General features: G+C 72.5%; 410 protein-coding genes, 1 tRNA gene, 1 rRNA gene, 3 pseudogenes and 3 riboswitches (1 of these 418 running past the window's edge). Of the genes and pseudogenes, 227 read left to right on the top strand and 188 right to left on the bottom strand.

Annotated features, from left to right (window positions below; translation table 11 throughout):
• Window positions 1–662: the 5' portion of an MFS transporter gene (locus BTM25_RS02045; protein ID WP_205647939.1), read on the bottom strand. Its footprint begins 811 nt before the window's first position; the window shows 662 of its 1,473 coding nt (coding positions 1–662); the start codon lies at window positions 660–662; the stop codon falls past the left edge of the window.
• Window positions 663–766: 104 nt separating this feature from the next.
• Between BTM25_RS02045 and BTM25_RS02040 the strand changes: the two genes are divergently transcribed.
• Window positions 767–1,603: a helix-turn-helix domain-containing protein gene (locus tag BTM25_RS02040; protein WP_103561054.1), complete on the top strand. Its 837-nt coding sequence runs from the start codon at window positions 767–769 to the stop codon at window positions 1,601–1,603.
• Here the strand turns inward: BTM25_RS02040 and BTM25_RS02035 are convergent.
• The 3 genes from BTM25_RS02035 to BTM25_RS02025 are packed head-to-tail and all read right to left on the bottom strand — an operon-like array spanning window position 1,600 to window position 5,490.
• Window positions 1,600–2,097: a DinB family protein gene (locus BTM25_RS02035; RefSeq protein WP_205647938.1), complete on the bottom strand. Its 498-nt coding sequence runs from the start codon at window positions 2,095–2,097 to the stop codon at window positions 1,600–1,602. The two genes, BTM25_RS02040 and BTM25_RS02035, sit on opposite strands and share 4 nt — an antisense overlap.
• Before the next feature lie 5 nt (window positions 2,098–2,102).
• Window positions 2,103–3,338, bottom strand: coding sequence for a glycosyltransferase (locus BTM25_RS02030; protein WP_103561052.1), 1,236 nt, complete (start codon window positions 3,336–3,338; stop codon window positions 2,103–2,105).
• A gap of 10 nt (window positions 3,339–3,348) precedes the next feature.
• Window positions 3,349–5,490: an MFS transporter gene (locus tag BTM25_RS02025; RefSeq protein ID WP_103562691.1), complete on the bottom strand. Its 2,142-nt coding sequence runs from the start codon at window positions 5,488–5,490 to the stop codon at window positions 3,349–3,351.
• Between the two features lie 290 nt (window positions 5,491–5,780).
• Here BTM25_RS02025 and BTM25_RS02020 point away from each other — a divergent pair, with 290 nt between their 5' ends.
• From BTM25_RS02020 to BTM25_RS02000, 5 genes are all read left to right on the top strand, one after another.
• Window positions 5,781–12,233 (top strand): type I polyketide synthase, encoded by a 6,453-nt coding sequence (locus BTM25_RS02020; RefSeq protein ID WP_103561051.1) that lies wholly within the window; start codon window positions 5,781–5,783, stop codon window positions 12,231–12,233.
• 30 nt (window positions 12,234–12,263) lie between these two features.
• A complete protein-coding gene (ccrA, locus tag BTM25_RS02015; RefSeq protein WP_103561050.1) occupies window positions 12,264–13,589 on the top strand; it encodes a crotonyl-CoA carboxylase/reductase in 1,326 nt (441 codons plus the stop codon).
• A 284-nt stretch (window positions 13,590–13,873) separates the two neighbouring features.
• Entirely contained in the window at window positions 13,874–15,088 is a 1,215-nt protein-coding gene (locus BTM25_RS02010) for a PucR family transcriptional regulator (protein WP_103562690.1), read from the top strand.
• Between the two features lie 127 nt (window positions 15,089–15,215).
• Window positions 15,216–16,040 (top strand): hypothetical protein, encoded by an 825-nt coding sequence (locus BTM25_RS02005; protein ID WP_103561049.1) that lies wholly within the window; start codon window positions 15,216–15,218, stop codon window positions 16,038–16,040.
• Window positions 16,041–16,066: 26 nt separating this feature from the next.
• Window positions 16,067–16,636: an NUDIX domain-containing protein gene (locus tag BTM25_RS02000; protein WP_103561048.1), complete on the top strand. Its 570-nt coding sequence runs from the start codon at window positions 16,067–16,069 to the stop codon at window positions 16,634–16,636.
• Window positions 16,637–16,726: 90 nt separating this feature from the next.
• Here BTM25_RS02000 and BTM25_RS01995 read toward each other — a convergent pair whose 3' ends face one another.
• The gene (locus BTM25_RS01995) at window positions 16,727–17,638 is read right to left on the bottom strand and encodes a DMT family transporter (protein ID WP_235828342.1); all 912 of its coding nucleotides are present in this window, start codon (window positions 17,636–17,638) and stop codon (window positions 16,727–16,729) included.
• Between the two features lie 119 nt (window positions 17,639–17,757).
• The gene (locus BTM25_RS01990; RefSeq protein WP_103561046.1) at window positions 17,758–19,254 is read right to left on the bottom strand and encodes a glutamate--cysteine ligase family protein; all 1,497 of its coding nucleotides are present in this window, start codon (window positions 19,252–19,254) and stop codon (window positions 17,758–17,760) included.
• Between the two features lie 190 nt (window positions 19,255–19,444).
• On the opposite strand from BTM25_RS01990, the gene BTM25_RS01985 reads away from it, so the two are divergent.
• Window positions 19,445–20,791 carry a sensor histidine kinase gene (locus BTM25_RS01985; protein ID WP_103561045.1) on the top strand — a complete coding sequence of 449 codons (1,347 nt, stop codon included), beginning with the start codon at window positions 19,445–19,447 and terminating at the stop codon, window positions 20,789–20,791.
• A gap of 25 nt (window positions 20,792–20,816) precedes the next feature.
• On the opposite strand, the gene BTM25_RS01980 is transcribed toward BTM25_RS01985, so the two are convergent.
• The 4 genes from BTM25_RS01980 to BTM25_RS01965 are packed head-to-tail and all read right to left on the bottom strand — an operon-like array spanning window position 20,817 to window position 25,829.
• Window positions 20,817–21,041, bottom strand: a complete 225-nt coding sequence (locus BTM25_RS01980) for a hypothetical protein (protein ID WP_103561044.1) — start codon at window positions 21,039–21,041, stop codon at window positions 20,817–20,819.
• The gene (locus BTM25_RS01975; protein ID WP_235828053.1) at window positions 21,038–23,014 is read right to left on the bottom strand and encodes a hypothetical protein; all 1,977 of its coding nucleotides are present in this window, start codon (window positions 23,012–23,014) and stop codon (window positions 21,038–21,040) included. Before BTM25_RS01975 ends, BTM25_RS01980 begins: the two co-directional genes overlap by 4 nt.
• Entirely contained in the window at window positions 23,011–24,576 is a 1,566-nt protein-coding gene (locus BTM25_RS01970; RefSeq protein WP_103561043.1) for a peroxidase family protein, read from the bottom strand. The genes BTM25_RS01975 and BTM25_RS01970 overlap by 4 nt, the downstream gene beginning before the upstream one ends.
• Window positions 24,573–25,829, bottom strand: a complete 1,257-nt coding sequence (locus BTM25_RS01965) for a cytochrome P450 (protein ID WP_103561042.1) — start codon at window positions 25,827–25,829, stop codon at window positions 24,573–24,575. The genes BTM25_RS01970 and BTM25_RS01965 overlap by 4 nt, the downstream gene beginning before the upstream one ends.
• 210 nt (window positions 25,830–26,039) lie before the next feature.
• Between BTM25_RS01965 and BTM25_RS01960 the strand changes: the two genes are divergently transcribed.
• Entirely contained in the window at window positions 26,040–26,990 is a 951-nt protein-coding gene (locus BTM25_RS01960) for an acyl-CoA desaturase (RefSeq protein ID WP_103561041.1), read from the top strand.
• 7 nt (window positions 26,991–26,997) lie between these two features.
• Here BTM25_RS01960 and BTM25_RS01955 read toward each other — a convergent pair whose 3' ends face one another.
• Window positions 26,998–27,549, bottom strand: a complete 552-nt coding sequence (locus tag BTM25_RS01955; protein WP_103561040.1) for a YceI family protein — start codon at window positions 27,547–27,549, stop codon at window positions 26,998–27,000.
• A gap of 128 nt (window positions 27,550–27,677) precedes the next feature.
• On the opposite strand from BTM25_RS01955, the gene BTM25_RS01950 reads away from it, so the two are divergent.
• On the top strand, window positions 27,678–28,310 hold the full coding sequence (locus BTM25_RS01950) for a TetR/AcrR family transcriptional regulator (protein ID WP_103561039.1): 633 nt from the start codon (window positions 27,678–27,680) through the stop codon (window positions 28,308–28,310).
• A 33-nt stretch (window positions 28,311–28,343) separates the two neighbouring features.
• Complete coding sequence (locus BTM25_RS01945) at window positions 28,344–29,111, top strand: group II truncated hemoglobin (protein WP_103561038.1); 768 nt, start codon at window positions 28,344–28,346, stop codon at window positions 29,109–29,111.
• 4 nt (window positions 29,112–29,115) lie between these two features.
• Here BTM25_RS01945 and BTM25_RS01940 read toward each other — a convergent pair whose 3' ends face one another.
• Window positions 29,116–30,300, bottom strand: a complete 1,185-nt coding sequence (locus BTM25_RS01940; RefSeq protein WP_103561037.1) for a lipid-transfer protein — start codon at window positions 30,298–30,300, stop codon at window positions 29,116–29,118.
• Window positions 30,301–30,454: 154 nt separating this feature from the next.
• Here BTM25_RS01940 and BTM25_RS01935 point away from each other — a divergent pair, with 154 nt between their 5' ends.
• The 4 genes from BTM25_RS01935 (at window position 30,455) to BTM25_RS01920 (ending at window position 34,474) form a co-directional block, all read left to right on the top strand.
• Complete coding sequence (locus BTM25_RS01935; protein WP_103561036.1) at window positions 30,455–31,303, top strand: MaoC/PaaZ C-terminal domain-containing protein; 849 nt, start codon at window positions 30,455–30,457, stop codon at window positions 31,301–31,303.
• A gap of 440 nt (window positions 31,304–31,743) precedes the next feature.
• A complete protein-coding gene (locus tag BTM25_RS01930; protein WP_103561035.1) occupies window positions 31,744–32,589 on the top strand; it encodes a peptidoglycan-binding domain-containing protein in 846 nt (281 codons plus the stop codon).
• 35 nt (window positions 32,590–32,624) lie between these two features.
• Window positions 32,625–33,512 carry a peptidase inhibitor family I36 protein gene (locus BTM25_RS01925; protein ID WP_103561034.1) on the top strand — a complete coding sequence of 296 codons (888 nt, stop codon included), beginning with the start codon at window positions 32,625–32,627 and terminating at the stop codon, window positions 33,510–33,512.
• 29 nt (window positions 33,513–33,541) lie between these two features.
• Complete coding sequence (locus BTM25_RS01920; protein ID WP_103561033.1) at window positions 33,542–34,474, top strand: SpoIID/LytB domain-containing protein; 933 nt, start codon at window positions 33,542–33,544, stop codon at window positions 34,472–34,474.
• Between the two features lie 41 nt (window positions 34,475–34,515).
• Here BTM25_RS01920 and BTM25_RS01915 read toward each other — a convergent pair whose 3' ends face one another.
• The gene (locus BTM25_RS01915) at window positions 34,516–35,334 is read right to left on the bottom strand and encodes an NBR1-Ig-like domain-containing protein (RefSeq protein WP_168211968.1); all 819 of its coding nucleotides are present in this window, start codon (window positions 35,332–35,334) and stop codon (window positions 34,516–34,518) included.
• 234 nt (window positions 35,335–35,568) lie between these two features.
• Here BTM25_RS01915 and BTM25_RS01910 point away from each other — a divergent pair, with 234 nt between their 5' ends.
• The gene (locus BTM25_RS01910; RefSeq protein ID WP_103561031.1) at window positions 35,569–37,860 is read left to right on the top strand and encodes a sodium-translocating pyrophosphatase; all 2,292 of its coding nucleotides are present in this window, start codon (window positions 35,569–35,571) and stop codon (window positions 37,858–37,860) included.
• A 200-nt stretch (window positions 37,861–38,060) separates the two neighbouring features.
• Window positions 38,061–38,522, top strand: a complete 462-nt coding sequence (locus BTM25_RS01905; RefSeq protein ID WP_205647936.1) for a SixA phosphatase family protein — start codon at window positions 38,061–38,063, stop codon at window positions 38,520–38,522.
• Window positions 38,523–38,527: 5 nt separating this feature from the next.
• Here the strand turns inward: BTM25_RS01905 and BTM25_RS01900 are convergent, their stop codons facing one another.
• The 4 genes from BTM25_RS01900 to BTM25_RS01885 all read right to left on the bottom strand — a co-directional run bounded on the left by BTM25_RS01900 (window position 38,528) and on the right by BTM25_RS01885 (window position 43,831).
• Window positions 38,528–40,735, bottom strand: coding sequence for an FUSC family protein (locus BTM25_RS01900; protein ID WP_146058922.1), 2,208 nt, complete (start codon window positions 40,733–40,735; stop codon window positions 38,528–38,530).
• 52 nt (window positions 40,736–40,787) lie between these two features.
• On the bottom strand, window positions 40,788–42,005 hold the full coding sequence (gene serB / locus BTM25_RS01895; protein ID WP_103562687.1) for a phosphoserine phosphatase SerB: 1,218 nt from the start codon (window positions 42,003–42,005) through the stop codon (window positions 40,788–40,790).
• Window positions 42,006–42,069: 64 nt separating this feature from the next.
• Complete coding sequence (locus BTM25_RS01890) at window positions 42,070–43,089, bottom strand: S-adenosylmethionine:tRNA ribosyltransferase-isomerase (RefSeq protein ID WP_103561029.1); 1,020 nt, start codon at window positions 43,087–43,089, stop codon at window positions 42,070–42,072.
• 67 nt (window positions 43,090–43,156) lie between these two features.
• Window positions 43,157–43,831 carry an SDR family NAD(P)-dependent oxidoreductase gene (locus BTM25_RS01885; RefSeq protein ID WP_103561028.1) on the bottom strand — a complete coding sequence of 225 codons (675 nt, stop codon included), beginning with the start codon at window positions 43,829–43,831 and terminating at the stop codon, window positions 43,157–43,159.
• Between the two features lie 150 nt (window positions 43,832–43,981).
• Here BTM25_RS01885 and BTM25_RS01880 point away from each other — a divergent pair, with 150 nt between their 5' ends.
• The 5 genes from BTM25_RS01880 to BTM25_RS01860 all read left to right on the top strand — a co-directional run bounded on the left by BTM25_RS01880 (window position 43,982) and on the right by BTM25_RS01860 (window position 48,151).
• Window positions 43,982–45,115 (top strand): GAF domain-containing sensor histidine kinase, encoded by a 1,134-nt coding sequence (locus BTM25_RS01880; RefSeq protein ID WP_103561027.1) that lies wholly within the window; start codon window positions 43,982–43,984, stop codon window positions 45,113–45,115.
• Between the two features lie 17 nt (window positions 45,116–45,132).
• Window positions 45,133–45,762, top strand: coding sequence for a response regulator (locus BTM25_RS01875; RefSeq protein ID WP_103561026.1), 630 nt, complete (start codon window positions 45,133–45,135; stop codon window positions 45,760–45,762).
• Window positions 45,763–45,801: 39 nt separating this feature from the next.
• Window positions 45,802–46,587, top strand: a complete 786-nt coding sequence (locus BTM25_RS01870) for a PP2C family protein-serine/threonine phosphatase (RefSeq protein WP_235828052.1) — start codon at window positions 45,802–45,804, stop codon at window positions 46,585–46,587.
• Window positions 46,588–46,927: 340 nt separating this feature from the next.
• Window positions 46,928–47,359 carry a DUF2752 domain-containing protein gene (locus BTM25_RS01865; protein ID WP_235828050.1) on the top strand — a complete coding sequence of 144 codons (432 nt, stop codon included), beginning with the start codon at window positions 46,928–46,930 and terminating at the stop codon, window positions 47,357–47,359.
• A gap of 96 nt (window positions 47,360–47,455) precedes the next feature.
• A complete protein-coding gene (locus BTM25_RS01860; RefSeq protein ID WP_103561025.1) occupies window positions 47,456–48,151 on the top strand; it encodes an RDD family protein in 696 nt (231 codons plus the stop codon).
• Window positions 48,152–48,200: 49 nt separating this feature from the next.
• Here the strand turns inward: BTM25_RS01860 and BTM25_RS01855 are convergent, their stop codons facing one another.
• Entirely contained in the window at window positions 48,201–48,953 is a 753-nt protein-coding gene (locus BTM25_RS01855) for a hypothetical protein (protein ID WP_103561024.1), read from the bottom strand.
• A gap of 177 nt (window positions 48,954–49,130) precedes the next feature.
• Between BTM25_RS01855 and BTM25_RS01850 the strand changes: the two genes are divergently transcribed.
• The 3 genes from BTM25_RS01850 to BTM25_RS01840 are packed head-to-tail and all read left to right on the top strand — an operon-like array spanning window position 49,131 to window position 51,426.
• Window positions 49,131–49,919, top strand: coding sequence for an ABC transporter ATP-binding protein (locus tag BTM25_RS01850; protein ID WP_103561023.1), 789 nt, complete (start codon window positions 49,131–49,133; stop codon window positions 49,917–49,919).
• Window positions 49,920–49,956: 37 nt separating this feature from the next.
• Window positions 49,957–50,613, top strand: a complete 657-nt coding sequence (locus BTM25_RS01845) for an SPFH domain-containing protein (RefSeq protein ID WP_168211967.1) — start codon at window positions 49,957–49,959, stop codon at window positions 50,611–50,613.
• A 45-nt stretch (window positions 50,614–50,658) separates the two neighbouring features.
• Entirely contained in the window at window positions 50,659–51,426 is a 768-nt protein-coding gene (locus BTM25_RS01840) for a sulfite exporter TauE/SafE family protein (protein WP_103561021.1), read from the top strand.
• Here the strand turns inward: BTM25_RS01840 and BTM25_RS01835 are convergent.
• Window positions 51,423–52,343, bottom strand: coding sequence for a Rieske 2Fe-2S domain-containing protein (locus BTM25_RS01835; protein ID WP_103561020.1), 921 nt, complete (start codon window positions 52,341–52,343; stop codon window positions 51,423–51,425). The two genes, BTM25_RS01840 and BTM25_RS01835, sit on opposite strands and share 4 nt — an antisense overlap.
• A gap of 106 nt (window positions 52,344–52,449) precedes the next feature.
• Entirely contained in the window at window positions 52,450–54,678 is a 2,229-nt protein-coding gene (locus BTM25_RS01830) for a molybdopterin-dependent oxidoreductase (protein ID WP_103561019.1), read from the bottom strand.
• A 101-nt stretch (window positions 54,679–54,779) separates the two neighbouring features.
• Between BTM25_RS01830 and BTM25_RS01825 the strand changes: the two genes are divergently transcribed.
• Window positions 54,780–55,865: a CapA family protein gene (locus tag BTM25_RS01825; RefSeq protein ID WP_235828048.1), complete on the top strand. Its 1,086-nt coding sequence runs from the start codon at window positions 54,780–54,782 to the stop codon at window positions 55,863–55,865.
• On the opposite strand, the gene BTM25_RS01820 is transcribed toward BTM25_RS01825, so the two are convergent.
• Window positions 55,866–57,164 (bottom strand): GH1 family beta-glucosidase, encoded by a 1,299-nt coding sequence (locus tag BTM25_RS01820; protein WP_103561018.1) that lies wholly within the window; start codon window positions 57,162–57,164, stop codon window positions 55,866–55,868.
• 95 nt (window positions 57,165–57,259) lie between these two features.
• Between BTM25_RS01820 and BTM25_RS01815 the strand changes: the two genes are divergently transcribed.
• Both BTM25_RS01815 and BTM25_RS01810 read left to right on the top strand, forming a co-directional pair.
• The gene (locus BTM25_RS01815) at window positions 57,260–57,883 is read left to right on the top strand and encodes a TetR/AcrR family transcriptional regulator (RefSeq protein ID WP_103561017.1); all 624 of its coding nucleotides are present in this window, start codon (window positions 57,260–57,262) and stop codon (window positions 57,881–57,883) included.
• A gap of 52 nt (window positions 57,884–57,935) precedes the next feature.
• A complete protein-coding gene (locus BTM25_RS01810) occupies window positions 57,936–58,544 on the top strand; it encodes an LURP-one-related/scramblase family protein (protein WP_235828040.1) in 609 nt (202 codons plus the stop codon).
• A 78-nt stretch (window positions 58,545–58,622) separates the two neighbouring features.
• Here BTM25_RS01810 and BTM25_RS01805 read toward each other — a convergent pair whose 3' ends face one another.
• Window positions 58,623–59,771, bottom strand: a complete 1,149-nt coding sequence (locus BTM25_RS01805; RefSeq protein WP_103561016.1) for a sensor histidine kinase — start codon at window positions 59,769–59,771, stop codon at window positions 58,623–58,625.
• 97 nt (window positions 59,772–59,868) lie between these two features.
• Between BTM25_RS01805 and BTM25_RS01800 the strand changes: the two genes are divergently transcribed.
• Window positions 59,869–60,975: a ferritin-like domain-containing protein gene (locus BTM25_RS01800; protein WP_103561015.1), complete on the top strand. Its 1,107-nt coding sequence runs from the start codon at window positions 59,869–59,871 to the stop codon at window positions 60,973–60,975.
• A 444-nt stretch (window positions 60,976–61,419) separates the two neighbouring features.
• On the top strand, window positions 61,420–62,049 hold the full coding sequence (locus BTM25_RS01795) for a septal ring lytic transglycosylase RlpA family protein (protein WP_235828033.1): 630 nt from the start codon (window positions 61,420–61,422) through the stop codon (window positions 62,047–62,049).
• Here BTM25_RS01795 and BTM25_RS01790 read toward each other — a convergent pair.
• Complete coding sequence (locus BTM25_RS01790) at window positions 62,025–62,921, bottom strand: hypothetical protein (RefSeq protein WP_103561013.1); 897 nt, start codon at window positions 62,919–62,921, stop codon at window positions 62,025–62,027. The two genes, BTM25_RS01795 and BTM25_RS01790, sit on opposite strands and share 25 nt — an antisense overlap.
• A 281-nt stretch (window positions 62,922–63,202) precedes the next feature.
• On the opposite strand from BTM25_RS01790, the gene BTM25_RS01785 reads away from it, so the two are divergent.
• A complete protein-coding gene (locus BTM25_RS01785) occupies window positions 63,203–63,565 on the top strand; it encodes a YkvA family protein (RefSeq protein ID WP_103561012.1) in 363 nt (120 codons plus the stop codon).
• Here the strand turns inward: BTM25_RS01785 and BTM25_RS01780 are convergent.
• On the bottom strand, window positions 63,555–64,310 hold the full coding sequence (locus BTM25_RS01780) for an IclR family transcriptional regulator (protein WP_103561011.1): 756 nt from the start codon (window positions 64,308–64,310) through the stop codon (window positions 63,555–63,557). The two genes, BTM25_RS01785 and BTM25_RS01780, sit on opposite strands and share 11 nt — an antisense overlap.
• Window positions 64,311–65,715: 1,405 nt before the next feature.
• Between BTM25_RS01780 and BTM25_RS29400 the strand changes: the two genes are divergently transcribed.
• The 3 genes from BTM25_RS29400 to BTM25_RS01770 all read left to right on the top strand — a co-directional run bounded on the left by BTM25_RS29400 (window position 65,716) and on the right by BTM25_RS01770 (window position 70,766).
• Window positions 65,716–65,862, top strand: a complete 147-nt coding sequence (locus BTM25_RS29400) for a hypothetical protein (RefSeq protein WP_168211966.1) — start codon at window positions 65,716–65,718, stop codon at window positions 65,860–65,862.
• 233 nt (window positions 65,863–66,095) lie between these two features.
• Complete coding sequence (locus BTM25_RS01775; protein WP_103561010.1) at window positions 66,096–67,892, top strand: fatty acyl-AMP ligase; 1,797 nt, start codon at window positions 66,096–66,098, stop codon at window positions 67,890–67,892.
• Window positions 67,893–67,904: 12 nt separating this feature from the next.
• Window positions 67,905–70,766 (top strand): MMPL family transporter, encoded by a 2,862-nt coding sequence (locus BTM25_RS01770; protein WP_103561009.1) that lies wholly within the window; start codon window positions 67,905–67,907, stop codon window positions 70,764–70,766.
• Between the two features lie 3 nt (window positions 70,767–70,769).
• On the opposite strand, the gene recQ is transcribed toward BTM25_RS01770, so the two are convergent.
• The gene (gene recQ, locus BTM25_RS01765; RefSeq protein ID WP_103561008.1) at window positions 70,770–72,602 is read right to left on the bottom strand and encodes a DNA helicase RecQ; all 1,833 of its coding nucleotides are present in this window, start codon (window positions 72,600–72,602) and stop codon (window positions 70,770–70,772) included.
• Between the two features lie 44 nt (window positions 72,603–72,646).
• The gene (locus BTM25_RS01760; protein WP_235828031.1) at window positions 72,647–73,297 is read right to left on the bottom strand and encodes an HAD family hydrolase; all 651 of its coding nucleotides are present in this window, start codon (window positions 73,295–73,297) and stop codon (window positions 72,647–72,649) included.
• A 166-nt stretch (window positions 73,298–73,463) separates the two neighbouring features.
• Between BTM25_RS01760 and BTM25_RS01755 the strand changes: the two genes are divergently transcribed.
• Window positions 73,464–73,841, top strand: a complete 378-nt coding sequence (locus BTM25_RS01755; RefSeq protein WP_103561006.1) for a phage holin family protein — start codon at window positions 73,464–73,466, stop codon at window positions 73,839–73,841.
• A 2,675-nt stretch (window positions 73,842–76,516) separates the two neighbouring features.
• Here BTM25_RS01755 and BTM25_RS01750 read toward each other — a convergent pair.
• Window positions 76,517–77,521 carry a CNNM domain-containing protein gene (locus BTM25_RS01750; RefSeq protein WP_103561005.1) on the bottom strand — a complete coding sequence of 335 codons (1,005 nt, stop codon included), beginning with the start codon at window positions 77,519–77,521 and terminating at the stop codon, window positions 76,517–76,519.
• Entirely contained in the window at window positions 77,518–78,843 is a 1,326-nt protein-coding gene (locus BTM25_RS01745; RefSeq protein WP_103561004.1) for a hemolysin family protein, read from the bottom strand. The genes BTM25_RS01750 and BTM25_RS01745 overlap by 4 nt, the downstream gene beginning before the upstream one ends.
• 253 nt (window positions 78,844–79,096) lie before the next feature.
• Between BTM25_RS01745 and BTM25_RS01740 the strand changes: the two genes are divergently transcribed.
• The 6 genes from BTM25_RS01740 to BTM25_RS01715 all read left to right on the top strand — a co-directional run bounded on the left by BTM25_RS01740 (window position 79,097) and on the right by BTM25_RS01715 (window position 87,634).
• Window positions 79,097–80,311, top strand: a complete 1,215-nt coding sequence (locus tag BTM25_RS01740; RefSeq protein ID WP_103562682.1) for a hypothetical protein — start codon at window positions 79,097–79,099, stop codon at window positions 80,309–80,311.
• 557 nt (window positions 80,312–80,868) lie between these two features.
• Complete coding sequence (locus BTM25_RS01735) at window positions 80,869–82,836, top strand: tetratricopeptide repeat protein (RefSeq protein ID WP_456356084.1); 1,968 nt, start codon at window positions 80,869–80,871, stop codon at window positions 82,834–82,836.
• A 10-nt stretch (window positions 82,837–82,846) separates the two neighbouring features.
• A complete protein-coding gene (locus BTM25_RS01730) occupies window positions 82,847–84,157 on the top strand; it encodes a VWA domain-containing protein (protein ID WP_103561003.1) in 1,311 nt (436 codons plus the stop codon).
• Window positions 84,154–84,807, top strand: coding sequence for an FHA domain-containing protein (locus tag BTM25_RS01725; protein WP_103561002.1), 654 nt, complete (start codon window positions 84,154–84,156; stop codon window positions 84,805–84,807). Before BTM25_RS01730 ends, BTM25_RS01725 begins: the two co-directional genes overlap by 4 nt.
• A 281-nt stretch (window positions 84,808–85,088) precedes the next feature.
• The gene (locus BTM25_RS01720; RefSeq protein ID WP_235828017.1) at window positions 85,089–86,819 is read left to right on the top strand and encodes a hypothetical protein; all 1,731 of its coding nucleotides are present in this window, start codon (window positions 85,089–85,091) and stop codon (window positions 86,817–86,819) included.
• Window positions 86,816–87,634: a glutamate ABC transporter substrate-binding protein gene (locus tag BTM25_RS01715; RefSeq protein ID WP_235828015.1), complete on the top strand. Its 819-nt coding sequence runs from the start codon at window positions 86,816–86,818 to the stop codon at window positions 87,632–87,634. The genes BTM25_RS01720 and BTM25_RS01715 overlap by 4 nt, the downstream gene beginning before the upstream one ends.
• Here the strand turns inward: BTM25_RS01715 and BTM25_RS01710 are convergent.
• The gene (locus tag BTM25_RS01710) at window positions 87,631–87,981 is read right to left on the bottom strand and encodes an STAS domain-containing protein (RefSeq protein WP_103562679.1); all 351 of its coding nucleotides are present in this window, start codon (window positions 87,979–87,981) and stop codon (window positions 87,631–87,633) included. The genes BTM25_RS01715 and BTM25_RS01710 overlap by 4 nt on opposite strands.
• Window positions 87,982–88,433: 452 nt before the next feature.
• Here BTM25_RS01710 and BTM25_RS01705 point away from each other — a divergent pair, with 452 nt between their 5' ends.
• The 7 genes from BTM25_RS01705 to BTM25_RS01675 all read left to right on the top strand — a co-directional run bounded on the left by BTM25_RS01705 (window position 88,434) and on the right by BTM25_RS01675 (window position 95,088).
• The gene (locus BTM25_RS01705; RefSeq protein WP_103561000.1) at window positions 88,434–89,108 is read left to right on the top strand and encodes a lysophospholipid acyltransferase family protein; all 675 of its coding nucleotides are present in this window, start codon (window positions 88,434–88,436) and stop codon (window positions 89,106–89,108) included.
• A gap of 9 nt (window positions 89,109–89,117) precedes the next feature.
• The gene (locus BTM25_RS01700) at window positions 89,118–89,816 is read left to right on the top strand and encodes a hypothetical protein (RefSeq protein WP_103560999.1); all 699 of its coding nucleotides are present in this window, start codon (window positions 89,118–89,120) and stop codon (window positions 89,814–89,816) included.
• Between the two features lie 66 nt (window positions 89,817–89,882).
• The gene (locus tag BTM25_RS01695; protein WP_103560998.1) at window positions 89,883–90,083 is read left to right on the top strand and encodes a hypothetical protein; all 201 of its coding nucleotides are present in this window, start codon (window positions 89,883–89,885) and stop codon (window positions 90,081–90,083) included.
• 96 nt (window positions 90,084–90,179) lie between these two features.
• The gene (locus BTM25_RS01690) at window positions 90,180–91,514 is read left to right on the top strand and encodes a flotillin family protein (RefSeq protein ID WP_103560997.1); all 1,335 of its coding nucleotides are present in this window, start codon (window positions 90,180–90,182) and stop codon (window positions 91,512–91,514) included.
• 83 nt (window positions 91,515–91,597) lie between these two features.
• The gene (locus tag BTM25_RS01685; protein ID WP_103562678.1) at window positions 91,598–92,272 is read left to right on the top strand and encodes an NUDIX hydrolase; all 675 of its coding nucleotides are present in this window, start codon (window positions 91,598–91,600) and stop codon (window positions 92,270–92,272) included.
• A gap of 102 nt (window positions 92,273–92,374) precedes the next feature.
• A complete protein-coding gene (locus BTM25_RS01680) occupies window positions 92,375–93,469 on the top strand; it encodes an FAD-dependent oxidoreductase (RefSeq protein ID WP_103560996.1) in 1,095 nt (364 codons plus the stop codon).
• A complete protein-coding gene (locus BTM25_RS01675) occupies window positions 93,466–95,088 on the top strand; it encodes a thiamine pyrophosphate-dependent enzyme (RefSeq protein ID WP_168211965.1) in 1,623 nt (540 codons plus the stop codon). Before BTM25_RS01680 ends, BTM25_RS01675 begins: the two co-directional genes overlap by 4 nt.
• A 2-nt stretch (window positions 95,089–95,090) precedes the next feature.
• Here BTM25_RS01675 and BTM25_RS01670 read toward each other — a convergent pair whose 3' ends face one another.
• The 6 genes from BTM25_RS01670 to BTM25_RS01645 are packed head-to-tail and all read right to left on the bottom strand — an operon-like array spanning window position 95,091 to window position 100,251.
• Complete coding sequence (locus BTM25_RS01670) at window positions 95,091–95,867, bottom strand: ABC transporter permease (protein ID WP_103560994.1); 777 nt, start codon at window positions 95,865–95,867, stop codon at window positions 95,091–95,093.
• The gene (locus BTM25_RS01665; RefSeq protein WP_103560993.1) at window positions 95,864–96,724 is read right to left on the bottom strand and encodes an ABC transporter permease; all 861 of its coding nucleotides are present in this window, start codon (window positions 96,722–96,724) and stop codon (window positions 95,864–95,866) included. Before BTM25_RS01665 ends, BTM25_RS01670 begins: the two co-directional genes overlap by 4 nt.
• Complete coding sequence (locus BTM25_RS30140) at window positions 96,724–97,890, bottom strand: polyamine ABC transporter substrate-binding protein (protein ID WP_235828013.1); 1,167 nt, start codon at window positions 97,888–97,890, stop codon at window positions 96,724–96,726. The genes BTM25_RS01665 and BTM25_RS30140 overlap by 1 nt, the downstream gene beginning before the upstream one ends.
• Window positions 97,887–98,990, bottom strand: coding sequence for an ABC transporter ATP-binding protein (locus BTM25_RS30135; protein WP_103560992.1), 1,104 nt, complete (start codon window positions 98,988–98,990; stop codon window positions 97,887–97,889). Before BTM25_RS30135 ends, BTM25_RS30140 begins: the two co-directional genes overlap by 4 nt.
• A 42-nt stretch (window positions 98,991–99,032) precedes the next feature.
• On the bottom strand, window positions 99,033–99,332 hold the full coding sequence (locus tag BTM25_RS01650; RefSeq protein WP_235828011.1) for a DUF2795 domain-containing protein: 300 nt from the start codon (window positions 99,330–99,332) through the stop codon (window positions 99,033–99,035).
• Between the two features lies 1 nt (window position 99,333).
• Entirely contained in the window at window positions 99,334–100,251 is a 918-nt protein-coding gene (locus BTM25_RS01645) for a LysR family transcriptional regulator (protein WP_168211964.1), read from the bottom strand.
• A 98-nt stretch (window positions 100,252–100,349) separates the two neighbouring features.
• Here BTM25_RS01645 and BTM25_RS01640 point away from each other — a divergent pair, with 98 nt between their 5' ends.
• Window positions 100,350–101,195, top strand: coding sequence for an SDR family NAD(P)-dependent oxidoreductase (locus tag BTM25_RS01640; protein WP_103560989.1), 846 nt, complete (start codon window positions 100,350–100,352; stop codon window positions 101,193–101,195).
• Window positions 101,196–101,212: 17 nt separating this feature from the next.
• Window positions 101,213–101,737 carry a nuclear transport factor 2 family protein gene (locus BTM25_RS01635; RefSeq protein ID WP_103560988.1) on the top strand — a complete coding sequence of 175 codons (525 nt, stop codon included), beginning with the start codon at window positions 101,213–101,215 and terminating at the stop codon, window positions 101,735–101,737.
• 2 nt (window positions 101,738–101,739) lie between these two features.
• Here the strand turns inward: BTM25_RS01635 and BTM25_RS01630 are convergent, their stop codons facing one another.
• A complete protein-coding gene (locus tag BTM25_RS01630) occupies window positions 101,740–102,273 on the bottom strand; it encodes a ferritin-like domain-containing protein (RefSeq protein WP_103560987.1) in 534 nt (177 codons plus the stop codon).
• Between the two features lie 266 nt (window positions 102,274–102,539).
• On the opposite strand from BTM25_RS01630, the gene BTM25_RS01625 reads away from it, so the two are divergent.
• Window positions 102,540–102,947 (top strand): ATP-binding protein, encoded by a 408-nt coding sequence (locus tag BTM25_RS01625; RefSeq protein ID WP_103560986.1) that lies wholly within the window; start codon window positions 102,540–102,542, stop codon window positions 102,945–102,947.
• Window positions 102,948–102,992: 45 nt separating this feature from the next.
• Here BTM25_RS01625 and BTM25_RS01620 read toward each other — a convergent pair whose 3' ends face one another.
• From BTM25_RS01620 to BTM25_RS01595, 6 genes are all read right to left on the bottom strand, one after another.
• Complete coding sequence (locus BTM25_RS01620) at window positions 102,993–103,700, bottom strand: choice-of-anchor P family protein (RefSeq protein ID WP_103560985.1); 708 nt, start codon at window positions 103,698–103,700, stop codon at window positions 102,993–102,995.
• A gap of 45 nt (window positions 103,701–103,745) precedes the next feature.
• Complete coding sequence (locus BTM25_RS01615; RefSeq protein WP_103560984.1) at window positions 103,746–104,549, bottom strand: L,D-transpeptidase; 804 nt, start codon at window positions 104,547–104,549, stop codon at window positions 103,746–103,748.
• A 256-nt stretch (window positions 104,550–104,805) separates the two neighbouring features.
• The gene (locus BTM25_RS01610) at window positions 104,806–105,249 is read right to left on the bottom strand and encodes a MarR family transcriptional regulator (protein WP_103560983.1); all 444 of its coding nucleotides are present in this window, start codon (window positions 105,247–105,249) and stop codon (window positions 104,806–104,808) included.
• A 56-nt stretch (window positions 105,250–105,305) separates the two neighbouring features.
• Entirely contained in the window at window positions 105,306–105,755 is a 450-nt protein-coding gene (locus tag BTM25_RS01605) for a response regulator (protein WP_103560982.1), read from the bottom strand.
• The gene (locus BTM25_RS01600; protein WP_103560981.1) at window positions 105,748–107,397 is read right to left on the bottom strand and encodes a sensor histidine kinase; all 1,650 of its coding nucleotides are present in this window, start codon (window positions 107,395–107,397) and stop codon (window positions 105,748–105,750) included. The genes BTM25_RS01605 and BTM25_RS01600 overlap by 8 nt, the downstream gene beginning before the upstream one ends.
• Window positions 107,394–108,596 (bottom strand): PP2C family protein-serine/threonine phosphatase, encoded by a 1,203-nt coding sequence (locus tag BTM25_RS01595; protein ID WP_103560980.1) that lies wholly within the window; start codon window positions 108,594–108,596, stop codon window positions 107,394–107,396. Before BTM25_RS01595 ends, BTM25_RS01600 begins: the two co-directional genes overlap by 4 nt.
• 139 nt (window positions 108,597–108,735) lie before the next feature.
• Between BTM25_RS01595 and BTM25_RS01590 the strand changes: the two genes are divergently transcribed.
• The gene (locus BTM25_RS01590) at window positions 108,736–109,077 is read left to right on the top strand and encodes an STAS domain-containing protein (protein WP_103560979.1); all 342 of its coding nucleotides are present in this window, start codon (window positions 108,736–108,738) and stop codon (window positions 109,075–109,077) included.
• Between the two features lie 169 nt (window positions 109,078–109,246).
• On the opposite strand, the gene BTM25_RS01585 is transcribed toward BTM25_RS01590, so the two are convergent.
• Both BTM25_RS01585 and BTM25_RS01580 read right to left on the bottom strand, forming a co-directional pair.
• Window positions 109,247–109,576, bottom strand: coding sequence for a hypothetical protein (locus tag BTM25_RS01585; protein WP_407923362.1), 330 nt, complete (start codon window positions 109,574–109,576; stop codon window positions 109,247–109,249).
• 101 nt (window positions 109,577–109,677) lie between these two features.
• Entirely contained in the window at window positions 109,678–111,075 is a 1,398-nt protein-coding gene (locus tag BTM25_RS01580; RefSeq protein WP_146058921.1) for a pentapeptide repeat-containing protein, read from the bottom strand.
• Window positions 111,076–111,284: 209 nt separating this feature from the next.
• Here BTM25_RS01580 and BTM25_RS01575 point away from each other — a divergent pair, with 209 nt between their 5' ends.
• Window positions 111,285–113,372, top strand: coding sequence for an RNA degradosome polyphosphate kinase (locus tag BTM25_RS01575; protein WP_103560977.1), 2,088 nt, complete (start codon window positions 111,285–111,287; stop codon window positions 113,370–113,372).
• Window positions 113,365–114,219: an NUDIX hydrolase gene (locus tag BTM25_RS01570; protein WP_103560976.1), complete on the top strand. Its 855-nt coding sequence runs from the start codon at window positions 113,365–113,367 to the stop codon at window positions 114,217–114,219. Before BTM25_RS01575 ends, BTM25_RS01570 begins: the two co-directional genes overlap by 8 nt.
• A gap of 143 nt (window positions 114,220–114,362) precedes the next feature.
• Here BTM25_RS01570 and BTM25_RS01565 read toward each other — a convergent pair whose 3' ends face one another.
• Complete coding sequence (locus tag BTM25_RS01565; RefSeq protein WP_103560975.1) at window positions 114,363–115,835, bottom strand: CYTH and CHAD domain-containing protein; 1,473 nt, start codon at window positions 115,833–115,835, stop codon at window positions 114,363–114,365.
• Window positions 115,836–115,955: 120 nt separating this feature from the next.
• On the opposite strand from BTM25_RS01565, the gene BTM25_RS01560 reads away from it, so the two are divergent.
• Window positions 115,956–117,644, top strand: a complete 1,689-nt coding sequence (locus BTM25_RS01560; protein ID WP_103560974.1) for an SDR family oxidoreductase — start codon at window positions 115,956–115,958, stop codon at window positions 117,642–117,644.
• Here the strand turns inward: BTM25_RS01560 and BTM25_RS01555 are convergent.
• From BTM25_RS01555 to purS, 6 genes are all read right to left on the bottom strand, one after another.
• Window positions 117,637–118,077: a VOC family protein gene (locus BTM25_RS01555; protein ID WP_103560973.1), complete on the bottom strand. Its 441-nt coding sequence runs from the start codon at window positions 118,075–118,077 to the stop codon at window positions 117,637–117,639. The genes BTM25_RS01560 and BTM25_RS01555 overlap by 8 nt on opposite strands.
• Window positions 118,078–118,108: 31 nt before the next feature.
• The gene (locus tag BTM25_RS01550; RefSeq protein ID WP_235828007.1) at window positions 118,109–119,560 is read right to left on the bottom strand and encodes an MFS transporter; all 1,452 of its coding nucleotides are present in this window, start codon (window positions 119,558–119,560) and stop codon (window positions 118,109–118,111) included.
• Between the two features lie 176 nt (window positions 119,561–119,736).
• Window positions 119,737–121,938, bottom strand: coding sequence for a phosphoribosylformylglycinamidine synthase subunit PurL (purL, locus tag BTM25_RS01545; RefSeq protein WP_103562675.1), 2,202 nt, complete (start codon window positions 121,936–121,938; stop codon window positions 119,737–119,739).
• A gap of 1,036 nt (window positions 121,939–122,974) precedes the next feature.
• Window positions 122,975–123,655 (bottom strand): phosphoribosylformylglycinamidine synthase subunit PurQ, encoded by a 681-nt coding sequence (gene purQ / locus BTM25_RS01540; protein WP_103560971.1) that lies wholly within the window; start codon window positions 123,653–123,655, stop codon window positions 122,975–122,977.
• A 136-nt stretch (window positions 123,656–123,791) separates the two neighbouring features.
• Entirely contained in the window at window positions 123,792–124,238 is a 447-nt protein-coding gene (locus BTM25_RS01535) for an ATP-binding protein (RefSeq protein ID WP_103560970.1), read from the bottom strand.
• 120 nt (window positions 124,239–124,358) lie between these two features.
• Window positions 124,359–124,601: a phosphoribosylformylglycinamidine synthase subunit PurS gene (purS, locus tag BTM25_RS01530; RefSeq protein ID WP_103560969.1), complete on the bottom strand. Its 243-nt coding sequence runs from the start codon at window positions 124,599–124,601 to the stop codon at window positions 124,359–124,361.
• A 127-nt stretch (window positions 124,602–124,728) separates the two neighbouring features.
• On the opposite strand from purS, the gene BTM25_RS01525 reads away from it, so the two are divergent.
• The 5 genes from BTM25_RS01525 to BTM25_RS01505 all read left to right on the top strand — a co-directional run bounded on the left by BTM25_RS01525 (window position 124,729) and on the right by BTM25_RS01505 (window position 130,857).
• Window positions 124,729–126,345 (top strand): hypothetical protein, encoded by a 1,617-nt coding sequence (locus BTM25_RS01525; RefSeq protein WP_103560968.1) that lies wholly within the window; start codon window positions 124,729–124,731, stop codon window positions 126,343–126,345.
• Window positions 126,346–126,514: 169 nt separating this feature from the next.
• On the top strand, window positions 126,515–127,645 hold the full coding sequence (gene pdhA / locus BTM25_RS01520; RefSeq protein ID WP_103560967.1) for a pyruvate dehydrogenase (acetyl-transferring) E1 component subunit alpha: 1,131 nt from the start codon (window positions 126,515–126,517) through the stop codon (window positions 127,643–127,645).
• On the top strand, window positions 127,645–128,628 hold the full coding sequence (locus BTM25_RS01515) for an alpha-ketoacid dehydrogenase subunit beta (RefSeq protein WP_205647935.1): 984 nt from the start codon (window positions 127,645–127,647) through the stop codon (window positions 128,626–128,628). Before pdhA ends, BTM25_RS01515 begins: the two co-directional genes overlap by 1 nt.
• Window positions 128,625–129,986 (top strand): dihydrolipoamide acetyltransferase family protein, encoded by a 1,362-nt coding sequence (locus BTM25_RS01510; RefSeq protein WP_407923361.1) that lies wholly within the window; start codon window positions 128,625–128,627, stop codon window positions 129,984–129,986. Before BTM25_RS01515 ends, BTM25_RS01510 begins: the two co-directional genes overlap by 4 nt.
• 139 nt (window positions 129,987–130,125) lie before the next feature.
• On the top strand, window positions 130,126–130,857 hold the full coding sequence (locus BTM25_RS01505; protein ID WP_103560966.1) for a GNAT family N-acetyltransferase: 732 nt from the start codon (window positions 130,126–130,128) through the stop codon (window positions 130,855–130,857).
• A gap of 53 nt (window positions 130,858–130,910) precedes the next feature.
• Here the strand turns inward: BTM25_RS01505 and BTM25_RS01500 are convergent, their stop codons facing one another.
• From BTM25_RS01500 to BTM25_RS01490, 3 genes are all read right to left on the bottom strand, one after another.
• A complete protein-coding gene (locus tag BTM25_RS01500) occupies window positions 130,911–131,705 on the bottom strand; it encodes a DUF6585 family protein (protein ID WP_103560965.1) in 795 nt (264 codons plus the stop codon).
• Between the two features lie 152 nt (window positions 131,706–131,857).
• The gene (locus BTM25_RS01495; RefSeq protein ID WP_235828005.1) at window positions 131,858–132,757 is read right to left on the bottom strand and encodes a glycerophosphodiester phosphodiesterase family protein; all 900 of its coding nucleotides are present in this window, start codon (window positions 132,755–132,757) and stop codon (window positions 131,858–131,860) included.
• A gap of 118 nt (window positions 132,758–132,875) precedes the next feature.
• On the bottom strand, window positions 132,876–133,799 hold the full coding sequence (locus BTM25_RS01490; protein ID WP_103560963.1) for an RNA-guided endonuclease InsQ/TnpB family protein: 924 nt from the start codon (window positions 133,797–133,799) through the stop codon (window positions 132,876–132,878).
• A gap of 52 nt (window positions 133,800–133,851) precedes the next feature.
• Between BTM25_RS01490 and BTM25_RS29020 the strand changes: the two genes are divergently transcribed.
• Window positions 133,852–134,109, top strand: a complete 258-nt coding sequence (locus BTM25_RS29020) for a hypothetical protein (protein WP_146058920.1) — start codon at window positions 133,852–133,854, stop codon at window positions 134,107–134,109.
• A gap of 32 nt (window positions 134,110–134,141) precedes the next feature.
• Here the strand turns inward: BTM25_RS29020 and dnaE are convergent, their stop codons facing one another.
• The 8 genes from dnaE to fbaA form a co-directional block, all read right to left on the bottom strand.
• Complete coding sequence (gene dnaE, locus BTM25_RS01485; RefSeq protein WP_103560962.1) at window positions 134,142–137,699, bottom strand: DNA polymerase III subunit alpha; 3,558 nt, start codon at window positions 137,697–137,699, stop codon at window positions 134,142–134,144.
• Window positions 137,700–137,791: 92 nt separating this feature from the next.
• A complete protein-coding gene (locus BTM25_RS01480) occupies window positions 137,792–138,346 on the bottom strand; it encodes a hypothetical protein (protein WP_103560961.1) in 555 nt (184 codons plus the stop codon).
• 11 nt (window positions 138,347–138,357) lie between these two features.
• Complete coding sequence (locus BTM25_RS01475) at window positions 138,358–138,702, bottom strand: PadR family transcriptional regulator (protein ID WP_235828003.1); 345 nt, start codon at window positions 138,700–138,702, stop codon at window positions 138,358–138,360.
• A gap of 95 nt (window positions 138,703–138,797) precedes the next feature.
• Complete coding sequence (locus BTM25_RS01470; protein WP_103560959.1) at window positions 138,798–140,081, bottom strand: adenylosuccinate synthase; 1,284 nt, start codon at window positions 140,079–140,081, stop codon at window positions 138,798–138,800.
• 226 nt (window positions 140,082–140,307) lie between these two features.
• Window positions 140,308–140,724: a DUF3151 domain-containing protein gene (locus BTM25_RS01465; protein ID WP_103560958.1), complete on the bottom strand. Its 417-nt coding sequence runs from the start codon at window positions 140,722–140,724 to the stop codon at window positions 140,308–140,310.
• A gap of 27 nt (window positions 140,725–140,751) precedes the next feature.
• Window positions 140,752–141,255 carry a GNAT family N-acetyltransferase gene (locus BTM25_RS01460; protein WP_235828001.1) on the bottom strand — a complete coding sequence of 168 codons (504 nt, stop codon included), beginning with the start codon at window positions 141,253–141,255 and terminating at the stop codon, window positions 140,752–140,754.
• A gap of 55 nt (window positions 141,256–141,310) precedes the next feature.
• The gene (locus BTM25_RS01455) at window positions 141,311–141,760 is read right to left on the bottom strand and encodes a winged helix-turn-helix transcriptional regulator (RefSeq protein WP_103560956.1); all 450 of its coding nucleotides are present in this window, start codon (window positions 141,758–141,760) and stop codon (window positions 141,311–141,313) included.
• A gap of 76 nt (window positions 141,761–141,836) precedes the next feature.
• Window positions 141,837–142,859: a class II fructose-bisphosphate aldolase gene (fbaA, locus tag BTM25_RS01450; protein WP_103560955.1), complete on the bottom strand. Its 1,023-nt coding sequence runs from the start codon at window positions 142,857–142,859 to the stop codon at window positions 141,837–141,839.
• Between the two features lie 209 nt (window positions 142,860–143,068).
• Between fbaA and BTM25_RS01445 the strand changes: the two genes are divergently transcribed.
• Both BTM25_RS01445 and BTM25_RS01440 read left to right on the top strand, forming a co-directional pair.
• A complete protein-coding gene (locus BTM25_RS01445) occupies window positions 143,069–143,797 on the top strand; it encodes a DedA family protein (protein WP_103560954.1) in 729 nt (242 codons plus the stop codon).
• 9 nt (window positions 143,798–143,806) lie between these two features.
• Window positions 143,807–144,250, top strand: a complete 444-nt coding sequence (locus BTM25_RS01440) for a RodZ domain-containing protein (protein WP_103560953.1) — start codon at window positions 143,807–143,809, stop codon at window positions 144,248–144,250.
• Window position 144,251: 1 nt separating this feature from the next.
• Here the strand turns inward: BTM25_RS01440 and pyrE are convergent, their stop codons facing one another.
• A complete protein-coding gene (gene pyrE, locus BTM25_RS01435; protein WP_103560952.1) occupies window positions 144,252–144,788 on the bottom strand; it encodes an orotate phosphoribosyltransferase in 537 nt (178 codons plus the stop codon).
• Between the two features lie 60 nt (window positions 144,789–144,848).
• On the opposite strand from pyrE, the gene BTM25_RS01430 reads away from it, so the two are divergent.
• Window positions 144,849–145,370 carry a hypothetical protein gene (locus BTM25_RS01430; protein WP_103562672.1) on the top strand — a complete coding sequence of 174 codons (522 nt, stop codon included), beginning with the start codon at window positions 144,849–144,851 and terminating at the stop codon, window positions 145,368–145,370.
• A gap of 12 nt (window positions 145,371–145,382) precedes the next feature.
• Here BTM25_RS01430 and BTM25_RS01425 read toward each other — a convergent pair whose 3' ends face one another.
• Window positions 145,383–145,958, bottom strand: coding sequence for a hemerythrin domain-containing protein (locus BTM25_RS01425; RefSeq protein WP_103560951.1), 576 nt, complete (start codon window positions 145,956–145,958; stop codon window positions 145,383–145,385).
• A gap of 337 nt (window positions 145,959–146,295) precedes the next feature.
• Between BTM25_RS01425 and BTM25_RS01420 the strand changes: the two genes are divergently transcribed.
• From BTM25_RS01420 to BTM25_RS01410, 3 genes are all read left to right on the top strand, one after another.
• Window positions 146,296–147,099 (top strand): amino acid hydroxylase, encoded by an 804-nt coding sequence (locus tag BTM25_RS01420; RefSeq protein WP_103560950.1) that lies wholly within the window; start codon window positions 146,296–146,298, stop codon window positions 147,097–147,099.
• Between the two features lie 64 nt (window positions 147,100–147,163).
• Window positions 147,164–148,894 (top strand): murein biosynthesis integral membrane protein MurJ, encoded by a 1,731-nt coding sequence (gene murJ / locus BTM25_RS01415; RefSeq protein WP_103560949.1) that lies wholly within the window; start codon window positions 147,164–147,166, stop codon window positions 148,892–148,894.
• A gap of 158 nt (window positions 148,895–149,052) precedes the next feature.
• Complete coding sequence (locus BTM25_RS01410) at window positions 149,053–150,237, top strand: SEFIR domain-containing protein (protein ID WP_103560948.1); 1,185 nt, start codon at window positions 149,053–149,055, stop codon at window positions 150,235–150,237.
• Window positions 150,238–150,274: 37 nt separating this feature from the next.
• On the opposite strand, the gene BTM25_RS01405 is transcribed toward BTM25_RS01410, so the two are convergent.
• From BTM25_RS01405 to BTM25_RS01390, 4 genes are read right to left on the bottom strand one after another with little or no spacing between them, the layout of a single operon-like run.
• Window positions 150,275–152,773, bottom strand: coding sequence for an RNaseH domain-containing protein (locus BTM25_RS01405; protein WP_103560947.1), 2,499 nt, complete (start codon window positions 152,771–152,773; stop codon window positions 150,275–150,277).
• Window positions 152,767–155,979: a hypothetical protein gene (locus BTM25_RS01400; RefSeq protein ID WP_103560946.1), complete on the bottom strand. Its 3,213-nt coding sequence runs from the start codon at window positions 155,977–155,979 to the stop codon at window positions 152,767–152,769. The genes BTM25_RS01405 and BTM25_RS01400 overlap by 7 nt, the downstream gene beginning before the upstream one ends.
• Window positions 155,980–156,020: 41 nt before the next feature.
• On the bottom strand, window positions 156,021–157,166 hold the full coding sequence (locus BTM25_RS01395; RefSeq protein ID WP_103560945.1) for a restriction endonuclease-related protein: 1,146 nt from the start codon (window positions 157,164–157,166) through the stop codon (window positions 156,021–156,023).
• Window positions 157,163–158,782 carry a PD-(D/E)XK nuclease family protein gene (locus tag BTM25_RS01390; RefSeq protein WP_205647934.1) on the bottom strand — a complete coding sequence of 540 codons (1,620 nt, stop codon included), beginning with the start codon at window positions 158,780–158,782 and terminating at the stop codon, window positions 157,163–157,165. Before BTM25_RS01390 ends, BTM25_RS01395 begins: the two co-directional genes overlap by 4 nt.
• On the opposite strand from BTM25_RS01390, the gene BTM25_RS01385 reads away from it, so the two are divergent.
• A complete protein-coding gene (locus BTM25_RS01385) occupies window positions 158,690–162,034 on the top strand; it encodes a DEAD/DEAH box helicase (protein WP_205647933.1) in 3,345 nt (1,114 codons plus the stop codon). The genes BTM25_RS01390 and BTM25_RS01385 overlap by 93 nt on opposite strands.
• 13 nt (window positions 162,035–162,047) lie before the next feature.
• On the opposite strand, the gene BTM25_RS01380 is transcribed toward BTM25_RS01385, so the two are convergent.
• From BTM25_RS01380 to metE, 4 genes are all read right to left on the bottom strand, one after another.
• Window positions 162,048–163,019: a hypothetical protein gene (locus BTM25_RS01380; protein ID WP_103560943.1), complete on the bottom strand. Its 972-nt coding sequence runs from the start codon at window positions 163,017–163,019 to the stop codon at window positions 162,048–162,050.
• Window positions 163,020–163,528: 509 nt separating this feature from the next.
• Window positions 163,529–164,785 carry a sensor histidine kinase gene (locus tag BTM25_RS01375; protein ID WP_103562670.1) on the bottom strand — a complete coding sequence of 419 codons (1,257 nt, stop codon included), beginning with the start codon at window positions 164,783–164,785 and terminating at the stop codon, window positions 163,529–163,531.
• An 87-nt stretch (window positions 164,786–164,872) separates the two neighbouring features.
• On the bottom strand, window positions 164,873–166,756 hold the full coding sequence (locus BTM25_RS01370; protein ID WP_103560942.1) for an APC family permease: 1,884 nt from the start codon (window positions 166,754–166,756) through the stop codon (window positions 164,873–164,875).
• 124 nt (window positions 166,757–166,880) lie between these two features.
• On the bottom strand, window positions 166,881–169,106 hold the full coding sequence (gene metE, locus BTM25_RS01365; protein WP_205647932.1) for a 5-methyltetrahydropteroyltriglutamate--homocysteine S-methyltransferase: 2,226 nt from the start codon (window positions 169,104–169,106) through the stop codon (window positions 166,881–166,883).
• A gap of 137 nt (window positions 169,107–169,243) precedes the next feature.
• Window positions 169,244–169,424, bottom strand: a riboswitch (cobalamin riboswitch).
• A gap of 111 nt (window positions 169,425–169,535) precedes the next feature.
• Here metE and BTM25_RS01360 point away from each other — a divergent pair.
• The 3 genes from BTM25_RS01360 (at window position 169,536) to BTM25_RS01350 (ending at window position 172,684) form a co-directional block, all read left to right on the top strand.
• Window positions 169,536–171,407, top strand: coding sequence for a sulfatase-like hydrolase/transferase (locus BTM25_RS01360; RefSeq protein ID WP_103560940.1), 1,872 nt, complete (start codon window positions 169,536–169,538; stop codon window positions 171,405–171,407).
• 66 nt (window positions 171,408–171,473) lie between these two features.
• Window positions 171,474–172,040, top strand: coding sequence for an RNA polymerase sigma factor (locus BTM25_RS01355; RefSeq protein ID WP_103560939.1), 567 nt, complete (start codon window positions 171,474–171,476; stop codon window positions 172,038–172,040).
• Window positions 172,037–172,684 carry a hypothetical protein gene (locus tag BTM25_RS01350; RefSeq protein WP_103560938.1) on the top strand — a complete coding sequence of 216 codons (648 nt, stop codon included), beginning with the start codon at window positions 172,037–172,039 and terminating at the stop codon, window positions 172,682–172,684. Before BTM25_RS01355 ends, BTM25_RS01350 begins: the two co-directional genes overlap by 4 nt.
• A gap of 50 nt (window positions 172,685–172,734) precedes the next feature.
• On the opposite strand, the gene BTM25_RS01345 is transcribed toward BTM25_RS01350, so the two are convergent.
• Window positions 172,735–174,570, bottom strand: coding sequence for an acyl-CoA dehydrogenase (locus BTM25_RS01345; RefSeq protein ID WP_103560937.1), 1,836 nt, complete (start codon window positions 174,568–174,570; stop codon window positions 172,735–172,737).
• Window positions 174,571–175,055: 485 nt separating this feature from the next.
• On the opposite strand from BTM25_RS01345, the gene BTM25_RS01340 reads away from it, so the two are divergent.
• From BTM25_RS01340 to BTM25_RS01300, 9 genes are all read left to right on the top strand, one after another.
• The gene (locus tag BTM25_RS01340; RefSeq protein ID WP_103560936.1) at window positions 175,056–176,387 is read left to right on the top strand and encodes a UDP-glucose dehydrogenase family protein; all 1,332 of its coding nucleotides are present in this window, start codon (window positions 175,056–175,058) and stop codon (window positions 176,385–176,387) included.
• Window positions 176,388–176,421: 34 nt separating this feature from the next.
• A riboswitch (guanidine-III (ykkC-III) riboswitch) is annotated at window positions 176,422–176,486 on the top strand.
• Window positions 176,487–176,511: 25 nt separating this feature from the next.
• Complete coding sequence (locus tag BTM25_RS01335; RefSeq protein WP_103560935.1) at window positions 176,512–176,835, top strand: DMT family transporter; 324 nt, start codon at window positions 176,512–176,514, stop codon at window positions 176,833–176,835.
• Window positions 176,836–176,949: 114 nt separating this feature from the next.
• Window positions 176,950–177,732 (top strand): sporulation protein, encoded by a 783-nt coding sequence (locus tag BTM25_RS01330; RefSeq protein WP_103560934.1) that lies wholly within the window; start codon window positions 176,950–176,952, stop codon window positions 177,730–177,732.
• Window positions 177,733–177,791: 59 nt separating this feature from the next.
• The gene (locus BTM25_RS01325) at window positions 177,792–179,249 is read left to right on the top strand and encodes a pentapeptide repeat-containing protein (protein ID WP_103560933.1); all 1,458 of its coding nucleotides are present in this window, start codon (window positions 177,792–177,794) and stop codon (window positions 179,247–179,249) included.
• A gap of 120 nt (window positions 179,250–179,369) precedes the next feature.
• Window positions 179,370–181,511, top strand: a complete 2,142-nt coding sequence (locus BTM25_RS01320) for a sensor histidine kinase (protein ID WP_146058919.1) — start codon at window positions 179,370–179,372, stop codon at window positions 181,509–181,511.
• On the top strand, window positions 181,508–181,930 hold the full coding sequence (locus tag BTM25_RS01315) for a roadblock/LC7 domain-containing protein (protein WP_103560931.1): 423 nt from the start codon (window positions 181,508–181,510) through the stop codon (window positions 181,928–181,930). Before BTM25_RS01320 ends, BTM25_RS01315 begins: the two co-directional genes overlap by 4 nt.
• A complete protein-coding gene (locus BTM25_RS01310; protein ID WP_103560930.1) occupies window positions 181,927–182,271 on the top strand; it encodes a DUF742 domain-containing protein in 345 nt (114 codons plus the stop codon). Before BTM25_RS01315 ends, BTM25_RS01310 begins: the two co-directional genes overlap by 4 nt.
• On the top strand, window positions 182,261–182,809 hold the full coding sequence (locus tag BTM25_RS01305; protein WP_103562669.1) for a GTP-binding protein: 549 nt from the start codon (window positions 182,261–182,263) through the stop codon (window positions 182,807–182,809). The genes BTM25_RS01310 and BTM25_RS01305 overlap by 11 nt, the downstream gene beginning before the upstream one ends.
• A gap of 58 nt (window positions 182,810–182,867) precedes the next feature.
• Entirely contained in the window at window positions 182,868–183,614 is a 747-nt protein-coding gene (locus BTM25_RS01300) for an SDR family oxidoreductase (protein ID WP_103560929.1), read from the top strand.
• Window positions 183,615–183,621: 7 nt separating this feature from the next.
• Here the strand turns inward: BTM25_RS01300 and BTM25_RS01295 are convergent, their stop codons facing one another.
• Window positions 183,622–184,221 carry a rhomboid family intramembrane serine protease gene (locus BTM25_RS01295; protein WP_103560928.1) on the bottom strand — a complete coding sequence of 200 codons (600 nt, stop codon included), beginning with the start codon at window positions 184,219–184,221 and terminating at the stop codon, window positions 183,622–183,624.
• Window positions 184,222–184,292: 71 nt separating this feature from the next.
• Window positions 184,293–184,616: a WhiB family transcriptional regulator gene (locus BTM25_RS01290; protein ID WP_103560927.1), complete on the bottom strand. Its 324-nt coding sequence runs from the start codon at window positions 184,614–184,616 to the stop codon at window positions 184,293–184,295.
• 134 nt (window positions 184,617–184,750) lie between these two features.
• Here BTM25_RS01290 and BTM25_RS01285 point away from each other — a divergent pair, with 134 nt between their 5' ends.
• Window positions 184,751–185,227: a GNAT family N-acetyltransferase gene (locus BTM25_RS01285; RefSeq protein WP_328589593.1), complete on the top strand. Its 477-nt coding sequence runs from the start codon at window positions 184,751–184,753 to the stop codon at window positions 185,225–185,227.
• Between the two features lie 4 nt (window positions 185,228–185,231).
• Here the strand turns inward: BTM25_RS01285 and BTM25_RS01280 are convergent, their stop codons facing one another.
• Complete coding sequence (locus tag BTM25_RS01280; RefSeq protein ID WP_103560925.1) at window positions 185,232–185,600, bottom strand: hypothetical protein; 369 nt, start codon at window positions 185,598–185,600, stop codon at window positions 185,232–185,234.
• 137 nt (window positions 185,601–185,737) lie between these two features.
• Here BTM25_RS01280 and BTM25_RS01275 point away from each other — a divergent pair, with 137 nt between their 5' ends.
• Window positions 185,738–186,052 carry a winged helix-turn-helix transcriptional regulator gene (locus BTM25_RS01275; RefSeq protein WP_103560924.1) on the top strand — a complete coding sequence of 105 codons (315 nt, stop codon included), beginning with the start codon at window positions 185,738–185,740 and terminating at the stop codon, window positions 186,050–186,052.
• A gap of 3 nt (window positions 186,053–186,055) precedes the next feature.
• On the opposite strand, the gene BTM25_RS01270 is transcribed toward BTM25_RS01275, so the two are convergent.
• The 7 genes from BTM25_RS01270 to BTM25_RS01240 form a co-directional block, all read right to left on the bottom strand.
• Window positions 186,056–188,110: a tetratricopeptide repeat protein gene (locus BTM25_RS01270; RefSeq protein ID WP_146058918.1), complete on the bottom strand. Its 2,055-nt coding sequence runs from the start codon at window positions 188,108–188,110 to the stop codon at window positions 186,056–186,058.
• 91 nt (window positions 188,111–188,201) lie between these two features.
• Complete coding sequence (locus tag BTM25_RS01265; RefSeq protein WP_168211961.1) at window positions 188,202–188,984, bottom strand: DivIVA domain-containing protein; 783 nt, start codon at window positions 188,982–188,984, stop codon at window positions 188,202–188,204.
• A 4-nt stretch (window positions 188,985–188,988) separates the two neighbouring features.
• The gene (locus BTM25_RS01260) at window positions 188,989–190,182 is read right to left on the bottom strand and encodes a globin domain-containing protein (protein ID WP_103560921.1); all 1,194 of its coding nucleotides are present in this window, start codon (window positions 190,180–190,182) and stop codon (window positions 188,989–188,991) included.
• Between the two features lie 88 nt (window positions 190,183–190,270).
• Window positions 190,271–190,693, bottom strand: a complete 423-nt coding sequence (locus BTM25_RS01255; protein ID WP_103560920.1) for a globin domain-containing protein — start codon at window positions 190,691–190,693, stop codon at window positions 190,271–190,273.
• A gap of 202 nt (window positions 190,694–190,895) precedes the next feature.
• A complete protein-coding gene (locus BTM25_RS01250; protein ID WP_103560919.1) occupies window positions 190,896–191,816 on the bottom strand; it encodes a coiled-coil domain-containing protein in 921 nt (306 codons plus the stop codon).
• A 183-nt stretch (window positions 191,817–191,999) separates the two neighbouring features.
• Window positions 192,000–193,169, bottom strand: a complete 1,170-nt coding sequence (locus tag BTM25_RS01245) for a S8 family peptidase (protein WP_103560918.1) — start codon at window positions 193,167–193,169, stop codon at window positions 192,000–192,002.
• Window positions 193,170–193,280: 111 nt separating this feature from the next.
• Complete coding sequence (locus tag BTM25_RS01240; protein ID WP_103560917.1) at window positions 193,281–194,768, bottom strand: serine/threonine-protein kinase; 1,488 nt, start codon at window positions 194,766–194,768, stop codon at window positions 193,281–193,283.
• A 61-nt stretch (window positions 194,769–194,829) separates the two neighbouring features.
• Between BTM25_RS01240 and BTM25_RS01235 the strand changes: the two genes are divergently transcribed.
• From BTM25_RS01235 to BTM25_RS01220, 4 genes are all read left to right on the top strand, one after another.
• Window positions 194,830–195,324, top strand: coding sequence for a sterol carrier family protein (locus tag BTM25_RS01235; RefSeq protein ID WP_103560916.1), 495 nt, complete (start codon window positions 194,830–194,832; stop codon window positions 195,322–195,324).
• 404 nt (window positions 195,325–195,728) lie between these two features.
• Window positions 195,729–197,195 (top strand): amidophosphoribosyltransferase, encoded by a 1,467-nt coding sequence (gene purF, locus BTM25_RS01230; RefSeq protein ID WP_103560915.1) that lies wholly within the window; start codon window positions 195,729–195,731, stop codon window positions 197,193–197,195.
• A gap of 14 nt (window positions 197,196–197,209) precedes the next feature.
• Window positions 197,210–198,238, top strand: a complete 1,029-nt coding sequence (gene purM, locus BTM25_RS01225) for a phosphoribosylformylglycinamidine cyclo-ligase (protein ID WP_103562668.1) — start codon at window positions 197,210–197,212, stop codon at window positions 198,236–198,238.
• A 449-nt stretch (window positions 198,239–198,687) separates the two neighbouring features.
• Entirely contained in the window at window positions 198,688–199,197 is a 510-nt protein-coding gene (locus tag BTM25_RS01220) for a SanA/YdcF family protein (protein WP_328589592.1), read from the top strand.
• Between the two features lie 187 nt (window positions 199,198–199,384).
• Here BTM25_RS01220 and BTM25_RS01215 read toward each other — a convergent pair whose 3' ends face one another.
• Entirely contained in the window at window positions 199,385–199,597 is a 213-nt protein-coding gene (locus tag BTM25_RS01215; protein ID WP_103562666.1) for a DUF3073 domain-containing protein, read from the bottom strand.
• A gap of 367 nt (window positions 199,598–199,964) precedes the next feature.
• Window positions 199,965–201,077, bottom strand: coding sequence for a Glu/Leu/Phe/Val family dehydrogenase (locus tag BTM25_RS01210; protein ID WP_103560914.1), 1,113 nt, complete (start codon window positions 201,075–201,077; stop codon window positions 199,965–199,967).
• Between the two features lie 100 nt (window positions 201,078–201,177).
• Here BTM25_RS01210 and BTM25_RS01205 point away from each other — a divergent pair, with 100 nt between their 5' ends.
• Complete coding sequence (locus BTM25_RS01205; protein WP_103560913.1) at window positions 201,178–202,044, top strand: hypothetical protein; 867 nt, start codon at window positions 201,178–201,180, stop codon at window positions 202,042–202,044.
• Window positions 202,045–202,399: 355 nt separating this feature from the next.
• Window positions 202,400–202,603 carry a developmental transcriptional regulator BldC gene (bldC, locus tag BTM25_RS01200; RefSeq protein WP_012850682.1) on the top strand — a complete coding sequence of 68 codons (204 nt, stop codon included), beginning with the start codon at window positions 202,400–202,402 and terminating at the stop codon, window positions 202,601–202,603.
• 259 nt (window positions 202,604–202,862) lie between these two features.
• Here the strand turns inward: bldC and BTM25_RS01195 are convergent, their stop codons facing one another.
• Window positions 202,863–203,540 carry a TetR/AcrR family transcriptional regulator gene (locus BTM25_RS01195; protein ID WP_235828000.1) on the bottom strand — a complete coding sequence of 226 codons (678 nt, stop codon included), beginning with the start codon at window positions 203,538–203,540 and terminating at the stop codon, window positions 202,863–202,865.
• 362 nt (window positions 203,541–203,902) lie between these two features.
• Here BTM25_RS01195 and BTM25_RS01190 point away from each other — a divergent pair, with 362 nt between their 5' ends.
• The 4 genes from BTM25_RS01190 (at window position 203,903) to BTM25_RS01175 (ending at window position 207,869) form a co-directional block, all read left to right on the top strand.
• Window positions 203,903–205,003, top strand: coding sequence for a LacI family DNA-binding transcriptional regulator (locus BTM25_RS01190; RefSeq protein ID WP_235827998.1), 1,101 nt, complete (start codon window positions 203,903–203,905; stop codon window positions 205,001–205,003).
• A gap of 189 nt (window positions 205,004–205,192) precedes the next feature.
• A complete protein-coding gene (locus BTM25_RS01185) occupies window positions 205,193–205,423 on the top strand; it encodes a hypothetical protein (RefSeq protein WP_103560910.1) in 231 nt (76 codons plus the stop codon).
• A gap of 108 nt (window positions 205,424–205,531) precedes the next feature.
• Window positions 205,532–206,377, top strand: coding sequence for an N-acetylmuramoyl-L-alanine amidase (locus BTM25_RS01180; RefSeq protein ID WP_235827996.1), 846 nt, complete (start codon window positions 205,532–205,534; stop codon window positions 206,375–206,377).
• A gap of 28 nt (window positions 206,378–206,405) precedes the next feature.
• Entirely contained in the window at window positions 206,406–207,869 is a 1,464-nt protein-coding gene (locus tag BTM25_RS01175) for a DUF7059 domain-containing protein (RefSeq protein WP_103560909.1), read from the top strand.
• Window positions 207,870–207,905: 36 nt separating this feature from the next.
• Here the strand turns inward: BTM25_RS01175 and BTM25_RS01170 are convergent, their stop codons facing one another.
• The 4 genes and pseudogenes from BTM25_RS01170 to BTM25_RS01155 form a co-directional block, all read right to left on the bottom strand.
• On the bottom strand, window positions 207,906–211,652 hold the full coding sequence (locus tag BTM25_RS01170; protein ID WP_146058917.1) for an RCC1 domain-containing protein: 3,747 nt from the start codon (window positions 211,650–211,652) through the stop codon (window positions 207,906–207,908).
• A 471-nt stretch (window positions 211,653–212,123) separates the two neighbouring features.
• A pseudogene (locus tag BTM25_RS30130) lies at window positions 212,124–212,306 on the bottom strand (helix-turn-helix domain-containing protein); the annotation flags it as partial.
• A gap of 96 nt (window positions 212,307–212,402) precedes the next feature.
• A complete protein-coding gene (locus BTM25_RS01160) occupies window positions 212,403–212,681 on the bottom strand; it encodes a hypothetical protein (protein WP_103560906.1) in 279 nt (92 codons plus the stop codon).
• Window positions 212,678–213,001, bottom strand: a complete 324-nt coding sequence (locus BTM25_RS01155) for an ATP-binding protein (protein WP_235827994.1) — start codon at window positions 212,999–213,001, stop codon at window positions 212,678–212,680. Before BTM25_RS01155 ends, BTM25_RS01160 begins: the two co-directional genes overlap by 4 nt.
• A gap of 46 nt (window positions 213,002–213,047) precedes the next feature.
• On the opposite strand from BTM25_RS01155, the gene BTM25_RS30620 reads away from it, so the two are divergent.
• The 3 genes from BTM25_RS30620 (at window position 213,048) to BTM25_RS01145 (ending at window position 214,232) form a co-directional block, all read left to right on the top strand.
• The gene (locus BTM25_RS30620; RefSeq protein ID WP_268877632.1) at window positions 213,048–213,179 is read left to right on the top strand and encodes a hypothetical protein; all 132 of its coding nucleotides are present in this window, start codon (window positions 213,048–213,050) and stop codon (window positions 213,177–213,179) included.
• Between the two features lie 88 nt (window positions 213,180–213,267).
• Complete coding sequence (locus tag BTM25_RS01150) at window positions 213,268–214,056, top strand: helix-turn-helix domain-containing protein (RefSeq protein ID WP_103560904.1); 789 nt, start codon at window positions 213,268–213,270, stop codon at window positions 214,054–214,056.
• Entirely contained in the window at window positions 214,047–214,232 is a 186-nt protein-coding gene (locus BTM25_RS01145; RefSeq protein ID WP_103560903.1) for a DUF397 domain-containing protein, read from the top strand. The genes BTM25_RS01150 and BTM25_RS01145 overlap by 10 nt, the downstream gene beginning before the upstream one ends.
• 141 nt (window positions 214,233–214,373) lie before the next feature.
• Here the strand turns inward: BTM25_RS01145 and BTM25_RS01140 are convergent, their stop codons facing one another.
• From BTM25_RS01140 to BTM25_RS01110, 7 genes are all read right to left on the bottom strand, one after another.
• Entirely contained in the window at window positions 214,374–218,027 is a 3,654-nt protein-coding gene (locus BTM25_RS01140; protein WP_146058915.1) for an RCC1 domain-containing protein, read from the bottom strand.
• Window positions 218,028–218,478: 451 nt separating this feature from the next.
• Window positions 218,479–222,186: an RCC1 domain-containing protein gene (locus BTM25_RS01135; protein ID WP_103560901.1), complete on the bottom strand. Its 3,708-nt coding sequence runs from the start codon at window positions 222,184–222,186 to the stop codon at window positions 218,479–218,481.
• Between the two features lie 95 nt (window positions 222,187–222,281).
• Window positions 222,282–226,013 carry an RCC1 domain-containing protein gene (locus BTM25_RS01130; RefSeq protein WP_103560900.1) on the bottom strand — a complete coding sequence of 1,244 codons (3,732 nt, stop codon included), beginning with the start codon at window positions 226,011–226,013 and terminating at the stop codon, window positions 222,282–222,284.
• Window positions 226,014–226,382: 369 nt separating this feature from the next.
• Window positions 226,383–226,919, bottom strand: coding sequence for a hypothetical protein (locus BTM25_RS01125; RefSeq protein ID WP_103560899.1), 537 nt, complete (start codon window positions 226,917–226,919; stop codon window positions 226,383–226,385).
• A 239-nt stretch (window positions 226,920–227,158) separates the two neighbouring features.
• The gene (locus BTM25_RS01120; protein ID WP_146058914.1) at window positions 227,159–230,041 is read right to left on the bottom strand and encodes a fibronectin type III domain-containing protein; all 2,883 of its coding nucleotides are present in this window, start codon (window positions 230,039–230,041) and stop codon (window positions 227,159–227,161) included.
• Between the two features lie 100 nt (window positions 230,042–230,141).
• Entirely contained in the window at window positions 230,142–231,356 is a 1,215-nt protein-coding gene (locus BTM25_RS01115) for a DUF6801 domain-containing protein (protein ID WP_103560897.1), read from the bottom strand.
• 1,119 nt (window positions 231,357–232,475) lie between these two features.
• Complete coding sequence (locus tag BTM25_RS01110; RefSeq protein WP_103560896.1) at window positions 232,476–234,392, bottom strand: fibronectin type III domain-containing protein; 1,917 nt, start codon at window positions 234,390–234,392, stop codon at window positions 232,476–232,478.
• 458 nt (window positions 234,393–234,850) lie between these two features.
• On the opposite strand from BTM25_RS01110, the gene BTM25_RS01105 reads away from it, so the two are divergent.
• From BTM25_RS01105 to BTM25_RS01090, 4 genes are all read left to right on the top strand, one after another.
• The gene (locus BTM25_RS01105) at window positions 234,851–236,065 is read left to right on the top strand and encodes an RCC1 domain-containing protein (RefSeq protein WP_103560895.1); all 1,215 of its coding nucleotides are present in this window, start codon (window positions 234,851–234,853) and stop codon (window positions 236,063–236,065) included.
• A gap of 96 nt (window positions 236,066–236,161) precedes the next feature.
• On the top strand, window positions 236,162–237,370 hold the full coding sequence (locus BTM25_RS01100; protein WP_103560894.1) for an RCC1 domain-containing protein: 1,209 nt from the start codon (window positions 236,162–236,164) through the stop codon (window positions 237,368–237,370).
• Window positions 237,371–237,770: 400 nt separating this feature from the next.
• Window positions 237,771–238,886 (top strand): DUF6801 domain-containing protein, encoded by a 1,116-nt coding sequence (locus BTM25_RS01095; protein ID WP_103560893.1) that lies wholly within the window; start codon window positions 237,771–237,773, stop codon window positions 238,884–238,886.
• 28 nt (window positions 238,887–238,914) lie between these two features.
• Window positions 238,915–240,204 (top strand): lipase family protein, encoded by a 1,290-nt coding sequence (locus BTM25_RS01090; RefSeq protein ID WP_103560892.1) that lies wholly within the window; start codon window positions 238,915–238,917, stop codon window positions 240,202–240,204.
• Between the two features lie 34 nt (window positions 240,205–240,238).
• Here BTM25_RS01090 and BTM25_RS01085 read toward each other — a convergent pair whose 3' ends face one another.
• The 5 genes from BTM25_RS01085 to BTM25_RS01065 form a co-directional block, all read right to left on the bottom strand.
• Window positions 240,239–241,465 (bottom strand): sodium:proton exchanger, encoded by a 1,227-nt coding sequence (locus BTM25_RS01085; RefSeq protein ID WP_103560891.1) that lies wholly within the window; start codon window positions 241,463–241,465, stop codon window positions 240,239–240,241.
• Window positions 241,466–241,517: 52 nt separating this feature from the next.
• Complete coding sequence (locus BTM25_RS01080; RefSeq protein ID WP_103560890.1) at window positions 241,518–242,588, bottom strand: quinone-dependent dihydroorotate dehydrogenase; 1,071 nt, start codon at window positions 242,586–242,588, stop codon at window positions 241,518–241,520.
• Window positions 242,589–242,602: 14 nt separating this feature from the next.
• Complete coding sequence (locus tag BTM25_RS01075) at window positions 242,603–243,391, bottom strand: hypothetical protein (protein WP_103560889.1); 789 nt, start codon at window positions 243,389–243,391, stop codon at window positions 242,603–242,605.
• Between the two features lie 53 nt (window positions 243,392–243,444).
• On the bottom strand, window positions 243,445–244,044 hold the full coding sequence (locus BTM25_RS01070) for a TetR/AcrR family transcriptional regulator (protein ID WP_103562664.1): 600 nt from the start codon (window positions 244,042–244,044) through the stop codon (window positions 243,445–243,447).
• Between the two features lie 89 nt (window positions 244,045–244,133).
• On the bottom strand, window positions 244,134–245,519 hold the full coding sequence (locus BTM25_RS01065) for a PucR family transcriptional regulator (RefSeq protein WP_103560888.1): 1,386 nt from the start codon (window positions 245,517–245,519) through the stop codon (window positions 244,134–244,136).
• Between the two features lie 634 nt (window positions 245,520–246,153).
• On the opposite strand from BTM25_RS01065, the gene BTM25_RS30125 reads away from it, so the two are divergent.
• From BTM25_RS30125 to BTM25_RS01040, 5 genes are all read left to right on the top strand, one after another.
• Window positions 246,154–248,541, top strand: a complete 2,388-nt coding sequence (locus BTM25_RS30125) for a fibronectin type III domain-containing protein (protein WP_235827992.1) — start codon at window positions 246,154–246,156, stop codon at window positions 248,539–248,541.
• 66 nt (window positions 248,542–248,607) lie between these two features.
• Window positions 248,608–249,138 (top strand): hypothetical protein, encoded by a 531-nt coding sequence (locus BTM25_RS01055; RefSeq protein WP_103560887.1) that lies wholly within the window; start codon window positions 248,608–248,610, stop codon window positions 249,136–249,138.
• Between the two features lie 226 nt (window positions 249,139–249,364).
• Complete coding sequence (locus BTM25_RS01050) at window positions 249,365–250,315, top strand: AurF N-oxygenase family protein (RefSeq protein ID WP_103560886.1); 951 nt, start codon at window positions 249,365–249,367, stop codon at window positions 250,313–250,315.
• Between the two features lie 201 nt (window positions 250,316–250,516).
• Window positions 250,517–251,782 carry a PucR family transcriptional regulator gene (locus BTM25_RS01045; RefSeq protein ID WP_103560885.1) on the top strand — a complete coding sequence of 422 codons (1,266 nt, stop codon included), beginning with the start codon at window positions 250,517–250,519 and terminating at the stop codon, window positions 251,780–251,782.
• Window positions 251,783–251,980: 198 nt separating this feature from the next.
• Window positions 251,981–253,219: a helix-turn-helix domain-containing protein gene (locus tag BTM25_RS01040; protein ID WP_103560884.1), complete on the top strand. Its 1,239-nt coding sequence runs from the start codon at window positions 251,981–251,983 to the stop codon at window positions 253,217–253,219.
• Window positions 253,220–253,422: 203 nt separating this feature from the next.
• On the opposite strand, the gene BTM25_RS01035 is transcribed toward BTM25_RS01040, so the two are convergent.
• Entirely contained in the window at window positions 253,423–254,181 is a 759-nt protein-coding gene (locus BTM25_RS01035) for a TetR/AcrR family transcriptional regulator (protein WP_103560883.1), read from the bottom strand.
• A 261-nt stretch (window positions 254,182–254,442) separates the two neighbouring features.
• Between BTM25_RS01035 and BTM25_RS01030 the strand changes: the two genes are divergently transcribed.
• Window positions 254,443–256,059, top strand: coding sequence for an AMP-binding protein (locus BTM25_RS01030; protein ID WP_103560882.1), 1,617 nt, complete (start codon window positions 254,443–254,445; stop codon window positions 256,057–256,059).
• A 34-nt stretch (window positions 256,060–256,093) separates the two neighbouring features.
• Here the strand turns inward: BTM25_RS01030 and BTM25_RS01025 are convergent, their stop codons facing one another.
• Window positions 256,094–256,489, bottom strand: a complete 396-nt coding sequence (locus BTM25_RS01025) for an ATP-binding protein (protein ID WP_235827990.1) — start codon at window positions 256,487–256,489, stop codon at window positions 256,094–256,096.
• A gap of 449 nt (window positions 256,490–256,938) precedes the next feature.
• Between BTM25_RS01025 and BTM25_RS01020 the strand changes: the two genes are divergently transcribed.
• Entirely contained in the window at window positions 256,939–258,048 is a 1,110-nt protein-coding gene (locus BTM25_RS01020; protein ID WP_103560881.1) for a hypothetical protein, read from the top strand.
• On the opposite strand, the gene BTM25_RS01015 is transcribed toward BTM25_RS01020, so the two are convergent.
• The gene (locus tag BTM25_RS01015; protein WP_103560880.1) at window positions 258,045–258,656 is read right to left on the bottom strand and encodes a hypothetical protein; all 612 of its coding nucleotides are present in this window, start codon (window positions 258,654–258,656) and stop codon (window positions 258,045–258,047) included. The two genes, BTM25_RS01020 and BTM25_RS01015, sit on opposite strands and share 4 nt — an antisense overlap.
• Before the next feature lie 43 nt (window positions 258,657–258,699).
• The gene (locus tag BTM25_RS01010) at window positions 258,700–259,533 is read right to left on the bottom strand and encodes an undecaprenyl-diphosphate phosphatase (protein WP_103562661.1); all 834 of its coding nucleotides are present in this window, start codon (window positions 259,531–259,533) and stop codon (window positions 258,700–258,702) included.
• 221 nt (window positions 259,534–259,754) lie between these two features.
• Between BTM25_RS01010 and BTM25_RS29010 the strand changes: the two genes are divergently transcribed.
• The 4 genes from BTM25_RS29010 to BTM25_RS00985 all read left to right on the top strand — a co-directional run bounded on the left by BTM25_RS29010 (window position 259,755) and on the right by BTM25_RS00985 (window position 263,016).
• Window positions 259,755–260,477: a YgjV family protein gene (locus BTM25_RS29010; RefSeq protein ID WP_146058913.1), complete on the top strand. Its 723-nt coding sequence runs from the start codon at window positions 259,755–259,757 to the stop codon at window positions 260,475–260,477.
• A 340-nt stretch (window positions 260,478–260,817) separates the two neighbouring features.
• On the top strand, window positions 260,818–261,678 hold the full coding sequence (locus tag BTM25_RS00995; RefSeq protein ID WP_103560878.1) for an isocitrate lyase/PEP mutase family protein: 861 nt from the start codon (window positions 260,818–260,820) through the stop codon (window positions 261,676–261,678).
• Between the two features lie 40 nt (window positions 261,679–261,718).
• Entirely contained in the window at window positions 261,719–262,723 is a 1,005-nt protein-coding gene (locus BTM25_RS00990; RefSeq protein WP_103560877.1) for a bile acid:sodium symporter family protein, read from the top strand.
• Between the two features lie 26 nt (window positions 262,724–262,749).
• Window positions 262,750–263,016 carry a hypothetical protein gene (locus BTM25_RS00985; RefSeq protein ID WP_103560876.1) on the top strand — a complete coding sequence of 89 codons (267 nt, stop codon included), beginning with the start codon at window positions 262,750–262,752 and terminating at the stop codon, window positions 263,014–263,016.
• Here BTM25_RS00985 and BTM25_RS00980 read toward each other — a convergent pair.
• Both BTM25_RS00980 and BTM25_RS00975 read right to left on the bottom strand, forming a co-directional pair.
• On the bottom strand, window positions 262,997–264,124 hold the full coding sequence (locus BTM25_RS00980; protein ID WP_103560875.1) for an alpha/beta hydrolase: 1,128 nt from the start codon (window positions 264,122–264,124) through the stop codon (window positions 262,997–262,999). The two genes, BTM25_RS00985 and BTM25_RS00980, sit on opposite strands and share 20 nt — an antisense overlap.
• Before the next feature lie 25 nt (window positions 264,125–264,149).
• Window positions 264,150–265,013 (bottom strand): haloalkane dehalogenase, encoded by an 864-nt coding sequence (locus BTM25_RS00975; protein WP_103560874.1) that lies wholly within the window; start codon window positions 265,011–265,013, stop codon window positions 264,150–264,152.
• An 81-nt stretch (window positions 265,014–265,094) separates the two neighbouring features.
• On the opposite strand from BTM25_RS00975, the gene BTM25_RS00970 reads away from it, so the two are divergent.
• A complete protein-coding gene (locus tag BTM25_RS00970) occupies window positions 265,095–265,556 on the top strand; it encodes a MarR family winged helix-turn-helix transcriptional regulator (protein WP_103560873.1) in 462 nt (153 codons plus the stop codon).
• A gap of 23 nt (window positions 265,557–265,579) precedes the next feature.
• Here the strand turns inward: BTM25_RS00970 and BTM25_RS00965 are convergent, their stop codons facing one another.
• Window positions 265,580–265,978: a MarR family winged helix-turn-helix transcriptional regulator gene (locus BTM25_RS00965; RefSeq protein WP_103560872.1), complete on the bottom strand. Its 399-nt coding sequence runs from the start codon at window positions 265,976–265,978 to the stop codon at window positions 265,580–265,582.
• A 102-nt stretch (window positions 265,979–266,080) separates the two neighbouring features.
• Here BTM25_RS00965 and BTM25_RS00960 point away from each other — a divergent pair, with 102 nt between their 5' ends.
• The 5 genes from BTM25_RS00960 (at window position 266,081) to BTM25_RS00940 (ending at window position 271,273) form a co-directional block, all read left to right on the top strand.
• A complete protein-coding gene (locus tag BTM25_RS00960; protein ID WP_235827988.1) occupies window positions 266,081–267,523 on the top strand; it encodes an MFS transporter in 1,443 nt (480 codons plus the stop codon).
• Between the two features lie 116 nt (window positions 267,524–267,639).
• Window positions 267,640–268,692: an NAD-dependent epimerase/dehydratase family protein gene (locus tag BTM25_RS00955; RefSeq protein WP_103560870.1), complete on the top strand. Its 1,053-nt coding sequence runs from the start codon at window positions 267,640–267,642 to the stop codon at window positions 268,690–268,692.
• Window positions 268,693–268,736: 44 nt separating this feature from the next.
• Window positions 268,737–269,120, top strand: coding sequence for an RNA-binding S4 domain-containing protein (locus BTM25_RS00950; RefSeq protein ID WP_103560869.1), 384 nt, complete (start codon window positions 268,737–268,739; stop codon window positions 269,118–269,120).
• A gap of 214 nt (window positions 269,121–269,334) precedes the next feature.
• Window positions 269,335–269,784, top strand: coding sequence for a nitroreductase/quinone reductase family protein (locus tag BTM25_RS00945; RefSeq protein ID WP_103560868.1), 450 nt, complete (start codon window positions 269,335–269,337; stop codon window positions 269,782–269,784).
• A gap of 499 nt (window positions 269,785–270,283) precedes the next feature.
• Entirely contained in the window at window positions 270,284–271,273 is a 990-nt protein-coding gene (locus tag BTM25_RS00940) for a sulfotransferase family protein (RefSeq protein WP_103560867.1), read from the top strand.
• On the opposite strand, the gene BTM25_RS00935 is transcribed toward BTM25_RS00940, so the two are convergent.
• Window positions 271,270–272,148 (bottom strand): glycoside hydrolase family protein, encoded by an 879-nt coding sequence (locus BTM25_RS00935; RefSeq protein WP_235827986.1) that lies wholly within the window; start codon window positions 272,146–272,148, stop codon window positions 271,270–271,272. The genes BTM25_RS00940 and BTM25_RS00935 overlap by 4 nt on opposite strands.
• A 291-nt stretch (window positions 272,149–272,439) precedes the next feature.
• On the opposite strand from BTM25_RS00935, the gene BTM25_RS00930 reads away from it, so the two are divergent.
• The 9 genes from BTM25_RS00930 to BTM25_RS00890 all read left to right on the top strand — a co-directional run bounded on the left by BTM25_RS00930 (window position 272,440) and on the right by BTM25_RS00890 (window position 280,938).
• Window positions 272,440–273,342: a TauD/TfdA dioxygenase family protein gene (locus BTM25_RS00930; RefSeq protein ID WP_103560865.1), complete on the top strand. Its 903-nt coding sequence runs from the start codon at window positions 272,440–272,442 to the stop codon at window positions 273,340–273,342.
• Window positions 273,343–273,345: 3 nt separating this feature from the next.
• Complete coding sequence (locus BTM25_RS00925; protein ID WP_103560864.1) at window positions 273,346–274,344, top strand: ABC transporter substrate-binding protein; 999 nt, start codon at window positions 273,346–273,348, stop codon at window positions 274,342–274,344.
• Window positions 274,345–274,349: 5 nt separating this feature from the next.
• A complete protein-coding gene (locus BTM25_RS00920) occupies window positions 274,350–275,150 on the top strand; it encodes an ABC transporter ATP-binding protein (RefSeq protein ID WP_103560863.1) in 801 nt (266 codons plus the stop codon).
• Window position 275,151: 1 nt separating this feature from the next.
• Window positions 275,152–275,973 carry an ABC transporter permease gene (locus tag BTM25_RS00915; protein ID WP_103560862.1) on the top strand — a complete coding sequence of 274 codons (822 nt, stop codon included), beginning with the start codon at window positions 275,152–275,154 and terminating at the stop codon, window positions 275,971–275,973.
• A gap of 13 nt (window positions 275,974–275,986) precedes the next feature.
• Window positions 275,987–277,261, top strand: a complete 1,275-nt coding sequence (locus tag BTM25_RS00910) for an LLM class flavin-dependent oxidoreductase (protein WP_103560861.1) — start codon at window positions 275,987–275,989, stop codon at window positions 277,259–277,261.
• Between the two features lie 108 nt (window positions 277,262–277,369).
• Complete coding sequence (locus BTM25_RS00905) at window positions 277,370–277,804, top strand: lamin tail domain-containing protein (RefSeq protein ID WP_103560860.1); 435 nt, start codon at window positions 277,370–277,372, stop codon at window positions 277,802–277,804.
• 51 nt (window positions 277,805–277,855) lie between these two features.
• Complete coding sequence (locus BTM25_RS00900) at window positions 277,856–278,437, top strand: hypothetical protein (RefSeq protein ID WP_235827984.1); 582 nt, start codon at window positions 277,856–277,858, stop codon at window positions 278,435–278,437.
• A 170-nt stretch (window positions 278,438–278,607) separates the two neighbouring features.
• A complete protein-coding gene (locus tag BTM25_RS00895; protein ID WP_205647930.1) occupies window positions 278,608–279,732 on the top strand; it encodes a nucleotidyl transferase AbiEii/AbiGii toxin family protein in 1,125 nt (374 codons plus the stop codon).
• A 432-nt stretch (window positions 279,733–280,164) separates the two neighbouring features.
• Entirely contained in the window at window positions 280,165–280,938 is a 774-nt protein-coding gene (locus BTM25_RS00890) for a YwaF family protein (RefSeq protein ID WP_103560857.1), read from the top strand.
• 105 nt (window positions 280,939–281,043) lie between these two features.
• On the opposite strand, the gene BTM25_RS00885 is transcribed toward BTM25_RS00890, so the two are convergent.
• Window positions 281,044–281,658: a TetR/AcrR family transcriptional regulator gene (locus tag BTM25_RS00885; RefSeq protein WP_103560856.1), complete on the bottom strand. Its 615-nt coding sequence runs from the start codon at window positions 281,656–281,658 to the stop codon at window positions 281,044–281,046.
• A gap of 106 nt (window positions 281,659–281,764) precedes the next feature.
• Here BTM25_RS00885 and BTM25_RS00880 point away from each other — a divergent pair, with 106 nt between their 5' ends.
• Together BTM25_RS00880 and BTM25_RS30120 are read left to right on the top strand one after the other, a co-directional pair.
• Entirely contained in the window at window positions 281,765–282,187 is a 423-nt protein-coding gene (locus BTM25_RS00880; protein ID WP_103560855.1) for an ester cyclase, read from the top strand.
• Between the two features lie 87 nt (window positions 282,188–282,274).
• Window positions 282,275–282,440, top strand: a pseudogene (locus tag BTM25_RS30120) (IS701 family transposase); the annotation flags it as partial.
• Between the two features lie 11 nt (window positions 282,441–282,451).
• Here the strand turns inward: BTM25_RS30120 and BTM25_RS00875 are convergent.
• The 3 genes from BTM25_RS00875 to BTM25_RS00865 all read right to left on the bottom strand — a co-directional run bounded on the left by BTM25_RS00875 (window position 282,452) and on the right by BTM25_RS00865 (window position 286,346).
• Window positions 282,452–282,682, bottom strand: a complete 231-nt coding sequence (locus tag BTM25_RS00875) for a hypervirulence associated TUDOR domain-containing protein (protein WP_103560854.1) — start codon at window positions 282,680–282,682, stop codon at window positions 282,452–282,454.
• 389 nt (window positions 282,683–283,071) lie between these two features.
• Window positions 283,072–285,753: a VIT domain-containing protein gene (locus BTM25_RS00870; RefSeq protein WP_103560853.1), complete on the bottom strand. Its 2,682-nt coding sequence runs from the start codon at window positions 285,751–285,753 to the stop codon at window positions 283,072–283,074.
• Window positions 285,750–286,346: a MerR family transcriptional regulator gene (locus tag BTM25_RS00865; RefSeq protein ID WP_103560852.1), complete on the bottom strand. Its 597-nt coding sequence runs from the start codon at window positions 286,344–286,346 to the stop codon at window positions 285,750–285,752. The genes BTM25_RS00870 and BTM25_RS00865 overlap by 4 nt, the downstream gene beginning before the upstream one ends.
• Before the next feature lie 131 nt (window positions 286,347–286,477).
• Here BTM25_RS00865 and BTM25_RS00860 point away from each other — a divergent pair, with 131 nt between their 5' ends.
• On the top strand, window positions 286,478–287,698 hold the full coding sequence (locus BTM25_RS00860; protein ID WP_103560851.1) for an RNA polymerase sigma factor: 1,221 nt from the start codon (window positions 286,478–286,480) through the stop codon (window positions 287,696–287,698).
• Window positions 287,699–287,766: 68 nt separating this feature from the next.
• On the opposite strand, the gene BTM25_RS00855 is transcribed toward BTM25_RS00860, so the two are convergent.
• Window positions 287,767–288,258 (bottom strand): inorganic diphosphatase, encoded by a 492-nt coding sequence (locus tag BTM25_RS00855; protein ID WP_103560850.1) that lies wholly within the window; start codon window positions 288,256–288,258, stop codon window positions 287,767–287,769.
• A 256-nt stretch (window positions 288,259–288,514) separates the two neighbouring features.
• Here BTM25_RS00855 and dacB point away from each other — a divergent pair, with 256 nt between their 5' ends.
• From dacB to BTM25_RS00800, 11 genes are all read left to right on the top strand, one after another.
• Window positions 288,515–289,816 carry a D-alanyl-D-alanine carboxypeptidase/D-alanyl-D-alanine endopeptidase gene (gene dacB / locus BTM25_RS00850; protein ID WP_235827982.1) on the top strand — a complete coding sequence of 434 codons (1,302 nt, stop codon included), beginning with the start codon at window positions 288,515–288,517 and terminating at the stop codon, window positions 289,814–289,816.
• A 129-nt stretch (window positions 289,817–289,945) separates the two neighbouring features.
• Window positions 289,946–291,070 (top strand): zinc-dependent metalloprotease, encoded by a 1,125-nt coding sequence (locus tag BTM25_RS00845; protein WP_103560849.1) that lies wholly within the window; start codon window positions 289,946–289,948, stop codon window positions 291,068–291,070.
• The gene (gene tilS / locus BTM25_RS00840; protein ID WP_103560848.1) at window positions 291,060–292,025 is read left to right on the top strand and encodes a tRNA lysidine(34) synthetase TilS; all 966 of its coding nucleotides are present in this window, start codon (window positions 291,060–291,062) and stop codon (window positions 292,023–292,025) included. The genes BTM25_RS00845 and tilS overlap by 11 nt, the downstream gene beginning before the upstream one ends.
• A 57-nt stretch (window positions 292,026–292,082) precedes the next feature.
• Window positions 292,083–292,646: a hypoxanthine phosphoribosyltransferase gene (gene hpt / locus BTM25_RS00835; RefSeq protein ID WP_103560847.1), complete on the top strand. Its 564-nt coding sequence runs from the start codon at window positions 292,083–292,085 to the stop codon at window positions 292,644–292,646.
• Window positions 292,647–292,953: 307 nt separating this feature from the next.
• Window positions 292,954–294,966, top strand: coding sequence for an ATP-dependent zinc metalloprotease FtsH (ftsH, locus tag BTM25_RS00830; RefSeq protein ID WP_103560846.1), 2,013 nt, complete (start codon window positions 292,954–292,956; stop codon window positions 294,964–294,966).
• A 5-nt stretch (window positions 294,967–294,971) separates the two neighbouring features.
• The gene (gene folE, locus BTM25_RS00825) at window positions 294,972–295,613 is read left to right on the top strand and encodes a GTP cyclohydrolase I FolE (RefSeq protein WP_103560845.1); all 642 of its coding nucleotides are present in this window, start codon (window positions 294,972–294,974) and stop codon (window positions 295,611–295,613) included.
• A gap of 41 nt (window positions 295,614–295,654) precedes the next feature.
• Window positions 295,655–296,536, top strand: coding sequence for a dihydropteroate synthase (gene folP / locus BTM25_RS00820; RefSeq protein ID WP_103560844.1), 882 nt, complete (start codon window positions 295,655–295,657; stop codon window positions 296,534–296,536).
• Window positions 296,529–296,951 (top strand): nuclear transport factor 2 family protein, encoded by a 423-nt coding sequence (locus tag BTM25_RS00815; RefSeq protein WP_103560843.1) that lies wholly within the window; start codon window positions 296,529–296,531, stop codon window positions 296,949–296,951. The genes folP and BTM25_RS00815 overlap by 8 nt, the downstream gene beginning before the upstream one ends.
• The gene (gene folB / locus BTM25_RS00810) at window positions 296,948–297,310 is read left to right on the top strand and encodes a dihydroneopterin aldolase (RefSeq protein ID WP_407923360.1); all 363 of its coding nucleotides are present in this window, start codon (window positions 296,948–296,950) and stop codon (window positions 297,308–297,310) included. Before BTM25_RS00815 ends, folB begins: the two co-directional genes overlap by 4 nt.
• Window positions 297,307–297,837 (top strand): 2-amino-4-hydroxy-6-hydroxymethyldihydropteridine diphosphokinase, encoded by a 531-nt coding sequence (folK, locus tag BTM25_RS00805; RefSeq protein ID WP_103560841.1) that lies wholly within the window; start codon window positions 297,307–297,309, stop codon window positions 297,835–297,837. The genes folB and folK overlap by 4 nt, the downstream gene beginning before the upstream one ends.
• On the top strand, window positions 297,834–298,307 hold the full coding sequence (locus BTM25_RS00800; RefSeq protein WP_103560840.1) for a DUF3180 domain-containing protein: 474 nt from the start codon (window positions 297,834–297,836) through the stop codon (window positions 298,305–298,307). The genes folK and BTM25_RS00800 overlap by 4 nt, the downstream gene beginning before the upstream one ends.
• Before the next feature lie 4 nt (window positions 298,308–298,311).
• On the opposite strand, the gene BTM25_RS00795 is transcribed toward BTM25_RS00800, so the two are convergent.
• On the bottom strand, window positions 298,312–299,010 hold the full coding sequence (locus tag BTM25_RS00795; protein WP_103562659.1) for a TetR/AcrR family transcriptional regulator: 699 nt from the start codon (window positions 299,008–299,010) through the stop codon (window positions 298,312–298,314).
• Between BTM25_RS00795 and BTM25_RS00790 the strand changes: the two genes are divergently transcribed.
• Entirely contained in the window at window positions 299,003–299,884 is an 882-nt protein-coding gene (locus tag BTM25_RS00790) for a TIGR03620 family F420-dependent LLM class oxidoreductase (protein WP_103560839.1), read from the top strand. The two genes, BTM25_RS00795 and BTM25_RS00790, sit on opposite strands and share 8 nt — an antisense overlap.
• Window positions 299,885–299,887: 3 nt before the next feature.
• On the opposite strand, the gene BTM25_RS00785 is transcribed toward BTM25_RS00790, so the two are convergent.
• The gene (locus tag BTM25_RS00785; protein WP_235827980.1) at window positions 299,888–301,063 is read right to left on the bottom strand and encodes an NADH-quinone oxidoreductase subunit D; all 1,176 of its coding nucleotides are present in this window, start codon (window positions 301,061–301,063) and stop codon (window positions 299,888–299,890) included.
• A gap of 99 nt (window positions 301,064–301,162) precedes the next feature.
• On the opposite strand from BTM25_RS00785, the gene BTM25_RS00780 reads away from it, so the two are divergent.
• Both BTM25_RS00780 and BTM25_RS00775 read left to right on the top strand, forming a co-directional pair.
• Entirely contained in the window at window positions 301,163–301,735 is a 573-nt protein-coding gene (locus tag BTM25_RS00780) for a PH domain-containing protein (RefSeq protein ID WP_103560838.1), read from the top strand.
• Between the two features lie 425 nt (window positions 301,736–302,160).
• Complete coding sequence (locus BTM25_RS00775; protein ID WP_235827978.1) at window positions 302,161–303,660, top strand: PH domain-containing protein; 1,500 nt, start codon at window positions 302,161–302,163, stop codon at window positions 303,658–303,660.
• Here the strand turns inward: BTM25_RS00775 and BTM25_RS00770 are convergent.
• On the bottom strand, window positions 303,657–304,664 hold the full coding sequence (locus tag BTM25_RS00770; protein WP_205647929.1) for an SAM-dependent methyltransferase: 1,008 nt from the start codon (window positions 304,662–304,664) through the stop codon (window positions 303,657–303,659). The genes BTM25_RS00775 and BTM25_RS00770 overlap by 4 nt on opposite strands.
• Window positions 304,665–304,775: 111 nt before the next feature.
• Between BTM25_RS00770 and BTM25_RS00765 the strand changes: the two genes are divergently transcribed.
• The 4 genes from BTM25_RS00765 (at window position 304,776) to BTM25_RS00750 (ending at window position 310,083) form a co-directional block, all read left to right on the top strand.
• On the top strand, window positions 304,776–305,966 hold the full coding sequence (locus tag BTM25_RS00765) for a sensor histidine kinase (RefSeq protein ID WP_103560836.1): 1,191 nt from the start codon (window positions 304,776–304,778) through the stop codon (window positions 305,964–305,966).
• Window positions 305,963–306,637: a response regulator gene (locus BTM25_RS00760; protein ID WP_103560835.1), complete on the top strand. Its 675-nt coding sequence runs from the start codon at window positions 305,963–305,965 to the stop codon at window positions 306,635–306,637. The genes BTM25_RS00765 and BTM25_RS00760 overlap by 4 nt, the downstream gene beginning before the upstream one ends.
• 167 nt (window positions 306,638–306,804) lie before the next feature.
• Entirely contained in the window at window positions 306,805–307,578 is a 774-nt protein-coding gene (locus tag BTM25_RS00755) for an ABC transporter ATP-binding protein (protein ID WP_103560834.1), read from the top strand.
• 3 nt (window positions 307,579–307,581) lie between these two features.
• Window positions 307,582–310,083 carry an ABC transporter permease gene (locus tag BTM25_RS00750; protein WP_103560833.1) on the top strand — a complete coding sequence of 834 codons (2,502 nt, stop codon included), beginning with the start codon at window positions 307,582–307,584 and terminating at the stop codon, window positions 310,081–310,083.
• A gap of 226 nt (window positions 310,084–310,309) precedes the next feature.
• Here the strand turns inward: BTM25_RS00750 and BTM25_RS00745 are convergent, their stop codons facing one another.
• The 4 genes from BTM25_RS00745 to BTM25_RS00730 form a co-directional block, all read right to left on the bottom strand.
• Window positions 310,310–310,786, bottom strand: coding sequence for a MerR family transcriptional regulator (locus BTM25_RS00745; protein WP_103560832.1), 477 nt, complete (start codon window positions 310,784–310,786; stop codon window positions 310,310–310,312).
• 278 nt (window positions 310,787–311,064) lie between these two features.
• Entirely contained in the window at window positions 311,065–312,171 is a 1,107-nt protein-coding gene (locus BTM25_RS00740; protein WP_407923359.1) for a glycosyltransferase, read from the bottom strand.
• A gap of 31 nt (window positions 312,172–312,202) precedes the next feature.
• Window positions 312,203–313,459, bottom strand: a complete 1,257-nt coding sequence (locus tag BTM25_RS00735; RefSeq protein ID WP_103560830.1) for a nucleotide sugar dehydrogenase — start codon at window positions 313,457–313,459, stop codon at window positions 312,203–312,205.
• A gap of 17 nt (window positions 313,460–313,476) precedes the next feature.
• Window positions 313,477–315,171 carry a glycosyltransferase family 4 protein gene (locus BTM25_RS00730; protein WP_407923358.1) on the bottom strand — a complete coding sequence of 565 codons (1,695 nt, stop codon included), beginning with the start codon at window positions 315,169–315,171 and terminating at the stop codon, window positions 313,477–313,479.
• A gap of 32 nt (window positions 315,172–315,203) precedes the next feature.
• On the opposite strand from BTM25_RS00730, the gene wecB reads away from it, so the two are divergent.
• From wecB to BTM25_RS00710, 4 genes are all read left to right on the top strand, one after another.
• A complete protein-coding gene (gene wecB / locus BTM25_RS00725; RefSeq protein WP_103560829.1) occupies window positions 315,204–316,283 on the top strand; it encodes a non-hydrolyzing UDP-N-acetylglucosamine 2-epimerase in 1,080 nt (359 codons plus the stop codon).
• On the top strand, window positions 316,280–316,999 hold the full coding sequence (locus BTM25_RS00720) for a hypothetical protein (RefSeq protein WP_103560828.1): 720 nt from the start codon (window positions 316,280–316,282) through the stop codon (window positions 316,997–316,999). Before wecB ends, BTM25_RS00720 begins: the two co-directional genes overlap by 4 nt.
• Complete coding sequence (locus BTM25_RS00715; RefSeq protein WP_103560827.1) at window positions 316,996–319,167, top strand: glycosyltransferase; 2,172 nt, start codon at window positions 316,996–316,998, stop codon at window positions 319,165–319,167. The genes BTM25_RS00720 and BTM25_RS00715 overlap by 4 nt, the downstream gene beginning before the upstream one ends.
• Before the next feature lie 212 nt (window positions 319,168–319,379).
• Window positions 319,380–321,401 carry a hypothetical protein gene (locus BTM25_RS00710; RefSeq protein WP_103560826.1) on the top strand — a complete coding sequence of 674 codons (2,022 nt, stop codon included), beginning with the start codon at window positions 319,380–319,382 and terminating at the stop codon, window positions 321,399–321,401.
• Between the two features lie 572 nt (window positions 321,402–321,973).
• Here BTM25_RS00710 and BTM25_RS00705 read toward each other — a convergent pair.
• The gene (locus BTM25_RS00705) at window positions 321,974–322,441 is read right to left on the bottom strand and encodes a MarR family winged helix-turn-helix transcriptional regulator (protein ID WP_103560825.1); all 468 of its coding nucleotides are present in this window, start codon (window positions 322,439–322,441) and stop codon (window positions 321,974–321,976) included.
• A 97-nt stretch (window positions 322,442–322,538) separates the two neighbouring features.
• On the opposite strand from BTM25_RS00705, the gene BTM25_RS00700 reads away from it, so the two are divergent.
• The gene (locus BTM25_RS00700) at window positions 322,539–323,051 is read left to right on the top strand and encodes a nuclear transport factor 2 family protein (RefSeq protein ID WP_103560824.1); all 513 of its coding nucleotides are present in this window, start codon (window positions 322,539–322,541) and stop codon (window positions 323,049–323,051) included.
• Between the two features lie 3 nt (window positions 323,052–323,054).
• Window positions 323,055–324,026 (top strand): quinone oxidoreductase family protein, encoded by a 972-nt coding sequence (locus BTM25_RS00695; protein ID WP_103560823.1) that lies wholly within the window; start codon window positions 323,055–323,057, stop codon window positions 324,024–324,026.
• A gap of 335 nt (window positions 324,027–324,361) precedes the next feature.
• Here the strand turns inward: BTM25_RS00695 and BTM25_RS00690 are convergent, their stop codons facing one another.
• Both BTM25_RS00690 and BTM25_RS00685 read right to left on the bottom strand, forming a co-directional pair.
• On the bottom strand, window positions 324,362–325,624 hold the full coding sequence (locus BTM25_RS00690; protein WP_146058912.1) for an alpha/beta hydrolase family protein: 1,263 nt from the start codon (window positions 325,622–325,624) through the stop codon (window positions 324,362–324,364).
• 108 nt (window positions 325,625–325,732) lie between these two features.
• Window positions 325,733–325,939, bottom strand: a complete 207-nt coding sequence (locus tag BTM25_RS00685; protein ID WP_103560821.1) for a hypothetical protein — start codon at window positions 325,937–325,939, stop codon at window positions 325,733–325,735.
• 201 nt (window positions 325,940–326,140) lie between these two features.
• Here BTM25_RS00685 and BTM25_RS00680 point away from each other — a divergent pair, with 201 nt between their 5' ends.
• On the top strand, window positions 326,141–327,265 hold the full coding sequence (locus BTM25_RS00680; RefSeq protein ID WP_103560820.1) for a hypothetical protein: 1,125 nt from the start codon (window positions 326,141–326,143) through the stop codon (window positions 327,263–327,265).
• A gap of 746 nt (window positions 327,266–328,011) precedes the next feature.
• Here the strand turns inward: BTM25_RS00680 and BTM25_RS00675 are convergent.
• From BTM25_RS00675 to BTM25_RS29005, 8 genes are all read right to left on the bottom strand, one after another.
• A complete protein-coding gene (locus BTM25_RS00675; protein WP_103560819.1) occupies window positions 328,012–328,467 on the bottom strand; it encodes a DUF4913 domain-containing protein in 456 nt (151 codons plus the stop codon).
• A complete protein-coding gene (locus BTM25_RS00670) occupies window positions 328,464–329,978 on the bottom strand; it encodes a type IV secretory system conjugative DNA transfer family protein (RefSeq protein WP_205647928.1) in 1,515 nt (504 codons plus the stop codon). Before BTM25_RS00670 ends, BTM25_RS00675 begins: the two co-directional genes overlap by 4 nt.
• A gap of 227 nt (window positions 329,979–330,205) precedes the next feature.
• Window positions 330,206–331,879 (bottom strand): ATP/GTP-binding protein, encoded by a 1,674-nt coding sequence (locus tag BTM25_RS00665; protein WP_103560817.1) that lies wholly within the window; start codon window positions 331,877–331,879, stop codon window positions 330,206–330,208.
• Window positions 331,876–333,363, bottom strand: coding sequence for an SCO6880 family protein (locus BTM25_RS00660; RefSeq protein ID WP_235827974.1), 1,488 nt, complete (start codon window positions 333,361–333,363; stop codon window positions 331,876–331,878). Before BTM25_RS00660 ends, BTM25_RS00665 begins: the two co-directional genes overlap by 4 nt.
• Window positions 333,350–334,684 carry a hypothetical protein gene (locus BTM25_RS00655; protein ID WP_146058911.1) on the bottom strand — a complete coding sequence of 445 codons (1,335 nt, stop codon included), beginning with the start codon at window positions 334,682–334,684 and terminating at the stop codon, window positions 333,350–333,352. Before BTM25_RS00655 ends, BTM25_RS00660 begins: the two co-directional genes overlap by 14 nt.
• Window positions 334,681–335,433, bottom strand: coding sequence for a hypothetical protein (locus BTM25_RS00650; RefSeq protein WP_103560815.1), 753 nt, complete (start codon window positions 335,431–335,433; stop codon window positions 334,681–334,683). Before BTM25_RS00650 ends, BTM25_RS00655 begins: the two co-directional genes overlap by 4 nt.
• Window positions 335,430–335,738 (bottom strand): hypothetical protein, encoded by a 309-nt coding sequence (locus BTM25_RS00645; protein ID WP_103560814.1) that lies wholly within the window; start codon window positions 335,736–335,738, stop codon window positions 335,430–335,432. The genes BTM25_RS00650 and BTM25_RS00645 overlap by 4 nt, the downstream gene beginning before the upstream one ends.
• Entirely contained in the window at window positions 335,731–336,255 is a 525-nt protein-coding gene (locus tag BTM25_RS29005) for a hypothetical protein (RefSeq protein ID WP_146058910.1), read from the bottom strand. The genes BTM25_RS00645 and BTM25_RS29005 overlap by 8 nt, the downstream gene beginning before the upstream one ends.
• A 341-nt stretch (window positions 336,256–336,596) precedes the next feature.
• On the opposite strand from BTM25_RS29005, the gene BTM25_RS00635 reads away from it, so the two are divergent.
• Window positions 336,597–337,628 (top strand): C40 family peptidase, encoded by a 1,032-nt coding sequence (locus tag BTM25_RS00635; protein WP_103560812.1) that lies wholly within the window; start codon window positions 336,597–336,599, stop codon window positions 337,626–337,628.
• A gap of 23 nt (window positions 337,629–337,651) precedes the next feature.
• Window positions 337,652–338,245 (top strand): hypothetical protein, encoded by a 594-nt coding sequence (locus BTM25_RS00630; RefSeq protein WP_146058909.1) that lies wholly within the window; start codon window positions 337,652–337,654, stop codon window positions 338,243–338,245.
• An 18-nt stretch (window positions 338,246–338,263) separates the two neighbouring features.
• On the opposite strand, the gene BTM25_RS00625 is transcribed toward BTM25_RS00630, so the two are convergent.
• Window positions 338,264–339,247, bottom strand: coding sequence for a DUF1906 domain-containing protein (locus tag BTM25_RS00625; RefSeq protein WP_103560810.1), 984 nt, complete (start codon window positions 339,245–339,247; stop codon window positions 338,264–338,266).
• 285 nt (window positions 339,248–339,532) lie between these two features.
• Here BTM25_RS00625 and BTM25_RS00620 point away from each other — a divergent pair, with 285 nt between their 5' ends.
• The 3 genes from BTM25_RS00620 (at window position 339,533) to BTM25_RS30115 (ending at window position 342,971) form a co-directional block, all read left to right on the top strand.
• The gene (locus tag BTM25_RS00620) at window positions 339,533–340,141 is read left to right on the top strand and encodes an RNA polymerase sigma factor (RefSeq protein WP_328589588.1); all 609 of its coding nucleotides are present in this window, start codon (window positions 339,533–339,535) and stop codon (window positions 340,139–340,141) included.
• A complete protein-coding gene (locus BTM25_RS00615; protein ID WP_103560809.1) occupies window positions 340,134–341,048 on the top strand; it encodes a CU044_5270 family protein in 915 nt (304 codons plus the stop codon). The genes BTM25_RS00620 and BTM25_RS00615 overlap by 8 nt, the downstream gene beginning before the upstream one ends.
• Before the next feature lie 96 nt (window positions 341,049–341,144).
• The gene (locus tag BTM25_RS30115) at window positions 341,145–342,971 is read left to right on the top strand and encodes a hypothetical protein (RefSeq protein ID WP_235827972.1); all 1,827 of its coding nucleotides are present in this window, start codon (window positions 341,145–341,147) and stop codon (window positions 342,969–342,971) included.
• A 21-nt stretch (window positions 342,972–342,992) separates the two neighbouring features.
• Here the strand turns inward: BTM25_RS30115 and BTM25_RS00605 are convergent, their stop codons facing one another.
• Entirely contained in the window at window positions 342,993–343,400 is a 408-nt protein-coding gene (locus BTM25_RS00605) for a hypothetical protein (protein WP_146058908.1), read from the bottom strand.
• Between the two features lie 78 nt (window positions 343,401–343,478).
• Here BTM25_RS00605 and BTM25_RS30110 point away from each other — a divergent pair, with 78 nt between their 5' ends.
• Entirely contained in the window at window positions 343,479–344,030 is a 552-nt protein-coding gene (locus BTM25_RS30110) for a P-loop NTPase family protein (protein ID WP_235827970.1), read from the top strand.
• Between the two features lie 138 nt (window positions 344,031–344,168).
• Here the strand turns inward: BTM25_RS30110 and BTM25_RS30845 are convergent.
• Window positions 344,169–344,318, bottom strand: a pseudogene (locus BTM25_RS30845) (DUF4913 domain-containing protein); the annotation flags it as partial.
• Between the two features lie 241 nt (window positions 344,319–344,559).
• On the opposite strand from BTM25_RS30845, the gene BTM25_RS00595 reads away from it, so the two are divergent.
• Window positions 344,560–347,382, top strand: coding sequence for an ATP-binding protein (locus BTM25_RS00595; protein WP_235827964.1), 2,823 nt, complete (start codon window positions 344,560–344,562; stop codon window positions 347,380–347,382).
• Between the two features lie 73 nt (window positions 347,383–347,455).
• The gene (locus BTM25_RS00590; RefSeq protein ID WP_103560806.1) at window positions 347,456–348,067 is read left to right on the top strand and encodes a dihydrofolate reductase family protein; all 612 of its coding nucleotides are present in this window, start codon (window positions 347,456–347,458) and stop codon (window positions 348,065–348,067) included.
• Here BTM25_RS00590 and BTM25_RS00585 read toward each other — a convergent pair.
• Together BTM25_RS00585 and BTM25_RS00580 are read right to left on the bottom strand one after the other, a co-directional pair.
• The gene (locus BTM25_RS00585; RefSeq protein WP_146058907.1) at window positions 348,064–349,311 is read right to left on the bottom strand and encodes a hypothetical protein; all 1,248 of its coding nucleotides are present in this window, start codon (window positions 349,309–349,311) and stop codon (window positions 348,064–348,066) included. The two genes, BTM25_RS00590 and BTM25_RS00585, sit on opposite strands and share 4 nt — an antisense overlap.
• A gap of 80 nt (window positions 349,312–349,391) precedes the next feature.
• On the bottom strand, window positions 349,392–351,263 hold the full coding sequence (locus BTM25_RS00580; protein ID WP_103560804.1) for a hypothetical protein: 1,872 nt from the start codon (window positions 351,261–351,263) through the stop codon (window positions 349,392–349,394).
• A 421-nt stretch (window positions 351,264–351,684) separates the two neighbouring features.
• Here BTM25_RS00580 and BTM25_RS00575 point away from each other — a divergent pair, with 421 nt between their 5' ends.
• Both BTM25_RS00575 and BTM25_RS00570 read left to right on the top strand, forming a co-directional pair.
• Window positions 351,685–352,935, top strand: coding sequence for a Mur ligase family protein (locus BTM25_RS00575; protein WP_103560803.1), 1,251 nt, complete (start codon window positions 351,685–351,687; stop codon window positions 352,933–352,935).
• Window positions 352,925–353,647 carry a type 1 glutamine amidotransferase gene (locus tag BTM25_RS00570; protein ID WP_103560802.1) on the top strand — a complete coding sequence of 241 codons (723 nt, stop codon included), beginning with the start codon at window positions 352,925–352,927 and terminating at the stop codon, window positions 353,645–353,647. Before BTM25_RS00575 ends, BTM25_RS00570 begins: the two co-directional genes overlap by 11 nt.
• 3 nt (window positions 353,648–353,650) lie before the next feature.
• On the opposite strand, the gene BTM25_RS00565 is transcribed toward BTM25_RS00570, so the two are convergent.
• Window positions 353,651–354,217, bottom strand: coding sequence for a TetR/AcrR family transcriptional regulator (locus BTM25_RS00565; RefSeq protein ID WP_103560801.1), 567 nt, complete (start codon window positions 354,215–354,217; stop codon window positions 353,651–353,653).
• 50 nt (window positions 354,218–354,267) lie between these two features.
• Here BTM25_RS00565 and BTM25_RS00560 point away from each other — a divergent pair, with 50 nt between their 5' ends.
• The 3 genes from BTM25_RS00560 to BTM25_RS00550 all read left to right on the top strand — a co-directional run bounded on the left by BTM25_RS00560 (window position 354,268) and on the right by BTM25_RS00550 (window position 356,554).
• Window positions 354,268–355,074: a class I SAM-dependent methyltransferase gene (locus tag BTM25_RS00560; protein ID WP_103560800.1), complete on the top strand. Its 807-nt coding sequence runs from the start codon at window positions 354,268–354,270 to the stop codon at window positions 355,072–355,074.
• 42 nt (window positions 355,075–355,116) lie between these two features.
• Window positions 355,117–356,031, top strand: coding sequence for an SDR family oxidoreductase (locus BTM25_RS00555; RefSeq protein ID WP_103562652.1), 915 nt, complete (start codon window positions 355,117–355,119; stop codon window positions 356,029–356,031).
• A 64-nt stretch (window positions 356,032–356,095) separates the two neighbouring features.
• A complete protein-coding gene (locus tag BTM25_RS00550; RefSeq protein WP_103560799.1) occupies window positions 356,096–356,554 on the top strand; it encodes a hypothetical protein in 459 nt (152 codons plus the stop codon).
• Here BTM25_RS00550 and BTM25_RS00545 read toward each other — a convergent pair.
• Window positions 356,538–357,482, bottom strand: a complete 945-nt coding sequence (locus tag BTM25_RS00545) for an AraC family transcriptional regulator (protein ID WP_168211957.1) — start codon at window positions 357,480–357,482, stop codon at window positions 356,538–356,540. The genes BTM25_RS00550 and BTM25_RS00545 overlap by 17 nt on opposite strands.
• 55 nt (window positions 357,483–357,537) lie before the next feature.
• Here BTM25_RS00545 and BTM25_RS00540 point away from each other — a divergent pair, with 55 nt between their 5' ends.
• Window positions 357,538–358,419, top strand: coding sequence for a sterol desaturase family protein (locus BTM25_RS00540; RefSeq protein ID WP_103560797.1), 882 nt, complete (start codon window positions 357,538–357,540; stop codon window positions 358,417–358,419).
• Here the strand turns inward: BTM25_RS00540 and BTM25_RS00535 are convergent.
• Window positions 358,413–358,775, bottom strand: coding sequence for a DsrE family protein (locus BTM25_RS00535; RefSeq protein WP_103560796.1), 363 nt, complete (start codon window positions 358,773–358,775; stop codon window positions 358,413–358,415). The genes BTM25_RS00540 and BTM25_RS00535 overlap by 7 nt on opposite strands.
• Window positions 358,776–358,990: 215 nt before the next feature.
• Here BTM25_RS00535 and BTM25_RS00530 point away from each other — a divergent pair, with 215 nt between their 5' ends.
• Window positions 358,991–359,491 carry an FABP family protein gene (locus BTM25_RS00530; RefSeq protein WP_103560795.1) on the top strand — a complete coding sequence of 167 codons (501 nt, stop codon included), beginning with the start codon at window positions 358,991–358,993 and terminating at the stop codon, window positions 359,489–359,491.
• Here the strand turns inward: BTM25_RS00530 and BTM25_RS00525 are convergent.
• Window positions 359,475–360,122: a dihydrofolate reductase family protein gene (locus BTM25_RS00525; RefSeq protein ID WP_103560794.1), complete on the bottom strand. Its 648-nt coding sequence runs from the start codon at window positions 360,120–360,122 to the stop codon at window positions 359,475–359,477. The two genes, BTM25_RS00530 and BTM25_RS00525, sit on opposite strands and share 17 nt — an antisense overlap.
• An 87-nt stretch (window positions 360,123–360,209) precedes the next feature.
• On the opposite strand from BTM25_RS00525, the gene BTM25_RS00520 reads away from it, so the two are divergent.
• The 7 genes from BTM25_RS00520 (at window position 360,210) to BTM25_RS00490 (ending at window position 365,674) form a co-directional block, all read left to right on the top strand.
• Window positions 360,210–360,737 (top strand): winged helix-turn-helix transcriptional regulator, encoded by a 528-nt coding sequence (locus tag BTM25_RS00520; protein WP_103560793.1) that lies wholly within the window; start codon window positions 360,210–360,212, stop codon window positions 360,735–360,737.
• 262 nt (window positions 360,738–360,999) lie between these two features.
• The gene (locus BTM25_RS00515; protein WP_103560792.1) at window positions 361,000–361,413 is read left to right on the top strand and encodes a Fur family transcriptional regulator; all 414 of its coding nucleotides are present in this window, start codon (window positions 361,000–361,002) and stop codon (window positions 361,411–361,413) included.
• A gap of 18 nt (window positions 361,414–361,431) precedes the next feature.
• Window positions 361,432–362,415: a CAF17-like 4Fe-4S cluster assembly/insertion protein YgfZ gene (gene ygfZ / locus BTM25_RS00510; RefSeq protein ID WP_103560791.1), complete on the top strand. Its 984-nt coding sequence runs from the start codon at window positions 361,432–361,434 to the stop codon at window positions 362,413–362,415.
• A gap of 60 nt (window positions 362,416–362,475) precedes the next feature.
• Entirely contained in the window at window positions 362,476–362,922 is a 447-nt protein-coding gene (locus BTM25_RS00505) for a hypothetical protein (protein ID WP_103560790.1), read from the top strand.
• 42 nt (window positions 362,923–362,964) lie between these two features.
• A complete protein-coding gene (locus tag BTM25_RS00500) occupies window positions 362,965–363,225 on the top strand; it encodes a hypothetical protein (protein ID WP_103560789.1) in 261 nt (86 codons plus the stop codon).
• Between the two features lie 58 nt (window positions 363,226–363,283).
• A complete protein-coding gene (locus tag BTM25_RS00495) occupies window positions 363,284–364,687 on the top strand; it encodes a tetratricopeptide repeat protein (protein ID WP_103560788.1) in 1,404 nt (467 codons plus the stop codon).
• 24 nt (window positions 364,688–364,711) lie between these two features.
• Window positions 364,712–365,674, top strand: a complete 963-nt coding sequence (locus BTM25_RS00490) for an asparaginase (protein ID WP_103560787.1) — start codon at window positions 364,712–364,714, stop codon at window positions 365,672–365,674.
• Here BTM25_RS00490 and BTM25_RS00485 read toward each other — a convergent pair.
• On the bottom strand, window positions 365,597–365,932 hold the full coding sequence (locus BTM25_RS00485; protein WP_146058906.1) for a hypothetical protein: 336 nt from the start codon (window positions 365,930–365,932) through the stop codon (window positions 365,597–365,599). The genes BTM25_RS00490 and BTM25_RS00485 overlap by 78 nt on opposite strands.
• A gap of 116 nt (window positions 365,933–366,048) precedes the next feature.
• Here BTM25_RS00485 and BTM25_RS00480 point away from each other — a divergent pair, with 116 nt between their 5' ends.
• Window positions 366,049–366,882, top strand: coding sequence for an ABC transporter ATP-binding protein (locus BTM25_RS00480; RefSeq protein WP_103560785.1), 834 nt, complete (start codon window positions 366,049–366,051; stop codon window positions 366,880–366,882).
• Window positions 366,879–367,973, top strand: a complete 1,095-nt coding sequence (locus tag BTM25_RS00475; protein ID WP_103560784.1) for an ABC-2 transporter permease — start codon at window positions 366,879–366,881, stop codon at window positions 367,971–367,973. Before BTM25_RS00480 ends, BTM25_RS00475 begins: the two co-directional genes overlap by 4 nt.
• Before the next feature lie 4 nt (window positions 367,974–367,977).
• Here BTM25_RS00475 and BTM25_RS00470 read toward each other — a convergent pair whose 3' ends face one another.
• The 4 genes from BTM25_RS00470 to BTM25_RS00455 are packed head-to-tail and all read right to left on the bottom strand — an operon-like array spanning window position 367,978 to window position 372,804.
• Window positions 367,978–368,472, bottom strand: a complete 495-nt coding sequence (locus BTM25_RS00470) for an FBP domain-containing protein (RefSeq protein WP_103560783.1) — start codon at window positions 368,470–368,472, stop codon at window positions 367,978–367,980.
• Between the two features lie 40 nt (window positions 368,473–368,512).
• A complete protein-coding gene (locus BTM25_RS00465; RefSeq protein ID WP_103560782.1) occupies window positions 368,513–370,729 on the bottom strand; it encodes a glycoside hydrolase family 3 C-terminal domain-containing protein in 2,217 nt (738 codons plus the stop codon).
• Between the two features lie 24 nt (window positions 370,730–370,753).
• The gene (locus tag BTM25_RS00460; protein WP_103560781.1) at window positions 370,754–371,038 is read right to left on the bottom strand and encodes a hypothetical protein; all 285 of its coding nucleotides are present in this window, start codon (window positions 371,036–371,038) and stop codon (window positions 370,754–370,756) included.
• A gap of 26 nt (window positions 371,039–371,064) precedes the next feature.
• Window positions 371,065–372,804 (bottom strand): DUF2207 domain-containing protein, encoded by a 1,740-nt coding sequence (locus tag BTM25_RS00455; RefSeq protein WP_103560780.1) that lies wholly within the window; start codon window positions 372,802–372,804, stop codon window positions 371,065–371,067.
• 42 nt (window positions 372,805–372,846) lie between these two features.
• Here BTM25_RS00455 and BTM25_RS00450 point away from each other — a divergent pair, with 42 nt between their 5' ends.
• The 4 genes from BTM25_RS00450 (at window position 372,847) to BTM25_RS00435 (ending at window position 375,377) form a co-directional block, all read left to right on the top strand.
• Window positions 372,847–373,800, top strand: a complete 954-nt coding sequence (locus tag BTM25_RS00450; RefSeq protein ID WP_235827962.1) for a neutral zinc metallopeptidase — start codon at window positions 372,847–372,849, stop codon at window positions 373,798–373,800.
• Window positions 373,801–373,877: 77 nt separating this feature from the next.
• Window positions 373,878–374,273 (top strand): helix-turn-helix domain-containing protein, encoded by a 396-nt coding sequence (locus BTM25_RS00445; RefSeq protein ID WP_103560779.1) that lies wholly within the window; start codon window positions 373,878–373,880, stop codon window positions 374,271–374,273.
• Complete coding sequence (locus BTM25_RS00440) at window positions 374,270–374,818, top strand: hypothetical protein (protein ID WP_103560778.1); 549 nt, start codon at window positions 374,270–374,272, stop codon at window positions 374,816–374,818. Before BTM25_RS00445 ends, BTM25_RS00440 begins: the two co-directional genes overlap by 4 nt.
• Before the next feature lie 199 nt (window positions 374,819–375,017).
• A complete protein-coding gene (locus BTM25_RS00435; RefSeq protein ID WP_103560777.1) occupies window positions 375,018–375,377 on the top strand; it encodes a DUF2516 family protein in 360 nt (119 codons plus the stop codon).
• Window positions 375,378–375,380: 3 nt separating this feature from the next.
• Here BTM25_RS00435 and BTM25_RS00430 read toward each other — a convergent pair whose 3' ends face one another.
• The 3 genes from BTM25_RS00430 to BTM25_RS00420 all read right to left on the bottom strand — a co-directional run bounded on the left by BTM25_RS00430 (window position 375,381) and on the right by BTM25_RS00420 (window position 378,934).
• Complete coding sequence (locus BTM25_RS00430; RefSeq protein ID WP_103560776.1) at window positions 375,381–376,493, bottom strand: type III PLP-dependent enzyme; 1,113 nt, start codon at window positions 376,491–376,493, stop codon at window positions 375,381–375,383.
• A gap of 153 nt (window positions 376,494–376,646) precedes the next feature.
• The gene (locus BTM25_RS00425) at window positions 376,647–377,546 is read right to left on the bottom strand and encodes a cytochrome d ubiquinol oxidase subunit II (RefSeq protein WP_103560775.1); all 900 of its coding nucleotides are present in this window, start codon (window positions 377,544–377,546) and stop codon (window positions 376,647–376,649) included.
• Window positions 377,543–378,934, bottom strand: a complete 1,392-nt coding sequence (locus BTM25_RS00420; RefSeq protein ID WP_103560774.1) for a cytochrome ubiquinol oxidase subunit I — start codon at window positions 378,932–378,934, stop codon at window positions 377,543–377,545. Before BTM25_RS00420 ends, BTM25_RS00425 begins: the two co-directional genes overlap by 4 nt.
• Window positions 378,935–379,025: 91 nt before the next feature.
• On the opposite strand from BTM25_RS00420, the gene BTM25_RS00415 reads away from it, so the two are divergent.
• Both BTM25_RS00415 and BTM25_RS00410 read left to right on the top strand, forming a co-directional pair.
• The gene (locus BTM25_RS00415) at window positions 379,026–379,424 is read left to right on the top strand and encodes a BlaI/MecI/CopY family transcriptional regulator (protein WP_103560773.1); all 399 of its coding nucleotides are present in this window, start codon (window positions 379,026–379,028) and stop codon (window positions 379,422–379,424) included.
• On the top strand, window positions 379,421–380,329 hold the full coding sequence (locus tag BTM25_RS00410) for a M56 family metallopeptidase (RefSeq protein ID WP_103560772.1): 909 nt from the start codon (window positions 379,421–379,423) through the stop codon (window positions 380,327–380,329). Before BTM25_RS00415 ends, BTM25_RS00410 begins: the two co-directional genes overlap by 4 nt.
• 156 nt (window positions 380,330–380,485) lie before the next feature.
• On the opposite strand, the gene BTM25_RS00405 is transcribed toward BTM25_RS00410, so the two are convergent.
• The 4 genes from BTM25_RS00405 to BTM25_RS00390 form a co-directional block, all read right to left on the bottom strand.
• Window positions 380,486–381,283 carry a patatin-like phospholipase family protein gene (locus tag BTM25_RS00405; RefSeq protein ID WP_103560771.1) on the bottom strand — a complete coding sequence of 266 codons (798 nt, stop codon included), beginning with the start codon at window positions 381,281–381,283 and terminating at the stop codon, window positions 380,486–380,488.
• A gap of 18 nt (window positions 381,284–381,301) precedes the next feature.
• Window positions 381,302–381,775 carry a pyridoxamine 5'-phosphate oxidase family protein gene (locus BTM25_RS00400; RefSeq protein ID WP_103560770.1) on the bottom strand — a complete coding sequence of 158 codons (474 nt, stop codon included), beginning with the start codon at window positions 381,773–381,775 and terminating at the stop codon, window positions 381,302–381,304.
• A complete protein-coding gene (locus BTM25_RS00395; RefSeq protein WP_103560769.1) occupies window positions 381,772–383,196 on the bottom strand; it encodes a DHA2 family efflux MFS transporter permease subunit in 1,425 nt (474 codons plus the stop codon). Before BTM25_RS00395 ends, BTM25_RS00400 begins: the two co-directional genes overlap by 4 nt.
• 70 nt (window positions 383,197–383,266) lie before the next feature.
• Complete coding sequence (locus BTM25_RS00390; protein ID WP_103560768.1) at window positions 383,267–383,752, bottom strand: MarR family winged helix-turn-helix transcriptional regulator; 486 nt, start codon at window positions 383,750–383,752, stop codon at window positions 383,267–383,269.
• Between the two features lie 218 nt (window positions 383,753–383,970).
• Between BTM25_RS00390 and trpS the strand changes: the two genes are divergently transcribed.
• Window positions 383,971–384,993 (top strand): tryptophan--tRNA ligase, encoded by a 1,023-nt coding sequence (gene trpS, locus BTM25_RS00385; RefSeq protein ID WP_235827960.1) that lies wholly within the window; start codon window positions 383,971–383,973, stop codon window positions 384,991–384,993.
• A gap of 1 nt (window position 384,994) precedes the next feature.
• Here the strand turns inward: trpS and BTM25_RS00380 are convergent, their stop codons facing one another.
• Window positions 384,995–386,278: a hypothetical protein gene (locus tag BTM25_RS00380; protein ID WP_146058905.1), complete on the bottom strand. Its 1,284-nt coding sequence runs from the start codon at window positions 386,276–386,278 to the stop codon at window positions 384,995–384,997.
• A gap of 204 nt (window positions 386,279–386,482) precedes the next feature.
• Between BTM25_RS00380 and BTM25_RS00375 the strand changes: the two genes are divergently transcribed.
• Complete coding sequence (locus BTM25_RS00375; protein WP_103560766.1) at window positions 386,483–387,556, top strand: winged helix DNA-binding domain-containing protein; 1,074 nt, start codon at window positions 386,483–386,485, stop codon at window positions 387,554–387,556.
• Here the strand turns inward: BTM25_RS00375 and BTM25_RS00370 are convergent.
• On the bottom strand, window positions 387,553–388,389 hold the full coding sequence (locus tag BTM25_RS00370) for an NAD-dependent epimerase/dehydratase family protein (protein WP_103560765.1): 837 nt from the start codon (window positions 388,387–388,389) through the stop codon (window positions 387,553–387,555). The two genes, BTM25_RS00375 and BTM25_RS00370, sit on opposite strands and share 4 nt — an antisense overlap.
• Window positions 388,390–388,694: 305 nt before the next feature.
• On the opposite strand from BTM25_RS00370, the gene BTM25_RS00365 reads away from it, so the two are divergent.
• Window positions 388,695–389,210 carry an O-acetyl-ADP-ribose deacetylase gene (locus BTM25_RS00365; protein WP_103560764.1) on the top strand — a complete coding sequence of 172 codons (516 nt, stop codon included), beginning with the start codon at window positions 388,695–388,697 and terminating at the stop codon, window positions 389,208–389,210.
• On the opposite strand, the gene BTM25_RS00360 is transcribed toward BTM25_RS00365, so the two are convergent.
• From BTM25_RS00360 to BTM25_RS00315, 10 genes are read right to left on the bottom strand one after another with little or no spacing between them, the layout of a single operon-like run.
• Window positions 389,211–389,684, bottom strand: a complete 474-nt coding sequence (locus tag BTM25_RS00360) for a universal stress protein (protein ID WP_103560763.1) — start codon at window positions 389,682–389,684, stop codon at window positions 389,211–389,213.
• Window positions 389,685–389,742: 58 nt separating this feature from the next.
• Window positions 389,743–390,519: a TIGR03084 family metal-binding protein gene (locus BTM25_RS00355; RefSeq protein ID WP_103560762.1), complete on the bottom strand. Its 777-nt coding sequence runs from the start codon at window positions 390,517–390,519 to the stop codon at window positions 389,743–389,745.
• A 58-nt stretch (window positions 390,520–390,577) separates the two neighbouring features.
• Window positions 390,578–390,868: a gas vesicle protein K gene (locus tag BTM25_RS00350; RefSeq protein WP_103560761.1), complete on the bottom strand. Its 291-nt coding sequence runs from the start codon at window positions 390,866–390,868 to the stop codon at window positions 390,578–390,580.
• A complete protein-coding gene (locus BTM25_RS00345) occupies window positions 390,868–391,143 on the bottom strand; it encodes a gas vesicle protein (RefSeq protein ID WP_103560760.1) in 276 nt (91 codons plus the stop codon). The genes BTM25_RS00350 and BTM25_RS00345 overlap by 1 nt, the downstream gene beginning before the upstream one ends.
• Window positions 391,140–391,904: a GvpL/GvpF family gas vesicle protein gene (locus BTM25_RS00340; RefSeq protein WP_103560759.1), complete on the bottom strand. Its 765-nt coding sequence runs from the start codon at window positions 391,902–391,904 to the stop codon at window positions 391,140–391,142. Before BTM25_RS00340 ends, BTM25_RS00345 begins: the two co-directional genes overlap by 4 nt.
• Complete coding sequence (locus tag BTM25_RS00335) at window positions 391,901–392,248, bottom strand: gas vesicle protein (protein WP_103560758.1); 348 nt, start codon at window positions 392,246–392,248, stop codon at window positions 391,901–391,903. The genes BTM25_RS00340 and BTM25_RS00335 overlap by 4 nt, the downstream gene beginning before the upstream one ends.
• The gene (locus BTM25_RS00330) at window positions 392,245–392,493 is read right to left on the bottom strand and encodes a gas vesicle protein GvpG (RefSeq protein ID WP_103560757.1); all 249 of its coding nucleotides are present in this window, start codon (window positions 392,491–392,493) and stop codon (window positions 392,245–392,247) included. The genes BTM25_RS00335 and BTM25_RS00330 overlap by 4 nt, the downstream gene beginning before the upstream one ends.
• A 3-nt stretch (window positions 392,494–392,496) precedes the next feature.
• Window positions 392,497–393,231, bottom strand: coding sequence for a GvpL/GvpF family gas vesicle protein (locus tag BTM25_RS00325; RefSeq protein ID WP_103560756.1), 735 nt, complete (start codon window positions 393,229–393,231; stop codon window positions 392,497–392,499).
• Entirely contained in the window at window positions 393,228–393,647 is a 420-nt protein-coding gene (locus BTM25_RS00320; protein ID WP_205647927.1) for a gas vesicle structural protein GvpA, read from the bottom strand. Before BTM25_RS00320 ends, BTM25_RS00325 begins: the two co-directional genes overlap by 4 nt.
• 21 nt (window positions 393,648–393,668) lie before the next feature.
• The gene (locus tag BTM25_RS00315) at window positions 393,669–393,965 is read right to left on the bottom strand and encodes a gas vesicle protein GvpO (protein WP_103560754.1); all 297 of its coding nucleotides are present in this window, start codon (window positions 393,963–393,965) and stop codon (window positions 393,669–393,671) included.
• 95 nt (window positions 393,966–394,060) lie between these two features.
• On the opposite strand from BTM25_RS00315, the gene BTM25_RS00310 reads away from it, so the two are divergent.
• Window positions 394,061–394,879 carry a class I SAM-dependent methyltransferase gene (locus BTM25_RS00310; protein ID WP_103560753.1) on the top strand — a complete coding sequence of 273 codons (819 nt, stop codon included), beginning with the start codon at window positions 394,061–394,063 and terminating at the stop codon, window positions 394,877–394,879.
• Here the strand turns inward: BTM25_RS00310 and BTM25_RS00305 are convergent.
• Together BTM25_RS00305 and BTM25_RS00300 are read right to left on the bottom strand one after the other, a co-directional pair.
• Window positions 394,848–397,340, bottom strand: coding sequence for a PEP/pyruvate-binding domain-containing protein (locus tag BTM25_RS00305; protein WP_103560752.1), 2,493 nt, complete (start codon window positions 397,338–397,340; stop codon window positions 394,848–394,850). The genes BTM25_RS00310 and BTM25_RS00305 overlap by 32 nt on opposite strands.
• Before the next feature lie 63 nt (window positions 397,341–397,403).
• Entirely contained in the window at window positions 397,404–398,159 is a 756-nt protein-coding gene (locus tag BTM25_RS00300; RefSeq protein ID WP_103560751.1) for an SDR family NAD(P)-dependent oxidoreductase, read from the bottom strand.
• A gap of 118 nt (window positions 398,160–398,277) precedes the next feature.
• Here BTM25_RS00300 and mshA point away from each other — a divergent pair, with 118 nt between their 5' ends.
• Genes mshA through BTM25_RS00285 form a run of 3 tightly spaced genes read left to right on the top strand, consistent with a single transcriptional unit; the run spans window position 398,278 to window position 400,871 of the window.
• The gene (gene mshA, locus BTM25_RS00295) at window positions 398,278–399,555 is read left to right on the top strand and encodes a D-inositol-3-phosphate glycosyltransferase (RefSeq protein ID WP_103560750.1); all 1,278 of its coding nucleotides are present in this window, start codon (window positions 398,278–398,280) and stop codon (window positions 399,553–399,555) included.
• Window positions 399,552–400,046, top strand: a complete 495-nt coding sequence (locus BTM25_RS00290) for a type III secretion system chaperone family protein (RefSeq protein ID WP_103560749.1) — start codon at window positions 399,552–399,554, stop codon at window positions 400,044–400,046. The genes mshA and BTM25_RS00290 overlap by 4 nt, the downstream gene beginning before the upstream one ends.
• 36 nt (window positions 400,047–400,082) lie before the next feature.
• Entirely contained in the window at window positions 400,083–400,871 is a 789-nt protein-coding gene (locus tag BTM25_RS00285) for a phosphoglyceromutase (protein ID WP_103560748.1), read from the top strand.
• Window positions 400,872–400,911: 40 nt separating this feature from the next.
• Here the strand turns inward: BTM25_RS00285 and phoU are convergent, their stop codons facing one another.
• The gene (gene phoU, locus BTM25_RS00280) at window positions 400,912–401,577 is read right to left on the bottom strand and encodes a phosphate signaling complex protein PhoU (protein WP_103560747.1); all 666 of its coding nucleotides are present in this window, start codon (window positions 401,575–401,577) and stop codon (window positions 400,912–400,914) included.
• Between the two features lie 171 nt (window positions 401,578–401,748).
• Here phoU and BTM25_RS00275 point away from each other — a divergent pair, with 171 nt between their 5' ends.
• Window positions 401,749–402,957 carry a sensor histidine kinase gene (locus BTM25_RS00275; RefSeq protein ID WP_103560746.1) on the top strand — a complete coding sequence of 403 codons (1,209 nt, stop codon included), beginning with the start codon at window positions 401,749–401,751 and terminating at the stop codon, window positions 402,955–402,957.
• An 85-nt stretch (window positions 402,958–403,042) separates the two neighbouring features.
• Window positions 403,043–403,723, top strand: coding sequence for a response regulator transcription factor (locus BTM25_RS00270; protein ID WP_103560745.1), 681 nt, complete (start codon window positions 403,043–403,045; stop codon window positions 403,721–403,723).
• Between the two features lie 78 nt (window positions 403,724–403,801).
• On the opposite strand, the gene BTM25_RS00265 is transcribed toward BTM25_RS00270, so the two are convergent.
• Both BTM25_RS00265 and BTM25_RS00260 read right to left on the bottom strand, forming a co-directional pair.
• Complete coding sequence (locus BTM25_RS00265; protein WP_103560744.1) at window positions 403,802–404,620, bottom strand: hypothetical protein; 819 nt, start codon at window positions 404,618–404,620, stop codon at window positions 403,802–403,804.
• Between the two features lie 149 nt (window positions 404,621–404,769).
• Window positions 404,770–405,537: a hypothetical protein gene (locus BTM25_RS00260; protein WP_103560743.1), complete on the bottom strand. Its 768-nt coding sequence runs from the start codon at window positions 405,535–405,537 to the stop codon at window positions 404,770–404,772.
• A gap of 295 nt (window positions 405,538–405,832) precedes the next feature.
• Between BTM25_RS00260 and BTM25_RS00255 the strand changes: the two genes are divergently transcribed.
• Window positions 405,833–406,315, top strand: a complete 483-nt coding sequence (locus BTM25_RS00255) for a CarD family transcriptional regulator (protein ID WP_019632798.1) — start codon at window positions 405,833–405,835, stop codon at window positions 406,313–406,315.
• Window positions 406,316–406,350: 35 nt separating this feature from the next.
• Complete coding sequence (gene ispF / locus BTM25_RS00250) at window positions 406,351–406,821, top strand: 2-C-methyl-D-erythritol 2,4-cyclodiphosphate synthase (protein ID WP_205647926.1); 471 nt, start codon at window positions 406,351–406,353, stop codon at window positions 406,819–406,821.
• 18 nt (window positions 406,822–406,839) lie between these two features.
• Here ispF and BTM25_RS00245 read toward each other — a convergent pair whose 3' ends face one another.
• A complete protein-coding gene (locus tag BTM25_RS00245; RefSeq protein ID WP_103560742.1) occupies window positions 406,840–408,192 on the bottom strand; it encodes a DUF2637 domain-containing protein in 1,353 nt (450 codons plus the stop codon).
• 198 nt (window positions 408,193–408,390) lie between these two features.
• Here BTM25_RS00245 and cysS point away from each other — a divergent pair, with 198 nt between their 5' ends.
• The 6 genes from cysS to BTM25_RS00215 all read left to right on the top strand — a co-directional run bounded on the left by cysS (window position 408,391) and on the right by BTM25_RS00215 (window position 413,600).
• Window positions 408,391–409,785 carry a cysteine--tRNA ligase gene (gene cysS, locus BTM25_RS00240; protein ID WP_103560741.1) on the top strand — a complete coding sequence of 465 codons (1,395 nt, stop codon included), beginning with the start codon at window positions 408,391–408,393 and terminating at the stop codon, window positions 409,783–409,785.
• A gap of 75 nt (window positions 409,786–409,860) precedes the next feature.
• Window positions 409,861–410,421 (top strand): Clp protease N-terminal domain-containing protein, encoded by a 561-nt coding sequence (locus tag BTM25_RS00235; RefSeq protein ID WP_103560740.1) that lies wholly within the window; start codon window positions 409,861–409,863, stop codon window positions 410,419–410,421.
• An 87-nt stretch (window positions 410,422–410,508) separates the two neighbouring features.
• Entirely contained in the window at window positions 410,509–411,432 is a 924-nt protein-coding gene (gene rlmB, locus BTM25_RS00230) for a 23S rRNA (guanosine(2251)-2'-O)-methyltransferase RlmB (RefSeq protein WP_103560739.1), read from the top strand.
• 40 nt (window positions 411,433–411,472) lie between these two features.
• Complete coding sequence (locus tag BTM25_RS00225) at window positions 411,473–411,670, top strand: hypothetical protein (protein WP_146058904.1); 198 nt, start codon at window positions 411,473–411,475, stop codon at window positions 411,668–411,670.
• Between the two features lie 29 nt (window positions 411,671–411,699).
• On the top strand, window positions 411,700–412,368 hold the full coding sequence (locus BTM25_RS00220) for an HAD family hydrolase (protein WP_103560737.1): 669 nt from the start codon (window positions 411,700–411,702) through the stop codon (window positions 412,366–412,368).
• A gap of 56 nt (window positions 412,369–412,424) precedes the next feature.
• Entirely contained in the window at window positions 412,425–413,600 is a 1,176-nt protein-coding gene (locus BTM25_RS00215; protein ID WP_103560736.1) for a zinc-dependent alcohol dehydrogenase, read from the top strand.
• Here BTM25_RS00215 and BTM25_RS00210 read toward each other — a convergent pair.
• Window positions 413,578–414,603 (bottom strand): DNA topoisomerase IB, encoded by a 1,026-nt coding sequence (locus tag BTM25_RS00210; RefSeq protein ID WP_103560735.1) that lies wholly within the window; start codon window positions 414,601–414,603, stop codon window positions 413,578–413,580. The two genes, BTM25_RS00215 and BTM25_RS00210, sit on opposite strands and share 23 nt — an antisense overlap.
• Before the next feature lie 85 nt (window positions 414,604–414,688).
• On the bottom strand, window positions 414,689–414,859 hold the full coding sequence (locus BTM25_RS29395; protein WP_168211955.1) for a hypothetical protein: 171 nt from the start codon (window positions 414,857–414,859) through the stop codon (window positions 414,689–414,691).
• 143 nt (window positions 414,860–415,002) lie between these two features.
• On the opposite strand from BTM25_RS29395, the gene BTM25_RS00205 reads away from it, so the two are divergent.
• A complete protein-coding gene (locus tag BTM25_RS00205) occupies window positions 415,003–415,749 on the top strand; it encodes an SDR family NAD(P)-dependent oxidoreductase (protein ID WP_103560734.1) in 747 nt (248 codons plus the stop codon).
• A 554-nt stretch (window positions 415,750–416,303) separates the two neighbouring features.
• Here the strand turns inward: BTM25_RS00205 and BTM25_RS00200 are convergent.
• Complete coding sequence (locus BTM25_RS00200) at window positions 416,304–416,936, bottom strand: DUF3618 domain-containing protein (RefSeq protein WP_103560733.1); 633 nt, start codon at window positions 416,934–416,936, stop codon at window positions 416,304–416,306.
• A 518-nt stretch (window positions 416,937–417,454) separates the two neighbouring features.
• On the bottom strand, window positions 417,455–418,048 hold the full coding sequence (locus BTM25_RS00195; protein ID WP_103560732.1) for a TetR/AcrR family transcriptional regulator: 594 nt from the start codon (window positions 418,046–418,048) through the stop codon (window positions 417,455–417,457).
• A 64-nt stretch (window positions 418,049–418,112) separates the two neighbouring features.
• On the opposite strand from BTM25_RS00195, the gene BTM25_RS00190 reads away from it, so the two are divergent.
• The gene (locus BTM25_RS00190; RefSeq protein WP_103560731.1) at window positions 418,113–419,561 is read left to right on the top strand and encodes an MFS transporter; all 1,449 of its coding nucleotides are present in this window, start codon (window positions 418,113–418,115) and stop codon (window positions 419,559–419,561) included.
• Window positions 419,562–419,692: 131 nt separating this feature from the next.
• On the opposite strand, the gene BTM25_RS00185 is transcribed toward BTM25_RS00190, so the two are convergent.
• Window positions 419,693–420,121, bottom strand: coding sequence for a MarR family winged helix-turn-helix transcriptional regulator (locus BTM25_RS00185; protein ID WP_103560730.1), 429 nt, complete (start codon window positions 420,119–420,121; stop codon window positions 419,693–419,695).
• Between the two features lie 87 nt (window positions 420,122–420,208).
• Here BTM25_RS00185 and BTM25_RS00180 point away from each other — a divergent pair, with 87 nt between their 5' ends.
• The 4 genes from BTM25_RS00180 (at window position 420,209) to BTM25_RS00165 (ending at window position 422,999) form a co-directional block, all read left to right on the top strand.
• The gene (locus BTM25_RS00180; RefSeq protein WP_103560729.1) at window positions 420,209–421,147 is read left to right on the top strand and encodes a quinone oxidoreductase family protein; all 939 of its coding nucleotides are present in this window, start codon (window positions 420,209–420,211) and stop codon (window positions 421,145–421,147) included.
• A 58-nt stretch (window positions 421,148–421,205) separates the two neighbouring features.
• Window positions 421,206–421,637 carry an SRPBCC domain-containing protein gene (locus BTM25_RS00175; protein WP_103560728.1) on the top strand — a complete coding sequence of 144 codons (432 nt, stop codon included), beginning with the start codon at window positions 421,206–421,208 and terminating at the stop codon, window positions 421,635–421,637.
• Entirely contained in the window at window positions 421,627–421,962 is a 336-nt protein-coding gene (locus BTM25_RS00170) for an ArsR/SmtB family transcription factor (protein ID WP_103560727.1), read from the top strand. The genes BTM25_RS00175 and BTM25_RS00170 overlap by 11 nt, the downstream gene beginning before the upstream one ends.
• A 170-nt stretch (window positions 421,963–422,132) precedes the next feature.
• Entirely contained in the window at window positions 422,133–422,999 is an 867-nt protein-coding gene (locus BTM25_RS00165) for an aldo/keto reductase family oxidoreductase (protein WP_103560726.1), read from the top strand.
• On the opposite strand, the gene BTM25_RS00160 is transcribed toward BTM25_RS00165, so the two are convergent.
• On the bottom strand, window positions 422,946–423,749 hold the full coding sequence (locus BTM25_RS00160) for an SDR family oxidoreductase (RefSeq protein ID WP_103560725.1): 804 nt from the start codon (window positions 423,747–423,749) through the stop codon (window positions 422,946–422,948). The genes BTM25_RS00165 and BTM25_RS00160 overlap by 54 nt on opposite strands.
• A gap of 94 nt (window positions 423,750–423,843) precedes the next feature.
• Here BTM25_RS00160 and BTM25_RS00155 point away from each other — a divergent pair, with 94 nt between their 5' ends.
• Entirely contained in the window at window positions 423,844–424,686 is an 843-nt protein-coding gene (locus BTM25_RS00155; RefSeq protein ID WP_235827958.1) for a sigma-70 family RNA polymerase sigma factor, read from the top strand.
• On the opposite strand, the gene BTM25_RS00150 is transcribed toward BTM25_RS00155, so the two are convergent.
• The gene (locus tag BTM25_RS00150; protein ID WP_103560724.1) at window positions 424,683–425,528 is read right to left on the bottom strand and encodes an SMP-30/gluconolactonase/LRE family protein; all 846 of its coding nucleotides are present in this window, start codon (window positions 425,526–425,528) and stop codon (window positions 424,683–424,685) included. The two genes, BTM25_RS00155 and BTM25_RS00150, sit on opposite strands and share 4 nt — an antisense overlap.
• A 170-nt stretch (window positions 425,529–425,698) precedes the next feature.
• Here BTM25_RS00150 and BTM25_RS00145 point away from each other — a divergent pair, with 170 nt between their 5' ends.
• Window positions 425,699–426,658: a helix-turn-helix transcriptional regulator gene (locus tag BTM25_RS00145; protein ID WP_103562647.1), complete on the top strand. Its 960-nt coding sequence runs from the start codon at window positions 425,699–425,701 to the stop codon at window positions 426,656–426,658.
• A 72-nt stretch (window positions 426,659–426,730) separates the two neighbouring features.
• On the opposite strand, the gene BTM25_RS00140 is transcribed toward BTM25_RS00145, so the two are convergent.
• The 3 genes from BTM25_RS00140 to BTM25_RS00130 all read right to left on the bottom strand — a co-directional run bounded on the left by BTM25_RS00140 (window position 426,731) and on the right by BTM25_RS00130 (window position 433,486).
• A complete protein-coding gene (locus tag BTM25_RS00140) occupies window positions 426,731–428,599 on the bottom strand; it encodes a class I SAM-dependent methyltransferase (protein WP_103560723.1) in 1,869 nt (622 codons plus the stop codon).
• Window positions 428,600–428,603: 4 nt separating this feature from the next.
• Window positions 428,604–429,629 carry an alpha/beta hydrolase gene (locus tag BTM25_RS00135; protein ID WP_103560722.1) on the bottom strand — a complete coding sequence of 342 codons (1,026 nt, stop codon included), beginning with the start codon at window positions 429,627–429,629 and terminating at the stop codon, window positions 428,604–428,606.
• Between the two features lie 371 nt (window positions 429,630–430,000).
• Window positions 430,001–433,486, bottom strand: a complete 3,486-nt coding sequence (locus BTM25_RS00130; protein WP_168211954.1) for an FG-GAP-like repeat-containing protein — start codon at window positions 433,484–433,486, stop codon at window positions 430,001–430,003.
• 260 nt (window positions 433,487–433,746) lie between these two features.
• Here BTM25_RS00130 and BTM25_RS00125 point away from each other — a divergent pair, with 260 nt between their 5' ends.
• From BTM25_RS00125 to BTM25_RS00110, 4 genes are all read left to right on the top strand, one after another.
• A complete protein-coding gene (locus BTM25_RS00125; RefSeq protein WP_103560720.1) occupies window positions 433,747–434,244 on the top strand; it encodes a DinB family protein in 498 nt (165 codons plus the stop codon).
• Between the two features lie 192 nt (window positions 434,245–434,436).
• Complete coding sequence (locus BTM25_RS00120; RefSeq protein ID WP_103560719.1) at window positions 434,437–435,048, top strand: RNA polymerase sigma factor; 612 nt, start codon at window positions 434,437–434,439, stop codon at window positions 435,046–435,048.
• Complete coding sequence (locus BTM25_RS00115) at window positions 435,045–436,151, top strand: hypothetical protein (RefSeq protein ID WP_103560718.1); 1,107 nt, start codon at window positions 435,045–435,047, stop codon at window positions 436,149–436,151. The genes BTM25_RS00120 and BTM25_RS00115 overlap by 4 nt, the downstream gene beginning before the upstream one ends.
• A gap of 68 nt (window positions 436,152–436,219) precedes the next feature.
• Window positions 436,220–436,684, top strand: a complete 465-nt coding sequence (locus tag BTM25_RS00110) for a hypothetical protein (protein WP_103560717.1) — start codon at window positions 436,220–436,222, stop codon at window positions 436,682–436,684.
• Between the two features lie 35 nt (window positions 436,685–436,719).
• On the opposite strand, the gene BTM25_RS00105 is transcribed toward BTM25_RS00110, so the two are convergent.
• Window positions 436,720–436,793, bottom strand: a tRNA-Thr gene (locus tag BTM25_RS00105).
• A 121-nt stretch (window positions 436,794–436,914) separates the two neighbouring features.
• On the opposite strand from BTM25_RS00105, the gene BTM25_RS00100 reads away from it, so the two are divergent.
• From BTM25_RS00100 to BTM25_RS00080, 6 genes are all read left to right on the top strand, one after another.
• The gene (locus BTM25_RS00100) at window positions 436,915–437,820 is read left to right on the top strand and encodes a type 2 periplasmic-binding domain-containing protein (RefSeq protein WP_205647925.1); all 906 of its coding nucleotides are present in this window, start codon (window positions 436,915–436,917) and stop codon (window positions 437,818–437,820) included.
• Between the two features lie 96 nt (window positions 437,821–437,916).
• Window positions 437,917–438,063: a hypothetical protein gene (locus BTM25_RS29885; RefSeq protein WP_205647924.1), complete on the top strand. Its 147-nt coding sequence runs from the start codon at window positions 437,917–437,919 to the stop codon at window positions 438,061–438,063.
• Between the two features lie 335 nt (window positions 438,064–438,398).
• Entirely contained in the window at window positions 438,399–438,899 is a 501-nt protein-coding gene (locus tag BTM25_RS29880) for a DUF485 domain-containing protein (RefSeq protein ID WP_103562646.1), read from the top strand.
• A gap of 20 nt (window positions 438,900–438,919) precedes the next feature.
• Window positions 438,920–440,581 (top strand): solute symporter family protein, encoded by a 1,662-nt coding sequence (locus BTM25_RS00090; RefSeq protein WP_205648031.1) that lies wholly within the window; start codon window positions 438,920–438,922, stop codon window positions 440,579–440,581.
• A 128-nt stretch (window positions 440,582–440,709) separates the two neighbouring features.
• Complete coding sequence (locus tag BTM25_RS00085; protein ID WP_168211953.1) at window positions 440,710–442,854, top strand: S8 family peptidase; 2,145 nt, start codon at window positions 440,710–440,712, stop codon at window positions 442,852–442,854.
• A gap of 99 nt (window positions 442,855–442,953) precedes the next feature.
• Window positions 442,954–443,214 carry an SHOCT domain-containing protein gene (locus tag BTM25_RS00080; protein ID WP_103560715.1) on the top strand — a complete coding sequence of 87 codons (261 nt, stop codon included), beginning with the start codon at window positions 442,954–442,956 and terminating at the stop codon, window positions 443,212–443,214.
• A 33-nt stretch (window positions 443,215–443,247) separates the two neighbouring features.
• Here the strand turns inward: BTM25_RS00080 and BTM25_RS00075 are convergent, their stop codons facing one another.
• The gene (locus BTM25_RS00075; protein WP_235827957.1) at window positions 443,248–443,862 is read right to left on the bottom strand and encodes a MarR family winged helix-turn-helix transcriptional regulator; all 615 of its coding nucleotides are present in this window, start codon (window positions 443,860–443,862) and stop codon (window positions 443,248–443,250) included.
• A 175-nt stretch (window positions 443,863–444,037) separates the two neighbouring features.
• On the opposite strand from BTM25_RS00075, the gene BTM25_RS00070 reads away from it, so the two are divergent.
• From BTM25_RS00070 to BTM25_RS00060, 3 genes are all read left to right on the top strand, one after another.
• Window positions 444,038–444,358 (top strand): DUF3263 domain-containing protein, encoded by a 321-nt coding sequence (locus tag BTM25_RS00070; RefSeq protein ID WP_103560713.1) that lies wholly within the window; start codon window positions 444,038–444,040, stop codon window positions 444,356–444,358.
• A gap of 19 nt (window positions 444,359–444,377) precedes the next feature.
• Window positions 444,378–445,178, top strand: a complete 801-nt coding sequence (gene otsB / locus BTM25_RS00065; protein WP_103560712.1) for a trehalose-phosphatase — start codon at window positions 444,378–444,380, stop codon at window positions 445,176–445,178.
• 143 nt (window positions 445,179–445,321) lie between these two features.
• A complete protein-coding gene (locus BTM25_RS00060; protein ID WP_103560711.1) occupies window positions 445,322–446,020 on the top strand; it encodes a hypothetical protein in 699 nt (232 codons plus the stop codon).
• Window positions 446,021–446,084: 64 nt separating this feature from the next.
• On the opposite strand, the gene BTM25_RS00055 is transcribed toward BTM25_RS00060, so the two are convergent.
• On the bottom strand, window positions 446,085–446,663 hold the full coding sequence (locus BTM25_RS00055) for a PadR family transcriptional regulator (protein ID WP_103560710.1): 579 nt from the start codon (window positions 446,661–446,663) through the stop codon (window positions 446,085–446,087).
• Window positions 446,664–446,792: 129 nt separating this feature from the next.
• Window positions 446,793–448,988: a serine/threonine-protein kinase gene (locus tag BTM25_RS29000; RefSeq protein ID WP_205647922.1), complete on the bottom strand. Its 2,196-nt coding sequence runs from the start codon at window positions 448,986–448,988 to the stop codon at window positions 446,793–446,795.
• Between the two features lie 58 nt (window positions 448,989–449,046).
• Between BTM25_RS29000 and BTM25_RS00045 the strand changes: the two genes are divergently transcribed.
• A complete protein-coding gene (locus tag BTM25_RS00045; protein WP_103560709.1) occupies window positions 449,047–449,598 on the top strand; it encodes an RNA polymerase sigma factor in 552 nt (183 codons plus the stop codon).
• A 13-nt stretch (window positions 449,599–449,611) separates the two neighbouring features.
• Here BTM25_RS00045 and BTM25_RS00040 read toward each other — a convergent pair whose 3' ends face one another.
• Entirely contained in the window at window positions 449,612–451,036 is a 1,425-nt protein-coding gene (locus tag BTM25_RS00040) for an alpha,alpha-trehalose-phosphate synthase (UDP-forming) (protein WP_207656996.1), read from the bottom strand.
• Window positions 451,037–451,220: 184 nt separating this feature from the next.
• Window positions 451,221–451,362, top strand: a riboswitch (SAM riboswitch).
• A gap of 12 nt (window positions 451,363–451,374) precedes the next feature.
• Between BTM25_RS00040 and thrC the strand changes: the two genes are divergently transcribed.
• From thrC to BTM25_RS00015, 5 genes are all read left to right on the top strand, one after another.
• On the top strand, window positions 451,375–452,637 hold the full coding sequence (gene thrC, locus BTM25_RS00035) for a threonine synthase (protein WP_103560708.1): 1,263 nt from the start codon (window positions 451,375–451,377) through the stop codon (window positions 452,635–452,637).
• 29 nt (window positions 452,638–452,666) lie between these two features.
• A complete protein-coding gene (locus BTM25_RS00030) occupies window positions 452,667–452,945 on the top strand; it encodes a MoaD/ThiS family protein (protein WP_103560707.1) in 279 nt (92 codons plus the stop codon).
• A gap of 369 nt (window positions 452,946–453,314) precedes the next feature.
• Window positions 453,315–454,940 carry a chaperonin GroEL gene (groL, locus tag BTM25_RS00025; protein ID WP_103560706.1) on the top strand — a complete coding sequence of 542 codons (1,626 nt, stop codon included), beginning with the start codon at window positions 453,315–453,317 and terminating at the stop codon, window positions 454,938–454,940.
• Window positions 454,941–455,055: 115 nt separating this feature from the next.
• Complete coding sequence (locus BTM25_RS00020; RefSeq protein ID WP_103560705.1) at window positions 455,056–455,646, top strand: phospholipid scramblase-related protein; 591 nt, start codon at window positions 455,056–455,058, stop codon at window positions 455,644–455,646.
• Between the two features lie 41 nt (window positions 455,647–455,687).
• Window positions 455,688–456,041 (top strand): hypothetical protein, encoded by a 354-nt coding sequence (locus BTM25_RS00015; RefSeq protein ID WP_103560704.1) that lies wholly within the window; start codon window positions 455,688–455,690, stop codon window positions 456,039–456,041.
• On the opposite strand, the gene BTM25_RS00010 is transcribed toward BTM25_RS00015, so the two are convergent.
• Window positions 456,038–456,901, bottom strand: a complete 864-nt coding sequence (locus BTM25_RS00010) for a hypothetical protein (RefSeq protein ID WP_103560703.1) — start codon at window positions 456,899–456,901, stop codon at window positions 456,038–456,040. The genes BTM25_RS00015 and BTM25_RS00010 overlap by 4 nt on opposite strands.
• A gap of 860 nt (window positions 456,902–457,761) precedes the next feature.
• On the opposite strand from BTM25_RS00010, the gene BTM25_RS00005 reads away from it, so the two are divergent.
• Window positions 457,762–457,856: ribosomal RNA gene (locus BTM25_RS00005) — 16S ribosomal RNA — on the top strand; the annotation flags it as partial.

Below are 457,856 nucleotides of genomic sequence, written 5' to 3'. Positions count from 1 at the left end.
AACGCGAACGACAGGCACGCCAGCCCGGCGGTGAACGTGACGAGCCCGGCGACGTCCACGGCGGGCGGCGCGGGGTTGCGCGACTCGGGAGCCCGCGTCGCGCACAGCCACGCGGGCACCGACATGGCCGCGACCAGCAGGAACACCGAACGCCAGCCCGCCGCGTCGACCAGCGCCCCGGCGACGAGCGGGCCGATCGCGAGGCCCGTCCCGAACGCGGTGCCGAGGAGGCCGAAGGCGAGCTGGCGGCGCCGTCCGGACGTCGAGTGCGCCAGCACGGCCGCGCCCGAGGCGAGGACGGCCGCCGCACCGGCGCCCTGGACCGTCCGGGCCACATCGACCAGGGCCATCGACGGCGCCAGCGCGATCAGCAGCGACAGCGCGCCGACCAGCACGATGCCGGTGAGCAGCACCCGGCGGCGGCCGAGCCGGTCGGCGAGGCTCCCGGCGGCGAGCGGCAGCGCGGCGAACGTGATGTTGAAGGCGTTCAGCATCCACTGCGCGCCGCCGACCGAGGATCCGAGGTGCGCCGCCATGCTCGGCAGCGCCACGGCCGCCCCGGTCACCGAGAACGGCAGCATCATGCTGGCGGACGCGACCGCGACGACCGTCGGCCAGTAGCCCCGCTGGGCGCGGGACGTGTCGAGAGTAAGAGTGGACATGCCGCCGATCGTCCGCGCGGGGCCGCCGCCGCAGGAAGAGAGCGCCGTTCCCTGGGTACGGCAGGACCACCCTCACCCGGACGGACTCGCGCATACTGGACGGCATGGCCGACCTGATCGTCACCAGCCTCGGCGACTACCTCCGCGTCCGGCGGGCCTCGGTGTCCCCGGCGGACGTGGGCCTGCCCGCGACCGGCCGCCGCCGCGTCCCGGGCCTGCGCCGCGAGGAGGTCGCCGAGCTGGTCGGGCTCAGCACCGACTACTACGTGCGGCTGGAGCAGGGACGCGCGGACCGTCCGTCCGCCGAGGTCCTGGACGCGCTCAGCCGGGCGCTGCGCCTCAACTCCGCCGAGCACGCCCACCTGCACGACCTGGCGCGGCTGACCCGGCGCGCCGGGACGCCGGCCGTCCGACGCGACGTGCTGCGGCCCGCGCTGCGGCAGCTCGTCGCGGCCGTCCCCGGCGCCCCGGCCGTGATCATGAACGACCGCAACGACGTCCTGGCCTGGAACCGCCTGGCGGCGGCGCTGCTCGCCGACTTCCCGAACCTCCCGCCGCGCGAGCGGAACATGGCCCGGCGCATCTTCCTGGACGCCGCCGCGCGCGACGTCCACCCCGACTGGGACGAGGCCGCGCGCAACACCGTCGGCATCCTGCGCATGGCCGCCGGGCGCCGTCCGCACGACCCGGATCTCGTGCGTCTCGTCGGCGAGCTGTCCCTGGGCAGCGAGACGTTCCGCAAGCTGTGGGCGAGCCACCACGTGTGCGAGAAATCGCACGGGCCGAAGCGGTTCCGGCATCCGGCCGTCGGGGAGGTCGCGCTGAACTACGAGACGTTCCGGGTGCCCGGCGCGGAGCACCACCTGCTCGTGATCTACACGGCGCCGCCGGGGAGCCCGGCCGAGGAGGCGCTGAACTTCCTCGTGAGCTTCGCCGGCTAGCGGCCGGTGGCGCCGTCGAGCCGTTCGCGCAGGATGTCGGCGTGGCCCGCGTGCCGGGCCGTCTCCTCGATCATGTGGACGAGAATCCACCGCAAAGACGGGCCGGGCTTCGAGCGCCGTGCCCGGACGCCCGGCGCCGCCAGGTCGTCGCACGCCGCCGCGATCGCGTTGCAGCGCGCCGTGGCCTCGCGGTAGGCGGCGCGGACGCTCTCGATCGTGTCGCCCGCGTCCGGCGTGAAGCTCAGGCTGGCGGGCGTGATGTCCTCGCCCGCGTACCCCCAGACGAACCAGTTCAGCTCGGCGCCGGTCAGGTGCCGGACGAGCCCGAGCAGGTTCGTCCCCGACGCGACGCCCGGCGTGCGCGCCTCCTCCTCCGACAGGCCGTCGAGCTTGGCGGCGACGGCCTCCCGCAGGTAGTCGAGGAAGGCGAGCAGCGTCGTCTTCTCGTCGGGACCGCCGGGCGGCGGGCCGACGTCTCCGCGTGGCTTGGTCACGTCCGTCACGATACGGCGTCCAGGACGGCGAGGGCGCGGGCGACGCCGTCCTCCGCGCGCAGCCGGGTCCCGAGCGCTTCGGCGCGCTCGCCGATCGACGCGTCGGTCGTCGCGCGGCGCAGGCGCGCGGCCAGGCCCGGGACGGTCAGCGCGCGGAACGGCAGCGGGTCCGGCCCCGCGCCGAGCGCCGCCACCCGCTCGCCCCAGTACGGCTGGTCGCCGAAGAACGGGCACACGATCGTCGGGACGCCCGCGCGCAGGCCCGCCGCCGTCGTCCCCGCCCCGCCGTGGTGGACGACCGCCGCCGTGCGCGGGAACAGCCACGCGTGCGGGACGTCCCGGACGGCGAGCACATCGTCGTCCGACGTCGCCGGATCGCCCTGCACGATGCCGCGCAGCCCCGCGACCCGCAGCGCCGTCCGGACGGTCAGGTCCGTCAGCTCCGGGTCCTTGGCGACCATGCTGCCGAACCCCGCGTAGACCGGCGGCGGCCCGGCGGCGAGGAACGCGGCGAGGTCGGCGGGCGGTTCGTAGGCGGGCTCGTCCAGGAACCAGTAGCCGGTGAGGTGGACGTTCGCGGGCCAGTCCGCCGGACGCGGCACCACCGCGTCGCTGAAGCACGCGAGGACGGGCCGCGCGTCGTCGCGGGCCATGCCGCGCAGCGGGAGCGGCGCGAGGCCGAGCGCGTCGCGGCGCCACGGGTTGATGAACGGGCGGGAGAGCTGCCAGGCGATCTGGTCGACGGCGGCGAAGCTCGCCCGGTTCGCCCACGGCCCGAGCCGTCCCGCCTGCGGGACGAACGGATGCGGGAACGCGCCCGTCGCCCGGCTCGGCTGGAAGTGGATCAGCGCCCACGGGATGCCGAGATGCTCGCCGAGGTTCGCCGGGAGCATGCCGAGCGTCGGCCCGAGCAGCAGATCGGCGCCCTTGCACGCGTCACGGCACTCGGTGAGCAGTCGTTCGGCGAGCGGGCCGAGGATGCGGCGGAACCCGCCGAGGAAGCGGATCGGGTTGCGTCCGCCCGCCAGCAGCTCCTGCCCCGCGTCGGAGTCCAGGATCTCGGTGGGGTCGGCGGTGAGCGGCGCCAGCTCCAGCCCGGCCGCGTGCGCGAGCGGCGCGTACCGGGCGCTCGCGACGAGCCGGACCGTGTCGCCGCGCGCCCGCAGCGCCCGGCCGAGCGCCGCGCACGGCTGGATGTCGCCCCGCGACCCGGCGGCGAAGATCACGATGGTGCGGCTCACGGGGCTCCTCTCACCGGGCTTCCGGACGGTCCGGCGCGTCCTCGGGAGTGTAGGGCGCGTAATAACCCTCCGGCGGGGGCGGCGGCCACGGCCGGTCGTCGTCCGGCTCGGGCCGCGCCGGCCGCGCGCCCCGGGGCGGCTCGACCTGCCACCACCACGGCAGATGCCCCCCGGTCGGCGGGACGGACGCGAGCGGATCCCCGTCCGCCGGACCCCGACTCGACACGCGCAACGACTCAGGCTGCTCGCCCCGCCCCGGATCCGCGGGATTAAGGGACGCCCCCCGCGCCCGCTCGCCCAGTTCGCGCGGACGCTCGTCCGCAGGCACGCCCTGCGGCTGGTCGCTCGGCCGCGCGGCGGGCGCGGGCACTTCGCGGGGGCGGTCGCGGCGCGGGGCGGGGGTCGCACCCGGGCGGTCGTCCGGTCGCCTGGGTGCGGGGGTTCCGCGGGGGTGGTCGTTCACGGGTGCGCTGTGCGGCTGGTCGCTCAGCCGCGCGGCGGGCGCGTGCGGGCGGTCGCCGGACGGTGCGGGTGTGGTCTCCGGGAGGGCGAGGGGCGCGGAGGTCTCGTGCGGGAGGTCCGCCGCCCACACGGCGGGCGCGGGGGTCTCGGGCAGGGGGTCGTAGGAGCGGGTGGCCAGGAGCGGGGTCGTGGCGTGGGCGCCCACCAGCTCGGCGGGTTCCAGGGCGGGGAGGGGCTGGACGCTCGGCGCGGGGGTCAGGACGGGCTCGGCGGTGGGCGCGGACGAGCGGCGCCGGCCGTGCTTGGGGCCCATCCAGCCGCGCTTGGACGGCAGCGTCACCCCGCTGATCATGCCGCCGAACAGGACCAGGACGGCGCCGAGGATCAGGCCGGACGCCATGCCGTCGCGGAAGGAGTTCAGCGACGCGGTGCTGGCGTGGTCGGCGGGGATGTCGTGGATGAGGAGGCCGAGGATCGCGATGCCGAACGCGCCCGACATCTCGCGGATGACGTTGAGGATGCCGCTGGCGACGCCGGCCTGGTCCTCCGGCACGGCCTTGAGCACGTACATCACGAGCGGCATGCACATCGCGGACCCGAAGCCGGTGATGAGGACGCCCGGCATGAGGTCGGCGAAGCCGTAGTCCCGGTGGATCATCGAGAAGAGGATCATGCCGCCGGCCATCAGCGTCATGCCGCCGCCGATCGCGATGCGCGGCCCGAGCTTGGCCGCGATCCAGAACGAGATCGGCGTCGTGATCATGACGACGATCGCGGACGGCAGCATGACGAGCCCGGCCTTCGGCGGTGAGAAGCCGAGGTAGCGCTGCAGGAACGTGGCCGCGTAGAAGATCATCCCGTTGAAGCCGATGCCCCAGAGCATCTGGGACAGCAGCCCGCCGACGAACACCCGGTTCCGGAAGAACCGCATGTTGATCATCGGGTCGGGCGCCCAGCGCTCCACGACGACGAAGCACGCGAACGCGATCGCGGCGAGGGCGAACACGCCGAGGACGGCCGGGTCGCCCCAGCCCTGGTGGCGTCCGGTCTCCAGGCCGTAGACGAGCGCGAACAGCATCGTCGCGGAGATCAGCACGCCGGGCAGGTCGACGCGGGCGGTGCGGTTCTCGCCCTTGCCGGTCAGGACGAAGAGCCCCAGCAGGATGACGAGGATCCCCGGCACGATGTTGATGAGGAAGATCCAGCCCCACGCCCAGCTCTGGACGATGAACCCGCCGATCGTCGGCCCGAGCGCCGTCGCGCCCCCGGCCGCACCGACCCAGGCGATGGTGCCGAGGGAGCGCTGCTTGTCTGTCCGGCCCACGGTGATCATGACCTGGGTGGCGGGCAGCGCGAGCGCGGCGCCCGCGCCCTGGACGATCCGGCCGAGGATCAGCACGGTGTCCGCCCCGGCGAGGCCGCAGACGGCGGACGCCCCGGTGAAGATCGCCATTCCGCTGACGAACGCGGTGCGGCAGCCGTAGATGTCGGTGATCCGCCCGCCCGCGATCATGAGGCAGGAGAACATGAGGATGTAGCCGGTCGCGACCCAGTCGAGCGCGGTCTTGTCCATGCCGAGATCGCGCTGGATGCTCGGCAGCGCATTGGCGACCACGGTGTTGTCCATCGTGATCATGAAAGCGGAGACGGCGACGACCGCCAGCGCCCATCGGTATCGGCCCCGGGTCACGTTGATCACGCGGCGACAGGCCCCGCCGCCTGCGGGGGGATCGTCCGCTTCCCCCTAGTTCCGTCGCTGGGTATTGTTCAGGTACATCGACATCTCGGTGCACACCGTTAGCCCGTTACAGCGATGTCGAAACTATCCCATCACGCCACACGTCTGACCAGTCCGTCTTGTCACGACCATGACAAGGAAATACGGAGAAAAGTTGCCTGGGTGCGCATCGTGAGGCGACGATCCTGGGACATCGTGGTCCCTCCGCTTCGAACGATCCCGTAGTTGGGGGAACCCCGCGCATGCAGAGCAGCAGTGGTCGTTCGGGAGCCGCGCAGGGCGACGCGCGCATCGGCGAGGACGCGATTCGCCGGCACCTCATCGAGCAGATCGCGCGCCGCTCCCGGATCGCCGAGCACGAGGTCGACGCCGACCGTCCGCTGGAGGAGTTCGGCCTCGCGTCCCGGGACGCCGTCGCCATCGCCGGCGACCTGGAGCAGATGCTCGGCCGCTCGCTGCCCGCCACGCTGGTGTGGGAGCACCCGACGATCAACCGGCTGTCGGTGGCGCTGGCCAACGGCGCCGACCTCGCGCCCGCGCCCGTCCCGGAACCGGCCGAGGCCCGTCCGGTGCTGGACCGCGAGCCGATCGCCGTCGTCGGCATCGGCTGCCGGTTCCCCGGCGGCGACCGCGACCTGACCGGCCCCGCGGACTACTGGCGGTTCCTGACCGGACGCGGCGACGCCATCCGCGAGGTCCCCGAAGGACGCTGGGACCCGTTCGACGACGGCTCGCCCGAGGTCGCCGACCTGCTCGCGCAGACGACCAAGCTCGGCGGGTTCCTCAACGACGTCGCCCAGTTCGACGCGCAGTTCTTCGGCATCACGCCCCGCGAGGCCGCCGCGATGGACCCGCAGCAGCGGCTGATCCTCGAAGTGGCGTGGCAGGCGTTCGAGCACGCGGGCATCGGCCCGGCGTCGCTGCGCGGCAGCCGCACCGGCGTGTTCGTCGGGGTGTCGGCGCCGGAGTACGCGGCGTTCACGGCGTCCGACCTCGCGGCGCTGGAGGCGTTCACCGCGACCGGCGCGGCGCTGAGCATCATCGCCAACCGGCTGTCCTACCTGCTCGACCTGCGCGGCCCCAGCATGATCGTGGACACGGCGTGCTCGTCGTCGCTGGTCTCCACCCACCTGGCCGTCCAGGCGCTGCGCAGCGGCGAGGCCGACGTGGCGCTCGCGGGCGGCGTGAACCTGCTGCTGTCGCCGACCGTCACGATGACGTTCGACCTCGCGGGCGCGACCGCCACCGACGGCCACTGCAAGGCGTTCGACGCGTCCGCCGACGGCATGGTCCGCGCGGAGGGCTGCGGCGCCGTCGTGCTGAAGCGCCTGTCGGACGCCGTCCGCGACGGCGACCGCGTGCTCGCGGTGATCAAGGGGTCGGGCGTCAACTCCGACGGCCGCTCCAACGGGCTCGTCGCGCCGAACTTCGACGCCCAGCGCGCCCTGCTGCGCGACGTGTACGCGGCGGCGGGGATCGACACGCGCGAGGTCGACTACATCGAGGCGCACGGCACCGGGACGTTCATCGGCGACCCGATCGAGGCCAAGGCCGTCGGCGAAGTGCTCGGCGCGGGCCGCGACGCCGACGAGCCGCTGCTCATCGGGACCGCCAAGTCCAACCTCGGCCACATGGAGTCGGCGGCGGGCATCGCGGGCCTCATCAAGACCGTCCTCGCCCTGCACCACCGGACGATCCCGCCGAGCCTCCACTACAAGGAGCCGAACCCGCACATCCCGTTCGAGGACCTGCGGCTCGCGGTCGTCGCGGAGGAGACGCCGTGGCCGGCGCGGTCGCACCCGCCGCGCGCGGGCGTGTCCGGGTTCGGGTTCGGCGGGACGAACGGCCACGTGCTGCTGGAGGCCGCGCCCGCGCAGGTCGTGGAGCGCGAGCCGGTGACCGTCCGGACGTTCCCGCTGTCGGACACCTCCGCCGACCGGATCCGCGACCACGCCGCGCTGCTCGCCGACTGGCTGCCCGAGGACGCCGAACTCGCCGACCTCGCCCGCACGCTGCACGGCCGCAACGGCCGGGGCCGCGCCCGCGCCGCCGTCGTGGCGCGCGACCGGGCCGGGCTGGTGGCGGGCCTCGCCGCGCTGGCCGAGGGACGTCCGCACCCGGGCGTCGTGTCCGGCACCGCGCTCGGGACGCCCGGCCGCCCGGTGTTCGTGTTCTCCGGCTACGGCGCGCAGCGGCCCGGCATGGCCAAGGCGCTGCTGGAGGAGGAACCGGCGTTCGCCGAGGCCATCGACGACATCGACGCGCTGTTCGCCGAGGAGGACGGTCCCGAACTCTGGTCGCTGTTGGAGTCCGGCGCGAAGCTCGACGGCGGCCCGGCGCAGATCATGCCGGTGCTGTTCGCCGTCCAGGTCGGCCTCGCGCGGATGTGGAAGGCCTACGGGGTGACGCCCGCCGCCGTCGTCGGCCACTCGATGGGCGAGGTCGCGGCGGCCGTCGTCGCCGGACGCCTCTCGCTCGCCGACGGCGCCCGCGTCATCTGCCGCCGCTCCCGGCTGCTGAACGGCCTGGTCGGCGGGGGCGCGATGGCCGTGCTCGGCGCGTCCGCGCAGGACGTCGCCCGGCTGGCCGCCGACCTCCCCGACGTCCACGCCGCCGTGTTCTCCTCGCCGCGCCAGACCGTCGTGACCGGCGACGCCGGCCAGATCGAGACCGTGTTGGAACGGGCCGAGGCCGAAGGGCGCCTAGCCCGGCGCGTGCAGGCCGAGGGCGCCGGGCACTCCCCGCAGGTCGACCCGCTGCTGGACGACCTGCGCGCCGCCCTCGCCGACCTCGGCGAGGAGGAAGGCACCCCGCTCGCCGAGGGCATCGCCTTCTACACGACCGCGCTGGCGGACCCGCGCGGCGCCGGCGAGCTGGACGCGGACTACTGGGCCGCGAACCTGCGCAACCCCGTCCGGCTGACCGACGCCGTGGCCGCCGCCGCCGAGGACGGCCACCGGACGTTCGTGGAGGTCAACGCGCACCCGATCCTGTCGCACGGCGTCGGGGAGACGCTGGACGGCACCGGCGCGCTCGTCACCCACACGCTGAAGCGCGCCCCGAAGGGCCAGGTCACCGACGACGCGGTGACCTTCCACGCCCAGCTCGCCCTGCTCGCCGCGCACGGCCTGGCCGTCGCCGGGCCGCAGGACGGCGGGATCACCGACGTGCCGCACGCGCCCTGGCGGCACGAGCGGCACTGGCTGGACACCTCGCGCCGCGCCGGCTCGGCCCGCGACGAGCACCCGCTGCTCGGCGCGCACGTCGAACTGCCCGGCGAGGACCGGCACGCCTGGCGCGCGGACGTCGGCACCGCCGCGCAGCCGTGGCTCGCGGAGACGGCCGTCCACGACCTGGCCGTGCTGCCGGTCGCCGCGTTCGCGGAGATGGCGCTCGCCGCCGGGGCCGACGCGCTCGGGACGGACGCCGTCCGCGTCAACAGCCTGTGGATCGAGCGCCCGCTCGCGCTGACCGACCACACGACCGTCACGACGACCTACGACGAGGTCGAGCAGCGCGTCGAGATCCACACCCGCACCGCCGCCGGGACGTGGACGCGGCTGGCCAGCGCCGACGTCGGCGCCGACGCCCGTCCGGTCGCGCCCGGCGAGTTCGCCGGGCCCGTCACCGAGGTCGCGGGCGCCGAGCGCGGCAGCCGCCACTACCGGCTGCACCCCGAGGTGCTGGACCGGGCGCTCGGCGTCCTGTCCGCCGAGGCCGAGACCGTCACCGGCACGCCGGGCGTGTGGCTCGCCGAGACGATCGGGGCGCTGCGCGTCCACGGGCCGACGCACCGGGGCGGGCACGTCCGCGTCGCGGTGACGCAGGACGGCGACGACGTCCTCGGCGCGTTGCAGATCGCCGGTCCCGCCGGGGAGATCCTGGCCGAGGCGACCGGGATCGTGCTGCGCCGCACCGAGCGCTCCGACGTGCCCGTGCCGCTCGCCGACAAGCTGGTCGAGCTGGTGTGGGACGAGACCGACGTCCCCGAGCCCCGCGCCGACGCGTGCTGCTGGCTGGTCCTCGCCGAGGACGACGACCCGCTCGCCCGCGCCGCCGCCGGCGGGCTGGCGGACGCGGGCCACGCCGTGGTCCGCCGCGCGCTGGACGCCGGGCCGGACGGGACGCCGAGCGACGTGCTGTTCGTCCCGCCGCCGTCGCTGGTGGACGAGGACCTGGTCCTCGCCGTCGCGCGCCTGTCCACCGCGCTGCCCGACGGGCCGCGCCTGTGGATCGCGACGCGCGCCGCGCTGACCGTCCTGCCCGGCGAGGCGGGGATCCACCAGCAGGCGCACGTCCGCGCGCTCACCCGCGTCCTCGCGTTCGAGCGGACCGTCCAGCGCGCGACGCTCGTGGACGTGGACCGTCCGGCCGACCTGGTCGCCGAGCTGGTCGCGAACGCCGACGCCCGCGAGGTCGCCTGGCGCGGCGGCGTCCGCCGCGTCGCCCGCCTCGACCGGGCCGCGCTGCCCGACGTGACGCCCCGCAAGGTCGTCCGGCGCGGCGGCGCCTACATCGTGACCGGCGGCTACGGCGGCATCGGGCTCGTCACCGCGACGCTGCTCGCCGAGCGCGGCGCCGCCCGGATCGTCCTGTCCGGCCGGTCCGGACCCGGCCCCGACGCCGAACGGGCCGTCGCGCGGCTCCGCGAGCGCGGCACCGACATCGCGATCGTCCTCGGCGACATCGCCGAGTCCGGCACCGCCGAACGGCTCGTCCGGGCGGCGCGCGAGGGCGGGCTGACGCTGCGCGGCGTCGTCCACGGCGCGGGCGCCATCGACGACCGCCTCATCAACGACCTCGGCCCCGGCGACCTGCACCGCGTCTGGTCCGCCAAGGTCACCGGCGCGCGGCTGCTCGACGCGGCGCTCGGCACGGACACCGGCCTGGACTGGTTCGTCGTCCACTCCTCGGCCGCCGCGCTGCTCGGCTCGCCCGGCCAGGCCGCCTACGCCGCCGCCAACGCCGCGATCGACGCGCTGATGGCCGAGCGGCGCGCCCACGGACGTCCCGGCACCGCGATCGACTGGGGCACGTGGTCGCAGGTCGGCGGCGCGGCGGAGACGGCCGTCGCGGTCATCGAGCCGATCAGCCCGGCCGAGGGCGCCGAGGCGCTGGAGGCGCTGCTGGCCCTCGACCGCGCCGACACCGGCGTCCTGCGGTTCGACCCGGCCGCCGCCGTGGGCCTGTTCCCCGAGATCCGGAACATGCCGTACTTCGCGGCGCTGACGGCCGCCGCCGCCGAACTCGGCGCGGACGGCGTCGCCGCCGAGTGGCCCGGCATCGACGCGGTGCGGGAACTCGACCCGGCGAGTGCGCGGGCGGCCATCGCCGCGCAGGTCCGGTACCGGATCGCGTCCGTCCTCGGGTTCGCGCCCGAGCGGCTCGACCCGGCGATCCCGCTGACCGACCTCGGGCTGGACTCGCTGGTCGCCGTCCGGATCAAGAGCGGCGTGGAGCACGACCTCGGGCTGACGGTCCCGGCGTCGGTGCTGCTCCAGGGCGCGAGCGTCAACGTCTTCGAGGAGTGGGCGGCCGGCGAGCTCGGCCTGTCGGACGCGCCCGCACCCGCCGCGGGCGGCGCGGCCGTGTCGAACGCCGAGGCCGGCTACGTCCTGGCGCGCGACGAGGCCGAACGGCTCGCCGTCCGGATCTTCGAGGACGTCCTCGGCCTCGACCGCGTCAGCGCCACCGCCGACTTCTTCGCCGAACTCGGCGGCCAGGACCACCAGGCCGACCAGGCCGCCGCGCTCATCAACCGGGAGCTGGCGGCGGCGGGCGCGAGCGCCGTCGGGCGGACCGAGCTGTTCGCCACGCCCACGCCCGAGCACGTCGCCGAGTACCTGCGCGCGGCCGACGAGGAGGCCGCGCGGCAGACCGTCCGGCCGCTGCGCGCCGACGGCGACCGGCGCCCGCTGTTCCTCGCGCACCCGGCGGGCGGCACGACGTCCTGCTACCGGCAGCTCGTGGCGCTGCTCGGCCGCGACCAGCCGGTGTACGGGCTCGAACGGTTCGAGGACGCCCCGTCGGTCGAGGAGCGCGCCGCCCGCTACGCCGAGCACATGATCGCCGCGCAGCCCGAGGGCGCGTTCCGGATCGGCGGCTGGTCGTTCGGCGGCGTCGTCGCCTACGAGACCGCGCGGCAGCTCACCGCCGCCGGCCGCGAGGTCGAGTTCGTCGCGCTGCTGGACGCGGGCTTCCCGCTCGCCGTGGACGACGAGTCCGAGAGCCTCGCCCGCCGGTTCTCGGCGTTCGCCGACTACATCAACGAGACCTACGAACTCGACGTCAGCCTCGCCTACGACGAGCTGGCCGGGCTGGACGAGGAGGCGCAGTTCGCGCTCGTCCTCGAACGCGCCGCGCCGCTCGTGGACCACATCCCGCCCGCCGCGCTGACCCACCAGCTCACGTCCCACCAGGACACCCGCTCCCTGGAGGCGTACCGGCCCGGTCACTACGACGGGAAGGTCGTCCTCTACTACGCGCCGGAGGAGACGCCCTGGGCGGTGCGGGACGCCCGCTACGTCCTGGACGGGACCAACGGCTTCGGGCCGTACTGCACCGACCTGGAGATCGTGCCGATCGTCGGCGCGCACCACCTCAACCTGCTGGACCCGCCCGCCGTGGAAGCGCTCGCCAGGAACCTGGACACCCGGCTCGCCGCGCGGGACAGGAAGGCCGCCCCGGCCCGCTGAGTTCGACCGCCCCGCCAACCCGGAGGAATCATGGCCCAGTCCGACGCACTGCTCGAAGCGGCTCGCAATGGCGCGAGCGAGCGGGAACTCCTGGACATCGACCTGCCCACCCGGTTCCGTGCCGCGTTCACCCTCAAGGACGAGGTCGGGATCTTCGAGGGCGAGAAGGACAAGGACGTCCGCCGGTCCCTGCACGTCGGCGAGGTCGACATGCCCGAGCTGGCCCCGGACGAGTGCGTCGTCGCGGTGATGTCGGCGGCGATCAACTTCAACACCGTCTGGTCGGCGATCTTCGAGCCGGTGCCGACGTTCGCGTTCCTGGAGAAGTTCGGCCGCCAGGGCTGGTACGGCGCGCGGCACAATCTGCCGTACCACATCCTCGGCTCGGACGGCTCGGGCGTCGTCGTCCGGACGGGCGCCGGGGTGAAGCACTGGAAGGTCGGCGACCGGGTCGTCCTGTCCCCGTCGTACGTGGACGAAGAGGACCACGGCTCCTACGACGACGGCATGATGAGCGAGACCCAGCTCGCGTGGGGCTTCGAGACGAACTTCGGCTCGCTCGGCGAGTACTGCATCGTCAAGGCCAACCAGCTCATCCCGAAGCCGAAGCACCTGACGTGGGAGGAGGCCGGCGCGAACACGCTGTGCGCCGCCACCGCGTACCGGATGCTCGTCGGCTCGCACGGCGCGCGGATGAAGCAGGGCGACGTCGTGCTGATCTGGGGCGCGACGGGCGGGCTCGGCTCGTACGCGACGCAGTTCGTGAAGAACGGCGGCGGGATCCCGGTCGGCGTGGTGTCGTCGGACGAGAAGGCCGAACTGGTCCGCGCGCAGGGCTGCGACTACGTGATCAACCGCAACGACCTGGACCTCGGCGAGCAGGGCCTGCGGCACCCGAAGGCGGGCCGGATGCTGGGCGAGGCGATCCGGCGGCAGGTCGGCGAGGACCCGGGCATCGTGTTCGAGTACCTCGGCCGCGAGACGTTCGGCGCGTCGGTGTACGTCGCCAAGCGCGGCGGCAAGATCGTGACGTGCGGCTCGTCCACCGGGTTCAAGCACGAGTACGACAACCGCTTCCTGTGGATGCGGCTCAAGAGCATCATCGGCTCGCACGGCTTCAACTACCACGAGGCCGTCCAGACGAACCGGCTCATCGGGCTCGGCATGATCCACCCGACGCTGTCGGCGGTCTTCCCGCTGGAGGGCGCGGGGGACGCGACGCGGGCCGTCCAGACGAACCGGCACATCGGCAAGGTGGCCGTCCTGTGCGGCGCGACCGGCGAGGGCCAGGGCGTGGACGACCCGGAGCTGCGCGAGCGCGTCGGCGAGGACAAGCTGAACCTGTACCGGCGCTGACCTGCGCGGACGTCCCGGGACCGCTGCGGCGGTTCCGGGACGTCTGTTTTTAGCCCGAACTTTTACCTCCCGCCGTTCGGGGAAGGCGGGAGCGCAAGAAAGCTCGTCCTACACTTTGCTCGCATCCGGGCGAAGAGTCATGCTTGGACCACATCAGCCACATTGGCCAGTTATCAGATCTCGTGTCGGGTTCAGCGGGCGCGGGCGACCAGCCGGGAGGACACGTGGCGGAGGACGCGGACCGACGTCCCTGGGCCGAACTGCCCCGGGACCTCGCCGAGCACATGCGGCCCCACCTGGACGAGGTGGCGGACGACATGATCCAGGAGATCCAGGCCCGGGTGCGCGAGTACGACCGGCAGGGCGAGGGCCCGTACTCGGGGATCCTGCGGATGGCCGTCGAGCGCGTCCTCCAGTACTTCGTGGACCGCGTGGCCGAACCCGACAGCGAGCCGTCGTCGGTCACCGACTTCTTCCGCGCGATCGGCCGGGGCGAGGCCGGCGAGGGCCGCAGCCTGGACGCGATGCAGACCGCGATGCGCGTCGGCGCCATGATCGCCTGGCGGCGGATCACCGCCGGGGCCGTCAACCTCGGCGTCGAGCCCCGCACGCTCGGCGCGGTCGGCGAGGCGATCATGATGTTCCAGGACGAGCTGGCCGTCGCCGCCGCCGAGGGCTACGCGCAGGCGCAGGCCGCCGTCGCGGGCGAGATGCAGCGCCGCCGCAAGCGCCTCCTGGACCTGCTGCTCGCCGACCCGCCCGCCACCGGCGAGGCCATCGCCGACCTCGCCGCCGCCGCGCGCTGGCCGGTGCCCCGGACGGTCGCGGCCGTCGCGCTGGCCCGCCGCCACTCCGACGGCCGTCCGCCCGCGTTCCCGCAGGACATCCTGGTCGACCTGAGCCGCCGCAACCCCGCGCTGATCTTCCCCGACCCCGACGGGCCGGGCCGCGCGCGGCTGGTGGACCGTGCGCTCGGCGGGATGCTCGCGGTCGTCGGCCCGACCGTCCCCCTCGCCGAGGCCCACCGCTCCATCGCCTGGGCGCGCCGGACGCTCGGGCTGGTCGAGCGCGGCGTCATCGAGGCGCCGAAGAACGCGGGCGTGATCCGCAGCGTCGAGCACATGTCCACGCTGATCCTCTTCCAGGACGAGGACCTGATCAACGGCCTGGCCGGGATCCGGCTGGCGCCGCTCGCCCACCTGCGCCCGAGCCAGCAGGACCGGCTGGCCGAGACGCTGCTCGCCTGGCTCCAGTCGGGCCGCAACGCCAACGAGGTCGCGATGCGGCTGCACGTCCACCCGCAGACCGTCCGGTACCGCCTGCGCCAGCTCGAAGAACTCTTCGGCGACCAGCTCATGGACCCGGACCTGCGGTTCGACCTGGAGATCGTCCTGCGCGCCCGCGAACTGCTGGCCGAGGGCCCCGGCGAGCACATCGTCCCGGCCGCGGGCAAGGCGGCGGCCGGCGAGTCCGGCGAAGTGGTGACGTTCCGCCGCTGATTTTTCCGCCCGTCTCCGCGCGGGTGAGCCGGTGGGGCTTACCCGCAGGCGAGGACTGGCTCCGGAAAAGCTCAGAGAACCCTCACTCGGGACGCGCCGCGCACGCCTCAGGCGTTACAACGGGAGCGTGCTCCCGCCACGACGGTTCCTCTTCCTCCCCGCCTTCGCCGCCGTCCTGCTCGTCGCGCCCGCGTCGGCCGCGAGCGCCGTCCCCGCCGCGACGGTGTCGCCGCGCGCCTGCGCGGAGACGCTGGCCTGCCGGATCGGCGACATCGCGCGGATGCCGATGGCCGACCGCCTGATGCTCGTCCACGCCCTCCAGGAGGGCCGCGCGCAGTCCTTCGAGAAGGGCTTCGCGCGCTGGAACGTCATCGAAGGAGTCATCCAGGTGTTCCTGGACGAGAAGATGGGCGCGCCCGGCACGTGGGCGTCCTACACCAACGCCGGGGACATTGAGGCGATCCTGCGCGGCGTCGCGCTCGCGGCGGGCGTCAGCGACGACGACTACGGCGATCCCGGCGCCCGGCCCTGGGCCCGCTACCTCACCGATCTGAAGGCGGGACGGTTGGCGCGCAAGGCCGTCCACGACAACGAGTGGGGGACCGCGGAGCAGGCCGCCATCGACTGGGGACGCGACCCGGCCAACAATCCGGCCCATCCGGACCGCAGCGAGAACGCCATCTTCGTGGCGAGCCAGGCGTACCGGGCGCTTCTGCGCAACGAACCGGCCATCATCACCGTGCTCCGCACTCTGCACGACCCGGTGCTCAGCCGCTGCTACGACTGGCTGACCGACGTCACCAACCGCAAGGCCATCCGGGTGGCCGGGACCACCATCATCACCATCGCCCGGGAACCTTTGAACGTCCCGGCCGTCGCCCACGCCCTCACCCGGCTGGCGAGCCTGTTCCCCGAATGCGCACGCCCGCGGGCCGCGAGCATGGACGCCTGACCGGGCGGCGCTTTTAGACTGCCCGGATGAGCGACGTGCGGAAGCTGGGCGGCCGGGTCGTCTACGAGAACGCGTGGATGACCGTCCGGGAGGACGAGATCGAGCGGCCGGACGGGTCGCGCGGCATCTACGGCGTCGTCGACAAGCCGGACTTCGTGGTCGTCCTGCCGTTCGAGAACGGCGGCTTCCACCTGGTCGAGGAGTACCGCTATCCCGTCGAACGCCGGAGCTGGAACTTCCCGCAAGGATCGCTGCCCGGCCGCCGCGCCGGGGATCCCGAGGAACTCGCTCGGCGCGAACTGGCCGAGGAGACGGGCCTGCGCGCCGCGACGCTGACGCGGCTCGGCCGCCTGGACGCCGCCCACGGCATGAGCGGCCAGCGCTACGCCGTCTTCGTCGCGACGGACCTCACACCCGGCGAGCACGCCCGCGAACTGGAGGAACAGGACATGCGCCAGCAGTGGTTCGCCGAGACGGACGTACGCCGCATGATCCGCGAAGGCGTCATCACCGACGACTCGTCCATCGCCGCCTACGCCCTCTACATGCTCACCGCCGACGAGACGTTCGCCCCGCCGACGCGCGGGAACTCGTAGGTCGGCCGGACGGCGAACGCGGCGGCGACGAACAAGCGCGCCGCCACGTTCGGCGAAGCGTCCCCCGCGCGTTCGCGGGCCTAACCTTGGTCACGTGGCCTGCGCGCGGCTCACCGGCTCGATGGGCGTCTCGATGACGGACGACTCGATCGGTGCGGTCTCCGCCGTCCTGCGCCCCCAGGCCGTCCCCAGCAGAACGAGGATCGCGCCGGCCAGTCCGAGCAGACCGGGCCGGTCGCCCGCCAGCGCGATGCTGACGACGGCGGCCCACACCGGTTCGGTGCCCAGAAGGAGGCTCACGCGTGACGGCGATGTGCGCCGCACGGCCCACATCTGGACGAAGAACGCGAACAGCGTGCAGCACACCGACAGGTACAGCAGCCCGGTCCAACCGCCGAGGTCGAGCGAGCCGGCGGCGTCCCACGGGGTGCCGCCGGCTCCCGGCGTGACGACGGACAGCAGAAGGAAGACCAGGACGGCGCCACCGAGCTGGACGGACGTCATGGACAGCGCGTCCCCGTCCTGCACCGACTTCATCCGCGACATCGCGAGGACGTGCACCGTCCGGGCGACGGCCGCGCCCAGCATCAGCAGGTCGCCCGCCGACGGCTTGCTGAAACCCGCGCCCTGGGTGAGCAGCACCACGCCGAGCACCGACAGCCCCGCCGCGGCGAGGAACGCACGGGGCAGCCTGCGCCGGCGCAGCCGGCTCTCGGCGATCGGGGTGAAGATCATGGTGAGGCTGATGATGAGCCCGGCGTTGGTCGCCGACGTGTGCACGACGCCGTAGGTCTCCAGAAGGAAGATCACCGCGAGGATCAGCCCGAGGAGAGCGGCCCCGCGAAGCCGCACGCCGTCGAGCGCGCGCAGCTTCCGCCGTCCGGCGATGGCCAGCACGGGAAGCACGACGGCGAACCGCAGCACGAGAATCCCCAGAACGGTCCGCGTGGTGGTGATCTCTTTGGCCGCCAGATAGCTGGAGCCCCACACGACCGCGACCATCAACACAGGCAAATCCGTCAACCAGGCACGGCGAAGTGCGGCGGGGGGCATGGGACTCCTGCGTCAGGTGTTGAGGGCCCTGGTGTCGAGGTGGGACGTGTTACTGGTGCTGTGGCGTTTCACCCGTCGGTCGGTAGGGGGCGAGCGACCGGCCAGGTGTGGACGGGCTCGTTCGTTCGCATGTGCTCGGCGTAGCGGCGGACCATCGTGCGCAGGGCCTCCTGGCGGGGGACGCCGGTCTCTTCGAGTGCGGTGACGGTGCGGATCTGCCAGTCCGCGCCGGTCTGGCCGGACGCCGCTCGCTCCGCGATGATGCCGAGCAGGCGGTCGCGGCGGGCCGGGTCGACGCCCCATGCGTCCAGGCCGCGGTGGGCGAGCGGCAGCAGGTGGTCGAGGACCAGCGAGCGCGCGGAGATCTCGCCGGCGCCCGGCCAGTACAGCGTGGCCTCCATGCCGTCGCGGGCGGCGCGGTGGAGGTTGTCGCGGGCGGCGTCGAAGGACATGCGCGTCCAGACCGGCCGTTCCTCTTCGGCCAGTGTCCGGACGAGCCCGTAATAAAAGGCGCCGTTGGCGAGCACGTCGGCGGCGGTCGGGCCGGCGGGCAGCACCCGGTTCTCGATGCGCAGGTGCGGACGGCCTTTCAGCACCGCGTAGATGGGCCGGTTCCAGCGGTAGATCGTCCCGTTGTGCAGCGACAGCTCGCCCAGCTCGGGGATGCCGCCCGCCTCCAGCACGGCGAGGGGGTCCTCGTCGTCGCAGAGCGGAAGCAGCGCCGGGAAATAGCGGGTGTTCTCCTCGAACAGATCGAAGACGGACGTGATCCACCGCTCCCCGAACCACACCCGGGGCCGGACGCCCTGCGCCTTCAGCTCCTCCGGACGCGTGTCGGTGGCCTGCTCGAACAGGATGATCCGCGTCTCGTGGTGCAGCCGGTGCCCGAACAGGAACGGCGCGTTCGCGGCCAATGCCACCTGCGGCCCGGCGATGGCCTGCGCGGCGTTCCAGTACGCGCCGAACTGGTCCGGGCTGACCTGGAGGTGGAACTGGACGCTCGTGCAGGCGGCCTCGGGCAGGATCGTCTCGGCGTGCATCCGGAGCGGTTCGGGGCCGTCCACCGCGATACGCACCTCCTCGCCGCGCGCCGCGATGATCTGGTCGTTGAGCATCTTGTAGCGCTCGTTGCCGGAGATGGCCTCCTCGCCGATGTCGCCCCGGCGCAGCGTCGGCAGGATCCCGATCATGATGAGCCGGCCGCCGACCTCCTCCGCGCGCCGGTCGGCGTGCTCGACGTGCTCGCGCACCTCGGTCTCCAGCTCGCCGGTGCGGTCGCCGCCGAGTTCGCGGGGCGGGATGTTGATCTCAAGGTTGAACTGGCCCAGCTCGGTGTCCCAGACGGGGTCGGCGATGGCCTTCAGGACGTCGGAGTTCCGCATCAGCGGGTCGCCGACGGCGTCGATGAGGTTGAGTTCGATCTCCAGCCCGATGTGCGGGCGCTCGAACTCGAACTGCGACTCGCCGAGCATCCGCGCGAGCACGTCCAGGCATTGCCGCACCTTCTCCCGGTAGCGCCGCCGATCCTCTCCGCTCACGGTGATCGCCGTGACGTCCCTGCCCATGTGACCGTCCCTGCGTCCGGATGAGTGTCACAAAACGGATGTCCCCGGTAGGGGAGGGCGAAACCCGGCCCTGGGTTTCGGATGCCCGTTTTGTTACCCCCGGGTACCTTGAGGTATTCGGCGGACGATCCCGCCGCTGTGACCCACAGTGAGAGCACGACCCCGGCGGCTCATCACGGGCGGGAGGACCATGCGGCTGCGACCCCGGTCGATCCGGGCACGCGACACGCTCGTCTCCGCCGTGCTCGCCGTGCTCGTCTTCGGCGCCATCGCGGCGGCGGCGGACTTCTCGATCCGCGCGGGCGTCCAGGCGTCGCTGCTGTCGCAGGTGCAGCAGGCGGCGTTCCGGGTCAGCGGCAGCGTCCGCGACGGTACCCTCCGCCACCCCATCCCCGACGACTCCGGTGGCCGGATCGCGCTCCAGGTCGTCGCGCCCGGCGGACGGGTCGTGGACGCGTCCGCCGCCTCGCGGGGCCGTCCGCCGCTGAGCCGCCGGTGGCCGCGGCCGGACCGCCGCGTCCAGAACTACACGCAGTGCGTCCCGCGCGCGGGGCCGGGCGATCGGTGCACGCTCGTCGAGGCCGTCCGGGCGACGACCGCGCCGGATTCGGTCGTGGTGTACGCGGCGCGGCCCGTCCCGGACTACCTGTCCAACGCGGTGCTGGAGCTGGTGCTGGCCCTCGCGACGCTGGTCCTGTCGGCGCTGGCGGCGGGCATCACCTGGGGCGTCGTCGGCCGGACGCTGCGTCCCGTCGGGCAGATCCGCGCCCAGCTCGCCGAGATCAGCGGCAGCGACCTCAGCCGCCGCGTCCCGCAGCCCGCCGGGCAGGACGAGATCGCGCAGCTCGCCCGCACCGCCAACCAGACGCTGGACCGGCTGGAGCGGGCCGTGGCGCGGCAGCGGCAGTTCGCGTCCGACGCGTCCCACGAGCTGCGGACGCCGATCACCGGGCTGCGCGCCAACCTGGAGGACGCGTCCATGCATCCGCACGACACCGACCTCGTCGAGGTCGTGCGGACGGCGCTGCGCGACACCGACCGGCTGGAGTCGATCATCACCGACCTGCTGCTGCTCGCCCGCATCGGCACCGGCGGGACGGCCGCGCAGGAGACCATCGACCTGGCCGCGCTCGCCCGCGCCGAGCTGGCGTCGCGGGCGGCGGTCGACGCGGTGCTGGCGGACGGCGTGCGGGTGCGCGGGGTGCGGATGCAGCTCGTCCGGCTGCTCAACAACCTGCTGGACAACGCCGAGCGGTACGCGGGCGGCCCGGCGGAGGTGCGGGTCGACCGGTCCGACGCCGAGGCGCTGCTCACCGTCGCCGACCTCGGCCCCGGCATCGACCCGGCCGACCGCGAGCGCGTGTTCGAGCGCTTCACCCGGCTGGACACCGCGCGCAGCCGGGGCGCCGGCGGCGCCGGGCTCGGCCTCGCCATCGCCCGCGAGATCGCCCGCGCGCACGGCGGCGACCTGACGATCGAGGACGCGCCGACCGGCGCGCGGTTCGTCCTGCGGCTGCCGCTCGACCCGGTCCGGTGACGTTTTCCCCAGGCTGTGGAAAACGTCAGGACGACACGGCGCAGGAGTAGAGGCGCGCGGCGGCCTCGGCGAGGTCGTTGGACGCGATCACGCACGCGGTGATGTGCGCGTGGAGCGCGTCGAAGACCCAGGACGGCGCGTCCTCCGCGCGGAGCCGCTCCGCGAGCGCCCGCAGCCTCCGGGCGCGGTCGGCGAGCGCGGCGGCGTCGGCGTCCAGCGTCCGGGCGTGGTCGATCAAGGCGTCGTTCATCCGGGGACGCTCCGCAGGCTCCGGTGGGCGCGGGCGACGACGCAGAACACCGGGCGGGCGCCGTCCAGGCCGAGTTCGCGCAGGTGGCGGGCCAGCCGGTGGTCGGAAGGCCCGACGGTCAGCCGCAGGCCCGGCGCGGGGTGCGCGCGGCGCGGCCCGCGTTCCTCCACGTACGACGGGACGACCGTCCCGTCTTTCAGCGCGCAGACGGTGTGCGCGCGGCCCACGACCGGGACGCCCGGCCCGAGCGCGCCCGCGAGCGTCAGGACCGGGCCGTCGGCGTCGACCTCGGCCCGCGTCCACCGCGCGCCGCCGCCCGCGCGGACGTCCCCGGGCGTCGCGGGCTGCCCGAACACCTCGGTCGCGACCGCGTGCGCGAGCCCGGCGGACTGCACGGACGCGAGCACGCACGTCCCGAGCCCGTGCGCGCGGACGACCACGCCCACGCTCGCCTCACCGAACCGTCCGAGCGTGCCGCGCCGGTGCTCCGCGACGTGGACGGCCACGACCGCCCGTCCGCCGACGGTCACGGCCCCGTCCGGCAGCCCGGCGGCGGCGACGGCGAAGTACGCCGTGACCGCGTACCCGTCGTCGCACCGGACCGGCAGTTCGACCGGCCCGTGCGCGGTCGCGACCCTCCGCGTCACGCCGCCGTCGCTGTCGTAGAGCTGGTAGACGTGCGTGCGCGTCACCGGCCCCCGGAACGGCGACAGGCGCGCGTCGACGGCGTCGCGCGCGGCGGGCAGATTCTCGGCGAGGTCGCGCGTGTAGTGCTCGATGCTGTGGCACTGGGGGAAGACGTGGGACGGGTCGGTGTAGTCCACGACGTACCAGTCCGGGTGCAGGTCGAAGCAGTTCCCGGCGCCCTGGCCGTCGAGCGTCGGGATCAGGTCGTGCTGGTTGGTGATGCTCGCGACCCACGTCCGGGGGTCGGCCGGGTGCTTGAAGTCGACCGGCGAACCGACCGCCACGAGGTGCGTCACAGTCCACCGGGCGCAGAACGCGGCGTCCTGCGCGAGGCTCAGCGCCGCCGCGCCGCCCGCGCTGTGCCCGATGACGGCGATCTCGGCGCCGTCCGGGACGCAGTCGGCGACGGCCCGGCCGAGCGCGCGGCTGTACGGGCCGCTCGCGCGGACGGTCGCGCTGAACGCGCCGAGCAGGTCGGCGGGGGAGGCGTCGTCGGGACGGCCGAGCCGCATCCCGGGGACCTGGACGACGTAGCGTTCGACGCCGTCCGGGCCTCGCACCGCCTGGATCGCGACCCGTCCGGTGGGGCCGAGGACGCCGATGTTGCCGAGGAAGCCGAGCAGCGAGCCGTCCGCCGCCAGGCGCTCGTCCGGCGCGAGGACGGTCCGCCGCGCGGCGCCCGTCCCGACGTCCAGCGCCGCGACCGCCCGGTTGCTCAGCCCGGTCAGCGGGTCGGCGGTCGCGGTCGCCGTGCCGGTCGCGATGAGCCAGGCCGTGCGGTCGTTCAGCGGGCTGCGGTCGCGCAGGGCGCGCAGCGCCAGGATCTCGCCGAAGACGGGCGCGAGCGCGGTCAGCGCGCGTGCCGCGCCCCGGTCCCGGACGAGCGCGACCAGCGCCCGCGCCGCCTCGATCTCCCGTCCGGCGTCGACCGCGTCGTTCAGCCGCCGCAGCAGCGGATCGGCGTCGAGTTCGGGATGGGAGAGCGTCACCGCCGCGATACGCAGGCGTAGCGACGTCGTCAGGACCCGGACGGCCAGGCTCTCGGCTCGGAGCGCGCCGCCGAGCTTGGCGCCGAGCGTCCCGAGCGGGCCCCCGGCGGGCGCGCCGAGCCCGCGCGGGTTCGTCACGGCGCGCAGCAGCGCCCGCTGCGCCTTCAGGCCGGGCCGCCGGCGGGCCATCGGGGCGGTGCCGGTGAGCGCGGCGGTGGCGTGGACGGACGCCGTCCGGATCGCGTCCGCCGTCTCGGCCAGCTCGCGCGCGGCGTCGCGGAGCGCGTCGGCGCTCACAGCGCGCCCCGCCAGGTCATGCTGACGAACCTCGGCTTCGGGTCCTCGGGGATGTTGCGGTGCAGGACGTCCGAGAGCGTCCGCGTGCTGCCGATGATCTTCATGCCGAGCGGGGAGAACGTGCGCGCGTTGGCGACGCGCGGCGCCAGCAGCGGGTTCGTCAGCGCCTGCGAGAACGCGTCGATCGCGATGATCTTCGTGAGCAGCGGCGGCAGGATGGCGCGCGGCGACCCCGGCTCCTCGGCGAACAGGCCGACGTAGAGGTCGACGTCGTCCACGCTCGCGTACAGGTCGCGCAGTGCGCCGCCCACGCGCGGATCGGTGCTGATGTGCTCGAACCGGCGGGCGCGCGGGAACCGGCAGTGCTCGCGGTAGGCGTTGTAGGGGGCGAGGTCGAGCGCGCGGGACCCGGCGATGGACGCCACGTCCACCTCGCGCAGCGCCGGATCGGTGTTGAACAGCCCGATGCGTCCGGCCCGCTGCTCGGACGCCTCCTCGAACAGCCGGCCGAGGCCGGGACGGGGGATCAGCGCGCTGCCGAACAGCGTGGCGGCGAGCGGCAGCTCCTTCCCGCCGACGTCCAGCGCGGACGGGACGAGCTGGTGCCACCGGTACACCAGGTTGAACTCCGCCGACGCCCAGTTCTGCCGGTGCCACACCGCGCGCGACAGCCGCCGGGTGAGCGCCGGATCCAGGACGAACCGGAAGTGGTACGGCGTGATGTGGTTGATGTACTCCTCAAGGACGAGCTTGATCACGATCGCGATGACGATATTGCGGGCCGTCTGGAACAGGCGCTCGTCGTCCCAGCGCGGATTGTCCTCGGCGAGCAGCCGCGCGACCCGGTTGTGCTCGCGCAGGAACAGGATCGTCAGCAGCGCGAACCCGACCTGCGTGTTGCCCCGGTCGCCGCCGAACGCGAACAGCGTGTCGCGGGCCGGTGCGTCCAGCAGGTCCATGCGGGCGACGCTCAGCGCCGCGAACTCGGGCTTGACCTCGCCCTTCTCGCACAGGTGCGGCGGGAACTCGCCGCCGTCGATCTCCTGCGACTTCAGCAGGCCGCCGTCGAACGTCCGGACGGCGGCGGTCGCGGCGGCGTCCAGGCCGTAGAGCTGGTTCAGGTCGATCTCGTGGTTGGAGCTGTTGACGCGGGGGTCGCGGGGAAGCCTGGTGTCACCGCGCAGGAAGCCGTCGGTGAACCACTGCGCGAAGTAGGCGAACAGCACCGTGGACTTCGGGCACGGGATCATCGTGTGGCCGCGCGTGAACAGGTCGGCGGCGCGCTCGGGGGACGGCCGCGCCTCGCCGCCGGGGGTCGGCGGCAGGTGGCGGCCCAGGTAGGAGCGGTCGGTGAGGGACGTCCAGGACGTGTAGGGCGCGAGCGTGCTGAGCGGTTCGGGCCGTCCCGGCATCTCCCGGACGGCCCGGTCGATCAGCGCCGCGTTCAGCCGGAGCCGCACCGGCGGGACGGCCTCGGCGAGCCGCCACAGCGGACGGCCGTGGGTCAGCGCGAGCAGGCGCAGGCGGTTCTCGACGCCGTCGGCGGCGAACGTCCGGGTCATCGGCGCTCCCCGAGCTCCAGGACGAAACGGTCGGGGAAGACGTCCCGGTCGCGGACCACGTCACCGTCCGGGGACGGCAGCAGCCGCACGCCCGGTCTGCGCAGCAGCCGCCGGACGGTCTCGGCGATGACGACCGCGCCCGGATGCACGCCGAGGCACGCGTGCGGGCCGTGCCCGAAGTGCAGGTGGGCGTGCGCGGGACGGCCGACGCGGAACGTCTCCGGATCGGCCACGACGTCCGGGTCGCGCATCGCGGACGCGACCGCCGCGAGCACGAGCGACCCGGCCGGGACGGGAGTCCCGGCGAGGACGTGGTCGTCGGAGCAGGTACGGGCGATCATCTTCAGGAACGGGTCGAACCGCAGCGCCTCCCAGACGTACGGGTCGAACCGGGCGGGATCGTCGGCGCGGGCTGCCTCGGCGGCCTCGGCGCGCAGCAGCGCGTCGCCGAGCAGGTACCGGACGGCGTGCGTCATCGACCCCGCCGCGTTCTCCACGAAGCCGAGCAGCAGCGCCGCGACGTTGACGGCGAGCCGCTCGTCGTCCCAGCCGGGCGGCGGCTCGACGCGCAGGAGGCGGCCGAGGACGTCGTCGCCGGGCGCCCCGCGCCGCTTGGTGACGAGTTCCCGCAGGTAGGCCATCATCTCCGCGCCCGCCGCGACGGACTCGGCATGCACCCGGGGATCGCCGGCGAGATTCGCGGTGACGTCGGTGATGATCGTCCGGGACCAGCGCGACAGCGTCGCCGCGTCCGGGCCGGGGAAGCCGAAGTACTCCGCGCAGACCGCGAGCGGGACGTGCCGGAACAGCGCGCCGACCGCCTCGATCGTCGCGCCCGGCGCGGCCGTGTCGAGCGCGGCGTCGGCGCGGCGCCCGGCCAGGTCGCGGACGCGCGCGGCGTCCTCCGGCGCGAGGACGACCTGCATCAGCCCCTTCTCGCGCCAGTTCAGCGGGGTCGCGTCGCGGCTCAGCATGACCGGGCCGCCGAGCGCGCCGTCGAGCCTCGGCGCGTACGCCGCGACGGTGAACGCGTGGTCGCGGGTGAGGACGGCGGTGACGTCGGTATACCGGGTGACGAGCGTGAAACCCGGGGTCACGAGCACGGGTCGTCGTTCGCGCAGTTCGGCGAATAACGGCTGCGGATCGGTGCGCAGCCATCCGGCGAGCAGGGCGGTCGCCCCGGCCGGGTCGCGCGCCGCCACGTCCGTGTAGCGCTCCAGGTAGCCGTCCCTGCCGTGATCGTCGTCGTTCATGCGGCCGGACTCTCGTCGGGGGCGCGATCTCCGGACCGGCCCGTTGACCATCGGTATGCGGGAGCGGACCCACCGTATACCGATTTGCTACGCCACGTAGGGATGTCGACGCAAAGGGTAATGGTTAAGTAGCTTGCCGGTTACTACCTTGTTGCACAGAGTGGTCGTTCTATGGAGGGACCCGCCTGTTCCGAGCTGAAGGAGGGCGGTATGCCCGACCCATTACTCCGGGAGACGGTCCCGGTCGCGGGCGGACGCCGGGGCGTCTACCTCGTCGTGCTCGTCCTGCTCCCGTTCGCCGCCCTCGGCTCCGCCGTCGCCGTCGCGTGGGAGGACGGCGTCGGGCCGCGCGACCTGGCGATCACGGGCGCCCTCTACGTGGTCAACATCTTCGGGATCAGCGTCGGCTACCACCGGCTGCTCACCCACCGCGCGTTCCGCTGCCGCCGGTTCCTGCGCGTCGGGCTGGCGGTGGCGGGCGGGCTGGCGCTCGAGGGCCCGGTGTCGCTGTGGGCGGCCGAGCACCGCCGTCACCACAAGTACGCGGACCGTCCGGGCGACCCGCACTCGCCCTGGGCCTACGGGGACTCGGGGTTCGCGCTGGTCCGGGGCCTGCTGCACGCGCAGATCGGCTGGTTCTCCTCGGCCCGGCGGCGATCGCTGCGCGAGCACTGGGTGCCGGACCTGCTCGCCGACCCCGACATCCGGCGCCTCGACCGCGCGTATCCGGCGGTGGTCGTCCTGTCGTTCGCGCTGCCCGCCGCCGCCGGGGGCCTGCTGTCGATGTCGTGGACGGGCGCGCTGACGGCCCTGTTCTGGGGCGGGCTCGTTCGGTACGCCGTCGTCCACCACGTGACGTGGTCGGTCAATTCGGTGGCGCACATGTTCGGGGGGCAGGAGTTCACGACGCGCGATCGGTCCACGAACGTCCGGTGGGTGGCGATGCTGACCCTCGGCGAGGGGTGGCACAACTGGCACCACGCGGAACCGACGTCCGCGCGTCACGGCGTCCTGAAAGGGCAGCACGACGCGAGCGCGTGGCTGATCCGCCGGTTCGAGCGGCTGGGCTGGGCGTACGACGTCCGCTGGCCGGACCCCGAGCGCGTCGCCGCCCGCCGGACGCACCGCGAGGCCGCCCTGACGGACGGCCTCGCGAAGTGACGTGCGGTCAGGCGCGGACGGCCTGAATTTCGAGCTGAATCGCGACCTTGTCGCCGAGCAGCGCCTTGTCGCCGCCGAGCGGGACGTTGAACTCGATGCCCCAGTCCTTGCGGTTGATCTCGGCGGTGGCGGTGAAGCCGGCGCGGAAGCCGCCCCACGGGTCGTCGCCGACGCCGTTGAACTCGACCGCCAGGCTGACCGGACGGCTGACGCCGCGGATCGTGAGGTCGCCGTCCAGGTAGTGGTCGCCGCCCTCGGAGCGGACGCCCGTGGACACGAACGTCATCGTCGGGTGGTTGTCGACGTCGAGCACGTCGGCCGTCCGGACGTGCTTGTCGCGGTCGGCGTTGCGCGTGTCGATCGACGCCATCTGGATCTCGACGGTGGCGGTGGAGTCGGCCAGCTCGTCGGCGATCTGGAAGGCGCCGGAGAACTCGGTGAAGCTGCCCCGCACCTTGGTCATGAGGTGCCGGATCGCGAACGTGACCTCGGAGTGCGACGGGTCGATGTTCCAGGTGCCGGCGGTCAGGCCCGGAGCGACGGCGGCGGTGGTGCCCATGGGGTTCTCCTTATGTTTCAACGTTCAACGATGAACGCTGCGAGGTTAGTTGATTTTTCAAGAACGTGTCAATCGGTGGGGTTGTTCCCGGCGCGGCGTCCGGTTCGTTCCTGGATAGGCTGCGGGGCATGCCGACGCCGACCCGTCCGCGCCGCACGCAGGAGGAGCGGACCGCCGCGACCCGCCGCGCCCTGCTGGACGCCACGATCGACTGCCTGGTCGAGCACGGCTACCACGGAACCACGACGACACGGGTAGTAGAGCGCGCCGGGGTGTCCAGAGGGGCACAGGTGCACCACTTCCCGACGAAGAACGCGCTGGTCCTCGCCGCCGTCGAACACCTGGCCCGCCGCCGCGCCGCCCAGTTCCTGACCCACGACCTCGGCTGCCTCGGGTCCGCCGACGACCGCGTCGGACGGGCCCTGGACCTGGTCTGGGAGGTCTACCAGGGGCCGTTGTTCGACGCGTCGATGGAGCTGTGGGTGGCGTCCCGCACCGACCCCGACCTGCGCGCCCACGTGGCGCGCCTGGAACGTGACGTCACGGCCGGGATCCTGGAGATCGGCCGGGCGCTCCTCGGCGACCGCGTCGAGGACCCCGAGATCCGCAACGACCTCTACCTGGTGCTGGAGACGGTCCGGGGCCTGCGGATGCACCAGTTCGTCCAGCCGACGTCCCCCGACCGCGTCGCCGCCCGCTGGGCCGGCACCCGCGAGCGCCTGCGCGTGATCGTGAACCGCTGGAACCTGGAGGTAGGGTAGCGATTACTTGATTACATGATTACGGGGGCGCGCATGATCGTGGAGTACATCCGCTACCGGGTGCCCGCCGAGCAGGCCGGCGCGTTCGAGGCCGCCTACGCGCGGGCCGCCGTGCCGCTCGCCGCCGCGCCGCAGTGCGTGGACTACGAACTCTCCCGCTGTGTGGACGAACCCGGCGTCTACGTCCTGCGCATCACGTGGACGTCCGCCGAGGACCACCGCGACGGCTTCCGCCGCGGCGAGCACTTCGCCGCCTTCTTCGCCGAGATCAAGCCGTACGTCGAGCGGATCGAGGAGATGCGCCACTACGAGCGCACCGCCGTGGCGGGCTCCGGCTCGTCCGTCCCGACGCTCTACGCGTGGGCGGGCGGCGCCGAGGCCCTGGAACGCCTGACCGACGCCTTCTACGCCAAAGTCCTGGCCGACGACCTCGTCGGCCCGTTGTTCGCGCACATGGACGCCGGTCACCCCCGGTACGTCGCGCTGTGGCTCGGCGAGGTCTTCGGCGGGCCGTCCGCCTACAGCGAGACGCGCGGCGGATACCGCCACATGCTCGCCCAGCACCTCGGCAAGGCGATCACCGAACCGCAGCACCGCCGCTGGGCCGCGCTGCTGATGGACGCCGCCGACGACGTCGGACTCCCCGACGACCCGGAGTTCCGCGCCGCCTTCGCGAGCTACATCGAGTGGGGCACGCGGCTGGCGCTCGGCAACTCCCAGCCCGGCGCGCAGCCGCCGCCGTCGGCGCCGATGCCGCACTGGGGCTGGGGCGTCGCGCCGCCGTACGTCCCCGGGACGTGAGCGGTCAGCGCCGGTAGAGCGTGACGACGGCGGCGCCGCCGAGGCCGATGTTGTGCTGGAGGGCGCCGGTGACGCCGTCCACCTGCCGGGCGTCGGCCGTCCCGCGAAGCTGCCACGTCAGCTCGGCGCACTGCACGAGGCCCGTCGCGCCCAGCGGATGCCCCTTGGAGATCAGCCCGCCGGACGGGTTGACGACCCAGCGCCCGCCGTAGGTGTTGTCGCCCGCGTCCACGAGCGCGCCGCCCTCGCCCTCGGCGGCCAGGCCCAGCGCCTCATAGGTGATCAGCTCGTTGGTGGAGAAGCAGTCGTGCAACTCCACGACCTGGACGTCGCCGACGCCCATCCGCGCTTCCTCGCACGCCCGCTCGGCCGCGAGCCGGCTCATCGTCGCGCCGATGATCGTGATGGCGCTCTTGGACGTGAACGTGTCGGCGGTGTCGGTCACCATCGCCTGGCCCGCGATCTCGACGGCGCGGTCCCACAGGTCGTGCTCGTCCACGAAGCGCTCACTGGCGATCACGGCCGCGCCCGACCCGTCCGACGTGGGCGAGCACTGGAGCTTGGTGAGCGGTTCATAGACCGTCCGGGACGCGAGGATTTCTTCGAGGCTGTACTCGTCCTGGAACTGCGCATACGGATTGTTCACCGAATGCCTGTGGTTCTTGCGCCCGATTTTCGCGAACTGCTCGGCCGTCGTCCCGTACTTGGACATGTGCTCGCGCCCGGCCGCGCCGAACATGTACGGAGCGATGGGCTCCCCGGCCCACTCGAAGAGCGGGAAAAGCTCCTTGAGGTGGTTGAGCATGGGCTGCTCGCGATCCTCAAAGGTAGAGCCCAAGGACCCTTTCTGCATCTTCTCGAACCCGAGCGCCAGAACACAGTCCGCGACACCGGCCTTAACGGCCTGCCGGGCAAGGAAAAGCGCGGTGGAACCGGTGGAACAGTTGTTGTTGACATTGATCACGGGAATCCCGGTGATCCCGAGTTCGTAGACGGCCCGCTGCCCCGACGTCGACTCGCCGTAGACGTACCCGACGTAGGCCTGCTGGATCTGGTCATAGGAGACCCCGGCGTCCGCGAGCGCCTTACTCCCGGACTCCCGCGCCATGTCGGGATAGTCCCACTCCCGGCTGCCGGGCTTCTCGAACTTGGTCATGCCCACGCCGACGACGAACGTCCGGTTGCTCATCCACGCCCTCCCTCATCCGCCCGCGACGCTAGCCCGCCCCCAAGAAACAGTCAAGCCTGTATGTTTCCACTGGTCCGCGGGCATGCCGGCCGGGGTGTGGTGACAAAAACCGGCAGGGCTGTATGTTTCTGGGAGAGTCCTCCGGAGGTGCGCCATGTCCGAGCCGCAGATGAACACCGGACGCCTCGGCGTCTGGAGCGACCCGTTCGAGTTCAAGGTCGAGCGGGATCGCGCCGTCGCCTACGCCGAGGCGACCAACGATCCGAACCCGCGCTACCTGGACGGGACGATGGCGCCGCCGGTGTTCGCCATCGTCCCGGTGTTCGACGGCATGATCGCGCCGCTGTTCGAGGTCGTCCCCGACAGCCTGATCCCGTTCGTCGTCCACGGCGAGCAGGACATGGTGTTCCACCGGCCGATCGAGCCCGGCATGACGCTGGTGTCGCGGGCGAAGGTGACGGGGTTCGCGTCCAAGTCGTCCGGCACGACGGTCGCGGTGAAGCTGGAGAGCCGCACCGACGGCGGCGACCTCGTCAACGAGCAGTGGATGGTCTCGTTCTTCCGCGGCTTCCAGGCGGGCGAGACGGTCGGCGAACTGGCGCCCGCCCACCGCTTCCCCGAGGACCTGCGCGCCGCCGCGCCGCTCGCCGAGGTCGTCCAGCATGTGGACGACGACCAGACGTTCCGCTACGCCGAGGCGTCCGGCGACCCCATGCCCATCCACCTGGACGACGAGTTCGCCCGCTCCGCCGGCCTGCCCGGCATCATCGCCCACGGCCTGTGCACGATGGCGTTCACGTCCCGCGCGGTGATCGAGTCGGCGGCCGACGGCGACCCGTCCCGCCTGCGCCGCCTCGCCGTCCGCTTCTCCCGCCCCGTCCTCCCCGGCCAGGATGTCACCACCCGCATCTGGCGCCGGGACACCACCACCCTCGCCTTCGAATCCACCTCCACCACCGGCGACGTCGTCATCAAGGACGGCCTGGCCGAACTCACCCCCTGATCCCCCGCGCAGGGCGCGGCAGGCCCACCCCGCCGCGCCCATCCGTCACGTCCGAGTGAGGACGTCGACGACAGCCGCCGCGTCACCGTCGAAGTAGTGGGTCGGCTGTTCGGAGTGCGTTTTCTGGCTCATCCTCGGTTCCCGGTGAAGGACGGCTCGGTGGTCGGCACCGTCCAGCCTTCGGCGGGGAAGCCGGGTGCGCGGGTGGGTGGGGACGACCGGGGGGTCGACGCCTTGTCAGGGCTGTCTCGGGTGTCGTGGCGAGGGCTGCGTCAGATGGCTCTGACCTGCGTCAACGCTGTCAGATTACGGGGACATCTGTCCGAAAGAGTCCGTCGGACAAGCTGACAACACGATCTTGTTGTGCGTTCACCGATCGCTCCGTGAAAGTGGGTTTTGCTGCGGGCAACGGCCGTGGCGATCCGCGCTCGGGAGGATTGATGAAGGTTCGCGTTTTCGGGGCTGCGCTTGCTGCGGTTGGTCTGGTGCCTTGTCTGGTCGGTGGTTCTGGGGCTTCGGCGGCTCAGGTCGCCGGGGTTCGGGCTTTGCCGGCGGTGGACATGGAGGCGACGGTCAAGGCGGCGCAGATTGATCCGCGGCGGGCGGACGACACGCTCACGCCGGGGGCCAAGGCCAGTGTGCTTCTTGTTGAGCGGGCGCTGGCTTCTCGGCGGTTGCTCGACGCGAAGTGGGTGGACGGGTATTTCGGTACCACCACGGTCGCCGCTTATGCGAAGTATCAGAGGTCGCTCGGGCTTTCGGGGCTTGCCGCCAATGGGCTGCCCGGGAAAGCGTCGCTTGGTCGGCTCGGGAGTGGGCGGTTCACGGTCGCGCACGTCATCGAGCCGGGACGGCGGGTTTCCGTGGACGGGTTCGTCGTCAACGCCCGGACGCGGAGCATGCTGGCCGAGGCGGAGCGGCTGGCCGGGCGGAATCTTGTTCTTGATCAGGGGTCTTACAACCCCGGTGGGGATCCCACTTCTGCGGGCACCCATGACGGCGGCGGTGTCATCGACGTCTCGGTCAAGGGGATGAGCGCCGCCATCCGCACCTCGGTCGCCCGTGTGCTGCGGCGGGTCGGGTTCGCCGCCTGGGTGCGTTCGCCTCAGCAGGGCGACTGGCCCTGGCATATCCATGCCGCCGCCATTAACGACACTGATCTTTCGCCGCAGGCTCAGCACCAGATCGGCGACTACTACCTCGGGCTCAACGGGCTCGCTAATCGGCGTCCGGACGACGGGCCGAAGGTGCCCATCGTGACGTGGGAGGAATACCGGCGTCGCTGAGCCGTCCAAAAAGACAACACCAAAAGGAGAACGGCATGAAGACGCTCAACAAGGTCGCCGCCGTGGCGACCGCCGCGTTCGCGCTCGGCGGGACGGTCGTCGCCTTCGCGTCGCCCGCCTCGGCGGCGGGGCGCAACGGTGTGTGTGACAGCGGCGAGTTCTGCTACTACTACAACAGCGACAACAAGGGGTCGGTGTCGGACTTCACCGGGTCCGTCGCCGACTACGGGGCTTCGCAGCCTTCCTGCTATGACTTCAAGGGCGCGGGTGCCGGTAAGGGCATCTGCGTGAAGAACCACGCCGCGTCGGTGTGGAACCGCAGTAGCAAGACCGTCCGGGTCTACTACAACAGCAACTACGGCGGCACGTACCAGGACTTCAAGGCCGGCGCCAAGGGGAACCTGAAGGCCGGGCTCAAGAACCAGAACGCCTCGCACCAGTTCGCCCCGGCGTCGCGCACGAACATGTCGTACGCGCTCTACAAGACCAGCGGCGGACACATCAGCTGCGGCTTCGACGGCTACTCCAGCACTCCCGGACGGCACGAGGGCATCGACATCGCCCGCCGCGTCGGCTCGAACGTGTACGCGCTGGTCAGCGGCCAGGTCATCTATGTCGCGCGCGGGCGCACCGGCAGCGGCGGGCTGTCCACGATCGCCGTCTACAACGCCTCGCTGAAGAAGACGGTGATCTACCTGCACTCCGCTCCGCTGTCCTCGCTGCGGACGGGTCAGAACATCGCGCGCGGCCAGCTCATCGCGCAGGAGTCGTGGCGCGGCGTCTCCAGCAGCGGCGCGGGCCACACGCACGTGGAAATGCGGATCGGACGGCAGACGCACGCGGCCAAGAGCGTCGGCGACCCGCATCTGGACAACCCGAACCCGACGTCGTTCTGGCAGTCCCAGGGCTACAACGTCCGCTGACGCGTCGCGGCCTGGAGAAAAGGACACCTGTGTCGAGAATTCGGCGGATCAGCGCGGTGACCGTCGCGGCGGCGCTCGGCGGGACGGCGTTCGTCGCCGCGTCGTCGCCCGCCCTGGCGGCGGGCCGCAACGGCGTGTGCGACAGCGGTGAGTTCTGTTACTACTACAACAGCGACAACAAGGGGTCGCTGTCGGACTTCACCGGGTCGGTCGCCGACTACGGCGCTTCGCAGCCCTCGTGTTACGACTTCAAAAGCGCGGGAGCCGGCAAGGGCGTCTGCGTGAAGAACCACGCCGCGTCGGTGTGGAACCGTACCGGTAAGACGGCGCGGGTCTACTTCAACAGCAATTACGGCGGCCGGTACCAGGATTTCAAGGCCGGAACCAAGGGCAACCTGAACTCGGGCCTGAAGAACCAGAACGCCTCGCACCAGCTCCTGAGTTCTACGCCGCCGAGCCAGTGCAAGACCGACGGCACGAACAGCAAGCTGCCCACGACCATCCTCGTGTACCGGGTGTCCGCCGGACGCGTGGACCGGGTGGACTTCAAGACCTACGTCAAGAACGTCCTGCCCAACGAATGGAAGGCGGGCTGGCCGCAGGAGTCGCTGAAGGCCGGGGCGATGGCCGTCAAGAGCTACGCCTGGTACTGGGCGCTGCACTCCACGCGCAGAACGTCGTGGAACCAGTGCTTCGACGTCTTCGACACCACGTCGAGCCAGGTCTACAAGCCCGGCTCCGCGCAGCAGCGGACGAGCGCCGCCGTGGACGCGACCTGGCGCACTCGGATGACCCGGGACGGGAAGATCCTCCACGCCCAGTACTGCTCGACCACGACGGCGTGCGGCGCGTGGACCGACGGGAACTGGATGTCGCAGTACGGCTCGCGTGACAAGGCCAACGCGGGCTGGACGTACGCGCGGATCCTCAAGGCTTACTACCGAGGAATCGCTCTGTCGTAACGAACGGTTCCCCGCCGTCTCCCGGACGGCGGGGAATCACGTCACCGGACGACGAGCTGGAAAGTCACCGGACGGCTCCCCGGGAACGCCACCTTCCCCGACGCGTCCACCATCTTGAACCGGACGTAGCAGAGCCCCGGCTTCCTCGGCGTGAGGACGTCGGTGCGGATGTCGACCATCTTTCCGGGCGCGGTGTCCTTCACCGGCACGTCGGAAATGGTCTGGCACTGGTCGGCCCGCTGCGGGACGCCGAGGCGCCGCAGCGAATAGTTCCGCCACGGAACGGTCCCGGAGTTCTTGAACCGCCACACCTTGATCAGGCTCCGGCCGCCGGGGACGGGCGTGCAGTCGGGCAGCGTGATGTCGGCGATGAACGTCGCCGCGTCGCCCCGGTGCGTCGGCGGGGCCAGGGGCGGGCTGGACGCGTGCACCGGGCAGTCGGCCGCCGACAGCGCCGCCTGCGACGGGTCGGCCGACGGCCCGCGCCCGGACCCGGCACCCCGGCTCAGGACGGCCGCGCCGAGGACCACCGCGCCCACGGCGCCCGCCGCGAGCGCGACCGTGACGGCGCGCGGCGGACGCGAACGTCCCGGCGCGGGGCCGCCCACCGCGATCTCGGCGGGCGGCTCGGGTGCGGTAACCGGGGTTTCGTCGTCCGATTGCGGCGCGGCGGAGGGAACGGTCTGAAGGCCCGCCGCGCGGACCGTGCGGTTCGCCGCCTCCCAGCGTTCGCGGTATTCGGCCGGGTCCGCGCCGCACGCCTTGACGAACTCGACGGTCGTCCCCCAGCTCGGGAGCCGGTTGCCCTTGGTCGCCTCGTGCAGCGTCGTGTGGGAGATCGCCCCGGAACGTCCGGACATCTCGCGAAAAGACGGGTTGCCGACCGAGGCACGGAGATCGCTCAAGGCTGCCGCGAAGTCACCGATCGTCTCCGCGCGTGCACGCATGTCGCCCACCGGACGAAGTTAACAGCAACCCGCGCGGACGAGGAACGCCTCCCGCGAGGTGTGTGTTCTGTGTCACGTTTAGTGGGTATAAGGGATGAATCACCCCTCGTGTGGTGCGGCGTCACCACCCCCCGTCGAGGAGGACGGATGTCCGAATCCTCCCTATCTGCCGACAACCTCGAACTCCACGGCGCCGACCTGGCACTGGTCGTCATCGTCGCCGGAGTCGCCCTGCTCGCCCTCGCCGTCGCCGCCGTCCTCGTCCGCGAGGTCCTCGCGGCCGGCCAGGGGACCGAGAAGATGCGCGAGATAGCGAGAGCCGTCCAGGAGGGCGCGCTCGCCTACCTCCAGCGCCAGTTCCGCACGGTCGCCGTGTTCGTCGTGCTCATCCCGTTCGCGCTGCTCCTGCTCCCGGCCGACGGCACGGGCGAACGGATCGGACGGTCCGTCTTCTTCGTCGTCGGCGCCCTGTTCTCGGCCGCCACCGGCTTCCTCGGCATGTGGCTCGCCGTGCGCGGCAACGTCAGGGTCGCGGCGGCGGCGCGCGATGAGCAGCAAGGGGAGCGCGCCGCACTCCGCATCGCGTTCCGCACCGGCGGCGTCGCCGGGATGTGCACGGTCGGGCTCGGGCTGTTCGGCGCGGCCGTCGTCGTCCTCGCCTACCGGGGCGACGCCCCGAAGGTCCTGGAGGGCTTCGGGTTCGGCGCAGCGCTGCTCGCCATGTTCATGCGGGTCGGCGGCGGCATCTTCACCAAGGCCGCCGACGTCGGCGCGGACCTGGTCGGCAAGGTCGAGCAGGGCATCCCCGAGGACGATCCGCGCAACGCCGCCACCATCGCCGACAACGTGGGCGACAACGTCGGCGACTGCGCGGGCATGGCCGCCGACTTGTTCGAGTCGTACGCGGTGATGCTCGTCGCCGCGCTGATCCTCGGTGTCGCGGCGTTCGGTACGCAGGGACTCGTTTTCCCGCTGCTCGTACCGATGATCGGTGTCGTGACGGCCGTGATCGGCATCCTCGCCGTCGCCCCCCGCGCCAAGGACCGGACGGGCATGACGGCCATCAACCGCGGCTTCTTCGTATCCGCGATCGTCTCAGCGGTCCTCGTGGCGGTGGCCGCGTTCGCCTACCTGCCGTCGTCGTTCGCGGAGCTCAAAGGCGTGACCGACCCGCACGTCCGCGCCCTGGACCACGACCCCCGCTGGATCGCGCTCGGCGCCGTGCTCATCGGGATCGTCCTCGCGAGCGTCATCCAGCTCCTCACCGGCTACTTCACCGAGACGAGCCGCAAACCCGTCAAAGAGGTCGCGAACAGCTCCCGCACCGGCCCGGCGACGGTCGTCCTGGCCGGGATCTCGCTCGGTCTGGAGTCCGCCGTCTACACCGCGCTGGTGATCGGCGCGGCCGTCTACGGGGCGTTCCTGCTGGGCTTCGGGAACACGACGGTGGCGCTGTTCGCCGTCGCGATGGCCGGGACGGGCCTGCTCACCACCGTCGGCGTGATCGTGTCGATGGACGCGTTCGGTCCCGTGTCCGACAACGCGCAGGGCATCGCGGAGATGTCCGGCGACGTCACCGGCGAGGCGGCGGCGGTGCTCGAACGCCTCGACGCCGTCGGCAACACGACCAAGGCGATCACCAAGGGCATCGCGATCGCCACGGCCGTCCTCGCCGCGACCGCGCTGTTCGGATCGTTCCGCACGACGGTCGTGGACGCCCTCGGCGGCGCGAGCACCGACGCCAAGGACGCGCTCGGCCCGTTCGCGTCGTTCAGCCTGTCCATCGACAGCCCGAACGTCCTGGTCGGCCTCATCGTGGGCGGGGCCGTGGTGTTCCTGTTCGCGGGCCTCGCCATCGCGGCGGTCGGACGGGCCGCCGGACGCGTCGTCGTCGAGGTCCGCGAGCAGTTCCGCACCAAGCCCGGCATCATGGACGGCACCGAGAAGCCCGACTACGACCGCGTCGTGGACATCTGCACCCGCGACGCCCAGCGCGAACTCGCCACCCCCGGCCTGCTCGCGATCCTCACCCCGATCGCGGTCGGGTTCGCCCTCGGCTACGCGCCGCTCGGCGCGTTCCTCGGCGGCGCGATCGGCGTCGGCGTGCTCATGGCCGTGTTCCTCGCCAACTCCGGCGGGGCCTGGGACAACGCCAAGAAGCTGGTCGAGCAGGGCGCGCACGGCGGCAAGGGCGGCGACGCGCACGCCGCGACCGTCATCGGCGACACGGTCGGCGACCCGTTCAAGGACACGGCCGGCCCGGCGATCAACCCGCTGATCAAGGTGATGAACCTGGTCGCGCTGCTGATCGCGGACGCCGTCGTCACCCATGCCGGGAACCCGTGGCTGCGGACCGGGATCGCGGTGGCGGCGCTCGCGGTGGTGGTCGCGGCGGTTGTCGTCTCCAAGCGGCGCGCGGACCCGATCGCGGCCGGCTGAGCGGCGCGTGCCCCGCCCGGATCCCGCCCCCGGGCGGGGCACGCGCGGGCCGCCCGTACGCTGGGGGCACCCCAGCGGAGGAGGCGCCCGGTGAGCGGCGGAAAGTCCACGATGTCCGGCCCCAAGGGCTTCACGATCGCCCTGGTCGGGATGCTCGGCATCATTCTCGTGCTGTTCGGGCTCGCGGCCCTGGTGGCGCCGTGACGTCCACCCTGCTCGTCCTGCGGCACGCCAAGGCCGTGGACGGCGGGGACATGCCCGACGCGGCCCGGCCGCTGGCCCCGCGCGGACGCGCCGACGCGGCGGCGGCCGGCGACTGGCTGCGCGCGAACGGGCTCGTCCCGGGCGCCGCGCTGTGCTCCACGGCCGTCCGCACCCGCGAGACGCTGGACGCGCTGGCGATCGACACGGCCGTCGACTACGAGCCGCTGATCTACGACAACGACGCGTCCGTCCTGGCCCGGCTGGTCCGCGAGGCCGACGCGCCGGAGACGCTGCTGCTCGTGGGGCACAACCCGTCCGTGCAGCAGCTCGTGTTCGACCTGGCGGGCGAAGGCCCGTCCACCTACCCGACCTGCACGCTCGCCGTGATCACGTTCGGCACCGGCTGGCCGGACGCGTGGCCCGGCACCGGCACGCTGAAGACCGTCCGGACGGCCTAGAACGCTCAGGACGTCCGCAGCGCCGCGCCGATCAGCTCGGTCGCGTCGTCGCGCAGCTCCCGCAGGGCGTGCCGCGTGCCCGACACCTGGACGAGCGCGTGCTGGAGCGGCGTCAGCTCGTCGCGCGGCGTGCCGCCCTCGACCTCGGCGCGGCGGCGGCGGGCGAGGCCGGACAGGTGGTCGTCCAGGTCGGCGAACTCCTCGTCCAGCCGGACTTTGGGCGAGACGTTCACGTTGTCGTGCTCGTCCAGGATCGACGCGGCCTCGTCCAGCTCGTCGGCGAGCCGGTCCAGGATCTCCGGGATCGGCCCGGAATCGACGCTCTCCTCCCGTGACATCCGGCCGACCGCGATGAGGTGGTCGCGGATCCGGTAGGCGGTCCGCGCGACGCCGCGCAGCTCCTCGACCAGCTCGGTGTCGGGCACCCGCTCGTCGTCCAGCCGCCGCCGCGTGTCCGCGACGGACTCGATGGCCTTCTCCGCCGCGCGCAATGTGTCGGACGCGACCGATCCCGCGCCGTCGCGCACCACCGCAGACGTCGCCCGGACGAGATCGGCCTGCGTGCTCAGCACTTTCGCCACCTGGACGGGCATCCGCTCGTTGAACCCCGGCGGCCACAGCAGCCGGACGGCGAGGAACACGAGCACGCACCCGCCGAGCGTCAGCGTGATCCGCTCGGCGGCGACCGTCCAGTCCGACGGGGTCGAGAAGCTGAGCAGCATCATCGCCAGCGGCGTCCCGAACAGGCCCCAGAACGTGAAGTTCACGCGGCGCAGGCTGAACCCGACGGCCGCGAACGCGAACACGACGAACGCCGCGCCGAGCTGGTCGGGCGCGACGGCGAGGAGCACGGCCGCGATCGCCGAGCCGGCGACCGAGCCGCCGACGCGCTGGAGCAGGTTCGTGACCGTCTCGCCGTAGGTGGTGCGGACGCCGTTCATGACCGTCAGCGTCAGCCACTGCCCGTGCTTGAGGTGCAGCGCGGCCGTCAGCGCCATCGCGACGGCCACCGCGACGGCGACCCGCGTCATCTGCCGGAAGCCCGGCGAGCGGGTGCGCAGCGCGCTGCCCGCGCGGTCCAGGACGGCGGCGGGGGAGATCAGCGGGAGCCGGGGCGGGCCGACGCCGACGCGGACGCCGCCCGCCGTGATCCGCCGCGCCGACTCGACGTTCCCGATGATCCGGTCGACCGAGCCGCGGATCTGGGAGACGAGCGCGGCGGCGACCATGTCCTCGTCGCCGGCGAGGCTCGCGCGGCGGATCTCGTCCGTCCGCCGGACGAGCCGCCGCACCGCCGGGGAGCCCTCCGCGCCGAGCGGGAACTCCCCGCCGGACCGGACGGCCCCGCCGATCAGCCGCAGCCGCGCGGCGAGCGCGAGGATCGCGACGCGCGCCTCCAGCTCCCAGTCGCGTCCGGGCGGACGGCGTTCGGCGGCGTCGATGAGCGTCCGCAGCGCGACGGTCTCGTGCATGATGCGGCCGAGCGCGTCCACCAGCCGTTCCGGACGGGACGGCCCGTCGCCGATCGCGTAGTGCCCGAGCGTCGTGCGGGCGTTGCCGAGCGCTTCGCGGGCGGTGCGGCGGCGGTCGTCCCACGCCTTGGCGCGGGCGACGTCGGCGAGGTCGGACCGGACGGCGTCCAGCGCCCGCGTGTCGTGGTCCCCGATGTCGGCCGCGACGGTGTCCAGCGCGGCGGCGACGGCCTCGGCCGCCGCGCCGAGCGCCGTCCGCAGCGGTTTCAGCCGCCGCGCGGGCCACGGCGAGAGCAGCAGCAGCGCCACCCACACGCCGCCGATCAGCTCCACGACCCCGTTCAGCACGATGTGCGTGCCGGGCGGACGGACGGCCGTGAGCAGCACCGTCAGCGCCGCCGTCTCCCCGATCCACCGGACGGTGCTGCCGAGCGCCACGACCACCGGCACGACCGCCGCCGCCACCCACGGATGCCCGGCGAGGTTCCCGCCGACCGTCGCGCCGACCGCGACGATCAGCGCCGCGCCGAACAGGTTCTTGGCCTGCTTGCCGTAGGGGCCCTCGGGGCCGCGCAGCGCCACCAGGTAGGCGCCCTGGGCGAGGACGGAGCCGAGCGCGGCCCGTCCGGTCAGCGCGCCCGCGACCAGCGGCGCCGCCATCGCGAACGCGACGGTCGGCCCGTAGAAGAACGCCGCGCCGCCCTCGAAGCGCGCGTACGCCTCCCGCACACGCTGGAGCACGCTCGGTTCACCCCCGGTCCGGGACGTACCCGGAAACCGGCGGAACGATCTTTCAGTGGCCCGCGGGACGCGCCGCGTCGTCGGCGGCGTCGGCCGCCTCGACCTCTTCGCGGGAGATGCCGAGCAGGAACAGGATCGTGTCGAGGTAGGGCACGTTGACGGCCGTGTCGGCGGCCCGCCGGACGACCGGCTTGGCGTTGTAGGCGATGCCGAGCCCGGCCGCCTGGAGCATGTCGAGGTCGTTGGCGCCGTCCCCGATCGCGACGGTCTGGGCGATCGGCACGCCTGCGTCGCGCGCGAACCGTTCCAGCGCCGCCGCCTTGCCCGCCCGGTCGATCACGGGGCCGACGACGCGGCCGGTGAGCTTCCCGTTCTCGATCTCCAGCGTGTTGGCGGCCGAGTAGTCGATGCCGAGATCGTCCACGAGCGCGTCGGTGACCTGGGTGAACCCGCCGCTGACGATCGCGAACTCGTAGTCGAGGCGCTTCAGCGTCCGGACGAGCGTCCGCGCGCCCGCCGCGAGCTGGATCTTGTCGCGGACCTCGTCGATCGCGGCGGCGTCCAGCCCGGCCAGCAGCGCGACGCGCTCGCGCAGGGAGCCCTCGAAGTCCAGCTCGCCGCGCATCGCGGCCTCGGTGACCTTGGCGACCTCGGGCAGGCAGCCCGCGTGCTCGGCCAGCAGCTCGATGACCTCGCCCTGGATGAGGGTCGAGTCGACGTCCATGACGATCAGCCGCTTGGCGCGCCGGAACAGCCCGCCGTGCTGGACGGCGACGTCGACCCGCTGCTCCACGGCCTCCTGCGCCAGCTCGGCGCGCAGCCGGTCCGGGTCGGCGCCCGAGACGTGCATCTCGATGCAGGTCACCGGATAGTGCGCGAGCCGGTCGATGCGGTCGATGTTGGCGCCGCTGGCGGCGATGCGTCCCGCGATGCCCGCCATCGCGGCGGGCTTCAGCGGGGCGCCGAGGACGGTCACGTGCAGCCGGCCGCGTCCGCGCGGGAAGCCCTTGTCGCGCCCGGTGGACACCTCGACCTCCATGTCGAGGTCGGACGCCACGCGCTCGGCGGCGTTCCAGACCCGTCCGATGTCGGTCCCGCGGGCGTAGGAGACCAGCACGCCGAGGACGAGACGGCCGCGGATGACGACCTGTTCCACGTCCACGACCGTGATCGGGAAGTCGGCGAGGGTGGCGAAGAGGCGCGACGTCACTCCGGGGCGGTCGCGGCCGGTGAGCGTGATCAGCAGCGTGCGCCGCTCTGATGCGTTCATGGCGATCTCCACGTTACCGGCCGCGGGGGACCGTCCGCGCAGCGTGTCCACCATGCGGACGCCCTCAGGGCAGGAGCAGATTCGCGTCCCCGAACTCGTGGAACAGGTAACGCTCGGTGAGCGCCGCGTCGTAGACCCTGTCCAGCAGGGCGTCTCCGGCGATGGCGCGCAGCATCCGCAGGTGCGACGAGCGGGGTTCGTGGAGCCCGGTGAGCAGGCCGTCCACGATGCGGACACCGGAATCGGGCGTGACGAGATGCCTGGTCCACCCGGAACGGGCGCGCACGTGCCCGTCGGTCCCGGCCGTCTCCAGGGCGCGGACGACCGTCGTCCCGACCGCGATGACCCGTCCGCCCCGCGCCCGGACGTGCTCGACCAGCGCGGCCGTCGCCGCCGGGACCTCGTACGGCTCGGCGTAGGGCGGCTCGTGCGCCTCGGGGGACGCGACCCCGGTGTGCAGGGTCAGCGGTGCGATGAGCACGCCGCGTGACACCAGCCGGGTGACGATCTCGGGCGTGAACGCGCGGGCCGCGCTCGGCATCTCGGCGCTGCCCGCGCCCCGGTCCAGGGCGAACGCGGTCTGGTAGGCGCTGATGGGCCACTCGCCGTCCACGTACGGGTAGGCGATCGGTACGCCGTGGCGTCGCAGGTAGGGGATGACGTCGGTGGTCAGGCGCGCCTCCCAGAGCCGTGGGGTGCGTCGTCTCAGCAGGGTGAGCGTCGCGCCGCCGGGCATCGGGATCCACTCGCCGGGGGTGCCGCCCCCGTACGGGACGCTGGACGTGCCGCGCTGGCAGCGCAGCTCCACCAGCCACGCTCCGTCACCGTCATCGGGTGCCGGGGTCGAGAAGTGGACCGTCAGGCGGTCGAGCCGGACGGCCGCCGGAAGCGTGGGTGAGACATTCACCACAAGGAGGTCGGAGGGCCGGAGCAGGTCCGGCAGATCGGTGAACGCGTGGTGGGTCACCGCCCGTCCGGAACGCCGTCCGACGAGCAGCCGGACGCCGTCGCGTCCCACGCCGCGCGCCTCGGGCGGTTCGTGCGCCTCCAGGGCGCCGGGCAGGGCGAAGGTGTCGGTCGTCATGAGGTCTCCAGTCGTCGCGCCGCGATCACCGCGGCGCCGGTTGCAGGGGAAGCCGACCGTCGCCGGGTCACGGTCTCGCCCGCAGGTCGGCGGCGCTGTACCGGCCGCTCGGCAGCCGCCCGGCGACCAGCCGCAGCAGGGCCGCCGCCGCGTGGCCGGGGGACGGCGCGGCGTCCGCGTCCTCGCCCGCCGCGCGCAGCATCGCCGTGTTCATCTCGCCCGGGTCGGCCCACCACACGCGCAGGCCGGGCTCCTCGACCGCGAGCACGGCCGAGAGCTGGTCGAGCGCCGCCTTCGTCGCGCCGTAGCCGCCCCAGCCCGGATACGCCGCGCCCGCCGCGTCCGAGGTGATGTTCAGGACGGCCCCCGACCGCGTGCGCAGCGCGGGCAGCACCGCCTGGACGAGCGCGAGCGGCGCCAGCACGTTCGTCGCGAACGCGTCCGCGAGGTCGTCCACCGGCTGGTCGGCGAGCGCGGGGAGCGGGACGGTCCCGAGCGTGCCCGCGTTGTTGACGAGCAGGTCGAGCCCGCCCGCCACCGCCGCCGCCAGCTCCGCGCGGTGCCCGGCGGACGCGACGTCGCCCGCGATCGCCTCGGCGCCCAGCTCGGCCGCCGCCGTCTCCAGGGCGTCCGCGCCGCGCGCGTCCAGCACCAGCCGCCAGCCGTCGCGCGCCAGTTCCTGCGCCAGCGCCAGGCCGAGTCCGCGCGAGGCGCCCGTGATGAGTGCGGTCCGTTGTGTCATGTCCTCGACGCTAGAAATCCGTGACCGTTTCCCGCATCGGCCGTCCGAGCCCCGTCTCGTCTGCCCTTGGTCGTAGGACCTGCGGACCACCCGGCGCCGGACACCGCGCAGCGAGTACGGTCGTTACCGAGGGGCATGGAGGGGGGCGTGATGGCCGAGCGGGACGCGAACGCGACGCTGCACGCCGTCAGTTCCGCCGTCCTCGCGGTGACGAGCCACCTCTCGGTGCACGAGGTGCTCCAGGTGATCGTCCGGGCCGCCGCGCGGCTGCTGGACGCCCGCTACGCCGCGCTCGGCGTGCCCGACGACGAGGGCTCGTTCGCCGAGTTCGTCGTCGCGGGGATCAGCGCCGAGCAGTGGGAGGCGATCGGCCCGCTGCCGCGCCAGCACGGGATGCTCGCCGCGATGCTCCGGGACGAGACCCCGCGCCGCCTCACCGACATCCGCGCCGCGCCCGAGTTCGAGGGCTGGCCGGTGGCGCATCCCGTCCTGAAGGACTTCCTCGGCGTCCGCATCACCGACGGCGCGGACGTCCTCGGCATCATCTTCCTGGCGAACAAGACCGGCGGCGGCGGGTTCACCGCGGCCGACGAGGAACTGCTCACGCTGTTCGCCGCCCACGCCGCCATCGCGATGTCGAACGCGCGGCTGTACGAGCGCAACCGCGAGCTGACCGTCGTCGCCGAGCGCAACCGGCTGGCGCGCGAACTGCACGACGCCGTCGCGCAGAAGCTGTTCTCGCTCCGGCTGACCGCCCGCGCCGCCGCGGCCCTCGCCCCCCGCGACCCGGCCCGGTCGGCGGCCGAGCTGGCGCGGGTGGAGGAACTGGCGGGCGAGGCGCTGGCGGAGCTGCGCGCGGTGATCTTCGAGCTGCGGCCCGCCGACCTCGCGGACGGGCTCGTCCCGTCGCTGCGCAAGCACGTGGACGTCCTGGACCGGGTCAGCGACGCGTCCGTCCGGTACGCGGGCGCCACGGCCGTCGCGCTGACCGAGGAGCGCGAGACGGTCGTGTTCCGGATCGTCCAGGAGGCGCTCTACAACGCGCTGCGGCACGCGGGCCCGGAGACGGTCGAGGTCCGGCTGGACGCGACCGGCGGCGTCCTGAACCTGGAGGTCGCCGACGACGGGACGGGCTTCGACCCCGCCACCGAGACCGGCGGCAAGAACGGCGGCGGCCTCGGCCTCGCGTCGATGACCGAACGCGCCGCGTCGGTCGGCGGCGCGCTGAGGATCGACGCGACGCCGGGGAAGGGCACGGTCGTCCGGCTGGAGGTGCCGCTGTGAGTTCGGCCGACCCCGTTGTGATCCGCGTGCTGATCGCCGATGATCATCCTGTGGTGCGCCAGGGACTGCGGACGTTCCTCGGCGTCCAGGAGGACATCGAGGTCGTCGGCGAGGCCGCGGACGGCGTGTCGGCGGTGACGCTGGCCGAATCCCTGAAGCCCGATATCGTGCTGCTGGACCTCAAGATGCCGGGCGCCGACGGACTCGCCGCGCTGACGGAGCTGCGGGCTCGGGGGGTTCGGGCACGGGTGCTCGTCCTCACGAGCGTGACGGAGCGAGGGCACGTGCTGCCCGCCGTACGGGCGGGTGCCGCCGGGTACCTCTACAAGGACGTCGACCCGATGGCGCTCGTCCAGGCGATCCGGGCCGTCCACGACGGGCACGTCCTGTTCGCGCCCGACGCCGCCGAGGCGATGCTCGGCGGCGGGCCGGACGACGACCGCGGCCTGGCCGCGCTGACCGAACGGGAGCGGGAGGTGCTCGTGTGCATTGCGCAGGGCGGGTCCAACCGGGAGATCGCACGCACGCTCGTGGTCTCGGAGAAGACGGTCAAGACCCACGTCAGTAATCTGCTCATGAAATTGGGAGTGCAGGATCGGACGCAGGCGGCTTTGTACGCGGTCCGTCATGGGCTCGCCGGCGACTGATACAACAACTTCCCTGACAGGATCGTCATCGAAATCGGTATGAACGTAGCAATCAGATACGCAGCAGGCAGCGACATCGGCTGCAGCCGGGAGAACAACGAGGACTCCGGCTATGCCGGCGCGCGGTTGATCGCGGTCGCCGACGGCATGGGCGGGTACGCGGGCGGCGAGGTGGCCAGTTCCACCGTCATCGGTTCGCTGCGCTCGCTCGACACCGACGCCCCGGCGGATGACCTCGTCGGGAGCCTCGGCCGCGCCGTGGCCGAGGCGAACGAGAAGCTGCGCATCGTGCGCGAGGAGCGCCCCGACCTCAGCCGGATGGGCACGACGCTGACCGCGATGCTCTGGGCCGGGACGTCCGTCGCGCTCGCCCACATCGGCGACTCGCGCGGCTACCTCCTGCGCGACGGCGAGCTGTTCCAGATCACGCAGGACCACACGATGGACGAGCTGCTGAAGGCCGAGGCCGAGCAGTCCGGCGGCACGGCCGACCCGGCGGAGACGTCGCGGCTGTCGCACGTCCTGTACCGCGTGCTGGACGGCCGCGACGACCGCGAGCCCGACCTGCGGCTGCGCGAGGCCCGGCTCGGCGACCGGTACCTGCTGTGCTCCGACGGCCTCAGCGGCCCGGTGGACGCCCAGACGATCTACGAAGTGCTGACGGCCGAGGCCGAGCCCGCGGGCGCCGTCCGGCGGCTCATCGAGATCGCCCGCGACAACGGCGGCCCCGACAACATCACCGGCGTGGTCGCCGACGTGGTCGAGGCCGACCACCTCACCGAGCACTCGGGCCCCGCCACCGTCGGCGCCGCAGCGCAGGCCTGAGCCGCCCGCACGAGCGCCCGCACGAACGCGCGTGCGGGCCGTTCCCCCTGTGACGTTCCGCACCGGTCGAGACGCCTCCCGGTGCGGCCCTCCCCGCGCACACCCGGACGCCAACGGGCCTCCGGAGTGACGGCGCCGGGTCCCGGGACGAACGAGAACAGTGGGCGAACATCGCCCACGACCGACGCGTTTGTCCTAGTGTGGTCCCCCGGACGAGGCGGTCTCGGGGGAGATAACAGTCTGATCGCGGATTTTTCCCTGGGGTTGACCTCTGCCGGGACCAAACCGATATACGGGTCACTGGACTCATGTCATCGAGGCGGAGGATGCGTTGGGGGGAGTGCCCGGGGCGACCGTGCGCGCCCGCGCGTCCGGCGGCGGTTTCGGCCGTGTCCTCGACTCCGCGCGGCACGGCCCGAAAGGGACGGCGCTGCGCGTCGCGGTGATGGCGCTCGCCGCCGTCGGCGTGGCATGCGTCCACCGCGTCAACGACCCCGGCGTGCTCTGCCCCCTGCGGGCGATCACGGGGATTCCCTGCCCCCTGTGCGGCGGCACCACGGTGTTCATCGAGCTGGGCTCGGGCCGTCCGGTCCCGGCCCTGCTCGCGAGCCCCGTGGCGTTCGCGGGCGCCGTCGGCCTCGCCGTCGCGCCGCTCGGGGCGGGAGTCCGGTGGTGGGCACTCCGGCCGGGGACCCGCGCGTGGATTCTCGGCGCGGCCCTCGCGGCGTCGGAGCTGTGGCAGCTCGCCCGGCTCGGGCTGCTGCGGATCTGAGGCCGTCGTCGGCGGAAAACCGGCCGGGCTCGCGGAGCCTTTCCGGCTCGGCGAACGTCACACCGACCACAGGGTCGAAACGACTAAGGAGCAAGTGTGGGCAACCCCTACGACCCGTACGGGCAGCAGCAGCCGGGATACGGCCAGCAGCCCCCGGCCCAGCCGGGGTACGGGCAGCAGCCCGGGTACGGCCAGCAGCCGCCGCAGCAGCCGGGATACGGCCAGCAGCCGCCCCCGCCCGGGTACGGCCAGCAGCCCCCGCCGCAGCCCGGCTACGGCCAGCCGCCGGCGCCCCAGCCGGGCTACGGGCAGCCGCCCGCGCAGCCGGGCTACGGCCAGGACGTCCATCACCACCACTACGGCTCGACGGGCCAGCTCGCCGAATGGGGCAGCCGGGTCGGCGCGACGTTCATCGACGGTCTCATCGTCGGTGCGCCGGTCGGCATCGTCTACTTCATCGGCAGCCTGCTGACCGCGAGCGGCAGCAGCGGCGCCGCCGTCCTCGGCCTGCTGATCGTCCTGATCGCGTTCGTCGGCTACGCCGCCGGAATGCTCTGGCTGATCTACCAGGAGGGCACGACGGGCCAGACCATCGGCAAGCGCCAGATGGGCATCCGGGTCGTCAGCGCGCAGACCGGCCAGGTGCTCGGCTTCGGCGGCGCGTTCGTCCGGCGGCTCGCGCACATCGCCGACGGCTTCGCCTGCTACGTCGGCTTCCTCTGGCCGCTGTGGGACGACCGCAAGCAGACCTTCGCCGACAAGATCTGCAACACGCTGGTCGTCCGGGCCTGAGAACCGGAAGACGAACGGGGCGTCCGGCCGGGCGCCCCGTTTCGCGTTTCTACGGGACGGGGTCGAAAGCGCTGTTGCACGCCGCCACGAGAGCGCGCCGCACGGCCCCGTCCAGCAGCCGCAAAGCCTGCTCGCGGCGGTGCACCGCGTCGGAGGTGAGCCCGCGCGCCTCCATCCGCCGGGCCAGCGCGACGACCCGGGACAGCCGTCCGGCGAGGGCGGCGACGCGGTGCGCGCGGGCCGGGTAGCCGGGCGCCAGCGGATGGCCCTGCTGCACCGGGTCGCGCAGGTCGGCGAGGGCGTCGGCGACCTGCGGCGGGACGCCGTCGACGTCGTCCACGGCGAGCAGCGCCTCGGTCGCGTCCCGCATCGCGAGCGTGAGGTGCCGGTCGGCCTCGGCGAGGGACGGGACGTCCGGCGGATCGGGCGCGGCGTCGTACGGTTCCCAGCGGACCCCCACGTAGGACGAGCCGCGCCGGTCCTCGGCCGGGACGAGCCCGATGGCGCGTTCCCCGAGCGTCGCGACGACCGCCGCGCCCGCGTCCACGGCCCGCGCGTTGAACGCGGGCGGGCCGGTCAGCCCGAGCGGGTCGCCCGGCGCGGGCAGCGCGAGCCGCAGCCCGGTCAGCCCGCCGACGCGCAGGTCGCCGAGGCCGCGCCGCAGCGGCGCCTCGGCGGGGGCGGTGCCGAGGAGCTGCGGCCCGGAGCCGCGCTCGACGGCGTCCACGGCCTCGTCCAGGCCGACGTTGCCCGTCAGCCAGGCGTTGCCCCACGCGACCAGGGCGATGGCTGCCTCGTTCATGCCGTCCCCAAACAATCCCCTATGGGCATGCGAACCACCATAAGCGTTCGGATCGCCTGACCCACTCGATAGCGTGAGGGGCAAACCGGTCCGCGGGAAGACCTTCCCGCGCGATCGCATAAGTTCACTCCGGGGGTCGATCACTCCTGTGAGGCGAGATTGGGGACTGGGCGCACGATGGCCGGCGAGGTACTGGAACTCAGCGGAGTCGGGGTCAGGCGCGACGGAGCGGATCTCCTGCGCGACGTCTCGTGGTCGGTGGACGAGGGCGAGCGGTGGGTGATCCTCGGCCCGAACGGCGCGGGGAAGACCACACTGCTCCAGGTGGCGGGCTCGCTGCTGTACCCGACCTCGGGCGATGTGGACATCCTGGGCGAGCGGCTGGGCCGGACGGACGTCTTCGAGCTGCGTCCGCGCATCGGGCTGGCGTCGGCGGCGGTGGCCGAGCGCGTGCCGCCGGGCGAGACCGTCCTGGACCTGGTGGTGACGGCGTCGTACGCGATCCTCGGCCGCTGGCGCGAGGAGTACGAGTCGGCCGACCTCGCGCGCGCCACCGCCCTGCTGGACGCCCTCGGCGCCGCCGGCCTGGCCGATCGCCGGTTCGGGACGCTGTCGGAGGGCGAGCGCAAGCGCGTGCAGATCGCGCGGGCGCTCATGCCGGACCCGGAGCTGCTGCTGCTGGACGAGCCCGCCGCGGGCCTGGACCTCGGCGGCCGGGAGGACCTCGTCCGGCGGCTCGGCGTGCTGGCCGACGACCCGTCCGCGCCGACGACCGTGCTCGTCACCCACCATCTTGAAGAAGTGCCCGCCGGGGTCACACATGCCTTGCTTCTCCGTAAGGGCGAGATCCAGGCGCAGGGCAAGGTGGACGAGGTGTTCACCCCCGAGCACCTGTCCGAATGCTTCGGTTTGTCCCTTGTGGTGGAGCGGCACGACGGCCGCTGGGCCGCACGCGCCGCCCGGTGACCTTCTCGGCGGCGGCGCCCCGACCTACCATCCAGGGGTGCTCCTCGCGCTGATCGTCCTCGCCGTCGCGTGCCCCGTCCTCTACCTCGCCGCGGCGGTCCGGGTCGTGCCGGAGGCCGCGGCGGACGTCGTCGAGCGCCTCGGCCGCCACCACCGCACGCTCGCGCCGGGCGCCCGGCTGGTGTTCGCGCCGTTCGACCGGGTGCGGGCCCGCGTCGACCTGCGCGAACGCGTGCTGCCGTTCCCGGCCCGTCCGATCGCGACGGCGGAGAACCTGCTCGTCCACGTCGAGACGGTCGTCCGGTACGAGGTCGCCGACGCGCGGGCCGCGACCTACGCCGTCGCCGAACTGCACAGCGCGATCAGCGAGGTCGTCGTGACGGCGCTGCGCGCGGCGGTCGGGACGCGCGAGCTGGAGCAGGTCGCGCCGTCCCGCGCCGTCATCGGCGACGAGGTGCTCGCCGCGCTCGAAGGCCCCGCCGGACGCTGGGGCCTGCGGCTGCGCGCGGTCGAGCTGAAGGCCGTCGACCCGCCCGCCGGGCTCCGCGACGCCATCGAGGACGAGGCGCGCGCCGAGCACGAGAAGCGGGCCCGGATCCTGCGCGCCGAGGGCGAGCGGCAGGCCGCCATCCTCGCCGCCGACGGCGACCGGACCGCGACGGCCCTGCGGGCGGGCGGCGTCGTCCCGGGGTGACCCCGCCCGCCGCCCGGCTCCCCGCCTTCTCTACGCTCTTGGACCGTGGACGTGCTGGACGCGGTCGCGGTCTTCGCGGCGGGCATCGCCGCCGGGGGCATCAACACCGTCGTCGGCTCCGGCTCGCTGATCACCTTCCCGACGCTCGTCGCGCTCGGCTTTCCGCCCGTCGTCGCGAACGTCTCCAACAACATCGGGCTCGTGCCCGGCTCGGTGACCGGCGCGTACGGGTACCGGCGCGAGCTGCGCGGCCAGCGGGACCGGCTGCTGCGGCTCGGCTCGGCGTCCCTGCTCGGCGCGCTCATCGGCGGGACGCTGCTGCTCGCGCTGCCCGCCGGGGCGTTCCAGGTCATCGTTCCGGCGCTGATCGTGGTCGCGCTCGTGCTCGTGGTCGTCCAGCCCCGGCTCCAGAAGTGGCTCGTCGCCCGCCGGGACGGGGCGCCCCTGCACGGCGGCCCCTGGCTGTGGGCGTCGATCCTGCTCGCGGGCGTCTACGGCGGCTACTTCGGCGCCGCGCAGGGCATCATCCTCATCGCCGTGCTCGGCATCGCGCTGGACGACGAGATCCAGCGCGTCAACGCGGCGAAGAACGTCCTGTCGGCGGTGGTGAACGGGTCGGCGGCCGTCCTGTTCACCGGCCTGTGGCTGTTCTCCGACACGCGCATCGACTGGCTCGCCGTGCTGCTCATCGCGCTCGGCGCGACGCTCGGCGGCCTGCTCGGCGCACGCGTCGGCCGCCGCATCCCGCCGCCGCTGCTCCGCGCGGTGATCGTCGTCGTCGGGCTCGCGGCGCTCGCGAAGTTCCTGCTCTAGGGCAGCGGGCGGACCTGCACGACGCCATTGTCCAGCACGCGGGTCTCGAACGCGGGCTGCCGTCCGGTCGCGGGACCGTGCACGACCGCGCCGTCGTCCACCCGGAACGTGCTGCCGTGCCACGGGCAGACGACGCACAGCTCGTCGTCCCGGTCGTACACGATGCGGCCCTGGTGCAGCGGCCCGCCGAGGTGGCTGCACCGGTCGGTGAGGACGTGGATGTCGTCGTGGATGCGCAGCACGAACAGCGAGATGTAGCCGAGCCGCCGCGACACCGGCGCCCCGGGCGGCAGGTCGTCCAGCGAGCACAGGTCGTGCCAGCCGAGCGGCACGAGATGCTGCACCGGGTCGGCGTGGCTGACGCCCGCCGCCTGCCGGTACGCCAGATGGCCGCCGAGGTAGGCGCCGCCGAGCACGGCCGTGAGCCCGGCGAACCCGAGCGCCCGTCCGACGGCGTCCCGGCCGCGCAGCCGCGCGACGAGCGACGCCGCGTACAGCACGGTCGCGGTGGACGTCCCGAACGCGTGGACGAGCCCCGTCCGCTGCTGCTCGCGGTGCAGCGACGACCAGTCGGCGAGTCCCGCGAGCGCGGTCGGGACCGCCCCGGCGAGCCCGGCGGCGACGAGCGTCCCGGCCGCCCGCCGGTTGCCGGGCAGCAGGTCGAGCACGCCCGCCGACAGCCAGCACCCGATCGGCAGGTCCGTCATCGGCGCGTGCGCCGGATGTCCGAACGGCACCCCGTTCAGCAGATCCCGCAGCGGCCCGGCCGGCAGCACCCGCCGCGCGACGGACTGGACCGCCTCGACCACCGGGTCGAGCCGCTCCGCGCGCTCCATGCTCTCGGCGACGTCGGTCGGCCGCGCCCCCCGGCTCGGCCGGGCGACCCGCCGGAAGATGTTGCTCGCCCGTCGGTTCATGTCCCTCCTCGGGTGTGGCGCCGCTCTCGACACTATCCGCCGCTCCCCGAGGCGGCCACTCGGGGATCGGGCTCCTACCGCACGCCGCCGGTGCGAAACCCGGTGGTCACGCGACCGGCTCGACGGTGACGGGGACGCCGTTGAGGACGGCCGTGCCGGAGAGGGGGTCGATCTCGCGTTCGTCGGTGAGGGCGTTGACGCTGACGCCGGGGTCGGCGCTCGCGACGCGGGTCCGGGTGCCGGGACGGTCGTGGCCCCAGCCGTGCGGGAGGCTGACGACGCCGGGCATCAGGCGGTCGGTCGGCTCGGCGACGGCCTCGACGGTCCCGGTGCGGGCGGTGACGCGGACGCGGGCGCCCGCGGTGACGCCGAGGCGCCCGGCGTCGGCGGTGCTGAGCTGGAGCGTGCACGTGTTGGAGCCGCCGGTCAGTTCCGGGACGTTGTGCAGCCAGCTGTTGTTGGAGCGCAGGTGGCGGCGGCCGATGAGGACGAGCCCGGGATCGGCCGGGGCAGCGTCCAGGGCGGCGCGGAGCCGTCCGGTGTCGGCGGCGAACGCGGGCGGGCACAGCTCGATGCGGCCGGACGCGGTGCAGAGCACTTCGTCCAGGCGCGGTTCGAGCGCGCCGAGGTCGATGCCGTGCGGGTGCTCGTCGCGCAGCCGGGCGAGGGTGAGGCCGGACGGGTCGTCGCCGAAGCCGTCCCCGTACGGGCCGAGGCGCAGCATCATGTCGAGCCGCTGTTCGGTGCGGGTGCCGTCGGTGAGGGCCTTGCGGAGTTCGCCGGGGTCGCGGCCGTGGACGGGCGAGCCGGGCAGCGCGACGGCCTTCCGCAGCGTGTCCGCGATGATCATCTCGTCCAGGTCGCCGGGCGCGGCGTCCAGCCCGGACGCGGTCACGGCGAGCCGGGCGAGGATCGCGGCCTCGCTGGGCCGCCCGGCGGGCGCCGGGACGACCGGCGGCGAGTACCGCGCGTAGTTGCGGACGGCGAGGCCGAGCAGCGCGACGTCGTAGTGCGGCGTCTGCCGGGGCCGGGGCGGCGGCAGGACGACGTGCGCGTGCCGCGTCGTCTCGTTCAGGTAGGGGTCGACGCTGACCATGAGGTCGAGCGTGGCGAGCGCCCGGTCCAGCCGCGCGGCGTTCGGCGCGGACAGGGCGGGGTTCCCGCCGATCGTGATCAGCGCGCGGACGCGGCCCTCGCCGGGCGTCTCGATCTCGTCGGCGAGGGTCGCGACGGGCAGTTCGCCCATCGTCTCGGGGAGCCGCCGGACGCGGCTGTGCCAGCGGCCGGTCGCGAACGGCCGGCGGGGACGGTGGACGGACCGGTGCGCGGGCCGCGCGAACATCGCGCCGCCGGGACGGTCGAGGTTGCCGGTGACGATGTTGAGGACGTCCACGAGCCAACTGCTGAGCGTCCCGAACGCCTGGACGGTCGTGCCGAGCCGCCCGTAGACGGCGGCGCGCGGCGCGGCGGCGAGCGCGCGGGCCAGGCGCCGCGTCGTCGCGGGCTCGACGCCGGTGACGCGCGCGACGCGTTCGGGCGTGAGGTCGTGCACGAGCGCGCGGACGTCGTCCAGCCCGTTGAGCCGGTCGAGCAGGGCGGCGGGCGGGGCGACGAGATCCTCGGCGAACAGGACCTGGACGAGCGCGGCGAGCAGGAACGCGTCCGCGCCGGGCCGCAGGAAGACGTGCTCGTCGGCGAGGTCGGCGGTGCGGGTGCGGCGCGGGTCGACGACGGTGACCGTCCCGCCGCGTTCGCGGACCGCGCGCAGCCGCTTCGGGAAGTCGGGCGCCGAGCACAGGCTGCCGTTGGACTCCAGCGGGTTCGCGCCGAACATCAGCAGGTGGCCGGTGCGGTCCAGGTCGGGGACGGGGATCGCGGCGGGGTCGCCGAACAGGTGGCCGGAGCTGACGTGCTTCGGCATCTGGTCGGCGGTGGACGCGGTGTAGACGTTGCGGGTGCGCAGCGCCTTGACGACGGCGGGCGCGTACAGCGGCCCGGCGATGGAGTGGGCGGCGGGGTTGCCGATGTAGACGGCCACTGCATCGTTCCCGTAGCGGTCGATGACGTCCCGCAGCCGGGTGTGGACGTGCCGGAACGCCTCGTCCCAGCCCGTCTCGGCGTGGCCGTCGGCGCCGCGCAGCAGGGGCGCGTCGAGACGGTCGGGGTCGGCGTCGAGGCGGCCGAGGGACGCGCCCTTCGGGCAGAGGAAGCCTCGGCTGAACGGGTCGTCGGGATCGCCGCGGACCTCGGTGATGACGTCGTCCTCGATGCGCAGCCGGAGCCCGCAGACGGCCTCGCACAGGGGACAGGTTCGGAAGGCGGTACGGCTCGCCATGAGATGCGCTCCAGGATGCTTTCCAGGGGTGGTCACCCCATGATGCCCGCGCGGACGGTGGTGGTACGGTCCGATCGCGGCCGAACGCTGAGGAGAACACCGTGGTCATCCAGGGACACCGGGCGTCGGCCGCGGCCGTCGCGGCGCTCGCGCTGCTGGCGCTCGCCGCGTGCGGCGGGAACGAGGAGCCGGCCGGGGCGGGGACGCCGCCGCCCGCGTCGTCGAAGGCTCCGCGCGTGACGCCGTCCGCGCCGGTCAAAGAGCCGATTCTGCTGGCCTTCGGCGGGGACACGCATTTCGAGGGCCAATTGCGGTCGCGGCTGGCGTCGCCGGGAACGGCGCTCGGCCCGGTGGCGAGACTGCTGCGCGCCGCTGATTTCGCGATGGTCAACCTGGAGACGTCGATCACGACGCGCGGCACTCCGGCGCCGGGCAAGGAGTTCACGTTCCGCGCGCCGCCGTCGGCTTTCACGGCGCTGCGCGCGGCCGGGGTGGACGTGGCGTCGATGGCCAACAACCACGGCATGGACTTCGGCGAGGTCGGTCTTCAGGATTCGCTGCGCGCCATCAGGACGAGCAAATTCCCGACGGTGGGCATCGGAAAGGACGCCGACGCGGCCTACCGTCCTTATCGCGTCACCGTGAAGGGCAACCGCCTGGCGGTCATCGGCGCGACGCAGGTCCTGGACGACCAGTTGATCGAAGCCTGGACGGCGACGGACGCGAAAGGCGGCCTGGCCTCCGCCAAAGACGAGCCGCGCATGGTCGAGGCCGTCCGCGAGGCCCGCAGGACGTCCGACATCGTGATCGTCCACCTGCACTGGGGCCAGGAGTTGAAGAACTGCCCGCTCCCGCGTCAGCAGGAGTTGGCGAAGAAACTCGTGGCGGCGGGCGCGGACGTCGTGGTGGGCGGGCACGCGCACGTCCCGCTCGGCGGCGGCTACCTGGACGGGAAATACGTCCACTACGGCATGGGCAATTTCGTGTTCTCGTCCGCGAACGGCCAGACGGCGAACTCGGGCGTCCTGTTCCTGCGCCTGGAGGGACGCAAGGTGACGGCCGCGAAATGGCGGCCCGCGCGCATCGCGAACGGCCTGCCGATCCCGCTGACCGGCGCGGCGGCGACGGCCGAGACGAACCGCTGGAACGGCCTGCGGGCCTGCACCGGCCTCACCGCCCGCCCCTAGTCAGGCGCGTGAGCGGGAGATCAGGTCCCGGTACCAGGTGAACGACCGCTTCGGGGTGCGGCGCTGCGTCGCGTAGTCGACGTGGACGAGCCCGAACCGAGCGTGGTATCCCGTCGCCCACTCGAAGTTGTCGAGCAGGGACCAGACGAAATAACCGCGCACGTCCGCACCGGCGTCCATCGCGTCCTGCACGGCCGCGATGTGCGAGGCCAGGAAGGCGATGCGGTCGGTGTCGGGCACCACGCCGGACGCGTCGGGCTCGTCGGGGAACGCCGCGCCGTTCTCGGTCACGACCAGCGGCGGCAGCGCGGCGCCGTACCGGGCGCGCAGGCCGACGAGCAGGGCGGTCAACTGGTCGGGGACGATCGGCCAGCCCGTCCCGGTGACGTCGTGGCCGGGCGCGTCCACCATGTCGAACGGCAGCGGCGAACCGGGACCGGGCGAGGTCAGCCAGGTCGGCTGGTAGTAGTTCACGCCGAGGAAGTCCAACGGCGCCGCAATGACCGCGAGGTCGTCGGCGCGGACCACGTCGTCCAGTCCGGGAACGTCGGGATACGAACCCGTCAGCACCGGATCGGTGAAGAGACGGTTCATGAACACGTCGAACGCCTCGGCGGCCCCGGCCGAGGACGCGTCCGCGGGCAGGGCGGGCGAATAGTGGTTCGCCAGACCGATCCGGGCCGCGCCGCGCTCACGCAGGACGCCCGTCGCGAGGCCGTGCCCCAGCAGTTGGTGGTGCGCGGTGGGCAGGGCGTCCATCATGAGCGTCCGGCCCGGCGCGTACATGCCGAGCGCGTAGCCGTAGGCCATCACGACGACGGGCTCGTTCAGCGTGATCCACGCGTCCACCCGGTCGCCGAGGCGGTCGGCGACGAGCGCGGCGTAGTCGGCGAACCGGGCGGCCGTGTCGCGGTTCATCCAGCCGCCCGCGTCCTCCAGCGGCTGCGGCAGGTCCCAGTGGTAGAGCGTCACGACGGGCGCGATGTCCTTGCCGAGCAGGCCGTCCACGAGCCGGTCGTAGAAGTCGAGCCCCGCCGGGTTGGCCGCGCCCGTCCCGGACGGCTGCACGCGCGGCCACGCGACGGAGAACCGGTAGGCGTCCACGCCGAGGGCGCCGAGGAGCCCGACGTCCTCGGCCCAGCGGTGGTAGTGATCACACGCGACGTCGCCGGTGTGGCCGTCGCGGACGCGGCCGGGCGTGTGCGCGAAGACGTCCCAGGTGGACGGCCCGCGTCCGTCCTCGTCCACCGCGCCCTCGATCTGGTACGCGGCGGTCGCGACACCCCACTGGAACGGCATGGGCCCCTCCTCAACGCGAAAGAGATTCGGATCCTAGCCGCGCTCCAGGGTGATCGGCCGTACGCGTCCCGTCGCGATTGGGTGACAATGGTCGGGTGACCGAGATCCGGACCCCCCTCCGCCGGCGGCCCGCCCAGCGCCGCAGCGCCGAACGCGTCCAGCGCATGCTCGACGCCTGCGCCGGGATCCTCGACGAGGACGGCTACGACGGCCTCACCACGACGAAGATCGCGCAGCGCGCCGACGTCGCGATCGGGTCGGTCTACCAGTTCTTCCCCGACAAGCGCGCCGTCGCCCAGGCCCTCGCGCTGCGCAACTTCGAGCAGTTCGGCGACCGCGTCGCCGAGCGCCTGGCCGCCGGCGCGTTCGCCGACTGGTCGGACTCGGTCGGCGCGATCATCGAGGTGTTCGTGGACATGCACCGCACAGTCCCGGGCTTCCGCGTCCTGCGGTTCGGCGACGTCGCGGACACGAACCTGCTGGACGCCGCCGCCGACAACAACTCGGTCGTCGCCGAGGGGCTGCGCGACCTGGTCGTCCGGACGTTCGCGCTCGCCGACACCCCCGCGCTGGCGCGGGCGCTCGCGGTCGCGGTGGAGGCGGGCGACGCGATCCTCAAGATGGCGTTCCGCCGCAACCCCGACGGCGATCCGGCGATCATCGCCGAGGCCGAGCGGCTGATCCACGGCTACCTGGCCGACCACATCGTGGAGGCGTGAGCGGAGCGGCCGGGGTTGTGCCACACTCCCCCAAACCCTCCGAAAGAAACAGGTGCGAGCGTTGGACGACGCGCAACTCCAGAGCCAGCAGCGGCTGCTGATCCGGCAGCGGATCCGGCTCATGGTGAACCAGTACGAGGTCCACACCGAGAACGCCGACGGAAGCGAGGGTCCCCTCCTCGCGTTCGCGCAGCAGAAGCGGCTGGCGTTCAAGGAGCAGGTCACGATCTACGCCGACGCCGAGAAGTCCCGGCCGCTGCTCGCCTTCAAGGCCCGCAAGCGCATCGACCTGGCGTCCGCGTACGACATCACGGACGCGTCCGGGCAGCCGATCGGCGTGTTCCGCAAGAACTTCAAGAAGTCGCTGGTGAAGTCCACCTGGCACCTGGAGCAGCCGGGGCTCGGCGAGACGACGGGCAGTGAGCGCAGCACGTTCGTCGCGGTCCTGCGGCGGCTGTGGAACTTCATTCCCTACGTCGAGAACCTGCCGTTCGCCTGGCCGTACCACTTCGACTTCACGGCCGGGGAGCAGGTCGTCTTCACGGTGGACAAGAAGTTCGGCTTCCGCGACCGCTACGTGGTCGAGATCAACGACCCCCGGCTGGACCGCCGGCTCGTGATCGCGCAGGCCGTGGCGCTGGACGCCCTCCAGTCCCGCTGACCGTCCGGCCGGGGCAGCGTCCGCCCCGGCACGGCCGTCAGGCCGGCGACGACCGGCGCCTCCGCTCGTGCGCGCCTCTCACGGGCTGCCCGAGACCGCGCTCGGACGCGACTCCTCCGGGACGGCCGGCACGGTCACGAACAGCCGGAAGCCGCCGCCCTCACCGGCGCCCGCGGTGACCGTCCCGCCCGCCGCGGCGACCCGCTCGGCGAGCCCGGACAGCCCGTTGCCCGGCGTGGGCGCGGCGGCGGCCCGTCCGTCGTCGGCGACCTCCAGCGTCGCGGCGCCGTCGGCGCGGCCGACCGTGATCGAGCAGTGCCGGGCGCCCGAGTGCCGGGCGACGTTCGTGGCCGCCTCCCGGACGGCCCAGCCGAACAGGGCGTCCACGGCGGCGGGCAGGTCGCCGTCGGGCACGTCCACGGTGGCCTCGACCGACGCGGCGGCCAGCACCGCCCGCGCCGACGCGATCTCCTCGCGCAGGCCGCGGGCGCGGTAGCCGGAGATCGTCCCGCGCACGTCGGCGAGCGCCTGCCGCGCCACGGAGCGGATGTCGTCCATCTCGGCGACGGTCCGGCCGGTGTCGCGCAGCGCGATCTCGCTCTTCAGGACGATCAGCGACAGGCTCTGCCCGAGCAGGTCGTGCAGGTCGCGCGCGATGCGCAGGCGCTCGTCGGCGGCGGCGAGCCGGGCGACCTCGCCGCGCGCCTCCTTGAGCTGGTGGACGAGCGTGCGCGAGTGCCGGAACGCGCCGAGCAGCATCCCGACCGAGAACGTCGTGATCGCCAGCGACGCCGTCTCGGACGTCCCGACGCCCGTCGCCGCGCCTTGGACGGCGAGCAGCGCGGCGCACCCGGCCGGGGCGAAGAACGCGCCGGGGGACGGCAGCGTCATGGTCGAGACGGTCGAGAGGTAGATCGGCAGCCCGATCCACATCGAGCCGAACGCGAACGGCAGCCCGGCCGTCAGCGCCGTCAGCGCGCCGAGCAGCGCCCAGGTGACCGGCGGGCACGGGTCGAGCCACGTCCGGCGGCTCGCGAGCGTCGCGACGTAGACCGCGACGAAGGCGGCGAGCGCGGTGAGGCCGAGGACGCGGCGGGCGCCGTCCTCGTGCGCGATGTCGGTGCCGGTCGGCACGAGGTAGAGCAGGCCGAGCGACCCCCACACCGAGCGCCGGAGCCGGCCGGGCGAGTCCGAATCGCCGAAGAAGGCGGAGCTGACGGTTTTCATCTGGCCCACACGGTAGCCGTAGCGCGCTTTACATGTTACGAAGGAATGTAAAGCGGTGGGCTCTCAACAGCCCTCCACCCCCCGAGGAGGCGTGCCCGTGAGTTCCTTCGACCTGTACTCCGTCCCCGTGCCGAACGACACCTGGAACGTACCGATGGCCGGCGACTCCCGCTTCACCTGGGAGTACGACGGCGGACGCGACCGGCTGCTGGACCTGTACCAGAAGGGCAAGGACAAGCAGTGGGACGCCCAGAAGCGCATCGACTGGGACCAGGAGGTCGATCCGAACAACGTCGCCGGCCTCCCGGACGAGTTCAACCCGCTCCTCGGCTCCGACATCTGGGCCAAGATGTCCGAGCGCGAGCAGGACGAGTTCGGCCACCACCAGGGGTCCTGGCTGTTCAGCCAGTTCCTGCACGGCGAGCAGGGGGCGCTGAACGTGTCCGCGCGGATCGTCCAGTCCGTCCCCGACCTGGACTCCAAGTTCTACGCCGCCACCCAGACGATGGACGAGGCGCGGCACGTCGAGCTGTACGCCAAGTTCGTCCACGAGAAGATCGGGATGTACTACCCGGTCAACCAGGACCTCGCGAAGCTGCTCTCCGAATCCCTGGAGGACAGCCGGTGGGACCTGCCCTACCTCGGCATGCAGGTCCTCATCGAGGGGCTCGCGCTGGCCGCGTTCGGCCTCTACCGCGACCTGGCGACCAACCCGCTCGTGAAGCAGCTCCTCGCCTACGTCATGCAGGACGAGGCCCGGCACGTCGCGTTCGGACGGCTCGCGCTCAAGGACTACTACGCCGAGCTGACCGAGAAGGAGCGGGCCGAGCGCGAGGAGTTCGTGGTCGAGGGCTGCTACCTGATGCGCGACCGGTTCACCGGGCGCGAGGTCTTCGAGACGCTGGGCATGCCCGTGCAGCAGTGCATGGAGTACGTCGACCAGTCGTCGGTGTTCCGGCTCTACCAGTCGCTGCTGTTCAGCCGGATCGTCCCGTGCGTGAAGGACGTCGGCCTGTGGGGCGACAAGGTGCAGGCCGCGTACGCCGACATGGGCGTCCTCGACAACGCCAAGGCCGACCTCGAAGCGCTCATGCGGCAGGACGAGGAGATCGCCGAAAAGGTCGATCAGGAACGCCATGCGCAGGAGTTGGCCGTCCGCCGGCAGGAGGTCGACGAGGCCATCGAGCTGGGCGCCGCCGGCTGATCATTTCGCCCGCGGGGCCGTGCCGGGACGCCGGTGCGGCCCCGTCGCCATTCCCGTGATCTTCCGGTGATAGTGATCATGGGTTTTCGGTAACGCGCGGGTACTGATCCACTCCATAGCGCTGAAAGGGCAGGTGATAAACCCCACAAAGAGCGTCCGCACGGTTGTGTCGCCGAGATTTCCACCTACGGTCGAGGACTTGTGTGCGGAACGCCGTGAGGAGGCGGTGCCCGCACCGGCCGGACGCCGGCCCGCGGCGACGCGGGCGAGCGCCCTTCGGGGGCTTGAAAAGGCGGGCGCGCCCACGGGGTCGTTTCCCCCGGCGGGCCGGCCCGCGCGGTGCTGCGCGCGTGTGCGCGCCACCGCGACCTTCCACGGCGGGAGACGGCGCGTGCGCCGCCCCGCCGGGCGTCCGGGGACCTGTCCCCGATCAAAGGACCTTTCGTGGGCCGACATCGCCCTGAACTCGATATCCGTCGCTCTCTCGCACGTCTTCCGCGCGGTGTCGCCGCCCGGATCGCCGCATCCGGGGCACGTCTGCGGACCGTCCTCATCGTCTCCGGCGCCGCCGTCGCGGTGCTCGCCGTGAGCGCCGGGACCGTCCTCGCCACCGGCGGCTCGGGCCCCCGGCCCGCCGCGGCGGCCCAGCCCACCGCAGCCCCCCTCGCCGACGCGCCGCGCGCCACACCGAGCGCCACGCCGACGCGGACCCGCAAGGCCCGTCCCGCCAAGCCGCTCGCGCAGAGCGTCCGGGACGAGAAGCCGAAGCCCAAGCCGAAGGTCCTCGACAGCGGCACCTGCGAGGCGTCCTTCTACGGCGAGGGCCAGATGACGGCCAGCGGCGAGCCGTTCGACCCGAGCGGGCTGACCGCCGCGCACAAGACGCTGCCGCTCGGCTCCAAGGTGCGGGTCACCAACCAGAACAACGGCAAGTCGGTGGTCGTCCGCATCAACGACCGCGGGCCGTTCGTCGCCGGACGCTGCCTGGACCTGTCGACGGGCGCGATGTCGGCCGTCGGCGGCATGGGCTCCGGGGTGATCCCCGTCCGCTACGAGGTGCTCTCGCGCGGCTGAGGCACCAGCAGCGCCGCGCGGCCCGGCTCCCTCGGCGCCGTGACGGCCGCGAACCGCTCCCGGAACCACTCGGTCAGCGCGGCGTCCAGCCGCACGGCCTCGGTGATCGGCGGCCGGGCCTCGGTGCCCGGCTCGGCCGCCAGCGCGTGGTCCATCGGGAACGTCACCGCCTCGGTGGCCGACGCGCCCGTCCGGACGAGCCGGTCCCGCAGGGCGGTGACCTCGCCGGGCGGGACGATCCGGTCCCGCGACCCGGCGACGAGCAGCAGCGGGACGTTCCGGTCCGCGACGTCCCGCGCGCGGGCGCCGAGGTCGAGCCGGCCGGCGAGGGCGGTGGCGCGCCGGTCCCACGTGCGGCGCCGTCCGGACCGGTTCTCCAGCGCCCGCGCCGAGCGGTGCGGGGACACGACCGGCGTCACCAGCGCGGCGGCGCTCACCGGGACGGTCCCGGCGGCGACCGTGAGCAGCGCCGCCGCCGCGCCCGTCGAGAAGCCGGTGAGGCCGACGGGGCCGTCCGGCACGCCGAGGTCGCTGCGCAGGTCGTCCAGGACGGCCGGGAGCCGCGCGACGGCGGTCTCGACGGCCGTCCCGTAGGACTCCATCGCCCGCGACTCCAGGAACGAGCCGGAGCCGAGGCCGTCGGGCGGCGCGTCGCTCGGCAGCTCCAGGTAGACGCGCCAGGTCGGGACGCCCGTCAGCGGCAGCGCGAGCGCCAGCGACACCGCCGAGCGCGGCGGGTCGAAGCCGGGCCAGCCGACGATCATGCGGGTCGGGCCGGCCGGGCGCGCGTCCACGGCCGTGGGCGGCAGGGCGAGATAGGCGACGCCCGCGGCGACGCCGTGGACGGGTCCCTCGATGTGCTCTCCGCTCATGACCTGCGTCAACTCCTGAAGCCGCGTCTCCCCGTCGCATGGTTCCAGCGGACGCGCCCGGCGGCGGGGTGAACCCGACCGTCCATGGCCGTCGCGTAAGGGAGCCGTCACCCTTGGTAACACGGCTTGCGCAACGCCGTCAGGGTTATGGCGCTTCTGCCCGGAAACCTCTCCGGCCGGTCATCGATAAAAGGGAACGAACGGGGCATTTTGTCCGTCTTAGTGAGTCGTGGGCGCTGCGGGGGCGCGCCCGTCCAACGTCACGGGGAAGGAGCGCGCCGGTGGACAAGAAGCGCGGTGCCGCCGCCGCAGGGCAGGCGTGGCAGATCTACAGCGAGACCCGCGAGGCCGGGGCGCCCGGGTTCGGGGAGCGGGCGCGGGCGGTGCCCCGGATGGTGAAGGCCGTCCTCAAGGGCGACTACAAGGGCCTGTCGATCGGGACGCTCGGGCTGCTCGCGCTCGGGATCGTCTACATCGTCTGGCCGCTCGACGCGATCCCCGAGGTGCTGCCCGTCGTGGGCCTGGCCGACGACGCGGGGGTCTTCCTCTGGCTACTCGCGATGCTCGTGCGGCACGCGGGCGACTTCGTGCGGTGGGAGCACAGCGGACGGCCGCGCGTCGTCCCCGGCGACGTCACCGACTGACGCCGCCCGGGGCCAGCTCCGCCGCGAACCGCTCGGCGATCGCGCGCATGGCGGGAACGACGGCGCCGAGCGCCTCGCCCGTCATGCGCGCGGACGGCCCCGACACCGACAGCGCCGCCGGGGCGGGCGCGCCCGGCAGCGGCACGGCGACGCAGCGGACGCCGATCTCCTGCTCCTCGTCGTCCAGCGCGTAACCGCGCTCGCGGGTCCTCGCCAGCTCCTCGATCAGCGCGTCCGGGTCGGTGAGCGTGCGCGGGGTGTTGGCGGGCATGCCGGTGCGGGCCAGGATCTCGCGGACGCGCGGCTCGTCCAACTGCGCCAGCAGCGCCTTGCCGACGCCCGTGCAGTGCGGCTTCACACGCCGTCCGACCTCGGTGAACATGCGCATCGAGTGCCGGGACGGGACCTGCGCGACGTACACGACCGCGTCGCCCTCCAGCACGGCCATGTTCGCCGTCTCGCCGACCTCGTCCACCAGCCGCGCCAGCGCCGGCCGCGCCCACGAGCCGAGCAGCCGTCCCGCGCCGTCGCCGAGCCTGATCAGCCGCGGCCCGAGCGCATACCGCTTCGACGGCTCCTGCCGCACGTACCCGAGGTTCACCAGCGTGCGCATCAGCCGGTAGATCGTGGGCATCGGAAGACCCGAGACCTCCGTCAGCTCCGACAGCGCGAGCTCGCCCCCCGCGTCCGCGAGGTGCTCCAGCAGCTCGAAGGCGCGCTCCAACGACCGGACGGCTTCCGCCACGGACGCCTCCTCTCTCGGGGCCTCGATGCCGATTCTACGGAGAACTGATTTCACTATGCGAAATGACCACGAAGGGTTACCGACCGGGGATCCTCGGTAATAACCACGACAGCCCGGTGCGCACCGCACCACCCCCCGGGGCGCTCGAACCGAGGGGAGGCGCACAGTGGACCCGGCCCGCGCAACCCTCGCAGCCCTGGCCGCCGCGGTCTTGGCCTTCCAGCCCGTCCCCGCCACCGCCGCCCCACGCCTCTGCACCGCGCCCGCCCCCCAGATTCCCCCCACGTGGCCCAACACCCTGACGCTGCTCCTGGACCTAGAGCCGGGCGACCTCTCCCCAGAGCTCCCGCCCACAGACGACGCAAGCGACCTACCGAACACCACCAACGACGGCCCACCCTCACCCGCCCCGCCCGCTGCGAACCCGCACGAGGCTGCGCCGCCCAAAGACGCAGGCCCTAGCCCGACGGCATGCCCGGCCAACTCTCCGTGCGTCGCAAGCGGCACCCCCCACCCAGGCGCGGCCGTGCCCCGCGAGGACGCGAGCGGCGCGCACGCCCCGCCGCACGCCGACGGCGAATGTCGCCCGACGACGGGCGCGGCGCCTAGCGACGCGGGCGGTCTCCCGCGCGCCGCGAGCAGCGGCCCGCGCCCGAATGCGGCCGTGCCGCGCGGCGACGCGTCCGGCTGGCCGCGTCCGCGCGAGGACGCGGGCGTCCCGGTGCACGCGGGCGGTGGGTGTCGCCCGGCGGCGGGCGCGGCGATTGGCGGCGCGGGCACTCTCCCGCGCGCCGCGAGCAGCGGGCCCCATCCGCGTGCGGCTGTGCCGCGCGGGGACGCGGGTGCGGTGACGCATGTCGGTGGCGGTGGGTCTCGTCCGGCGGCGTGCGCGGACGGCTCGCTGTGCGTTGCAGGCGGCGGCCCGCGCGCGGGTGTGGCCGTTCCGCGCGGGGACGCGGGCGCGGCTGTGCCGCGCGAAGGTGCGAGCGGCGCGCACGCCCTGCCGCACGCGGGCGGTGGGTCTCGGCCGTCGGCGGGCGCGGTGGCTGGTGAGGCGGGCGGTCTGCCGCGCGCTGCGAGTAGCGGGCCGCGTCCGCTTGAAGTTGTGCCGGGTGAGGGCGCGGACGTTGCGGGGGGTGCGGGCGGCGGGGCGGGTCCGCGCGAGGGGGCTGGCGGCGCGGGTGGGGCGGTGGGTCCGGCGGGGGGCGTGGACGGTGGGACGGGTGGGCTTCCGCGTGTTGCGGGTGGCCAGGGCTTGGCGGATGTCGGTGAAGGTGGGGCTGGGCCGCGTGAGGGTTTGGGGGAGTTGCCGCGGTCTGTGGGGGGTGGGGTGCCTCGGTTGCCCAAGGCCGCTCCTCGGGTGCCTGTTGTCGCTCCTTCGGTGCGTGGGGGTGGGCGGGGGGAGATGACGCTCACCGCGCAGGACGGGACGGGGAGTGGGCGTGACTGGGTCGTCGTGCTCGCCGCGTTCGTGCTCGCGGAGACGGCGATCTTGTGGGTGGGGGCGTGTCTCGGGGTCTGGCGGCGGCGCCGGGCGTTGCGGGACGAGTGACAGACGGCGTGGTGGTGAGGCCGGGGTCGTTGTCACGGGCGTGACAAACGTGTCCGCGTCGAATGTGGTCGTTGGCTAATATCGCTGTCCATTTACCTTCGGGTAGCTTCACATCGCACGGTCCCGCCGGTCAGCCGGGGCGAGCGTCGCCCGCCCGGCGTCAACCGCCGCACGTCCGCCGACGCGCGCAGCCTGATGCGCCCGTCCGGCCCATCCCCCGGGAGTTTGTTCCAATGGCACTGGGTTCGCTGCTTCCCGAACTCCGTCCCGGCGGCTCCGGCCGCACCCCGCTCATCGAGCGGGTCGCGCGCTGGGCCAGGGAGAAGCCGGATGCGCCCGCCTTCACGTTCGTGGACTACTCGCTCCGGCCGTCCGGCGCGCACCTCACGCTGAGCTGGAGCGAGACGGACCGGCGGGCGCGGGCGACGGCGGCGCGGCTGCGGCAGGTCGCCGAGCCCGGCGAGCGCGCGGCGCTGCTGCTCCCGCAGACGCTCGAATACATGATGACGATGCTCGGCGCGATGTACGCGCACGTCGTCGCGGTGCCGCTGTTCTCGCCGGACCTGCCGGGCCACGCCGAGCGGCTCATCGGCGCGTACACCGACGCCGAGCCCGCGGTGATCGTGACGACGCGGAACGCGCTGCCGCACGTCGAGAAGTTCCTCGCCGACCACGACGTCCCGCAGCCCCGGGAGATCGTGTTCGCCGAGGAGGTCGACCCGGACCTCGCCGGGACGTGGCGGGACGAGCCCGTCGGCTTCGACGACCTCGCCTATCTCCAGTACACGTCCGGGTCGACGCGGCGTCCGGCCGGGGTGGAGATCACGCACGGGAACGTCACCGCGAACGCCGCGCAGCTCTGGGCGGGGTGGGCGCCGGACCGGCCGGACCCCGAACTGGTGAGCTGGCTGCCGCTGTTCCACGACATGGGCCTCATCGCGACGATGGCGCTGCCGCTGGTGAACGGGAACCACGCGATCTACACCGATCCGGTGTCGTTCATCATGAACCCGATGCGGTGGATGGAGCTGATCGCGAGCCGTCCGGGCAAGAACGTCTATACGGCCGGGCCGAACTTCGCCTACGAGTACGTCGCGACGATGGCGAAGCCGAACAAGATCGCCGGGCTGGACCTGAGCGGGCTGACGACGTGCCTGAACGGCGCGGAGCCGATCCGTCCGTCCACGCTGCGGACGTTCGCGGACGCGCTGGCCCCCGCCGGGCTGCGGCCGGGCGCGCAGGCCCCCGGCTACGGGCTCGCCGAGGCGACGGTGTTCGTGTCGGCGGCGGCCGAGGACGCCCCGCCGCGCCTGATCACCGTGGACCGGGACAAGCTGACGCAGGGCGTGCTGGAGGAGTGCCCGGCGGACGCCCCGCACGCGAACACGCTGGTGTCCTGCGGCCGTCCGCACGGGCAGATCGTCGCGATCGTGGACCCCGAGACGCGCACCGAGCGCCCGGACGGCACCGTCGGCGAGATCTGGGTCCACGGACCGAACACCGCGCGCGGCTACTGGCGCAACTCCGAGCGCAGCCAGAGCACGTTCGGCGGCGAACTGGACGAGCCGGGCGAACTGCCCGCCGGGCCGTGGATGAAGACGGGCGACTACGGGGTCGTCCACGACGGCGAGCTGTACGTGACGGGCCGCATCAAGGACCTGATCATCGTGGACGGCCGCAACCACTACCCGCAGGACATCGAGGTGACGACGCAGGAGGCGCACCTGGCCGTCCGTCCGGAGTTCGTGGCGGCGTTCGCCGTCCCGGGGGACGAGACGGAGCGGCTCGTCGTCGTGGCCGAGCGCAACCGGCGCGTCCCGCTGGGCCGGCTGGACCTGGAAGAAGTCGAGTCGGCCGTCCGCGCGGCGATCAATGTGGAGCACGAGATGAGCGTTCACGAGTTCGTGCTCATCGAGCCGGGTGGGATCTCCCGGACGTCGAGTGGCAAGATCGCCAGAGCAGCGACGCGGCAGAGGTACCTTGACGGCGCGCTGCTGACGACGGCGGCACGGATCGCCTCCCGCGGCTAACTCTGGAGGATCATGCTTACGGGGCTGGGCCGGCTCCTGCACCGGCGGCGCTGGATCGGCCTCGTCGTGATCGTCGGCGGGATCCTGGTGGCGGGCTTCTGGGGCCTCGGCGTCCTGGCGAAGTTCAAGAACGGCGGCTACGACGACCCGAAATCGTCGTCGTCGCTCGTCACGAAACTGGGCTCGACGTATTTCGGGAGCACCAACCCCGACATCCTCATCCTCTACAGCAGCGGTTCGCGGACGGTCGACGACCCGGCCTACATGCGCGACGTCATCACGACCATCGCGCGACTGCCGAAGGACCGCGTGTCGTCCGAGGTGTCGTACTGGACGCTGGACGAGAAGAACGCCAAGAGCCTCGCGTCCGCGGACCGCCACTCGACCATCGTGTCGCTGATGATGGCGGGCAAGGACGACAAGACCAAGGCCGACAACTACCTCTGGGTCAAAGACCGGCTGGCGGCGCCCGGCCTGGACACGCATCTCGGCGGCGCGTTCCCGCTCGGCACCGAGTTCGGCGAGCAGGTCGTCGCGGACATCGTCCGGGCCGAGACGATCACCGCCCTTCCGCTGTTCCTGCTGCTCATCATGCTGTTCGGCGCGGTGGGGGCGTCCGTCCTGCCGTTGTTCGTCGCGTTGTTCTCGATGCTGGGCGGGCTCGCCGTCCTGCACGGGATCTCGTTCCTGACGGACGTCAACTCGATGGCGCTCGAAGTCGTCACGATGATGGGCGTCGGTCTCGCGATCGACTATTCGCTGTTCATCATCAGCCGCTATCGAGAGGAGTACGCCAAGGCCCTCGACGAGCACATGATCCCGCCCGGGAAACCGTGGAAGCAGTTCCCGACGCGCCGGGAGCGGCGGGCCAAGCGCAAGGCGTACAAGCGGGTCGTCACGCCGCTGCGCCAGGCCGCGCTGGGACGGACGATGGCCACCGCCGGACGGACGATCATCGTCTCCGGCATCACCGTCTCCGCCGCGCTCTCCGGCCTGCTGGTGTTCCCGCAGCTCTTCCTGCGGACGATCGGGCTCGCCGGGATCGCGACCGTCCTCGTCGCCGTCCTCGGCGCGACGCTGCTGCTGCCGACGCTGCTGGCGGTGTTCGGACGCGGCGTCGAGTGGATGCAGATGCCGTGGCGCCGCCGCCGCAGCCCGAAGGCGCAGGAGGACCGGTTCTGGTTCCGGCTCGGCACGAGCGTCATGAAGCACCCGCTGCCGTATTTCGCGGTCGTGCTGGTGGCGCTCGCGGTGATGGCCGGGCCGTTCCTGAACATCCGGTTCGGCGCGCTGGACGTCCGGCAGCTTCCCGAGGGCAGCACGACGCGGACCGTGGTGGAGAAGGTCCAGAAGGAATTCCCGAGCGGGTCCGCCGAGCCGATCGACGTGGTCGTGTCCGGCGACCTCATTCCGAAGGACTGGCGGCCGTCGCGGGCGGGCGACAACATCCCGCAGTATCTGGAGGAGTTCCGCGTCCGGCTGACGAAACTGCCCGGCGTGAACCAGGCCAAGTTCAGCGGCTATTCCGGGGACTACGGCGCGGTGCGGATCTCGGTCTACACCAAGTACGCGCCGATGGACGACCGGTCGTTCGACCTCGTCGCGAAAATCCGGGACATGACCGTCATGAAGAACGGCTACCCGATGCATCTGGACATCGGCGGCACGACGGCCATGCAGGCGGACCAGATGTCCAGCCTCATGCGCAGCCTGCCGAAAATGGCGGCCGTGGTCGGCGCCTCGACGTTCCTGCTGCTGTTCATGTTCTTCGGGTCGATCCTGCTGCCGCTCAAGGCGATCGTGATGAACGTCCTGTCGATCGGGGCGTCGTTCGGCGCGATCGTGTGGGGATTCCAGTACGGGCATCTGGCCGGCGTTCTGCATTTCACGCCGACCGACAGCGTCGAGGCGACCAGCATGATCCTGATCCTGGCCGTCGTGTTCGGGCTGTCGATGGACTATGAGGTCTTCCTCCTCAGCCGCATCCGGGAGGAATGGGACCACACGCACGACAACCGCGCCGCCGTCGCCCGGGGCATGCAGTACACCGGCGGGATCATCAGCAGCGCGGCCGTGCTGTTCCTGCTGGTCATCGGCGCGTTCGGGATGGCCGGGATCACGGTGGTGAAGCTCATCGGCGTCGGCATGTTCGTCGCGGTCGTGGTGGACGCGGCGCTCGTGCGGGCGCTGCTCGTCCCGGCGACGATGCGGTTCCTCGGCGCGGCGAACTGGTGGCTGCCCGGGTTCCTCGCGGGCCTGCACGCCAAGGTCGACCTGCGGGAGGTCAGCGACGCGGGCGGCGCCGGCCCCGCCGCCCCGCCGCCCCTGCCCGAGGACCAGCCGTTCTCCTACCGCGTCCAGTGGGCCGAGAGCGCCGAGACCCCGGTCACCACCAAGTCGATCTTCGCGAACGTCCCGGCGGCGAACCCCCCGGCCCCCGTCCCGGACTCGCCCACACCGCGCCCCCCGGCCGCCCGCACCTCCGACCCGCGCCCGACCGCGCCGAGTCCGGCTACACCGCGCCCGTCGGCCGCGCCCGCCCTCGAGCCGCGCTCGTCTGCGCCGCGCTCACCGAGCGTGCCGGGTCCCGACCCGCGCCCGGCCGCGCCGCGTCCGTCGGCCGTGCCGGGTCCCGAGCCGCGCCCGGCCGCGCCGGGTTCGGACGCGCGCCCGCCGGGTTCGGACGCGTCCATTCCGGAGGACGCGCCGCGGACGCCGCTGCGGGCGGCGCGGGGCGCGGACGAGCCGTGGCGGCCGTGGGCGGACGGTCCGCCGGAGCCGCGCCCGTCCCGAGCGTCCGGGGAGCGGCGCGAGATCGTCCCCAGCCCGACCGGCAGCGGCTGGGTCTGGCGGACCGTGCCCGACGACGAGTAGCGGTCAGCTCTCGGCGAGCGCGGCGAGCACCTGCTCGCCGTACTTGGCCAGCTTGTTCTCGCCGATGCCGCTGATCCCGCCCAGCTCGGCCAGGCTCGACGGGCGAACGGTCGCGATCTCGCGCAGCGTCGCGTCGTGGAAGACGACGTAGGCGGGCACGCCCTGCTCCTTCGCCGTCGCCCCCCGCCACGCGCGCAGGCGCTCGAAGAGCGGCTGCGCCTCGGCGGGCATCTCGACCGGCGCGCGGGACTTGGACGCCGACTTGGCCCGCGCGGGCTTCGTCCGTTCCGGCTCGCGCCGCATCGGGACCTTGCGGGCGCCGCGCAGCACCTCGGCGCTCGCGTCCGTCAGGATCAGCGACCCGTACATCGACTCCACCGCCACGAGACCCTGCGCCAGGAGCTGACGGACGACGGCGCGCCATTCGGTGTCGCGCAGGTCCGTGCCGATCCCGAAGACGCTCAGCTCGTCATGGCCGAACTGGTCGACCTTCGCGTTCTTCTTGCCGAGCAGGATGTCGATGATGTGGCCCGCGCCGAACTTCTGCCGCCGCTCCCGGTCCAGCCGGACGATCGTGGACAGCACCTTCTGCGCCGCGACCGTCCCGTCCCACGTCTCGGGCGGGGAGAGGCAGGTGTCGCAGTTGCCGCACGCCGCGCCGCCGGGCTGGCCGAAGTAGTTCAGCAGCTGCGTCCGGCGGCACTCGACCGTCTCGCACAGGGCGAGCATGGCGTCCAGGTGGCGGCTCAGCCGGCGGCGGTGCTCGGCGTCGCCCTCGGACGAGTCGATCATCTTCCGCAGGTTGACGACGTCGTTCAGCCCGTAGGCCAGCCACGCCGTCGAGGGCAGCCCGTCCCGGCCCGCGCGGCCCGTCTCCTGGTAGTAGCCCTCCACCGACTTCGGCAGGTCGAGATGGGCGACGAACCGGACGTCCGGCTTGTCGATCCCCATCCCGAACGCGATCGTCGCGACGACGACGAGCCCGTCCTCGCGCAGGAACCGCGCCTGGTGCGCCGCGCGGACCTGCGGGTCCAGCCCGGCGTGGTACGGGACGGCCTCGATCCCGTTCTCGGTGAGGAACGCCGCGTGCTTCTCCACCGAACTGCGCGACAGGCAGTAGACGATGCCCGCGTCGCCCGCGTGCTCCTCGCGCAGGAACGTCAGCAGTTGCCGCTTGGCGTCGGTCTTGGGCTCGATCCGGTACTGGATGTTCGGACGGTCGAAGCTCGCCACGAACGTCCGCGCGTCCTCCAGCCCGAGCCGCGTGGCGATCTCCGCGCGGGTGGCCTCGGTGGCGGTCGCGGTGAGCGCGATGCGCGGAATGTCCGGCCAGCGGGCGTGCAGCTCGGACAGCATGAGGTAGTCGGGACGGAAGTCGTGCCCCCACTGCGCCACGCAGTGCGCCTCGTCGATCGCGAACAGCGCCACGTCGATCTTGTCGAGGAGGTCGGCGGTGGCGGCGACGCGCAGCCGTTCCGGCGCGAGGTAGAGCAGGTCCAGCTCGCCCGCGAGCAGTTCGGCCTCGGTCATGCGGCGGTCGTCGGCGTCCTGCGCGGAGTTGAGGAACCCGGCCCGGACGCCGACGGCGCGCAGCGCGTCCACCTGGTCCTGCATGAGCGCGATGAGCGGCGAGATCACCACGCCCGTGCCGCGCCGGACGAGCGCCGGGATCTGGTAGCAGAGCGACTTGCCGCCGCCGGTCGGCATGAGGACCAGCGCGTCGCCGCCCGCCACGACGTGCTCGATGATCTCCGCCTGGCCGTCGCGGAACGTCTCGTACCCGAAGACGCGCCGCAGCGTCTCCAGAGCCGGGGTCTCTGTCGCGGGGGGCACCATCGCTCCATCGTACGAGCCGGGTGCGACGGTCGCGCCGGAACGCGTCAGAGCCCGGCCACCAGCTCGCCGGTGATCTCGTCCAGCGAACCGGCCACGAACGCGGCGCAGCCGAGCGCGTCGCCCGGCGGACGCTCCGGACGCGGCACCGCGATCACCGGCATCCCGGCGGCGTGCGCGGCGCGCAGCCCGGCGGCGGAGTCCTCGACGGCGAGGCATTCGGCGACGTCGGTGTCCATCTGCGCCGCCGCCGCGAGGTAGGGGTCGGGCGCGGGCCGGCCCCGGTCGACCTCCTCGGGCGCGACGGTCGCGAGGAACAGCCCCGCGATGCCGAGCCGGCCGAGCACCAGGTCGATGATCGAGCGCGGCGACGAGCTGGTCAGCCCGATCGCGAACCGCTCCGACAGCCGCCGGACGGCGTCCACCGCCCCCGGCAGCAGCGGCACCGACTCGGCGTACCGCTCGGTCATCCGGTCCACGACCTGGTAGGCGACGTCGTCCACGGACGCGCCCGGGACGAGCCTGCGCGCCAAATACTCGGCCCACTCGTCGGTGCTCATGTCCATGAGGCGACGTTCGGTCCCCGGCGGCCACGCGCCGTCGCGGTCGCGGACGTACTCCCGCCGGACGTCCGCCCAGACGGGCGCGGAGTCGACCAGCACCCCGTCCATGTCGAAGATCACGGCTCGTACGGTCACGGCTGCCTCCCTCGTACCAGGATGACCCCGCAGGTCATAACGGCGTGGCCGGGCGGAGGTCAAAACCTGGCAAGGCGGATCTCATCCGCCGTGATGACCCCGAGCCGCCGCGAATCCCATCGCAGAGGGATGCCGCCGGACGCCGCCGCCCGCGATCATCGGGAGCGTGCGGATACTAATCAAGATCGGAATCACGGCGGTCGCGCTGTGGGTCGCCACCGTGTTCATCGACGGCATCACGGTCCGCGGCGACGACACCGGCCGCAAGGCCCTCGCGCTCGTCGGGGTCGCGGTCGTCTTCGGCCTGGTCAACGCGATCATCAAGCCGATCGTCAAGACCCTCGGCTGCGCCTTCTACGTCCTGACGCTCGGCCTGTTCGGGCTCGTCGTCAACGGCCTGCTCATGCTGCTCACCAGCAAGCTCGCCGAACGGCTCGACCTGCCCTTCCACGTCGCCGGGTTCTGGCCCGCGTTCTGGGGCGCCATCGTCGTCGGGGTCGTCGGCTGGGCGCTGCACCTCGTCCTCGGGGACGACGACGACTGACGCGTCCTCCAGCAGCCCGCGGGCCGGCCGCTCGTGGCCTCGGCGGACGGCGGGGGTCTCCCCGTCGGTCCCGACGAGCACCCAGCGGCGGGTCCGCACCGCGCCCACCAGGAACTCCGTGTCGGTGATCTCGCCCGCGCCCGCGACGACCAGCGTGTCGGCCTCGGGCAGCGGGACGGCGCCGAGCGCGACCGGCGAGCCGCAGATCACGTCGGCCTCGGCCAGCAGCGTCCTGTGGTCGCCGACGCCGCCGAGCAGCCGGGCCAGCGCCTCGATCCGGCGCATGACGCGGGCCTGGTGCGCGGCGAGATCCTCGGCGCCGGGATCGGCGCCGCAGATCTCGCGGACGCGTTCGCGGGAGCGTTCCTCGGTCTCGCGGGCGCCCGTCAGTTCGGCTTCGTCCAGCGTCACGCGTTCGGTGACGGCGGCGTGCAGCCGGTCCAGTTCCTCTCGCGCGGACGTGACGCGTTCGTTCGCCGCCGCCGCCTCGCCGCGCGCCCGGTCGGCCGCGTCCGCCGCCGCGTCCGCGAGCCGGGCCGCGGCCGCCGCCTTCTCCTCCAGCAGCAGGGCCTCCTGCTCGGCGTGCCGGGCCGCCGTCCCGGCCTGTGTCGCGCGGTCGACGGCCTCGCCGGCGCTGCGGGCCTGCGCGCGGTGGTCGGCGACGGCCGCCTCCCGCTCGGCGCCGAGCCGGGCGACCTCGGCCGCCAGGCGCTCCTGCGCGTTCCGCGCGCCCGCCAGCGCCTCGCCGCCCTCGACCAGGAACTGCTCCAGGCGCTCGCGGTGCGTCCGCGTGCGCTCGGCCGCCTCCTTGATCTCGTTGGCGCGCCGGGCGGCCTCGTCGGCCTCCCGCGTCCGCGTCCGGACGTCGTCGCGGAGCCGCTTCAGCTCCGGCGGCGGCGCCGCGACGTGCAGCTTCTGCGTGAGCGTCATCCGCTGCCTCGCGGAACTCAGCGCGGACTCGGCCGACACCAGGCGGTAGTAGCTGGCGTGGCCCTCGGCGACGGCGTCGGCGTCCTCGGCGCCGAGCCGGTCGGCCTCGGCGGCGATCTGCGGCAGCTCCGACCGCGCCCGCGCGAGGTCGACGGTCAGCCGCTCCTCCTGCTGTTTCGCGGCCTGCGCCTCGGCGTGGGCCTGCGCGGTGCGCTCGTCGATCGCGACGCAGCGGCCGTAGGCGAGGTCGGCGACGCGGGTGCGCTCGCGGGCCTCGTTCGCCGCCGCGTCCGCCTCCGCGCGCAGCCGGTCGGCCTCGGCGCGCGGGCCCGCAGCCTCCTCGGCGACGGCGTCGCGGTCCGCCGCGCGGCGGTCGCTCTCCTGCTCGGCGGGCGGGACGGTCCCGGCCGCCCGCTCGGCCGCCTCCGCCAGCTCCGCGATGCGGGCGGTCAGCGCGGCGATCTCGGCGTCGGCGGCGCGGCGGCGGCTCTCCTGGTCCTCCTCCAGCGCGTGCAGGGTCGCGACGTCGCGGGGCCACTGCTCCAGCCAGAGCAGGCCGCGCCGCAGCTCCTTCTCCTCGTCCTGCCAGGCGCGGCGCCACTTCGCGCCGACCGGACGGATCAGCACGCCCCGCACCAGCGCCTCCGGCGGGATCTCCTCGTCCGCGACGGGCGGCAGCGCCTGCGTCTCCTCGCTCGGCGACGCCGCTGCGCCCGCGACGACCTCCCCGTCCGGCACGGGCGGCAGCGCCCGCGTCCGCTCGCTCGGCGACGCGTCCGCGCGCGGCTCCCCGAACGGCGTCGCGTCGTCGTCCCACGCTGCGCGGCCGTCCCGCGTTGCGTCGTCGTTCCGCGTTGCACGGTCGTCCTGCGATGCGCGGCCGTCCCGCGCTGCGCGGCCGTCCCGCGCTGCGCGGCCGTCCCGCGCTGCGTCGTCGTTTCGCGTTGCGCGGTCGTCCTGCGATGCGAGGTCGTCCCGCAGCGCGCGGTCGTCTCGCGATGCGCGCTGGCCGCCGGACGGCGTCGCGTCGTCGGCGGGCGTTGGGGCGCCTTGCGTCGTGTCGGCGGGCGGTGGGTTGAAGGGCGTCGCGGCGTCTGCGTCGGTGACGGGTGGGAGCGCCTGGGTGGCCTCGCTCGGGGACGGGAGGTCGTCGGACGTGACCGGACGCAGCGGCAGCGTGCCGGTGCTCGGGCGGCCGAACTCCGTCGTCGGCTCGCGCCGCTCGTCCGGGAGGGCAGCGACGACGCGGGTGTCCTGGCGGGTCTCGGTGGACGGCGCGGAAGGGGCGGCGAACTCGACCGTCCCGCCGCCGCGCCGCAGGACGGGCGCGGGCCCGGTGCTCGGCGGGTCCTCGGCGAGGTGCAGGACGAACGAGCCGGACGTGTCCAGCGCCTCCAGCAGCCCGGGAAGACGCCCCGGCGGCGCCATCAGCAGCACCCGTTCGCCGCGCGCGAGCACGTCGGCGACCGCGTCGGCGACCGCGCCCTCCTGGTCGTCGGTCCGCAGCGCCGACGTCGCCGAAGAGGCGAGCGCGTCGGCGAGCGCGGACGCGTCCCCGGCGACGCGTCCGGAGCCGAGCGCCGCGAGCGCCGTGCGCTGCGCCGTCCAGCCGAGCGTGCCGGACGGCGCCGTCAGCCCGTCCAGAAAGGAGGCGAGCGCCCCGCGCAGTTCGTCGTCCACCGTCATCCCGCTCTCGTCCGGCCCGGGACATACTTCCCCCGTGGCCGCGCTCTAACGTCTCACAATCAGTGCGGGTTGGCCGCCAGCAGCTCCGCAAGAAGATCGTCCAGGGTGACGATCCCGGCGAACCGCCCGTCCGGCGTGTTGACGACGGCGAGGGGCGCGCGGGTCCGGCGCATGCGCGAGACGGCGTCCAGGACGGTCGTCTCCGGCGTCAGCTCGATCGCGGGATGGGCCAGCCCGGCGGCGCCGCCCCGCACGTCGGGCGCGGTCACGGCGGCGCGGACGTGGACGATCCCGACCGGCCGTCCCGCGTCCGTCACGACGAGCCGGCTGTGCCCGCTCGCGGTCGAGACGCGCCGGACCTCGGCGGCGGACGCGGCGGCGTCCACGGTCGTCACCGACCCGGCGGGGATGACGAGCCGTCCGACCGTGCCCTCCCGCGCGGCGATGGCGCGGTTCAGCAGCTCGTGGTCGTTGCGGCCGATCAGCCCGAGCCGCCGCGACTCGCCGACCAGGTGGCTGAGCCGCTGCGCGTCCGGGTGGTCGTCGTGCTCGTCGCGCGGCGTGATCCGGACGAGCCGCAGCATCCCGTTCGTCGCCCCGTTCAGCACCGCGAGCACCGGCCGCGACACCTTCGCGAACGCCCGGAACGGCAGCGCCAGCGCGATCGCGGACCGCTCGGGGTTCCCGATCGCCCACGACTTCGGCGCCATCTCCCCGACGACCATGTGCAGGAACGTCACGACGGCGAGCGCGACGGCGATGGCGATCGCGGTCGTCGCGGTCTCCGGGACGCCGATCGCGTGCAGCGGCGGTTCCAGGACGTGCTCGAACGCGGGCTCGGTCACGATCGCGAGGCCGAGCGAGCACATCGTGATGCCGAACTGCGCGCCGGCGAGCATGAGCGACAGCTCGCGCGTCCCGGCGACGGCCGCGGCGGCGGGACGGCTGCCTCCGTCCGCCGCCCGCTCCAGCGCCGGCCGGCTCGCGGCGACGAGCGCGAACTCGGCCGCGACGAAGAACCCGTTCCCCGCGAGCAGCAGCGCGGTGATCAGCAGCGCGGTCATGCGACGTCCTGCGGGACGTCCTGGGCGACCTGGCGCGGGATCCGGAGCCGGACCTGCGCCGGGACGCGCCGCGCGACCGACACGACCTCGATCTCCACGCCGCCGACCGTCACGCGGTCCCCGGCGGCGGGCAGCCGCCGCAGCTCGGCCATGACGAGCCCGCCGACCGTGTCGTAGGAGTCGCCGGCGGGCAGCGGCAGGTCGGTGATGCGGGTGGCCTCGTCGATGCGGAGCCCGGCGGTGACGAGCCACGTGCCGTCCGGGCTCGCGGCGGCGGGCAGCGAGTGCGCGTCGGTCTCGTCGGAGATCTCCCCGACGAGTTCCTCGGCGATGTCCTCGAAGGTGAGGATGCCCGCGAGGCCGCCGTACTCGTCCACGACGCACGCGAACTCCTGGCCGGACTCGCGCATCCGCTCGATCACCCCGTACAGCGGCTGGCTGCCGGGGACGAGCAGCGCCGGCGTCGCGAGGGCGCGCAGCGGCGTGGCCGGGTCCAGGGAGTCGTCGGCGACGGACGGGACGCGGGCGACGCCGATCACGTCGTCCACCTCCTGCCCGTAGATCGGGTACGCGGTGTGCCCGGTCGCCCGGATCATCGCGATCATGTCGGTGACGGTGGCGTCGCCGGACAGGACGCTGACGCGGGGGCGGGGCACCATGACCTCGTCGGCCGTCCGCTCCCCGAACGAGAGGGCGCGCGACAGCAGCCCCGACAGGTCGTCGGGCAACTGGCCGGAGTCGTTCGAGCGGCCGATGATGTCGCCCAACTCCTCCAGCGTCGCGCCGCCCGCCAGTTCCTCGACGGGCTCGACGCCGACGCCGCGCAGCAGCCGCGCGGCGGCGCGGTCGAAGAACCGGATGACCGGCCCGGCGACCGCGAGATAGACGAGAGTCGACCGGGCGAGCGCGCGGGCCAGTGTCTCGGCCCGCGCCAGGGCGAGGTTCTTCGGGAACAGCTCGCCGAACACCATCTGCACGAGCGTGGCGATCACGAAGCCCGTGCCGAGCGCGACGGCGTGCGTCGCGGCGTGCGGGACGCCGCACAGCTCCAGCAGCGGGCCGATCAGCCCGGCGAGCGCGGGCTCGGCGATGAAGCCGACGACGAGCGTGGTCATCGTGATGCCGAGCTGGGCGCCCGACAGCATGAACGAGAGCCGTCCGATCACGGTGAGCGCGCGGCGGGCGGCCGGGTCGCCCCGGTCGGCGGCCTGGGCCAGGCGCGCCCGGTCGGCGGCGACGAAGGCGAACTCCTGCGCGACGAAGTAGCCGGTCGCGGCGGTGAGCACGAGGACGGCGAGGACGCCGAGCACGGCGGTCACCATCGGGCACCGGGTCTATGACTGGGGTCCGACACCGCGGACGCTCAACTCCCTTCCTCACGGTTCCTTCTGTTGAACGCCACTCCATACCAGGTCGTTCCCGAGCACAAGCGGACGCGGCGTGACGTCGGCCTCCCGGCCGAAGACAATTGTGGAGAATTACGCCTTGTCGGGAAAAGTGTCACCGATCACACTGGATCTGGAGCCGACCTTCGATCCTGACGCCGGTACCACCGACACAGACAACGGGGCCGACGTGACCGACAGCGCCCTCGGACGCGCGGCGATCGACGACGTCCTGCGCTCGCGCGCCGCCGACCGCGACCGGATCTCCGCCGCCCTGCTCGACCTGGACTGCCACGACGGGCACCGGCTGCTCGCCGGGGCGTCCCTGACGGGTGAGACGTGGCGGCGCTGGGACGAGACGCAACAGCGCGTCGCGCTCCTGTGGCGGTTGTTCGGCGAGTACCAGCGCGTGCTGGACGAGGCGGTCGCCGTCCGCGCGCGGCGCCGTCCGGACCTCGCGTTACTCACGCGGCTGCTCACCGGCGACGCGGTCGAGATGCCCGGCGGCGAGATCCCGCTGGCGGAACGGACGCTGCTCGGCCCGCCCGTCGAGCGCGTCACGCTCCGCGAGGCCGTGGACCGCATGTCGGACGCGTTCGAGCGCGCCGCCGCCGTCGTCGCCGCCGCCGACGCGGCCTGGACGGCGCTGCTCGTCCCGCTGGAGGACGCCGAACGCGCCTGGCGCGACGCCGCCCGCCTCGCCCGCGCGCTCGACGGCGCCCGCCGTCCCGAACTGGACCGCCTCGGCCGGGAACTGGACGCGCTCGGCCGCGTCGTCCGGTCCGACCCGCTGTCGCTCGTCGCCGACGGCCGCGCCGACACCGAGCGGCTGGACGCGCTGTCGGCCGAACTGACCCGGCTCTGCCGCGAACTGGACGGCGCCGTCCGGCTCCGCGACGCCTACGACGAGCGGACCCGCGCGCTCGCGGCGGCCATCGGCGCGGTCGCGGCGGCCGAGGACGCGGCCCGCCGCGCGCACGCCGCCGTCCGCGTCAAGATCGACGCCCCGGACGCCGGGGACCTCCCGCCGAGCGCCCCCGCCCTCCGCGACCGCCTCGCCGCCCTGGACCGCCTGCGCGCCGAACGCCGCTGGACCGAGGCCGCCGCACGCGCCGACGACCTCGACCGCGCCGCGTGCGCCGCCCGCGACCGCGCCGACGCCCACCGCCGCGTCAGCACCGGCCTGCTGGACAGCCGCGCCGAACTGCGCGGACGCCTCGGCGCCTACCAGGCCAAAGCCGCCCGCCTCGGCCTCGCCGAGGACGACCGCGTCACGTCCCTCCACACCCGCGCCCATGACCTGTTGTGGACGGCTCCGTGCAATTTGCGTGAGGCGACGGCCGCGGTGGCGGAGTATCAACGGACGATCCAGGCGGCCGAGCACGAGACGGGATCCCGGCGATGAGCGGACGGGTCTGCGCGCAGCCCGGTTGCGGCGGCGCGATCGACGGCGACTTCTGCGACACCTGCGGCATGGAACCCGCCCCCGAACCCCCCGAGTCCCCACCCCTGCGCGTAGCCCCCGGAACCACCCCGCCCACCGCGCCCCGACCCCCGTCCGCGCAGCCCGCCGTGCCGCCCTTCGCGCCTTCGCCCGGCGCCCCGTCCGCGCAGCCCGGCGTGCCGCCCGCGCCGCTGTCCACTTCCGCGGCGTCAGCGCCGGGAGGCGCACCACCCAACGCCCCGCCCGCGCAGCCCGGCGCGTCCGGCGCCGCGCCGTCGTCCGCGCGGCCCGGCGTGCCGCCGTTCGCGCCGTCGCCTGGCGCGGCCGGCGGGCCGTCTGCGACGCCGTTCCGGGCCGTGCCCGAGGCGACGGGCGGCGTGTCGCCCGCGCCGTCCGCGAGCCTGCCCGGTGCGGTGGGGGGTGCGTCCGGGGCTTCCGGGTCGTCGGGGAGCGGGTCCAGCGGGTCGGTGCCGGCGGGGACCACGACGTCCGGTGGGACGGGGTCGCATCGGCGGGGGATGCTCGGGGCGGGGCTGGTGGACGTCCCGCCGGTCCCGTACCAGGATCCTTCGGCGGCGGTGCTGAAGGACCCGAGTGTTCCCGAGGCGCGACGGTTCTGTAGCGCGTGCGGGGCTCAGGTCGGGCGCGGGCGCGATGGACGGCCGGGACGCACCGAGGGTTTCTGCAGCAACTGCCGGCATCCGTTCTCGTTCGCCCCCAAGCTGCGCGGCGGCGACCTCGTCGTCGGGCAGTACGAAGTGCTGGGCTGTCTCGCGCACGGCGGGCTCGGGTGGGTCTATCTGGCGCGGGACCGGAACGTCAGCGATCGGTGGGTCGTCCTCAAGGGCCTGCTGGACGCCGGGGACGCCGACTCGCTGGCCGCGTCCACGGCGGAGCGGGCGTTCCTGGCGGAGGCCGAGCACCCGAACATCGTCAAGATCTACAACTTCGTCCGGCACGGCGGGTCGGGCTACATCGTCATGGAGTACGTCGGCGGCGAGTCGCTGAAGGACATCCTGAAGCGGTACCGCGCCGAGCACGGCGCCGAGAGCGCGCTGCCGCTCGGCCAGGTCATCGCCTACGGGCTCGAAGTGCTGAGAGCGCTCGGCTACCTGCACGGCGTCGGGCTGCTGTACTGCGACTTCAAGCCCGACAACGCGATCCAGTCCGAGGAGCAGCTCAAGCTCATCGACCTAGGCGGCGTCCGGCGCGCGTTCGACACCAGCAGCCCGATCTTCGGGACGGAGGGCTACCAGGCCCCGGAGATCCCCGACCGGGGCGCGTCCGTGGCGTCCGATCTGTACACGGTCGGGCGGACGCTGGCCGTGCTCAGCTTCCCGTTCCGCGGCTACACCGGCCGGTACCGGCACGCGCTGCCGCCGAGCGCCGACGTCCCGCTGCTGCGCCGGTTCGAGTCCTACGACCGGCTGCTGCGCCGCGCGACCGATCCGGTGCCCGAGCGGCGGTTCGCGAGCGCCGCCGAGATGGCCGACCAGCTCACCGGCGTGCTGCGCGAGGTGCTGTCGGCCGAGGACGGACGCCCGCGGCCCGCCCCGTCGCCGCTGTTCGAGACCGGGCCGCGCGCCGCCGGGACGGAGCTGACCGGCGCCCTGGACCCGGCGGAGGCCGCGGCGGCGCTGCCCGTCCCGCTCGTCCATCCGCTGGACCCGGCGGCGCCGTTCCTCAGCGGGCTCGCCGACCGCGACCCCGAGGACCTGGCCGCCGCGCTGGCCGCCGCGCCGGCGCGGACGCCGGAGGTGCGGTTCGCGCTCGTACGCGTCCGGATCGAGCTGGGCGACGAGAGCGCCGGGCCGCTGCTGGACGAGCTGGCCGGCGACCTGCCCGGCGACTGGCGCGTGGCGTGGTACCGGGGCGTCCGGGAGCTGGCGGCCGGGCACGGCGCGACCGCCGCCGCGATCTTCGACGGCCTGTACGGGCTGTTCCCCGGCGAGGTCGCCCCGAAGCTCGCGCTGGCGTTCGCCCGCGAGACCGAGGGCGCGCCGGCCGGACGGCTGTACGAGACGGTCTGGCGCACCGATCCGACCCATGTCAGCGCGGCGTTCGGGCTGGCGCGGGTCCGGCTGGCGGCGGGGGACGCGGCGGCGGCCGTCGCCGTCCTGGACTCGGTGCCGCGCATGTCGAGCCACTGGCAGGCCGCGCGGATCGCCGCGTTCACGGCGGCCGTGCGCGCCGGACGCCCCCTGGACGACGCCGCGCTGCGCGACGCCGACCGCAGGCTCCGCGCGCTGCCGCTGGACACCGAGCGCCGCGCCCGGTTCACGGCCGACCTGCTGGAGGCGGCGCTCGCGCGGCCCGGCGGCGGGTCCGGGGACGGCGAACTGCTCGGCGTCCCGCTGCGCGAGCGCCCGCTGCGCCGCCGCCTGGAGCGGACCTACCGGCTGCTCGCCAAGCTCGCCGACGGCCCGGCCGACCGGCACGCCCTGGTCCGCCGCGCCAACGCCGTCCGTCCCCGGACCCTGTTCTGAGGAGCCCACGATGACCGCGTTCACGCTGACCGTCGACCAGAACCCCCATCTCCCGGCGGGCGGCCGGGAGATGCACGCCGTGCTCGGCGTGCGGGCGGAGGGCGGCGGGGGCGGGGGCGCGGCGGCGCAGATCATCATCATCGACACGTCCGGGTCGATGGGGTACGCGGGCAAGCTGAAGGCCGCCAAGGCCGCCGCCCGCGCCGCGCTCGCGACGATCCGCGACGGCGTGGCGTTCGCCGTGATCGCGGGCGCGAACAACCCGCGGATGGTGTACCCGGCGCGGCAGCACCTCGTCCGGATGGACGCCGCGTCGCGGCAGGCGGCGCAGGCCGCCGTCGCGCGCATGGACGCCGCCGGAGGCACCGCGATCGGTACCTGGCTGGTGTTCGCGCACCGGTTGTTCGAGGGACGGTCCGAGGCCGTCCGGCACGCGATCCTGCTGACCGACGGCAAGAACCAGCACGAGCGTCCCGAGGAGCTGGGCCGCGCGCTGGAGACGTGCCGGGGCGGGTTCGTGTGCGACGCGCTCGGCGTCGGCACCGACTGGGCGGTCGCGGAGCTGCGCCGGATCACCTCGGCGCTGCTCGGCGCGTTCCTGGACGTCCCCGAGCCCGCCGACCTGGAACGGCGGTTCCGCGAGCTGACCGAGACCGCGATGGGCAAGGAGGTCGGGGACGTCGCGCTGCGCGTCTGGACGCCCCGGCACGCCACGCTGCGGTTCGTCAAGCAGATGGTGCCGGTGCTGGACGACCTCACCGGCAAGGGCGTCGCGTCCGGCCCGCAGACCGTGGACTTTCCGCTAGGCGCGTGGGGCGCCGAGGAACGCGAATATCACCTGTGCGTCGAGATCCCGGCGGGCGACGTCGGACGCCGGATGCGCGCCGCGCAGGCGCGGCTCCTGCTCGCGGACGGCACGCAGGCGGCGTCCGGGGACGTCCTCGCCGAGTGGACCGACGACGTCGCCAAGGCCACGCTCATCAACGGCCGCGTCGCCCGGCACACCGACCAGGCGGAGCTGGCCGCGGCCGTCCAGGAGGGCCTGGCCGCGCGCCGCGACGGCGACGAGGACACCGCGACGGCCCGGCTCGGCCGCGCGGTCGTGCTGGCCCGCCAGGTCGGCAACGACCAGGTCGCGGACCTGCTCGACCGGGTCGTGGACGTGCTGGACCCCGTGTCGGGGACCGTCCGGCTGAAGAAGGACGTCGACAAGGCCGACGAGATGTCGCTCGACACGCGCTCGGTGCGGACCGTCCGGACCCGCACCGGCGAGCCCGCCACCAGCCGCACCGCGCGCACCCGCCCCGGGGACGCGTCATGACGGCGCGCTGCCCGAACGGCCACGATTCGGTGTCCGGGGACTACTGCGACGTGTGCGGCGAACCGATCGCCTGCCCGTTCTGCAACGCCCCCCGGACGGGCGGACGGTTCTGCGAGGACTGCGGCTACGGGTTCACGTCCGGGGACCGTCCCGAACCGCTCGTCCGGCCCGAGCCCGCGTCGGCGCCGTCGGGGAACTCCGGCGCGGCGCCCCGCCGGACCGGCCTCGGCGGACGCGGCTGGACGGCCACCATCGCCCCCGACCGCGCCTACTTCACCGCCGTCCAGGCCCAGGACGGCCCCGACACCCCGACGCTCACGTTCCCCGCCGACGGCCGGCCCCGGACCGTCCCGCTGCTCGGCGACAAGGTCCGCATCGGACGGCGCAGCGTCGCGCGCGGCCTGCTGCCCGAGATCGACCTGAGCCTCCCGCCCGCCGACCCGGGCGTCTCGCACGCCCACGCCGTCCTGGTCGCGGGCGCGGACGGCTGGACGGTCATCGACACCGGCTCCACCAACGGCACCACGATCAACGGCGGCGCCGACCCGATCCCGGCGAACGCGCCCGTCCCGGTCGGCGACGGCGACCGCATCCACGTCGGCGCCTGGACGACGATCACGCTGGCGTTCGACCGGGAAGGCCGCCCATGACCCCAGACCCGGAATCAAAAACACCGGACCCAACGCCCGGCGGCCCGGCAGGGCCGCGCGCGACTCCCAGCACGGGACCGGACGCGCCACGCGGCGCGTCGAAAGAGCCGCGCGCGACTCCCGGCCCGGCGGAGGCGCAGGACGCGGCGGGCGGCCCCCCAGGGCCGCGCGCGAGTTCCGGCCAGGGAGCGGAGACGCCGCGCGGCGGGTCGGCAGGGCCGCGCGCGACTCCCGGCACGGCGGAGGCGCGGGACGCGGTGGGCGGCCCCGCAGGGCCGAGCGTGAGCCCAGGCCCGGTGGCGGCGCCGCACGCGGCGCACGGCGGCCCGGCGGCGCCGCGCGCGGCGTCCGGCCCTGGAGCGCAGGCGCCGGACGCGCCGCGCGGCGGGTCGACAGGGCCGCGTGCGACGCCTGGCACGGCGGAGGCGCGGGACGCGGCGGGCGGGTCGACGGGGCAGCGCGTGACTCCCGGCGTGGTGGAGGCGGGCGGCGGGTCGGCAGGGCCGCGTGTTAGTCCCGGCCCGGTGGAGGCGCCGGAGGCGGCGCGCGGCGGGTCGGCGGGGACCGGCACCGGAGTGGGGGCGCCGCCGGGGCCGGTGGAGCCGCTTGCCGGGGCGGTGGCGCGGTTGCGGACGGTTCCGGGCCGGATCCGCGCGGGTGCGGCCGGCGTGCTCGTGCTGCTCGCCCTGCTCGCGGCCGTGCTCGCGGCGGGCGTCGGGCAGGCGCGCGGCGGCGTCGGCACGATCGGGCACGACGCGGGGCCGCAGGTCGTCGTGACCGGCGACCTGTACTTCGCGCTCAGCGCGATGGACGCGCAGGTCGCCGACATCCTGCTCATCGGCGGCGAGCACGGCCTCGGCATCGGCTACGACGCGTCCGTGCGGCGCTACGACCGCTACCGGGGGCTGGCGGACGCGGCGGCGGTGCAGGCCGCGCAGCTCGCGGGCAGCGACCCGGGACGGCTCCGGACCGTCCGCGCGGTCCTGGACGGCCTCGGCCGCTACGAGCGGCTCGCCGCGCAGGCCCTCCAGCTCGCCGACCAGGCCGGATACCCGGCGGGCCGGCCGACGCCGGAGGTCGTGGCCACCTACACGCGCGCGACCGACCTGATGCGGCTGCAACTGCTGCCGCAGGCGTACAACGTGACGCTGGACAGCGGGGCGACCGTCCGCGCGTCCTACGAGAGCCGCCGGTCGGCGGTGCTGACCGACCGGACGCTCGTCCTCGCCGCCGGGACGGTCGTCCTCGCCGCGCTGGTCGCCGGGCAGATCTACCTCGCGCGCGACTTCCGGCGCGTCCTGAACCCGGCGCTGGTGCTCGGCACGGTCGCGACGCTCGCGCTGGTGGTCGCGGGCGCCGCCGTGCTGTCGGCGGAGGCCGGACGGCTCCGGGAGGCGAAACGGGACGGGTTCGACTCCGTCCTCGCCCTGTCGCGCGCCCGCGCCATCAGCCACAGCGCGTTCGCCGACGAGAGCCGCTTCCTGCTCGACCCCGAGCGCGCCGACACCTACGAGCAGACATATCTGGACAAGTCGCTGGCCGTCCTGGACGTCGAACCGGCCAAGGACCAGCCGCTCAACCTAGCGACGTACTACGCGGGCCTCGGCCGGCAGATCACCGCGTTCACGGCCGGACGCGGCGCGTTCCTCGGCTTCTTCGGCGACGAGGCGCGGCAGGAGCGGACGCGGGCCGGGCTCGTCCGGACGCTGGCCGCGTACCGGGCCGTCCAGGACAACGACCGGCGGATGCGCGCGCTCGCCGGGAGCGGCGACCTGTCCGGGGCGGTGCGGCTGCGGATGGGCACCGGACGGTCCGGCGCGATCGGCGCGTTCGACGCCTACGACGCCGCGCTCGGCGCGCTGCGCGACCAGCACCGCCGCGTCCTGGACGACGCCGTCCGCGCCGCCGACGCCGACCTGCGCGGCTGGGACTGGATCCCGCCCGTGACGGCGGTCGGCGTGGCGGTGCTCGTGCTCGCGGGCGTCCGGCCCCGGCTGGCGGAGTTCCGATGACCGGGGGAGGGACGATGCGGATCGCCGTCGTGCTCGTGCTGGCGCTCGGCGCGGCCGGATGCGGGCCGGGGGAGACGTCCGTCACGGCGAAGCGGTCGCTGCGGATCGGGGTGAAGGCCGACCAGCCCGGCCTCGGCCTGCTCAATCCGAAGACGGGCCGCTACACCGGGTTCGACGTGGACGTCGCCACCTACGTCGCGGGGAAGCTCGGCGTGCCACCGTCGCGGATCACGTTCAAGACGACCCAGTCGTCCGCGCGGGAGAAGGCGCTCGCGGCCGGCACCGTCGACATGATCCTCGCGTCGTACTCGATCACGCCGCGCCGCAAGACTCAGGTGACGTTCGGCGGGCCGTACTACGTCGCGCACCAGGACACGCTCGTGCGGGCCGACGACCGGACGATCGCGAACGTCCGGGACCTGCGCGGCAAGCGGATCTGCGCGGTGTCGGGCTCCAACTCCTGGCGGCGCGTCACCGAGGAGCGCGAAGTGAAGGCAACGCCCGTCGAGACGGCGACCTACAGCGGCTGCATGGCCGCGCTCGCCGCCGGGCGGATCGACGCCGTCTCCACCGACGACCTGATCCTCGCGGGCCTCGCAGTGGGCACCCGCACCCGCGTGCTCAACGCGCCGTTCACCGACGAGAAGTACGGCGTGGGCCTGCGCAAGGGCGACCTGGCGGGCTGCGAGGCGGTCAACCGGGCGCTCACCGCGATGTACCAGGACGGGACGGCCGCGCGCCTGCTGGAGCGCTGGTTCGGACGGTCCGGGCTGAAGATCGACCCGTACGTCCCGCAGTTCGAGGGCTGCTCCTAGTGGGTCGCGGACGGCAGCGCGCCCACGGCCTCCTCCAGTGAGTCGTAGACCGGGATGAACCGGTCGACGGCCGTGATGTGGAAGATCCGCCGCACGCGCTCGGTCAGCGCGACGAGCACCAGCGGCACCCCGGCCCCGGCCGCGCGCCGGTTCGCGCCGACGACGGCGTTGAGCCCGGTGGAATCGCAGAAGGTGACGTCGTGCATGTCCACGATGAGCGCCTGCCCCGTCTCCACGACGTCGAGCATGGTCTCCTCGAACCGGTCGCGGGAGACGAGATCCAGCTCGCCGCGCACCTCCACGACCGTGTACCGGTCGTGCCGGACCAGGTGAAGGCCGAAGTCCACGACCACCTCCCACCACCGTCGGCGAAGGCCCAGGGACCTTCCAGCATGAACGAGCCGCGCCCGTGGTCAAGACCGGCCCGCTTTAGGGACGTGGCGGCGCGCGTCGGGTCCCGTCCGTAACCGGGGTCGGGCCGCCCGCTCCAGCCTACGGCGACGGCGGCGACCGTGCGTCACCGGTGCCGGGCGATTCCGCCACAACGCCGTGGCGCGGGGCGGAACGGTCGCCTCACCCCGTAAAGCTACTGGCGAGAAACCTACGACAACGAAACTTACCATTCAGTAGAAATGGCGGTGACCACCGGGTCGCCCGGGACTTGTGCCCGCTTGATCCCTATGTGGCGGAAATCTCGGAATCAGCGGCCTGAGCTGGGAACTTTTCCCCGTCCGGCGACCGGACTCCCCCTTACTTGGGGCAGCCGTTACAGTGGCGAGTGCCGAATTCGGGAGGCCGGGTGTTCTACACGTTCATGTCGCGCGTCGTCGCGCCGATCCTGCGCCTGATATTCCGGCCACGCGTCGAGGGCCTGGAGAACGTGCCGGCCGACGGTCCGCTCATCGTGGCGGCCAACCACCTGTCGTTCATCGACAGCTTCATCATTCCGCTGTCGATCCCGCGTCCCGTCACCTACGTCGCCAAGGCGTCGTACTTCGAGGGGAAGGGGCTGAAAGGGCGGTTCGTCCGCTGGTTCCTGACCACGCTCGGTCACGTCCCGATCCAGCGCGGCGCCCAGCGCGCGGCGATGGGAGCGCTGGAGCAGGCCGTCGAGATCGTCGGCGCGGGCGGCGCGTTCGCGATCTACCCCGAGGGCACCCGGTCCAAGGACGGACGGCTCTACCGGGGCCGCACCGGCGTCGGCTGGCTCGTCCTCGCCACCGGCGCCCGCGTCCTGCCGGTCGGCCTCGCGGGCACCGAGAAGATCCAGCCCGTCGGCACCGGACGGCCCCGGGTCCTCGCGCCGCGCCCGACCGTCCGCATCGGCAAGCCCCTCGACTTCGGCCACTACGGCGACCTGCCGCCCGCCAAGGCGCGCCGCGCCGTCACCGACGACATCGTCGCGGCCATCCAGGAACTGACCGGCCAGGAGTACACCGGCGCCTACAACGAGCACGCCGACTCCGCCGGTTAGGGTCGCCGCATGACGCGCAGGATCCTTCCCGTCCTCCTGCTGGCGACGGCGACGGCGGCGACCGCGAGCGGCTGCGGCGGCGACGGCGGCGGCCCGTCCCCGGCGGCGACCGCGCGGGCCCAGCTCGGCGCCGCCGGCTACACCGCCGCCCAGCTCGAACAGGCGCTGATCACCGACCTGCCCGGCTACCGCCGCGCGGGCGCGCCCGACTCGGGGGAGTACGGGGCGCTGCGGTCCGTCCAGCACTTCCGGCAGCTCCAGCGCGCCGTCCGGGTGGACCGTCCGGGCTGCGCCCGCACCGACCCCGCCGCCGCGCTCGACGCGGCCACGCCCGCCGCGATCGTCTCCTTCACCAGGGGCGGCGGCGTCAGCGTCACCGAGACGCTGCTGTCGCTGCCCGACGAGCAGGCCGCCAAGCTCGTCGGCGAGCGCACCCCCGCCGGATGCCGGACGTTCACGACGACCGTCGGCACCCAGAAGGCCGAGCACCAGGTCGTGGAGCCGCCGCCCGGGACGATCGGGCAGGGCTCCCGGACGGTCGGCGTCACGACCGTCAGCGGCAACTCCCACACCAAGACCTGGTACGTCGTCCTGCGCGGGCGCCGCACCGTCACCACGATCAGCCTCTTCGGCCCGGTCGCCACCCGCGCCGACGCCGAGGACATCGCCCGCCGCGCCGACGAGCAGGCGCGCCGCATCCTGTCCTGACCCTCGCGGCGGACCGGACGAACGGATAGTTTTCCGGTACGCGTTCATGACGAGCAGGGGAGACGCTTGGTCGGCAAGGAGGGCCGGGTCACCGGCAGGATCGGCCCCGGGCTGGTCGGCGAGGTCATGGTCGCCGTGCGCGGCGGCGCCGAGGCGTTCTACGCGCACCCCGTCAACCCCGGCGACGAGTTCACCGTCGGGCAGATCGTCGTCGTGGTCGAGTACCACCCGCCCCGCACGGTCTACGTCGCGCCCGCTTTGGCCTGACAACGGGCGGAACCTCGGGCCCGTTCGCGGCGTCTACGCAGATGCACGACTTCAGCGTCGCCCGCGCGGCGGCGCGCACCCCCCGAGGAGGCACTCATGCCCATCGCCGCCGCGGTGATCGGCGCCGTCGTCGCCGTCATCGTGTTGATCATTATGTTCAAGATGGTCTGGCGCGTCGCCGAACCGAACGAAGCCCTGATCATCTCGGGGCTCGGCGCGAAGTCCAAGCCCGTCAACGGGATCGACAGCCTCGGGTTCAAGATCGTCACGGGCAAGGGCACGTCCGTCCTGCCGGGCTTCCAGGTCGCGCGCCGCCTCCGGCTGGACAGCCGCGCCGCGAACCTGGAGGTCAACTGCGTCACCCAGCAGGGCATCCCGGTCAAGGTGCGCGGCGTCGTCATCTACAAGGTCGGGGACGACCTGGTCTCGATCGCCAACGCCGCCCGCCGCTTCCTGGAGCAGCAGAGCTCGATGGACGGCGCCATCCACGAACTGTTCACCGGCCATCTGCGCTCCATCATCGGCAACCTGACCGTCGAGGACCTCATCCTCAACCGCGAGCGGCTGACCAGCGAGACCCGCAGCTCCGCCGCCGACGAGATGAGCAAGCTCGGCCTCGTCGTCGACTCCCTCCAGATCCAGGAGATCGACGACGAGACCGGCTACATCACCAACATCGGCCGTCCGCACGCCGCGAAGGTCGCCGCCGTCGCCCGCATCGCCGAGGCCGAGCGCGACCAGGAGGCCACCCGCCGCGAGCAGGAGGCGGCGCGCGAGAACGCCGCCGTCATCCGCGACACCCAGATGAAGAAGGCCGAGTACGAGGGCCAGGTGCAGCAGGCCGCCCAGCAGGCCCGGCAGGAGGTCATCCTCAAGGAGACCCGCAACGCCGAGCTGGAGGCCGAGCGCACCGAGAAGCGGCTGGAGAGCGAGGTCCGAAAGCCCGCCGACGCCCGCGCGTACGAGCAGGTCAAGCTGGCCGAGGCCGAGCGCGAGGAGCGCATCGCCTACGCGCAGGCCGCCGCGACCGAGGTGCAGCTCAGGGCGCAGCGCGAGGCCGAGGCGACGCGGCTGCTCGGTGACGCGCAGGCCGAGGCGACCCGGCAGAGGGGCCTCGCCGAGGCCGAGGCGATCCAGGCCCGCGCGCGGGCGCTCGCCGAGAACCAGGAGGCGGTCATCGCCCAGCAGCTCGCCGAGAAGTGGCCGGAGATCGTCGCGGCCGGGGCGGGCGTGTTCGGGAACGTCGACAACATGGTCGTCCTCAACGGCGCCGACGGCGTCGAGGACCTGCTCGCCAAGGCGCTCACGCTCGGCGGCACCGGCCTCGGGCTCGCCCGCACGCTGCTCAACGGCATGGGCGGTGCGACGGCGAAGGACGGCGGGAACCCGGCCAACGGGCAGGTTCCGGCGGCCATCGAGTCCGAGAACTGACGGTTCGCGCCGCACACCGGCCCGTCGGCCGGTGTGCGGCGCTCTGGCCGCGCGGACGTCCCGGACCGATTATGTTCATGGGCATGTCCGTGCCGCGGCTCGCCGTCACCGTCGACCTCGTCGTCCTCACCGTCCGCGAGCAGCGGCTCTGCGCGCTGATGTGGCGGCGCGACCGGGCGCCCTACGACGGCGCGTGGTCCCTCCCCGGCGGCTTCATCCAGCTGGACGAGGACCTGCCCGCCGCCGCGTCCCGGCTGATGGCCGAACGGGCGGGCCTCGCGGACGTCCGGATCCACCTCGAACAGCTCGCCACCTACGGCTACCCCGACCGCGACCCGCGCCAGCGCGTCGTCAGCGTCGCCTATCTCGGCCTCGCGCCCGACCTGCCCGCCTCCAGCCGCGCGCAGGTCCTCTGGCAGGCCGTGGACGACCTGGTGGAGCGCGACCGTCCCGCCTTCGACCACCGCCGCATTCTCTGCGACGGAATGGAACGGGCGCGGGCGAAACTCGAATACACCTCGCTGGCCGCCGCGTTCTGCCCGGCCGAGTTCACGGTCGCCGAACTGCGCCGCGTCTACGAGATCGTCTGGGGCACGCCCCTGGACCCCCGCAATTTCCACCGCAAGGTCACCGGCGCGGACGGCTTTCTCGTCCCGACCGGCCATTCCACGACCCGCGACGGCGGCCGTCCCGCCCGCCTCTACCGTCGCGGCGACGCCGAGCAGCTCCGCCCCCCGATGCTGCGTCCGCGCCCCTAGCTCGCGTATCGGTTCAGGTCTGGCGTTGGGACGCTAAAGAGACGGCGTCGCCGCGGTGGTCGCGCAGTGCCCGGGTAGTGCCCCTGGAAACGGGGGTGAAAGATGAGCGCAGCGCTGCTTCCCACACCGGACTTCACGTTCGATCCCGATGCGCCGGGCGCGTGCGTCGCGGGTGTGCGGCCCTATCGCAAAGGGGCGTACCGGCTGGACGCCGAGACGGTGTCGGGGAAGTTCGTCGTCCACAACTACGGGCACGGCGGCGCGGGGATCACGCTGAGCTGGGGGTGCGCGGCGAAGGTCCGGGACATCGTCGCGGCGCGGCTCACGACGTCGCACGACACCGGGGTCGCGGTGCTCGGCGCGGGCGTCATGGGGCTCACGGCCGCGACGCTGCTGCTCGATCTCGGGCTCGATGTGACGATCTACTCCGACCGCCGGCCGGTCGACACGACCTCCCACAAGGCGGGCGGCGAGTGGGGCGTGTCGGTCATCGACTCGGCCGGGAAGAAGGAAGAACTCAAGCAGATCATCACGACGGCCTACACGAAATTCAAAGGCAGTGTGGGACAGAATTACGGCGTCTATGAGCGGCCGTTGTTCACGCCGGAGGAGTCGCCGAACCTGGAGATCGTCCGGGACTGGCTGCCGAACCTCCTGCCCGCGCGGAAGAAGTGCGACCGGCTGCCCGTCAGCGGGCCCGCCCGGCCCGGGTTCGAGTACCAGACGCTGCTGATCGAGCCGCCGGCGTTCCTGAACCGGCTGGAGACCGACCTCGCGGCGCGCAACGTGCCCATCAAGCTGTGCCGGTTCGCGAGCCGGGCGCAGGTCCTCGCCTTGTCGCAGAACATCATCGTCAACTGCACGGGGCTCGGCGCCAAAACGCTGTTCGACGACGCCAAGATGTGCCCGATCACCGGGCAGTTGGCCATGCTCCCGCCGCAGCCGGGCCTGAAATACCTGCTCGGCCGGGACGGGTACATGTTCCCCCGCAGCGACCATCTCGTCATCGGCGGAACCACCGAGCAGAAGGTGAACAGCGAGGTCCCCAACAAGGCGTGCTGCAAGCAGCTCGTCCGGGGAATCGCGAAATGGTTCGGGCTCGCGCCGGCGGAACCGCTGCCCGACACGCATGTCCACCATCCGCGCAACGCCCCGGTCGTGGATCCGCGTTTGGCGGCGTCCTTGGAGGAACGGTGACGTTCACGGTCGCGGACTATGTCCTGACGCGGCTGGCGCAGCAGCGCGTGGACGCGTTGTTCGGTGTTCCGGGCGCCTACTGCGCGGACCTTTTCGGCGCGACGGCCGCGCACGGGATCACGGCGGTCGTCACTGCGAGCGACCTGGAGGCCGGGTACGCGGCGGACGGGTACGCGCGGACGAAAGGCCTCGGCGCGGTCGCGGTCGCCAACGGGGTCGGCGTGCTGAGCATGATCAACGCGATCGGCGGCGCGTTCGTGGAGCGCAGCCCGGTCGTCGTGCTGAACGGCGGGCCGAGCTGCGCGCATCTGGACAAGCTGAAGAAGTTCGACGTCCTGTTCTCGCACTCCACCGGACGGCCCGACGCGGACCTGACCGCGTACAAGCTCGTCACCGCGAGCGCCGTGCGCGCCGAGAAGGCCGCCGACGTCCCCGCGCTGGTGGACGGCGCGCTCACGACCGCGCTGAGAACGAAGAAGCCCGTCTATGTCGAGATCGCCGAAGATCTGTGGACGAAGGCGTGCCCGTCGCCCACGGGCTCGCTGTCCGCCGCCGTCCCGCCGTCCGGCACGGAGAAGCAGCTCGCCGCCGCGATCGTCGCGCAGATCCGCGCCGCGACGTCGCCGGTCTTGCTGATCGGCGCGGAGGTCCAGCGCTACGGCCTCGCGGACCGCGTCGCCGACCTCATCGCGAAGCTCGGCGTGCGCTGGTCGAGCGCGCTGCTCGCCAAGTCGACGCTCCCCGAGCAGGGGAACGGCTGGGTCGGCGTCTACGACCCGCCGCACTCGGCGCCCGCCGCGGCGGACGCCGTCGAACACGCGGACCTGCTCGTGACACTCGGCTGCGTGTTCCCCAGCGGCTACGCACACCTGGTGACGGGCGGCAGCGACCACATCATCGCCGCCTACGACGGCAAGGTGAAAATTCGCACCGGAGCCAAACAGAACGCGGAGATAGGCGCACTCGTAACGGCCCTGGTGACCGAGGCGGCAAAAGCACCCCCGCGCCCGTCCCCACCCGCCCTGACGTCCCCCGCCCCCGGCCCACCGACGGGCGCCCTGACGTACCGGGGCGTTTTCGAGCGGATCGCCGCCGCCCTGGACGCGTCCTGGATCGTCGTGCCCGACATCTTCCTCGGCGTCTACTCGGCCGCGAACCTGCCCGTGAAAGGCCGCGACGCCTTCCTCTGCAGCGCCGTGTGGGCGTCGATCGGACACTCGGTCGCCGCATCCGTCGGCGCGGCCTTCGGCTCGTCCCGCCGCCCCCTGGTGATCTGCGGCGACGGCGGCTTCCACATGACCGCCCAGGCCCTCTCCACAATGGCCCGCTACAACCGGAACCCGGTCGTCATCGTCATCGACAACGCCCTCTACGCCTACGAGCAATTCCTGGTGGACGGCGACTACTTCACCCACCCCGGCACCCCGCCGACCCCGTACCTGACCCTGAACAAGTGGAACTTCACCCAGTTGGCCCAAGGCCTAGGCCTAACCTCCGCCCAGTCCGTGAACACCGAAGCGGACTTCGACACGGCCTTGGCCGCCGCGAAGGCGTCCGCCGAACCCGCCCTGATCGCCGCCGAAATCGACCCCCACGACCTCCCCGCCGAACTCCCCTGACGTCATTTCCGGCGGGCGGTGAGAAGGGTGAGGGTGGTGGCGGCGGCGAAGATCAGCGTGCCGAGGACGTTGACCTGGGGTGGGGTTCCGGTTCTTGTCGAGGCCCAGATCCAGAGGGGGAGGGTGATGGTGGTGCCGCTGGTGAAGTTCGTGATGACGAAGTCGTCGATGGAGAGGACGAAGGCCAGGAGGGCGCCTGCCAGGATTCCCGGGGTGACCAAGGGGAGGGTGATCAGGCGGAATCTCGGCCAGGGAGTTGCGCCCAGGTCTTCTGCCGCTTCTTCCAGGGACGGGTCCAGGGTCACCGCTCTGGCGCGGACTGTCGTTGTCATGAAGGCGATCGAGACCATCGTGTGCGCGGCCAGGATCGTCGGGTAGCCGCGGGGGATGTTGAACGTCACGAACATCGACAGCAGGGACGCGCCCAGCACCAGTTCCGGGCAGGCGATGATCAGGAAGAGGACGGCCGTTGTCGTGGCCCGGCCTCGGAATTTGTGGCGGGCCAGAGCCAAGCCCAGGGGGGTGCCAAGGGCTGTCGCCATGGCTGTGCTCAGTGTGGCGATTGTCAGGGAGTTGATGGCGGCGATCGTCAAGTCGGGCTTGGCGAGCAGGTGGGTGTACCACTTGAGGGTGAAGCCCTCCCAGCGGAAGTTCTGCTTGCCGTGGACGTCGTTGAAGCCGAACAGGATCATGACCGCTATGGGGAGGATCAGCCAGGCGGTCAGGAGCAGGGTGTAGAGGTGCAGGGCGGAGAGGCGGCGGGTCGGGCGGGTGGTCATGGTGCGGTCGTGTCCAGGATTCCGCGCGTTCCCAAGGCCCGGGCGTAGAGGAAGATTCCGGCCAGCAGAATCGCCATCAGCGTGAACGACAGGGCGGACGCCACGGGGTAGGCCCCGTCGTCGAAGTATTGGGCCTGGATCACGTTGCCGATCATCGTGTTGCGCGGGCCGCCGAGTATTTCGGCGTTCACGTAGTCGGATGACGCGGGGACGAACGTCATGACGACTCCGGCGAAGACGCCCGGCAGCGAGAGCGGCAGGACGACGCGCGCGAACGTGGCGGCGCGGCCGGCGTGCAGGTCGTGGGCCGCCTCGATCAGGCGCGGGTCCAGGCGTTCCAGCGCCACGTAGATCGGCAGCACCATGAACGGCAGATAGGTGTAGGTGAGGCCCGCTATCACGGCTGTTCCGGTGTCCAGGACATGGAAGTCGGACGGGACGATCCCGTGATCGCGCAGCGGTCCGAGAACGGGTCCGTTGTCGGTGAGGACCAGCTTCCACGCCACGGTCCGCAGCACGAACGACACGAAATAGGGAATGAGCAGCAGGAGCAGGTAGGTGGATTTGCGGGGTCCGGCGCGGAAGGCGATCCAGTAGGCGGCCGGGTAGGCCAGCGCCAGGCACAGGATCGTCGCCAGGAAGCCGTACCAGAGCGACCGGACGAACGCGTCCCCGTACGTGCTCAGGCCGTCGGTGTAGTTCTGCCAGTGGAAAGTCTGGCGGAATCCGTCGATGAGATTCCCCGTCTGGAGCGACAACGACGCCATCATCGCCACCGGGACGACGAAGAACACCGCCAGCCACAACCCGCCCGGCAGGACCAGCAGATATGGCGCCAGACGACGGGAGAACGGCATCACGAACCCCGGGCGATCGGCTCGAAGACGCCCAGATAGCGGGATTGCTCGTCCGGGCTCAAGCGGCGGTAGCGCCGGAGCCGGGCCATGTCGGACGGCGACGGGAAAACCAACGGGCTCGCGCCGAGTCGCGTCAGGTCGTCGCGCTCACGGCCGGCGGCCCGTGCCGCGTCGCGCCGGACGATCTCCCGCACCCCCGCGACCGGCGTGATGTAGTTGACGAATTCCGTCAGCGGCGCGTTGTGGGCGGGGAGGTAGAGCCAGTCCATGAGCGTCAGGGCGTCCACGGGAGAGACGGCGGTCCGCGGAATGCACAGGTTGTCCGTCCACAGCGTCCCGCCCTCGGACGGCACCACGAACTTCACGTCCGGGCTGGTCAGCGTGTAGACGTCACCGGACCACGCCATCGTCAGCCACACGTCGCCCTTGCTGACGGCGTCGACGTAATCCTGCGTGTAGTACTTCCGCACGATCCCGGCGTCGCGCTGCTCGCGCAGCCGGGCGGCGGCCTTCTCCCAGTCCGGCGGCCGGGACGTCTCCGGATCCACCCCCAGCGAGAACAGGCCGAAAGACCCGAGTTCCTGCGCGTCGCTCATCATCCCGACCCGCCCCCGGTACTTCGGCGAGAAGAGCTGAGCGATGCTGGTGATCTCCTCGTCCACGTACTTCGTGTTGTAGGCGATCCCCGTGATGCCCGACTCGTACGGGACGGTGAACGCGTTCCCCGGGTCATAAGACGGATTCCGGAACTCCGGCGCGGCGTGCGCGGCGAAGTTCGGCAACCGCGACAGGTCCAGCGGCGCCAGATATCCGAGCCGCCGGCACTGCTCCAACTGGATCCCGTTCGTCATGACCATCAGGTCGAAGCCGATCGACTGCCCGGCCGCCAGCGGCGCCCGGATCTTGCCGAACCACGGCCCCATCTCCTGAATGGCCTCCCGGTACGCGACCCGGATTCCGGTGTCCTTCTCGAAAGAGGTGAGCGTCGCCCGGTCGTCCTCCAGGTAGCCGGGCCAGTTCGCCCAGCTCAACCGTCCCGTCCGCCGTTTCCCGGCCCAGAACGACGCGACGTCGGTCGAAGCCGCCCGGCCTTTCACCCCGCACGCCGACAACGCCAGCGCGGCGCCGGCCAGCCGCAGCGCGTCGCGGCGGCGAACAGGGCTCAACGGACGGCTCCCAGCGCGTACGAATGGTCCGGTTCCCACGACAGCCACACCTCGTCGCCCCGCCCGGCCACCTCGTCGGCGGACGCCGCGTTCTGCCGGAACACCACCACGTCCGCGCCGGCCGACGTCGTGACGTTGTAGTTCGTGGCCGTCCCGAGATAGACGACCTCGGTGACCGTCCCGCGCACGCCGCACAGCCCGCCGCCGGGCCGCGTCCGCCCGAGCGAGATCTTCTCCGGCCGGACGGCCAGCTCCAGAAGCTGCCCGACACCGACCGCGTCGCGAACCGGAACCTCGATCCGCCCGTCGGCGCCGTGGACGACCACCGCCCGCCCCGCCGCCACCGCGGCGACCTCGCCCGCCAGCAGGTTCGACGTCCCGACGAACGACGCCGCGAACCGCGTCGCCGGACGCTCGTAGACCTCCCGGGGCGTCCCGACCTGCTCGATCCGCCCGTCGTTCAGCACGGCGACCCGGTCCGACATCGTCAGCGCCTCGCCCTGGTCGTGCGTCACGTAGACGAACGTCAGCCCGACCTCGCGCTGGATCCGCTTCAGCGAGACCTGCATCGCCTGCCGCAGCCGCAGGTCCAGCGCGCCGAGCGGTTCGTCCAGCAGCAGTGCGCGCGGCCGGTTGACCAGCGCGCGGGCCAGCGCCACCCGCTGCTGCTGCCCGCCCGACAGCTCGCCCGGACGGCGCCGCTCCAGCCCCGTCAGCTCGACGGTCTCCAGCATCGCGCCCACGCGCGCCGCGATCTCGCCGCGCGGCACCCGGCGCCGCCGCAGCCCGAACGCCACGTTCTCGAACACGCTCAGATGCGGGAACAGCGCGTACGACTGGAACACCGTGTTCACGTCGCGCCGATGCGCCGGGACGCCCGTCACGCGCGTCCCGTGCAGCCGCACCTCGCCGGCCGTCGGCTCCTCGAACCCGGCGATCAGCCGCAGCGTCGTCGTCTTCCCGCATCCGGACGGCCCGAGCAGCGAGAAGAACTCGCCCGCGAGGATCGTCAGGTCCAGCCCCCGGACGGCGGCCGTCCCGGAACGGTAGGTCTTCGCGACACCGGCCAGCTCGACCGCCGGGGGCTGCGCGCTGGTCATGCCGGTGACCTTGGCAGATCGTCCAGATTTATGGCAAGCCGCTCACTCCCCGCCGAGTTCCTCGTCGATCGGCGTGGAGTGCGTGACGCGCTCGTGCTCGGCCAGGTTCGGATGCCGGTGCTCGCGGTGCTGGACGGTCCGTTCGGTCGTCGTCAGGTCCGGCGCCGGGTCGACCGGCACCGAGCGCATGACCTCGTCCAGGTTGGCGTAGTCGGCGAGCGGCAGCGCCCGCAGCGCCCTGACCTGCGGCTCGCCCGCGCCCACCCGGCTCGCGTGCGCGACCAGGTCGTCCTTGGACGCCGGAAAGCGCATGTCGTTCAGCGCGGCCTTGATCTCTCCCACGTCATGAAGCCTCATGCCCGCCGGTTACCCGGGCGGCCCGCGCGCAATCCCGGACGACGGCCGTGAAATCGGCGACGGCCGCGCTCACCCGCTCCAGCGGTCGGCACAGCGCCACGCGCAGCGGCGCGATGTCCTCGATGGGCCGCCACACCAGGTCGGGCCGTCCGTAGTGCAGGCTCATCGACTCCGGGCTGATGCAGACCGCCAGCCCGGACGCGACGTGCTCCAGCATCTCCTCGACGTTGTCGTTCTCCGGCCCCCAGCGCGGCGGCCGCCCGTCCGGCCGCGGATTCACCGCCCACCAGTCGACCCACGCGCGGGGCGCGCGGCGCGTCCACACCAGCGGCTCGTCCGCCAGATCCATGATCGAGACCCCGCTGCGGGCCGCCAGCGGATGCCCCGCCGCCAGCCCGGCCATCCGCCGCTCCACCGCGACGATCTCGGTGTGCAGGCCGGTCGTGTCCGCCGGGAGCCAGACGAACGCCACGTCCACGAGCCCCTCCCGCAGCGCCGCCACCTCGCCGCCCCACGCGAACCGCTTCGGCTCGACCGACGAGCCCGGATGCCGCCGCATGAACGCGGTGTACGCGCGGGTGGCGAGCGTTCCCGCGCCGGACGCGGTGAAGCCGACCCGCACGCTCCGCGCCCCGGCCGCCGCCTCCGCGCGGACGGCCCGCTGCGCCGCCTCCCAGTCCGCGAGCAGCCGCCGGGCGCGCGGGAGGAACGCCGCCCCGGCCGCCGTCAGCGCGACGTCCCGGCTGGTCCGGACGAACAGCGGCGTCCGCAGGTCGTCCTCCAGCGCGCGGATCCGGCGGCTCAGCGCGGGCTGGGAGATCAGCAGGCCCTCGGCGGCCCGCGAGAAGTTCAACTGCTCGGCCAGCGCGACGAAGTACCGCAGCACGCGCGTGTCGACGTCCACCCGTCCCCCCGGATCTATGCGCTCACCGTATAGCGAGAGGTCTTGGACCGGACGGGACGAACCGCAGTTTCCTAGAACCACTCGCGAAAGGAGACGAGATGACCCGGACCACACGGCGTGGCGTCCTCGCGGCCGGCGCCGCCGCGCTCGGCCTCGCCGCGACCCCCGCGTCCGCCGCCGCCCCCGGCCGGTTCGCCCGCCGGACGGTCCTCGTCACCGGCGCGACCTCGGGCATCGGCCGGGCCACCGCCGCCGCCTTCGCCGCCGAAGGCGCGCGGGTGATGTTCTGCGGCCGCCGCGCCGCCCTCGGCGCGGAGGTCGAGCGCGAGATCCGCGCGTCCGGCGGCGAAGCGGTCTTCCACCGCGCGGACGTGCGCGACGAGTCGGACGTCAGGGGCCTGGTCGACGCCTGCGTCCGGCGCTACGGACGCATCGACGTCGCCGTCAACAACGCCGGGATCGAGACCCCGCGCGCCGCCCCGCTGCACGAACAGTCCGCCGCCGACTTCGACCGCGTCTGGCACACCAATGCCCGGGGCGTCTTCCTGTCGATGAAGTACGAGCTTCCCCACATGCTCCGCCAGCGCGGCGGCGTCATCGTCAACACCGCGTCGATCTCCGCCGAGGTCGGCTTCGCGACCATCGCGCCCTACAACGCCAGCAAGCACGCGGTCGCCTCGCTCACCAAGGTCGCCGCGCTGGAGTACGCGGACGAGAACATCCGCGTCAACGCGCTCGCGCCCGGCGCGGTCGACACGCCGATGCTGCGCCGCGCCGCCGAGGCGTTCGGCATGACCTACGAGCAGATCGCGGCCGAGTACCCGATCAAGCGCATCGTCCGGCCCGACGAGATCGCCCGCGTGATCCTCTGGCTCGCGTCCGCCGACGCGTCGGCGGTCGTCGGCACCGACGTCGACGCCTCCGGCGGCTACCTCACCGCCTGACCACGGAAGGAACCCCCATGGCCGACATCTCCCGCGCCACCCTGCTGCGCGCCGCGACCGTCGGGGCGGCCGGCGTTGCGGCGTCCGTCGCCGTCCCCCGCGCGGCCGAGGCCGGGGAGCACCCGAACGTCGCGCTGATCCGCGGCTACTACGCCGCCTACGCCGCGGGCGACCTCACCGCGCTCCGCGAGCGGTACTTCGCCCCGGGCATCCGGTGGACGATCCCCGGACACCACCCGCTCGCGGGCACCAAGGAGGGCGTGGACGAGGTCCTCGCGTTCTTCGCCGAACTCGCCCGCGCCGGGTTCCGCGCCGAGACGATCTTCCTCGCGGCCGACGGCGACTGGGTCGTCGACCTGCACCGGGGCTGGAGCACCCGCCCCAAGGGCCTCGACATCATGTGGGCGCTGGCGTTCCGCGTCGAGCGGAACCGGATCGCCGAGGCCGTCAACTACCCCGGCGACCAGCACGCCGCCGACGCCTACTTCTGGAAGCGCTACCCCCTGGCCGACCTCCCGGGACGGCTCGCGCCCCGGGCCTGACGTCAGATGCCGAGCAGGTCGACCAGGTCGTCGGCGTGGTCCTCCTCCTCTTCGAGGATGGACTCCATCAGGCGGCGGGTCGTCGGGTCGCCGTCGCCGAGCCAGCGGATGATCTCCTGGTAGGTGGAGATGACGATCCGCTCGGCCTCCAGGTTGTCGCGCAGCATCTGGTCGAGGTCGCCGTCGGGCGGCGTCGTGTAGTCGGTGGCGGCGCGCTCGGCGAGCTTGGCCGGGTCGAACGCGGGCTCGCCGCCGAGCTGGTTGACGCGGTCGGCGGCGCGCAGCGCGTGGTCCAGCTCCTCCTTGGCGTGCTCCTTGAACTCCGCCGACACCTGGGCGCGGTCGATGCCCGTCGCCGAGATCGCGTGCCGCGTGTACCGCAGCCAGCAGACGACCTCGGTCGCGACGACGTCGTTGAGGACCTCGATGACCCGCGTGCTGTCGCGCCCGTAGGTCTCGGTGATCGGCCCCTCCTGCATCTTCTCCCGCACCTCGGCGCGGATCCTGCTGACGTCCAGGACGAAGTCGTCGCTCATGGCAGCCCTTCCCTTGATGATCATCGGCGCCCGGTACGTTCCCGCGCACCGGCCAAGGGAGCGGCCGACGGCGGCAAAGCCATGATCATCACGCCGGAATAGGACGAGCGAGTCAGGGAAGACGTAGAGAGCGCATTGATCGTCGGTCAAAATCGGGCGAACCCCTGCCGTCCCTGGCGTCGCAGCCGGGTTTCCGCGTCTCCGGCGTTTCCGGCGCCGCACCGGGGGCAGTCTGCCATTGTCGAGGGAAACGGAGGCGATCCGGTATGAAGGTCGTGATCGAGATGACCCTGCCCCGGGACGCCGGCAGCGCTCCGCTGGCCCGGCACACGATCGACGCCTCCCTGCGCGGGCTCGGGGTGGAGCCCGGCGTGCGCGCCGACATCGCACTCGCCCTGGGCGAGGCCTGCGCGAACGTCATCCAGCACGCGCGGGCCAGCCACGAGTACGAGGTCCGCGCGCTGATGGACGGCCTGCGCTGCGTCGTGGACGTCATCGACGGCGGCGGGCACGGCAAGGGCGCGCAGCCCTGGGACGAGGCGCAGGCGCCGCCGCACGCCGAGAGCGGACGCGGCCTCCAGCTCATCCGCGCGTGCACCGAGCAGCTCGACATCTCCGACCGGATGCACCGCGACGGCGCCGTCGTGCACTTCGAGAAGTCCCTGGTGGGATGAGAACGGCCCCGTCCCGCAGCGCGGAACGGGGCCGTGGACCGACGATCAGCCGGTGACCGGCAGGTCCCCCTGGACCGGCTTCGGCTTGGGCGCCGCGTTCTTCGGCGTGTGCGGCTTCACCGGCTTGACGGGCTTCACCGGCTTGACCGGCTTCACCACGTGCGCCGGGGCGCCGCAGGTCGCCGACGCGACCGAGAGCGTCTGCGCCTTGCCGCCGCCGAGCGGGACGGTCGCCGACAGCGCCGTCACGCGCAGCCGGCCGTCGGGCAGCCGCTCCTGCTTGTTGAGGACGACCGAGCCGTCACCGAGCCCGTCCACGTGGAACGGGACGGTCGTGTTCGGCGGCGGGCTCACCGCGAGCCGCTTGCCGGCGACCAGCGCGTTCACGACGTGGGACGTGCCGCGCCCGGCCTGGCACTTGGCGGTGACGGCCTCGGCGAACAGCCCCGCGCTCGGGACCTTCAGCTTCGCGACCTCCGACGACGCGAAGCCGCGCGACGCCTTCACGTTGAGGACGCCGACGTCGACCAGCTTGTCGGGGTTCACCCGCGCGAGGCTGCGCGTGACGGTGGCCGCGGCGGACTGCGCGAGCGGCAGCGGCGGCACCGAGACCGGCCCGGTCGCCGTCAGCCCGAACGCCGTGCTGCCGGGGGTCGCGGCCGGGGCCGCGGCGCCCGCGGGGGTGGCGGCGGCGACGCCGACGGCGGCGGCGACCAGGCCGATCTGGGCGAGGCGGGCCTTCATCGAGGACATGGATCGACTCCTAGTTCACATGCTGGGTACGGCTGGCCCGGGGGGTCAGCCGGAGATGAGGACGACCGTCCCGAGCGGAACGCGGGACAGCTCGCGCAGCGCCGCGTCCGGCACCCGGACGCAGCCGTGCGAGACGGCCTTCCCGAAGACCGAGGCGTCCGGCCAGCCGTGGAACGCCACGGTGCCCGGCCCCCCGCCGAAGGTGTCCAGCGACGCCGAGTGCGTGCCGAGCGGGATGACCAGCGGGCTCGGCGACTTCTTGGCCGGAGCGAGCTGGGCGAGGACGAACGTCCGTCCGGCCGGCGTGGGCGTGTTCGCGGCCCCGACGGCGACCTTCCACGTGCCGACGCTCCTGCCGGACTTCTCCAGCGTGAGCGTGCGGCGCGCCGTGTCGACCTTGACCGTGTACGGCGAGCGGGCGGCGCGGAGCCCGTCCTCGCCGGAGATCCAGCCGGCGGCCTGGTCGGGCCTGCTCGGGAGCAGGACGCGCGACCAGGTGCCGGAGCGTTCGACGACGGGCACCCAGGTGGGCCCGCCCAGCTCCGTCACGGGGAGCACGGCCACCTGCCGTCCGCCGGGCCGGTCGTAGACGGGGCGCGGCGCGGTCGGGTGCACGACCGTGCCGTCGCCGCCGTCGGCGGCGCCGGTGTCCCGGGCCAACGCGGGGATCTTCGCGTACGTGGTCGTCTCGGGCGTCTTCCCGGTGGGGGACGCCGCGGACACGGGCCGGTCGTCCGCCGTGGCGGCGTCCGGCGACTGCCCGCACCCCCCGAGGACCAGGGCCAGCGCGGCCACGGGCGGCAGGATCACGGCCGCGCGGGCGCGCGGGCGGGTGCGGTGCGTTCTCATGGAAGAGCCCCCTCCGGGAGGCGTGATGTCCGACCCGATAAGCAGCTCGGGGGAAAGGTTTACGGTCGTCATCTCGCCGGGGATGCTAGCGGGGGGAGAAGGGAGCGTGTTCGGATTTTCGGGGAATCCGGCGGGACTTTTCCCGCCGGGCTCTTGCCATTCCCCGTTAATGGCGTTTATTTCCGGAATGACGGCGACAAGTTCGCTTGATCGGACATAACTCTGCTTTTGCCCGGGGGAAATCGGACGAAAATGCTCAGGTGTGGCGTCCGGCCGCGGCGGAGAACTCCGCCAGCCCCCAGACGAGCGACTGCCGCGCCTGGGCGGGCATCCCCGACAGGATCCGGCCCAGCTCCTCGCGGCGCCGCACGCGCAGCCGCTCCAGCAGCCGCCGCCCGTCGGTGGTCAGCCGGACGGTCACCTCGCGCCGGTCCCGCCCGGTGTCGCGGCGCAGCAGCCCGGACGCCTCCAGCCGGTCGCACAGCCGGCTCGCCGAGGACGTCAGCGCGCCCAGCCCGGCCGCGAGCCCGCTCACGTTGACCGGGCCGCGTTCCAGGATGAACAGCGCGCGGAGCTGCGTGGCGGGGACGGGGACGTCCGGCCCGTCATGGACGCGGGCGACGACGTCCAGGAGCGCGCCCGCCGCCGCGTCGAGGGCCGCCGCGGTCTCCAGGGGGTCCTGACCGGGTGGAGCGACCATGTGTCCCACTGTGACACAAGGGGTCGGCGGCGGGCATCTCGACCGGGGCGATGCGGTCAGCGGGGAAGCTTCACCACGGTGACGAAGAAATTGTCGATCTGCCGTACGACCTGGATGAACCGGTCGAAGTCGACGGGCTTGGTGACGTACGCGTTCGCGTGCAGATCGTAACTGCGCAGGATGTCCTCGTCCGCCTCGGACGTGGTGAGGACCACGACCGGGATGCTGCGCAGGTCCCGGTCGGCCTTGACCTCCTCCAGCACCTGCCGCCCGTCCTTGCGGGGCAGGTTGAGGTCCAGCAGGATCAGGTCGGGGCGCGGCGCGTCGGCGTGCTCGCCCTCCCGCCGCAGGAAGGCCATCGCGTGCTCGCCGTCGCTGGCGACGTGCAGATGGTTGCGGAGCTTGTTGTGCTCGAACGCCTCGGTCGTCAGCAGGACGTCGCCGGGGTCGTCCTCGACCAGCAGCACCTCGATCGGGCGGGCGTCGGGCGCCGGGTCGTTATTCATCCTCGGTCTCCTTCTCGGCCGGAAGTGTCCACCGTATGACGGTTCCGGGGTTTTCCTGGTCTTCGTTCGCGTCCAGCCAGATGCGCCCGCCGTGATACTCCACGATCTTCTTGCAGAGCGCGAGCCCGATGCCCGTCCCGGCGTACTCCTCGCGCGGGTGCAGGCGCTGGAAGATGAGGAAGATGCGGTCGGCGTGCCGGGGCTCGACGCCGATGCCGTTGTCGGCGCAGGCGAACTCCCACGTGTCGCCGTCGCGGCGCACGCTGATCTCCACCTCGGGCGCGACGCCGGGGCGCCGGAACTTGATCGCGTTCCCGATGAGGTTCTGGAAGAGCTGGCCGAGCTGCGTCCGGTCGCCGCGCACGTGCGGGAGGTCGGCGACGCGGACGTCCGCGCCGGTCTCCTCGCGCAGCGTCGCGAGGTCGGCCAGCGACTGCGCGGCGACGGCGCCGAGGTCGACGGCGTCCTCGGTGCGGCTGACGCGGCCGACGCGGGAGAAGCCGAGGAGGTCGTTGATGAGGGCCTGCATGCGCTTGGCGCCGTCCACGGCGAACTCGATGTACTGGCGGCCCCGGTCGTCGAGCTGGTCGCCGTAGCGGCGCTCGATCATCTGGCAGAAGCTCGCGACCTTGCGCAGCGGCTCCTGGAGGTCGTGGCTCGCGACGTAGGCGAACTGCTCGAGCTCGGCGTTGGAGCGGCGCAGCTCGGCGGCCTGGGCGTCCAGGAGCTGGCGGGCGCGGGCCGTCCGCTGCCACTCCAGCAGGATCCGGTGCCGCATCGCGTCGATGACGGCCGCCAGCTCGGAGATCTCCACGGGCCGCCGGACGTCGAGCGGGTGCGTCAGGTCGCCCTGGACGACGGCCTGCACCTTCTCGCTGAGCTGCGACACCGGCCGCAGCACCGTCCGGCGGATCAGCACCGCGAGCACCAGCCCGGTGATCACGATCACGGCCAGCGCGCCGCCGACCGACCAGGTCGCGGTGTTCGCGCGGCTCTGCAGGATCCGGACGGTCTCGGCGTGCAGCGCGGTAATCCGCTGCTGCACCCGCGCGATGTCGGCCCGGACGGACACGAACCGCGCCTGGCCCGTCTTCTCCAGCCCGTCCGCGCCGCGCCGGTCCGCCGCGACCGCGTCGGCGTACGCGGCGCGCCACGCGGCGCTCTCGGCGGTGACGCGGTCGAGTCCGGTGAACGTCGGGCCGGCGCCGTGCACCCCGCGCAGCAGCGTGCGCATCCGGTGGGCCGCCGCCGCCTCGTCCCGGACGGCGGCCCGGTAGCCGGCGAGGCTCGCGGCGGCGCCGGTCGCCGCGTAGTCGCGGATCAGCGTGTCCTGGCGGGCGATGGCGCCGCTGAGCTGGAACTGCTCCAGCGTCGCCGGGTCGACCTTGTCGATGAGCGTGTTGCGCGCCCCGATGTTCCCGGCGAGCGCGAACCCGGCGAGCGCGACGGCGGCGGCGAGCAGGACGGCCAGCAGCAGCGTCCCGAGGCGGTAGAGCTGCCCCAGCCGGATGCGGTCCAGGCCGCGCCGCTCCGCGCGGGGCATCGGCTCCATGAACGCGGGCGGGCCGAGGACGGCCTCCAGCTCGGCCAGTTCCTCGTCGGTGATGTCCTCGGTGAGGTCCTGGGAGGCGTCGGTGGTCATGACAGTTCACCCCGGGTGAGCAGGAGCAGGGCCAGGTCGTCGGACAGGACGTCGCCGTTGCGCCGCTCGGCCTCGCCGATCAGGCCGTCCAGCAGCGCCCGGCCGCGTTCGCGGCGGGCGTGCGCGGCGCGGGCGAGGACGAGCAGCCCGTCGAGGTCGAGGCGTTCGCCGTCGTCCTCGCCCGAGTAGCCCTCGATGAGGCCGTCGGTGTAGAGCATGAGCGCCCAGTCGTCGCCGAGGTGGACGTCGCCGGCGGGCCAGTTCAGGCCGGGCAGCAGGCCGAGCGCGGGCCCGCACGGCTCGTCGGGCAGCGGGGCGACGCCGCCGGGCGTGAACAGGACGGGACGCGGGTGCCCGGCCCGCCAGACGCGGACGGCGCGGCGGTCGGGCGCGAGCGCGAACATGCACAGCGTCGTGAAGATCTCCTCGCTCCACCGCTCGTGGCACAGCACCGCGTCGAGCGTGCGCAGCAGCGGGGAGCCGGTGTGGCCGGCGAGGACGAGCGTCCGCCACGCCATGCGCAGCCGGACGCCGAGCGACGCCTCGTCCGCGCCGTGGCCGCTGACGTCGCCGATCACGCCGTGGACGGTGCCGTCCGCCATCTGGACGGTGTCGTAGAAGTCGCCGCCGAGCAGCGCCCGGTCGCGGCCGGGACGGTAGCGGGCGTGGTGGCCGATGCCGGGTTCGTCCAGGATCGGGACGGGCAGCAGCCCGCGTTCCAGCCGTGCGTTCTCCCGGCCGAGGATGCGCGCCTCGACGAGTTGGCGTTCGGACTCGTCGGCGCGCTTGCGCTCGATGGCGTAGCGGATGGCGCGGCTGAGGAGCGGGCCGTCCACGTCCTGCTTGACGAGGTAGTCCTGCGCGCCCGCGCCGACCGCCGCGACGCCGACGTGCGCGTCGGCGAGCCCGGTGAGGACGAGGACGGCGAGGTCGGGCGCGGCTTTGAGGACCTGCCGGAGCACCTCCAGGCCGGAGGCGTCGGGGAGCGACAGGTCCACGATCACGCAGTGGAGGGCGGGGGTCAGGGATCGCAGCGCCTCGGCGAGCGTGCGGGCGACGATGATCTCGACGTCCGGTTCGGACTCGGTAATGAGGTCTTCGAACAGGAGGGCGTCGGCCGTGTCGTCCTCGACCAGCAGAAGGCGCAGGCGCGTGCCGGTCGCCACGCCCGGAGCCCCGTTGCGGGTGACGGCGGACACCGCGTCGTTCCCTCCTTCGTCCCGCCCACGGACGGTGAGCGTCTCGGTCTGCTTGTCATCAGGCAAATGTTAGGCCAGCGGGTCGGTTACGAGCAGTGACTCAGGGAACTGGATCTGCGAGCAAAAGGAGTGATCCCGCATGGCGCTGAGTGTGCCGCCCGCACGGCGCGAGTCCGTCGACATCGCCGAATCGTGGCAGGTTTGCCGCATTCGGGGCGACCTTGACTGTACTCGGGCGGATCTGCTGCGCGCGTACGTGGACGCCGCGCTGGAGCCGCCGGTGCCGGGCGGGCCGCCGCGGATCGCGCTGCACTTGGCGGACGTGCCGTTCTGCGATTCCTACGGATTGTCGGCGCTGGTCTACGCGGCGAAACGATTGCGCGCCGAGGGCGGCGCACTGCGGGTGACGAGCGCGTCGCGGCAGGTGCGCTCGCTGATCCGGCGCTGCGGACTGGACTGCCTGCTTCCGCTGCCCGACTAGCCGGGCCGGGAAAAGGGCGTCGCGGCGCGTGGAATGGACGGCGGACGGTCGCCGAGCCGTTTCGGCGACGATCTTGCCGGGGACCGCACGGGCCTTTACCCGGAGGGCGGGGGCACGCGGGCGCCGACGGCCCCGGTGGGAACGCCGGAGAAGGGAAAGCGGGCGCGGGTCAGGCGCTTTTCAATGGCCGCCGGACGGCCCGCCGCGTGGCGCGCCGCTGGGCCACCGCGGCGCGTGCCGCGTTGAGGCTCTCGCGGACCTGGGCCGCGCCGCGAGCCGCCGTGGCGCCGTCGATCTTGCGCCCCGCGTAGGCGGCGAGGACCTCGGCCACGGGCGGCGGCGTGTACTCGTCGCGGCGGGGTTCGACGGCCGCGGCGGGGACGGCGGCGGGAAGGCTGGGAGGGATTCCCTCGGCGATACGGGTCGCCGGGGTGAGAACGAGCGCGAGATGGGCGTGGCACTGCGGGCACTCGGCCGCGGAATGCGTTTCTCCGTTCACACCCCCCATGATTACCCGGGGGTCTGACATTTCATCCGCGCCGACCGTTTCCGGCGGGCGGGGGAGACGAAGGCGGCCGGTTCGTGATGCGCGGAATGGCGTCAGCGGCGGGCGGGGGACGGGACGGCCCGCGACGGCGCCGGATGCGTCCGCGCCGGGGTGCCGTGCCGGGCCGCGCCGGTGAGGGCCAGCGCGGCGAACATCGCGAGCCACAGCACGGCGCGTCCGGTCCGGTGGCCGTATCCGCAGGTCAGCCAGAGGGCGGCGAGCCCGGCCCGGTGCCAGCCGCCGGACGCGCCGCGCCGCCGCGCCTGGAGCGCGCGGTAGCGCAGGTCGCGGGACGTCCGGCCGGACGTGGCGGCGGCGAGCCGGGCGTAGAGGTCGGCGAGCGCCGGGTCGGGCCGGGGGCCGGGGTCGTCGGCGAGGACGGCCGAGGCCCGCCAGGGCGCCAGCCGGGGCCGCAGGACAGGAAAGTTGCACCGCCCGGTGAGGCTCAGCTCACCGGAGACGCCGAGCAGGCCGCACCGCGACAGGTCCACGTCGGCGAGCGCGATGCGGGGCGCCCGCGTGTCGCGCAGGGACAGCAGCCGGACGGGCGCGGCGGGCGGCTCGTCCAGGCCCGCGAACGGCCGGGCCGCCTCGCGGACGTCCAGCGTCCCGGCGAAGGACGTTCCGGTGAGGTCCAGCGCGGCCGAGCGGACGCGGAACTCGCCGCGTCCGCGCACGCAGGCGCCCCGGGCCGAGAGCAGCGGGACGGCGGCGGTCACGTGCAGGCCCTCGTGCGCGGTCAGGCCGTCCAGTTGGAGCGCTCCCATGACCGACAGCGGCCCGAGCCGCGCGCCCCGGCGGAAGCGGGCGCGGTCGAACCGGGCGTTGCGGCCGACGCGCATCCGGCGGAACGACGCCGGGCCGGTGATCCGGGCGCCGCGCAGCGCGAGGTCGCGGTCGAAGCGGGCGCGGTCGAACTCGGCGGCGCCGGTGAACGCGGCGTGGTCCAAGCCCGCGTCGGCGTACCAGCGGGTCTCGCCGAACAGCGCGTCGCCGCCGAACACGGCCTCCTCGAACGACGCGTGGCGGTGGAAGCGCGCGGTGTGGAACGTCACGTTGCCGCTGAACCGGGCGCCGTGGAACGAGACGTGGCCGAGGAAACGGGCGCCGTAGAAGGACGCGGGGCCGGTGAAGGCCGTCCCGTCGAAGGACGCGTCGCCCTCGAAGCAGGCGTCGGCGAAGGACGTCCCGGCGGGCAGGACGGCGCGGTCGAGGCGGGCGCGGCCGAGATGGGGGCGTCCGTCCGGGCCGCGCAGGGCCGCGAGCAGGGCCTCCAGCGCGGGCGCGGGGACGGTGACGCCGCGCAGGTCGAGGTCGGAGCCGGGCCGGAGCGCGGCGCGGAACCGGTCGAAGCGGTCGGCCCGCAGGTGCGCGACGCAGGTGCCGGACGGGGCGGCGGACCGCCCCGCGCAGCCGGCGACCCGGCAGCGGGGCCAGTCGAGAGTGCTCACCGAGGCGTTCACTCTGACCGTTTTACCAAGGGGATGGCCGTCCTGGGATCTTTCTTTACCGTCAGGTCGCTGATGCCTCCTTCTTGACCGTCGTTCAGTGTGCCGAACCCCGAGTGGCCGCCGCCGAACCTGGGCATGATCGTCATATCCGGCTTCAAGCCGAAACTTCCGTTCGACTGCTGTTCACCTCGGGCAGGGACAATTGCGTCATGACCGTAAACCCCGGACATCTCCCCCGTGACATGGACGTTCTGCCGGACGATCGGTTCCTGGACCGGGAGGAGAGCTGGCTCCGCTTCAACCAGCGCGTGCTGGAGCTGGCCGAGGACACCGGCCTGCCCCTGCTCGAACGCGTCCGCTTCCTGTCGATCTTCGCCAGCAACCTGGACGAGTTCTTCATGGTCCGCGTCGCCGGGCTGGCGCGGCGGATGGCGACCGGCCTCGCCGTCCAGTCCGCCAGCGGGCGCCAGCCGCGCGAGGTGCTGGAGAGCACCGCCGCGCTCGCCCACCAGCTCATGCTGCGGCACGCGGCGGCCTTCGCCGACGACATCTGCCCGGCGCTGGCCCGCGAGGGCATCGACATCCTGCGCTGGGACGACCTGTCGGAGACCGAGCAGGAGCGGCTGCGGCGGTTCTTCCGGGACCGGATCTACCCCGTCCTGACCCCGCTCGTCGTGGACTCGGCGCACCCCTTCCCGTACATCTCGGGGCTGTCGCTGAACCTCGCGGTGATCGTCCGGGACCCCGAGACGGACGCGACGATGTTCGCCCGCGTCAAGGTGCCCCCGGTGCTGCCGCGCTTCGTGGAGGCGTCCGCCGATCGGTACACGCCGCTCGAAGACGTCATCGCCGCGCACCTGGACCAGTTGTTCACCGGCATGGAGGTGGTGGAGCACCACGCGTTCCGCGTGACCCGCAACCAGGACCTGGAGATCGACGACGACATCAGCGAGGGCCTGCTCCAGGCGCTGGAGCGGGAGCTGCTGCGCCGCCGCTTCGGCCCGGTGGTGCGCCTTGAGGTGGAACGGTCGATAGCGCCGGCCGTCCTGGAACTGCTGACGACCGAACTCGGCATCACCGAACAGCAGATCTACCGCGTTCCGGGGCCGCTGGACCTGGCCGGGCTGAGCGCCATCGCCGACCTGGACCGGCCGGAGCTGAAGTACCCGCCGTTCGTGCCGTCCAAAGACTCACTGCCCGAGGACGCGAGCATCTTCGCCGCGATCCGCGAGCGCGACGTGCTGATCCACCACCCCTACGACTCGTTCGCGACGACCGTCCAGCGGCTCATCGAGGACGCCGCCGCCGACCCGCGCGTCCTCGCGATCAAGCAGACGCTGTACCGGACGAGCGGCGACTCGCCCATCGTGGACGCGCTGATCGAGGCCGCCGAGGCGGGCAAGCAGGTCGTCGTCGTGGTCGAGCTGAAGGCCCGGTTCGACGAGCGCGCCAACATCGCGTGGGCGCGCAAGCTGGAGAAGGCGGGCTGCCACGTCGTCTACGGGTTCGTCGGGCTGAAGACGCACTGCAAGCTGGCCCTGGTCGTCCGGCAGGACGCCGACGGGACGCTGCGCCGCTACTGCCACATCGGCACCGGCAACTACCACCCGAAGACCGCGCGGCTGTACGAGGACCTCGGGCTGCTGACGGCCGCGCCCGAGGTCGGCGAGGACGTCAGCGCGCTGTTCAACCACCTCACCGGCTACTCGCGGCAGAAGAACTACAACCGGCTGCTGGTGGCGCCGCAGAGCGTCCGGTCCGGGCTCGTCCAGCGGGTGGACCGCGAGATCGAGCACCACCGGGCGGGGCGTCCGGCGCGCGTGCAGATCAAGTGCAACTCGCTGGTGGACGAGGTCCTGATCGACGCGCTGTACCGGGCGTCGCGGGCCGGCGTGCCGGTGGACGTGTGGGTGCGCGGGATCTGCGCGCTGCGTCCGGGCCTGCCGGAGCTGTCGGACACGATCCGCGTCCGCAGCGTCCTCGGACGGTTCCTGGAGCATTCGCGGATCTTCACGTTCGCCAACGACGGCGATCCCGAAGTGTGGATCGGCAGCGCGGACCTTATGCACCGCAACCTGGACCGCAGGGTCGAAGCCCTGGTCCGGGTCGCCGAGCCCGCGCAGCGGACCGCGCTGCTGGACTTCATGAACATGGCGATGGACGACGGCACGTCCGCGTGGTGGCTCGACGCCGAGGGCACCTGGACGCGCCGCACCCCGCCGCCGGGCGAGAAGCTGCTGGACGTCCAGACGCACCTGATCCGCAGCCGCCGCTGGAAGAACGTCGCCGATGGATGAGATCCGCGCCGCGGGCGTGGTCCTGTGGCGCGACGGCCCGGACGGGGCGGAGATCGCCGTGGTCCACCGGCCGCGCTACGACGACTGGTCGTTCCCCAAGGGCAAGGTGGAACCCGGGGAGCACGTCGTCACGACGGCGGTCCGGGAGACGATCGAGGAGACGGGCGTCGTGCCCGTCCTCGGCCGGCGGCTGCCCACCCAGCGCTACACGGTGTCCGGACGTCCCAAGCGGGTGGACTACTGGGCGGCGGAGGCGGACGGTTCTTCGTTCGTCCCCAACGACGAGGTGGACGCCCTGGACTGGCTCCCGCCCGGAGAGGCCGCGCGCCGGCTCAGCTACCCGGTCGACGCCGACCTGCTGGGAGCGTTCCTGGACGGCCCGCGCCGCACCCGGCCGCTGCTGATCGTCCGGCACGGCTCGGCGGGGGACAAGCGGACGTTCCCCGGCCCCGACGACCTGCGCCCGCTGGACGACCTCGGCCGCGACGAGGCGGTCGCGCTGGCCGGGCCGCTCGCCGCGTTCGGCCCGTCCCGGCTGATCAGCTCGGCGACGGCCCGCTGCGTCGAGACGCTGCTGCCGCTCGCCCGCGCCACCGGCATGCCCGTCGTCACGGCGGCGGCGGTCACGGTCGGCGCCGACGTCGACGCCGGGACGGCCTTCCTCCTCGCCCTCGCCGAACCCGCCGCCGTCTGCACGCACGGCGAGTCGCTGACGAAGATGGTGGACGGCCTCTGCCGCGCCCTCGGCGCCGACGTCCCCGACGACACGTCCCTGCCCAAGGGCGGGTTCTGGGCCGTCCACCTGACACCCGACGGCGTCGCCGGATTGGAACGTCACAGTATTTAATTGTCCCGCCGAGCGGCGTCCTCGCCTGGCGGCTCGTCCTTGTCGGCACGACCTGCGACCGCGCATCGCTCCGCGATCTTCGGGCCGGGCTCGCCTTCGGCGTCGCCCGGCCCTCAGGTCACGCGGTCGCGTGAGGGCGGAGGTCAGGCGAGGCGGGGGCGTTTCTTCCACTTCTTCGTGAAGCGGCGCCGCGCCTCGGCGGCGCGGGCGTCCTCGCGGGCGTAGAGGACGCCGAGGCGGAAGGCGTCCTCCAGGTCGCGGGGCGCGGCGGCGCGCAGCCGGTTCCGGGCCGTCACGGCGTCCTGGTGCTCGCCGAGGACGGTCTGGAGCCGCTTCGCGCCCTTGGCCGCCTTGCGCGCCGGCTTCCCGCCCGCGTCGCGCGCGGCCTCGGCGGTGTAGCGGGCGAGCTTGGCGGCCTTGCGCAGCTCGTGCAGCGCGACGTCCCGCGCGGTGTCGGTCCGGGCGGTGCGCAGCGCGCCGTGCCGCCGCTCCAGCCGCCGCCACGCGCGGGCGACGGCCCGGCGCAGCTCGGGCCGGGCGGGACGGCGGGCGGCGCGGGTCAGCGGCGGGGCCAGGTGCAGCGCGTCCAGGGCGTCCAGCAGGGCGAAGTAGCGCGGCGTGCCGAGCGCGGCGCCGAGCCGGGCGCGGGCGGCGGCCTCCTCGGTGGCGAGCCCGGACGCGACCAGCTCGGGCGCGAAGTCGGCCCCGGCGTCGAAGTGGGCGCGCAGGACGTCCAGGTCCCGGACGTCGCCGAGCGCGCCCGCCAGCCACTTCAGCTCGGCGCGCAGCGGATCGACGCGAGTGCGATCGGTCAGCCGCCGGTACGTTTTCAGGACGCTCCGGATCCGCCGCGTCGCGACCCGCATCTGGTGGACGTCCTCCTCGTCGCCGAGCCGGGCGCCGGGGTCGCGGCGCAGCAGCTCGTCCACGAGCCGCGCCAGGTAGGCGAGCAGGACGTCCCCGGCGGTCGTCGGCGGGCGCTCGCGGGCCTTGCGCCGCGCGACCTCGGCGGGCGACGGCGCGATCCGGCCGATGAGCACGCGGGCGAGCTTGGACGGCGACTCCGCGTCCCGCGCCCCGGCCGCCCGGAGCCGTTCCCCGGCGGCCTCCAGCAGCGCGCCGTCGCCCGCCCCGGCCAGCTCGACCTCGATTTCGCGCCAGGCGACGGTGTCGTCGGTGTCGGCGCGGCCGGTGACGGCGTCGTCGGCGACCTCGGCCAGCTCGGCGCCCGTGGCGTCCAGCAGCAGCCGGGCGGTGCGCTCGGTGTCGATGGCGGCGACGGGGACGAGCGGCAGCCCGCGCGTCCGGGCGAGGACGAGCCCGGCCAGCTCCGGCGGCGCGGTGTCGCCGAGGCCCGGCGGGGCGTGGTGCTCGTGCCGCGCGGACGGCCCGGCGGGCAGCTTCAGGTGCCAGCCCGCGTCATGGCCGCCGGTCCGGCGGCGCAGCGTGATGCCGCCCGCCGCGAGCCGCAGGTCGGGGGTGTCGTAGTAGACGGCGCGCAGCGATTCCCGGACGGGCTCGGACACGGCCGCGACGCCGTCCAGGCCGGACAGGTCGGGCAGGGCGAAGTCCGGACCCGCCTCGTGCTTGGACTCGATCTCCAGATGTTCGGGCACTGTTCCTCCTGGGGGGTCGGAACTTCCGCAGGATGGTTCCCGGACAAAACGCCCCAAAACGCTTGTAACGCCCAGCACAAAGGGTTGACCGGGGACGCGGCCCGGGACCTTAATGACTCCATGTCCAATGAAGTGCGCTCCCGGACCGTCCGCGGCGACGGCGTCGACCTCGCCGTCTTCGAGCGGGGCGCGGGCCCCGCCGTCCTGCTGGTCCACGGCTACCCCGACACGCACCAGGTCTGGGACGCCGTCGCGGAGCGCCTCGCCGACCGGTACCGCGTCATCAGCTACGACGTGCGCGGCGCGGGCGCGTCCGAGCGGCCCCGGGGCACCGCCGCGTACCGGTTCGAGCACCTCATGGCGGACATGCGGGCCGTCCTGGACGCGACCAGCCCCGGCGAGCCCGTCCACCTGGTCGGGCACGACTGGGGCTCGATCCAGTGCTGGGAGGCCGCCTGCACGATGCCGGAGCGGTTCGCGTCCTACACGTCGATCTCCGGGCCGTCGCTGGACCACGTCGGGCACTGGACGCGCCGCTTCCACCCGCGCGCGTCGGTCCGCCAGACGGTGCACTCCTGGTACATCGGGTTCTTCCAGTCGCCGCTGCTGCCCGAGCTGGCGTGGCGCAGCGGCGTCGCCGGACGGCTGATCACGCGGCTGGAGCACGGCGACCCCGACTTCGCGGCCACGCTGCCGCGCGACGGCGCCGCCGGGGTCCGCCTCTACCGCGCGAACATCGCGTCCCGGCTGCTGCGGCCCCGCGACCGCCGGACGGACCTGCCGGTGCAGATCGTGATCCCCACCGGCGACCATTACGTCACCCCCGCGCTCGCCGAGGCGGCGCGGCCGTTCGTCCCCAACCTGTGGATCCGGCGGGTGAAGGGACGGCACTGGATCCCGTCCGCCCGTCCCGACCTCATCGCGCGGCTCGTCGGCGAGCACGTCGAGCAGGTGCGCGGCGCCGAGCCGTCGCGGGGCCTGCGCCGGGCGCGCGTCGAGAGCAAGCCCGAGTTCACCGGTCAGCTCGTCGTCGTGACCGGCGCGGGCAGCGGCATCGGCCGCGCCACCGCGCTGGCCTTCGCCGAGCGCGGCGCGGAGGTCGTCGCCGCCGACCGCGACACCGAGTCCGCCGAGCGCACCGCGCAGCTCGCGTCCCTGCTCGGCCCGCCCGCCCGCGCCTACACCGTGGACGTGTCGGACGTCGCCGCGATGGAGAAGTTCGCCGCCGAGATCGACGTCCCGGACGTCCTGGTGAACAACGCGGGCATCGGCATGTCCGGCTCCTTCCTCGACCACACCCCGGAGGACTGGGAGCGCATCCTCGGCGTCAACCTCGGCGGCGTGATCCACGGCGCGCGGCTGTTCGGCCGCCGGATGGCCGAGCGCGGCGAGGGCGGCCACATCGTCAACCTCGCGTCGATGGCCGGGTACACGCCGTCGCGAGAACTGCCCGCCTACAGCACGAGCAAGGCGGCCGTGCTGATGCTGTCCGAATGCCTGCGCGCCGAACTAGCCGACGCGGGCATCGGCGTCTCGGCGATCTGCCCCGGCATCGTCAACACCGCGATCACCCGGACCACGGCGTTCGTCGGCCTCACCCCGGACGCCCAGGACCGGCGCCGCCGCCGGATCACCCGCGCCTACGGCCGCCGCGCCTACCCGCCGGAGCGGGTCGCGGCGCAGATCGTCCGGGCCGTCCGGGACGACCGCGCCGTCGTGCCGGTGACCTCGGAGGCCCGCCTGGCCCACCTGGCGTCCCGCGTCTCCCCGTCCCTCATGCGCCTCGCCGCCCGCGTCCGGCTCAGTTGAGCTCCTCGGCGAGCCCGACCACGATGCCCTCGGGGCCGCGGACGTAGCAGAGCAGGAACGTGTCCTCGTACCGGACGATGTCGCCGACGAGGTCCGCGCCGAGCGCCTTGACGCGGGAGACCGTGGCCTCGATGTCGTCCACGGCGAACATCACGCGGCGGATCCCCAGGGTGTTCGTCGGCGCGTCCACCGGCTCGTGCCGGACGGCCGCCGGCGTGTGGAACTTCGCCAGCTCGATCCCGCCCTGCGCGCCCGGGATCCGCAGCATCGCGATCTCCTGCCGGACGCCCTCCAGCGCGATCACCCGCTCCACCCAGGGCTCGTCCAGCGGCCACCGGCCGTGCAGCTCCATCCCGAGCTCGACGAAGAAGGCGATCACCGCGTCGAGGTCGTCGACCACGATGAGGACGTTGTCCATCCGCTGAATCGTCATGGGCGCGAGCGTAGCGGCGGGCACCGACGGTTCAGTCCTCGGCCGTCAGCGGCCTGGCGATGTCCTCCAGGCCCCGCCGCTCGGCCTTCACGCCGAACACCACCTCGACCAGCCCGGCCGCGATCATCAGCAGCGCGCCGGTCACGAACGCCATCGACGTGGTCCCGATCCCGCCCGCGATGAGCTTGGAGAAGACGAGCGGGCCGGTGATGCCGCCGACCGCCGTGCCGATCGCGTAGAAGAACGCGATGGCGAGCGCGCGGGTCTCCATCGGGAAGACCTCGCTGACCGTCAGGTACGCCGAGCTGGCCCCCGCGGAGGCGAAGAACAGCACGCCGCACCAGCACGCCGTCAGCGTCAGCGCCGACAGGATCCCGGCGTCGAACGCCCACGCGGTGAGCAGCAGCAGCACGCCGGACAGGATGTACGTCCCGCTGATCATCGGCTTGCGGCCGACGCTGTCGAACAGCGGCGACAGCAGCAGCGGCCCGAGGAAGTTGCCCGCCGCGATGACCGCGTAGAAGTAGCCGGTCGCCGCGTCCACGTGGAAGAACTTCGTGAGGATGTCGGCGTACCCGAACGTGATCGCGTTGTAGAGGAACGCCTGCCCGATGAACAGGGCGAACCCGAGGATCGCGCGCTTGGGGTAGTGCGCCCACAGCGTCCGCGCGATGAGCCCGAACCCGAGGCTCCTGCGCTGCTGGATCGTGATCTCCTGCGACGGCTGGACGAGCCGCTTGCCGGACTCGTGCTCGACCTCCTGCTCGACGTCCCCGACGAGTTGTTCCGCCGCGTCCGTCCGGCCGTGGATGATCAGCCAGCGTGGACTCTCCGGGACGTGCCGCCGCACCACCAGGATGATCAGCCCGAGCACCACGCCGAGCGCGAACGCCAGCCGCCAGCCGACGTTCACCGGAAGCTCGCTGAGCAGCGGGACGGTCAGCAGCGCCCCCGCCGCCGCGCCCAGCCAGAAGCTGCCGTTGATCACGATGTCGATCCGGCCGCGGTGCCGGCTCGGGATCAGCTCGTCGATCGCGGAGTTGATCGCCGCGTACTCGCCGCCGATGCCGAAGCCGGTGATGAACCGGCACATGAAGAACCACCAGGGCGTCCACGACAGCGCGGTCAGCGCGGTGCCGAGCAGGTACACCACCAGCGTGATCATGAAGAGCTTCTTGCGGCCGAAGCGGTCGGTCATCCAGCCGAAGAACAGCGCTCCGAGGCAGGCGCCCGCGACGTACACGGCCGCGCCGAGGCCCGTCACGGCGCTCGCGCTGATGTTGACGCCGCTGCCCGGTTTGGCGAGCTGCGGCGCGAGGTTGCCGACGATCGTGACTTCGAGACCGTCCAGGATCCAGACGGTGCCGAGGCCGATGACGATCATCCAGTGCCAGCGCGACCAGGGCAGCCGGTCCAGCCGGGCGGGGATCTTTGTCCGGACTGTGCCGGTCTGCACGCCGTGCGTGCCTGCGGTACTCGTCACGCAAAAGGTAGTAACCGGTGGAGAAGCGAACAACCTTTGTGATCATCAAAGGTTCCGTCGTCTCCCGGCCGACCTGCGGCGCGGCGCCGGATCTTTGCCCCCCGCAAACCCCTCCATGACAGACGAAAACGTCGTCCCGGGGTCCGCGACGGGCCCCGGGACGACGTCGGTCGTGCTCAGCTCGTGTAGCTCGGGAGCATCCGCTCGTGGGTCTCGCGCAGCTCCGACAGCGGGATCGCGAACAGTTCGCCCGTCTCGCCCTCGGCGGTGCGGCCCGTGACGCGTAGCTCGTCGCCGCCGATGACGCCGAGCTGGGTCACCGGTACGCCGAACTGCTCGCAGAGTGCCGCCACGCGCGCCTCGCCGCCCGGCCGGATCGCCACGACGGCACGCGCCACCGACTCGCTGAACAGCGTCACGAAGGCGTCCCCCGGCAGGGTGATCGACGCGCCGAGCCCGCCGCGCAGGCACGACTCGACCAGCGCCTGCGACAGGCCGCCGTCCGACAGGTCGTGCGCGGCCGTCAGCAGCCCGTCCCGCGCCGCCGCGACCAGCACCGACGCCAGGGCACGCTCCGCCGCCAGGTCGACCTTCGGCGGCAGCCCGCCCAGGTGCCCGTAGACGACGTGCGCCCATTCGGACCCGCCGAACTCCTCGCGGGTCTCGCCGAGCAGCGCCAGCGTCGCCCCGTCGGACGTGAACGACATGTTCACGCGGCGCCGGACGTCGTCGTGGACGCCCAGCACCCCGATGACCGGCGTCGGGTTGATCGGCGCGGTGCCGGTCTGGTTGTAGAAGCTGACGTTGCCGCCGGTCACGGGCGTCCCGAGGTACTGGCACGCGTCCGCGAGCCCCTCGGCGGCCTGCGCGAACTGCCACATGACGCCCGGGTCCTCCGGGGAGCCGAAGTTCAGGCAGTTCGTCACCGCGAGCGGACGCGCGCCCGTCGCCGCCACGTTCCGGTACGCCTCCGACAGCGCGAGCTGCGCGCCCGAGTACGGGTCGAGGCGCGCGTAGCGTCCGTTGCCGTCCAGCGACAGCGCCACGCCGAGGCCCGTCTCCGGGTCGATCCGGACGATCCCGGCGTTCTCCGGCATCGCCTGGACGGTGTTGCCGAGGACGTACCGGTCGTACTGCGAGGTGACCCACGTCTTGCTCGCGAGGTTCGGCGACCCGGCCAGCCACAGCACCGTGCGGCGCAGCTCGTCCCCGTTGGACGGCCGCGTGAGCTGCCCCGGCGTGTTGCTCTGCAGCGCGCCGAGGTCGGCGGGCGGCGCCGCCGGACGCTCGTACACCGGCCCCTCGTCGGCGGCCGTGCCCGGCGGGATGTCGACGATCGTCTCGCCGCGCCAGGTCATCACGAGCCGTCCGGTGTCGGTGACCTCGCCGATCACGGTCGCCGGGATCTCCCAGCGGGCGCAGATCTCCAGGAACCGCTCGACCTTGGCGGGCTCGACCACCGCCATCATGCGCTCCTGCGACTCGCTCATGAGGATCTCCTCGGGGAGCAGCGTCGCGTCGCGCAGCGGGACGGTGTCGAGGTCGACGGTCATGCCGCCCGTCCCGGCGGCGGCCAGCTCGGTCGTCGCGCAGGACACCCCGGCCGCGCCGAGGTCCTGGACGCCGACGACGAGGTCCTCGGCGAACAGCTCCAGGCAGCACTCGATGAGCACCTTCTCCAGGAACGGGTCGCCGACCTGGACGCTCGGCCGCTTGGCCTGCGAGGCGTCGTCGAACGTCGCCGAGGCCAGCACGGACGCGCCGCCGATGCCGTCCGGCCCGGTGCCCGCGCCGAACAGGATCACCTTGTTGCCGGGGCCGGGGGCCGCCGCGCGCTGGATCTCGTCGTGCCGCAGGACGCCCACGCACAGCGCGTTGACCAGCGGGTTCTGCGCGTAGCAGGCGTCGAAGACCGTCTCGCCGCCGATGTTGGGCAGGCCGAGCGAGTTGCCGTACCCGCCGACGCCCGCGACGACGCCGGGCAGCACCCGCTGCGTGTCGGGCGCGTCGGCCGGGCCGAAGCGCAGCGAGTCCATGACGGCGACCGGCCGCGCGCCCATCGCCATGATGTCGCGGACGATCCCGCCCACGCCCGTCGCGGCGCCCTGGTACGGCTCCACGTAGGACGGGTGGTTGTGCGACTCGACCTTGAACGTGACCGCCCAGCCCTGGCCGACGTCCACGACCCCGGCGTTCTCGCCCATCCCGACGAGCAGCGCGTCGTTCTGCGGCGCCTTGTCGGCGAACTGCCGCAGGTGGACCTTGGACGACTTGTACGAGCAGTGCTCGCTCCACATCACCGAGTAGATCGCCAGCTCGGCGGACGTGGGGCGGCGGCCGAGGATCTCGCGGACGCGCTGGTACTCGTCGTCCTTCATCCCCAGCTCGGCGTACGGCTGCGGCCGGTCGGGGGTGCGTCGCGCGGCGTCCACGGTGTCGGTGACGACCTCCGGCACGGCCGGCACGGCCTCGACGACGGGCTGCTCGCCCGTGCCGGCGGGCGGCTCCGCGCCGTCCTCGGCGACGGCCGGCTGCGGCCCGGTGTTCCCCGGCTCGACGACGGGCTGCGGCCCCGTCCCGCCGGAGACGGCGGGCTGCGGCCCGGTCTCGCCGGAGACGGCGGGCTGCGGGCCGGTGCCGTCCGGAACGACCGGCTGCGGCCCTGTGCCGCCCGTGACGGCCGGCTGCGGGCCGGTGCCCGTGACGGTCGGCTGGGGGCCTGTACCGCCCGGAACGGCGGGCTGCGGTCCTGTGTTGCCGGTGACGGCGGGCTGCGGCCCTGTGCCACCCGGAACGGCGGGCTGCGGGCCTGTGTCGCCGGTGACCGCGGGCTGCGGGCCTGTGCCCGTGACGGCGGGCTGGGGGCCGGTGTTCTCGGCGGGGACGGCGGGCTGCGGACCCGTCCCGGGGCCGGCGTCCTCGGACGCGACGGCGGGGAAGCCGCCCGTCCCGGTGGACGCGGGCACGATCGGCTGCGGGCCGGTGCCGGTCACGGCGGGCTGCTCGCCGCTCTCGGTCACGCCCACGACGAGTCCGGGCAGCGCGCCCTCCTCGGCCAGCGCGCGCACGAAGTCGGCGTCCGCGTCGGCGGGCGCGAGGCCCGGCGCGGGCGGCGGCGTCAGGGGCGCCTCCGGGGCGGGTTCACCGGGGGCCTCGGGCACGGCGCCGGACGGCACCGGCGGGGACGAGGCGCGGCGCAGCGCGGCGTCGCCCTCCTCCACGATGGCCTCGAACGCCTCGGTGACCGCCGGGTCGACCGGAGCCAGCTCCGGGTCGCCCTCGTCGGACTTCAGGTCCTCCAGCCACTCCAGGCTGGGCTCGTCGCGCCGGCGCCGGGACTTGCGGTCCGGGCCGGAGACGTCGGGACGCTGCTCGCTCATCTGTTCTCCCTCCTGCGCGCCCGGCTCCCCGGGGTCATGCCTCCACCAGCCGCTTGACGATCGAGGTGAAGAAGCCGAGCCCGTCGGTGGACGGCCCGGTCAGCGACTCGACGGCGTGCTCGGGGTGCGGCATCAGCCCGACGACGTTGCCCGCCTCGTTGCGGACTCCCGCGATGTCGTTGAGCGAGCCGTTCGGGTTCAGGTCGAGGTAGCGGGCGACCACGCGGCCCTCGCCCTCCAGTTCGGCGAGCGTGTCGGGGTCGGCGACGTAGCGGCCGTCCCGGTTCTTGATCGGGACGACGATCTCCTGCCCGGCGGTGTAGTCGCGCGTCCAGGCGGTGTCGGCGTCGTCCACCCGCAGCCGCTGGTCGCGGCAGACGAAGTGCAGGCCCGCGTTCGGGAGCAGCGCGCCGGGCAGCAGGTGCGCCTCGCAGAGCACCTGGAAGCCGTTGCAGATGCCGAGGACGGGCAGCCCGCCCCGCGCGGCGTCGATGAGCCGCTCCATCAGCGGCGCGAACCGGGCGATGGCCCCGGCCCGCAGGTAGTCCCCGTAGGAGAACCCGCCGGGCAGGACGACCGCATCCACGTTCTGCAGGTCGTCGTCGGCGTGCCACAGCGTGACCGGCTCGGCGCCGGCCAGCCGCACGGCGCGCGCGGCGTCGCGGTCGTCGAGGGAACCTGGGAAGGTGATGACCCCCACCCGGGCAGCGTCCATCTTCGTTCCTTAGGTAGCGATCTTCGTCCGCCGGTCACGGCGAACCGACCCCGCTGGATGAGGGCGGCCGGAGAGGGGCGGCACTGCCCGCCGTCGCCGCTGCGCGTCGCGAGTCTCCTGGCGCGCGCTCCCCAATCTACCCGGCGCTGTGCGTGAGACGGCGGTCAAGTCGCCGGATGACGGCCCCGTCCCGCCAGGTCAGGCGCTTCCGCAGGTGGACGATGGTGCCCCGGTCGGTCGCCGGGTCGATCGTCACCTCGTCCACCAGCGCGCGCATGATCCTAATCCCGCGGCCCGACTCGGCCAAGTCGCCCCGGTCGGACGTGAGAGATGCCTCACTCGCGCCGCGGCCCCAGTCCATGATGCGCAGGTGGCAGGAGTCGCCGTCGACGAGCCCGGCGACCTCGTAGTCGCCGCGGCCGTGCTGGACGGCGTTGGTGCACGCCTCGGAGAGGGCGATCAGAAGGTCGCCGACGCAGTCCTCACCGGCGCCGAGGCCGCGCAGGACGTCCCCGACGACTCGGCGGACCAACGGGATCGTCGGCGCCTCGCCGGGCACGGCCAGCGAGAAGTTCATGTCCATCGCGCCCCCTGGTCCGCACGCCGTGGATCGGACTACGTACCGGTAAAGGGCTTCCCCAGCATGATCTGTCGTAATCGTTACGCTGTGGGGTCTTTGCGGGGCGCGGGGGTGACGCCCGCCTTACAGCACCCGCACCTCGTAGCTCTCGACCACCGGGTTCGCCAGCAGCGTGTCGGCGATCTTCCGGACCTGGTCGAGGGCCGCGTCATCGGCCGGGCCGTCCAGCTCGACCTCGAACCGCTTGCCCTGCCGCACCGCGCTCACGCCGGAGAAGCCGAGCTGCGGGAGCTTGCGGGCGATGGCCTGCCCCTGCGGGTCGAGGATCTCCGGCTTCAGCATGACGTCCACGACGACGCGCGCCACGACGGCCCCCTCACTGATCTGCGCGTTCCCGTGCGGACTCCGCGCGATTCCCAACGTCCGGACTGACGACAGGCAGCGTACGGCACGATGGCAGGTCACAGCCCACCGTCCCCCCGGGAGAGCCGCGATGAACCCCGACGAGCTGACGCCGCCCGAGCGCCGCCTGTGGGAGGCGTACCGCCGGGGCTCGTCGGTGGACCTGTCGGGCGGGACGGGCCGCACCGACACGGCGGGGTCGGCGCTGTGGGGCCCCGAGCGGATGATCCGCGCCGAGGTGCTGGCGGCGCTGCTGGCGGGCGCTGTGGAGCCCCAGCCGGGGCAGGTCGCGGGCGTCCGGCTCGCGGGCGCGCGGATCACCGGGACGCTGAACCTCAAGCACGCGCGCGTGGACGTCCCGCTGGACCTGACCGGCTGCGTCCTGGACGAGGCCCCGCACCTGTACTGGGCGACGATGAACAGCGTCCACATGCTGGGGTGCACGCTGCCGGGGCTGGTCGCGTCCGGCGCGCGGATCGACGGGCACCTGTGGCTGGAGGACAGCCGGATCGGCGGCGGCGTCTGGCTGGACGGCGCCCACATCAGCGGAATCCTGAACATGTCGGGCGTCCGGGTGGCCAATCCGGGCGGGGACGCGCTGCTCGGCGACCGGCTCGTCGTGGACGCCAACGTCTACTGCGACAAGGGCTTCACCGCCGAAGGCGAGGTGCGGCTGCCCGGCGCGCGGATCGGCGGCCAGCTCATCCTGCGCCGCGCCACGCTGAACAACGCCGGCGGCGCCGCGCTGTACGCGAGCCGCCTGGAGGTCGGCGCGAACATGTTCTGCGACGCGGGCTTCACCGCGCGCGGCGAGGTCCGGATGCGCGGCGTGCGGGTCGGCGGCTACCTGTCGTTCGTCGGCGCGAACCTGGCCGCACCCGGCCGGACGGCCCTGAACGCCGACGACCTCGCGGTCGAGACCGACGTCTACTGCTCCGACGGCTTCACCGCCGAGGGCGCGGTCTCGTTCGCGGGAGCGCGCGTTCAGGGCCAGCTCGACCTGCGCGGCGCCCGGCTCGCGCACGAGGGCGGGACGGCGCTCAGCCTCCAGCGCATCCAGGCCGAGGAGGTCGTGCTGCGTCCGGCCGAGCCGGTGCGCGGCGTCGTGGACCTCGCCTACGCGCGGATCAACCTGCTGCGCGACGACCCCGCGTCCTGGCCCGACCGGCTCCAGCTCGACGGCTTCCAGTACGAGACGCTGGAGCCGCCCCTGTCGGCCCGCGAGCGCCTGAACTGGCTGCGCCGCGACACCGACGGCTACCAGCCGCAGCCCTACGAGCGCCTGGCCCAGACGTACCGGACACTCGGCCTGGACGAGGAGGGACGCTCCGTCCTGCTCGCCAAGGCCCGCGACCGGCGCGCGACGCAGAGCCTGCCGCGCAAGGCCGTCGGCTGGATGCAGGACGTCCTGGTCGGCTACGGCTTCCGTCCGTTCCGGGCGCTGAGCTGGCTCGTGGGGCTGCTCGCGGTGGGGACGGTCGTTTTCTCGCTGCACCGTCCGGGCGTCCTGGACGACGGCCACAAGCCCCACTTCAACGCCTTCTTCTACACGCTGGACCTCCTGCTGCCGATCGGCAGCCTCGGGCAGGAGGCCGAGTTCGCGCCGACCGGGGTCTACCAGTGGATCGCGAACCTCATCACGGCGGGCGGCCTGCTGCTCGGCCTGACGGTCGCGGCGGGCGTGACGCGGGCGCTGTCCCGGGAGTGACGGGCGGCGGGACGCGGGTAGGAACTGGTCATCGGGGGTTGCGCCCCGGGGAGTGATGTCTGTCACGATGTCATACGTGGCTTTCGTCCCCCACCCGGGATGGAGCCTCCGAGGCCGGTCCCGGCTGCGGCGATCCCGCGTCCGGGGCCCCGAACCAGGAGGGTCATCAATGACGATCGACTCCATGCGCGGCCGGCCCCCCGAGGGCGGGCCCGCCGAGCCCGGGCTCGTCCAGCTCCTCACCCCCGAGGGCGAGCGCGTCGAGCACCCGGACTACCCGCTGGACCTGTCCGCCGAGGACGTGCGCGGTCTCTACCGGGATCTCGTGCTCGTCCGGGCGATCGACCGGGAGGCCGTGTCCCTCACCCGGCAGGGCGAGCTCGGGCTGTGGGCGTCGCTGCTCGGCCAGGAGGCCGCGCAGATCGGCTCCGGCCGCGCGCTCACCGCCCACGACATGGTCTTCCCGACCTACCGCGAGCACGGCGTCGCCTACTGCCGGGGCGTCGAGCCACTGAAGCTGCTCGGAATGTTCCGGGGCGTCAACCACGCCGGCTGGGACCCCGCCGCGCACGGCTTCCACACCTACACCATCGTCATCGGCAGCCAGACGCTCCACGCGACCGGCTACGCGATGGGCATCCAGCGCGACGGAGTGCTCGGCACGCCGAACGCGGGCGCCGCCATCGCGTACTTCGGCGACGGCGCCACGTCCCAGGGCGACGTGAACGAGGCGTTCGTGTTCGCGTCGGTGTTCAACGCGCCGATCGTGTTCTTCTGCCAGAACAACCAGTGGGCCATCTCCGAGCCGCTGGAGCGCCAGAGCCGCATCCCGCTGTACCGGCGGGCGCAGGGCTTCGGGTTCCCGGGCATCCGGGTGGACGGCAACGACGTGTTCGCCTGCCTCGCCGTCACCCGCCGCGCGCTGGAGAACGCCCGGACGGGCCAGGGCCCGACGCTGGTCGAGGCGTTCACCTACCGGATGGGCGCCCACACCACCACCGACGACCCCACGCGCTACCGGCTCCGGTCCGACGAGGAGGCGTGGAAGCTCAAGGACCCGATCGAGCGCGTCCGTGCCTACCTGCGCCGCTCCGGCCTCGTCGACGACGCGTTCCTCGCGTCCGTCGACGCCGAGGGCAAGGACATCGCCGCCGACCTGCGCACGCGCTGCCGGGCGCTGCCCGACCCGCGTCCCGAGGCGATCTTCGAGAACGTCTACGCGGCCCCGCACGCGTTGATGACCGAGGAGCAGGAGGCGTTCGCGGCCTACCTCGCGACGTTCGAGGAAGAGGTGGCCTGATGACGACCCTGACGCTCGGCCGCGCGCTCAACGAGGGCATGCGGCGCGCGATGGAGGACGACCCGAAGGTCCTCGTCATGGGGGAGGACGTCGGCCGGCTCGGCGGCGTCTTCCGCGTCACCGACGGGCTCCAGAAGGACTTCGGGGAGGAGCGGGTGATCGACACGCCGCTCGCCGAGTCCGGGATCGTCGGGACGGCCATCGGGCTCGCGCTGCGCGGCTACCGTCCCGTCTGCGAGATCCAGTTCGACGGGTTCGTGTTCCCCGCCGCCGACCAGATCATCACGCAGCTCGCCAAGATGCACCTGCGGTCGCTCGGCGCGGTGAAGCTGCCGGTCGTCGTGCGGATCCCGTGCGGGGGCGGCATCGGCGCGGTCGAGCACCACTCGGAGTCGCCCGAGGCGTACTTCGCGCACACGGCCGGGCTGCGGGTCGTGGCGTGCTCCAACGCGGCCGACGCCTACACGATGATCCGCCGCGCCATCGCCTCGCCGGACCCGGTGATCTTCTTCGAGCCCAAGCGGCGGTACTGGGACAAGGCGGACGTCTCGACCGAGGTCGCCCTGTCCGACCTGCCGGACCTGCACGCGGCCCAGGTCGTCCAGCCCGGCGACGACGTGACGGTGCTCGCCTACGGGCCGTCGGTGAAGACCTGCCTGGAGGCCGCCGCCGCTGCCGCGACCGAGGGCCGGTCCCTGGAGGTCATCGACCTGCGGTCCCTCAACCCGCTCGACATGGACACCGTGGAGGCGTCCGTCGCCCGGACGGGACGCTGCGTCGTCGTCCACGAGGCGCCCGTGTTCGCCGGGTTCGGCGCCGAACTGGCCGCGCGGATCACCGAGCGGTGCTTCTACCGGCTGGAGGCGCCGGTGCTGCGGGTCGGCGGGTTCTCGACGCCCTACCCGCCGTCCCGGCTGGAGGACCACTACCTGCCCGACCTCGACCGCGTCCTGGACGCCGTCGACCGGACCTTCGCGTGGTGAGCGGCGTGCACCTGTTCAAACTGCCCGACGTCGGCGAGGGGCTGACCGAGGCGGAGATCGTCAAGTGGCACGTGGCGGTCGGCGACACCGTCGAGGTCAACCAGACGATCGTGGAGATCGAGACGGCCAAGGCGATCGTGGAACTGCCGTGCCCGTTCGACGGGGTGGTGAGCGAACTGTTCGCCGCCGAGGGTGCGACGGTCGACGTCGGCGAGCCGATCATCGCCGTGGCCGACCCCGGCTCCGCCGACGTGCCCGCCGCCGGGGCGCCCGCGCCGGAAGCGGCCGCCCCCGCGCCGGACGCGCCGGGACCGGAGGTCGCGGAGCCGTCGACCCCTGAACCCGAGCCGCTGCCCGCGCAGCCGGCGGACCTCAAGGAGGACCTGGTCCCCCAGCCGCCGCCGGAGGAGCCGAAGCGCCAGCCGGTGCTGGTGGGCTACGGGGTGAAGCCGGGCGCGACGAAGCGGCGTCCGCGCAAGGCCGGGCACGCTCGTCCACAGCCTGTGGACGGACGCGCCGCGACGCGGGCCAAGCCGCCCGTCCGCAAGATGGCGCGCGACCTCGGCGTGGACCTGACGACCCTGACCGGCAGCGGCCCCGACGGCACGATCACCCGCGACGACGTCCGCGCGGCCTTGGAAGCCCCCGCCGCGCCCGCGGCGCGGGAGGGGGAGCGGATCCCGGTGAAGGGCGTCCGCAAGGCGATGGCGTCCGCGATGGTGGAGTCGGCGTTCACGGCGCCGCACGTCACCGAGTTCCTCCAGGTGGACGTCACGCCGACGATGGAGGCGGTGGCCCGGCTGCGGACCTCGCCGGACTTCGCCGACGCCAAGGTCTCCCCGCTGCTGTTCGTGGCGAAGGCGCTGATCGCGGCGGCGCGGCGCCACCCAAGGGCCAACGCGACGTGGGACGGCGACGCGATCGTCGTCCACCCGTCCGTGAACCTGGGGATAGCGGCGGCGACCGAGCGCGGCCTGCTCGTCCCGAACGTCAAGGACGCCCAGACGCTGTCCCTGCCGGACCTGGCACGCGCCCTGACGGCGCTCGCCGAGACGGCCCGGGCGGGCAAGTCCACCCCGGCGTCCCTCACCGGAGGGACGATCACGATCACCAACATCGGGGTCTTCGGCATCGACGCCGGAACCCCGATCCTCACGCCGGGCGAGGCGGCGATCCTGGCGTTCGGCCGGATCCGCGACATGCCGTGGGTCCATGAGGGCGCGCTGGCGATCCGCAAGGTCACCACACTCGCGTTGTCCTTCGACCACAGAATCCTGGACGGCGAGGAAGGCTCGAAACTCCTCCGCGACGTCGGCGACATGCTCGAAGACCCGCTCACCCTGCTGGCCCGCTCCTGACGCGGACGTCCGGCGGGTGGCCGCACCACCCGCCGGACGGCGGCGCGGCGCCGGCGAAAAGCGCTTTCCGGCGAGGCCCGGTGAGTGCGAGGGTGGCGACCGGTGGGCCGCCGGGACGGCTCCTCAAGGAGGCCGCGCGGTGGAAGACGCCGATCTTTATCGTCGCGGTGCCGCGACGCTGCTCGCGTCCTGGCGGGAATACGCCCGCGGAGCGGACGGCGCGGCGGTCCGGCGCTTTCCCGGCGTCGCCGCGGCCGTCTTCCCGGCAGGCGCCGAACGCGCCGTCTACAACAACGCGCTGCTGGAACGCGACCTCGACGCCGCCGCGCGCACCGACGCCCTGGAGGCGATGGAGAACGCGTACGCGGCGGCCGGTGTCGCTCACTTCGCCGCCTGGGTACACGAAAGCGACAGGGCGCTGCGCGACGATCTCGAACGGCGCGGCTACACCTTCGCCGAGTCGACGCGCGTGATGGGCATGACGCTCGACGACCTCCGTCCGCCCCCGCCGGAGATCGACCTCGGGCCGCCGGACTGGTCGGAGTACCTGCGCGTCCTCGGGACGCCCCCGGGCCTGCTCGAAAAGGCGGACAGCACCGCCTTCCACGTCCTCATCGCCCGTCTGGACGGCGAGAACGTCGCGACGGCGATGGCGTTCGACCACGACGGCGACTGCGGGATCTACAACGTCGGAACACTGGAACACGCGCGGCGCCGGGGGCTCGGGACCGCGCTGACCGTCCTGCACGCCCACGCAGCGCTCGCGCGCGGTTGCCGGACGGCGAGCCTGCAATCAACGGAGATGGCCGAGCGCGTCTACGCGGCCGTGGGCTTCCGCGACCTCGGCCGATTCTTCGAGTACGTGCCGTAGGGCCGGGTCCGGTCCGGCGGACGGGCGCGTCCGAGGCCCGTCCGCCGGGCCGGTCAGCGGACGCGTCCGCGCAGTTGGTCGGCGACGCCGATGAACACGTACAGGTTGGGGATGCTCGACACCGCGACGTTGACCGCCGACCGCCACTTCCCGGCGACCTTGAGCTTCAGGAACCCCTGGATGATCCGCAGGTCCTCGATCTCGTGCCACCGCGTGACGCCCTTGGCGGAGCCGACCTCGTCCCGCGTCACCCACAACTTGCCAAAGTCGACGCGCTGACCGGCGTTCAGCCGCTCGACGATCGAGGGGAGCTGCGCACGCGTCACGCCCTCCTGGAGGGCCGTCCCCCACTCGTCGTGCCGGGCGAACTTCCCGGTGGCGGGCGTGCCGCCGTTGCGCCCCTGGAGCGTGAACTGCACGCCCTCGACGTCGGTGAGCTTGTAGGAGTAGTCGGTATAACCGCCCACGCCGGTCTGCCGGATGCTGCTCTGGAACACCTCGGTGCGGTCGTAGCGGACGGCGTGCGTCCGCCCCTTCACCGTCGCCACGAGCCCCCGCTCGTACAAGTGCATCCCGAGCCGGGTGTTCTTCGCCGCCGTGGACAGCTCCGCGATCCACAGGCAGACCGCGATCACCGCGAAGAGGACGAAGAACATCCCGAAGGCGGTCCCGGCCGCGAACAGCACGACGGCCAGCACCGCGCAGACCACCGCCGCGACGAGCGAGAACCGGATCGATCCGCCGTCCGGCTGCGCCCCCGCGTACACCCCGCGCCGAGCCCCCAGCCCGGCCCGCTCCGCCATCATGTCCATCTGCGGGGCCAACTCGCCCGCAATGTGCCCGGCCATCCCGCTCCCTCGCGATCCGTCCACCGTCGACACGGCACCGGCTCCGCGGCACCGCCCCCGGCGCGGACGCTACCAGACGAACGTGTCTATTTGACGCGCGGCCAATCCGGGCTTCGGCCACACGCGACAACGCCGCCGCGATGCGGACCGCGTCAGGCCGGGGCCGGAACGGGGGTCGGCGACGGGAGGGGAAGCTTCAAAGCCTTGAGGACGGCGCGAAGCCGGTCGGGATAGTCCGTCACGATCGCGTCGGCGCCGAGGCGGGTGAGCCAGGCCATCTCGGCGGGATCGTTGACCGTCCAGACGGCGACGGGAAGCGCCACCGCGTGAGCGTCGGCGAGCAGCGCGGGGGTCGTCAGATGGCGCTCGGGCGACAGGACCGTGGCGCCTATGGCCAGCGCCGCGCCCACCGGGTCGGCGGGCGGCAGGCCCGCCAGCCAGCGCGTACCGGGCCGCAACGTCTTGCGCTCGATCAGCGCCACGCGGCCCAGGGACGGCGCGCACTGCGCCGCCGCCGCGAGGACACGCCAGTCGAAGGCCAGCAGCCGGCTGCGGGACGTCAGGCCGTGCGCCGCGAGAACGTCCGCCACGGCAACGGTGAACCGGCGCACGCGCGCCTCCGGCCAATCCGGGTCCGTCTTCAGCTCGACCGCCAACTCCACCCGCCCGGACGGCCCGAGCAGCGCACACGCCTCGGCCAGCGTAGGCACACGGGTACCAGGAACGGGACGCTGCGTAGCGGCGAACGGGTCGGCCGTCCCGGGGACGGGCCGCCGTGCACTCGCATCCAGCGTCCTGACCTGCGCGAACGTCAGATCACCGAGCGCCCGCCCCACATACGGGAACAACGGATCACCCGCCACGGCGGGCGCGGTGTCGGCGAGGTTCACCGCCGACAGCACCTGATCGTGGCTGAGCACGACCACGCCGTCAGCGGTCATCCCCACGTCCAGTTCGACGGCGTCGACGCCGAGGTCGAGCGCGTGGACGAAGCCGGGCAGTGTGTTCTCCGGCCGCAGCCCCCGCGCCCCCCGATGACCGTGAATCTCCACGGTCCCCCCGAAGGAATTGACGTCCTCCCCTTCGCGAACGAGGGGGATTCTCTCTCCGGCGTCCGCTCGCGCGGTCGGCTTTGAGGTGGGTTCCTGTTTCATCGGGTCCTGCCTTCCGTCAGACGGGAGGTCTTACAGTCCCTCCGCAGGCGTTTACCCTGTCCGCCCGTCCGGCGGCCAGAATGTTGCGTGCCGCGTTCACGTCCCGGTCGTGGACGGTGCCGCAGGCGGTGCACGTCCATTCGCGGACGTGCAGTGGTTTGGGTCCGTCTTTCACTCCGCACGCGGAGCAGACTTGCGATGTCGGCTCGAACCTGCCGATCCGGGCGAATGCGCGGCCGTAGCGAGCTGCGTTGTATTCCAGCATCGCCACGAACTGGGACCATCCGGCGTCGTGCACGGACTTGGCGAGCCGGGTGCGGGCCAGGCCGTTCACCGCGAGGTCCTCCACGTAGACCGCTTGGTTCTCGCGGATCAACCGGGTGGACAGCTTGTGGTGATGGTCGCGCCGCGTATCGGCCACCCGGGCATGGAGCCTGGCGACGCGGGCTCTGGCCTTGATCCGGTTCGCGCTGCCTCTGGCCTTGCGCGACAACGCCCGCTGCGCCTTGCGCAACCGGCGTTCCACGCGGCGCAGGAACCGGGGGCTGGTGATCTTCCGGCCGTCCGGCAGTACCGCGAAATGCGTCAGCCCCAGGTCGATTCGGGACCGGTATCTCGGCGGTGCGACCCTGCGGCCTTTGCGCCGCCCGGCGGCGGAGGCGAAGAAGTTCCGGTAGGCGGTGTGCAGATCCGCGAGCGCTTGGACCAGGACCACCGACGACACCTCGGCGAGCCACACCCGCTCCGGGGTCTTCTTCGCCGCGGTGATGACCTGCTTCTGCAGGTCGGTGTCCTTGATGTACGGCAGCCCCGCCGAGCGGGCCTCCTGCCGGGCGCGCAACCCGTCGTTGAACACCACGCGGGCGCACCCGAATGCCCTGGCCAGCGCTTCCCGCTGGCCGGGCGCCGGGTAGACGCGGAAGTTGTACCGCAGCCGCACAGGGCCGACAGTACCAGCGGTACCGAAAGGTCCTGTCAGCATCGTCAGTCACGTGAGTACCGAACACATCGCGACCAACGACCGGCGCGCTCAGCTCGGCCGAAGCATCGACAGCGCTCGCTTTCGCGACGCCCACCTGATCGTCGAGAAGAACGGCGAACCCCGCGCCGTCCTCGTCCCCGACCACCGGTGGCAAGAACACCAGGGCGCGAATCGAAATCCGACTCACCCCGCTGTGAAGGGGTGGAAGTCCCACCCGTTGCCTGCGGTCACGCACGCAACCTACCGGGCGGTCACGAACGCGGGATGACCGGGCGGTAACTCCGAATGGGACGAACGTGCTTACTGCGTCACGGAACCGGCTCCGAAGAGGCTTTTGAGGTCCCCGAAAAGCCCGGGATTCGGCTGAACCTGGAAGTACTCCAAGTTCACCAGCAGGCCCTTGCGTCCGTGCCGTCGCAGTTGCAGGTGCACCGGCGCGTCGCCCGGGTGGGCTTTGAGGATGCGCTTCAGCTCGGCCGTGGTCGGCTCGGTGAAGCGGTCCATCGGGACGCTGATCACGACCGGTGGCTCCTTGCCGGTCGCGGCTGAGACGTCCAGGACCTCCATTTCCTGCGCATGGATCGACACGTTGCCGTCCCGCTCGTTCATCCGGCCGAGCACCGAGATCACGACGTCCGGCGCGAGCGACGGCGCGTACAACTGGTAGACCTTCGGGAAGAACAGCACTTCGATGCTGCCCTCCAGGTCCTCCAGCTTGATGATCGCCCAGGTGTTGCCCTGCTTGGTGACCTTGCGGTCCAGGCCGGCGATGATGCCCGACAGCCGGACCATGCCCTCGCGCCCGCCCGCGCCGGCCTCGGCGGTCGAGATGTCGCGGGCGCGCTCCAGGATGCGCTCCGCGCCGTCCAGCGGGTGCGAGCTGACGTACAGGCCGAGCATTTCCCGTTCGAACTGCAGCAGCGTCGCCTTGTCCCACTCGTCGCCGGTGGGGACGGCGACCGAGAACGAGCCGCCTCCGCCGTCGGCGACGTCGTCCATGCCGCCGAACAGCGAGTCCTGGCCCATCGCGGCGTTCTTCTTCTCGCTGATGACCGCGTCGATCGCCTGCTCGTGCACCGACAGCAGCGCCTTGCGCTCGTGCCCGAGGCTGTCGAACGCGCCCGCCTTGATGAGCGATTCGATGGCCCGCTTGTTGCAGACCGGCATCGGCACCTTGGACAGGAAATCGTTGAAATCGGCGTAGGCGGCGTCCTCGCGGCCCTTGAGAATGCCGTCCACGACGTTGTCGCCGACGTTGCGGATCGCGTTCAGCCCGAACCGGATGTCGTCGCCGACCGCCGCGAACCGCGCGACGCTCTCGTTCACGTCCGGCGGCAGGACCTTGACCTTCATGCGGCGGCACTCGCCGAGGTACACCGCCATCTTGTCCTTGTTGTCGCCCACGGACGTGAGCAGCGCCGCCATGTACTCGGCGGGGTAATTGGCCTTGAGGTACGCCGTCCAGTAGCTGACGAGCCCGTACCCGGCGGTGTGGGACTTGTTGAAGCCGTAGGCCGAGAACGGCACCAGGACGTCCCAGACGGCCTGGGTCGCCTCCTTGGAATAGCCGTTCTTCGACATCCCCTCCGAGAAGATGGCCCACTGCTTGTCCATCTCGGCCTTCTTCTTCTTGCCCATCGCGCGGCGGAGGATGTCCGCGCCGCCGAGCGTGTAGCCGGCGAGCTGCTGCGCGATGGCCATGACCTGCTCCTGGTAGACGACCAGGTGGTAGGTGTTGCCGAGGATCGGTTCCAGCGCGTCCTTCAGGTCGGGGTGGATCGGCTCGATGGGCTGCTGGCCCGCCTTGCGCAGCGCGTAGTTGACGTGCGCGTTCGCGCCCATCGGCCCCGGACGGCCGAGGGCGAGGACGGCCGAGACGTCCTCGAACTCCGTCGGCGACATCAGCTTTGTGAGGTCGCGCATCATCGTGGAGTCGAGCTGGAAGATGCCGAGGGTCCAGCCCGCGCGCAGCAGCGCGTAGGTCTTGTCGTCGTGCAGCGACACCTGCGCCATGTCGAGGTCGATGCCCCGGTTGGACTTCACGTTCGCGACGGCGTCGCCGAGGATCGTGAGGTTGCGCAGGCCGAGGAAGTCCATCTTGAGGGCGCCCAGCTCCTCGCAGGACGGCCCGTCGAACCCGGTGATCCGCGCGCCGTCGTCGGGCCGCTGGTGGATCGGCATGACCTCGATCAGCGGCTCGGACGACAGGATGACCCCGGCCGCGTGGACGCCGGTGCCGCGCGTCAGGCCCTCGATGCCGAGCCCGGTGTCGATGACGCGCTTGATCTCCACGTCGTCGTTGTAGAGCTGGCGCAGTTCGGCGGCCTCGGCCCAGCGCGGGTGGTTCTCGTCGAAGATCCCGGTCAGCGGGATCTCCTTGCCCATCACGGCGGGCGGGAACGCCTTGGTGATGCGGTCGCCGAGCGCGAACGGGAAGCCGAGGATGCGGCAGGCGTCCTTCACCGCGGCCTTCGACTTGATCGTCATGTAGGTGATGATCAGCGAGACGTTGTCCTCGCCGTACCGCTCGGTGACGTAGCGGATCATGTCGCCGCGCCGACGTTCGTCGAAGTCCAGGTCGACGTCCGGCATGGAGATGCGCTCGGGGTTCAGGAACCGCTCGAAGATCAGGCCGTGCTCGATCGGGTCGAGTTCGGTGATGCCGGTGACGTAGGCGACCATCGAGCCCGTCGCCGAGCCGCGGCCCGGCCCGAGCCAGATGCCGTTGTCGCGGGCGTAGTTGCAGATGTCGGCGACGACGAGGAAGTAGCCGGGGAACCCCATCGACTCGATGACGCCGAGTTCGTACTCGATCCGCTCGGTGACCTCGCGCGGCACGTCGTCGCCGAAGCGCGTGCGGGCGCCGCGCTCGGCCTCCTTGCGCAGCCACGACATCTCGGTCTCGCCGTCGGGGACGGGGAACTTCGCGGCGAGGTCGCGGTGGGAGAACACGTCCGTGTAGTCCTCGACCATCTCGGCGACGAGCAGCGTGTTGCGGCAGCCCTCCTGCCACGGGTCGGACGAGTCCACCGCCCGCATCTCCTCGGCGGTCTTGAGGTAATAACCGCTGCCTCCGAACCGGAACCGGTTCGGGTCGGACATGAGGCTCTGCGTGCCGACGCACAGCAGCGCATCGTGCGCGTCGGCCTGGCTCTCGGTGACGTAGTGGGAGTCGTTGGTGACGAGCGGCGGGATCCCGAGCCGCTTGCCGATCTCGACCAGGTCCTCCCGGACGCGGCGCTCCAGCGGGAGCCCGTGGTCCATCAGCTCCAGGAAGTAGTTCTCCTTGCCGAAGATCTCCTGGTAGGTGCCCGCGGCCTTGAGCGCCTCGTCGAAGTGGCCGAGCCGCAGCCGGGTCTGGACGGCCCCCGACGGGCAGCCCGTCGTCGCGATGATCCCTTCGCCGTGCCGCTCGAACAGCTCGGCGTCCATCCGGGGCCACTTGCGGTAGTGGCCCTCCAGCGACGCCAGCGACGAGATCTTGAACAGGTTGCGCAGGCCCTGGGCGTTCTTCGCCCACATCGTCTTGTGGAGGTAGGAGCCGGACGCCGAGACGTCGCCGCCCTCGCCGGTCGCCTCGTTGGTCTTCTTCTGGCTCGGGTCGCCCCACAGGATCGGCTTCTTGACGAACCGGGACTCGGGCGCGACGTAGGCCTCGATCCCGATGATGGGCTTGATCTCGGCCTTCTTGGCGGCCTTCCAGAACTCGTACGACCCGAACATGTTGCCGTGGTCGCTCATCGCGACCGCGGGCATCCCGAGCTCGGCGGCGCGCTCGACCAGCGGTGAGATCTTGGCCGCGCCGTCGAGCATCGAGTACTCGGTGTGAACATGCAGGTGGACGTACGAATCAGCCACGCGCCGCGCCTCCCCAAGGACCTCTCCCGACGCACACGACCCTAGCCCGTTCCGCGCCCGTCCCAAGCCCCGATCGAAGTCTGTGGATAACCTCAGGCGCCGACGTTCTCGCGGCGGCGCCGGTACCAGGGGAGAAGCCGCCAGAGCCGTCCGACCAGGACCGTCCCGGCGAGCCACAGCACGTACGTGAGCGGTGTCCACGCGCCGCCGACGCGTTCGGCGTGCCCGTCGGTGAACGTGAACGTGACGGCGTGCTGGAGCAGCGCGATCCCGTCCCAGGTGAACGTCCCGGTGACGTGCGGGTCGTGGGCGAGGACGCCGTTCTCGAAGGCGTTCTCCGCCTCGCCGAGCGCGTACAGCAGCAGCATCGGGACGAGCGAGAGGAAGTACCCGGCGGCGACCCAGGAGTGGCGCGGGCCGGGGCCGTACTCGGCGGCGAGGAACTCCTCCGCGAGCCGCCGGCTGCCGCCGAGCCGGCGCAGCGCCTCGGCGACCCCGACGTCCCGGGCGGCGTCGCGGAGGTTGTCGCGAACCTCACGGCGCTTGGCGACGCGGGTTCGGTGCGGGAGGTCGTAGAGCTGTTGGTCCAGCGTCCACACGAGACGTTCGATACGGAGATGGTCGATCGGGCTCAGCTTGTTCGGCACGGCGGCTCTCCTCAGCGGGACGCGGCGGGCAGCGGACGGGTCAGGACGGCGTTGACGATCGCGGTGTGCCGGGTCCAGTTCTCCGTCCCGTCCGCGAGCGCCTCGAACCCGGCCGGGGTGGGCCGGTAGTACTTGCGGGCCGGGCCGCTGGACGACGCGACGAGTCGCGAGGCGACCCGTCCCTCCCGCTCCAGCCGCGCGAGCGCCGGGTAGACGGTGCCCTCCAGGACGTCGGTGAGCCCGGCCGCCTGGAGCCGCTGGACGACCTGGTAGCCGTAGGACTCCTGTTCGGCCAGCAGGTGGAGCAGCAGCAGCGGCAGGACGCCCTTGAGCAGTTGCGAGTCATGTGGGGCCACATCGACCATGTTCCGCCCAGTACTTGGCTAAATCAAGTACTAGGCGAAAAAAGAACGGCCGGCGGGAATCCCGCCGGCCGTCCGGAACGCCCGGGTCAGACCATGGAGCGCAGCGCGAGCGTCTGGTCGCGCCCCGGCCCGACGCCGATCGCGGAGATCTGCGCGCCCGACATCTCCTCCACCGCGCGGACGTACTCCTGCGCGTTCTTCGGCAGGTCCTCGAAGGTGCGCGCGGCGGTGATGTCCTCTTTCCAGCCGTCCAGGTACTCCAGGACGGGCTTGGCGTGGTGGAAGCCGGTCTGCGTGGTGGGCAGCTCGTCCACGCGCTCGCCGTCGACCTCGTAGGCGACGCAGACGGGGACGCGCTCCAGCCCGGACAGCACGTCCAGCTTGGTGAGGAAGTAGTCCGTCACGCCGTTGACGCGAGTGGCGTAGCGGGCGATGACGGCGTCGAACCAGCCGCAGCGCCGGTCGCGGCCGGTCGTCACGCCGTACTCGCCGCCGGTCTTGCGCAGGTACTCGCCCTGCTCGTCCAGCAGCTCGGTCGGGAACGGGCCGGAGCCGACGCGGGTCGTGTACGCCTTGAGGATCCCGATCACCTTGGTGATCTTGGTGGGGCCGACGCCGGAGCCCGCGCACGCGCCGCCCGCCGTCGGGCTGGACGACGTCACGAACGGGTAGGTGCCGTGGTCGACGTCGAGCAGCGTGCCCTGCGCGCCCTCCAGCAGGACGACCTTGCCGTCGTCCAGCGCCCGGTTGAGCACGAGCGTGGTGTCGGCGACGTAGGGCCGGATGCGCTCCCCGTACGCCAGGTACTCCTGGACGATCGGGCCGGTCTCGATGCGGCGCCGGTTATACACCTTGGTGAGGACCTGGTTCTTCTCGCGCAGCGACAGGTCCAGCTTCTGGGTGAGGATGTTGGGGTCGAACAGGTCCTGGACCCGGATCCCCATGCGGTTGATCTTGTCGGCGTACGTCGGGCCGATGCCGCGCCCGGTCGTGCCGATGCGGGCCTTGCCGAGGTAGCGCTCGGTGACCTTGTCGAGGGTGCGGTGCTGCGGCATGATCAGGTGCGCGTTCGCCGAGATCAGCAGCCGGTCGGCGGAGATGCCGCGCTCGGCGAGCCCGTCGATCTCCTGGAAGAGCACGGACGGGTCGATCACGACGCCGTTGCCGATCACCGGGACGACGTCGGGGGACAGGATCCCGGACGGCAGCAGGTGCAGCGCGTAGCTCTCGTCCCCGATGACGACCGTGTGACCGGCGTTGTTGCCGCCCTGGTAGCGGACGACGTAGTCGACGTCGCCGCCCAGCAGGTCGGTGGCTTTGCCCTTGCCCTCATCCCCCCACTGAGCCCCGACAAGAACGATGGCAGGCATGCCGTTAATCCTTCCCACGACGAAGGCCCCGTGCGCAGCGGCGCCGCCCGGCCGGGGCGGATCCGTCGCTCGTCGCGGTGCGCGCCCCGGGGCTCGCACCCTGGGAGTTTTCGCACGCGCGAAGGGGCCTCTTACGAATGAATCGTACCCGCACGTCGCCGTGGGAGGAACCGCGCGGCGGGTCGCGGACGTCCGCCGCGGCGGTTCCCGACGCGCCGAAAGGGGTTCAGCCGAGCACCTCGACGGCGACGGGGCTGCTGTCGCGCAGGAACGCACGGCAGCGCTCGGCCTCGGCGTCCTCGCCGATCGCGGCGGCGGCGCGGCCGAGCGCGTGCAGCGCCCGCAGGAAGCCCCGGTTCGGCACGTGCTCCCACGGGACGGGGCCGGTGCCCTTCCAGCCCGCGCGGCGCAGCGCGTCCAGGCCCCGGTGGTAGCCGGTGCGCGCGTACGCGTAGGACTCGATGACGCCGCCCTTGGCGAAGGCCGCGTCCGCGAGCGCCGCCCACGCCCCCGAGTACTCGGGGAAGCGCGCGGCGATCTCGACGGGGTCGACGCCGTCGTCCAGGGCGGTGCGCGCCTCGGCGTTGTCCGGCAGTTCGGTCGGGGGAGTTCCGCCGAGCAGGTTCTGGGTCATGCGGGTCATGGTAGGCGTCCGGCGCGGCGGACGTGGTCAGCGCCGGGCGGTCTGCTCGACGGGAAGGGGCAGGCGGAAGCGGGCGAGTCCGCCGGCGAGGTCGATCGTGGGCGCGTCCGGCCAGCCGGTGTGCAGCGCCGCGAGCGCCGGACGGTTCTCCAGGCTCACCTCGGCGTCGAAGCCGGTGATGCCGCGGCGGCGCGCGAGGCCGGTGAGCAGGCCGACGAGCAGGCGCGCGAGGCCGTGCCGCTGCCACGGGTCGGCGATGAGGACGGCCAGTTCGGCGCGTTCGGGACGCCCGGAGTCGCGGACGTACTCGGCCACGCCCACCAGCGCGTCGCCGTGCAGTGCGGCGAGGGCGTCGTGGTCCCAGTGGTCCAGCCGGGCCAGGGACCGGACGTAGGCGTCGGGCACGCGCGGCATCCCGGACAGGAAGCGGGTGTAGAGGCTCGCGGGCGACAGCCGTCCGGACATGGCGCGCAGGCGGTCGGCGTCGGTGACGCCGTACGGGCGGACGCGGATCTCGCCGAGTTGTTTCATGCAACTCATGGAACAGCAGCGGGTTGCGTCAAACAACTCATTGCGCGACGGACTCTCAGGCCCCCGGTCCGTCGAGGGACACGACATCGCCGGGCCCCAGCGCCGCACCGCACGCCGAGCACGTCAGCGCGGACGTGATCGTGCCCGTGCAGCCACGGTGGGCGACGACGCGCGGCGGCCCATCCGGCGCGTAATAACGGTCGCCCCAGAGCATCAGCGTCATCATCGCGGGCCACAGCTCGACGCACTTGCGCGTGGGCCGGTACTCGAACCGGTCCGGACGCTCCTGGTACCGGACGCGGCGCAACAGGCCCTCGTCGCACAGCCGCGTCAGCCGGTCGGTGAGGACGTTGCGGGCGATGCCCAGGTCGTCCTGGAAGTCGTCGAACCGCCGGTGCCCCTCGAACACCGCGCGGACGACCAGGAGCGTCCACCGGTCCCCGACGACCTCCAGCGACCGGGCGACCGAGCAGTTCTGGGACACGTAGCTGCGGGGAAGCGCCATGCCGGGGAGATTACCCGCCGGTTTCGTCACGCAACGGGCGCGGCGGGAGCCCCGCCGCGCCCGTCATCGGCACGTCTTACTTGAGGCGCTTGCCCGCCGACTGGAGGCTCTCGCACGCGTGGGTGATGCGCGCGGCCATGTTCGTCTCGGCGGCCTTGCCGTACGAGCGCGGGTCGTACTGCTTCTTGTTGCCGACCTCGCCGTCGATCTTCAGCACGCCGTCGTAGTTGCGGAACATGTGCTCGGCGATCGGACGGGTGAACGCGTACTGCGTGTCGGTGTCGATGTTCATCTTCACCACGCCGAACGACACGGCCTCGCGGATCTCCTCCAGCGACGAGCCCGAACCGCCGTGGAACACCAGGTCGAACGGCTTGTCCTTGCCGTACTCGGCGCCGACCGCCTCCTGGATGTCCTTCAGCACCGGCGGGCGAAGCTGCACCGAGCCCGGCTTGTACACACCGTGGACGTTCCCGAACGTCGCCGCGAGGATGTAGCGGCCCTTCTCGCCGACCCCGACCGCGCGGGCCGTCGCGAGCGCGTCCTCGGTCGTCGTGTAGAGCTTCTCGTTGATCTCGTGGGCGACGCCGTCCTCCTCGCCGCCGACGACGCCGATCTCCATCTCCATGATGATGTTCGCCCGGGCGCACTCCTCCAGCAGCTCGGCCGCGATCTGGAGGTTCTCCTCCAGCGGCACGGCCGACCCGTCCCACATGTGCGACTGGAACAGCGGCTCCTGACCGCGCGCCACCCGCTCCTGGGAGATCTTGATGAGCGGGCGCATGAACCCGTCCAGCTTGTCCTTCGGGCAGTGGTCGGTGTGCAGCGCGATGTTCACCGGATACTCGGCGGCGACCACACGCGCGTACTCCGCGAGCGCCGTCGAACCGACGACCATGTCCTTCACCGTCGAACCCGACAGGTACTCGGCGCCGCCCGTGGACACCTGGACGATGCCGTCGCTCTCGGCCTCGGCGAACCCGCGCAGCGCGGCGTTGAGGGTCTGGCTGGACGTCACGTTGATGGCCGGGTAGGCGAAGCCTTCCCGCTTGGCACGGTCGAGCATCTCCGCGTAGACCTCGGGGGTCGCGATGGGCATGTGGGGTGTCCTTTCTTTGCGGTGGTGCCGCCGGGCGTCCGGCCGGGCGGTTGCGCCCGTCCACGCGGCTCCAGGTCAGAGGTCCCGGGCCTGCGGTGCGGGCATGGCTGCCGTCCACCCGCCAGTATCCCGTTTTCCGTGCCGCGGACCAGAGCCGGGTCGGTTCGACTCGCGGACCCCGGGGCATCCGCGCGGGTACGCTCGGGAATGTGGATCTCGCTCTGCTTTCCCTGAACGTCACCGAGTGGCTGCATCCGACGGCGTGGCTGCAACTGTTCGGCACCTTCGCCGTCGTCGGCGTGCTCGCGATCATCTTCGCGGAGACCGGCCTGCTGTTCGGCTGCATCCTCCCCGGCGACTCCCTCCTGTTCACGGCGGGGATCCTCACGGCCGTGAACGAGGTGAACGGCCAGGAGTTCGACTCGCTGTCGCTGCCCGCGCTGCTGGTCGGCGGGCCGATCGCGGCGATTCTGGGCGCCCAGCTCGGGCACTGGCTCGGCGCCCGCTACGGCCGGCGCCTGTTCGACCGGCCCGACTCGCGGATCTTCAAGCGGGAGTGGGTGGAGAAGGCCGAGCTGTACTTCAACCGGTTCGGACCCGCCCGCGCGGTGTTCATCGCACGCTTCATCCCGATCGTCCGGACCTTCCTGAACCCGCTCGCCGGAATGCTCGGCATGCCCCCGCGGAAGTTCTTCCTCTGGAACGTCATCGGCGGTGTGGTCTGGACGGACGCGCTGTTCCTGCTCGGTCACTTCCTCGGTTCCGAGGTCCCCGACATCGAGCGCTACATCCTCCCCGGTGTCGCGGTCGTCCTGGTTCTCTCGGTCATTCCGATCATCCGGGAGATGCGGCGCGGAAGCGGCGACAAGGACGGCGCGGCGAAGAAGAATGACGCCGATGAGTCCCGACCGTCGCTCCAGGGTGACAGTTATCGCTAACCTCCCCATGTGGGACGTCATCGGTCGGACCCCAGGGGTCTCGCGCGCATCGTCATCGCGACCGTCGCCGTGGCCCTGGCCCTCGGGCTGCTGGTCGTCGGCGCGATCGCGCTCGTCAACGCGCTGACCGGCGGCTCGGAACAGGGCGGCCCGCCGGGCGCGCAGCCCCGGACGTCGGCGCCGCCGCCGAGCCGGTCGGCGTCCGCGCCGTCCAGCGCCACGCCGCTGGTGATCCGGGCCGTGCGCGGCTCGACACTGGTGACGATCACCGATCCGGGCAGCAACGACGTCGTCTTCCGGGGCACGCTCATGTCCGGCGAGGGGCGCCGCTACGACCAGGCGCCGCTCAGCGTCGTCGCCGGGGACGGCGGCGCGGTCGAGGTGACGATCTACGGCAAGGTGGAGAACCGTCCGGCCGGGCAGCGCGCCACCTGGTACGTCTCGCGGCGCTGACCTACTCCACGCCGAGGTCGCCGGTCGTGAACGGGTGGCGGTACTCCAGGCCCTCGGCGTTGATGCGCTCCGCCGCGCCGCGCTCCAGGATCGTCGCGACGGCCACCACCTCGGCGCCCGCCTCGCGCAGCGCCTCGACGGCCGTCAGCACCGACCCGCCCGTCGTGGAGGTGTCCTCGACGGCCAGCACCCGGCGTCCGGTGACGTCGGGGCCCTCGATCCTGCGCTGGAGGCCGTGCGCCTTGCCCGCCTTGCGGACGACGAACGCGTCCAGGCTCCGTCCGCGCGCCGCCGCCGCGTGCAGCATCGCCGTCGCGACCGGGTCCGCGCCGAGCGTGAGGCCGCCGACCGCGTCGTAGTCCAGGTCGGCGGTGACGTCCAGCATCACCTTTCCGACGAGCGGGGCGACCGCGCCGTCCAGCGTGACGCGGCGCAGGTCCACGTACCAGGACGCGCGCCGTCCCGACGACAGCACGAAGTCGCCGTGCACCACGGCCTTGGCCTTGATCTCTCGCAGCAGGTCATCACGATCGCTCACAGGGAGAACCCTAGTGATCGGGATTCTCGCGTCCGCATCCGCCCGTGTAGCGTGCGGGACGTGACGCCGGGAACCGTCGTGCTGCTGCACGCTCCGTCCGCCACCGCCGCCGTGTGGGCCGACGTGCCCGAAACCCTGCGGACCGTCGGCCACGACGTCGTCGCGCCGACCGTCGCGGGCGCCCCCGGCCCGCCCTACGTGGCCCGCGCCGCCCTCATCCTCGCCGCCACCGATCCCGCCTCACCGCTGCTGCTCGTCGGCCAGGGCGCCGCCGGCCCGCTCCTGCCCGCCCTCGCCCGCGCCCAGCGCGCCGCGCACCGGACCGTCGGCGGCTACCTCTTCGTGGACGCGTCCCTGCCCACCGCCGACCGCGCCCACGGCGCCCTCCCCGAGGACTGGCCGGACGCGCCCTGCGGCTACCTGCGCACCCACGCCGACCGCACGTCCGACACCACGACGAGCACGGCGGCGGCCCGCGAACAGGCCGTCCGCGAATCCCGTCTGCGCGGCTGGCCCGTCCACGAGCAGCATCCGCCCACCACGATCGTCCAGGCCCTGACCAGCCTGATCACGACCCTCTGACCGTGCGGCGGGTCAGGTTCGGCCGCGTCCGCTGACCAGGTCGCGCAGGCGGTCGACGGCGGCGACGGCCGGGCCCGCGGTGCGCAGGAGGCCGGGTTTGGGCGGCGTGTGGGGGTGCGGACGGGTCGGGGCGTGCTTCTTGGCCGCGGCGAGCTGCTCGCCCAGCGCCTGCGCGCGCTCGGGGTCGATGACCTCGCGCAGCTTGGGCCAGACGGCCCGCTCCTCGTAGTCGATGTGCTCGCGGGCCTCGGCGATGAAGCGGGCGAGCAGGTTCTCGAAGTCCGCCTCGCCGGGCTCGGCCTTGTCGAGGTCGGCGAGGACGTGCTTGGCCTGCTGCTCCTGTTCGACGGCGTGGTCGGCCAGGTCGTCGCCGTCGGCGACGAGTTCCCGGACGGTCGGCCAGAAGTACTCCTCCTCGACCGCCTCGTGCATCGACTCGTCGATGATCAGGCGCTCGACGGTCGCGCCGCGCCGCTTCAGCTCGTCCTGGTCGCTCGGGGGTCCCTTGCGGGCGCCGGCCTCCAGCTCCGTCAGGACGGCCTTGACCTTGGCGTGGTCGCTGCCCAGCACGTCGAATACGTCCGCCATGTCGTTCCTCCCTCTCGGCCTCGGGCGCGGCTCCTGCCCGGAACGTCGGCGTCCATGCGCGGTGCGGGGACGCGGCCGTTCTTGATCACCGGGTCCGCCGCCGTGCTCGGCGTGCGGAGCATCTGAGGGGATTGAGTGGTAAATATGCGTTTTTATTATCGTCCGACGGCGGGGTGAATATCGGCTTCCCCCGGGTTATTGTCTCCTGTCCGTCGTTGACGGGTGTGCTTACGTCCGGGCATGTTGGCTACGGTCGGCCGATCAGTCGGAGAAATGGCGGTCAGTGCACTCGGGGCCGTCCGCCGGACCGCCATTCCCCAGGGGAAGGAACGGCGGAATGAACGACGGGATCGTCCACGAATCGCTCGGCTACGGCACCATCGACGCGGCCTGCCTGCGCCGCCGCGCGGAGATCAGAGAGACGATCGCCGGGCACCGCGCCGGCGAGCCGCTGCCGCACGTCGGCTACACCGGCGAGGAGGACGCGCTCTGGCGGGAGGTGATGACCGAGTTGCACCGGCTGCACCCGTCCGTCGCCTGCGGCCGGTACCTGCGGGCCGCCGAGCGCATGCCGCTGCCGGTCGGCGGGGTGCCGAGCCTCGCCTCGGTGTCCGGTGATCTGCGCGCCCGCACCGGATTCGAGCTGCTGCCCGCCGAGGACCTCGTCCCGGCGCGCGAGTTCTACGCGGCCTTCGCCGACGGGCGCTTCTCCAGCACGATGTACTTACGCTGCCCGGCCGTCCCGCTCTACAGTCCCGATCCGGACGTGCTGCACGAACTCGTCGGGCACGCCGTGATGCTCGGCGACCCGCTGTTCGCCGACCTCTACCGCCTTTTCGGGGAAACGGTGCGGCGCGTCCGTGCGCCGGACACCGTGCAGGCGATCAGCAAGGTCTTCTGGTTCACGATGGAAACGGGGCTCGTGGACGAGAACGGCGAGCCGCGGGCGTACGGCGCGGCGCTGCTCTCGTCCGCCGGGGAACTCCAGAGCATTCCGCACGTGACGCTGCGGCCCTTCTCCATCGCCGAGATGATCCGGCAGCCCTACGACATCTACCAATACCAGCCGATGCTTTTCGTGGTGGAGTCGATCGACGTCCTGGCCGCAGAACTCCGCGCCTTCCTTCGGACGCGGCGCTAGCACGGCCGCCGCGCGAACGCGGTACATTCCCCGGACGAGACCGTGGATCCAGGGGAGCGCTCCAGTGACGCAAGACCCGCGCCCGACCGCGAGGTCCGACGCCGCCGGTTCCCCCGGGCCCGGCGACACCGAGTCCGAGGCGCTCGACCCGAGCGGCCCGGACCCGGCCGAGGGCGGCGGCGGGCTGTTCCGGTCGAGCGCGATCATGGCGGTGGGGACGGTCGCGTCCCGGCTCACCGGGTTCGTCCGGACGACGGTCCTGATCGCGGCGCTCGGCACCCAGGCGCTCGGCGACACGTTCAACACCGCCAACACCATTCCGAACATCATCTACGAGACGCTGCTCGGCGGCATTCTCACGGCCGCGCACGTCCCGTTGCTCGTCCGGGCCCGGCAGAAGTCGGCGAAATACGGCGAGGAATTCGAGCAGCGGCTGTTCACCCTGCTGCTCGGCGCGCTGGCCGTCTTGACCGCGCTCGCGATGGCCGCGTCGCCGCTGCTCATCCGGCTCTACGCCAACGGGTTCTCCGCGTCACAGCGGCATCTCGGGATCGTTTTCCTGCTGTTCTTCCTGCCGCAGATCTTCTTCTACGGGTTCAGCGCGGTCGCGGGGGCGTCGCTGAACGCCCGGTCGCGTTTCGCCGCGCCGATGTGGGCGCCCGTGCTGAACAACGTCGTGGTGAGCGCCGTCGGGATCACGTTCATCGTGGTGACGGCCGGTCCCGTCACGCCGGACAGCGTTTCCAGCGGCGAGGTCACGCTCATCGCGCTCGGCACGACGGCGGGCGTGATCGCGCAGGCGCTCGGGCTGATCCCGTCGCTGCACCGGATGGGGTTCCGGTGGCGTCCGCGCGTCGACTTCCAGCCGGGCGAGCTGCGGTCGCTCGGCGGCATGGCGGGCTGGACGCTCGCGTTCGTCGTCGCGCAGCAGCTCGGCCTGCTCGTCTACACCAACATCGCCAACAGCGCCGGGGTGCGCGGGCTCCACGAGCACGTCGGCTACGGCGTCGGCCTCACCCCGTGGGCGAACGCCTACCAGTTCTTCCAGCTCCCGTTCGCGATCGTCGCCGTCTCGGTGATCACGGCGCTGTTCCCCCGGATGAGCCGGCACGCCGCCGACGGACGGCTCGACCGCGTCTCGGAGGACCTGTCCGCCGGGCTGCGCCTCTCGCTGATCATCATCATTCCGGCGGCGGCGCTGCTGTTCGGGTTCGCGGGCGAGATCTGCGTCGTCTTCTTCGCGCACGGCAACACCGACGTGGCGGACGCGGCGATGATCGCCCGCGTGCTGCGCGTCTTCGCGGTCGGGCTGATCCCGTTCGCGGCGCTCCAGATCCTCCAGCGCGGCTTCTACGCGGTCGCCGACACGCGCACGCCCGCGCTCGTCGGGTTCTTCACGATGGCCGTCAGCATCGCGCTCGCCGTCGCCGGCTACCTGCGGCTCTCGACCCAGCACGTGGTGCTCGGCGTCGCGGGCGCGCAGGGCGTGTCGTGGCTGCTCGGCTGCGTCGTCACGCTGGCGCTGCTGCGCCGCCGCCTCGGCAGCCTGCACGGGCGCGACATCGTCGGCCCGATCCTCAAGGCGGCCGTCGCCAGCGTCGCGCCGCTCGCCGTCGCGATCGCCGCCCACGAACTGCTCGTCCACAGGACGGCCGGGGGCTTGCTTCCGTCCCTGATCACCCTGCTGGCCGGCGGCCTGCTCGGCACGGCCCTGTTCGTCGCCGTGGCGCGCGTGCTCCGGATCGAGGAGATCACCACCGTGGGCCACATGGTCACCGCCAAACTCCGCCGCTGATCCGTTCGAGCGAAATTCGAACTGGTGTCCGAAAAAGGCGCCGATAAAGTCTGTCCAGCGTGGACAATTGCTGGACATATTTACGGTGTTATTCCGTTGGTCCTCGGGTTGCCCCTATCGTGTGAACTCGCCATAGCGGCGGCCTCGGGGAGGATGGAATGGTCGGTAACGACGGAGTCCACGTCGCACTCACCGTGCTGGAAGAGGACGGGAAGTGGGTCGGCACGGCCTCGGACGGCATCGCCATAGGGGTCGTCCGGCTCGGGAACTGGCAGGTGCAGCCGGTGGACGCGCCGAAGGAGGCGCGGGGCGGTGACGACGCGTATCTCGTGCGGATCAACTACGAGCTGGACCTGGAGCCGGGCTTCCCGCCGGTGGAGTGGCTGGAAGTCGGGTTCGACTTCACCGCCGCCGCCCCGGTCACCGTGGTCGACGCCGTCCCGTTTCCCACGACCGGGCCGCGACCCGCGACGTCGTACGCGCTCGGACGGTACCTGAACCTGCTCCCGTCCGCCGGGGGGTCCCCGGCGGACGTCCACCTCCCCGCCACGACCGGCGTCATCGACGTGTTCGGCATCGGGGGCCAGAAGGTCCGCTGGCGGCACCGGGCGGAGGGGGACGAGGCCGTTCGTCCCGGAGCCCACGTCGTCTGGGCCGTTCTCCTGGTTCCCGTCGGCACCGAAAGCCTCCAGGTCGAGTTCTCCGCGCGCTATGACCTGCGGACGGGCGAGAGTTTTCTCCCGGGCCAGCTTCCCCAGCCGTTTTCGCTCGACCTGCGCGACCCGTCGGCCGTCCGACCGGCCCTTGAACCGTCGGCGGCCGTCGACGGCGGAGAGAAGAAAGCCGGTGCCCCGCGTGTCTTCATCTCCTACGCCCACGACACCCGGCCGCACAAGCTGGCGGCCCGACAGCTCGGCGCCCTGCTGGCCCGCTGCGGCGTCGACCTCCATATGGACTACCTCGCCCCCGCCGCGAGGAACGACTGGTTCAGTTGGGCCATCCACCAGATCAAGAAGGCCGATTACATCGTGATCCTGGCCTCGCCGATGTGCCGGGCGATCGGCGACGGTGAGATCACGGACGGCCGGCACAGGGGAATGCAGTGCGAGTCGGCGATAATCCGGGATGTTTTCTACAGCGACCGTGCGTACTGGTTCCCGAGACTGCTGCCCACCGTACTCCCCGGAGAGTCGATGGAGAATCTGCCGGTCTACCTCCAGCCGTATACCGCCGATCGCTACGTCGTCGATGAATTCTCCCCGGAAGGAATCGGCGACCTTCTGCGGGCGATGGGCCTCACGGTGCCCGTGGGCCTTCCCGCCGCGTCGGACGCGACCGGCTAGGCGCGGCGCCGAGCCCGTCCCCGTGCGGACGGGCTTTTCAGTTCCCGTTCTCGTCCGCGTGACGCACGCGCCAGTCCGGATGGTCGCGACCGATGGCCGCGGCGAGATGGAGCGGGACGGGAAGCATGGTGCGGTCGTCCCACGAGACCGGCTGCTCGCACAGTCGCGCCGTCAGGGCGGCCAGCGCTTCGGCCGTCCAGGAACCGGCGCGGACGACCACGATCTCTTTCGCCGTGTAGGAGTGCCAGGGCCTGCCGAGTTCACGGGAGTCCGCCGGCAGCGTCCATCGGGTGAATCGCGCGCCGGAGTTCCCGCCCTTGGCCTTCAGCGTCGCCGACCGGCCGGGAAAGAGCCACGACGGCCGGACGCTGTCGGTCAGCCGGTAGACCTTCCGGTCGGGGGCGGCGGGCTGCCGCGGATCGCCGGGCATGTTGGCCTTCTCGCGGCGGGTCACGGGCCGTCCGATCTCCGTCAGATCGGTGTTCAGCCGGACGACCGCGACGTCTCCGCCCCGTACGTGCACGGCGTCTCCGGGAAGTGGTCCATCTCCCAGCCTGCCGTTCTGCAGGCCCGTCCAGAGAAGCCGCGTCGCCGGAGCGTCCACGAACACGACGAGCGGAATGCCCGCGAACTCTCCCGAGGCCAGGTCGTCCAACCGTCGTTCGATCTCGGCGCGGGTGCGCTCGGCCTTCCGTGGCGAGCGGCCCATCCGGCTGGTGCCGATCGCGCCGGAGTGGAATTCCGCGATTCCCTCGGCGACCCGGACCCAGTCGTCGCGGTTCTCACTGAACATCAAGGTTCGCCAGGACGCGAGGTCGTGCGGATCCACGAAAAGCGCGACCATCGTCGTGACGAGCAGCGAGCCGCTTGCACCCGTCTGCTGCTCGCGGAGGTGCACGCCGACGAGAAGAACCCTGCGGTCGAGGCGGTTCGCCAGGCCTTTGTGGGTCAGCGCGTGAAGCAGGCGGTCGTCGAGGACTCCCGCCGCGCGGAGAAGGTCGCGCAGCGCGGCGCGCGCGGCGTGCTTCTTCTCGGCCGGTCCGCGCGACTTGGCCTTCGGCGGCAGGACGACCGGTTCGGTCGCGGTGAACTGCGCGGGAATCCCGAGGTGGCCCAGCAACCGCCGCAGATGCGGTTTGGCGTCGAGTTCCGGACGTTCGGCGGTGGGGTGGAATTCGGTCTCCAACCAGGCGACGACCAGATGGGAGTCGCTCGCCGAGGCGACGCGGACACCGTCCAGGAACGCGGCGCGGTTCGCGGTGGCGTGGTCGAGGAGATCGGGGCAATGGCGGGCGACGACGTCCAGGCGCTCGTTGACCCCGACCGGAGCGCCACCGGCCTCGGGCCGGACGGGACGGCCGGCCATTTCTTCGAGTTCGGCGAACATCCGGTCCCGGGCGTCCGCCGTGTCGTAGGCGCAGACCAGAGTGATCCGGTCGTATCCGCTCGGGCCGACGGCGTCGCCCGGCAGGCCGCCGTCGGGGTACTGCTTCACCCGCTCCAGGAGTCTGATCGACTTGTCGATCTGGTAGTCCAGCGGAACCAGCAGCGGCAGCGTGCGCAGGATGTGCTCGTGCAGGCGCAGCATGAAACGCGGGCCGAGACCGCTCCCGAGGAAATGAACCGGGCTTTCCGCCATCTGCGGCCGTATCGCACCGGGCTCCTTCGGCAGTTCGGCGGGAATCTCCAGCGGCTCCAACTGGCACGCTTCGAGGATCGCCGCGATGACCGGGTCGAGCCGGGTGCGCCAGGTGTCCGTCGCTTGGTCGAGGTACCGCTTGACCGGCAGCCGCAGGATGAGGGATTCCTTGTCTTCGCGTTCGATCCACGCGTTCTTCGCGCGGTACCCCTGGGGCGAGATCCTGGAGAGGGACGCGTCGAAGCACACGACCATGTCCTCGACGCCCGCGACCGTGACGAGCCGGGCTCTCACCGTGGCCATGCCGAAAGCCAGTGGGTCGGAATTGACGATGAGGTCGCCTAACTCCCAGGCCAACAACGAGCCGGAGGTGTCCATGCGGAGCGCCAGTGAGCGTCCGTCCGACTGCAAGGGTTCGCGTGCGAGCTGCCGCAGAATCTGTCGGGATGCCGTGCGGAAGACCCACTTCGGTGCGGCGGGAACCGTCCCCGGGCGGAACTCGACGTAGTCCGCGAAGGAGCGCGCGGGATCCGGCGCGGGCAGCAGGTCGGCGAGGACGGACGTGCCCGCGCCTTTGCGGACGTGCCGTTCCCAAGCCCGGACGGCGATTCTCAATCGGTGGTCGAGGGCGCTCGCACTGGTGAGAAGCAGCATCGGTTCGCGGGGAGCGAGGCCGCCGCCCGCCGGGTCGGCCATTTTGAACAGCTCGACCGGTTGCCCGGTCGCGGCGACGAGCCCGGTCTCCAGCGTTTTGTACGGTTGCCGCCACTGGCCCTCGGTGCGCGGAAGCGTCTCCCAGGCGGCCGAGAACGGCTCGCTCAGCGGGTAGGCCGTGATCGTTCCGAGCAGCGCGTCCAGGTTCTCGCGGGGAACGCGGTACGCGAGGCTGATCAGCACGGTTCACCGCCGCCGGACGCGCGTGCCGCGTAGTCGAGAAAGGCTTTGAGCGTCGTTCCGTGGTATTTCCGCATGTCCAGCAGCACCGAGTCGCCGCCCCACTTCTTCTCCAGCAGCCGGATGAGCGTGGCGAGATCGCTGCCGCCGTTCGCGTCGTGGAATGCGCCGTCCACCAGATGGAGGACGGCGGACGTCCCGCCGCGCCGCGCCCGGCCGATGAGCTGGACGGCGCCGTTCATGATCTCGGCGACCACGCCGAGCTTGACGTCCTCGGGCTGGGCCTGGAAATAGGGCGGACGGCGCACGATCGTCTCGAAGTACTTTCCGGCCGTCTTCCGGCGCTCGGCGAGCAGGCGCCGTGGATCGCTCGCCGGGCCGGGATGCTCGGCGAGCGCCTTCGCCTGGATATGCGCCAGGAGTTCGGCCGGTTCGTCGATCAGCGGAATGGGCCGGACGATCAGCCACACGGACCCGAGCGCGGACCGGTCACCGGCGCCGATGATGTTCACTCCCCGCTGGACCCGTGCCAGCGGGGAGATGAGGATGTCGGCGGCCTGAAGGCCCGCGAAGTCCTCCAGCCGGTCGGCCGGAATCTCGCGCCATTGCCCGGTGTCGTCGAGGACCTGCGGACCATCGTCCGGACGCGGGCGCACGGCGAGGCAGATCCGGTGCGCGGCCACGCCGGCGACGGAAAGTCCCTCGGCGACGTGCCGGGCCGCGTCGTACGACGTGGTGGCGAGCAGCACACGGGCGCGTTCCGGATCGGACTTCTTCAACCGTTCGAGTTCGGGCTGAAGGTATTCGCCCCAGAGAGCGGTCGCGATCCGCCGGGTCGCGTCGGCCCGCCGGAGGCCGTCGAGGCCCGAGATCTTGCGAATATCGCCGTGCGGGTCCATCACGGGTGCCGCTTCGATGCGCACGGATCCGGGATTGTCGTCGGCGACCCACCACGTCGGCTTGACGTGAACATGGTGATGCGGTGCGCCGGGGAAGAAGGACGTCGCGGAAAGGCCTACGACGATGCGCCGGGTGCCCGCGTGCGCCAGGGCCGTCGTGTCGCCGAGCCCGATCGTGTACGTGTGCGGGTCGCCGCCGAAAGCCGCGGTCGACAGCCGCGCCGGATCGCCGCCCGTGTCGTCGTAGTGCTCGGTGAAAGCGAAGACGAGCCGGCCGAGCGGCCCGGTCGGAGTGACCCGCCATCTGCCGTAGGTGCCGAGGGCGTCGGCGATGTCCACCGCCGATTCCACGCCGATGTCGACGAGCTGGGCGTTGTTGGCCATCAGACTGTGCAGATAGAACCGGATGCGTTCGAGAATGGCCCGGCGCAGGACGCGGTTGACGACCTTCGCCCGGTCGTCCTCGGCCGTCGAGGCGTACAGCCGGTCCAGCGCCGCCCGCGCCTCGGGGATCGCGAGACCGCCCGACCCGCCCGTCACGACCGCCGCGAGATGCCGGCGGACTTCGGCGAACCCTTCCGGCTCGTCGGGGAGCGGATCCGTTTCACCGGGGAACAGCGAGACGAACATCCGCATCTGCTTCTCGGTGACCTCGTCGCGTTCGACGCCGAACAACTCGCTCGTCAGCCAGTTGTCCCAGCGGCGCGGGACCAGCCAGTAGCGGCCGGGTCCGCGCGGGCGCCGCCGGTTCGGCGGCGCGGTCGAGCCGAGCCGTTCGTAGCTCAGGTGGCTGACGTAGTTCTCCGAGAGATAGCGCAGGCCGAAATAGGAGTCGCGGACGCTCGCGTCCACTTCGTCGCGCAGCCGCCCGAACGCCGCGCCGAAATCCTGGTCGAAGCGCCGCAGCGGCGTGTTCGTCCGCCCCGCGTGGTCGAGGACCAGGTGCCGGCCCGCGTTGTCGATGGCGAACTGCTGGAACGCATCCACTTCGTCGATGACGACGACCTGGCACCGCCGCAGGATCAGTTCCTCGGCCGTCAGCCGGTCGTTCTCGCCGAATCCGTCGTGCACCGGGGTCTGGAGGACTCCGGTCGAGAAATTCGCGTGCGAGGTGATGATGACGTCCGCCGCGCAGGCGCTCCGCGCGGCCCGGTAGCGTCCGCAGGTCGTCCGCCAGGAGCAGGACACCGTCTCGTCCCGCTTTCCCCACCGGCTGGGACGCCGCAAAGTCGCGCAGGGCTCAGTGCCGGGCTGCCAGCCGTCGATGGCCTCATCGGCCGAGGCCACGGCGGCGAGCGCGCAACCGTAGCCGAACCGGGACCAGATCCAGTCGGCGTCCGGGCCTTTCTCCGAACTGCGCGCCGCCGCCTCCTCGGCCACCTTGAGCAGCGACCGGGGCGACACCAGCGGCACCACTTCGGCGTCCGCGCGGAACCGTTCCACGGCACGCTCGATCTGGAAGGTCGCGCGGACGACGTCGGCATTGGTCGGCAGGACGAAGCCGACCGTCACGCCGTGTTCGATGGCCCAGCAGGCGAACGTCTCGATGAGGACGACCGACTTCCCGAACCCGGTATAGGCGAGCAACTGGCTGAGCGTGCCCGCGGTCAGGCGCAGTTCTTCGACTGGTCCGCCCTTGCGGTCCCGAATCTGAGCGGCGAACCTCCGCACTGCCTTCGCGCGGAAACCGCTGCCCGCCGGGCCGTCCACGTCGGTGTCGATCCGCTCGGCGATGCGTTCGAGTTCCGCGAACGGGACCGCGAGGTCGTCGCGCGCGGGCGCGTCGGCGACGACCGCGAGAGGGATGTCGGGCGCGAGATGGTGCGTTCGGATCTCGTAGCGGAAGTCCACGAACGTCTGGTCGGAACCGCCGGGACCCGGGACCCGCGTCGTGGTCGTATGGAGGCCGGTGACGGCGGCGGGAAGGGAACGCCTGGCCGCCGCGTGGAGCGCGTCGAGATCGCGGAGGGCGCGGTCGATGAAATCCGGCAGCGGCATTCCGGGATCGACGTTGATCTCACCGTTCTGCTTGTAGTCCGCGGCGGCGGTACAGCCCGCCACCTGGTTGTTCTCGAGAAGCTGATCCAGGATCCCGCCCGCCGCCTCGGCGTTGGCCATCTGGTTGGTGCGGCGGCGGATCAACCTCATGAAGCGCCGGGCGTCGGCCGTGGTGAGGTTGCGCCATTCCGACCAGTCCGCGATATGGCCGTCGAGGACGAACAGCACGTCGTCGCGCGTGACCGTGCGGGCGTGGCCCTCGTCCTCGCCGAGGGCGAAGAAGGCGGCGGCCAGCCCCGTCGCGGCCCGCATGACGTGGGGCAGCACTTTTTCCGAAGCGGCGGCTTCCGCTTTCACCGGTGTCCCTTGAGCGCTCGTCGGATTTCGCTCCGGAACCGGGTCTCGGTGACGACGTCCAGGCCGGGAAGCGCTGACCTGATCACGTCCACCTGGTGCTGGTGCGTTCTGGGGAGGAGAACGCGCGCACGGGGCGGCTTCGCCCGCAGGTCGGCGATCAGGCGATACGGGGAGCGGTATTCCTTCAGATCGACGCGGAACTCCCGGCCGCCGGCGACGACGCGCAGGTCGTAGGCGTCGCACTCGGGCCAGAGCCGGACGTCCGCGCCGAGTTCCCGCAACTCGCGGCAGACCCTCAGTTCGCTCGCCCCCGGAACGACGATGAACCGCCAGACTCCGGCGTCCAGGCAGGCCGATCCTTCCGCCTCGCGGGCGTTCGGCGGTTCCGCGCGCGGTCCCTCGTCAATGCGCCGGAGTGCGGGCGGGCGCCGGTCGGAGGCCTCGACGATCCTGAATACCGCGGCATGCGGGCGGTAGCGGCACCGCACTTTCGTGCCCGTCACGGCCATCGGCCAGCGGCAGTCGGGACAAGCCCACCACCACGCCGGTCCACTCTTGCGGCGATAGAGCTGGCCGCCGGGAACGTCGCCATATCCCTTCCAGGAGACCCGGATACCGGAACCGCTCAGGAGGTCGCCGATCTCCTCGCGAGAGCCCGCAGGGTGCTCGATGAGGAACTTCCTGTATCGGACGTAGTCGTCCTGTTTCCGTGTTCCGATCATGCCGGCGAACACTTCGTTCCGAATCTGGTCGGAGTGCATGGTGGTCCACGTCGGCAACCACGATTCGGTACCGGAAAGCGGCATGGCGTATTCGGCCGCCAGGTCGTACGCCTCTTCGGTGAGCCCGCCGTCGCCGTCGAGGAGAACGGCCGCGCGGATCATCTCGTCGGCGTCCGCGGCGAAGTCCAGGAGCCCGCCGAGCGGCCGGTGAAGGCACTGGACCAAAGCATGCGGAGTGACCGGGCCTTGCCCCGGACCGTGGGCCTCCATGACGATGCCGGTCATCCGGGCGACCTCCCGCATCGCGCGCGGCTGGTCGCCGCGCATCGTCCAGGCGTAGGCGGCGCGCAAAGCGGCGGCGACGACGCGTCGCCGACGTCCGTCGGAATCGTCGTCGGGCGCGTTGTACCCGTCGTTCACGGTGCGGCTCCCTTGGGAGCGTCGGGGCACCAGCGAACGAAGCCGCAGCCTTTGCACTCCTTACCGGGCCTGGTCGGAAAGAGTTCGTCCTCGCGCCACTGCTCCGCATATGCGGTGACGATCCGGCGAGCCCGCTCGACCAACTCCGGATCGGTCGCGTCCAGAACCGACACGACGGGCCCCGTGCTGGTCAGCCGTTCCAACTCCACCCGGCAGCCGCCTCGCCCGCCGGGCAGAACACCTTCCGCCGAGAGCACCAGCCCGAGCGCGAGCTGGGGAATCCGGTCGAGGAGGTCGCCGTCGTTCAGTGAACGGGCTGTCGTCTTGGTCTCCCGGAGGACCCACGAATCCGCCGCGCGATAGACGAGGTCCGTCTTCGCGATCACCACGACATCGGCGGACGGGTCGTAGGCCACCACATAGCGTTCCGGCAGGATGTCGGCATTCTCATGGAGACGTCCGAGCGGACAGACGAGCGCGTGGTCTCCGATCATCTGAATGCCGAGCCGCGCCTCGAACCCGGTGACGGAATGCGTTCCCGCCCGCCATCCCTCACGTGTCGTCGGTGCCTCATCGGACCGGCAGGCTTGCGCGGGCGTCCGCCGGTGGCGTTCTTCGATGAACGCGTGCACGGCGTTGCCGCGCGTCGGCGCCCCGGAGTTCTCGGTCTGCCGGTCGCGGGGGAGGAACAGGTCCGCGAAATGGGAGCGCGCCGGGCAGATCCGGTAGGCGCGCCCTGTCGAGATCGACCACGATCGGCGCGTGCCCGCGGGAGCGGAGATCCCGAGAAGGCCGGGCCGGACCGGGACGGCGGGACAGAGGTCGACCACCACACACCGGCCGCAATTGTTGCCGGGCCTGTACTCGCCGCCGGCGGACACCGCGTGGACGCGCTTTTCGGCGTCGCGCCGGTACTTGTCGCGCGCCGCCTGCGGGGAATCGTCGAACAGGACGTTGTGCGAGCCGTCCGCGCAGCCGATCTCAACGATCCGCACGCGACGGACCGGCGCAGGGCGTCCGAGAACGTACGGCTTTCCCCGGGAGGAGCCCAGGACCGGACGGGCGTCGGCGAGCACGCCGGCCGCGAGGGCGATCTCCGCTTCGTCCCTGGCCCGGTTCGCGACCGAGGAGGTGCGGATGAGGCGCAGTTCGCGGATCTCCGGTCCGGCATGGCGGCGGCCCATCACCGTCTCTTCGTGCACAAGGGGGACGTCGCCGTTCCGGACAGTTCGCCGACGTGCCCAATCGCGCGTGACGGGCTCGAAAGCCGGGTTCTCGGCCATGCCGGACGCCGCGTCGATCGTCTCGGCGGCGATGAGGTAATTGCGGACGGCCTCGGCCGTCCAGGCCGCGAGGCCGGGGTGGCAGCGGTGCCCCGCGCTGTCGCGCCAGCGGGCGAGCGCGGCGTCGGGCGGCAGGTGGTCGAACTCGATGAGGTCGAGGACCGCGCGCAACGCGTTCAGCGACGACGTCGTCCGGAGACGGCTCCGCCGGGGAACAGCCGTTTCCCGGGTCACCGCCGGGTGGGTCATGAGGGCGAGCTGCTGCGGACAGGACTCGTCATTGTCCCGGACATTCGCCGGTTGGACCCTTATGAAATTGGTGTCGCCGGTCATGCCGGGCATCACCGTCCACGACACTGCGTTCGTCCTCCGCTCGGGCCCGGTGTCCGTGATTTGTCACTGTCGATTCCGCGATTGGTCTGTGTAGGGTGTCGTTCGCTCCCGGATGGTGGCGGTAATCGACATCGGACGAAAGGCGTCAGGGCGATGGTCGACGGGCGATTTCACGGCCTGTTCGTGGGGCTGGACAACTATGCGGCTCCGCAGTTCAAAGCACTGAACTACGCGAAGCGGGACGCCGCCGTCCTGCACGCGTTGTTCTGGGACGCGTTCGATGAGAAGCCCACGCTAGTCACCGACGCCGATGCCACCAAGGACAGATTGCTGACAGAAATAGGACACCTCGCGTCCGTCAGCACCGATGAGGACGTCGTCGTGCTCACCTACTCGGGACACGGGACGTCCACGGGAGAACTGGCCACCTACAACGCCGACCCCGACCGGCTGGAGGCGACGGCGCTTCGGCTCGACGAGTTCGTGACGCGGGTCGAGTCCGTCCGGGCCCGGGTGCTCATCGTCGCGCTGGACTGCTGCTTCTCCGGAGGCGCGCTGGCGAAGGTCCTGCGCAGGCCGGAGGAGGGGCGCGCGAGCCGGGGCGGCCTGGAAACGGCCGATCGCGCCCTCAGCAGAGTGTCCGGAAACGGCCGCGTCGTACTCGCCGCCTCGACCGCGCACGAGAAGGCCTTCGAGGTGCACGAGTTCGGTCACGGCCTGCTGAGCCATTATCTCATCCAGGGCCTGCTCGGGCGGGGAAACGTGATCGAGAACGGTGAGATCCCTGTTTTCAAGCTGGCCGAATATGTTCTCCGGATGGTGGGCGAACACGAGTCCGGCATGGTCAGGCGACGGCAGACCCCGTCCTTCGGCGGCAACCTGGGCAACCTCTCGCTGCCGGTGTTCACGAAGGGCGAGCACTATGAGGAACTGAAGCTGGGCTCGCCGATCTCGGCGACCTGGGCGCTTTCCAGCCTGGAGCAGTCCGGGATCCCGGTCGAAGTTCTGCGGTTGTGGCGGGACCGGATCGGCAGGCTGAACCGGCTCCAGGTCGATGCCATCAACCATGCGGCGCTGCTGGACGGGAACAATGTGCTGGTGAGCGCACCGACATCGTCGGGAAAGACGATGGTCGGCGAACTCGCGGCGCTGCACGCCGTCGCGCACGGGCGCAAAGCGGTGTTCCTCCTGCCGAGCCGAGCCCTGGTCAACGAACTGTACGAGCGGTTCAAAGAGACCTACGGCACGTTCGAGGTGCGCGCGATCCGCGTCACGGGTGAGCTGAGGGACCAGGTGCGCGACCTGCTCACGGGCGAGTTCGAACTCGCGGTCTGCACGTACGAGAAGTTCATCGGCCTTCTGTTCGGCCGCCCGGAACTGCTGGACCGGATCGGCGTCATCGTCGTGGACGAGATCCAGTCCCTCGTCCTCCCCGACCGGGGGCCGCTGCTGGAGATCCTGTTCACCTGGATCAGAATGCGCCGCGTCACCGGGAACTCCCCGCAGATCGTCGGCCTTTCCGCGGTGCTCGGCGAGCCCCAGGAACTCGCCTGGTGGCTGAACGCCGATCTCGTCCAGATGCGAGAGCGCGAGACGCCGCTGCTGGAAGGCGTGGTCGACCAGTCGGGGCGCTACCGCTACCGCGACCAGGACGGTACGGAACGAACGGATCAGTTCGTCGGTCCCCCGGCGGGGCCGCAGGACGACCTCGCCACGCGTCTTGTGCGGGAGCTGGTGGGGCAAGGGCAGCAGGTCATCGTTTTCCGGGGCCGACGCGACCTCGCCCGGTCGTTCGCCGCGAAGCTCGCCCGTGAACTTCGTCTTCCGTCGGCCGAGACGGTTCTCGACAGCCTCCCGCAGAGCGATTCCGGACGCCTGGCCGATCTCCTGCGGGGTTGCCTCGCCGGTGGAGTCGCCTTCCACGTCTCCGATTTGAACGAGGAGGAGCGGCGCCTGCTGGAACGGTCGTTCAAAGAGGCCGGGAGCGAGATCCGTGTCGTCGTCGCGACCACGACGCTGGCGCAGGGCGTGAATCTGCCGGCGGACGCCGTCGTCATCTGCGAACTGGACCATCCCACCGCGAAGTACGCCGTCTCGGAGTACAAGAACATGGCGGGCCGCGCGGGCCGCACCGGACATGTCGCGGAGGGGCGTTCGTTCATCGTCACCCGTGGGGGCATTGATACGGAGCTGAAGTGGGCGGAGTACGTGATGGCGGAGTCCGAGCCGGTGCGGTCCGCGCTGCTCGATCCGTCGATGGATCTCCGGACGCTGGTCCTCTCCGCGTTCACGGGCCCGGCCGTGACGCCGGGGCGGGCGTCCGTCGCCTCCGTCACCCGGTTCATCTCCTGGACGTTCGGTTCGCACCAGAGCGGAGCGCGCGGCGGGCGAGAACTGTTCTCGCGGAAGGACGTCCGCACGGTTCTGGCGGACCTCGAAAAAGCGGGCTTCCTGCGGTCGTCCCGAGATGAGTACACGCCGACGCGGCTCGGCGAGATCGTCGTCCAGCAGGGCTTGAGCGTCGACTCCGTCATGGCGATCGCCGAGGCGCTCGCCGCGGTGCCGCCGGACGGCATGAACCGCATGACGCTGATCTGCGCCGCCCATCTCGCCGTCGAGTTGGAGGACACCAGGTTCTCCCGCAACTCCAGCCATCGGAACAAGGAGTACAACTCCCTGCGCCGCGTCCTGGAACGGCAGAAAGCAGCGGAGGCCGTGCTCCTCAAGCTCATGGCCGATCCCGGACGGCGGGGCGAAGGGCTCGCCCGCGCGCGGCGCAGTATCGCCTGCCTGCGGTGGAGCACGGGAATACCGCTGTTCCGCATCGAACGTGAACTCACGGAGGTCCAGGCGCTGACCAAGGGGGAGACCGGGCCCGTCCAGCAGACGGCCCGGCGGACGGCCGACATCATCGACACCGTCGTGGACATCGGCCGTCACGTCAATCCCGCGGCGGACTTCGGCGACCTGCCGGATGTGCTCGCGATCCAGCTCGAACTCGGCATCGCCAAAGGGCTGGTTCCGATCGCGCGCTATGTGGACGGCATACTCGCCCGCCCGGTGTATCTCGGACTGGCGCGCAACGGGCTCGGAACCGTCGATTCCATCCTCGCGGCAGAAGAGCCGCGCGTCCTGGAAGGCGTGGGCGGGCGCCGCGAAATCGCGCGGATCGTCCTGGACGCGGCCGAGATGGCTCGTGCCGAGGCCGAACGCGGCGATCTCGCGGCGGACCTGCCGGACCCCGAGGACTGAACGGACCGCCGGTTCATTCGCGCTGCGCGGACGTGTCCCAACTCAGCCCGTAGGAACGGTTCGCTTCGAGACCGGAGAAAGACGCGTTCGCCTCCCTGGCGGCGTCGATCGGAACGGTCGTGCGCTGGAGCGAGGAATCGCCCGCTTCCAGCGGCAGTTCGTCCTCGATGAGCCGGACGTGTTCGGGCAGCGGCATCGTGGTCCCGAAACGGACCGTGAGATCGAACCGGCGGCACGCGTACCTCGGCGTGCACACGTAGAACGGTGCCAGCGCCACTGCCGCGGTGAGCCGGATGGTGACGTCGTGGCCTTTCCCCCGGTCCAAAGGATGTGGCAGCCGTACCCGGAATCCGACCCGGGACGTGGACACGCGTTCCTGGGACGTCAGAACGCCGCCCCGCAGCACGGTGATCCCGAGATCGAGAGGATCGAGGGAAGAGCGCTCGTCGTTGGGGGGAACGACGGTGTGCGAATGTTCGATCTCCGTCAGACCGTCGCGGTGACTGACGATGTGCCGCTCCTCGATGACCTCGACGGTCGACCGTTCCAACAGGACGAGGACCTTGAGCCGGCCGACATGACACGGGTCCTCGCCGCGGCGCGGTCCCGGCCCGCCGGTCGTGGCCAGCGCCTCCTCGGCGAGGCGCAGGAAGGCCGCGTCCGCGCGTCTGCGGACCGTGCGGGGATCGCACTGGAGTTCGGCGGCCAGATGGCTGATCCGCACTCCGACGCGGTGGTCGCTCGGGCCGTCCAGGCCGAGCGAGACGCGGGCGGTCGCGGCCAGGTTCGGCGGAAGGCCGTCCGCCAGGTCCAGCAGACGGAGCCTGACCTTCGCGACCTGCTCGGCCGGCCCGTCCCCGTCGGTCAACCCGGCGACGTGCCGCAGCGCGCCGCCGATGCGCGCCGGCGCGGCGGGATCGTCGATGCCGAATCCCCGGCACAGGTTCTTCAGCTCGGCCGCGACGTGCTCCGCGCTGAATTCCATCGGTCACCTCCAGGAAGACGCCATCGGATCAGGTCGTGACACGGACGCGTGACCGCCGCCGCGATGCCGTTTCGCTCTCGCGACCTCGCTGAACGGGATGCGTCCGGCGAACGCGTTCAGCGACAATCCCGCCTCCTCGCGCGCACGCCGGAGTTCGCGGCCGAGTTCCGGGGACTTCTCCGCCATGAGCACATGGTGCCTTCTTCGTCTCGCCGGGACCGGACGAATCGCGGCCCGGAAACGTCGGTGCACGTCGTCCGGGCCGCGTTGGCCTCATCCGGTCGGCGTCATCGAGCGTTCCAAGATCATTCCCATGAAGGCGTGACTGTGCATACCCGTCCTCTCCCCTCGGTCTTCCGCGCCGCAATCTGTTATGGATCTTGTTGATGCGGACCGGCGCGGCCGACCCCCCTGTAGTTCCACTGCCGCCAGCAAGTATCACCCGGGGAATCTGTGACGAGAAGCGGTTTCCTGTTTCCAGATTTGAAGAAACAGGCGGAAGGGCCGGGCTAGGCGGGGGCCGGGTAGGGGAGGCGGGCTTGGACGGTCCAGCCTTCGCCGTGGGGGCCCGCGGTGAGGGTGCCGCCGAGCATCGTGGCGCGTTCGTGCATGCCGACGAGGCCGCGGTTGCCGCCGCCGGAGGCGGTGGGGACGGGCGTGCGGGCGCCGTCGTCGGTGATCGTCACGGCCAGGGCGTCGGCGTTGTAGGCGACCTCGATGCGGACGGTCGTGCCCGGGGCGTAGCGGATCGCGTTGCTGAGGGATTCCTGGACGATCCGGAACGCCGACAGGTCCACCCCCGCGTCCAGCGGGCGGGGGACGCCCGTCACGACGACGTCCACGTCGAGGCCGGAGCGGCGGGCGCCGGCGGCCAGGTCGTCCAGCCGGTCCAGGCCGGGCTGGGGGGCGCGCTCGACGCCCTCGTCCTCGCTGCGCAGGAGGCCGACGACGCGGCGGGTCTCGGTGAGGGCGTCGCGGGCCGCGTCCCGGACGAGCCCGAACGTCTCGACGGCCGCGGGCGGCAGCTCGGGGATCTTGAACGGCGCCGCCTCGGCCTGGAGCGCGATCACCGACATGTGGTGCGCGACGACGTCGTGCAGCTCGCGGGCGATGCGCGCCCGTTCCTCCAGGATCGCCTGCCGGGCCAGGTCGCGGTCGCGCAGTTCCTCCTGGACCCGCAGTTGCGCCTCGACGGCGCGGCGCTCGCCGACCGCGTTGCCGAAGACGAGCGCGGTCGCCGCGACGGCCGCGAGGATCAGCGCGAACCAGCTCGCCATGCCGACGACGGTCGCGACGCCGAGCGGCCCGACGAGGGTCGCGGCGCCGGCGCCGACGGCGGTCTCGCGCTCGCTCGACGTGCCGACGAAGAACAGGACGACCGTGAACGCGAGCATCGACGTCACCGGCCACGGGCTGAAGTCCGTCCCGGCCATGAGGATCGCGCCCGCGACGAACCCGGCGGCGCTCACCCGCCACGCCGTCATCGGCCGGTACGCGGCGAGCAGCACCGGCGCGGACTGGGCCGTGGCGAGCACGATCGCGGCGAGTTCGGGCAGGTGCTGGTGGAACACGTTGAGCTGGATCGCGATCGAGCCGCCGGTGAAGCCGATCGCGAGGCCGCCCAGCAGGACGAGGATCGGGATCCGCAGCCACCACCGCGACGGCAGCCGCGAGCCCTCCGGGTCGTGCGGGCCGGGCAGCACGGCGGCGCGCACGCCGCGCAGGACGTGCACGCGTTCGGGCTGCGCGCGGTGATCGGGCTCCATCGACGTCACCCTAGTTCGGCGCCGCCCGCCGGGCATGACCCCGGGGAGTGAATCCGGCACCGCACCCTGGGTACGAGACGGCGCAGGTCAGGCGACGTGGACCTGCGGGCGTTCGCGCGGGTCGGGGACGCGGCGGCGGAGGATCTCGTGCGTCAGCGGCGGGATGTCGCCCTCGCCGAGGACGAGATAGCGCAGCATCGCGGCGACGGGATTGCCCTCGGCCCAGTTGAAGTAGACGTGGGGCCGTCGGCCGGTGGTGTCGCGGACCTCCAGCAGGACGGCGGCGATGGCGTTGGCGACGGTCGCGCTCTCGGTCCGCAGGATCCGGTAACCGTGGCGTTCCTCGCCGGTCACGCGCAGCTCCGAGGCGAACTCCGACGCGTCCGGGACGGTCACCTCCAGGAAGATCAGCGGTTCGGAGTCGGGCAGGTGGTGGTAGTCGCGCTGCTCGCGGTCCTTCGCGTCGTACTCGGCGCGGTCCCGCGCGTCGGGTTCGTTGGCGATGATCCGGACGACCTCGGCCTCGGCGAGGAACCGCCGGGCGACGGCGTCGAACGTGATGTCGGTGACGCGCAGCTCCGTGGAGCGGGTGGCGCGCGAGACCAGGGAGAACAGGATGATCGCGATGATGAACATCGACGCGATCCGCACGCCGTCCGGACGTTCGATGACGTTGTCGACCGTCGTGTAGGCGAACACCAGCGTGACCGCCGCGAACGCGATCGTCGCGGCCCGTCCGCGCCGCCGCCACGCCGAGATCGTCACCGCGACGGCCGCCGACAGGATGAGGACGAGGACGCCGGTGGCGTACGCGCCGCCCTGCGCGTCCACGTCGGCGCGGAACCAGACCGTGATGAAGAACGCCACGGTGACGAACACCAGGACCAGGGGCCGGGGCGCCCGCGTCCACTCGGGCGCCATGCCGTAGCGGGGCAGGTAGCGCGGGACGATGTTGAGCAGCCCGGCCATCGCCGACGCCCCGGCGAACCAGAGGATCGCGATCGTCGCGGCGTCGTAGACGGTCCCGAACGCGCCGCCGAGGTACTGGTGGGCGAGGTAGGCCAGCGCCCGGCCGTTGGCCTCGCCGCCGGGCTCGAACGCGCGTGCCGGGATCAGCACGGTGGTCGCGAAGCTGGACGCGATGAGGAACACGCTCATGATCAGCGCCGCGACGGTGAGCAGCCGCCGGGTGGCGCGGACCCGGCCGGCGATCCCGCCCGGCGCCCGGACCAGCGGCATCACCGCGACGCCCGTCTCGAAGCCGGACAACCCCAGCGCCAGCTTGGGGAAGACGAGCAGGGCCACGCCCGCGACCGCCAGCGGTTCGGGATGCGCGGCGGACAGCAGATGGCGCCAGTGGATCACCAGGTCGGTGTGGGTCAGGACGCGCTGGACGGCGACCACCACCACGACCAGGTTGAGCGCCAGGTACGTCGCGACCAGCGCCACAGCGATCTTGATGGCCTCGCTGAACCCGGCGAGGAACACCGCGCCGAGCGCCGCGATCAGCACGAGCGTCACCGTGACGCGCTCCCCGTGCAGCGCGGCGGGCGCGTACGGGTTCTCCAGCGCGTGCGCGGTCGCGTCGGCCGCCGACAGCGTGATCGTGATGACGAAGTCGGTGGCGACGAAACCCAGCAGCACCAGCACGAACAGCTTCCCGCCCCAGCGGGGGAGCAGCTTCTCCAGCATCGCGATCGACCCCTGGCCGTACGGGCTCTCCCCGGCCACGCGGCGGTAGATCGGCAGCGCGCCGAACAGGGTCAGGGCGACGAGCAGCAGCGTGGCGACGGGCGACACGACTCCGGCGGCGAGGAACGCGATGCCGGGCTGGTAGCCGAGCGTCGAGAAGTAGTCGACGCCCGTCAGGCACATCACCATCCACCAGGGATGCTGCCGGTGGTCCTCGCCGTCGGGGAGATGCGGGCCGGGCGTCTCTCGCGGCACGCCGTCCAGCAGCCAACTGCGCACGCCCGCCCACTCTCCGTGTCGCTTCGATCACCGACTGTCGAAGATCACGCTACCGACTCGTCCCGCCGGACGGCGCACGGCCCGCCGTCCCGGGCGGGACGACGGGCCGCGGGCGCGCGGATGATCAGGGGGCCGCGCGCACCGCCCGCGCGGCGGCGACCATGTTCCGCAGCGCCGCCTCGGTCTCGGGGTAGGCGCGCGTCTTCAGGCCGCAGTCCGGGTTGACCCAGAGCCGCTCCGGCCCGACCGCCCGCAGCGCCGCCCGCAGATTGCGCTCGATCTCCTCGGCCGAGGGCACGCGCGGCGAATGGATGTCGTACACGCCCGGGCCGATCCCGTTCGCGTACCCCGCCGCGCGCAGGTCGCCGACCAGCTCCATCGCAGACCGGGCCGCCTCGACGCTGGTGACGTCCGCGTCGAGGTCGCCGATCGCGCCGATGATCTCGCCGAACTCCGCGTAGCACATGTGCGTGTGGATCTGCGTGGCGTCCGCGACCCCGGACGTCGCGAGCCGGAACGCCCCGACCGCCCACGCCAGGTAGTCCGCGTGCTCCGCGCGGCGCGGCGGCAGGAGTTCGCGGAGCGCGGGCTCGTCCACCTGGACGACGCCGATCCCGGCCGCCTCCAGGTCGCCGATCTCGTCCCGCAGCGCCAGCGCGACCTGCCGCGCGGTGTCGGCGAGCGGCTGGTCGTCGCGGACGAACGACCACGCCAGCATCGTCACCGGCCCGGTCAGCATCCCCTTCACCGGGCGGTTCGTCAGCGACTGGGCGTAGGTCGTCCACTCGACGGTCATCGGACGCGGACGCGACACGTCGCCGTACAGGATCGGCGGCCGTACGCAGCGCGTGCCGTACGACTGCACCCAGCCGTGCTCGGTGGCGGCGTACCCGTCGAGCTGTTCGGCGAAGTACTGGACCATGTCGTTGCGTTCGGGCTCGCCGTGGACGAGGACGTCCAGCCCGATGTCCTCCTGGAGCCGGACGACCCGGGCGATCTCATCCTTCATCGCCCGCGTGTAGGCGGCGTCGTCGAGCCGTCCGGCCTTGTGGTCGGCGCGGGCGCGGCGGAGCGCGGCGGTCTGCGGGAACGACCCGATCGTCGTCGTGGCGAGGTCGGGCAGGCCGAGCCGGGCGCGCTGCGCGGCGAACCGGACGGCCCGGTCGCCGCGCCGCGCGTCGTCGAGCACGTCCAGCCGGGCGCGGACCCGGGGGTCGGGACGCGGACGCGCCGGAGCCGGGGCGTCCAGGTCGAGCGTGCGGCCGAGCGCGACCACCTCGGCGACCTTCTGCCGCGCGAACGCCAGCCGTCCGCGCACGTCGGCGGGCAGCGCGGTCTCGGCGTCCAGGTCGAGCGGGACGTGCAGCAGCGAGCACGACGTGCTCACCTCGACCTTGTCGCTGAGCCCGAGCAGCGCCGGGAGGACCGCCTTGACCCGTGCGACGTCGGTGCGCCACACGTTGCGGCCGTCAACCATGCCCGCAACGACGGTCGTCCGAGGCAGGCCGCCGATCGAACCGAGGACGTCCACGTTGCGCGGCCCGGCCACGAAGTCCAGCGCCACCGCTTCCACCGGGGCCGTACCGAGTGCGCGCAGTGCGTCCGCGCCGATCGTCCCGAAGTAGGACGCGACGAGGATCCGGGGCCGGCTGGGCAGCGCCGCGAGCCGCCGGTAGACCCGCGCGAGCGCCGCCGTCTCGGCGTCGGTGCGGTCGGCGACGAACGCGGGCTCGTCGAGCTGCACCCACGCCGCGCCCGCCCCGGCGAGGCGTTCCAGCAGCTCGGCGTACACCTCGACCAGGCCGTCGAGCAGGTCGAGCGGCCGGAACCCGGCGGGCGCGTCCGGCGCCGCCTTGGCCAGCAGCAGGTAGGTCAGCGGGCCCACCAGCACCGGACGGGTCTCGACGCCGAGCCCGCGCGCCTCCTGGTACTCGGCGATCGGCTTCGCCCGCGCGCCCTCGGCCAGCGCGAACCGGGTGCCGGGACCGATCTCCGGGACGATGTAGTGGTAGTTGGTGTCGAACCACTTCGTCATCTCCAGCGCCGGGACGTCCGGGACACCGCGCGCCATCGCGAAGTACCGATCCAGCCCGGTGAGATGGCGGTACCGGTCGGGCACCGCGTCGACCAGCACGCTGGTGTCGAGCATGTGGTCGTAGAGCGAGAAGGTGTTGGACGGGATCGTGTCGAGGCCCGCGTCGCGCAGCTCCGTCCACACCGCGCGGCGCAGCTCGCGTGCGGTGCGGGTGAGCGCGGCGGCGTCCGACCGTCCGGCCCAGTAGTCCTCGACGGCGAACTTCAGTTCCCTGTGGGCACCGATCCGGGGGTATCCGAGGATCGTCGTTCTCATCGGCAGCATCCCTCGCCTTGCCAGGCGCGGCGTCCGGAGACGGCTCGGCGCGCACGGCGGGGCTCACCCCGGCGGGCGCGTCCCGGGCCCTCCCACGAGGCCGCGGACCACCGCGCGCCGGGCGGCGCGCGGGCGGAGGCAGGTCTTCGGACTCGCGGGCGCCATGCCGGACGGGCATGTCCTACTGGCCGTCGCTTCCCAGGCGGGTGCGCCCAGTGCGTATGACGGCGGTCGTTCCCACTCACCGCTGCGGGGCAGTCCCGGATTCGCACCGGGTTCCCTCTTACGACACCCGGATCGCGGGGACCCGGGTGAACCGTCCGCGTTCCCGAGTCTAGCGATGCTCTATCCCTACCGTTTAAGTTGACAATCCGCCGACGGCTGCTCCATGATCGCGAACGTTGTCCCCTCGCTGCCCTGGAGTCTGTTTTGAGTGGTTTTGAGCCGTCGCGGCGGAACGTGCTCGCGGCCGGGGCCGGCGGCGCGCTGGCGGCGGCCCTCACCGCCCGTCCCGCCGCCGCGGCGTCGGCGCGGCGGCCGAACATCCTGTGGCTGATCAGCGAGGACAACAACCCCTACATCGGCGCGTACGGCGACCGGGTGGCACGCACGCCGACGCTGGACCGGCTCGCGCGGGACGGCGTCCGGTACGAGAACGCCTTCTCCGCCGCGCCCGTCTGCGCGCCGTCGCGGTTCGCGCTGGTCACCGGCCTGCCCGCCGAGACCAGCGGCCCGGCCGAGAACATGCGCGCCGTCGGGCGCCTGCCGTCGTTCGCGCGGGCCGTCCCGGAGTACCTGCGCGCGGCCGGCTACTACTGCACGAACAACGCCAAGAGCGACTACAACTCGCCGATCGACCCGGCGCGGGTGTGGGACGCGTCCAGCACCACCGCGCACTGGCGGAACCGCCCCGCCGACGCCCCGTTCTACTCGGTCTTCACCTACATGACGACCCACGAGTCGCAGATCTTCACCGCCGGGCCCGGCCGCACGCGCCCCGAGGACGTCCGCGTCCCCGCCTACGTGCCCGACGTGCCCGCGATCCGCGAAGACCGCGCCCGGTACTACGACCTGATGGAGAAGATGGACGGGCAACTCGCCGCCCGCCTGGCCGAACTGGAAGCCGACGGGCTCGCCGAGGACACCATCGTGTTCTACTTCGGCGACAACGGCGGCATCCTCCCCCGCAGCAAGCGGTACTGCTACGACAGCGGACTGCGCACACCCCTGATCGTCCGGTATCCGCGCAAATGGGCGCACCTGGCCCCCGCACGACCCGGCTCGGTCATCACTGCGCCCATCACCGTGTCCCTGGACCTACCGCCAACCGTCCTCGGACTGGCGGGCCTGCGGGCGCCGAGCCACATGACGGGCACGTCCCTCGCCGCGCGGCACCGTCCCGCCTACGCATTCGGGATGCGCAACCGGATGGACGAGCGCTACGACATCGTCCGTACCGTCCGCGACGAACGGTTCCGCTACATCCGCAACTACAGCCCGCACCGCCCGTACGGGCAGCACCAGGCGTACGCATGGCAGCAGAAGGGTTACCAGGTCTGGGAGCAGGCGCATCTGGACGGCACGCTGACGCCCGTCCAGGAGCGCTTCTGGCGCGAGAAGCCCGCCGAGGAGCTGTACGACCTGCGCGCCGACCCGGACGAGGTCCGCAACCTGGCCGCCGACCCGCGCCACCGGAGCCACCTGAACCGGCTGCGCCGCGCACTCGACCAGCACCTCCTCGACGTCAACGACAACGGCTTCATCCCCGAGGGCTCCGCGCTGGAGGGCTACGACGCGAGCCGCGCGCCGGGCGCGTACCCGCTGCGCCGCGTGCTGGACGTAGCCGGAACCGCGATCCGCCGCGACCCCCGCGACGTCGCGAGACTCACCCGCGCCCTCGCCGACGACAACGAAGTGATCCGCTACTGGGCCGCGTCCGGCCTGCTCATGCAGAAGGGCAAAGCCGCCGCACCGGCCGCAGACGCCCTGACCCGAATACTCACCAACGACCCGTCGCCCCAGGTCCGCATCGTCGCCGCCGAAACCCTGGCCCGCCTCGGCGACCGTACCGAACAGGCGGTCTCCTACCTCGCCTCCACATTGGACGACCACCCGGACGCGCAGGTGCGGCTCCAGGCCCTCAACGCGCTCACCTACCTCGGGGACGCCGCACGCCCCGCGCTGCCCGCCATCGACCGCGCCGCGCGCTCGACCGCCGAGTACCTGCACAACGCCGGGAAGTACCTGAGCCTCGTCCTGGCCGGCGCCTACACGCCCGCCACCCCGATCTTCGGCGCCTGACCCCCGTAACGCCCGCCGCCGCCCGGACCAAGGAGGGGAGAAAACCGACACGGGAGGCGAGCCTGTATGACCGCTGACGAACCGGAGGTCCGGGCGATCGGGCGAGATCCCGCCGTGTTCGAGGCGTTCTACCGCCGTCACGTCCGCATGGTGACGGGCTTCGTCGCCCGCCGCACCGGCGACCCGCACGCGGTGGACGACCTCACCACCGAGATCTTCCTCGCCGCCGTCGAGGCGGCCGACGGGTACCGCCCCGGACGCGGCAGCCCGTCGGCGTGGCTGGTGGGCGTCGCGCGCAACGTCCTCGCCGCCGAGCGCCGCAGTTCCGCCCGCCGGCTGGACGCGCTGGCCCGCGCCGCCGCCCGGCGCCCGCTGGACGACGACGCCGTCGCCCGGCTGGAGGAGCGCATCGACGCCGAACGCGACGCGCGCCGCGTCCGCGCGGAGATCGCGGGCCTGCCGCCCGGCCCGCGCGCCGTCCTCGAACTGGTCGACGTGGACGGCCTGACGATCACCGAGGCCGCCGCCGTCCTGCGGATCCGGCAGGGGACGGCCCGCGTCCGGCTGCACCGCGCCCGTCGGCTGCTCCGGCAGGCGCCCACGACCGAACCGACGCTGGAGGGAATCTCATGACGACCACCGACCGGCCGCTGGAGCCGTTCGAGGAGCGGCGGCTCGCCGAGCTGAAGGCGTTCGTGGCCGCCCGCGCGGACGCGGCGCCGTCCCGCCGCCCGCGCGCGGCCCTGGCCGCGTCGGCGGCGGCGCTGACGCTCGCCGCGTCGGCGGCCGTGGCGCTGGCGACGTCGGGCGGGCCCGCGGCGCAGGCGTACGCGATCGAGCGGAAGCCGGACGGCGTCGTCTACGTCCGCATCCGGGACGGCGTGGATGCGGGCGCGCTGACCCGTCAGCTCGAACGCCTCGGCGTGCCGGCCCGCGTCTACTCCGTCCCGGAGGGCGAGGTCTGTCACCAGCCGCACGTCGCGCTGGTGGACGACGTCCCGCGCGGCCTCTACGGCCTGCCCGGCGGCGGCGTCGAAGGGCACCGGGCGGCGGCGGGCGAGATGGTGATCCGCATGGACACGCGTCTGTTCCGTCCGGGCCAGTACTTGCTGTTCGGGCTGAAGAAGCAGCACGGGACGTGGTTCAACGTCAGCCAGTACCTCGTGACGGGCCGGGTGGAGCCGTGCCGCTTCGTCCCCGCGCCCCCGGCCCGGACCCTCCCCACCGAAGACGGTCAGGAGGTCGTACTCGTGGAGCCGTCGATCGTGGTCCCGTAACGGAGAACGGCCCCCGGCGGGCGAGCCGGGGGCCGTTCACCGAACGGGGGTCAGAAGGCTTCTTCGGGGAGTTCCATCACGTCGAGCGTGGTGGCCTCGACGATCGCGCGGTCGGACGCGAGGCGCGGCAGCACCGTCTGGACGAAGAACTGCGCCGCCGTGACCTTGCCGGTGTAGAACGCCTGGTCGGCGTCGGACACGTCGCCCCCGCCGAGCTTGCGCAGGGCGATCTCGGCCTGGCGCAGCAGCAGCCAGCCGACGACCAGGTCGCCGAGGGCCAGCAGCAGCCGGGACGAGTTGAGCCCGATCTTGTAGAGGAGCTTCGGGTCCTCCATCGAGCCGAGCGCCCAGCCGACCATCGGCTCGATGATGCCCTGGACGTCCTCCAGCGCGCGGTTCAGCAGCGCCCGCTCGTTCTTGAGCCGGCCGTTGCCCGCGTCGCCCTCGGCGAACGCCTTGATCTCGCCGGACAGCGCCTTGAGGGCCTCGCCGTTGTCCCGGAGGATCTTGCGGAAGAACAGGTCCTGGCCCTGGATCGCGGTCGTGCCCTCGTACAGGGTGTCGATCTTGGAGTCCCGGATGTACTGCTCGATCGGGTACTCCTGGAGGAAGCCCGACCCGCCGTACGTCTGGAGCGACTCGGCGCCGAGCAGCGCGTAGGCCCGCTCGGACCCGAAGCCCTTGACGATCGGGAGCAGCAGGTCGTTGATCTTCTCGGCCAGCTCGTCCTTGCGGCCCTCGAACTGCGCGATCTGCACGGTGTCCTGGTAGGACGCGGTGAGCAGCACGAGCGCCCGCATGCCCTCGGCGTAGGCCTTCTGCGTGAGGAGGCTGCGCCGGACGTCCGGGTGGTGGGTGATCGCGACGCGCGGGGCGGCCTTGTCGGTCATCTGGGTGAGGTCGGCGCCCTGCACCCGGTTCTTCGCGTAGTCCAGCGCGTTGAGGTAGCCGGTGGACAGCGTCGCGATGGCCTTGGTGCCGACCATCATCCGCGCGTACTCGATGACCATGAACATCTGCTTGATGCCCTGGTGCACGTCGCCGACCAGGTAGCCGATCGCGGGGTGCTTCTCGCCGAGGGTCAGCTCGCAGGTCGTGGAGACCTTGAGGCCCATCTTCTTCTCGACGTTGGTGACGTAGGCGCCGTTGCGCGCGCCCAGCTCACCGGTCTCGACGTCCACGAGGTACTTCGGCACGAGGAACATCGACAGGCCCTTGGTGCCGGGTCCGGCGCCCTCGGGACGGGCCAGCACCAGGTGGAAGATGTTCTCGGACATGTCGTGCTCGGCCGAGGTGATGAAGCGCTTGACGCCCTCGATGTGCCAGGTGCCGTCGGGCTGCTCGACGGCCTTGGTGCGGCCCGCGCCGACGTCGGAGCCCGCGTCGGGCTCGGTCAGCACCATCGTCGCGCCCCACTTGCGCTCCAGCGCCAGCTCGGCGAACTTCTTCTGCTCGGGCGTGCCGATGTTCCACAGGATGTGGGAGAAACCGGGGCCGGCGGCGAACATGTAGACGGCCGGGTTCGCGCCCAGCACCTGCTCGGCGATCGCCCAGGTCAGGCTGCGCGGGGCGCCGGTGCCGCCGAACTCGGGGGAGAGGTCGACGCGGTACCACTCGGCGTCCATCCACGCCTGGTAGGACTTCTTGAAGCTCTCCGGCATCGCGACGGTGCCGGTCGCGGGGTCGAACTTCGGCGGGTTGCGGTCGGCGTCCTCGAACGACTCGGCGAGGGGGCCCTCGGCGAGCCGGTTCACCTCGTCCAGGATGCTCCGGACGGTGTCCTCGTCCAGCTCCGCGTACGGGCCGCTGCCGAGCAGGTCCTGGCGGTTGAAAACCTCGAAGAGGTTGAACTCCAGGTCCCGGAGGTTGCTCTTGTAGTGCCCCATCGAACACTCCGTTGGTCCGGCGGCGCGCTCGTGGCCCCGCGGTCGTACTGGTCAGTAACTCAAGTTCATGCTACCCGCTGGTAACCAGTGCGCAACCCGCAGCACCCGGTGGATTGCGGGCACGCCAGTGAACTCTGGATGGACGGGTAAGTGACGTGCATCACACGCCCGCCGGAAGAGGGCCCGCGAATCCGGACGGTCATCTGCCGCTTTCACTCCCGGGTCGCCGGACGGTCACCGGAACGCCGCCGCACGGCGTCCCCGAGTGTGCTTGACGTCACTGCCGACCTACCGATAACACAATTCAGGTCTCATTACTGGTAGAACCGACAAACGCCGCATCAGGCCCCTGGCGTCACGGGGCGCCGTCGCACTTCCGGAGCGCCCGGCTCCGCCACCCCCGCCACCCCCGCACCGCGCCGGGCCGGACTCGATCGCCGCCGGGCGGGTGTGAGCCCGCGCACAGCGTGCAAGAGAGGACGGCCATGAGCCCCATCGACTCCCCGCGCCTCACCGTCATCGGCACGGGCTACCTCGGTGCCACGCACGCCATCTGCATGGCCGTGCTCGGCTACGACGTGCTCGGCGTCGACGTGGACGAGGAGAAGATCGCCAAACTCCAGTCCGGCGAGACGCCCATCTTCGAGCCCGGCCTGCCCGAACTGCTCACCAAGGCGCTGGAATCGGGACGGCTGCGCTTCACCACGTCCTATACCGAGGCCGCTCGGTTCGGGGACGTCCACTTCATCTGCGTCGGAACCCCGCAGCAGGCCGGATCCGACGCCGCCGACGTCTCCTACGTGGACGCCGCCGTCCGCAGCCTCGCCCCGCACCTGGACCGCCGCGCGCTCGTCGTCGGCCGCTCCACCGTCCCGGTCGGCACCGCCGAGCGGCTGACCGGCGTGCTGCGCGAGCTGGCGCCCGCCGGGTCCGGCGTCGAACTCGCCTGGAACCCCGAGTTCCTGCGCGAGGGCTTCGCCGTGGACGACACCCTGCACCCCGACCGGCTCGTGTTCGGCGTCCAGTCCGACTGGGCGGAGGAGCGGCTGCGGGCGGCGTTCCGGCCCGTCCTGGAGTACGGGGCGCCGGTCGTCCGGACCGACCTCGCGACCGCCGAGCTGGTCAAGGTCGCCGCGAACTCCTTCCTGGCCACCAAGATCTCCTACATCAACGCGATGGCCGAGGTCTGCGAGGCCGTCGGCGCGGACGTCAAGGACCTCGCCGACGCCCTCGCCCTGGACGACCGCATCGGCGGGCGCTTCCTCAAACCAGGTCTCGGCTTCGGCGGCGGCTGCCTGCCCAAGGACATCCGCGCGTTCGCGCACCGCGCCGAGGAGATCGGCGTCGGCCAGGCCACGTCGTTCCTCCGCGAGGTCGACAAGATCAACCAGCGGCGGCGGGCCCGGACGGTCGACCTCGTCGGCGAACTGCTCGGCGGCCGGATCGCGGGCGCCCGCGTCGCGGCCTGGGGCGCGGCGTTCAAGCCGAACTCCGACGACATCCGCGACGCCCCCGCGCTGGAGGTCGCCCGCACGCTGCACGGCCTCGGCGCGGACGTCCGCGTCTACGACCCGGCCGCGCTCGGCAACGCCCGCCGCGCCTTCCCCGAGCTGTCCTACGGCGACTCGGCGCTGGACGTGGCGCGCGGCGCGGACGTCGTCGTGCTGCTCACCGAGTGGACCGAGTTCCGCGAGGTCGACCCGGAGGCGCTCGGCGCCGTCGTCGACCACCGCCGCATCGTGGACGGCCGGCACGTCCTCAACGCCGGACGCTGGCGGGCCGCCGACTGGGAGTACCGGGCGCTCGGCCGCCCCTGACGGAACAAAGCGGCGGCGGCAGGCCGTTGACCCAGGTGGGAGTGGTGATCGCTCTCCCGGACGAGGTGCGCCGTACCCGGTGAGCGAAGACGACGCGTGTTCTTCGTCTGCCGGGAGGCTCATCATGGCGTGGCTCCTCGTGATCATCGCGGGCCTGTTCGAGGTCGCGATGGCCCTTTCCCTCAAGGCCAGCCGCGGGTTCACCGCGCTCGGCCCGTCGCTGTCGTTCCTGTTCTTCTCGGTCCTGAGCTTCGGCCTGCTCAGCCTCGCGCTGAAGCGGCTCGACATCGGCACCGCCTACGCCGTGTGGGTCGGCGTGGGCGCGGTCGGCACGTCCGCGCTCGGAATGGCCGTCCTGCACGACCAGGTGTCGCCGCTCAAGATCGCCGCACTCGCGCTGATCGTCGTCGGCGTCGTCGGCCTGAACCTGGCCGGGGGCGGTCACTGACCGGGGTCGCGAATCGGCTTCGGGACGAAGTGCCTGGAACGTACCCTCCCCGCAGGGCGTCTATGGGATGCCGGGGTGCCGCGGGGCGCCCGTTGCAGGGAGGAATGAGAGCACGTGGTCTTCAAGCGGCTGAGGCAGGCGATGGGCGTGGGCGGCCCGTCCATCGAGACCGTCCTGCACGACCCGAACACGCAGCCGGGCGGTGTCGTCACCGGTGAGATCACCATCATCGGCGGCGAGTACGAGTCCGACATCATCGGCGTGAACCTCGCGCTGCGCACCAAGGTCGAGGTGGAGACCAGCGACAGCGAGTACAACGCGAACCTCACCTACAACCAGATCCCGGTGGCCGGGGCGTTCCGGCTGAACCCGGGCGCGCGGTACGGGATCCCGGTGCAGTTCCCCGTCCCGTGGGAGGCGCCGCTGACCCACATGTACGGGCACCCGCTGCACGGCATGACCGTCGGCCTGTCGACGGAGCTGGAGGTCAAGGGCGCGCTGGACCCGGGCGACCTCGACCCGATCGCGATCCACCCGCTGCCCGCGCAGGAGCGCATCCTCGCGGCGTTCTCCAACCTCGGCTTCCACTTCCGGAACGCCGACTGCGAGAAGGGACGCATTCACGGCGTCCACCAGGAACTCCCCTTCTACCAGGAGATCGAGTTCCACCCGCCGCACCAGTACAACGGCATCACCCAGCTTGAGGTGACGTTCGTGGCGAACCCCCACTCGATGGAGGTCGTCCTCGAGCTGGACAAGCGCGGCGGCCTGTTCACCGAGGGCCACGACTCGTTCAGCCGCTTCACCGTGGACTACGCGACGGTCGACCAGACCTCCTGGGAGCACGAGCTGGACGGCTACCTCCAGCACGCCGGCCGCCGCCGCGGCTTCTTCTGACGCCGTTCCGCCCTCCGCGGTCTTGATCGCGGAGGGCGGACCCCGTAGAAACAGGGTCCGTGCCCGAACCCCCCGGACTGAACTCGGCCGAACGGCGGCTCTGGTCGGCGTTCCCCGCCGGCTCGACCGTCGTCGTCGGCGGCGACCTGCCCACCGGACCGCACCCCGACCGGATCGTCCGCGCCGAGATCATCGCGCGGCTGCTGCTCGGCGGACGGGAGACGCGGCCCGGGTTCGTCCCGGCCGTCCGGCTGCGCGGCGCGTACATCGTCGGACGGCTCGACCTGTCCGGCGGGACGATCGAGCACGAGCTGCGGCTGGAGCGGTGCCGTCTCGTGGAGGCGCCCGACCTGTCCAACGCGCAGACGCGGCAACTGCGGTTCAACGGGTGCAGGATGCCCGGGTTCGACGGCGGCGGGCTGCGCGCGGACGGCTATCTCAGCCTGTCCGACACGCAGATCGACGGCACGCTGAGCCTCACGCGCGCACAGCTCACCGGCGGGCTGCGGCTGAACGCCACGTCCGTCACAGCGCCGTCGGAGGACCGCTGGGCCGTGTTCGCGGGCGGTCTCGTCGTGGACGTCGGCTGTTTCGCCCGGGAGGCCGTCTTCACCGGCGGCGTCCGGCTCACCGGCGCGCGGATGAACGGCGGGCTCTTCATGGAGGGCGCGAAGCTCATCAACCCGGGACGTATCGCCCTCGACGCGCAGAGCATGGTCGTGGAGGACACCGCCGAGTTCAGCCAGGGATTCTCCGCGCTCGGGACGGTCCGGATCCGCAATGCCCGGTTCACCGGGATCGTCTCGTTCTCGCGGGCCTTCCTGGACTCCGGCGACCCCGTCCGGATGGCGCTGCACGCCAGCCACATGACCGCCGACGAGCTGCTGCTCTGGCCGGAGGAGCGGATCAAGGGACGCGTCTCGCTGTCCTACTCCCGCATCTCCCTGGTCATGGACCATCCGGACATCTGGCCGGACGAGCTGTACCTCAACGGCCTGGTCTACGAGACGCTGCGCGGCGGCGAGTTCAAGGACCGGCTGAGCTGGGTCAGCCGCGACCCCGAGTTCCACCTCCAGCCGTTCGAGCAGCTCGCCACCTGGTACCACAGCGTCGGCCACGACGACCTGGCGCGGAAGGTGCAGCTCGCGAAGCTGCGGGCGCGGCGCCGCTCGCTCAACCCGGTCGGCAAGGGGTGGAACACGCTGCTGGACTGGACGGTCGGCTACGGCTACCGCCCGTGGCTGGCGTTCGCGTGGTTCGGCGTCCTGCTCGTCGCGGGGACGGTCGTGTTCTCCCTCGACCGTCCGACGCCCATCAAGCAACCGGCCGAGGTCCCCCGTTTCCACGCTCTCGTCTACAGCCTGGACCTGCTCATACCGATCGACACGTTCGGGCAGCAACAGGCGTTCGACCCGTCCGGGTGGTCCCGCTGGGTCGCGTACGGGCTCGTCGCGGCGGGCTGGGTCCTCGCGACGGCTCTGATCGCCGGCGTGACCCGCGTCCTGCGCCCGAACTAGGGGTCTCACCCAGGCGGCGCGGAAACAATGGCTGGGCCGTAACACTGATATATCGCCCGGCAATGCCGTCGTAACCGTTCCTTTCTAGCGTCACCCCCAGACCGACGCAGGGGGGACGGCGTGAACCCACGGCACCGCGCCGCACCGGCGCGCGCCCGGACCGGCGGCACGCGCGGGAGCATCAGAACGCGCATGGCGGTGATCCTCGCCGTGCCGACGGCGGCGCTCGTCGCGCTCGTCCTCGCCGCGACGCTCGCCCAGGTGAGCGCGGCGGGCCGCGCGGCGACCGTCGCCGACGACGTCGAACTGGCGCTCGCCGCGCAGGAACTCATCCACGCCGTGCAGCGCGAACGCGGCCTCACCAGCGGGCTCATGGGCGGCGCGACCGACTACCGGCCGCGCGTGACCGCCCAGCGCGCGGCGTCCGACCGGGCGAGGACGGCGCTGGACCGGCTGCTGGCGCGGCGCGACGTGCGGGTCGTCCGCGACGGCCTGGCGGGCTTCGACGGCCTCGGCGAGCTGCGCGGCTCCGTGGACGCCGGACACGCGTCCCGCACGGCCGTTCTGGACCGTTACACGGCCGGGATCGCGCGGCTGAACACGGCGCTGCGCGGGCTGGCCACGTCCGACGATCCACAGCTCGCGCGCGGCCTTGACGCGCTCCGGACGCTCGGCGACGCGAAAGAGGCCATGGCGCTCGAACGCGGCCATCTCAACGGCGTGTTCGCGGTCGGACGGTTCACCGTCGCCGACTACCGGCGGTTCACCGAGGTCCGCGCCCGCAAGCTGGACGCGCTGGAGCGCTTCCGCACCGTCGCGACGCCCGTCCGCCGCGACGCGCTCGACGCCGCGCTGCGCACCCGGGCCGCGGGCACCGCCGCCGCGCTGGAGGAACGCGCGCTCCAGGGCGCGGGCGGACGCCGGCTGGGCGTCTCGCCGCCGCAGTGGTGGGCGGCCATGACGACCGTGGTGGACGACCTGCGCGCCGTCCAGCTCGGCGTCGGCGCCGACGTCCGGCACCGCGCCGCCGACCTGCGCGCCGCCGCCCGGCTCCGGCAGGCCGCGTACGGCGGGGGCGCGCTGCTCGTGCTGGTCGTCGCGGTCCTGCTGTGGCTCTACACGGCGCGGTCGATCGTCCGGCCGCTGCGCACGCTGGCCGCCGAGGCGCGCGACGTCGCCGAGCGGACGCTGCCCGCCGCCGTCGCCGCCGTCCAGTCCGGGGAGCGCGCGGGCTCCGTCGAGCCGTCCCGGCTGCTGACCCGCCGGGACGAGTTCGCCGAGGTCGCGGGGGCGCTGGACGCCGTCCGCCGGACCGCCGTCGAGCTGGCGTCCGAGCAGGCGGTGCTGCGCCGCAACTCCGCCGAGTCGCTCGCCAACCTCGGCCACCGCAACCAGAACCTCGTGCGCCGCCAGCTCGGCTTCATCACGACGCTCGAACGCGACGAGACCGATCCCGGCGCGCTGGCGAACCTCTTCGAGCTGGACCACCTCGCCACCCGCATGCGCCGCAACGCCGAGAGCCTGCTCGTGCTCGCCGGACGGCACGCGCCCCGGCGCTGGTCCGGCCCGATCCCGGTCGGGGACGTCCTGCGCTCGGCGTTCGCGGAGGTCGAGGAGTACCGCCGCGTCACGCTCCGCCGGATGGACGACGCGCGGCTCGCGGGCACGGCGGCGGCCGAGGTCGCCCACCTGCTGGCGGAGCTGGTGGAGAACGCCCTGACGTTCTCGCCGCCGGACCGGGAGGTCGAGGTCCAGGCGCGGCTGGCCGACGGCGAGTACCACATCGCGATCGTAGACCAGGGCGTCGGCATGGACCCCGAGGCCCTCGCGGCGGCCAACGAGCGGCTGCGCGGCGAGGGCGGCCACCTGGTCGAATCGGCGCGGCGGCTCGGCCACCACGTCGTCGGACGGCTGGCCGGACGGCTCGGTGTCCGCGTGTGGCTGCACGATTCGCCGCTGACCGGGGTAACGGCGCGGGTGGTGCTGCCGGCGTCGCTGCTGGTCGAGGAGAAGGCCCCCGAGCCCGTGCCCGAGCCCGTCCCGGCCGGGGCGCCGCCGGAACGGCCGGTCGTCGCGCCGGTCACGACCACGCGCAACGGCCTGGTGAAACGCAGCCCGGCGGCGCCGCGCCGTCCCGTCCGCCCGGCCCGGACGGCGCCGCCCCGCGACCCGGCGGAGGTCCGCTCGGTGCTGGAGACGTTCCGCTCCGGCGTCCACCGCGCCCGGTCCGCCGACCCCGACAACGAGGAGACCTCCCCATGACCGTTGCCCGCACCGACGACGTCACCTGGCTGCTGGACGACTTCGTGCGCGGCACCGACGGCGTCGCCGAGGCCGTCGCGGTGTCGTCGGACGGCCTGCTGATGGCCCGCTCGGCGCACACGCGCGCCGACCGGGAGTCGGCCGAGCACCTGGCCGCCATCGTCGCCGGCGTGACGAGCCTCGCGCGCGGCGCGGCCCACCGGTACGACTTCGAGGGCCTGCGCCTGGTCATGATCGAGATGAACCGGGGCTTCCTGCTGATGTCGGTGATCTCCGACGGGAGCTGCCTCGGCGTGGTCGCGTCCGACGGCGCCGACCTCGGGCTCGTCGGCCACCAGATGGCGCTGCTGTGCGACCGGTTCGGAGCGCTCCTCACCCCGCAGCTCGTGTCGGAGCTGAAACTCCAGGTCCTGCGGTGAACGACGACCCGGACCCGATCCTGCGGCCGTTCATCGTCACCGGCGGCCGCACGCATCCGGTGGACCAGCGGCTCCGGGTGGAGACGCTGGTCAGCGCGGCGCCCGCGGCCCTGGCCGCGCCGCTCGGGTTCGAGCGGCGGCGGATCGTGGAGCTGTGCCGCCTGCCGGTGTCGGTCGCCGAGATCGCGCGCGGCGTCGGGGTGCCGGTCGGGGTCGCGCGGGTGCTGGTCGCCGACCTGCTCGCCGAACGGCTGGTGATCGTGCACGCCAACATCACCGACGCGCCGAACGTGACACGTGAACTGCTGGAACGCATCCGGGACGGTGTCCGTGCCCTCTGATCCCGTCTCCGCGAAGATCGTCGTGTCCGGCGGCTTCGGGGTCGGCAAGACGACGTTCGTCGGCGCGCTGTCGGAGATCGCGCCGCTGACGACCGAGGCGGCGCTCACCGAGGTCTCGCGGGGCGTGGATGACACGTCCGCCGTCGCCGCCAAGTCCACCACGACGGTCGCGTTCGACTTCGGGCGCGTCACGCTCGACGGCAACATCGTCCTCTACCTGTTCGGCACGCCCGGCCAGGAGCGCTTCACGTTCCTGTGGGACGACCTGGTGGACGGCACGCTCGGCGCCGTCGTCCTCGTCGACACCCGCCGGATCGACGACGCCTACCCCGCGCTCGACTACTTCGAGTCCGCCGGGATCCCGCTCGCGATCGGCGTCAACCAGTTCCCCGACGGCGAGCGGTACGCGCTGGAGGAGGTCCGCGAGGCGCTCGGCATCGGGGCCGGGGTGCCGCTCGTGCCGTGCGACGCCCGGGACAGGACGGCCGTGAAAGGCGTCGTCCTCGCTTTGCTCGACCTCGTCATCGAGGGCGCCTGAACCCGGCGGGCGCGCGAGGCGTCGATCCAGGTACGGGAGTCCACGAGAATGGGGCGTCATGGGCACGTATCTGATCACCGGGGCGACCGGCGGCATCGGCACCGCCGTCGCGGGGCTGCTGCGCGACAAGGGGCACGACCTCATTCTCAGCGGACGCTCGCCGGAGCGTCTGGCCGACCTGGCCGAGACGCTGCGCAAGGGCGCGCACGCGCGCACGCAGGCGTTCCACGTCGGGTCCGGGGGCGCGCCGGCCGCCGGGCCGGGGATCACGACGCTCCCGCTCGACCTCACCGAGCCGCGCCGGCTGGAGGCCCGGCTCGTCGCCGCCGGGCCGCCCGGACGGCTGGACGGGCTGATCCACGCCGCCGGGGTCGTCCACCTCGGCACGGTCGGGGAGCTGGAGGCCGACGACTGGCTCGACCACGTGACCGTCAATCTCGTCTCGGCGGCGGAGCTGACGCGGCTGCTGCTGCCCGCGCTGCGCGCCGCGTCCGGGGACATCGTGTTCGTCAACTCGACGGCGGGCCTGCGCGCCAACCCGGGCTGGTCGGCGTACGCGGCGAGCAAGGCCGGGCTGCGGTCGCTGGCGGACGCCCTGCGCGCCGAGGAGGCGGACGTGCGCGTCACCACCGTCTTCCCCGGACGCACCGCGTCGCGGATGCAGGAGAGCGTCCGCGCCCAGGAGGGACGTTCGTACGACCCGAGCGACTACGCGTCCGCCGAGACGGTCGCCAAGGTGCTCGTGAGCGCGCTGGAGGCGCCGCGCGACGCCGTGGTGGCCGAGGTGTCGGTCCGGCCGCACTGACGCGGCGTCAGGCGTGGGCGCTGCGGCGGAGCGCCCACGCGGCGGCCACGCCGCCGATCAGCCCGAACAGGTGCCCCTGCCAGGACACGCGCGGGTCGCTCGGCAGGACGCCGAACACGAGCGTCCCGTAGAACGCGACGACGGCGACCGCGATGACGATGTCGGTGATGCGGCGCTCGAACACGCCCCGGCCGAGCAGGTACCCGAAGAACCCGAAGATCAGGATGCTGGAGCCGAGCGTGTTCGCCGAGCCGGTGAACCACACGCCGAGCCCGCCGGTCACGATGACGATCAGCGACATCCCGAGGAACTTGGCGATCCCGCGCCAGGCCGCGAGGAAGCCGAGCACGACGAACGGGACGGTGTTGCCCGTCAGGTGGTCGAAGCCGCCGTGCAGGAACGGCGCGGTGAAGATGTCGGGAAGATCGGCGACGTCGCGGGGCTGGATGCCGTAGCGGTCCAGTGAGTTGTCCGTGGCGACGTCGACGATCTCCAGCAGCCACATCACGGCGGTGACGGCGAGGACGAGCACCGCCGCCGACGCGGCCCGCGCGCCCTGCGTCGCGAGCCCGGCGGACGGGCGCTGGTCGGGGACCGGGTGGCTCATGGCATCACCGTAAGGCGAGGAGGTGCGTGCGTCACCCGGTTCAACGTCCGGATCGCCGGGAACGTGCCCGGTCAGGCGGCGTCGGCGCCGACCGGGACGTCGCCCCGGACCATGATGACCGGCAGCCGCCGGCGGGCGGGCGCCTCGGCGTTGCGGCGCAGCCGGCGGCGCTCCTCGGGCGTCGTGCCGCCCCAGATGCCGTCCGGCTCGCCGACGCGCAGCGCCCAGGTCAGGCACTCGCTGGTCACGGGGCAGTTTCCGCAGACCCGCTTCGCCGCCCGCTCCTGTTCCTTCAGGATGGACGCCGAGTACCCGATCGGGAAGAAGAGGTCGGGATCGGCGCCACGGCAGATGGCGTGGTCGCTCCAGTGTTCTTCGGTGCTCGGTGTCGACATGACGTCTCCCTGCGGCGGTTCGCGCCGGGTGCAGAAGCGGGGTGGGTTTCTCCTCCACCTAACGTAGTACTACGTCCGGTAGTACTACAAGTCGTTGGGACAAAGGCCGGAGAACGTCCCGATAGCCTGTTGACGTGCGGCGTGATCCAGAAGTGACCTTTCGCGAGGCGACGCGGGACGACCTCCCCGCGATCGTCCACCTGCTGGCCGACGACCCGTTGGGCGCGACCCGCGAAGCTCCCGGCGAGGTCATCCCGGCTGCCTACTTCGACGCCTTCGCGGCCATCGAGAAGGACCCGAACAACTTCCAGATCGTCGCCGAGATCGACGGCGTCCTGGCGGGCACGTTCCAACTCACCTACCTCCCCGGCCTCACCTACACCGGGGGCGAGCGCGCCCAGATCGAGGGCGTGCGCGTCGCGGCCGAGCGGCGCGGCCACGGCATCGGCCAGATCATGATCGGCTGGGCGATCGACCAGGCGCGGGCCCGGGGCTGCCGCGTCGTCCAGCTCACGACCGACCGCCAGCGGCCCCAGACGATCCGCTTCTACCAGAAGATCGGCTTCATCCCGTCCCACATGGGCATGAAGTACCACCTGCGAGAGGACTGAACCTTCATCGTGCGGTGCGGACCTTGGCGACCTTCGCGCCGTCCGCGCCGACCGGCGCGGTGACCTGCGACCGCAGCCACAGGCCGAGCACCGCCGTCAGCAGCGCGCCCGCCGTCGTGATCTGCTTCTGGTCGATGTCCGCGCCGAACGACACGGCGAGCTGGAGCAGCGCGGCCAGCACGCCCGACGCGGCCGGGACGATCTGGTCGCGCGCGACCGACACGGCGATGACGAGGCCCATCACGGCCGTCGTCGCGGCGTTGATCCACGCCTGCTGCTGCTCGCTGAGATCGACGCCCCACGCGACGAGGAACTGGACGGCGACGGTGGTGAGGGCGGTCCACAGGGCGGGCTCGCGCCCGAGAATCTTCATGATCGCTCCTTGCGTCCGGTCCGGGAGGTGACCGGGACCACGATTCCCCTGAAGGTGTTCCCCCCGCCGGGACGACGTCCACTGGTCACTTTCCCGACGGCTCGTAGACTGGTGGGCCGACTCAGGGGGTGGTCGGAATGCCGGGGCAACCGAGATGCGACGAAGCGCTCGCGCTGGCTTTCGAGGTGCTGGGCAAACGCTGGACCGGGATGCTGCTCGGAGTGCTCGCCGAAGGGGACGCGGGATTCGCCGAACTGCGCCGGGGAATCGGCGGCATCAGCGACTCGGTGCTCTCCGCCCGGATCACCGAACTGGTCGGGACGGGCCTGATCGAGCGCGAGCCGCCCGACGGGCTCCGGTACCGCCTCACCGCGACGGGCCGTGCGCTCGTCCCGTCTCTGAACGAATTGACCCGCTGGGCGAACGCCCACCTGATGCCCCAGCGCGCCTGACGCTCAGCCCCGCCCCTCCATTCTGGCGAGCCCCTGCCGGCGGTCCACGGTGTCGGGGTGGTCCGGTCCGAGGACGCGCTCGCTGATCTCCACCACGGCGCGGAGTTCGCTGGTGGCCTCGTCGGGGCGGCCCGCTTCCGCGAGGACGGCCGCGCGGTTGTTGCGGGCGATGAGCATGTGCGGATGCTCCCGGCCGAGAACACGTTCCCCGGCCTCCAGCAAGGCCCGGTATTCGGCTTCGGATTCCTCCAGCCGTCCCAGTTCGTGCAAAACGCGAGCGAGGTTGTTGCGGCTCGCGAGGGTCTCGGGGTGCTCGGTTCCGAGGAGGCGCGCGGACGCTTCGAATTCGGCGCGGTGCTCGATTTCCGCCTCGTCCAGGCGGCCGAGGTCGGTCAGGACGAGGCCGAGGGAATTGCGGGCGATGAGCGTGCTCGGGTGGTCTGGGCCGAGCGTTCTCTCCAGGGCGGTGAGGACGGCCCGCTGCTCGGTCTCGGCTTCGTCCAGCCGGCCCTGGAGATAGAGCAGGTTGACCAGGTTGCCGCGGGCGTCCAGCGTGTCGGGATGGTCGGGGCCGAGGACGCGCGCGGTGATTTCCAGCCCCGCCCGCTGTTCGGCGTGGGCCTCTTCCAGGCGTCCCATGTCGCGGAGCACGATGGCCAGGTTGGTGCGGGCGGCGAGAACGGTCGGATGCTCCGGCCCGTGTTCGTTCGTGCGCGCCTCGATGGCCTGGAGCAGGGCCGTTTCGGAAAGGCGGTAGCGGCCCTGGCCGTAGGCGGTCGCGGCGATCTCGTGGGCGTCGTCGGCGCGGGCGTGGCGGAGCGCGGCCGTAATGGTCTCTTCGGGGGCGTGGGTGCCGGGCGCGGCGGCGCGCTGGACGTCGTCCAGCAGATAGTCGAAAAGCTCGTAGGTGCCGTCGTCGGCGGCGTGCAGCGGGGCGTTCCCCGAGTCGCGGAGCCGAGTCGCCCACTCCCAGGCCTTCTCCTCGGACTCGGGGCTGAGGCGTGAGCCGCCGCGTTTTTCCAGGTAGAGGCCGTGGGTCTCGTCGAGCAGCGCGCGGGGGAGCGGCGCGGCGAATCCGGCGCAGCGCAGATCGACGGCGGCGGCGATGAGCGCGGCGGCGCGCGGATGCGTCCCGCGCGCCCACGCCCGCTCCCATTCCTCTTTCAGTTGCGGGCCGGCGGCCAGGTATTCGGGGACGCCGAGGACGTCCGCGCTGGAAAGGGCGTCGGCGATCCGGGAGTCGTCGTCGGCCAGCCCGGCGGCGCGCTCTTTCTCCGGTGCGCTGAACAGCCGCTCCACAAGGATCCGGTCGGCCTGTTCGAGGACGGCGCGGCTTTCGCGGCTCAGCCGGCGGCCTTCGTCGTCGTCGCCCGAGACCAGCCGGTCCTCCTCGGCGGCGCGCAGGGTCGCGAGGACGATCCGGTGATGCCCCGGCCCCTCCAGCAGTTCGGCGACCTCTTTGCGCGTCAGGCCGCCGGGCCCGAGAAAGCCTTCCAGGTCGTCCAGCCAGAGAACGCAGTGCCGCAACGTCATCGCCTCGGCCACGGCCGCCGCGACACCGTCCCGCCGCACCGGCATCACCAGACGATGATCGGGCAGCACGGCCCGCATAGCCTCGAACGCCGCCCGCGTCTTTCCCGCAGTGGAATCGCCGACCAGCAGAACGAAACCGGGAGCCGCCAGCGCGGCGCGGAGCCGTCCGTCGAAATCGCGCGGGACATAGGCCGGAACACGATCCCCGCCCGAATCGCGGCGCCGCGCCGGATGCACGCCGACCGCCCGGACCGGATCGGTGATCTCCCGGACGCGCGGCAGTTTCCCGGCGGGCGCGAACGTCCCTTTGGCCAATTCCCGGGCGTGCGCCTCACGCGACTGGACGGCGTTCTCGAACCGCGTCCTCCAGACCCCGGCGAGCAGCGCGGCGACGGGCACGACGAGCGCGGCGCCCGTCAGCAGCCGCCAGTCCTTGATCCCGGCCGCCGCGAGCACCCCCGGCGTCGCCACCAGCAGGGCCGCAGCACCCGCGAGGAACCCGACTCCGATCACGCGGCGTGTCACGGCGCCCACGCTGCCACACGTCCAACCGCCGCGCGGCCCGATGACCTCACCAGGCCACGGCCGGCGGACGCCCGTCCGCCGGCCGCGGCGATCAGCCGGCGGGGGGCTGCTGCGGGACGGGCAGCGCGTTCCGCTCGGACCTCTCCCACTCGTCGACGTTCCGGAGCAGCGCCTCCAGGTAGGACCGCAGATGGGTGCGGTAGACGTCGCTGTAGGTCCGCAGGTAGGCGATCTCCCGCTCCATCGCCTGCCGGCCGCCCTCGGGCGGTTGCGGCGGCGCCGCCGGCGCGGCCGGCCGCGACTGGGCCGCGACGGCCTGCCGCGCCGCCTCCTCGGCGATCCGGGCGGCCTGCTGGTGGGCCTCCTCCATCATCAGCTCCGCACGGCCGCGCGCGTCGGACAGGATCGCCTCGCGGTGGAGCCGGGCCTCGTGGGCCAGTTCGCGCGTGTACCGCTCGGCGTCGGCCACGTACAGGTCGGCGGTCTGCTGCGCCTGCGACAGGATCCGCACGGCCTGGAAGTGCGCCTCCTCGGGCGGCATCCCGCCGCGTGCGCCGCCGGACGCGAGCCGCTCGCGCAGCTTCTGCACCTCCTCGGCCAGCGCCGACTTCTCGTTGCCGAGCTGCGCCAGCTCGGCGACGACCCGGTCCAGGAACGCGCGGACGTCCTCCTCGTCCAGCCCGCGGCGGCCGAGGCCGGCCCGCGCGAAGCTCACGCTGCGGACCGCGCTGGGCGCCAGGCGGTCCGAGCGCTGGACGAGGAAGCCGCCGGGCGTGTTCGGCGCGGGAGCGGAGGCGTCCTCGGCCGGGGGACGGCTCGTTTGGTGCACGGGCAGATACGGGGGCTCGCCGCCAGCGGCGTTCGGGGGGTTCAACGGTTCACCTCTGTGTGTCAACGAAGGTTTCCTGCCGGACGAGGGCGCGGTCCACGCCGAGCTGCACGAGCCGTTCCACGGTGTTGGCGACCATGGCCGCCGGGCCGCAGACGTACGCGTCGTGCCCTCGCCACGAGCCCCGCCGGGCGAGGACGTCGGGAAGCGCGCCGTATTCGAGGTCGGACTCCTCCGGCGGCGGGCCGGTCCGCGTGAGGGAGCCGTCCGGCCCCGGCCGCACGTCGAAGAATCCCGGGCGCGGCGGCCCCTCGTCGGACACGGCCGCCACCACGGTGAGCCACGGCGACTCGGCGGCCCGCTTGCGCAGGTCCTCCAGGTCGTAGAGCGCGTCCCGGGTGCGGGCGCCGAAGAACAGGTGCACGGCGGGCGGCCGTGCGGGCCGCCGGCCGAGCTGTTCCAGGATCGCCTTGATCGGCGCGAGGCCGGTGCTCCCGGCGACGAGCACGATGTCCCGGGGTGACGACTCGTCCAGCACCAGCGTGCCGATCGGGGCGCCGATCCGCATCCGGTCGCCGGGCTGCAGGGCGCGTACCATCACCGGGCTGACCGAGCCGCCGTCGACGAGCCGGACGTGGAAGTCCAGCGTGTTGTCGGGACGCGGCGCGTTGGCCATCGAGTAGTAGCGCCACTGCCGCAGCCGCGCGGGCACCTCGATCGCCACGGACTGCCCCGGCAGGTACGGCAGCGGCCGGTCCGGCTCGACGCGGACGACGGCGAGGTCGAACCGGCGGCGCTCCACCGCGACGACGCGGCCCTCCCACCACGGCGGGCTGGTGAGCGAGTCGTCGGCCGAGGCCTCCTGCATGACCTGCGCGACGACGCCGTACGCGGCGCCCCAGTCGGCCTCCAGCTCCGGCGTCCAGTACGACCCGGAGAAGTACTTCAGCGTCCTGATCAGGCTCGCGCCGACCGGCGCGTAGTGCTCGGCGACGATCCCGAACTTGCGGTGGTCGCGCCCGAGCTGCTGGAGGAACGGGACGAGTTCCGGCAGGTCGTCCACGCGGGAGACGATGAGGCCGAGGGCGCGCAGGAGCTTGTCCCGCTGGCCCGTCATCCCGATCGGGAACATGTCCCGCAGATGCGGGTTGGCGACGAACAGGTCGCTGTAGAAGAACAGGGCCACGGCGTCGCCCTGCTCGGCCACGCGGGCGAAGTTCTCCTTCAATCGTTGTGCGTCCACACGACCTCCTGGTAGCGGTCATGGTCAAGTGGGGACCCCGAGGGAGCGAGGACGGACGTTGGGGAGCAACCGCCCTGAGGGTTCGGGGTCATGCGCGGGAACCGGCTCCGTTCCCGAGGCCGGCCGCCTCCTGCATGACCTGGGCGACGAGCTGGTACGCGGCGGTCCAGTCCCGCTCCAGCTCCTCGTTCCACTCCGGGCCGCTGAAGTGGGCGAGGGTGGCCAGCAGGCTCGCCCCGACGGTCGGGTAGTTGCCGGCGACGACCCCGAAGCCGTTGTGCCGCCGTCCGAGGTCCTGGAGGAACGGGACGAGTTCCGGCGTGTCGTCGACCAGGCCGACGATGTGCGAAAGGGCGGCGAGCAGCTTCTCCTGCTGCTTGGCCAGGGCGGACGGGAACAGGCCGCGCAGCGCGGGATCGCGCTCGAAGAGATCGGCGTAGAAGTACTCGGCGACGTCCATGCCATTCGCACCGACCAGCGCGAAATTCTGTTTGAGCCGCACGGGGTCCATTGCGCATGCCTTTCCGGGCCGTCACCGTCTGTGCTGGGCGGGACGCGCAGCGCGGGGAACAGAGGAACGACCGGAACACATGACTAGTGGATGAGCGGATCGCGCACAAGGACTTCTACGGACAAGTGACCGTTATCAATGTGCACGCGACTGATGAAACACGCTCCGTCACGGAGCGGGAATATAGCATGCGCGGCGAACGTCAGAAGACCGAGATGTGCACGTGGTCGTAATGGTTGGCGGTGATTCCGCCGCGGTTCTCCATCGCGCGCCAGCCGGGGCTGCGCATGTCGTAGATCCGCTGCCGCCAGATGACGTACTTGATGCCGAGCGAACTGGCGTGCGAAATGGCGTACGCCGCCACCTGGTCGCCGTTCTGCTGCCGCGCCGCGGTCGGCATCGAGCCGCCGCCGCTCTCCATGAAGTCGCACGCGCGGCCCGTCCCGTGGTCCTGCGGGTCGCCCGGACGGGTGCAGCCGATCGTCGGGAACGGCCCGAACTCGGAGTCGATGACCTGCTTCACGTGCATCATGCGCGGCGTGACGCCGCCCATTCCGACGCTCGGCGACTGCGGCTTGTACTTCTTGACGAGCGCCTGGATGCGGGTCCGCTGCCTCTTCAGATCGTCGATCTCCTTCTGGAGGTCCTTGATCTTCTGCTCGGCCTCTTTCCGCGCCTTCACCTGCTCGTCGATGAGCTTCTGCACCTGCTGGACGCGCGCGGCCTGGTTGGTGGCGAGGTGTTGCGCGAGGCTCGCGGTGTTGAGGAAGCCGGACGGGTCGTCCGCCGAGATCGCGGTGAGCGCCGGGTCCCCGCCGCCCGTCATGTACTGGTTCGCGGCGAGCTGGGCGACGAGCCGCTGGGCGTCGTCGCGCTCCTTGCGCAGCGCGTCGGCGCTCTTCATCGCCTTCTGGACGCCGAACTGCGCGTCCTTGAGCTTGGCGAGGTCGCCGCCGTACGCGCGGTCGAGCTTGCTGATCTGCTGGTTGAGCTTCTCCATCCGGCCGCTGTCGCCGGGGTCGGCGTCCGCGGGGACGGCGCCGGCCAGCGGCAGCGCGAGGGCCGCCGCCGCGGCGACGGCCAGGACGGCGCGGCGCCTGCGGGCGGAGCTGCGGGCCTCCACCTGGGCGTCTCCTCTCTCGGCCGACGGGCTGCGATGGCGGTTCCGGTCTCCGGAACGGACCGGGCGGGTCCGTTCCGGAGAACCGGGCCGGTCAGGGAGCGAAGCTCACGAACCGGAAGGAACCGCCCGCGCACAGGGTAGCCGCCTCGCGGACCCCGGCACGGGGCATCCTACGGGAGCGGGTCACAGACCGGCCTTGTAGAGAAGACGGTTCGCGGTGCCCGACGGCAGCTTCTTGACCACGTTCTTCGTCGAGTTGTCCGCGAGCCACTTCTGCACGGTCGGGAACGTCGCCGTCTTGTGGGTGGCCAGGTACAGGGCCGCGACGCCCGCCACGTACGGCGAGGCCATCGACGTGCCGCTCTCGACCTGGTGGCCGCCGCCCGGCCAGGTGGACGTGATCCCGTAGCCGGGCGCCTGGATGTCGACGCACGAGCCGTAGTTCGAGAACGACGCCTTGTTGTCGTAGGACGTCGTCGCGCCGACGGCCTCGACCCAGCCCGCGCTGGCGGGCGAGTAGTTGCACGCGTTCTTGTTGTCGTTGCCGGCCGCGACCGACACGAACACGCCCGACTTGGACAGGTTCGTCAGCGCCGTGTTCACCGCGGTGGACTTCGCCCCGCCGAGCGACAGGTTCGCGACGGCGGGCTTGACGGCGTTGGTCTTCAGCCAGTTCGCCGCGGCCACGACGTCGGACATGTAGCCCGAGCCGTCGCAGTCCAGGACGCGCAGGGCGCGCAGCTTCACGCCCTTGGCGGCACCGTAGGTCTTGGAACCGAGGATGCCGGCGACGTGCGTCCCGTGGCCGTTGCAGTCGTTGCCGTCGGTGAAGGTGTCGGGCGCCCACCACGCGACGGACGCGCGTCCGCCGAAGTCGGCGTGCCCGGCGTCGATGCCCGTGTCGATGATGTAGGCGTTGACGCCGCTGCCGTTCGACTTGTACGTGTACGACTTCGAGAGCGTGCGGCTGCGCTGGTCGATACGGTCCAGGCCCCACGGCAGCGGGGACTTCTGGGTCGTGTCGGCCTTGACGATCTGGTCCTGCTCGATCGCGGCGACGGACTTGTCGCGGCGGAGCTTGTCGAGCTGGCTCGCGGTGAGCTTGGCGACGAACCCGTTGAGGGCGCCGCTGAAGCTCCTGGTCCCGGACGCGTTGACGCGTCCGGCCGCCGTCTTGGGCGAGGCGCCGTCGCGCAGGGTGACGATGTACCGCCCGGGGACGGGCGTGCCCTGGGCCGCCGTCACCGCGACGAGGTCGTCGTGGCCCGCGGCGAGCACGGGCACGGCCACCGCGGCGGACGCGCACGCGGCGATCGAGCCGACGACCAGCAGCCTTCGGGGGGTGGGCCGCAAGGGGCCTCCTTCATTCTGTGCGGACGGGGGTCCGCGTGCCTGAGCGGGGTCTCGACCGAATGCACCCTAATGGACTCAGCGCTTATTAGACGGATATATCACCCATTGTGGTTATCCGATGCGCGTGAGTCGTCCCTGATAGCCGACCGGACGGCCGTCCTCGCTCCGGCTCCAGGCGTATTGGAGCGTCCCGTCGGGCTGCCGCGTCACCTGGATGTGGCCGGGCGTGCACGGTCGGCCGATCCGCAGTGCCATCTCCAGGCTGCTTCCGGTACCGCGCGTCAGCGACAGGGTCCCGTTGCAACGCTCCTTCGGGTACACCGCGTGCGCCGTCGTACCGCCCTCCTGGAACGTCACCTCGACGGGGAACGACACGCCGTTGGTCTGGTTCACGGCCGTGCCCTTCCACGTGCCCGCGAACGTGCCTGGGATCGCGGCGACGGGACGTCCGTCCGCCACGTTCGCCGGGTCGCCGCCCGACCCGCCGTCGCCCCCGCCGAGCCGCGGCCACAGCACCAGCGTGATGATCGCGACGCCGGCCAGCACGCCGATCGTCACCGACAGCGCGAGGCCGAGCACGTGGCCGCCGTGCCGGGCCTTCGGGACGGCGGGCACCGACGGCAGGACGGCCGTGCCGGGGTCCGCGAGGCCGGGGATGAGCGCGGTGCCCTGCTCGTCCGGCGTCGGCGCCCCGAAGAACGTGGTGGCCTGCTCGTCCGGGCCGGGCTCGGGAGCGGGCTGCGGCGCGCGGACGCCCTGCGCCAGCGCCCGTCCCTCGGCGACCATCGAGGCGGGCAGGCGGCTCGTGAGCGCCTCGTCCTCGACGAGCAGCCGGTCCAGGATCCGCTGGGCGGTCGGACGGTCGGCCGGGTCCCTGGCCAGCGCCGTCCCGACGATCCCGCGCAGCGAATCGGGCAGCGGCGACAGATCCGGGTCTTCGTCCGGCGCCATGTCGGAGAACGGACGTACGCCCGTCGCCGCGAACAGCAGCGTCGCACCCCACGCGAAGATGTCGGCGGGTGCGCCCGCCTGGCCGCCCTCGAACTGCTCGGGCGCTTGGTAATAGGGCGCCTCCCCGGTCGTGGACGGCGGCGTACCGAGCGCCTCCAGTGCGGAGCGGACGGCGATGTCGGTGACGCGCGGACCGTCCGGGCCGAGCAGGACGTTGGCGGGCCGCAGGTCGCCGTGCACCGATCCGGCGCGGTGGACGGCGGCCAGTGCCACCGCCATCCCGACCGCCAGCCGCTCCACCACGGAGCCGCCGCGCGGGCCCTCGGCGGCGACGAGCGCGGCGAGGGACGGGCCGTCCACGAACTCGCTGACGACGAACGCGCGCTCGTCCTGCGTGCCCGCGTCCAGGACCGACGCCGAGCAGAAGCCCGTCACCCGCCGCGCCGCCGCGAACACCGCCGTGAACCGCGCGTCCGCCAGCGGCCTGCCGCTCAGGCCGAGGTGCAGCAGCTTGACCGCGACGGGCCGGCCGTCGGCGGACCGGCCGAGGAAGACCGCGCCGTGCTCGCCGACGCCGATCCTGCCCGTGATCTCGTGCTCGCCGAGCCGGCGCGGATCGCCGGGCTGCAGGGGCAGCGCCTCGGGCATCTGGAACCTCCGTGTGTCTGCGGGAGCGGAGTCCCCGGACCGGCGGGGTACGGTCGAGACGATGCCTCGACGACCGCTCACCCCGGCCGCGCTGGACGAGCAGCGCGCCGCGCTCGGGCTGCCCCCCTACGCGGGCCGCCTGGACGATACGACCGCGCTGCGCCGTGCCGCGCTGGACACGGCGCTGGCCGCCCGTGCCGCCGGGGTGGAGCCGTCCCGCCCGGTGACGACCGGGGCCGTCCGGTTCCTGCTCGACGCGCTGGCCGAACGGGCGCCGGGACGGTCCGTCGAGGTCCGGGTGCCGCCGCACGCGGCCGTGCAGTGCGTCGACGGCCCGCACCATACCCGTGGAACCCCGCCGAACGTGGTGGAGATGTCGGCCGAAACGTGGATTTCACTCGCGACCGGTGCGCTGCGGTGGGCCGACGCGATGGGCGCGCACGCGGTGCGGGCGAGCGGTCCCCGCGCGGATCTGGCGCCCTACCTTCCGCTGGTCGCCCCGAATGTTCCGAATGCGGCGGATGCCCCGTCCGGGCAGGCCCTGGCCGACGGCTGAGCCGGGTTGTCCACAGGTTTCGATCGCGCTTTCCCCCGCCGTCTCCGCCCCGTCAGGCTGGAGACACGGCCCCCTTCGGCGGGCCGGAACGGGGGATGTGATGTTTGTCTCAAATGCCGAAATCGTGCGCTGGATCGGTGTCCAGCGGCCCATCCGGGGCGTTTCGGCGTTCCTTCTTCGGGCCCTCCGGTGGTTGCCGGGCGGTGAGGTGTCGGCCCCGTCCCGCCGAGCCGTCCGCCCACGCCCCGCACCGGTTGGCGCGCGACGGCGCGGGCGGCGGCGGGGCGGGCGCGGCGGGGCGGGGACGGGGCGTTACGCGTCCGCGCCGATAAATTCCCAGGTAAAAGTCCGGTCAGGAACCATGCCGAGCGGACCAACGAGGGCCGCCATCTACACTGGCGAACGTGCCTCTCCGCTATGGACGTCTGAGCCACGACCTCGATCCCACCGACCGTGCCCCCCAGGACGCCTGCGGGGTCTTCGGTGTATGGGTCCCCCCGGAACAGGCGAGCCGGGCGGAGGTCGGGAAGCTCGCCTACTACGGCCTCTACGCGCTCCAGCACCGCGGCCAGGAGTCGGCGGGCATCTCCGTCAGCGACGGCTCCCGCATCGTCGTCTACAAGGACATGGGCCTGGTCGCCCAGGTCTTCGACGAGTCGGTCCTGAGCACGCTGCGCGGCCACCTGGCCGTGGGGCACTGCCGCTACTCCACGACCGGCGCGTCGACCTGGGAGAACGCCCAGCCGACGTTCCGCTCCACCGGCGACGGCGGCGGGCTGGCCCTCGCCCACAACGGCAACCTCATCAACACGCCGGAGCTGGCGGCGCGGCTCGACGCGCGCGAGCGGACGGCGACGTCCGACACCGACGTCCTGTCGGCGCTGCTCGCCACCCGCGACGGCGACCCGATGGCCGCCGCCCGGGAGATCCTGCCGGTCACGCGCGGCGCGTTCTCGCTGGTCTTCATGAACGAGACCACGCTCTACGCCGCCCGGGACCCCGAGGGCGTGCGCCCGCTCGTCCTCGGCCGCTGGGAGGACCAGGGCTGGGTCGTGGCGTCGGAGACGGCCGCGCTGGACATCGTCGGCGCCCGGTTCGTCCGGGAGATCGAGCCCGGCGAGCTGCTCGCGATCGACGGTCCCGGCGTCGAGGACGTCCGCTCGGAGCGGTTCGCCGAGCCCCGGCCGAAGGGCTGCCTGTTCGAGTACGTGTACCTGGCGCGTCCCGACACGTCCATCGCGGGCCGCAGCGTGCAGGCCACCCGGGTGGAGGTCGGCCGCCGGCTCGCGCGGGAGCACCCCGTCGAGGCGGACCTGGTCATCCCGACGCCCGAGTCGGGCACGCCCGCCGCGATCGGCTACGCCGAGGCGTCCGGGATCCCGTACGGGCAGGGCCTGGTGAAGAACTCCTACGTCGGCCGGACGTTCATCCAGCCGTCGCAGACCATCCGCCAGCTCGGCATCCGGCTGAAGCTGAACCCGCTGCGCGAGGCGATCGAGGGCAAGCGCCTGGTCGTCGTGGACGACTCGATCGTCCGGGGCAACACCCAGCGCCAGGTCGTCGCGCTGCTGCGGGAGGCGGGCGCGGCGGAGGTCCACGTCCGGATCTCCAGCCCGCCGGTGTCGTGGCCGTGCTTCTACGGCATCGACTTCGCGACCCGCCAGGAACTGATCGCCGGGCGCCTGGACGTCGAGGGCATCCGCGACTCGATCAACGCCGACTCGCTCGGGTTCATCGCGCTGGACGAGCTGATCGCCGCGTCCAGCATCCCGAAGGACCGGCTGTGCCGCGCCTGCTTCGACGGCGAGTACCCGATCCCCGTCGAGGAGAACGCGCGCGGCAAGCACCTGCTGGAGCCGTCCCGGCCGTGACCGACAAGGAACCGATGAGCACCTCCTACGCCGCGGCGGGCGTCGACATCGCCGCGGGCGAACGCGCCGTCGAGCTGATGAAGGCGCGGGTCGCCAAGTCCCGCCGTCCCGAGGTCGTGGACGACGCCAGCGGCTTCGCGGGCCTGTTCGACGCGTCGGCGTTCCTGCGGTACGAGCGTCCGCTGCTCGCCACGTCCACCGACGGCGTCGGCACGAAGGTCGACCTGGCCCGCCGCCTCGGCGTCTACGACACGATCGGGCACGACCTGGTCGGCATGGTCATCGACGACCTGGCCGTCTGCGGGGCCGAGCCGCTGTTCATGACGGACTACATCGCCTGCGGCAAGGTCGTCCCGGAACGGATCGCGGACATCGTCGGCGGCATCGCCGACGCCTGCGCGCTGGCGGGCTGTGCTCTCGTCGGCGGCGAGACCGCCGAGCACCCCGGCCTGCTCGAACCGGACGAGTTCGACATCGCGGGCGCCGGAACGGGCGTCGTGGAAGCCGGCGCCCTGCTCGGCCCGGACCGCGTGCGCCCCGGCGACGTGGTGCTGGCCCTGGCGTCCTCGGGCATCCACTCCAACGGGTACTCGCTCGTCCGGCACATCATCGCGACGACGGACCTGTCCCTGGACGCGACCCCCGCCGACCTGTCCCGCACGCTCGGCGAAGAACTCCTCACGCCGACCCGCATCTACGCCAAAGACTGCCTGGCGCTCACGAACGCCGGACCCGTCCGGGCGTTCGCGCACATCACCGGCGGCGGCCTGACGGCCAACCTGGCACGTTCCCTCCCGCCGACCGCCGACGCGGTGCTGCACCGCTCGTCCTGGACGGTGCCGCCCCTCTTCGAGGTACTCCGCGCGGCAGGCCGCGTCCCCACCGAGGAAATGGACAAGACGTTCAACCTGGGCGTCGGAATGGCCGCGATCGTGGCACCCGACTACGCCGACGAGGCCCTGCGCCTCCTCGCCGCCCGCAACGTCCCGTCCTGGACCCTCGGCGAGATCACCGAAGGCACCGGCACCGCAACCCTCACCTGACCCCACCCCGCACAACCACCCACCCCGCGCGGCGTCCGCCCCGAACGGCCACTCGCCCCGTGCGGGCACTCGGCTCGTGCGGCTATCCGCCCCGCACAACCACCCGCCGGGCGGCCACCCGCTCCGTGCGGGCACTCGCTCCGTGCGGGCATCTGCCCCGGCGGGTGCTGCCTGGATCTGGGTGTTGGGTGTTCGGGCGGGTTGTGGGTGTGAACATGCGGGGTGTCGGGGGCGTCTTATTGGGCGTGGCGGGTGGAGCGGGTGTGGTGTTCCGGGGCACGCGGTGGGTTCGGCGTGTGGTTCGGGTCGTGCTGCGGTGGCGGTGGCCGCTTGCTGTGGCTGTGGCGCTCGGTTCGTATGGGGTCGTCGCGCCGCTCGGGTGGGCTTATGCCGAGACGGGTGGGCGGCGGGTTTCTGTTGGGGCGGTTCCTGCGACGCCGGTCGGGCTGGTGCTGGGGGCGGGGATCAAAGGTGGGCAGCCGTCCGTTCTGCTGGCGCGGCGGCTCGATCTTGCGGCGGAACTGTGGCGGCGGGGCAAGGTGCGGGTGCTGCTCGTGTCCGGGGACAACCGGACGACGGGTTATGACGAGCCGTCCGTCATGCGGGCGTATCTCGTCGCGCGCGGCGTGCCCGAGCGGAAGATCGTCCGGGACTTCGCGGGGCTGGACACCTGGGACTCCTGCGCTCGCGCCAAGCGGATCTTCGGTGTGCGGCGGTTGACCGTGATCACTCAGGACTTTCATCTGCCGCGCGCCGTCGCGCTCTGCCGCGCGGCCGGGCTGGACGCGTGGGGCGTCGGTGACGAGAGCTTGGAGGCGCGTCCGGACGCGACGCTCACCGGCTACGTCCGGGAGCCGCTGGCGATGGTGAAGGCGATGGCCAGCATCGTCGCCAAGCCCGATCCGCATCTGCTGGGCGCTCAGGAGGCCGGCGTCCGCACCGCGCTCGCGTCCCCCTGAGCCTGCCGTGTCCTGAGCCCGCCGTCCCCCTGAGCCCGCCGTCCCCTGGGTCCGCCGCCCCTGAGCCGCCGTCCTTTGGGTCCGCCGCGCCCGCCGCGCCCGCCGGAGGGCGTGGGGGCGGGGAAACGAAAACGCCACTGCCGGACGGGGCGCGTCCTGGGCAGTGGCGTTGTCGTTCGGGCGTCGATCAGTGGCCCGTTGTGCCGTCCTTACGGTCTTCGGCCCCGTAATCGTCGGCGTAGTCGGCGTATTTCTCAACCAGCTCGTCGTAGGAGTCGTCGCCCTGGGAGTCGTTCACTCCCAGCTCGCTCTTCAGGCGGTCGAGGTCCGTTCCGCCGCTGTTGTACTTGAGCTGGCGGGCAACCTTCACCTGCTTGGCCTTGGCTCGGCCGCGACCCATTGGCTCGACCCCCTCGATGGTCAGGGCTTTCGTGGGCCCATCAACGCGCGCGTGTACCACACGAACCGGTGCCTGATGAGCCATGCGTCAGTCACGAGTACAACCGTACCCGTTTTGCGCCCGGCTCGGTACATCGGCGGCACGTGGCGGAAGGCTCGTTGCGGAGATGCCCCAGTGTATCTGGTGGTCACCGGGCCCCCGCGCGGGGCCCGTTACCACCCCTTGCACCGCCGCACAACCGTCCCCTTTCGGTCCCTGTTCCCCCGGGCGTGGAGGCTCAAAAACTGCGAAGCCTCCACGCTCCACCGCCTCTAGACGATCAAGCGATCGGGAGGGGAACAGGGGAAGAACGCCACGTGGACGGCCCTCAGCCCGGCAGGTAGACGCTCCGCAGCCGCCCCACCTCGGCCATGCGGCGTTCGGCGAGCCGGTCGGCGGCGACGGCGGGCGGGACGCCCTCGTCGGCGGCCAGGGCGAAGATCTTCCGCGTCGTGTCGTAGATCCCGGTGGCCCGGTTCCGCGCCCGGTCGAAGTCGAACCCGGCGATCTCGTCCGCGACCTGGATCACACCGCCGGAGTTGACCACGTAGTCCGGCGCGTACAGGACGCCCCGGTCCGCGAGCTGCTTCTCGATGCCCGCGTGCGCGAGCTGGTTGTTGGCGGCCCCGCACACGATCCCGCCGGACAGCGCGGCGACGGCGGTCTCGTCCAGCGCGCCGCCGAGGGCGCACGGCGCGTAGACGTCGAGTCCGGACGCGAGCAGCGCCTCCTTGCCGTCCACCGCCTCGACCTCGGGGTGGGCCGCGACGACGCGGGACACGGCGCGCGGGCTGACGTCGCACACGACGACCTCGGCGCCGTCCTCGCGCAGATGCTCCACGAGCCGGTGCCCGACCTTCCCGACGCCCTCGACGCCGACCCGGCGTCCGCGCAGCGTCGGCGTGCCCCACAGGGTCTCGGCGGCGGCCCGCATCCCCTGGAAGACGCCGTAGGCGGTCAGGATGGACGAGTCACCGGCGCCGCCGTGCTCGACCGTCCGGCCGGTGACGTAGCGGCATTCGCGGGCGACGACGTCCATGTCCTCGCTGAAGGTGCCGATGTCGCACGCGGTGTAGTAGCGCCCGTTGAGCGACTGCACGAAACGTCCGTAGGCGCGCAGCAGCGCCTCGGACTTGTCGGTGGCCGGGTCGCCGATGATCACGGCCTTCCCGCCGCCGAGGTCCAGCCCGGCCATCGCGTTCTTGTACGCCATCCCGCGCGACAGGTTCAGCACGTCGGCGAGGGCTTCGTCCTCGGAGGCGTACGGGTAGAACCGGGTGCCGCCGAGGGACGGCCCGAGCGCGGTGGAGTAGATCGCGATGATGGCGCGCAGGCCGCTCGGTTCGTCCTGGCAGAAGACGACCTGCTCGTGCGCGCCGAACCGGGACGGGACGGTGGGGCCGGAGTCCTTGTGGGGCGACCCGCCGAAGACTGTAGGCACGGTGGTGCCCTCCTCTCTGTCCTTGGGCTCAAGGGTAAGGCCGCCGTGACGCGGGACACGGCGCGAGGGTGCGGGCGCGCGGGGGCCGCCTCGTGCCACGATGCGGGGTGTGCTTCCGTACGCCGCCTACCTTCGGGTTTACGAGCCGGTGACCGCGTTCCCGGAGCCGGAGCGGACGGTCTGGACGGCCTATGCCGAGTCCCGCCGGCGTCCGCGCCGCGCCGGGGCGCTGGAGGCCGAGCAGCGGGAGGCGCTGGCGCGGCTGGTGGAGCGCCGCGCGGCGCCCGAGCGGGAGAGCCGCGACGCCTACGTCCGCCGCGCCGGGGACCTGTACTACGTGGCGCCGTGGGGGACGCGGCTGCGCTGCTGGCTGGCGTTCGAGCGGTTCCGCGACGGCGCGACCGCCGCCCTGGCGGACGCCGCGCTGCCGCCGGTCGTGGCGGACGCGGCGGGGACGGGCCTGGAGCGGTGGCGCCGGGCGGGCCGGTCGCTGGATCCGCACATCCTGTCGAGCACCTGGCACGTCCCGGCGGCGTGGCTGGTGCCGTTCCGGGGCGAGGAGCGGTGCCGGGAGCTGCCGCCGGACGGCGAGAGCGCGGCGGATGTGTCGACGGTGGCGCGGGCGCTGCTCTACACGGCGTCGCTGACCGAGGGACGCCGCCGGATCGCCGAGGCGCTGCCGGTGGTGGCGACGGCGGACGAGGGCGTCCTGCCGGTCGACACCGCCGAGCTGACGGCTTTGGACCGGTGGCTGACGGGCTTCCACCCCGGTTCGCTGGTCGAACTCGACTACGGAGGGCTCGTCCATCTGCTGGACGAGCACGCGCTCGAAACCGACATGTCCGTCGTGGAGATGGCGGTGGCGCTGACGGCGTCACGCCGGGGCGAGCACGAACTGGCGGTCGCGGCGGGCGAGCGGCTGCGGGCGCGGTGGCGCCGGGTGCGGGCGCTGGAGTCGGCGAACTGACACGCTCTGCGACCGCCGGTCAACCTTTTCGTAGGGGATCGGCGCAGGTGGGAGGCCCTGTCGCTAGGGCAGACTGAACAAATTTCCCGAATCCCTGCGCGATACGACTATACGTGTCACTAGAATCACTCAGCGTGACCCAGTGGCCACGGATCCGGCGGCGACGACGGTGGAGGACTCCCGCGAGAGCGGGGATGTTCCCTGCCGTCAGGTACTTGCTTGTTGCGGTGAGTGGTGGCAAGGTTACACGTTGTGATGTCATAGTGGCTCTTTCGGGCCATAGGGGACATCAGTGACCGCGCGAGGATCAATCGCAGGATCGCTGTCATCGGTCCACGAAGGAGAGGCCGCACACATGTCAGCACGTACGCCAGAGGCCGAGCCCCTGCTGACGCCCGCCGAGGTGGCGACGATGTTCCGCGTCGACCCCAAGACCGTCACGCGGTGGGCGAAGGCCGGCAAGCTCACGTCCATTCGCACGCTGGGGGGACACCGGCGCTACCGCGAGGCCGAGGTCCGGGCGCTGCTGGCGGGCATCCCGCAGCAGCGTTCGGAGTAGCGCGCGAGAGACCATCGGGGGGTGGTCGCAGGCCGTCGCGCCGTCCCGTGTCGCGGAGTGCGGACGGGAGCAGGGGTGATCGGCCGTCGAACGGCGGTCCGGGACCACGATCGTCCGAGAATCGTGGTCCCGGATCCCGCCCCCTGGTGCGCGGTCCCGTTCGCGGCGGCGCACGGCCGTCCCGTCCCCCGGGACGGACGGTCCCGGCGTGCGAACGGGATTTCCGCGTTCCCGGACACGGATCAGGACCCGCAGGGGATCAGGCGGGCGCGGGCTCCGCGCCCCCGGCGATCTCCTCTTCGCGGGCGAGCCGGTGGAACAGCGCCGCGACGGCCGGTTCGTGGTACCCGGCGACGTCCAGCATGACGACGCACTGGTCCACCAGGACGTGTTCGAGCTGCGCGCGGTCGATGTCGCGGTTCTCCAGCCAGTCCAGCCCGGCCGTCTCCACCGACGCCAGCCACGACCGCAGCGTGATGCGCAGGATGGGCGGCGCGCTCTCGATGTCCAGCGCGTGCAGGATGCGGCGGAGCAGCAGCTTGCGGATGCCGTCCACGATCTCCCCGATCTCGCCGGACCGGTTGGCCGGCCCGCCGCGCAGCAGCGCGGTGAACCCGGCGGCGTGGCGTTCCACGAAGTCGAAGTAGCGTTCGAGCGACAGCCGCAGCCGGTCGAGCGGGCTGCCCTCGGTGGGCGGTTCGAGCAGTTCGGAGAGCTGCCGCGCCGCGCTGCCGAGCGCCGCGATGTACAGCTCCTGCTTGCCGCCGAAGTAGTGGTAGACGAGCGCGCGGGACGCCCCGGCCGTGGCGGCGACGTCGTCGATCGAGATTTCGTCGGGGGAGCGCGAGCTGAACAGTTGGAGCGCGGCGGCGATCAGCTCGTCGCGCCGCTCGTCCACGCTGAGCCGGCGCCGGCCCCGGGGGGCGCGTCCGGACACGCTCGAGCCGCTTCTCGTCCTGCTGCCAGCCGTCGCGCGATCTCCCACCCCGGCAGCGTATCCGAGGCAGCATGACGGATCGACGCGCGATCCCGCAGAGCGTTGACGTGTTCCGGCCGACCTGGCGCACGCCGTTCCGGACGTCCGCCCAGCGTGCCCCTTAAGTCCGATCCATTGTGATCCAGGACACCACCGACCTGAATCGGTATTGACGACCGCCCGTTACTCCCAGTTGCGACCATTTGGGAGCGCGGGCGGGCATCATGGCTACTCCTCCCGAGTGAGGAAGGTGCGCCGACCCCGCCCCCGCGGGCCCGGAGCGCCGTCGCGGCAGGTCCTGCAGGCTCCCCGGACGGAGTGCCATGTCAGTTGCTGGTGAAGGAAGTTCCACGCGCAAGGGAACGTCCCAGGCGGGGGACGTCGTCGTGCCCGCGCCCCGCTCCCCGGAGGGCAGACCCGGTCCGGCGCCGAAGCCGACGATCCGCAACGTCGCCGAGCGCGCGGGCGTGTCGAAGTCCCTGGTGTCGCTGGTCATGCGCGGGTCCCCGCACGTCAGCGAGCGGCGCCGCGAGGCGGTGCTCCAGGCGGCGCGGGAGCTGGGTTACCGGCCGAACGCGGTCGCGCGGAGCCTGGTGGAGGGCCGGACGCGGCTGATCGGCGCGATCGTCGCCGACCTGCACAACCCGTTCTTCGCCGAGTTCCTGGACGGCCTTCAGGAGAGCCTGCACGGCGACGGGCTGCGGATGCTCGTCGGCAGCGGCCGGTGGGACCCGCTGTTCGAGGCCGAGGCCGTCGAGGCGTTCCTGGAGATGCGCGTGGACGGCCTGGTGCTGCTCAGCGTCGTCCCGGACTCGCTGAGCGACGCGGCGGCGAGCGTCCCGGTGGTCGTGGTCGGCGAGCGCGACGTCCACGGGGTGGACATCGTGGTCGACGACGACGAACTGGGCGCCGCGCTCGCGGTGGACCACCTGGTGGAGCTCGGGCACCGGCGGATCGCGCACATCGAGGGCGTCCGGTCCACGACCGCGCGGTACCGGCGCAGCGGGTACGAGAAGGCGATGCGGCGGCACGGCCTGGACGAGCTGATCCGCGTGGTCCCGGGCGACTTCACCGAGGACGGCGGCTACCGGGCGGCGCTGGCGCTGCTCGGCGGCGATCCGGCGACCCGTCCGACGGCGATCTTCGCGCCGAACGACCTGGTGGCGACGGGCGCGCTGTCGGCGGCCGACGAGCTGGGCCTCGGCGTGCCCCGCGACGTCTCGATCGTCGGCTACGACAACACACATCTGGCAGCCATCCGCCACATTTCACTGACCAGTGTGGATCAGCCGAGGCGGGACATGGGACGGGTCGCGGCCGAGCTGCTGACGGCCCGGATCGGCGACCCGTCGCGTCCGGCCCGGCAGAACCTCGTCGTGCCGCATCTGGTCGTCCGGGCGACGACGGGACCGGTCCCGGCGTGACGCGCGGGTCGAGGGAAGGTCGATCGCCGCTCGCCGGAGTATTCGCCGGGTAAGGGCCGCGCCAAGCCCGGGTTTTGCCTGTCGCTTTCGCCCGGCGCGTCACCGCGTTCGGGTGGTTAATGGGTCTGTGTCGCGGCGGTCCGCCGCGCTGAGGACACAGGGTGGACGGGTCACCGGGGGGGTTCGGTCGTGCGTGATCCCGAATTGGCGTCGCACGCGCGCAGCGCGGCGAGCGAGCTGGAGCGGGCCTGGTCGGAGTGGCGGCACGCGCGCGGGCTGGACGGCGAGGAGGCCGTGGCGAGCTATGTGGCGCACTCGATCGACCATCCGTGGGGGCGGCCCCGCGTCGTGCTCGGCCTGGACGCCGAGGAGGCGCGGGCGCTGGCGGAGCTGCTGTGCCGCGCGGAGGCGGTGAACTGAGCGGAGGGGCCGCGCCGGGCCCCTCCGCTTTCGTCGTCGCGTTTGACGGAATGCCGCGCGTGTGGAGACTGTGAGGGTCCGTAACGATTGCATCACGGGAGACGGTCTGTGCGATTCCACCGAGGCGGCACCATCGCGGCCGGACTGGCGCTCTGCCTGACCGGGCTGGCCGGCTGCGGGGGCGGTGACGGCGACGGCGGCGCGAGCGCGTCCCCGCCGACCGCGACCGCGCCGGGCATGACGCCGTCCGGGACGCCCGGTTCGCCGAGCGCGTCGCGGAGCGCCCCGTCGTCGCGTCCGCTGGCGGGGAAGGTCGTCGTGATCGACCCGGGCCACAACGGCGGGAACGCGGCCCATCCCGCCGAGATCAACCGCCAGGTGGACGTCGGCAACGGCCACAAGGAGTGCGACACCACCGGCACGGCCACCAACGGCGGCTACAACGAGTCGACGTTCACGCTGGACGTGTCCAAGCGCCTGCGCGACCTGCTGCGCGCCCAGGGCGCGACCGTGAAGATGACCCGGCAGGACGACTCGGGCGTCGGGCCGTGCATCAATGAGCGCGCCGCCGTCGGGAACCGCGCGCACGCCGACGCGGCGATCTCCATCCACGGGGACGGGGCGCCCGCGTCCGGGCACGGGTTCCACATCATCGAGCCCGCGCCGGTCGCCGGGTTCAACACCGCGATCGTGGCGCCGTCGGCGAAGCTGGCGCTCGCGCTGCGCGCCGCCTATCACGGCGGCACCGGCATCCCGTACGCGAGCTACATCGGCGAGCAGGGCATCGACAAGCGGTCGGACCTCGGCGGGCTGAACCTGTCGAAGGTGCCGAAGGTGTTCATCGAGTGCGGCAACATGCGCAACGCGGGGGACGCCGCCAAGATGACCGACCCGAATTTCCGGCAGCGGATGGCCGAATCCCTCGCCCGGGGGTTCGAGAACTACCTGCGCTGACCGCGGGCCCGTCCGGCAGGATGGGCGGATGCCCGATTCCGTGCTCGGCCGCGTCCGCGCGGCCTTTCTCGACGCCGACTACACCGTCGCGGGGGTGCGGGCGCTGCTCGGCCCGGTGGCGGGCGGCGCGCTGGCCCGCGACGTGATCGTTCCCGCGCTGCGCGGCACGTCCGGCGGTACCGATCTGGAGCGTTTCGTACGGCTGTTCTGGCTCCAGGTCCCGGTGCCGTCCGGGCACGCCCGGGACGCCGATCTGGTGGCCGCCGGCCTCGCCGAGGACGACGGCGGCGAGCTGCGTCCGCTGCTGCACGTAGAGCCGCTGGAGTCGGTGACGGGCGCCGGTCACGTCGGCTGGACGGTCTCCGACCTCAAGGTGCGTCCGGGCTCGGGACGCCCGGTCGGCCCCGACCACGTCGTGGGCGCGGGCGGCGCGTCGGCCTCGCTGGCGCGGCTGGTTGTCCACAGCCCTGTGGAAAACGTGCTCGATCTCGGGACGGGCTGCGGCGTGCAGGCGCTGCATCTCGCCGACCCCGCGATCGGTCGCCGTCCGGCCCGGATCACCGCCACGGACGTCCATCCGCGGGCGCTGCGCCTCGCCGCGCTGAGCTTCGAGCTGTCGGGCCTGGACGGCGTCGAACTCCTGCAAGGCTCCCTCTTCGAGCCCGTGGCGGACCGCCGCTTCGATCTCGTCGTGTCGAACCCGCCGTTCGTCGTCGCGCCGCCGGGCGGGACGCGCCGGACGTACCGCGAGTCGGGCCTCCCCGGCGACGACTTCTGCCGCCTCCTGGTGGCGTCCGCGCGCGACCGCCTGACCGACGGCGGACGCTGCCACCTGCTCGCGAACTGGCTGGACGTCGAGGGCGAGGGCTGGGCGGAGCGCGTGGGCGGCTGGGCCGAGGCGTCCGGCTGCGACGCGTGGATCGTGCAGCGCGACGTGCAGGACCCGGCCGAGTACGCCGAACTCTGGCTGCGCGACGCGGCCGAGACCGACGCCTACGCCGAACGCTACGAAGCATGGCTCGACGACTTCGAGCGGCAGAAGGTCAACGGCGTCGGCTTCGGCTGGATCACGTTGCGGCGCCGGGACGAAGGCCGTCCGGTCGTACGGGTGGAGGACCTGCGCCACGCCGTCCAGGAACCCGTGGGCGCCTATGTGGACGACGTTCTCAACGCCTTGGCCGAAGCCCCGGAGTTTTCCACAGCCTGGGGAAAACTCCGCCTCGCAGACGGCGTGATCCAGGAACAAGTAGGCCCGCCCGGCGCCCCGGACCCCGAACGGATCCTGCTCCGCCAGACGTCCGGCCTGCGCCGCGCGGCGGGCGTCGGAACGGTCGAAGCGGCCCTGGCGGGAGTCTGCGACGGCACACTCCCGCTGGAGCCGCTCCTCGACGCCATCGCGCAACTCCTGGCCCATGACCCGGCCGAGGTCCGCGCGCACGCCGCCGCCGTCCTGCCCGAACTGATCGCGGACGGCTTCCTCATTCCCGCCTGACGCCCCCGGGGCCGAAGCCCCGGGAGGCGCCGCGCATCACGGCAGGATCGCTACCGCGGTGTATCGATCGGTGGTGGTCCCGTCGCCGAGTTCACCGTTGTTGTTGTCGCCCCAGCCGTAGACCGCCCCGGCGGGACGGACCGCGACCGTGTGCAGGTTCCCGGCCGCGATGCCCGAGAGGCTGCCGAGGCCCGTGACGGTCACCGGGGTCGTCCGGGTCGTGGTGGTGCCGTCCCCGAGCGAGCCGTTGAGGTTGGAGCCCCACGCCATGGCGGCGCCGTTGGCCCGCACTGCGACGCTGTGGAAGGCGCCCGCGCTGAGGCTCGTGATGTCGCTGAGCCCGCTGACGGCGACCGGAGTGGTCCGGTTGGTGGTGGTTCCGTCCCCGATCTCGCCGCTGGCGTTGAGGCCCCACGCCTTCACGGAGCCGTCGGCCAGCAGGGCCAGCGAGTGGCCGAGGCCGCCCGCGACCGCGCCGGGCCACGTCGAGACGCCGCTGAGCCCGCTGACGGTGACCGGCGTCGGCCGGTCGGTGGTGGTGCCGTCGCCGAGCTGGCCGTACCCGTTGTCGCCCCACGCACGGACGGTCCCGTCCGTGCGGACGGCGAGGCCGTGGTACTGGCCCGTCCCGATGGACGCCACGGACGTCAGCCCGGACACCTGGACCGGCGTCGTCCGGTTCGTCGTCGTCCCGTCGCCGAGCTGCGCGTTGGCGTTGTTGCCCCACGCCCAGACGGTCCCGTCGTTCTTCAGCGCCAGCGAGAAGTTGTCGCCCGCCGACACCGCGCGCACGTTGGTGAGCCCGCTGACCGCGACCGGCGCGGTGCGGTTGGTGGTGGTCCCGTCGCCGAGCTGCCCGGACGCGTTGGACCCCCACGCCACGACCGTCCCGTCGCTCTTGACCGCGAGCGAATGGTTGCCGCCCGCGTCGATCGAACCGATCGTCCGCGCAATGTTCGTCAGCCCGGACACCTGGACGGGCGTCGTCCGGTTGGTCGTCGTCCCGTCGCCGAGCTGACCGGACGCGTTGGAGCCCCACGCCCACACCGTGCCGTCGTTCTTGACGTCCAGCGTGTGGTCGCCGCCGGCGGACACACCGCCGCGCAGGGCGGCCACGGCGGCGCGGAGGTTCGGCTGCGGACCGATGTGCCGGGTGTCGCCGGCGGGCTGCGGCGTGCCGGTCTGCTTGAGGAGCTGCCGGACCTGCTGCGGCGTCAGCGGCGTGCCGTACTTCTTCGCCACGCCCTGGACCGTCGCGACGACGCCGCCGAGGATGCCGGTGGCGCTGGACGTGCCGTTGAACGTGCCCCGGTACATCTTGTTGGGGTCGGTCTCGGACGGCGTGAGGTCCTGGTAGCCGGTGACGCCGAGCGTTGCGACGCACGAGCCGTACGCCTGGAGGTCCACCCGCGAGCCGTAGCTGGACGCCCACCAGCCCGCGAGGTTGATCGCCGTCCGCTCGGCGGGCGGGCTGGAGCCGAGGCAGTTGGAACCGCCGGGGCTCGGCGGAGCGCCCGCGCCCGCGATGATCGCGCCCGAGTCGGGGCGGCTCATGATCGTCACGGCGTTGGCGTCGGCCGGGTCGTCCAGGTTGGTGCCCTTGTTCCCGCCGGCCTCGATGAACGTGGTGCCCCGCGCGGTCGCCTGGACGATCGCGTCGTAGACCGACCCTTCCCACTCGAACGGGTATTCCTTGCCGTCGACGACCCAGGCGAGGGGCGCGGCGATGACGTCACCCGCGCCGAGCGCGTCGATGGTGTCGACGATGTCGGCGCCGGTGCCGGAGAGCAGCAGCTTGGCGTGCGGCGCGATGCCCGCGATGCCCGCGTTGTTGTCGTCCCGGGCGCCGATGATCCCGGAGATCGCGGTGCCGTGCTCGCTCTGCGTCGAGGACAGGCAGTTCGAGCCCCATGTCGTGTGGATCCGGGTGGGGTCGCCGCCCGGACTCGGACGTCCCGTGAACTCTTCGTGGCACGTGTTCCAGTAGTTGGCGCGCACGTCCCAGACGGTCTCGTGGGTCCGGTCGGTGGTGTCGCCGAGCCCGAGCTGGCCGCTGGAGTTGTAGCCCCACGCGGCGTTGCCGATCGCGACCTCCGACACGGTGTGCTGCGCGCCGGCGGCCAGCGCGGTGATGAACCCCGTGTTGGTCAGTTCGGTCGGGCTCGTCCGGTTGGTGGTGGTTCCATCGCCGACCTGGCCGTGGCTGTTGTAGCCCCAGGCCCACGCCGAGTAGTGGTCGTGCGTGACGGGGTCGTAGGCCTGGGCGGCGCTGTGGAAGCCGCCGGCGACGACGCTGCCGATCGGCTCGGACAGCGGGACGCTCACCGGGGTGTTCCGGGACGTGGTGGTCCCGTCGCCGAGCTGCCCGGATCCGTTGAGCCCCCAGGCCTTCACCGAGCCGTCGGTGAGGACGGCGAGGCTGTGGAACCCGCCCCCCGCGACCTGCTTGCCCGTCGTGATGCCGGAGACGCTGACCGGAGTGGTGCGGTTGGTGGTGGTCCCGTCCCCGAGCTGGCCGGAGCTGTTGGACCCCCACGCCTTGATCGTGCCGCTGGTCAGGACGGCCAGGGACTGTCCGCCGCCCGCGGCGACCGCGCCCCACGTCGTCTTGACCCCGGTGAGGCCGGGCACGGTGATGGGCGTGCTGTGGTTGGTGGTGGTTCCGTCGCCGAGCTGGCCGGTGCTGTTGGATCCCCACGCCTTGACGGTCCCGTCGGCGAGGACGGCGAGCGCGTGCCCGTCCGAACCCGCCGAGATCGCGGTGGCGTTGGTGATGCCGCTGACCTGGACGGGTGTGTGCCGCTCGGTCGTGGTGCCGTCGCCGAGCTGCCCGACGCCGTTCGAGCCCCACGCCCAGACCGTTCCATCGGTCTTGAGGGCCAGGGAGTAGTCGCCCGCCGCCGCGACGACCTTCACCCCGGACAGGCCGGGGATCTCGGCGGGCGTCGTCCGGTTGGTGGTGGTTCCGTCGCCGAGCTGGCCGTGGTTGTTGGAGCCGGTGGCCCACACGGTCGGCGCGGACGGCCCGAGGTCGACGGCGAGCGTGTGCCCGAGGCCCGCGGCCATGTCGCCCCACTCCAGGCCGAAGGCGGCGGACTGGACGGTGCCGGAGTCGACGTCGGCGACGGTGATGTTGTCGCCCTTGCCGCCGGGGACGCTGTTGATGCCGTCGACGTCCATGCCCGTCCCGGCCGGGTCGCCGACCGGGTTGCGGTAGCGCTGCTGACCGCGCAGCGGCTCGGACATGTTCTTCAGCCGGGGCTGGGCCTGCGCGATCTCGACGGACGGCAGCGCGTTGAGGTCCGTGACGAGGTCGGCCAGACGGTTCGGCACGCGGACGACGTACCAGGAGTTGAAGTCGGGCATTTCCCGGCCCGTCTTCTCCTGAAGGGCCGCGCGTTCGTCGTCGAGCTTCTTCTCCGAGCGCTGCGACAGCCGCGTGACCGTCGCACCGGGATACTTCGCGAGCACTTTCTGTATTTGCGCGGTGGCGCCCGAGTCGGCGCCGGTGAGCTTTCCGCCGCGCAGCCGGACCTTGGCCTCGCTCTGGAATTTCACCTTGAGGGTCGTCGTGGAGAAACCCTTGGGCAGGGGGCCGCGCGTTCCCGGCTTGCCCTTGTCGTGAGAGTGGTCGTAGAGGGCTTTCAGGCGCGGTTTGGCCTGGGCGTCGGCCGGGCTCGCGGTGATGCCGAGGCTGGTCGCGCCGAGGGCCAGCGCGGTGAGCGCGACCAGCGGCCGTCGCCATGCGGCCGGTGGTCGCCCGCGCACGGAGGGAGAGGACACAGATGGGCTCCTTTGAGAGAACGGTCTCTGGGGGGACCGTGTCACTGAAAGTAGGAGCCGGTGTCCTGCGCTGGGAACTCAAATTTGTGCGTGGTGCGCCGGTTGCCGTGCTCACCTTCCGGTGTGTTACGTCCCGGCGGATGAATCTGTGTCCGCGCCGTCACAGAATGGTGCTGGAGCACCAGTTTTACACGTTAGTTGAAATTGATAAATATGATCAGTCCAGAATCGGACACGGACTGTAGTTTGGATCACTCCGCGAACGCCTCCCGGCCGCGCGGCGCGCGGCCGGGAGGCGGCCGGTCAGTTCAGCTCGGTGCGGATGGCGCGGATCGCGGCGGCGGCGTCGCCGCCGAAGTAGTCGCGGATCACGCTGTGCAGGACGGCGCGGGCGCGCGGCCCCGCGCCGGGCTCGGGCTCCGGCCGGTGCTCGGCGGCGGCGTTCGCGTTCGCGCTCGCGTCGCCGAGCTGGAGCAGGCGGTGGATCTCGGCCGCGTGGTACCGGCGGTGGCCGGACGGCAGGGTGACGGGGTTCAGGGTCCCCGTCCTGGCCCAGCGGGTCACCGTCTTCGGATCCACGCGGAAGAAGTTCGCGACTTCGGCCGGCGTGTAGAGGGACGGCTGCTGGGGCTCTTCGGGCTGCTTCTTGGACATGGTCGTCGTTCCGATTCTCGGTTCGGTCGTGCTTCGGACGGGGTGATGCCGGGCGGGGCCGCGCCGTCCGGGACGGTGCGCGCGGCCCCGCCACGTCTAGGGGATGTGCCGCATGTGGCGGTGGATGCGGGCGGCGGCCGTCGGCTCGGCGATGTAGACCGAGGACAGCAGGTCGCCCAGGGACGTGGCGGTGAGCGTCGTGCGCCCGGCGTCCTTCGGCCGGGCGACCCACCGGCCGCGCGGGGTGATGGAGAACCACCAGTCCGGGAAGAGGTCGTGCAGGAGCGGGACGAGGTGGCCGTGCGGATGCGGCCCGGCCGGACGCCCGCGCACCAGGCCGAGTCGGATCCGCGCGGAGCCGCGACGGGTCTTCACGCGTCGTCCTTTCCGGCGGCGAGGACGGCGTAGACGACCTTGCCGCCGCCGACGACCGGGTTCGCGCCCCAGCGGCGGCTGAGCGCCGCGACGAGCGCGAGGCCGCGCCCGCGCAGGGCGAGGGCGTCGCCGTCGTCGGCCGGTGCGGGCATCCGGTCGGACGGGTCGGCGACCTCGATCACCGGCCCGAAGTCGCTGAGGTAGAGGCGGACGTCGATCGGGTCACCGGGGCGAGTCGCGTGGAGATGGGCGTTGGTGACCAATTCGCTGGCGACGAGTCGCGCGCTCTCGGTGGTGGACGTGTCGTATCCGCGCCGCATAAACCACGCCGTTACGAAATTTCGGGCATCTTGGGCTGATTCCGGCATGGAATGGAAGATCACCGACGAGAAGTCGGTGGGCGGGCGGGGTGGAGCGGGCCTTTGCTTCATGATCGTCACCGATTCCTCCGAATTGATTCGCGGAAACGACTTCCATCAACGCACACCGTGGGCGTAGCGTGACGTCGATGTCACCCAGAGTCCGAGATCACCGGAGCCGTACCCGGTGATCATCTAAGGCCGGTTCAATCGGGAGGAACGGTCAGATGGCACAGCTCAAGAAGCCGCTACCCAACCTGCGGCGGTTCGGGGAAGGCGTCGACAAGTTCCGGGAACAGAAGGGATGGACTCGGCAGCAGCTCGCCGACATGATCCCGATCAGCAACGGCTTCCTGGGCCAGATCCTCCAGGGCAAGAACAAGTGCTCGCTCCAGGTCGCCGAGAAGCTGGACGAGCTCCTGGAGGCCAACGGCGAGATCCTCGCGGCGTGGAAGATGTACGTCGCGGACTCGATGTCCCCCCGCGCGTTCGCCGACTTCGAGGAGTACGAGGCCACCGCCGAGATCCTGCGCGCGGCGGACATGATGTTCGTCAACGGCCTGTTCCAGACGGAGGACTACGCCCGCGCCCTGGTGCGCACGGAGGACGCGCTGCTGGCCCGCATGGCCAGGCAGGCCAAGATCCTCGGCCAGGAGCATCCCCCGAAAATCTTCTCGGTGATGGAAGAGGGCGTGTTCTATCGCGGCGTCGGGTCGCGCAAGATCATGCGTGCGCAGCTCGAACACATTCTCGTGCTGTCCGAGCGCGAGGAAATCTACACGCAGGTCGCGCCGTTCGGCCGCTACAAGGGCGTCGATGGGACGTTCGCCATCGCCACCCAGCCGGACAACACCTCGGTCGCCTTCCTGGCGAATAACGCCGACGGTGAGACAGTTCGGGGAGATGGGATTATCTCCCGCCAGTTCGAAGCCTTCGGTATACTCCAGGCGCGGGCCCTCAACGTTGAGGACTCGCGTGTGTTTATCCGAAAGGTGATTGAGGAGCGATGGACCTGAACAACCTCCGCTGGCGCAAGTCGTCCCGCAGCGGCCAGAACGGTGACCACTGCATCGAGTTGGCGACCGTTCCCGGCACGGTGGCGGTCCGCGACAGCAAGGACCCGGAAGGCCCGAAGCTGCTGGTGGACCGTGCCGAGTTCCGCCACTTCGCGGCGGCCATCCGCGCCATTTGACCCATCCCCGCAGGGAGGCGCCCCCATGTTCCTGACCCCATCAGAGAACACGGGGGCGCCTCTTTTCTTTCCCGTCGGAAACACGAACGCCTCCCGGCTCGCACGAGCCGGGAGGCGGACGCGTCCGCAGGAATCAGGCGCTCAGGGAGTGCCGATCACCGTCCCCGGGCTGGGCCGGTTGGTGGTGGTGCCGTCGCCGAGCTGGCCACTGTAATTGGAACCCCAGGCGTAAATGGTCCCGTTGGGCTGGACGGCGAGCGTGTGGTAATCGCCGCCGGTGATTCCCGAACCCGCGGTCATGCCGGTGAGGGCGGTCGGGGTGGTGACCGGAGTCTGGGTGGTGCCGAGGCCGAGCTGGCCATTGCCGTTGTATCCCCAGGCGGACACGGTTCCATTGGCCTTGGTCGCGAAAGACGTCCACGCGCCCGCGCCCACCGCGGCGACTCCGGTCAGGCCGGTGGCCTGGACGGGAGCCGAACGGGAGGTCGTCGTCCCGTCGCCGAGCTGGCCGCGGCCGTTCTCGCCCCAGCCCCAGACGGTGCCATCGTCCTTGGTCACGACACTGTGCTGGGTTCCGGCGGCGACGGAACCGGGCCAGGTGGCCACGCCGGTGAGGCCGCTGACCGTCGTGGGGACGAGGTGGGTGTCGCTGACGCCGTTGTAATACATGTTCCCCCAACTGCGGACCGTCCCGTCGGACAGCACCGCCAGCGCGTGGTTGGAGCGGGCCGCGATCGCCTTGACACCGGTCAGGCCGCTCGCCTGGACGGGAGTGAGGCGCTGCGTGGTGGTGCCGTCGCCGAGCTGCCCGGCGGCGTTCGAGCCCCAGCCCCAGACGGTGCCGTCCGCCTTGAGCGCCAAAGAGCAGTTGGAACCGGCGGCCACGGCGACGACGCCGTTCAATCCCGGTACCTGGGCGGGCGTGGTGCGGCTGGTGGTCGTACCGTCGCCGAGCTGGCCGGAGGAGTTCGAGCCCCAGGCCCACACCGTGCCGTCCGCTTTGACGGCGAGGGAGTGGCCGCCGTAACCCGTCGCGACCGCGCCCGGACCCCGCCGCACTCCTGTCAGCCCCGTGACCTGGACGGGCGTGGGGCGGTCGGTGGTGGTCCCGTCACCGAGCTGTCCGGTGTCGTTCTCGCCCCAGGCCCACACCGTCCCGTCGTTCTTGACGCCCAGCGAATTCCGTTCACCGCTGGCGATGCCGCCGCGCAGGTAGGTGATGGCCGCCCGCAGGTTCGGCTTGGGGCCGACGTGATGCGGGTCGCCGGCGGGCTGCGGCGTGCCGGTCTGCTTGAGGAGGTCGCGCACCCGGCCGGGGGCGAGGACCTGGCCGTAGTTCTTGGCCACGCCCTGGAGCGCCGCCACCGTGCCCGCGATGATCGCGCTGGCCGAGGAAGTCCCGCTGAACGCCTCCGTGTAGAACTTGTTGGGGTCCGTCTCCGAAGCGGGATAGTGGCCATTGGGCATGTCCACGGATGCTGCCCAGACGCAACTGCCGTCGGCTTGGACATCGACGCGCGTGCCGTAGGTGGAATAGCTCTCGGCCGAGAGCTGCGGCTTTGAACCCACGTAGCAGGTGCTGCCGCCGGACGTGAGGGGTTGGCCCGCGCCGACCATGATCGCACCGGAGTCGGGCCGGTCCATGATGATCTTGGCGTTGGGGTCGCTGCCGTCGTCAAGGTTGACGGCGTCGTTGGACGCCGGTTCGACGACGGTGACCCCATGCGCGACCGCCGAGACCGTGAGGTCGTAGACCGCCGGTTCCCACTCCAATGGGTAGCTCTTAGGGGCGTTGTTGGCGAAGGTCACCTGCTCGTAGAGGATCACGTCGCCGGGCTGCGCCTGCGCCACCGCGTCGGCCAGGTACACGGTCCCGTCGGATTTGATCGCGGCGTGGGGAGCGATCCCGGCCAGGCCGACACCGTTCTCGTCGTCCGCGCCGATGATGCTCGCGACGGCGGTGGCATGAAAGGTCGATTCGGTGCTGTCGCAAAGGCCGGTGAGCTTCGGGCCCACCGATCCGATCGGTCCCGCGACCGCCGGCCGGTCGGCGAACTCTTCGTGACAGGTGTTGATGGGGTGCAGATAGTGCTGGACGTACGCGGGTCGTGTTCGGTTGATGGTCGTGCCGTCGCCCAACTGTCCCGCGTCGTTAGCGCCCCAGGCGCCCGCGCGCTGCGTGCGGTCGGCCAGGAAGGCGTGGTGCGCGCCGAGCGCCAGCGGAACGTTCGTCGCGCTCGAATAGGTGAAGGCGGGCGCGAGCCGGTCGGTCGTGGTTCCGTCGCCGAGCTGCCCGCTCTCGTTGGCGCCCCACACGATGGGCAGGGAATCGTTCGCCGCGGCGGCGCTGTTGAAGGCGTTCGCCAGCACCTTGCTGACATTGGTCATCTGCCAGCTCGTCACGGTGATCGGGGCCGTCGCGTCACCGCTGGTGGCGGCACCGAGCTGCTTGCGGCTGTTGTCCCCCCAGGAGCGGACGGTCCCGTCGGCCAGCGACGCGAGCGTGTGCAGGCTCCCCGCCGCGACGGTCGAGGCGGTCGACAGGCCGGTGACCGTCACCGGCGTGGGGGAATCGGTGGTCGTGGAGTTCCCGAGCTGCCCGTGGTCGTTGCGGCCCCAGGCCTTGATCGTGCCCCCGGCCAGGATCGCGACCGAGTGCCCGCCACCGGCCGCGACCGCGCCGTACGCCGGGGACGCGCCGGTCAGGGCCGTCACCGGGGTCGGCCGGTCGGTCGTGGTCCCGTCGCCGAGCTGGCTGTGGTCGTTGTTGCCCCACGCCTTGACCGTGCCGTCCGCCAGCACGGCGAGCGCATGGCCGTCGATGCCCGCGCTGACGGCGACGGCGGTGCTGATCCCGGTCACCTGGACGGGGGTGTGGCGTTCGGTGGTGGTGCCGTCGCCGAGCTGACCGTGCGTGTTCTCACCCCACGCCCACACGGTCCCGTCGCTCTTCAACGCCAGCGAGTAGTTCCCGGCCGCCGCGAGCGCCTTGACCCCCGTCAGCCCCGGCAGCTTGACCATGACCTTCCGCGCGGTGGTGGTGCCGTCGCCGAGCTGGCCTTTGCCGTTGTCGCCGAAAGCCCACACCGAAGGGGTCGGTTCGCCGTCCAGCCACAACGAATGCTTGTCGCCCGCCGCCACCGACCCCCGCGTCGTCGCGACGGGCAGCAACTCCCCTTCGCCTTCGATGTCGTAGACGGTGACCCCGTCGCCCTTGCCTCCGGGGAGGGAATTGGCGGCGTCCGCGTCCACTCCGGTGCCGGTCGCCGCGCCCGCGGCATTGCGGTAGACCTGCCGCCACTGCAACGGCTCGGTGGTCGGTTTCGTCTTCGGCCGGGCCTGCGCGATCTCCACGGACGGTAGCCGGTTGAGTTCTGTCAGCAGCCCCTCGATGCCGCCGGGATCGCTGATGACGAACCACGAATTGAGATCGGGGAGAGACCGGCCCGTACGCTTCTCCGCCTTGACCCGCTGGGCGGTGATCTCCGCCTCCGGCCGAGACGTCAGCGGCCGCATCCAAGCGCCCGGATGCTCTTTCAAGAGCTTCTGGATCGCCTTGGCGTCCTCGGGCTTCTCGGCCACGGGCCGCCCGCCGCGAACGCGCACCGTCCGATCGGACCGGAATTTCACTTCGAGCTGGGTGGTCGAGAAACCCGCAGGCAGCGGAGCCTTCGTACCGGGCAGCCGCCCTTTGTCCCGGCCGTGGTCGTACAGCGCCTTCGTTTTCGGCTGAGAATCGGCGGCAGCGCCAGGGGCCGCGAGTCCAGACGCCGCGAGGACCAGCGCCGTGAGCACGGCGAGAGGTCTGCGTCTGCTTTTCTGTGACGGTCCGATGACGGGGGGAGAGGACAAGCTCGGCCTCCTGTAGTGGCATCTTCCTGGGAAAACACCATTACATTAGACCAATAGCTTCACAGGTGAAGTGACGGAGACGACCGGTCGGTGCCCTTGTGTTCCGAGGGTTTCGTCGATCTTGTCGGAAAGTGCCAGAAAATACTGTTCGGTAGCGATGCGCACACGGCCGGTCGTGGTTTTAGACACCAATAGCCCAATTTTTCAAATTAGCAGAAATGGAGAAAAATGCGAGCGTCCGCAAGTGGTCGATTATTTCGTCGGAGAACAATGTCGGCGTGGGCATCGCGGCGGCGAGGTGATCCGCCCCCGGAAACACGAACGCCTCCCGGCTCGCACGAGCCGGGAGGCGTCATCGGACGTCCGTCAGGACAGGCCGCTCGACCCGTTCACGTCACGGAAGGTCGTTGACGAAGACGGGCGTGCTGCGATTCGTGGTCGTCCCGTCCCCGAGCTGCCCGGAGGAGTTGAGCCCCCAGGCGAAGACGGTCCCGGCCGGAGTGGTGCCGGTCGTGGAGCTCCCGCCGGCCGCGACACCCGCGAGCGGCCCCCAGTCGCTGACGACGACGGGCGTCGAACTGCTCGTGGTGGACCCGTCCCCGAGCTGCCCGCTGGTGTTCATCCCCCACGCCTTGGACACCCCGGACGTCCCGGAGGCGACACTGTGCCACCCACCGGCCCCGACCGTGGCGACACCGGTAAGCCCGCTGACGGTGACGGGGATGTTGCTGGAGGTCGTGGACCCGTTCCCGAGCTGCCCGTAATTGTTGAGCCCCCAAGCGCGAACGGTCCCGTCCGCGAGCAGCGCGACCGAATGGGCGAATCCACCCGCAAGCGACCCGGCCCACGTGGAAACCCCGCTCAACCCGGAAACGCTGACGGGCGTACTGCTGTTGGTGTTCGACCCGTTCCCGAGTTGCCCGTTGGAGTTGGCGCCCCAGGCTTTGACCGTCCCGTCCGCCCGAACGGCGAGCCCATGCGAAGACCCGGCCCCGATGACGGCGGTATCACTGATCCCACTGACCTGAACCGGCGTGGAACTCCCGGTCGTGGACCCGTTCCCGAGCTGCCCGGAAGCGTTGGCCCCCCAAGCCCAAACAGTCCCGTCACTCTTGAGCGCGAGTGAGAAACTGAGCCCCGCCGCGACCGCCTTGACCCCGGTCAACCCACTGACCTGGACGGGCACGGAACTGTTGGCGGTACTTCCGTTCCCGAGCTGCCCCGACCCGTTGGCCCCCCAAGCCCAAACAGTCCCATCAGCCCGGACGGCCAACGAATGGTTCTGCCCGGCCGCGACAGCCCCGGGCGCCCGCACGACACCGCTCAACCCGGAGACCTGCACCCCCGAGGTGCTGTTGACGGTGGTCCCGTTCCCGAGCTGCCCACTGGAGTTGAGCCCCCAAGCCCACACACTCCCGTCATTCCGCACCGAGATCGCATGGCTGCTCCCCACAGCAAGCCCACCCCGCAGATAGCTCACGACGGCGCGCAGGTTCGGCTGCGGCCCGATGTGCCGGGTGTCGCCCGGAGCCTGCGGGGTGCCGGTCTGCTTGAGGATCTGCCGGACCTGAGCGGGCTCCAGCGGGCCGCCGTACTTCTTCGCCACTCCCTGAACCGTCGCGACCGCACCCGCCATGATCGCGCTGGCACTGGACGTGCCGTTGAACATGCTTCTGTAGACCTTGTTCGGGTCGTTCACGTTCGACGTCAGATCACGGTAAGTGAGCGTGCCCGCCGCCGCGACGCACGAGCCGTACGCCTGAACGTCCACGCGCGATCCATAATTGGACCCCCACCAAGAGAGGTTGATAGCCGACCGTTCCACTGGTGGATTGGCGCCGAGGCAATTGGTTCCGCTAGGGCTGGGCGGTGCACCCGCTCCCACCATGATAGCGCCGGAGTCGGGGCGGCCCATGATGGTATGCGCGTCGAAGTCGGCCGGGTCGTCGAGGTTCTTTCCACCGTTGCCGGCAACTTCGACTACGGTGATTCCGTTCGCGACAGCGATTTGGGTGAGTGCATATGTGTCAGGCTCGAGTTCTTTGGGGTAGAGTCCGTTAAGGGTGCCACCGGCGTGTGTTTCATAGAGCAGGACATCGCCGGGATGGAGTGCGGCGATCGACTCGCTCAGGTGGCTTTCCAACGTCAACTGGAGATGGGTGTTCGGCGCAATGCCGGCGATGCCGGCATTGTTGTCGGCGCGCGCACCGATGATGCTGGCTACGGCCGTGCCGTGCTCGACTTGACTTGAAGTACCCGCACAAGTATTCCCTGCCACCGGCGGGACGATGACCGGTGGCCCGGCAATAGCGGGGCGATTGGTGAACTCCTCATGGCAGGTGTTCCACGAACTGAGAGCGAGCTCGGCGAGTTTCGGGTCGAGGTGGCTCGTCGTGTCGCCGGTGCCGAACTGTCCGACGGAGTTCGAGCCCCACACCGTGAATCCGAAGTAGGAGTCGGCAACGGAATGGCGCGCTCCGAGGGCGACGCTGAACACCGCCCCGATGCCAGAGACCTGTGCGGGGGTCGCGGCATTCGTGGTCGTGCCGTTTCCGACCTGGCCGTAACTGTTGTCGCCCCACACCCAAATATTTCCGGTGCCATCGCCTGTGACGGCATCGTAAGTCGTCGCGGCGCTGTTGGTGCTTCCGGCGGCGACGCTCGTCGCCTTCTCGGAAAGCGAGATGTTGACCGGCGTGAGGCGGCTCGTCGTCGTTCCGTCGCCGAGCTGGCCGAGCTGGTTGGCCCCCCACGCGCGGACCGCTCCCGCCGAGGTGAGAGCGAGGCTGTGCGCGCCTCCGGCGGCTACCTGCTTGGCATCGCTGATCCCCGTCACATTCGCCGGGGCGAGGTGGCCGGTCGTCGTGCCGTCCCCGAGCTGGCCGGAGGCGTTGCCGCCCCATGCCTGGACCCGGCCGTCGGCCAGGACCGCCAGCGAGTGGCCGTTCCCGGCGCCGACGGCTCCGAATCCCGTGGCCACACCGCTCAGCCCGGCGACGGTCACCGGGCTCGTCCGCTGGGTCGTCGTTCCGTCGCCGAGTTGCCCCGACCCGTTGGCCCCCCAGGCTTTGACCTGGCCGCTGGAAAGGACCGCGAGAACGTGTCCGTCCGGACCCGCCGAGATCGCCGTGGCATTCAGGAGGCCCGTGACCTGGACGGGAGTGGGGCTGTCGGTCGTCGTCCCGTTGCCGAGCTGGCCGTTCGCGTTGTCGCCCCACGCCCAGACCGTGCCGCTGTTCGTGAGCGCGACGGTGTAGTCGCCTGCGGCGGCGACGGCCTTGACGTCGCTCAGCCCCGCGACCTTCCGGACGATCTTGCTGTTGGTCTTGGTTCCGTCGCCGAGCTGGCCGTTGTCGTTCGAGCCGGTCGCCCAGACGAACCCGTCCTGATCAACGAGCACGCTGTGCGCGGTCCCGGCCGCGACGGCACCGAAACGGTACGCGACGAGCAGCGACTGGACCCCCTCGGCGTCGGCGACGGTGACGTCGTCGCCCTTTCCGCCGGGCACCGAGTTGATGGCGTCGACGTCGAGCCCGGTCCCGGCAGCCGCGCCGACCGCGTTGCGGTAAAGCTGAGCGGGCCGGAACGTCTCGTCGGCGGGCGTCGACTTCGACGCGGCACGGGCGAGTTCGACGGAAGGAAGCGCGTTCAGTCGGCTGAGCAGGGTCTCGATGCCCTTCGGCACCGTGATGACGAACCAGGAGTTCAGGTCCGGGAGCGCCCGGCCGCTGCGCTTCTCCAGCCGAGCCCGCTCGTCGCTGATGGCCTTCTCCGGCCTGCTCGACAGGGGACGGATCGTGGCGCCGGGGTAGTCCGCGAGGATCTTCCGAATCTGCGCGGTGTCCGACGAAGCGGACGCGGAGAACCGTCCGGAACGCAGGCGGACCTGACGCTCCGTGCGGAACTTCACCTTGATCGTGTTCGTGGAGAAGTTCTTCGACAGCGGTCCGTGCGTGCCCGGCCCGCCCTTCTCCCGCGAGAAGTCGTAGCCGGGCGCGAGCTTCGGCGTCGGCGCGGCGGCGGCGTGCGGGGCCGCCAGGCCGGAGGCGGCGAGCGCCAGCGCGGCGAGGACGGCGAGAGGTCTGCGTCTCTTCTTGGTCATGGGGGGAGAGGACAAGCTGTTGCCTCCTGTACGGGGTGGTGTGGGACGCCTCCCGGCCGCGTGGCGCGCGGCCGGGAGGCGTCATCGGACGTGCGTCAGGACAGGCCGCTCACCGCGACCGGGCTGGGCCGGTCGGTGGTCGTGCCGTCGCCGACCTGGCCGGACGCGTTCTTGCCCCACGTGTAGGGCGCGCCGCCGGAGAGGACGGCGATGGAGTGGTACGTCCCGGCGGCGATTCCGGCGAAGTTGCCGCTTCCGCCGACGCTGACGGGCGTGGTGCTGCTCGTCGTCGTTCCGTCGCCGAGCTGCCCGTTGGCGTTGAGCCCCCACGCCTTGGCGGTGCCGGCCGTACCGGCGGCGACGCTGTGCCAGCCGCCCGCCCCGACCGTGGCCGCACCGCTGAGCCCCGTCACGGTGACGGGCGTGCTGCTCGCCGTGGTGGTGCCGTTGCCGAGCTGGCCGTTGTTGTTCAAGCCCCACGCCCTGACCGTCCCGTCCGCGAGGACGGCGAGGGAGTGGGCGAACCCGCCCGCGAGGGAACCGGGCCACGTCGAGACGCCGCTCAGCCCCGACACGGTGACCGGCGTGCCGCTGTTGGTCGTCGTGCCGTTGCCGAGCTGCCCGTTGGAGTTGGCGCCCCACGCCTTCACCGAACCGTCCGCCCGGACGGCCAGGCCGTGCGAGTACCCGGCGCCGATGACGGCCGCGTCCGTGATCCCGCTGACCTGGACGGGGCTGGAGGCGCTCGTCGTGGTGCCGTTGCCGAGCTGCCCCGAGCTGTTGTCGCCCCACGCCCAGACGGTGCCGTCGTTCTTCAGCGCGAGCGAGAAGCTCAGCCCGGCGGCGACCGCCTTCACCCCGGTCAGCCCCGACACCTGGACGGGCGTCGAACTGGCCGTGGTGCTGCCGTTGCCGAGCTGGCCGCTGCCGTTCGCGCCCCAGGCCCAGACCGTCCCGTCGGCCCGGACGGCCAGCGAGTGGTTCTGCCCGGCCGCGACCGAACCGGGCGCCCGGACCACGTTGGTCAGCCCGGACACCTGCACGGACGTCGCGCTGCCCGTGGTCGTGCCGTTGCCGAGTTGCCCGCTGGAGTTCGCGCCCCACGCCCGCACGGTCCCGTCGTTCCGGACGTCCAGCGTGTGGTTGGTCCCCGCCGCGACACCGCCGCGCAGGTAGTTCACCGCCGCGCGCAGGTTCGGCTGCGGCCCGATGTGGTGCGGGTCGCCCGCGGGCTGCGCGGTGCCCGTCTGCTTGAGCAACTGCCGGATCTGCGCCGGAAGCAGCGCCGAGCCGGTCTTCTTCGCCACGCCCTGGAGCGCGGCGACCGCCCCGGCCGTGATCGCGCTGGCGCTCGACGTCCCGTTGAACGTCCCCGTGTACATCTTGTTCGGGTCCGTCTCGGACGGTGTCAGGCCCTGGTTGCCCGGCACGCCGAGCGTCGCGACGCACGCGCCGTAGTCCTGGACGTCGAGACGTGAGCCGTAGGTCGAGAAGCCCAGCGCCGTCCGCTCGGGAAGCGGGCTGGATCCGGTGCAGTTGGAGCCGCCCGGACTCGGCGGAGCGCCCGCGCCCACCATGATCGCGCCCGAGTCGGGACGGCTCATGACCGTCACCGCGTCGGGGTCGGACGGGTCGTCGAGGTTGTTGGAGCCGTTCCCGGCGGCCTCGACGACCGTGATCCCCTGGGCCGTCGCCGTGACCGTCGCGTCATAGATGAGCGGGTCGTACTCACCGGGGTACCACTTGCTCCCGATGACCGGGCTGAACTCGTAGAGCACGACGTCGCCCGACCCGAGCCCGGCGAGCGTGGTGACGTAGTCCGACGGGTTCGAGAGGTGCAGCCCGGCGTTGGGGGCGATGCCGGCGATTCCGGCGCCGTTCCCGTCCCGCGCCCCGATGATCCCGGCGACCGCGGTGCCGTGCGACGTCTGCGAACTGGCGAGGCAGTTCGAACCCCATGTGGCCGGGACCCGGACCGGATCGCCGCCCGGGGCGGGCCGTCCGCTCAGTTCCTCATGGCAGGTGTTCCAGGAGTTCGTGACGACGTTCCAGCTCACCGGGCTCGTCCGGTCGGTGGTGTCGCCGAGCCCGAGCTGGCCGCTGGAGTTGTAACCCCACGCCGCCTGCCCGAAGGCGAAGCTCGCGACGGTGTACTGCGCGCCCGCGGCCAGCGCCGTGACGAAGCCCTCGGTGGTGACCGCGGTCGGGCTCGTCCGGGTGGTGGTGGTCCCGTCGCCGACCTGGCCGTGGTTGTTGTAGCCCCAGGCCCATGCCGAGTAGTAGTCGTGCGTGTCGGGGTCGTAGCTTTCGGCGGCGGAGTGGAAGCCCCCTGCGACGACGCTCGCGGCCGGTTCGGGCAGCGGGACGTTCACCGGACTGGTGCGGGACGTGGTGGTTCCGTCACCGAGCTGGCCGGATCCGTTGAGGCCCCAGGCTTTCACCGAGCCGTCGGTGAGGACGGCGAGGCTGTGGAACCCGCCCGCCGCGACCTGCTTGCCGGTGGTGATCCCGGGGACGCTGACCGGGGTGCTGCGGTTGGTGGTGGTGCCGTCGCCGAGCTGGCCGCTGCTGTTGGTGCCCCACGCTTTGACGGTGCCGCTGGTCAGGACGGCCAGGGACTGTCCGCCGCCTGCGGCGACCGCGCCCCACGTCGTCTTGACCCCGGTGAGGCCGGGGACGGTGGTGGGCGTGCTGCGGTTGGTGGTGGTTCCGTCGCCGAGTTGCCCGTTGGTGTTGGATCCCCAGGCCTTGACGGTTCCGTCGGACAGGACGGCGAGCGCGTGCCCGTCCGATCCGGCCGAGATCGCCGTGGCGTTGGTGATGCCGCTGACCTGGACGGGCGTGTGCCGCTCGGTCGTGGTTCCGTCGCCGAGCTGCCCGACGCTGTTCGATCCCCAGGCCCAGACGGTGCCGTCGGTCTTGAGCGCGAGGGAGTAGCTGTTGGCCGCCGCGACGGTCTTCACCCCGGACAGGCCGGAGACGAGGACCGGAGTGGTGCGGCTGGTGGTGGTGCCGTCGCCGAGCTCGCCGTGGCTGTTGGAGCCGGTGGCCCACACGGTCGGCGCGGACGGTCCCACATCGACGGCGAGCGTGTGCGCGAGGCCCGCAGCGATCTGACCCCATTGGATACCGAACAGGGCCGTGTTCGCGTTGGCCACCGCTTCGACGTCGCCGACGGTGACCCCGTCGCCCTTGCCGCCGGGGACGTTGTTGATCGCGTCGGCGTCGATTCCCGTTCCGGCGGGCGACCCGACGGCGTTCCGGTAGAGCTGCTGGGCGCGCAGCGGCTCGGTCGGGCTCTTGATGACGGGACGCGCCTGCGCGATCTCCACTCCGGAGAGCGCGTTGAGGGCGGCGAGGAGCCCTTCGCCGTTCTTCGGGACGGTGACGAAGAACCAGGAATTGAAGTCGGGCAGTTCCCGCCCGGTCTTCGCCTCCAGCCGGGAGCGCCGATCATCGATGGCCCGCACGGACTGCCGCGACGTCCGCGTGATGATCGCACCGGGGTACCGGGCGAACGCGGCCCGAATCGCGGCGGTCGCCGCACTGTCGGACGAGGTGAGCGTGTTGCCGTGCAGGCGGACGTTCAGTTCCGTCCGGAACTTCACCTGGAGGCTCGTCCGGGAGAAGCCCTTGGGCAGCGGGCCCTTGGTGCCGGGCCGTCCCTTTTCGCGGGAGTGGTCGTAGCGCGGCTTCAGTTTCGGCGCGGGGTCGGCGGCGGCGTGGGGAGCCGCGAGGCCGGACGCGGCGAGCGCCAGCGCCGCTAACGCGGCGAGCGGCCTGCGGCGGCTTTTCTGTGACTGTCCGATGACGGGGGGAGAAGACAAACTCGGCCTCCTGTAGTGGGAGCTTCCTGGGGAAGCGCCATTACGTTAGACCGTTGTCTTCGCAGGTGGAGTGGCCAAGACGACCGGGCGGCGCCCTTGTGTTCCGAACATTTTGTTGATCTTGTCGGAAAGTGTCAGAAAATACTGTTCGGTAACAGTGCGCACGCGGCTGGTCGTGGTTTTCGATGCCAGTGACCCCGATTTTTCAAGTTAGCAGAAAGGGCGAAAAACGCGAGCGTCCGCAAGTGGTCGATGATTTTGTCAGGGAACATTGTCAGGGTGGGCGTCGCGGCGGCGAGGTGATCCGCCCCCGGAAACACGAACGCCTCCCGGCTCGCACGAGCCGGGAGGCGGAGGCCACCGGGGAGGTCAGGCGGTCAGGCCCGAGCACTGCGGGGAGTCCTTGAACGCGGTGTTCAGGTCCGCGTTGGTGGACAGGTCCTTCACGGGCCCCTGGTACCCGCTGAACTGCGCGAGCTGCTGGGTGTAGGGGCTGAGGGCCTTGGTCAGCGACTTCTGGTCCGTGACCTTGGCCTTGTCCAGCGTGCCGATGGCGGAGGTCAGCTGGGTCTGGATCTTGGCGAGGTTGGCCAGCGCCGTGTTGTAGGCGGGCTTCGCGGACGCCACCGGGGGCGTCCCGGCCGTCTCCAGGTTGCGCTGCTGGGTCGCGAGCCGGGTCTTCATGGTCTTCATGAACGTCAGCATGGAGTCCTTGGCCTCCTTGGCGTTCTTGGCGTCGAGCCCCGGCATCGCGACCTTCGAGGTGTCCGCCTTCAGGTAGGAGCACACCTTCCCGGCCCAGGCCAGCTCGGGGCCCGACTTCTTGTCGTCACCGCCGCCGCACCCGGCGACCGAAACGGCCAGCACGCCGGCCAGCGCGATTCCACCCATCACGCGTCGGACCATGTTCATTCTCCTTGGGCACGCTGTGATGGTCGCAGGGACTCACAGCTTTGGGGACGATCCAGCGGCGCCGTCCCGGAAAAGCCGCCCGGAACGGCGGTGGAAGATTCACTACACGATATGCACGGCAGCCGCGGGCTGCCGCCCGCCGACCGGGAGGACCCCCGGATGCGGCGAACCCCCGCCGCCGCTGGAGGCGGCGGCGGGGGCTCTGTCTACGACATGTCAGCCATGACCGTAGGTCACTTCTTGACGGCCTTCAGGGTGACCGTGTTGCCCGACCCGGCAGCGAGAGCGCTGACGAGCGGGTTCAGGAAACCGCAGCCCTGGAGGGCCGGAAGGGTGTACGTGCCGCTCAGGTCGCCGCCGTTCGCACCGAAGTTGGTCGACTTCAGCGGAATGGTGGCGGGCGTCGCGGTCTGGCAGGTCGTGCCGCCGGCGATCTCCAGGCCGAAGACCTTGATCGACGAGAGCTTGACGACCGTCTTGGTCTCCGTGTTCAGCGTGGTGCCGGCCAGGGTGCCGGTCGTCTTGCCCTGCGGGGCGTAGGCGACGTCCACGGTGCCCGGCAGGAAGCCGAACAGGGAGAACTTGCCGGCGCTGCCGTTGAGCGTCAGGTCGCCGCTGACCTTGCCGTCGGTGACGGTGGTGGCGACGGAGCCCGTCAGCGGGATGGTCCCGTTGATGCTCTTGATGGCCGACGTGCCGGTGAGGGCGTAGGTGTTGCTGCCGCCGGTCGGCGGCGTCTCGACCGTGACCTCGACGGGCGCGCTCTGCGCCGACTCGTTACCGGCCTTGTCCGCGGCCGAGACCGTGAACGAGTACTTGCCGGCGGCGAGACCGCTGATGGTCTTGCTGGTACCGGTCACCAGGCCGGGCAGCTTCTGCCCGTTCTGGTAGACGTAGTAGCCGGCCAGGCCGGAGCCGCCGTCCTCGTCCTTGGAAGCGGACCAGGTCAGCGCGACGCTGTCGTTGGTCACCGCGCCCTTGACGTCGCCCGGAACCGAGGGCTTCGTGGTGTCGGGCTTGGCCGGGGTCTTGGCGTCGACCGAAGCCGAGGCGCCGTCGCCCGTGGTGTTGTTCGGGGTGACCGTGACCTTGTACGACGTGCCCGCCGTCAGGCCCTTGATCGTGTAGGTGGTGTCGGCGGTCTCCGCGGAGCCACCGTCCCACGCGATCTTGTACTTGGCGGCACCCGTGCTCGCGTCCCACTTGACCGTGACCGAGTCGAAGGTGGTGCCCACGACCGTCAGGCCCTTGAGGTCCGCCGGCTTGTCGACCGGCTTCTGCTCGGTGGTGGCGTCGGCCGAGGCCGCGTCGCCGTTGCCCTGCTTGTTCACGCCGTACACCGAGAAGGTGTACGGGGTGTTCGGGGTCAGGCCGGTGATCGTGGCGGTGGTGCCCGTGGGGACTTCCTGGGTCTTGTCGCCGTACTTCACGACGTAGGACTCAGCGCCCTCGGCGGCGTTCCACTTCAGCGAGACCGACTCGAACGTCTTGCTGGTGACTTCGAGACCCGTGACCGGACCCGGCTTGGAGGCCGGAGCGGGGGTGTCGAACTCGACCGAGCTCTTGTCGGACTTGTTGCCGGCCTTGTCGACCGCCTCGACCTCGAGCTTGTAGTGCTTGCCGGCCTCAAGGCCGGTCAGCGCCGCCTTCGCGTCGGTGACGGTGTCACCGAACTTGGTGCCGTTGAGGTACAGGTTGTACCCCGCGAGGCCCGAGCCACCGTCCTCGTCCTTAGAGGCGCCCCAGGACGCGTTCGCCGTGGTGCCGGTGATGTCGGCGACGGCCGGCGCACCCGGAACGGTCGGCGGGGTCTTGTCCTCCGGCGGAGTGACGTCGCCACTGACCTTGAAGGTGTGGATGATGTTGTTCTGGCCGGTCGGCGCAGCCGGGCCGTCCAGGGTGCAGGGGACCTGGAAGGGCTTGCCGCCCGCGTTCAGGTCGGGGTGCGGGTTGCCGTCCTTGTCGCGCAGGATGACGTACAGGTCGAGACGCTGCACGCCCATCTTGCCCTCGCCGGCCTTGGAGAAGACCAGCGGCGGCGCGGTGCCCAGCAGACCCTTGAGCGGCAGGGTGCCGGACTCGGGGACGGCCGTCTTCGTGATCGGCAGCTTCAGCTTCGCCGCCAGCGGGGTCTGGCCGTTCTGGATCTCCGGCGCCCACAGGTTGGCCGTCGCGATGGCGTAGCCCTCAAGGGACGCCGCAGGCGGGTCGATGACCGTCTGCATCGCGTTGACCGTGTACGCGTTGACCTCGGCGTCCGAAGTGACCTTCATCTCCGGGGTCAGCGTGTTGGCGTGGATGTCCTCCGGGTACGGCAGGCTCGCGTCGATCTTCAGAGCCTGCGGCTTGATGATCGGGAACTTGCAGGAGAACGTGAGGCCGGACAGCTTGCCGTCCACCGGGGTGTGGTCGTCGGCCTTCGGCTCGGGGGCCGTCGGACGCTCCCACTTGACGTTCGGCGCCTCGCCGCCCGTCTCGGAGCCTTCCTGGACGTAGACCGCAGCGATCTGGTTGTCCTGGCCCGGCTTCTGGTAGCACTGCACGTCGAAGTCGCCCAGGGCGGTCAGCTCGCCCGCGGTGTTCTTCGGCGAAACGTGGAGCTTGAGGTTGCCGACGTTGACGCGGCCCCAGCCCTTGGTCGTACCGGCGTTGATCGCCTTCGGCGTCGTGCCGTCCGCCGTCAGCGGGAAGTCGCCCTCGTCCGGCACCGCCACCTTGGGAATGGTGACGTTCGTCGGCATGTCCTCGGTGTGCCCGTCGGGGAACACGCCGTTGACTTCCGCGACCGCCGAGCCCTCGAGGGACTTGGCGTCCATCGCGAACAGGCCCTTGGTGGTGTTGGCGCTCACAATGTCGGTCGTCTTCACCGAAAGCGGCGCGACCGACTGGTTGGTCTTGACCGTGTCCGGGATGCCGTCGACCTTGACGTTGACCTTGAGGTCCTGGGCCCCGATCATCGGGTAGACACAACGGTAGTTCAGCGTCAGCTCGCCGTGCGGCACCGCCGCCACCGCGCTCTGCGCGAACGTCAGGCCCACGACCCCGGTGAGGGCAGTGGAGCCCGCGGCCAGCAGCGCGATCGCGCTGGCCTTACGTGCTCGTGTCCTTCGTCTCACTTTTTATCTCTCCTGTAGGTGGCAGACCGCTGGCTCCCGCCGCGAAGGGGGATCGTCGGCGGGAGCCAGCATGTGAGGACCAGCCGTCCTAGTGCCTAGATCAGGCCTTCGGGGACAGCTTCAGGTCGATGGTGTTGCCGGACTGGGAGGCGAAGATGGAGAGGATCCCGTTGATCAGGCCGCAGTTCTCGAGCTCGGCGATCGAGTAGTTCGGGGCCTTGAAGGGCCCGCCGACCAGCGGGTTGAAGAAGACGCCGTCGTTGGACTGCATCTGGATCTTCGAGGGGTCCTTGGCGCGGCACTGGTCGCCACCACCGAGGGGGATGCCGAACAGGGTGAAGCTCGGCAGCTTGATGTACATCGTCGAGGTGGTCTTGATCTGACCGTTGGCGAAGGTGCCCACGGTGTCGCCCACCTGCTGGAAGTCGACCGTGGCCTCGACCGGCAGGAAGCCGAGGATGCTCATCATGCCCTTGGTCTTCTGCAGGTTGAGCTGGCCGGTGATCGCGCCCGAGCCGCCGTCAACGGCCACGTTGATGCCGCCGTTGATGGGGACGGTGCCGTTCGGGCCCTTGATGTACGACGAACCGTTGAGGTTGAAGCCGTAGTTCAGGGTGCCGGTCTTGGCGCCCGTCGCCTGGTACGGGAAGTAGCTCGGCTTCTGCCACGGGTCGCCGAGGGGCTGGTCGCCCTGGACGATGTCCGCCGAGACGATCGTGGCGTCCTGGCCGCTCGCGAGCGTGCAGGGGGCCTTGAACTCGCCGAGGGCGGAAGGCGAGCCGTCCGCCTTCTTGACGAGGACGGTGAACTCCATCGACGTCAGGGCGGCGGTGACGTGGCCGGCCTGGTCGAAGCCGATGGCCGGGGCCTCGCCGTAGCCCTCCAGCGTGAAGGAGCCGGAGTCCGGGATCTTCGTCTCGGGGAACGCGTTGTTCACGTTCACGCTGACGTTCTGCCCGGGGCCCTGCACGGCGGCCTTGGCGTTGGCGGCACCGGCGATGCTCGCGCCGCCGACCGCCTTCAGGCCGTCGGTGGTGTCCGCGCCGAGCGTCGCCTTGAACTTGATCTGGATGTCGTTGGTGTACTGCCCGACGCCCAGCTTCGAGGGAACGTTCGTGTCGATGTCGACCTTCACGCTGCGGCTACCGATGAGCGGGTAGGTGCAGTTGTAGGTGAGCGACTTGGTGGCAGCAGCCTGGACGCCAGTGGCAGCCGACGCCGCGCCGACACCCGCGACGCCCGCGGCGCCGATCGCGAGACCCGTGGCCGCGCTCAGGATCAGGCTCTTCCTGATCCCTTTGTTGTTGAGGTTCACTCACATGCCTTTCTGATGGGAACAGCACCGCTTGAGGCCGCACTGCTTTCTCTCGATCAACCCCCGAGATCCAGCACTCCTCCGATACTCTCGGCTGTCCGCGTCAGAGCGGGTTTGCGGACTGGCTGTCAGGCGGCTTTCGAAAATCGAGGGAATTCGACTGGACGGGGGGTTTGACGAGCAGTCTCACAGGCGTCCATCGAGCCGTTTCCACCGACGTTTCGTGGACGTAAACTACCCCCTGGTGAGGCCTGCGTCATCGTACTGCTGTGACAAGTTTCACTGCCGGGTGGCTCACTCCGATCCAAGAGTTCGACCGCAGGTCAGCGGGCTGACTACGAGTCGCCACCTAGCGAACACGACGCGGCGCGACAGGCCCTGAAGGTTGTCTTCCGACGCCATGTTCCGTGCGTGCTTTATCGTCTTCTTATAGCCGTCGCCGACCCGGCCGGCGCGGTGGTCGCCGACGGATCGAGTTCCGCTTCCGGCCAGCCGTGGTACGGCGTGCCCAGGTGGAAAACGGGTCTTCCGGGGGAGCGATGCGGCCGCTGCCGGAAAGGTATTTTCCGCAGCGAGAGCCGAGATGCCGAGAACGCTTTGTTCGGAGTGGTGGGAAAACCGTTGTGAACCGGGTTCGGTCGCGTCCCGCAGCTCGTGCCCGGCCGACCGGAATTGTCTTTCCCGCGGATTCCCGCGCGTTCCCGCCCGGCGCGTACCGGAATTCCGATACTGTGCTTCACAGGCGCCCCACCTTCCCGCCCGGGTGTACCGCCCCCGGCCGTGGAATCCGCCGGCCGCCGTTCGGTGGCCGTCCGGTGCGCGGGAGCATGAAGCCGTTCGCCGGGGAACGCGGCCCGGCGGTCGCCGGTGAAACGTTCCCCTGCTCGCTCTCCCCGGACAAGCGACATCGACGGCGAAACCGTCACAACGACAATTCAGCCTATCGCCGACGAGACGGACACCACAAGATTGTTCGGTGCGGGTGGGAAAAGGCGCACCAAGTGACAAAAAACCATGGTGTGCCGGAAGAAATATGGAACCGGACGCTCGACGGCGGAGGGGGCCGTCCCCGTGCGGGGACGGCCCCCTCGGACCGTCAGCTCACCGTCAGCCCGGCCGTCAGCGCGGCGGGGTCACGGGACGGCAGTCCGTCGTCTCCGGCTTGCAGATCGGACCCTGCAGGATCTTGACGTAGTTGCCCTTGCCGGAGATCGCGGCGTTGAAGACGGGGTTCATGTTCTCCCGCTTGCCACCGCAGCCGCTGAACTTCGGAAGGTCGATCTTCCCCGACAGGACCCCACCGACCAGGATGTCGCGGTACTCCGACGGCGTGGCGGTCAGCGTCAGCTGCACCGGCTCGCTGCTCTGGCAGGCCGGCCCGACGTTGAGCGGCGCCCCGTTGGCCCGCGCGTCGTAGATCCGCACGATGACCTTGGCCTTCGCCGTCATCTCGTAGCCGCCACCGTTCTCCGAGTGGTAGATGCCGTCAAGGCTGCCGTTGCCGACCTGCTGCAACTCCATCATCGCCGTCGTCGGCATGAGGCCGAACGTCAGGACCGTCGATGGCGAGCGCAGCGGCTGGGCGAACTTGAAGCTCGCGTGGATGTTCTTGCCGTCGGCGGTCGCCTGGTAAGCGATGTTCGTGTGCGTGGCGGTCTTCGGGTCGTTGACGACGACGGCGCTGTTGAGCTTGTTCAGGTTGTTGTACCCGGCCATGTAGACACAACCGCGACTCTTCTGCGACGCGGGCGCGCCGTCGTACTTGCCGCAACCGTCCGGCGGGCCGTTCGTGGTGTGGACCGCGACGGGCGCGCTGAACGGGGAGGCGTTGCCGGCCTCGTCCTTGGCGCGGACGTACAGCGTGTAGTCGTGCTGCGCCTTCAGCCCCTCGGCCCAGCCGTACGGGTCCGTCCCGGGGAAGGTGCCGGAGAGCTTCGGCTGGCCGTTGCCCTCCTTGGCGTACACCTCGTAGGCGGCGACGCCGATGTTGTCCTCCGACGCCCCCCATTCGAGCCGCGCCCACGTCCCGCCGACCGCCGTCACCTTCGGCTTGCCCGGCGTACTCGGCGGCGACTTCTCCGGCGCGTCCGGCCCGGCCTTGAACGTGACCGGATCGGTCGCGTCGGACAGGTTCCCCCCGGCGTCGACCGCCTTCACGGTGAGGTTGTAGTCCTTGCCCGGCTCCACCGGCATGGTCGTCGTGGTCACTTCGCCGAATGAGCCGACCATCCGGTCCGGTTCTGCGTCGGTGGGGTCGGGGATCTCCTTGCCGTCGTTGAAGACCTTGTAGCCGACGATGCCGCGGTCATCGGACGCCTTGCCCCACGACAGGTAGGCGGTCTTACCGGACTGGACCACCGTCAACTTGCCGGGCTTCGTCGGAGGCTTCTTGTCGGGCTCGCCGAAATTGATCTCGGCCAGGACGTTGCTTCCACCGCTCTGCGTGCATTCCGTGGTGAAGGTGTCACCAAGGTCGGTCAGGCCGCCGTCCGCCTTCCGAAGCTTGGTGTTCAACGACAGCGAGGTGAGCGTGAGCGTGCCCTTGCCCTTGGTGGAATCCGAGTACGGAGCTGCGTTGACGGTGCCCGATGCGTGGACTTTGAATGAACCTGACGGCGGAATCGGAGTTTTTGCGATGGCCGCCTCGGTCTTCGCGGTGACGCTCGGCGGTTCGGGCTGCTCTAGACGTGCTCTGGCGAGGGCGGAGCCCTCCAGGGTAGCCGCGTCGAGCAGGCGAAGTCCCTGGGTGGTCTTCGCGCCGATCGTCGCCACCGCGTCGATGTGCAGTGCATTCGGCCCTGGGCCGCCCGGCACCATCTCTCGAGGCAGGTCGGGCAGCTTGATGTTCATGCTCAAGTCCTGCACGCCGATGAACGGGAACGTGCACTTGAACGGCAGCGTCACCCCGTCCGGGGCGGCCTGCGCGGTCGGCGATCCGCCGAGACTGACGACAGCGGAGAGAGTTCCCGCGACTACGGCGGTGGTGGCCACTGCCGAGGCGGTCTTCAGCCTCTTGAAAGTGATCTTGGCGTCCAAGTGCTGCCTCTCCTAGTTCCGCCGAGGCTGGGTGCGGCCTCCATGGGCATCGAGCGCCATGGGCGCGTCCCGACCTCCGGTCGCTCGACGACGGGCACGGGAAACCGGATGTTGCCGAGCGTAGGGAGTGACCTGAGCCTCACGAAAGTGGGCGGGTCCAGATCCGGGCTCTTCTAACAGCGGGCGAGCATCCGCCTACGGGAGCTTGTCATCGGATAACACAAACGCCGACGCTTTGCTCCCCGGGCCAACGATGGCCGGATGGCAGTTGTCACCAAGTGAGCAAACGTCGCTTTGGATGTGGCTCCACGGGCTGTCGGGCACAGCGTACTGCTCAATGGTCGCGCGAAAGCTGATCTGGCCGAAACGGGCCGCCCACAAGGTTGTCAAAGGGCTTTACCGTAAGTGCGGACGTGAGTCGGAACGACTCTTTCGCTCTCTCGGAAGGAAGCCTTGACATGGTCGAGCAAGTCGTGAAGGGCAAGCGCAGGACGGTGTGGCGTGCAGGCCTGGCCGCGATCGTGGCGACGGCGGCGACGGTCAGCGGCATCGCCGCCTCCGCCTCGGCCCTGACACCGACCCCATGGGGCAATCCGGTACCGGGTGGCGCTGCCGTGGGCTACCAGTTCAGCCTGGTGACGACCGCCCCGGACGCCACCGGATTCAATGAGGTCTATGCGACCGGAGAGAACTCCGACGGCAAGCTGGGAAACGGCACGTACACCGACTCGAACGTGTTCGTGAAGGTGAAGGGCCTCACCCGGGTCAAGATGGTGGATTCCGGATGGACTAGCTCCGTGGCGGTCAAGCAGGACGGCACGGTCTGGACGTGGGGCACGAACTTAAACGACGACCTCGGTCTCGGCCTCGACCCCGAGGCCACCGTCAACGTTCCCACCCAGGTTCCCGGCATCACCAACGCCGTGTCCGCCAGCATGGGCATCGGGGGGACCGTCGTGGTCGTGCTGGCGGACGGCACCGCCAAAGCCTGGGGCGCCAAGACGGGGAACTGCGCAGCCAGCAGCACTCCGGTCACGGTGGCCGGACTGACCGGCCTGGCGACCACGCCAGGCGCTGTCGCGGTCGGCTCGTACCACGTTCTGGCGCTCAAGGCCGACGGCACCGTCAAGGCATGGGGGAGCAACGGGTCCGGGCAGCTTGGGACCGGCAACACGACCGCTTCATGTTCCCCAGTGACCGTGCCGGGCCTGTCCGGTGTCACTCAGGTCAGCGCGGGAGAGATGCAATCCGTGGCGCTGACTTCCAGCGGGAGCGTCAAGGCATGGGGCGCCAATGGCAGCGGCCAGCTCGGTGACGGGACGACCACGGGCCGCTTGTCGCCGATCACCGTTCCCGGCCTGACGAATGTCGTCGGAATCTCCGCGGCACTCCGCTACACCACAGCCGTCACCAGTGCCGCCGCTCCCGCCAACAACCGCTTCGCGTGGGGTGCTGGCGCGCTCGGGACGGGCACTAATACGAATCCGTCCAGCCCAACGCCGCTCGCCGGCGAGAACTTCAACAACACGGTCATCACGGCCGGGCCGGACCACGCGCTGAGCGTGCAGCCAGGTGCGGTGCCCCGTGCGTGGGGGCGGAACGAGTGGGGCGCACTCGGCACGGGAGACGACATCGACCACCCCACGCCGACGTACGTGCAGCGCGTGGGTTGATACCGCGCTGAGGATTGTCAATGGGCCTTACGTACGGAAGCGAGTCGGAGTGGCTCGCTCTCCCGCTCTCCCGCTCTCTCGGAAGGAAGTATTGACATGGTGGAACAGGTCGTGAAGGGCAAGCGCAGGACCGCGTGGCGGGCGGGCCTGGCCGCGATCGTGGCGACGGCTGCGACGGCCAGCGGCATCGCCGCCCCCACGTCTGCCTTAGCGCAGACCCCGTGGGGCAACCCGGTACCGGGCGGCGCTGCGTCGGGCTATCAGTTCAGCCTGGTGATGACAGCCCCGGACGCCACTGGGTTCAATGAGGTCTACGCGTCGGGCGAAGGCACCGAAGGCGAGCTGGGGAACGGCGTCAACGCGGACTCGAACGTGTTCGTCAAGGTGAAGAACCTTACCCGGGTCAAGATGGTGGCCGCCGGCGCGAGTAGCGCGGCGGCGGTCAAGCAGGACGGCACGGTCTGGGTCTGGGGCAATAACTCAACTGATGTCCTCGGCCTCGACCCCTCAGCCAGCGTCAATGTCCCCACTCAGGTTCCCGGCATCACCAACGCCGTATCCGTCGGCATGGATTCCTACGACAGAACGGTCGTGGTGGTGCTGGCGGACGGCACCGCCAAAGCTTGGGGCTCCAGCACGGGGAACTGCGCAGCCAGCAAGACTCCGGTCACGGTGGCCGGGCTTACCGGCCTGGCGACCACGCCACGCGCCATCGCCGTCGGCAGAGCCCATGTGTTGGCGCTTAAAGCCGACGGCACCGTCAAGGCATGGGGATCCAACTCTGCCGGGCAGCTTGGGACCGGTGACACCACCGCTTCATGCTCCCCGGTGACCGTGCAGGGTCTGTCCGGCGTCACGGAGGTCGGCGTGGGCTTCTTCCACTCCGTGGCGTTGACATCCAGCGGGACCGTCAAGGCATGGGGCCATAACGACTCCGGCGAACTCGGCGACGGCACAACCACCCAGCGCCTCTCGCCGATCACCGTTCCCGGCCTGACGAATGTGGTCGGGATCTCCGCCGGAGCCCGGTACACCACAGCGGTCACCAGTGCCGCCGCGCCCGCCAACAACCGCTTCGCGTGGGGTGCCGGCCCTCTCGGGACGGGTGGCGGTTGGACTACAAGCCCCACGCCGCTCGCAGGCGAGAACTTCAACAACACGGTCATCCATGCGGGCCCGTGGCACGCGATCAGCGTGCAGTCCGGTGCGGTGCCCCGTACTTGGGGTGACAACGACGGCGGCGAACTCGGCACTGGGGACTACGTCGAGCGCCGCTTGCCGACTTACGTGCAGCGCGTGGGTTGATGTTGGGTCTCGTCCTCTTCTGATGGTGCCCCGGCGGGGCGGTGAACTTGTCGACGGACGACAGCCCTTGCGGGCTGATTGCTCCGGAGTGACGAAGTGGGCCGTGCCGTCGGGGTTCGCCCCTTTGATCGGTCGGCGCGCAACCCGTGGCGTGTGCGCGAGTTCGCGGGGCAAGTTGTCACGGCGACGCGATGAAGTTTTGCGTGGCTGACAAGTACCTTTGCCTCCACGAAACTTCCGGACGGCGGCGTAGCGGCGGCCTCGGGAGGAACTCGCCGGTTCGGCGCCCCGGCGGGTCCAGCGCGGCGGACGCCGTGACCGGGCGATCGGTGTCTCCCACCGGGTGAGACGAAGAGGCGAGGATGCCATGAGACGGACCAGGACGGGATTTGCCCTGGCAGTGGGCACGGCCCTGGCGATCGGCGGTGCCTTCGCGGGCGTCGGCGCACCGCCCGGCGGCGGCGCCGGGCTCGCGCTGGCGGCCGCGGCCCCGGCCGACGCGGGGCAGGCGGTGTCGCTGACCCTGAAGTACCAGTGCGCGTATCCGCTCATCGGCCGGCAGCCGTTGAGCGTGAAGATCGACGCTGAGATCCCGAAGACGTTCCCGGCCGGTGAGGGGACGCCGAAGTTCGCGGTCCAGGCGGTCGCGACGGTGAACGCGGGCGCGACCAAGGGCCTGCGCGCCGTCTACGGCGAGACGCTGGAGGGCGCGGCGCTTGCCACCGCGACGGTGACGTCCCCGGACCACCCGGACGGTTCCCCGCTCGACGTGAACATGACGCTCGACAAGAGCGCGATCCCCGAGTCCGGCGAGTTCACGGTGAACGTGCACGGCAACGCGCCGTCGCTCACCTTCACCAAGGCCGGGCACGGAAAGATCGCGGTCGGGGACCTCGTGCTGTCGATGAGCGCCAAGCTCAAGGACGGCGGCGAGAGCGGTCTCGGCCCCTTCGAGTCCGAGTGCACGCAGGACCCCGGGCAGAACAACGTGCTCACCGAGTTCGACGTCGTCGGCAAGGAAGAACCCGCCGCCGTGTTCAAGCTCAAGGGCTCCACGCGCGTCAAGGCGGCGGGCGTGACCGTCCCGCTCACCGGCTCCCTCACGACGGGCTTCGACGCCGCCGGAAAGCTGACGGGGAACCTGGCGCTGGACAAGAGCGCGGTGCCGTTCAAGCTGTTCGGCTTCCTGCCGGCGAGCTTCGACGTGGCGTTCGGCCCGGCCGTCGCGGCGACCGGGACGCTGTCGGCCGCGAAGCTGACGACGACGTCCGCGGTGCCGGTCGGCGTGCCGTCGGTGAAGGTGTTCGGCCTGGAGATCGGCGGCGGGCCGGACTGCCGCACGGCGGCCCCGGCGCAGATCGGGCTGGTCGCGGACCCGTTCGACAAGGCGTCCGGCGGAAAGCTCACCGGCAAGTACACGCTGCCCAAGCTCCAGAACTGCGGGGTGCTGACGTCCGTCCTCAGCGCCGTCACGGCCGGGCCGGGCAACACCATCTCCCTGACCGCCGCGCCGTAGTGGCCCGCTCAAAGGATTCGGCAGAGTCATGACGAAGATCTTCGAGAACTCCCGCGCGCGGTCCGCGCCCGCGGGGACGCGGCGCACGGCGCTCGCCGTCGCGCTCCTGGTGGTGGCCGCGCTGTTCGCGGTGCCGGGCGCCACGGCGTCCGCCCAGACGAAGTCCGCACCGATGGCGCCGGCCCGCACGCTGCTCGGGGCCGCCGACACCGGCCCGCCCGGCGACGACTTCTACACCCCGCCGTCGCCGCTGCCCGCGGGCTCGCCGGGCGACGTCCTGCGGGCGCGTCCGTCCAAGGCCGGTCCGCCGACCGCGCGTTCCCTGGCGAACGCGTGGGAGGTCATGTTCCTGTCGACGACCGCCACGGGCAAGCCCAACGCCGTGACCGGGACGGTCCTCGTGCCGAAGGGCGTCGACCCCGCCACGGTGCCGGTCGTCGCGTTCGCCCCCGGCACGTCGGGTCCCGCGTTCCGTTGCGCCCCGTCCAAGATGATCGACTCCGGCAGCTTCTACGAGCAGGCCATGCTCAACGAACTGCTGAAGCGCAAGTGGGCCGTGGCCGTCCCCGACTACGAGGGCTACCACAAGGACCCGACGACCAGCTACATGACCGGGAAGGCGCTCGGCCACGCCGTGCTCGACGCCGTCCGCGCGGCGCAGCGGCTGCCCGAGGCCGGGCTGTCCAAGGACGCCAAGGTGCTCTTCCAGGGCTACTCGCAGGGCGGCGGCGCGGTCATGTGGGCGGCGCAGCAGCAGCCCGAGTACGCGCCCGAGCTGAAGCTGATCGGCGTCAGCGGCGGCGGCGTGCCCGGCGACATCGTCGCGGTGGCGCTCAACCTGGACGGCTCCCCGATGTTCGGGTTCATGCTGTACGCCCTGATCGGGCTGCACAACGCGTACCCCGAGCTGCCGTTCGACGAACTGCTGACCGACAACGGGCGCAAGCTCATCCAGAACATGCCGCAGGACGACTGCACGCTGGAACTCATCACGAACTACCAGAAGCTGACCGTCGACGACATCTTCACCAGCAGCCCGCTCGGCGACCCGAGCTGGAGCGGCCGGGCCGTCGAGAACCGGCTGGGCGGCACCGCGATCAAGGTGCCGGTCTTCCAGTACCACTCGAAGGCGGACGAGATCGTCGCGTTCTCCCAGGCGTCCCGGCTCCACGACAAGTACTGCGCGCTCGGCGTGCAGGAGACGTGGAAGACCTACGACGACCTCAGCCACATCACGCTGGTCTACCGGGGCAACGAGGCCGCGCTGGCCTTCTTGCAGGACAGGCTCGACGGCAAGCCCGCGACGTCGAACTGCTGACGTCCGGGCTGAGCGCAGGGCCCCCGGCCGGTCGTCACCGGCCGGCCGGGGGGCGCCGCAGGGCGGTGGACATCGCGGCGGCCAGCGCGCGGTGCTTCGTGATGAGGACGGTGAAGCCCGCCGCCAGGTAGATGCCCGCGAGCACGAGACGGGCCTGCTGGGACGGGACGGCGAACTGGATCGCGAACAGCGCGAACAGGACCGCCGCCTCCCAGCGGCGGAAGACCAGGTCGATGAGGAAGCCGAGGCCGAGGACCGTTTGGGCGGCCGTGAGCAGGACTTCTTCGGCCTGACGTGAGTCCAGCGGCAGCGACCAGGCGCCGCCGCCCGCGCGGTAGGCGAAGGGCAGGGTGCCGATGAGCAGCGTCCACTGGTTGACCTTGCTGGAGAGCAGGGCGCCGATGCCGTCCGCGTCGCGCAGCCGCCACGCGTAGACGGTCGCCACGATCAGTTCGGGCGCCTCGGACGCCAGCGGCGCCAGCCACTGGACGAGCAGGAACTTGTCGATCCCCGCCGACGAGCCGAGATGCACCAGCGCCTCCGCGAACGGCTCGGCGGACGCGAACACGATCACCGCGCCGAACACGAACCCGCCGCACGTCGCCATGCGGCGGGGGAGCGCCGGTAGGGCGGTGAAGTAGGCGGCGACGCCCATCGCCTCCTCGGCGGTGTCCGGGCCGCCGCGCGCGATCCGCAGGATGTACGCCACGTAGATCGCCAGCAGCGGGATCGACACGTACCAGCCGATCTCGTCGGCGAGCGGCGGCACGAACGCCACCACGGCCGCGAGCGCCAGATAGCCCAGCTCGATCCGGTGCGCCGGGCGCAGCGTGACGTCGCGGCGGGCGGACGAGCGGCCGTGCCGGCCCCGGCCCCGGCGGCGGGTGGCGAGGGCGAACGCCAGCACGACGACCGCCCAGCCGACGCCGATGAGCAGCCGGTTCGCCCCCGTCATGTTCGCCGCCGCGAACGCCGTGTACTCCGGACGATGCCCCGCCGCGTACGCGTAGTAGAGGTCGACGGCGTATTCGGGCAGCACCGCGATCAGCGCGAGGAGCGCCAGCGCCAGCGCGCCCGAGATGTCCGCCCGCGCGGTCTCCGACGCCCACATCAGGACGACCGCCGCCGCGAGCACCCCCAGCCCGTACACGAGCGTCGCGACGCCCGGCGGCGGATGCGTCCCGGTCAGCCGCAGGACGAGCGCGGGCAGCGCGGCGGCCACCACCAGGCCGACGCGCGTGACCGCCGTGCGCTTCTCCATACACAGGCGATGCCGCCGCGCGCCTCCGCGCACACTCCCCGCGCGGCAAAGATCAGCGCCGGGCCGCCGCCAGCGACGAGAACGCGCTCGCCCGCAGCCGCCGCGACAGGTCGCGGTGGACGCGGTGCGCCCAGAACGGGCCGCCGTAGATCATCCCGGTGTAGCCCTGGACGAGCGTCGCGCCCGCCCGGATCCGCTCCCACACGTCGTCGGCCGTCTCGACGCCGCCGACGGAGACGAGCGTGAGGCGTCCGCCCGTCCGGTCGCGCAGCCGCCGCAGCACCTCGACCGACCGTTCCTTCAGCGGCGCCCCCGACAGGCCGCCGGTCTCCTTGACGAGATCGGCGGACGAGCGCAGCCCGTCCCGGGAGATCGTCGTGTTGGTGGCGATGATCCCGTCCAGGCCGAGGTCGAGCGCGAGGTCGGCGACGGCGTCCACGTCCGCGTCGGCGAGGTCGGGCGCGATCTTCACCAGCAGCGGGACGTGCCGGTCGGTGACCTGGTCGGCGGCGGCGCGGACGGCGGCCAGCAGCGGACGCAGATGCTCCACCGCCTGGAGGTTCCGCAGCCCCGGCGTGTTCGGCGAGCTGACGTTCACGACGAGGTAGTCGGCGTGCGGGGCGAGCCGCCCGGCGCTCGCGACGTAGTCCGCCGCGGCCCGCTCCTCCGGGACGACCTTGGTCTTCCCGATGTTGACGCCCACGATCGTCGGCGGACGGCGCCGCAGCAGCCGCCGCGCCGCGTCGATCGAGCCCCGGTTGTTGAACCCCATCCGGTTGATCACCGCGCGGTCGGCGGTGAGCCGGAACAGCCGGGGTTTGGGGTTGCCGGGCTGGGCGGCGCCGGTGAGCGTCCCGACCTCGACGTGCGCGAACCCGAACGCGCCGAGCGCGTCGTAGGCGACGGCGTCCTTGTCGAATCCGGCGGCGAGCCCGAGCGGGCCGGGGAAGTCCAGGCCGAGGGCGCGCACGCGCAGCGCGGGATCGCGCGGCGCGAGCAGGCGGCGCAGCAGCGCCGTCCCGCCCGGGACGGCCTGGACGGCCCGGAGCCCCGACATCGTCCAGTGATGGGCCGTCTCGGCGGGGACACGGCTGATGACCAGTGCATACAGAAGTCGATACATCGTGTCCGATTATCTCAGCCCGGACGGAACGCCCGGCGAATCAGCTCCCGGACATCGCGTCCGGCCGCGCGGATCGGGTCGACGAACGTCGCGCGGATCCAGCGGGCGGGCGCGGCGACGCACGTCCGCCACGTCGCGCGGACGGCGTGCCCGAGCGGCGTCATGACGTACCGGTACACCGCGCGGCACGGCACGACCACCAGGTAGAAGAGGACGCGGCCCGTTGCGAACCACGACCAGCGGAGCGCGTGGCCGAGCGGCGTCAGGATCCACCGGTAGGCCCAGGCGAGCGGCACGACGACGAGGATCCGGAGCGTCCACAGGAGCGCGAGGCCCAGCGGACGAAGCCCGTACCTATATATCCACGCGCACGGCACGACGATCAGCACGCGCAGGAGGAACAGCAGCGCGCGTCCGGCGGCGAACCACACCCAGCCGAACGCGAGCCCGATCGGTCGCAGCACGTACTTATAGAGCAGCACCAACGGCAGGACGAGGACGTACTGCAACAGCAGCGCCAACCCCAGGCCGATCGGCCGCAGTACGTACCGCCCGAACATCGCGACGGGCCACCACAGGGCGCGGGCGAGCGGTACCAGGAGATAACGCCACAGCGTCCGGCCGAGCCAGGCGAGCGGACGGACGACCAGCGCGTCCACCGCCCACCCGACGCCCCGCCCCACCAGGACGACCAGCTCCCAGAGCAGCCGGAACGGCAGCACGATGACGAGCGCGGGCACGCGGATCCACGCCGCGACGGGCGGCGGCTCCGGCCGTCCCTTGCCGGGGGGAAGAGAGGTCACAGGCCATCCTTGGGAACGCCGAGACCCCGATTCCACCACAAAAACGGACGCGCTCAGACGAACGAACGCCCGACCTCGTCCAGTGCCTCGTTCACCAGCGCGATCAGCGACCGTCCCGGATGCTCGTCGGCCCAGCGCTGCGCGCCCACCCGCACGGCCGTCAGGAACGCCGCCGCCAGCACCCGCGCACGGATCCCGTCGGCGGGCAGGCCGTCGCGCGCCGCGATCAGCGCCGCCAGCTCCAGCTCCAGTTCCGCGAACCGGGCCACCTGCCCCTGGCTCAGGGACGGGTTGCAGTGCGCGAGCTGGATCTGCCGCAGCAGCCCCGGATGCAGCGAGAAGTCGGCGAAGACCTCGCGCGCGGCCGTGCGCAGCGCGATCCAGGCGGGTTCCCCGTCAGGACGGGCCGCGAACTGATCGCTCAGCCGGCAGCGCCACTCGATGTGCCCGTAGAGCAGGGCGTCCTCTTTGTTCTCGAAGTAGTTCGAGAAGGTGCGGCGCGAGACCCCGGCGGCGTCCGCGATGGCCTCGACCGTCACCTGGTCGAGCCCGTGCTCGGCCGTCAGGCGGACGGCTGCCTCGTGCAGTGCCCGCCGCGTCGCCGCCTTCTTCCGTTCCCGCAGTCCGGGAGGCGCAGCCGTCGTGGTCTCCATCGCCATTCCAGCCTAACGCTCCCGACGCGGCGCCCCCGAGCGCCGCGGCTCCGCGGTCCGTCCCCGGCCCGGTCGACGGGCCGGGGAACTCATCCCCGTCGGCGTGGCACGCGCGGCGTCGACACGGCGTGCGGAACGGTCGGCCCGCCCCGCCGCGCCCGCGCCGTCGGCAGCGCCGCCGGCGGAACCGCCCGGCCGGTGCCCCGCGACGCGCCCGGCGCACCGCCGCGCGCCGGCGTCTTGCGCGCCCGCTCGCGCAGCTCCATCGCCCGCAGCACCGCCTCGATCCCGAACCGGGCGTCCGGGTCGGCCAGCTCCGGGCCGAGCGTCTGCTCGATCTTGCGCATGCGGTACCGGACGGTCTGCGGGTGAATGTGCAACTGCGACGCGATCTCGGCGGCCGTGCCGCGCGTGACGAGCCACGTCCGCAGCGTCTCGGTGAGCCGGTCCTGCTGGCCCGGCGTCATCGCGGGCAGCACCCCGAGAACCTGGTGGGCGAGCTGCTCCAGCAGCGCCGGGTCCGCCATCAGCCACAGCGTGACCAGGTGGTCGTCGCAGCGGATGACCGGGCCGTCCACCGTCAGCACGCCCTCCTCGGCCAGGTGCAGCGCCTGCCGCGCCCAGCGCAGCGAGTCCGCCGCACGCGCCATCGGCACCGCCGTGCCGATCGCGATGCCCCGGCCGGGGAACGCCGCCGCCAGCATCGCGGCGCGCTCGGGCGTGGGCGGGCCCGGGATCAGCAGGTGCGGCTCGGCGTCGTCCAGGTCGACGAGCAGGTCGTCGTCCAGCACGCTCCGGACCTGGCCCGGCCCCGGACGCAGCGCCACCAGCGTGACCTGCTCCGGTACGGTCCACCCCGCCGACTCGGCCATCTCCATCAGCGCGGGACCCGGACCGGCGGCGCCGTCCAGCAGCACGCGCAGCAGACGGCGGCGGCGCTCGTCCAGCGCGGCGACCGGGTGCGCCCGCGCCGCGAGGTAGCCCTCCAGCGACAGCGCGGCCAGCTCGTCCATGAACGAGAACAGCGCGTCGGCCAGCCGCGACATGACCGCCGACGAGATGTCGTAGCGCGGCGCCACCTTCATGACGCGCCGCCACGCCACCTGCCCGCCGATGCGGTAGGCCGCCTGGAGCGAGTCCAGGCTCCGGCCCTCCATCGCCTCGTACTCGCCGAGCTGCCGCGCGGCCTCCCGGTGGGACGATCCACCGGCCGTCCCGCCGATGCGGTCGGCGAACGCCGTGAGGCTCTGCCGGACGCTGGCGTGCAGTACCTGGTCGTACGCGCGGTCGTACGGGCCGTCGCCGGCGCGCGCGTACTCGGGGATCGCCTTGCGGATCTCCGCGACGATCTCCTCGCACAGGCTCGGCAGTTCGGGACGCATGAGCTGCGCGAGCCGCCGGGGCAGCGGCGACACCGGCGGCGCCGCGGCGGCGCCGGGCGTCGCGATGGCCCCCGGGTCGAGGGTTCGGGTCATGAGGGACACACCTCCAGAGCCGGTGCTCGCCGTGTCGGCCGAGGTCAGCCGGTGCGGGGTCGCACCGTACTCGGGCCTGACGGAACTGCCGGCCGTTGTGCAGGGATCACGGCGGGGGGTGGGAACGCACCGAGCGGGTACCCCTGCGCGCCGTGCCTGCCGTGATCCAGGACACGTCGAAGCTAACCCGCGCGCAGCCCGACGGTCCTTATGTCAGATGAACAATCCCGGGGTCCGAACGCGCGTCTGGTGACAAGAAAGCGTCGGGGCGCCGCGTGTAGCGGCCGAGTACTCACCTGGTGACGAGATTCCGGAGAAGAACACTGAGTTGCCTTCAAATCAGCTCGCGCGGGGGTCGCAGGGGTATTCGCGACGGTGCCGGTTCGTTACCCTGCTGACCGAGTGGCGCACGTCACCCGCCACTTATCAACTTTCGCGAGTCTCGGAACAACGTATGGACGGCGCGTCCCGCCGCCGGATAGTTTGCGCCCGTCGAAGCCCCTGATCGCCCCGGTACGGCGGGCGGCCCGGACGCGGCCGGCCTCCGCTCCGGCCGGGGAGGCCCCTTTTCTGTGACGCGTCCCTGCGGCAGCCGAGACCCCCAGCCCTTTCAGTGGAACGCAAGAGGTAGCGAGTGAACGCCAAGAAGAAGTCCCGGTGGACCAGGCCCGCCGTGGCGGCGACCGCCGTCGGCGCCGTGGTCGCCGCGCTGACCACCGGCACGGCAGGTTCGGCGTCGGCCAAGGACTGGCCGCTGAGCCTGAAGTACACCTGCGCCTACCCGATCATCCACAAGCAGGCGCTCACGATCGACATCACCGCGTCCATTCCCGAGGTGCAGACGCCGAACAAGCCGTCCGGCTCCTTCCCGGTGAAGGCGGTGGCGCACCTCGACGCCAAGACGATGTCGGGCCTCGACCTGATCGGCGCGGTGTCCATCGAGGGCAGCGCGACGGCGACGGCGACGATCAAGTCGCCCGGACAGGCCGACACGGTCATCCACCCCGAGCTGACGTTCGACAAGACCGCGATTCCCGAGAAGCAGCAGGCGTTCGACGTCAAGGCGCACGGGATGACGCCGTCGGTCACCATCAAGGGCAAGGAAGGCGACAAGTCCCAGGTCTTCGTCAACGACCTGTGGCTGAAGGTCGTCGCCATCGACGGTGACGGCTACACGATCGACCTCGGCACGCAGCCGGACGGGACCAACCTCGACCACGTCGTCTGCACCCAGGACACGGGCCAGAACAACCTGCTCGCCACGATCACGGCGGGTTCCCCGGACGGCGGCGTGCCCGACACGACGGCTCCGACGGTTCCGGCGAACGTGAAGGCGGTCGGTTCGGCGGACGGCAAGTCGGTCGGCCTGAGCTGGGACCCGTCGACGGACCCGAAGGACTCCGACGGTTCTGCGGGCTCGGGCGTCGCGGGCTACGAGGTCTATGACAAGGCGGGCAAGAAGGTCGCCGACGTCACCGACCCCAAGGCCACCATCACCGGCCTGACCCCGGGAACCGAATACGCGTTCACCGTGAAGGCCAAGGACAAGCTCGGCAACGTCTCCGCCGCCAGCGCGGCGGTCAAGGTCACCACGGGCGGAGCCGGCGGGAACGACACGACGGCGCCGTCGGTCCCGGCGAACGTGAAGGCGGCCGGTTCGGCGGACGGCAAGTCGGTCGAGCTGAGCTGGGACCCGTCAACGGACCCGAAGGACTCCGACGGTTCCGCGGGCACGGGCGTCGCGGGCTACGAGGTCTACGACCAGGCCGGCAAGAAGGTCGCGGACGTCACCGACGCCAAGGCGACCGTCACCGGCCTGACGCCGGGCGGCAGCTACGCGTTCTCGGTGAAGGCCAAGGACAAGGCGGGCAACGTCTCCGCCGCCAGCGCCGCGGTCAAGATCACCACGGCCGGAGCCGGTGACACCACGGCGCCGGGCGTCCCGGTGAACGTGAAGGCGGTCGGCTCGGCGGACGGCAAGTCGGTCGACCTGAGCTGGGACCCGTCGGCTGACCCGAAGAACGCCGACGGCTCGGCGGGCTCCGGCGTCGCGGGTTATGAGGTCTACGACAAGGCGGGCAAGAAGGTCGCGGACGTCACCGACGCCAAGGCGACGGTCACCGGCCTGACCCCGGGAACCGAGTACGCGTTCACCGTGAAGGCCAAGGACAAGGCCGGCAACGTCTCCGCCGCCAGCTCGGCGGTGCAGGTCACGACGGGCCCCGCCGCGGACACGGTGGCGCCGAGCGCCCCGGCGAACGTGGTGGCCACGCCCGCGCCCACGAGCGTGTCGCTGACCTGGGACAAGTCGACGGACAACGTGGCCGTCACCGGCTATGAGGTGTACGACTCGTCGGGCAAGAAGGTCGCCGACGTCACCGCCACCAGCGCGACGCTGAACGGCCTCGCGCCGGACACCGACTACACCGTCACGGTGAAGGCCAAGGACAAGGCCGGCAACCTGTCGGCCGCCAGCGCGCCGCTCAAGTTCCACACCGGCAAGGAGAGCACCGGCGGCGAGGGCGGCGAGTACGCCTTCAACGTCAACGGCTCCACCTTCCTCAAGGCCCCGAACGGCACCGCGCCGCTGACGGGCGGGCTCGTCGCCTCCATCGACGGAGCCACCAAGAAGTACACCGGGGACCTGACGCTCAACCCGACCACGGGCGACTTCAAGATCTTCGGCTTCCTCCCGGTGCGGGCCGGCATCGTCATGACGCCGCAGGGCAAGGTGACCGGCACCCTCGACGGCAAGCTCGTCGCCGACGTCAACGTCAAGGTCGGCCTGCCGAGCCTCAGCTTCTTCGGGATCCCGCTGGCCGGCGGCGAGCAGTGCACCACCCGGACGCCGTCGGCGCTCCACCTGGAGTCGGCGGGCGCGTTCGACCCGGTCAAGGGCAGCAAGATCAGCGGCAAGTACAAGCTGGACGAGCTGGAGGGCTGCGAGGGCCTGGCGCCGCTGCTGTCGGCGTTCACGGCCGGTGACGGCAACACGATCGACCTGAACCTCACCGGCCGCTGACGCGACGGCCCGGCCGCACCGCGCGTGCGGCCGGGCCCGGCAAGCCCCGCTCGTAAGGAGAACACCATGCGGCGTCTGGTCACCGGCGCGGCCCTGGCCGTCGCCCTCGGCACGGCCGCCGCCGGCTGCGGTTCCTCCGGCGACAAGCCGCACACGACGCCGCAGGCCGTGTGGGCCGCGAAGGTCTGCTCGTCGATCGGGCTGAACGAGGCGGTCCGGCTGCCGGCGGTCACCGAGGACCCGAAGGCCTACAAGGCCAACATCGCGGCCTTCCTCACCCAGCTCGCCCGGCGGATGGACACGATGGAGGCGGGCCTGAAGAAGGCGGGCGTTCCTCCGGTCAGCGACGGCCAGGCGACGTACGACGCGGCGCTCACCAAGCTGGCGGGCGCGAAGACCGTCCTGAACCAGGTCCGGACCAAGCTGGACGACACGAAGGTCACGGACACGAAGTCGCTCCGGGCGGCGCTGGCCGGCCTGTCCCAGCAGGTGCTGGCCTCGGTGAGCTACACCGGCCCCCGCGACGACCTGCGGGCGAATCCGGCGCTGACGACGGCGTTCGACACGATTCCCGCCTGCCGGGTCAAGAAGTCCTGACGCGGTTCGTCCGCCGCGCCAGGGCATCGGCACCCGTTCGTCTCCCTATCTCCCAGGGGGACGGGCGGGTGCTCTCGTCTTTCCCCATGGAACCGGCCGTTCCGGCTGTTGTGCGGGAATTGCCAACGTAACGCGCGGACCTGCGCGAAAGCCGTATTTCTTCAACTTTCGCGGCGCGGGAGAGTCGTTCTGCCCGATGGCCGATCGTTCCCGCGAAGGACCCGCCATGACCTCCCTGAATGCCCCCGCGCCGCGCGGCGTGACCCCGGATAACGGCCCGCGTCCGCGCCGAACGGCCCGCGACCGGGAGACCGTCGCGCTGCGGCTGCTCCGCTCGGCGGCCCGCGCCTCGTTCGACCCCGACGCCGAACTCGACTGGGACGCCCCGTTCGACAAGGAGAAGCCGTTCCTGCCGCTCGAACGCGTCTCGCTGTACGGGACGCCGTTCTGGGACGGCCTCACCCACGCCCGGCGCGTCGAGCTGTCGCGGCACGAGCTGGCGAGCGTCTCCGCCGCGGGCATCTGGCTGGAGATGTGCCTGATGCAGCTCTTCCTGCGGTTCCTCTACGACGTGGATCCGCGCACCGCGCACGCTCAGTTCGGGCTGACCGAGGTCGGAGACGAGACGCGCCACGTCGTGATGTTCGCCAAGCTGATGGAACGGCTCGGCACGCCCGTCTACGGCCCGCCCGCGCCGGTCCGCAACATCGGCCGGCTGTTCAAGGCGCTCGGCTCCGGGCCGTCGATGTGGGCGGTGTTCCTCGTCGGCGAGGAGATCTTCGACCGGATGCAGCGCGCGGCGATGGCGGACACGCTCGTGCAGCCGCTCATCCGGGAGATCAGCCGCATCCACGTGGTGGAGGAGGCGCGGCACGTCCGGTACGCGCGGGCCGAGATCGAGCGGAGCGTGCGGGGGCTCGGCCGGACGGCGCTCGCCCGGCACCGGCTCGTCGCGGCGGTCGGCGCGACCGCCACGCTCGAATTCATGATCGACCCCGAGGTGTACCGGTGCGTCGGGCTGGAGCCCGCCGAAGGACGGGCGATGGCGCTCGCCAATCCGCATCACCTTGCCACTCGCCACTGGCTCGGTGCGAAGATCGTTCCCTTTCTCGACGAGCTGGGACTCATCAGCGGCCCCGGTGCCGCGTTGTGGCGGCGCGCCGGCCTGATCCAGTGAAAATACGACAGCGTCCCACGTCATGGGACAGATGAAAAGCCATGGAACGTAGCGCGTTCAGGCGTTTGTCGGCCATCCACCCCGTTTGTAAATCGGCGGGAGGTGGAAGGGTCAAAAGTCTTCCGCGTCACACAATCGGGTCGGCGCGTAATACGTGATGCTTGGTGGTGGTCCATCAACATTCCTCGGGGGAGTGATCACGTGACCGCGACAACACTCGACCATCGTCCGTTCGAGGCGATCCCGACCTGGGTCGGCACCCGGCTGCGGCCCGCCGTGGAGGGCGCGGCCGACGAGCTGCTCTGCGAGCTGCTCGGCCGGACCGACGGCCCGCCGGGCGACGCGCCGCCCCGGCCGGGCAGCCCGCACGCCGAACGCCTCCGCGACGGCATCGTCGCCGGACTCGCCCACTTCTGCGACCTGCTGGAGAACCCCGGCACCGGCTGGGGGCGCGTCGCGTCCTTCTACCGCGCGGCGGGCCGGCAACTCGCCCGCGACGGCCGCGACCCCATCGAGTCGCACCAGACGCTGCGCCGGTCGGCGCTCGCGGCCTGGCGCGGCATCACCTCGCTGGCCGACGAGCTGGACCTCGACCACGACACGCTGCTGCGCGTCGTGGAGGCCCAGTTCAGCTACCTGGACGCGGTGTCGGCGGTGGTCGCCGAGGGCTACCGGGCCGAGTGCGGCGACGCGGCGCGCGACGAGCGGCTGCGCCGCGCGCGGCTGCTCGCGCTGCTGCTCGCCGACCCGGTCGGCGACCAGGCGACGATCGAGACCCTCGCCGCGCAGGCCCGCTGGCCGCTGCCGTCCACGGTCGCGGCGGTGGCCGTCGCGCCCCGGCCCGGCCAGGTCGGACGCGACGACACCACCGGCACGTTCCGTCCGCCGCTGCCCGTGCCCGACGAACTGCTCGCCGACCAGGGCATGCCCGAGCCGTCGCTGCTGCTGCCCGACCCGGAGGCCCCCGGACGCGCCGCGCTGCTGGACCCGCTGACGCAGGACTGGATCGTCGCGGTCGGCCCGACGGTCCCGCTGCCGCGCGCCCGCGAGTCGCTGCGCTGGGCCCGGGACACGCTGGTGCTCGCGCGGCGCGGCGCGTTCCCGGTCGACCGGCCGGTGCGCAGCGCCGACCACCTGCCGTCGCTGGTGGTGTTCCGCGCGGGCGAGCTGATCGACGACGCGGCGACGACCCGGCTGGCGCCGCTGTCGGGCCTCGCGCCCGCGCAGCGCGACCGGCTCACCGAGACGTTGCAGGCGCTGCTGGAGCACAACTTCAACGCGGCGCAGGCGAGCCGCCGGTTGCGCGTGCACCCCCAGACCGTCCGGTACCGCCTGCGGCAGCTCGAAGACCTGTTCGGCGACGACCTGCGCGACCCCAGGCGGTGCCTGGAGATGGAGCTGATCCTGCACGCGCGGTACGCGACGTCCGACAACACGCCCGCCGCAGTGGAACACGCCGTTCCGTAAGCGTGGCGACCCGGCCGTCCGGTTCTTCCGGACGGCCGGGTTCGGCGTTTTAGGCACCCCTTTCTGACCTGCACGTTCGTCGTTTCTTGGCATTCCGGCGTGGAGTCCGTCCGGAAAACAACGCACTCGCGTGACAATCGGTGGCGGCGTGTCCTGGGGCACTCTTGTGGAACTCGGGGTTCCACAAGGAGTGTTGCCATGACGCGGCCTGAACTCGATGTCCGTCCGTTCGAGGCGATCCCGCCGGACCTCGTCCGGCGCATGCGCCCCGCCGTCGCCGTCGCCGCCGCCGAACTGGCCGACGACGCGACCGACCCCGCCCACGCGGACGTGCGCGCCTGGGTGGGCGAGAGCCTGCGCCTCTTCTACGCCCTGGTGGACGACCCGCGCGCCGCCTGGCCCCGCGTCGCCGAGCGCTTCCGCGAACTCGGCCGCGGCGTCGCGCTGCGCGGCCGGGACCTGGACGAACTGCACGTCGCGCTGCACCGCTGCGCCCGCGCCGTCTGGCGGACGCTCACCGCGTCCGCCGAGTCCCTCGACATCGACCGCGCGACGCTCGGCCTGCTCGCCGAGGCGCAGTTCACCTACCTCGACGCCGTCACCGCCGAGGCCGCCGCCGGGTACGAGGCCGAACGGGCGGGCAGCGACGACGCGGTCCGCCGCCGCCGCGCCCGGCTGCTCGCGCTCCTGTTCGACGACGGCGACCCCGGCGCCGTCGCCGACGCGGCCCGCGCCGCCCGGTGGCGGATCCCGCGCTCGGCGGCGGCCGTGGTGCTGCACCCGCGCGCCGACACCGGCGCCCGCCCGCCCGCGCTCCCGCCGGACGTCCTGGTCGACCTCGCGCGCGGCGAACCGTGCCTCCTCCTGCCCGACCCCGAGGGTCCGGGCCGGATGCGGCTGCTGGAGGCGCTGCTCGCCGACTGGATCGTCGTCCTCGGCCCGGTGCTGCCGCCCGCCCGCGCCGCCGAGTCGCTGCGCTGGGCGCGCCGCGCGATGACGCTCGCGCGGCGCGGCCGGATCGCGGCGGACGGCCTGGTGCGCTGCATGGATCACGTCCCCACGCTCGTGATCTTCATGGCGGAGGACCTCATCGAGCACGCGGCCGGCACCCGGCTCGCCCCGCTCGCGGGCCTGTCGCCGGTCCAGACGGCGCGGCTGTCGGAGACGCTGCTGTCCCTGCTGGAGAGCAACTTCAACGCGACCGAGGCGGGCAACCGGCTGCACGTCCATCCGCAGACCGTCCGGTACCGCCTGCGGCACCTGGAGGAGCTGTTCGGCGCGGACCTGCACGACCCGAAGCGCTGCCTGGAGCTGGAGATGATCCTGCACGCCCGCCACAGCGGCCCGCCTGGACACGGCGGCCCGGTGACGCGTCCGCGCGCCAGCACCCGCCGGCTCCTGTCGAGCCCGTACCGGCCGTACGCGCCGACGCCCTAGCGGTCCCCGGTGCCGCGCCCGCGTGCGAGCCCCGATGGCTTCTGTCGAGCCCATAGCGGACGTACGCGCCGACGCCCTAGAGCGAGCACGCGGCGGCGGCCGTCCGAGCCCGTAGCGGACGTACGCGTCGCGCCCTAGAGCGAGCACGCGGCGGCGGCCGTCCGAGCCCGGAGCGGGCGTACGTGACGCGGCGGCGTCGTGGGTCAGCGTTCGGGCTCGGGGAGGAACGCGGCGAGGGCGGCGAGCGCACGCCGGTCGAACGCGTCCGCGACGGACCGGATCAGCTCGCCGAACGCCGAGCCCGGCGGCTCGACGCGCAGCAGCCACGTGATCCGCTCGGCCACGACCGGGTCGAGCGGCGCGACGGCGAGGAGCTGCGTCGTGAACTGCGCGCCGAGGATGATCTCCAGCTCGGGCCGGGACGGGCTGCGCGTCCGCAGCCACTCCGCGCCCGCCCACTCGACGCCCGCGATCCACGACTGGACGGCCACGCGCAGCGGCTCGCCCGGCTCGTCCAGCTCCAGCGTCCGGAACGTCAGGTCGCAGATGCGCTGCCGGACGCGCTCGGCGACGTCCAGCGCGGCCTCCGGCGCCCGGCCCGCCCCGATGCCGAGGATCCCGGCGTACCCGCCCTCGTACTCCTCCAGGAAGTCGAAGTAGAGCGCGAGGCGCCGCGTCAGCGCGTCCGACGGCGACGTGCCCGTGACGGCCGCGAGCCGGTCGGTGAGCATCGTCCCGACGCGCTCGGCGACGACCTCGTACAGCTCGCCCTTGCCGTCGAAGTACCGGTAGACCGACGAGCGGGACGTGCCCGCCGCCGCGGCGACGTCGTCGATCGAGACGTCCGGCTCGGGCCGGTTCCCGAACGTCGCGATCGCGGCCGAGATGATCTCCTCGCGCCGCCGGTCGGAGGTCAGCCGCCGGAACGCCGGACGCTCCCGTCCGGTGCCGGTACTGGTCATGGCCGTCAGCCTAACCTCGCACCCGGCCCGTATACGCACGGTATTCGCGCAATTATGTGCGGCGCTCATAAACCCGGTGGAGAAACCGATCGTTCCAGGACAGGCCAGTAAAGACGGATCCTCCGATGTTGTCACCGGAATGACAAGGTCCCGCCAGAACACCTGACTCCATGCAGGAGACCGGCCGCCCCCGCGGCTTTACGGTCATCTCCGAGGCCGGGCACGCCGGCCGGTGATGACGGTCGGCGGGTGACAGGTCAGATGAGCGGATCCTCGAACATCGGCGAACGGACACGGTCGGCGGCACGGGTCGGCGGCATGTTCGCGCGCAGCGGGCTGTGGAAGCCCGGTCCGCCGCAGCGCGTCGCGCGGCAGCTCTCGGCGCTGCGGCGCTGGGGGACGAACCTCGGCGGCACCTTCGTGTCCGCCGCGGCCCGCGACCCCGAGCGGGTGGCCGTGCTCGACGACGAGGGCGCGATCACCTACGGCGAGATCGACGCCCGCACGGACCGGCTGGCCGCCGCGCTCGGCCGCTTCGGCGAGCCGCCGACGGTCGCGGTGCTGTGCCGCAACCACCGGGGCATGCTCGAAGCGCTCGTCGGGGCCAGCAAGCGCGGCGCCGACACCGTCCTGCTCAACACCGGGATGAGCGTCGACCAGCTCGTCACGGTGATCAAGGAGCAGAACGTCGACGTCGTGATCGCCGACCACGAGTTCGGCGAGTTCCTCGCGGCCGTCCCCGACGGCGTCCACGCCATCACGGCGGGCGGCGGCGACTCGGGCCTGGACGAGCTGATCGCCTCGACCCCGCAGGTCGAGATCGAGCCGCCGCGCCGCTCCGGCCGGACGATCATGCTCAGCTCCGGGACGACCGGCACGCCCAAGGGCGCCAACCGGCACTCCAACCCCGGCCTCCAGCCGCTCGCGTCGATCCTGTCCCGGATCCCGCTGCGCGTCCACGAGACGATGTTCATCGAGGCGCCGCTGTTCCACACCTGGGGCTACGCGATGCTCCAGGCGGCGATCTCGCTGCGCGCCACGATGGTCCTGCAGCGCCGCTTCGACCCGGAGCGGTCGCTCGCCCGGCTCGCCGAGAGCCGCGCCACCACGCTCATCGCGATCCCGGTCATGCTGCGCCGCATCCTCGACCTCCCCGGCGAGACGTTCCCCAAGTACGACACGAGCAAGCTGCGGATCTGCGCCGTCAGCGGCTCGGCCCTGCCCGGCCAGGTGTCCACCGCGTTCATGGACCTGTTCGGCGAGGTCGTCTACAACCTGTACGGCTCGACCGAGGCGTCGTGGGTGACGATCGCGACGCCCGCCGACCTGCGCGCCAAGCCCGGCTGCGCGGGCACCGCGCCGCCCGGGACGCGCGTGGCGATCCTGGACGCCGACGGCAAGCCCGTCCCGACCGGCGTCACCGGCCGCATCTTCGCCGCGAACGAGCTGATGTTCGCCGGGTACACCAACGGCGCCACCAAGGAGATGCAGGACGGGATGATCAGCCTCGGCGACCTCGGCCACATGGACGAGGCGGGCCGGCTGACCGTGGACGGCCGCGACGACGACATGGTCGTCTCCGGCGGCGAGAACATCTTCCCGAGCGCCGTCGAGGAGGTCCTGCTGCAACTGCCGCAGGTCCGCGAGGCGGTCGTGGTCGGCGTGCCGGACGCCGAGTTCGGGCAGCGGCTCGCGGCGCACCTCGTCCTGGACCCGGCGGGAGAGCCGCTGGACGCCGAGGCCGTGAAGGCGCACGTCCGCCAGCACCTGGCGCGGTTCGCCGTCCCGCGCGACGTCCACTTCCCGGCCGAGCTGCCGCGCAACGCGACCGGGAAGGTCCTGCGCCGCGTGCTCGTCCAGGTGCCCGCACCGGAATGACGCCCCGCCGCGGCCGGGTCCGTCCCGGCCGCGGTCACATCCGGGGGACGTCCACGGTGAACCAGAGGTAGGTGCCGTGCGCGCTCTGCTCCAGCCCCCACTCGGCGGCGAGCGCGTCGATGACGACCAGCCCCCGGCCGTGGTCGAGCCGCAGCGTGCCCCGGTCGTCGCGGGAGCCAGGCCCCTCGTCGTGGACCTCGACGCGCAGCAGCCGCCGGTCCGTCCGGACGTCCACGGTGATCAGTCCCGACCCGTGCAGCACCGCGTTGGCGACGGCCTCGGCGGTCATCAGCTCGATGTCGTCCAGCCGTTCGGCGTCCCCGACGACCTTGGCGGCCCGCTCCCGGACGATCCGCCGCGCGGCCTGCCCGGCGGCGCGTTCCCCGGTACAGGTGAACGGGTCGCCCACCGGCTCCATGTCGGCGGTCACGGCAGCGGCTCCGGCGCGGGGGCGCACGACGCGGCGCGCCGGACGGCGGTACGCGGCGGAGCGGTGCTGGCTGGCGGGCCGAGTGTCACGGGATCACCACACTGAGAGGACGGGAACGCAACGCAATCATTCACCTACGCTGAGTCATCGGCAATGCGCTGCGTCACTTGATCTTGACTTTTGCGGACGGACGCCGACCGGCCGCGGGCCGGGCGCGGGGGGACCTTCCGCAACGTTACTACCCTGCCCGTTCCCGCCGCCGCGCGAAAAGAACAAACCTCGGTACCCGGATTACTCACCGCAGCACGAGGCGGGACGGCATTCTCCGTCATCTGGGCTGAATATTCCGTGAGTGTCTTATGTCACTATCCGGACTATAGGCAGTTCGCCCGGCCGGACGGGCCGGGTCACCTCTGGCCCGTTCAGCGGGCCTCACCCCGGGGGTGTTCATGACAGCGCCGCTGCTGGCCTGCGCCGCGCAAGTGCTCTTCGTCGTCGCCTTCGTCCTGTTCAAGTCCGCCGCCCGCTCCCTCCCCACGCTCTCGGCCCGCCGTCCGCTCCAGACCACCGGCCGCGTCGCGCGCAGCCCCGGCTGGGTCCTCGGCCTGATCATCCTGCTGTCGGGCTTCACGATGGCCGACCTCGCCCTGCTGACCCTGCCGATCGCGAGCGCCCTGCCCGCCTACGCGGGGAGCCTGGTCGTGCTGCTCGTCATCGGAGCGGTCCGGTTCGGGGAGCGGCTCACCCGCCGCGAGTGGTTCGCGATGGCGATCGTCGTCGCCGCGATGGCCACCGCCGCGCTCTCGGTCGCGGGGGCGCCCGGGCCGTGGACGGAGACCGTCGAGCGTCCGCGCCTCGCCACGGTGCCGCCGCTGTGGGCGATCGCGCTCGTGGTCGTCCCGTCGCTGTTCCTGCCGCTGTGGATGTTCATGCTCCGCGACCGCGTCACGACCGGGCGGCACGCGCGCGCGATCACCGGCATCGCCTACGGCATCGGCGCGGGGGCGATGCTCGGCGTGGCGGAGACGTTCGGGCTCGGCATGGAGCTGCTCTACAAGCAGGGGCACCACAACCCGTTCACCACGCCGCACGTCTACCTGTTCGTCCTGGCGGGCCTCCTCGGCATCGGGCTGCTGTCCATCGGGCTCCAGCGCTGCCGCCTGACGATCCTCGTCACCGTCCTCACTGTCACAGCGAAGGCGCACATTCTGGTTTCGGCCACGCTGCTGTTCGGTGAACCCTGGCCGCACGACCGGACGATGGCGATGCTGCGCGGCGGGAGCGTCCTGCTGGCCGGGCTCGCGGTGCTGACGTTCCCGCGCCACGAACTGCGCCGCGCCGACCCGCCCCGGCCGACGCGGGAGCCCGCGCCCGACCCCGAGCCGGCGCGGCGCCCGACGCGGCGCACCGGGACCTACCCGGTCATGCCGCTCGCCGCGCCGACGCCCGGGCCCGCCCCCGAGCCCGCCCCCGAGCCGCCCGCGGCCGAGGAGCAGCGCCGGGACGGCTCCTACGTCGGACGGCGCCGCCGCGACCACAAGACCGTCCCCACGACCTAGCCGGAGCGGGCCGCCGAGCGCCACAGGCCGAGCAGCCGGTCCGGCCAGAACCGGCCCGGCAGGACGAGCGCTCCCGGCCGCTCCGCCCGGACGACGAGCGGGAACGTGCCCGCGCCGAGGTAGCCGCCGGGCAGGTGCCGCCGCCGGACGAGCAGCGACGTCGCGAACGCGGGCAGGCTCCCGACGAGCCCGCGCGGGACGGCCAGGCGCGCGACCCGGCGGCGCTCGTCGGCGAGGACGGCCGCGAACGCCGCCAGCCCCGGGTCGCCGGGCGCGGTGCCCTTGACGGCGAACAGCGCGGACGCGATGTCCTGCAGCTCGTCGGGCATGTCGTCGAACGCGGGGTCGGGGGAGTAGACGACGACGGCCGGGCGGTCGCCCCGGCCGGGCCGCAGCAGCGCCCGGTGCGCCTGGACGACGCTGCCCCACACGACCGTCCCGTGGGTGAGGAGCGCGTCGTGGTCGCGGACGACGTCCCACAGCTCGTCGCGCGGGCGGCTGCGCAGCCACAGCGGCGCGCGGGCGCGCAGGTCGCCCGGCAGCGGACGCGGGGCGGGGCCGAAGCTCGTCCGGCACGCCTCGATGATCTCCCGTCCGGCCCGCTTCATGACTCGGACATTAGCGACGCCCGGGACCGAATCTCCTTCGGGGTCAGGCGGTGAGGCCGCCGCCCGCCAGCAGCCCGATCAGCAGCGCCGCGACGCAGAGCCGGTAGATGATGAACGCCGCGAACGAGTGGCTCGCGACGTAGCGCAGCAGCCACGCGATCGACGCGTAGGCGACGACGAACGACACGGCCGTCCCGACGGCGAGCGCGGCGATCGAAGTGTCGCCGCCCGCCGCGTCCTTCAGCTCGTACAGCCCCGCGCCGGTCAGCGCGGGCAGCGACAGGAAGAAGGACAGCCGGGTCGCGGCCGGACGGTCCAGGCCGCGCAGCAGCCCCGCCGACATCGTCGCGCCGGACCGGGAGAAGCCCGGGAACAGCAGCGCGAGGATCTGCGAGGACCCGACGACCATCGTGTCGGTGAGCGTCGCCTTGTCCTCGCTCTTGGCCAGCCGTCCGTACTTCTCGGCGAGCGCCATGATCCCGCTGCCGACGATCAGCGACCCCGCGACGACCCAGAGCGAGGCGAGCGGCCCGTCGATGAGCGGTTTGGCGAGCAGGCCGACGACGACGATCGGGATCGTCGCGTAGATGATCCACCAGGTCAGCCGGTAATCGTGGCCGCGCTTCTCCTTGTTCGCGATCCCGCGGAACCAGGCGACGACGAGCCGGGTGATGTCCTTGCGGAAGAACAGCAGGACGGCCGCGATCGCGCCGACCTGGATGACGGCGGTGAACCCGACGACGGACTTGTCGCCGACGTCGATGTTGAGCAGCCCCTCGGTGATCTTCAGATGCCCGGTGGACGAGACCGGCAGGAACTCGGTGAGCCCTTCCACGACCCCGAGCACGACGGACTGCCAGACACTGATTGCGCTCACGCGGGATTGCCCTTCTGCCTCGACCGGCCGGCGTCGGCCGGCGACCAGTGAACCGTCCCAACCTGGGCGAAAGTGCCCAAACGCTGGGCCTGTGGACGGGTGTTCACTCGACGTTCGCCCATTGTTCATGATCGGCGCGGCCGGGAAAAGGGGCTTCCCGGCGGGTGCGGCGGACGTCATCCTTGCCGCATGGATGTGCTCCCCGTCCGTCCGTCGGCCCGATGACCCCGGCGGCCCGCGCGCTCCAACTCGCCGTCGCCGCCCTCGGCCTCGCCGGCGTCGTCTTCGGCGTCCGGCAGGCCGTCGGCCCGTACGCCGAGATCTCCGCCTACCGCCACGCGTCGCCGTGCGTCGGCACGCCCGCGCCCGACTGCGTCCGCACGGTGGACGCCGTGGTCCTGAGCAAGCGGATCGTCGTGACGACGCACCAGGACCCGCCGACGCCCTACCAGCCCCCGCCCGCCCCGCCCGCACCCCCGATGGGTCCCTTCCACGTCGCGCCCCCGCTGGCCGTCCACCTCCCGCTCCGCGCCGACACCACGACGACGAGCTACCTGGTGAAGGTCCGCACCACCGAGGCCCGCACGGAAGAACTGGACGTCTCCAAGTCCTTCTACGAAGCCGCGAAGAAGAACGACCACGTCGCAGTCTCCTACTGGAAACACCACGTGGTTCGCGCGGCTTTGGGAGAACACACCCAGGAATACCCGCCCGGCGACTGGCTCACCGGTTCCTGGACGATCCTCTGGGCTGGGCTGCTCATCTTCCTGTCGGCGGCGACCTTCGGCCGCGTCCCCCTTTTCGCCGGCTGGATGACGTTCATCGGCGGCTGGATCCTCTTCTCCCTGCTGGACGTCTGGCGTTCGTCCCTGATCGTGCTCCCCGTCCTGACGACGATCGCCTACACCGTCGCCGCCTTCACCCTTCGCCCCCGCCGCTGGTAATTACGCGAACCCCCCACTGTGCGGCTTTTCGCCTTATGGCGCACGCGGCGGTTCGCCGAGCTGGGGCGGGCATGACCGGGCGATGATCGGAAAATCTCACGAACATGGGCGTTCCTTTCCCGGAGATCATGGGAGGAACTCGGCGCATCGGTCGATAAAGCCGAAGGGAAACGTCCCTGTTTTTGAAGCGTAGAGGCGCACTGATTACTCAAGCTTTAAAACTTTCATGAGTAACTTGGGTCACACGGAATGGCAATGATCCGTGCTTCCCGGGGCGGGCGATCCCGCCGCCCGGCGGCCCCCGCCCGCACACCACCCCGAGCCCCAAGGAGTGAGTTCAGTGAATTACGGAGACGCGCTGCGCCGCGCGATCCTGTCCGAGGGCGTGACCCCGCTCATCGGAGTCTTCGACATGTTCTCCGCCTCCGTCGCCGCCAAACACTACAACGGCCTGTTCGTGTCCGGGTTCGGATTCGCGGCCTCGCACTACGGGCTGCCCGACATCGGTTTCATCGCCTGGCCCGACATCGTGGCGTTCGTCCAGCGGCTGCGGCTCGCGTTCCCGGCGCAGCACCTCCTGGTCGACATCGACGACGGCTATGTCGACCCCGAGGTCGCCTGCCACGTCATCGAGCAGCTCGAGATGACCGGCGCGTCCGGCGTGATCCTGGAGGACCAGGCGCGTCCCCGGCGCTGCGGGCACGTCGACGGCAAGCGGATCCTCCCCCTGGAGGAGTACCTGGAGAAGCTCGAACTGGTGCTCGCGACCCGCCGCGACCTGGTCGTCGTGGCGCGCACCGACGCCACGGACGAGGAGGAGATCCTGCTCCGCGCCAAGGCCCTCGCGCGCACCGACGCCGACGTGATCCTTGTGGACGGCGTGCGCAGCGTGGACTGGATCCACCGCGTCCGCGAGGTCATCGGCGACAAGCCGCTGCTGTTCAACCAGATCGCGGGCGGCAAGTCGCCCCGGCTGTCGCTGTCGGAGCTGACCGATCTCGGCGTCGACGTCGCGATCTACAGCACGCCGTGCCTGTTCGCGGCGCAGTCGGCGATGGACGAGGCCATCGCCCGGCTCAAGGAGGAGGACGGCCGGCTCCCCGAGATCACGCCGTCCAGCGTCGGCGTGAAGGAGTCGCTGGCGCTGCTGGAGCGCAACATGAGCCGCCACCACGCGAAGCCGGCGAGGGCCGGGGTGTGACGCGGACCGGGATCGGCACGGCGAGGAGCGAAGGACGGACATGCGCGTTGTCTCCGCGACGCTGACGCGGCTGCGCGTCGATCCCTACATCGCGGCGATTCTCTGCTCCGTGGGAATCGCCGCGGTGCTCCCCGCGCGCGGCACCGCCGCCGAGGTCCTCGACTGGACGGGCAACGTCGCGATCACGCTGCTGTTCTTCTTCTACGGTGCGCGGCTGTCCACGTCCGAGGCGCTGCGCGGGTTGCGGCACTGGCGGCTGCACGCGGCGATCACGTCGGTGACGTTCGTGGTGTTCCCGCTGCTCGCGCTGGCGTGCTCGCTGCTGGTGCCGACGGTGCTGCGCGAACCGCTGTACGCGGGCGTGGTGTTCCTGTGCGTGCTGCCGTCCACCGTCCAGTCGTCGATCACGCTGACGTCGATCGCGCGGGGCAACGAGGCGGGGGCGATCTGCAGCGCGTCGCTGTCGAGCGTCCTCGGCGTCGTGCTGACGCCGGTGCTGGCCGCCGCGCTGATGTCGGCGGGCGGCGGCGGGTTCTCGCTCGGGTCGGTCGGCGACATCGTCGTGCGGCTGCTGCTGCCGTTCCTCGCGGGGCAGGTCGCGCAGCGGTGGATCGGCGACCGCGTCCGGGCGTACCGCAAGCAGCTCTCGCTGTACGACCGGGGCGTGATCCTGCTCGTCGTCTACACGGCGTTCAGCCTGGGCGTCGTCCAGGGCATCTGGCACGGGCTGGCGGTGCGCGAGCTGGGCCTGCTCGGGCTCGTCATCGCGGTGCTGCTGGCCGTCGCGATGGCCGTCGCGGCGCTCATCTCCCGCGCGGCCGGGTTCTCCCGCGAGGACCACATCGCGGCGCTGTTCTGCGGCTCGCAGAAGAGCCTCGCCAGCGGGCTGCCGATGGCGACCGTGCTGTTCGCGGGCGCCGGCGTCGGCACGGCCGTGCTCCCGCTCATGCTCTACCACCAGCTCCAGTTGCTGGTGTGCTCCTGGCTCGCGCAGCGGTTCGCGACGCGCCGGGGCGTCCCCGAACCCGTTCCCGCGGCGGCCTGACCGCCGCGCTCCCGAAAGGAACCCCCATGCTCATCAGGACGCTCGCGACCGCACTGGTCACGGGCCTGCTCGCCCTCGGGACGGCCGGGACGGCGACCGCCTCGACGGGGCCGTCCCTCGCGAACGTCGGCGTCAACACGTTCAACACCGCCAACACCGGGTCGGACGCGGGGAACGACAGCCTCCTGGAGATCGACCGCTCGGGCAACCTCGCCAAGGGCGACGGCAGCCCCGGCAGCGACATCATCAACAAGGCGACGGGCTCGGCGCCCGTCATGTCCCCCGGCAAGTGACCGCCGCGCCGTGCCCGGGGACACCCGTTCCCGGGCACGGCGCGACCGGCGGCAGCCGACCGGTGATCCACGTCAGCAGGCGCGGCAGGGCCGGTTTCCACGCCGCGAACGTGTGCCGCGCGTGCGGGATCGTCACCAGCGGCACGTGCGCGCCGTGCGCGGCGAGGACGGACCGGAAGATCCCCGCGCTCTCCACGTCGCCCCGGTCGGCGCCCCCGGCCATCAGCCAGAACGCCGGCAGGTGCCGCGCCGGACGGGACGCCAGCCACAGCGGGTCGTTCGCGAGCCGGGCGGCGGCGTTCCCGCGGAACGGGTCCGCCCCGTGCTCGGGCAGCGGCTGGAAGTAGCCGCTCATCGACCCGGCCGCCGCGAACAGGCCGGGATGGCGCAGCGCGAGGTCCGCCGCGCAGAACCCGCCCTCGGAGAAGCCCGCGACGCCGAACGACCGTCCGGGCCGGACGCGGAACCGCGCGGCGACGTCGGCGGGCACGTCGGCGGACAGATACGTGTCGTCGCGGGGGCCGCCGGGCTGGTCGAGGCACTGCGATCCGGTCCGTCCGGCCTGCGCGCCGTTGATGTCCGGCATGACGAGGATCGCGGGCCGCGCCGCGCGGTCGTGCAGGACGCGGCGGAACGCGTTCTCGACCCGCAGCCCCGTCAGCCAGTCCGACGGCTGCCCCGGCGAGCCGTGCAGCAGTTCCAGCACCGGGAAACGGGCGCGTGCGTACGCGGGCTGGAAGTACTGCGGCGGCAGGTAGACGAGACCGTCCCGCGCGATGCGGCTGCGCGCGCCGGGGAGCGCGATGTCGGCGAGCATGCCCCGGTCGGCGCGGCGTCCGCCGGTCGCGAGGGCGCGGCCCGCCGCGGGCGGGAGCGCCTGGACGCCGTCGGACGCGCCCGACAGATCCCCGAAGAGATCGCCCCACGTCTCGTAGTAGTCGTAGTAGCGATTGACGGTGGCCATACCGAACACCGCCGCGACGACGAACGCCAGCGCACCGGCCGGGACCCGCAGCGCCAGCGGCCCCCGCCGCGCGAGCACCCAGGCCAGGCCGGCGAACGCCAGCACCAGGAGCACCAGGACGACGACGCCCTGCGGACCGAACACGGCGTCGATTCTGCCGCCGGAGATGTCAGCGCGAGGTAAACCCGTGGCGTCCGGCCCAGGCGGACAGCGCGGCGGCGATCTCGTCCGGACGGTCCTCGGGCGCGTGGTGCCCGGCCGGCCCGCACGCGACGGTCTCCAGCGCGGCCATGTTCTCCGCGCACCACGCGACCGTGTCCGGCCCGATGAGCAGGGTGCCCGCGCCGTCGAAGGTGAGGAGCAGCTTGGGGACGTCCGCGCTGTCCTTGAGCCAGGGCCGGAACGCGTCCAGCCGTGCGGCGACCTCGGCCGGCTCGCCGCCGAGCGGGAACTGCCGCGCCCAGGCGAGGATCGGGCGGCGGCTCTCGGGCGTCGGGAACGGCGCGAGGTATTCGGCGTAGTCCGCGTCGCCGACGGGAGTGAGGACGGCCCCCTTGAACGCCGTCAGCAGGAACCGGTTCTCCTCCAGCACCATCTGTTCGCCCGCGCCCGGCGTGCGGACGAGTTCGGTGCGCTCCCGCGCCGCCGCCGACAGGCCGTCCCACGGGAGCGGACGGACGACGCTCTCCAGGAACGCGACGCCCTTCACCCGGTCCGGGTGCCGGGACGCCCAGTCGAACGCGAGCGCGCCGCCCCAGTCGTGGCCGACGAGCACGACGCCGTCCAGGCCGAGGGCGTCGAACCAGGCGTCCAGGTACCGCGCGTGGTCGGCGAAAAGGTAGGGGATGTCGGGCTTGCCGGACCGGCCCATGCCGATCAGGTCGGGCGCGAGCAGCCGCGCGCCGCCGACGCCGGGCAGGACGTTCCGCCAGATGTGCGACGACGCCGGGTTGCCGTGCAGGAAGACGAATGGTGTTCCGTTTCCGGACTCGCGGTAGTGGACGGTCGAGTCGAGTACGTCGATCGCAGGCATGGCGGTCCTTCGTTCGTTGCTCTAACGTTTATGTCACTAACGAACGTAAACCGTTAGTCCGACTAACGCAAGGAGCCGACCATGCCGGACGACATGCCCGCGCGCTCGGGGTCCGCGCGGCTGCGCGCACTGCCGACCCGTCTCGTCGGACACGTCTCGGCCGTCGCGGACCGCCTGGTCACCGACGGTTTCGCCACCGCCGACGCCCGCCGCTGGCACTACGCGGTACTGACCGCGCTACGCGAGACGGGCCCGGTGAGCCAGGCGGAGCTGAGCCGCGTGTCGGGGATCTACCGGAGCGATCTCGTGGCGGTGCTCAACGAGCTGTCCGTGCAGGGGTACGTGGAGCGGGCGCCCGATCCGTCCGACCGGCGGCGCAACGTCATCACGATCACGCCCGCGGGCTGGGACCGCGTGCGGCGGCTCGACGCGCTGATCGACGGCGTCCAGGACGAACTGCTAGCCCCCCTGGACGCGGCCGAGCGCGCCCAGTTGAAGAACCTGCTGGAACGGCTCTACGAGCACCATTTCCCGGCGCGCTGAAACTCGGGCGGACGCCCGTCCGTTCACCTCGTGGGAAGCAGGTCCTCGGCGACCAGGTGCTCGGCGAGGACGGCGCGATGGGTCGCGCGGGCCTTCTCGTGCCGGGCGCGGCCCTCCGGGGTGATGCAGACGAACACGCCCCGGCGGTCCGACGAGCACAGCGACCGGGCGACGAGCCCGTGCTTCTCCAGCCGTCCCACGGTGCGGGAAAGAGCGCTCTGGCTGAGATACATCTCACCCGCCAGATCCTGCATGCGCTGGGAGTCGCGGCGGCACTCGGCGAGACGGTCCAGCGTCTCGTACTCGCTCATCGTGAGGCCGTGCTTCTCCTGCAACAGGCGGTCGAGATGGCACGCGACCGTGTTGTAGCAGGTCAGCAGGGACCTCCACCGCTCGACCAAGCCATGCTCTTCCGGCTCCATGCCGCGCATCCTACCATCTCCGCGCATCTTATGCAGCTACATTAGTTGCTTAAGGATCTTATGCGTAGACAATCAATGCATGTGCATGTATCGTCCTTTGACGTGACCACCACCGAAACTTCCCGTGTCACCGCTGCCCACGCGCCGGCGGAGCCGGTCAACCAGAGCTGGACCCCCAGGCTGTGGGGCATCCTCGCGGTGCTGTGCGCCGTGCTGTTCCTCGACGCTTTGGACGTGTCGATGGTGGGCGTGGCGCTCCCGTCCATCGGAACCGAACTGGACATGGGCACGACCTCACTCCAGTGGATCGTGAACGGCTATGTCCTCGGCTACGGCGGACTGCTGCTGCTCGGCGGGCGCACCGCCGACCTGCTGGGCCGCCGCCGCGTCTTCCTGATCGCGCTCGGCGTCTTCGCCGCGGCCTCGCTCGTCGGCGGGCTCGTGGACAACGGCACGCTGCTGATCATCACCCGTTTCGTCAAGGGCCTCGCCGCGGCCTTCACCGCGCCGACCGCCCTGTCCATCCTGACCACCACCTTCCACGGACCGGCGCGCATCCGGGCGCTGTCGGTGTTCTCCATCTTCGGAGCCAGCGGCTACTCGTCCGGACTGATCCTCGGCGGCCTGCTGACCAGTGCGGGCTGGCGCTGGACGTTCCTGACGCCCGTCCCGCTGGCGCTGGCCGCCCTGGTCGTCGGCCTCCTCCTGATCCCGAAGGACCGCAAGGCGGAAGAGGGCGGCCACGACATCATCGGCGCCGTCACGCTGACCGCCGGGATGCTGCTCGCCGTCTACACCGTCGTGTCCGCTCCCGACCGGGGCTGGACCGATCCGCTGACGCTGCTGTCGGTCGTCGTGGCGGTCGCGCTGCTCGCGGGGTTCGTGTTCGCCGAGACCAAGGTGCGGCACCCGCTCGTCCGGCTCGGCATCCTGCGGGTCGCGACGATCGTCCGCGCGAACCTCAGCATCATCGCGCTGTTCGGCTCCTACCTCAGCTTCCAGTTCATGATGACCCTGTACCTCCAGGACGTCCTGCACTGGTCGCCGCTGCGGATGGCGATGGCGCTGCTGCCCGTCGGCCTGATCGTCGCGGCCGTGTCCCCGTTCATGGGCAACCTCATCGGACGGTTCGGCACGCCGAAGCTGATCACCAGCTCGATGGTCTCGCTCAGCCTCGGCTACGGCTGGTTCCTGCTGACGGCGGGCGACCACCCGGACTACCTGACGACCATCTTCCCGACGATGATCCTGCTCGGCGGCGGGTTCGGCTTCGGGTTCAGCTCGATCATGGCGCAGGCCACCGACGGGATCGAGGACAGCGAGCAGGGGCTCGCGTCCGGGCTCGTCCAGACGTCCGGGCAGGTCGGCGCGGCGCTCGTGCTGGCCGTCGTCACGGCGCTGGTCGCGACGGACGGGACGGGCGACGGCGGGGGCTTCGCCCCGTTCCACCCCGGCGTGAACCTCGTGACCGCGGTCGGGCTCGTCGGCCTGGCGCTCAACGTGGTGCCGCTGCTGACGCGCCGCCGCCAGGGGGCGCACGCCTGACGGCTCCGCCGGCTGCGGGCCGGCGTCGCGGGAGACCGCGGCGCCGGCCCGTTCCGCGTAGCCGGGGGCCGCCGGGGTAGGGGGCGGCGACCGATACGCAACCAGGGGGAGACATCATGCGGATCGTCGTGGTCGGGGCCACCGGCAACGTCGGCGTCGGCACGCTGCGGGCGCTCGCGGCGGATGCGGACGTCACCTCGGTCCTCGGGATCGCCCGGCGCCGTCCCGGACTGTCGTTCGACAAGACCGAGTGGGCCGCCGCCGACACCGCGCGCGACGACCTCGTCCCGCTGTTCCGGGACGCCGACGCCGTGATCAACCTGGCCTGGATGTTCCAGCCGACGCACCGGCCGCGCGTCACGTGGCGCAACAACGTGCTCGGCGGGATGCGCGTGCTGCGCGCCGTCGCCGACGCGGACGTCCCGGCGCTCGTCCACGCCTCCTCGGTCGGCGCGTACTCGCCGAAGCCCGCCGACGGCCGTCCGGTGGACGAGTCCTGGCCCACCGACGGCTGGCCGACCGCCGCCTACAGCCGCGAGAAGTGCTACCTGGAACGGGTGCTCGACGCGTTCGAGCTGGAGAACCCCGGACGTCGCGTCGTGCGGATGCGGCCCGGCTTCATCTTCCAGCGCGGCGCGGCCACGGCGCAGCGGCGGATCTTCGGCGGGCCGTTCGTCCCGAACCGGCTCGCGCGGGCGGGCGTCGTGCCCGTCCTGCCGGACATCCCGGGACTGGCCGTCCAGGCGCTGCACGCCGACGACGCGGGCGAGGCCTACCGGCTCGCCGCCGTCCGCGACGTGCGCGGCCCGTTCAACCTCGCCGCCGAACCGGTCATCGACATGCAGCGGCTCGCCGACCTGCTCAGCGCCCGCACCGCGCGGGTGCCGGTGGGCGCGCTCCGGACGTTCGTCGCGGCGGCGTGGCGGCTCGGGATCGTCCCGGCGTCGCCCGACCTGTTCGACCTGGCGCTCCACGTCCCGCTCCTCGACACCGGACGCGCGCACGAGGAACTGGGATGGCGTCCGCGCCATTCCAGCCTGGACGCCATCGCCGAATTCCTGGACGGCCTGCGCTCCAACGCGTCCCTCGACACACCGCCGCTCGCACGGGCGACGAGCGGCCCGATGCGGATCCGCGAATTCGCCACCGGCATCGGCCGCCGCCCCTGATTTCCCAGCGCACTCTGAAAAGGCCGGGCGGTACAGTCGGGCACATGGCGGACGAAGGCAGCGTCCGGGTCGACGCGTGGATCTGGTCGGTCCGGCTCGTGAAGACGCGCTCCCTGGCGACGTCGGCGTGCCGGGGCGGCCACGTCCGGGTGAACGGCGACCGGGTCAAGCCCGCCGCGCAGCTCCGCACGGGCGACGAAGTGCGCGTCCGCCTGGAAGGACGCGAACGCGTCGTGATCGTCCGCCAACTCCTGCGCAAACGCGTCAGCCCGGCCGCCGCCCAGGAGTCCTACACCGACCAGAGCCCCCCGCCGCCCCCGCGCGAGGCCCTCGTCCCGGTCGCCCGCCGCGACCGCGGCACCGGCCGCCCCACCAAACGCGACCGCCGCGAACTCGACCGCCTCCGCACCCTCCCACCCGACCTCTAAGCCCGGCTCACACGCGCCGCGCACACCCGCCGAAAAGCCCGCTGCACCAGGGCTGCCGGCCGCTCCACGGCTACCTCGAACTCGCCTGGCCCAACGACCGGCCGCACAAGATCGCCACTGGTCGCGCCCCGCAGCGCCGGCCCGGAGCCCGGACGATCGTCCGCGCCGGCGCGGCGGTCGAACAGGCGACCATCCCCGACTGAAAGCGATCCTGATGAGTGCCTACACACGCCTTCTCGCCACCCACCAGTGGCTTTACCAGGCATCCGGCGGCCGGGTCGGCCACCGCCTCCTCGGCGTCCCCACCCTCCTGCTCACCGCGCGAGGGCGCCGGACGGGGAAACTCCGCACGGTCGCGCTCGTCTACGCCCGCGACGGCGACGACCTGCTCGTCGTGGCCTCCAACGGCGGCAACGACAAGCCACCGGCCTGGCTGCTGAACCTCAGCGCCGCACCGACGGTGAACATACGAGTGGGGCGTCGTCAGTACCGGGCGACCGCCAGAATCGTCCGACCGGACGACGACGCCTACGACAGGCTCCTCGCCCTGTGCGACGCCGCGAACCGTGACCGCTACAGCGCGTACCAGCGCATGACCTCCCGCCCCATCCCGATCATCGCTCTCTCACCACAGGCCGCCCCGACGGCGAAGGACGACCGATGACCGCGTGTGCCTCCTCCCGGCGGCGACCATCGCCGAGGAGACCCGCACCCGCCCCCTGAACCCGGCTCACGCGCGCCGCGGACACCGCCGCGCCACCGTCGCGGACGCCTTCCCGCATAACGCCACGTAACGCCGAAAGGCTTCGCCGTGGCTCAGCCGGGCCGCGCGGCGGAACCAGGTGACTGCCCCGGGGCCCCTTCGCGCTCGGCGCGGATCAGCCCGATCCGGAAGCACGCCCCGGAGTTGCCGCCCCGGCGCGCGCGGCCTCGAAAGGAGACCAGGGCGGCGTCGAGATCGCCGTCCTCCTGGCGGGCGCGGGCGATGCCGTGCGCGTCTCCGCGTACCGCGCGTCTGCGCGTGCCGCGCTTCGTCGTGGATGCCCCGCGTCGCCGGACGGTGACTGCGCAAGGCTTGCGGGGTGGCCGGGGGAGGACGGTGCCTGTATTCATGGTTAATTGGTGGGTATAGTCGGCATATTGTCGAGTCGCAGGAGGCCGGGATGTCGTTGCCGACCTTTCTCGTGGTGGGGGCGCCGAAGGCCGGGACGACCGCGCTGCACGCCGCGCTCAGCCGTCACCCCGGGCTGTATCTGTCGCCGGTCAAAGAGCCGAAGTTCTTTCTCACGGACGGGCCGCCGCCGGAGCGCGGCGGGCCCGGTGACGTGCAGACGTACCGGGAGCACGTGTGGCGGCGGGCGGATTATGAGGCGCTGTTCGCGCAGGCGCCGGACGGGATCGGGCGGGGCGAGGCCACGCCGTTCTATCTGTACGACCTGGAGGCGCAGAAGCGGATCCGGAACCTCGTTCCGGATGTGCGGATCATCGCGATCCTGCGCGACCCCGTGGAACGTGCCCACTCCAACTGGACGCACCTGTGGTCGGCAGGGCTGGAACCCGTCGGCGACGTGGTCGAGGCGTGCGCGCTGGAGCCGGAGCGAATCGCGGCGGGCTGGTCGGCGTTCTGGCACTACATCGGGCTCGGCCGCTACGGCGAGCAGCTCGACCACCTCTACACGCTGTTCCCCCGCGAGCAGGTGCTCGTGTTCCGCTACCGGGAGCTGCTGGAGCGGCCCGTCGCGACGCTGGACCGGATCTTCGCATTCCTCGGCGTCGAGGAGGGCGTCGTCACCGAGGTGCCGCGCGAGAACGTCACCGCGCATCCGGACGCGTCCGCGCGGCACAGGCTGCTGTCGCGCGCGCTGCGGGTCAGCGCGGCGGTGGACGCGGCGCTGCCCGGCCATCCGCTGCGCGCCCGGGTGACCGTCCCGCTGGAACGGGCGCTCCAGCGCGGCGGACGGCCCCGCCGCCCGCTCACCTGGGAGCAGCGGCAGGCGCTCATCCCCTACTTCGAGGCCGACGTCCGGGTGCTGGAGAAGGTGACAGGGGAGGACTTCGGCGACTGGCTCGCACCGCGCGACGCGTCCGGCGGACGGGTCGGGGAGCGCCCGCCGGGCCAGTTCCAGGCGCGCAACGGCCGTGCGGGCGGCTAGCGCAGTTCGGTGCGGAGTTCGTGGGCGCCGTCCGGACGCGTCCACTCGTAGTAGAGGCGGTGGCCGCCCGCGACCGGCACGACGTCGAGGTAGCGCAGCCCGCCGCCGTGGTGCGGCGACGCGACCGGGGGACCGTCGAGCGCGGTGAGCGCGCCGGGGTCGGCGCCGGCGGCGAACCCCGTCCGCTCCTCGTAGTTCTGCGCGGCGGCGGCGCGTCCGTCGTAGGCGGCGAGGACGCCGTCGGGCGTGAACCGGACCGCGCTGACGCGGACGCCCCGCGCGTCCCACGCGCCCGGACGGCGCCCGAGCGCGGTGCCGTGCCAGGTCCACTCCAGGCCGTCCCGGCTGGTGGCGTAGTCGGTGACCATCTGGTCGGCCTCGGCGGGGTCGGCGAGCGGATGGCAGGACGCCCACAGATGCCACAGCCCGTCATGTCGGACGATCACCGGGTCCTTGACGCCCGTCTTGTCGTCGCCGGGCAGCGTCACACGACGGTTCCGGACATCGAACGCGGCCGGATCGGCGGCCTCCACGACCTCGACCCGCCAGTGCTTGGTGCCGGGCGTCGCGGCGCTGAGGTAGAGGCGCCAGGTGCCGTCGGGCGTCCGGACGAGCGCGGGCCGCTCCAGCGACTCGCAGTCCAGTTCGTCCTTCTCGATCGTGAGGAGCGGCGTGAAGTGCTCGCCGTCGGACGACCGCGCGACCACGACCGCGTGGCCGCGCCCCTGGCCGAGCGGGCGGCGCAGCCGGTAGGCGAGGTGGACGGTTCCGTCGTGGGCGACGGCGCTCGGCGCGCCCGCCCAGTGGCCGTCCCCGGCGCCGGGCGGCGCGACCACCAGCGCGGACCGCTCCGGACGGGGCGTGAGGGCGGACACCGCAGCTTCCCTTTTATTCATACCTGGATGATAGGTCTAACGGCCCGCCCGGGCGATGGGCTCCCAAAGCCGACCATCTTGGTAGGGATGGTTGACTTGTTCGGCGGTGTCGTGGTTCGCTGAGGTCATGCCCAAGCCGCTCCTCCTCGTCCGCAGGCGGCACGTGGACCACGGTCGCCTCGCGGCCTCCATCTGTCGGCGCTGACCGACGCCCCCTCTTTCCTTCCGGCCCCCGGCACGACGACGTGCCCGCGGCCGTGTTCCCCCCTGCCCTCCCCGAGGAGTCGAGTCATGCCCGAAACCCTGTTCGACGTGCGCAAGATCGGCGGACGGATCGGCGCCGAGGTCGTCGGCGTCGACCTGCGCGACCTGTCCGACACCGTCTTCGCCGAGATCCACGCCGCCCTCCTGGAGCACAAGGCGCTCGCCTTCCGCGGCCAGGACCTCACCGACGCCGACCAGATCGCGTTCGCGTCCCGGTTCGGCCCGCTGACCGGCGCGCACCCGACCGTCCCGTCGGTGGACGGGCACGCCGAGGTGCTGCCGGTGGACAGCGAGTCCGGCCGCGCGAACCGCTGGCACACCGACGTCACGTTCGTCCGGACGCCCCCGAAGATCAGCACGCTGCGCAGCCTCGTCGTCACCCCGTACGGCGGCGACACGCTCATCGCCGACACCGCCGGCGCCTACCGCGACCTGCCGGACGAGCTGCGCGCGTTCGCGGACCGGCTCTGGGCCGTCCACACGAACGCCTACGACTACGTGCGTCCGCGCACCGACGGCGTGGACCCGGAGAAGGCCGCCGAGCACCGGCGCAAGTTCGTCTCCAGCGTGTGGAAAACGGCGCACCCGGTCGTGCGCGTGCACCCCGAGACCGGGCAGCCGAACCTGTTCATCGGCGGGTTCGCGCAGAGCATCGTCGGGTTGCCGAGCCACGACGGCCGGACGATCCTGGACCTCCTCCAGGCGTACGTGACCCGTCCGGAGAACGTCTTCCGCTGGCACTGGGCGCCGGGCGACGTGATCGTCTTCGACAACCGGACCACCCAGCACTACGCCGCTGACGACTACGGCGACCTGCCGCGCCTGCTGCACCGCGTCACAGTCGCGGGCGACGTCCCGGCGGGCGTGGACGGCGCCGCGAGCTACCTCATCGAGGGCGACGACGCCGCCCACTACACGCCGGCGGGCTGACCGGTGAAGATCGCCAGACGCGACGTCCTCGCCGCGCTCGCCCTCTCCGCCGCCGCGACGACGGCCGCCGCGTGCGGGACGAGCGCGTCCGGGGAGACGACCTCGACCCTCCGCTACCAGGGCTCGGCCGGGCAGGTCACGCCCGCCGAACTGGCCGCCGACCTGGGCTTTCTCGGCCCGGTGAAGCTGAAGTGGGTGGGCAACACGATCAGCGGGCCGCAGGACATCCAGTCCGCCGCGACCGGCCAGACCGACTTCGGCGGCGCGTTCAACGGCGCGGTGATCAAGCTCGTCCAGGCGGGCGCGCCGATCACCGCCGTCATCGGGTACTACGGCGTGGACCGGCTGACGTACAACGGGTTCTTCGTCCCGGCCGACAGCCCGATCCGGACGGTCCGCGACCTCGTCGGCAAGAAGATCGGGATGAACACGCTCGGCGCGCATTCCGAGGCCGTCCTGGACATTTATCTCCAGCGCAACGGGTTCTCGCCCGCCGACATCAAGAAGGTCGAGCCGATCGTCGTCCCGCCGGTGAGCGCGGAGCAGGCGCTGCGGGCGCACCGCATCGACGTCGGGGTGCTCAGCGGCGTCTTCCAGGAGAAGGCGAAGGCGGCGGGCGGCCTGCGGGAACTGTTCGACGACCACCAGTTCCTCGGCGATTTCACGGCGGGCAGCTACGTCTTCCGCAAGGACTTCATCAAGCGCAACCCGGCGACCGTCCGGGCGTTCACGACCGGGGTCGGCAAGGCCATCGACTGGGCCCGGACGACCCCGCGCGACCAGGTCGTCCAGCGGTTCGAGCAGATCATCCGCAAGCGCGGGCGCAACGAGGACACGGCCGCGCTGAAGTACTGGAAGTCCTACGGCGTCGGCAATCCGCACGGCGCGATCCAGGACCGCGAGATCACCACCTGGATCACCTGGCTCGAACAGGCCGGGCAGATCCCGAAGGGCAAGGTCAAGGCCGCCGACATCTATACCAACCGGTTCAACGGGGGGTGACGGGAATGGCACCGAAAATCGAGGTCCAAGGGCTCGGGAAAACGTTCTCGGTCCGGGGCGGAGGGACGTTCGACGCCCTCCGGGACATCTCGTTCGCGCTGCCCGAGGGCGATTTCCTGGTGGTCGTCGGGCCGTCCGGCTGCGGGAAGAGCACGCTGCTGGACCTGCTCGGCGGGCTGACGCGTCCGACGTCCGGCCGCGTCCTGCTGGACGGCGCCGAGATCACCGGCCCGGCCCTCGACCGCGGCATCGTCTTCCAGCAGTACGCGCTGCTGCCGTGGCGCACCGCGCAACGCAACGTCGAACTCGGCCTGGAGGCCAGCGGCGTGCCGCGCCGGGCGCGTGCCGCGACGGCCCGCGAGTATCTCCAGCTCGTCGGCCTGTCGGGGTTCGAGGACCGCTACCCGCACGAGCTGTCGGGCGGGATGCGCCAGCGCGTCGCCATCGCGCGCAGCCTCGCCTACGACCCCGGCGTCCTGCTCATGGACGAGCCGTTCGGCGCGCTCGACGCCCAGACCCGCGAGTCCCTGCAACAGGAGCTGCTGCGGATCTGGGAGCGCACCGGCAAGACCGTCGTGTTCATCACGCACGACATCGACGAGGCCGTCTACCTGGGCCGACGCGTCGCCGTCATGACCGCGCGGCCCGGACGGATCAAGCGCGTCGTGGACATCGACCTGCCCGTCCACGACGAGGCCGCCGACCCGCGCTCCAGCCCCGAGTTCGCCCGGCACCGGCACGAGGTGTGGTCGCTGCTGCGCGACGAGGTCGCCGCGTCCCGGAAGGAGGCCGTCTCCGTTGGCTAGCGTGCTCGAAGCGCCCCCGGCCGCGCGTCCCGCCGCGCCGCCGGCCCGCGCGCCCCGCCGCGTCCTCCGCGTGGGCCTGTCGCTCAGCCGGCGCAGCGTCGCGATCCTCGCGTTCCTCGCGCTGTGGGAGATCGCGCCGCGCGCCGGACTCGTGGACCGGACGTTCCTCGTCCCGTTCTCCGAGGTCCTGCCCACACTGTGGGACCTCGCCCGGGACGGGCAGCTCTGGAGCAACACCCAGACCAGCCTCGCGCGGGCGCTCAGCGGGTTCGCGATCGCGATCGCCGTCGCCGTCCCGCTCGGCCTGCTCATCGGCTGGTACCGGACGCTCGCGGAACTGCTCAACCCGCTGCTGGAACTGTTCCGCAACACCGCCGCGCTCGCGCTGCTGCCGGTGTTCGTGCTGATCCTCGGCATCGGCGAGACATCCAAAGTGTCGATCGTCGTGTACGCGTGCGTGTGGCCCGTCCTGCTCAACACCGTCAGCGCGGTGCGCGGCGTGGACCCGACGTTCGTCCGGGCGGCCCGGTCGCTCGGGCTGTCGGCGCCGCGGATCTTCCAGAAGGTCGTGCTGCCCGCGTCCGTCCCGTCGATCTTCACCGGGGTGCGGATGGCGGGCTCGAACTCGATCATCGTGCTGATCGCCGCCGAGATGGTCGGCGCGAAGTCCGGGCTCGGCTACCTCGTCAACGCGTCCCAGCAGAACTTCGCCATCACCCAGATGTACGCGGGCATCGTCGCGATCTCGGTGATCGGGCTCGTCTTCAACCACCTCCTGGTCGCGCTCGAACGCCGGTTCACCCGGTGGCGCGCGGACCGCTGATCGGGGCTCCACCATGCATCTGAACGCCTTTCTCATGCCCGCCGGGCACCACGACGCGGCGTGGCGTCACCCGTCCAGCGGCGCGGACCGCGCCACCGACGTCGCCTACTACCAGGACCTCGCCCGGACGGCCGAACGCGGTCGCCTGGACTCGGTGTTCTTCGCCGACGGCGTCGCGATCCGCCCGGCGCCCGCCGCGAACGTCGCCGGGGGACTGGAACCGCTGACGCTCCTCGCCGCTCTCGCCGTCGTGACCTCGCGGGTCGGGCTGATCGCCACGGCGTCCACCACGTTCTACGAGCCGTACACGCTGGCGCGGGCGTTCGCCTCACTCGACCACATCTCGGGCGGACGGGCCGGGTGGAACATCGTCACGTCCGGGACGGAGGCCGAGGCCCGCAACTTCAACCGCGACACCCATCTCGACCACGCCGTCCGGTACCAGCGGGCGGCGGAGTTCGTGGACGTCGCGAACGCCCTGTGGGAGAGCTGGGAACCGGACGCGATCGTGTTCGACCGGGACGCCGGCGTGTACGCCGATCCCTCGAAGATCCACGACGTCGGCCACACGGGAGAGCACTTTCGCGTGCGCGGGCCGCTGAACGTGCCGCGCTCGCCGCAGGGACGGCCGCTGCTCGTCCAGGCCGGGTCGTCGGAGGACGGCCGTGCGTTCGCCGCGCGCCACGCCGAGGCGATCTTCACCGCGCAGCAGACGCTCGCCGACGGGCAGGCGTTCTACCGGGACGTCAAGGCGCGTGCCGCCCGTCACGGCCGCGATCCGCGGATCCTGCCGGGGATCTGCCCGGTCCTCGGGTCGACGGAGGAGGAGGCGCACCGGCTGTCGGAGTCCCTGACCGAGCTGCAGGTGCTCGACTACGGGCTCGAACAGCTCTCCGGGATGCTGAACGTCGATCTGTCCGGATATCCGCTGGACGGGCCGCTGCCGGACGTCCTGCCGTCCGAGGACGAGATCAACGGCAACAAGAGCCGGTTCACGCTCGTCGCCCGCCTCGCGCGGCGCGAGAAGCTGACGATCCGGCAGATCATCGCGCGGCTCGGCGGCGGACGCGGCCACCGCGTGTTCGCCGGGACGCCCGAGCAGGTCGCCGACGAACTCGAAGAGTGGCACCGGCTCGGCGCGGCGGACGGGTTCAACATCATGCCGCCCGTCCTGCCCACCGGGCTGGAGGACTTCGTGGACCACGTCGTGCCCCTGCTCCAGAAGCGCGGGTTGTTCCGGCACGAGTACGAATCCACGACGCTGCGCGGGCACTACGGGCTCGATTGACGCGTGGGGCGTTCGGGCGGTTGACGTTCGGTCCGCTCCCGGCCAGTGGCCACGGCCGTCCCGGCGCAGCGCTACATATAGGGCCTTGTCACAACGAAAGGACCATGTGTGAAGAAGCTTCTCGGGGCGGCCGTCGCGGCGGTGGCGACGGTCGGTGTGTGGGCGGTACCGGCGGAGGCGGCGTCGGCCGTGCAGATCTACCGGGTCTACTACGACTCGCCGGGCAAGGACACCCGGTCGAACACGTCACTGAACGGCGAGTGGGTGCAGCTCTTCAACACGAGCCGGACGTCCCGGCAGCTCCGCGGCTACTCGCTCCGCGACCGGACCGGCTACACCTACACGTTCGGGACGTTCACCCTGAAGGGCCGCAAGTCGGTCTACGTCCACACGGGGAGCGGGACGAACACCGCCACCCAGCGCTACTGGGGACGCCGCTCCTACGTCTGGAACAACACGGGGGACAAGGCGTACCTGCGCTACAACGGCAGCACGCTCGACACGTGCTCGTGGGGCTCGGGCGGGTCGTCCACGTACTGCTGACCCCGGTCGATCTGGGACGCTTCCGGAATGATCGGCGCATTCGAGGCACACGTGACCGTTGCTCCGGATGACGGCGCCGAGCTGGAGCGATGGGCGTCCGCGCGCGGCGTGAAGTTCACCCACATCATGCTGGCGCGCGGACGCTCCGTCTCGCAGCCCATGCTGACCGTCCGCACCGCCGGAACGTTGGCCGAGGCCCGCGCGTCGGCCGCCCGGACGGTCGCCTCGCTGCGCGCGGACGGGTTCCGGGTGCTGCGGACGAAGATCGAGGCGTCCCCGTCCACCAGCGGCATCCCTTTGGCGGACGGCTGTGTTCCGGGGTATTTCGAGCACCATGTGAAGCTCGTCCTCGCCCCGGCCGCGGACCAGGCGGCGCTCGTGTCCCTGGTCGTCCCGCACGGCGCCCACGTGTCCCGCAACGCCCGCCGGACCCGGCCGGACGGACGCGCGGAACGCTTCGTCACCCAGCGCTGCCACCACGTCGGCGCGGTGACGGCGGGCCGCCGCCTGGACGCGCTCACCACCGCGCTGCTCGCACACGGCTACGACATCGCGGCGGTCGAACGCGAGTACGTCGTCTACGACGGCGACCCGTCGCTGGACGACGGCTGGATCACCGAGGGGACACCATGAACTGGGACGACATTCCGTGGGGTCCGTGGCCCGAGGGAACCGAACCTCCGCCCACCGATCCGGACGCCGAACAGCGCCGCCGCCTCGGCCTCCCCGCCACCTTGCGTCTCGTCCGCGACGGACGGCAGCCGCTGCTGTTCGACCCTTCGCTGAAGCACCACAGCCGCGCGATGCGCGCCGGACCGCCACGCTTCGCATCGGCGACGAAGAAACACCGCTGGTCGGTAGCGCGCCGCCAGGCACTCGACCACGTGCTGACCGCCGTGGCCTCATCTCCCTGGGCGGACCATCTCGTCCTGCGCGGGAGCCTGCTGCTGCGCGCCTGGTACGGCGAAGCGGCGCGGGAACCCCACGACCTAGACTTCGTCGTCGTGCCGGCGTCCTTCGGAATCGCCGATGACCGCGCCGAACCGATGCTCGCCGACCTGGCCCGCCGCGCCGAGGACGTCTCTCACCGCTCCGGCGACGTGCGGCTCAGCGCGGACGATGCGGTTCGCGACGACATTTGGACCTACGACCGCGTGCCGGGCCGTCGCCTGGTCCTGCCGTGGGGGACGGACGGCCTTCCGGAAGGCACCGTCCAACTCGACTTCGTCTTCAACGAGCCCTTGCCCGTCGCACCGACATGGACGCCCCTACCGCCCCTCTCCGGCACCGGCGCCACGCTGCGCGTTCAAGCGGCGACACCGGAATTGTCGCTCGCCTGGAAAGTGATGTGGCTGCTGGACGACATGTACCCGCAGGGAAAGGACTTGTACGACGCCCTCCTGCTCGCCGGGGACACACCCCTTGACTTCCGCCTTCTGGCGGACGTTCTGGTGGCGGCCGATCCGACGCACGTCCGCCGTCTCCCGACGCTGGACGACGTGAAACGCCTGCGGGTCGACTGGCCCGAATTCCAGAAAGAGCATCCCGAACTCCCCGGCACCGAAACGGACGCCCACCAGCGCCTAATCCACGCGCTGACCCCGACGTTCACCGCCGACGACGGCCTCCCGACCGCCGACTACGCCCGCCGCGCCGAACTCCTGTCCCCGCGAGTCGCTGAATACACGCCCGTCCTCGCGTCGGAAGGCACGGAAGCCGTGCTTCGCCGCATGGCCCTGACCGACCGCCTCGACGCGAACGAAGCCACGATCATCCTGAACGAACTCCTGCACCGGGCGCCCACCGACGTGCCCGCGACCTTGGAGGCCGTCCTGACCGGGTACACGGCCGCAAGCTCCGACTGGTCCGAATACCTCGCGCGCTACCCGGAAGCGCGCACCAAGATCCTCAACGACCTGGTCCCCTGACCCGACGCCACGTCCATGCGTCCGGCACCCTCCGGACAGCACGCCGGACCCCGGCTAGGTCGACGTCCCGGACCGGGTCCACTCTGTCCGGCGCACCCCGCGGCCTGGATGCCCGCCGCCAGGCCGAGGCAGCGGATCGTCCTGTCATGCAGCACGCCACCCAGACGGAACAGCCCGCACGAGCGCGCGACGCGACGCGTTGAAGGCGAGCCGCGGCCTCAGGCGCAACGCTGAGCCCCCGTCGGCAAGACGGTGCCGTGCCCGTCCGCCGCGATGCGTTGGGTTCAGCCCCGTTCGACGTCATGCCGAAAGGCACCCGCCCGCTCGCCGCGAGACCGCCACCGCATACGCTGGCGGCAGAGCTTCCGTTTTATGTCCGGCGGTGCGCATGCTAGAACGCACCGAGCGCCCAGGGCAGGTTCCGTTATCGCTATGAGTACCTTCGAGTACGGATGGCAGCATGGGCGGACCCTGAGCGTCGGCGGGCGATTCGTCGCATATGGACCATCGCACTGGGCCGTGCTCGCATTGTTCGCTCTCGGCTGCGCGGGCTTGGTGCTCATCGGCCGCACCCACCGAACGCCGCACGCACCGGGCGAAAGGTTCAGCGGCTACACAAAGGGCTTCAGCCAAGCGTTCGCCCTGGCAATGGCCTTTGTCGCGCTCGGCACCAAAACGTACTTCTACCTTCCGTCCCGGTGGAACTTGGGCTCAACGCTCCCGCTGGGCCTCTCCGACCTGGCCTGGCCGGTGGCGATCATCGCCCTGTGGACGCTGGGCCGGCATTGGTTCGCCCTGACGTACTACTGGGGGCTGACCCTCTCGATACAGGCCCTGGTGACTCCGGCGCTGAACGGCCCGGACTATCCCGGAATCAACTTCCTCGACTTCTTCGGCATGCACCTCCTGGTCGTCTGGGCGGCGGTCTACATGACGTGGGGCCTCGGCATCCGCCCGGATTGGCGCAGCTACAGATTCGCCGTCCTGATCACCGCAGCCTGGGGCCTGGCGACCTACTGCTTCAACCTGCTGGCACAAACGAATTACGGATACCTCAACCACAAACCCCACACCGGATCGGCACTGAACCTGCTCGGCCCCTGGCCCTGGTACGTGCTGGCCGAAGTCGCGATCATCCTGTCCGGCTGGGCACTGATCACCTGGCCATGGATGCGCCGACCTCACATCGCGACGCCCGCTTCCTGATACTCCAGCCGTAGATCGTGATCTTCATACTTGAGCGGCTCGCGGCACCGGTTCATAGCGCGTGTTTCGAGGACACGGCGGAAGTCGGCTGTGTGCTCCCCGCTTTCAGCGGACGCTGTCGGCCGATTCCGGGGGAACGTCCGTGCCCTGTCTGAGGAGAAGGACGAGCCGCCTTGCTTGAGCGGCATCGGTGGTGGTCAGGGCGATCCCGTTGGCCAAGGCGAGTAGTTCCGAGACATTGAGGTCGGCGCGGACGGCACCGGCGTTCTGCGCCCGGGTCAACAGTGCGGACGCGGCCGTACGCATCGAGTGGTGCCAGCGGTCGAACAGGGCGGAGCGCCGGCCGGCGGGGTCATCGGTGATCGACAACGCCAGTTCCCGCTTGGCTGCCACGTGCGCGATGAAATCGTGAAGCCAGTCGAAGAGGGCGTCGCCAGGAGGATCCTCGGCCAGCAGAGACTGGCTCCGAGCCCAGAGTTCGGCCACTTCCCCGGAGTAGACGGCGATGATGAGTTCGCGGCGCGTCGGAAAGTGCCGATACATCGTGGCGTTGCCGACACCGGCCCGGCGGGCGATGTCGTCAAGGGGGGCGTCGACGCCGTGGTCGTGGAAGACGTCCCTGGCCGCGGCCACGAGCAGGTCGTAGTTGCGCTGAGCGTCCGCGCGACGAGGACGCTGGGGGGCCGGACCCGGCACAGGCTCGGCGCTCTGCGGTGGCATGACCCTCCTTGTTAATCGGGGACCTCCCCGGTTACGGTAGCCGAACACACCAAGCGGGGAACTCCCCACTTTCTTGCTTGCGTGTCCCCACCGAAGGAGATTTCGCATGCCACAGGAAGCAGCGGACACCACGGGCCTGGGGCCGGGAGAGATTCACCGGCGCTCCGTCGAGAGCTACGCACAAGTCCTGGAAGGCCGGCTCGAAGACGCGCTGAAGCTGATCGACCCCGAGGTCGTCGACCACCGGGGAGGCACTCAGGGCGACCACCGCGGCCGCGACGCCTGGCGACAGAAGTGGGAGTCGATGAGCGCGGACAGCGCCTACCACGACGTCTCGCTGACGATCGAGCAGAACGTCGTCTCCGGCGACACCTCGGTCAACCGGTACACCCTCCGGGGCACCCACACCGACTCCGGCCGACGCTACGAGGTCCTCGTCATGGACATGGTCCGCGTCCGCAACGGCCGCATCTTCGAGCACTGGGTCCTGCGTGACGAGGACGCGATACGCCACCAGTTGGGCCTCTAAAAGAACCTTCTGCGTCCGACGGCCGGGTGTTGACCGCCAAACCCAACGGAAGACCCCGCCCGATGGCAGGAGGCGTTCGCAAGCCTCATGGCCGGGTTACGGGTCGGTTCGCCCGGGTCGAACCGAGGCGCCGGATGAAGAAATCGGTGCCTGGACCGCTGTCCAACCTGCCGCACCAGAACTGCTGGACCATAGCCGAACGGCCGGCAACACGACGCCGGACGGCAGCCAACACCCGCTGAGGCAGGGCAAAGCGGTCAACGGTCAGCGGCCCCGGCTCAGCTTGCGAAGCGCGGACGGCTTGTGCACCGCGCACTTGCCGGACTTCTCACTGCGAACCAGGTACTGCGGATCGTCCTTGGACGCGGCCACGTCCCGCCCCGCAGCGGTGGTGCGCTCAGTGATCTTCTGCTCGACCCGCCCCGGCACGCGAACACCGTGGCTGTTCCACTCGACGGCGTCCCCGGCCGAGAACTCCTGATCGTCCTTCGTCATGAGGCCCCCATCCTCGCTCGGCTCAGCCCCGACTACCCGCCCGCCGCGTCGGCAACCGTCCGCGCCACCTGCGGCAAGACGAGCCGACGCCACTCGCCGACACCCCCGCGTCGCTCGATGCCTTTGGTGAGAATCCACCGCAGGTACTAGTCGTGCTCCCAGCCTCGGCCGACGAGCAGCACGGCGGCCTGCGGCCAGGCGGCCCCATGCCCCTCGAACGGATGGGACGGTCCCCAGCAGAGGCATGAGCTGGGCGACGTCATGGCCGTTGGCATAACCGGGGCGCTTGAGGGTGCTTCGCAGTGTGTTGCTGCTTTGGCGGGTTCGTTTGTGGGCGTCTTTGCGGAGTGGGGGTGGGCGGGCGGCGGGTTGGGCCGCCCACCCGGGTGTTACTTCGAGCGTTTCCAGAACGGGCGCTTGGGCGGGTTGATGGTCGTGTCGAGGTTCGTGACGGCCTTCGTCCACAGGTCGTCCGTGGCTGCGGTCGAGGGGCCGGCGCGGTAGGCGCGAAGGGCTGCTGTGAGGTCGGTCAGTGGCTTGGGAGCCTCGTTGCCCAGACGCTGAAGTGTCATCTCTAGGAAGGGCAGCAGGTGGTGAAGGAGGTGGTCGCGGCGTTGTGACTCATCGCCGGTGAAGGTCTTCAGCGTCTCCAGTTCCGCGTTCAGCAGCGTGCGGGTGGTGTTCTGGTCGGCGTCGCCTGGACGTGGGGCTGGTACCTGGGTGCGTCGGCGGTCTGCGTGGTGATCCTGGCCGGGTGTGGCGTTCGGTCTTGCGGGGCGCGGGTCGGGTGTGGAGTTCTGCCTTGTGGGGTCAGAGCTGCGTTTCGGTCGTGATGTTGGCGGGACGTCTCGTGGGGCCGGGGTCGGTGCAGGCGTGGTCGGCGGGTGCGGGTACGGGTGGGATGCGGGTGCTGTGGGCGGGTGCGGTGCGCTGATGGGTGGTCCGGACGGGGGCGCCGGGGAAGGGGATGGCGCGGACGTGGGGTGCGCGTAGGGCGATGGGGCGGATGCGGGCTGGCCGTAGGGGGCCGACGGGCGGGGTGCGGAGCCGGGCGGGGCGGGGGGTGCGCCGTAGGGGACGGGGCGGCCTGGTGCGGGCGGTGGGGCGGTCGCGGGGGACGGCGGTGCGACTCGGGGTGCTGCCATGGGGTGGGCGGGGATCGATCGCGCTCGGCGGTGCAGGTCGGCCGCGTGGGGGTTCTCTACGGGTTGGATCACCTGGTGCGGTCGTGTTCCGGATTCGTTCGCGGTGACCGAGTCGGTGGCGACGAATGCCGTGAAGCGGCACAGCACGTTGAAGCGCAGCGAGACGCGGACGATCTGCTGTTCCAGGTCGGTGGTGCCCTCGATGACGTAGCGGTCTTCCAGGTCGCGCAGGCGCGCGCGGGCCCAGATCGACGTGGCGGCCCGGGACGGGACGACGGCCGGGGTCAGGCGACGTTCCCAGGGCGAGCCGTCGGCGGCGGTTCCGCGCAGGGTCAGGGTGCCGGAAGGGTCGCCCGTGTAGCGGCCCGCGATGACCAGCGCCGCGCCCGGGTAGAGGGCGCCGAGGCGGCGTGGTGTCACCGTGGTCGGATCGATTTCCAGGCCCGCCGGTTGCAGGGTCAGGTCGGTGACGAGTGGGGCGCCGATCCGGTGGTGGACGGACTCCATCGCCTGGTCGAGCCGGTCTTCGGATTCGACCAGTTCGCAGCGTCCGCCGATCGCGAGGCGGTTGAGGAAGCCGGCGTTCACGGCGTGGTCGATCCCGACCGTGTGGACGCGTACGCCCGCCAGGCGTGGCAGCAGGTGGGCGAGGAGCTGGTCCTCATTGGCTATCTGGCCGTCGGTGATGAGGACCAGCACCCGGTCGCGCGCGGTGTCAGTGAGCAGGCCGGCCGCCTCGTTCAGCGGGGTGAGCATCTCGGTTCCGCCGCGTGCGTCCAGGGTCGCCAGGTGCTCCACGGCGCGGAAGCGGTTGCGGTCGGTCGCGGGGGACAGGCCGTGCGGCAGGTCGGGGCGTTCGACCACGGTGTCGAAGGACAGGACGGCGAACCGGTCGTCGGACGTCAGGGTGTCCACGATGCGGGCGGCGGCGCGGCGGGCGCAGACCATCTTCCAGCCCGTCATGCTGCCGGACCGGTCGATCGCCAGGACGACGTCCCGCGGGCGGAGGCGGTGCTCGCCGGACGGTAGGAGGGTCAGGGTGAACGTGCCGCCGTTCGCGCCGTTCGCGCCGTTCGCGCCGTTCGCGCCGTTCGCGCCGTTCGGGCTGACCGTGAGCGCGGTGACCTCGCGGGTGCCGTAGCCGAGGCGCAGGACGAAGTCGCGGTCGAGGTGTTCGCCCGGGTCCAGGCGCAGCGTGGTCCGGCCGTCCGTGGTCTCTTCGGTGACGACGTGCAGGGCCGAGTGGATTTCGGTGAGCGGTAGCGCAGTCGTGTCCACGTCGACCGTGACGGCGAGCCGCACCGGGTTCGGGAAGCCGGGCAGCAGGACGGGCGGGCTGATCCGGGACGCGTCCGGTGCCGCGCCGGTGTCGGGGGCGACGCCTTGGCCGGCCGGGTCGCCGGGCAGGGGCGTTCCGGGGACGTAGCGTTGCGCGACCACGAGCGGGAAGCGGAAGGTGGCGACGCTCTCGGTTCCGCTCGTCTCGTAGGGGAGCGGCTGGTCCAGCGTGAGCCGGACGGTCACCCGTTCGCCCGGCGGGATGTTCCCGACCCGCAGCGTGAAGACGTCGGGCCGGTCCTCCTCGGCGATGGCGGCCCGCTTCCCGGCGGCGATCGCCGCGTCGTACTGCTGCCGGGCCTGGCCGCGTTCGGCGAGGACGCCGTCGACGACCCGGTCCGCGACCTCCATCCGCAGCGCCGTCACGGCCGCTCGGTCGGGCAGCGGGAAGATGTACGTCGCCTCCAGCGGGACGTCGAACGGGTTGCGGAATCCCTGGACGACCTCCACGCCCGCGGTGAGCCCGGTGATCGAGGCGTGGACGTCCACCCGGTCGAGCGGCAGGTTGCCCCGTTCGGTGGACAGGGCGCCGAGGCCGCCGTCGGGGGACGACTCGGCGGCGGGCAGCGGGACGATGCGCACGGTCACTGGGTACTCCCGGCGGGATGGTCGGACGTGCTGGGTTCGGGGAGCAGGCCGCGCCGGCGCAGCTCCTGGAGGAGGGGACCGGCCGCTGCGCGCAGGGCGTCGAGGTCCTCGGCGTCGAGGTCCTCGACCTCCAGCAGGACGGTGAGGCCGGGGACGAGCCGGACGCCGCGCACCAGCGCGGGCGAGGTGTCGAGCGTCGCCGGGACGCCGAAGGAGATGTCGGGCCGCGCGGCCCAGAACCGTTCCCGTTCGGCCGGCGGCGCGTCCGGTTCCGCGTCGGCGGCGGCACCCGCGACGCGTTCCAGCGTCGCGTCGGTCGCGCCGGCGAGTTCGAGCTGGATCTCGGCGATCGTGCGGCCCTGGGCCTGGCGGCGCTTGACCGCCAGCAACTGCAGGAGATGGCGGCGCCCGTAGAGCGCGACGCGCCCCCGGCGCCCGAGCGGGGGGTCGAGCAGCCCGATCGTCGTGTACCAGCGGATGAGCCGCTCGTTCGGCAGGTCGCGCACCCGGCCGTTGACCTGCTCGGACGCGCTCGCGGCGAGTTTCGCCGCCGCGTGGTCCGCCAGCTCGCGGATCGTCCAGGTCTCGTCCATGGCCCCAACGATGACACTGTCACGATGACACTGTCAAATTGATCTTGGTCCCGGCGGGGCGCGCGTAATGGTTAACGCCGATTCCCGTAAAGCGCCCTGCATCCCGCGGACCAGGCTTTACCTTTCCCCTCATGGACGACCATCTCCTGGTCGAGGCCCTGCGCACGCACGAGCCCGACGCGCCCGCGGCGGTGTACGAGGCGTACGGCGAAGCGCTCTACTCGTACTGCCGGTCGCGGCTGGGAGACGACGGGGCCGCGGCGGTCGCGGTCCGCGACGCGCTGATCGTCGCCGACACCCATGTGTGGCGGTTGCGGGAGCCCGCGCGGTTCCGTCCCTGGCTGTACGCGCTGGCCGCCGTCGAGTGCGCCCGCGCGACCCCCGTCCCGCCCGAGCCGCGCGACGACGGCGAGCCGGGGCCGCGCCGCGCCGCGCGCCGGGCGGTGGCCGCGCTGTCGGCCGAGGCGCGCGACGTGCTGGCGCTCCGGTACGTCCACGGCATCGAGCCCGCCGACCTCGCGGCGGTCACCGGCGGCGCCGACGGCGGTTTGGAGCGTGCCCACCGGGCGCTGGAGGCCGTGCTGACGGCCGAGATCCTCGCCGAGACGCCCTGTCCCGACCGTGACAGTGTCACGCCGGAGAGGCCGGGCAAGTATCTCCAGCACGTCCGCGACTGCGCGGTCTGCTCGCCGCGCGCCCCGCGGACGGTCGCCGCCGCGAAGGTGTTCGCGGCGCTGCCGAGGCAGCAGGTGCCGCGCACCCTGCGCCCGGAGGTCATCGCCTGCTTCCGCGACCCCGAGATGGTCGGCCGCAGGCTGTTCGTCGCGGGCCGCGTCGCCGAGTTCGGCCAAGACGGCTTCCCCGGCCCGTCCCGGCGCCCGTCCGGACGCGGCGGCCGGCGCGCGTTCGCCCTCGTGGCCGCCGCGACGGCCCTGACGGCGGTCGCGGGCGGGGCGTCGCTGCTGTGGGGCGGCGGAAGCGGCGCGACGTCCGGGGTGGCGCGCAGCCCGGCGGCGGACGAGCGCACCGAGTTTCCGCCGGCGAGCCCGCGCGTCAAGGTCGGGGAACCGGTGCGGAGCCCGCGGACGTCCGCCGCGCCGAGCGCGCTGCCGGTCTCCGCGACGGTCGGCCAGGGGGCGCAGACGACGCTGAGCATGCCGCCCGGACGGTCCGAGCCCGCGCCGACCCGTTCGCGTCCGCCGCGCCGCTCCACGCCGTCCGGCGGCCCGGTGGGGAACCGGCCGGAACCGCCTCCCGAGGACCCGCCGCTGCCGACGCCGCCGGCGAGCGCCGAGCCGAGCGCGTCAGAGTCCCCGCCGGCGTCGACGGCGCCGCAGCGCTCGGCGGGCTGAAACGGCGGCGGGTCCCGCCGCGCCGGGGCGCTGCGGGACCCACGGCTGCCCGGGAGCGGTCGGACGGCTCAGTGCCCGCCCTGGTCCGCCCAGCGCTTGCGGGACTTCTCGATCTCCTGCTCGGCCTCGACCCGTCCGGTCCAGCTCGCGCCCTCGACGGACTTGCCGGGCTCCAGGTCCTTGTAGACCTCGAAGAAGTGCTGGATCTCCAGCCGGTCGAACTCGGCGACGTGGTGGATGTCGCGCAGGTGCTCCATGCGCGGGTCGGTCGCCGGGACGCACAGGACCTTGTCGTCGCCGCCCGCCTCGTCGGTCATCCGGAACATGCCGACGGTGCGGCAGCGGATGAGGCAGCCGGGGAAGGTCGGCTCCTGGAGGATGACCAGGGCGTCGAGCGGGTCGCCGTCCTCGCCGAGGGTGTCCTCGATGAAGCCGTAGTCGGCCGGGTACTGGGTCGAGGTGAAGAGCATCCGGTCGAGGCGGATGCGACCGGTCTCGTGGTCCACCTCGTACTTGTTCCGCTGGCCCTTCGGAATCTCAATGGTGACGTCGAAATCCACGGTGTCCTCCGCTCCCTGCTGGCTCGCAGTGAATAGTCTTCCAGGAGTCTGTGCGCGCGGGGCCGGTCACCTGGACGGGGGTCCCCGGTGACACGGCGGGCATCGCGGCCGAACGCCGCCGCTCCTGATACAAGGATGTCGCACGTTGGCGGGTGCCGAGCAGGAGAGGGGGGTGCAGGCGTCGATGCGGACCCGCACCCTTGCGTTGGCCACATTGTCCCTGCTGAATCTCTTCAGTGTGGGCGCGGGGGTCGCAGTGGCCGATTTCACACCCGGACGCAAGCTCGCACCGCGTCCGCCCGCCGTCGCGGAGCGGCTCGTCGCGGCGACGTCCGGGACGATCGGGGCCGCCGACACCGCCGCCGCGCGGATGCCGGACGGCGCGACGCTCACCGGCCGCCTCAACGGGGTGCTCGGCACGACGAAGACACCGATCAAGGCCGTTGTCATCGACGCCGCCACGGGACGGGAGCTGTTCGCCAAGGACGCCGACAGTCCCGCGACTCCCGCGTCCACAACGAAGATCGTGACAACGACCGCCGCCCTTGCGTCCGCAGGCCCGTCCCACCGCATCACCACGCGTGCCGTGCGCGGCGACGGTGACAGTGTCGTCCTGGTAGGTGGCGGCGACCCCACACTGACCGTCCGGCCCCCCGCGCCTGACGCCGGGCACCCGCCCTACGCGTCGCTCACCGATCTCGCCGCGCAGACGGCCACCGCGCTGAAGGCGCAGGGCCTCACACGCGTCCGCGTTGATTACGACGCCACCGCCTACCAGGGTCCGCGCACCGCGTACGGGTGGAAGCCGAACTACCTGCCGGACGGCGAAGTCGCCCCCGTCAGCGCCCTGACCGTGGACGAAGGCCGCGTCGCGCCCGGTGAGCGCGCCCGCGTCCAGGACCCGCCCGCCGCCGCTGCCGCCCAGTTCGCGACGCTGCTCAAGCGCGCCGGGATCGCTGCGGTCGCGGGCCGTCCGGCGCGGGCCGCCGCGACCGCGCCGAAGCTCGGGGCGGTGCAGTCCCCGCCGCTGTCGGCGCTGATCGAGCACCTGCTGACCGAGAGCGACAACGACGTGGCCGAGGCCGTCGCCCGCCAGGTCGCGATCAGCCGCGGGGCGCCCGGGTCGTTCACCGGCGCCGCCGCGGCCGTCCGGCAGGTCCTCGCGGGGCTCGGCGTCGCGGACGGCGTCGAGGTCAACGACGGCAGCGGCCTGTCGGCGGCGAACCGCATCACCCCGCACGCCCTGGCCCGTATCGCGGCGCTCGCGTCCTCACCGGAGCATCCCGAACTGCGCTCCGTCATTACGGGGATGCCCGTCGCCGGGTTCTCGGGCACGCTCAGTCCGCCCCGCTACACGACCGGGCAGAGCCTGGCCGGTGCGGGATACGTCCACGCGAAGACGGGCACGCTCGCGGGCGTCAGCACCCTCGCCGGAATAACCGCCGACGCCGACGGGCGGCTGCTGGCGTTCGCGTTCATGGCGGGGGACGGTACGGCGCCGGTCGATCCGAGCGTGCTGGACCGTCTCGCCGCGACCGTCGCGGCCTGCGGCTGCTGACCGGGGACCGCTCGCCGGGTGTGGCGCCCCTCCCACGGGAGATAACTCAGGCGGTTGTTCGTTGAGCGACCGAACAGGGGCGCAGTGGCGCCGCGGCCGAGACGTACGGTGGTGTTCATGAGCGCCTCAATGATCGACTGGAACACGGCGGTCCAGGCGGGCACCCGGCTCGTCCGCCCGGGTCCGCAGGTCAGCAATGCCGAGGCCCGCGAAGTGGTGGCGGAACTGCGCGACCTGTCGGCCGTCGCGCACGGCCACGTCCGCGAGTTCACCGGGATGGCGAGCGACCCCGATCCGGCGCCCGCGACCGTCGTGGACCGTCCCGGCTGGATCCGCGCGAACGTCGACGGGTTCCGTGTGGTGCTCGAACCGCTCATGGAGCGCATGCAGGAGCGGCGCGGCTCCGGGATCCTCAGCGGCGGCCCCGGCGGCGTCATGGTGCAGGCGGTCGGGTCGCGCGTCACCGGCCTCCAGGTCGGCGGGCTGCTCGCGTACATGGCCTCCCGCGTACTCGGACAGTACGAGCTGTTCCTACCGCCGGACCCGTCCGGCAGGGCGCCGACGGGACGACTAACGCTCGTCGCACCGAACATCGTCCACGTGGAACGGGACCTCGAAGTCGATCCGCACGACTTCCGCCTGTGGGTGTGCCTGCACGAAGAGACGCACCGCGCACAGTTCACCGGCGTCCCGTGGCTGCGCGAATACGTGCAGGACCAGATGACCGAGTTCCTGCTCGCGTCCGACCTCGACCCCGGCGCCATGCTCGACCGCATCCGCGACGCCGCCGACGTCGTGGCCGACGCCATCCGGGGCGGTGAGGGCAACCTCATCGACGCCATCCAGTCGCCCGAGCAGCGCGCGATCCTCGACCGGCTCACCGCCGTCATGACGCTCGCCGAAGGGCACGGCGACTACGTGATGGACGCCGTCGGGCCCGAGGTCGTCCCGACCGTCCAGCAGATCCGCGCCCGCTTCCAGGGCCGCCGCGACGGCGGCTCCCGGCTGGACCGGACGATCCGCCGCCTGCTCGGCCTCGACCTCAAGATGAAGCAGTACGCCGAGGGCGCCGCGTTCGTGCGCGCGGTCGTCGGCAAGGTCGGCATGGACGGGTTCAACGCCGTCTGGCGCTCGCCCGAGACGCTCCCGACGCACGCCGAGATCGCCGCGCCCGACCGGTGGATCGAACGCGTCCTCGGCCCGCGCGCGATCGAGCCCGCGCCGGAGCCGACGGACGTCCCGGATGGGTCCTGACCCGGCGGTCGCGGCCGTCCGCAGGGCGGTGCGCGCGGCGCTCGCCGGCCTGCCCGCGGACGTCCCGGTGCTCGCCGCGTGCAGCGGCGGCGCCGACTCCCTCGCGCTCGCCGGGGCGCTGGCGTTCGAGGCGCGGCGCGCGGGGCGCCCGGCGGGCGGCGTGACGGTCGACCACGGCCTCCAGGACGGCTCGGCGGACCGCGCGGCGGGCGTCGTCAAGGTCCTCGCCGGGCTCGGGCTGGCGCCCGCCGAGAGCGTCTCCGTGGCCGTCGGGGCCGAGGGCGGCCCGGAGAACGCCGCCCGCAACGCCCGCTATGCCGGGATCGACACGGTCGCCGGACGGCACGGCGCCGTCGTCCTGCTCGGCCACACCCGAGACGACCAGGCCGAGACCGTCCTGCTGGGGCTCGCACGCGGTTCGGGGGCCCGCTCCCTCGCCGGGATGCCGCCCGCGTTCGCACGCGGCACCGTGCGGTACCTGCGGCCACTGTTGGACATCGACCGTCCCACCACCCGGCGTGCGTGCGTGGCGATGGACCTCGATCCGTGGGACGACCCTCACAACGACGACCGTTCGTACACGCGCGTCCGCGTCCGGCACGACGCGCTCCCCGCGCTGGAAAGCGCCCTCGGACCGGGCATCGCCGAAGCTCTCGCCCGCACCGCGCGCCAGCTCCGCGACGACGCCGACCACCTCGACGCCCTCGCCGCCGCCGCGCTGCGCGAGCACGGGACGTCCGTCGACGCCCTGGCCCGGCTGCCCCGCGCCGTCCGCACCCGCGTCCTGCGGGACGCGATGATCCGCGCCGGCTGCCCACCGGGTACGCTCGCGGCGGTCCATGTCGACGCCGTGGAACGCCTGGTCACGGCCTGGCACGGGCAGGACCGCGTGGACCTGCCCGGCGGGGTCCGGGCGCTGCGGCGCCACGGTGTGCTGGAATTCCGGACGGGATGATCCCGTCCTCCCCGGGCGCGTTCCCCTGGCGCGCCCGTCTCCCGGGAAGGTGGGGTAGTGGACGAGAAGGACCTGGGTTCCGACCTGGCGAAGGTGCTGATCCCCGAGGACCGGCTCCAGGCCAAGGTCCGCGAGCTGGCGGCGCAGATCGACGCCGACTACGCGGGCAAGGACCTCCTGCTCGTCGGCGTGCTCAAGGGCGCGGCGATGGTCATGGCGGACCTGGCGCGGGCGCTGCACAGCCCGGCGCGCATGGACTGGATGGCGGTGTCGTCGTACGGGTCGGGCACCAAGTCGTCCGGCGTCGTCCGGATCCTCAAGGACCTCGACACCGACATCAGCGGCCGGAACGTCCTCATCGTGGAGGACATCATCGACTCCGGCCTCACGCTGTCCTGGCTGGCCAGCAACCTGCGGTCGCGCGGCCCGGCGTCGCTGGAGATCTGCGCGCTGCTGCGCAAGCCCGAGGCGGTCCGCACGGAGATCGACTGCCGCTACCTCGGGTTCGACATCCCCAACGAGTTCGTCGTCGGCTACGGGCTCGACTACGACGAGAAGTACCGCAACCTCCCGTTCGTCGGGACGCTCGCGCCGCACGTCTACGGCGGGACGGCCGGCTGAACCGCCGCGTTCGCCCAGCGCGAACCCGTCCCGTCGGCGCGCGAACCGGGCACAGGGAACAACAGGTCACCACGGATCGTTGCAAAGGTGGCCGATGGGTATATCCAACGGATCAGCGGACGGGCGCTGGCTGCGTCCTCTGTAGAAGGCGGTGTACCGTCGATATCCCGGGACGGCCCGGAAGCCACGCCGGAACCGGCAGGGAGCCGGACCGGGTTCGCGGCGTTCCCGACCCCGCTCGACGGGTGAGGGACGCGACACACACGTTGGTCAGGAGGGACGGACCCCGTCAGGGGTGACCGGATACATGGACGTGAAGCGCTATTTTCGCGGGCCGCTGCTGTGGATCCTGCTGTTCGGCCTCATGGTCGCCCTCGTCATGTGGAGCGTCAATCCGGGTCGTTCGTACAGCCAGACCGACACCTCCAAGGTCGTCCAGGAGATCAACGCGGGTCAGGTGCACTCCGCCAAGGTCGTGGACAAGGACCAGAAGATCGAGGTGACGCTCAACAACGCCGACAAGACGCGTCAGCAGGCGTCGTGGGTCGACGGGCAGGGCGTCCAGCTCCAGCAGCAGCTCCAGCAGCAGTACAACCAGGGCAAGCTCCCCGGCGGTTACAACGTCGAGGTCCCCAAGCAGAGCGTCTTCATGAGCCTGCTGTTCAGCCTCCTTCCGATCGTCGTCATCGTGCTGATCTTCCTGTTCATCATGAATCAGATGCAGGGCGGCGGCTCGCGGGTGATGAACTTCGGGAAGTCCAAGGCGAAACTGATCACCAAGGACACCCCGAAGACCACGTTCGCGGACGTCGCGGGCGCGGACGAGGCGCTGGAGGAACTGGAGGAGATCAAGGACTTCCTGCAGAACCCGGCCAAGTTCCAGGCGATCGGCGCCAAGATCCCGAAGGGCGTGCTGCTGTTCGGCCCGCCCGGAACCGGCAAGACGCTGCTCGCCCGCGCGGTCGCGGGCGAGGCGGGCGTGCCGTTCTACTCGATCTCCGGCTCGGACTTCGTGGAGATGTTCGTCGGCGTCGGCGCGTCCCGCGTCCGCGACCTGTTCGAGCAGGCCAAGGCCAACGCGCCCTCGATCATCTTCATCGACGAGATCGACGCCGTCGGCCGGCACCGCGGCGCGGGCCTCGGCGGCGGGCACGACGAGCGCGAGCAGACGCTGAACCAGCTCCTGGTCGAGATGGACGGGTTCGACGTCAAGGGCGGCGTGATCCTCATCGCGGCGACCAACCGTCCCGACATCCTCGACCCGGCGCTGCTGCGGCCCGGCCGGTTCGACCGGCAGGTCACGGTGGACCGCCCCGACCTGGAGGGACGCAAGGGCATCCTGCGCGTCCACGGCCGCGGCAAGCCGTTCGGCCCCGACGTCGACCTTGACGTCATCGCGCGCCGCACCCCCGGCTTCACCGGCGCGGACCTCGCCAACGTCATCAACGAGGCGGCGCTGCTCACCGCCCGGTTCGATCGCAAGCTGATCGACATGGAGACGCTGGAAGAGTCGATCGACCGCGTCATGGCCGGGCCGGAGCGCAAGACCCGCGTCATGTCGGAGAAGGAAAAGAAGATCATCGCCTACCACGAGGGCGGACACGCGCTCGTGGCGCACGCGCTGCCGAACTCCGACCCGGTGCACAAGGTGACGATCCTGCCGCGCGGACGTGCCCTCGGGTACACGATGACCCTCCCGATGGAGGACAAGTTCCTCACCACGCGGTCGGAGATGGCCGACCAGCTCGCCATGCTGCTCGGCGGGCGCACCGCCGAGGAACTGGTGTTCCACGAGCCGACGACCGGCGCGGCCAACGACATCGAGAAGGCCACGTCGATCGCCCGGAACATGGTCACCGAGTACGGCATGAGCGAGCGGCTCGGCGCCCGCAAGTTCGGCACCGGGCAGGGCGAGGTGTTCCTCGGCCGTGAGATGGGTCACGAACGCGACTACTCCGAGGACATCGCGTCCGCGATCGACGACGAGGTCCGCCGCCTCATCGAGTCGGCGCACGACACCGCCTGGGAGATCCTGGTCGAGTACCGGGACGTCCTGGACGACCTGGTCGTCAACCTGATGGAGAAGGAGACCCTCTCCAAGGAGATGGTGCTGGAGATCTTCGCGCCGATCAACAAGCGGCCGCACCAGAACTCCTACACCGGCTACGGCAAGCGGCTCCCGTCCGACCGTCCCCCCGTGCTGACGGCCAAGGAGATGGCGCTCCTCGGCCCGCAGGACGTCCCCGGTCTCAGCAAGAACAACGGGCAGGCCGCGGGCGACGGGGAGCCCGCGGGCGAGCCGTCCTCCGGCGAGAGCTGATCCTGTTGACGAACGAGTACGACGCACCGTCCGCGGCGGAGGGGCTCGACGCCTCCGCCGCGGACGGCGTTCGCCCCCCGGCGGTCGACCACGCCCGCATCGAGCGCGCCGTCCGCGAGATCCTGCTGGCGATCGGCGAGGACCCCGAGCGCGACGGCCTGCGCGACACCCCCGCCCGCGTCGCCCGCGCCTACGCCGAGCAGTTCGCGGGCCTGCGCCAGGCGCCCGAGGACGTGCTGAACAAGGTCTTCGAGGCCGACCACGACGAAATGGTCCTGGTCAAGGACATCGAGCTTTATTCCGTCTGCGAACACCACCTGGTGCCGTTCCACGGAATGGCGCACGTGGGTTACACGCCGAACAAGAGCGGCCAGGTCACCGGTCTTTCCAAACTGGCGCGGCTGGTGGACGTCTACGCCCGGCGCCCGCAGGTGCAGGAGCGCCTGACCAGCCAGGTCGCGGACGCCGTCATGCGCATCCTGGAACCGCGCGGCGTCATCGTCGTCATCGAGGCCGAGCATTTGTGCATGACGATGCGGGGCGTGCGCAAACCCGGGGCGCGGACCGTCACCTCGGCCGTCCGGGGCGATTTCCGCGACCACGCCGAGACGCGTGCCGAGGCGATGAGCCTGATCCTCGGGCGATGACCGGTCCGGTGGTCGCGCGGTGAGGCAATAGGCTGGATGACATGACCAGTGCCGTTGTTCCCGGGATGCCCGAGCCGGGGCGATGTCTCGTGATGGGCGTGGTCAACGTGACGCCCGATTCGTTCTCCGACGGCGGGGCCTGGTTCGACCACGACAAGGCGGTCGGGCACGGGCTCGACCTCGTCGCCGAGGGCGCGGACATCGTGGACGTCGGCGGCGAGTCCACCCGGCCCGGCGCGCAGCGCGTGTCGCTGGAGGAGGAGCTGCGGCGGGTCGTCCCGGTCGTGGCGGCGCTGTCCGGCGAGGGCGTCCCGGTCAGCGTGGACACGATGCGGGCCGAGGTCGCGGAGGCGGCGGTGACGGCCGGGGCGCGGCTCGTCAACGACGTCAGCGGCGGGCTCGCCGATCCCGCGATGGCCCGCGTGGTGGCGGCGGCGCGCGTCCCCTACGTGGTGATGCACTGGCGCGGCCACAGCCACGACATGTACACGCGCGCCGTCTACGGCGACGTCGTCCGCGAGGTGCGCGACGAACTGCTGGAGCGTGTGGACGCGCTGCTCGCCGAGGGCGTGGACCCGTCGATGATCGTGCTGGACCCCGGGCTCGGGTTCGCCAAGCAGCCCACGACGCTCGACAACTGGGCGCTGGTCGCCCGGCTGGACGAGCTGACCGCGACCGGGCACCCGGTGCTGGTCGGGGCGTCCCGCAAGCGGTTCCTCGGCAAGCTGCTGGCCGGTCCGGACGGCACCCCGCGCCCGTTCGCGGGCAGCGACGACGCGACCACGGCCGTCACCGCGCTCGCGGCGGCGGCGGGCGCCTGGTGCGTGCGCGTCCACCGGGTCGCGCCCAACGCCGACGCGGTGCGGATCGCGGCGGCCGTCCGGGCCGCGGCGGCCCGCGAGGAGGGGGACGCGCGTGGCTGACGGTCCGCAGGAGGCCAACGCCGAGTACTACGCGGCGTTCGAGGCGGGCGACCTCGACCGGATGGGCGACGTGTGGGCCGACGGCGCGTTCGCCGACGGCGTGAGCTGCGTGCACCCCGGCTGGCCGATGCTGCGGGGCCGCGACGAGGTGCTGCGGTCCTGGGCGCTGATCATGGCGAACACGACGTACATCCAGTTCGTCCTGACCGATGCGACCTGCGACGTCTACGGCGACCACGCGGTCGTGACCTGCAAGGAGAACACGCTGACCGCCGACGAGGAGGACTCGGGCGGCACCGGGTTCCTCGCCGGCGGAAGCATCGTCGCGACGAACGTGTTCGTACGGACGGACGGACGATGGCGCCTGCTCGTCCACCACGGATCCCCGATTCTCGGCACCCCGGAGGACGAGTGAGCGACCGCATCGAGCTGCGCGGGCTCCGCGTGCGCGGACGGCACGGCGTGCTGCCCGCCGAGCGCGAGCTGGGCCAGGAGTTCGTGGTGGACGTGTCGCTGGCGCTCGACACCCGTCCCGCCGCCGCCACCGACGACCTGTCGCGCACTGTCGACTACGGGACCCTCGCGGGACGGCTCGTCGCGGCCGTCCAGGAGGACCCGGTCGACCTTCTGGAGACGCTGGCGGAACGGCTCGCGGGGATCTGCCTGGCGGACCCGGTGGTGACGGAGGCGGAGGTCACCGTCCACAAGCCGAGCGCCCCCGTGCCGCATCCCTTCACGGACGTCGCCGTGAGGATCACCAGGAGCCGCCCATGACCGCGCCCGCCCGGCAGCGCGTCGTCCTGTCCCTCGGCAGCAACCTCGGCGACCGCCTGGACAACCTCCAGGAAGCCCTGGACGCGCTGTTCGACGCCCCGGGGCTGGAACTCGCCGCGCTCTCCCCGGTGTACGAGACCGCCCCGTTCGCCCCGCCCGGCGCGGCGCTGCCCGAGCAGGGCGACTACCTGAACCTCGTCGTCCTCGCCGACACCCGGCTGACGCCCGAGACGCTGCTGGAGCGGGCGCAGAGCATCGAGACCTCGCTGCGCCGCGTCCGGGAGGTGCGGTGGGGGCCGCGCACCCTGGACATCGACATCGTGGCGTTCGGCGACGTCACGTCCGGCGACCCCCGGCTGACGCTGCCGCATCCGCGCGCCCACGAGCGCGCGTTCGTGCTGGTGCCGTGGGCCGACGTGGACCCGGACGGACGGCTCGCCGGGCACGGCCGCGTCGCGGACCTCGCCGCGTCCGCCGGGGGCGGGGTCGCCCGCCGCGACGACCTGACCCTCCAGACGCCTGCATGAAGCCGACACGTCCGCTCTTCCTCGCCGGCCTGGTCCTCGTCGTCGGAGTGATCACCTGGGCGCTGGTGAGCAGTTCCTACACGACGCTCCCGCCGCTGCCGTGGACGGCCGTCCCGACACTGCTGCTGCTCGCGCTCGGCGAGGGCTTCACGGGCTGGAACATCCTGCGCCGGATCCGCCGCAAGAAGGGCACGCGGCCGGTGGAACCGCTGGTCGTGGCGCGGATGGCGGCGCTCGCCAAGGCCAGCGCGCACGCCGCGGCCGTGCTCGCGGGGATCTTCGGCGGGTTCGCGATCGTCCTCGCCGACTCCCTGGACAAGCCGACGCCCCGGCACGACTTCTCCGTCGGCGCCGGGACGGGCCTGGCCGCGCTCGTGCTGGCCGGCGCCGCGTACTTCCTGGAGTACGCGTGCCGCGTGCCGAAGGACCCCGACGAGGAACGCCGCGGCCACGGGGCGTCCCGGGCCTGACGGCTCAGCCCGCGGCGGCGCCGGACCGGGCGGGGGACAGGCCGTCCAGGACGAGCGCGACGAGCTTGTCGCGGCGGTCGGACGCGCCGTCGAACGCCTGCTCCCCGGCCCACGCGGCGCCGTGCAGGAGCGCGAGGAACTCGGCGGTGTCGACGTCGGCGCGCACCCGGCCCGCCTCCTGCTCGCGCTCCAGCAGCGCCGCGCCGGTGCGGCGCATGGCCGTGCACGACGCGTGCAGATCGGACGTCTCGTCCTGGAGCGTCCCCATCAGCGCGCCGGTGAGCCCGCGGTAGGTGGTCGTCATCTCGGCGAGCGACCGCGACCAGTCGAGCAGGACGGGCCGTTCCGGCGGTTCGCGCAGCAGTTCGCGGCCGTGCTCGGTGAGCGCGTCGAACCGGTCCCGCAGGACGGCCTCCAGGAGCGAGTCGCGCGCGGGGAAGTGCCGGTAGAGCGTGCCGATGCCGACTCCGGCGCGGCGTGCGACGTCCTCCAGGGACGTGTCGATGCCGTGCTCGTCGAAGGCGGCGCGGGCCTCCTTGAGCAGCCGTTCGTAGTTGCGCCGTGCGTCGGCGCGCCGGAAGCGGGGCGCCGGGGAGCCGTTCAGCCTTCCTCCCGAGGTTGCGAAGCGGAGCCTGCCTCCTTTACTGTAGCGGACAGATTCGGAGGCTGCCTCCGAATGTCCGGAAGGAGGCGTGATGTCCATCGAGGACTACCGGCGCAGACTCGGTTCGTACGGCGTGTGGATCACTCCGCAGGCGCTCCTGGCCACACCGGTCGGCGTGCAGCGCGAGCAGTTCGCGCGGATCGAGAAGCTCGGCTACGGCTCGCTGTGGAGCGGGGAGCCGCCGGCCGGAGCGCCGCCGGGCCGCGAGGCGTTCGCGCAGCACGGGCTGATGCTCGCGTCTACCGAACGGATCGTCGTCGGGACGGGCATCGCCAACATCACGTCCCGCGTGCCCGTTGCCATGCACACGGCGGCGGCGACGCTTGCCGAAATGCATCCGGGGCGGTTCATCCTGGGGCTCGGCGGGGCAGGGCCGGACCGTCCGCTGACCCGGCTCGCCGAATACCTCGACGCGCTGGACGAGGTGGCCGAGACCGCGCTGCCGAACGTCGAGTACCCGCGCGTCCTCGCGGCGCTCGGGCCGAAGGCGAACCGGCTCGCGGCCGAACGCGCGCAGGGCGCCCATCCGTTCCTGCAGCCCGTCCGGCACACCGAGGTCGCCCGGGACCTGCTCGGCCCCGAGCCGCTGCTGATCCCGCAGCAGATGGTGGCGCTGGAGACCGACCCGGACAAGGCCCGCGATCCGCTGCGCCGTCTCATGAAGGGCATGCCGGAGGGGCCGTACGAGCGCAACTACCGGCGGCTCGGCTTCGGCGACGAGGACCTCGGCGAGGCGCGCAGCGACCGGATCCTGGACGCCACGCTCGCCTGGGGCGACGAGGCCGCGGTCGCCGAGCGGCTGCGCGCCCATCTGGACGCCGGGGCCGACCACGTGTTGCTGACGCCGCGCGCGCCCGACCTGACGTCCCTGGTGGACCGGCTCGAACGGCTGGCGCCGCTGCTGACGGCCTGATCCTTACTTGTCGATGTCGCCGACGACGAAGAACATCGACCCGAGGATCGCGACCATGTCGGCGACGAGCGTGCCCGGCAGCATCTCGGCGAGCACCTGGATGTTGTTGTAGGACGCCGAGCGCAGCTTCAGGCGCCACGGCGTCTTCTCCCCGCGCGAGACGAGGTAGTAGCCGTTCAGGCCGAGCGGGTTCTCGGTCCAGGCGTAGGTGTGCCCCTCGGGCACCTTGAGCACCTTCGGGAGGCGCTGGTTGATCGGTCCGGGCGGCAGTTCGGCGAGGCGGTCGAGGCAGGCGTCGGCCAGGTCCAGCGAGGCGTAGACCTGGTCGAGCAGGCACTCGAACCGGGCCAGGCAGTCGCCTTCCGTGCGGGTCACGACGGGGACGTCGAGTTCGCCGTAGGCGAGGTAGGGCTCGTCGCGGCGCAGGTCGAAGTCCACGCCGGACGCGCGGGCGATCGGCCCCGACACCCCGTACTGGAGGATCTGGTCGCGGGTGAGGACGCCGACCCCCCGGGTGCGGGCGCGGAAGATTTCGTTGCCCATGATGAGGTCGCCGATGTCGCTCATCCGGGCGCGAACGTCGGTGACCGCCTGGCGTGCCCGTCCCGTCCAGCCCGCGGGCAGTTCCTCCTTGAGGCCGCCGACGCGGTTGAACATGTAGTGCATCCGGCCGCCGGAGACCTCCTCCATGACCGCCTGGAGCGCCTCCCGCTCCCGGAACGCGTAGAAGATCGGGGTGATCGCACCGACCTCCAGGGGATAGGACCCGAGGAACATCAGATGGTTGAGGACGCGGTTCAGCTCGGCCAGCAGCGTCCGGACCCACGTCGCCCGCTCGGGCACCTCCATCCCGAGCATCCGCTCCACCGCGAGCACGACGCCGAGTTCGCTGGAGAACGCCGACAGCCAGTCGTGCCGGTTGGCCAGCACGATGATCTGGCGGAAGTCGCGGGCCTCGAACAGCTTCTCCGCGCCCCGGTGCATGTAGCCGACGATCGGCTCGGCGCCGCTGATCCGTTCGCCGTCGAGCGTGAGCTTGAGCCGCAGAACCCCGTGCGTGGACGGGTGCTGCGGACCGATGTTGAGGACCATGTCCTCGGTCGCCAGCCCGCCGGGCGTCCCGTCCGACGGCAGCTCGCGGGCGCCCGCGCCGATACCAACGATGCGTTCCGTCGTCATGGTCGAGACCTCATCGCACACCTCACCGCCTGGGCTTTCCGGATCAGCGCCCATCGTCGCATGGCGAGCCGAGCCGGTTTTCCGGTTGACTAGGGGGCAATGAACGCAACCCACGGCGAACCACCACAAGTCCCGGCGACGGCCGCGCAGGGGACGGTACCGCACGCCCCGCCGCCGTCCGCCGCCGACTCGGCCTTCGCGCCCGGCGACGGACGGACCTGGGCGCGCGTCTCCCGGCGGCACACGCTGGCGCGGGGGCTGGCGGCGACCCTCTGGGCGCTTCCGTGCGCCCTCGGCGGCGGGCTGGTCGGCTGGCGCAACGGCGGCGTGCCCGGCGCGGTGGTGGTCGTCTCCCTCGTGGTCGTGGCGCTGGCCGTGACGTGGATCGTGGCGGAACTCACCAGCCGGTCCTACGGCTACGCCGAGCGCGACGACGACCTGATCCTGACCTCCGGGGTGTTCGTCCGGCGGCTCGTCGTCGTGCCGTACGCGCGGATGGAGTTCGTGGACGTGACGTCCGGGCTCGTCGATCGCTGGCTGGGGCTCGCGACCGTCCGGCTGCACACCGCCGCCGCCGCGACCGACGCCCGCATCCCGTCGCTGCCGGTGCGGGAGGCGGGCGAACTGCGCGACCGCCTGGCGCACCGCGGCGAACAGCGGAGCACGCCGTGACCCACGACCCCCGCCCCGGCGACCCGCGACCGGACCGTCCCGTCCAAGACACCCCGGCCCCCGGCCACGCCGCGCCCGACACGACCGCACCGGTCGACGGCCCGCGGGCCGAGCCCGTCCCGCCCGGCCAGGTTCCTTCGGGCTGGCAGCCTCCGAGCCAGTCGGCGCTCGGCCAGAGCGGGCCGGGCCAGCTCTCGCCGGGCTGGCAGCAGCCAGGTCCGCCCGTTCCGGGCCAGGGTGCGCCAGGCGCGTCCGGGTATCTCGCGCACGGGGGCGGAGTGCCGGGTGCGTCGGGGCAGTCTGCTGGTCGGTATCCGCCGGGGCAGGGTGGGTCCGGGGCTTATGCGCCGCCTGGAGCGGGGAACGGGGTTCCGGGACGGCCTCCCCAGGCGCCGGGGTATCCCGCGCCGTATGCGGGGCGTTCGGTGCCGCCGCAGTCGTACGGGCGGCCTCCGTACGGTCCGCAGGCGGGGCGTCCCGGGCTGCCGTATCCGCCGGTGCCGCCGCCCGTCGGTCCGGACGGTCGGCCGTTCCGCGCGGGACCGCCCGCGTATCGGCCGTACGCGCCGCTGTTCCAGCCGCCGGCGTACGGCCCGCCGCCGCAGTACTACATGCCGGGTCCGCCGCCGCGTCCGCCCGTTCGGTTCTCGGAGGGAACGCATCGGCTGCACTGGGCCACCGCGCCGTTGCGCGCGTTCGCCATCCTCATCGTGTACTTCGTCCTGCTGGGGATGCCGCTGCTGCTGACGCGGAGCGACGGCGGCGCGGCCGTGAACCTCCTCCGGTTCACGCTGGTGACGGTGCCGTTCGTGGTCGTCGCCGTCGCGGCGGGCATCTGGGGCTGGCTGTCGGTGCGGTTCCGCGTCGAGGGCGACGACCTCGTGGTCGTGACCGGCGTGCTGCGCAAACGGACGCGGAGCATTCCGCTGTCGCGCGTGCAGGCCATCGACGTCGTCCGTCCGCTGGTCACACGGTTCTTCCGGCTCAGCGAAGTCCGCGTCGAGGCGGCGGGCGGCGAGCAGAGCGAGATCATCCTGCGCTACCTCGGCCGCGACGCCGGCCAGGCGCTGCGCGCGGAGCTGCTGGCCATCGCCGCCGGGCTGCCCGGCCAGACGCCCGAGGCGCCCGAGCGGCACTTCTGGAAGGTCCGGTACGGGCAGCTCCTCGGCTCGCTCGCGATGCGGCTGCCCGTCCTCGGGACGTTCCTGCTGCTCATCGGCTCGCTCATGTTCATGGTGATCTACGGCGAGCCCGCGATCCTCGCGGTGACCGTCCCGGCGCTGCTCGGCCTGATCCGCGGCGTCGTCGCCCCGGCGATCATGTACGCGGGGTTCCGCGTCGCGGTGTCGCCGGACGGTCTGCGCCTCCGCTACGGGATGCTGGAGACCCGTATGCAGACGCTGCCTCCGGGCCGCGTCCAAGCGGTCGGGATCGTTGAGCCCGCGTTGTGGCGCAGCGTCGGCTGGGCACGGCTGGAGATCACCGTCGCCGGTTATGCCGGGGACCGCCAGGCATTGTCGTCCGTGCTGCTGCCGGTCGCGCCGCGATCGGTGTGCATGGGGCTCGTACGGCTGCTGTTCATGCTGCGGGACGTGGACGCCATCCCGCTCGTCCCACCGGCCCAGTTCTCCATCGCGCTGGACCACCCCGAGGGCGCGGGCGCCGACGACGTCCTGTTCGTGTCGCGGCACGGCTGGCCGGGACGGCGCACCGACGTGATCCCGGTCGTCCGGGCGCAGAGCGTACGGATGACGGTCAATCCGCTGCAGAGGATGCTGGGGCTCGCGACCGTCCACGTGGACGCGCCGTCCGGGCCGATCCGCGTCCGGGCCGCCGACCGCGAGCTGGGCGAGGCCCGCGCGATGGTCGAGTCGATCGCGAAGCGCTCGGTGGATCCGCGCAACGCCCCGTCGTTCGGCGCCTAGGCCAGATCGGCGAGGACGGACGGCAGCGCGATCCCGACGGACTGCGCCAGCCACCCGAAGCCGCCGAGTCCGCCCGGATCGGTCAGTTCGGCGTCCTCTCCGGCCACCGACAGCGCCGCGAGGTAGCCGCGCGGGTCGCGGTGGGCGAGGTCCAGCGGCGGGCGCGCACCGGTGATCCCGAGGGCGCGCAGGGCCGCGCGCTGGGTCGTCAGCACCCCGGCCGTGGCGCCCGCCTGCTCGCCCGCGACCGCGCAGGCGTCCAACGCGACGTGTGCGGTGACATCGCATGATCCGTCCGGGATGGGCGGGACGGTCGAACCGTCCCGATATCCGGTGATCGTGCCGTACACCGGTCGTTCCCCGGCGTGGTGCGCGTAGTCGATCGCGACCGCCAAGCCCCGGTCCATCCGCTCGATCACGCCCGACCACGCCGCGCAGCGCGGGCTTCCGACCTCGGCGCGGTCGCCGTTCTCGCGCAGCGGCCACCAGCGGTCCAGCCAGTCCAGGTCGTCGCGGGACGGCTCCGGACCGCTGCGCTCGGCGCCGCCGCCCGCCTCGACCAGGACCGTGCGCGGGCCCGCCGGGGTCAGCTCCACGACGTCCAGCGGGACGTTGTCCAGCCACTCGTTCGCGATGACCAGGCCCGTGACGTGCGCGGGGGGCTCGTCGCGCCACTCGACGCGCGCGGGCACGCCGGCCGCGCGCGGCGCCACCTCCACCGCGATCGGGACGACCCGCCGGGCGAGGTCGGCCGGGACGCGTTCCAGCAGGTTGACGAGCAGTTCGCCGCCGCCCGCGCCGATGTCCACGAGGTCGAGCCTGGCGGGACGGCCGAGGGCCGCGTCCACGTCGGCGAGCAGCCGCGCCAGCGCGGCGGCGAACCGCGGCGACGCGTGGACCGATGTGCGGAAGTGCTCCCGGGGACGCTCGCCGCGCCGGTAGAAACCGTCCGGGCCGTACAGCGCCCGATCCATCGCGTCCCGCCACGTCTCCCAAACCGCCACGTCGAGGACGGTACCGCGACCGGGAACGTCAGGCGGGTAATCCTTACGGTTGACGCGGTTCCGACTTCCGGTCGATCCCGGGCTGAGCTGGCGGAACATAGGCTGGCGGGCATGGTCGGACGGATCTGGGAGTGGTGGCGGGGGCACGCCCCGCTCGTCGACGCCGGCTTCCTCCTGCCGGTCGTGCTGCTGACGGCGATCCAGACGTCCGATCTGACCCATGATGTGCCGGTCGCGGGCTATGCCGCGCTGTCCGTCGGGCTGCTGCTGCCGCTGGTGTGGCGCCGCCGGTGGCCGGTCCCGACGTTCTGCATCGTCGCGCTGGTCAGCCTGGTGCAGTGGTGCTTCCACGTGACGCTGATCCCGGCGAACTTCGTCGTGCTCGTCGGGCTCTACACCGTGACCGCCTACACGACGCCGTGGCGGGGGCTGGCGGCGCTCGGCACGGCCCAGCTCGGCGCGCTCATGGAAGTGCTCCAGGTCTGGACGGGGGGCTGGAAGGACATCGAGGGCCCCTTGCTGTTCTTCGCCGTCGTCAACTTCGGGGTGTGGATCCTCGGCCTGCACATCCGCACCCGTCGCGAGTATCTGCGCTCGGTGGAGGACCGTGCCGCGCGGCTGGAACGGGAGCGGGAGAACGAGCTGCGGATGGCGCGGGCGGGCGAAAGATCCCGGATCGCCCGAGAACTGCACGACGTCGTCGCGCACAACGTCAGTGTGATGGTGGTGCAGGCCGACGGCGCGTCGTACACGCTCGACACCGATCCGGCCCGCGCCCGGCAGGCGCTCACGGCGATCTCCGAGACGGGCCGGACGGCGCTCGGCGAGATGCGGCGGCTGCTCGGCGTGCTGCGGGCCGACGACGACGTGTCGGTCTACGCGCCGCAGCCGGGGCTCGCGCAGCTCGGCGACCTGGTGGACCAGGTGCGCCACGCGGGGCTGCCGGTGGACGTGCAGGCGTCCGGCGAGCCACCGTCGCTGGCGGAGGGACGGCAGCTCACGATCTACCGCGTCGTCCAGGAGGCGCTCACCAACACGCTGAAACACGGCGGGCCGGAGGCGACGGCCCGGGTTCGGCTCGGCTACGGGCCGGACGAGGTGCGGGTGGAGATCTCCGACGACGGCCGGGGCGCCGCCGCGTCCGACGACGGGCGCGGGCACGGCCTGCCCGGCATGCGCGAGCGCGTCGGCGTCTACGGCGGCGAGGTGCGCGCCGGGCCCCGCGTCGGCGGCGGGTTCGAGGTGGTCGCGCGGATACCGGTGCGCGAGGATGCGGTGATGAGCGGGAAGGGCGTCCGATGATCCGGGTGGTGCTGGTCGACGACCAGGAACTGGTCCGGGCGGGGTTCCGCATGGTGCTGGACGCCCAGGAGGACATCGAGGTAGTCGGCGAGGCCGGGGACGGGGAGACCGCGCTGCGGCTGCTCGCCGCGACGCCCGCCGACGTCGTCCTGATGGACGTCCGGATGCCGCGGATGGACGGCATCGAGGCCACCCGCCGGATCACCGGCACCGGCGCCGGGCCGCGCGTGATCATCCTGACGACGTTCGACATGGACGAGTACGCCTTCGCGGCGATCAAGGCCGGTGCCGCGGGGTTCCTGCTGAAGGACGCGGGCCCGGCGCAGCTCATCGCGGCGATCCGGGCCGTCCATTCGGGCGACGCGGTGGTCGCGCCGAGCACGACGCGCCGCCTGCTGGACCGGTTCGCCGTGCACCTCCCGGGCAAGGAGGACAAGGCGCTGGACGCGGTGAAGGCGCTGACCGGGCGCGAACTCGACGTGCTGCTGCTGGTCGCGCGGGGGCTGTCGAACGCCGAGGTCGCGGCCCGGCTGCACCTGTCCGAGGCGACGGTGAAGACCCATCTGGGACGGCTGTTCACCAAGCTCGGGCTCCGCGACCGCGTGCAGGCGGTAGTGCTGGCGTACGAGACGGGCCTGGTGAAGACCGGGCAGCTCCAGCCGCCGGAGTAGCACGGGCGGGACGGCCGGAAGGTTGACCCGGGGGTCAGCCATAAGTCGTACACCGGCCGGGAATTGCGACGATCGGCGGACCCGAATCGAAGACGCGCGGTCGATGGCAGGGCGGCGGTGAGTTCCTAGCGTGGAGAGCGTTCAGATCCCCCCTGCGAGGAGCCATCGTGACCAGCGCGTTCGCCAGTCCTCCCGGAGCGGCCTCGGCCGTGCCCGGCACCCCCGCCGTCCGGGCCGAGCGGGTGTCCAAGGTGTACGGAGACGGGGACGCGGCCGTCCACGCGCTGCGCGGCGTCGACGTCGCGTTCGCCTCCGGGGCCTTCACCGCGATCATGGGGCCGTCCGGGTCGGGCAAGTCGACGCTGCTGCACTGCCTGGCCGGTCTCGACACCGTCGGCGCGGGACGGATCGTCCTCGGCGACACCGATCTCGGGCAGTTGAACGACCGGCGGCTCACGCTGCTGCGGCGCGAACGGGTCGGGTTCGTCTTCCAGGCGTTCAACCTGCTGCCGACGCTCACCGCCGAGCAGAACATCCTGCTCCCGCTGCAACTCGCGGGCCGCAAGGCCGACCGCGCGTGGTTCGACCGGGTCGTGGACGTCGTCGGCCTGCGGGACCGGCTCGCGCACCGTCCGTCCGAGCTGTCGGGCGGGCAGCAGCAGCGGGTCGCGTGCGCGCGGGCGCTGGTCTCCCGGCCCGACGTGATCTTCGCCGACGAGCCGACCGGCAACCTCGACTCGGCGTCCGGCGCTGAGGTGCTCGCGTTCCTGCGCTCGTCGGTCCGCGAGATGGGGCAGACGATCGTCATGGTCACGCACGACCCGGTGGCCGCCTCCTACGCCGACCGGGTGGTGTTCCTGCGCGACGGCGTGATCGTCACCGAACTGGCGGACCCGACGCCGGCGTCCGTCCTCGACCGGCTCGCCGCGCTGGAGGGCTGACCGATGCTGCGGACCACGCTCGCGGGCCTGATGGCCCACCGGCTCCGGCTGCTGTCCACCGTCGTGGCGATCACGCTCGGCGTCGGGTTCATCGCCGGGACTTTCGTGCTGACCGACATGATGAACCGGGGCATCGCCGAGACGTTCGCGCGCTCGGCGGACCGGGTGGACGTCGCCGTCCTGCCGCCCCGGGGCAGCGACAAGGAGCTTCCCGCCGCGCTGCTGGCGAAGGTCCGCGCCGCGCCGGGCGTCACCGAGGCGCAGGGCCTGGTGCGCGGCGACGCGCCGCTGCTCGGCCCGAACGGCCGCGTCGTCGGGGACGCGCCGACCGTCGGGCTCGCGGTGCCGGCCGGGCGGCTGCTGCGGTACCGGATGGAGCAGGGCCGGGCGCCGGCCGGTCCCCATGAGGTCGTGCTCGATCCGTGGACGTCACGGCGCCAGCACTTCGCGGTGGGGGACACCGTGACCGTCCTCGACAGCCGCGACCGGCCGCACCGCTTCACCGTCAGCGGGATCATCGACGTCGGCATCGACGCCGAGGCCAGCGTGCGCGGCGCGGTCGGGTTCGCGCCCGCCACCGCGTCCGCGATGACCGGCACGTCCACCTTCACGGAGATCGACGCGGTGGGCGGCGGCACGGCGGGCGTCGCGGCGGCCGCCGGCTCCGGCTACCGGACGCTGAGCGGGGACCGGCTCGCCGTGGAGATCTCCAAGGCCAACGGCGCCGACACGAAACTCATCGGGGCGGGGCTGCTGCTGTTCGCGCTGGTCGCGATGCTGGTGTCGGCCCTCGTCATCTACAACACGTTCACGATCCTCATCGCCCAGCGGACCCGCGAGATGGCGACGCTGCGCTGCGTCGGCGCGACCCGCCGCCAGGTCTTCCGGGGCGTGCTGGTGGAGGCGGCCGTCGTGGGCCTGGTCGGCTCGCTGCTCGGGATCGCGGCCGGGGTCGGGCTCGGCGCGGGGGCGCTGTCGCTGATCAGATCGGCGGGCGGGCAACTGCCGCCCGCCGACGTCGTGCTCGCCCCGCGCACGGCGCTGGTCGCCATCGCCGTCGGAATGGTCGTGACGGTGCTGGCGGCGATCGTCCCGGCCCGCGCGGCGACGCGCGTCGCGCCGGTCGCGGCGCTGCGCGACGAACGCGAGCCGGGCGGCGGACGCTTCCGTCCCGGCGGGTTCCGGATCGCGGCGACCGTCCTGTTCGGCGGGGCGGGCCTGCTGGCCGCCGTCGCCGGGGCGGTCGGGATGAAGAAGGGCGAGGCCGCCATGTACGCGGTCGCGGGCGGCGGCGCGCTGGTCTTCCTGGCGGTGATCGCGCTGATGCCCGTGCTCGTCGGGCCGCTCGGCCGCGCGGTCGGCGCACTGCCGGCCCGGTTCGGCGGCGTGCCCGGACGGCTCGCGGTCGCCAACGCGCGCCGGACACCGCGCCGCACGGCGACGACGACGATCGCGCTGACCGTCGGCGTCGGCCTGATGAGCCTGTTCGCGGTCGTCGCCGCGGGCGGCAAGGCCAGCGCGGCCCGCCAGGTGGACGACCAGTTCCCGGTGGACTACCAGCTCAGGGCGCAGTTCGACCGCACGTCCGACCGGACGCTTCCCGCCGGGCTGACGGCGGCCCTGCGGGCGCGGCCCGAGTTCAGCGCGGTGCTGGAGGCGCGCTCCAAGGACGCCCGGATCGGCGCGGACGCCGGGACGTCCGTCGCGACGCTCACCGCCTCGGCATGGGGCACGATCATGAAACCGAAGTTCCGTTCGGGATCGCTGGACGCCTTCGTCCCCGGCACCGCGATCGTGGACGAGGTCACCGCCGAGGGCCTCGGCCTGCGGACGGGCTCGCGTACGACCGTGGCGACCCGGAACGGCCCGGCGCCCGTCCGCGTCGCGGGCGTCTTCGCCGAGGGCGGCGCACTGACGGGCTTCGTCGTCCCAGAGCCCGACTTCCAGCGCTACTTCGGCACGGTCGCACCCGAGCACGCCTACGTGAAGGTCCGCGCGGGCGTCGGCCCGGACGCCGGCCGGGCGGCACTGGACGCGGCGACCCGCGCCTACCCGACCGTCCGCGTGCAGTCGGCGGCGGAATCCAAGGACCAGCTCACCAAGGCCATCGACACGGTCTTCATGATCTTCGGCGGTCTGCTCGGCCTGGCCATCGTGATCGCCCTGTTCGGCATCGCGAACACGCTGTCCCTGTCGGTGGTGGAACGCACGCGCGAGTCGGCGCTGCTCCGCGCGATCGGCCTGACCAAGCGTCAACTCCGCCGGATGCTCTCGGTGGAGGCCCTGGTGATGGCGGTGATGGGAGCCGTCACCGGAGTGGTCCTCGGCGTGGCGTTCGGCTTGGCGGCGACCGAGGCGATGACGGAGGACTCGATCCTCGCCGTGCCCTACGCGCAGATCATCGCGTTCGTCGCCCTGGCGGGCCTGGCAGGCGTCCTTGCGGCGATCCTCCCGTCCCGCCGCGCGGCGAAGACGTCGATCGTGGAATCTCTCGCCCACGACTGACCACCCCCTCAGCGGGCGGCCTCCAGAACCCTGCGCTGGAGGCCGCCCCACCCCGACCGCCGCCAACGCCGCGGATCGACCCGCTGCTCCTTCTGCCCGAGCGGCACGAGATCGGCGGCGGGCCGTGGTGGGGGGCCGGCCGGGTCCCGCCCTGGCGCCTCGGGGCGGGACGCGGGAGCCTTCGGCTCGTCCGTCAGCTCAGCAGCAGTCGGAGCAGCACGCGTTGTCACACGACGGGTTCTCGCAGCACGGGTCCATCAGCGCATTCACCTCCCTTCGGGGTGGGCATGTCCGGTGGGCACCAGGTCCCGGGAACCGGGTCCGGGCAGTCGGGGCCGGGCATCTGCGTCAGCATTCCGGTGAGTTCGGCGCGCAGTGCCGCCAGCCGCGCCATCTCGGCGTCGATCTCGGCGACGTGGCGGCGGAGCAGGCTCTCGGCCGGTTCACAGGCGCACGCGCCCGCCTCCCGCACGACCAGCAGCTCGCGGATCTCGGCGAGCCGCAGTCCGAGCCGCTGCGCGCCCCGGATGAACAGCAGCCGGTCCACGTCGCGCTGGTCATAACGCCGATGCTCGCCGCTGGTGCGCTGCGGAACGGGCAGCAGCCCGGCCCGCTCGTAGTACCGAACCGTGTCGGCCCGCACACCGATGCGCGCCGCCAACTGCCCGACCGACAACCCATCATCGACCTGGTGACCCCTCATACCGCGAGGCTAAGACCCGGACCCCAGTCCAAGTTCAACCCCCATCACCAGATTTCTCCGCAACCCGCCCGTCTGCCAGTTCGCGTCCCACGCCCGCACGCGAATCGCTGACCTACGGATGAAAAGTCCGGAGCTGTGGGACCGGACGCCGAGCCGAGGCCACACTCTGCGTGACCGATCCGAACGACCATTCCGGCTGGTCCACGGCGGACGAGGGCGGGGCGCGGATCGCCCGGCAGGTGCTCGACGGGCGTGTTCCTCCGGGAGCCCGGCGGCAGCTACGACTGGTGAGGGCCGGGCGACGTCTCGGCCGGGACGCCCGACCACTCCTGCAACTGCGCGACGAACAGTTTGGCCTGGTCAGGCCAGTGATAGCGGAGGCGGGCGGCGCGGTGGCCGGCGGTGCCGAACGTCCGCCGCAGGTCCGGGTCGTCGCGCAGCCGCAGCACGGCGGCCAGGACGGCGGACGGGTCGCCGAACGGCACGACGATCCCGCACTCGTCCCGTTCGACGATCGCGCGGGCGGCGGGGAGCGGCGTCGTCACGACCGGGACGCCGCGCGCCATGTACTCGATGATCTTGGTGGGCACGGAGTGGCGGTAGTTCGGCTCGTCGTGCAGCAGCGACAGGCCCGCGAGCGCGCCCTCGACCAGCGCAAGCGCCGCGTCGTTGGACTGGTAGCCGTGCCAGCGCAGCACGCCGTCGCGCTGGGCGGCGCGCAGCCGCTCGCCGAGCTTGGGGTCCGCGCCGCCGACGAGGTCCGTCCGGATCCCGTGCGGGACGAGCGCGGCCGCGAGCGCGAGCAGGTCGTCCGCGCCGCGCGCCGTCGACAGGTGCCCGACGTACACGACGCGGTCCGCGCCGGGCGGCGGCGGGCTCTGCGCGGGCACGTGCGTCGTGTTCGGGACGATCGGGTGCTCGATGCGGAACCGGGGCCGGTAGCCCTCCTCGGCGAGCAGCAGCCGCAGGCGCCGCTCGGCGAGCCGTTCCGCCCAGCGCACCGGGCGGCGCAGCAGGGCGGCGAGGAACCCGGGCAGCCACGCCTTACCGGAGAGCGCGGCAGCCGTGTCCTCATGGACGTCCCACACCGTCGGCGGACGGCGCCGGATGAACGGCAGCAGCAGCAACAGTTCGGGATCGTGCAGCAGCAGGACGTCCGCGTCGCGCGCATGCCGGGACAGCGCACGCCGCACGTGCCGCAGGGCGCGCAGCCGGCGCCGGCCCCGGGCGCGCGGGACGTCCACGCCGGTCAGCTCGGGCCACGGCGCCGCGCCGGACGCGGAGAACGGCGCGATGTAGGTGACCTCGTGCCCGGCGGCGAGCAGGGCGCGGATCTGCCGGTGCAGGATGCGGGCGTCCTCGGCGTGGTGGACGACCGTGCACACGCACACCCTTAACCGATCGCGGACGACCATGTCAGAGCGCCTCCACGCCGGGACGCGACGGTACGGCCCCGCGGGTGTCGAGCAGGAGCCGCGCCCCGTCGGCGAGCAGGTCGGTGTCGTAGGCGCGGTGGCGTTGCAGCAGGATCGTCAGGTCGGCGTCCGCCAGACCGGTCTCCAGTTCGGCAGCGGGCACCGACGCACCGTCCACCGACCACGCCGTGACATACGGGTCGTGGAACGACAGCTCGGCCCCGAGCGCCAGCAGCCGCCGTGCGACGGGCAGCGCGGGAGATTCGCGCTGGTCGGCGATGTCGGCCTTGTACGTCACGCCGAGCAGCAGGATCCGGGCGCCGTTCAGCGCGCGTCCCTCCCGGTTCAGCATTTGCTGCGCACGGTCGGCGACGTACCGCGGCATCCGGTCGTTGATCTCCTGCGCCAGCTCCACGAACCGGAACGGGTAGCCCAGCGAGCGGACCTTGTACGACAGGTAGTTCGGGTCGATCGGGATGCAGTGCCCGCCGACACCCGGTCCGGGACGGAACGCCTGGAAACCGAACGGCTTCGTCGTGGCGGCGTCGATGGCGTCCCACAGGTCGATGCCCAGTTCGTGGCAGAACACCGCCATCTCGTTGACGAGCGCGATGTTGACGTGCCGGTACGTGTTCTCCAGCAGCTTCGCCATCTCGGCCTCGCGCGTGCCCTTCGCGCGGACCACCTCGTCCACGAACGTCCCGTAGAACGCGGCGGCGGCCTCCGCGCACGCGGGCGTCAGCCCGCCGACGACCTTCGGCGTGTTGCGGACGCCGTAGACGTCGTTTCCGGGGTCGATGCGCTCCGGCGAGAACGCGAGATGGAAGTCGGTGCCCGCAGTCAGCCCCGTCGCTTCCAACAGCGGCTTGACGACCTCGTCGGTCGTCCCGGGGTACGTCGTGGATTCCAGCACGACGAGCGTCCCGGATCGCAGGTGCGACGCTACGGACCGCGTCGCACCGATCACGGCGGTCAGGTCCGGGCCCTGGTCGTTGGACAACGGGGTCGGCACGCAGATCACGACGGTCGAGGCGCCCGCGACGACCCCGGCGTCGTCCGTCGGGTGGAAGCCGCGGGCCAGCATGTCCGCGACGTCGGCGGCCGGGACGTCGTCCACATGGGAGCGTCCGGCGCGCAGCGCGGCGACGAGGCCCGCGTCGCGGTCGAGCCCCGCGACCGACAGCCCCGCCCGGACGGCCTCGCGGGCGAGCGGCAGCCCGACATAGCCCAGCCCGACGACGACGAGATCGACGTTCACCCCGGTTCCTTCCGGCCTCAGCACGGGACGTCCAGCGCACGGTAGGCGTCGCGCAGGCGTTCCGTCCCGATGCGCCAGGTTCGTTCCCCGTGGACCCAGGCGCGCGCGGCGTCCCGGATCCGATCCGTCCCGGCACCGTAGAGCGTCGAAGTGATCTTCTCCGCCAGGTCGTCGGGATCGCCCGCCAACGTTAGCCGCCCGGTGACGTCCGGGTCGATGATCTCGCGCAGGGCGGGCAGGTCGCTCGCGATCACCGGCACGCCGCCTGCCATCGCCTCCAGCGGCTTCAGCGGCGTGACCAGGCGGCACACGCGCTCGTCGCGGCGCGGGACGACGAACGCGTCCAGCGCCGCGTGGTACAGCCGGACGTCGTCGGCCGGGACGCGGCCCGGGAACAGCGCGTCCAGCCCGAGGTCGGCGGCGCGGCGCTCCAGCGCGGCGCGTTCCGGGCCGTCCCCGACGAGCAGCAGCCGCACCGGACGGCCCCGGTCGCGCAGCCGGGCGCCCGCCGCCAGCAGCGTGTCCAGGCCCTCGTAGCCGTAGAAGCTGGTCGTGGTGCCGACGACCTTCTCGTCCGGCGCGATGCCGAGCGACGCGCGCAGCCCGGACGCGTCCGGCAGCGGCCGCAGGAACACGTCGTCCACGCCGTTCGGGATCACGAGGACCTGCTCGGCGGGCACGCCGCGCGCCACGATCTCGTCGCGCATGGCCGCGCCGAGCGTCACGACGAGGTCGGCGGCGGCCATGCACGCCGTCTCCAGCTCGCGGCTCAGCCGGTAGAAGTCGCGGCCGGTGTCGCGGCGCGGGTCGCGCGACAGCCACGACTCCTCCAGGAATCCGCGCACCTCGTAGACGACCGGGATGCCGTGCCGCGCCCGCAGCTCCAGTGCGATCTGCGCGTTGACGTGGTTGCTCGCGGCGTGCAGGACGGCGGGCCGCAGCCGTTCGACCAGCGCGGACGCGGCGTCCACGTTCGCGTCGAGCGCGGCGCGGGCCGTCGGCGGCAGCTTCCACGGGATGAGGCGGTGGTAGGAGATGCCGTCCACGTCCACCAGCGGACGGGGGTCGCGGGCGCCCTGCGCGACGGGGAAACCGAGCCGCGTCACCACATGCGGATCGAGGCCCTGCGCGCGTTGCGCCGACACCAGGCGATGGGTGCGGACCGTATAACCGGCGTTCGTCGTTGGCAGCGCGTTCGTGACGATGTGCAGGACACGGCCCGGCGTCCCATCGGTGCGCTTGGCGGCGGGCGGCGGCGTCCAGGTGAGGGCGTCGAGACGTCCCGCGAGGTCGCGGCGCACGCGCGCGGGGGCGTGCTCGGACTTCGCGACGGCCTCGCGGAGCCGTCCGTCCTTGGCGGCCAGCAGCGCGCCAAGCCGCGCGCGGTCGCGTTCGGGCAGCGCGTCGAGCAGCGGGCCGGCCGCGTCCGGGCGCTCCACCGCGACCGTGAACGCCGCGAGTCGGCGCAGCCTGCGGGGGCGCGCGTCCGCCGCCGCGCGGGCGATGGTCGCGAGCGCGTCGTCACGCCGTCCCTGGTCCCACTGGCCGTACGCACTCGGGACAGGTCCGGCACGCAGTAGCATTCCGCGCATCATGCGTCGAACCGGCGCCGGTAGCACGCGCAGCGCGAGGAGCGGCGTTCGCGCCGGTTCCGTGCGCACGTGCCGGACGGCGACCTGTGGGGCGAGGGAGACCGCCTTTGCCCAGGACATGGGCAACAAGTACACCAGACACCGGAGGCCCGATGGCGTCGCTCGTCCTTCATGTCATGGGGGCTCGTCCCAATTTCATCAAAGCGGCTCCCGTGGTCGCCGCGCTCCGGGGGCGCGGATGTGAACAGCGGGTTGTCCACACGGGACAGCACTATGACGAGCGGATGTCCGCGATCTTCTTCCGCGAGCTGGATCTGCCCGCGCCGGACGTCGATCTCGGCGTCGGATCGGGCAGTCACGGGCACCAGACGGGTGCGCTGCTCGCCGCTCTGGAGGACGAGTTCGTCGCGTCGTCGCCGGATCTCGTCGTGGTTTACGGGGACGTGAACTCCACGCTGGCGGCGTCCCTCGCAGCGGCGAAGCTGCGCATTCCGGTCGCGCATGTCGAAGCGGGCCTGCGCAGTTTCGACATGTCGATGCCGGAGGAGGTCAACCGGCGCGTCGTCGACCAGCTCGCGGACCTGTGCCTGGTCACGAGCCCGGAGGCGATCGGGCACCTCGCCAACGAGGGCGTCGCGGTGGACCGCGTGCATTTCGTGGGAAATCCCATGATCGACACGTTGCTCGCGCATCTCGACCGGTTCGATTCCGCCGCCGTCCGGGAAAAGAACGGCCTTCCGGAGCGTTATGTCACGGCCACGCTGCACCGGCCCGCGAATGTGGACGACCCGGAAACCGCCGGCGTTCTCGTGGCCCGGCTGCACGAGGTCGCCGATCTCGTGGACGTCGCCATGCCCGTCCATCCGCGCAGCCGCCCGGCGCTCACCGCCGCCGGCCTCGGCGCGCATCCGGGAATTCACCTGATGGACCCCTTGGGTTACGTTGAGTTCGTCGGTCTGGTGCGCGGCGCGGTCGCCGCCGTGACCGATTCGGGCGGGGTCCAGGAGGAGACGACGATTCTGCGCGTTCCGTGCCTGACGTTGCGCCCCAACACCGAACGGCCGATCACGATCACGCAGGGAACGAACCGGCTCGTGACGGCCGGGGAACTCGTCCCGTCCGTCCGGAAGCTCCTGGACGACGGGCCGCCACCGGAACGCGCCGCGCCGCCGCTGTGGGACGGGCGCGCGGGCGAACGCATCGCCGACGTCCTGCTGCGGAGCCTCGCATGACCGATGACGCCGAGATCAAACGACTGCAGGGCCGGTTGCGCAAGCGCGAACGGGAACTGCGCGAGCGCGACCGGCGGCTGCGCGAGACGCAGGCCCGGCTGGCCGCGCTGGAGGCGTCCACGGCGCTGGCGGTCGGCCGCCGGCTCGCCGCCGCCGCGCGCCGTCCCGGCCTCGGGCTGATCGCGCTGCCCCGCGACCTGTACCGGATGGCCAAGGGCCGGGCGCCCGGCGGCGGGACGGCGCAGACGACGCCGGGACGCGCCGGGTCGAACTGGCCCGAGCTGCGCGGCGAGGTCGGCCAGGACGAACGGCTGCTGTTCGGTGCGTCGCTGCGTCCGTCCGGACGGCCCGTCGTGGCCGGGGTGTTCACCGCAACGACCCGCGAGGCACTGAGCGAGCACGCCCACGTCGTGGCGCTGCGCCCCTTCGACGCGGGGGTCGCGGTGGACCAGGCCGATCCCGACATCGTGCTCTTCGAAGCGGCGGCGTGCGCGGCCGGGCACCCCTGGGCCTACCTCGGCGACGCCGCCGCGGCCGACCGGCAGCGCGCGCTGCTCGCGGTGCGCGAGGCGGCCCGTCCGCTGGACCGGCCCGTCGTGCTCTGGCACAACGCGCGGCCGTCGCCCGGCCTGCCCGCGCTCGGCTGGGACGAGGTCGTGGACGCGGCCCCCGGCGCCGTCCCGACGTCCGCCGACCTCGACAGGATGATCCGATGACCGAACAGCGGCTCCGCGCGCTCGTCTACGGGGACGTGGACCTCAACCTCATCGACGGGTCGGCGATCTGGGCGCAGTCGATGGTGCGGGCGTTGCGCGCGGCGGGCTGCCGGGTGACGCTGGTGCTCAAGGCGCCCGTCCGGACCGGACGGCTCGTGGACCCGCTGACCGAACTGGACGGTGTGCTCGTCCGGCATCCGCACGCCGAGGGGCTCGTGGCGGGGGACGCGCCGATGACCGTCCCGCAGGCGCACGCGGTGCTCGCGCGGGTCGACGGCGACCATCCGCACGATCTCATCGTCGTGCGCGGGCGGGCGATCGCGGCGGCGCTGGCGGACGACGGCGCGTTCCGGGGGCGGCTGTGGCCGTATCTGACGGACGTCCCGCAGAACCTCGCCGGATTCACCCCCGAGATCCACGGCGACCTGCGCCGCATCGCGCGTGCCGCGCGGACATTGCTGTGCCAGACCGAGGAACTGCGCTGCTTCCTGGAGCAGACGGTGCCCGAAGCGTGCGGGAAGTCCGTGCTCTTTCCGCCGACCGTCGTTGTCCCGCCGGAACTCGCGGAGCCCGCGCCGCGCACGGCGAACACCCCGCTGCGGCTCGTCTACACGGGCAAGTTCGCGCTGCGGTGGAACACCTTCGAGATGACCGGGCTGCCGACGCGGCTCACCAACGCGGGCGTTCCGACCGAACTGGACATGGTCGGCGACAAGATCCACGACGAACGCGACGATCCGGACTTCGCGGACCGGATGCGGCGGGCGCTGGAGTCCGCGCCGGGCGTGCACTGGCACGGCGGCCATCCGCGCGAGAAGGCGATGGCCATCGCCGCGGGCGCGGACATCGGGCTGTCGTGGCGGGCGCCGGAGCTGGACGCGAGCCTGGAACTGTCCACGAAGGTCCTGGAGTTCGGTGCGCTCGGGCTGCCCGTGCTGCTCAACCGAACGCCGATGCACGAGACGCTGCTCGGCGAGGACTATCCGCTGTTCGCCGCGTCCGAGGACGACGCCGTGGACGCCCTCCGCCGCGCCGCGCAGAACCCCGACCTGTACGGACTGGCCGCCGCGCGCTGCCGGACGGCGGCGGACGGCTTCACGCTGGAGCGGGCCGCCGAGCGGCTGCGGGACGCGCTCGCCGAGGTTTATCCACAGCCTTCGGTCGAGGTTGCCGGGCCGCCGCTGAAGGTGGTCGTCTGTGGGCATGACCTCAAGTTCTTCACCCGCCTGCTGCAGCATCTGGCCGCCCTGCCCGGGCTCGACGTCCGCGTCGATCCCTGGCGCACCCTGTCCGAGCACGACGAGGAGCGCAGCCGGGAACTCGCCGCGTGGGCCGACGTCGTCATCTGCGAGTGGTGCGGGCCGAACGCGCTCTGGTACGCGCGGCACAAGAAGGCGCGGCAGCGGCTGATCGTCCGGCTGCACCGGTTCGAGCTGGACTCGGGCTGGCCGCAGAAGCTCGACATCGACCGCGTCGACCAGGTGGTCTGCGTCAGCCCGCACTACGCCGCGCTCACCGCCGAGGCGACCGGCTGGCCGGCGGAGAAGATCACGGTCGTGCCGAACTGGGTGGACGTCGCCCAGCTCGACCGGCCGAAGCTGCCCGGCGCGCGGTTCCACCTCGGGTTCATCGGCGCCGCGCCGTCCCGCAAGCGCCTCGACCTCGCCGTGGACGTCGTCGAGGAACTGCGCCGCCGCGACCCGCGCTTCACCCTGTTCGTGAAGTCCAAGCTGCCCTGGGAGTACTGGTGGATCTGGAAGCGCCCGGAGGAACGAGCGCACTACGAGGCGCTGTTCCGGCGGATCGCGGCGTCGCCCTCACTGGCGGAGGGCGTCGTGTTCGACGGCTACGGCGGCGACGTCGCGGCGTGGCTGCGGCGGGTCGGGTTCGTCCTGTCCACGAGCGACGACGAGAGCTTCCATCTCGCGCCCGCCGAGGGGATGGCGTCCGGGGCCGTCCCGGTCGTACGGAACTGGCCGGGCGCCGACACGATCTACGACCGCCGCTGGATCCACCGGGACGCCGGGGAGATGGCCGACGCGATCGAGGTGATCGTCAAGGGCGGGCGCTGGGACGAGGAGCGGCGCATCGGCCGGACGCAGGTCCGCGACGCCTACGGACTGCCGCGCGTGCGGGACGCGTGGGAGGAGATCGTCCGGGGCCGGTGACCGGATCCGGCCACGCGCCGGACCGGGTGTGCCCGATCTTTACCGCAGGTGAACTCGGTGACCGAATTGGCGGGCGCGGCGGCTGGGGACTGAACGCTTTCCAGGAACCGGGCGCGGCGCGCGGTGGACGTCTTTACTCTGTGCTGTATAGGACACCGGTATCCGTTTCCTCAGCATCCCGCACCACCCAGGGGTCTTACGACGTGACGGACATGGCAGGCGGACCGGGGCGGGCGCGTCTCATCCAGCCCGACCGCGTCTACGTGGGCTGGCGGTACGCGCAGGTCCACCCCGAGCCGGGGCCGCCGCCGCCCGCGCCCGAGCGGTCCGTGCCCGCCGCGCCGTCCCCGCCCCGGCGCCCGCCCGGCGAGCAGTTCGCCAACCACCAGCTCCGCATCACCGCGGGCGGGGCGTGCGCGTTCATCCTGCTGTTCCTGCTCTGCGCCGTGGTCGGCGTCCTGCCGTGGGCGTTCGCGGGGGTGGGCGTGCTCGCGTGCCTGGTCGTCCTCGGGATCACCGGGTCGGCGCTGTGGCGCGACGAGCAGGCCGTCCGCGCCCGCATCGCCGCGCAGCGCGCCGGGGAGGAGGCCGAGCGCCGCGCCCGCGAACGCGCCGGGGCCGCCGCCGACCGCGCGCACGCCGACGCCTACCGCGCCTGGGACCGGCGCCGCCGCGCCTACGAGGAGCAGCGCGAGTGGTACCCGGTCGCGGTGCCGCCCGGCGTGGACCGGGTCGACGTCGTCGGCGGCACGCTCGCGGGCTGGTCGGCGTTCGTCACGACGATGGGCGCGGCCCGGCTCGCCGTCGGCGCGCGGCTCACCGTCGTGGACCTGTCCGAGGGCGCCGTCGCCCACGACCTGCTGCGGCTCGCGTCCGACCGGGGCGACGACCCGCTGGTCTGGGTGCTGCCCGCCGACCTGCCCCGGCTGGACGTGACGCGCGGCCTGTCCCCCGAGGCGCTCGCCGACGTGCTCTCGCTCGTCGTCGGCGCCGGGGAGGAACAGGCGAGCACCCGCGACCTGTCGTTCGACAACTCGATCCTGGAACGCGTCATCGAGGTGCTCGGGCCGGACGTGACGCTGCCCCGGATCACGGCGGCGCTGCGCGTCCTCGCCCAGGTCGGCGACCCGCGCGACGACCTGCGCCGGGGCCTGCTCACCGACGAGCAGCTCGAACGCATCGCGACGCTGTTCGGCCGGGACGCCACCGGACGCATCGTCGTCCGGCACGCGTGGGCGCTGGAGGCCCAGCTCCGCAAACTGGAGCAGATCGCGACCGAGCAGGTGGTGCTGCCGCCGTCACGGCTGCGCGTCGTGTCGATGGACCGCCGCGCCGGCGTCCTGACGAACCGGGTGCTCGGCACGTACGTCACGACCGCGCTAACGCACCGGATCCGCGAGTCCCCGCCCGGCGGGCGCTGGGAGCACACGCTGCTGGTGTGCGGGGCCGAGAAGCTGCGCGGGGACGTCCTGGACCGGCTGATCGACGCCTGCGAGGCCACCGGCAACGGGCTGGTGCTGATGTACCGGTCGCTGCCGCCGCACGTCCGGGAACGGCTCGGGCGGCGCGGGCACGCCGCCGTCGGGTTCATGCGGCTCGGCAACCCCGAGGACGCCCGCATCGCCGCCGAGCACATCGGCACCGACCACCGGCTGCTCGTCGCCGAGATCACCGACACGGCGGGCGAGACGCCGTTCGACGTCGCCGGGGAGACCTACGCCTCGACCGTCGCCTACGCCCGGACGCGCGGCGACGGCCGCTCCGATCCGCTGACCGAACCGGTCTGGTCGCCGCTGCCCGCCCCGGCCGCCGACGACGCGGCGCTCGTCCAGGGGATCTCGTCCGCGACGGCGTGGGGCCGCACGATCCCGCCGAACCTGTCCCGCCAGCGCGCCCGCGAACTCCTGATCGAACCGCCCCAGCTCCAGGAACTGCCGCCGACCGCGATGGTCTTCACCCACGCCGGCTCGACGGGCCGCCGGATCCTCATGGTGGACGCCAACCCCGGCATCATCACCCTGCCCACCGTCCACTCGATCGAGTTCGAGGAATACATACGCGAACAAGGGGACGCATCCGTTCCCGACGACGACCCGCCGCCCGACGAGCCGCCGCCCCCGCCGCTCACCGCCCCGGTCGGCCCCCGCCACGGCCGCCCCCGCCCGAGCACGCCCCGCCTCGGCGCCCCGCGCCGCACGACGGGCCGCCACGCCGCCGGCCGCGAACGCCCCTGAGCGCGTCGCCTCGCCTTTGCATGCCGTCATGCCGCTGGCGATGAGCGTCGGTGAAGGTACCGCCGGTCGTTCGCTGCGTGTCACGTTGTTGGGCGCGAGCGTCCGTGTGTGCGTCGTCTGGTGATTTGGGGGTTGTTGCGCCGCCGGTCGTGGATGTCGCTGGGCGTGCCATTGGTCGTTCGTCGGGTGGCGTGTGGAGGGTGCGGGCGTCTGTGCGCGCGTCGTTCGGTGAGCCGCCGCGCCGCTGGCCTGGATGTTCTTGGGTGCCGCTGGCCGTGTGTTCGGCGGCGCGTCGGTGGTGTGAGCGTGTCGTCTGGTAGTCGGGGGACGGCCGCGCTGCTGGTCTAGATGTTCTCGGGGGTGCAGGCGGTCGTTCGCTGGGTGGCGTGTTGGTGGTGCGTGCGTGTGGTTCGGGGGACGACCGGGCTGCCGGTGTGAGCGTGCACGAACGTCGGTGAGTGTGCCGTTCGGCGGGGCGTCGGCCGTGGGCACGTACGCGAACGTCGCCGGAGCCCCCAGCACTCGTGAAGGTGTCGTTCGGGGTGCGTGGGAGCCGGTGCGGTCGGGGCGTGTTAGGCGGGGGCGCGGTTCACGAGGAGGTCGAAGGCGGTCTGAATCGTTTGGGCCTCGTCTGGAGTGAGGGAGCCGAGGACCTCGGCCAGCCAGTCGCGGCTGTGGCAGAGGGCCGCTGACGTGGCGACGCCTTCGGGGGTGGCGGCGATCAGCTTGACGCGTCCGTCGTGGGGGTCGGTGCGGCGTTCCACCAGGCCGAGAGCGACCAGGCGGTCGACCTTGGCGGTGAGGTTGGACGGGTCGCAGCCGAACTGCTCGGCGAGTTCCTTCATGGACGAGGGCTTGATCGCGGCGAACCCCAGGACGCGGGCCTGGGCCAGGGTCAGGCCGGCGCGCTGGGCCGAGGTCTCAAAGTCCAGCAGGTAGGCGCCGACGAAGTCGAGCATCGCCTTGCGGATCCCGGGGAAGCGCCCGCGCGCCAACTCGCCCGTCAGGGTCTCACCGGTGAAGGACGGCCGCACGCTCACACGTCCCAGAGTAGCTGAGACATTCAGGGAAAATGCTTGATACTCTCAGGCATATACATGAGACTCTCATGCATATTCCCGAGTGGAGGAGCCTTCCATGAACGCACCGCAGCACGTCGTCCACGGGACGAGCCCGGAACGGCAGATCGACGAGGTCGTCGCGGCCTACGTCCGGGCCGCCGACCACCGCGACGGACGGGCGATGGCCGCGCTGTTCACCGACGAGGCCGTCGTCGAGATCTACTACACGGGCGACGGGGAGCCGCGGCTGCTCGGCAGCGTGCGCGGCGCGGCGGCCATCGGGCAGGCGGTCGCGGGCATGATGGCGCCGCACCCGCCGCGCGGCTGGAGCCATCACACGACGTTCGACCACATCGTCCGGGTCGAGGGGGACACGGCCACCGTCGACGTCCAGTTCCTGGTCTACAACGTCGTCGGCGCCGCCGAGCCCGAGGGCGGATGGCCGCCGGGGGCGTCCGGCGCGCAGGGGACGATCACGCCGATCGAGTCCGGTTACAACCGCACCCGGCTGCGCCGCTCCGGCGACCGGTGGCTGATCACCGAGCACGTGATCAGCCACGACCTCCCCTACGCGTTCCCGCAGGGCTGAGGCGTGCGGGCCATTCGCCGGACGGCGCCCGATCCCGACGGCCTGCTGGACGGCATCGAGATCGCCGACCACGACGCGCCGCCCCCGCCGCCGGGCTGGACCACGGTGGCGTTGAAGGCGGCGTCCGTGAACTACAGCGACCTGATGGCGCTGCGCGGCTTCGGGTTCGACCCGTCCGGGCCGCCGCGCGTGCTCGGGTCGGACGGCGCGGGCATCGACCGGGACGGCAACGAGGTCATCGTCTACCCGATCGTCGCGGCTCCCGGGCACGGCGACCCCCTGCACGATCCGGGCCTGCGCATGTTGTCGCAGGGGATCGACGGCACCTGGGCCGAGAGCGTCCATGTGCCGTCCGCCAACCTCGTGCCCAAACCGCCGGAGCTGTCCTGGGAGCAGGCGGCCTGCCTGGGCACCGCGTGGCTGACGGCCTACCGGATGCTGTTCGGCCGCGCGGACCTCAAGCCCGGCGAGACCGTCCTCGTGCAGGGCGCCGGCGGCGGCGTGCCGACCGCGCTGATCCGGCTCGGCGTGGCGGCGGGGCTGCGGGTCTGGGTCGCCGCGCGCGACCGGGAGCGCGGGCGGCGCGCCGTCGACGAACTCGGTGCGCGCGCCGCGTTCCCCGCCGGGACGCCCGTGCCCGAGCCGGTGGACGCCGCGCTGGACTGCGTCGGCGCGGCGACGCTCGCCCACTCGCTGCGCTCCATCCGTCCCGGCGGACGGCTGGTCACCGCAGGGGCCGTCACGGGCGCGACGGTGGAACTCGATCTCGCCGACCTGTTCGTCCGGTCGATCTCCGTCCACGGCAGTGCGATGGGCAGCCCCGCCGAGTTGCGGCGGCTCGCCCGGCACTGCGCGGCGACCGGCGCCGGGCCGGTGATCGACGGCGTCTGGCCCCTGACCGGCGCCCGTCCGGGCCTGGCACGGGCGCTGGCGGGCGAGGGGTTCGGCAAGATCGTCCTGCGCTGCGACCGGTGATCGCCGGGAGTTGAAGGCGCGCCGCAGGCGGACGGCGCGGCCCGGCGGAACCGGGAGCGCCGTCCGGGCGCCTCGCCGCGCGTGACGGGCCGGAAGACCGTCGAGCAGGAGTCCCCACCCGCCGGACGCTCGTGGAGGCCGTCTACCGCAACGAGATCAGCCGAGTGTGCGCCGCCCGCCGGACGCACCGCGAGGCCGCCCTGACGGACGGCCTCGCCGTGCGTCCGGCCGTGCGCGACGGCGCTCGGCGGGGATCGCGTTGTGCGCCGACGGCCCCGAGCGACCTCGCGCTCCTCCTGCTCGGCGACGGCGCCCGCGTCCCGCCGCGCGGTGGTTCAGCCGCGCGGGGGTGCGACGGTCATGAACCAGCGGAGCGCTTCGGCGACGCCGCGGCGTCCGGAATCGGTGTGGCCGAGGTCGCCGAGGTCGGTGAGGGTCGCCGCGCGTCCCACCTGCCGGACGCAGTGCCGCGCGTTGGCGAACGCCACCTGCTCGTCGCCGCGAGCGCCGATGACATGGACGGGGACGTCCGCGCCCCAGCCCCGGCACGTCCGGTCGTTGGCGTCGAGCGCGGCGGCCAGCGCGCCCGTGGGGTGCTGGATCATCGCCAGCCCCTTCTCGGTCAGGAGCCGCTGCGGCGAGGCGGGGAGCCGGGGGACGATCTCCTGCTCGCCGTGCCGTCCGTCGTACAGCGGCGCGACGGTGGTGTCGTAGGGCGCGCGGAACACCTCGGACGCGCTGCCGTACAGGTGGTAGAGCCGGTTCCAGGACGTCAGGAAGTACGCGAGGTAGTACGCCGACGCCTTCGGGTCCAGCGTCCCGTCGAAGATCGCGGGGACCTCGGCGCCGCGCAGGTCGTAGGGTCCGCTGACGGGCGCGGCGGCGGCGAGGCGGAAGCGCGGGTCGGCGCCGTTGCGCAGGGCCGTGCCGAAGGCCATGGCCGCCTGGCCGCCCTGGGAGAAACCTGTGGCGAGCAGGCGAGGGTCCAGCGTGCGTCCGGTCCGGGGCGCGAACGCGAACGACGCCCGGACGAGGTCCAGCGTCGCCGTCGCCTCCGACCGCGCGTGCAGGTACGGATGCGCGCCGGGCCCGACGCCGAGGCCGAGGTAGTCGGGCTCGACGGCCGCGTATCCGGCGGAGGCGAAGAGCAGGCCCTCACCGGACCGTCCGCCCTCGTCCACCGACGGCGCGTCGGCCGCCGCCGCCATCGTGCCGTGCGCGTAGGTGACGACGCGGAGCCGCTGCCGTCCGTCGCGCGGCAGGACGAGCAGGCCGCTGGCCGTGGTGGGCTTCCGCGCGGCGTCGATCGTCCGGTAGACGATGCGGTACGCGGTGACGCCGTGGCGGACGCGTGAGGCGTCCAGGCCGTCCTCGCGCAGCGCCGCCCGGACGGCCCCCGCGCCGAGGTCCTGCACGCGCCGCACCGACACGACGGCGCCCCGCGCTCCCGCGAGCGCCGTGCCGCCGAGCGTGACCGCGTTGGACGGTCGGCTGCTGGAAGTGGACGACGGGTCGGGGAGCGCAGCGCGAGCGGACGGGCTGGACAAAACGAGGGCCGTCAGGGTTCCGGCGGCCAGTACGGCCAGTGGTGATCTCATGCGTCGAACCTAGAAACGCGGACGCGTCGGCACGATGGCTCTGCGCCCCGGTTCCGGGTGCCGCGCATGACACTTCCGGGGGTGGTTCTAGAGCCACCCCGGGCCGGGTCAGCGGTGCCAGTACTGCGCTTTCGCCGAGACGTTCGCCTCGCCGTCGGCGGTGGGATGGAGTTCGACGTAGAGGTGCTGGCGCGAGTCGCAGACGCCGACGAACGTGCCGGAGCCCGTGCGGACGGGATAGGTCTTGCTGGTGGCGTAGCCGTTGTCCGGGTCGGTCTCGATGAGGCGGAACTGGTGGCCGCCCGAGACGTCCACCTCGCCCGACGCGTCGGGTCATGATCGCCGACACCGAGATTTTCGCCTCACGGGCCGGAATGATTTCGGAACGATCGCAGAACTATCCGTGCGGGCGCCCCACCGAAGGTCGCTGGCGAAAAACTGTCGATGACCGTTATCCTTGCCGAAGTTCGAGCGTAGGCACTGGACGGTCGGCCCCCGCAGAATCGAGAGAAGCCGATGAGCGATAAGACCATCATCGACTATGCCTCCGAACCGCAATCGGAGTTTCTGAGCGAAGCGGCGGCGGAATTGCGGGCCCTCATACGCTCCGCTCGGCAGGCCATCGGCTCTCGTGACCTGCGACGCTCCCGGCGGAGAAACCCCGACCCTCGCGACCCGGACCGCGCACGTCCCGGCAGATCGGCGGACGAGAGGCAGTACCGCAAGGACCGGCCCGCCTGGGAACAGGTGTGGGACGACCGCTTTTGGGAGCGGGCCGAGTCCGACGACATCGCCCGTGCCTGGGACGCGTGCGATCGATGGGCGCGCCTGGAGTATCCCGTCGCGGAAGCGGCGCGGCAGCACATGCGTGAGGAGATCGCCGATCGGTACGGCATCGACGTCGATGAACTGCCGGACCGCGGCCCAGACCGGGATGGCGCCGGGCGCGACGACCCGGACGTGAACGGCCCGGAGCTCGAGGGTTCGGTTCTGAATGGCCCCGACCATGACCCGCGCGCCTCCGAGAGCGACCCGGATCGCGACGACCGAGAACCTCGCGACCGGATCGCCGCGCTTCGCTGGGAACTGGACGAAGGGCGATGGCAACGGCCCTCTCCGGAAGAAGCCGGGAAGTTGTGGGAGCACGTCGGCGCCTGGCCGCCCGACGCCGGCCGAGATGACGGCCTGGAGGTCTTGCGCGACGGGATGCGCCGTGAGTTCGGCGTCGACGTACCGCTCTCCGCGTCGCCCGCCACGACCCATCGTGCGGTCGCCAACGGCCTGTGGCGTCGATCCCGTGGTGAGGACGCCGAGTCCGAACGGCGGGACGACGTCACCGGTCGACTGGACGCGGACAACCGGGGCATGGGCGCAGAGGAGGCAGGAAGAGTCCAGGTCGAGGAGCAGCGCAGATTCGCGGCGGACCTGCGTGAGGCGGCGGACCAGGACCGCGCGGCGGCGGCGGTGATCGAGGGCTTGGACGACGAGCCGCGTGCCGCGGTCCGCGTCGCTGGCAAGGGCTTCCCCGCAAACGTGGGCGCCCGCCTCCGCCGGGCCGCCGCACTACGCGGCAGGGTTGCGCCCGCCGGAGCGCCGAGCCAAGGCCGCACTTTCACTCGAACGCCCTCGCCTGAACGCTGAATGCTTTCGGGTCGCGGACGCGGCACGGGCGCTCGATGGCGGACGAGTACGCGGGCGTCGCACGAAGATCGCTGAGCACCCGTGCGTGTGCACCGACCGGAACGGGATTGGCAAAGCGGTACCGGGCGGCGTCATCGCGCGACCGGGAAACGGCCGTAGGCGGCGGCGTCTCGCCCGGCTTCGCAGAGGCGTCGCCGACTGATCTGCCGCCCGGCAGAGGAACGCTCACGCCAGCGTTCCTCTGCCGGGAACGGTTGCCCGTCCCCGGCGAACTTCATGATCGAACGTTGATACTGCTCACCTGTGAGTCGTCGCCTCCGGCCAGGTTCTGCCAGGTCGAAAGGGCCTCGGCGAAGCTGAGTCCGCGACCCTCCAGGGCCGCCGTCAGACGCCGGTTGAGGGGCCGATCGACTTTGAGCACGAACGAGGCGAGCAGGGTCTTGAGACGCGGATCGGAGATGCTTGCGCCGTCGCCCTGTTGATGACGGGGTGCCCAGAAGGTCTTCCGGCCATGCCTCAGGGTCTCCGAACTGTTCGGCGTAGCGTGCCAGCGCAGTTTCCGGAAGCGCGGCGCCGAGTTCGGCGAGGGCTCGTCGATCTTCGCGAAGCCGCTGGACTTCGGCTGCCTCGGTTCGCCCTTCTCGCTGATCGCCTGGCTCCGTCATATAGTGAATTCCTTTCAGTCTTCCGTTGATCTGGAGAGGGCTGATGGATGATCGCTCGTGGCCTCTTTACCGCATGTCATCCTATGATTCTGACGAGTTCACGTCCATTCCGTCCGGTCTGGAGTCGCTGAAAGCGGCGGCCATCCACATGCCGTCGGGGGCCGGCTCATGGGGGAGCGGCGGCAGTGCGACGTGCCGGTCGGGTTTGCAGGAGGAGAACGGGCCGTTGTCCTTGCTCAGCAGGACGGCGAGGTGCGGATCGGCGTGATGCAGCAGCCAGGTCGACATCCCGAGCGCGCCTTCATAACGGAAATGTTCCCAGGTCTCCCACAGGGCGGTGATCCGCAGCAGCCCTTCGGCGTGCGCCCACCAGCGGGGGCACCAGGTGTACGAACCGCCGAGGCGCCGCTGGATCAACGGAGAGAGGAACTCGACGACGAACTCCTCGGGGTTGGAGAACAACGGTTCGGGTTCCGCTGTGTCGGATGCCCAGGCGTCCGGACCGTCCGGGCCGGCGTCGGCGAGGGAAGCGCTCATGAGCTGGCCTCGGGCGTGTCGTCGCTGGGTGCGTAGCGTGCGAGTGATGCGTTCACGGTGTCGGCGTGCGGTCCGGCCTGCCATGGCAGCGTCTTCACGAGGACCGGCGGAGCGCCGGAGGGGAGCACCAGCGCCCGGCCGCGGGGCATGGCGAACAAGTCCGCGACATCCAGGATCTTCTCGGCTTTCGTGGACGCGCTGGTCGAGTGGGAATGCTGCCCCCGGCCGGACTGCACCGTCGTCGAATAGGTGACCGGCTCGTACTCGCCGATGAACTGGACGAGGTCGCCGAGGAACTTGGAGTCGGAGACGCCCCCACCATAGACGCGGATATTGGCGCTGGACCACAACTTGGCGATCCCGTGTTCGCCCCACACCTCGACGCCTTGCGCCCACGACTGGAGAATCGTCATGAGGACGATCCCCCGGCTGCCGTAATGCGAGTACAGGTCGGGAAGGTCCCGCCAGCGGCATACGTTGGCGGCCTCGTCCAAGACACCGATCATCGGCACGGGCAGCCGGCCGGCCGGCGACGTCGTGGCCTGGGCCTCGGCCGCTTCGATCGTCGCGACGGTGAGTCCGGTGACCAGTGGACCAGCAGTTCCTCGTCCCTCACGGGACAGCGAGTAAAGGGTGCCGCCGCCGCGCGCGAACGCTTCGGGGTCGAACTGCGGCCGGTCCGGCCGGCTCGGGTCGGGAGTCACCCAGCGCGTGACGGCCGGGTTCACCAGGCATCCAACACTCTTGCGGGCGGTGCCGTAGATTCCGCCTCGCTGCTTGTCCGGATAGTTGATGACGCCCTGGACGTGTTCGGCGGGCAGTTCGTGCCCGGCGCCGGACAAGATGTCGACGGGCGTGGCGTCGGTGACGTCGGACAGCCACCGGTACACGGTCGTGATGGGTTCCCCGCCCTCGGAGGCCGCCAGGAGCATCCAGGCCAGTAGCGCCTCCCCTTCCGGGTCGAAGTAGGAGTCGGTCTTCGCGCCGGGATCGCGGCCGTAGGCGGAGAACACGGCCGCCAGACGGGTCGCGGTGTCCACGTCCACGACGTAGGACAGGGGGTTCCACCACCAGTCGGGGCTTTCGCCGACGATCTGCTGCGGGTCGAAGACCCATACGTCCCCCGCCTGCTCACGGGGAAGCCGTGTCGCGTCGACCACGTCACGCTTGTTCGACGTCACGAGAACGGCGCCCGGCGCGTCGAGGATGGCAGGGATGGCGCGCGAGGTCGTCTTGCCCGTCCGAGGGCCCCAGATGTCGACGTGCATGTCCTCGAACGAGCCGTAGACCTCCTGACCTGTGCTGACGGCCCGGCCGATGAGCACCCCCGGCGATTCCGTTCGCGCACCGAGTCGGCGGGCCGTCGCCGCCGCGCCCTCACGGCTGAACGCCTGCAGGTCCGCGCGGTTGGCCATGTGCCGGGCCGCGACGTCCACCCGGCTTCCTCGCCGCGGTCGGCGCACCAGACGGAACACCGCGAACGCCGCGGCGGCGAGCAGCACGAATTCCACCGCGAGGAAGACCAGCGCGCTCCCGGCGGGCAGCGGAGCCCGTCCGGTCACCGTCAGCAGCAGGAACGTGACCGGGTTGCCGGACGTGGGCGCGGGACCGTCGGCCACGGCATGGCTCAGCTTGACCGAACCCCAGAGCGAAACGGCGATGGCCACGAGAAGGCCGAGTCCCGCGAGAACGACATAGGGGACGATGTCGGGTGGTCCGCTCCGTCGGCGCGGGGCGCTCATGACGCGGGCTCCACGGGCGGGACGGTGCTGATGACACGGGTGCTGGAGTTCAGCCACCGCTTGTTCGTGTCGTTGACGTCGCGCTCGGCGGGCGTGAAGTCGACGTGGAACGGGATTCCGGGACGGCCGCCCACCTTCACGAGGAACTTGCCCCGTCCCGGCGGTTCGCCGTCCCGGTTGAGGTTCGGATCCCACGACGGTGGCGTGGACCAGTCCACGATCATGTTCTGCTCCGCCGCCGACATGCGCACCACCTCGTTCAGCGGACCCATCTCCGACATCGGCAACCCGCCGCAGATCACCATTCCCGCGCGCTCGGCGAAGCCCTTGGCCTTCATCTGATCGGCGGGGTCGGGAAGCGCGAGCAGGTCGGCCATCGTGTGCGTGATCATCGCCTGGCCGAGGCCGCGCTGGCGGTTGAGGCGGGTGAGCGCGTCCACGCGGTCCACGAGGCCGCGCCCAGCGCGCAGGACGCGCCACAGCTCGTCCAGCACAACGAAGAAGTGCCGTTGCGGGCCCAGGCCCTCGTCGGCGAGCGCGTGCGCGGCCTCGACGGCACCGAAGCCGTCGGACCAGCACGCCAGCAGCACGGCGGCTTGGAGTTCGGCGTCGGCGTCGTCGATGCCGGAGATGTCGATACAGACCCCGCCGGGAGCGTCGAGCCGGATCGGAGTCGTCGTGGGACGCGCGAACGTCTCGCCCATCGGCCCGTCGAGCAGACCGAGGAGCGTGGCGTGCAACGGATCGACGGCCGCGCGGTACCGGTCCTCCGAGCCGCGGGCGAGCGTGACGGCGCGCACCTGCTCAGCCCCCTGGTCGATGACCTGAATGAGGTCAGGGAGGGTCGGGACGCCGTGGTGCCGTTCGTCCAGCACGCGCAAGGCGGCGTTGAGCGCCGTGCGTTCAGTGTCGGCGATCGGCGAGCCGCGCAGGACGGTCATGAGCGCCGAGACCATGTTGAGGCGACGACCATGCGCGTCGGCGGCCAGCTTGTCCCGCGCGCGGCCGGACAGTCTCGCCGCCGCTGCCGCGGTCTCGCCCGGATCGAGCACGTTCAGCGAGCCGAGCCCGCGGCCGAGCTTGATGATCTGACCGTTCATGGCGGAGATCAGATCGACGTAGTCCGGCTTGAGGTCGCCGAGGACCATGGGGAAGACCCCGAACCCGGTCAGGCCGAGTACCATCCGGCGGATCAGGGACGACTTGCCGAGCCCGGGCTTGCCGAGGACCAGGCAACTCGGATTGTGGATCAGGCCCGCACGCTGGAACCAACTGATCGGATCGCAGCACAGCGCCGCGCCGCCGCCCAGTTCACGGCCGACCGGCACGCCGATCATCGGCGTGCCCGACCCCGCGCCGAACGGCCACAACCCGCACACCTGGACGGTGGTGCCGCGCCATTCGGGCGGAGCCTCGACGTAGGAGGACCTGCCCCCGCCCCGGCCGGCGAAGCCACGTGGCCCGGGACGCGGTCCGCCCTCCCGGTTCTCGGCTCGCCGCGCCGCGAGCTCGGCCTTCCGCTCCTCCCGGGCTCGCTGGGCCGCCTGCTGCGCAGCCTTCCGCCGCGCCCTGGCACTGCGATCGACCGGCTGCCGCTTGAGGGATCTCGGCGGCGCGGCTTCGGGCTCGTCCGGCGCGCGGTCGTCGGTCGACGAGGTCTTCTCGCTCACAGCGCCTCCCGGACGAGCGCCGGCACCTGCAGATGGGTGGGAAGGACGACGCCGAGCGGGAGGGCGGCGGCGAACGCGGACGCCTGCGCGCCGTACATCCGGCGGAGCTGCACCCGTGCGGGCGGGGCGAGCGTGTCGATCGCCGCGGCAGCGCTGCCGAGGTCGGCCGTGGAATGGACCGTCGCCGTGACGAGCATCGCGAATCGGACGAGCCCCGCGCCCTTCGCCTCTTCACGCGCCGTCTGGTCGGCGGCGGCGACCGCGATCGCGTCGCGGGCGGCGGCGTTCTGGTTGTTGACCCGGAACCGTGTGTCCTTGCGGTCGCGTTCCACGAGCGTGGCGGCCGTTCCCGGATCGTAGGGCCGGTACAGGAACGTCACCCGCTTGCGCGGGATGTCCTGGTGAGGAGAGACCAGGCCGGTCAGGACGTTGCTGAGCACCTCGCCGCGCGGTGCGTCCGACATACCCCAGGTGATGGAAGCGCCAGAGTCGTGGACGTAGTGGTCCCAATGTTCCTGCGTCGCCACCGGCCCGACGTCGTTCCAATCGAGCGTTTCATCCTGGGCGTCCTCCAGCAGCGCCTGCGCGGCGGGGTCGTAGGCGACTCGCACGGCCTCGGCGAGTTGCCGGGTGTCCATCGCGCGGGCGCTGCCCGCACCCGTCATCGCGAGGTTGCGCGACAGGCCCGGCAGGCGGGCACCGATCTCCCGGGCCATCTCCTCCAGCGACCGGCGTTTGGCACCGGGCTTCGGCAGGGCCGAGTAGGTGAGCGCGACTCTCGTGCTGACCTGCGCCGACCCGGCCGGGTATTGCTCCACGATCTGTTCCAGCACCTCGCGCGCCAACTCGGGCGCCCGGTCGCTGACGTTGCTCATCACCTCGCGACGCAGCCGGTATCCGAGGTCGGGAGCGGTCTCGATGGTGACGGACGCGCCGACCAGCCCGGGCTCGAACGAGAGTGACGCGAGCCACTGTCCCCAGTACGCGACCCACGTGTCGATCTGGTCCTGGTCCACCAGCGCCGCGCCGTCGGCCCCGCACTCCAGCACGACCGTGTAGTGGCCGACCTGGGGCAGTATCACCATCGCGAACGGCTGACCGTAGGAGTCCAAGGCGTCGACGGCCCTCGACCGCGCGAGAAGTCCGGGCAGCCGGCACGAGCCCCGGTCCACGATGCTCAACGGGCCGGACCGATAGAGATGCTGCCCCTTGGAACGGCCCCGCCACCAGGAGATGCGCGCAGTGGCCGCTTGCAACGCCGTCCGGCCGTGCCGGTCCTGGATCATCAAGGGCGTCAGCATCGCCGCCAGGATCAGCGCGACGACGAGCGCGGGGATCAGCCCGAAGAACATCATCGCCAGGACGATGAAGATCAGTCCGCCGAGCAGGAGCATGGTGCCGAGCAGGCCCAGTCGCCCCAGGCCCGGTGATCGGGGTTTGCGCCAGTTGCCGTAAGTGCGCTCCGCCTGGTTATTGGCTGCCACTTGGGCCTCCCTCGTCCCCGGTCGCGTCCTCGCCGATCTTCTGGATCATGCCGATTCCGGCCTTGCCCGCGTCGATGGCGGCGCCGATCGCGGCTCCGTGCGGGCCGCCCATCTGCGCGCCCTGGGCCGTGTGCTGACCCATCTGCCCGCCGGACTTCCCCGTCGGGCCGCCGCCGGAACCGCTCGGGTCCGGGCCCTGCCGTCCGTCCTGCCCCTGGGGACCTTGCTGGCCGGGCTGGCCGGAGGCGTTCTTGCTTCCCCGGGGATTCCCGCCGTCCTGACCGTCCGAGCCGCCCGCACCGTGTGAGCCGGACTTGCCGCCCCCGCTGCCCCCGCCGCCGAAAGACGGCACCATCCGGGCTCCCGTGGCCACCGCGCCGCCTCCCATCGAAGAGAGAACGCCGGAGCCGCCGCCCCCGGCCGCCGCCACCATCGGCACGATGAATCGCATCAGTGCCGGGAGGACGAGGACCGCGAGAACGAGAAGGATGACGCCTTGCATCTGGGCGATCGAGTCACCCATCAAGGCGTTGAACGCTGTGGCGTAGACCGTCGCCGCCACGGGTTTGTAGAGGACGAAGGCAAGCAGCCATCCCATCAGCTTCCGGTACCACTGGCGTCCGTCCGGATGGATGCTGGCGGCGGCGGCCAGCGGCAAGGCGCCCGCGAGCAGAACGAGCATCGCGCTGCGCACGAACATCATCCCGAGCTGGATGATGCCCGACAAGATCGCGAGAAGGGCGATGATGAGGACCAGCCCGCCGCCGATACCGGCCGTCGTCGTTATCTTCAGCAGGTTGCCCTCGACTTCGCCCGCCGTCGATTTAGCGAGAATCGACGTGGAGTACTCGTCCCCGGCGATGAGGAGAAGATTGACGACCTGGGTGACGGCGAAAACCGTCAGGACCAGCCGAATCAGTCCGGACATGGCCTCCCGGAGTGGCTCGCCGCGCCGCTGCCATGCCACCTGCCCGGCCACCAGCAGGATGCCGAAGACGGCGATGACGTTCACGAGCCAGGCGGTATTGGCCGCCAAGAAGCTGGTGGGATCGTGCGGGCCGTCCGCGATCCTTGGACTGAAGAGGCGCCCGAAATTCCAGTCCCCGATCTTGCCGTCGGAGGTCCACACCGTCGTGATCGCCTTCATCACCTGGATGGCGGACTTGGTGAACGACGACGCGACCTGGTCGACGACCGATCCGGTGACGTTCCCGAGGGCGTCGGAGAGTCCCTCTTTCACTCCCTGCTTGACCTTGCAGACATAGTCGAAATTGCCGCACGTGGCACGAATCGCCGACCGCAGCAGTAGCGCGGCGGTCATGTGCCGCCCCATGCGACGTACCCGTCCAGATCCTGGGTGTCAGGCCCTGGCGGGCCGCTGTCTCCGTTCGGCTGGAGTTCCAGCCTCCAATCGTCGTTGCTCCACTTCATCGTGTAGTCGCCGCTACCGTAGGGCGCGAGTCCGCTGTTCTGGAGAGGGTTACGGTAGGCCAGGCGGATGACCGCCGTCGATGAGTCGTAGCTGATGAAGCTGAATCCGGCGATCTGTCCGATCCCGCCCGACGCGTGCTCGATGGGGGCGGGACTGGCCGAGCGGTTCGCGAGGTAGGCGGACTTGCCGGCGCCGCCGACGAATTCCACCTGCGCGAACTTGCGCCAGTCGACGGCGACGGCGGCACGATAGGTGATGTGAGCCGCCGCCATAAGCGCGCCCACCGGTGTGTGCGCATAGCACCGGGCGATCTCGCCCTCGGTCACCATCGGTCCGGCCGACTTGGAATACGGCAGGACCATGTTCTCGTAGGACTGCCAAAGCACTCCGGGCGGCGCATTCGCGGGCGTTCGCTGGTCGGTGTCGGTCGGGTGACAGCCGCCGGCCGCGGGCGCTGTGGTGCCCGGCCGGGCACCGACGGACGGATGCGAGGGTGCGGCCGTGCCGTTGCCGGAGTCCAGGCCGGTCACGAGCGCGACGACGCCGAGCACCAGGATGAGCGCCAGGAACGCGGCGGCGGCGATGAACCCGGGTCTGCGGAAAGGGCTCTGCACGTCGTCGGGCTCCGGTTCGGTCATTTGCCGCTCACCAGGGTGCCGACGATGACCGAGGCCGAACCGGCGATGATGCAGGCGCTCGCGACCCAGGCGAGCCCGGTGGCGTGTTCCCCGCCTTCACCGCGCCGGTGCGAGATCGCCATGCGTCCGGCGACGATCAGGATGCCGGCGACGCAGAGCCCGAACACGACCCATGCCACCCATTGCAGCAACTTCTCCAGCTGCTGGGCGCCGGGCGGAGGCTCGCCCTGCCCCGGGTCCGGGACCTCGGCCAGGACGTGCAAGTGAGCGATCGCGTGGGTCGTCGAGGCGATCAGATCAACCATTTTGTTCTCCGGTCGTGGTCGTCCGCAGATCGGCGGCCAGGGAAAGGTACGGCGCGGGCAGTTGGATCTCGGCGGGAGGAGTTCCGAGACGCATCTCCTCGACCCAGGGCAGGTCCCATACGCGCGGCACGCCGCCGGAGACGAGCTCCAGCAGGTCGCGCAGCGGTCTCGGGCGCCGGCCGGGCGCGTCGGCGATGACGGCGAGCCCGAGAAGGTCGACGGAGCGGAGCTCGGGGGAGCGCGACCACTGGTGAGCCGCCGCCTGCGCACTACGCAGGCCGTGCGCATGCGACCGGGTGACCAGCACCACTCGCATCGCCGTGGGAGGGGCGCCGAGCGGCCACCATCGACCGGCGTCCATTCCCCCGGGAATCGCTTCGTAGAGAGTGGTCGAACCGGCGCCGCCATGGCACGCCAAGAACCACCATGCCGGACCGCCGCGGAGGAACATCGCGCCGAAATCACGGAAAGGCAGACCGCCGCCGGCGGGCGCCGGAATAATCCGTGGGTAATCCACTTGACGAGATGCTTTCGGGGGCGTTGCGGGCGCACGTTCCCGTGCTTCCGTCGAGTACGGCGACTGTGCGGGCATTTGCTAATCCTCGATTGGTGCGGCCATCATACTATGATGATGACTACGAGACAGGCCACCCGGTTTCGCCTGCTCCTCTACCGACTAGGTGGCCGGTGTTCCAGTTCGCTTCTCGCGTGACCGGATGCGGCCATGGCCCCGCTGAGCGGGAGGGGTGAGCGAAGGTGCCCGATGCGTCTCGTCTCGTCGAACGGCTCTGTCAGAGGGCTCGACCGCGTCGCGCGGTGGGGACGGGCAGGGCATTGGCCTGCGCGAACGACCAGGGAATGTCGAACATTGTGGTCACGGCGGTCGCCGGAGTCGTTGGGCTGATTCTGTTCGTGGTGATGCTGGTCATCATCGTGGCCAGCCGTCAGCGCTTCAGCAGTTGCGGAGTGGACCAGCCCGGGGCCTCTGAGGAGGCGAACAGCATCCCTGCCTCATACCTCGGGTTCTACCGGCGGGCGGGTGCCGAGTACGGCATACCGTGGAACGTCCTGGCCGGGATCGGCAAGGTGGAGAGCGATCACGGCCGGGACAACTCTTCCGGAGTCCACTCGGGGGAGAACTACGCCGGAGCCGGCGGGCCGATGCAGTTCCTGCAGGCCACGTGGAACACCTTCGGCGTCGACGGCAACGACGATGGCCGCCGCGATCGCTACGATCCCGCGGACGCCATCCCGGGCGCCGCGAACTATCTCAAGCACAATCACGCGGACCGGGGAGGTGCGAAGCTCCGCAAGGCCATCTGGTTCTACAACCACAGTTGGGCCTACGTCGACCTGGTCCTGCTCTGGGCGAAGCGGTACGGCGCCAATGACTTCAGTCCCGACGCCGACGCCGGCGTGGACATCGGGGGCGCCGCCGGATGCGGATTCGACTCGGGAACGGACCCCTCGATCGCCGGCCCGTTCGCGCAGCGGGTCATCGCCTACGCCAAGAAGTGGCTCGGCCTGCCCTACCAGTTCGGCGGAGGCACGTTCTCGGGTCCGACCGTCGGTGACAACAGCAACGGCAGCGGGAAGCCGGGCTTCGACTGCTCCGGCCTGGTCGTGTACTCCTTCTACCAAGCGTCCAAAGGGAAGATCAAACTACCCCGTACGACGTACGACCAGGTCGACGTCGGCCACCGGATCGCCGCCTCCCAGATGCAGCCCGGCGATCTCCTCTTCCCGAATGAGCACCACGTCGGCATCTATCTCGGCGGCGGCAAGTTCATCGAGGCGCCGCACACCGGAGCGGTAGTGAGAATTTCTCCCATTGCGGGCCGCGGTTTCTTCGCCGCTGTTCACATCGATACCCCGGGCGGTGACCAGTGACGAGCGGAAGAACACACCAGCCGGTGCGCTGCGGGATCCGGCGCGGCCGATTGCTGTCCGGAGCGCTGACGGCGATCCTGCTGACGTCGGGATGCGGGGGAGCATCGCGCGGCAATGCGAACGGCGTCGCCCACGACCGTTCGCCGAGCGCGTCGGCGTCTGTTCCGCATGCGCTTCCGTCCGACGGCGCTCTTCCGCTGGATCCGGCAGTGCAGGGCGACGCCACCGCCTTCGCCCGCGCCGTTCTCACGATCGTATGGAGCGTGGACGGCGCCCGGGACCGAACAGACCAGGACCCTTACTTGCGCGCGGTTCCCTACTTCACGCCCGTCTACGCCGCCGAGGTGAAGAGAAGGCAGGGAACACCGCTCGACGAACGATGGCGGACGCACCGCGTCCGGATGCGGCTCACCCTCAAGCAGGTACCGGTGGAGGACGACACACTGATCGAGGACACGCCCACACGCGCCACCCGCGAATTCCTGCTGACGGCGCAGGGTATCGGCGAGGACGACTGGCGTGCTGCGATGGTCCGGCAGGTCGCCTACGTTTTTCTTGCCCGGCCCCGCACGGGTCAGCCATGGCGTGTGAGCAGGATCGGGACGAACAACGACTGAGCCCAGGACACGGGCTGGTCAGCGGTGCCAGTACTGGGCTTTCGCCGAGACGTTCGCCTCGCCGTCGGCCGTGGGATGAAGTTCCACGTAGAGGTGCTGGCGCGAGTCGCAGACGCCGACGAACGTGCCGGAGCCCGTGCGGACCGGATAGGTCTTGCTGGTGGCGTAGCCGTTGTCCGGGTCGGTCTCGATGAGGCGGAACTGGTGGCCGCCCGAGACGTCCACCTCAATGACGAACTGGGTGCCCTTCGCGCCGCCGGACAGGACGGCCGGGTAGGCGCCGTCGGCGTGGGCCTTGCCCCGGTCGGAGTACTCCTTGTCGAACTTGACGCGGGCGGTCTGGTCCTTCTTGACGGCCATCGGCTTGCTCAGGCCGAGGCTGACGTATTCCGGCACGTCGTCCTCCTCACCGGGGCCGGCGCCGACGCGCCACTGCCCGTAGTCGCTTTTCACGGCGCGGTCGTAGTCGAGCCCGACGCCGTTGATCGTGTGGTCGTTGGAGTACTGCTGGAGCTGGGCGCGGGAGTCCCATTTGCCGCCGGACCAGGCGTACGTCTGCCAGCCGTAGGTGATCTTCCCGGCGTCGAACGCGCGCTTGACCGGCCCGTAGCCCGCGTACAGGCCGACGCGGTCGCGGCCGAGGACGCTCGCAGCCCCGTCCAGGTAGGCGTTGATGGTGGACTGCTGCCCGGACGAGGCGTCGAAGTCCACCGCGAAGTAGATCGGCCGGTCGCCGGGCATGCCGCAGGCGGCGGCCTGCCGCGCGGCGTCCCGGGCGTCCGCGACGCCGCCGGACTTCCCCGACAGGGCGCGGCTCGCGGTGCTCTCCCACACGACGACGAGCCACAGGCCCGCGTCGGAGAGCTGGTCGGCCTCGGCTCTCGTGAGGTTCTTGCCGGACGTGTCGTGCGAGAGGTAGCGGCACACGAACCGCACGCCGGCCTTCTTGAGCGCCGCCGGTCCCGGACGGCCCCAGGCGTAATCGACGCCGAACACGCTCATCCGCTCATCCATTTCCGTCCCGCTCGGGACGTCCCGGTCGCCACCGAACAATCGGGTGAAATGCCCCAAATGTCCGGGTGTTTCGTCCTAGCTCGGCGGCATTCTCGGTGAATTTGCGGGTGACGGTACCAGCCAGGGAGCGGCACGTCCGGTGATTACGCGAACACCGTCGGCATTTCCGGTGAATTCCCGGCGCTCACTCCCGGACGCGCGCACGGGACGCCGTGAACCCGCGCCGGGCCTCCGGGTGAAAGCTGGCGGACAGCCCCCGACGAACGGAGTGCCGTGATCGCCCTCATCCCCTCCGGGAGGGCCGCGCCGCCCGCGGCCGGCGACGCGAGGATCATCTGGTCCTCGCTGAGCGCCCCTGAGGTCTTCACCGAGCTGTACGACCGCCACGCGCCCCGGATCCACCGATACGCCGCGCGGCGGCTCGGCGCGGACCGCGCGGACGACATCGTCGCCGACACCTTCCTCACCGCGTTCCGGCGGCGCGGACGCTACGACCTGACCCGCGAGGACGCCGCTCCCTGGCTCTACGGCATCGCCGCGAACCTCATCGGCAAGCACCACCGCGCGGAGATCCGGATGCACCGTGCCTATGCCCGGACCGGCGCGAGCCCGGTCACCGAGTCCTATGCCGAGCGTGCCGACGAGCGCGTGGACGCGGCCGGCGTCCGGCGCGCCCTCGCCGCCGCGCTCGCCGCGCTCCCCGCCCGCGACCGCGACGTTCTGCTGCTCGTCGCCTGGGCCGACCTCACGTACGAGCAGGTCGCCGAGGCACTGTCCATCCCGGTCGGCACGGTGCGGTCGCGCCTGCACCGGGCGCGCCGCGACGTCCGCGCGGCGCTCGGCGGACGCCACCCGATCCACGAAGGAGACGACGATGCGTGACCTGGCCGAACTGCGCGACCTGCACGCCGAGGTGCCCGAGCCGGACCCGGCCCGGCTCGCCCCCGGCCGCGCCCGCCTGCTCGCCGCGAACGCGGCGGCCCGTCCCGTCCGGCCCCGGTTCCGGCGGCGGACGGTCCTGGCCGGGACCGCCCTCGGGGGCGCGGTCCTGGCCGCCGCCGCGATCGTGGCGGTCCCGGTCGTCTCGACGGACGGTTCGCCGCCGCCCGCCCTGGCCGCCGCCGAGGTCCTCAACCGCGCCGCCCGCGCCGCCGAGGCGTCTCCCGACCCGGTGCCGCGCGACGACCAGTTCATCTACACCGAGGCCGTGCAGCGCTGGTCCATGGGCGGCGAACCGGTGAAGAGCTACCGGAACCAGCGGTGGGAGTCGGTGGACGGCAGGCATCGCGGTCTCTCCTACGACCACGGCGTCAAGCGGATCGAGAACCCGGCGACGGCGCAGCCGGACGACGTGTTCCCAATGAACTACGCCGCGCTCGCCAGGCTGCCGCACGACCCGGCGCAACTGCGGGCCTGCCTGACCAGCGGCCCGCCCGGCGCGCGGCGCGACACCAGGAGGCACCTCCGGCAGCTCACAGCGCGCATGGCCCTGGCGCAGCCCGTCCTCCCGCCGGGGCTGCGCCCGGCCCTCTTCCGCGCCTTCGCCGGGCTCCCCGGTATCGCGCTGCGGCGGAACGTCGCGGACGCGCTCGGGCGGCGCGGCATCGGCGTCCTCATCGGCGGGGGAACGGGCGCGCGGATGCTCGACTTCATGGTGATCCTCGACCCGAAGACGTATCGCTTCCTGGGTACGGCCCTGCAGCGGCCCGTTCGGACGAACAGGCCGCCCGCCGATGTGACGGCGCTCGTCCGGTCCGGGATCGTGGACGCTCCCGGCCGCCTCCCCTGACCCGACGGGGCTGATGTTGCCGGAGTGACACAGCCCGTGCGGAGAGTGCGGTCAAGGACGGTGGCGCGGAGTCACGGGGGGCGGTAAGGATGTTCCGTGACCCATCCCCCCGGGATTCCACATGAATATCCGCCGCCGACGACATGGGGAAACCGCGCCGAGCCGGTACTGACCGGACCGTGGTACCGGATCCAGGCGAATCCGGCGGCGCGGCGCGGTGAGCCGTTCGTCGTCGGCTGGCTGTCGGCGGGCGGCGGCGCGCCGCTGAAGCTGATCACCAATGCCGGGCCGGTCGGCGAGGCGCGGCAGGCGCTGCTGTTCCCGAGCGGTGCCCGCGGCGTCCGCGTCGCACATGGCCGTCCTCATGTCCGGGACAACGGCCCCTTCGCCGCCTGCAAACCCGACCGCCACGTCCACCCACTCCCCACCGCACCCGCACCACCCGGAATATGGACATCACCCGCATTCAGCAACCCTCCTGACGATCCTGAGGTCCCGATGGCTGATCCCCTGCTCCCCCCTGCTCTGGAGTCCGCGCGGGCAGCGGTCCCGATCTTGGATTCGCTTCCTGCGCCGGGCTATGCGACTCCCCGTGCGCCCCAGCGGGTGCGAGCGATGAGATCGGTGGAGAACATCTACAACCTGTCCGGTGTGCTCGGCCACGTGGGCACCGGGCCTGCCGAGGCGTGGATCGCGACGGACAAGACGTTCCCTCACGCCCTGTACGAGGTGATGGTCATGTCGGCGGGGACCGGCGTCCGTCCCGGGCTGCACGACCATTCCGAGGCGTATGCGGCCTCGGTCGGCGCGATGGGCGCAGTGTTCGCCGAGCACTGCGCGAACTGGGAGCTCTCCCCCGTGATCTCGTGGAGCTATGACCCGGCCACGGTCGACAGGGAATCCATCCAAGGCGAGAAACGGCTCCACACCCATTTCATCGGGCGTACGGCCGAGGAAGTCGACATGGTACGGGCGCGGTCGACCCCGGTCGGGCAGAGCGCGCCCGGCCGCCAACGTCGCATCGTAGAAGAGGCGTCGGTCCTCGCCGGGGTCCTCGTCGCAGACTGCCTTGACCCGTCCACGCTGAAGGCGTTGGAGCCGGTCGCACCGCTCAGCAGCGCTGCATCCACCGCGACCATTCAGTTGCGGATGCGGGACGGCTGGGATTCGCTGGCTGATCCGGGGTTGGCCGAAGACCTCACCAGAATCCACGCAGTACTCCGAACCATCTACGACCGAATCGGTGCGGCGTGCCTCACCGGGGAGACGGGACCTTGGCGACGGCCCGCGCTGGATCCCGTCGGCGTCGAACGCGTCGACCTCCCGCTAAGCGACAGGTCACGCGAAGCGCTGGGCCACTACCTGGGCGGGATGCGTCCGCAGCTGCTGACCGATGTCGAGGCGCTCCGCAACCCGAGCAACCGGGACCGGACCACCCACATCTACCCGCTGGCTGACCTGGCGTACTCGGTGTGTCTCTCGGCGCACCAAGGCCAGGTGTACACGCATGTGCGGGTGAACGTCTTCTCCGACCTCGGCGGCGCGGGAATGTCGGTGCTGGACGGCACCGTGGTCAAAACGCGCAAGGGCGAGCGGACCATGACGCCCGAGGACGAGGCGCACCGGCTGGACTTCCAGCGCGGCTACCTCGACAGGGTGCGTCACCACGCCTACGGCGGCCACGCCCTGTTCCCCTTGGCACAGCCGTCCCTGGACCCTCGCACCGCCCGTATCGGCCCAGGGCCGACGACAAGGTCCCCGGGCGAGCAGGTCCAGGCCGAAGGGCAGGCCGGAACCAGGCTCCTGGCGATGACTCGGAGACCAGCTCGCGTCGCGCGGGAGGAGAGGTCACCCCAGGCGAGTGGTTCGCCCTCCCCGCCGCCGTCGCCCTCGGCGGATACGTCATCCGGCCCGGAACTCTGAACCGCGCTGGACGACCGGCGGCTACTGCGTGGTTCCGTCAGCGACGGGTCGGCGTCCCACGCGCTCGGCGACCGTGGCGACGTCGTCATCGTTGTACGCCGTCCTGATCGAGGAGGCAGACAGCTCGGCGGTCTCCTTCAGGTCGCGCAGCGGATACGGGCGGGGACGGGTGAAGCGGCGGGCGTAGGCCAGCAGCAGCAGCCGGTCGGACTCGGCGGCCCGGATCCTGGCCACCGCTTGACTCAACGCCGTGTGCAGGGGGTCCTGGTCGTTGTCCACCAGCGCGCGCCGCAGCCCGTCGGCGACGACCAGGCGCTCCTCGTGAGCGACGGCGGCCGCCTGCCCGTAGGCGTCTCCGCCCATCTGACCTCGGGTCGGGTAGGGCACGAGGATCGCTGCGATCTCGTCGCAGATGTCAACGCTCTCCATGTGCAAATGGTACACAGATATGCAATCGCTGTAAATCTGTGCAGGATATCCTCACCAAGGAAGGGTGGGACCGGACGGATGACACAGACGTTCCCTTCGCGCGTAGCGATCTTCGGGCTCCCGGGAGCCGGTAAGTCCACGCTCGCGCATGAACTCTCCCGGCGGCACGAGATCCCCGTGCACGAACTGGACGACATCCTGTTCGCGCGGCACGGCGCGCTGCCCCTCGATCGGTTCCGCGCGGAGGTCGGCACGGTCACGGTCGGCCCGAGATGGATCGTGGACGGCAACTACAGCAAGCTTCAGGACGTCACCTGGGACCGGGCAGAGTTGGTGATCTGGCTCGACTACCGGCTCCCACTCATCCTGTGGCGCGTCACCCGCCGCAACCTGCGGCGGCTGTCCGGCCGCGAGCAGACGGGCCGCCGCTTGACCTGGCGCGCCGCGTTCTTCGGACGCCGCAGCGTCCTCGGGAACGCCGCCCGCAAGTACATCCGCAACCGACCACGGTATGCCGCCCAGCTCGCGCAGACCGAGGCGCGCGGAGTGACGGTCGTGCGGCTGCGATCGCCGCGAAAGACGAACCGATGGCTTCGCGACACTCAGTGGATAACTGACATTGTCCACTGAGAACCGCAGTGGACTCAGCCGTGTCCCTGGGGTGGTCATGGGCCTGGCGAGCGCGAGCGGTATGTGTCGGACGTCTGGAGTCGCTGAAAGCGGCGGCCGTCCACATGCCGTCGGGGGCCGGCTCATGCGGGAGCGGCGGCAGCGCGACGTGCCGGTCGGGTTGCAGGAGGAGAACGGGCCGTTGTCCTTGCTCAGCAGGACGGCGAGGTGCGGATCGGCGTGATGCAGCAGCCAGGTCGACATGCCGAGCGCGCCTTCATAACGGAAGTATTCCCAGGTCTCCCACAGGCCTGACGGGGCTGATGTTGCCAGGGTGACAGGCCCGGTGCGGAGAGTGTGGTCAAGGACGCTGGCGCGGAGTCACGAGGGGCGGTAAGGATGTCCCGTGACCCATCCCCCCGGGATTCCACATGAGTATCCGCCGCCCACGACATGGGGAAACCGCGCCGAGCCGGGACTGACCGGACCGTGGTACCGGATCCAGGCGATTCCGGCGCCTCGGCGGGCGGCGTCGGCGGAGGGCGACTTCGTGAGCGTCCTGCCCGCCGCGCTGTCGGCCGCGCGGCGCGGCGAGCCGTTCGTCGTCGGCTGGCTGTCGGCGGGTGGCGGCGCGCCGCTGGAGCTGATCACCAACGCCGGGCCGGTCGGCGAGGCGCGGCAGGCGCTGCTGTTCCCGAGCGGTGCCCGCGGCGTCCGCGTCGGCGAGGAGTGGCTGCGGCAGGCGCGCCGCATGGTGTGGACGCGCTGCGCCGGCAGGCTCGCGCCCGTCGCGCCCGTGCTCGCCGAGGGCGCCGGGCTGTTCGAGTCCACGCTCGTCACGTTGATGGAGCGGCCGTTCGGCTGGTTCGTCGTCGCCGAGCCGTGCGGCGAGCGCGTCCTGGACGACGAGATGCGCGAACTCCACCACGAGCTGCGGATGCTGCGGCGCGGCGAGGACGAGCAGTCCCGCCTCGCCGTCGCCCGCGCCGACGACCGGCTCGCAGAACTGGACGCGTTCCGCGAGGCCGGGCTGTGGCAGGTCAAGGTCGTCGCGGGCGCCGAGACCGAGCAGGAGCTGGGGCAGATCGCGCCCGTCCTGGTCGGGTCGATGGATCTCGGCCACCACCCGTACCGGCTGCGGTCCGGGCACGGCGCGGGGTCGTTCGCCGAGGCGCTGCGGGCGCCCGCGACCCCGGCGCCGCGCCGCCCGCAGGCGCCGGACGAGCTGCGCTTCCCGTTCACCGCGACGGCGGGCGCGCTCGCGGCCCTCGCCGGGCTGCCGCGCCGCGAGGTGCCGGGGCTACGGGTGCTGGACGCGGGGTACTTCGACGTCACGTCCGAGACCGACGACTTCGCGTCCGGCACCGAGCCGCGCATCGAGCTGGGCGCGATCCTGGACGCGCAGGACCGCCGGGTCGGCGCGTTCACCGTGCCGCGCTCGACGATCAACCGGCACGTGTTCGTCACGGGCGCGACGGGCGCGGGCAAGAGCCAGACCGTCCGGCACCTGCTGGAGCAGCTCACCCGCGCGGGCGTGCCGTGGCTGGCGATCGAGCCCGCCAAGTCCGAGTACGCGGCGATGGCCGGGCGGATCGCGGACCTCGGCGGGCCGGTGACGGTCGTGAACCCGTCCGATCCGGCGTCGGTGCCGCTGTCGGTGAACCCGCTCGCGCCCGAGCCCGGCTACCCGGTGCAGGCGCACATCGACATGGTCCGGGCGCTGTTCCAGGCCGCGTTCGACGCCGAGGAGCCGTTCCCGCAGATCATGGCGCAGGCGCTCCAGCGCGTCTACGAGACCAACGGCTGGGACGTCGTCACCGGCGGCGGCGTGCCCGGCTCGCTGATCGAACCGACCGTCCCGACGCTGGAACAGCTCCAGAACGCCGCACTCCAGGTCATCACGGACGTCGGGTACGGGCGGGAGATGATGGCGGACGTCCAAGGCTTCGTGGACGTCCGGCTCCGGAGCCTGCGGATCGGTTCGGCCGGACGGTTCTTCGAGGGCGGCCACCCCGCCGACATCGGCGGCATGCTGCGCGACAACATCGTGCTGGCGATCGAGGACGTCGCCAACGACGAGGACAAGGCGTTCCTCATGGGCACGCTCATCATCCGCATCGTGGAGCACCTGCGGATGCGGTCGCGCGGCGCGTCCCGCGACGGCGCGCCCGCGCTGCGGCACGTGATCGTCATCGAGGAGGCGCACCGGCTGCTGCGCAACCGCCCGGAGCGGACGAGTTCGCACGCCGTCGAGCTGTTCGCCGGGATGCTCGCCGAGATCCGCGCGTACGGCGAGGGGATCATCGTGGCGGAGCAGATCCCGACCAAGCTCGTCCCGGACGTCATCAAGAACACGGCGCTGAAGGTCGTCCACCGGCTGCCCGCGCACGACGACCGGTTCCAGGTCGGCGCGGCGATGAACCTGGACACCGACCAGTCGCGCGAGGTCGTGTCGCTGCGGCCGGGCGTCGCGGCGGTGTTCGCCGACGGCATGGACCGTCCGCTGCGCGTGCGGATCCCGCTCGGCGAGGGCCGCGAGGAGGAACTGCCCGGCCCGCCGCCCCCGGTGGACGGCCGGCGGTCGGCCGCGTGCGGGCGCGAGTGCCAGTCCGGACGCGCCTGCACCCTGTACGAGCTGCGCGAGGCCGACCTGCTGGCGGGCGGCGTGGACTCGGCGTGGCTGCGGGTGTGGACGGAGACGCTCGTCCTCGCGCACGTCACGAACCGTCCGCTGCCCGCGGTGCCGCCCGAGCTGGTCCGCGCCTGGTCACGGCTCGTTGCGCGGTTGCGCGAATGCACGCTCGCGACGGTCGTGGAGCGGGCGGTGACGCGCCGGTCCTGGGCGCTGCGGACGCAGTACCCGCCCGCCGAGCTGACGGGCGTCGTCGCGGACGTCGCGCAGCGCCTGCTCGGCGGCGCGGGCGACCTCGCCGGGACGTCGCCCGGCCCGCACTGGGTGATCCCGCAGGTCCGCTGGGTGCACGAGCTGGACCGGATCTTCCCCTACGGCGGCGGCGACCCCGATCCGCGCGCCCCCGCCCCGCCGCTGGACTACCAGCTCCCGGGTCTGCGGCAGCCGCCGGACGGGCTGCTCGGCCACCGGTTGCGCGCGTTGCGCCGGCATCCGCTGTCGCCGGAGCTGGCGCGCAACCGTCCGCTGGCGATCACCGCGCTGGCCGGGGACGACGAGAACACGGCCTTCTTCGCCGACCTCGCCGTCGTCACGATCGGGCTGCCCGAGGACGAGCAGATCGCCGACGTCGCCGCGACCATGCGCGCGGAGAACTGGCTGGAACCCGTCCTGAGCTGGCCCGAAGGGCTGATCAAACCGTTCGCCGATCCGGCCGGGGGCATTCCGTTCACGTTGCCGTGAATGTGGTGCGATGAGTTTCGGACGTGCCGCCGGTCTCATCCGGTGCGCACTAACGACTTGAGGGAGCATCACGATGCGGAAGATCACGGCCGGCCTGTTCATCTCGCTCGACGGCGTCATCGAGGACCCGCAGGACTGGCACTTCCCGTACTTCAACGAAGAGATGGGACAGGCCGTCGACGCCCAGCTCGGCTCGGCCGACACGCTCCTGCTCGGCCGCAAGACCTACGACAGCTTCGCCGGGGCGTGGCCGGACCGCGAGCAGGCCGGGGGCGACGACGCCGGGTTCGCCAAGAAGCTCGGCGACGCGCGCAAGATCGTCGTGTCGCGGCAGGACCTGACGTTCACGTGGCGGAACTCCGAACAGCTCCGGGGCGACCTCATCGAGGCCGTGACGGCGCTGAAGAACGAGCCGTCCGCGTCCGCCATCGGCATGAGCGGGTCGGTGTCGGTCGTGCGGGTGCTGCTGGAGGCCGGGCTGCTGGACGAGCTGCACCTGTTCGTCCACCCGATCGCCGTGCGCAAGGGCACGCGGCTGTTCGAGGACGCGGACACGTCGCTGCCGCTGGAACTCGTCTCGTCGGCGACGTTCGCGACCGGGGTCGTCCACCTGGTCTACCGCCGGGACGACGCCGCGCCGACCGGCGACTACGACACCGCCAAGGCCAGCCTGCCGGCCGACTAAATGTCGCCTTCCGAGCGGGACGGGAGGTTCTCGGCCGGGGCCACGGTGTTCCAGTAGCCGAGGAACTCCCGTTTCGCGGCGCTCGCGCGCTCGTTCGCGGCGGCGATGACCGGGTCGGAGTCGGTCGGGCAGCCGGGGGCCTGGTCGAGGTAGCGGGAGTTGGAGTCCACCGACGCCTGGAGCGCACGGACCAGGGCGTCCCGCATCTCCGCGCCGTTCGTCAGCGCGCCCACGTCGAGGGACTGCGCCTTGGCGAGCTGGCTCTGCCGCGCGTCTCGGACGGCCTGCAGATCGCTCGCGGTGCAGCCGTTCTCGATCGCCGAGCCCAGTTCGCGGCGCGTGGAGCCCATCTCGGTGAGCAGCGCGTCCACGGCCTGCGCCTGGACGTGGACGTCGCCGTCCGGGGTCGGGCTCTCGGCGATCGTGCTCGCGCTCGCGCCCACGCTGGTCGGCGTCCCGCCGCTCTGCTCCTTCGGCCCGGACGGCCACAGCACGATCCCCACCGCGACCACCGCCAGCACCACGATGCCCGCCGCGAGCGCGATCCACGGGACCGGGCTGCGGCGGCGCGGGGGCGGCGGCTGCCAGATCGGCGGGTGGTTCCACGGCTCGTCGGCGAGCGGGGTCGTCCGCTCCTCGGGCGGCGGGGGCGGCACCGGCACGTTCCACGGCTCGGGCGACAGCGCCGTCGTCTCGTGCCTCGGACCGGCGGGCGGCAACCCGAACCCGGCGCCCGGCGCGTCGTCCCGCGCGGTCGCCGACTCGAACCCACCGCCCGCCGGCTCCCGACCCGCGCGCCCTGGATCGAACCCGCCCGCCGACGGCCCCGAGCCGCCGGGCGGCGGCGCATGACCACCGGCCGACGGGGGGAAACCGCCGGGCTCGGACTCGTGGCCGCCGAGTGACGACCCGTAGCCGCCGGGCGGCGGTTCGTGGCCGCCGGGCGGTGCTGAGCGGCCTGCGGGCGACCGTTCGGAGCCGCCCGCCCGTGAGCCGTAGCCGCCGTCGTAGCCGGGGGACGGGTCGAAGGCGCCGGGCGCGGGTTCGTGGCCGCCGGGGCGCGGCCCGGCGGCGGACGGCGGCTCGTGGCCGGCCGGCGGGTCGGTCGCCCAGGGCGGGCGGACGGGCTCGTCGCGCGCCGTCGCGTCCCCGCCCGCGTTCGGATTCGTGTCCAGCAGCGCGCCGCAGTGCGTGCAGCGCGGCAACGCCGGGGTCGTGTCACTGCCACAGACCGGACACCGCATAACCCCACCTCACCCTGACGGCCCGCTGTGGAGCCACAACATAACCCCGCGCGGACGCCCCGCGCCCTTCCTTCAGGCGCTCACACCGTGTTCCACGCGCGGGTGGAGTTCCCGGTCTTGCGCGCGACAGGGTTCCACAGCGCGACGAACCGCTGCTTGTTCTGCGTGGCGCGGCGCTCGGCGTCGGCCCGTCCGGGCGCGTGCGCGGCGTTCGGACGCGGCTTGCCCTTGCACTTGCGCTGGTTGCCCTGCGCCCAGCGCAGCAGCGCCTGGTCCACCTCCAGCGACGACTGGAACGACTGCCGCAGGTAGCCGCGCATCCGCTCGCCGTTCGGCAGGTGGTCGACCTTGAGGGAGTCGGTGCGCCGGAGCTGGGCCTGCCGCCGCTCGGCGACGCGCTGGTAGGCGCCGATCGCGGCGGGCAGCGTCTTGCACGAGGCGCTCGCGGCGAGCGCGGCGGTCAGGTTCCGGCGCGCCTCGCCGCTGGTGTTCAACAGCGCGTTGAGCTGCGCGGCCTGCTGCCGGGTCGGGCCGGAGATCGGCTTCTTCTCCGCGACCGGCGTGTTGGACGTGGACACCGGCGGCCTGCCGTGCGGCCCCGACGGGTCCTTCGCGCCGTCCGGCCACACGACGGCCGCGACCGCCACGACGGCGACCGCGACCAGCACGGCGACGCCGACGAGCAACGGCTTCGGCGTCGCGCCGCCGCGCTTCCCGCCCCCCGGCGGGTTCGCCCCGCCATAAGGCGGATTCGGCTGTCCGTAGGGATCGTTCGGCGGTCCGTAGGGCGCGCCCGGCTGCCCGAAGGCCGCGTTCGGCTGCCCGTAAGGGCCGTTCGACGGCCCGTACGGCTCACCCGGGCCGTTCGGCGGCCCGTACGGCTCGTCCGGACCGTTCGGCGGCCCGAACGGTTCGTTCGGCGGCCCGTACGTCGGTTGCGGCGGCGGGCCGGGCGCGACCTGCGTCGCGTCCGCGCCGGACGCCCAGGGCGACGGTGCCGGGCTCGGCGGCAGCGCGCGGGTCGCGTCCGACTCGTCCTCGGGCGACGGACGGCGCGGCTTGGCGTACCACGACTCCGGCACGATCGACTCGGCCGGCCCGGCGTCGTCCTGCGCCTCGGCCCACGCGGGACGCGGCGCGGGAGCGGGCGGCGGAGGCGCGGCCGGCGGGGCCGCGTGACGCGTGACGTCGTCGTCCTCGTCGTCGAAGGCGTCCGGGTCGAACGTCCACGCGGCCGTGGACTCGGGATCCTGCGGCCCCCCGCCGAAAGCGCCGGGCGCCCCGGCGAACGGCGCGCCCCCCTGACCGAACGACGCGCCCGGCCCGTCCAACGGCACACCCGCGCCGTTCGACGGCGCGGCGGGCGACCCGTTCGGTGGCGCGTACGGCCCGTCCGACGGCACGGAAGGCCCGTTCAGCGGCGCGTAAAGCTCGTCCGATGGCGCGTACGGCCCGTTCGACGGCGCGGAAGGAGCGGCGTGCGGCGCGGGTGGTCCGGCGTGCGGCGCCGACGGTGCGGCGGGCGGCGCATACGAACCGTTCGGCGGCGCGGACGGCGGTGCGAGCGGCGCGTAAAGCCCATCCGACGGCGCGGACGGCGCGGTGGGTGGTGCGTACGAACTGTTCGGCGGGGCGGGTGGTGCGGGCGGGCCGTTCAGCGGTGAAGGGCCGCCGGGCGGTGCGGTGAACGGCGACGGCGGCGCGGACGATCCGTTGGCGAAGGCGGACGGCGCGCCGAGGGGCGCGGGCGGTTCGGGGGGAGCCGACGCCCAGGACGGCGGCGGCGGGACGAGGACGGTGCCCTCGCCGAGTCCCGCCCCGTCCTCCGCGCCGGACGCGCCGAGCCCGTTCCCGACCGGCGCGCCGAGCGGCGCCCCCGCGAGCGGCGTGTTGCAGCGCGGGCACGCCCCGAGCGTCCCGGGCGTGCTCGTCCCGCACGTCGGACAGTGCATCAGCTCGAAACCTCGCTTGGTCGCCGGTACGCCCACGTCGCGTGCCCCGGTCCCGGCGGGGCGCGGGGCCGCTCCACCGACCGATGGGGACATCCGACAAAGTAACGTGCGGGACCCCATCTCGGGCGCATCACCGGGAAACCGCGGCAGGCGCGGACCGTCCCGCCCCCGGGTCTGGCACCGAATCACGAGCCGCCGACGAAGGTCAAGAACGCCGAGGCGGGTTTACTCCGTCCGGTGTGACGCTGGTCGCATTATCCCGTCCGGGCCGCGACGGCGGCCGGAGAAGAGGGAAATGTCCGTACCGGGACCGGTCCGCGTGCTGCCGCGACGATCGAGCGTCCCGGCGACTAGGCTTCCCTCATCTGCGGGGCGGGCCAGTTGGACGCGCCCGGACGCACCACCGGAGAAGACGGAGTTCATGAGCGACCTTCCACTGCGTTCACAGCTCGCCGTCGCGCTCGGCCGGACGGCCGCGCGGATGTCCCGGCTGGCGGGCAAGGGCGACGGTTCGGTGATCGGCGGCCGGATCGGGCTGCGCCTGGACCCGGAGCTGCTCACCCGGCTGGCCAAGGACCGCAAGCTCGTGCTCGTCAGCGCGACCAACGGCAAGACGACGACCACCCGGCTCATCACGTCGGCGATGACGCCGCTCGGCGAGATCGCCACCAACGCGTTCGGCGCGAACATGCCGACCGGCCACGTGTCCGCGCTGGCGTCCGCGCCGGACGCCCGGTACGGCGTGCTGGAGTGCGACGAGAAGTACGTCCCGATGGTGCTGAAGGAGACCGGCGCGAACGTCGTCGCGCTGATGAACCTCAGCCGGGACCAGATGGACCGTGCCGCCGAGATCTGGCTGCTGGCCGGGAAGTGGCGGCGGGCGCTGGAGGCGTCGCCGCAGAGCCATGTCATCGCCAACTGCGACGACCCGCTCGTCACCTGGGGCGCGGCGACGGCCCGGAGCGTCACGTGGGTCGCGGCCGGGCAGCACTGGCGCGAGGACTCGTGGTGCTGCCCCGAGTGCGGCGGCCCGCTGGACCGGCAGGGCACTGAGGAGGACAGCGACTGGCGTTGCCGCGAGTGCCACTTCGGGCGGCCCAAGCCCGACTGGGTGCTGCGCGGCGACCACGTCCTCGGGCCGGACGGACGGGCGGTGCCGCTGTCGGACGTCCAGCTCCCCGGCCGGGCGAACCGGTCGAACGCGGCGATCGCGCTGGCCGTCGTCGCGCAGTTCGGCGTGCCGCCCGAGCAGGCGCTGCCGCTGCTGGCGCAGGTCAAGTCGGTCGCCGGACGGTACACGACCGTCGAGCACCAGGGCCGCGCGCTGCGGCTGCTGCTGTCGAAGAACCCGGCGGGCTGGCTGGAGGCGTTCGACGTCCTCGCGCCCGCGCCCGGCCCGGTCGCGCTGTCGATCAACGCGCAGGGCCCGGACGGACGCGACACGTCCTGGCTGTGGGACGTCGACTACCGCATCCTGCGCGGCCGTCCCGTCTGGGCGACCGGCGAGCGCCGCGTGGACCTCGCCGCCCGGCTGGAGGCCGCCGACGTGCAGTTCACCGTCGTGGACGACATCGAGCAGGCGGTCCTCGCGGTGCCGCCGGGGCAGCTCGACGTGATCGCCAACTACACCGCCTTCCAGGACATCCGAACGAGGTACGGCCGTGTCGTCTGACCGCATCAAGATCGTCTGGATCTACCCGGACCTGCTGAGCACCTACGGGGACCAGGGCAACACGATCGTCCTGGAGCGCCGGGCGGCGCTGCGCGACATCCCGACCGAGACCGTCCACCTGCGGTCCGACGAGCCCGTGCCCGACGACGGCGACATCTACCTGCTCGGCGGCGGCGAGGACCGTCCGCAGATCCTCGCGGCGCAGCGGCTCCGCGCGGACGGCGGCCTGACCGGCGCGGCGCGGCGCAACGCGGTGATCTTCGCGGTGTGCGCGGGCTACCAGATCATCGGGCACGAGTTCGGCGGCGAGGAGGGCCAGCCGCTGCCGGGCCTCGGCATCCTCGACATCCGCAGCGGGCGCGGGGCGCAGCGCGCGGTCGGCGAGGTCGTCGGGGACGTCGCGGCCGAGCTGAACGTCCCGCGCATCACCGGCTTCGAGAACCACCAGGGCGCGACGACGATCGGGCCGGACGCGCGACCGCTCGCCAAGGTCGTGTCGGGCGTCGGGAACGGCGACGGCCAGGGCTTCGAGGGCGCCTACGCGGGCCACACGCTCGGGACGTACATGCACGGCCCGGCGCTCGTCCGCAACCCGGCCCTCGCGGACCTGCTGCTGACGTGGGCGGTCGGCATGGAACTGCCGCCGCTCCAGCCGTCCTGGTCCGAGCGGCTGCGCGAAGAACGCCTGAACGCGGTTCTGACGCCCCGCTGACCGTCAGCCGACGATCGCCGCGACGACCGCGCGGACGGCTTCGGAGTCCGGAGCGCGCTCGCGGTCGGCGAACAGCAGGTGCGCGGTGCCGACGACGGTCAGCGCGAGCGTGTCGACGTCGGCGCCGTCGGGCAGCCGGTCGCGTTCGGCCGCCAGGTACGCGCGGACCATGGCCATGGCCTCGGTGAGCAGCGGGACGCCGGTGGGCCAGGTGCGGCGGAGGCGGGCGCGCAGCTCGTCCCGGAAGGTGATGAGGCCGACCATCGCGACGGCCACCGCGTCGAACACGTCCACCAGCGCGGCCGTGAGATTGCCGGCGACGGTGCCCGTCCCGGCCGTGGCGAGCAGCACGGCGGTCCGCGCGTCCAGGCGCGCGACGCTGTCGTGGACGAGGTCGGCCAGGAACGCGTCGAAGTCGGCGAAGTGCCGGTGCAGGACGCCCTTGGCGCAGCCCGCCTCGTCGGTGACGGCGCGGCTGGTCAGCGCGTTCGGGCCGTCCCGGAGCAGGACGCGCTCGGCGGCGGCGAAAAGCTGTTCGCGCGCGTCGCGCAGGGCCACGCCGGTGGGCATGGGGAATCCTCTCACTGGCTAAGTGGGCGCTTGCCCACTAGTGTGGGCGCATGCCCACTCTACCGTCGCGCCCCTCGCCGGACGAGCCGCACCGCGCCCGCCACGTCGCCGAATCGTTCGGCGCGGAGGCCGAGCGCTACGACCGGACCCGGCCGCGCTACCCGGACGCGCTGATCGCCCGCGTCGTCGCGGCGAGCCCCGGCCCGGACGTCCTGGACGTCGGCTGCGGCACCGGCATCGCGTCCCGCGCGTTCGCGGCGGCGGGCTGCCGCGTGCTCGGCGTGGACCCCGACGAGCGGATGGCCGCGTTCGCCCGGCGGCGCGGCCTGGCCGTCGAGACCGCGACGTTCGAGGACTGGGACCCGGCGGGCCGCGCGTTCGACGCCGTCGTCGCCGGGCAGTCCTGGCACTGGGTCGACACGGTCGCGGGCGCGGCGAAGGCCGCGAGCGTCCTGCGTCCCGGCGGACGGCTCGCGCTGTTCTGGTACGTGTTCGAGGCCCCGCCCGCCTTGGCCGAAGCGTTCGCCGCCGTCTACGGCCGCGTCCTGCCGGACTCGCCGTTCGCGCGCGGCGTGATGCCCGGCCTGGCCGCCTACTCGACGATCTTCGCCAAGGCCGCCGACGGGATGCGCGCGACCGGAGCCTTCTCCGACCCGGAGGAATGGCGGTTCACCTGGCGGCGCCCGTACACGCGCGACGCATGGCTGGACCAGGTGCCCACCTTCGGCGGCCACACCGCCCTGCCGTCGGAGACCCTGGACGCCCTGCTCGCCGGAGTCGGCGCCGCGATCGACGCCGTCGGCGGCACGTTCCCCGTGAACTACACCGCCGCCGTCGTCACCGCACGCATCGCGTAAAGATGACGCCGGGTGTCAGGTATCGGCGGCATGCTCGGTCGCATGACGGAATCGTTGCAGGGGAAGGTGGCGCTCGTCGCCGGCGGGACGCGGGGCGCCGGGCGGGGCATCGCGGTCGAGTTGGGGGCGGCGGGCGCGACGGTCTACGTGACGGGACGCAGCACGCGCGCCCGGCGGTCGGAGATGGACCGGCCCGAGACCATCGAGGAGACCGCCGAGCTGGTGACGGCCGCCGGGGGGACCGGGATCGCCGTCGCGGTCGATCATCTGGAGAGCGCGCAGGTCCGGGCGCTGGTGGAGCGCATCGACGCCGAGCGGGGACGGCTGGACGTGCTCGTCAACGACATCTGGGGCGGCGAGCTGATGTTCAGTTGGGACGCCACGCTCTGGGAGCACGACCTCGACAAGGGGCTGCGCGTCCTGCGGCTGGCCGTCGACACCCACATCATCACCAGCCATCACGCGCTTCCGCTGCTGCTGCGCAATCCGGGCGGGCTGGTGGTCGAGATGACGGACGGCACCGCGCAGTACAACGCCGAGAACTACCGGGTCTCGTTCTTCTACGACCTCGCCAAGACGTCCGTGCTGCGGATGGCGTTCGCGCAGGCGAAGGAACTCGGGCCGCTCGGCGCGACGGCCGTCGCGCTCACGCCGGGCTGGATGCGCTCGGAGATCATGCTGGACGTCTTCGGCGTCACCGAGGACACCTGGCGCGACGCGCTGGCGAAGGAGCCGCACTTCGCCATCTCCGAGACGCCGCGCTTCACGGGACGGGCCGTCGCCGCCCTGGCCGCCGATCCGGACAAGGCGCGGTGGAACGGGCGGTCGCTGTCCAGCGGCGGCCTGGCGCGGGAGTACGGCTTCACCGATCTGGACGGCAGCCGTCCCGACGCGTGGCGCTACATCACCGAGGTCCAGGACGCCGGGAAGCCCGCCGACACCACCGGCTACCGCTGAGAATCCCAGCGGATTTGTGCGTTCCCACGGTGAGCGTCCCGCGACGGGGAGTAGCGTCCCGTCCATGACGGATCCGTTCCTGCTCTCGCCCGGCGACGCGCCCCGCGACGTCGGCGACCTCACGATCGAAGAACTCCAGGAGCGCACCGGCTGGCCCCCGAGCGTCTTCGACTCGGTGCCGCGCGAGCACGTCGTGTCGTTCCTGCGGCGCGTGGAGGGCTTGGCGCCCCTGAACGAGGAGATCGGCGCGACGCTGGAATCCGCCGGGCTGGACCGCCACGACACCGCCGGCGAGGGGTCCGGCGGCTTCCACGTGGCGACCTGGCTGCGCGACGACGGCGTGGTCGTCTCGTGGGCGCTCCGGGGGCGGATGAACAGCGACGGCGACCCGTTCGAGAGCGCGGTCCACGCCGTCATGCATCCGGCCCTGGCGCGGATCCTGACCGCGGCGGGGTTCGACGCCCAGATCATCCCCGACGACGAGGACGACGCGGGATTCATCCTCGTCACCGGCCGCGCGTGACCCCGGCCCGGTAGGCGGTGGGCGTCGCGCCCGTCCAGCGGCGGACGGCGCGGGTGAACGCGGCCGGGGTGGCGAAGCCGAGGCGCGCGGCGATCGCGGTGACGGGCAGCGTCGTCGCCGCGAGCAGGGCCAGCGCGCGGTCGCGGCGGAACGCGTCGGCGAGCGAGGCGTAGGACAGGCCCTCGGCGCGCAGCCGGAGCTGGAGCGTGCGGGGGCTGACGGCGAGCGCGCGTGCGACGTCCGGCAGGCGCGGCGGCGCGCTGTCGGAGAGCCGCCGCATGACGGACTCGACCGTCGCCGACCAGGGCGCCCGCGCCGCCGCGAGCCGCTGCTCGGCGTACGGTTCGAGCATCGCCAGGACGACCGGGTCCGCCTGCCGGATCCGCGCCGCGAGCGCGCCGGCGCCGAGGTCGCAGGCGTCGCGCGGCTGCCCGAATGCGACCGGCCCGAAGGCGGCGCGGTGCGCGGCGGGGTCGGCGGGCTCGGGACGCCGCAGCCGGACGCGGTCGGGACGCGCCGCACCCCCCGTCAGCCGCGCGAGCACATGGCACACCACGCCGAAGCAGGCGTCGACGGTGTCGGGATCGGCCGCGCCGCCGTCCGGCGACCGGAGGGTGAGCGTCGCGGCGGCCCCGGCGCGCTCGACCACCAGCTCGTTGCGGCCGAGCAGCGGATGGAAGCGCTGGAGGCCGGCGAGCAGCGCGGCGACGTCCGGGCTGTTGGCGAGGATCGGCGGGACGAGCCCGCCCAGCATCGCCGTCTCGGCCCACGCGGCGAACGCCAGCCCCGGCCGCGCGATCCCGGCCGCCCGCAGCGCCGCCCACAGCGGCGTCAGCCAGTCGGCGGCGCCGGCGCTCCCGGGGACGACGCCGTGCGCGTCCGCGAACGCCCGGAGCTGCAGCTCGACGGGCGGTGCGGACGAAGGCAAAGGCGTTGCGCGCAAGGGAAAGCCCGCCCTCCCGGCCCGTTGCGACCGTGGCGTCATGGAACTGCGAACACCGGCCCGGCCGGTCCTGACCTACGGTACCTATCCGTTCCTCGCCGTCGTCACCGGCGTCGTCGCGTGGGCCGTGCTCGCGCACCGGCTGCCGCTCGCGCCGGACGCGGCGGTGGGGCTGCTCGCGCTGACGACCGTCGCCGTCGCCTTCGCGGTGGAGCGGACGAACCCGCTGCTCGACCGCTGGCAGATGACCGGGGACAGTCTCGTCCGCCGCGACCTCCCGTTCATCGGGCTGTCTTTCGTGACTGAGCAGATCGCCACGCTCGGCGTCGCGCTGGCGGCCGTCCGCCTGGTGCCGGACGGCGGGTTCGGCCCGGTCGCCGCGCTACCGGTCGTCGCGCAGGCGGCCGTGGTGCTGCTCGCGCTCGACCTGCTCTGGTACGGCTACCACCGCGCGGCGCACACGCTGCCGCGCCTGTGGCGGGCGCACGGGGTGCACCATTCGCCGTCGCAGGTGTACGTGCTGGTGCACCTGGTGTTCCACCCGATCGACCTGCTGGTGTCCCGGTTCGTGATCGCGCTGGTCGTCTTCCGGCTGAGCGGCGCGACGCCGGGGGCGGCGTTCCTGGCCGTGCTCGTCCTCAACCTGCAGCAGACGATCAGCCACGTGAACTCCGACGTCCGCACCGGCCCGCTCAACTTCGTGTTGATCGGCGCGGAGACGCACCGCTGGCACCACGGCGCGGGTGAACGGGTCAACTACGGCTCGGTGCTCGCCGTGTGGGACATCGTCTTCCGCACGTTCGTCCACACGCCGCGCCGCGTTCCGGACGCGCTCGGCCTGGACGACCCGGCGTCCTTCCCCGACCCGCGCGGCTTCCGCACCGCGCTGGCCTGGCCGTTCCGCCGGGCGTCGGTTCAGTAGACGAGCGCCTGCGTTCCCTCGGTCATGATCTCCTCGACGAACGTGGGGGCGCCCGCGATCCGGACGCCGTCGATGACGTCGCCGGGGCCGATGTCGCGCCGCGCCGCGCACTGCGTGCAGAGCGTCACCCGGCCGCCCGCGAGGACGGCCGCGAGCAGGTCGGGCAGCGGCGCGGCGTGCGGCAGGTCGAGGTCGGCGGCGCGGCCGGGCAGCGCGAACCAGGCGGACTCGCCGGTCAGCCACAGCGACACCGGCACGCCGCTCGCGACCGCCGCCGCCGCGACGGTGAACGCCTGGTTGCACCGCTCGGCGCCGTCCGCGCCCGCGGTCACCTTGATCACCAGAGACTTGGCCATGCCGGGCACTCTAGACCCGCCCGGTGCGCCCGCCCGGCGGGCGGTAGGGTCGGCGGGTGGGCATGGCGAACGCGATCATCCTCGTGCTGGCGTGCGGGCTCGTCGCGGCGGCGCTGACGCTGCTGGTCGTCCGGCTGAACCGGCTGCGCTAGCCGGACGCGGGCCGTACGTCGACCGGACGCGGGGCGCGCGGCGTCCCGGTACGCTCGGGCGCCATGGAGCCTGATCTTCATCCCGATCTGAAACCGCTGGAATTCCTGCTCGGCACCTGGAAGGGCGCCGGGGTCGGCGACTATCCGACCATCGAGGAGTTCCGGTTCGGCCAGGAGGTCACGTTCGGCCACAACGGCAAGCCGTTCCTGATCTACGAGAGCAGGACGTGGCTCATCGAGGAGGACGGTTCGCTCGGCCGTCCGCTCGGCCGCGAGACCGGGTACTGGCGGCCCCGGCCGAACAACGAGGTCGAGGTGACGCTGGCGCACCCGACCGGCATCGTGGAGATCTACGTCGGGAACGTGGCGTTCCACCGCGTCGAACTGCAGACCGACGTCGTCGCGCGCACCGCCTCGGCGAAGGAGGTCACGGCCGGGACCCGGATGTACGGGCTCCTGCCGGAGAAGGACGGCGCGCGCGATCTCGGCTGGGTGTACGAGATGGCGGCGATGGGTCAGCCGCTCCAGGTGCACCTGTCGGCGCAGCTCAAGTACGCCGGGTGAAGGTCATGTGCGTGACGCCGGACGGGCTCGTCACGGACTCGATGTCGAAGCGCTCCTCCAGCCCTTCGAGCCCGTCCCACAGCCGCACGCCCCGGCCGAGGATGATCGGCGAGATGACGACGTGCAGGTGGTCGATGAGGTCGGCCGCGAGGTAGGCGCGGACGGTGCTCGGCCCGCCGCCGATGCGCACGTCCAGCCCGCCGGCGGCCTCGCGCGCCTGCTTCAGGACGTCCTCGATCGGCGCGTCGACGAAGTGGAACGTCGTTCCGCCTTCCATCTCGACGGACGGCCGCGGGTGGTGCGTGAGGACGAACACGGGCGTGTGGAACGGCGGGTTGTCGCCCCACCAGCCGTTCCAGTCGTGGTCCTCCCACGGGCCGCGCTGCGGGCCGAACTTGTTGCGGCCCATGATCTCGGCGCCGATTCCCGGGCCGAACTGGCTGGCGAACGCCTCGTCCACGCCGTGGCTGCCGTCGGACTCGCCCTGCATCGCGCGGAGCGTCCGCGTGCCGAAGAACCACTTCATGAGCCGTCCGTCGGCGTGGCCGAACGGGGATTCCATGGTCTGGCCCTCGCCGGTGGCGAAGCCGTCGAGCGAGACGCCGAAGTTGTGGACGCGGACTCGGGACATCGTTTCCTCCTAGGGTGATTGCGTTTCGCAACCGCTAAGAGGAGCGTAGACTAGGTGCTTGCGAAATGCAATCACCTGGAGGCGAGCATGGAACCGCGGTCGGGATGCGCGATCAACGCGGCGGTGGAGGCGCTGGGCGACCGGTGGAGCCTGATCGTCCTGCGCGACGTGATCTTCGGGAACCGCCGGCACTTCCGCGAGCTGCTCGCCAGGAACGACGAGGGGATCGCGTCCAACATCCTCAGCAGCCGGCTGAAGGCGCTGGTGGCGGGCGGGCTGCTCACCCACGAGGACGCAGGGCGCGGACGGCGCGGGACCTACAGCCTCACCGAGGCGGGCATCCGCACCGTCCCGGTCATGGCGGCGCTCGGCACCTGGGGCCTGGCGCACCGGCCGACGTCCTACGAACTGGGCGTCCGGGCGCAACTGCTGGAGGACGGCGGGCCGGAGCTGTGGAACGACCTGATGGACGAGCTGCGCGAACTGCACCTCGGGATCCCGCGCCCGGACACGGGCCGTCCGAGGGCGTCGGAGCTGCTGCGCGCCGCCTACGAACGGGCGGTCGCGGAAAAGGAAAAAGCCTCCGAACCTTCCCCGCGGGTGCGGGGGCGATGAGAGGACTGGCTCATCTGGTTCGGAGGCCCGGTGCCTGCCTGGAATTCGCCGGTCGCGTCCACGACCGGTCCCCGTGCCCCGACAGGCGGCTAGCTCGCCTGCAAGAGCGGTGGGTCCGAGGCGTGACGGCGACTAGCGGACAGCCACCTCGCAAGCCCTACTGTCACTCATACCTAGGACCACCTCCTTTCCTGCGTGGCAGCACGTTATGCGACGCGCGCGAGACGAGGCAAGCGTGTTTTCGGCGACATACACTCGGCGCATGGCGGACACGTGGCAGGAGGAGCTGCGGGCCAAGGGATACCGGATCACGCCCCAGCGGCAGCTCGTCCTGGAGGCCGTCGCCGCCCTTGAGCACGCGACCCCCGAGGAGATCTGCGCGCAGGTGCGGCGCACCGCGCAGGGCGTGAACATCTCCACCGTCTACCGGACGCTGGAGCTGCTGGAGGAACTCGGGCTCGTCAAGCACGCGCACCTCGGGCACGGCCCGCCGAACTACCACCTGGCGACCGAGGCCGAGCACATCCACCTCGTCTGCCGGGGCTGCGGACGGGCCGAGGACGCCGACCCGTCCGCCGCGTCCGGGCTGGCCGCGCAGCTCGCCGAGCGGTTCGGATTCGTCACCGACGTGCATCACCTCACGGTCTACGGCGAGTGCCGCGACTGCCGGGAGTGAGCGCATAGTCTGGTGGCCATGAGGAGTCCGCTGCTCGATCTGCACGGGGCCGTCGCCGCCGACGCGCCCGACCAGGACGTCGCCGCGCACTACGGCGAACCGGCGCAGGAACAGCGGGCGCTCGAAACCGGCGCCGGGTTCGTGGACCGGAGCAACCGCGGGGTCGTGCGGGTGTCCGGGCCGGACCGGCTGTCGTGGCTGCACAGCCTGCTCAGCCAGCGCCTCGACGCGCTCGCCCCGCACGAGCCGACGCAGGCGCTCCTGCTGGACGCCAACGGGCGCATCGAGCACCACCTGCACCTGGTGGACGACGGGGAGGCCGTCCTCGCGCACGTCGAGCCGGGCACCGCGCCCGCGCTCGTCGCCTTCCTGGACCGGATGCGGTTCATGCTCCGCGTCGAGGTCGCCGACGTCACCGCCGAGTACGCCGCCGTGACCGGGCCCGCGACGTTCGAGGGCGTCGCGTTCCCGGACGTCGCGGGGCTCACCACGACGCTGATCCCGCGCGCCGCGCTCGGCTCGTCCGACCTGCGTCCGGCGGGGCTGTGGGCGTACGAGGCGCTGCGGATCGAGGCGCACGTCCCCCGGTTCGGGCGCGACACCGACGAACGCGCGATCCCGCACGAGATGGGCTGGATCGAGACGGCCGTCCACCTGCACAAGGGCTGCTACCGGGGCCAGGAGACGGTCGCGCGGGTGGAGAACCTCGGCCGTCCGCCGCGCCGCCTGACGTTCCTGCACCTGGACGGCAGCGTCGACCGGCTGCCCGCACACGGCGACCCGGTCGAGATCCCCGGCGGCCGGACGGTCGGGTTCGTCGGCTCGGCCGCGCGGCACCGCGAACTCGGCCCGGTCGCGCTCGCGCTGGTCAAGCGGAACGTCCCGGTGGACGCCGACCTGCTCGCCGGGGGCGTCGCCGCCGCGCAGGAGGTCGTCGTGCCGCCCGACACCGGCGCCAACGCCGAGATCGCGCTGCGCCGCCAGCCCGCGCGCCGGGCGTAAACCGGGCCGAGTCCGGGCAGATCCCGGGGCACAGCGCGCCCCGGGAGAGGAAGGCCGGCCGTGGACTCCGACAACGAGCCGCCCGCCGGCCGCGCCCGGCCCGGCCGCCGGCGCCGCCGCAGGCGGGAGCCCGTCGCGGTGTGGTGGACGGTCTTCGCGGCCGTCGCGGTCGCGGCCGTCTGGACGGCGTCCTGGCGGCTCGCGCTGTTCGGCGTGCTGCTGTGGTGCGGGTACGAGTTCCTGTTCGTCCCGGCGGTGTGCCGGGTGATGACGCGGCAGGGGTTCTCGTGCCGCGAGCCCGTCCGGGGACGGCTGTTCGCGTGCCGGGGCGAGCACCAAAGGTTGAAGAACGAGGCGCTGTGGCGGCTGGCGGGACGCCGTCCGGCCGAGCCGGGCCCGTGGATCGTCCGGGCGCGGCTGGCGCAGGCCGACCTGATCGTGCTGCTGTCGGCGGCGGCGGGCACGGTGGTCATCCTCGCCGGTACGGTCTACGGGCTCGTCCGCTGACCCGTACGATGACGCTCCGCAAACGTCTCGATGAGGAGAGTCATGGGTCACCGGACCGACTACCTGTACCTGCACTCCGCGCCGGACCTCGGCGGCGAGGAACTGCTGGTGCCCGAGCAGGACGGGTGCGTGCCGCTGTCCGCGCCGTTCGTCACCGCGTCGGCGGTCAACCGGTCGCACGAGCGCGACGTGCACCTCTTCACCGACGAGGCGTGCGCGGGCGCGCCGGCCGTCGTCGTGCCGCGCAAGACGAAGCTGGACGCGTTCGGCCCGGTCACCGTCGCGGCGCTGCGCTTCGCCTGACGGGTGGCGCGGCGGCCCCCGGCCGCGAGACAGTCGGGAGCGAGACCGGGAGGCGATGATGCGGCGCGACGAACACGGACTGGAACTGCGGGGGACGGACGAGGCCGTCCGCCACTACGACCGGGCGCTCCACGAGCTGCTGCACTTCCGCGCGGCGGTGGACGCCGAGGCGAAGGCCGCGCTGGCGGCGGACCCGGGGTTCGTGCTCGGGCACGTCCTCGCGGCCTACCTGGGGGTGCTCACCACCGACGCGGCGGAGACGCGCGCGGCCCGCGACCGGTACGCCGCGTTCCGCGCGACGCTGGACGGCCCCGGGCTGCTGCCGCGCGAACGCGCGCACGTCGCGGCCGTCGAGGCGCTGCTCGGCGGCGACCTGCGGGCGTGCGGCGCGCTGCTCGCCCGGATCACCGAGGAGCATCCGCGCGACGTCCTCGCGCTCATCGCCGGGCACCAGATCGACTACCTGACCGGCGACGCCCGCGCGCTGCGCGACCGCGTCGGCGGCGCTCTGTCGGCCTGGCACGACGACGACCGGCACCGCGGCCACCTGCTCGGCATGTTCGCGTTCGGGCTGGAGGAGGCCGGCCACTACGACCGCTCCGAGGACGTGGGCCTGCGTGCGGTCGAGCTGAACCCGAAGGACGTGTGGGCGATCCACGCCGTCGCGCACACCTACGAGATGCAGGGACGGTTCCGCACCGGGCTCGGCTATCTGGACGCGCGGCTCGCCGACTGGTCCACCGGGACGTTCTTCAACGTCCACACCTGGTGGCACTACGCCCTCTACGCGCTGGAGGCGGGCGACGCGGCGCGGGCGCTGGAGATCTACGACGCCGTCCTGCACGGCCCGGACGCCGCCGGGATGCCGATGGACCTGCTCGACGCGTCCGCGCTGCTGTGGCGGCTGCTGCTGGAGGGCGACGGCCAGGACGGACGGTGGGGCGCGCTCGCCGACGCGTGGGAGCCGCTGGCCGCCGAGCCGTGCTCGGCGTTCAACGACATGCACGCGGTGATGGCGTTCGTCGGCGCGGGCCGGTTCGCGGCGGCGGACGCGCTCGTCGCGAACCGCGTCGCCTACCTCGAACACGACCTCGGCGCCACGAACCAGGAGATGACGGCGCGCGTCGGGCTCCCGGTGTGCCGCGCGCTCATCGCCTACGGGCGCGGCGACCACGAGCGGACCGTCGATCTGCTCTGGCCGGTCCGCCACCGCCTCCACGAGTTCGGCGGCAGCCACGCGCAGCGCGACGTCGTCCAGAAGACGCTGCTGGAGGCCGCGCTGCGCGGCGGACGGTTCGGGCACGCGCGGGTGCTGACGAGCGAGCGGGTGAACGTCCGTCCGTGCAGCCCGTTCAACTGGCTCAAGCACGCCGCCGTCGCCGACGGCCTCGGCGAGCGGGGCGCCGCCGCGCTGGCCCGCGCCCGCGCCGCCGACCTGCGGGGGGCCGTCGGAGCCGGGTGAGACGCGGCTGCCTATATTGGCGCCATGAGCGTCAATCCGGTCCTGGTCGAGGTCGAGCGGTCCGGGTTCGTGGAGTCGCGGCACCGGGGGAGCGCGGTCGGGCTCGGCGCGGACGGGACCGTCGCCGCGTCCGCCGGGGACCCCGCCGAGCCGGTGTTCCCGCGCTCGGCGAACAAGCCGATGCAGGCCGTCGCCATGCTGCGCTCGGGCCTGGACCTGGACGGCGAGCTGCTGGCCCTCGCCGCCGGAAGCCATTCGGGCGAGGACTTCCACGTCGCGGGCGTCGAACGGATCCTGGCGGGCGCCCGGCTGGGCGCCGGCGATCTGCAATGCCCCGCGTCGTGGCCGCTGGACCCGGCGGTGGAGCGGCAGGTCGTCCGGGACGGCGGGACGCGGTCCGCGCTGCGCATGAACTGCTCCGGCAAGCACGCCGGGATGCTCGCCGCGTGCGTCGCGGCGGGCTGGCCCACCGCGACCTATCTGGAGCCGGACCATCCGCTCCAGCTCGCGGTGCGGGCGGCCGTCGCCGAGCTGACGGGCGAGAAGCCCGCCGCGACCGGCGTGGACGGCTGCGGCGCGCCGCTGCTCGCGGTGTCGGTGACGGGCGTCGCGCGGGCGTTCCGGCGGCTCGTCCTGGCCGAACCGGGGACGCCCGAACGCCGCGTCGCCGACGCGATGCGCGCCCATCCGCAGTGGACGTCCGGCACGCGCCGCGAGGAGAACACCCTGATGCGGGCGGTCCCCGGGCTGCTCGTGAAGTGCGGCGCCGAGGGCGTGGACGCGTTCGCGTGCGCCGACGGCCGGGCGGGCGCCGTCAAGATCGACGACGGCGCCATGCGCGCCCGGACGCCGGTGACGGTCGCGCTGCTGCGCGCCCTCGGGGCCGTCGGGGCCGACGATCTCGCGGAGCTAGCCGCGCCGCTGCTTCACGGTGGTGCCGTACCGGTGGGAGCGGTCCGGGTCGCTCCGGGCCTCTTCCTCGGGTGACACCGGGATCTGGTCCGGCGCGTAGCTGTGCGAGAACATCCCGTGCGATGACTTCTGGAAGCCGCCCTTGACGGGTCCGCGCTCGGGCGCGGGCTCGCATCCGGGCGAGACGTGACGGGTCCGGACCGCGCCGAACGCCGTCAGGGCCAGCCAGCCGGCCAGGGCCAGGAACATGACGACCGGCCCGATCCAGAAGAGGGTGTTGAGCCCGAGGCGCCAGCCTTGGGCGTGCGTCGCGGCCATGAGTGCTGCGTTCATCGGTTCCACCTCCTCCGCCTCTTGCCGTAACCGGAGCGGACGGGCTCAAACCATTGACAGCGGGTCGAGCCATAACCCTATAGTGCTACGACCCTAGATAAATAGAGGATGTGGCCATGACCGCTGTCCTGCGAGCCGAAGGGCTCGGCAAGAGGTACGGGAAACGCTGGGCGCTGACCGACTGCACGCTGGACGTCCCGTCCGGGCACGTCGTCGGCCTGGTCGGCCCCAACGGCGCGGGGAAGACGACGCTGCTCAGCCTCGCGAGCGGGCAGGCGACCCCGAGCGCGGGACGCGTCACCGTGCTCGGCGGCGGCCCCGGGCGGCTGGCGCGCGTCGGGTTCGTCGCCCAGGACACTCCGACGTACGCCGGGCTGACCGTCGCCGAGCACCTGCGGCTCGGCGCCCGCCTCAACCCGCGCTGGGACGACGCCTACGCCCGCGAGCGCGTCGCCCGCGTCGGCCTGGACCCCGCGCGCCGGGCCGGGCGGCTGTCGGGCGGCCAGCGCGCCCAGCTCGCGCTGACGCTCGGCCTCGCCAAGCGGCCCGAGCTGCTGTTCCTGGACGAGCCCGTCGCCGCGCTCGACCCGCTCGCCCGCCGCGCGTTCGTCCAGGGCCTGATGGAGGCCGCCGCCGAGCAGGGGATCAGCGTGGTGCTGTCGTCCCACCTGGTGTCGGACGTCGAGCGCGCGTGCGACTACCTGGTCGTCCTCGTCGGCTCGCGGGTCCGGCTCGCGGGGGAGACCGACGCGCTGCTCGCCGCGCACCGCCGCCTCACCGGGCCGCCCGGCGCGCCGCCGCCGGGCTGGCACGCCGTCGGCGCCGTCCACGCCGAGCGGCAGAGCAGCTACATCGCCCGCGCCGACGACCCCGTGCCCGACCCGGCCTGGACGGTCACCGAGGTCGGCCTGGAGGATCTCGTCCTCGCCTACATGTCGGAGGAACGATGATCTGGCTGACCTGGCGGCAGTTCCGGGCGTCCGCCGCGACGGCCGCCGCGCTGCTGGCCGCGCTCGCCGCCGTCCTCGCGCTCACCGGGCCCGGCATGGCCGACGACTACGCCGCAGGTGTCGTCGCGTGCAAACGCCGTCCGGGCGGATGCGGCAACTTCTACCAGGACTTCTACCACGCGCACATGGCGGCGTTCTTCGGCGTCACGGTCGTCGTGCTGCTGCTGCCCGCGCTGCTCGGCCTGTTCTGGGGCGCGCCGCTGATCACCCGCGAGCTGGAGACCGGCACGCACCGCCTCGTCTGGAACCAGAGCGTCACCCGGACGCGGTGGCTGACCGTCAAGCTCGGGCTCGTCGGGCTCGGCGCGACGGCCGCCGCCGGGATCGGCAGCCTCGCCGTCACCTGGTGGGCCGGGCCGCTGGACGCGAGCGCGGCGCGCAACACCCCGAGCTTCCCCCGGATGGGGCCGCTGCTGTTCGACGCGCGCGGGCTCGTCCCGGTCGCCTACGCGGCGTTCGCGTTCCTGCTCGGCGTCGCGGTCGGGACGGTCGTCCGCCGCACGCTGCCCGCGATGGCCGTCACGCTGGCGGTCTTCGCGGTCGTCCAGCTCGCGATGCCGCTGCTCGTCCGGCCGCACTTCGCCGCGCCGGTCCGGGCGTCCCAGACGATCGGCACGGCGAACCTGGACGACTTCTTCGTCGGGCACAACGGCGAGCCGGTCCAGATGACCGTGCAGTCCCAAGCGCCCGGTGACCCGAACGCGTGGGTGCTGGAGAACCGGCTCGTGGACGCGGCGGGGCGCCCGACCAACGGGACGATCAAGGTCTCCACGACGTCCGGGCCGTGCGCGCCGGAGCAGAGCGCGCCGCCCGGCGGCGCCCCCGGCCAGGCGGGACGGCCGCCGGCCGGGGAGTCGCCGATCTCCGCCTGCCTCGCCGAGATCAACCGGCTCGGCTACCGGCAGCGGCTCGTCTACCAGCCGTCGAGCCGCTACTGGGCGTTCCAGTGGGCCGAGACGGGGATCTTCGCGGTGCTCGCCGCCGGGCTCGCCGGGTTCTGCTTCTGGACGGTCCGCCGCCGGCTGTCCTGACCCCTCACCCGGTCACCTTGGCGAGGAACCCTTCCAGGTTCGCCGTGGTGCGGGCGATCTGCTCCTCCAGCGTCAGCGTCTCCTGGAGCCGGCCGCCCGCGCCCACGCTTTTCTTGCGGCGCACATAGAGGGAGCAGGCCAGATCGGAGCAGAGATAGGAGCCGACCGTGTTGCCCTGCTGGCCGCGCTCCCCGGCCCGGCGGGCGGTCATCAGCGCGACGCCGCCGCCCGAGTGCGTGGTCAGGCACAGCGAGCACATGCTGCGCCGCAGATGCGTGGCGTGCGGGGACGCCAGCCGCAGCGCGACCGCCGTGAACCCGTCGTTGTGCTCGGTGACGATGTAGGCGCGCTGCGGGGCGGCGGGGTCGCGCCAGCCGAGGAAGTCCAGGTCGTCCCAGGGGCGTTCGGCCAGGTCACGCGGGACGGCCAGCCGCTTGGCCTCGCCGCGCGTGCAGTTGACGAAGGACGTGCGGATGTCGCGCTCGGTGACGGGTCTCATGCGTCGCAGCGTATGTTGCCTAAATGTATTAGGCAAACAATTAAAATGTCTCGGCGGCGCGGGCGGCCTCGACCAACTCGTTCACCGCCGCCAGGCCGAGCGGGACGCCGAACGTCCGGAACTTCACCAGCGGCACCCCGCGCTGCAACGCGAGCATCATCGGGGACGTCCGCTCCCCGGCGAGGTCGGGCGCGTCGGTGGCCAGCCGGGCGCGCAGCAGCGGGCCGCCGACCGGGTGGTCCAGCCACTCGCCGAGCGTGGACATGCCGGTGAGCGTCGGCAGATGGCCGTCGCCCGGCGTCGTCAGCTCGGCCGTCAGCCGGACGTCGCGGGACGACGCGCCGACCTCGACCGTGAAGCGGCCCGCCGAGACCGCCCACGCGCCGCGTCCGGTGGACCACCAGGCGATGTCGCGTCCGGTGAGCGCGAATGTCACCCGCTCGGCGGCGCCCGGCGCGAGGAACACCTTGCGGAAGCCGCGCAGCTCGTGGCGCGGACGGGTCGGAAGGTCCTCGGCGAACGCGGTGTAGAGCTGGACGACCTCGGCGGCGGCGCGTCCGCCCGTGTTCGTGACGGTCAGCTCGACCGTCCAGGCGTTCGGGCCGGTCTCGGTCACCGCGAGGTCTGAATACTCGAACGTCGTGTACGTCAGGCCGTGGCCGAACGGATAGGCGACCTCGGTGCCCAGCGTGTCGTGGTGCCGGTAGCCGACATAGCGGCCCTCGCCGTAGACGACATGCCCGTCCCCGCCGGGGAAGTGCAGGTAGGACGGCACGTCGGCGAGCCGGAGCGGGATCGTCTCGGCGAGCCGCCCCGACGGGCTGTGCGCGCCGAACAGCAGGTCCGCGACGGCCGCGCCGCCCGCCTGGCCGAGCAGCCAGCCCTCCAGGACGGCCGCCGCCGCGTCCCGCCACTCCGCGACCGACACCACGCCGCCGTTGGCGAGCACCACCACGACCTTTCGGCAGGCCTCGGCGACCGCGCGCAGCAGGGCGATCTGGTCGGCGGGCAGGTCCAGGGACGTCCGGTCGAAGCCTTCGGACTCGGCCTCCTCGGGCAGGCCGAGGAACAGCAGCGTCACGTCGGCGGCCCCGGCGGCGGCGACCGCCTCGGCGCGCAGGCCGTCGTCCGGGGCGCCGTCCAGCCGGTACCCTGCGGCGAAGTCCAGCGTGGCGGCGGTCCCGGCCGCCCGGAGCGCGGTCCACGCGTCGTCCAGCCGGGTCGGGACGACGTGGGAGCTGCCGTGGCCCTGGTAGCGGGGCGTCCGGGCCAGCTCGCCGATCACGGCCACGCGCTGCGCGGCGCCGGGATCAAGCGGGAGGACGCCGTCGTTCTTCAGCAGCACGGCCGCGCCGCGCGCCGCCTCGCGGGCCAGCTCGTGGTGGGCGTCGGCGTCCCAGCCGTCGAAGCGCTCGCGCCGGTCGACGCGGCGGACGAGCGCCCGCATCCGGTCGGCGGCGCGGGTGACGTCGGCCTCCTCCAGCCGGCCCGCGCGGACGGCGGCCACGATCTCGTCGTCGGTCCGCGACGGCGGCATCTCCAGGTCGAGCCCGGCGCGCAGCGCCTCGACCCGGTCGTTGACCGCGCCCCAGTCGGACACGACGAGCCCGTCGAAGCCCCACTCGCCGCGCAGCAGGTCGGTGAGGAGCCAGCGGTTCTGGCTCGCGTAGACGCCGTTGATCTTGTTGTAGGAGCACATCACCGCGTACGGCCGCGCGTCGGTGACGATCCGCTCGAACGCGGCGAGGTAGATCTCGCGGAGCGTCCGCTCGTCCACGTCGGCGCTGACGCGCATCCGGTCGGCCTCCTGGTTGTTCACCGCGAAGTGCTTCACGCAGGCGCCGACGCCGAGCGACTGGACGCCGTCCACCAGGGCCGCACCGAGCACGCCCGTGAGGTGCGGGTCCTCGGAGAAGTACTCGAAGTTGCGCCCGCACAGCGGCGACCGCTTGATGTTGACGCCGGGGCCGAGCACGACGTCCGCGCCGAGCGCCGACGCCTCCCGCGCGAGCGCCGCGCCGACCCGCCGCACGAGACCCGCGTCGAACGACGCGCCGAGCGCGACGGCGGGCGGAAAGCAGGTGGCCGGGACGCTGTGCATGAGCCCGAGCGCGTCGCCGTCGCGCCGCTCCTGCCGCCGGATCCCGTGCGGCCCGTCGGTGAACGTGACGGCCCGGACGCCGTCCACCGCCGTGCTGTCCCACGTCGAACTCCCGGACGTGAGCGACGCCTTCTGCTCCAGGCTCAATTCGGACATGCGGCACCTCCGGGGACGTTCCTATCAGTCCCAGGGGGCGTTGTCCTCGCGGGCGAGCGAGCGGCGGCGCTCGGCGGGCTCGGCGGGCAGGCCGTCGCCCTGCTCCCAGGCCGGACCGCCGTGGCCCATCCCGCCGGTGATCGGTCCGCGATGCGGGACCATCCGCGACGACGCCTCCGGGTAGCGCTTCTTCGACCCGGCGAGCATCAGCAAGACGAGCCACAGCGCCAGCGCCAGGACCACGACGATCGGTCCCGCGACGGCGTACCACGTCGGCCCGATCGGGGCCGCGGCGATCGGTTCGGTCATGCCCGACCCCTACCCCGCCGTCGCGGTCACAGCCCCCGCGACTGCGAGATGGACCCGGACGTCGCCAGCGTGAACACGCGCACGGACTCGGCGAAGTTCGTCAGGTCCCACTCGGCCGGGCCCTCGTACCAGTACAGGTTGTCGGCGCGCTCGGCCTGCTCGCCCGCGTCCTTGACCGTCTCGGCCCAGCGCGGGACGACCCCGAAGACCACCGCGTACGGCAGGAACCGCGAGAACAGCGCGATCCGCTGCCGGGGCGCGTCGGCCGTGCTCGCGGGGATCTCGCCGCGCTCCAGGAACGCCCGGAACCCGATCATGTGGGCGAGGACGGTCGAGCCCTGCGCGGTTTTGGCGGGCATGTACTGGCCGCCGTACGCCATCGCCGCGCCCGCGATGATCACCGCGAGCCCGGCCAGCGCGAAGTCGGTGGTGAACGCGAGCGCGGCCGTACCGGCGATCCCGAGGACGGTCAGGACGAGCCCCGCGACCGTCCACCGCGACCGCGTCGTGTCCGGACGGCGCGCGAACCAGCCCTGCTCCACGACGTCGGCGTACATCGCCGACCGCACCCGCGCGAGCTGCGTCGCGAACGCCCCGCCCAGCTCCGACAGCTTGACGCTCTCGCGCGGCGTGCCGTCGGGGGCGGTGAACAGCGCGTCGCGCAGGATGCGCTCGTAGGTCAGCAGCTCGTCGTCGGGGCGGTCGAGGCGGCGCAGCGCCCAGTCGGTGCGGCCGGTGACGGCCCGGTCCTCCTCCTCGATGAGCAGGTAGCCGCGGACGGCCAGGTCCACGATCGTGGCGGTGACGTCGATGACGTCGGCCTGCTCGTCGATCAGCGTGCCGATCTGGCCGGGGCGGACGCCGTCCGGCGGCTCGAACCCCGCGCCCGCGACCGGCGCCTGGTCGCCCTCGGCGGCCTTCTTGCCGACGACCCGGACGTCCCGGCCGCGCAGCAGGTACAGCACCAGGAACCCGCCCGCGAGCAGGACCAGCAGCCCGAGCAGCGCGCCCGCCGTGACCGCGTTGACGGAGAACGCCGTCGCCGCCGTGTGCCGCCGCTCGTAGATCGGCTTGCCGCCGGTCGTGCCGGGCGGCAGGCCCGCGACGACCGTCAGGTGCTCGCCGGGCAGCATCGTCTGCTGGTCGTACACGCCCTGGGTGTGCGTGTGGTTCGTGTAGTACTGCGTGCAGCCGATGACGCTCTCGATCGGCCCGGCGAAGCAGTTGACGTTGCGGATCATGGCGTCGGCGTCCACGGTGACGCGCGCCTCGTCCAGCCGCACCGGCCAGCCGCCGACGGCGGGCCAGCGCAGCTCCTCCAGCCCGCCCGCGGGCGCGACGATCCCGCTCACGTCGTACTGGAGCGTGATCGTGTGCGCGCCGGTCAGCTTCCGGCCGTTCCTGATCCGGATGACGGTGCTGTCGCCGTCGCGGGACCGTCCGGCGAGCGTGAACCCGTCCGCCGCGCCGACGGTGACGTTCGCGATCCGGTACACGCGGTCCTGTGTGACGCTGTGGTGCTGGCGCGTGACGAACCGGCGCTCCAGCCGGTCGCTCCCGGTGAACCAGTAGGTGATCGTCTCGCGGACCTTCGCCGTGCCGTGCGCGCCGACCGTCAGGGCCACCTCGTCCTTGACGACCCGCTGCTCGCCCGACGCGTTCGGGACGGCGGCGGACGCGGACGCGGCGGGGCCGACCGCGAGAACGCCCGCAAGGACGGCGACGAGCGTCTTCCGCAAGCGACCCGGGGTCGCGATACCGGACATGGCAGCGAATCGTAGCGGGAAGGCGTGCGATGATTTCGCGCTATGGCAGGCCATCGTCCCCCGCAGCCGCCCTACCTCCTGCCGGAGCGTCCGGGCGGCCGGGTCCGGACGTACGCGCACGTGCCGCGCCGCCGTCCGCCGCGCCGCTCGGCGGGCGGGACGATCGCCGGGCTCGTGGGCGGGCTGGCGGCGGTGCTCGTCCTCGGCGCCCTCGGGTTCGCGGGCTACGGCGCGCTGACGCGGGCGTCGTCGACCGGGGTCGCGGCGGGCGCGCCCGTGCCGCGCCGGGTCGCGACGGGGAACAGGCTGTACACGTCGGGGAAGCTGGTGCCCGTCCGGTGCGCGCTGCCCCGGCTGACGGATGAGGGCCCGTCGATGCGCCGCTTCATGGAGACGCTGAGCGACTGCCTGGACGCGTCCTGGACCGGTCAGTTCCGCCGCAGCGGGATGAAGTACACCGTCCCGCACCGCGTGTTCTGGGACCAGCCGGGCCGCAGCCCGTGCGGTTCGTATCCGAGCCCCGGGTCGTCGGCGTTCTACTGCCCGGCCAACAACACGATGTACGTAGGGCTGCGGCACATTGTGGAGACGTCCGGCGGGGAGCCGCTGTCGCACTACGCGGTGTTCGCGCGGGTGATCGCGCACGAGTACGGGCATCACGTCCAGGACAGCGCGGGGATCCTCGCCTACGGGCAGCAGGAGATGGAGAAGGGCGACGACCCGGCCCGCACCGAGGCTAGCCGCCGGATCGAGTTGCAGGCGCAGTGCCTGGCCGGGGCGTTCCTCGGCGCCGAGCGGGCGACGCTGCCGATGACGCGGCTCCAGTACGAGGCGATGCTGAACGACGTCCGGCACCGGGGCGACGACGGCCAGCCGGCCGACCGGCGCGACCACGGGTCCGGACGGCACTACGCGGGCTGGCTCGTCCTCGGCTACCGGGGCGACGGCCCGGCGGTCTGCACCACGTGGACGGCACCCGCTTCGGATGTCTCCTAGCCGTTTGTGACGGTTTTCACCGCCGGGTGCTAGCTGGAGTGCTTGCAATAGCAAGCACCATGACGCAGGGTGGGGACATGGCAAGTTCCAAGGTCGGCTCGATCGGGGAATACATCCGGGAGCAGCGCACGCGGGCGAAGATCTCGCTGCGCCAGCTCGCGGACGTCTCGGGGATCTCCAACCCGTATCTGAGCCAGATCGAGCGCGGCCTGCGCAAGCCGAGCGCGGAGATCCTGGCGCAGATCGCCAAGGGTCTGCGGATCTCCGCCGAGGCGCTGTACGTGCAGGCCGGGATCCTTGAGGACCGCGCGGCCGACACGGACGTGCAGGCTTCGATCCGGGCCGACCTGCTGCTCACGGAGCGGCAGAAGCAGGTGCTGCTGGACATCTACGACTCGTTCCGCCGCGAGAACGAGGCGGACGACTTCGATGCCGGCGCACCGGACGATCCGAGAGAGGACGAGGTCGGATGACCCTCGCAAGCACCCTCCGAGAGAACAAGGCCGTCTACACCGTCGCGGGCGCGGGCGACCTGGCCGTCGCGAAGATCCGCGAAGTGCCGGGCGCGGTCGGGAAGTACGGCGTCGAGGCCCGCAAGAACGTCGAGAAGTACCGCGGGAGCGTCCGCGAGGCGGTCGAGAAGTACCGCGCCGAGGCCGCCAAGAACGTGGAGAAGTACCGCGCCGAGGTCCGCAAGAACGTCGACCGGTACCGCGAGGAGGCGTCCGGGAACGTCTCCAGGCTCCAGGAGCGGGTGGAGGTCAAGGAACTCCCGAACACCGCCGCCACCTACGTCACGGAGCTGAGCACCCGGACGGTCTCGTTCATCGACGAACTGGCCGAGCGCGGCAAGAAGGTCGTCCACCGGACGGCCGCCGAGGTCACGGTGACGGCCCAGGCCGTCGCCGAGGTCGCGGCCGAGGACGCCGACCAGCCCGCCGCCGCCGAGAAGGCCGCGACGGCGCGCAAGACGGCGAAGTCGCAGACGCGCTCCGCCGCGAGCAAGCCGAAGTCCTGACCCGCGACACGCCGGGCGGGGGCTTTCCGGCCCCCGTCCGGCGCGCGGCTGCGGGGAACAACGGGGCGGGCCCGGTCGTCTTTTCCACAGCGGCCCCGTGATCTCGCGGGACGGCGCCCGTCCCGCGTAGGGTCGTGGCGGAAGCGATGGACCGGCGGCGTGCGCGCCGCCCGAGACCAGGCAGGAGCGTTGATCGCCGGTGACCGGCTTCGGCGTACTGGACTACTTCTTCTGGCTGCTCCTGATCATCGCGTTCGTGACGGAGGCGTTCGCCCTCGTGGACTCGCTGCTCGTCCCGTCGAACGCCTATCTGGCGGCGGGCAAGCAGAACAAGAAGCTGTGGACGATCCTGCTGGCCGTGGCCACGGTGATCGGGCTGGCGCTGGTCGTGCTGCCGACGCAGGGCGCGTCCCCGATCGCGCTGCTGCTCGGCATCCTGCCCGTCGCGGCGTTCATCGCGGCGGCCGTCTACCTCGCCGACGTCCGTCCGGCGGTGAAGCCGTACAAGGGCAACAAGGGCGGCGGCCGGAGCGGCATGGGGCCCTACGGCCCCTGGTGACGGTCACGTGAGGTGGACGAACCGCGGCTTCGGGTGCATCAGGAAGTCGTGGTGGGAGATGTTCCACGCGTAGGCGCCCGCCATCGTGAAGGCGACGACGTCGCCGACGCCGAGCGAGCCCGCGTCCGTCCGGCGCGCGAAGACGTCCTTGGGCGTGCAGAGCTGGCCCACCAGCGTGACGGGCTCCGCCGTGCGCGGCCCGGCCGTGGCGCGGCGCAGGACGGTGAACGGGTGGTCGTGGTTCTTCGTCACGGGCGTGCGCAGGTGCATCGTGCCGCCGCGCAGGACGGCGTACCACGCGCCGTGGGAGCGCTTCACGTCCAGGACGTCCGTGACGTACCAGCCGCAGTAGACGGTCATCGCGCGGCCCGGCTCGATGCGCAACGTCTCGCCGCGCCGGGCCAGTTTCCGCAGGCCCGCCGCGTACGCGGGCCAGTCGAAGCGATGGGACGGGTCGGCGTAGTCGACGGCCATGCCGCCGCCGAGGTTGATCTCCGGGTCCGGGACGCCGGTCAGCCACGGGCGCGCCCAGGCCAGGACGGCGGCGGACTGCGCCAGCAGCGCCGGGGCGTCCAGGCCGGACGCCAGATGGGCGTGGATCCCGCGTAGCCGCAGGTGGGGCGCCTCGGCGAGGATCGGTCGGCAGTCCTCGACCGCCGCCGGGTCCATGCCGAACGGGCCGGACATCGCCAGGGCGGCGTTCGAGCGGTCGACCGAGAGGTTCACGCGCAGCAGGACGTCCACCGCACGCCCCAACGCCGCCAATCGGCGCAGTTCGTGCGGGCTTTCCACGTGGACGCGGTGCACGCCGTGCTCCAGGCCCGTCCGGAGTTCGGAGTCGGTCTTGCCGGGGCCGCCGAAGGCCAGGCGCGCGTCCGGCAGGACGGTCCGGACGTGCTCCAGCTCGCCCCCGGACGCGACCTCGACGCCGTCCACCAGCGGCGCCAGCGTCCGCAGGACCGGCGCCTCGGGGTTGGCCTTGGCCGCGTAGTACAGCTCCGCCGCGCCGTCCAGCGCGGCGCGGATCGCCGCCACGTGGTCGCGCAGGCCCGCCAGGTCGTAGACGAAGGCGGGCAGGCCGTCCGCGGCCTCCGCCAGCACGCGCTCGCCGAACAACGGTGTCCTTTCCCGGGGCTTTCCAGGCTACGACCGCCGTCCGGCAGAAGCCGACGGGGGCGCCGGTGGTGGCTATGACACCGGCGCCCCCGCCGCAATGCGAGGCGACGTCCCCCGAAAGGTTGCCGACCGTGTGAGGGACGGCCTCGCAAGTCAGTGCGCCTCGGCCTCCGTGGACCGCTGGAACAGGACGAACAGCCACACCATCGACGGCACGAGGATCACGGCCCCGATCCCCAGCGCGACGAACACGAACTCAAGGACGGTGTCCTGCGCGGCGGCGCCGTCCAGGTCCAGCCCGGCCCGCTCGACCGCCCCCCACAGCACCGACACGACGGCCAGCGCGCCCGTCGCCCGCACCGCGAGCAGCCGTTGCCGCGCCACGAGGACGAGCGACACCAGCCCCGCGACCGCCGACACGATGATCAGCGGCGACCGGACGTCGATCAGCGCGGCGCCGGGCAGCGCCAGCACCCCGACGACGATCCCGGACATGAGCGCGTAGCCCCGGAAGCGCAGGGCGGCGTCGGCGTCGGCGAGCCGCCGCGCGTCCCAGATCAAGTAGACCGCCGCGAGGTAGGCGCACAGCGCGGTGGTGAGCGCGCCGCCGTAGAGCCCGGCGGGGCTGAGCCACGAGCCGTCCCCGGTCGTGATCACGGTGGCGACGGCGCCGAAGCAGAACGGCGTGAGCAGCGACGACACCCCGAAAACCACCCCGTAGCGGACGTGGTGGTCCGGGACGGCCTTGGCGAACACGAACGTGCTGCCCCGCGCCACGATCCCGAGCGCCGCGAGCGACAGCGGCACCCAGTGCGCGGTCATCACGGACGCGAAGATCGGCGGGAAGGCCGTCCACGTCATGACCATCACGAAGATCAGCCAGACGTGGTTGGCCTCCCAGAGCGGGCCCATGGCGTGCTCGATGACCTCGCGGTCCGTGCGGCGGCGGGCGAACAGGTGCCACAGGCCCGCGCCGAAGTCCGCGCCGCCGAACAGCAGGTAGGCCGACAGGCCGAGGACGATCAGGCCGAGGGCGACGTCGGCGTGGCTCATCGGGCGCTCCCCACGGGGACGGGACCGGACAGGGACGCGTCGGCGTCGGGCCGCCGCCGGATCCGCCGCAGCACGCTGATCGTCGCGGCGGCGAGCACGGCGTACACGGCGAGCACCGCGTAGAGGCCGTAGCGCAGGTTGGAGCTGGGGTTGACGGCCTCGGTCGTCCGCATGACGCCGTAGACGATCCACGGCTGCCGGCCGACCTCGGTGGTCGTCCAGCCCGCCTCCATCGCGAGGATCGCGGCGCCCCCGGCGGTGAGCGCGAGCCGCAGGAACCACGGCTTCCAGGGCAGGTCGACGCGGGACGCGAGCCGTCCGGCCCGGCCCAGCGCACGCCGCCGGACGAACCAGGCGAACCCCCACCAGGCGGCGAGCGCCAGCAGGAACATCCCCAGCGTGATCATGATCTCGAAGGACGTCTTGACGACCTCGGCGGGCGGCCGGGCGTCCGCCGGGATCGAGTCCATGCCGCGCAGCGTCGCGTGCGCGTCGAACTTGACCATCAGTGACAGCATGTTCGGGATCTCGATCGTCGCGAACTTGAACGGCACCCCGGCCTGCGTGTGCTCGATCCCTTCCATCGCCGCGAACTTGGCGGGCTGGTGCCCGGCGACGAACCGGGACGCGAAGTCCCCCACGATCACCTGGAGCGGAGCGCAGACGGCGCCGAGCGTGAACGGGATCGCGAACCCGAGCCGGTGGTAGCGGTCGACCCGTCCGGCCCGCGCGTCCCGCAGCAGCGCCACCGCGTAGACGGACGCGACGAGGAACCCGCAGACCATCAGCGAGGCGAGGATCAGGTGCGTCGCCTCGGTCGGCGTCGCGGGGTTGAGCATGGCCTTCAGCGGGCTGACGTCGGTGACCTTCCCGTTGACGAGATTGAACCCGCGCGGCTGGTTCATCCACGAGTTGACCGTCACGACGAACGTCGCGGACAGCACGCCCGCCACCACGACCGGGATGCCGGTGAGGAAGTGGGCGCGCGGCGACAGCCGGTCCCAGCCGTAGAGGTAGATCCCCATGAAGATCGCCTCGATGAAGAACGCGATGCCCTCCAGCGCGAACGCGCCGCCGAAGACCTGGCCGTACTTGTCCATGAAGCCGGGCCAGAGCGTCCCCATCTCGAAGGACAGGACCGTTCCCGACACGGCGCCGACCGCGAACAGCACGCCCGCGGCCTTCATCCAGCGCCGCGCCAGTTCGGCGTAGACCCGGTCGCCGGTGCGCAGCGAGCGCCACTCGGCGAGCAGGGTGAGCGCCGGCAGTCCGATCCCGATGGACGCCAGCACGATGTGGAACCCCAGGGTGAACGCCATCTGCTGACGCGCGGCCACGAAGTCGGCCGGTGTCGCGGCGCCCTCGGCGAGGAACTGCGCTGTGCTCATGCCACGAATGTAGTACTACAAGCGGTAGTACTAAAGCCTGTAGTACTACCCGCCGTGGTGACTTGCCTCTCAGTGGGTTAGCCTTGACGTCGTGAAGGGTCTTGGAGAGCTTGAACGCACGGTCATGGAAGTCGTCTGGGACTGGGAGGACTCCGGCCGCGGAGCCCCCACCGCGCGTGACGTCAGCCGCGCGCTCGCCGGTGACCGCGACCTCGCCCACACCACCGTCATGACCGTGCTCGACCGCCTCGCGAAGAAGGGCTTCCTGCGCCGCCGCCGCGACGGCCGCGCCTGGCGGTACAGTCCCGCCGAGAGCCGGGAGAGCTACGTGACGGAGCTGATGCTCGGCGCGCTGAACGAAACCGGGGACAGGGACGCCGCGCTCGCCCATTTCGTCCGGTCGGTGTCCCGTGATGAGATGGACGTCATACGCCAGGCCCTCGCCGACCTGACGGCCGACCGCACCCCACCCAAGGAGCCACCGGCATGACCGGAACGGCGCTGCTCGCCCTCATCGCGCTCGCGACGATCGGCGGCGCGCACGCGCTGTCGCGGGCGCGCTGGACCTGGCGCGCGCCGCGCCTCGGCATCGCGCTGTGGCAGGCCCTCGGGCTGAGCTGGGGCGTCGCGACGATCGGCGCCCTGCTCGGCCTCGCCCTGCTGCCCTACCGCAAGGGCATCGCGGGCGGCCTGCCCGGCCTGCTCGCCGACCAGGCCGGACGGCTGGACGGCGTCCATCTGGCGGCGCTGCTGGCGGCGGTCGGGCTGACCGCCGTCCTGCTGGCCATGCTGATGGGCGCGGTCGTCCGCGTCGTCCGCGCCCGGCGGAGGCACCGGGCCGTGCTCGCCCTGGTGTCCCGCCGCGACTCCGCCGTCCCCGGCACGCTGGTCCTCGACCATCCGGGCGCGGCGGCGTACTGCGTTCCGGGCGTCCGCTCGGCGAAGGTCGTGATCAGCGCCGGGACGCTCGAACTCCTGGACGCCGACGAGCTGGCCGCCGTCCTCGCCCACGAGCGCGCCCACGCCCGCGAGCGCCACGACCTCGTGCTGCTGCCCTTCACGTCGCTGCGCCAGGTCTTCCCGCAGATCCGGCTGGTCGGCCGCTGCCTGGACGCCGTCGAACTGCTCATCGAGATGGCCGCCGACGACCGCGCCCGGCGGCACCGTCCGGCCCGGGAGCTGGCGACGGCGCTGCTGCGGTTCGCCGCCGCCCGGCCCGCCGCCGCGCCGCGCGGCGCGCTCGGCGTCGCCACCACCGACGACATCCCGGTCATGGCGCGCGTGAACCGGCTGCTGGAGCCCCGACCCGTCCGGCGCTCGGCCCGGCTGGCGGCGTTGGTGGCGATCCCGGCCATCGCGATCGTCCCCGTCCTGCTCTACGCGCTGCCCCACTGAATTTCGACGCCCCGGCCTGCTGCGCTCGCCTGGCGGCTCGCTCCGCAACCGTGCCTTTGCGAGCGCGGCATCGCTTCGCGATCTTCGGTCCGTGACTCGCCTTCGGCGTCGTCCCGGCCCTCAGTTAACGCGCTCGCGTGACGGCTGAGGCCGGCGCTAGACGTTCCACTCCGCGGCGACGCGGGGCGCGTCCGCCGCCGCCTGATCGCGGCCCGCCGCGAACGCCGCCGGCCAGGCGTTCGGGTCGCTGGGATCGGCCAGCAGGGCGCGGGACGGGCCGTCCGGCACGATCCGCCACGGTTCTTCGCCGGGCGGGCCGCCGAACGGGCCACCGGCGCCCGGTTCCACCACGATCTTGATGTCCGCGCCGTCGGCCAGGTCCTCGTTGGCGCCGCCGCGCAGCGCGCCGTCCATGTACCGGCGGCCGTCGATCGTGATCGCCGGGGCCGTGCCCGGCATCGCGGTCGCCGCCGCGACGGCCACGGGCAGCGGCTGCGGGTCGGACGCGTCCAGCACGCGCGCGGCGCCCGTCGCCACGTCCACGACGGGGATCACCAGCCGCTCCGGCCAGCGCTCCGCGCCGATCAGCGCGGCCATCCGGGCGATGAACACCTCCTCGCCGTCCACCTCGCCCGCCGCCTCCGCCGCGAGCCCGAGCCGCCCCGCCCGGCGCAGCCGCTCGGCCGGGGGCGCCGTCGTGTCCCGGAGCGCCCGGAAGATCTCGCGCATCCGCGCGGGGTCGGGACGGCGTCCGTCGCGGCGGGGGGCGACCGCGCCGAGGCGGGCGGGATCGTCCCCCGACGCGAGCACCGCGCCGACGATCGCGCCCGCCGACGTGCCGATGATCCGGTCGGCCGCGGCGAGGTCGACGCCCGCCGCGCGCAGCCCGGTGAGCAGGCCCGCCGTCCACGCCGTCGCCGGGATGCCGCCCGGCCCGAGTACGAGTGCTTTCATGGCGCCCAGTCTCGGACCTCAACTTCCCTTCAGGTCAAGCCCTGTTCCGTGGAGACGGGTGACGCGCAGGCGGATGACGAGACGGCGGTCCGCCACGACCTGCTCCAGGAACGCGCGCTCGTCCGCGGGGGAGAACGGCGGTTGCAGCGCCAGGAGTTCGCGGCCGACCGCGTCGCCCGGCTCGCGCGTGACGTCGGACAGCTCCGCGTCGGCCTCGACGATCGCGAACGCCAGGTGATCGGGCGTGCCGACGTGCAGGACGGCGCGCGGGTCGCGGCGGAGCCGGCGCACCTTCAGCCGGTCCTCGGTCGTGCTGATCCGGATGAGGCCCGCGTCGGCGTCGAACGCCTGGAGGACGGTCGAGAGCTGCGGACGGCCGTCGCGGCGCGTCGTGGCGAGCACCCCGAACGGGTTCTCGCGCAGGATCGTCGCGAGCGCGGCGTCGTCCAGCGGTGCGGGGGCGGGTCCCTGGCCGGGTCCGTAGGCGGTCATCGCACGGTCTCCTTGATGGAAGCGGGTTCGGTGGTGATGGCGGGGCGCACGCGGCGCAGCACGGTGAGCGCGACCGCGAAGGCCGCGACCAGCAGCACCGCGCCGACGCCGAACGCGTGCCGGTAGCCGTCGTTGAGCGCGTCCGGCGTGGTTCCGGGCGTGCGGCCCGCGACGGTGGACGCGACGGCGACGCCGAGCGCGGCGCCGATCTGCTGGGAGGTGTTGAACAGCCCGGACGCGATCCCGGCGTCTTCGGGACGCGCCCCGGACATGCCGAGCCCGGTCAGCGCGGGCATGGCGAGCCCCGCGCCGAAGCACAGGACCATGAGCGGCAGGACGTCGGTGAGGTAGGAGCCGTCCACCGGCAGGACGAGCAGGAAGTACCGCGACGCGAGCAGCAGCACGAGCCCCGCGAGGAGGACCGCGCGCTCCCCGAACCGCGCCGAGAGCCGCGCGGACAACAGCAGCGACGCCGCACCGATCGCGACGGCTGCGGGGAGCATCGCGAACCCCGTCGCGGTGGCGCCGTAACCGAGCACGCGCTGCAAGTACAGCGCGATGAAGAACTGAAAGCTGAACAGTGCGCCGATGAGCAGCAGCTGGACGAGATTGGCCCCCCACACATTGCGCGAGCGGAACATCCGCAGCGGCAGCAGCGGGGTCGCGGCGGTGGCCTGCCGGACGACGAACCCCGCGAGCAGCAGCGCCGCGACGCCGCCGAGCAGGAGCGTCCGCGCCGACGTCCAGCCGTGCTCGCCGGTCTGGACGATCGTGTAGACGGCGAGCATCAGCCCGGACGTCGCGAGGACCGCCCCGAGCGCGTCCGCGCCCGCCCGCAGCCCGAGCCCGGGGTCGGCGGGCAGCACGCGCAGCGCGAGGACGATCGCCGCAGCCCCGATCGGCAGGTTGACCAGGAAGATCCAGTGCCAGCCGAGCCGGTCGGCGAGCACGCCGCCGAGCACCTGCCCGATCGACGCGCCGGCCGCGCCGACGAACGCGAACGCGCCGAGCGCCCGGCCCCGCTCGCGCGGCCCGGTGAAGATCGTGACGAGCATCCCGAGCGCGACGGCCGAGGCCAGCGCGCCCCCGGCGCCCTGGAGGAACCGCGCCGCGACGAGCGCGGCCGGGCTCGCGGCGATCCCGCACAGCAGCGAGGCGAGGGTGAAGACGGCGAGTCCGGCGACGAAGACCGTCCGGCGGCCGAGGAGGTCGCCGAGCCGTCCCGACAGCAGCAGCAGGCCGCCGAAGGCGATCATGTAGGCGTTGACGGTCCAGGTCAGGCCGCCGTCGGTGAAGCCGAGGCCGTCCTGGATGGCGGGCAGCGCCACGCTGACGACGCTGCCGTCCAGGATGATCATCAGCATGCTCGCGCAGAGGACGGCGAGCGCGAGCCCCCGGGCGCGGGGCTGGGAAAGGTCCATCGGTCTCTCCTTCGGGGACGACAAGAGAGACCGTAACAGATAGTTCGGTAACAGACGATCTAAATCCGGATCAGGTGCTGCGCTCCCGCGCCCGGCGCGTCGCGGGCGCGGCCGCCGGGACCGCCAGATGCCCGTCCACCAGCCGGTTCATCGCGCGCACGAACACCGCCCGCTCGTCCTCCGGCAGCGCGTCCAGGACCGCGCCGTGGACGCGGTCGACGATCTCCTGGCTGCGCGCCGCCGCCTCGGCGCCCGCCGGCGTTACCCGGATGACGCGGGCGCGGCGGTCCCGGCTGGACGGCCGCCGCTCGGCCAGGCCCGCCTTCTCCAGCGCGTCCACGGTCGCGACCATCGTCGTCTTGTCCATGTCGCCGATCTCGGCGAGCTGGATCTGCGTGCGCTCCTCCTCCAGCGCGTGGACGAGCACGCAGTGCATCCGCGACGTCAGCCCGACCTCGGCCAGCGCCGCCGCCATCTGCGTCCGCAGGACGTGCGCGGCGTGGTTGAACAGGAACGACAGGTCCGGCAGCGCGCGGACCGGGGCCGGTGTGGTCATGCCTCCAGCGTAACCGGGACGATCCCGTCGCGGACGATCCGCTTCGGAACGGGCTATCCTGAGCCCATGCAACGCCACGCGTGCCTGGCCTGGTGGCCGTCCTAGCGACGGCCACCGATCTCCGCACGCTCGGCGGGCCGTCTCCGGACGGTCCGCCCTCGCTCCCCGCGCGGCGCCCGTCCGGGCACGGCCCCGACCACCGCACAGGGAGCTGACTCGTGAACGACCTCGAAGACCTCGACGCCCGCGTCGCCGCCCGTCCGTCCGCGTTCCGGATCATGACCGGCGACCGGCCGACCGGCCCGCTGCACCTCGGGCACTACTTCGGCACGCTCGCCAACCGCGTCCGGCTCCAGCGCGCCGGGGTGGAGCTGTTCGTGCTCGTCGCCGACTACCAGGTGCTCACCGACCGGGACGTCGCCGACCGGCTGGAGGAACACGTCCTCGGCCTGGTCGCCGACCATCTCGCCGTCGGCGTGGAACCTTCCACCGCGACGATCTTCGCGCACAGCGCCGTCCCCGCGCTCAACCAGCTCATGCTGCCGTTCCTGTCGCTGGTGACCGACGCCGAGCTGCGCCGCAACCCGACCGTCAAGGACGAGATCCAGAATTCGCGGCAGGCGTCGGTGAGCGGGCTGATGCTGACCTACCCCGTCCACCAGGCGGCCGACATCCTGTTCTGCAAGGCCAACCTCGTCCCGGTCGGCCGCGACCAGCTCCCGCACCAGGAGATCACCCGGACGGTCGCGCGCCGCTTCAACGAGCGCTACGCCCCGGTGTTCCCGCTGCCCGAGGCGCTGCTGTCGTCGGCGCCCGTCCTGCTCGGCACGGACGGCCGCAAGATGAGCAAGAGCCGGGGCAACGCGATCGCGCTGTCGGCGTCGGCGGACGAGACGGCCCGCCTGCTCACCCGCGCGAAGACCGACGCCGACCGGCACATCGTCTACGACCCGGAGAACCGTCCGGAGGTGGCGAACCTCGTGCTGCTCGCGGCGCTGTGCCAGGACCGGGACCCGCGCGACGTGGCCGCCGACGTCGGGGCGGGCGGCGCGGCGGCGCTGAAGAAGACGGTGATCGAGTCGGTGAACGAGTTCCTGCGGCCGATCCGCGAGCGCCGCGCGGTCTACGCGGGCGACCCCGAGCAGCTCCACCGGATCCTCGCCGAGGGCAACGCGCACGCCCGCGCCGTCGCCGACCGGACGCTCGCGGAGGTCCGCACGGCGATGGGGATGCCGTACTGAACTACGGCGCTGCGCCTTCCCTGGCCGGCGCGGGCGCGGGCGCCGGGACGGGCGGCTCCGCGCCGGACGGACGGCGGAACCGCGACGGGGCCGTCAGCGCGGCGAGCCCGAGCGCGACCGGCACCCATGTCACGGTGGCGAGCCGGTCGGTCTCGGAGCCGAGCGGATGCATCGTCACGACGACGGCCCCGGTCAGCCCGGCGAGCAGCAGCGGCCAGGCGACGTCGCCCCGCAGCCGGGTGAACAGCCCGGCCGCGCCGAGCAGGTACCCGGCGGGGATGAGCGGATCGTCGTGCATCTGCGGCAGGATCCGGTCGTTCCACAGCTCGCCGGCCAGGTCGCGGAGCCGGGGCCAGACGTCCGGGACGTCCGGGTGCCGGTAGTGCCGGGTGAAGGTGTCCTGCAAGGTCTCGGCCGTCCCCGGCAGGTGCAGCAGCGAGCTGACGAGCCCGTTCCCGGCGAGGACGAGCCCGGCGATCCCCGCGACGGCCAGGCACGCCGGCCGCGACCGCGCGAAGAAGAACAGCGGCACCGCCCCGGCGAGCAGCGCCGCCGACAGCGCGACGCCGTTCGCGGGCTTGACGACGCAGCAGCACGCCAGGCCCGCCGCCAGCAGCGCGCCCGCCCTGACCCGGGACACCTCGCGCAGCAGCAGCACCGCCCCGGTCAGCGCGAGCAGCACGCACAGGATCATGGGCGCCTCGGCGAGCATCCGGGTCGTCCAGAGGCCGCTCGGCAGGAGGTAGAAGACGAGTTCGGCGAGCAGGGCCTGCGCCGGCCGCAGCCCGGCCGCCAGCGCCAGGCCGACGGCGGCGGCGCCGCACGCGACGCCGAGGAACGCCGTGCCGAGGGCGAATCCGCGCGGGCCGAACGTCCACACGAAGGGCGCCGTCAACAATGCGTAGCCGGGCCGTGACGTGAAGATGTCCTCGAAACGCTGCGGCGCCCGCTGCGGCAGCGAACTGCGGTAGTCCACGCACGTGCTGCCGCGCCGGTAATGGCTCGTCGGACGCGGCGTCGCCTGCGCCATCGCCGAGCAGGTGATCCGGGCGGCGTCCAGCTCCGCGCGCGGTTCGGAGACGCCCGCGAAACGGAACGCGTCCCGCGCGTACCAGAACGTGTCGGGCGTGGCCGTCGATGGGCCCGCCGACCAGCGGACCAGCCATAACGTCGCGCCGAGCACCAGCGCGGCGGCCACGAAAAGGCCGGTCCTGAGCCATCGCCGGTCACCGGGGACGGGACGGGCGAACGGCATGCCCAGGCCGATCCGCAGATTATTCACCACATGAGAAGGATTCCCAGTGGAGATCGCCCGTTGACGGGTTCATCTAACATTTGGCTAATGGCTACTTTGCCGTGCGATTTGGACATGTGCATTCCGGGGGAAACTTTTCCGCAGCAGTGAGCGGCCGATGACGTTCAGTGCCTCCACCGCCCCCGTTGTCAGAGGCGATTGGTACGTTCGGCGGGACTGGAAGGCTGTTGCACCATGGCTGATCTCCTCGACCGCCGCGCCCTCAACCGCGCGCTGCTCGCCCGGCAACTGCTGCTGGAACGCTCCCCGCTCGCGCCGCTCGACGCCGTCGAGCACCTGGTCGGAATGCAGAGCCAGGCGCCGAACCCGCCGTACGTCGGGCTGTGGACGCGGCTCACGGACTTCGCGTTCGCCGACCTCGCCGCGCTGGTCGAGACGCGCGCGGCCGTCCGGATCCTGCTGATGCGCGGCACGATCCATCTCGTCAGCGCCCGGGACGCCCGCGCGCTGCGGCCCCTCGCCCAGACCCTGCTGGACCGCGTCGTCAAAGGGTTCGAGGACGTCCTGCCCGAAGCCCTCGCGGCGGCCCGCGCCCATTTCGCCGAGCGGCCGCGCAGCGCGAAGGAACTGCGGGAGATGCTCGCCGAGCGGTGGCCCGGCCACGACGCGACCGAACTCGCGCGGGCCGTCCACTACGCGCTGCCGCTCGTCCAGGTGCCGCCGCGCGGCGTGTGGGGGAAGTCGGGGCTCGCGCGGCACACGAACCTCGACACGTGGCTGGACGGCGTCCCGGGCGAGCCGGGGACGCTGGACGCGCTCGTCCTGCGCTACCTCGGGGCGTTCGGCCCCGCGACGGTCCGCGACGCGCAGCGCTGGTCCGGGCTGACCGGGCTCGGCGCCGTGTTCGACCGGCTCGCGCCGCGACTGCGGACGTTCCGCGACGCCGACGGCCGCACCCTGTACGACCTTCCGGACGCGCCGCGACCGGATCCGGACACGCCCGCGCCCGTCCGGCTCGTCCCCGACTTCGACAACCTGACGCTGTCGCACGAGGACCGCAGCCGCGTGATCACCGAGGAGCACCGCAAGCGCGTGTTCACCGTCAACGGCATCATCCGGCCGACGCTGCTGGTGGACGGGTTCGTCCACGGCATGTGGGCGATGGACGCCGCGCGCGGCACGGCGACCGTCCGCGTCATGCCGTTCGCGCCGCTGCCCGACGCGGACGCCGTCGAGGCGGAGGCCGGGCGGCTGCTCGCCGCCGCGCATCCGGCGGCCGAGCACGCCGTGGTGATCGAGCCGGTCTAGCCGAGCTGCTCGAAGCCGTCCCGCCAGGAGGCGATCGACGGCTTCCAGCCGAGGTCGCGGGCGCGGGCGTTGGACACCGGACGGCCGAGCACCGCCGCGTGCCGTCCGCCCTGCGGCGGCGCGGGCGCGTCGAGCGCGGCGCTGTAGACCGGCAGCCAGTCCTGCGCGAGGGCGGGCTCGTCGTCCACGATGTTCACCGGGCCGGCGGGCCACTCCAGCGCCGCGACGGACGCGGTCGCCGCGTCGTCCACGTGCACGAACGACGTCCAGCCCGGGTCCTGCTTCTGCTCGCCGCGCCGGACCTGCTCGGCGAAGAAGCCGTCCCGCGCGTACCAGGTGCCGGGCCCGTACAACGCTCCATACCGCAGGATCACGCCGCGCGGCAGCTCGCCGACGGCCGACTCCAGCGCGGCCACGCCCGCGTAGGGCGGGAGCGAGGCGTCCAGCGGGTCGGTCTCGACGGCGGGCGTCGAGCCCGGCACGTACACCCACGCGATGCTCTGCGCGACCATCCGCTCGACCCCGGCCGCCTTCGCGGCGTCCACGAGGTTGCGGGTGCCCTCGATCCGCAGCCGCGAGTTGGCGTCGAAGTCGCGGCCGGCGAGGTCGGTGAGCTGGTGGACGATCACGTCCGGCGCGGCCTCGGCGACGGCCGCGCGCGTCGCGGCGGCGTCCAGCACGTCGAGGACGACCGGCGTGGCCTTCTGCTCTTCGATGGACGCCGTGCGGTCGGCGCGACGTGTCGTCCCGACGACCTCATGGCCCGCCTGGACCAGTGCCGGGATGAGCCGGCGGCCCACGACGCCGGTCGCTCCGGCAACGAAGATCTTCAAGGGGGGAACCTCCACGCGATGCACGTCCCTGTGGTCGTCCTGACGGCAGCATAACCCCGGATCAACCCCCGTTTCCCTCCCTGACCGGGTGAATCCGGACGTCGAACGCCGGGCGACGAATCCGGATCCGCCCGATACGCCCGGGGCCCCGTTCCGGAAACCGGGTTCGTCTTCGGGGACCGCACCCTAAATGCCGCCCCACGGTGAGCGTACCGCCACAGACTGTTTATTGCAGTCCCCGTCGTCTTCATTACAGTCGATGCGCCCGGACGCGAGGCCACGGGCGGCGGCGGCGAGGAGGACGTGTGGGGACGGAGATCACGCTGGTGCTCGGGGACATCACCGAGCAGGAAGTGGACGCCGTGGTCAACGCGGCCAACTCGTCCCTGCTGGGCGGCAGCGGCGTGGACGGCGCGATCCACCGGCGCGGCGGGCCGGAGGTGCTGGAGGCGTGCCGGGCGCTGCGGGCGTCGCGGTACGGGGGCGGCCTGCCCACGGGACAGGCGGTCGCCACGCCGGCGGGGCGGCTGCCCGCGCGCTGGGTGATCCACACGGTCGGGCCCGTCTACTCGACGCAGGCCGACCGCTCGGACCTGCTCGCTTCGTGCTACCGGGAGTCGTTGCGCGTGGCCGACGATCTCGGTGCGGACACGGTCGCTTTCCCGGCCGTGTCCGCCGGGATCTATGGATGGCCGCTGGACGACGCGGCGCGCATCGCCGTCCGCGCGGTCCGCGACACCCCCGCGCGGGTCGCGGAGGCGCGGTTCGTGCTGTTCACCGCCGACGTCTACGCGGCGTTCCGGGGAGCGGTCGCGGACTGATCAGCCGTCCTCGCGCACGGGCGGGACGATCAGCGCGGCGCGGTGCGCGTGGTGCAGGACGCGGTCGGACACGCTGCCGAGCAGGACGGACTTCGCCCCCGACAGGCCGCGCGAGCCCATGACGATGAGCGACGCGTCGAGGGATTCGGCGACGTCCACGATCGCCGCCCAGTTCGGGCCGTTGGAACGTTCCGCACGGGCGGTGACGGCGCCGAACCCCGCCTTGCGCGCCAGCTCGGCGCCCTGCTCGGAGATCTGCTCGGCCTCGGTCTGCTCCCCGTACTTCTCCGAGCCTGGGTCCTGCTCGGGCGGCAGCGCGCCGACGGTGACGACGGGCGCCCAGGTGAGCTGGGACAGCAGCGGTTCCCAGACGGTGAGCACGACGGCGGGCTCGTCGGTCCGGACATGGGCGGCGGCGTACTCGATGGCGGTTCGCGCGTCGTCCGAACCGTCGTAAGCGATCAGAATGGTCATGTTCAGAACATGTCCGGGAGGCTGTTGTTTATGCCCGGACGCCGGAAAAGGTGACCGATCAGGCACCCGGGACCGGGTCGGCGCCGGGCGGCCCGGCGAACGCCTGCGCGATCCCGAGCCAGCGCGCCGCGTCCGGCCCTTCGGCGACCACCGCGAGGTCGCCGGGATGCCGCCGCCGGGTCGCGAGCAGGCAGAAGTCGAGCGCCGGGCCGGTCACCCGCTGCGGCGCGTCCGCCGGACCCCACGTCCAGGACTCGCCGTCCGGGCCGGTCAGCGCGACGTGGAACTCCTCGGCGGGCGGCTGGAGGCCCCGGCTGCGGAACGCGTTGTCCCGCGCCCGGACGCCGATGTGCGCGACGTGCCGCAGCCGCGCGGACGGCGCGCGGACGGCCCCGAGCGCGTCCGCGACGTCCTGCCCGTGCGCCCAGGTCTCCATGAGCCGCGCGGTCGCCATCGTCCCGGCGGCCATCGGCGGCCCGAACCAGGGCAGCCGGACGCCGCGCGGGACCGCCGCCAGCGCGGCGGCGAGCGCGGCCCGTCCCGCGCGCCAGTCCGCGAGCAGTTCGGCGGGCGGCCGGGCCGCGCCCCGCTCGGCGGCACGGTCCACGACGTCCAGGTCGGTGTCGGCGAGGCCCGCCGTGAACGCGTCCGGGTCGGTCGCGGCCTGGAGCGCCACGCCGTCCGTCCAGGTCAGGTGCGCGATCTGGTGGGCGATCGTCCAGCCCGCCGCGGGCGTCGGCGCTGCCCACCGGCCGGTGGGCAGCGGGGCGACGAGCGCGTCCAGGACGTCGCCCTCGGCGGTGAGGTCGGCCAGCAGGCTCGAAAGATCGGGCATGGGGTCATGATCCCGCCTGGCCGCAGCTCGCGACAAGGGAAACCGAGCGTGATTCGGTTCAGCGGGGGAGCAGCGGGCCGAGCGGGCCGAGATCGAGGTTCAGGTCCTCCGGGGTGAGGTCGTAGCGGTCGCGGAGCGTGGCCATCCGGTCCTCCAGCAGCATCAACGTCATGCCGATGCGCTCCTCCTCGTCCTCGGTGAGGTCGCCCTCGTCCACCCGGCGCAGCGCCTGGCGCTCCATGAGCTGCCGCAGCAGCTCCACGATCGTCAGGACGAGCTTGATCAGGTCCCGCTCGACCGTGTCCTTGTCGGTCGCGATGCGGTTGGCGAGCCGCTGCCGCGCGTCCATCAGCCGCCTCCGATCATGTCGAACGGCCCGCGTCCGCGCCCGCCCCACGGCGACGGCATGTCCGCCTTCACCGACGAGATCAGCGCCCGCAGCGAGATGTGGACGAGGTCCACGTCCGCGATGGCCAGCGTGATGTCCCCGGTCAGGACGACGCCGTCGGAGAGCAGCCGGTCGAGCAGGTCGACCAGCGCGATCTCGCGGTTGGCCAGCGGGTAGTCCGCGTCGTACGCGGAGGAGCCCGTGTACTCGTCGTAGCCCGGCAGCCCCGCCCTCACCGGACCGCCTCCGGATCGGCCGGGACGGCGAACGAGTACGGCGCCCACGGGCCCGTCACCTCGACCCGGATCCCCGGCACCGCACCGTCGGCGCTGCGGGCGCGCTCGGCGAAGTCCTGGGCGCCGGCCGCGTCCACCAGATAGGCGGCGTTCAGGACGTTCTCCCCGCGCGCCCCCGAGAGCTGCGGGTTCTGCGGCCGGTGGTGGCGCGTGTCGACGGCCAGCTCGGCGAGCGCGGCGTCCACCCGGTGCCCGAACTCGGCGGCCCGCCGCCAGACGTCCTCGCGGGAGCGGCGCTGGTCGCGGCGGCGGCGCAGGTAGTCCTTGCCGGTGGCCGACGGCGGCGCGGCCGGTTCGGGCGGCGGCGGCTCGACGTAGAGCTTGACGCCCCACTCGACGCGTCCGTCCAGGGTGTTCAGCGCGGCCGTGAACCGCTCGTACCCGTCGCGCAGCACCTCGGCGACCCGGTCGTCGTCGCGGTAGACGGTCGCCATGCGCAGCGGGAGCGTCGCGCCGTGCGCCCCGACCGCGTCCACGACCCCGTGGTGGGCGCGGGCGATCGCCTCCAGCCATTCGATGTGCTCCAGCTTGGCCTTCAGCGCGTCCGCGTCGTACTCCTCCAGCGGGACGGCGCCGACGACCGCGACCAGGTCCCGGTGCGCGACGAGGTGCACCTGCGCGCCCGCGACACCGCGCACCCCCGCCACCTGGTCCGGCGTGAGGCCCCGGGTGACGGCGTAGGCGTAGCTCGCCCGGCTCATGAGGTCTCCTTCCCCGCCTCCAGCGCGGCGATCCGGTCGCGCAGCTCGCGGTTCTCCGCCGCGAGGTCCCGGCTCTCGACCGGCTTGGGCGCCCGGGACGACAGCGACGGGTCGTGCTCCCACCAGTCGATGCCCATCTCCTTGGCCTTGTCGACGGACGCGACCAGCAGCCGCAGCTTGATCGTCAGCAGTTCGATGTCGAGCAGGTTGATCTGGATGTCGCCCGCGATGACGACGCCCTTGTCCAGGACGCGTTCCAGGATGTCCGCGAGGTTGGCCCCCGATCCGGGGCCGCGCGCGCTGACGGACGGCGCCCCGCTCTGCCACAGGCTCGCCTCGGTCACGGTGCCCCTCTCTTTCGTGCCTCGCTCGCCTCCAGGAGGTCGAGCAGTTCGTCCTCGCGCCGGTCGAACTCGGCGGCGCCGATCCGGCCCGCGTCCAGGTCCCGGGCCAGCTCCGCCAGCTCGCGGCGGAGCGCGGCCGGGTCGTAGTACTGCTGCTCCGCCGCGTCGACCACCTGGTCGAGCGTCCAGCCCGCGACCCGGACCGGCGCGAGCGGCAGCAGCAGGAGGTTGCTCAGCAGTCCCATCGGTCACGTCCCGGGCGCCACGTCGACGAAGCTGTAGGGCGGCAGCGGCCCGTACAGGTTCAGCTCCATGAGCCACCCGATCTCGCCGCGCAGCGTCTCGACCAGCGCGGTCAGCTCGCCGGCCTGCGCCTCGTCCACGAGCAGCGACATGTTGAGGAACGCGCCGTCCACCGGCGGCCCCGGACGCTCGGCGACCGCGTGCGGGCGCAGCAGGGCCAGCAGCCGCGCGGCGTCGCGCTCGCGGTGGCCCTCCAGCGCGCCGGCCACGCGCTCGCCGAAGTCCATGCGCTCGCGCGGGCTGCCGCCGTCGGCCGCGCGCAGCGCCTCGTTGGCCTCGCGCAGCGCGGCGTCGTGGCGCAGGATCTCGCGCAGGACGGCGTCCTCGTGGTGGGCGGCCTTGATGTTGTACTCGGCGCGTCCGTCCAGGCCGCTCAGCAGCTCGGCGTAGGTGCCGGAGTGGGCGTTCAGCTCGCGTTCCAGGGTCGCGTCGTCCGGGCTGAGCGTGCCGAACCGCATCGGCAGGACGGTGCCGTCCGCCATCAGCGCCTCCAGCACCGCTTCGTGCGCCTCCAGGTCGCGGCGCTTGGGGCGCAGGCCCTCGGGCGCGTCGCTCACCACCGCCGCGACGCCGTCGGCGCGGACGGCGCGCAGCGGCGCCGGCTCCGCGCCCACCCCGGCGGCGCCCGCCAGCTTCAGCGGATGCGCCGACCGGGTGAGGCCGTAGACGTACGTGCTCATTCCGCGGTCTCCTTGCGGCGCGAGCGCGTGCGGGGCTGCTTGTCCTCGTCGCCGGAGTCGCGCGACGGGCGGATCGTGTCGCCGATCGCCTCGACGGCCCCGGCGAGCGCGCCCTTGGACTTGCCGTGCGCGCCCTTCTCGGTGACGTCGCCGACGAGTTCGGGCAGCGTGGCCGCGTTCCCGTTGTTGGTCAGGTCGAGGCGGTTGCACGCCTCGGCGAAGCGCAGATAGGTGTCCACGCTGGCCACGACGATCCGGGCGTCGATGGTGAGCAGTTCGATGCCCACCAGGGAGACGCGGACGAACACGTCGATGACCAGTCCTCGGTCCAGGACGAGTTCGAGCACGTCGTAGAGAGATCCGCGCCGTCCGGCGCTGGTATTGGGGGTCGTCCTCGCTTCCGTCATGACTGACATGGGGGTCCTCCTCGGGGGGGTTCAGGAACGGTCCGCCTGGCCCCGCGTGTAGCGATGGCAGCGCTCGTAGGCGAGCAGTTCGCCGTCGTCGTCGAGCGTCACCCGGTAACTCGCCAGCAGGCTCATCGTGTCGGGGACGCGCGCCAGCTCCAGGACCTCGAACCGGATCTCCCAGCCGTCCTCGGCGCGGCGCAGGGCCGACACCGACTCGGGCTCGTGCCCGGTCAGCTCCACGAACTGGTCGCGGGCTTTGCGCACCCTCGCGACGGCCGACAGCTTGCGGCCGGGGGAATCGCCGTTCCGTTCGGTCTCGTTCATCGTTCCGGCGGGGTGCCCGGGGACAAAACACTCAAACACCCCAGGAGATCAACGACGAGTCGTCCATGTCGGCTGACCTCGTACTCTTTACCGCGATGGCCCCCCGAACCCGGCGGCCCCAGGGCGAGGTCACCCGGGGCACGACCGCCCCCAACCGGCTGCGCCGCGTGGACCGCTGGATCGCCGCGACGCAGCGCGCCGCCCTGCGCGCCGCCGACCGTCCGCTCGCCGTGGACCTCGGGTACGGGGCGTCGCCGGTCACGGCCGTCGAGCTTTACACGCGGCTGCGCGCGGTGGCGCCGGGGCTGGAGGTCACCGGCCTGGAGATCGAGCCGGACCGGGTGGCGCGCGGGACGGCGTTCCTCGCCGCGTCCGGGGACGCCTATCCCGGGCTGGCGTTCCGGCGCGGCGGGTTCGAGCTGCCGGTGGACCGTCCGCCCGTGCTCGTCCGCGCGTTCAACGTGCTGCGCCAGTACGACGAGGACGCCGCCTGGCGCGCCTGGGACGACCTGCGCGCCCGCCTGCACCCGGGCGGCGTCCTGGTCGAGGGCACCTGCGACGAGATCGGGCGCCGCGCCGTCTGGGTCGCGCTCGGCCCCGAAGGACCCCGGACGGTCACGTTCGCCGCCCGCGTGGACGCGCTGGACCGGCCGTCGGGCTTCGCCGAGCGGCTGCCGAAGACGCTGATCCACCGCAACGTCCCCGGTGAGCGCGTCCACGCGTTCCTCGCCGAGTTCGACCGCTGCTGGGCCGCCGCCGCGCCGCACTCGGCGTTCGGGCCGCGCGCCCGCTGGGCCGAGGCCGTCGCGCTGCTGGCCCGGACCCAGCCGGTGCTCGCCCGGCCGCCCCTCGGCGGCCGGGCGCGGCGGCGGCTCGGCGAGGTCAGCGTGCCGTGGCGCGCTCTGGCTCCCTGACGCGGCGCTCCAGCACCTCGACCGTGCCGCGCGTGCCGTCCACCCGGACGATGTCGCCCGTGCGCAGCCGCGCCGTCGCGTCGCCCGTCCCGACGACCGCCGGGATGCCGAGCTCGCGCGCCGCGACCACCATGTGCGACAGCGGCGCCCCCACGTCGGTGATCACCGCCGACGCCCGCGTGAACAGCGGCGACCAGCCGATGTTGGTGACCATCGCGACGATGACCTCGCCGTCGCGGAGGTGGTCGCCGTCCTCGGCGTGCGCGAGGACCCGCACCGGGCCCTCCACGACGCCCGCCGAGCCCGCGAAGCCGGGCAGCGTGCCGCCGTCCTCGTCCTGCGCGGCGGGGCCGGGGCCCTCGTAGACGTCGGTCCGGCGGTCCGGGTCGGCGGCCCACGCGAACGGGTCGAACCGGCCCTTGATCAGCGTCGGGTACGGCGGCAGCGCCCGGTACCGCTCGTAGGTGCGGCGGCGGACGGCGACGCGCTCCAGCGGACGCCGGTCCCCGTCGAGCACCGCGAGGATCTCGTCCACCGGCAGGAAGAACACGTCGTCGCCGACCCCGGTCAGCTCCCCGGCGCGCAGCACGAACTGCCGGACGGTCCACAGCGCCCGCACCATCTCCGACCGGACCGCCTCCCGCTGGTACGTCACCCGGGAGAACTTCGCGACGCGCCGCGAGATCCGCGCGGCCTGGCCCGGATGCCGCTCGCGCAGCCGCCACCACGCCCTGCGGCGCTCGCGCCCCCGGTCGCGCAGCAGCGTGACGGCCGCACGCGCCTCGTCCGACACCGGCCCCGGCCACTCGGGGTCCTCGGCGGGACGCGGGGACGCCAGCTCGAACTCCTCCGGCCCCCGGTGCCCCCACCGCTGCCGGTAGGTGTCGCGGCCGACGATCCCGCGCGCGTACCGGGCGAGCCCGACGATCGGGCCGAGCGTCGCCGACGGCGTCCCGTCCGGCGCGGCGACGCCGGTGAGCAGCAGGTTCGCGTCCTCCTCGCCGACGGCGGCGGCGACCGACCGGTGCGTCGCGGGCAGCCCTCCTGCGCTCTGCCCGGAGACGGCCTCCTCCATCTGGCCGCACCGCAGCAGATGCGGGAGGACGTCGTCGTGCCACAGCCGGATCAGGTCCCGCTCGGACGGCGCGTCGGCGACCCGGCGCCGGACGGTGTCGGCGCGGTCCCGCGCTCCCGCGAGGAAGTCGTTCAGCCGCCGCCGGTTCGCCGCGCCGCGCGCCGCCGACCGGGCCGCCACCGGCCCGACCGCGCGCAGCACCGTCCGGCGCGGCAGCGGCGCGGGCTCGGTCTCGGTGTCGCCGGCCAGCCGGTCGAACCGGGCGGCCGGCGGACCGGCGCGTCCGAACGCCCGCGAGATCGCGTTCCGGACGCTCACGTTCTGGTACAGCCGCCCGCCGATGACGCCGAACGTCAGGAAGCCGGGCACCATCGTCGCGGGGACCGACGCCTGGAGGGCCAGCCGCAGCACCGACCAGGTGCACGGCGTCATCACGTCCGCGAGCACCTCGCCGGTCGCGCCGTTGCTCCAGACGTCGTCGCTCGCGATGCTGTCGTTCCACACCTCGGTGTCGCCGAGGCTCGTCACGGGCGTCGCCTGGAGCACCCACGGGACGCCTTCGTGCCGCGCCCACCGCACCACCATCGGCCGTTCGAACAGTTCCTCGACGCGCATCCCGACCTGCGCCAGCTCGGCGGCGTCCCGGGCGGACAGCACCGTCGCGCCGGACGTGCGCCGCGCCGCGACCTTGCCCGACGAGCGGTCCACGACGATCTGCTCGGCCTCACGCCGGCCCGATCCGCCCCGGCCCGCGTTCACGAGCATCTGGCCGGGCGCCTCGCTCATCGGCGCGACCGTGAACAGCGTCCCGGTGGCCTCCGGCTCCAGCATCGACTGGACGACGATCGCCATCGCCGCGTCCTCGTGCCGGATCCCGGCGCGCTGCCGGTAGACGATGGCCTGGGCCGTCCACAGCGACGCCCACACCTCGCGGACGGCCGCCAGCAGCGCGGTGTCGCCGCGCACGCCGAGCCGGGCGAGGTAGCGCCCGCCGAACGCCAGGCCCGCGATCTCCTCCGCGCCCGACGCCCGCACGGCCACCTCGTGCTCGCGGTCGCCGAGGTCGGAGTAGGCCCAGCGGATCGCGCCGCTCAGCTCCGTCCCCGGCTCGTGCCGCGCGAACAGCTCGCCGATCGCGCGTTCCGCCTCGTCGGGGCCGAGGTCGGCGACGGCCGTCAGGATCTCCTCGCCGATCCCGGCCTCCTCGACGTACCGGCGGTACGCCTTCTCCGTCACATGGAACCCGGCCGGGACGCGCAGCCCCGCGATGGCCGTCCGCGCCAGCGCCGCGCCCTTCGCGCCGACGCGGGCGGCGTCGGCCGCGTCCGGATCGGCGAGCGGGAGGACCAGCTCCCGCTCCCAGTCCGTCTCCCACGTCTCCGCCATAGTCCAACCCCCTGGCCTCGCTTGCGTGCGGAGGCGCCTACCCGGCGGGGACGGTCTGAGTCGTCAGTCGCGGTGGAGCCTGTGCGGCGCGGCCTGAGCGCGGGGCTGGACGTCGATCCGGTCGATGTTGACGTGCTCGGGACGCGTCACCGCCCACGCCACGCAGTCCGCGACGTCCTCGGCGACCAGCGGCCCCGGCACGCCCCGGTACGGCTCCTCGGCCCGCGCCGCGTCGCCCCGGAAGCGCACCAGGCTGAACTCCTCGGTCTTCACCAGGCCCGGCGCGATCTCGGTGACCCGCACCGGCTCGGCGACCAGTTCCAGCCGCAGCACCTCGTTCACCGCGTACGCGGCGTGCTTGGCCGCGTTGTAGCCCGCGCCGCCCTCGTAGGGGACGTGCCCCGCCAGCGACGTGATGTTCACCACGTGCCCGGCGCCGCTCGCGACGAGCTTGGGCAGCAGCGTCTTGGTCATCCGCAGCAGCCCGAGGACGTTGGTCTCGTACATCGTCCGCCAGTCCTCGGGGTCGGCGTCGCGAACCGCCTCCAGCCCGATCGCCCCGCCCGCGTTGTTGACGAGCACGTGGCAGGCGTCGAGGCCGGCGGCGAGCGCGTCCACCGAGTCCTGGTCGGTGACGTCCAGGGTGACCGGCGCGACCTTCCCCGCGCCCGGCAGCGCGCCCAGCTCCGCCGCCAGCAGGTCCAGCCGGTCGCGCCGCCGCGCCGCCAGGACGACGTGAAATCCCTCCGCGGCGAGCCGGCGGGCCGTCGCCGCGCCGATCCCGCTGCTCGCACCCGTGATCACAGCCGTTTTGCGCATGTGCCCAGCTTTCCAGGGAAGGGTTCGGTCGGCACCGCCGGGCCCGCCGGGCCCGCCGGGGTTGGGCGGGGAACACCCGGACGGGTGGATAGGTTGCTCTACCGGAGGTGGTGTCCCGGTGTCGGGTCGAATCAGCCGGATCGCGACGATCAGCGTCCACACGTCCCCGCTGGACCAGCCCGGAACGGGCGACGCGGGCGGGATGAACGTCTACATCGTCGAGGTCGCGAAACGGCTGGCCGCCCGCGGCGTCGAGGTGGACGTGTTCACGCGCGCCACGTCCCGCGCCCTGCCGCCGGTCACCGAGCTGGCGCCCGGCGTGAACGTCCGCAACGTCGTCGCGGGGCCGTTCGAGGAACTGGACAAGGGCGAGCTGCCCCGCCAGCTCTGCGGGTTCACCTCCGCCGTGCTGCGCGCCGAGGCGTGCCACGAACCGGGCCACTACGACCTCCTGCACACCCACTACTGGCTGTCGGGACAGGCCGGATGGGCCGCCCGGCACCGGTGGGGGGTCCCGCTCGTCCACTCGATGCACACGATGGCGAAGGTGAAGAACGCCGCGCTCGCCGCCGGGGACCGGCCCGAGCCGGCCGAGCGCGTCCTCGGCGAGCAGCAGGTCGTGGACTGCGCGGACCGGCTCGTCGCCAACACCGCCGAGGAGGCCCGCGAGCTGGTCGACCTCTACGGCGCGGCGCCGTCGCGGGTCGCGACCGTCAGCCCCGGTGTGGACCTCGGCATGTTCGCGCCCGGCTCCACGGGCGAGGTACGGCGGAGGCTCGGGCTGCCGCACGACGCGTTCGTGCTGTTGTTCGTTGGACGCATCCAGCCGCTCAAGGCCCCCGACGTGCTGCTGCGCGCCGTCGCCCGGATGCTGGACGACGACCCCGCGCTGCGGAACCGGCTCGTCGTCGCCGTCGTCGGCGGACCGTCCGGCACCGGACGGCGCCGTCCCGAACAGCTCCAGAAGCTCGCCGCCGACCTCGGGCTCGGCGGCGTCGTGCGTTTCGAGCCGCCGTGCCCGCAGGACGAGCTGGCCGACTGGTACCGCGCGGCCGACATCACCGTCGTCCCGTCCCACAACGAGTCGTTCGGGCTCGTCGCCGTCGAGTCGCAGGCGTGCGGGACGCCCGTCGTCGCGTCCTCGGTCGGAGGGCTGCGCACGGCCGTCCGCGACGGGGACTCCGGCGTGCTCGTGCGCGGCCACGACCCCGCCGCCTACGCCGCCGTCCTGCGCGGCCTGCACGACGACCCCGGCCGCCGGGACCGGCTCGCGCGCGGCGCCGTCCGGCACGCCCGCGCGTTCGGCTGGGACGCCACCGTCGACAGGCTGCTCGAGGTGTACGAAGATGCGACGACCCGCTTTTCCACCACGACCCGTGCGGAGGTGACGGCGTGACGCAGCAGATCGTCGCGACGATCGAGGAGACGCTGCGCGCCGCCGAGCTGGAGTTCGAGCGCCCCCGCCCCGGCGCGTTCTTCGTGAAGCTCCCCGGCGAGCACAAGCTCGCGACCATGACCTGGCTCATCGTCGGCGAGCACAGCCTGCACGTCGAGGCGTTCTTCTGCCGCCGTCCCGACGAGAACCACGCCGACTTCTACCGGTTCCTGCTGGAGAAGAACGGCCGCATGTACGGGATGGCGTTCACGCTGGACGAGGTCGGCGACGTCTACATCGTCGGCCGCGTCCCGCTCGCGTCGGTGTCCGCCGAGGAGGTCGACCGGCTGCTCGGCTGCGTCCTCACCTACTCGGACGAGAACTTCGACAAGGCCCTGGAACGCGGGTTCAAGACGTCCATCCAGAAGGAGTGGGACTGGCGCGTCAAGCGCGGCGAGAGCCTCGCCAACCTGCGCGCGTTCGCGTCGTTCGCCGATCCCGCGAACCGCTGAGCGGGCCGTACACCCCGCACCGATAAACTGCCGCGCATGGCGACCCTGGTTTTGCTCCGGCATGGCGAAAGCGTGTGGAACGCGGAGGGACTGTTCACCGGCTGGGTGGACGTCGACCTCTCCGCGAAGGGCGAGGGGGAGGCGACGCGCGGCGGCGACCTCCTGCTCGACGCGGACCTCACGCCCGACGTCGTCCACACGTCCCTGCTGAAGCGCGCCATCCGCACGGCGGAGATCGCGCTGGACGTCGCGGACCTGTCGTGGATCCAGGTCCGCCGGTCCTGGCGGCTCAACGAGCGGCACTACGGCGCGCTGCAGGGCAAGAACAAGGCCCAGACGCGCGAGGAGTTCGGCGAGGACCAGTTCATGACCTGGCGCCGCTCCTACGACGTCCCGCCGCCCCCGATCAAGGACGACGACCCGCTGTCCCAGGTCAACGACCTGCGGTACGCGTCGCTGCCGTCGGAGCTGATCCCGCGCACCGAGTGCCTCGCCGACGTCGTGGACCGGCTGCTGCCCTACTGGTACGACGCGGTCGTCCCGGACCTCGCCGCCGGACGGACCGTCCTCGTCGCCGCGCACGGCAACTCGCTGCGCGCGCTGGTCAAGCACCTGGACGGGGTCTCCGACGACGCGATCTCCGCGCTGAACATCCCCACCGGGATCCCGCTGCTCTACGAGCTGGACGACGACTTCGCCCCGCTCAAGCGCGGCGGCGAGTACCTGGACCCGACGGCGGCCAAGGCCGCGATCGAGGCCGTGAAGAACCAGGGCGCGTCCACCGGCAAGGCCGAGGCCAAGAAGGGCGGCCGGCGCAAGAAGTGACCCGGGGCGGGGGCGGCCCGCGCCGCCCCCGCGTCCCGCGTCAGGTCAGGTCGTCGACGATGTCGGCGGGCCGCTGCCCGGTCACCAGGTAGACGACGTTCTCCGCGACGACCACCGCGTGGTCGGCGAACCGCTCGAAGTACCGGCCCGCGAGCGTGATGTCCACGGCGGGCTCGACGCCGTGCTTCCACTTCGGCGACAGCAGGATGTCGAACAGCGTGCGGTGCAGGCGGTCCATCGCGTCGTCGTCGGCGTCCAGCTCCAGGCCCAGCTCGACGTCCTTGGACGCGATCACGCTGCCCGCCTTGGCGACCATCCGCTCGGCGATCTGCCCCATCTGGAGCACGGTGGACTGGAGTTCCGGCGGCACGGCCGTCTCCGGGTGCCGCCGCCGCGCCGTCTTCGCGATGTGGACGGCGAGGTCGCCCATCCGCTCCAGGTCGCCGCTCATCCGCAGCGCGGTGATGACCATGCGCAGGTCGCCCGCGACGGGCTGCTGCCGCGCCATCAGGTCGAACACGGTCTCTTCCAGCTCGGCGTCGATCTTGTTGATGTGCTCGTCGCCGCTGATGACCTCTTCCGACAGCCGCAGGTCCGCGTCCAGGAGCGCGGTCACCGCGCGGGCCATCGCGGACCGGACGAGCCGGGTCATCTCGACCAGGCGGTCGGAGAGGGAGTCCAGCTCCTCGTGATAGGCGTCGCGCACCGTTCCTTCTTCCAAACTCGTCGCGGGGACCATGGGGCGTACTCGCCCACGCCACACCTTGCCTTGTCAGGATGAATGCCCTCATAGTGCCAGGTGAACTTTGGGGGAACGAGCCCCCGGACCCCTCCCCGGGGTGCTGTGGGCCGGTGTCGGGCGCTTACGATCCGAAGTGTGCAGGTAGACATCGTCGCCGCGGCGCTCACGGGGGTCGCCGGGCTCGCCGTCGGGCTCGGCGCGGGTCTCGCCGTGCGGCTCACCGAACGCTCCCAGCGGCTGCCCGACGACGCGCCCACCGGCTGGGCGCCCGACGCCGGGCTCGCCCCCGGCGTGGCGACCGTGCTCGGCGTGCTGCGCTCGTCCGCCGTCGTCGTGGACGGCGAGGACCGCGTCCTGCGCGCCAGCCCCGCCGCCCGCGCGTTCGGCATGGTCAGCGGGGACCGCCTCATCGTGGACGAACTGCTGGCGATGGCCCGGCTCGTCCGCCGCGACGGCGAGATCCGCGAGACGGAGCTGCAGCTCGGCGGCGGAAAGGGCCGGCTGCGCCGCGAGGGCCGCTGGTTCGCCGTCCGCGTCGCGCCGCTCGGCACGCACGGGCTCGTGCTCGTCCTCGCCGAGGACCTCACCGAGTCGCGCCGCGTCGAGGCCATGCGCCGTGACTTCGTCGCCAACGTCTCGCACGAGCTGAAGACCCCGGTCGGCGCGCTCGCGCTGCTCGCCGAGACCGTCGAGGGCGCCGCCGACGACCCCGAGGCCGTCCGCCGCTTCTCCGGCCGGATGCAGCACGAGGCCGTCCGGCTCACCAACCTCGTCCAGGACCTCATGACGCTGTCGCGCGTGCAGGGCGAGGAGCCGCTGCCCGAGGTCCGGCCCGTCGCGCTGGACGAGGTCATCGCCGAGTCTTTGGACCGCAGCCAGATCCGCGCGACGTCCAAGAACATCGACCTCGGCTCGGGCGGCGCCACCGGGCTCAAGGTGCGCGGCGACGAGGAACTGCTGGTCACCGCGCTGCGCAACCTCATCGACAACGCCATCGCCTACAGCCCCGAGAACACCCGCGTCGTCGTGTCCACGCGCTGCTGCGACGACGACGGCGACGGGCAGCCCCAGGTCGAGCTGAACGTCACCGACCAGGGCATCGGCATCCCCGCCGGCGAGCTGGACCGCATCTTCGAGCGGTTCTACCGCGTCGACCCCGCCCGGTCCCGGCAGACCGGCGGCACCGGACTCGGACTCGCCATCGTCAAGCACGTCGCCACCAAGCACCACGGCACGGTCTCCGTGTGGAGCGAGGAGGGCCACGGCTCGACGTTCACGCTCAGGCTCCCGCTGCTGACGACCCGTCCGCCGGACGGACCGACGCCCGAGGAGCCTGATCTGTGAGCCCGGCCGCGCACCCGGCACGGCCCCCCACCCGGCGCTGCGGCGCCGTAGCCCGACACCGCACCATCCGCCAGGAGGCAACACCGTGACCCGCGTGCTCGTCGTCGAAGACGAGGAGTCGTTCAGCGACGCCCTGTCGTACAACCTGCGCAAAGAGGGCTTCGAGGTGGCGGTCGCCGCCACGGGCCCGGACGCGCTGGAGCAGTTCGATCAGGCCGGAGCCGATCTCGTCCTCCTGGACCTGATGCTGCCCGGCCTGCCCGGCACCGAGGTGTGCCGTGAGCTGCGCTCCCGATCGAACGTTCCAGTGATCATGCTGACGGCCAAGGACAGCGAGGTGGACAAGGTCGTCGGGCTCGAACTCGGCGCCGACGACTACGTCACCAAGCCGTTCTCCACCCGCGAGCTGATCGCCCGGATGCGCGCCGTGCTGCGGCGGCGCGGCGAGGGCGGCGAGCCCGTCGTCGCGACGCTTGAGGCGGGCCCGGTCCGCATGGACGTGGAACGCCACGTCGTGACCGTCGAGGGCGGCAGCGTCCAGCTCCCGCTGAAGGAGTTCGAGCTGCTGGAGGTGCTGCTCCGCAACGCCGGGCGCGTCCTCACCCGCATGCAGCTCATCGACCGGGTGTGGGGCGCGGACTACGTCGGCGACACCAAGACGCTCGACGTCCACATCAAGCGGCTGCGGGCGAAGATCGAGGACGTCCCGTCCACGCCGCGCCACATCATCACCGTGCGGGGCCTCGGGTACAAGTTCGAGCCCTGATCGGGGCACAGGACCGGGTGTGCACACGGGAGAAAGGGGAGTGGGCCCTGACGGGCGCACTCCCCTTTTCTCGTTCGCTCAGTGCTGCGGCGACTGGGCGGGCGAGCCGCCGCCCGACGTCGGGGCGTCGTTGTTGGCGCCCGGCGTCCCCGGGCCGCCGTTGTGGCCGCCCTGCGTCGGCGCGGGCGACTCCGGCGCCGACGGCGCGGGGCTGCGCGGGACGCCCGCCGACACCGCCGTGTAGGACGCGTACTCGTTCTGCTGCGCGACGACCGGGACGACGACCGTCACCTGGCCCGCGTTCTGGAACGAGAGCGTCAGCCGCAGGTTCTCGCCGCCGAGCAGCGGGCTCTGCAGGCCGGTCAGCACGACGAGCGGCTGCCGGGCGCCGGCCGCCGCCGGGGCGCTCGGGGTCGCGGCGCCCGCGTCGGCGCTCGCCGTCGCGGTCGTCTCCGCGGCGGGCGAGTCGGTCTTCTTCGGCTTCTTGCCCGGCGTCGCCGTGGCGGACGGCTCGGCGGCCGTCTGCGCCGTCCCGAGGAGGTTGGTCAGGCTGCCCCGGCCGTCTCCGGCGCGCGGCGGCAGCGTGATCGCGCTGCCGGTGATCTTCGCCGGGCCGAACTTCTCGGCCGTCACCGAGACGAGCCGGTCCTGCGTCCCGGCCTGGTTGATGATCGACGCGTACAGCGGGACGCGCGCCCCCGGGTCGAGCCGCTCGCCGGGCTTCGGGCCGAGCAGGAACATGTTCCGCACGTCGATCCGGGTGCCGTTCTTCGGCAGCGAGACGTTGACGCCCTCGGTGAGCTGGGTCGGCTCGACGGTCTGGGGCACCTGCCCGGCGCCGCAGCCGGAGATGACCGGCGCGATGGCCACGGCACCCGCGAAGGCGAGTGCCGCCACTCGACGGCTGTTACGGATCACGGCGTCGGTCTCCTCGCGAAAGGCTGGAAAGGGGTTGCGTCAGGGGCGCGTGAGAACGCCAGGCAAAGCGTAGCGAGACCTGATCACCGATCGGCCCCCGGGGTGGCCCGGCGGCGGGAAAACGTCGGTCAGCGCAGTTCCTTGATCCGTCCGACGAGATCGGGCGCCGGCCGGGCCGTGGACAGCGGCAGCGTGCGCGCGTCCGCGACGATTCCGTCGGCCTGGACGAGCACGGCCGTCAAGCCCGCGCCCGCCGTCCCGGCCGCCGGGGCGTAGGCGCCCGCGAGCACGCCGGACGGGTCGGCGACGAGCTGCGGCGACCCCTCGTGCGCGGTGGCGGCGAGGGCGCGCAGCTCGCGGCGGACGGCGTCGCGCGCGAACGTCCGGCCGCGCGTGTCCGCGACGAGCCAGAACCGCAGCTCGAACTCCCGGGCCGTCCCCGACAGCTCCGCGACGAGCCCGGCGCACGCGCAGCCCGGCGGGACGATCCCGATGACTCCCGGCCGCAGCGTGCTGAGGTCGGCCCGTTCGGTGCGCCCGGTGACGAACTCGACGGTCCCCGTCGGGAGCGGCCCGTTGACCTCCCCGGCGGGCGCGGCCGGGTTGCGGGCCAGCAGGGACGCCGTCGGACGCGTCGTCGGACGCGGCCCGAACGCCGTCATGAGCCCGCCGCTGACCAGCGCGGCCAGCAGCGCCAGCGTGATGATCGGGATCGCGACGCCGAAGCGCGTGACGGGGGAGACCAGCCGCGCGGCGCGTTCGCGGCGGCGGCGCCTGCGCTCCTCGCGGCGGTAGGCGAGGACGTCGGCGGCGAGCGCGCTGGCGTCGTCGGGCACGACGACGTCCACCCGAGGGAGCCCGTAGTCGTCGGGCTCGTGGTCGCCGTCTGGCCGCACGCCGCACCTCACCTCGCTGGAACGCCGTATCCTGGGGTATTCGCGCCGTTCGCGCGCTTCGTACCCGCCTGGTCCGGCATGTTCACCTCCAGTATGCGGCGACCGCCGGAAGTCCGGCGGCTCCCGGCCGCCGGACCGGTGTCGCGACCGCTCGTCGACGGGCGCCCGAACGCATGGAACGCTGCCCTTGTCAAGCTCCCAATTAGGGGGTTGACCTGCGCATTTGTCGAGAAGGCCGGTGCGGCGCCCTTCGGGCCCGTGCTAAACTGGTGTCAGCGGAAGGGGTATCTGTCACATGACTTTCCAGGTCGGCGACACCGTCGTCTACCCCCATCACGGGGCTGCTCGAATCGAGGCCATCGAGACCCGCACCATCAAGGACCAGGAGCGCATCTACCTGGTCCTGAAGGTCGACAAGGGCGACCTGACCGTGCGCGTCCCGGTCGAGAACGTCGAAGAAGTGGGCGTCCGGGACGTCGTGGGCAAGGAGGGCCTGGAGAAGGTGTTCGAGGTGCTGCGCGCACCTTACACCGAGGAGCCCACCAACTGGTCCCGCCGGTACAAGGCGAACCTGGAGAAGCTCGCCTCCGGTGACGTCAACAAGGTCGCCGAGGTCGTCCGCGACCTGTGGCGGCGCGACAAGGAGCGCGGGCTCTCGGCCGGCGAGAAGCGCATGCTGGCCAAGGCCCGGCAGATCCTGGTGAGCGAACTCGCGCTCGCCGAGAAGACCAACGAGGACAAGGCCGAGGCCCTCCTCGACGAGGTGCTGGCGAGCTGATCCCCGCGTTGAATCCTGCGGAACGGCTCCCCCGGGTGGGCGTCGGCACGGACGTCCACCCGTTCGGTGACCCCGATCGCCCGCTCTGGGTGGCGGGCCTGCTCTGGCCCGGCGAAGGCCCCGGGCTGGCCGGGCACTCCGACGGCGACGTCGCCGCGCACGCCGCCTGCGACGCGCTGCTCTCGGCCTGCGGGCTCGGTGATCTCGGCGCGGTCTTCGGCACGTCCGACCCCCGCTGGTCCGGCGCGGCGGGGACGACCCTGCTCGCGGAGGTCGCCCGCCTGGTCGCAGAATCCGGCTACGTGATCGGCAACGTCGCGATCCAGGTCATCGGCAACCGGCCCAAGATCGGCAAGCGGCGCGCCGAGGCCGAGGACGTCCTCGCCAAGGCCCTGAACGGGGCGCCGGTCAGCGTCTCGGCGACCACCACCGACGGGCTCGGGCTCACCGGGCGCGGCGAAGGGCTCGCCGCCATCGCGAACGCGCTCGTCCTCCCCGCCCCCTGACCCGGCCGTCCCACCCCTTCACTCGGCCGGCGGGGTCGGGGAGCTGCGGAAGCTGCCGGACGGCGGGTTCCAGTCCCAGATCTCCAGATCGCCGTCCTTGGCGGGCCGCTCGACGTCCTCGCCCTCATCGCCCCGGACGATCCGCTCCTCTTCGGTCAGCGGCGGTTCGGCGGGCACCGGATCGGTCGCCTGCTCGGCGATCGTGCGGACCTGCGCGGGCAGCAGCACCGGCGCGGGCTCGGGGGCTTCTACCTCCGCGTCCGACTCGGGCAGCGGCGGCGCCTTCTCCTCGCGCCGCGCGACCTCCAGCTCGTCCGCCCGCGTCTCGCGCCGCACGACGTCGGGCTCGTCCTCGACTACCTGCGCGTCCGCACGCGTGTCGCGTCGCGTGACTTCCGGCTCGTCCTCGGCCGCGCGCATGTCGCGCTGCGTGGCGTCGGGCTCGTCCCCGGCCGCACGTGTGTCGCGCCGCGTCGCGTCGGGCTCGTCCTCGGCCGCACGTGTGTCGCGCCGCGTGGCGTCGGGCTCGTCCTCGGCCGTGCGCGACTCGCGTTGCGTTAGGTCGGGCTCCTCGGCTGCGCGCGACTCGCGTCGCGTACCGTCCTCGGTCGCGCGGATGTCGCGCCGCGTGGTGGCCGGTTCGTCGTCCAGTGCCTCGCCGGTGTCGTGCGGGCCGTCCAGCGCGGGCTCGTCGTCGTCGGCCCAGGCGACCTCGCGCATCGGGCGGGCGTCGTGCCGGGGGATCTCGCGGGTCTCGTTCCACGCGGCGCCGGTCTCGGTGCGGGCCGCCCAGACGGCGCCGAAGTCCTCGTCCGGCGCGGGGGCGGGCGGCGGGACGAGCGCGAACTCGAACTCGGGCTCGGGCTCGGCGTCCGGCAGCGGCGGCGCGTCGGCCTCGCGGCGGACCGGCGCGTCCGGGACGGGGCCGGGCGAGCGCTCCGCCGCCGTCCGGACCTGCTTGATCATCGTCAGCCACAGCCACACCGCGACGGCCAGCATGACGTTCGGCGCGACCGCGACCCCGGCCTTCACCGCGTCCGAGGGAAGCGACCCGTAGCCCCGCACCGCGTGCTGCACGGCGAGCGCGGCGCCGCCCGCGAGCAGGACGAGCAGCAGCAGCCACCGCAGCGTCCGCGCGAACCAGTGCGCGCGGCGCGCGACCACGACCGCCAGCAGCGCGACGACGAGCAGCGTGTCGGCCATGACGGGGTAGGCGGGCGCCCAGCGTCCCTCGACGCCGCCGGTGCGGGCGAGGACGCGCAGCGGTTCGTAGGTCAGCACGAACCCGGCCCCGGCGAGGACCAGGACGGCGAGCGCCGCCGACCAGGTGAAGAACCGGCCGGGGCGCGGGCTGGGGGAGGACGACGGCATCGCGGGCTCTCTCCGGGGGAAGGGGTCCGGTCCCGGTGGATGCCCGTTCGCGGCCGGGTCATCCACGGAGGCGCGGTGATCATTCCGCTGCCGCGACCCTAGCCGTTCCGCGCGGCCGAGCGTGGGAGGCCCGCTCCGGACGATGCTCCCTACCCTTGAACCGTGCCTCTGAAGCGCCGCATCCCATAACCTGGATCGGTGAGCCTGCACCTCTATGACACCGGCAGCCGTACCGTCCGCGTTTTCGAGCCCCTTCGCGAGGGCCGCGTCGGGATGTACGTCTGTGGTGCCACTCCGCAGGCCGCGCCCCACATCGGCCATCTGCGCTCCGGCGTCATCTACGACGTGCTGCTGCGGTGGCTGCTGCGCTCGGGGTACGAGGTGATGTTCGTCCGGAACGTCACCGACGTGGACGACAAGATCCTCGCCGTCGCGCACGCCTCCGGTACCCCGTGGTTCGCGATCGCCGAGGGCAACCAGCGGGTGTTCGGCCGGGGCTACGACACGCTCGGCTGCCTGCCGCCGACGGTCGAGCCGCGCGCGACCGGGCACGTCCCGGAGATGATCGTCCTGATGCGGCGGCTGATCAAGAACGGGCACGCCTACGCGGCGGGCCGCGACGTGTACTTCGACGTCCCGTCCTGGGCGGACGAGTACGGCGCGCTGTCCAACCAGAAGCTGGAGCACATGCGCCCGTCCGGCGACGTCGTCGACGAGGAGGCCAAGCGCGACCCGCGCGACTTCGCGCTGTGGAAGGGCGCCAAGCCCGGCGAGCCGTCCTGGGAGACGCCGTGGGGCGAGGGGCGTCCGGGCTGGCACCTGGAGTGCTCGGCGATGGCGTCCCGCTACCTCGGCGCGGAGTTCGACATCCACGGCGGCGGCATGGACCTGATCTTCCCGCACCATGAGAACGAGATCGCCCAGTCCCGGGCGGCCGGGGACGCGTTCGCCCGGTACTGGCTGCACAACGGCCTGCTCACCGTGGACGGCGAGAAGATGAGCAAGTCCATCGGGAACGTCGTGCTGCTGCCCGAGCTGCTGGGCCTGGCCCGTCCGGTGGAGATCCGGTACTACCTGGCGTCCGCGCACTACCGGTCGCTGCTGGACTTCTCGCGGACCGCGCTCGGCGAGGCCGTGTCGGCCTACCAGCGGATCGAGGGGTTCGTGACGCGCGCCGCCGAACTGGCCGGCCCGGTCGGGCCCGGCGACCTGCCGACGGCGTTCGCGGACGCGATGGACGACGACCTCGGCGTCCCGCAGGCGCTCGCGATCGTCCACGAGACCGTCCGGGAGGGCAACAACGCGCTCGCGGCCGGGGACGCGGCGGGCACGGCGGCGGCGCTGGCGGCGGTCCGCGCGATGACGGGCGTCCTCGGCCTGGACCCGCTGGACGAGCAGTGGGCGGGGAGCGCCGAGAACGACCTGCGCCCCGTCGTGGACGCCCTGATCCGCGTCGCGCTCGACCAGCGGCAGGCCGCGCGGGCGCGCAAGGACTACGTCGCCGCCGACGGGATCCGCGACAGCCTCGCCGAGGCCGGGATCCTCATCGAGGACACCGCGCACGGGCCGCGCTGGGAGCTGAAGCGTTCCTGACGAACCGGGCGGGAACGGGTCCGGGGACGAGTACGGTCGGAGACCGGGACTCCCCCTACCCCGAGGCGGTGCGACGTGTTCGAGCGGTTCACCGGCCGCGCCCGCGCGGCGATCGCGGCGGCGCGGGACGAGGCGCGGCGGCTGCGGCACGACCATGTCGGCACCGAGCACCTGCTGCTGGGCCTGCTCGGTGCCGCCGACGATCCGGCCGCTGCGGCGCTGGCGGACGCGGGCGTGACGGCCGACGCCGCCCGCGCCCGCGTCGCCGAGCTGACGGCCCGCGCGGACGGCGGGACGGCCGGCGAGATCCCGTTCACCCCGCGCGCGAAGGCGGCGCTGGAGCTGGCGCTGCGGGAGGCGCGGCGGCTGGACGCCGAGTCGATCGACACCGGGCACGTCCTGCTCGGCGTGCTCCGGGAGGGCGCCGGACGCGGCGTCGCCGTCCTGACCGGCCTCGGCGCCGACCCGGCCGCCCTGCGCGCGGACCTGCTGGAGCGGTGCGGCGGGCCGCGCGCCGAGCCGTTCCTGCCGGGCGCGCGGCCGTCCACCGCCCGCCGCCTGGACGCCATCGAGCGGCGGCTGGAGAGCATCGAGACGCTCCTGGCGAGCGTCGTGGCCCGCATGGACCGGACGTGACGCCTCCGCGCGCCGCGTAAAATCGGAAGGTCCGCCCCCGAACCCGTGCGGGCGTCCGCCACCCGCAACCACATCCGAGGGACAGACATGGCCAAGCGCAAGGGCAAGGGACCGACCCCCAAGGCCGAGGACCGGCACTGGCACGCCAAGCGGCAGCGCGCCCGCGCCGTCAAGAGCGCCAAGCGCACCGGCACGCCGACGGCCGGGCCGACCGCGCCCGCGGCCCGTCCCGGCGACCGCGACCAGGTCCGCAAGAGCCGTCCGGCGGGCGCGCGGCGGGCCAACGGCGAGACGCCGGAGCTGGTCACCGGCCGCAACCCGGTGGTCGAGGCACTGCGCGCGGGCGTCCCGGGCAGCGCGCTGTACGTGTCGGAGGGCCGGGACGACCGCGTCCGCGAGGCGATCCAGATCGCGGCGGACCGGCGGATCCCGCTGATGGAGATCGGCCGCGCCGAACTGGACCGGCTGACCGACGGGGCCGTCCACCAGGGCCTCGCGCTCCAGGTCCGGCCGTACCGGTACGCGCACGCCGAGGACCTGCTGCGCGGCACCGCGCCGCTGATCGTCGCGGTGGACGGCATCACCGACCCGCGCAACCTCGGCGCGATCGTCCGGTCGGCGGCGGCGTTCGGCGCGAGCGGCGTCGTGGTGCCCGAGCGGCGCGCGGCCGGGGTGACGGCGGGCGCGTGGAAGGCGTCGGCGGGCACGCTCGCGGCGATCCCCGTCGCGCAGACGACGAACCTCGCGCGGCAGCTCAAGGCGTACCAGAAGGCCGGGTGCTTCGTGGCCGGGCTGGACGCGGCGGGCACCGTCCCGGTCGGGGAGATCGAGGTCGCCGACGGGCCGTTCGTGCTGGTCGTGGGCTCGGAGGGCAAGGGCATCGGACGCCTGGTCGCCGAGACGTGCGACCTGCTGGTCACGATCCCGATGCCGGGCGCGGCCGAGTCCCTGAACGCGGGCGTCGCGGCGGGGATCGCGCTGTACGAGGCCTCGCGGCTGCGGTCGTCCTGACCGCGCGTACGCTGGGAACGAGCAGAAGGGGGCACCCGAGATGGCATTGCGCCGCCCGTCGTTCCTGCCGTCGCTGGACGAGCTGGAGAACCAGGTGGAGGCACAGGCCGCCGCCCAGGCCCCGAGCAAGAGCGCGTACTTCGACCACCCGATCGCCAAGAACATCTTCTGGATCTCGCTGATCCTGGTGATCGTGTCGCACCTGGTCGCGCTGTCACTGTTCTTCTTCGTCGACTGATCCGCGCCACGGCGGGTAGGCGGTCCCGCGTGAAGGACGCAGTGATCTTCGACGTGGACGGCACGCTGGTCGACACCAACTACCTGCACGCGGTGAGCTGGTGGCAGGCCTTCCGGCAGCACGGGCACACGGTGCCGATGGCGTCCGTCCACCGGGCGGTCGGGATGGGGTCGGACAAGCTGCTCGACGCCGTCCTGCCCGCCGACCGGGACCGTTCGGCCGACGACGCGATGCGCTCGGGCCACTCCGCCCTCTACGCCCAGTACTGGGACCGTCTGGAGGCGTTCGCCGACGCGGGCGCGCTGCTGCGGCGCTGCGCGAGCCAGGGCAGCCGCGTGGTGCTGGCCAGTTCGGCGTCGGCCACCGAGATGGGCGCGCTGCGGCGGGCCCTGGACGCCGACGACGCGATCGACGCCATCGCCTCGTCCGCCGACGTCGAGGAGAGCAAGCCCGCGCCCGACCTGGTCGAGGTCGCGCTGAAGACGGCCGACGTCGGTGCGGAGCAGGCCGTGTTCGTCGGCGACGCCGTGTGGGACGTGCGGGCCTGCGTCCGGGCGGGCGTGCCGTGCGTCGGCGTCCTGTCGGGCGGGACGTCCCGCGCCGAGCTGATGGACGAGGGCGCCGTCGCCGTCTACGCCGATCCGGCGGAGCTGCTGCGGGAGTTCGACGCGAGCGTCCTGCACCGGACCATCGCTTAGCGCGGCGTTCGGGGGGTAGGCGCGGGGTTCCGCCGATCTTCCGGGAGGAACCGCTGATGAAGGCGCTGACCTGGCAGGGCAAGCGCGACGTGCGCGTGGAGGACGTCCCCGACCCGGTGCTCAAGGAGCCCAACGACGCGATCATCCGGGTGACGTCGTCCGGGGTGTGCGGCTCTGACCTGCACCTTTACGAGGTGCTCGGGCCTTTCATCTCTCCCGGGGACGTGCTCGGGCACGAGCCGATGGGCGTGGTCGAGGAGGTCGGGCCGGAGATCACGAACATCACCCCCGGCGACCGCGTGGTCGTCCCGTTCAACATCTCCTGTGGGCACTGCCACATGTGCGGGCAGGAGCTGTACGCGCAGTGCGAGACGACGCAGGTCCGCGAGACGGGGATGGGCGGCGCGCTGTTCGGCTACACCAAGCTGTACGGCGAGGTGCCCGGCGCGCAGGCCGAGTACCTGCGCGTCCCGCAGGCGCAGTTCGGGCCGGTCAAGGTGCCGCAGGGGCCGCCGGACGAACGGTTCGTCTTCCTGTCGGACGTGCTGCCCACCGCGTGGCAGGCCGTCGCGTGGGCGGACGTTCCGGACGGCGGGTCCGTGACCGTCCTCGGCCTCGGGCCGATCGGGCAGATGGCGGCGCGCATCGCCGCGCACCGCGGCTACCGGGCCATCGGCGTGGACCTCGTCCCGGAGCGGCTGTCGATGGCGCGGCGGCACGGGATCGAGTGCGTCGAGCTGTCACCCGACACGGCCGAGGCCGTCCGGGACCTCACCGACGGGCGCGGCACGGACGCGGTGATCGACGCGGTCGGGATGGAGGCGCACGGCTCGCCCTTCGGCAAGGCCGCGCACACGCTCGTCGGGTTCATGCCGGATCGCGCCGCCGAGCAGCTCATGACCCGCGCCGGGATGGACCGGCTCGCCGCGCTGCATCTGGCGATCGAGATCGTCCGGCGCGGCGGGACGATCTCGCTGTCCGGCGTCTACGGCGGCATGACCGACCCGATGCCGATGCTGCGGATGTTCGACAAGGGCATCACGCTGCGGATGGGCCAGGCGCACGTCAGGCGGTGGATCGACGACCTGCTGCCGCTCGTGAGCGACGACGCCGACCCGCTCGGCGTCCTGGACCTCACCACGCACCGCCTGCCGCTGGAACAGGCACCGCACGGCTACGAGATCTTCCAGAAGAAGCAGGACGGCGCGATCAAGGTGCTGCTCCGGCCGTGAGCATCGTCCGGACGGCCTCCTCGACGCGGCCCTGCGTCGCCAGCTCGCCGAACTGCGCCTCCCCGCCGAGTTCCTGGAGCACGGGCGCGATCGTGACGCCGTCCTCGTACAGCTCGATGACGCGCGGGTTGATGTAGGCGTCGCGCGCCACGGCCGGGGTGTTGCCGAGGTAGCCGGCGACCTCCCGGACGACGCGCGCCACGGCGCGTTTGCGGGCCGTCTCGGTCTCCGCCGCGCGGGTCGAGACGGCCAGGCCGACCGCCGCGAGGACGGTCGCGTGCCAGGTCCGGAAGTCCTTCGCCGTGAAGTCGCCGCCGGCCGCCTCGCGCAGGTAGTCGTTGACGTCCGCGCCGCGCACCGTGTGCCAGCGTCCGCCGTCGCGGTGGATGAGCAACTGCCCGGCGCCGTCCGAGCGCCGCTTCAGCGCGCTGACGACCCGGCACACCGACTCCTCCACGACCGCCTGGTGCCGCTCCTTGCCGTGCTTGGCCGGGTACTCGAACGTCACCGCGCCCTTTCCGCAGGTGACGTGCTCGCGCAGGACGGTGGCGAGGCCGTACGTGCCGTTCTCCTCGGCGTACTCCTCGCCGCCGATCCGGAAGAAGCCGAGGTCGATGAGCCGGACGGCGGCGGCGAGGACCCGTTCCCGGGTGAGGCCGCGTCCGTCCAGATGGGCGGCGACGGTCGTCCGGACGCGCGGCAGCCGCGCCCCGAACTCCAGGACGTGGTCGTGCTTCGCGCGGTCCCGCTCGGCGCGCCAACGGGGGTGGTAGAGGTACTGGCGGCGTCCGGCCTTGTCGACGCCGACGGCCTGGAGGTGGCCGTCGTCGTCCGGGCAGATCCACACGTCCTGCCAGGCGGGCGGGACGACGAGCGCCTTGACGCGGTCGAGTTCGGCGGGGTCGGTGAGCGGCCGTCCGTCCGGACCGAGATAGCGGAAGCCGCGCCCGTGCCGTCGCCGCCGGATCCCGGGGCCGCCCGGGTCGCTGCGCCGCATCGTCATGGCTCAAGATCCGTTACCCGGGCGGGGTGCGGCGAAACGGGGGCGGCGGGCGTGCCGCCGCCCCCGTCGGCCGACGTCGGTCGGCTCAGCCGGGAATGAGCTGGCCGATGACCGGCAGGCCCTTGAGCAGGTCGCCGGGCCCGCCGGCGGCCTGGACGGGCGCGGCCGGAGCGGCGGCCTGGGCGACCGGGGCCGCCACCAGCGGCGCGGCGAGGACGGAGGCCGCGACGACGGTCGTGGTCAGCAGACGGCGCATCGAGTTCCCTTTCACGGGTGGACTTCGGACAGTCACCACTACAGCATGCGACGGTGCGATCACGTGTGGTGTTGGCCGAATGGGCGAAGCCGATGCCGCTTACATGCCAGCGCCCCCGTCCGCCCTCCGCGAGGCTCGACGGCATGAACGACACGACATTCGCAGGACGGTCCGCGCTGGTCATCGGCGGTTCCCGCGGCATCGGCGCCGCCATCGCGCTGCGCCTGGCCGCCGGCGGCGCGGACGTGGCCCTGACCTACCGGGAGACCGAGAACGACGCCGAGAAGATCGCGTCGACCATCACCGAGACGGGCCGCCGGTGCCTGCCGCTGCGCGCCGACAGCGCCTCCCCGGACGCCCTCATCGCCGCCGTGGACCGCACCGCCGCCGAATTCGGCCGGCTGGACATCCTGGTCAACAACGCGGCCGCCTACCTGGTCGGCTCCCTGGACGACCTGGGCCGCGAGGAGATCGACCACGTGCTCGCGGTGAACGTCCGCGCGCCCTACCTGGCGTCGCGCGCCGCGGCCCGCCACATGACGTCCGGCGGCCGGATCATCACCATCGGCAGCAACATCGCCGAACGAGCCCCCTTCCCCGGCCTCACCCTCTACGCCCTGAGCAAGACGGCCCTCATCGGCCTCACGAAGGGCCTGGCCCGCGACCTGGGTCCGCGCGGGATCACGGCGAACCTCGTCCACCCCGGCCCGACCGACACCGACACCAACCCGGCGAACGGCCCCGCCGCCCCCACGATCAGCGGCCTCACAGCCCTCGGCCGCTACGCGACCCCCGCCGAGATCGCCGCCGTGGTGGCCCACCTGGCAGCCCCCGACACGACCTACGTGACCGGCGCGACCCTCTCCGCCGACGGCGGCTTCGCCGCCTGACACCCACCCCGGACACACTCACTCACCCCCACCACACCGCATCCACCCGGCGAGCACGCACGCACACACCAAGCCCCGCGTCCACCCGGCCAAGGTGCACGCACATGCCAAGCCCCGCGCCCGCCCCGCGTCCACCCGGCCAGGGCGTACGCACGCGCCAAGCCCCGCGTCCGGCGCGCGTCCACCTGGCCAGGGTGCACGCACATGCCAAGCCCCGCGTCCGATCCGTGTCCACCGGGCGAGGGCGCACGCACGCGCCAAGCCACGCGTCCACCGGCCAAGGTGCACGCACGCGACCTAGCCCCGCGTCCGGCCCGCGTCCACTGGGCGAGGGTGCACGCACGCGCCGAGCCACGCGCCCGACCGCGTCCACCCGGCCAGGGGTGGTGCACGTACGCGACCGAGCCACGCGCCCGCGTCGGCCCGCGCGCGGGCCGACGCGGGGCGCGCAGCTTGGGCTGGTGGCGCGTACGGGCACGCCTCGGTCGGGCGCGCGGCGGCCGCTGCCCAGGTCCTGCCTGGGCGTGCGTTGCGGGGCGTGCGCGCTTGGGCGGTCAGCGGCGCTTGCGGACGCGGGACGCGATCAGCAGCGTGGCGGCGGCCGCCAGGGCGCCCTGGACGCGCGGGCGGGTGGCCGGGGAGGCGGCCGTTCGCGTCGCGACGTCCCGGCCTCGATCGGCGGCGCGGGCCGCGACCTCCTGGCTCCGGCCGGCGGCGCGGGTCGCGATGTCCTTGGCCTGTTCGGCGGCGTCGCTGCCCGCCAGCGTGGTGCTCAGGTCGCGGAACTGGCCGGACGCGCGCTGCCACGGCGTCGCGTTCCTGCGGGCGCGGCGGCGGCGCAGTGCCCGGCCGGCCAGCGCGCCGGCGGCCAGGAGCGCGGCGCTCGCCGGGATCAGGACGCGGCGGCGCGTGCCCGGGTCCTCGCGGGTCGCGGCGACGACCTGGCGGGTCGTGGCGCGGGCGTGCTCCTGGGCGCGGCGCACGGCCGTCCCCGCCTTCTCCTTGACCTCGTCGGCCTTGTCGCGGACCTCGTCCGCCGTGTCCTTCGCGCGGGCCTTGACGTCCGCCTTCGCGGCCAGCGCCTCGACCGTGTCGCCGAGATCGGCGCGCTTGCGGTCGATCTGGGCGCGCAGGCCCGCCGGGCCGTCCGCGTCCGTCGTAGGTTTCTCGTCCTGCTGCTTCGCCATCGCTCCGCCCTTTCGTTTCCGCTGCGGCGGACGCCGTGCTCGCCCGCTGGGGCGAAGGTGCCCAGGGTCAGCGTTTTAAACAGGACGGGTCGGGAGGTTTTCCCTTACCTGAACGAGGTACGGGGCTTGCCAGCGCACGACGAACTCACCCACGTCAGGATGGAGGTGACGTCCGATCTTCGCCGCCGCGTTCGTTCTTCCCGCCGTGGCGCTCGCCGGGCTGATGCTCATGCAGCGCCTGGAATCGGTGCTCGTACCGAACCACACGCCACGTGCTCCCGAACCCACACCCGCGCGTCCGCCCCGACAGTGCGTCAACACTCACGCGCACCACCGGCCGCCCCGCCCGCACAACACGCCGCGGAGCTGCGATCGCCGCCGTCCGGCGGCGCACGTCACCGAGCACGCTCCCGTCTGACGCCGTGACGCCGTGACGCCGTGACGCCGTGACGCCGTGACGCCGTGACGCCGTGACGCCGTGACGCCGTGACGCCGTGACGGCTTGGCGGGTCCGGGGGCTATTTCCTGGGCTTGAGGGAGTCGAGCCAGCGGTTGAGCCGGGCGCCCTCGCGCGTCATGACGTCCGGGTCGCGCAGCGCGTTGGACATCACCGACATGCCCTGGTAGCCGCTGATGAGGGTGAGCGCCAGGTCGGCGGCGTCGGCGCGGCCGAGCGCGCGGAACTGCCGCTCCGTCCAGTCCAGCGCCTGGCGGATGAGCTTGCCCGCCTCGATGTCGAGCCCGCCCTCCTCGCGCTTGTCGAGTTCCATCGCGAGCGTCCCGGCGGGGCAGCCGAAGCGGGCCGCGATGTCCCGCTGGCCGATCCAGGTGCAGACGAGCACCTTGAGGCGTTCGATCGGGTCGTCCAGGCGTTCGAGTTCGGCCGTCAGCTCGGTGAAGCCGCGCGCGTGCTCGGTGAGGGCAGCGAGGACGAGGGCGTCCTTGGTCTTGAAGTAGTAGTAGACGTTCCCGACCGGGACGTCGGCGGCCTGCGCGATGTCCGCGATCGTCGTCCGCTCGACGCCCTGCTGGTGCAGCACCCGGGCCGCCGCGGCCATCAGCCGCTGCCGCTTCCCGGCCGCCCGCGTCCGGACGGAAGTTGAGTCAGTCACCTGACTGAGTCTAGCTCATGTGCTACGGTCGGTTTTAAGTCAGCCAACTAACTAGGGACTGCCCATGTCGAACTCCGCCCTGGCGACGCCGCGCGGACGACTCCTGCTCGCTCTCCTCTGCCTCGTCGCGTTCCTGGACTTCGTGGACGCGTCCATCGTCAACGTCGCGCTCCCGGAGATGCGCGAGGACCTCGGGTTCTCCGTCCCCGCGCTCCAGTGGGTGCCGAGCGGCTACCTGCTCACCTACGGCGGGCTGATGCTGCTCGGCGGGCGCGCGGCCGACCTGCTCGGCCGTCGTCCGGTGCTGCTGCTCGGCACGGCGCTGTTCGCCCTCGCGTCCCTGGCCGGCGGGCTCGCACCGACGGCCGGCGTCCTCGTCGCGGCGCGGCTCGGACAGGGAGTCGGGGCCGCGCTGATGCTCCCGGCCGCCCTGTCGATCCTCACGACGACGTTCCGGGACGGCACCGACCGCGCCCGCGCCCTCGGCGCCTGGGGCGGCATGGCCGGCCTCGGCTCGGCCGCGGGCGTGCTGTTCGGCGGGCTGCTCACCGAAGGGCCCGGCTGGCGCTGGGTCATGTTCGTCAACCTGCCCGCGGCCGCCGTCGTCCTGTTCGGCACGGTCCGGCTGATCGAGTCCGACGGCCGCCGCGCCCGCCTGCTCACCTTCGACCTGCCGGGCGCGCTGCTGTCGACGGCCGGGATGCTTCTGCTCGTGTTCACGCTGGTCAAGGCGCCGGACGTCGGCTGGAGCAGCGTCCGGACGGTCGCGGGCCTCGCCGGCGCGCTGCTCGTGCTCGCCGCGTTCGTCCTGGTCGAGGGACGCGGCGCGCACGCGCTCCTGCCGCTGTCCCTGCTGCGGATCCGGGGGCTCGTCGCGGCGAACGTCACCCAGCTCATCGGCCTGGCCGGGTTCCTCGCGGTGTTCTTCTTCCTGACGCTCTACATGCAGAACATCCTCGGCTACTCGCCGATCCGGACGGGCCTCGCGTACCTGCCCGTCACGGTCGGCGTCGGCGTCGCGGCGGGGGCCACCCCGCGGCTGGTGACACGGATCGGCACCCGTCCGGTGATCGTCGCGGGCGCGCTGCTCGCAGCGGTCGGTGTGGGCCTGCTGTCCCGCGTCCCGGTGGACGGCTCGTACGTCACCGACCTGCTCCCCGGCCTCGTCGTGATGTCGGTCGGGCTCGGCATGGTGTTCGTCGCGGTGACGACGGCCGCGAACGCGGGCGTCCCGGCCGATCGGGCGGGCGCGGCGGCGGCGCTGCTCAACGCGTCGCAGCAACTCGGCGGGGCGCTCGGGCTGGCGGTCTTCACAGCGATCGCGGTGTCCCGGACGAACGACCTGATGGCGGCGCACGCGTCCGCGCCCGTGGCGCTGACCTCAGGCTTCCACCGCGCGCTGCTGTGCGCGGCCGGAGTGCTCGTCGCCGCCGCCGTGATCGCGCTGCGCACCGCCAACACCCGCCACGAGCCTACGCAGACCGTCCCGGAGGAACAGCCCACCCACGCGTGAACGACGGCGAGATCACCGCGCCGACCGACAACCCCCGCACACATGAGCGACGACACGTCCGCGGCGCCCCCCGGGACGCCGCGGACCCGCCTAACGGCCCGCGCGGTCAGCGACGGCTCTGGGGAGGGGGGTCAGTCGGTGGGGGCGTGGACGAGCGTCGTTGCGAGTGTGGTGAGCCGGGTGCGTTGTGCTGGCGTGAGGTGGTCGGTGAGTGCGGCGATCCGGCGGTCCACCTCGGCGGTGCAGTGCGCGGTCAGTTCGCGGCCGGGCGGGGTCAGCGCGACGCGGACGGCTCGGCCGTCGTCCGGGGACGGTGACCGTTCCACCAGGCCCCGCTTCTCGGCGCGGCTCACCAGGCCGGTCATCGAGGACTTGTCGAGCCCGAGGAACCGGCCGAGTTCCACCATTCCGGGCGTCCGGTCGCGCAGGATGCCGAGCAGCCGGAGCTGGATCACCGACAGGTCGTGCTCGGCGGCGGTCGCGGCCAGGACGCGCTGGATCCGGAAGGAGAGCTGCACCAGGGCGTCCGTCGTGGTCAGCGGGCCGTCGTCGGCGGTCATGGGCGTCAGGCTACTTGACACTGGTACGCGACACAAACTACCTTCACCACCAGATGGTACGTGACGCAAACTAGATAGGGGCCGGCCATGCAGGCAGCGATCGTCCACGCGTTCGGCAGTCCACCCGGCTTCGGCACGGTGCCGGAGCCCGCCGCCGGCGGCGAGCACGAAGTCCTGGTGGACGTCCTGGCCGCCGGGCTGCACCCGCGCGTGCGGTCGGGCGCGGACGGCAGCCACTACACGTCCGACGGCGTCCTGCCGCTGGTCCCGGGCGTGGACGCGGTCGGCCGCGCCCCCGGCGGCGAGCTGCTCTACTTCGTCGCGCTGGACGGCGGCCCCGGAACGATGGCGGAGCGGGCCGTGGCGGACCGGCGGCGCGCCGTCGTCCTGCCGCCGGACGCCGATCCGGTCGCCGTGGCCGCAGCGATGAACCCCGCGATGTCCTCCTGGATCGCGCTGCGCCGCCGCGTCGGATTCCGGCCGGGCGGGTCGGTGCTGGTGCTCGGCGCGACGGGCGGCGCGGGCCGCCTCGCCGTCCAGATCGCCCGGCGGCTCGGCGCGGCGCGCGTCGTCGGCGCGGGCCGGGACGAGCGCCGCCTGGCCCCGCTGCACGCCCTCGGCGCCGACGCGACCGTCCAGCTGGACGACACCGAACGCCTCGCGGCGACGGCCGCCGACGTGGACGTCGTGCTCGACTACGTCTGGGGCCCGCCGACCGAGCAGGCCATGCCCGCGCTGCTGCGCGCCCGGAAGGACCGTTCCAAACCGCTGTCCTGGATCCAGATCGGCTCGGTGGCGGGCGCGGAGATCGCACTGCCGTCCGCGCTGCTGCGCGCCGCGAACCTGACCCTGCTCGGCAGCGGCCAGGGCTCGGTGACGACGGAGGGCATCGTCGCGGAGCTGCCGTCCCTCGCCGACGCGATCCCGTCATTGGCGATGGAAGCGCTCCCGATGCCGCTCGACCAGGTCGAACAGGCGTGGAGCGCGCCGGTCGAGGCGGGGCGGCGGATCGTCCTGGTGCCTTGACGCAACCAAAAGGTTGCCATAGAGTCGCAACTCAACGGTTGCTACTTAGGAGGACGCCATGAGCTTTCCCGACCGCATCGAGCGCACGCTCGACCTCGCCCAGCCGCCCGCCGCGGTGTGGACCGCGCTGACCACCGCCGAGGGCCTCGGGACGTGGTTCGGCGACGAGGCGACGATCGACCTGCGTCCCGGCGGCGCGGCGCGGCTGCGCTGGGACGCCGGCCACACCGCGTCCCTGCGCATCGAGCGCGTCGAGGAACCGAAGGTGTTCGGCTACACCTGGGGCATCTACGGCCTGCCCGAGGACGACCCGCGCCGCACCTACGTCGAGTTCACGCTCGAACCGTCCGGCGAGGGCACGCGGCTGACGGTCGTGGAGACCGGCTTCGCGCAGCTCCCCGACGACGCCCACGGCAAGGTCTACGAGGGCAACGTCCGGGGCTGGAAGAGCGAACTCGGCGAGCTGGCCGACTACCTGAATGCCGCCTGACGCCGAGGCGACCGCCGAGCGGGTCTTCGCGGCCCTGGCCGACCCGACCCGGCGCGCGATCCTCGCCGAACTCGCCGCCGCCGGCCCGGCCACGGCCACCGACCTCGCGGTCCGGCTGCCGATCACCCGGCAGGCCGTCGCCAAGCACCTGGGGCTGCTGGCCGAGGCGGGGCTGGTGACGGCCGAACCGGGGGAGCGGCGCCGCGTCCGCTACCGGCTGTGCTCGGCGCCGATGCGCGTCGCGCAGCAGTTCCTCGCCGCGCTGGCCCGCGACTGGGACGGCCCGCTCGGCGCGCTCAAGATCCACCTCGACGGCGAGCCCTGACCCGCGTCACCGCCCGGGGACGGCCGGCGAGCCGAGCAGCGCGAGCTTCTCGGCGCTGTCCGTCCCCGTCCGGGCGCGAGCTTCTCGCATGACCGGGAAACTGTTCGTTTCGCGTCGTCCAGCGGAGTGTAGGGGGTGCTTCCCAGAGGCACGGACCGAAAGGTTTCCCCATGACCACCGCACTTCCCGGCGGGACGTTCGCGCTCGCCGATGACCTGACGGTCACCCGAATGGGGTACGGCGCGATGCAACTGGCCGGGCCGCACGTCTTCGGCCCGCCCGCCGACCGGGACGCCGCCGTCGCGGTGCTGCGCGAGGCCGTCGCCCTGGGCGTCACGCACATCGACACGGCCGACTACTACGGGCCGCACGTCACCAACGAGATCATCAAGGAGGCGCTGCATCCGTACCCGGACGATCTCTGCATCGTCACGAAGGTCGGGGCGCTGCGGGACGAAGCGGGCAACTGGCCGCAGGCGCTGGCGCCCGAACAGCTCGTCCAGGCCGTCCACGACAACCTGGACCGCCTCGGGCTGGACGCGCTCGACGTCGTCAACCTGCGCGTCGGGGGTGTGGACAAGCCCGCGCCCGAGTCGATCGCCGAGCCGTTCTCCGTGCTCGCGTCGCTGCGGGAGCAGGGGCTGATCCGGCATCTCGGGGTGAGCAACGTCCTCCCGGAGCAGGTCGCCGAGGCGCAGACGATCGCGCCGGTCGTCTGCGTGCAGAACTTCTACAACCTCGTGCACCGGAAGGACGACGCCCTCATCGACGCCCTGGCCGCCCAGGGCATCGCCTATGTGCCGTTCTTTCCGCTCGGTGGCTTCTCGCCGCTCCAGTCGGACGAGCTGACCGCGGTCGCCCGCCGGCTGGACGCGACGCCGATGGCGGTGGCGCTGGCCTGGCTGCTCCACCGCGCACCGAACATCCTGCTCATTCCGGGCACCTCGTCCGTCGCTCATCTGCGCGAGAACGTCGGCGGCGCGTCACTCGCCCTGCCGCCGGACGAACTCGCGCGGCTGGACGCCCTCGCCGGCTGACGTCCGCTCGGCCAGGAAGTCCTCCCAGGTGCGGGTTCCGCGCGTGCCGTCCAGCGTCAGGTTCGCGCCCGCGCGGTACGCGCGACCCGCCTTGCCGGGCATGCGAATCCCCACCAGCGGGCGCCGCTTGCGCCGCGCCGCCAGGTACGTCCGGACGACGTCCTTCAGCTCGTATTCGCGCGGACCGGCGAGGTCCGGCACGCGCCCGGCCGGCTCCGCGAGCGCCAGGGCGACCAGCCGGTCCGCGACGTCCCGGGCGTCGACGGGCTGGACGCGCATCCCCGGCACCGGCACGACCGGCAGCGCGGCCAGCTTCTCCACCATGCCGAGGACGAACTCGTGGAACTGCGCGGCGCGCAGCACCGTGAACGGCACGCCCGAGCCGGCGATCGCCTGCTCGGCGGCCAGCTTCGCGCGCAGGAAGCCGAGCGGGACGGCGTCCGCGCCGATGACCGAGATGTGCACGATGTGCTCCACGTCGGCGCGGGCGGCGGCGCGGACGAGATGACGCGCGGCCTCGTCGTCGCCCTTCGGCCCGCCCGCCAGGTGCAGGATCGTCCGGACGCCGTCCACCGCCCGCTCGACGCCCTCGTCCGCGCGCAGATCGCCGGTGACGTACGTCATGCCCGGCTCGGGAGCGCGGTCGCGGCGGCTGAGCACGCGCACGTCGCGTCCGGCCGCCCGCAGCAGCGGGACGACGCGCCGGCCGAGCGTTCCGGTGCCGCCGGTGACCAGGATGGGTGCCGTCATGATGCTCCTTCCCCGCCGGGTCCGCCCCGGCGCCCACCGCCCGTCCGGGGTGGGTCTAACGTGTCGACGTCCGGCGCGAAAGGAATGTGACACCGTGAACGACCTGGGCTTCGAGGCGCACCGGCCGCGGCTGCGCGCGGTCGCCTACCGCGTGCTGGGCTCGCTGACCGAGGCCGACGACGCGGTCCAGGAGACGTGGCTGCGGTTCCGGCGCGCGGACGTCGCGGCTGTGGAGAACCTCGGCGCCTGGCTGACGACCGTCGTCACGCGCGTGTGCCTGGACGTCCTGCGCACGCGGGAACGGCGCGGCGAGGAGCCCTACGACCCGCGGATCCCGGACCCGATCGTGGACCCCGCGTCCGGGCTCGACCCCGAACACGAGGCCGTGCTGACGGACGCGGTCGGCCTCGCGCTGATGGTCGTGCTCGAAACCCTGACGCCGCCCGAGCGCGTCGCGTTCGTGCTGCACGACATGTTCGCGGTGCCGTTCGAGGACATCGCCGTCATGATCGAGCGGACACCGGCCGCGACACGGCAGCTCGCGAGCCGGGCGCGGCGCCGCGTGCGCGACCAGGCGCCCGCGCCGGACCGTTCCATCGCCGTCCAGCGCGCGGTCGTGGACGGGTTCTTCGCCGCCGCCCGCGCCGGGGACCTCGACGCGCTCGTCGCCGTGCTGGACCCCGGCGTCGTCCTGCGGTCCGACGGCGGCGCGGGCCGCACCGGGCTCACGGTGACGGTCCGGGGCGCCCGCGAGGTGGCCGGCCAGGCCGTCATGTTCGGGGGGTTCAGCCCGTACGCGCGTCCGGCGCTGATCAACGGCGCGGCGGGCGTGACGGTCGTCCGCGACGGCCGCCCGCTCTCGATCATGGCGTTCACGGTCGCCGGCGGCCGGATCGTCGCGATCGACGTCCTCGCCGACCCGGCCCGCCTCGGCTAGGGACGGCCCGCGCCCGGCACGTCCACCTCCACCGCGAGGACCTGCCCGGTGCCCGGCGGGACGGGACCGGACGGGCCGGAAAAGCCCGCCCATTGCGCGGCCACGATGAACAGCGTCCTTTTCTCGGGGCCGCCGAGAACGCACGCGAAACCGCCCCGGTCCAAGTCGATCGTCTGCCGGACTGCGCCGCCTTCGGCCACCCGGACGCAGCGTTGATTCGGCACGTCGGCGTACCAGACGGCGTTCGCGGCGTCGATGCAGATGCCGTCCGGAGTGCCGTCGCCGAGGTCGGCCCAGACGCGCCGGCCGGAGAGCCCGCCGTCCGGTTCGATGTCGAACGCGACGAGCCGGTGGGCGTAGGAATCGGCGACGATCAGCGTCGAACCGTCGGCCGTCACCGCCATTCCGTTGGGGAACTCGATGCCGTCCGCGACCCGGCGCACCCTGCCGTCGGGCGTGGCCAGGTGGACGAATCCCGGCTTGGGCGGCTCGCCCGTCGCCAGGTCGAAACCGAGGCGGTTGACGTAGGCGTTTCCGCGATCGTCCACGACGATGTCGTTCCACCCCGGTTCGCCGAGGTCGGCGTGGACGGTGAGCGAGCCGTCGGAACTCCGGCGCAGCAGCTTTCCCTCGCGCGACGAGACGATGAGCAGATCGCCGTCCGGCAGCCACGCCGTGCAGAGGGGCAGCGAATCGACGCGTGCGACCACTTCATCGCGCCCGGCGAGGTCGACCGCGATGACCTCGCCGGACGACCAGTCCGAGAAATACAGCCTGCCCTCGTGCCAGCGCGGCGATTCCACCAGCCCGCGCCCGTCGAGCAGCACTTTCACCTTGTCCACGACTCTCCCTTCGACGCCGGTGCAGACCGTCCGCGCCGGGGAAAATCATCGCTCCGGGACGGATTCCCGCCGCCGCAACGGTCCCGCAGCATTCCGCAGGCGCGCGCCCAGCCCGACGGGCCCGAGGTAGCGGCCAGGTGATGTCCTCTTCCACCGGCAGAATGGAGGACATGCCGAAGACTTCCGCGCGGCTGCTGGCGCTGCTCTCGTTGTTGCAGGCCCGCCGGGACTGGCCGGGCGCCCTCCTGGCCGAACGGCTGGAGGTCAGCCCGCGCACCGTTCGCCGCGACGTCGACCGGCTGCGCGAACTGGGCTATCCGATCGCGGCCGTGAAAGGCCCGGACGGCGGTTACCGGCTCGGCGCGGGCGCGGAGCTGCCGCCGCTCCTTTTCGACGACGAGCAGGCCGTCGCCCTGGCCGTCGCTCTGCAGATCGCCGCGACCGCGGGGGCGGGAATCGAGGAGGCGGCGGCGCGGGCGCTGACCACCGTCCGGCAGGTCATGCCCGCGCGGCTGCGCCACCGCGTCGACACCGTCCGGGTCACCGCCGTCGCGCGGCCCGCGGCCGGGACGGAACCGCAGGTCGACAGCGGTGTGCTCGTCGCGCTCAGCGCCGCCGTCCACGCCCGCGAGGTGCTGCGCTTCGCCTACGCGAGGGCTCGTGAGCCGCGCCGCGTCGAACCTCATCATCTGGTGACGTGGGGCGGACGCTGGTATCTCGTGGCGTTCGATCTCGACCGGGACGACTGGCGGACTTTCCGCGTGGACCGGATCGTCCCGAGCATTCCGACCGGGCCTCGGTTCCGGCCCCGGGAACTGCCCGGCGGAAATGTCGCGGCGTTCGTCGCCGACCGGTTCTCGGGCGGTTCCGGCGGGTGGCCCTGCACCGGCGAGGTCATCCTCGAATCGCCCGCCGCCGAGGTGTCGCCGTTCGTCCGCGACGGAATGGTCGAGGAACTCGGGCCGGACCGGTGCCGGCTCGTCCTCGGATCGTGGTCGTGGCCCGGCCTCGCCGCCGCCGTCGGCCGGTTCGACGCCGATTTCACGATCGTCGGGCCGCCGGAACTCCGCGCCGCCTGCGCGCGCATGGCCCGCCGTTATGCCGGGGCCTCCGGAACCGATGAGCGGTGAGGGGTTCTCCGGCACGCCCGAAACGGGTGCGCCCGTCCTCCACCTGAGGGCGAGGACGGGCGCGGGAGCGGTTCACGCCTCGGTGACGTCCTCCTTGCGGGCGAGGACGCGGTAGGTGTTCGCGCCGCCGAAGCGGTGGACGAGCGGCCGCGCGAGCTGGTCCGCCGTGCCCGCCACGACCATCAGCGGCGTCCCGGCGAGCGTCAGGGCGACCCGCGCCGCGACGCGCGGGAGGCGGCGGCCCGGCGGCGCCCACGGCCGGTCCGGGTGGACGGGCGCGACACGGTTCAGCATCAGCATGACGACCATGAGCAGGTCGATGTGCTGGTGCGCCGTGCCGCGGTCGACGGCGACCGTCCGCAGCCCCCGCGCCGCCAGCGCCTCGACGAGGTTATCCACAGGAATGAAGTGGAGGTGCTGCGGCTGGAACCAGTTGTGCCACCATCGTTTCGCCAGCCGGGCGACGGGCGATTCGGGGTCGGGCACCTCGATGAGCAGATGTCCTCCGGCGGGCAGCACCCGGGCCGCCGCGTCGAGTTCGGCGAGCGGATCGAGGGTGTGTTCCAGGTAGTGGTGCATGCTGACGACGTCGTAGGAGCCGACCAGCTTGTCGGCCAGGTTCCGGAACTGGCCGTAGTGGGCGAGGTCGACCCAGCCGCGGCGCTCGGCCTCGATGATCCCCGACCCGAAGTCGAGGGCGTCGAAGCGGGTGTCCGGCCAGATGTCGCGGGCGGCGTTGCAGAAGTGCCCGTGACCGCCGCCCACGTCGAGCCACGCCCGGGGGACCGCGCGCCCCCGGAGCATCCCGGCTCGCGCCCGGTAGTGCTCGCCGCTGAGCTGGAACCCGCGCTCGACCTCCGCCTCGCCGATCCCGTCGTAGTAGTCCCGGTAGTAGAACTCCAGGCCGTCCTCGTTGAGGCGCGGGTTCTGGAAGACGTGTCCGCAGGAGGTGCAGCGGTCGAGCCGGAACGTCCCCGGCTTGCGCTGCTGGTAGTCGAGGCTGGTGATGTATGGACGCGGAGAGTGGGCACCGCACCACGGACAGTCGGTGCGGGGTGCTTCGAGGAAACGCTCCACGCCGAGCGCGAGGTCGTCGCGGTACCGGGCGCGGAGGCGGGGGAGGTCCGGGTCCGCCTCCTCGCGCGCGAGGGCGACCTGCGCCCAGCGCGCCGGGGCCGCGACGGGGCGCAGCAGCGCGAAGCGGCCTCGGTCGCGCGGACGCAGCGGCGTGCGCGCCGTCGCGAGGTAGGGCTGCGCGCACGCCGCCGCGAGCACCGCCGCCGCGGGCCGGGGCCGGCGCGCCGCGAACAGCGCCGCCGCCGCGAAACCGCCGAGCACGGTCGTCAGATGGGTGGGGAGGTCGAGGTGCCAGCGCGTCCGCAGGACGGCGCGCCGGTCGCGCGGGGTGAACGCCGCCGCCGGCCGTGCCGCCAGGTCCGGCGCGACGGCGAGGTCGGTGGTCGTGGGAGCGTGCCGCTTGAGCTTGACGGCGAGGGCGTCCAGCTCGGCCGGTGACAGGCCGCCTGGGCGGTCGAGCACGTCGTCCGCGCGGGCGCGGCGCAGCACGCGCTCGCGGACGAGGACGGCGTGCCCGGCGGTCTCCCCGCGCGCGAGCCGTGCGGCCCGGTAGGACGCGGGGTCGAGCCGCCGCAGGAGTTCCAGGGCGCGGGCCGTGTCCAGGCCCGCCGGGACGAGTTCCAGCACGTCGAGCCCTTCCCGGGCCGCGTGGGCGAGCGCGGCGGCGCGGGTGGCGGGGTCGACGTCGACGCCGGCGGCGGTGACGAACCGGAAGTCACCGGCGTCCTCGTCAGCCTGCGCGTCATCGGTCGGGGCGGGGGGCGGGAGGACGTTCAGCCGGGCCGCGCGCGAACGGCGCCACAGGCCGTCCGCGACGAGGCCGAGAGCCACGGCCGCCGGCGTCCACCGGGTCCTCAGATCCATGCGGTCACACCTTTTCCGCGCCGAGTGCCTTCATCATCAGCGGCCATTCGGTCGCCAGCTCCCGGCGCCAGTAGTTCCAGTTGTGCCAGCCGTCTCCGTACAGATGCGTCGTCGCGGGGATGCCGAGCCGCTGCAGCCGGGCGACGAAGTCCTTCGCGGTGCTGCCGACGATCAGCTCGCCGGTCGCGCCGTAGAGATTGGAGTCGGGGGGAGTCTTGGACGGGTCGTCCAGCGGGCCGGGGAGCCCGGTCGTCCCGCTGGAGATGTACAGCTCGGTGCCGCGCAGCTTGTCGGCGAGTTCGTAGGGGTCGTGGGCCTTCCAGTTCGCGTCGTCGAACCCGGGGACGCCCCAGACGGCGAACGGGTCGGAATTGAACGTGACGCCCTGGAGCATCAGCGTCCACTGGATGGGAGCGGAGGAGATGTGGAGCAGACCGCTGAAACTCGCCGCGTAGGTGAACATGCCGCGATGCCGCGCCGCGTACGCGATCGCGCCCTGCCCGCCGGAGGAGACGCCGAGCGCGGCCCGCCGCGTCCCGGCGTGGTAATTGCGTTCGAGGAGCTGGAGGACCTCGGTGGTGTGGAACGTCTCCCACTTCGGGGTTCCGCCCTTGCCGTAGTTCCACCAGTCGGAGAACCCGCCGGACTTACCGCCGGACGGCATCACCACGAGCACGCCCCACTGCGCGGCGAGATCGGAGATCTGGCTGCCTCTCACCCACGACAGGTAGTCGTCGTTGCCGCCCTGGTAGGCGTAGACGACCGGCCACGTGCGGGACGCCGTCGGCGACCAGCCCGGCGGCACGATGACGCGGATCATCTCGTCGTCCCCGATCGCGGGCGTCGTGACGGTGAGGTCCACGGTCCGGGAATCGATCCAGGTCTCCGCCTTGATCCGCGCGCCGTCGTCGGCCGGGAGCGTCTGATCCCCGGCGGCCGGCCGGGCGAGGCCCGGCAGCACGCCCGCCGTGAGCAGGAGCGACAGAGCGCCTCCCGCCAGTCTGCGCAGAGCGCGAGAAGAGCAGCGCATCGTCACCTTCCGAGTTCGAACCCCCCGATACGGCGGGCCATCGTAATTCGCGAAACGCGCCAATGGCAGACGTCCGCCGAGTCTCTCCGACCCCAGACTTGTCGATCACCTGACAAACCGAGAAGTCCGACTCACCGGACGACAAGCGCCCGCGCGAGAATTTGGCAGGAAGCGCGCAAGAAAACACCCGCGGCTGAACGCAATTCGGCCGGGTGCCAACGCCGGTGCGCCGCGCACGCACCGGCGGACAACCGGAGCACCGGCCGGACGCCGTCCGTTCACCCGTCGGCCGTCCGGCGCAAGCGGCTTTTCCTGCGCGTTCACGCGGCCGCGGGGCGCGGTTTGTTCTCAGGCGCTGGGAGGACAATGGATTAGTTGAATGTCTGAGGTGGGCCGTAGTTGTTCGCGTCGTCCACCGGCTGGACGGTTATCGGGCCCGCCGGGACGGTCAAACGCTGGATCGTGTTCGCAGCCGATGTCGCGGAGACGATCGTCGTGCGTCCCCCCGCCGTGATCCGGTAGGACGTCACACGGCCGGCGAACAGGTCGTCGCCCGGCGCGGTGAAGGTCAGCGTCGTGGCGGAGCGGGCGGCGTCGCGCAGCGGGCCGGGGGCGCGGGTGTCGGCGCCGTAGCGGCCCGTCCGGCGCTCGTCGTGGTGGTAGGTCCACCACTCGGTGTTCGCGGCGGCCTTCCCGGACGTCTTCCAGGCGAAGAGGTAGCCCTCGCGGGTGGTCGTCACCAGGTCCGTTCCGCCGTCGCCGTCCAGGTCCCCGGCCGACGGCGACCAGAGCGTCCAGCCGCCGGTGAACGCCGGGAAGCCCGGCGCCTGCCGGCCCGAGCCGGTGAACGCGTGCAGCGTCGAGGTGTCGCCGCCGTCCACGATCTCGGCCTTCCCGTCGCCGGTGAGGTCGGTGATGATCGGGGCGCCGAGGAAGCCGAGCCCCGTCCGTCCCTGCGGGAAGCCGAGGACGGGCAGCGCCGTCGCCGCGTCGTAGCCGCGTTCGTAGTTCCCGATCGCCTGCCCGCTGCCGGGGAACAGCAGCGCCGCGACCAGCGACAACGCGCCCGACCCGGCCTCGCTGTAGCCGAGCCTGCCGAACGGCCCGAACCGGCCGAACGCGCCGGACGTCGTGAACGACAGCGGGACGTCCGGGCCGAGGGCGCCGCCGAGCACCGCGCCCGGCGACAGTTGTCCCGCGATGTTCTCCAGCGGGCCGTAGTTCTTGACGATCTTCCCGGCACCCGAGATCAGGTAGGTCGGGCCGAACGACGGGCCGGTCGCCACCTCGTCGCGTCCGTCGCCGTCCACGTCGGCGACGGCGGGCTGGTTGACGCCCTCGGTGATGAACTCCTGCGCGGACCCGTAGAACGTCAGCGTGGAGTTCATCCGCACGGGCCAGCCGCGCACCGGCGCGCCGGACGCGTGGTAGGCGAACACGTAGTTCGCGCCGTAGAACTGCTCGCCCGGCCCCTTGGTGTCGGAGTACTGGGAGCGGACGACGATCTCGGGCTTACCGTCGCCGTCCAGGTCCGCGAGGGCGGGCATACCGGGCAGCTTCTGGTCATTGATCCGGACGTATCCGGACGGCGGTGGTGCGTCCAGCGTCACCCGCACCGGCCAGCCGGGCAGCGACGAGCCGTCCGGCCGCCAGGCGTGCAGCCGCCCGTCCCAGCCGCCCTGGACGATGTCGAGCCGTCCGTCGCCGTCCAGGTCGGCGAGCAGCGGCGACGCGGTCGCGCCCCGCGCCGGGAGCCGCGTGTACCGCAGCGCGGGACGCGGGATCGGCGGCGCGGTCACGCCCGTGTCGAGCGTCTTCGGCCAGCCCGGCAGCAGCCGTCCGGACGCCGAGAACGCGTAGGTGCGCCCGGTCGTGCTCGTGACGACGACCTCCTGCCGTCCGTCGTGGAACAGGTCCCCGACGGCGACCGGCGCGACGATCGGCTCGTGCCCCGGGTCGATCCCCGGATAGGCGTGCTGCGGGACGGTCGGCAGCGTCGCGGCGGGCCAGCCGGGCAGTTCGCGGCCGGTCTCCCCGTCGCGGGCGTGGACGCGTCCGTCGCCGTCGCCGTAGACGATCGCCTGCCGTCCGGTGCCGGTCAGGTCGGCGAGCGCGGGCTGGCTCTCGTTGCCGATCCCGAGCTTCATCGGGAACCCGGGCCGCAGCGCCGGGTCGTGGTGGACGGCGATGGCGCGGCGCTCCTCGGACATCCGTCCGGCCGCGTCCCAGACGCGGAGCCGCAGCGTCACCGTGTACTGCTCGGTGGACGACAGCGCCTTGTCCGACGACAGCCCGTACGCCTTCTTCCACACCGACTCGGGGACACTTGACAGGTCCAGCGTGCCGATCCTGCCGTCGTGCGGCGCCGTCCCCGAGCCGGAGCCGGCCGTCGCGTACGCCTTGTCGCCGGGCTCGATCCCCGGCGCCCACTGGAGTTCGTACCGGTAATTCGGGGAGCGCGGCGCGGCGACATAGCCGCTGACGTCCACCTTGTCCGTCTGGGACGGGTCGTACAGCGCGTACCAGTCCGGACTCGTGATCGACCCGACGGGCGGCACCGCGCCCGCCTTGATCGCCGCGAGGGCCTTGGCGACGTTGGGCCGTCCGTACCCGTACTGGCGGTCCCATCCCGGTTTGCCCGGCCAGCCGAGCGACGGATCGTCGATGTCGGACGCCGTCGCCCGCAGGACCTGGATCGCCTCCTCATTGGTCAGCGGATGCCCGATCTGGAGCCCGTAGGACAGAAGCAGCCCGAACACACCACCGGTCGTCGGCGTGGACTCCGACGTAGAACCGCCCTGCGTGGACACCGAGAACATCGACTTCGCGCCGAACGACGTCTGGCCCGAGCGGGTTCGGTACGTGGTCGTCAACGGGTTGGCGAGCGGGTCCGGGATGCTGCCCGTCGTGTTGGCGACCAGCCCGTTCCCCGGAACCACGTGCGGCCAGAACATGCCGCCCTGGTGATCGGTGGAGTCGAAGTCGTTGCTCGCCTCCACCATCACGACGCCCTCGCGCCACAGCTTCTCGACGGTCTGCCGCATGTACGACGAATAACCGAGGTCGGCCGTCGTGCTCACGATCACCTTGGCGCCCATGTGCGCCGCGTAGAGCCAGGCCTGCGCGAGGTCGTCCGTCCGGTCCAGGGCCTCCTGGCCCGCGCGGACCGGCAGGACGCGGCAGCGCGGGCAGATCCCCGCCCCCGCCGTCGCGTTGTTGGTCTGCGCGGCGGCCTTCCGCATCTGGTCGTTGGCGTGCCCGTACGTGGCGTCGTACGTGGCGGGGTCGTTCTGACGGTCGTAGAAGTCCCACCCTGAGATGTCGTCGACGAAGCCGTTCTCGTCGTCGTCCTTGCCGTTGGAGAACGCGACGATGAGGTCTTCGGGGTCGATGCGCTTGTTGCCGTTGGAGTCCTTGACGCGCGGGTCGTCGCCGTAGTCGGCGGCGGTGACGGCACCGTCGCCGTCCTTGTCGTAGGTGGACGACCCCTGCGGCTTGGGCAGCTCCCCGGTGTTGAGGAAGACCTTGTCGGCCAGCTCGGCGACGTCGTCCCCGTGCCAGTTGATGCCCGCCTCGACGTACGCGATCGTCACCGCCGGCGACCCGGTCGTGTAGTCGCGCCATGCCTTGTCCACCGACATGCCGGACGCGTTCTCCGGGTCCTTGGCGTTCGGCGTGCAGCGCGGCATGAACGAGTACAGCCCGTGCTGTTCGTTCCCGGCGACCTTCGAGCACGCGCCGCCGCCCTCCAGCGGGGCGTAGGACGGGTCGTCGGGGTAACCGCCTCCCGCGGCGGCGGCCGGCAGGCCGAGCAGGGCGAGGGCGACCAGAAGGGCGCCGGTCGAGCGCATCCGCATACGGACTCCGTCCCAGGGGGCGATCATGCGGATACGAGAATGTCTCACCTTCGCCCGTTCGCGATACGGCTTGCGGTGACAAAACACCAGAAAGTGGTTACTTGTTCGGCCCAGTGCCCGCGGGGCCCCTCCGCGCCCGGACGCGCACCGATCGCGGCCGAGACCGTCCGGTTCCCGCACCCCATAAGGGGACAAAAGTCCTGATGGGAGCCAGGATTCGGGGACGGAAAATGTCAGTGGCGGCTCGTAGAGTGACGGGCATGGGAACGAACGAGACGACCGAGCTGGACGAACTCCTCGACGCGCTGGCCATGCACCGGGGCCTGCTGCGCCGGACGGTCCGCGACATCACCGACGAGCAGGCCGTCCTGCGCCCCACGGCCAGCGAACTGAGCCTCGGCGGCATCATCAAGCACGTCGCCAACACCGAGGAACGCTGGGTCCGCTTCGTCGTCGAGGGCCCGGACGCGCTGGACGCCTCCGCCGCCTGGGCCGACGACTTCCGGCTCCTGGACGGCGAGACGCTCGCGGGCGTCCTGGCCCGCTACGACGAGGTGGCCGCCGCCACGGAGAAGGTCTTCCGCTCCCTGCCGGACCTCGGCGCCTCCCAGCCACTGCCCAAGGCCCCGTGGTTCCCGCCCGGCGCACGCCGCTCGGCACGCCGGGTCCTCGTCCACCTGGTCGCCGAGACGTCCCAGCACGCCGGCCACGCCGACATCATCCGCGAGTCGATCGACGGAGCAAAAAGCATGGGCTGACCTCGACGAACCCCGCTTTCGGCCGGAAGGCCGCCCTGCGAGCCGCGGGTCCGCGCGATCGGCCCGCCGTCTGCCCGGCAGACGGCGGGCCGCGCCTTTTCCCGCACCGACCGCGAACCGGCGGGCGGGTCGCCGCTACCTACTCCATGACAGCGGGAGTTCCCGGGAGGTGTACCGAGTGGAGGACACACGGTGGAGCCCATCCGACATGACGCCGGACCCCGACTCAAGAGCTTCGAACCCTTACCCGAGGAGCCCGGGCGCGACGACGGGGCACTCCTCCGGCAGATCGCGCAGGGGGACCGGGCCGCGCTGGTGGCCGTCTACGAGCGGCACGCGGCGGTCGTCCTGTCGCACCTCGTCCTGCTCACGGGGGACCACGGGCTGAGCGAGGAGATCCTCCAGGACACGATGCTGGCCGTCTGGCGCGGCGCGGGACGGTTCCGGGGCGAGTCGTCGGTGCGGTCGTGGATCATCGCGATCGCCCGCCGGCAGTACCGGGACCGGCAGCGCCGCAAACGGCCGAAGGTCGTCGGGCAGGAGGTGCTGGCCGACCGTCCGTCCTCGGAACCGGGGCCGGAGCAGAAGGCGCTGGACCGGGTCTCGGCCCGGACGGTGATGGAGACGATCGGGAAGCTGGCGCCGCACCACCGGGAGGTGCTGGGCCTCGTCTTCGGGAGCGGCCTGTCGCTCCGCGAGGCCGCGGAGGTGCTCGACGTCCCCGTCGGGACGGTCAAGAGCCGCCTGTCCGCCGCCCGCGCCGCCCTCGTTCGCTCGATGCCCGAGAGGGGATTCGCATCATGACCGACGCATCGACCCACCTGAGCTTCGACGATCTCGTCGCCGTCGCGGGCCGGCCGGACTCGCCCCAGCGGCCGCATCTGGAAGAGTGCGCGGACTGCCGGGCCGAACTGGAGCGGTGGCGGACGGTCGCGCGCGGCGTCCGGGACGCGGCGCCCCCGGAGCCGCCCCGGGCCGAGGTCCTGCGCGGCGTGCTGGCCGCGGTCGACGGGGCCGGCGCCCCGCGTCCGGCGGCGCGGCGCACCAGGCGCGCGGTGCTGCTGTCCGCGGCGGCCGCCGCGGTGGTGGCCGGCGCCGCGACGTACGGCCTGTGGCCCGGGGACGACTCCACGGGCTCCCCGCAGGCCACGGGCACGTTCAGCGCGCAGCAGGTGGCCTCGATGGGCCTGCTGACGACCGACTGCAAGGACCTGAAGGTCGCAGCCGGGACACTGCGGTCGGTGCACGGCACCCACCTGGTCGTGGAGACCGAGAAGGGCAAGACCGTCGAGGTGGACGCGTCCGCGTCGCCCAAGGTGACGCGCCAGGTCGCCGGACGCGTGTCCGACCTCGCCGCCGGGACCACGGTCATCGTGCGTGGGAAAGGAGACCAGGCCGGGAAGTCCGTCACCGCGAACACCGTGGTCGTCGGCTCGGCGGCCATGAAGCTGCCCAAGCTGCCGAAGCTGCCCGGCGGCATGAAGCTCGACATGACGTCGATGATGGCCTCGCGCGGCACCGTCCTCGGGACCGTGAGCGGAGCGGACGCGGACGGGTTCACCGTCACCGGCTCCGACGGCACCCGCGTCCGGGTCGCCACGCCCGCGTCCACCAAAATGATCAAGCAGCAGCGGGCGCGGCTGGACCAATTGGAGACGGGCAAGTACACCGTCGTGGTCGGGACGCTCCACAAGGACGGCACGCTGCGCGCCACGACCGTCCAGCAGGACGCGCTGACCAACGGCGCCAAGCCGTCCCTGCCGAACGGGTTCACGATGCCCGAGGGCTTCGCCTCCGGTGGACCCAAGAGCCTGCCCGCCATGCCCGGCGGGAAAGACCTGTTCTCCGGGCTGGGCTGCGACAGCGACGCCATCGCCAACTCGGCCGTCAACGGGACCGCCCTGTGACCGGAGCGCCGAACCGCGGGCGGCAACGCGTCCGCCGCGCGTATCTGCTTTCGGTGAGCGTGTTAGCGGTGGCGTTGGCCGCCTCGGCGTGCGGCGGGTCGGGCGGCAAGCCGGCCGCCGCGCGGACCACGGACCGGAACGCGGCGATGCTCGCCTATTCCCGCTGCATGCGGGAGAACGGCGTGTCCGACTTTCCGGATCCGGTGAACGGCCAGTTGCAGATCCCGTTGAAGGGGGAGGGGGCGCTGGCGTTCAACAGCCCGCAGATGAAGACCGCGCGGGAGGCGTGCAAGTCACTGCTGCCCGCGGGACTGGATGCCGGACGGACGGTCAGCTCGCAGGACCAGGAGCGCGCGATCCAGTTCTCGCGCTGCATGCGGCGGAACGGTGTGCCGAACATGCCCGACCCGGGGCCGGACGGACGGCTCCAGATCAACCCCGAGCAGTCCGGGATCGACTTCACCTCGGAGCAGTTCCAGGAGGCGTCGCGCGCGTGCCGCAAGACGCGTCCGACCGGCTTCCCGGTCCCGTGATCGACGTCCACGGGGACTCCGGCCGGCGGAGGGTGAGCCCCCGGCCGGATTCGAACCGGCGACCTGCTGTTTACAAGACAGCTGCTCTGGCCGACTGAGCTACAGGGGCGCGGCCGGGGGTGCGTAGTACCCGGCAGCCCCACAATACCGTCGCCCGGCCCGACGCGCGCGAGCGTGACGAGCGGTACGAAGCCGGGAACACGGTGCGCGACGGTCATAGGGTGGCGGATGTGAGCGTGCGGGACGAGACCGAGCGCGTCCTGCGGGCGTGGGACGCGTTCGAGCGGGCCTCCGGCGGCGAGCCGGTGATCGACTTCGACTGCCGGCCGGGGGAGCGGGCGGCGCCGCTGGACCGGGCCGAGGTCCGGCGGCGGCTGCGGGCGCTGCGCCCGGACGCCGAGGGCGAGGTCGCCGAGCGCATCGACGCCGACCTCGCCTATCTCGACGCGCTGCTCGGCGAGCGGCCGCCGCTGGACGCCTACGTCCGCGCGACGCAGGGCTGCGGCGCCCACGGCTGGGACGACGACCGTCTCGACGTCGTGCGGCAGCAGGCGCGGAGCGCGCTGGAGGTGGTCGGCGTCGCGTGGGGCCCGGCCGCGCACCGGGAGCTGCGCGAGCTGGAGGAGCCGCTGGACGTCCTGGCCGCCCCCGGCGCGATCCGCGACGCCGTCGCCGAGCTGGAACCGCTCGTCCGCGCCGCGACCGGGAGCACCGCCGACTACCGGCTGAGCATCGAGGCCGTCGCCGTCGACGCGTACTGGGCGTACTGGCTGGACGGCGCGGGACGGGACGTCCGGCTGCGCCTCAACCTGCCGCAGGTCGAGTTCACCCGCGTCGGCGCGCGGCAGTTCGCGCTGCACGAGGTGCTCGGCCACGGGTTGCAGAGCGCGAGCCTGTCCGAGCGGGCCGGCAACGGGGACGTCCCGTGGGTGCGCCTGCTGTCGGTGCACGCGCTGTACCAGGTGGCGTTGGAGGGCCTGGCGCAGGCGTGGCCGCTGTTCCTGTTGCCCGACGACGCGCCGCTCATCGCCCGCGTCCGGTTCGATCATTATGTGCAGCTTGTCAGGGCAAGGGCGCACGTGCGGGTCAATGCTGGAATGTCTATTGACGACGTCGCCGACGACATGCGCGCCTAGCTCCCATGGTGGGATGGAAAAGCAGGACGAAGCGTCATTCGCGACCGCCGCGACAATCCGCAGCTTCGCTCCTACCTTTGGGTATATCCGGCGGGAATGGAGTGGTTCGCCCACCTCGCCGAAGCACCGGCCGAGCACCGGGACAACGTCCTGAAGGCCGCCTACCAGCGGCCTCTCACGCCCCGTGCGCTGGAAGCGCTCTGGCCCGGCGGTCCGGGCATCGGCGGCACCCCCGCGCCATGATTCGGTCACCCGGGCGCGGTGGTTTCGGCGCGCCCGGGGCAGGGCGCACACGCGGACCGTGCGCATAGTGTCATCGGCGAAGGCTGGAAAAGGATGCACTTCGTCCCGCTTGGTGCCGATACCGACGCGACGAGTTGACCTTGCCGTGGCCTCTTTTTCTCCCATTCTCGTGAACCAGCCGCTATCCCCCATCATTCTTTGATCTCATAGTGACGTCATCGCTACACAGTGTCATCACGAGGTTGGAGGGTCGGATGGTCTGGGACTCGCGGCCGCCGGAGCGCCGGAGCGGCGGCCGGGCGGTCCGGCAACGGCCGGGGACGCGGTTCGCCGCCATGGCGGACGACGAACGGTTCAGAGCGTTGCGGCGCAGGTACCGCCGCCACGCCCTCACGATCGTCGGGACGTTCCTCGGCTGGTACCTGCTCTACGTGCTGCTGTCGGCGTTCGCCCGCGGATTCATGGCGGGCAAGGTGTTCGGGGACGTCAACGTGGCGCTCGTCCTCGGCATCCTCCAGTTCGTCTCGACGTTCGCGCTGGCCTGGTGGTACACGGCGTACGCGCGCCGCGCCCTGGACCCGCTGGCCGCCGAGCTGCGCCGCGAGGCCGAGTCCGCCGACGTCGCGCCGCTCGGCGTCGACCCCGGCGACCGGCGGGTCGCGCCGCGCGGCGGACGGCACGCCAAGGGCCGCGAGCCCGTCGGCCTGGCCCGCCACCCCGTCCCGGACGGGGCGGTCCCCGAGCAGCGCGCCCGCCGCACCGCGCCCGACCAGCAGCGCTCCCGCGACGGCGGCTGGACCGGCCCGATCCGCACCGACCCGGGCTGGCTGCGGTGATCGCCGCGGCGGCCGGGCCGATGAGCGGACGCGCCCTCACGTTCCTCATGTTCCTGGCGTTCATCGGCATCACCCTCGGCATCACCCTGTGGGCGCGTGCCAACACCCGCGGCGCGACGGACTTCTACGCGGGCGGACGCGTCTTCTCCGGCCCGCAGAACGGCATCGCGCTCGCGGGCGACTACATGTCGGCGGCGTCGTTCCTCGGCATCGCGGGCCTCATCGCGCTGTCCGGCTACGACGGGTTCCTGTACTCCGTCGGCTTCCTCGTGGCGTGGCTGCTGACGCTGCTGCTGGTCGAGCTGATGCGCAACGCGGGCCGGTTCACGATGGCGGACGTGCTCGCCTACCGGATGCGGCAGCCGCCCGTCCGGACGGCGGCGGCGATCTCCACCGTCACCGTGTCGGTGTTCTACCTGCTGGCGCAGATGGTCGGCGCGGGCGCGCTCGTGTCGCTGCTCCTCGGCATCCGGCCCGGCGAGACGTTCCTCGGCATGTCCGCGGGCGTCGCGCAGGTCATGACGATCATCGCGGTCGGCGCGTTGATGATCTTCTATGTGATGTTCGGCGGGATGAAGGCCACCACCTGGGTGCAGATCATCAAGGCGGTACTGCTGCTCGGCGGCGCGGCCGTGCTGAGCCTGCTCGTCCTCGCCCGGTTCGGGTTCGACCCGTCCACGCTGCTCGCCTCGGCCGCGCACAGCAGCGGGCACGGCGAGGCGTTCCTGCGTCCCGGGCTGAAGTACGCGCAGGACGTCCCGGGCGATCCCGGGCAGACGATCGTCAACAAGCTCGACCTGATCAGCCTCGCGCTCGCGCTGATCCTCGGCACCGCCGGGCTGCCGCACATCATCACGCGGTTCTTCACCGTCCCGGACGCGCGGGCGGCGCGCACGTCCGTCAACTGGGCGATCGGCCTGGTCGGCGTCTTCTACCTGATGACGATCGCGCTCGGCTTCGGCGCGAGCGCGCTGGTCGGGCACGACGCGATCGTCGCGCAGGACCCGGCGGGCAACACGGCCGCGCCGCAGCTCGCCCGGGCCATCGGCCAGCACTTCTGGGGCGACCTCGGCGGCGACCTGCTGCTCGCGTTCATCGCGGCGGTCGCGTTCGCAACGATCCTCGCGGTCGTGTCGGGGCTGGTGCTGGCGTCGTCCACCTCGCTGGCGCACGACTTCTTCGGGCACGTGCTGATGCTCGGGCGTCCGCGCGAGTCGCAGGAGGTCGCGGTCGCCCGGTTCGCCGCGCTGGTGATCGGGACGCTCGCGATCGTCCTCGCGGTGATCGCCAAGAACCTCAACGTGGCGTTCCTCGTCGCGCTGGCGTTCGCGATGGCGGCGGCGGCGAACCTGCCCGCGATCACGCTGTCGCTGTTCTGGCGGCGGTTCAACACCCGCGGCGTCGTCGCCGGGATCTACGGCGGGCTGGTCAGCTCGCTGGTGCTCGTGTTCCTGTCCCCGGTCGTGTCCGGGAAGATCGACCCGGTGACGGGCGCGAGCCAGTCGCTGTTCCCCGCCGGCGTGGACTTCCACGTCTTCCCGATGGAGAACCCGGGTCTCGTCTCCATCCCGTTCGGGTTCCTGTGCGCCGTCCTCGGGACGCTGCTAAGCGACGAGGAACCGGACGAGGAACGCCACGACGACCTGTCCGTCCGGGCGCTGACCGGAGCCGGATCGGTCTGACGCGCGTCCCCCTCCCCGGCCCGGCCGCGCGGAGGGGGGTCGCTCCCGCCGGGACGCAACTGCAAGAATGCCCCGTGCCCGCCGTGGGTGGCTCCCGCGGAAACGCGGCCGGGGGAGGAGGTGCGGCGGTGGACCAGGCACGTCGTCGCCGGACTCCGGCCCGTGTCACCGGCGCGCTGACCGCGCTGGCGCTGGCCGCCGCCGTCGCCGTCCCGGTCGGACTGTGGCCGGGCGGAGGGACGGGCGCGTCCAGCACCATCGAGGGCGCCGCCGCGAACGCGCTGCTGCGGGCCCCCGCCGACCAGATCCGCGCCCGCGAATGGCACCTGACGACGATCCGCGCGGCCCGCGCCTGGCGGTACGCGCGCGGCGCGGGCGTGACGGTCGCCGTCCTGGACACCGGCGTGGACGGCCGTCACCCCGACCTCGCCGGACGCGTCCTCAGCGGCCCGGACCTGACGGGCGGCAAACGCCGTCCCGGCAGCCGCTACTGGGGACAGCACGGCACGTCGATGGCCAGCATCATCGCCGGGCACGGCAACGGCACGGGCGGACGGCGCGGCGTCATCGGCGTCGCGCCGCTCAGCCGGATCCTGTCCATCCGGGTGACCTGGGAGAACGACGACCCGGTGCGCCGCGCGGGCCGCTCGGGCCTCAGCCGCGACACCGTCGCCCAGGGCATCCGGTACGCGGTGGACCACGGCGCGCAGGTCGTGAACATGTCGCTCGGCGGCGGGCAGCTCTACGGCAACGGCAGCCGCGCCGAGGAGAGCGCGATCAAGTACGCGCTGAGCCGGAACGTGGTGCTGATCGCGTCCGCCGGGAACGACGGCGCGACGGGCAACCGCCGCAACTTCCCGGCCGCCTACCCCGGCGTGATCGCCGTCGGTGCCCTGGACCAGCACGGACGCCTCTGGAAGGACAGCAACCACCGTCCGTACGTCGGCGTCTGCGCCCCCGGAGTGGAGATCGTCAGCGCCGGCCCCGGCAGCGGCTACGTGGTCGGCAGCGGCACGAGCCCGTCCTCGGCCATCGTCGCCGGGGTGGCGGCCTTGATCCGTTCGCGCTACCCGAGTCTCACCCCGCCCCAGATCAAGCAGGCCCTGGTCCAAGGCTCCCCGGCCCGCGCCGGCCAGCCCACGGGCTCGCCGACCTGCGCGGGCCCCCTGGACGCCGGACGCGCGATGCGCGCCGCCGGCGCCTTGAACCGAGCGTCCGGCGGCAAGGTCACGACACCCCCGCCCACCGCGTCCCCCGCGTCCCCGAAGACCACGAGCTCCGCAGGCTCGTCCCCGTTGCTCCGCGCGATCCTGGTGGGCGGCGGAGTGCTCGTCCTGATCGGCGTGGTGCTGGGCTGGCGAGGCCGCCGCCGCCCAGAACAAGCACCCCCAACTCCCCCCACCCCCACCGAGCCGCCCGCCCTACCCCGCCGCCCCAAACCCAACAACTCCACCCCACCGAACCCCCACCCGGCGCCCCACACCCCACAACACGAACCCCGCGAGCCGACCAGACCAGGCGATCCCACTGCCCCGAGGGAACCGGCTGAGCCGCGCAAGCCCGTCCCCTCACGCGAGCCGGCTGCGCCGCATGAACCCGCTCCGCCGGGCGCCCCTCGCGCGCCACGCGGACCCGCCGCGCCGGGTGCCCCTCGCGCGCCGCGCGGACCCGCTGCGCCGCGTGAACCCGCTGCGCCGGGCGCTCCTTTCGCGTCGCGCGAGCCCGCTGCTCCGCGCGAGGCGGCTGCGCCGCGCACGCCCTTCACGTCGGGCGAAGCGGCTGCGCCGCGCGAGCCGGTCCCGCCGGGCGCCCCGCCCGCACCCGCTGCGCCGGGTGCCCCGCTCGCGCCGCGTGGGCCTGCCGCTCCGCGTGTCCCTCCGACGCCGCACGCTCCTGGTCCGGCGCGCGAGGCGGCTGAGTCGCGCGAGCCCGTGGCCTCGCGTGATCCCGCCGTGCCGACTGTGCCGGGCGGGCCGCGTGAGGCGGGGGTGTCGGGTGGACGGTTCGGGGACGGGGAGAAAGCGCCGGTCGATGTGACGTTCGAGGCGGCCGGGGTGCGTGGTGAGGACGACGACGAGTACACCGGGCCCGTCTTCGACGACGACGAGTGGGAGCGGTTCCGGCAGCGGGCTTTGCGTGAGCCTTTCTTGCCGGACGAGGACGACGAGCCCGCCGGGCGTCCGGAGCCGGCCACGCCGCCGGAGGAGCCGCCGGGCGCGTCCGTGCCGAGGGACGCCGAGCAGGACGACGAGTACCGTCCGCCCTGGTGGTGATACGCCCGGCGGCGTAGCGCGGATGCCTCCGGCGGGACGACGCGGCGCGCGGCGAGGGAGAGGCACGATCGGATCGTCCACCGAGAGAAGGGACGATCCATGTTCACCACCGTGCTCGCCCACGGCCCCTGGAACGACTCCGGCGGCCCGCACGCCTTCTGGCCGCTGTTCCCGCTGTTGTGGGCGCTCGTGCTGGGCGGCGGGTTCGTGCTCGTCCGGCGCCGCGTGACGGCCAGGCCCGCGACCGTGCAGGATCCGACGCGGAACGCCCGCGTGCTGCTCGCCGACCGCTTCGCCCGTGGGGAGATCGACGAGGACGAGTACCACGCCCGCCTGGCCGTCCTGCGCTACGACGGCTGACCGCCGCCGCGCGGTCCGCCGCAGGGACGGGCGTCAGTCGGCGGAGACCTCGGCCGCCGCGAAGATGCGGTCCACCCGGTCGGCCTCGGTCGGGTAGCGGGCGGCCGTCTCGGCGAACCGGGTGAGGAGCCGGGCGAACTCGGCGCGTTCGGCGGGCGTCCAGCCGTCCATCAGCTCGTCCAGGTAGGCGCGGCGGAACCGCTCGGCGACCCGCTTGACGCGCTCCCCGGCCTCGGTCAGCCCGAGGTTGGCGCGGCGCGCGTCCAGCGGCGACGGCCGCCGCGACACCAGGCCCGCGTCGATGGCGTGCCCGACGAGCCGGGACGCGGTGGACGGGTCGATCTCCAGCCGGTCCGCGACGGCCCCGACCGTGACCTCGCCCTCGGGCCGCTGCTCGGCGCAGAACGCGGTCAGCGCGGCCACGGCCTGGACGACCATGAGGTTGGAGATCTGGAGCGGACGGCCGCCGGGCCCGTCGGCGGTCTGGGCGCGGATGCGGCGCATGAGGTCCGGTTTGAACCAGACGCGACGCAGGTGGAACAGGGCGAGCGAGACGTCGGCGAGCACGGGGTCGGACAGCTCGTCCGGCTCGTTCTGCGGCGCCATGTGCGGGTCTCCCGTCCAGTGTGCGTCACGGTACGGATGCACCGTGCACACTTTAACGCGGCGGACCCGTCGCGGGTTTCCGCCCGTCGCCCGTGTGTACCGCGAACGTCGGGTGCGTGTCGTCCCGGACGCGTACGATGGCACCGGCCGAACCCGGACAGCCCGGGATTAGTGACCACAGAGGGGACCGGGGGCGTTCCCCCGACAGGACGGCAGCATGAACGACGGCTCAGCCCTGGACCCGATCGACCCTGAGCTGGAGAACGACGACGACGTCTTCCCGGCCGACCTCCTCTCCGAGCGCGACCGCCAGATCCTCGCGTTCGAGCGCCGCTGGTGGAAGTACGCGGGCGCGAAAGAGCAGGCCATCCGCGAACTCTTCGACATGTCCTCGACGCGGTACTACCAGCTCCTCAACCTCCTCATCGACCGTCCGGAGGCGATGGAGCACGACCCGATGCTCGTGAAGCGGCTGCGCCGGACGCGCTCGCAGCGGCAGCGCCGGCGCGCCGCGCGGCGGCTCGGCATCCGTCCGTGACGTGGGGGAGACTGGGGGGATGACTTCCGTCACGTCCGTCGGCGCGGACGGTCTCGACGCGCTGCGCTCCCACCCCTCCACCGCCGTCCTCGGGCTGGACTTCGACGGCACCCTCGCCCCGATCGTGGACGATCCGGCGGCGGCCCGCGCGCATCCGGGCGCGGCCGGCGCCCTCGCCCGGCTCGCGCCCCGGCTCGGCGGTCTCGCGGTCATCACGGGACGGCCGGCGGGGATCGCGGTGGAGTACGGCGGGTTCGCGGGGATCGACGGGCTGGTCGTCCTCGGCCAGTACGGGCGCGAGCGGTGGGAGTCGGGGACGCTGACCGTCCCCGAGCCGCCGCCGGGCGTCGCCGAGGCCCGCGCGAAGATCCCCGGCATCCTGGCCGCGTCCGGCGCGCCGCCCGAGGTGTTCGTGGAGGACAAGGGGCTCGCGCTGGCCGTCCACACGCGCCGCTGCGCGGAGCCGCAGGTCGCGCTGGACCGGCTGCGCAGCCTGCTCGCCGCGCTCGCCGAGCGGACGGGCCTCGCCGTGGAGCCGGGACGGTTCGTGCTGGAGCTGCGTCCGCCGGGCATGGACAAGGGCGCGGCGCTGCGCGGCTTCCTCGCCGAGCGCGCCGACCCGTCGGCGGTGCTGTTCGCGGGCGACGACCTCGGCGACCTCGCGGCGTTCGACGCGCTGGACGACCTGCGCGACGCGGGCGTCCCGGTCGTCAAGGTGTGCAGCGGGTCGGCGGAGGTCACCGAACTCGCGGCCCGCGCGGACGTCGTGGTCGACGGCCCGCCCGGCGTCGTCGCCTTCCTGGACGGCCTGCTGCCCTGACCGCCGCGCGCCGCCGGTGACAAACCCCGCGCGGCGGACTGTCGATCCCCGCGCGTGTTCGGGCCCGCCCCTGGACGCGCCGCCGCCGTGCGCCACAATGTCGTCGGTCCCGAGGTGACGCGCGCGTGAAGGGCAGGCGAACGGTGGACGACCGACCGGCGAGCGCACCGCTGGGGTTCCGGGAGACGAGCGGTGTCGAGGTGCGGATCGGCGCGCCGGGCGGGCGGCGCGGGGGCGGCGGGCGCCGGACCGGGTTCGCCGCCGTGGCGGTGGCGGTCCTCGCGGTCCTCGGGGTGGTCGCGTTCGTGTTCCTGCCCGGCAGGGGCGACGACGCGCCGCCCGCCGTGACGACGAGCGGGGACCTGGACGCCGCGTTCGCCGACGCGGGCCGTCCGGTGGACGTGGCGACGACGGACGGGTCGCGCTACCGGGTCGCGGCGGTGACCGGCGGGGCGTCCGGATCGTCCGCTTACATCGAGTACGTGCTGGCGAACCCGTCGCCGACCGCGAAGGCGCTGCTCGACTTCCCCGCCGACCTGTTCCTGAAGAAGGACCTGCTGGCCGCGCGGGACCGGGGTCGCTGCATGTGGCAGACGGGCGTCCCGGACGCCATGTGCACCCCGCCCACCCGCAGCGAGGTCGTGCGCAACCTGGCGGGCGGCGCGCTGCTGCCCGGCGACGGCGACGACCGCTACCTCCCGCCCGCGTCGGCGTTCCTCGTGCGGACGACCGTCCAGGTCCCGGTGCGTTCGTCCGTCCGGCGCGCCGACCTGCGGCTCTACCTGTGGAAGAAGCTGTACGTGGACGACCAGTACGCCCGTCTCGCGCCCTTCCCGGGCTGACGGTGGGCGCCGCGCGCGGGGCGCGGCGCCCACCGGCCGGCCGACCCCGGCCGGCCTCCCGGGTTCATTCGGCCGCGGGGTCGTCGGCGAGGATGCCGTAGACGCGGCGGCGGGCGTCGTTGACGACGTCCAGCGCCCGCGCCTTCTGCTCCTCGCTGCCGACCGCCATGACCTGGTGCAGTGCTCCCATGAGCTGGCCGACGGCCTCCCGGCCGCGCAGCGCGTTCTCGCCTGCGGCGGCGGTGACCTCGTCCCAGGGGGCGGCGTTCTGCGCGCCCGCGTCGGCGCGGCCGGTCTCGGTGAGGGAGAAGAGGCGCTTGCCGCCCTGCTCCGCCCCGGTGATGAGGCCCTCGTCCTCCAGCATCTGGAGCGTCGGGTAGACCGAGCCGGGGCTCGGGCGCCAGACGCCGCCGGTGCGGGAGTCGAGTTCCTGGATCATCTCGTAGCCGTGCATGGGACGTTCGGCGAGCAGGGCGAGCAGGGCGGCGCGGACGTTGCCGCGCCGGGTGCGCCGGCCGCGTCCGCCGCGGCCCCGGCCGCCGGGTCCGCCGGGGCCGAAGCCCGGGCCGAACGCCGGTCCCCAGCCGAAGGGGTCGCGGCGGCGCCGGGTCTCATGGTCCTGAGAGTGGTGGTTTCCACGCATCGTGGTTCTCCTTATCGTTCGACGATGCTTCACGATATATCGGTGAACACTCGCGATGCAACTGGCATTCCCGGGCACGACGACGAGGCGACCGCGCTGGGCGCGGTCGCCTGGGAGTGGACGTGCAGGTCAGGGAGCGGTGAGGCGGAGCGAGTCGAGGATGGTGGTCGTCAGCTTCCGGGCGTCGGTCTCCTTGACGCGCACCCACGCGCCGAACCGTCCGCCCCGGTCGCGCAGGCCGACCTCGGTGACCGTCGGCGTCCCCGCGCGGCAGGCGGTGAACCGGGTGATCGTGCCGGTCAGCGCCTTGTCCGGCGACGTGTAGCTCTCCGGCGCGCCCTGCGTGCACTGCGGGTGCCTGGCCGCGCCGGACGGCGGGAGTTTGCCGTTCGCGACGTCCTTCGTCAGCCCGACGAAGACGCCCGGTCCCCGGCCGTCGCCGAGGAACGCCGCGAGGCTCGGCGTCGCGCGCAGCACCGGACGGGGCGTCGCGTCGTCCAGGCCGACCGACGACGGCGTCCAGGTCGGCTCCGCAGCCTTCGGCCACGCCTTCGGCGCCGCGAACCGGATGTGCCCGGACGCGTCGCCGAGCTGGACGAAGTCCGCGGGCAGCGCGGCCCGCTTCGGCTTCTCCTTGCCACCGGAGAACAGCTTGCCGAGCAGCAGCCCGCCCGCGAGCGCGACCACGAGAACGACCGCGCCGACCGCCACCATCGTCACGTTCTTCCGCGACGAACCACGCGGCGCCGCCCCCTGCGGAGCCCCGACCTGCGGCTCGCCCGGCCGGTACGGCGGCGGCCCGCCGCGTCCGTCCGCGCCGTGCGGCGGCCCCGGCTGCGGACGCGGCGGAGGCGGCATCGGGTGCGGCGGCATGGCGGGCAGCGCGAGCGTCCGGTCCTCACCACCCGGCGCACGCGACGGACGGTCCACGACGGTCGGCTCGCTCTCGTCCGGCGCGAGCGACTCGAACGGCTCATGCCGCCCCGCCGGAACGGGCCGTGGCCCCGACGAGCGCGGATGATCCCGCACCGTCACGTCCGGATCGACCCCCCGTCCGGACTCCCCGCCGGACCGCCCGGTCGGCGCCCCACCGGGCGGACCAGCGGACGCACCGGACGGCGTGCCGGGCGCCGCACCGGCGCCTGGCCCGGCGGGCATGCCTGACGGCCCGCCGGGCGCACTGGCGCCTCGACCAGAAGGCGCGCCGGACGGCGCACCAGAGGGCGGCCCCCCGGACGGGCCACCAGGCGGGCCGGCGGGCGTGCCGGACGGCGCGCCGACGGGTGGCCCGGGAGGCACGCCGGGGGTTGGGCCGACGGGCGGGCCGGGCGTCGCACCAGCGGGCGGCCCGCCGGGTGCGCCCGGGGCTGGATCGGCGGACGTGTGAGCGGGCGTGCCGGGCATTGTGCTTGCGGACGGGCCGCCGGGCGACCCAGCGGGCGCGTTGGCGGGCGTGCCGGGGGGCGGGCCGACAGGCGGCCCGGCGGGCGGGCCGGACGGCGGCCCGGTGGGTGGGTCGTGTGGGGCGGGGAGAGTTGCGCGCAGGGCGGCCACCGCTTCGGCGAACGCCTGCGCCGTCGGGTGGCGGCGGTCGCGTTCGGCGTCCAGCGCGCGCACGATCACCTCGTCCACCTCGGCCGGGACGCCCTCGCGCAGCTCGCCCGGCCGTCGGCGCACGGGCGCGGGGCCAGGCGGACGGCCCGCGAGCATGTGATAGGTCAGCGCGCCGAGCCCGTACACGTCGGCGCGCACGTCCAGCCCGCCGCCGAACCGCGCCTGCTCGGGCGACATGTACCCGGGCGTCCCGACGGGCAGCGTGAACGCCCCGGACGCGTGCGCGAGCGCCTTCGCCAGCCCGAGGTCGGCGATGAGCAGCTTCTCCCCGCCGCCGCGCGCCGTCTGGAACAGCACGTTGGACGGCTTCAGGTCCCGGTGGATCACGCCCAGCGCGTTGATCACCTCGACGCCGTAGGCGATCTCCTCGGCCAGCGCCAGCGCCTCGGCGACCGGCAGCGGACGGTCGCGCATCCGGTCCGCGAGCGTCCCCCGGTCGGCGTACGGCATGACGAAATAGGGCCGCCGGTCCGGCAGTTCGCCGATGTCGTGGACGCGCACGAGCCGGTCGGAGTCGGCACGGCGCAGGATCCGGGCCTCTTCGAGGAACCGGCTGCGGACGTCGAGGTCGTCCACGAGGCTGCCGGACAGGACCTTGATGGCGACCTGGGAGTCGAGGGCGTCGTCGTGCCCGAGCCACACCGACGCGAACGCCCCGGATCCGAGGACGCGCTCGATGCGGTAACGACCGACGGCAGGTGGGATGGACACTCCCGTATCATGCCCAACAAACGGGGTGTGTGCGCGAACGAGCATTGAGGCTGCGGCGATGGCATTCGACGAAAGGACCGAGCAACTGGCGGTGCAGGCCGCCCAGGGAGACCAGGGAGCACTGAACGAACTGCTGCGCAGGATCGAACCCGACGTCCTGCGGCACAGCGCCCGCTTCCTGCCCTGCCGGCAGGACGCCGAGGAGGCCTGCCAGGACGCGTTGCTGCAGGTCGCGCGGAACATCCACCGCTTCGAGGGACGGTCGCGGTTCAGCACGTGGCTGCACGTCGTCGTCGCGAACTCGGCGCGGTCGACCTACCGGTCGTTGAAGCGCCGTTCGGTGGAGCAGGCGGGGGAACTGCCCCAGCAGCGTCCCGATCCGCGCCGGACGAGCGTGATCGCGGGGTCCCGCGTCGACATCCTCGACGCGATGGAGGACCTGGAGGCCCGCAAGCCGGACCTGATCCAGGCGCTGGTGCTGCGGGACGTGTCGCAGTTGGAGTACGCGGAGATCGCCGAGCAGCTCCAGCTTCCGCTGGGCACGGTGAAGTCCCGCATCCATGAGGCGCGCAAGCAGGTGCGCCTCACACTGGGAGAGTCCTATACCTGACCGGTGACGGAAGTCAGTCCAGCGCGGCGAGCTGGGCGGCGAGCCAGGCGCGCGGCGGGAGGGCCGTCGCGCGCTCGGCGAGCCGGGCGCAGCGCGCGGCGCGGACGTCGGCGGGCATCAGCAGCGCCCGGTGCAGCGCGGCGGCGGTCTGCGAGACGTCGAACGGGTTGACGGTCAGCGCGTCCTCGCCGAGGTCGGCCGCCGCGCCCGCCTCCCGGGACAGGACGAGCGCGCACCCGTCCCGCGACACGACCGGTCCCTCCTTGGCGACGAGGTTCATGCCGTCCCGGACGGGGTTGACCAGCAGGACGTCCGCCAGCGCGTACGCGGCGAGCGACCGCGGATAGTCGTCGTTGACCTCCACGATCAGCGGTTCCCAGTCGGCCGTACCGAACTCGGCCCGAATGTCGGCGGCCGTCCGCAGCACGGCGTCGGTGTACGCGCGATAGACCGCCAGATCGGTACGGGACGGGTAGGCGAACACCAGGTGCGTCACCCGTCCGTGCCACTCGGGATGGTCGGTCAGCAGTTCGCGGTACGCGGCGAGCCCGCGCACGATGTTCTTGGACAGCTCCGTCCGGTCGATCCGCACGATGAGCCGCCGGTCCCCGACGCGGTCGCGCAGCGCGGTCTCCCGCGCGAGGACGTCCGGCTCCGAGGCGCGCGAGCGCAGCGCGGGGCCGTCCACGCCGAGCCCGTGCACGCCGACGTGCGTGACATGTCCGGCATACCGGACGGTCCGCGCCGCGTGATCGACCCGCGCCCCCGGCAGCAGCTCGCAGCACGCCAGGAACGCCGACGCCCACCGCTCGGCGAGGAACCCCGCGTGGTCGGCGCCGAGCACCCCGGCGAGCAGCGCCGCGCCGAGGTCGTCGGGCAGCAGGCGGAAGTAGTCCGGCGGGGCCCACGGCGTGTGCGAGAAGTGCGCGATCCGCAGGTCGGGACGCCGTTCGCGCAGCATCGCCGGGGCCAGCGCGAGGTGGTAGTCCTGCACGGCGACCTTGGCGCCGGGCGCGGCGTCCCGGGCGAGCGCGTCGGCGAACGCCGCGTTGTACGCCTCGTAGGACTGCCGGTCCCGGCGGGCCCGCGCGTCGAAGCACGGCTCGCCCGGCAGGTCGTACAGCATGTGGTGGACGAACCACAGCGTCGAATTGGCCATGCCGTTGTAGGCGCGCTCGAACGTCGCGGCCGGGATGTCGAGCATCCGGACGGCGGCGTCCCCGGTGTCGTGCCCGGCCTGGTCGATGCGCCCGTCGGGGGCCTTGCGCGCGGCCGTCCGGTCCGCCTCCGACAGCGCCGCGCACACCCACAGCACCTCGCCCGCGCCGGTCAGCCCGGACACCAGGCCGCCGCCGCCGCGACGCGGGACGAGCGTCCCGTCGTCGGCCGTGGAGAACGACACGGGACCGCGGTTCGACGCCACCAGCACTCGGCTCATGGAGATCAGCATTCCAGCCGGGCGCGGCCGTCCGCCACGCGCCCCGGCGCGGGTTCCGGCGAAAAACGAGAGGGTGATCATGTGGTGCCCGGGGTACGGTCGAGACGGTTCCGGCATCGCCGGACGAACCCCCGGCCTGCTTGCATCGGGCAGACCGTGTAAAATCACGCAGACAACCGAATATCGCTCATCCAGAGGGGTGGAGGGACCGGCCCGTTGAAGCCCCGGCAACCACTCGGTTCGACTGCGCTCGCGATCCTGCGAGGCCGGCCGGGAGATGGTGCCAACTCCGGCCTGTGACCAAGGTGGCGCAGGGAAGATGGGGAAAGGCCTCGCTCATGGCACCCACGCCTGTCAACGACCTCACGCCCGCCGGCAACCTCGGCCCCGCGACCGCGCTCGTCTGCCGCGAATGCGGGCACCGCCGCGAGCTCGGCGCGTTCTACGCGTGCGAGGAGTGTTTCGGCCCGCTGGAGATCGAGTACGACTTCGGCGGGCTCACCCGGGCCGACATCGAGTCGGGCCCGGCCAACATCTGGCGGTACCGGGGGCTGCTGCCCGTCCCCGCGAACGTCGCCGACACGCCCAACACCGAGCCGGGCCTGACCCGCCTCGTCCGTGCCGACAACCTCGCCGAGGCACTCGGCCTCCAGCGGCTCTGGGTGAAGGACGACAGCGGCAACCCGACCCACTCGTTCAAGGACCGCGTCGTCGCGGTCGCGCTCGCCGCCGCCCGCGAGCTGGGCTTCAAGGTGCTCGCCTGCCCGTCCACCGGGAACCTCGCCAACGCGGTCGCCGCCGCCGCCGCGCGGGCCGGGATCCGCAGCGCGGTGTTCGTGCCGTCGAACCTGGAGCAGCAGAAGATCATCACGACGGCCGTGTACGGCGGCACGTTCGTCACCGTCGACGGCAACTACGACGACGTCAACCGGCTCGCCTCGGAGATCGCCGGCGAGCAGGAGGACTGGGCGTTCGTGAACGTCAACGTCCGCCCGTACTACGCCGAGGGCTCCAAGACGCTCGGCTACGAGATCGCCGAGCAGCTCGGCTGGCGGCTGCCGGACCAGATCGTCGTGCCGGTGGCGTCCGGGTCCCAGCTCACCAAGATCGACAAGGCGTTCCAGGAGCTGATCAAGCTCGGGTTCGTCGAGGACAAGCCCTACCGCGTGTTCGGCGCGCAGGCCGAGGGCTGCGGGCCCGTCTCGGCCGCGTTCAAGGCCGGGCACGACGTCGTCCGCCCGGTCAAGCCGGACACGATCGCCAAGTCGCTCGCGATCGGCAACCCCGCCGACGGCCCCTACGTCCTGGACGTCGTGCGCCGCACCGGCGGGGCCGTCGAGGACGTCACCGACGCGCAGGTGGTGGACGGCATCCGCCTCCTCGCCCGCACCGAGGGCATCTTCGGCGAGACGGCGGGCGGCGTCACGGTGAGCGTCCTGAAGAAGCTCATCGACGACGGCAGGCTCGACCCGTCGGCCGAGACCGTCATCATCAACTCCGGCGACGGGCTGAAGACCCTGGACGCGGTGTCCCCGGTCGTCGCGCCGTCGGCGAACATCGCCCCGTCCCTGGCGGCCTTCCGCGCCGCCGGCCTCGCCTGAATTCCATCGAGCCGACCCGGGAGGTCAGCATGAGCACCGTGTCTGTGCGGATTCCGACGATCCTGCGGACCTACACCGGCGGCGAGTCCGAGGTGAAGGCCGAGGGCGCCACGCTCCGCGCGGTCATCGCCGACCTGGAGGCGAGCCACACCGGCATCGCCGCGCGGATCCTGGACGACAACGGCAAGATCCGCCGGTTCGTCAACGTGTACGTCGGCGACGAGGACGTCCGGTTCGCCGACGGCCTCGACACCGCCACCCCGGCGGGCGCGCAGGTCTCGATCATCCCGGCCGTCGCGGGCGGCTGAGCACGGACGCCGAAGGCGCGGTCCCCGGTCCCGGGGGCCGCGCCTTCTGTCTGCGGTGACGGCTTCATGGCCGTCCGGTAAAGGCTGATCGGCGCCCGGTGTGCGGACCGTTCCAGCCGGGAACCGTCCCCGCACGTCCCGTCGCGTTCGGCCATCGGGGCTGGTCGGAACCCCCTGGCTTGCACTCGACAGGGCAGAGTGCTAAACAGTTATTGGCACTCTGCTGTGGAGAGTGACAGCCCACAGCGTGGGTCGGGGCGATGAGGCCACGGTCCGGCGGCGGAATGGAAGCCGTCCGGAGTGGCCGTCCGTCGCGGGCGTCGTCTCGATCCGTCTCATGGCCACCTGTTCCGGGAGGACTGGAGCCCTATGGCTGCAAAGCAGATCGCGTTCGACGAAGAGGCCCGCCGCGGTCTTGAGCGCGGCATGAACCAGCTCGCCGACGCCGTGAAGGTGACCCTCGGTCCCAAGGGCCGCAACGTCGTGCTGGAGAAGAAGTGGGGCGCCCCCACGATCACCAACGACGGTGTGTCGATCGCCAAGGAGATCGAGCTCGAGGACCCGTGGGAGAAGATCGGGGCCGAGCTGGTCAAGGAGGTCGCCAAGAAGACCGACGACGTCGCCGGTGACGGGACCACGACCGCGACCGTTCTCGCCCAGGCGCTGGTACGCGAGGGCCTGCGCAACGTCGCCGCCGGCGCCAACCCGATGTCGCTGAAGCGCGGCATCGAGGCCGCCGTCGAGCGCGTCAGCGAGGAGCTGCACAAGCTCGCCAAGGACGTGGAGACCAAGGAGCAGATCGCCTCCACCGCGTCCATCTCCGCCGGCGACCCGCAGATCGGCGAGATGATCGCCGAGGCGATGGACAAGGTCGGCAAGGAAGGCGTCATCACCGTCGAGGAGAGCAACACCTTCGGGCTGGAGCTGGAGCTCACCGAGGGCATGCGCTTCGACAAGGGGTACATCTCCCACTACTTCGTGACCGACCCGGAGCGGATGGAGGCGACCCTCGAGGACCCCTACATCCTGATCGTCCAGGGCAAGGCGTCGGCCAACAAGGACCTGCTGCCCGTCCTCGAGTCGGTCATGCAGTCCGGCAAGCCGCTGCTGATCATCGCCGAGGACGTCGAGGCCGAGGCGCTGGCGACCCTGGTCGTCAACAAGATCCGCGGCATCTTCAAGTCCGTCGCCGTCAAGGCCCCGGGCTTCGGTGACCGCCGCAAGGCCATGCTGGGCGACATCGCCACGCTGACCGGCGGCCAGGTCATCTCCGAGGACATCGGCCTCAAGCTGGAGAACACCACGCTCGACCAGCTCGGCCGCGCCCGCAAGGTCGTCGTGTCCAAGGACGAGACCACCATCGTGGACGGCGCCGGCGACGCCAACGAGATCGCGGGCCGCGTCAACCAGATCCGCACCGAGATCGACGCGACCGACTCCGACTACGACCGCGAGAAGCTCCAGGAGCGTCTCGCCAAGCTGGCCGGCGGCGTCGCCGTCATCAAGGCCGGCGCGGCGACCGAGGTCGAGCTGAAGGAGCGCAAGCACCGCATCGAGGACGCCGTCCGCAACGCGAAGGCCGCGGTCGAGGAGGGCATCGTCCCCGGCGGCGGCGTCGCGCTGCTGCAGGCGGGCACCAAGGCGTTCGACAAGCTGGAGCTGTCGGGCGACGAGGCGACCGGCGCGGCCATCGTGCGCCGCGCGCTGGAGGAGCCGCTCAAGCAGATCGCCGTCAACGCCGGCCTCGAAGGCGGCGTCGTCGTGGAGAAGGTGCGCAACCTGACCCCGGGCGAGGGCCTGAACGCGGCCACCGGCGACTACGTCAACATGTTCGAGTCCGGCATCCTGGACCCGGCCAAGGTGACGCGGTCGGCGCTGCAGAACGCGTCCTCGATCGCCGCTCTGTTCCTGACGACCGAGGCCGTCATCGCCGAGAAGCCGGAGAAGAACCCGGCTCCCGCCGTCCCCGGCGGCGACGGCGGCATGGACTTCTGATCCGTTCTCGGATCCCGCGTCCCGGAGGGGCGGTTCCCGGTTGGGGACCGTCCCTCGTCGCGTTCCGGGCCGTCCGCCGGTTTGCGGGCGCGGTCCCCGCGGGCACGCTGGGCGGGTGACCGAACTCTTCACCGCCCCCTTCCTGCGGGTCGAGCAGCCCCGGCGCGGACCCGCCGCCCGCACGCGCTACCGGGTGCTGGACGACGCCGGGACCGTCCTCGCCGTCGCCGCCGAGACCGGGGAACGCTCCCGCGCCGAGACGCTGAAGACCGTGTTCCCCGGCAAGTCCGGCATCGACGCCCGCGCCGTGCTCCTCACCGACCCCGGCGGCGCGCCGCTCCTCATCGTCGACAAGGCCGCCGGACGCACGCTGATCACCCTCCGCGCGCCGGACGGCGCCGTCCTCGGCACCTACACCGCCCGCCACGCCGGCCGCCGGTTCGCGCTGCGCGACGCCGAGGACCGTCCGGTGGGGGCGCTCGACGGCGACCTGTCGCGGCGGAACTTCACCGTCACCGACCCGTCCGGCGCGACCGCCGGGACGATCCGCAAACGCTTCGCCGGGGTCGCCACCCACCTGCTGACCACGGCGGACAAATACGACGTCACGATCGGTGCGGACGTCGCGGAGCCGCTGCGGACGTTCGTCGTCGCGGGCGCCATCGCGATGGACCTCGCACTGCACGAGGCCAAGGAGGTGACCTGACGGACGGTCTTCGCCGCGCCCGCGCCGGGTACGTACCGGGCATGCGGGCGACGCGGGAACGGACGGACGGGCGGGAGATCTCGCCGACCGTCCCGACCATCGCCCACGCCCTGCTCGCCGTGCTCTGGACGTGCTCGACGTTCGGCGGCTGGGGCGAGACGGCCTACTGCGGTGACGGCCCCGACCGGGACCTGGCGTGCTCGGACGGTTTCGCGGTCGCCGTCCTGCTGTCGGTGCCGTTCGCCGCCGCCGCGACGGTCGCGGCCCTCGCCGCCTGGACGTCGCCGGACCTGCGCCGTCACCCGACCCGGCTCGCCCTGCGCCTTACCGGCGCGGCGTCCGGATGGATCGTTGCAGAGGGCATTCTGTTCCTCGCGGGGCTGGTCGTCCGCTAGGCCCGCCCGTTGGCGCGCAGCAGTCCGACGGCCGCGACGGTCGTGTACCCGCGCCAGTCGAGCGCGGCGGCGGGCGAGTAGCTGGCGAAGTCGGTGACCCAGCCGCCGTCGTCCTGCCGGCCCGCCGCGAGCCGGTCCAGGTCGGCGTCGATGACGGTCTGCGCGAACAGTTCCCGTGCCGGACGGCCGGGGAGCGGCGCGAAGTCGAGCGGGTGCAGAGTCTCGTCCGGCAGGCCGCCCGCGACCGGGACGAGACCGTCCGCCGGGAGGAACGCGCCGAGCTTCCTGATCCGGTCCGTCTCGCCCATCTGGTCCAGGAGCCGGACGGCGAACGAGAGGACGAGCGCGTGCGGCGCCTCGCCGAGCGCGTCGATCTCCCGCAGGCAGTAGCGCGTGGCGCGGTCGAGCCAGGGATGCCCGGCGAGCGCCGGGACGCGGTGCGCGTGCGTCGCGACGATCGCCGTGATCTGAAGGGACGAGACGTCCGGATCGACGTCGACCCAGAACGGCGCGCAGGCCGCCGGGTCGGCGACGGGCAGCGCGAACGGAAGGCCGCCGTCCTCGCAGGTGACGGTGGTGAGCCAGTCGGCGAGCGTCCGGGCGTCCGGGGCGGCGATGTCGCCGGGCAGCTCGGCGAGGACCTCGAACGCGTGGAACGCGGCGGCCGGCTGGCTCTCGACGGCCCGCAGATCGGGTTCGAGCCCGCGTCCGTAGCCGCCGTCGGGGTTGCGGTAGCCGTTCAGCGCGTCCAGGACGGCCCGCGGTTCGGCGTCGCCCGTCAGCGCGTCGAAGCGCAGCCGGTCGAGCAGGCGGGCGTGGGCGGTCATGAACCGCGCGACGGCGGTCAGGTCGAGGGACATGCGTCCAGCATCCGGGGCGGCGCGCTCGGGGTCTTGCAGGAATCGGACGTCTTGCCGTCCCGCTTGCCGCGACGTGACCTCGACCACGCGCTGTCTCGCGGGAACCCTCGGGATCACCGGCGGCGTTGAACGGTGTGAGTCCGGGGCCGCCGTCGGGTGTCCTCGAACGGACCGGGGTATTCGTCCTGATCAGCGGACGCTGTCGAACAGGTCGTCCGTCCGCATGATCACCGCCGGATGCCGATGCCGGGTCCCGGATCGCCGAGCCGTTCGGATGCGGGCCGTCCCGACCCGGGGATGAATGTTCGCCGAACGGTTTGACGGCGCTGCCCCGTGGGCATACTGTTCACTTCGCCCCACGGGGACCAGGACGCCTGTACGGCGGACGGCCCGGGGGAACCACCACGGAGACTCGGCTCGGCGGCTACCGCCATGCCCGGGGTTCGGTGGGGGATCGGAAACCGGCCCCGGTTTTGACAACGGGACGGGATCTGATGAAATAGAAAGGCCACCGAGAAGGGGCCGCGAAAGCGGACTCGGATCGGCGGAATCGGAAAAGCGCGGAATTGACAGTCCGAGCGGATCTGATAAAGTAGAAAACGTCGCCCCGGAGCGAACACCACGGAAAAGTGGTGGGAGCGCGGTGGGTGTCCGTTTCTTGAGAACTCAACAGCGTGTTAAAAGCCAGTGCCTTTATAACGGCCCGACATGGTTCGGGTCGTCCCCGAGGCCACTGTTTCGATGGTGGTCTGGGATTTCTTTGAGGCAAGCCGGTCCCGTTTGGGGTCGGCATGCTGGGATTTCGATCCCTTCATGAGGTTTGGCGGTTCCGGGTTCGCCCCCGGTGTCGTCGTTGGACCTTGATGGAGAGTTTGATCCTGGCTCAGGACGAACGCTGGCGGCGTGCTTAACACATGCAAGTCGAGCGGAAAGGCCCTTCGGGGTACTCGAGCGG

This window comes from Actinomadura rubteroloni (genome assembly GCF_002911665.1).
In the GTDB taxonomy this organism is placed as follows: domain Bacteria; phylum Actinomycetota; class Actinomycetes; order Streptosporangiales; family Streptosporangiaceae; genus Spirillospora; species Spirillospora rubteroloni.
This window is presented reverse-complemented; position numbering and strand designations above follow the sequence as displayed.

Bases quoted from the DNA above. Each gene is read 5' to 3' on its own strand.
- BTM25_RS01790 (WP_103561013.1), bottom strand. From the start codon at position 62,921: ATGAGCGGAGAGCACATCGAGGGACCCGTCCACGGCGTCGCCGCGGGC.
- BTM25_RS01635 (WP_103560988.1), top strand. From the start codon at position 101,213: ATGGCCGACATCTCCCGCGCCACCCTGCTGCGCGCCGCGACCGTCGGG.
- BTM25_RS00315 (WP_103560754.1), bottom strand. From the start codon at position 393,965: ATGAACGAGACCGAACGGAACGGCGATTCCCCCGGCCGCAAGCTGTCG.
- BTM25_RS00985 (WP_103560876.1), top strand. From the start codon at position 262,750: ATGCTCATCAGGACGCTCGCGACCGCACTGGTCACGGGCCTGCTCGCC.
- BTM25_RS29885 (WP_205647924.1), top strand. From the start codon at position 437,917: ATGGAGTGGTTCGCCCACCTCGCCGAAGCACCGGCCGAGCACCGGGAC.
- BTM25_RS00225 (WP_146058904.1), top strand. From the start codon at position 411,473: ATGGCATTGCGCCGCCCGTCGTTCCTGCCGTCGCTGGACGAGCTGGAG.
- BTM25_RS00710 (WP_103560826.1), top strand. From the start codon at position 319,380: ATGGCAGGCGGACCGGGGCGGGCGCGTCTCATCCAGCCCGACCGCGTC.
- BTM25_RS01575 (WP_103560977.1), top strand. From the start codon at position 111,285: ATGACCGTAAACCCCGGACATCTCCCCCGTGACATGGACGTTCTGCCG.
- BTM25_RS00950 (WP_103560869.1), top strand. From the start codon at position 268,737: ATGGCGGACGAAGGCAGCGTCCGGGTCGACGCGTGGATCTGGTCGGTC.
- BTM25_RS01600 (WP_103560981.1), bottom strand. From the start codon at position 107,397: ATGACCACCGACGCCTCCCAGGACCTCACCGAGGACATCACCGACGAG.
- BTM25_RS00745 (WP_103560832.1), bottom strand. From the start codon at position 310,786: ATGAGGGGTCACCAGGTCGATGATGGGTTGTCGGTCGGGCAGTTGGCG.
- BTM25_RS01805 (WP_103561016.1), bottom strand. From the start codon at position 59,771: ATGAAAACCGTCAGCTCCGCCTTCTTCGGCGATTCGGACTCGCCCGGC.
- BTM25_RS01730 (WP_103561003.1), top strand. From the start codon at position 82,847: ATGACCGCGTTCACGCTGACCGTCGACCAGAACCCCCATCTCCCGGCG.
- BTM25_RS01910 (WP_103561031.1), top strand. From the start codon at position 35,569: ATGTCCGAATCCTCCCTATCTGCCGACAACCTCGAACTCCACGGCGCC.
- BTM25_RS01135 (WP_103560901.1), bottom strand. From the start codon at position 222,186: ATGACCAAGAAGAGACGCAGACCTCTCGCCGTCCTCGCCGCGCTGGCG.
- BTM25_RS01685 (WP_103562678.1), top strand. From the start codon at position 91,598: ATGTCCGTGCCGCGGCTCGCCGTCACCGTCGACCTCGTCGTCCTCACC.
- BTM25_RS01030 (WP_103560882.1), top strand. From the start codon at position 254,443: ATGAGCGGATCCTCGAACATCGGCGAACGGACACGGTCGGCGGCACGG.
- BTM25_RS01235 (WP_103560916.1), top strand. From the start codon at position 194,830: ATGCCTCGACGACCGCTCACCCCGGCCGCGCTGGACGAGCAGCGCGCC.
- BTM25_RS00760 (WP_103560835.1), top strand. From the start codon at position 305,963: ATGATCCGGGTGGTGCTGGTCGACGACCAGGAACTGGTCCGGGCGGGG.
- BTM25_RS00355 (WP_103560762.1), bottom strand. From the start codon at position 390,519: ATGCCCGATCTTTCGAGCCTGCTGGCCGACCTCACCGCCGAGGGCGAC.
- BTM25_RS01375 (WP_103562670.1), bottom strand. From the start codon at position 164,785: ATGGAGCCCGATCACCGCGCGCAGCCCGAACGCGTGCACGTCCTGCGC.
- BTM25_RS02040 (WP_103561054.1), top strand. From the start codon at position 767: ATGGCCGACCTGATCGTCACCAGCCTCGGCGACTACCTCCGCGTCCGG.
- serB (WP_103562687.1), bottom strand. From the start codon at position 42,005: ATGAACGCATCAGAGCGGCGCACGCTGCTGATCACGCTCACCGGCCGC.
- BTM25_RS00090 (WP_205648031.1), top strand. From the start codon at position 438,920: ATGAGCGGACGCGCCCTCACGTTCCTCATGTTCCTGGCGTTCATCGGC.
- BTM25_RS00040 (WP_207656996.1), bottom strand. From the start codon at position 451,036: ATGAGCCGAGTGCTGGTGGCGTCGAACCGCGGTCCCGTGTCGTTCTCC.
- BTM25_RS00400 (WP_103560770.1), bottom strand. From the start codon at position 381,775: ATGACCGCCTACGGACCCGGCCAGGGACCCGCCCCCGCACCGCTGGAC.
- BTM25_RS01215 (WP_103562666.1), bottom strand. From the start codon at position 199,597: ATGGGTCGCGGCCGAGCCAAGGCCAAGCAGGTGAAGGTTGCCCGCCAG.
- BTM25_RS00285 (WP_103560748.1), top strand. From the start codon at position 400,083: ATGGCGACCCTGGTTTTGCTCCGGCATGGCGAAAGCGTGTGGAACGCG.
- BTM25_RS01630 (WP_103560987.1), bottom strand. From the start codon at position 102,273: ATGAGCGACGACTTCGTCCTGGACGTCAGCAGGATCCGCGCCGAGGTG.
- BTM25_RS01500 (WP_103560965.1), bottom strand. From the start codon at position 131,705: ATGGCCGGGCACATTGCGGGCGAGTTGGCCCCGCAGATGGACATGATG.
- BTM25_RS00160 (WP_103560725.1), bottom strand. From the start codon at position 423,749: ATGACGGCACCCATCCTGGTCACCGGCGGCACCGGAACGCTCGGCCGG.
- BTM25_RS00480 (WP_103560785.1), top strand. From the start codon at position 366,049: ATGACCGCTGTCCTGCGAGCCGAAGGGCTCGGCAAGAGGTACGGGAAA.
- BTM25_RS01670 (WP_103560994.1), bottom strand. From the start codon at position 95,867: ATGACCACCCGCCCGACCCGCCGCCTCTCCGCCCTGCACCTCTACACC.
- BTM25_RS00145 (WP_103562647.1), top strand. From the start codon at position 425,699: ATGCCGAAGACTTCCGCGCGGCTGCTGGCGCTGCTCTCGTTGTTGCAG.
- thrC (WP_103560708.1), top strand. From the start codon at position 451,375: ATGGCACCCACGCCTGTCAACGACCTCACGCCCGCCGGCAACCTCGGC.
- BTM25_RS00550 (WP_103560799.1), top strand. From the start codon at position 356,096: ATGACGGATCCGTTCCTGCTCTCGCCCGGCGACGCGCCCCGCGACGTC.
- BTM25_RS01725 (WP_103561002.1), top strand. From the start codon at position 84,154: ATGACGGCGCGCTGCCCGAACGGCCACGATTCGGTGTCCGGGGACTAC.
- BTM25_RS00565 (WP_103560801.1), bottom strand. From the start codon at position 354,217: ATGCCCACCGGCGTGGCCCTGCGCGACGCGCGCGAACAGCTTTTCGCC.
- BTM25_RS00170 (WP_103560727.1), top strand. From the start codon at position 421,627: ATGCCGCCTGACGCCGAGGCGACCGCCGAGCGGGTCTTCGCGGCCCTG.
- BTM25_RS01775 (WP_103561010.1), top strand. From the start codon at position 66,096: ATGGCACTGGGTTCGCTGCTTCCCGAACTCCGTCCCGGCGGCTCCGGC.
- BTM25_RS00885 (WP_103560856.1), bottom strand. From the start codon at position 281,658: ATGCCACCGCAGAGCGCCGAGCCTGTGCCGGGTCCGGCCCCCCAGCGT.
- BTM25_RS00730 (WP_407923358.1), bottom strand. From the start codon at position 315,171: ATGTCCTGGGCAAAGGCGGTCTCCCTCGCCCCACAGGTCGCCGTCCGG.
- BTM25_RS01175 (WP_103560909.1), top strand. From the start codon at position 206,406: ATGCCCGATTCCGTGCTCGGCCGCGTCCGCGCGGCCTTTCTCGACGCC.
- BTM25_RS01275 (WP_103560924.1), top strand. From the start codon at position 185,738: ATGCCGGGGCAACCGAGATGCGACGAAGCGCTCGCGCTGGCTTTCGAG.
- BTM25_RS00455 (WP_103560780.1), bottom strand. From the start codon at position 372,804: ATGTCCGGTATCGCGACCCCGGGTCGCTTGCGGAAGACGCTCGTCGCC.
- BTM25_RS00310 (WP_103560753.1), top strand. From the start codon at position 394,061: ATGGCCCCCCGAACCCGGCGGCCCCAGGGCGAGGTCACCCGGGGCACG.
- BTM25_RS29400 (WP_168211966.1), top strand. From the start codon at position 65,716: ATGACGCTCACCGCGCAGGACGGGACGGGGAGTGGGCGTGACTGGGTC.
- BTM25_RS01835 (WP_103561020.1), bottom strand. From the start codon at position 52,343: ATGAACCGACGGGCGAGCAACATCTTCCGGCGGGTCGCCCGGCCGAGC.
- BTM25_RS00920 (WP_103560863.1), top strand. From the start codon at position 274,350: ATGGCACCGAAAATCGAGGTCCAAGGGCTCGGGAAAACGTTCTCGGTC.
- BTM25_RS01750 (WP_103561005.1), bottom strand. From the start codon at position 77,521: ATGACCGCGCTGCTGATCACCGCGCTGCTGCTCGCGGGGAACGGGTTC.
- BTM25_RS01820 (WP_103561018.1), bottom strand. From the start codon at position 57,164: ATGCCGTTCCAGTGGGGTGTCGCGACCGCCGCGTACCAGATCGAGGGC.
- BTM25_RS00930 (WP_103560865.1), top strand. From the start codon at position 272,440: ATGCCCGAAACCCTGTTCGACGTGCGCAAGATCGGCGGACGGATCGGC.
- BTM25_RS00450 (WP_235827962.1), top strand. From the start codon at position 372,847: ATGGCAGGCCATCGTCCCCCGCAGCCGCCCTACCTCCTGCCGGAGCGT.
- BTM25_RS00645 (WP_103560814.1), bottom strand. From the start codon at position 335,738: ATGGTTGATCTGATCGCCTCGACGACCCACGCGATCGCTCACTTGCAC.
- BTM25_RS01950 (WP_103561039.1), top strand. From the start codon at position 27,678: ATGCCGACGCCGACCCGTCCGCGCCGCACGCAGGAGGAGCGGACCGCC.
- tilS (WP_103560848.1), top strand. From the start codon at position 291,060: ATGGGTCCTGACCCGGCGGTCGCGGCCGTCCGCAGGGCGGTGCGCGCG.
- BTM25_RS01065 (WP_103560888.1), bottom strand. From the start codon at position 245,519: ATGACCCGAACCCTCGACCCGGGGGCCATCGCGACGCCCGGCGCCGCC.
- BTM25_RS00255 (WP_019632798.1), top strand. From the start codon at position 405,833: ATGACTTTCCAGGTCGGCGACACCGTCGTCTACCCCCATCACGGGGCT.
- BTM25_RS01040 (WP_103560884.1), top strand. From the start codon at position 251,981: ATGACGCGGCCTGAACTCGATGTCCGTCCGTTCGAGGCGATCCCGCCG.
- BTM25_RS01205 (WP_103560913.1), top strand. From the start codon at position 201,178: ATGCGGGGTGTGCTTCCGTACGCCGCCTACCTTCGGGTTTACGAGCCG.
- BTM25_RS00175 (WP_103560728.1), top strand. From the start codon at position 421,206: ATGAGCTTTCCCGACCGCATCGAGCGCACGCTCGACCTCGCCCAGCCG.
- BTM25_RS00990 (WP_103560877.1), top strand. From the start codon at position 261,719: ATGCGCGTTGTCTCCGCGACGCTGACGCGGCTGCGCGTCGATCCCTAC.
- BTM25_RS00010 (WP_103560703.1), bottom strand. From the start codon at position 456,901: ATGTCCCTCGACCTGACCGCCGTCGCGCGGTTCATGACCGCCCACGCC.
- BTM25_RS01355 (WP_103560939.1), top strand. From the start codon at position 171,474: ATGACCGCTGACGAACCGGAGGTCCGGGCGATCGGGCGAGATCCCGCC.
- BTM25_RS01945 (WP_103561038.1), top strand. From the start codon at position 28,344: ATGATCGTGGAGTACATCCGCTACCGGGTGCCCGCCGAGCAGGCCGGC.
- BTM25_RS29395 (WP_168211955.1), bottom strand. From the start codon at position 414,859: ATGCGCCGTCTGCTGACCACGACCGTCGTCGCGGCCTCCGTCCTCGCC.
- folK (WP_103560841.1), top strand. From the start codon at position 297,307: ATGACCGCGCCCGCCCGGCAGCGCGTCGTCCTGTCCCTCGGCAGCAAC.
- BTM25_RS01255 (WP_103560920.1), bottom strand. From the start codon at position 190,693: ATGGACCCCGTGCGGCTCAAACAGAATTTCGCGCTGGTCGGTGCGAAT.
- BTM25_RS00330 (WP_103560757.1), bottom strand. From the start codon at position 392,493: ATGGGACTGCTGAGCAACCTCCTGCTGCTGCCGCTCGCGCCGGTCCGG.
- BTM25_RS01335 (WP_103560935.1), top strand. From the start codon at position 176,512: ATGGCGTGGCTCCTCGTGATCATCGCGGGCCTGTTCGAGGTCGCGATG.
- BTM25_RS01425 (WP_103560951.1), bottom strand. From the start codon at position 145,958: ATGGCGGACGTATTCGACGTGCTGGGCAGCGACCACGCCAAGGTCAAG.
- BTM25_RS00535 (WP_103560796.1), bottom strand. From the start codon at position 358,775: ATGGCCAAGTCTCTGGTGATCAAGGTGACCGCGGGCGCGGACGGCGCC.
- BTM25_RS00460 (WP_103560781.1), bottom strand. From the start codon at position 371,038: ATGACCGAACCGATCGCCGCGGCCCCGATCGGGCCGACGTGGTACGCC.
- BTM25_RS00485 (WP_146058906.1), bottom strand. From the start codon at position 365,932: ATGAACGCAGCACTCATGGCCGCGACGCACGCCCAAGGCTGGCGCCTC.
- BTM25_RS01640 (WP_103560989.1), top strand. From the start codon at position 100,350: ATGACCCGGACCACACGGCGTGGCGTCCTCGCGGCCGGCGCCGCCGCG.
- BTM25_RS00650 (WP_103560815.1), bottom strand. From the start codon at position 335,433: ATGACCGAACCGGAGCCCGACGACGTGCAGAGCCCTTTCCGCAGACCC.
- BTM25_RS29880 (WP_103562646.1), top strand. From the start codon at position 438,399: ATGGCGGACGACGAACGGTTCAGAGCGTTGCGGCGCAGGTACCGCCGC.
- BTM25_RS01955 (WP_103561040.1), bottom strand. From the start codon at position 27,549: ATGGGCACCACCGCCGCCGTCGCTCCGGGCCTGACCGCCGGCACCTGG.
- ftsH (WP_103560846.1), top strand. From the start codon at position 292,954: ATGGACGTGAAGCGCTATTTTCGCGGGCCGCTGCTGTGGATCCTGCTG.
- BTM25_RS00700 (WP_103560824.1), top strand. From the start codon at position 322,539: ATGAACGCACCGCAGCACGTCGTCCACGGGACGAGCCCGGAACGGCAG.
- BTM25_RS00210 (WP_103560735.1), bottom strand. From the start codon at position 414,603: ATGACGATGCGGCGCAGCGACCCGGGCGGCCCCGGGATCCGGCGGCGA.
- BTM25_RS01770 (WP_103561009.1), top strand. From the start codon at position 67,905: ATGCTTACGGGGCTGGGCCGGCTCCTGCACCGGCGGCGCTGGATCGGC.
- BTM25_RS01070 (WP_103562664.1), bottom strand. From the start codon at position 244,044: ATGGAGACCACGACGGCTGCGCCTCCCGGACTGCGGGAACGGAAGAAG.
- BTM25_RS01055 (WP_103560887.1), top strand. From the start codon at position 248,608: ATGCGGCGTCTGGTCACCGGCGCGGCCCTGGCCGTCGCCCTCGGCACG.
- BTM25_RS00190 (WP_103560731.1), top strand. From the start codon at position 418,113: ATGTCGAACTCCGCCCTGGCGACGCCGCGCGGACGACTCCTGCTCGCT.
- purL (WP_103562675.1), bottom strand. From the start codon at position 121,938: ATGAAGGACGACGAGTACCAGCGCGTCCGCGAGATCCTCGGCCGCCGC.
- BTM25_RS01690 (WP_103560997.1), top strand. From the start codon at position 90,180: ATGCCCATCGCCGCCGCGGTGATCGGCGCCGTCGTCGCCGTCATCGTG.
- BTM25_RS01420 (WP_103560950.1), top strand. From the start codon at position 146,296: ATGAACGACGGGATCGTCCACGAATCGCTCGGCTACGGCACCATCGAC.
- BTM25_RS01610 (WP_103560983.1), bottom strand. From the start codon at position 105,249: ATGGTCGCTCCACCCGGTCAGGACCCCCTGGAGACCGCGGCGGCCCTC.
- BTM25_RS01295 (WP_103560928.1), bottom strand. From the start codon at position 184,221: ATGAGCCACCCGGTCCCCGACCAGCGCCCGTCCGCCGGGCTCGCGACG.
- BTM25_RS01345 (WP_103560937.1), bottom strand. From the start codon at position 174,570: ATGGGGCACTACAAGAGCAACCTCCGGGACCTGGAGTTCAACCTCTTC.
- BTM25_RS00975 (WP_103560874.1), bottom strand. From the start codon at position 265,013: ATGCCTGCGATCGACGTACTCGACTCGACCGTCCACTACCGCGAGTCC.
- BTM25_RS00970 (WP_103560873.1), top strand. From the start codon at position 265,095: ATGCCGGACGACATGCCCGCGCGCTCGGGGTCCGCGCGGCTGCGCGCA.
- BTM25_RS01590 (WP_103560979.1), top strand. From the start codon at position 108,736: ATGGCGCTGAGTGTGCCGCCCGCACGGCGCGAGTCCGTCGACATCGCC.
- BTM25_RS00445 (WP_103560779.1), top strand. From the start codon at position 373,878: ATGGCAAGTTCCAAGGTCGGCTCGATCGGGGAATACATCCGGGAGCAG.
- BTM25_RS00420 (WP_103560774.1), bottom strand. From the start codon at position 378,934: ATGAGCACAGCGCAGTTCCTCGCCGAGGGCGCCGCGACACCGGCCGAC.
- BTM25_RS01665 (WP_103560993.1), bottom strand. From the start codon at position 96,724: ATGCCGTTCTCCCGTCGTCTGGCGCCATATCTGCTGGTCCTGCCGGGC.
- BTM25_RS01150 (WP_103560904.1), top strand. From the start codon at position 213,268: ATGGCACAGCTCAAGAAGCCGCTACCCAACCTGCGGCGGTTCGGGGAA.
- BTM25_RS01560 (WP_103560974.1), top strand. From the start codon at position 115,956: ATGTCCAATGAAGTGCGCTCCCGGACCGTCCGCGGCGACGGCGTCGAC.
- BTM25_RS00655 (WP_146058911.1), bottom strand. From the start codon at position 334,684: ATGACCGCCGCGCTACTGCTGCGGTCGGCGATTCGTGCCACGTGCGGC.
- BTM25_RS00360 (WP_103560763.1), bottom strand. From the start codon at position 389,684: ATGACCATTCTGATCGCTTACGACGGTTCGGACGACGCGCGAACCGCC.
- BTM25_RS30620 (WP_268877632.1), top strand. From the start codon at position 213,048: ATGGAATGGAAGATCACCGACGAGAAGTCGGTGGGCGGGCGGGGTGGA.
- BTM25_RS01050 (WP_103560886.1), top strand. From the start codon at position 249,365: ATGACCTCCCTGAATGCCCCCGCGCCGCGCGGCGTGACCCCGGATAAC.
- BTM25_RS01410 (WP_103560948.1), top strand. From the start codon at position 149,053: ATGGTCGGTAACGACGGAGTCCACGTCGCACTCACCGTGCTGGAAGAG.
- BTM25_RS00865 (WP_103560852.1), bottom strand. From the start codon at position 286,346: ATGGACGAGACCTGGACGATCCGCGAGCTGGCGGACCACGCGGCGGCG.
- BTM25_RS00895 (WP_205647930.1), top strand. From the start codon at position 278,608: ATGCGCGCCGGACCGCCACGCTTCGCATCGGCGACGAAGAAACACCGC.
- BTM25_RS00070 (WP_103560713.1), top strand. From the start codon at position 444,038: ATGAACGACGGCTCAGCCCTGGACCCGATCGACCCTGAGCTGGAGAAC.
- BTM25_RS00795 (WP_103562659.1), bottom strand. From the start codon at position 299,010: ATGGACATCACGCCTCCTTCCGGACATTCGGAGGCAGCCTCCGAATCT.
- BTM25_RS00530 (WP_103560795.1), top strand. From the start codon at position 358,991: ATGGAGCCTGATCTTCATCCCGATCTGAAACCGCTGGAATTCCTGCTC.
- BTM25_RS01350 (WP_103560938.1), top strand. From the start codon at position 172,037: ATGACGACCACCGACCGGCCGCTGGAGCCGTTCGAGGAGCGGCGGCTC.
- BTM25_RS00560 (WP_103560800.1), top strand. From the start codon at position 354,268: ATGCCCACTCTACCGTCGCGCCCCTCGCCGGACGAGCCGCACCGCGCC.
- BTM25_RS01855 (WP_103561024.1), bottom strand. From the start codon at position 48,953: ATGAACGAGGCAGCCATCGCCCTGGTCGCGTGGGGCAACGCCTGGCTG.
- BTM25_RS00495 (WP_103560788.1), top strand. From the start codon at position 363,284: ATGCGGCGCGACGAACACGGACTGGAACTGCGGGGGACGGACGAGGCC.
- rlmB (WP_103560739.1), top strand. From the start codon at position 410,509: ATGGCCAAGCGCAAGGGCAAGGGACCGACCCCCAAGGCCGAGGACCGG.
- otsB (WP_103560712.1), top strand. From the start codon at position 444,378: ATGACTTCCGTCACGTCCGTCGGCGCGGACGGTCTCGACGCGCTGCGC.
- BTM25_RS01290 (WP_103560927.1), bottom strand. From the start codon at position 184,616: ATGTCGACACCGAGCACCGAAGAACACTGGAGCGACCACGCCATCTGC.
- BTM25_RS01035 (WP_103560883.1), bottom strand. From the start codon at position 254,181: ATGACCAGTACCGGCACCGGACGGGAGCGTCCGGCGTTCCGGCGGCTG.
- BTM25_RS00130 (WP_168211954.1), bottom strand. From the start codon at position 433,486: ATGCGGATGCGCTCGACCGGCGCCCTTCTGGTCGCCCTCGCCCTGCTC.
- BTM25_RS01020 (WP_103560881.1), top strand. From the start codon at position 256,939: ATGACAGCGCCGCTGCTGGCCTGCGCCGCGCAAGTGCTCTTCGTCGTC.
- BTM25_RS01535 (WP_103560970.1), bottom strand. From the start codon at position 124,238: ATGGACATGAACTTCTCGCTGGCCGTGCCCGGCGAGGCGCCGACGATC.
- BTM25_RS01080 (WP_103560890.1), bottom strand. From the start codon at position 242,588: ATGTATCGACTTCTGTATGCACTGGTCATCAGCCGTGTCCCCGCCGAG.
- BTM25_RS01515 (WP_205647935.1), top strand. From the start codon at position 127,645: ATGACGACCCTGACGCTCGGCCGCGCGCTCAACGAGGGCATGCGGCGC.
- BTM25_RS00115 (WP_103560718.1), top strand. From the start codon at position 435,045: ATGACCGACGCATCGACCCACCTGAGCTTCGACGATCTCGTCGCCGTC.
- BTM25_RS00135 (WP_103560722.1), bottom strand. From the start codon at position 429,629: ATGCGCTGCTCTTCTCGCGCTCTGCGCAGACTGGCGGGAGGCGCTCTG.
- BTM25_RS01525 (WP_103560968.1), top strand. From the start codon at position 124,729: ATGAACCCCGACGAGCTGACGCCGCCCGAGCGCCGCCTGTGGGAGGCG.
- BTM25_RS00395 (WP_103560769.1), bottom strand. From the start codon at position 383,196: ATGGACCTTTCCCAGCCCCGCGCCCGGGGGCTCGCGCTCGCCGTCCTC.
- BTM25_RS01190 (WP_235827998.1), top strand. From the start codon at position 203,903: ATGTCAGTTGCTGGTGAAGGAAGTTCCACGCGCAAGGGAACGTCCCAG.
- BTM25_RS01625 (WP_103560986.1), top strand. From the start codon at position 102,540: ATGAAGGTCGTGATCGAGATGACCCTGCCCCGGGACGCCGGCAGCGCT.
- BTM25_RS30135 (WP_103560992.1), bottom strand. From the start codon at position 98,990: ATGACCAGCGCGCAGCCCCCGGCGGTCGAGCTGGCCGGTGTCGCGAAG.
- BTM25_RS00375 (WP_103560766.1), top strand. From the start codon at position 386,483: ATGGCTGATCTCCTCGACCGCCGCGCCCTCAACCGCGCGCTGCTCGCC.
- BTM25_RS00405 (WP_103560771.1), bottom strand. From the start codon at position 381,283: ATGAAAGCACTCGTACTCGGGCCGGGCGGCATCCCGGCGACGGCGTGG.
- BTM25_RS01880 (WP_103561027.1), top strand. From the start codon at position 43,982: ATGGCCGAGCGGGACGCGAACGCGACGCTGCACGCCGTCAGTTCCGCC.
- BTM25_RS01280 (WP_103560925.1), bottom strand. From the start codon at position 185,600: ATGAAGATTCTCGGGCGCGAGCCCGCCCTGTGGACCGCCCTCACCACC.
- BTM25_RS00555 (WP_103562652.1), top strand. From the start codon at position 355,117: ATGACGGAATCGTTGCAGGGGAAGGTGGCGCTCGTCGCCGGCGGGACG.
- BTM25_RS00625 (WP_103560810.1), bottom strand. From the start codon at position 339,247: ATGAGCGTGTTCGGCGTCGATTACGCCTGGGGCCGTCCGGGACCGGCG.
- BTM25_RS00540 (WP_103560797.1), top strand. From the start codon at position 357,538: ATGGAACTGCGAACACCGGCCCGGCCGGTCCTGACCTACGGTACCTAT.
- folP (WP_103560844.1), top strand. From the start codon at position 295,655: ATGACCAGTGCCGTTGTTCCCGGGATGCCCGAGCCGGGGCGATGTCTC.
- purQ (WP_103560971.1), bottom strand. From the start codon at position 123,655: ATGGACGCTGCCCGGGTGGGGGTCATCACCTTCCCAGGTTCCCTCGAC.
- BTM25_RS01925 (WP_103561034.1), top strand. From the start codon at position 32,625: ATGAAGACGCTCAACAAGGTCGCCGCCGTGGCGACCGCCGCGTTCGCG.
- BTM25_RS00910 (WP_103560861.1), top strand. From the start codon at position 275,987: ATGCATCTGAACGCCTTTCTCATGCCCGCCGGGCACCACGACGCGGCG.
- metE (WP_205647932.1), bottom strand. From the start codon at position 169,106: ATGAGAACGACGATCCTCGGATACCCCCGGATCGGTGCCCACAGGGAA.
- BTM25_RS01240 (WP_103560917.1), bottom strand. From the start codon at position 194,768: ATGCCCGAGGCGCTGCCCCTGCAGCCCGGCGATCCGCGCCGGCTCGGC.
- BTM25_RS00945 (WP_103560868.1), top strand. From the start codon at position 269,335: ATGAGTGCCTACACACGCCTTCTCGCCACCCACCAGTGGCTTTACCAG.
- BTM25_RS01400 (WP_103560946.1), bottom strand. From the start codon at position 155,979: ATGCGGGCCGCGACGGGGCTGGCCGCCGCCTTCTTCGCCCTCGGCGAG.
- BTM25_RS01940 (WP_103561037.1), bottom strand. From the start codon at position 30,300: ATGAGCAACCGGACGTTCGTCGTCGGCGTGGGCATGACCAAGTTCGAG.
- BTM25_RS00940 (WP_103560867.1), top strand. From the start codon at position 270,284: ATGTCGTTGCCGACCTTTCTCGTGGTGGGGGCGCCGAAGGCCGGGACG.
- BTM25_RS01885 (WP_103561028.1), bottom strand. From the start codon at position 43,831: ATGACACAACGGACCGCACTCATCACGGGCGCCTCGCGCGGACTCGGC.
- BTM25_RS29010 (WP_146058913.1), top strand. From the start codon at position 259,755: ATGACCCCGGCGGCCCGCGCGCTCCAACTCGCCGTCGCCGCCCTCGGC.
- BTM25_RS00410 (WP_103560772.1), top strand. From the start codon at position 379,421: ATGACCGGAACGGCGCTGCTCGCCCTCATCGCGCTCGCGACGATCGGC.
- BTM25_RS01465 (WP_103560958.1), bottom strand. From the start codon at position 140,724: ATGACCCGCATGACCCAGAACCTGCTCGGCGGAACTCCCCCGACCGAA.
- BTM25_RS00715 (WP_103560827.1), top strand. From the start codon at position 316,996: ATGACCGAACAGCGGCTCCGCGCGCTCGTCTACGGGGACGTGGACCTC.
- BTM25_RS00750 (WP_103560833.1), top strand. From the start codon at position 307,582: ATGCTGCGGACCACGCTCGCGGGCCTGATGGCCCACCGGCTCCGGCTG.
- BTM25_RS01680 (WP_103560996.1), top strand. From the start codon at position 92,375: ATGAGCGCAGCGCTGCTTCCCACACCGGACTTCACGTTCGATCCCGAT.
- BTM25_RS00860 (WP_103560851.1), top strand. From the start codon at position 286,478: ATGGACGACCATCTCCTGGTCGAGGCCCTGCGCACGCACGAGCCCGAC.
- BTM25_RS01340 (WP_103560936.1), top strand. From the start codon at position 175,056: ATGAGCCCCATCGACTCCCCGCGCCTCACCGTCATCGGCACGGGCTAC.
- BTM25_RS00045 (WP_103560709.1), top strand. From the start codon at position 449,047: ATGGCATTCGACGAAAGGACCGAGCAACTGGCGGTGCAGGCCGCCCAG.
- fbaA (WP_103560955.1), bottom strand. From the start codon at position 142,859: ATGCCCATCGCGACCCCCGAGGTCTACGCGGAGATGCTCGACCGTGCC.
- BTM25_RS01555 (WP_103560973.1), bottom strand. From the start codon at position 118,077: ATGACGATTCAGCGGATGGACAACGTCCTCATCGTGGTCGACGACCTC.
- BTM25_RS00140 (WP_103560723.1), bottom strand. From the start codon at position 428,599: ATGGATCTGAGGACCCGGTGGACGCCGGCGGCCGTGGCTCTCGGCCTC.
- BTM25_RS00015 (WP_103560704.1), top strand. From the start codon at position 455,688: ATGCGGGCGACGCGGGAACGGACGGACGGGCGGGAGATCTCGCCGACC.
- BTM25_RS01100 (WP_103560894.1), top strand. From the start codon at position 236,162: ATGGTGGAACAGGTCGTGAAGGGCAAGCGCAGGACCGCGTGGCGGGCG.
- BTM25_RS00720 (WP_103560828.1), top strand. From the start codon at position 316,280: ATGACCGATGACGCCGAGATCAAACGACTGCAGGGCCGGTTGCGCAAG.
- BTM25_RS01620 (WP_103560985.1), bottom strand. From the start codon at position 103,700: ATGTCCTCGATGAAGGCCCGCCTCGCCCAGATCGGCCTGGTCGCCGCC.
- BTM25_RS00585 (WP_146058907.1), bottom strand. From the start codon at position 349,311: ATGCGGTGTCCGGTCTGTGGCAGTGACACGACCCCGGCGTTGCCGCGC.
- BTM25_RS00590 (WP_103560806.1), top strand. From the start codon at position 347,456: ATGCGGAAGATCACGGCCGGCCTGTTCATCTCGCTCGACGGCGTCATC.
- ygfZ (WP_103560791.1), top strand. From the start codon at position 361,432: ATGAGGAGTCCGCTGCTCGATCTGCACGGGGCCGTCGCCGCCGACGCG.
- BTM25_RS01850 (WP_103561023.1), top strand. From the start codon at position 49,131: ATGGCCGGCGAGGTACTGGAACTCAGCGGAGTCGGGGTCAGGCGCGAC.
- BTM25_RS02010 (WP_103562690.1), top strand. From the start codon at position 13,874: ATGCGGCCCCACCTGGACGAGGTGGCGGACGACATGATCCAGGAGATC.
- BTM25_RS00340 (WP_103560759.1), bottom strand. From the start codon at position 391,904: ATGAGCCGGGCGAGCTACGCCTACGCCGTCACCCGGGGCCTCACGCCG.
- BTM25_RS01995 (WP_235828342.1), bottom strand. From the start codon at position 17,638: ATGGTCGCGGTCGTGTGGGGCTCCAGCTATCTGGCGGCCAAAGAGATC.
- BTM25_RS01105 (WP_103560895.1), top strand. From the start codon at position 234,851: ATGGTCGAGCAAGTCGTGAAGGGCAAGCGCAGGACGGTGTGGCGTGCA.
- BTM25_RS00350 (WP_103560761.1), bottom strand. From the start codon at position 390,868: ATGGACGCGCGGCAGCGGCTCGCCAACCGCATCGCGACCGACAAGGAC.
- ccrA (WP_103561050.1), top strand. From the start codon at position 12,264: ATGGCCCAGTCCGACGCACTGCTCGAAGCGGCTCGCAATGGCGCGAGC.
- BTM25_RS00515 (WP_103560792.1), top strand. From the start codon at position 361,000: ATGGCGGACACGTGGCAGGAGGAGCTGCGGGCCAAGGGATACCGGATC.
- BTM25_RS00615 (WP_103560809.1), top strand. From the start codon at position 340,134: ATGCGTGACCTGGCCGAACTGCGCGACCTGCACGCCGAGGTGCCCGAG.
- BTM25_RS00690 (WP_146058912.1), bottom strand. From the start codon at position 325,624: ATGAGATCACCACTGGCCGTACTGGCCGCCGGAACCCTGACGGCCCTC.
- BTM25_RS00790 (WP_103560839.1), top strand. From the start codon at position 299,003: ATGTCCATCGAGGACTACCGGCGCAGACTCGGTTCGTACGGCGTGTGG.
- BTM25_RS00780 (WP_103560838.1), top strand. From the start codon at position 301,163: ATGAACGCAACCCACGGCGAACCACCACAAGTCCCGGCGACGGCCGCG.
- BTM25_RS01605 (WP_103560982.1), bottom strand. From the start codon at position 105,755: ATGAATAACGACCCGGCGCCCGACGCCCGCCCGATCGAGGTGCTGCTG.
- recQ (WP_103561008.1), bottom strand. From the start codon at position 72,602: ATGGTGCCCCCCGCGACAGAGACCCCGGCTCTGGAGACGCTGCGGCGC.
- bldC (WP_012850682.1), top strand. From the start codon at position 202,400: ATGTCAGCACGTACGCCAGAGGCCGAGCCCCTGCTGACGCCCGCCGAG.
- BTM25_RS01570 (WP_103560976.1), top strand. From the start codon at position 113,365: ATGGATGAGATCCGCGCCGCGGGCGTGGTCCTGTGGCGCGACGGCCCG.
- BTM25_RS01915 (WP_168211968.1), bottom strand. From the start codon at position 35,334: ATGTCCGGACGTTCCGGGGCGATCTCCCACACGACGCTGCACGAGGCG.
- BTM25_RS01965 (WP_103561042.1), bottom strand. From the start codon at position 25,829: ATGAACGACGACGATCACGGCAGGGACGGCTACCTGGAGCGCTACACG.
- BTM25_RS01145 (WP_103560903.1), top strand. From the start codon at position 214,047: ATGGACCTGAACAACCTCCGCTGGCGCAAGTCGTCCCGCAGCGGCCAG.
- BTM25_RS01715 (WP_235828015.1), top strand. From the start codon at position 86,816: ATGACCGGGGGAGGGACGATGCGGATCGCCGTCGTGCTCGTGCTGGCG.
- BTM25_RS01930 (WP_103561035.1), top strand. From the start codon at position 31,744: ATGAAGGTTCGCGTTTTCGGGGCTGCGCTTGCTGCGGTTGGTCTGGTG.
- BTM25_RS00185 (WP_103560730.1), bottom strand. From the start codon at position 420,121: ATGACCGCCGACGACGGCCCGCTGACCACGACGGACGCCCTGGTGCAG.
- BTM25_RS00525 (WP_103560794.1), bottom strand. From the start codon at position 360,122: ATGTCCCGAGTCCGCGTCCACAACTTCGGCGTCTCGCTCGACGGCTTC.
- BTM25_RS01935 (WP_103561036.1), top strand. From the start codon at position 30,455: ATGTCCGAGCCGCAGATGAACACCGGACGCCTCGGCGTCTGGAGCGAC.
- BTM25_RS00125 (WP_103560720.1), top strand. From the start codon at position 433,747: ATGGGAACGAACGAGACGACCGAGCTGGACGAACTCCTCGACGCGCTG.
- BTM25_RS01615 (WP_103560984.1), bottom strand. From the start codon at position 104,549: ATGAGAACGCACCGCACCCGCCCGCGCGCCCGCGCGGCCGTGATCCTG.
- BTM25_RS00520 (WP_103560793.1), top strand. From the start codon at position 360,210: ATGGAACCGCGGTCGGGATGCGCGATCAACGCGGCGGTGGAGGCGCTG.
- BTM25_RS00425 (WP_103560775.1), bottom strand. From the start codon at position 377,546: ATGAGCCACGCCGACGTCGCCCTCGGCCTGATCGTCCTCGGCCTGTCG.
- BTM25_RS01380 (WP_103560943.1), bottom strand. From the start codon at position 163,019: ATGGAATTCAGCGCGGAGCACGTCGCGGCCGAGCTGAAGAACCTGTGC.
- BTM25_RS00880 (WP_103560855.1), top strand. From the start codon at position 281,765: ATGCCACAGGAAGCAGCGGACACCACGGGCCTGGGGCCGGGAGAGATT.
- BTM25_RS00165 (WP_103560726.1), top strand. From the start codon at position 422,133: ATGACCACCGCACTTCCCGGCGGGACGTTCGCGCTCGCCGATGACCTG.
- BTM25_RS00890 (WP_103560857.1), top strand. From the start codon at position 280,165: ATGAGTACCTTCGAGTACGGATGGCAGCATGGGCGGACCCTGAGCGTC.
- BTM25_RS02020 (WP_103561051.1), top strand. From the start codon at position 5,781: ATGCAGAGCAGCAGTGGTCGTTCGGGAGCCGCGCAGGGCGACGCGCGC.
- BTM25_RS00965 (WP_103560872.1), bottom strand. From the start codon at position 265,978: ATGGAGCCGGAAGAGCATGGCTTGGTCGAGCGGTGGAGGTCCCTGCTG.
- groL (WP_103560706.1), top strand. From the start codon at position 453,315: ATGGCTGCAAAGCAGATCGCGTTCGACGAAGAGGCCCGCCGCGGTCTT.
- BTM25_RS01015 (WP_103560880.1), bottom strand. From the start codon at position 258,656: ATGAAGCGGGCCGGACGGGAGATCATCGAGGCGTGCCGGACGAGCTTC.
- BTM25_RS00300 (WP_103560751.1), bottom strand. From the start codon at position 398,159: ATGCGCAAAACGGCTGTGATCACGGGTGCGAGCAGCGGGATCGGCGCG.
- BTM25_RS01315 (WP_103560931.1), top strand. From the start codon at position 181,508: ATGACCGTTGCCCGCACCGACGACGTCACCTGGCTGCTGGACGACTTC.
- BTM25_RS00205 (WP_103560734.1), top strand. From the start codon at position 415,003: ATGAACGACACGACATTCGCAGGACGGTCCGCGCTGGTCATCGGCGGT.
- BTM25_RS30110 (WP_235827970.1), top strand. From the start codon at position 343,479: ATGACACAGACGTTCCCTTCGCGCGTAGCGATCTTCGGGCTCCCGGGA.
- BTM25_RS01090 (WP_103560892.1), top strand. From the start codon at position 238,915: ATGACGAAGATCTTCGAGAACTCCCGCGCGCGGTCCGCGCCCGCGGGG.
- BTM25_RS00320 (WP_205647927.1), bottom strand. From the start codon at position 393,647: ATGTCAGTCATGACGGAAGCGAGGACGACCCCCAATACCAGCGCCGGA.
- BTM25_RS00200 (WP_103560733.1), bottom strand. From the start codon at position 416,936: ATGGCGAAGCAGCAGGACGAGAAACCTACGACGGACGCGGACGGCCCG.
- BTM25_RS00605 (WP_146058908.1), bottom strand. From the start codon at position 343,400: ATGGAGAGCGTTGACATCTGCGACGAGATCGCAGCGATCCTCGTGCCC.
- BTM25_RS00305 (WP_103560752.1), bottom strand. From the start codon at position 397,340: ATGGCGGAGACGTGGGAGACGGACTGGGAGCGGGAGCTGGTCCTCCCG.
- BTM25_RS00875 (WP_103560854.1), bottom strand. From the start codon at position 282,682: ATGACGAAGGACGATCAGGAGTTCTCGGCCGGGGACGCCGTCGAGTGG.
- BTM25_RS00390 (WP_103560768.1), bottom strand. From the start codon at position 383,752: ATGACCACACCGGCCCCGGTCCGCGCGCTGCCGGACCTGTCGTTCCTG.
- BTM25_RS00030 (WP_103560707.1), top strand. From the start codon at position 452,667: ATGAGCACCGTGTCTGTGCGGATTCCGACGATCCTGCGGACCTACACC.
- BTM25_RS01300 (WP_103560929.1), top strand. From the start codon at position 182,868: ATGGGCACGTATCTGATCACCGGGGCGACCGGCGGCATCGGCACCGCC.
- wecB (WP_103560829.1), top strand. From the start codon at position 315,204: ATGGCGTCGCTCGTCCTTCATGTCATGGGGGCTCGTCCCAATTTCATC.
- BTM25_RS01985 (WP_103561045.1), top strand. From the start codon at position 19,445: ATGCGGCTGCGACCCCGGTCGATCCGGGCACGCGACACGCTCGTCTCC.
- BTM25_RS00955 (WP_103560870.1), top strand. From the start codon at position 267,640: ATGCGGATCGTCGTGGTCGGGGCCACCGGCAACGTCGGCGTCGGCACG.
- BTM25_RS01745 (WP_103561004.1), bottom strand. From the start codon at position 78,843: ATGGTGACCGCCGTGCTCGGCGTCCTCGCCGTCCTCGTGCTCACCGCC.
- BTM25_RS01830 (WP_103561019.1), bottom strand. From the start codon at position 54,678: ATGGCGAGCCGTACCGCCTTCCGAACCTGTCCCCTGTGCGAGGCCGTC.
- pdhA (WP_103560967.1), top strand. From the start codon at position 126,515: ATGACGATCGACTCCATGCGCGGCCGGCCCCCCGAGGGCGGGCCCGCC.
- BTM25_RS00080 (WP_103560715.1), top strand. From the start codon at position 442,954: ATGTTCACCACCGTGCTCGCCCACGGCCCCTGGAACGACTCCGGCGGC.
- BTM25_RS00800 (WP_103560840.1), top strand. From the start codon at position 297,834: ATGAAGCCGACACGTCCGCTCTTCCTCGCCGGCCTGGTCCTCGTCGTC.
- BTM25_RS01700 (WP_103560999.1), top strand. From the start codon at position 89,118: ATGACGCGCAGGATCCTTCCCGTCCTCCTGCTGGCGACGGCGACGGCG.
- BTM25_RS01890 (WP_103561029.1), bottom strand. From the start codon at position 43,089: ATGACGACCGACACCTTCGCCCTGCCCGGCGCCCTGGAGGCGCACGAA.
- BTM25_RS01980 (WP_103561044.1), bottom strand. From the start codon at position 21,041: ATGAACGACGCCTTGATCGACCACGCCCGGACGCTGGACGCCGACGCC.
- BTM25_RS01125 (WP_103560899.1), bottom strand. From the start codon at position 226,919: ATGGTCCGACGCGTGATGGGTGGAATCGCGCTGGCCGGCGTGCTGGCC.
- BTM25_RS00475 (WP_103560784.1), top strand. From the start codon at position 366,879: ATGATCTGGCTGACCTGGCGGCAGTTCCGGGCGTCCGCCGCGACGGCC.
- BTM25_RS00635 (WP_103560812.1), top strand. From the start codon at position 336,597: ATGTCGAACATTGTGGTCACGGCGGTCGCCGGAGTCGTTGGGCTGATT.
- BTM25_RS00680 (WP_103560820.1), top strand. From the start codon at position 326,141: ATGAGCGATAAGACCATCATCGACTATGCCTCCGAACCGCAATCGGAG.
- BTM25_RS01970 (WP_103561043.1), bottom strand. From the start codon at position 24,576: ATGACCCGGACGTTCGCCGCCGACGGCGTCGAGAACCGCCTGCGCCTG.
- BTM25_RS00490 (WP_103560787.1), top strand. From the start codon at position 364,712: ATGAGCGTCAATCCGGTCCTGGTCGAGGTCGAGCGGTCCGGGTTCGTG.
- BTM25_RS01870 (WP_235828052.1), top strand. From the start codon at position 45,802: ATGAACGTAGCAATCAGATACGCAGCAGGCAGCGACATCGGCTGCAGC.
- BTM25_RS00470 (WP_103560783.1), bottom strand. From the start codon at position 368,472: ATGAGACCCGTCACCGAGCGCGACATCCGCACGTCCTTCGTCAACTGC.
- BTM25_RS02000 (WP_103561048.1), top strand. From the start codon at position 16,067: ATGAGCGACGTGCGGAAGCTGGGCGGCCGGGTCGTCTACGAGAACGCG.
- BTM25_RS01455 (WP_103560956.1), bottom strand. From the start codon at position 141,760: ATGGCGCTTCCCCGCAGCTACGTGTCCCAGAACTGCTCGGTCGCCCGG.
- BTM25_RS00675 (WP_103560819.1), bottom strand. From the start codon at position 328,467: ATGAGCGCTTCCCTCGCCGACGCCGGCCCGGACGGTCCGGACGCCTGG.
- BTM25_RS01390 (WP_205647934.1), bottom strand. From the start codon at position 158,782: ATGACCGGCGACACCAATTTCATAAGGGTCCAACCGGCGAATGTCCGG.
- BTM25_RS01085 (WP_103560891.1), bottom strand. From the start codon at position 241,465: ATGGAGAAGCGCACGGCGGTCACGCGCGTCGGCCTGGTGGTGGCCGCC.
- BTM25_RS00215 (WP_103560736.1), top strand. From the start codon at position 412,425: ATGAAGGCGCTGACCTGGCAGGGCAAGCGCGACGTGCGCGTGGAGGAC.
- BTM25_RS00845 (WP_103560849.1), top strand. From the start codon at position 289,946: ATGATCGACTGGAACACGGCGGTCCAGGCGGGCACCCGGCTCGTCCGC.
- BTM25_RS00575 (WP_103560803.1), top strand. From the start codon at position 351,685: ATGAGCGACCTTCCACTGCGTTCACAGCTCGCCGTCGCGCTCGGCCGG.
- BTM25_RS00055 (WP_103560710.1), bottom strand. From the start codon at position 446,663: ATGCGTGGAAACCACCACTCTCAGGACCATGAGACCCGGCGCCGCCGC.
- BTM25_RS00580 (WP_103560804.1), bottom strand. From the start codon at position 351,263: ATGCACTGTCCGACGTGCGGGACGAGCACGCCCGGGACGCTCGGGGCG.
- BTM25_RS00180 (WP_103560729.1), top strand. From the start codon at position 420,209: ATGCAGGCAGCGATCGTCCACGCGTTCGGCAGTCCACCCGGCTTCGGC.
- BTM25_RS01470 (WP_103560959.1), bottom strand. From the start codon at position 140,081: ATGCCTGCCATCGTTCTTGTCGGGGCTCAGTGGGGGGATGAGGGCAAG.
- BTM25_RS01460 (WP_235828001.1), bottom strand. From the start codon at position 141,255: ATGAAACAACTCGGCGAGATCCGCGTCCGCCCGTACGGCGTCACCGAC.
- BTM25_RS00440 (WP_103560778.1), top strand. From the start codon at position 374,270: ATGACCCTCGCAAGCACCCTCCGAGAGAACAAGGCCGTCTACACCGTC.
- BTM25_RS01960 (WP_103561041.1), top strand. From the start codon at position 26,040: ATGCCCGACCCATTACTCCGGGAGACGGTCCCGGTCGCGGGCGGACGC.
- BTM25_RS00765 (WP_103560836.1), top strand. From the start codon at position 304,776: ATGGTCGGACGGATCTGGGAGTGGTGGCGGGGGCACGCCCCGCTCGTC.
- BTM25_RS00245 (WP_103560742.1), bottom strand. From the start codon at position 408,192: ATGCCGTCGTCCTCCCCCAGCCCGCGCCCCGGCCGGTTCTTCACCTGG.
- BTM25_RS00465 (WP_103560782.1), bottom strand. From the start codon at position 370,729: ATGTCCGAATTGAGCCTGGAGCAGAAGGCGTCGCTCACGTCCGGGAGT.
- BTM25_RS01990 (WP_103561046.1), bottom strand. From the start codon at position 19,254: ATGGGCAGGGACGTCACGGCGATCACCGTGAGCGGAGAGGATCGGCGG.
- purM (WP_103562668.1), top strand. From the start codon at position 197,210: ATGAGCACCTCCTACGCCGCGGCGGGCGTCGACATCGCCGCGGGCGAA.
- BTM25_RS00325 (WP_103560756.1), bottom strand. From the start codon at position 393,231: ATGAGCACGTACGTCTACGGCCTCACCCGGTCGGCGCATCCGCTGAAG.
- BTM25_RS01155 (WP_235827994.1), bottom strand. From the start codon at position 213,001: ATGCGGCGCGGATACGACACGTCCACCACCGAGAGCGCGCGACTCGTC.
- BTM25_RS00785 (WP_235827980.1), bottom strand. From the start codon at position 301,063: ATGACGACGGAACGCATCGTTGGTATCGGCGCGGGCGCCCGCGAGCTG.
- BTM25_RS01735 (WP_456356084.1), top strand. From the start codon at position 80,869: ATGCTCGGGGCGGGGCTGGTGGACGTCCCGCCGGTCCCGTACCAGGAT.
- BTM25_RS00500 (WP_103560789.1), top strand. From the start codon at position 362,965: ATGGGTCACCGGACCGACTACCTGTACCTGCACTCCGCGCCGGACCTC.